General features: G+C 61.1%; 346 protein-coding genes and 3 tRNA genes. 159 read left to right on the forward strand and 190 right to left on the reverse strand.

What is annotated here, in order from left to right; translation table 11 throughout:
• Positions 1-269: 269 nt before the first annotated feature.
• Together FHS89_RS03170 and FHS89_RS03175 are read right to left on the reverse strand one after the other, a co-directional pair.
• On the reverse strand, positions 270-1,634 hold the full coding sequence (locus tag FHS89_RS03170) for a sigma-54-dependent transcriptional regulator (RefSeq protein ID WP_246413560.1): 1,365 nt from the start codon (positions 1,632-1,634) through the stop codon (positions 270-272).
• On the reverse strand, positions 1,631-3,445 hold the full coding sequence (locus FHS89_RS03175) for a sensor histidine kinase (RefSeq protein ID WP_184008475.1): 1,815 nt from the start codon (positions 3,443-3,445) through the stop codon (positions 1,631-1,633). The genes FHS89_RS03170 and FHS89_RS03175 overlap by 4 nt, the downstream gene beginning before the upstream one ends.
• Positions 3,446-3,513: 68 nt before the next feature.
• Between FHS89_RS03175 and msrP the strand changes: the two genes are divergently transcribed.
• Positions 3,514-4,485, forward strand: a complete 972-nt coding sequence (gene msrP, locus FHS89_RS03180) for a protein-methionine-sulfoxide reductase catalytic subunit MsrP (protein WP_184008477.1) — start codon at positions 3,514-3,516, stop codon at positions 4,483-4,485.
• On the opposite strand, the gene FHS89_RS03185 is transcribed toward msrP, so the two are convergent.
• The 5 genes from FHS89_RS03185 to purC are packed head-to-tail and all read right to left on the reverse strand — an operon-like array spanning position 4,482 to position 7,675.
• Positions 4,482-4,937 (reverse strand): GNAT family N-acetyltransferase, encoded by a 456-nt coding sequence (locus FHS89_RS03185; protein WP_184008479.1) that lies wholly within the window; start codon positions 4,935-4,937, stop codon positions 4,482-4,484. The two genes, msrP and FHS89_RS03185, sit on opposite strands and share 4 nt — an antisense overlap.
• Entirely contained in the window at positions 4,934-5,605 is a 672-nt protein-coding gene (purQ, locus tag FHS89_RS03190; protein WP_184008481.1) for a phosphoribosylformylglycinamidine synthase subunit PurQ, read from the reverse strand. Before purQ ends, FHS89_RS03185 begins: the two co-directional genes overlap by 4 nt.
• Positions 5,606-5,617: 12 nt before the next feature.
• Positions 5,618-6,658, reverse strand: a complete 1,041-nt coding sequence (locus FHS89_RS03195) for a zinc-dependent alcohol dehydrogenase family protein (RefSeq protein WP_184008483.1) — start codon at positions 6,656-6,658, stop codon at positions 5,618-5,620.
• A 3-nt stretch (positions 6,659-6,661) separates the two neighbouring features.
• A complete protein-coding gene (purS, locus tag FHS89_RS03200) occupies positions 6,662-6,901 on the reverse strand; it encodes a phosphoribosylformylglycinamidine synthase subunit PurS (RefSeq protein ID WP_184008485.1) in 240 nt (79 codons plus the stop codon).
• Between the two features lie 12 nt (positions 6,902-6,913).
• Entirely contained in the window at positions 6,914-7,675 is a 762-nt protein-coding gene (purC, locus tag FHS89_RS03205; RefSeq protein ID WP_184008488.1) for a phosphoribosylaminoimidazolesuccinocarboxamide synthase, read from the reverse strand.
• A gap of 183 nt (positions 7,676-7,858) precedes the next feature.
• Between purC and FHS89_RS03210 the strand changes: the two genes are divergently transcribed.
• A complete protein-coding gene (locus FHS89_RS03210) occupies positions 7,859-8,173 on the forward strand; it encodes a DUF1476 domain-containing protein (protein ID WP_184008489.1) in 315 nt (104 codons plus the stop codon).
• Between the two features lie 3 nt (positions 8,174-8,176).
• Here the strand turns inward: FHS89_RS03210 and FHS89_RS03215 are convergent, their stop codons facing one another.
• On the reverse strand, positions 8,177-8,725 hold the full coding sequence (locus tag FHS89_RS03215) for a glutathione peroxidase (protein WP_246413562.1): 549 nt from the start codon (positions 8,723-8,725) through the stop codon (positions 8,177-8,179).
• Positions 8,726-8,816: 91 nt separating this feature from the next.
• On the opposite strand from FHS89_RS03215, the gene FHS89_RS03220 reads away from it, so the two are divergent.
• The gene (locus FHS89_RS03220) at positions 8,817-8,999 is read left to right on the forward strand and encodes a CTP synthetase (RefSeq protein WP_184008491.1); all 183 of its coding nucleotides are present in this window, start codon (positions 8,817-8,819) and stop codon (positions 8,997-8,999) included.
• Between the two features lie 44 nt (positions 9,000-9,043).
• Here FHS89_RS03220 and FHS89_RS03225 read toward each other — a convergent pair whose 3' ends face one another.
• Positions 9,044-9,202, reverse strand: coding sequence for an adenylosuccinate lyase (locus FHS89_RS03225; RefSeq protein WP_184008493.1), 159 nt, complete (start codon positions 9,200-9,202; stop codon positions 9,044-9,046).
• Positions 9,203-9,283: 81 nt separating this feature from the next.
• Positions 9,284-10,585, reverse strand: coding sequence for an adenylosuccinate lyase (gene purB, locus FHS89_RS03230; RefSeq protein WP_184008495.1), 1,302 nt, complete (start codon positions 10,583-10,585; stop codon positions 9,284-9,286).
• An 89-nt stretch (positions 10,586-10,674) separates the two neighbouring features.
• On the opposite strand from purB, the gene FHS89_RS03235 reads away from it, so the two are divergent.
• Both FHS89_RS03235 and FHS89_RS03240 read left to right on the forward strand, forming a co-directional pair.
• Positions 10,675-10,977, forward strand: a complete 303-nt coding sequence (locus FHS89_RS03235) for a hypothetical protein (RefSeq protein WP_184008498.1) — start codon at positions 10,675-10,677, stop codon at positions 10,975-10,977.
• Positions 10,978-10,990: 13 nt separating this feature from the next.
• Positions 10,991-11,449 carry a DUF6314 family protein gene (locus tag FHS89_RS03240; RefSeq protein WP_184008500.1) on the forward strand — a complete coding sequence of 153 codons (459 nt, stop codon included), beginning with the start codon at positions 10,991-10,993 and terminating at the stop codon, positions 11,447-11,449.
• A 326-nt stretch (positions 11,450-11,775) separates the two neighbouring features.
• Here the strand turns inward: FHS89_RS03240 and FHS89_RS03245 are convergent, their stop codons facing one another.
• The 8 genes from FHS89_RS03245 to FHS89_RS03280 form a co-directional block, all read right to left on the reverse strand.
• The gene (locus FHS89_RS03245; protein ID WP_184008502.1) at positions 11,776-13,863 is read right to left on the reverse strand and encodes a dipeptide ABC transporter ATP-binding protein; all 2,088 of its coding nucleotides are present in this window, start codon (positions 13,861-13,863) and stop codon (positions 11,776-11,778) included.
• 13 nt (positions 13,864-13,876) lie between these two features.
• Positions 13,877-15,037, reverse strand: a complete 1,161-nt coding sequence (locus FHS89_RS03250; protein ID WP_184008504.1) for an ABC transporter permease — start codon at positions 15,035-15,037, stop codon at positions 13,877-13,879.
• 12 nt (positions 15,038-15,049) lie between these two features.
• The gene (locus tag FHS89_RS03255) at positions 15,050-16,036 is read right to left on the reverse strand and encodes an ABC transporter permease (RefSeq protein ID WP_184008506.1); all 987 of its coding nucleotides are present in this window, start codon (positions 16,034-16,036) and stop codon (positions 15,050-15,052) included.
• A gap of 114 nt (positions 16,037-16,150) precedes the next feature.
• Positions 16,151-17,809 (reverse strand): ABC transporter substrate-binding protein, encoded by a 1,659-nt coding sequence (locus FHS89_RS03260; RefSeq protein WP_184008508.1) that lies wholly within the window; start codon positions 17,807-17,809, stop codon positions 16,151-16,153.
• Positions 17,810-18,111: 302 nt separating this feature from the next.
• The gene (locus tag FHS89_RS03265; protein WP_184008510.1) at positions 18,112-19,284 is read right to left on the reverse strand and encodes a cytochrome P450; all 1,173 of its coding nucleotides are present in this window, start codon (positions 19,282-19,284) and stop codon (positions 18,112-18,114) included.
• The gene (locus FHS89_RS03270) at positions 19,281-20,429 is read right to left on the reverse strand and encodes a trans-sulfuration enzyme family protein (protein WP_184008512.1); all 1,149 of its coding nucleotides are present in this window, start codon (positions 20,427-20,429) and stop codon (positions 19,281-19,283) included. Before FHS89_RS03270 ends, FHS89_RS03265 begins: the two co-directional genes overlap by 4 nt.
• Before the next feature lie 60 nt (positions 20,430-20,489).
• Positions 20,490-21,170 (reverse strand): cyclase family protein, encoded by a 681-nt coding sequence (locus FHS89_RS03275; protein ID WP_184008514.1) that lies wholly within the window; start codon positions 21,168-21,170, stop codon positions 20,490-20,492.
• Positions 21,170-21,889 carry a GntR family transcriptional regulator gene (locus FHS89_RS03280; RefSeq protein ID WP_184008516.1) on the reverse strand — a complete coding sequence of 240 codons (720 nt, stop codon included), beginning with the start codon at positions 21,887-21,889 and terminating at the stop codon, positions 21,170-21,172. Before FHS89_RS03280 ends, FHS89_RS03275 begins: the two co-directional genes overlap by 1 nt.
• A gap of 127 nt (positions 21,890-22,016) precedes the next feature.
• Between FHS89_RS03280 and FHS89_RS03285 the strand changes: the two genes are divergently transcribed.
• The 4 genes from FHS89_RS03285 to FHS89_RS03300 all read left to right on the forward strand — a co-directional run bounded on the left by FHS89_RS03285 (position 22,017) and on the right by FHS89_RS03300 (position 25,594).
• Complete coding sequence (locus FHS89_RS03285) at positions 22,017-22,307, forward strand: UxaA family hydrolase (RefSeq protein WP_184008518.1); 291 nt, start codon at positions 22,017-22,019, stop codon at positions 22,305-22,307.
• A gap of 13 nt (positions 22,308-22,320) precedes the next feature.
• Positions 22,321-23,499 (forward strand): UxaA family hydrolase, encoded by a 1,179-nt coding sequence (locus tag FHS89_RS03290; RefSeq protein WP_184008520.1) that lies wholly within the window; start codon positions 22,321-22,323, stop codon positions 23,497-23,499.
• An 83-nt stretch (positions 23,500-23,582) separates the two neighbouring features.
• Positions 23,583-24,584, forward strand: a complete 1,002-nt coding sequence (locus FHS89_RS03295; RefSeq protein ID WP_184008522.1) for an Ldh family oxidoreductase — start codon at positions 23,583-23,585, stop codon at positions 24,582-24,584.
• The gene (locus FHS89_RS03300; protein WP_184008524.1) at positions 24,581-25,594 is read left to right on the forward strand and encodes an aldose epimerase family protein; all 1,014 of its coding nucleotides are present in this window, start codon (positions 24,581-24,583) and stop codon (positions 25,592-25,594) included. Before FHS89_RS03295 ends, FHS89_RS03300 begins: the two co-directional genes overlap by 4 nt.
• On the opposite strand, the gene FHS89_RS03305 is transcribed toward FHS89_RS03300, so the two are convergent.
• Complete coding sequence (locus tag FHS89_RS03305) at positions 25,591-25,806, reverse strand: hypothetical protein (protein ID WP_184008526.1); 216 nt, start codon at positions 25,804-25,806, stop codon at positions 25,591-25,593. The two genes, FHS89_RS03300 and FHS89_RS03305, sit on opposite strands and share 4 nt — an antisense overlap.
• Positions 25,799-26,953 (reverse strand): aromatic ring-hydroxylating oxygenase subunit alpha, encoded by a 1,155-nt coding sequence (locus FHS89_RS03310; RefSeq protein ID WP_246413564.1) that lies wholly within the window; start codon positions 26,951-26,953, stop codon positions 25,799-25,801. Before FHS89_RS03310 ends, FHS89_RS03305 begins: the two co-directional genes overlap by 8 nt.
• 553 nt (positions 26,954-27,506) lie before the next feature.
• Here FHS89_RS03310 and FHS89_RS03315 point away from each other — a divergent pair.
• Complete coding sequence (locus FHS89_RS03315) at positions 27,507-31,160, forward strand: vitamin B12-dependent ribonucleotide reductase (protein WP_184008528.1); 3,654 nt, start codon at positions 27,507-27,509, stop codon at positions 31,158-31,160.
• A 145-nt stretch (positions 31,161-31,305) separates the two neighbouring features.
• Positions 31,306-31,626 carry a hypothetical protein gene (locus tag FHS89_RS03320; protein ID WP_184008530.1) on the forward strand — a complete coding sequence of 107 codons (321 nt, stop codon included), beginning with the start codon at positions 31,306-31,308 and terminating at the stop codon, positions 31,624-31,626.
• Here the strand turns inward: FHS89_RS03320 and FHS89_RS03325 are convergent.
• Positions 31,588-32,343, reverse strand: a complete 756-nt coding sequence (locus FHS89_RS03325; RefSeq protein WP_184008532.1) for a DUF1194 domain-containing protein — start codon at positions 32,341-32,343, stop codon at positions 31,588-31,590. The two genes, FHS89_RS03320 and FHS89_RS03325, sit on opposite strands and share 39 nt — an antisense overlap.
• Before the next feature lie 114 nt (positions 32,344-32,457).
• Between FHS89_RS03325 and FHS89_RS03330 the strand changes: the two genes are divergently transcribed.
• Entirely contained in the window at positions 32,458-33,585 is a 1,128-nt protein-coding gene (locus tag FHS89_RS03330; protein ID WP_184008534.1) for a carboxylate-amine ligase, read from the forward strand.
• On the opposite strand, the gene FHS89_RS03335 is transcribed toward FHS89_RS03330, so the two are convergent.
• Positions 33,582-34,916: an ATP-binding protein gene (locus tag FHS89_RS03335; protein WP_184008536.1), complete on the reverse strand. Its 1,335-nt coding sequence runs from the start codon at positions 34,914-34,916 to the stop codon at positions 33,582-33,584. The genes FHS89_RS03330 and FHS89_RS03335 overlap by 4 nt on opposite strands.
• Before the next feature lie 60 nt (positions 34,917-34,976).
• On the opposite strand from FHS89_RS03335, the gene FHS89_RS03340 reads away from it, so the two are divergent.
• A complete protein-coding gene (locus tag FHS89_RS03340; RefSeq protein WP_246413566.1) occupies positions 34,977-35,948 on the forward strand; it encodes an MBL fold metallo-hydrolase in 972 nt (323 codons plus the stop codon).
• On the opposite strand, the gene miaA is transcribed toward FHS89_RS03340, so the two are convergent.
• From miaA to FHS89_RS03355, 3 genes are read right to left on the reverse strand one after another with little or no spacing between them, the layout of a single operon-like run.
• The gene (miaA, locus tag FHS89_RS03345; RefSeq protein ID WP_184008538.1) at positions 35,945-36,853 is read right to left on the reverse strand and encodes a tRNA (adenosine(37)-N6)-dimethylallyltransferase MiaA; all 909 of its coding nucleotides are present in this window, start codon (positions 36,851-36,853) and stop codon (positions 35,945-35,947) included. The two genes, FHS89_RS03340 and miaA, sit on opposite strands and share 4 nt — an antisense overlap.
• Complete coding sequence (locus FHS89_RS03350; RefSeq protein ID WP_184008540.1) at positions 36,850-37,749, reverse strand: pseudouridine-5'-phosphate glycosidase; 900 nt, start codon at positions 37,747-37,749, stop codon at positions 36,850-36,852. The genes miaA and FHS89_RS03350 overlap by 4 nt, the downstream gene beginning before the upstream one ends.
• Positions 37,750-37,760: 11 nt before the next feature.
• Positions 37,761-37,979: a hypothetical protein gene (locus FHS89_RS03355; RefSeq protein WP_184008542.1), complete on the reverse strand. Its 219-nt coding sequence runs from the start codon at positions 37,977-37,979 to the stop codon at positions 37,761-37,763.
• Between the two features lie 172 nt (positions 37,980-38,151).
• Here FHS89_RS03355 and dapF point away from each other — a divergent pair, with 172 nt between their 5' ends.
• The 6 genes from dapF (at position 38,152) to FHS89_RS03385 (ending at position 42,434) form a co-directional block, all read left to right on the forward strand.
• Entirely contained in the window at positions 38,152-38,964 is an 813-nt protein-coding gene (gene dapF / locus FHS89_RS03360) for a diaminopimelate epimerase (protein ID WP_246413568.1), read from the forward strand.
• On the forward strand, positions 38,961-40,226 hold the full coding sequence (mtaB, locus tag FHS89_RS03365) for a tRNA (N(6)-L-threonylcarbamoyladenosine(37)-C(2))-methylthiotransferase MtaB (protein WP_184008546.1): 1,266 nt from the start codon (positions 38,961-38,963) through the stop codon (positions 40,224-40,226). Before dapF ends, mtaB begins: the two co-directional genes overlap by 4 nt.
• Positions 40,227-40,277: 51 nt before the next feature.
• A complete protein-coding gene (locus FHS89_RS03370; protein ID WP_184008548.1) occupies positions 40,278-40,892 on the forward strand; it encodes an FMN-binding negative transcriptional regulator in 615 nt (204 codons plus the stop codon).
• A 63-nt stretch (positions 40,893-40,955) separates the two neighbouring features.
• Positions 40,956-41,561: a glutathione S-transferase gene (locus tag FHS89_RS03375; RefSeq protein WP_184008551.1), complete on the forward strand. Its 606-nt coding sequence runs from the start codon at positions 40,956-40,958 to the stop codon at positions 41,559-41,561.
• A complete protein-coding gene (locus FHS89_RS03380) occupies positions 41,558-42,187 on the forward strand; it encodes a LysE family transporter (RefSeq protein WP_184008553.1) in 630 nt (209 codons plus the stop codon). The genes FHS89_RS03375 and FHS89_RS03380 overlap by 4 nt, the downstream gene beginning before the upstream one ends.
• A gap of 19 nt (positions 42,188-42,206) precedes the next feature.
• Positions 42,207-42,434 carry a hypothetical protein gene (locus FHS89_RS03385; protein WP_184008555.1) on the forward strand — a complete coding sequence of 76 codons (228 nt, stop codon included), beginning with the start codon at positions 42,207-42,209 and terminating at the stop codon, positions 42,432-42,434.
• Here FHS89_RS03385 and FHS89_RS03390 read toward each other — a convergent pair whose 3' ends face one another.
• Together FHS89_RS03390 and mnmC2 are read right to left on the reverse strand one after the other, a co-directional pair.
• A complete protein-coding gene (locus FHS89_RS03390) occupies positions 42,435-42,986 on the reverse strand; it encodes a hypothetical protein (RefSeq protein ID WP_184008557.1) in 552 nt (183 codons plus the stop codon).
• 72 nt (positions 42,987-43,058) lie between these two features.
• Complete coding sequence (gene mnmC2, locus FHS89_RS03395) at positions 43,059-43,724, reverse strand: tRNA (5-methylaminomethyl-2-thiouridine)(34)-methyltransferase MnmC2 (protein ID WP_184008559.1); 666 nt, start codon at positions 43,722-43,724, stop codon at positions 43,059-43,061.
• A gap of 52 nt (positions 43,725-43,776) precedes the next feature.
• Here mnmC2 and FHS89_RS03400 point away from each other — a divergent pair, with 52 nt between their 5' ends.
• Positions 43,777-44,883, forward strand: a complete 1,107-nt coding sequence (locus FHS89_RS03400) for an NAD(P)/FAD-dependent oxidoreductase (RefSeq protein ID WP_184008561.1) — start codon at positions 43,777-43,779, stop codon at positions 44,881-44,883.
• Between the two features lie 46 nt (positions 44,884-44,929).
• On the opposite strand, the gene FHS89_RS03405 is transcribed toward FHS89_RS03400, so the two are convergent.
• Positions 44,930-45,700 carry an FCD domain-containing protein gene (locus FHS89_RS03405; protein WP_184008563.1) on the reverse strand — a complete coding sequence of 257 codons (771 nt, stop codon included), beginning with the start codon at positions 45,698-45,700 and terminating at the stop codon, positions 44,930-44,932.
• Between the two features lie 169 nt (positions 45,701-45,869).
• Here FHS89_RS03405 and FHS89_RS03410 point away from each other — a divergent pair, with 169 nt between their 5' ends.
• The 3 genes from FHS89_RS03410 to FHS89_RS03420 are packed head-to-tail and all read left to right on the forward strand — an operon-like array spanning position 45,870 to position 50,491.
• Positions 45,870-48,779 carry a molybdopterin oxidoreductase family protein gene (locus FHS89_RS03410; protein ID WP_184008565.1) on the forward strand — a complete coding sequence of 970 codons (2,910 nt, stop codon included), beginning with the start codon at positions 45,870-45,872 and terminating at the stop codon, positions 48,777-48,779.
• Positions 48,776-49,510 carry a 4Fe-4S dicluster domain-containing protein gene (locus tag FHS89_RS03415; protein WP_184008567.1) on the forward strand — a complete coding sequence of 245 codons (735 nt, stop codon included), beginning with the start codon at positions 48,776-48,778 and terminating at the stop codon, positions 49,508-49,510. The genes FHS89_RS03410 and FHS89_RS03415 overlap by 4 nt, the downstream gene beginning before the upstream one ends.
• Before the next feature lie 33 nt (positions 49,511-49,543).
• A complete protein-coding gene (locus FHS89_RS03420; protein WP_184008569.1) occupies positions 49,544-50,491 on the forward strand; it encodes a dimethyl sulfoxide reductase anchor subunit family protein in 948 nt (315 codons plus the stop codon).
• A gap of 63 nt (positions 50,492-50,554) precedes the next feature.
• On the opposite strand, the gene FHS89_RS03425 is transcribed toward FHS89_RS03420, so the two are convergent.
• The 14 genes from FHS89_RS03425 to FHS89_RS03490 form a co-directional block, all read right to left on the reverse strand.
• Positions 50,555-51,667 (reverse strand): cobalamin-independent methionine synthase II family protein, encoded by a 1,113-nt coding sequence (locus tag FHS89_RS03425; RefSeq protein WP_184008571.1) that lies wholly within the window; start codon positions 51,665-51,667, stop codon positions 50,555-50,557.
• Positions 51,668-51,670: 3 nt separating this feature from the next.
• Positions 51,671-52,717 (reverse strand): zinc-binding dehydrogenase, encoded by a 1,047-nt coding sequence (locus tag FHS89_RS03430; RefSeq protein WP_184008573.1) that lies wholly within the window; start codon positions 52,715-52,717, stop codon positions 51,671-51,673.
• Positions 52,714-53,715: a cupin domain-containing protein gene (locus tag FHS89_RS03435; protein ID WP_246413570.1), complete on the reverse strand. Its 1,002-nt coding sequence runs from the start codon at positions 53,713-53,715 to the stop codon at positions 52,714-52,716. Before FHS89_RS03435 ends, FHS89_RS03430 begins: the two co-directional genes overlap by 4 nt.
• 48 nt (positions 53,716-53,763) lie before the next feature.
• Positions 53,764-54,741, reverse strand: a complete 978-nt coding sequence (locus FHS89_RS03440; protein WP_184008575.1) for a nuclear transport factor 2 family protein — start codon at positions 54,739-54,741, stop codon at positions 53,764-53,766.
• Positions 54,742-54,747: 6 nt separating this feature from the next.
• Entirely contained in the window at positions 54,748-55,518 is a 771-nt protein-coding gene (locus FHS89_RS03445; RefSeq protein ID WP_221229243.1) for an SDR family NAD(P)-dependent oxidoreductase, read from the reverse strand.
• A complete protein-coding gene (locus FHS89_RS03450) occupies positions 55,503-55,925 on the reverse strand; it encodes a VOC family protein (protein WP_184008577.1) in 423 nt (140 codons plus the stop codon). The genes FHS89_RS03445 and FHS89_RS03450 overlap by 16 nt, the downstream gene beginning before the upstream one ends.
• The gene (locus tag FHS89_RS03455) at positions 55,926-56,975 is read right to left on the reverse strand and encodes an ester cyclase (protein ID WP_184008579.1); all 1,050 of its coding nucleotides are present in this window, start codon (positions 56,973-56,975) and stop codon (positions 55,926-55,928) included. It abuts the gene before it with no gap.
• Positions 56,972-58,297: a histidinol dehydrogenase gene (gene hisD / locus FHS89_RS03460; RefSeq protein WP_184008581.1), complete on the reverse strand. Its 1,326-nt coding sequence runs from the start codon at positions 58,295-58,297 to the stop codon at positions 56,972-56,974. Before hisD ends, FHS89_RS03455 begins: the two co-directional genes overlap by 4 nt.
• Before the next feature lie 42 nt (positions 58,298-58,339).
• Positions 58,340-58,867, reverse strand: a complete 528-nt coding sequence (locus FHS89_RS03465) for an ester cyclase (protein WP_184008583.1) — start codon at positions 58,865-58,867, stop codon at positions 58,340-58,342.
• 62 nt (positions 58,868-58,929) lie between these two features.
• Complete coding sequence (locus FHS89_RS03470) at positions 58,930-60,102, reverse strand: carbohydrate ABC transporter permease (protein ID WP_184008585.1); 1,173 nt, start codon at positions 60,100-60,102, stop codon at positions 58,930-58,932.
• A gap of 12 nt (positions 60,103-60,114) precedes the next feature.
• The gene (locus tag FHS89_RS03475; RefSeq protein WP_184008587.1) at positions 60,115-61,146 is read right to left on the reverse strand and encodes a carbohydrate ABC transporter permease; all 1,032 of its coding nucleotides are present in this window, start codon (positions 61,144-61,146) and stop codon (positions 60,115-60,117) included.
• Positions 61,143-62,648, reverse strand: a complete 1,506-nt coding sequence (locus FHS89_RS03480) for a GMC family oxidoreductase (protein ID WP_184008589.1) — start codon at positions 62,646-62,648, stop codon at positions 61,143-61,145. Before FHS89_RS03480 ends, FHS89_RS03475 begins: the two co-directional genes overlap by 4 nt.
• 64 nt (positions 62,649-62,712) lie before the next feature.
• A complete protein-coding gene (locus FHS89_RS03485) occupies positions 62,713-63,924 on the reverse strand; it encodes an ABC transporter substrate-binding protein (protein WP_184008591.1) in 1,212 nt (403 codons plus the stop codon).
• Positions 63,925-63,979: 55 nt separating this feature from the next.
• Positions 63,980-65,032 (reverse strand): ABC transporter ATP-binding protein, encoded by a 1,053-nt coding sequence (locus tag FHS89_RS03490; protein WP_184008593.1) that lies wholly within the window; start codon positions 65,030-65,032, stop codon positions 63,980-63,982.
• Positions 65,033-65,229: 197 nt separating this feature from the next.
• Here FHS89_RS03490 and FHS89_RS03495 point away from each other — a divergent pair, with 197 nt between their 5' ends.
• Together FHS89_RS03495 and FHS89_RS03500 are read left to right on the forward strand one after the other, a co-directional pair.
• Positions 65,230-66,135 carry an ester cyclase gene (locus FHS89_RS03495; protein ID WP_184008595.1) on the forward strand — a complete coding sequence of 302 codons (906 nt, stop codon included), beginning with the start codon at positions 65,230-65,232 and terminating at the stop codon, positions 66,133-66,135.
• On the forward strand, positions 66,132-67,013 hold the full coding sequence (locus tag FHS89_RS03500; protein WP_184008597.1) for an amidohydrolase family protein: 882 nt from the start codon (positions 66,132-66,134) through the stop codon (positions 67,011-67,013). Before FHS89_RS03495 ends, FHS89_RS03500 begins: the two co-directional genes overlap by 4 nt.
• Here FHS89_RS03500 and FHS89_RS03505 read toward each other — a convergent pair.
• From FHS89_RS03505 to FHS89_RS03515, 3 genes are all read right to left on the reverse strand, one after another.
• Positions 66,995-67,606 carry a hypothetical protein gene (locus FHS89_RS03505; RefSeq protein ID WP_184008599.1) on the reverse strand — a complete coding sequence of 204 codons (612 nt, stop codon included), beginning with the start codon at positions 67,604-67,606 and terminating at the stop codon, positions 66,995-66,997. The genes FHS89_RS03500 and FHS89_RS03505 overlap by 19 nt on opposite strands.
• A gap of 455 nt (positions 67,607-68,061) precedes the next feature.
• Positions 68,062-69,060, reverse strand: a complete 999-nt coding sequence (gap, locus tag FHS89_RS03510) for a type I glyceraldehyde-3-phosphate dehydrogenase (RefSeq protein ID WP_184008601.1) — start codon at positions 69,058-69,060, stop codon at positions 68,062-68,064.
• A 227-nt stretch (positions 69,061-69,287) separates the two neighbouring features.
• Entirely contained in the window at positions 69,288-72,596 is a 3,309-nt protein-coding gene (locus tag FHS89_RS03515) for a transglutaminase family protein (RefSeq protein WP_184008603.1), read from the reverse strand.
• Between the two features lie 126 nt (positions 72,597-72,722).
• Here FHS89_RS03515 and FHS89_RS03520 point away from each other — a divergent pair, with 126 nt between their 5' ends.
• From FHS89_RS03520 to FHS89_RS03545, 6 genes are all read left to right on the forward strand, one after another.
• On the forward strand, positions 72,723-74,126 hold the full coding sequence (locus FHS89_RS03520; RefSeq protein WP_184008605.1) for a circularly permuted type 2 ATP-grasp protein: 1,404 nt from the start codon (positions 72,723-72,725) through the stop codon (positions 74,124-74,126).
• A 13-nt stretch (positions 74,127-74,139) separates the two neighbouring features.
• On the forward strand, positions 74,140-75,123 hold the full coding sequence (locus FHS89_RS03525; protein ID WP_184008607.1) for an alpha-E domain-containing protein: 984 nt from the start codon (positions 74,140-74,142) through the stop codon (positions 75,121-75,123).
• A gap of 70 nt (positions 75,124-75,193) precedes the next feature.
• Positions 75,194-75,925: a proteasome-type protease gene (locus FHS89_RS03530; RefSeq protein WP_184008609.1), complete on the forward strand. Its 732-nt coding sequence runs from the start codon at positions 75,194-75,196 to the stop codon at positions 75,923-75,925.
• A gap of 39 nt (positions 75,926-75,964) precedes the next feature.
• A complete protein-coding gene (locus tag FHS89_RS03535) occupies positions 75,965-76,891 on the forward strand; it encodes an AEC family transporter (RefSeq protein WP_184008611.1) in 927 nt (308 codons plus the stop codon).
• A gap of 87 nt (positions 76,892-76,978) precedes the next feature.
• Positions 76,979-77,839 (forward strand): PfkB family carbohydrate kinase, encoded by an 861-nt coding sequence (locus tag FHS89_RS03540; protein ID WP_184008613.1) that lies wholly within the window; start codon positions 76,979-76,981, stop codon positions 77,837-77,839.
• A gap of 30 nt (positions 77,840-77,869) precedes the next feature.
• On the forward strand, positions 77,870-78,532 hold the full coding sequence (locus FHS89_RS03545; protein WP_184008615.1) for a YitT family protein: 663 nt from the start codon (positions 77,870-77,872) through the stop codon (positions 78,530-78,532).
• On the opposite strand, the gene FHS89_RS03550 is transcribed toward FHS89_RS03545, so the two are convergent.
• Entirely contained in the window at positions 78,446-80,272 is a 1,827-nt protein-coding gene (locus tag FHS89_RS03550) for a Hint domain-containing protein (RefSeq protein WP_184008618.1), read from the reverse strand. The genes FHS89_RS03545 and FHS89_RS03550 overlap by 87 nt on opposite strands.
• Before the next feature lie 144 nt (positions 80,273-80,416).
• On the opposite strand from FHS89_RS03550, the gene pyrH reads away from it, so the two are divergent.
• From pyrH to lpxB, 12 genes are all read left to right on the forward strand, one after another.
• Positions 80,417-81,148 carry a UMP kinase gene (gene pyrH, locus FHS89_RS03555; RefSeq protein ID WP_184008619.1) on the forward strand — a complete coding sequence of 244 codons (732 nt, stop codon included), beginning with the start codon at positions 80,417-80,419 and terminating at the stop codon, positions 81,146-81,148.
• Between the two features lie 21 nt (positions 81,149-81,169).
• Complete coding sequence (frr, locus tag FHS89_RS03560) at positions 81,170-81,733, forward strand: ribosome recycling factor (protein WP_184008621.1); 564 nt, start codon at positions 81,170-81,172, stop codon at positions 81,731-81,733.
• 99 nt (positions 81,734-81,832) lie between these two features.
• Positions 81,833-82,558: a polyprenyl diphosphate synthase gene (gene uppS, locus FHS89_RS03565; protein WP_184008622.1), complete on the forward strand. Its 726-nt coding sequence runs from the start codon at positions 81,833-81,835 to the stop codon at positions 82,556-82,558.
• Complete coding sequence (locus tag FHS89_RS03570; RefSeq protein ID WP_184008623.1) at positions 82,555-83,373, forward strand: phosphatidate cytidylyltransferase; 819 nt, start codon at positions 82,555-82,557, stop codon at positions 83,371-83,373. Before uppS ends, FHS89_RS03570 begins: the two co-directional genes overlap by 4 nt.
• Positions 83,370-84,554, forward strand: coding sequence for a 1-deoxy-D-xylulose-5-phosphate reductoisomerase (gene dxr / locus FHS89_RS03575; RefSeq protein WP_343051326.1), 1,185 nt, complete (start codon positions 83,370-83,372; stop codon positions 84,552-84,554). Before FHS89_RS03570 ends, dxr begins: the two co-directional genes overlap by 4 nt.
• A complete protein-coding gene (gene rseP, locus FHS89_RS03580) occupies positions 84,547-85,902 on the forward strand; it encodes an RIP metalloprotease RseP (protein ID WP_184008624.1) in 1,356 nt (451 codons plus the stop codon). Before dxr ends, rseP begins: the two co-directional genes overlap by 8 nt.
• A 68-nt stretch (positions 85,903-85,970) precedes the next feature.
• Positions 85,971-88,310 (forward strand): outer membrane protein assembly factor BamA, encoded by a 2,340-nt coding sequence (bamA, locus tag FHS89_RS03585; protein ID WP_184008625.1) that lies wholly within the window; start codon positions 85,971-85,973, stop codon positions 88,308-88,310.
• Positions 88,310-88,873: an OmpH/Skp family outer membrane protein gene (locus FHS89_RS03590; RefSeq protein WP_184008626.1), complete on the forward strand. Its 564-nt coding sequence runs from the start codon at positions 88,310-88,312 to the stop codon at positions 88,871-88,873. The genes bamA and FHS89_RS03590 overlap by 1 nt, the downstream gene beginning before the upstream one ends.
• A 37-nt stretch (positions 88,874-88,910) precedes the next feature.
• Complete coding sequence (gene fabZ / locus FHS89_RS03595) at positions 88,911-89,363, forward strand: 3-hydroxyacyl-ACP dehydratase FabZ (protein ID WP_184008627.1); 453 nt, start codon at positions 88,911-88,913, stop codon at positions 89,361-89,363.
• A 6-nt stretch (positions 89,364-89,369) separates the two neighbouring features.
• The gene (gene lpxA / locus FHS89_RS03600; RefSeq protein WP_184008628.1) at positions 89,370-90,170 is read left to right on the forward strand and encodes an acyl-ACP--UDP-N-acetylglucosamine O-acyltransferase; all 801 of its coding nucleotides are present in this window, start codon (positions 89,370-89,372) and stop codon (positions 90,168-90,170) included.
• Complete coding sequence (locus tag FHS89_RS03605) at positions 90,167-91,003, forward strand: LpxI family protein (protein ID WP_184008629.1); 837 nt, start codon at positions 90,167-90,169, stop codon at positions 91,001-91,003. The genes lpxA and FHS89_RS03605 overlap by 4 nt, the downstream gene beginning before the upstream one ends.
• Complete coding sequence (gene lpxB / locus FHS89_RS03610; RefSeq protein WP_184008630.1) at positions 91,000-92,145, forward strand: lipid-A-disaccharide synthase; 1,146 nt, start codon at positions 91,000-91,002, stop codon at positions 92,143-92,145. The genes FHS89_RS03605 and lpxB overlap by 4 nt, the downstream gene beginning before the upstream one ends.
• On the opposite strand, the gene FHS89_RS03615 is transcribed toward lpxB, so the two are convergent.
• From FHS89_RS03615 to gltX, 3 genes are all read right to left on the reverse strand, one after another.
• Positions 92,135-92,602, reverse strand: a complete 468-nt coding sequence (locus FHS89_RS03615) for a YbaK/EbsC family protein (protein ID WP_184008631.1) — start codon at positions 92,600-92,602, stop codon at positions 92,135-92,137. The genes lpxB and FHS89_RS03615 overlap by 11 nt on opposite strands.
• Before the next feature lie 35 nt (positions 92,603-92,637).
• Positions 92,638-93,933 carry a citrate synthase gene (locus FHS89_RS03620; protein WP_184008632.1) on the reverse strand — a complete coding sequence of 432 codons (1,296 nt, stop codon included), beginning with the start codon at positions 93,931-93,933 and terminating at the stop codon, positions 92,638-92,640.
• A gap of 123 nt (positions 93,934-94,056) precedes the next feature.
• Positions 94,057-95,478 (reverse strand): glutamate--tRNA ligase, encoded by a 1,422-nt coding sequence (gene gltX / locus FHS89_RS03625; RefSeq protein WP_184008633.1) that lies wholly within the window; start codon positions 95,476-95,478, stop codon positions 94,057-94,059.
• 46 nt (positions 95,479-95,524) lie between these two features.
• Between gltX and FHS89_RS03630 the strand changes: the two genes are divergently transcribed.
• Positions 95,525-97,600 carry a ComEC/Rec2 family competence protein gene (locus FHS89_RS03630; RefSeq protein ID WP_184008634.1) on the forward strand — a complete coding sequence of 692 codons (2,076 nt, stop codon included), beginning with the start codon at positions 95,525-95,527 and terminating at the stop codon, positions 97,598-97,600.
• Here the strand turns inward: FHS89_RS03630 and lexA are convergent.
• The 6 genes from lexA to FHS89_RS03660 all read right to left on the reverse strand — a co-directional run bounded on the left by lexA (position 97,594) and on the right by FHS89_RS03660 (position 102,406).
• A complete protein-coding gene (gene lexA, locus FHS89_RS03635; RefSeq protein WP_184008635.1) occupies positions 97,594-98,277 on the reverse strand; it encodes a transcriptional repressor LexA in 684 nt (227 codons plus the stop codon). The genes FHS89_RS03630 and lexA overlap by 7 nt on opposite strands.
• Positions 98,278-98,361: 84 nt before the next feature.
• On the reverse strand, positions 98,362-99,534 hold the full coding sequence (locus FHS89_RS03640; RefSeq protein WP_184009112.1) for a molybdopterin molybdotransferase MoeA: 1,173 nt from the start codon (positions 99,532-99,534) through the stop codon (positions 98,362-98,364).
• Positions 99,534-100,010 (reverse strand): cyclic pyranopterin monophosphate synthase MoaC, encoded by a 477-nt coding sequence (gene moaC / locus FHS89_RS03645; RefSeq protein ID WP_184008637.1) that lies wholly within the window; start codon positions 100,008-100,010, stop codon positions 99,534-99,536. The genes FHS89_RS03640 and moaC overlap by 1 nt, the downstream gene beginning before the upstream one ends.
• On the reverse strand, positions 100,007-100,810 hold the full coding sequence (gene trpC, locus FHS89_RS03650; RefSeq protein ID WP_184008639.1) for an indole-3-glycerol phosphate synthase TrpC: 804 nt from the start codon (positions 100,808-100,810) through the stop codon (positions 100,007-100,009). The genes moaC and trpC overlap by 4 nt, the downstream gene beginning before the upstream one ends.
• On the reverse strand, positions 100,807-101,829 hold the full coding sequence (gene trpD / locus FHS89_RS03655) for an anthranilate phosphoribosyltransferase (protein WP_184008641.1): 1,023 nt from the start codon (positions 101,827-101,829) through the stop codon (positions 100,807-100,809). The genes trpC and trpD overlap by 4 nt, the downstream gene beginning before the upstream one ends.
• Entirely contained in the window at positions 101,822-102,406 is a 585-nt protein-coding gene (locus FHS89_RS03660) for an anthranilate synthase component II (protein ID WP_184008643.1), read from the reverse strand. The genes trpD and FHS89_RS03660 overlap by 8 nt, the downstream gene beginning before the upstream one ends.
• 200 nt (positions 102,407-102,606) lie before the next feature.
• Between FHS89_RS03660 and FHS89_RS03665 the strand changes: the two genes are divergently transcribed.
• Entirely contained in the window at positions 102,607-104,001 is a 1,395-nt protein-coding gene (locus tag FHS89_RS03665) for a divergent polysaccharide deacetylase family protein (protein WP_184008645.1), read from the forward strand.
• A 9-nt stretch (positions 104,002-104,010) separates the two neighbouring features.
• On the opposite strand, the gene trpE is transcribed toward FHS89_RS03665, so the two are convergent.
• The 3 genes from trpE to FHS89_RS03680 all read right to left on the reverse strand — a co-directional run bounded on the left by trpE (position 104,011) and on the right by FHS89_RS03680 (position 108,669).
• Entirely contained in the window at positions 104,011-105,522 is a 1,512-nt protein-coding gene (gene trpE / locus FHS89_RS03670; RefSeq protein WP_184008647.1) for an anthranilate synthase component I, read from the reverse strand.
• 7 nt (positions 105,523-105,529) lie between these two features.
• Positions 105,530-107,407 (reverse strand): peptidylprolyl isomerase, encoded by a 1,878-nt coding sequence (locus tag FHS89_RS03675; protein ID WP_184008649.1) that lies wholly within the window; start codon positions 107,405-107,407, stop codon positions 105,530-105,532.
• A 71-nt stretch (positions 107,408-107,478) separates the two neighbouring features.
• Positions 107,479-108,669, reverse strand: a complete 1,191-nt coding sequence (locus FHS89_RS03680; RefSeq protein ID WP_184008651.1) for an aminotransferase — start codon at positions 108,667-108,669, stop codon at positions 107,479-107,481.
• 100 nt (positions 108,670-108,769) lie between these two features.
• Between FHS89_RS03680 and FHS89_RS03685 the strand changes: the two genes are divergently transcribed.
• Together FHS89_RS03685 and FHS89_RS03690 are read left to right on the forward strand one after the other, a co-directional pair.
• Positions 108,770-110,566 (forward strand): ABC-F family ATP-binding cassette domain-containing protein, encoded by a 1,797-nt coding sequence (locus tag FHS89_RS03685; protein ID WP_184008653.1) that lies wholly within the window; start codon positions 108,770-108,772, stop codon positions 110,564-110,566.
• On the forward strand, positions 110,566-111,174 hold the full coding sequence (locus FHS89_RS03690) for a hypothetical protein (protein ID WP_184008655.1): 609 nt from the start codon (positions 110,566-110,568) through the stop codon (positions 111,172-111,174). The genes FHS89_RS03685 and FHS89_RS03690 overlap by 1 nt, the downstream gene beginning before the upstream one ends.
• On the opposite strand, the gene parE is transcribed toward FHS89_RS03690, so the two are convergent.
• Positions 111,171-113,147, reverse strand: coding sequence for a DNA topoisomerase IV subunit B (parE, locus tag FHS89_RS03695; RefSeq protein ID WP_184008657.1), 1,977 nt, complete (start codon positions 113,145-113,147; stop codon positions 111,171-111,173). The genes FHS89_RS03690 and parE overlap by 4 nt on opposite strands.
• Before the next feature lie 271 nt (positions 113,148-113,418).
• Here parE and FHS89_RS03700 point away from each other — a divergent pair, with 271 nt between their 5' ends.
• The 3 genes from FHS89_RS03700 (at position 113,419) to FHS89_RS03710 (ending at position 115,723) form a co-directional block, all read left to right on the forward strand.
• The gene (locus FHS89_RS03700) at positions 113,419-113,784 is read left to right on the forward strand and encodes a hypothetical protein (protein WP_184008659.1); all 366 of its coding nucleotides are present in this window, start codon (positions 113,419-113,421) and stop codon (positions 113,782-113,784) included.
• 1 nt (position 113,785) lies between these two features.
• A complete protein-coding gene (locus tag FHS89_RS03705) occupies positions 113,786-114,307 on the forward strand; it encodes a roadblock/LC7 domain-containing protein (RefSeq protein ID WP_184008661.1) in 522 nt (173 codons plus the stop codon).
• A gap of 201 nt (positions 114,308-114,508) precedes the next feature.
• Positions 114,509-115,723, forward strand: a complete 1,215-nt coding sequence (locus FHS89_RS03710; protein ID WP_184008663.1) for a bifunctional alpha/beta hydrolase/OsmC family protein — start codon at positions 114,509-114,511, stop codon at positions 115,721-115,723.
• A gap of 372 nt (positions 115,724-116,095) precedes the next feature.
• Here the strand turns inward: FHS89_RS03710 and dddP are convergent, their stop codons facing one another.
• A complete protein-coding gene (gene dddP / locus FHS89_RS03715) occupies positions 116,096-117,421 on the reverse strand; it encodes a dimethylsulfonioproprionate lyase DddP (RefSeq protein WP_184008665.1) in 1,326 nt (441 codons plus the stop codon).
• Positions 117,422-117,643: 222 nt separating this feature from the next.
• On the opposite strand from dddP, the gene FHS89_RS03720 reads away from it, so the two are divergent.
• Complete coding sequence (locus tag FHS89_RS03720; protein ID WP_184008667.1) at positions 117,644-117,826, forward strand: hypothetical protein; 183 nt, start codon at positions 117,644-117,646, stop codon at positions 117,824-117,826.
• Positions 117,827-117,834: 8 nt separating this feature from the next.
• On the forward strand, positions 117,835-118,692 hold the full coding sequence (locus FHS89_RS03725; RefSeq protein WP_184008669.1) for a heme-dependent oxidative N-demethylase family protein: 858 nt from the start codon (positions 117,835-117,837) through the stop codon (positions 118,690-118,692).
• Between the two features lie 54 nt (positions 118,693-118,746).
• On the opposite strand, the gene glnA is transcribed toward FHS89_RS03725, so the two are convergent.
• Both glnA and FHS89_RS03735 read right to left on the reverse strand, forming a co-directional pair.
• Entirely contained in the window at positions 118,747-120,156 is a 1,410-nt protein-coding gene (gene glnA / locus FHS89_RS03730; RefSeq protein WP_184008671.1) for a type I glutamate--ammonia ligase, read from the reverse strand.
• A 59-nt stretch (positions 120,157-120,215) separates the two neighbouring features.
• Positions 120,216-120,554, reverse strand: coding sequence for a P-II family nitrogen regulator (locus FHS89_RS03735; RefSeq protein ID WP_184008673.1), 339 nt, complete (start codon positions 120,552-120,554; stop codon positions 120,216-120,218).
• 328 nt (positions 120,555-120,882) lie between these two features.
• Here FHS89_RS03735 and FHS89_RS03740 point away from each other — a divergent pair.
• Positions 120,883-120,967 (forward strand) — tRNA-Leu (locus tag FHS89_RS03740).
• 157 nt (positions 120,968-121,124) lie between these two features.
• Complete coding sequence (gene tig, locus FHS89_RS03745; RefSeq protein ID WP_184008675.1) at positions 121,125-122,459, forward strand: trigger factor; 1,335 nt, start codon at positions 121,125-121,127, stop codon at positions 122,457-122,459.
• A 137-nt stretch (positions 122,460-122,596) separates the two neighbouring features.
• Here the strand turns inward: tig and FHS89_RS03750 are convergent, their stop codons facing one another.
• Positions 122,597-123,043 carry a PaaI family thioesterase gene (locus FHS89_RS03750; RefSeq protein ID WP_184008677.1) on the reverse strand — a complete coding sequence of 149 codons (447 nt, stop codon included), beginning with the start codon at positions 123,041-123,043 and terminating at the stop codon, positions 122,597-122,599.
• Between the two features lie 214 nt (positions 123,044-123,257).
• Here FHS89_RS03750 and FHS89_RS03755 point away from each other — a divergent pair, with 214 nt between their 5' ends.
• The 5 genes from FHS89_RS03755 to FHS89_RS03775 all read left to right on the forward strand — a co-directional run bounded on the left by FHS89_RS03755 (position 123,258) and on the right by FHS89_RS03775 (position 126,672).
• Entirely contained in the window at positions 123,258-123,878 is a 621-nt protein-coding gene (locus FHS89_RS03755) for an ATP-dependent Clp protease proteolytic subunit (protein WP_184008679.1), read from the forward strand.
• Positions 123,879-124,013: 135 nt separating this feature from the next.
• Positions 124,014-125,279, forward strand: a complete 1,266-nt coding sequence (gene clpX / locus FHS89_RS03760; RefSeq protein WP_184008681.1) for an ATP-dependent Clp protease ATP-binding subunit ClpX — start codon at positions 124,014-124,016, stop codon at positions 125,277-125,279.
• 89 nt (positions 125,280-125,368) lie between these two features.
• On the forward strand, positions 125,369-125,749 hold the full coding sequence (locus tag FHS89_RS03765) for an NADH:ubiquinone oxidoreductase subunit NDUFA12 (protein ID WP_184008683.1): 381 nt from the start codon (positions 125,369-125,371) through the stop codon (positions 125,747-125,749).
• 6 nt (positions 125,750-125,755) lie between these two features.
• On the forward strand, positions 125,756-126,208 hold the full coding sequence (gene mlaD, locus FHS89_RS03770) for an outer membrane lipid asymmetry maintenance protein MlaD (RefSeq protein WP_184008685.1): 453 nt from the start codon (positions 125,756-125,758) through the stop codon (positions 126,206-126,208).
• Positions 126,208-126,672 (forward strand): DUF2155 domain-containing protein, encoded by a 465-nt coding sequence (locus FHS89_RS03775; protein WP_184008687.1) that lies wholly within the window; start codon positions 126,208-126,210, stop codon positions 126,670-126,672. The genes mlaD and FHS89_RS03775 overlap by 1 nt, the downstream gene beginning before the upstream one ends.
• Here FHS89_RS03775 and aat read toward each other — a convergent pair.
• The 5 genes from aat to FHS89_RS03800 all read right to left on the reverse strand — a co-directional run bounded on the left by aat (position 126,597) and on the right by FHS89_RS03800 (position 131,351).
• Positions 126,597-127,250, reverse strand: coding sequence for a leucyl/phenylalanyl-tRNA--protein transferase (gene aat / locus FHS89_RS03780; RefSeq protein ID WP_184008689.1), 654 nt, complete (start codon positions 127,248-127,250; stop codon positions 126,597-126,599). The genes FHS89_RS03775 and aat overlap by 76 nt on opposite strands.
• Positions 127,251-127,301: 51 nt before the next feature.
• Positions 127,302-128,645 (reverse strand): acetyl-CoA carboxylase biotin carboxylase subunit, encoded by a 1,344-nt coding sequence (gene accC, locus FHS89_RS03785; protein WP_184008691.1) that lies wholly within the window; start codon positions 128,643-128,645, stop codon positions 127,302-127,304.
• A 4-nt stretch (positions 128,646-128,649) separates the two neighbouring features.
• A complete protein-coding gene (gene accB / locus FHS89_RS03790; RefSeq protein ID WP_184008693.1) occupies positions 128,650-129,144 on the reverse strand; it encodes an acetyl-CoA carboxylase biotin carboxyl carrier protein in 495 nt (164 codons plus the stop codon).
• Positions 129,145-129,230: 86 nt separating this feature from the next.
• Entirely contained in the window at positions 129,231-130,061 is an 831-nt protein-coding gene (locus FHS89_RS03795; protein ID WP_184008695.1) for a DsbA family protein, read from the reverse strand.
• Between the two features lie 12 nt (positions 130,062-130,073).
• Entirely contained in the window at positions 130,074-131,351 is a 1,278-nt protein-coding gene (locus FHS89_RS03800) for a M48 family metalloprotease (protein WP_184008697.1), read from the reverse strand.
• A gap of 146 nt (positions 131,352-131,497) precedes the next feature.
• On the opposite strand from FHS89_RS03800, the gene FHS89_RS03805 reads away from it, so the two are divergent.
• Positions 131,498-132,634, forward strand: coding sequence for a pyridoxal phosphate-dependent aminotransferase (locus FHS89_RS03805; protein WP_184008699.1), 1,137 nt, complete (start codon positions 131,498-131,500; stop codon positions 132,632-132,634).
• A 49-nt stretch (positions 132,635-132,683) separates the two neighbouring features.
• Here FHS89_RS03805 and FHS89_RS03810 read toward each other — a convergent pair whose 3' ends face one another.
• Entirely contained in the window at positions 132,684-135,386 is a 2,703-nt protein-coding gene (locus FHS89_RS03810) for a ribonuclease E/G (RefSeq protein WP_184008701.1), read from the reverse strand.
• 472 nt (positions 135,387-135,858) lie between these two features.
• Here FHS89_RS03810 and FHS89_RS03815 point away from each other — a divergent pair, with 472 nt between their 5' ends.
• The 3 genes from FHS89_RS03815 (at position 135,859) to prfB (ending at position 140,911) form a co-directional block, all read left to right on the forward strand.
• Positions 135,859-137,022 carry an N-acetylmuramoyl-L-alanine amidase gene (locus FHS89_RS03815; protein ID WP_184008703.1) on the forward strand — a complete coding sequence of 388 codons (1,164 nt, stop codon included), beginning with the start codon at positions 135,859-135,861 and terminating at the stop codon, positions 137,020-137,022.
• 136 nt (positions 137,023-137,158) lie between these two features.
• Entirely contained in the window at positions 137,159-139,720 is a 2,562-nt protein-coding gene (locus FHS89_RS03820; RefSeq protein WP_184008706.1) for a PBP1A family penicillin-binding protein, read from the forward strand.
• Between the two features lie 63 nt (positions 139,721-139,783).
• Positions 139,784-140,911, forward strand: coding sequence for a peptide chain release factor 2 (prfB, locus tag FHS89_RS03825; RefSeq protein WP_184008708.1), 1,128 nt, complete (start codon positions 139,784-139,786; stop codon positions 140,909-140,911).
• Here the strand turns inward: prfB and FHS89_RS03830 are convergent.
• The 5 genes from FHS89_RS03830 to bcp all read right to left on the reverse strand — a co-directional run bounded on the left by FHS89_RS03830 (position 140,908) and on the right by bcp (position 145,677).
• On the reverse strand, positions 140,908-142,341 hold the full coding sequence (locus tag FHS89_RS03830; RefSeq protein WP_184008710.1) for an MFS transporter: 1,434 nt from the start codon (positions 142,339-142,341) through the stop codon (positions 140,908-140,910). The genes prfB and FHS89_RS03830 overlap by 4 nt on opposite strands.
• 69 nt (positions 142,342-142,410) lie before the next feature.
• On the reverse strand, positions 142,411-142,926 hold the full coding sequence (locus tag FHS89_RS03835) for a bactofilin family protein (RefSeq protein WP_184008712.1): 516 nt from the start codon (positions 142,924-142,926) through the stop codon (positions 142,411-142,413).
• A complete protein-coding gene (locus FHS89_RS03840; RefSeq protein ID WP_184008714.1) occupies positions 142,916-144,280 on the reverse strand; it encodes a DUF5930 domain-containing protein in 1,365 nt (454 codons plus the stop codon). The genes FHS89_RS03835 and FHS89_RS03840 overlap by 11 nt, the downstream gene beginning before the upstream one ends.
• 129 nt (positions 144,281-144,409) lie before the next feature.
• The gene (locus FHS89_RS03845; RefSeq protein ID WP_343051338.1) at positions 144,410-145,213 is read right to left on the reverse strand and encodes a ferritin-like domain-containing protein; all 804 of its coding nucleotides are present in this window, start codon (positions 145,211-145,213) and stop codon (positions 144,410-144,412) included.
• Positions 145,213-145,677 (reverse strand): thioredoxin-dependent thiol peroxidase, encoded by a 465-nt coding sequence (bcp, locus tag FHS89_RS03850; RefSeq protein ID WP_184008716.1) that lies wholly within the window; start codon positions 145,675-145,677, stop codon positions 145,213-145,215. Before bcp ends, FHS89_RS03845 begins: the two co-directional genes overlap by 1 nt.
• A gap of 121 nt (positions 145,678-145,798) precedes the next feature.
• Between bcp and queA the strand changes: the two genes are divergently transcribed.
• The 5 genes from queA to FHS89_RS03875 all read left to right on the forward strand — a co-directional run bounded on the left by queA (position 145,799) and on the right by FHS89_RS03875 (position 151,566).
• Complete coding sequence (gene queA / locus FHS89_RS03855) at positions 145,799-146,851, forward strand: tRNA preQ1(34) S-adenosylmethionine ribosyltransferase-isomerase QueA (RefSeq protein ID WP_184008718.1); 1,053 nt, start codon at positions 145,799-145,801, stop codon at positions 146,849-146,851.
• Between the two features lie 97 nt (positions 146,852-146,948).
• Positions 146,949-148,226 (forward strand): MFS transporter, encoded by a 1,278-nt coding sequence (locus FHS89_RS03860; protein ID WP_184008720.1) that lies wholly within the window; start codon positions 146,949-146,951, stop codon positions 148,224-148,226.
• A gap of 87 nt (positions 148,227-148,313) precedes the next feature.
• On the forward strand, positions 148,314-148,886 hold the full coding sequence (locus tag FHS89_RS03865; RefSeq protein ID WP_184008722.1) for a DUF924 family protein: 573 nt from the start codon (positions 148,314-148,316) through the stop codon (positions 148,884-148,886).
• A gap of 215 nt (positions 148,887-149,101) precedes the next feature.
• The gene (gene lpdA, locus FHS89_RS03870) at positions 149,102-150,496 is read left to right on the forward strand and encodes a dihydrolipoyl dehydrogenase (protein WP_184008724.1); all 1,395 of its coding nucleotides are present in this window, start codon (positions 149,102-149,104) and stop codon (positions 150,494-150,496) included.
• A 95-nt stretch (positions 150,497-150,591) separates the two neighbouring features.
• Positions 150,592-151,566 carry a TIGR00341 family protein gene (locus tag FHS89_RS03875; protein WP_184008726.1) on the forward strand — a complete coding sequence of 325 codons (975 nt, stop codon included), beginning with the start codon at positions 150,592-150,594 and terminating at the stop codon, positions 151,564-151,566.
• On the opposite strand, the gene FHS89_RS03880 is transcribed toward FHS89_RS03875, so the two are convergent.
• Both FHS89_RS03880 and FHS89_RS03885 read right to left on the reverse strand, forming a co-directional pair.
• Entirely contained in the window at positions 151,538-152,500 is a 963-nt protein-coding gene (locus FHS89_RS03880; RefSeq protein WP_184008728.1) for a 2-dehydropantoate 2-reductase, read from the reverse strand. The genes FHS89_RS03875 and FHS89_RS03880 overlap by 29 nt on opposite strands.
• Positions 152,497-153,222 carry a VIT1/CCC1 transporter family protein gene (locus tag FHS89_RS03885; RefSeq protein ID WP_184008729.1) on the reverse strand — a complete coding sequence of 242 codons (726 nt, stop codon included), beginning with the start codon at positions 153,220-153,222 and terminating at the stop codon, positions 152,497-152,499. The genes FHS89_RS03880 and FHS89_RS03885 overlap by 4 nt, the downstream gene beginning before the upstream one ends.
• Positions 153,223-153,376: 154 nt before the next feature.
• Here FHS89_RS03885 and lipA point away from each other — a divergent pair, with 154 nt between their 5' ends.
• Complete coding sequence (lipA, locus tag FHS89_RS03890) at positions 153,377-154,342, forward strand: lipoyl synthase (protein ID WP_184008731.1); 966 nt, start codon at positions 153,377-153,379, stop codon at positions 154,340-154,342.
• A 71-nt stretch (positions 154,343-154,413) separates the two neighbouring features.
• Here lipA and FHS89_RS03895 read toward each other — a convergent pair whose 3' ends face one another.
• Both FHS89_RS03895 and hpt read right to left on the reverse strand, forming a co-directional pair.
• A complete protein-coding gene (locus FHS89_RS03895; protein ID WP_184008733.1) occupies positions 154,414-154,950 on the reverse strand; it encodes a CBS domain-containing protein in 537 nt (178 codons plus the stop codon).
• Between the two features lie 70 nt (positions 154,951-155,020).
• Positions 155,021-155,560, reverse strand: a complete 540-nt coding sequence (gene hpt, locus FHS89_RS03900) for a hypoxanthine phosphoribosyltransferase (RefSeq protein ID WP_184008735.1) — start codon at positions 155,558-155,560, stop codon at positions 155,021-155,023.
• Between the two features lie 110 nt (positions 155,561-155,670).
• Here hpt and FHS89_RS03905 point away from each other — a divergent pair, with 110 nt between their 5' ends.
• Complete coding sequence (locus FHS89_RS03905) at positions 155,671-156,120, forward strand: type II toxin-antitoxin system RatA family toxin (RefSeq protein ID WP_184008737.1); 450 nt, start codon at positions 155,671-155,673, stop codon at positions 156,118-156,120.
• A 41-nt stretch (positions 156,121-156,161) separates the two neighbouring features.
• Here the strand turns inward: FHS89_RS03905 and FHS89_RS03910 are convergent, their stop codons facing one another.
• From FHS89_RS03910 to FHS89_RS03925, 4 genes are all read right to left on the reverse strand, one after another.
• The gene (locus tag FHS89_RS03910) at positions 156,162-157,325 is read right to left on the reverse strand and encodes an ammonium transporter (protein WP_184008739.1); all 1,164 of its coding nucleotides are present in this window, start codon (positions 157,323-157,325) and stop codon (positions 156,162-156,164) included.
• A 148-nt stretch (positions 157,326-157,473) separates the two neighbouring features.
• A complete protein-coding gene (locus FHS89_RS03915; RefSeq protein WP_184008741.1) occupies positions 157,474-157,953 on the reverse strand; it encodes a CinA family protein in 480 nt (159 codons plus the stop codon).
• Entirely contained in the window at positions 157,950-158,447 is a 498-nt protein-coding gene (locus FHS89_RS03920) for a phosphatidylglycerophosphatase A family protein (protein WP_184008743.1), read from the reverse strand. The genes FHS89_RS03915 and FHS89_RS03920 overlap by 4 nt, the downstream gene beginning before the upstream one ends.
• Positions 158,444-159,586, reverse strand: a complete 1,143-nt coding sequence (locus tag FHS89_RS03925) for a bifunctional 2-C-methyl-D-erythritol 4-phosphate cytidylyltransferase/2-C-methyl-D-erythritol 2,4-cyclodiphosphate synthase (RefSeq protein ID WP_184008745.1) — start codon at positions 159,584-159,586, stop codon at positions 158,444-158,446. Before FHS89_RS03925 ends, FHS89_RS03920 begins: the two co-directional genes overlap by 4 nt.
• A 130-nt stretch (positions 159,587-159,716) precedes the next feature.
• Here FHS89_RS03925 and dusB point away from each other — a divergent pair, with 130 nt between their 5' ends.
• From dusB to FHS89_RS03975, 10 genes are all read left to right on the forward strand, one after another.
• Complete coding sequence (gene dusB / locus FHS89_RS03930) at positions 159,717-160,703, forward strand: tRNA dihydrouridine synthase DusB (RefSeq protein ID WP_184008747.1); 987 nt, start codon at positions 159,717-159,719, stop codon at positions 160,701-160,703.
• Positions 160,700-161,782 carry a two-component system sensor histidine kinase NtrB gene (locus tag FHS89_RS03935; protein ID WP_184008749.1) on the forward strand — a complete coding sequence of 361 codons (1,083 nt, stop codon included), beginning with the start codon at positions 160,700-160,702 and terminating at the stop codon, positions 161,780-161,782. Before dusB ends, FHS89_RS03935 begins: the two co-directional genes overlap by 4 nt.
• The gene (gene ntrC, locus FHS89_RS03940) at positions 161,779-163,236 is read left to right on the forward strand and encodes a nitrogen regulation protein NR(I) (protein WP_221229268.1); all 1,458 of its coding nucleotides are present in this window, start codon (positions 161,779-161,781) and stop codon (positions 163,234-163,236) included. Before FHS89_RS03935 ends, ntrC begins: the two co-directional genes overlap by 4 nt.
• Before the next feature lie 78 nt (positions 163,237-163,314).
• Positions 163,315-165,510 carry a sensor histidine kinase NtrY-like gene (locus FHS89_RS03945; protein WP_184008753.1) on the forward strand — a complete coding sequence of 732 codons (2,196 nt, stop codon included), beginning with the start codon at positions 163,315-163,317 and terminating at the stop codon, positions 165,508-165,510.
• Positions 165,503-166,933, forward strand: coding sequence for a nitrogen assimilation response regulator NtrX (gene ntrX / locus FHS89_RS03950; RefSeq protein WP_184008755.1), 1,431 nt, complete (start codon positions 165,503-165,505; stop codon positions 166,931-166,933). Before FHS89_RS03945 ends, ntrX begins: the two co-directional genes overlap by 8 nt.
• Positions 166,934-166,978: 45 nt before the next feature.
• A complete protein-coding gene (gene trkA, locus FHS89_RS03955) occupies positions 166,979-168,355 on the forward strand; it encodes a Trk system potassium transporter TrkA (RefSeq protein ID WP_184008758.1) in 1,377 nt (458 codons plus the stop codon).
• A 6-nt stretch (positions 168,356-168,361) separates the two neighbouring features.
• Positions 168,362-169,873, forward strand: coding sequence for a TrkH family potassium uptake protein (locus FHS89_RS03960; RefSeq protein ID WP_184008760.1), 1,512 nt, complete (start codon positions 168,362-168,364; stop codon positions 169,871-169,873).
• Between the two features lie 148 nt (positions 169,874-170,021).
• Complete coding sequence (hfq, locus tag FHS89_RS03965) at positions 170,022-170,261, forward strand: RNA chaperone Hfq (RefSeq protein ID WP_184008762.1); 240 nt, start codon at positions 170,022-170,024, stop codon at positions 170,259-170,261.
• Between the two features lie 11 nt (positions 170,262-170,272).
• Positions 170,273-171,571 (forward strand): GTPase HflX, encoded by a 1,299-nt coding sequence (gene hflX / locus FHS89_RS03970; protein WP_184008764.1) that lies wholly within the window; start codon positions 170,273-170,275, stop codon positions 171,569-171,571.
• Positions 171,572-171,677: 106 nt separating this feature from the next.
• A complete protein-coding gene (locus FHS89_RS03975) occupies positions 171,678-172,415 on the forward strand; it encodes a DUF502 domain-containing protein (RefSeq protein WP_184008766.1) in 738 nt (245 codons plus the stop codon).
• On the opposite strand, the gene FHS89_RS03980 is transcribed toward FHS89_RS03975, so the two are convergent.
• Positions 172,378-174,165 carry an extracellular solute-binding protein gene (locus FHS89_RS03980; protein ID WP_184008768.1) on the reverse strand — a complete coding sequence of 596 codons (1,788 nt, stop codon included), beginning with the start codon at positions 174,163-174,165 and terminating at the stop codon, positions 172,378-172,380. The two genes, FHS89_RS03975 and FHS89_RS03980, sit on opposite strands and share 38 nt — an antisense overlap.
• Before the next feature lie 268 nt (positions 174,166-174,433).
• Here FHS89_RS03980 and FHS89_RS03985 point away from each other — a divergent pair, with 268 nt between their 5' ends.
• On the forward strand, positions 174,434-175,219 hold the full coding sequence (locus tag FHS89_RS03985) for a 3-hydroxybutyrate dehydrogenase (protein WP_184008770.1): 786 nt from the start codon (positions 174,434-174,436) through the stop codon (positions 175,217-175,219).
• Positions 175,216-176,256 (forward strand): patatin-like phospholipase family protein, encoded by a 1,041-nt coding sequence (locus FHS89_RS03990; RefSeq protein WP_184008772.1) that lies wholly within the window; start codon positions 175,216-175,218, stop codon positions 176,254-176,256. The genes FHS89_RS03985 and FHS89_RS03990 overlap by 4 nt, the downstream gene beginning before the upstream one ends.
• Here the strand turns inward: FHS89_RS03990 and FHS89_RS03995 are convergent.
• Both FHS89_RS03995 and FHS89_RS04000 read right to left on the reverse strand, forming a co-directional pair.
• Positions 176,146-176,976 (reverse strand): hypothetical protein, encoded by an 831-nt coding sequence (locus FHS89_RS03995; RefSeq protein WP_184008774.1) that lies wholly within the window; start codon positions 176,974-176,976, stop codon positions 176,146-176,148. The genes FHS89_RS03990 and FHS89_RS03995 overlap by 111 nt on opposite strands.
• Positions 176,977-176,991: 15 nt before the next feature.
• Complete coding sequence (locus FHS89_RS04000) at positions 176,992-177,615, reverse strand: helix-turn-helix domain-containing protein (protein ID WP_184008776.1); 624 nt, start codon at positions 177,613-177,615, stop codon at positions 176,992-176,994.
• A gap of 81 nt (positions 177,616-177,696) precedes the next feature.
• On the opposite strand from FHS89_RS04000, the gene FHS89_RS04005 reads away from it, so the two are divergent.
• Both FHS89_RS04005 and FHS89_RS04010 read left to right on the forward strand, forming a co-directional pair.
• Complete coding sequence (locus tag FHS89_RS04005) at positions 177,697-178,344, forward strand: DsbA family oxidoreductase (RefSeq protein ID WP_184008778.1); 648 nt, start codon at positions 177,697-177,699, stop codon at positions 178,342-178,344.
• Positions 178,344-178,586: a hypothetical protein gene (locus FHS89_RS04010; RefSeq protein ID WP_184008780.1), complete on the forward strand. Its 243-nt coding sequence runs from the start codon at positions 178,344-178,346 to the stop codon at positions 178,584-178,586. Before FHS89_RS04005 ends, FHS89_RS04010 begins: the two co-directional genes overlap by 1 nt.
• Here FHS89_RS04010 and mfd read toward each other — a convergent pair whose 3' ends face one another.
• A complete protein-coding gene (mfd, locus tag FHS89_RS04015) occupies positions 178,587-182,039 on the reverse strand; it encodes a transcription-repair coupling factor (RefSeq protein ID WP_184008784.1) in 3,453 nt (1,150 codons plus the stop codon).
• Between the two features lie 62 nt (positions 182,040-182,101).
• The gene (locus FHS89_RS04020) at positions 182,102-182,626 is read right to left on the reverse strand and encodes a hypothetical protein (protein WP_184008786.1); all 525 of its coding nucleotides are present in this window, start codon (positions 182,624-182,626) and stop codon (positions 182,102-182,104) included.
• Positions 182,627-182,756: 130 nt separating this feature from the next.
• Between FHS89_RS04020 and hemB the strand changes: the two genes are divergently transcribed.
• The gene (hemB, locus tag FHS89_RS04025) at positions 182,757-183,758 is read left to right on the forward strand and encodes a porphobilinogen synthase (RefSeq protein WP_184008788.1); all 1,002 of its coding nucleotides are present in this window, start codon (positions 182,757-182,759) and stop codon (positions 183,756-183,758) included.
• A 36-nt stretch (positions 183,759-183,794) separates the two neighbouring features.
• Positions 183,795-184,895 carry a PQQ-dependent sugar dehydrogenase gene (locus FHS89_RS04030; RefSeq protein ID WP_184008790.1) on the forward strand — a complete coding sequence of 367 codons (1,101 nt, stop codon included), beginning with the start codon at positions 183,795-183,797 and terminating at the stop codon, positions 184,893-184,895.
• Here the strand turns inward: FHS89_RS04030 and FHS89_RS04035 are convergent.
• Positions 184,888-185,265 carry a DUF2237 family protein gene (locus FHS89_RS04035; protein WP_184008791.1) on the reverse strand — a complete coding sequence of 126 codons (378 nt, stop codon included), beginning with the start codon at positions 185,263-185,265 and terminating at the stop codon, positions 184,888-184,890. The two genes, FHS89_RS04030 and FHS89_RS04035, sit on opposite strands and share 8 nt — an antisense overlap.
• Before the next feature lie 149 nt (positions 185,266-185,414).
• On the opposite strand from FHS89_RS04035, the gene FHS89_RS04040 reads away from it, so the two are divergent.
• Positions 185,415-185,963, forward strand: a complete 549-nt coding sequence (locus tag FHS89_RS04040) for a lipid-binding SYLF domain-containing protein (protein WP_184008793.1) — start codon at positions 185,415-185,417, stop codon at positions 185,961-185,963.
• On the opposite strand, the gene rpe is transcribed toward FHS89_RS04040, so the two are convergent.
• The 4 genes from rpe to FHS89_RS04060 all read right to left on the reverse strand — a co-directional run bounded on the left by rpe (position 185,950) and on the right by FHS89_RS04060 (position 190,097).
• Positions 185,950-186,633 (reverse strand): ribulose-phosphate 3-epimerase, encoded by a 684-nt coding sequence (rpe, locus tag FHS89_RS04045; protein WP_184008795.1) that lies wholly within the window; start codon positions 186,631-186,633, stop codon positions 185,950-185,952. The genes FHS89_RS04040 and rpe overlap by 14 nt on opposite strands.
• 101 nt (positions 186,634-186,734) lie before the next feature.
• A complete protein-coding gene (locus tag FHS89_RS04050) occupies positions 186,735-188,405 on the reverse strand; it encodes a flotillin family protein (protein ID WP_184008797.1) in 1,671 nt (556 codons plus the stop codon).
• A gap of 23 nt (positions 188,406-188,428) precedes the next feature.
• The gene (locus FHS89_RS04055; protein ID WP_184008799.1) at positions 188,429-189,145 is read right to left on the reverse strand and encodes an OB-fold-containig protein; all 717 of its coding nucleotides are present in this window, start codon (positions 189,143-189,145) and stop codon (positions 188,429-188,431) included.
• A gap of 76 nt (positions 189,146-189,221) precedes the next feature.
• A complete protein-coding gene (locus FHS89_RS04060) occupies positions 189,222-190,097 on the reverse strand; it encodes an NAD(P)-dependent oxidoreductase (protein WP_184008801.1) in 876 nt (291 codons plus the stop codon).
• A 94-nt stretch (positions 190,098-190,191) separates the two neighbouring features.
• On the opposite strand from FHS89_RS04060, the gene FHS89_RS04065 reads away from it, so the two are divergent.
• Positions 190,192-192,663: a penicillin acylase family protein gene (locus tag FHS89_RS04065; RefSeq protein WP_184008803.1), complete on the forward strand. Its 2,472-nt coding sequence runs from the start codon at positions 190,192-190,194 to the stop codon at positions 192,661-192,663.
• 76 nt (positions 192,664-192,739) lie between these two features.
• Here the strand turns inward: FHS89_RS04065 and FHS89_RS04070 are convergent, their stop codons facing one another.
• The 12 genes from FHS89_RS04070 to FHS89_RS04125 form a co-directional block, all read right to left on the reverse strand.
• Entirely contained in the window at positions 192,740-193,963 is a 1,224-nt protein-coding gene (locus FHS89_RS04070; RefSeq protein WP_184008805.1) for a cysteine desulfurase, read from the reverse strand.
• A 17-nt stretch (positions 193,964-193,980) separates the two neighbouring features.
• On the reverse strand, positions 193,981-194,583 hold the full coding sequence (locus tag FHS89_RS04075; protein WP_184008807.1) for a YIP1 family protein: 603 nt from the start codon (positions 194,581-194,583) through the stop codon (positions 193,981-193,983).
• Complete coding sequence (locus FHS89_RS04080) at positions 194,583-195,245, reverse strand: Yip1 family protein (protein WP_184008809.1); 663 nt, start codon at positions 195,243-195,245, stop codon at positions 194,583-194,585. Before FHS89_RS04080 ends, FHS89_RS04075 begins: the two co-directional genes overlap by 1 nt.
• A 4-nt stretch (positions 195,246-195,249) precedes the next feature.
• Complete coding sequence (locus FHS89_RS04085; RefSeq protein WP_184008811.1) at positions 195,250-195,849, reverse strand: YIP1 family protein; 600 nt, start codon at positions 195,847-195,849, stop codon at positions 195,250-195,252.
• Positions 195,846-197,138 (reverse strand): SufB/SufD family protein, encoded by a 1,293-nt coding sequence (locus FHS89_RS04090; protein WP_184008813.1) that lies wholly within the window; start codon positions 197,136-197,138, stop codon positions 195,846-195,848. The genes FHS89_RS04085 and FHS89_RS04090 overlap by 4 nt, the downstream gene beginning before the upstream one ends.
• Complete coding sequence (sufC, locus tag FHS89_RS04095; protein WP_184008815.1) at positions 197,139-197,894, reverse strand: Fe-S cluster assembly ATPase SufC; 756 nt, start codon at positions 197,892-197,894, stop codon at positions 197,139-197,141.
• On the reverse strand, positions 197,894-198,139 hold the full coding sequence (locus FHS89_RS04100) for a hypothetical protein (RefSeq protein ID WP_184008817.1): 246 nt from the start codon (positions 198,137-198,139) through the stop codon (positions 197,894-197,896). The genes sufC and FHS89_RS04100 overlap by 1 nt, the downstream gene beginning before the upstream one ends.
• Positions 198,136-198,636 carry a cupin domain-containing protein gene (locus tag FHS89_RS04105; protein ID WP_184008819.1) on the reverse strand — a complete coding sequence of 167 codons (501 nt, stop codon included), beginning with the start codon at positions 198,634-198,636 and terminating at the stop codon, positions 198,136-198,138. The genes FHS89_RS04100 and FHS89_RS04105 overlap by 4 nt, the downstream gene beginning before the upstream one ends.
• A complete protein-coding gene (locus tag FHS89_RS04110; RefSeq protein ID WP_184008821.1) occupies positions 198,633-198,806 on the reverse strand; it encodes a hypothetical protein in 174 nt (57 codons plus the stop codon). The genes FHS89_RS04105 and FHS89_RS04110 overlap by 4 nt, the downstream gene beginning before the upstream one ends.
• A 162-nt stretch (positions 198,807-198,968) precedes the next feature.
• Entirely contained in the window at positions 198,969-200,486 is a 1,518-nt protein-coding gene (gene sufB / locus FHS89_RS04115) for a Fe-S cluster assembly protein SufB (protein WP_184008823.1), read from the reverse strand.
• Between the two features lie 40 nt (positions 200,487-200,526).
• A complete protein-coding gene (locus tag FHS89_RS04120; RefSeq protein ID WP_184008825.1) occupies positions 200,527-201,570 on the reverse strand; it encodes an aminotransferase class V-fold PLP-dependent enzyme in 1,044 nt (347 codons plus the stop codon).
• On the reverse strand, positions 201,567-202,025 hold the full coding sequence (locus FHS89_RS04125; RefSeq protein ID WP_184008827.1) for an Rrf2 family transcriptional regulator: 459 nt from the start codon (positions 202,023-202,025) through the stop codon (positions 201,567-201,569). The genes FHS89_RS04120 and FHS89_RS04125 overlap by 4 nt, the downstream gene beginning before the upstream one ends.
• Positions 202,026-202,186: 161 nt before the next feature.
• On the opposite strand from FHS89_RS04125, the gene FHS89_RS04130 reads away from it, so the two are divergent.
• Positions 202,187-202,840 (forward strand): alpha/beta hydrolase, encoded by a 654-nt coding sequence (locus FHS89_RS04130; RefSeq protein ID WP_184008829.1) that lies wholly within the window; start codon positions 202,187-202,189, stop codon positions 202,838-202,840.
• Here FHS89_RS04130 and FHS89_RS04135 read toward each other — a convergent pair.
• Positions 202,837-203,916 carry an anhydro-N-acetylmuramic acid kinase gene (locus tag FHS89_RS04135; protein WP_184008831.1) on the reverse strand — a complete coding sequence of 360 codons (1,080 nt, stop codon included), beginning with the start codon at positions 203,914-203,916 and terminating at the stop codon, positions 202,837-202,839. The two genes, FHS89_RS04130 and FHS89_RS04135, sit on opposite strands and share 4 nt — an antisense overlap.
• Positions 203,917-203,981: 65 nt before the next feature.
• On the opposite strand from FHS89_RS04135, the gene tyrS reads away from it, so the two are divergent.
• Positions 203,982-205,232 (forward strand): tyrosine--tRNA ligase, encoded by a 1,251-nt coding sequence (gene tyrS / locus FHS89_RS04140; RefSeq protein ID WP_184008833.1) that lies wholly within the window; start codon positions 203,982-203,984, stop codon positions 205,230-205,232.
• Between the two features lie 92 nt (positions 205,233-205,324).
• Here the strand turns inward: tyrS and FHS89_RS04145 are convergent, their stop codons facing one another.
• From FHS89_RS04145 to FHS89_RS04165, 5 genes are all read right to left on the reverse strand, one after another.
• Complete coding sequence (locus tag FHS89_RS04145; RefSeq protein ID WP_184008835.1) at positions 205,325-206,299, reverse strand: DUF3179 domain-containing protein; 975 nt, start codon at positions 206,297-206,299, stop codon at positions 205,325-205,327.
• Between the two features lie 96 nt (positions 206,300-206,395).
• A complete protein-coding gene (locus FHS89_RS04150) occupies positions 206,396-206,965 on the reverse strand; it encodes a peptidylprolyl isomerase (RefSeq protein ID WP_184008837.1) in 570 nt (189 codons plus the stop codon).
• On the reverse strand, positions 206,962-207,468 hold the full coding sequence (locus tag FHS89_RS04155; RefSeq protein WP_221229269.1) for a peptidylprolyl isomerase: 507 nt from the start codon (positions 207,466-207,468) through the stop codon (positions 206,962-206,964). Before FHS89_RS04155 ends, FHS89_RS04150 begins: the two co-directional genes overlap by 4 nt.
• A 126-nt stretch (positions 207,469-207,594) precedes the next feature.
• A complete protein-coding gene (gene coaD / locus FHS89_RS04160; protein ID WP_184009118.1) occupies positions 207,595-208,095 on the reverse strand; it encodes a pantetheine-phosphate adenylyltransferase in 501 nt (166 codons plus the stop codon).
• A 74-nt stretch (positions 208,096-208,169) separates the two neighbouring features.
• Positions 208,170-208,601: a CBS domain-containing protein gene (locus FHS89_RS04165; RefSeq protein ID WP_184008839.1), complete on the reverse strand. Its 432-nt coding sequence runs from the start codon at positions 208,599-208,601 to the stop codon at positions 208,170-208,172.
• A gap of 228 nt (positions 208,602-208,829) precedes the next feature.
• Between FHS89_RS04165 and FHS89_RS04170 the strand changes: the two genes are divergently transcribed.
• Positions 208,830-209,162: an excinuclease ABC subunit A gene (locus FHS89_RS04170; RefSeq protein ID WP_246413573.1), complete on the forward strand. Its 333-nt coding sequence runs from the start codon at positions 208,830-208,832 to the stop codon at positions 209,160-209,162.
• Positions 209,163-209,184: 22 nt separating this feature from the next.
• Here the strand turns inward: FHS89_RS04170 and uvrA are convergent, their stop codons facing one another.
• Positions 209,185-212,061, reverse strand: coding sequence for an excinuclease ABC subunit UvrA (gene uvrA / locus FHS89_RS04175; RefSeq protein WP_184008841.1), 2,877 nt, complete (start codon positions 212,059-212,061; stop codon positions 209,185-209,187).
• Between the two features lie 237 nt (positions 212,062-212,298).
• Between uvrA and FHS89_RS04180 the strand changes: the two genes are divergently transcribed.
• The 10 genes from FHS89_RS04180 to gluQRS all read left to right on the forward strand — a co-directional run bounded on the left by FHS89_RS04180 (position 212,299) and on the right by gluQRS (position 221,876).
• Positions 212,299-212,460: a hypothetical protein gene (locus tag FHS89_RS04180; protein WP_184008843.1), complete on the forward strand. Its 162-nt coding sequence runs from the start codon at positions 212,299-212,301 to the stop codon at positions 212,458-212,460.
• A gap of 78 nt (positions 212,461-212,538) precedes the next feature.
• Entirely contained in the window at positions 212,539-213,033 is a 495-nt protein-coding gene (ssb, locus tag FHS89_RS04185) for a single-stranded DNA-binding protein (RefSeq protein WP_184008845.1), read from the forward strand.
• Positions 213,034-213,036: 3 nt separating this feature from the next.
• Positions 213,037-213,855 (forward strand): glycosyltransferase family 32 protein, encoded by an 819-nt coding sequence (locus FHS89_RS04190; RefSeq protein WP_184008847.1) that lies wholly within the window; start codon positions 213,037-213,039, stop codon positions 213,853-213,855.
• Positions 213,856-213,885: 30 nt separating this feature from the next.
• Entirely contained in the window at positions 213,886-214,710 is an 825-nt protein-coding gene (locus FHS89_RS04195) for a glycosyltransferase family 32 protein (RefSeq protein WP_184008849.1), read from the forward strand.
• A 3-nt stretch (positions 214,711-214,713) separates the two neighbouring features.
• Positions 214,714-215,571, forward strand: coding sequence for a glycosyltransferase family 32 protein (locus FHS89_RS04200; protein ID WP_184008851.1), 858 nt, complete (start codon positions 214,714-214,716; stop codon positions 215,569-215,571).
• Positions 215,572-215,626: 55 nt separating this feature from the next.
• The gene (gene gyrA, locus FHS89_RS04205) at positions 215,627-218,341 is read left to right on the forward strand and encodes a DNA gyrase subunit A (RefSeq protein ID WP_281376646.1); all 2,715 of its coding nucleotides are present in this window, start codon (positions 215,627-215,629) and stop codon (positions 218,339-218,341) included.
• Positions 218,338-218,997: a class I SAM-dependent methyltransferase gene (locus FHS89_RS04210; protein ID WP_184008853.1), complete on the forward strand. Its 660-nt coding sequence runs from the start codon at positions 218,338-218,340 to the stop codon at positions 218,995-218,997. Before gyrA ends, FHS89_RS04210 begins: the two co-directional genes overlap by 4 nt.
• Positions 218,998-219,036: 39 nt before the next feature.
• Positions 219,037-220,419 carry a methylenetetrahydrofolate--tRNA-(uracil(54)-C(5))-methyltransferase (FADH(2)-oxidizing) TrmFO gene (gene trmFO, locus FHS89_RS04215; protein WP_184008855.1) on the forward strand — a complete coding sequence of 461 codons (1,383 nt, stop codon included), beginning with the start codon at positions 219,037-219,039 and terminating at the stop codon, positions 220,417-220,419.
• 22 nt (positions 220,420-220,441) lie between these two features.
• Entirely contained in the window at positions 220,442-221,056 is a 615-nt protein-coding gene (locus tag FHS89_RS04220; RefSeq protein WP_184008857.1) for a class I SAM-dependent DNA methyltransferase, read from the forward strand.
• Entirely contained in the window at positions 221,037-221,876 is an 840-nt protein-coding gene (gene gluQRS / locus FHS89_RS04225; protein WP_184008859.1) for a tRNA glutamyl-Q(34) synthetase GluQRS, read from the forward strand. The genes FHS89_RS04220 and gluQRS overlap by 20 nt, the downstream gene beginning before the upstream one ends.
• Here the strand turns inward: gluQRS and hisI are convergent.
• Entirely contained in the window at positions 221,854-222,222 is a 369-nt protein-coding gene (gene hisI, locus FHS89_RS04230; RefSeq protein WP_184008861.1) for a phosphoribosyl-AMP cyclohydrolase, read from the reverse strand. The genes gluQRS and hisI overlap by 23 nt on opposite strands.
• A 77-nt stretch (positions 222,223-222,299) precedes the next feature.
• Between hisI and FHS89_RS04235 the strand changes: the two genes are divergently transcribed.
• Positions 222,300-222,764, forward strand: coding sequence for an iron-sulfur cluster assembly scaffold protein (locus FHS89_RS04235; protein WP_184008863.1), 465 nt, complete (start codon positions 222,300-222,302; stop codon positions 222,762-222,764).
• Between the two features lie 124 nt (positions 222,765-222,888).
• On the opposite strand, the gene FHS89_RS16340 is transcribed toward FHS89_RS04235, so the two are convergent.
• The 5 genes from FHS89_RS16340 to sciP all read right to left on the reverse strand — a co-directional run bounded on the left by FHS89_RS16340 (position 222,889) and on the right by sciP (position 228,470).
• Positions 222,889-223,011 (reverse strand): hypothetical protein, encoded by a 123-nt coding sequence (locus FHS89_RS16340; RefSeq protein ID WP_281376647.1) that lies wholly within the window; start codon positions 223,009-223,011, stop codon positions 222,889-222,891.
• A 90-nt stretch (positions 223,012-223,101) separates the two neighbouring features.
• Complete coding sequence (gene recG, locus FHS89_RS04240) at positions 223,102-225,228, reverse strand: ATP-dependent DNA helicase RecG (protein WP_246413575.1); 2,127 nt, start codon at positions 225,226-225,228, stop codon at positions 223,102-223,104.
• Positions 225,204-227,321: an NAD-dependent DNA ligase LigA gene (ligA, locus tag FHS89_RS04245; RefSeq protein WP_184008865.1), complete on the reverse strand. Its 2,118-nt coding sequence runs from the start codon at positions 227,319-227,321 to the stop codon at positions 225,204-225,206. Before ligA ends, recG begins: the two co-directional genes overlap by 25 nt.
• Positions 227,322-227,386: 65 nt before the next feature.
• Positions 227,387-228,103: a response regulator transcription factor CtrA gene (gene ctrA, locus FHS89_RS04250; RefSeq protein WP_184008867.1), complete on the reverse strand. Its 717-nt coding sequence runs from the start codon at positions 228,101-228,103 to the stop codon at positions 227,387-227,389.
• Positions 228,104-228,197: 94 nt separating this feature from the next.
• Entirely contained in the window at positions 228,198-228,470 is a 273-nt protein-coding gene (gene sciP, locus FHS89_RS04255; protein ID WP_184008869.1) for a CtrA inhibitor SciP, read from the reverse strand.
• Positions 228,471-228,607: 137 nt separating this feature from the next.
• Between sciP and mnmA the strand changes: the two genes are divergently transcribed.
• The gene (mnmA, locus tag FHS89_RS04260; protein WP_184008871.1) at positions 228,608-229,753 is read left to right on the forward strand and encodes a tRNA 2-thiouridine(34) synthase MnmA; all 1,146 of its coding nucleotides are present in this window, start codon (positions 228,608-228,610) and stop codon (positions 229,751-229,753) included.
• Positions 229,754-229,808: 55 nt separating this feature from the next.
• Here mnmA and FHS89_RS04265 read toward each other — a convergent pair whose 3' ends face one another.
• Together FHS89_RS04265 and FHS89_RS04270 are read right to left on the reverse strand one after the other, a co-directional pair.
• Positions 229,809-230,111: a hypothetical protein gene (locus FHS89_RS04265; RefSeq protein WP_184009148.1), complete on the reverse strand. Its 303-nt coding sequence runs from the start codon at positions 230,109-230,111 to the stop codon at positions 229,809-229,811.
• Positions 230,112-230,113: 2 nt separating this feature from the next.
• Positions 230,114-230,752, reverse strand: a complete 639-nt coding sequence (locus tag FHS89_RS04270; protein WP_184008873.1) for an OmpA family protein — start codon at positions 230,750-230,752, stop codon at positions 230,114-230,116.
• A 155-nt stretch (positions 230,753-230,907) separates the two neighbouring features.
• On the opposite strand from FHS89_RS04270, the gene FHS89_RS04275 reads away from it, so the two are divergent.
• On the forward strand, positions 230,908-232,287 hold the full coding sequence (locus FHS89_RS04275) for a dipeptidase (RefSeq protein WP_184008875.1): 1,380 nt from the start codon (positions 230,908-230,910) through the stop codon (positions 232,285-232,287).
• On the opposite strand, the gene FHS89_RS04280 is transcribed toward FHS89_RS04275, so the two are convergent.
• From FHS89_RS04280 to FHS89_RS04365, 19 genes are all read right to left on the reverse strand, one after another.
• A complete protein-coding gene (locus FHS89_RS04280) occupies positions 232,284-232,556 on the reverse strand; it encodes a hypothetical protein (protein WP_184008877.1) in 273 nt (90 codons plus the stop codon). The two genes, FHS89_RS04275 and FHS89_RS04280, sit on opposite strands and share 4 nt — an antisense overlap.
• Positions 232,543-233,286 (reverse strand): HpcH/HpaI aldolase family protein, encoded by a 744-nt coding sequence (locus tag FHS89_RS04285; protein ID WP_184008879.1) that lies wholly within the window; start codon positions 233,284-233,286, stop codon positions 232,543-232,545. Before FHS89_RS04285 ends, FHS89_RS04280 begins: the two co-directional genes overlap by 14 nt.
• Before the next feature lie 12 nt (positions 233,287-233,298).
• Positions 233,299-234,204 (reverse strand): arginase family protein, encoded by a 906-nt coding sequence (locus tag FHS89_RS04290; RefSeq protein WP_221229249.1) that lies wholly within the window; start codon positions 234,202-234,204, stop codon positions 233,299-233,301.
• Positions 234,201-237,002, reverse strand: a complete 2,802-nt coding sequence (locus tag FHS89_RS04295) for a bifunctional [glutamine synthetase] adenylyltransferase/[glutamine synthetase]-adenylyl-L-tyrosine phosphorylase (protein WP_184008883.1) — start codon at positions 237,000-237,002, stop codon at positions 234,201-234,203. The genes FHS89_RS04290 and FHS89_RS04295 overlap by 4 nt, the downstream gene beginning before the upstream one ends.
• Positions 236,999-237,775 carry an enoyl-CoA hydratase-related protein gene (locus FHS89_RS04300; RefSeq protein WP_184008885.1) on the reverse strand — a complete coding sequence of 259 codons (777 nt, stop codon included), beginning with the start codon at positions 237,773-237,775 and terminating at the stop codon, positions 236,999-237,001. The genes FHS89_RS04295 and FHS89_RS04300 overlap by 4 nt, the downstream gene beginning before the upstream one ends.
• Positions 237,776-237,808: 33 nt before the next feature.
• Positions 237,809-238,267 (reverse strand): cytochrome c-type biogenesis protein, encoded by a 459-nt coding sequence (locus FHS89_RS04305; protein WP_184008887.1) that lies wholly within the window; start codon positions 238,265-238,267, stop codon positions 237,809-237,811.
• Entirely contained in the window at positions 238,264-240,246 is a 1,983-nt protein-coding gene (locus FHS89_RS04310) for a heme lyase CcmF/NrfE family subunit (RefSeq protein ID WP_184008889.1), read from the reverse strand. The genes FHS89_RS04305 and FHS89_RS04310 overlap by 4 nt, the downstream gene beginning before the upstream one ends.
• Positions 240,247-240,358: 112 nt before the next feature.
• A complete protein-coding gene (locus FHS89_RS04315) occupies positions 240,359-240,817 on the reverse strand; it encodes a holin family protein (RefSeq protein WP_184008891.1) in 459 nt (152 codons plus the stop codon).
• A complete protein-coding gene (locus tag FHS89_RS04320) occupies positions 240,808-241,422 on the reverse strand; it encodes a holin-associated N-acetylmuramidase (RefSeq protein WP_184008893.1) in 615 nt (204 codons plus the stop codon). Before FHS89_RS04320 ends, FHS89_RS04315 begins: the two co-directional genes overlap by 10 nt.
• A 75-nt stretch (positions 241,423-241,497) precedes the next feature.
• A complete protein-coding gene (gene ccmE / locus FHS89_RS04325; protein WP_184008895.1) occupies positions 241,498-241,938 on the reverse strand; it encodes a cytochrome c maturation protein CcmE in 441 nt (146 codons plus the stop codon).
• A 51-nt stretch (positions 241,939-241,989) separates the two neighbouring features.
• Entirely contained in the window at positions 241,990-242,886 is an 897-nt protein-coding gene (locus tag FHS89_RS04330) for a lysophospholipid acyltransferase family protein (protein ID WP_184008897.1), read from the reverse strand.
• A 296-nt stretch (positions 242,887-243,182) separates the two neighbouring features.
• Entirely contained in the window at positions 243,183-244,073 is an 891-nt protein-coding gene (locus FHS89_RS04335) for a 2-oxo acid dehydrogenase subunit E2 (protein ID WP_184008899.1), read from the reverse strand.
• Positions 244,074-244,084: 11 nt separating this feature from the next.
• On the reverse strand, positions 244,085-245,509 hold the full coding sequence (locus FHS89_RS04340; RefSeq protein ID WP_184008901.1) for an NAD-dependent succinate-semialdehyde dehydrogenase: 1,425 nt from the start codon (positions 245,507-245,509) through the stop codon (positions 244,085-244,087).
• Between the two features lie 15 nt (positions 245,510-245,524).
• Positions 245,525-246,841, reverse strand: a complete 1,317-nt coding sequence (locus tag FHS89_RS04345; RefSeq protein ID WP_184008903.1) for a biotin/lipoyl-containing protein — start codon at positions 246,839-246,841, stop codon at positions 245,525-245,527.
• Positions 246,831-247,826, reverse strand: a complete 996-nt coding sequence (locus FHS89_RS16175) for an alpha-ketoacid dehydrogenase subunit beta (protein WP_221229250.1) — start codon at positions 247,824-247,826, stop codon at positions 246,831-246,833. Before FHS89_RS16175 ends, FHS89_RS04345 begins: the two co-directional genes overlap by 11 nt.
• Positions 247,827-247,838: 12 nt before the next feature.
• A complete protein-coding gene (locus tag FHS89_RS16180; protein ID WP_221229252.1) occupies positions 247,839-248,828 on the reverse strand; it encodes a thiamine pyrophosphate-dependent dehydrogenase E1 component subunit alpha in 990 nt (329 codons plus the stop codon).
• A gap of 57 nt (positions 248,829-248,885) precedes the next feature.
• On the reverse strand, positions 248,886-250,184 hold the full coding sequence (locus FHS89_RS04355; protein ID WP_184008905.1) for a M24 family metallopeptidase: 1,299 nt from the start codon (positions 250,182-250,184) through the stop codon (positions 248,886-248,888).
• A 64-nt stretch (positions 250,185-250,248) separates the two neighbouring features.
• Positions 250,249-251,058: an SDR family NAD(P)-dependent oxidoreductase gene (locus FHS89_RS04360; RefSeq protein ID WP_184008907.1), complete on the reverse strand. Its 810-nt coding sequence runs from the start codon at positions 251,056-251,058 to the stop codon at positions 250,249-250,251.
• 10 nt (positions 251,059-251,068) lie between these two features.
• Complete coding sequence (locus FHS89_RS04365; protein WP_246413576.1) at positions 251,069-252,895, reverse strand: ABC transporter substrate-binding protein; 1,827 nt, start codon at positions 252,893-252,895, stop codon at positions 251,069-251,071.
• Positions 252,896-253,103: 208 nt separating this feature from the next.
• Between FHS89_RS04365 and FHS89_RS04370 the strand changes: the two genes are divergently transcribed.
• The 5 genes from FHS89_RS04370 to FHS89_RS04390 all read left to right on the forward strand — a co-directional run bounded on the left by FHS89_RS04370 (position 253,104) and on the right by FHS89_RS04390 (position 258,484).
• On the forward strand, positions 253,104-254,066 hold the full coding sequence (locus FHS89_RS04370) for a sugar ABC transporter substrate-binding protein (RefSeq protein WP_184008909.1): 963 nt from the start codon (positions 253,104-253,106) through the stop codon (positions 254,064-254,066).
• 79 nt (positions 254,067-254,145) lie between these two features.
• Entirely contained in the window at positions 254,146-254,958 is an 813-nt protein-coding gene (locus FHS89_RS04375) for an SDR family NAD(P)-dependent oxidoreductase (protein ID WP_184008911.1), read from the forward strand.
• Between the two features lie 48 nt (positions 254,959-255,006).
• The gene (locus FHS89_RS04380; protein ID WP_184008913.1) at positions 255,007-255,981 is read left to right on the forward strand and encodes an ABC transporter permease; all 975 of its coding nucleotides are present in this window, start codon (positions 255,007-255,009) and stop codon (positions 255,979-255,981) included.
• An 11-nt stretch (positions 255,982-255,992) separates the two neighbouring features.
• On the forward strand, positions 255,993-256,994 hold the full coding sequence (locus tag FHS89_RS04385; protein WP_184009128.1) for an ABC transporter permease: 1,002 nt from the start codon (positions 255,993-255,995) through the stop codon (positions 256,992-256,994).
• Positions 256,991-258,484, forward strand: a complete 1,494-nt coding sequence (locus tag FHS89_RS04390; protein ID WP_184008915.1) for a sugar ABC transporter ATP-binding protein — start codon at positions 256,991-256,993, stop codon at positions 258,482-258,484. Before FHS89_RS04385 ends, FHS89_RS04390 begins: the two co-directional genes overlap by 4 nt.
• Positions 258,485-258,676: 192 nt before the next feature.
• Here the strand turns inward: FHS89_RS04390 and rpsI are convergent, their stop codons facing one another.
• Both rpsI and rplM read right to left on the reverse strand, forming a co-directional pair.
• Positions 258,677-259,168 (reverse strand): 30S ribosomal protein S9, encoded by a 492-nt coding sequence (gene rpsI, locus FHS89_RS04395; protein ID WP_184008917.1) that lies wholly within the window; start codon positions 259,166-259,168, stop codon positions 258,677-258,679.
• Positions 259,168-259,632, reverse strand: coding sequence for a 50S ribosomal protein L13 (gene rplM / locus FHS89_RS04400; protein WP_184008919.1), 465 nt, complete (start codon positions 259,630-259,632; stop codon positions 259,168-259,170). The genes rpsI and rplM overlap by 1 nt, the downstream gene beginning before the upstream one ends.
• Before the next feature lie 354 nt (positions 259,633-259,986).
• Here rplM and speD point away from each other — a divergent pair, with 354 nt between their 5' ends.
• Entirely contained in the window at positions 259,987-260,487 is a 501-nt protein-coding gene (gene speD / locus FHS89_RS04405; protein ID WP_184008921.1) for an adenosylmethionine decarboxylase, read from the forward strand.
• A 15-nt stretch (positions 260,488-260,502) separates the two neighbouring features.
• Positions 260,503-261,354 carry a polyamine aminopropyltransferase gene (speE, locus tag FHS89_RS04410; protein ID WP_184008923.1) on the forward strand — a complete coding sequence of 284 codons (852 nt, stop codon included), beginning with the start codon at positions 260,503-260,505 and terminating at the stop codon, positions 261,352-261,354.
• 43 nt (positions 261,355-261,397) lie between these two features.
• Here the strand turns inward: speE and FHS89_RS04415 are convergent, their stop codons facing one another.
• The gene (locus FHS89_RS04415; RefSeq protein ID WP_184008925.1) at positions 261,398-262,567 is read right to left on the reverse strand and encodes a hypothetical protein; all 1,170 of its coding nucleotides are present in this window, start codon (positions 262,565-262,567) and stop codon (positions 261,398-261,400) included.
• 28 nt (positions 262,568-262,595) lie between these two features.
• Complete coding sequence (locus FHS89_RS04420; RefSeq protein ID WP_184009130.1) at positions 262,596-263,015, reverse strand: PaaI family thioesterase; 420 nt, start codon at positions 263,013-263,015, stop codon at positions 262,596-262,598.
• 57 nt (positions 263,016-263,072) lie between these two features.
• On the opposite strand from FHS89_RS04420, the gene FHS89_RS04425 reads away from it, so the two are divergent.
• Positions 263,073-263,858, forward strand: a complete 786-nt coding sequence (locus tag FHS89_RS04425) for an enoyl-CoA hydratase (RefSeq protein WP_184008927.1) — start codon at positions 263,073-263,075, stop codon at positions 263,856-263,858.
• Here the strand turns inward: FHS89_RS04425 and ctaA are convergent.
• Together ctaA and FHS89_RS04435 are read right to left on the reverse strand one after the other, a co-directional pair.
• Complete coding sequence (gene ctaA, locus FHS89_RS04430; protein WP_184008929.1) at positions 263,855-264,994, reverse strand: heme A synthase; 1,140 nt, start codon at positions 264,992-264,994, stop codon at positions 263,855-263,857. The genes FHS89_RS04425 and ctaA overlap by 4 nt on opposite strands.
• 67 nt (positions 264,995-265,061) lie before the next feature.
• Positions 265,062-265,808: an RNA methyltransferase gene (locus FHS89_RS04435; protein WP_184008931.1), complete on the reverse strand. Its 747-nt coding sequence runs from the start codon at positions 265,806-265,808 to the stop codon at positions 265,062-265,064.
• A gap of 64 nt (positions 265,809-265,872) precedes the next feature.
• On the opposite strand from FHS89_RS04435, the gene FHS89_RS04440 reads away from it, so the two are divergent.
• The 3 genes from FHS89_RS04440 to FHS89_RS04450 all read left to right on the forward strand — a co-directional run bounded on the left by FHS89_RS04440 (position 265,873) and on the right by FHS89_RS04450 (position 268,555).
• A complete protein-coding gene (locus FHS89_RS04440) occupies positions 265,873-266,205 on the forward strand; it encodes a TfoX/Sxy family protein (RefSeq protein WP_184008933.1) in 333 nt (110 codons plus the stop codon).
• A gap of 104 nt (positions 266,206-266,309) precedes the next feature.
• Positions 266,310-267,524 (forward strand): NADP-dependent isocitrate dehydrogenase, encoded by a 1,215-nt coding sequence (locus FHS89_RS04445; protein WP_184008935.1) that lies wholly within the window; start codon positions 266,310-266,312, stop codon positions 267,522-267,524.
• A 149-nt stretch (positions 267,525-267,673) separates the two neighbouring features.
• A complete protein-coding gene (locus FHS89_RS04450; RefSeq protein ID WP_184009132.1) occupies positions 267,674-268,555 on the forward strand; it encodes a mechanosensitive ion channel family protein in 882 nt (293 codons plus the stop codon).
• Here FHS89_RS04450 and FHS89_RS04455 read toward each other — a convergent pair.
• Both FHS89_RS04455 and FHS89_RS04460 read right to left on the reverse strand, forming a co-directional pair.
• The gene (locus tag FHS89_RS04455) at positions 268,465-269,298 is read right to left on the reverse strand and encodes a class II glutamine amidotransferase (protein ID WP_184008937.1); all 834 of its coding nucleotides are present in this window, start codon (positions 269,296-269,298) and stop codon (positions 268,465-268,467) included. The two genes, FHS89_RS04450 and FHS89_RS04455, sit on opposite strands and share 91 nt — an antisense overlap.
• Positions 269,299-269,505 (reverse strand): DUF6356 family protein, encoded by a 207-nt coding sequence (locus FHS89_RS04460; protein WP_184008939.1) that lies wholly within the window; start codon positions 269,503-269,505, stop codon positions 269,299-269,301.
• A 116-nt stretch (positions 269,506-269,621) separates the two neighbouring features.
• Between FHS89_RS04460 and FHS89_RS04465 the strand changes: the two genes are divergently transcribed.
• A complete protein-coding gene (locus tag FHS89_RS04465) occupies positions 269,622-270,080 on the forward strand; it encodes an Lrp/AsnC family transcriptional regulator (RefSeq protein ID WP_221229255.1) in 459 nt (152 codons plus the stop codon).
• Here FHS89_RS04465 and FHS89_RS04470 read toward each other — a convergent pair.
• From FHS89_RS04470 to recA, 4 genes are all read right to left on the reverse strand, one after another.
• On the reverse strand, positions 270,077-270,367 hold the full coding sequence (locus FHS89_RS04470) for a DUF1330 domain-containing protein (RefSeq protein ID WP_184008942.1): 291 nt from the start codon (positions 270,365-270,367) through the stop codon (positions 270,077-270,079). The two genes, FHS89_RS04465 and FHS89_RS04470, sit on opposite strands and share 4 nt — an antisense overlap.
• Positions 270,364-270,651: a DUF1330 domain-containing protein gene (locus FHS89_RS04475; protein WP_184008943.1), complete on the reverse strand. Its 288-nt coding sequence runs from the start codon at positions 270,649-270,651 to the stop codon at positions 270,364-270,366. Before FHS89_RS04475 ends, FHS89_RS04470 begins: the two co-directional genes overlap by 4 nt.
• Positions 270,652-270,654: 3 nt before the next feature.
• On the reverse strand, positions 270,655-273,309 hold the full coding sequence (alaS, locus tag FHS89_RS04480) for an alanine--tRNA ligase (RefSeq protein ID WP_184008945.1): 2,655 nt from the start codon (positions 273,307-273,309) through the stop codon (positions 270,655-270,657).
• Between the two features lie 146 nt (positions 273,310-273,455).
• Entirely contained in the window at positions 273,456-274,523 is a 1,068-nt protein-coding gene (gene recA / locus FHS89_RS04485; protein ID WP_184008947.1) for a recombinase RecA, read from the reverse strand.
• A 179-nt stretch (positions 274,524-274,702) separates the two neighbouring features.
• Here recA and FHS89_RS04490 point away from each other — a divergent pair, with 179 nt between their 5' ends.
• Entirely contained in the window at positions 274,703-275,296 is a 594-nt protein-coding gene (locus tag FHS89_RS04490; protein ID WP_184008950.1) for a gamma-glutamyl kinase, read from the forward strand.
• On the opposite strand, the gene FHS89_RS16415 is transcribed toward FHS89_RS04490, so the two are convergent.
• The 3 genes from FHS89_RS16415 to guaB all read right to left on the reverse strand — a co-directional run bounded on the left by FHS89_RS16415 (position 275,293) and on the right by guaB (position 280,225).
• Complete coding sequence (locus tag FHS89_RS16415; RefSeq protein WP_184008952.1) at positions 275,293-277,470, reverse strand: ATP-binding protein; 2,178 nt, start codon at positions 277,468-277,470, stop codon at positions 275,293-275,295. The genes FHS89_RS04490 and FHS89_RS16415 overlap by 4 nt on opposite strands.
• A gap of 118 nt (positions 277,471-277,588) precedes the next feature.
• On the reverse strand, positions 277,589-278,767 hold the full coding sequence (locus FHS89_RS04500; protein ID WP_184008954.1) for an RsmB/NOP family class I SAM-dependent RNA methyltransferase: 1,179 nt from the start codon (positions 278,765-278,767) through the stop codon (positions 277,589-277,591).
• Between the two features lie 3 nt (positions 278,768-278,770).
• The gene (guaB, locus tag FHS89_RS04505) at positions 278,771-280,225 is read right to left on the reverse strand and encodes an IMP dehydrogenase (RefSeq protein ID WP_184008956.1); all 1,455 of its coding nucleotides are present in this window, start codon (positions 280,223-280,225) and stop codon (positions 278,771-278,773) included.
• Between the two features lie 156 nt (positions 280,226-280,381).
• Here guaB and bchE point away from each other — a divergent pair, with 156 nt between their 5' ends.
• Together bchE and bchJ are read left to right on the forward strand one after the other, a co-directional pair.
• The gene (gene bchE, locus FHS89_RS04510; RefSeq protein ID WP_184008958.1) at positions 280,382-282,022 is read left to right on the forward strand and encodes a magnesium-protoporphyrin IX monomethyl ester anaerobic oxidative cyclase; all 1,641 of its coding nucleotides are present in this window, start codon (positions 280,382-280,384) and stop codon (positions 282,020-282,022) included.
• Entirely contained in the window at positions 282,019-282,579 is a 561-nt protein-coding gene (bchJ, locus tag FHS89_RS04515; protein ID WP_184008960.1) for a bacteriochlorophyll 4-vinyl reductase, read from the forward strand. The genes bchE and bchJ overlap by 4 nt, the downstream gene beginning before the upstream one ends.
• Positions 282,580-282,635: 56 nt before the next feature.
• Here the strand turns inward: bchJ and FHS89_RS04520 are convergent, their stop codons facing one another.
• The 3 genes from FHS89_RS04520 to metF form a co-directional block, all read right to left on the reverse strand.
• Positions 282,636-283,361, reverse strand: coding sequence for an RlmE family RNA methyltransferase (locus tag FHS89_RS04520; RefSeq protein ID WP_184008962.1), 726 nt, complete (start codon positions 283,359-283,361; stop codon positions 282,636-282,638).
• On the reverse strand, positions 283,362-284,474 hold the full coding sequence (locus FHS89_RS04525; protein ID WP_184008964.1) for a Ppx/GppA phosphatase family protein: 1,113 nt from the start codon (positions 284,472-284,474) through the stop codon (positions 283,362-283,364).
• Positions 284,475-284,576: 102 nt separating this feature from the next.
• Positions 284,577-285,458, reverse strand: coding sequence for a methylenetetrahydrofolate reductase [NAD(P)H] (gene metF / locus FHS89_RS04530; RefSeq protein ID WP_184008966.1), 882 nt, complete (start codon positions 285,456-285,458; stop codon positions 284,577-284,579).
• 209 nt (positions 285,459-285,667) lie between these two features.
• Between metF and FHS89_RS04535 the strand changes: the two genes are divergently transcribed.
• The 5 genes from FHS89_RS04535 (at position 285,668) to FHS89_RS04555 (ending at position 291,369) form a co-directional block, all read left to right on the forward strand.
• A complete protein-coding gene (locus FHS89_RS04535) occupies positions 285,668-285,985 on the forward strand; it encodes a virulence factor (protein ID WP_184008968.1) in 318 nt (105 codons plus the stop codon).
• 4 nt (positions 285,986-285,989) lie between these two features.
• Positions 285,990-286,907 (forward strand): methylenetetrahydrofolate reductase, encoded by a 918-nt coding sequence (locus FHS89_RS04540; RefSeq protein WP_184008970.1) that lies wholly within the window; start codon positions 285,990-285,992, stop codon positions 286,905-286,907.
• Between the two features lie 27 nt (positions 286,908-286,934).
• Positions 286,935-287,891 (forward strand): methyltetrahydrofolate cobalamin methyltransferase, encoded by a 957-nt coding sequence (locus FHS89_RS04545; RefSeq protein ID WP_184008972.1) that lies wholly within the window; start codon positions 286,935-286,937, stop codon positions 287,889-287,891.
• 205 nt (positions 287,892-288,096) lie between these two features.
• Positions 288,097-289,251, forward strand: a complete 1,155-nt coding sequence (locus FHS89_RS04550) for a CaiB/BaiF CoA transferase family protein (RefSeq protein ID WP_184008974.1) — start codon at positions 288,097-288,099, stop codon at positions 289,249-289,251.
• 81 nt (positions 289,252-289,332) lie between these two features.
• Entirely contained in the window at positions 289,333-291,369 is a 2,037-nt protein-coding gene (locus tag FHS89_RS04555; RefSeq protein WP_184008976.1) for an ASKHA domain-containing protein, read from the forward strand.
• Here the strand turns inward: FHS89_RS04555 and FHS89_RS04560 are convergent.
• Complete coding sequence (locus tag FHS89_RS04560) at positions 291,366-292,190, reverse strand: universal stress protein (RefSeq protein ID WP_184008978.1); 825 nt, start codon at positions 292,188-292,190, stop codon at positions 291,366-291,368. The genes FHS89_RS04555 and FHS89_RS04560 overlap by 4 nt on opposite strands.
• Before the next feature lie 212 nt (positions 292,191-292,402).
• Between FHS89_RS04560 and edd the strand changes: the two genes are divergently transcribed.
• Together edd and eda are read left to right on the forward strand one after the other, a co-directional pair.
• Positions 292,403-294,226, forward strand: coding sequence for a phosphogluconate dehydratase (edd, locus tag FHS89_RS04565; protein ID WP_184008980.1), 1,824 nt, complete (start codon positions 292,403-292,405; stop codon positions 294,224-294,226).
• A 27-nt stretch (positions 294,227-294,253) separates the two neighbouring features.
• Positions 294,254-294,883, forward strand: coding sequence for a bifunctional 4-hydroxy-2-oxoglutarate aldolase/2-dehydro-3-deoxy-phosphogluconate aldolase (eda, locus tag FHS89_RS04570; RefSeq protein WP_184008982.1), 630 nt, complete (start codon positions 294,254-294,256; stop codon positions 294,881-294,883).
• Here the strand turns inward: eda and FHS89_RS04575 are convergent.
• Entirely contained in the window at positions 294,880-295,905 is a 1,026-nt protein-coding gene (locus tag FHS89_RS04575; protein ID WP_184008984.1) for a fatty acid desaturase, read from the reverse strand. The two genes, eda and FHS89_RS04575, sit on opposite strands and share 4 nt — an antisense overlap.
• Positions 295,906-296,008: 103 nt before the next feature.
• Positions 296,009-296,085, reverse strand: a tRNA-Ile gene (locus tag FHS89_RS04580).
• 84 nt (positions 296,086-296,169) lie between these two features.
• On the opposite strand from FHS89_RS04580, the gene purM reads away from it, so the two are divergent.
• From purM to FHS89_RS04600, 4 genes are all read left to right on the forward strand, one after another.
• A complete protein-coding gene (purM, locus tag FHS89_RS04585; RefSeq protein ID WP_184008986.1) occupies positions 296,170-297,216 on the forward strand; it encodes a phosphoribosylformylglycinamidine cyclo-ligase in 1,047 nt (348 codons plus the stop codon).
• A complete protein-coding gene (gene purN, locus FHS89_RS04590) occupies positions 297,213-297,803 on the forward strand; it encodes a phosphoribosylglycinamide formyltransferase (protein ID WP_184008988.1) in 591 nt (196 codons plus the stop codon). Before purM ends, purN begins: the two co-directional genes overlap by 4 nt.
• On the forward strand, positions 297,800-298,111 hold the full coding sequence (locus FHS89_RS04595) for a TfoX/Sxy family DNA transformation protein (RefSeq protein WP_184008990.1): 312 nt from the start codon (positions 297,800-297,802) through the stop codon (positions 298,109-298,111). Before purN ends, FHS89_RS04595 begins: the two co-directional genes overlap by 4 nt.
• Before the next feature lie 63 nt (positions 298,112-298,174).
• Positions 298,175-298,540, forward strand: coding sequence for a SpoIIAA family protein (locus FHS89_RS04600; RefSeq protein ID WP_184008992.1), 366 nt, complete (start codon positions 298,175-298,177; stop codon positions 298,538-298,540).
• A gap of 718 nt (positions 298,541-299,258) precedes the next feature.
• On the opposite strand, the gene ndk is transcribed toward FHS89_RS04600, so the two are convergent.
• A complete protein-coding gene (ndk, locus tag FHS89_RS04605) occupies positions 299,259-299,681 on the reverse strand; it encodes a nucleoside-diphosphate kinase (protein ID WP_184008993.1) in 423 nt (140 codons plus the stop codon).
• A gap of 127 nt (positions 299,682-299,808) precedes the next feature.
• Here ndk and FHS89_RS04610 point away from each other — a divergent pair, with 127 nt between their 5' ends.
• From FHS89_RS04610 to FHS89_RS04620, 3 genes are read left to right on the forward strand one after another with little or no spacing between them, the layout of a single operon-like run.
• Positions 299,809-301,683 (forward strand): ABC-F family ATP-binding cassette domain-containing protein, encoded by a 1,875-nt coding sequence (locus FHS89_RS04610; protein WP_184008994.1) that lies wholly within the window; start codon positions 299,809-299,811, stop codon positions 301,681-301,683.
• The gene (locus tag FHS89_RS04615) at positions 301,683-302,300 is read left to right on the forward strand and encodes a MarC family protein (RefSeq protein ID WP_425502774.1); all 618 of its coding nucleotides are present in this window, start codon (positions 301,683-301,685) and stop codon (positions 302,298-302,300) included. The genes FHS89_RS04610 and FHS89_RS04615 overlap by 1 nt, the downstream gene beginning before the upstream one ends.
• Before the next feature lie 13 nt (positions 302,301-302,313).
• Positions 302,314-302,892 carry a retropepsin-like aspartic protease family protein gene (locus tag FHS89_RS04620; protein WP_184008996.1) on the forward strand — a complete coding sequence of 193 codons (579 nt, stop codon included), beginning with the start codon at positions 302,314-302,316 and terminating at the stop codon, positions 302,890-302,892.
• On the opposite strand, the gene FHS89_RS04625 is transcribed toward FHS89_RS04620, so the two are convergent.
• Both FHS89_RS04625 and FHS89_RS04630 read right to left on the reverse strand, forming a co-directional pair.
• On the reverse strand, positions 302,873-303,343 hold the full coding sequence (locus tag FHS89_RS04625; protein ID WP_184008997.1) for a DNA polymerase III subunit chi: 471 nt from the start codon (positions 303,341-303,343) through the stop codon (positions 302,873-302,875). The two genes, FHS89_RS04620 and FHS89_RS04625, sit on opposite strands and share 20 nt — an antisense overlap.
• A gap of 1 nt (position 303,344) precedes the next feature.
• Positions 303,345-304,826 carry a leucyl aminopeptidase gene (locus FHS89_RS04630; protein ID WP_184008998.1) on the reverse strand — a complete coding sequence of 494 codons (1,482 nt, stop codon included), beginning with the start codon at positions 304,824-304,826 and terminating at the stop codon, positions 303,345-303,347.
• A 122-nt stretch (positions 304,827-304,948) separates the two neighbouring features.
• Here FHS89_RS04630 and lptF point away from each other — a divergent pair, with 122 nt between their 5' ends.
• From lptF to rsmA, 6 genes are read left to right on the forward strand one after another with little or no spacing between them, the layout of a single operon-like run.
• A complete protein-coding gene (gene lptF, locus FHS89_RS04635; protein ID WP_184008999.1) occupies positions 304,949-306,076 on the forward strand; it encodes an LPS export ABC transporter permease LptF in 1,128 nt (375 codons plus the stop codon).
• Positions 306,076-307,185 carry an LPS export ABC transporter permease LptG gene (gene lptG, locus FHS89_RS04640; RefSeq protein WP_184009001.1) on the forward strand — a complete coding sequence of 370 codons (1,110 nt, stop codon included), beginning with the start codon at positions 306,076-306,078 and terminating at the stop codon, positions 307,183-307,185. The genes lptF and lptG overlap by 1 nt, the downstream gene beginning before the upstream one ends.
• Positions 307,185-309,308 carry an LPS-assembly protein LptD gene (locus FHS89_RS04645; RefSeq protein WP_184009003.1) on the forward strand — a complete coding sequence of 708 codons (2,124 nt, stop codon included), beginning with the start codon at positions 307,185-307,187 and terminating at the stop codon, positions 309,306-309,308. Before lptG ends, FHS89_RS04645 begins: the two co-directional genes overlap by 1 nt.
• Before the next feature lie 29 nt (positions 309,309-309,337).
• Complete coding sequence (locus FHS89_RS04650; protein ID WP_184009005.1) at positions 309,338-310,534, forward strand: peptidylprolyl isomerase; 1,197 nt, start codon at positions 309,338-309,340, stop codon at positions 310,532-310,534.
• Positions 310,531-311,508 carry a 4-hydroxythreonine-4-phosphate dehydrogenase PdxA gene (gene pdxA / locus FHS89_RS04655; protein ID WP_184009137.1) on the forward strand — a complete coding sequence of 326 codons (978 nt, stop codon included), beginning with the start codon at positions 310,531-310,533 and terminating at the stop codon, positions 311,506-311,508. Before FHS89_RS04650 ends, pdxA begins: the two co-directional genes overlap by 4 nt.
• On the forward strand, positions 311,505-312,344 hold the full coding sequence (gene rsmA, locus FHS89_RS04660; protein ID WP_184009008.1) for a 16S rRNA (adenine(1518)-N(6)/adenine(1519)-N(6))-dimethyltransferase RsmA: 840 nt from the start codon (positions 311,505-311,507) through the stop codon (positions 312,342-312,344). The genes pdxA and rsmA overlap by 4 nt, the downstream gene beginning before the upstream one ends.
• A 6-nt stretch (positions 312,345-312,350) precedes the next feature.
• Here rsmA and FHS89_RS04665 read toward each other — a convergent pair whose 3' ends face one another.
• From FHS89_RS04665 to FHS89_RS04690, 6 genes are all read right to left on the reverse strand, one after another.
• A complete protein-coding gene (locus tag FHS89_RS04665) occupies positions 312,351-312,869 on the reverse strand; it encodes a DUF4167 domain-containing protein (RefSeq protein ID WP_184009010.1) in 519 nt (172 codons plus the stop codon).
• Between the two features lie 208 nt (positions 312,870-313,077).
• Positions 313,078-313,914 carry a peptide chain release factor N(5)-glutamine methyltransferase gene (prmC, locus tag FHS89_RS04670; RefSeq protein WP_184009011.1) on the reverse strand — a complete coding sequence of 279 codons (837 nt, stop codon included), beginning with the start codon at positions 313,912-313,914 and terminating at the stop codon, positions 313,078-313,080.
• Positions 313,911-314,966: a peptide chain release factor 1 gene (prfA, locus tag FHS89_RS04675; protein ID WP_184009014.1), complete on the reverse strand. Its 1,056-nt coding sequence runs from the start codon at positions 314,964-314,966 to the stop codon at positions 313,911-313,913. Before prfA ends, prmC begins: the two co-directional genes overlap by 4 nt.
• Before the next feature lie 27 nt (positions 314,967-314,993).
• Entirely contained in the window at positions 314,994-315,497 is a 504-nt protein-coding gene (locus FHS89_RS04680) for a DUF1499 domain-containing protein (RefSeq protein ID WP_184009016.1), read from the reverse strand.
• 3 nt (positions 315,498-315,500) lie between these two features.
• Positions 315,501-316,625 carry a flavodoxin-dependent (E)-4-hydroxy-3-methylbut-2-enyl-diphosphate synthase gene (gene ispG / locus FHS89_RS04685; protein ID WP_184009018.1) on the reverse strand — a complete coding sequence of 375 codons (1,125 nt, stop codon included), beginning with the start codon at positions 316,623-316,625 and terminating at the stop codon, positions 315,501-315,503.
• A gap of 90 nt (positions 316,626-316,715) precedes the next feature.
• Positions 316,716-317,831: a helix-turn-helix domain-containing protein gene (locus FHS89_RS04690; protein ID WP_184009020.1), complete on the reverse strand. Its 1,116-nt coding sequence runs from the start codon at positions 317,829-317,831 to the stop codon at positions 316,716-316,718.
• 319 nt (positions 317,832-318,150) lie between these two features.
• On the opposite strand from FHS89_RS04690, the gene FHS89_RS04695 reads away from it, so the two are divergent.
• Positions 318,151-318,957: a DUF1295 domain-containing protein gene (locus FHS89_RS04695; RefSeq protein ID WP_343051339.1), complete on the forward strand. Its 807-nt coding sequence runs from the start codon at positions 318,151-318,153 to the stop codon at positions 318,955-318,957.
• Here FHS89_RS04695 and FHS89_RS04700 read toward each other — a convergent pair.
• From FHS89_RS04700 to FHS89_RS04715, 4 genes are all read right to left on the reverse strand, one after another.
• Complete coding sequence (locus FHS89_RS04700; protein ID WP_184009023.1) at positions 318,951-319,454, reverse strand: MarR family winged helix-turn-helix transcriptional regulator; 504 nt, start codon at positions 319,452-319,454, stop codon at positions 318,951-318,953. The two genes, FHS89_RS04695 and FHS89_RS04700, sit on opposite strands and share 7 nt — an antisense overlap.
• A gap of 58 nt (positions 319,455-319,512) precedes the next feature.
• Positions 319,513-319,788, reverse strand: a complete 276-nt coding sequence (locus FHS89_RS04705; protein WP_184009025.1) for a succinate dehydrogenase assembly factor 2 — start codon at positions 319,786-319,788, stop codon at positions 319,513-319,515.
• Position 319,789: 1 nt separating this feature from the next.
• On the reverse strand, positions 319,790-320,707 hold the full coding sequence (locus tag FHS89_RS04710) for an ROK family protein (protein ID WP_184009027.1): 918 nt from the start codon (positions 320,705-320,707) through the stop codon (positions 319,790-319,792).
• 90 nt (positions 320,708-320,797) lie between these two features.
• Entirely contained in the window at positions 320,798-321,172 is a 375-nt protein-coding gene (locus FHS89_RS04715; protein WP_184009029.1) for a helix-turn-helix domain-containing protein, read from the reverse strand.
• 1,217 nt (positions 321,173-322,389) lie between these two features.
• Between FHS89_RS04715 and FHS89_RS04720 the strand changes: the two genes are divergently transcribed.
• Together FHS89_RS04720 and FHS89_RS04725 are read left to right on the forward strand one after the other, a co-directional pair.
• Complete coding sequence (locus FHS89_RS04720) at positions 322,390-323,592, forward strand: pyridoxal phosphate-dependent aminotransferase (protein ID WP_184009031.1); 1,203 nt, start codon at positions 322,390-322,392, stop codon at positions 323,590-323,592.
• An 8-nt stretch (positions 323,593-323,600) separates the two neighbouring features.
• Positions 323,601-323,993 (forward strand): hypothetical protein, encoded by a 393-nt coding sequence (locus tag FHS89_RS04725; RefSeq protein ID WP_221229259.1) that lies wholly within the window; start codon positions 323,601-323,603, stop codon positions 323,991-323,993.
• A gap of 128 nt (positions 323,994-324,121) precedes the next feature.
• Here FHS89_RS04725 and FHS89_RS04730 read toward each other — a convergent pair whose 3' ends face one another.
• A complete protein-coding gene (locus tag FHS89_RS04730; protein ID WP_184009033.1) occupies positions 324,122-324,748 on the reverse strand; it encodes a hypothetical protein in 627 nt (208 codons plus the stop codon).
• Between the two features lie 251 nt (positions 324,749-324,999).
• Positions 325,000-325,467, reverse strand: coding sequence for an MOSC domain-containing protein (locus FHS89_RS04735; RefSeq protein WP_184009036.1), 468 nt, complete (start codon positions 325,465-325,467; stop codon positions 325,000-325,002).
• Between the two features lie 64 nt (positions 325,468-325,531).
• On the opposite strand from FHS89_RS04735, the gene FHS89_RS04740 reads away from it, so the two are divergent.
• The 7 genes from FHS89_RS04740 to FHS89_RS04770 all read left to right on the forward strand — a co-directional run bounded on the left by FHS89_RS04740 (position 325,532) and on the right by FHS89_RS04770 (position 329,964).
• A complete protein-coding gene (locus FHS89_RS04740) occupies positions 325,532-326,089 on the forward strand; it encodes a hypothetical protein (RefSeq protein ID WP_184009038.1) in 558 nt (185 codons plus the stop codon).
• Complete coding sequence (locus tag FHS89_RS04745) at positions 326,086-326,763, forward strand: ABC transporter ATP-binding protein (RefSeq protein ID WP_246413578.1); 678 nt, start codon at positions 326,086-326,088, stop codon at positions 326,761-326,763. The genes FHS89_RS04740 and FHS89_RS04745 overlap by 4 nt, the downstream gene beginning before the upstream one ends.
• On the forward strand, positions 326,760-327,896 hold the full coding sequence (locus FHS89_RS04750) for an ABC transporter permease (protein WP_184009040.1): 1,137 nt from the start codon (positions 326,760-326,762) through the stop codon (positions 327,894-327,896). Before FHS89_RS04745 ends, FHS89_RS04750 begins: the two co-directional genes overlap by 4 nt.
• A gap of 4 nt (positions 327,897-327,900) precedes the next feature.
• A complete protein-coding gene (locus FHS89_RS04755; RefSeq protein ID WP_184009043.1) occupies positions 327,901-328,656 on the forward strand; it encodes a DUF4198 domain-containing protein in 756 nt (251 codons plus the stop codon).
• The gene (locus tag FHS89_RS04760; protein WP_184009045.1) at positions 328,653-328,967 is read left to right on the forward strand and encodes a carboxypeptidase regulatory-like domain-containing protein; all 315 of its coding nucleotides are present in this window, start codon (positions 328,653-328,655) and stop codon (positions 328,965-328,967) included. Before FHS89_RS04755 ends, FHS89_RS04760 begins: the two co-directional genes overlap by 4 nt.
• Positions 328,964-329,839, forward strand: coding sequence for a metal ABC transporter substrate-binding protein (locus tag FHS89_RS04765; protein ID WP_184009047.1), 876 nt, complete (start codon positions 328,964-328,966; stop codon positions 329,837-329,839). The genes FHS89_RS04760 and FHS89_RS04765 overlap by 4 nt, the downstream gene beginning before the upstream one ends.
• A 50-nt stretch (positions 329,840-329,889) precedes the next feature.
• Positions 329,890-329,964 (forward strand) — tRNA-Gly (locus FHS89_RS04770).
• 69 nt (positions 329,965-330,033) lie between these two features.
• On the opposite strand, the gene FHS89_RS04775 is transcribed toward FHS89_RS04770, so the two are convergent.
• Genes FHS89_RS04775 through FHS89_RS04785 form a run of 3 tightly spaced genes read right to left on the reverse strand, consistent with a single transcriptional unit; the run spans position 330,034 to position 332,532 of the window.
• Positions 330,034-330,864 carry a DUF2927 domain-containing protein gene (locus FHS89_RS04775; RefSeq protein ID WP_184009049.1) on the reverse strand — a complete coding sequence of 277 codons (831 nt, stop codon included), beginning with the start codon at positions 330,862-330,864 and terminating at the stop codon, positions 330,034-330,036.
• Positions 330,865-330,867: 3 nt separating this feature from the next.
• The gene (locus FHS89_RS04780) at positions 330,868-331,698 is read right to left on the reverse strand and encodes a hypothetical protein (protein ID WP_184009052.1); all 831 of its coding nucleotides are present in this window, start codon (positions 331,696-331,698) and stop codon (positions 330,868-330,870) included.
• 3 nt (positions 331,699-331,701) lie between these two features.
• Positions 331,702-332,532 (reverse strand): hypothetical protein, encoded by an 831-nt coding sequence (locus FHS89_RS04785; RefSeq protein ID WP_184009054.1) that lies wholly within the window; start codon positions 332,530-332,532, stop codon positions 331,702-331,704.
• A 285-nt stretch (positions 332,533-332,817) separates the two neighbouring features.
• Between FHS89_RS04785 and FHS89_RS04790 the strand changes: the two genes are divergently transcribed.
• Positions 332,818-333,717 carry a DMT family transporter gene (locus FHS89_RS04790; protein ID WP_184009056.1) on the forward strand — a complete coding sequence of 300 codons (900 nt, stop codon included), beginning with the start codon at positions 332,818-332,820 and terminating at the stop codon, positions 333,715-333,717.
• Entirely contained in the window at positions 333,714-334,445 is a 732-nt protein-coding gene (locus FHS89_RS04795) for an SDR family oxidoreductase (protein WP_184009059.1), read from the forward strand. Before FHS89_RS04790 ends, FHS89_RS04795 begins: the two co-directional genes overlap by 4 nt.
• A gap of 12 nt (positions 334,446-334,457) precedes the next feature.
• Here the strand turns inward: FHS89_RS04795 and FHS89_RS04800 are convergent, their stop codons facing one another.
• Complete coding sequence (locus tag FHS89_RS04800) at positions 334,458-335,624, reverse strand: M20 aminoacylase family protein (RefSeq protein ID WP_184009061.1); 1,167 nt, start codon at positions 335,622-335,624, stop codon at positions 334,458-334,460.
• 108 nt (positions 335,625-335,732) lie between these two features.
• On the opposite strand from FHS89_RS04800, the gene mazG reads away from it, so the two are divergent.
• Entirely contained in the window at positions 335,733-336,572 is an 840-nt protein-coding gene (mazG, locus tag FHS89_RS04805; protein WP_184009063.1) for a nucleoside triphosphate pyrophosphohydrolase, read from the forward strand.
• Here the strand turns inward: mazG and FHS89_RS04810 are convergent.
• Positions 336,569-336,901, reverse strand: coding sequence for a hypothetical protein (locus tag FHS89_RS04810; protein WP_184009065.1), 333 nt, complete (start codon positions 336,899-336,901; stop codon positions 336,569-336,571). The genes mazG and FHS89_RS04810 overlap by 4 nt on opposite strands.
• A gap of 195 nt (positions 336,902-337,096) precedes the next feature.
• Here FHS89_RS04810 and eno point away from each other — a divergent pair, with 195 nt between their 5' ends.
• Positions 337,097-338,374, forward strand: a complete 1,278-nt coding sequence (gene eno, locus FHS89_RS04815; RefSeq protein WP_184009067.1) for a phosphopyruvate hydratase — start codon at positions 337,097-337,099, stop codon at positions 338,372-338,374.
• A gap of 351 nt (positions 338,375-338,725) precedes the next feature.
• On the opposite strand, the gene FHS89_RS04820 is transcribed toward eno, so the two are convergent.
• The 11 genes from FHS89_RS04820 to FHS89_RS04870 form a co-directional block, all read right to left on the reverse strand.
• Positions 338,726-339,904, reverse strand: coding sequence for a CaiB/BaiF CoA transferase family protein (locus tag FHS89_RS04820; protein WP_184009068.1), 1,179 nt, complete (start codon positions 339,902-339,904; stop codon positions 338,726-338,728).
• The gene (locus FHS89_RS04825) at positions 339,904-340,920 is read right to left on the reverse strand and encodes a phosphotransferase family protein (protein ID WP_184009070.1); all 1,017 of its coding nucleotides are present in this window, start codon (positions 340,918-340,920) and stop codon (positions 339,904-339,906) included. The genes FHS89_RS04820 and FHS89_RS04825 overlap by 1 nt, the downstream gene beginning before the upstream one ends.
• A 2-nt stretch (positions 340,921-340,922) precedes the next feature.
• Positions 340,923-342,155, reverse strand: coding sequence for an acyl-CoA dehydrogenase family protein (locus FHS89_RS04830; RefSeq protein WP_184009142.1), 1,233 nt, complete (start codon positions 342,153-342,155; stop codon positions 340,923-340,925).
• Positions 342,156-342,223: 68 nt separating this feature from the next.
• Positions 342,224-342,694, reverse strand: a complete 471-nt coding sequence (locus FHS89_RS04835) for a MaoC family dehydratase (protein WP_184009072.1) — start codon at positions 342,692-342,694, stop codon at positions 342,224-342,226.
• The gene (locus FHS89_RS04840; RefSeq protein WP_343051337.1) at positions 342,691-343,467 is read right to left on the reverse strand and encodes a phytanoyl-CoA dioxygenase family protein; all 777 of its coding nucleotides are present in this window, start codon (positions 343,465-343,467) and stop codon (positions 342,691-342,693) included. Before FHS89_RS04840 ends, FHS89_RS04835 begins: the two co-directional genes overlap by 4 nt.
• Positions 343,464-344,294 (reverse strand): sulfite exporter TauE/SafE family protein, encoded by an 831-nt coding sequence (locus FHS89_RS04845; protein ID WP_184009073.1) that lies wholly within the window; start codon positions 344,292-344,294, stop codon positions 343,464-343,466. The genes FHS89_RS04840 and FHS89_RS04845 overlap by 4 nt, the downstream gene beginning before the upstream one ends.
• 60 nt (positions 344,295-344,354) lie before the next feature.
• The gene (dusA, locus tag FHS89_RS04850; RefSeq protein ID WP_184009146.1) at positions 344,355-345,347 is read right to left on the reverse strand and encodes a tRNA dihydrouridine(20/20a) synthase DusA; all 993 of its coding nucleotides are present in this window, start codon (positions 345,345-345,347) and stop codon (positions 344,355-344,357) included.
• A gap of 84 nt (positions 345,348-345,431) precedes the next feature.
• Positions 345,432-345,902: a GNAT family N-acetyltransferase gene (locus tag FHS89_RS04855; RefSeq protein ID WP_184009075.1), complete on the reverse strand. Its 471-nt coding sequence runs from the start codon at positions 345,900-345,902 to the stop codon at positions 345,432-345,434.
• Positions 345,903-345,984: 82 nt separating this feature from the next.
• Positions 345,985-346,416, reverse strand: coding sequence for a glyoxalase superfamily protein (locus FHS89_RS04860; RefSeq protein ID WP_184009077.1), 432 nt, complete (start codon positions 346,414-346,416; stop codon positions 345,985-345,987).
• Positions 346,413-347,804 (reverse strand): MATE family efflux transporter, encoded by a 1,392-nt coding sequence (locus FHS89_RS04865; protein ID WP_184009079.1) that lies wholly within the window; start codon positions 347,802-347,804, stop codon positions 346,413-346,415. Before FHS89_RS04865 ends, FHS89_RS04860 begins: the two co-directional genes overlap by 4 nt.
• Before the next feature lie 209 nt (positions 347,805-348,013).
• Positions 348,014-348,925, reverse strand: a complete 912-nt coding sequence (locus FHS89_RS04870) for a LysR family transcriptional regulator (RefSeq protein ID WP_184009081.1) — start codon at positions 348,923-348,925, stop codon at positions 348,014-348,016.
• Between the two features lie 90 nt (positions 348,926-349,015).
• Between FHS89_RS04870 and FHS89_RS04875 the strand changes: the two genes are divergently transcribed.
• The 6 genes from FHS89_RS04875 to FHS89_RS04900 all read left to right on the forward strand — a co-directional run.
• Entirely contained in the window at positions 349,016-349,696 is a 681-nt protein-coding gene (locus FHS89_RS04875; RefSeq protein WP_184009084.1) for a class I SAM-dependent methyltransferase, read from the forward strand.
• Positions 349,693-350,400 carry a hypothetical protein gene (locus tag FHS89_RS04880; protein WP_184009086.1) on the forward strand — a complete coding sequence of 236 codons (708 nt, stop codon included), beginning with the start codon at positions 349,693-349,695 and terminating at the stop codon, positions 350,398-350,400. Before FHS89_RS04875 ends, FHS89_RS04880 begins: the two co-directional genes overlap by 4 nt.
• A gap of 80 nt (positions 350,401-350,480) precedes the next feature.
• Positions 350,481-351,689 carry an NAD(P)/FAD-dependent oxidoreductase gene (locus FHS89_RS04885; protein WP_184009088.1) on the forward strand — a complete coding sequence of 403 codons (1,209 nt, stop codon included), beginning with the start codon at positions 350,481-350,483 and terminating at the stop codon, positions 351,687-351,689.
• 289 nt (positions 351,690-351,978) lie between these two features.
• Entirely contained in the window at positions 351,979-352,170 is a 192-nt protein-coding gene (locus FHS89_RS04890) for an MbtH family protein (RefSeq protein WP_184009090.1), read from the forward strand.
• Positions 352,171-352,227: 57 nt separating this feature from the next.
• Entirely contained in the window at positions 352,228-359,394 is a 7,167-nt protein-coding gene (locus tag FHS89_RS04895) for a type I polyketide synthase (RefSeq protein WP_184009092.1), read from the forward strand.
• A partial coding sequence (locus tag FHS89_RS04900; RefSeq protein WP_184009095.1) for a condensation domain-containing protein occupies positions 359,394-360,872 on the forward strand: 1,479 nt, incomplete at its 3' end. The genes FHS89_RS04895 and FHS89_RS04900, both read left to right, overlap by 1 nt.

A 360,872-nucleotide genomic window follows, 5' to 3' on the forward strand; every position in this document is an offset into this window, starting at 1 on the left:
CTGCGCGCCGGTTTAAGATTGCGCTGAGGTGTTTGAGGAACAGGTGTGTTCCTCAAATCACCCGTTCAATTGTGGGTGTCACGATTCGCCCGCGCATCAAGGCCGCTCGTTCCTCGGACCTTGACCCACGGCCGAATCGCGGAGGCTGCTCTGGCAACACCAAGTCCAATTCACTTTCTTCAAATATACCCCGCCGGAGGCACCGCCGCGCCGCAAGGTGCGGCGCCCGGCCCAAAGGGAGCGTCAGCGACGTGCGGGAGAGCGCCCTGTCAGGAGAAATCTGCCCGACTGATTCCGTATTTGGCCATCTTCTCATTCAAGGTACGACGAGGCAGGCCGAGGTCAGTCATGGCTGGCGTGACAGCGCCCGAATGGCGCCGCAGGGCATTCTCGATCATCAGCCGCTCGAAGGTTTCCACCTGGTCCTTGAGGTTACGCGCGGGCGCATCGGGCGCGGTTGCATTGGCCTGCGCCATGTCGAGCACTGCCTGAACCGGCACGGCATCCTGACGGTTGCGCAGGATGTAGCGTTCTGCGGTGTTGATGAGTTGCCGCATATTCCCGGGCCAAGGGTGCGACAGCAGCGTCGCCGCATCCTCCGCTGACAGGCTCGGTGCTGTGATGTCGTACTCATTCGCGAAGGATTGGCAGTAGTGGTTGAAGATCGTCAGGATATCCTCCCCGCAATCGCGCAAGGCAGGGGCGTTCACCACCAATGCGGACAGCACTTCGGCAAATTGCGGCAGCAGGGTGCCCGCCTCGATATCGCGCTCGTGATCTTCCTCGGCGATGCTGATGACGCGGGCTGTGACGGGCGTGCCGTCTTGTAGCCTGCGCCGCTCAATCGCGTCAGTCAGAAGGGCCTGTAGGCGCGGGGGCAGGGCGGAGATGTTCTTGAAACACAGCGCCCCGCGATTGACTGCTAAAAGCGGCGGGTTGCCGGACCGGTCCCGCTTGAACAATTGCTCCTCTAGCCGCGCGCCATCCTCTGCCGCGCAATTGATCGTGATAAAGGGCTGCTCCGGTTTCGGGCCGGAGGCATGGAGCGCGCGCGCGATCAGGCTGCGCCCCGCGCCCCGCTCCCCGCGCACCAGCACGGGTGCCTCGGCCTGCGCATAATCGAGCACCGTCGCGCGCAGCGCCTTCATCGGCGCACTGTCGCCCATGAGGCGGCGCATCAGAACCGTTCCATCGGCCAGTTCGCGGCGCAAGAGGCGGTTGTCGATGGTCAACCGCCGTGCCGTCGCCGCGCGCCGCGCCAGATCCGCCAGCCGTTCTGGATCAAACGGTTTCTCGATGAAGTCATAGGCCCCGGCGCGCATCGCCTCTACCGCCATGGCCACATCGCCATGGCCTGTGATCAGGATCACCGGCAGGCTGTCATCCCGTTTCAAAAGTGCGGCCAAAAGCTCCAGCCCGTCCATCCCCGGCATCCGCACATCGGTGATCACGACGCCCGCGAAATCGGCATCAATGACCTCCAACGCATCGGCGGCACTCGCGAATGTCTGGGGCGCGAAATCGCTTAGTTCCATCCATTGCGCGATGGATGCGCGCATATCTGCCTCATCGTCGATGATCGCGACGGGCATCAGATCGGCATCAGGCGGAGTCAGGCGGGTGTGTTGGGTCATGATGTGGTCTCCTTGCCATGAGTATGGGCAAGCGGCAGGGACAGTTCAAACACCGCCCCGCCGTCCTTTCCATTGCGCGCAGACAGGCTTCCGCCCAAGTCAGACGCGATTTGCGCCGAAATCGCGAGGCCAAGGCCCACGCCATCGCCAGCGGTTTTTGTGGTGTAGAACGGTTCAAATAATTGTGAGGGATCGCCCGATAGGCCGGGTCCCGCGTCTCTGACCTGTGCACGGGCGAGTTTTTCGCCGGCAAACAGTTCCACGGTGATTTTCGGCTCGGGATCGCCCTGCATCGCGTCGAGTGCGTTGCGCATCAGGTTGATGAAAATCTGCTCCAGCCGCAGCGCGTCCCCTTTCACCAATACCGGCTGGTCGGGCAGCACGCGGGTGATCACGGCGTGACGCTGGCCGATTTGGGGGGACATGATGGCGAGCGACTCGGTCACGACCGTGCGCATATCGACCTCCACCATTTCCTTGCTGCCTTTGCGGGCGAAGGATTTGAGCTGTTGTGTCAGCGCGTTCATGCGCGTGATCAGATCTTCGATCCGTTGGAAGGAGGCCACGGCCTCATCCGGGCGATTGCGGCGCAAAAGCAACGCGGCTCCCGCGATATAGGTTTTCATGGCGGCAAGGGGTTGGTTCAACTCATGCGCAATCGCCGCCGACATTTGCCCGAGAGCCGCGAGTTTTGAGGATTGCTCAAGGGAGCGTTCGGCAATCTCTAGCGATTGTTCGACCCGCATCCGTTCTTCGATCTCTTGCGTGAGGCGGGCGTTGAGGGCGCGTAACTCCTCACTCTCACGCCGGATGCGTTCGGATTGGCGCGCGGCACGGCGCGCCGTGATATAGAACGTGAGCGCGGCAAGGATGGAAAAGATCATCACTTCGAGCGCCAACACGCCATTCACCCGCGCTTTCACGTCCTGCAATGGCGCAAGGTAAGTGAGCCGCCAGCCGCGAAAATCGAGCGTGCGCTGCACCCGCAGATATTCGATCCCTTCGATCTCCACCGTGGGCACATCGCCATTCCAGTCTAGGTTCAGCATCGGCAAGAGGTTCATCCGCGACACGTTGCGCGGCACGGCGGCGGCATCAAGGAAGGGGGCCAATGCGCGAAACCGCCAATCGGTGCGGGTGGACAACAGAATGATGTCCTCCGAATTGGTGACAAACACCTGATCGCGCCCCTCGGCCCAGTCCCGTTGCAAGGGCGTCAGGTCAACCTCGGCCACGAGCACGCCCAAAATCCGCCCGCCCACGATGATCCGGCGTGAAAACAAAAACCGTTGGTCGCCCTCATTGATCGTGACCATCGCAAAGATTGACGCATCCTGATCCAAGGCCGCCTGAAAATAGGGGGCGGAGGCGTGATTGAGCGGGCTGCCTTCCGGCACCGAATTGGCGATCAACGTGCCAGTGCCGGAATAGAGGTAGAGCGCCTCCACCCCCGTTTCGGCTTGCAAGGAGGCAAGGTGGAACAGCGTCCTGTCCACCGCACCGCCGCTCAGGCCTGCAACAAGCGTGCGGTCCTGTGCCATAAGGGCGGTTGCCACCTGATAATTCGTCAGTTGCTGGGACACGGCGCTGGAATGCAGGGTCGATCGGACCAGCGCCCGCTCCGCCAGTGTCGCGGTGTAGCGATCCGTCAGCACGATATTGCTGATCCAAAGCAGGCCAGAGATCAGCAATGCCGCCAACAGCACCACGCCCGTCGCGGGACGCGGCAGGCGAATGAGCCTGCGGGGCAGGGATATGTCGGTCTGGCTCACCATGCGGGAAAAGCTATGGGTAACAGCGTGGTCAAGCAACTTTGATTGGTCAAAACACAAGCTGCGCCCTAATTCTGGTCACAGAACCGCAACAAAGGGCCGACGAAATGACATATCTCCGCCGACCAAGCTGGGCCTTGCCCGAAAGTGCCGTGACTGATGAGGCATTGTTCCTGAATCGCCGGCAGGTATTGGCCGGTCTGGGCATCGGCACGGCGGCGGCGCTGACCGGATTGCCAAGTCCCGCGCAGGCAGAGGCCGGGCGCACGCCGATCACGCCTCCGCCGCCCCTGAACCCCGCCTTTGCTGATGCGGGCCGCCCGATCACCGGGGAGGATATCACCTCCACCTACAACAATTTCTACGAATTCGGCTCGTCCAAGCGGATCAGCCGCGAAGCACAACGGCTCAATGTCGATGGCTGGGTGATCGAAATTGACGGGCTGGTCGCGAAACCGATGACCATCGCCTTTGACGATCTGGTCAAGCAGATGCAACTGGAAGAGCGGATCGTGCGCCACCGCTGTGTCGAGGCATGGTCGATGGTCGTGCCATGGACCGGCTTCACCCTGTCGCAAATGCTGGCCTTGGTGGAGCCATTGTCGAGCGCGAAATATGTCCGGTTCGAGACCTTCCTTGACCCAGATGTCGCGCGGGAACAGCGCGCGTCATGGTGGCCATGGCCCTATACGGAGGGGCTCACGATTGAGGAGGCGCAGAATGAACTTTCCTTCATGGTAACAGGCGCTTACGGGAAAGAGTTGCATAAGCAATTCGGCGCGCCGGTGCGCCTGCACACACCATGGAAATACGGGTTCAAGCATATCAAATCCATCGTGAAGGTCACGCTGACGGATGAGCGGCCCGTGTCCTTCTGGGAGGAGTTGAACGACAGCGAATATGGCTTCTGGGCCAATGTGAACCCGCAGGTCGATCACCCGCGCTGGACCCAAGCGACCGAACAGCCGCTCTCCGGCGGGGACCGTATTCCGACCCTGTTGTTCAATGGCTATGGGGAGCAGGTGGCCCATCTCTATAAAGGGATGGAGGCCGAAATTGGCACGCGGCTCTGGCGCTAAAGCGCCAGTTTGAAACTCGCATGGGTGCGGATAAATCCGATCCGCTCATAGAAACGATGGGCGTCCGTCCGGTCGAGATGGGCGCTGAGTTGCAAAATCTTGCATCCGCGTGCGCGGCACAACGGCAGGGCATGTTCGATCATCTGTGATCCATAGCCTTGCCCGCGATAGGGCCGCGCCACCCGCACCGACTCGATCTGCCCGCGCCACGCGCCCTGATAGGCGAGACCGGGCAGAAAGCTAAGCTGGTAGCTGCCCACGATCCCGGCCTCCGTGTCTGCCACGATGATCAATTGATCGGGGGAGCGGTCGATGGCAAGGAACGCGTCGAGGTAAGCGGGATTGAGCGGCGCGGATGTATCCTCTCGCCCGGCACCAAGATCGTCATCCGCGAGCATCGCCACCAATGCCGGCAGATCGCCCTCCGACGCATCGCGAAACGTGACCCTCATGCGCTGGCCAATGCCGCCGTGAGGCCCGTGAACAGCGCCTGCCCATCGGTGCCGCCGAGCGCCGCATCATTCAGCCGCTCAGGGTGCGGCATCATCCCCAGAACCCGACGATTGGGGCTGAGAATGCCCGCGATGTCGCGCGCGGCACCGTTGGGGTTGTCTGCATAGGTGAAGGCGATGCGATCCTCATTGGCCAGTTCCTTCAGCGTGTCGGCGCTTGCGTTATAGTTGCCATCATGATGCGCAATCGGAATGGTAATCTGAGCGCCTGCCGCATACGCGCTGGTATAGGGGCTGTTGCGGGTTGTGACGTTCAGCACGACGTCCTTGCAGATGTATTTCAGGCCCGCATTGCGCATCAGCGCGCCGGGGAGCAGACCCGCCTCGATCAGCACCTGAAACCCGTTGCAGACACCCAGCACATGCCCGCCGCCTTGCGCGAATTTCACCACATCCGCCATGATGGGGGAGCGCGCCGCGATCGCCCCGCAGCGCAGATAATCGCCAAAGCTGAAGCCGCCGGGGATCGCGATCAGGTCCAGTCCCGCGGGCAGGGCGGCTTCCTTGTGCCAGACCATCGCGGGCTTTTGCCCGGTCGCACGTTCCAGCGCGACAGCCATGTCACGATCACAATTCGAGCCGGGAAAGACGATAACGGCGGTTTTCATGGGCAACATCCTCTAGGCGGTAAAATCGGTAATGACGGCCACACCCGGTGGCGTTGGATGATCAAAGGCAGCCAGTTCCGCGCTTGCCCCAGACAGGGCAATCCGCCGCGAAATCAGCGGGCTCAGGTCGAGCCCCCCTTTGATCATATTCAGGAGAGACGGGTATTTCCAAGCGGGCATCCCGCGCGTGCCAAAAAGGGCAAGCTGGCCGGAATACACCAAATCCATCGGAAGCCGCATGTTTACATGGTCACCCGCAGGCATCCCGATCTGCACATGCCGCCCCAGTTTTCTGAGCGATTTCAAGGAGGAAATGGTGGTCGCCTCGATCCCCAGCGCCTCCACCGATAGGTGCGCGCCACCTTGCGTGATCTCTTTCACGGCCTCACCGGCGTCCTCATGGGCCGCATTCACAATGGCGTCAGCGCCCAGATCTTGGGCAAAGCGGAGCTTTTCTTCGACCACATCGACCATCACGACACGCGCGCCGATGGCCTTTCCCAGCATCAATGCGGCCAGGCCGATTCCCCCCGCGCCGTGGACCGCCATCCACTCCCCCGGGGCAAGTGCCGCGCGGTCCGTCAGCGCGTGCCACACGGTCGTCACCCGGCACCCGAGCGACGCGGCAAGCGCCGGGTCCATCCCGTCGGGCAGGCGGGCAAGGTTGTGATCCGCGCGCGGCACGGCGATCAGATCGGCAAAGGCACCGGGAATGGTAAAACCGGGCACCGCTTGCGTGGCGCAGGTGGTCTGGTGCCCCGCCGCACAGGCCGGGCAGTTACCACACGCAAGGATAAAGGGTGCAATCACCCGGTCCCCGATCCGCCAGCTCGTCACATCCGAGCCCACAGCCGCGACAGTGCCGCAAAACTCGTGGCCGGGGATATGCGGCAGGTCAATATCGGGATCGGCACCGGTCCAGCCATGCCAATCGGAGCGGCAGACACCACAGGCCAGCACCTCCAGCACCACACCATCCGCCGGGCAGATGGGATCGGGCAGCGTCTGAACGTCCAGCGGCCTGCGCCAGCCGGTCAGCACCGCCGCCCGCATCGGTCAGAGCACCGTAATGGCGTAATTCTCGATCACGGTATTGGCGAGCAGCTTTTCACACATGGCGGCCACGTCGGCCTCTGCCTTGGCCGGGTCGGTCTCCGCGAGGTCAAGGAGGATCACCTTGCCCTGACGCACCGAATTCACCCCGTCAAACCCCAGCGTGCCAAGCGCGTGATGCACGGCCTCGCCCTGCGGATCCAGCACACCCGTTTTCAATGTGATATCAACGCGAACCTGCATCTGGGGCTTCTCCTAGTGTACCAGTTTCGGGCCGGAGCCCGAGCTTGTGTTGCGCGGCATGACGCCAAGGCGGCGGGCCACTTCCGTATAGGCATCGGTGAGGCTGCCAAGGTCACGGCGGAACACGTCCTTGTCGAGTTTTTGACCTGTCTCGATATCCCACAGGCGGCAGCTGTCCGGGCTGATCTCATCGGCGACGATCAGGCGCTGGAAGTCACCTTCATAGACGCGGCCCGTTTCGATTTTGAAATCCACCAGCTTGATGCCGACGGCCATCATCATGCCGGACATGAAATCATTGACGCGCAGTGCGAGCGAAATCATGTCGTCGATATCCTGCTGCGTGGCCCAGCCAAAGGCGATGATATGCTCTTCGGACACGATCGGGTCGTTCAGATCGTCGTTTTTGTAGTAAAACTCGATGATCGGGCGGGGCAGGGCCGTGCCCTCCTCAATGCCGAGCCGCTTGGACATGCTGCCCGCGGCCACATTGCGCACAACGATCTCCAGCGGCACGATCTCCACCGCGCGGACCAGTTGCTCGCGCATGTTGATGCGGCGGATGAAGTGAGTCGGCACGCCGATATTGTTCAAGCCCGTCATGAACAATTCGCTCAAGCGGTTGTTCAGCACGCCTTTGCCTTCGATCTGGGCATGTTTTTCGCCATTGCCCGCGGTCGTATCGTCCTTGAAAAACTGGATGAGTGTTCCGGGTTCGGGGCCTTCGTAGAGGATCTTTGCCTTGCCCTCATACACCATTCTGCGACGCGCCATGGATATCTCCTTGCCCCCGCGGGCAGGGGGCCTGCGGGTCATGCCGCTCCATAGCGCAAGGGTGTGAATGGGGCAAGTGTGGCGTCTGAATTGATACCATTTGGCTCATCTCTGGCCCTTGTGCCGCCGGGCGGGGAGTGCCATTTTCTAATCAACCGTAATCGACATGCTCGGGAGGCGTGGATGACCACTTTCGATGATCGCGAACAGGCGTTTGAAAAGAAATTCGCACATGACGCAGAAATGCAGTTCAAGGCGGAGGCGCGCCGCAACAAGCTGTTGGCGCTTTGGGCCGCAGGCCTGATGGATATGGAGCCCGAAAAGGTGGCCGGTTATGTGACCGAAGTCATCAAATCCGACTTTGAAGAAGCGGGCGATGAGGACGTGTTCCGCAAAGTCCATGCCGACCTTGGCGACCGTGTGAGCGAGGCGGACCTGCGCGCCAAAATGGCAGGCTTCCTTGTGGAAGCGAAAGCACAGATCATGGCGGAAGCCTGAGATTTAGCTGGTCGGGGCGGCCAAGGCTGCCTCGACCGCCCGGCGCATCCGGGCGCTTGATGGGGACGCCTGGCTCGGGAATGTGCCGATCAGCGCCCCATCCCGACCAATCAGAAATTTCGTGAAATTCCAGCGCGGTCGCGCGCCCTCATCCGCGAGCCACGCGAACAGAGGTGTCGCATCGCGCCCGGTCACCTCCTGAATGGTGCTCATCGGGAAGGTGATCCCGAAATTCACCTCGCAAAAATCCTTCACCGCCGCGTCGGACGACAATTCCTGCCCGCCAAAATCATTCGATGGGATGCCAACCACGGCAAAGCCCTGATCTGCGTAACGCTCATGCAGCGCCTGAAGCCCGTCATATTGCGGCGTGAACCCACAAAGAGAAGCAGTGTTGACGATCAGCGTGACTTGGCCGCGCCGCTCCGACAAATCGAGCGTCCCGCCATCCAGAGACGGCAGCGCGAAGTCATAGGCTGTGTCGGCCATCGCAGGCAGAGGCAGCAACAGGATAAGGGCGGCGAGAAAGCATTTCATGCCCGTGATACGCATCCATCCGCCCCTTGGTTCACTGAATTGATGACGATCAAGGTCGTCTTTTTTAACTGCGATATACCAATCCGGCACTGCAAAGGAGGGCGTGATGATCCGCTTGATGGGAATATTGTTTGGAATGATCTCGACCACGTTGATGGGTGTCGGCGTGATCGTGGTTCTGGTCATGGGCGCGGGGACGCTGATGCCGATCCTTGGGGCAGCAGCGGTCGGTTTCCTCGTGTCGATCCCGATCACCTATGTCATCGCGCGGGCGGTGGCTGAGACCTGACCCCTGAGACGCAAATCGCCCCGGCGGACCGGGGCGATCTATAATCAGCTCGTGGCTTGTGCCTTGCACCCGCCAGTTGCCGCGTCATAGTGGCTGCCCGCCGGGCAGGACATATTCGCGGTGTCCGAACTGCACCCCATGGCAAGCGCCATACCGGGGGCGAGGGACAGGGCCAGTGCGGCCACAATCAACTTCAGTCGCATTCCAAACTCCCTGTGTCACTGTCGTAGTGCCCGAGAGTATAGCGCAAAAGCCGCGAAAACCTACTCCATCCAGCGGAAAGCTCAGCCGAACACGCGCTTGAAAATCGTGTCCACATGCTTGGTATGGTAGCCAAGGTCGAATTTATCCTCGATCTCTGCTTCCGACAGGGTGGCAGTCACTTCGGCGTCGCCCTTCAATTCGGTCATGAAATCAGCGCCTTCTTCCCAGACCTTCATCGCGTTGCGCTGGACAAGGCGATAGCTGTCCTCCCGGCTGATCCCCTTTTGCGTCAGTGCCAGCAGCACACGCTGAGAATGGATCAGGCCGCGGAATTTGTTCATGTTCGCGATCATGTTGTCGGGATAGATCACCAGCTTGTCGATGACATTCGTCAGACGCGCCAGCGCGAAATCGAGCGTGATCGTCGCATCAGGGCCAATATTCCGCTCCACGGAGGAATGGGAGATGTCCCGCTCATGCCAGAGCGCCACATTCTCCATCGCGGGTACGACGGTCATGCGCACAAGCCGGGCAAGCCCGGTGAGGTTTTCGGTCAGCACTGGATTGCGCTTATGCGGCATCGCGGAGGAGCCTTTCTGCCCCTTGGAGAAGAATTCCTCGGCCTCCAGCACCTCCGTGCGCTGCATGTGCCGAATCTCGATCGCAACATTTTCAATGGAGGAGGCGACGACACCGAGCGCCGCGAAAAACGCGGCGTGCCGGTCACGCGGGATGACTTGCGTACTGATCGGCTCGGGCTGAAGGCCCAATTCGGCGCAAACATGCGCCTCAACACTCGGGTCGATATTGGCGAAGGTGCCGACGGCACCGGAAATGGCACCGGTGGCGATCTCATCGCGGGCGGTGACAAGGCGCGTGCGATTGCGCTCCATCTCCGCATAGAACCGCGCGAAGGTCAGGCCCATCGTCGTCGGCTCCGCGTGGATCCCGTGGGAGCGCCCGATGCGGACGGTCATTTTATGCTCCAGCGCACGCCGTTTCAGCGCGGCGAGCAGGTCATCCATATCCGCGATCAGGATATCGGCGGCGCGCACAAGCTGCACGTTGAACGTGGTGTCGAGCACATCGGAGGACGTCATCCCCTGATGCACGAACCGCGCGGTGTCATTGCCGATGATCTCCGCCAGATGGGTAAGAAAGGCGATGACGTCATGCTTGGTCACGGCTTCGATTTCATCAATCCGGGCCACGTCGAAATCCACATCGCGCGCCTTCCAGACGGCCTCGGCATTCTCCTTGGGGATTACGCCAAGGGCGGCCTGCGCGTCACAGGCATGGGCCTCGATCTCGTACCAGATGCGGAATTTCGTCTCTGGGGACCAGATGGCGACCATGTCGGGGCGGGAATAGCGGGGGATCATGCGGGGCCTCGTTGCGCTTGTGGGTGTTGGGCGTGGTGATAGACTTCGCTTTCATGAGAAACAACCTTTGCCAGTATGCTGCGGCGCTGATGACCGTTTTTGCCCTGTCGCTGCCCGCGATGGGGCAGGCCATGCATGAAACACCGGAGATTGAAGCGGCCTTATCGGGCCGGTCGGTCGTCTATGGGGATGGGGTGGTGCAATCCTTTGACGCGTCGGGTGAAACGGTTTACGGCACCAGTCGCGGAAGATGGGCTGCGCGCGGTGGCAGCTATTGTTCGCTCTGGCCACCTTCGGACGATTGGGCGTGTTACCGCGTCACACGGATCGAGGGTGGCATACGCTTCACCGACGGGGCAGGGCGGGTGTTTGATGGCACATACCAGAAATGAAGCGCCTGCCGCCATGACCCGCTTCGCCGGGCGCTGGCGGGTGCACCGGGACATCACAGATTTCGCGAGCCGATGGACGGGCAAATTCGAGGGCGAGGCGGTTTTTGCGCCAGCGCAGGGTGAGGACACGCTGCTTTACCGGGAGGAGGGCAAGTTGACCTTCGCGGGCCTGCGATCGGCGACGGCGACGCGGGATTATGTCTGGCGCTTTCCTGCGGAGGACCGGGTGGAGGTGTTTTTCGCTGATGGCCGCCCGTTCCACAGCTTTGATCCGGGCCAAAAGGATACAGAAGCCGATCACCTCTGCGCGGCGGACCTCTATCAGGTGCGCTATGTTTTCGAGGCGGATGAAGCATGGCGCGCGGAATGGCGGGTGGAGGGGCCGATGAAAGACTACCGCATGGTGACGTTCTATCGTCGGTTTGCAACGGAGGAGGCGCTCTCCCGCCCGTCGGTGCCTTATCAAAGATAAGGCGCCTCCCGTTGGGCCGGGCCGCCGCTAGCGCGGCGGCGTTTTCGCACTGAGGTGCCTGAGGAACAGCATGTTCCTCATGTCACCTCGTCCAGTATCAGAGCCGATTCGTGCGCGCCTCAAGGGTAAAGCGCCTGCCGGCGCCGGCTAGCGCCGCCCTTGACCCGCACCCGAATCGTCTGGGCTGCTCTTGCGACCCAGTCCCAATTCACTTTCTTCAAATATACCCCGCCGGAGGCATCGCCGTGCCGTCAGGCGCGGCGCCCGGCCGAAAGGGAAAAGGCCCGCGTGAGCGGGCCTTTGACGTGCGGGAGCCGCCTTGGGGTTTATTCCGCCGCGTGGATTTGGATGACAGGTTCCATCTTGTCGAGCATCTCCTGCGCGAGGTGGCATTTCACCTGATGGCCCGATTCCAAATCACGCATTGGCGGGACTTCCGTTTCACACAAGTTCCCCGGAACGGAGGATTTGTGCATGCAGCGGGTCTGGAAAGGGCAGCCGGAGGGCGGGTTCATCGCGGACGGGATATCCCCATCCAGAACGATCCGTTTCTTCACCACGCGGGTGTCCGCGATGGGTACTGCCGACAACAAGGCTTCCGTATAAGGGTGATATGGCGGGGAGAAGACCTGTTCCGTTGTCCCCATCTCCACCACATGCCCCAGATACATCACCATCACACGATCTGCGAGATAGCGCACGATCGACAGATCGTGGCTGATGAACAGCATCGTCGTGCGGTTCTCCAGCTGGATTTCGGTCAAGAGCTGCGTCACTGCCGCCTGCACAGACACGTCAAGTGCTGATACCGGCTCATCCGCGACCACCACTTTCGGTGTTCCGGCAAAGGCCCGTGCGATCCCGATCCGTTGTTTTTGCCCGCCAGAGAGCTGGCGCGGTTTCCGCTCAGCAAAGGCGCGCGGCAGCTTCACCAGATCGAGGAGTTGCAGCATCCGCTCCTCCCGATCCTTGGGGTTGTCACCAATGCCGAATTTCTCCAACACGCGGATGATCTGGTTGCCGATCGTGTGCGATGGGTTGAGCGTGTCAAACGGGTTCTGGAACACCATCTGCACATCCGCGACCGTGCGTTTGTCGCGCCGCTCAATCTCCGTATTGCCGATATCGGTGTTGCCAAGGAGCGCCTCGCCGCTTGTTGCGGTCTCCAGTCCCAGCAGCACCTTGGCGAGCGTGGATTTCCCGCAACCAGATTCGCCCACGATGGCGAGCGTCTCGGATTCGCGTGCCACAAAATCGAGTGTCTCGTTTGCCTTCACCACCCGCTTTTCGCCACCGCCGAACATCGCGTTCGCGGCGACCTCATAGTATTTCTTGAGGTTGGTCACTTTCAGAACCACATCGCCCGGTTCCGATTTGCCGTCATTGGTGACGGCTTCGGGCTGGGCGGTCCAGTCAATCTCCGTGAACCTCAAACAGCGGGAGCCGTGGCGATCATCGCCCTCCACTTCGAACATCGGAATCTCCCCGACATTGCAGCGCCCTTCCTCGAAATAGTCGCAGCGCGGCCCGAAATTGCAGCCTTGCGGGCGCTCATGGGGCAGGGGGAAGTTCCCCGGAATGGCGATCAGCGGCCGCGCGTTCTTATCCGCGCCCGGCAGCGGGATCGACCGGAACAGGCCCTGCGTATAGGGGTGCTGCATCTTGTCGAACACATCCTTGATCGAGCCGGTCTCGACCGCCTCACCCGAATACATCACGCACAGCCGGTCACAAACATCGAGCACAAGCCCAAGATTGTGGGAGATAAACAGCATCGAGGTGCCATATTTCTCCCCCAAGTCTTTCACCAGATCGACGACGCCCGCCTCCACCGTCACGTCAAGCGCGGTGGTCGGTTCATCCAGGATCAAAAGCGCGGGTTTCGACATCAGCGCCATCGCGATGACGATGCGCTGTTGCTGACCGCCCGACAATTGGTGCGGATAAGAGCGCAGCATCCGGTCCGGGTCCGGCAGGCGCACATCTTCGATCACTTGACGGGCGAGGGCGAGCGCTTCTTCCTCTTTCATGCCGCCATGGATCATTGGAACCTCGGCAAGCTGTTTGCCGATCTTCATCGCTGGGTTCAGCGACGCCATAGGCTCTTGATAGATCATCGCGATCTCGGACCCGCGGATCTGGCGCAATTCTTCTTGGCTCATCTTGCCCAGATCGCGGCCCTTGAACTTGATGGAGCCACCGACGATTGCGCCGTTCTTTCCCAGATCCTGCATAACGCCGAGCGCCACGGTGGATTTCCCGCAGCCCGACTCCCCGACAAGGCCCATCGCCTCCCCCGGTTGCACGACACAGGAGAAATCCATCACCGCCGGGATTTCGCCCGCACGGGTGAAGAAAGAGATCGAGAGATTCTCAATCTCAAGGATCGGGCCGGTATAGCTGTCATCATTCATGGTGCAGCCTCCCTTAGTCTTTCAGCGACTGTTCGCGCAGCGCGTCAGCCAGCAGGTTTAGGCCAAGCACAAGCGTCATCAGCGCCAGTGCGGGGGGCAGGGCGATATGCACGACCGAGCGCCACAATTGCCGCCCCTCGTTGATCGCAAGTCCCCAATCCGGGCTTTCAGGGCTGACCCCAAGGCCAAAGAAGCCCAAGGTTCCCAAAAGGATCGTGGTATAGCCGATGCGCAGGCACAGATCGACGATCAGCGGGCCGCGCGCGTTTGGCAGGATTTCCCACAGCATGATGTACCATGGGCGCTCCCCCCGTGTTTGGGCGGCGGCGACGTAATCCCTTGTTTTGATGTCCATCGTCAGGCCACGGACGATCCTGAACACGGTGGGGGAGTTCACGAACACCACCGAGACAAAGATATTGAGCGTGTTCGGGTCCATCGACAGGATGCCCAGCGGGTCCGCGTTGAACGCAAGGCCCAGATACATCCACCCGCCGATAAGGATCACCCCCGATAGCTGGAACCACACCAGATCGGGCCGGGTGTAATAGCGGCTGTAGAAAAACATCACAAAGAACACGACCGGGAACAGGAACAGCACCGCCGCCATGGATGTGGGGATCGGCGTGTCCCGAATGCCCGGTGTCACCAAGAGGTAGAACAGCAGGATCACCGGGAAGGCCAGCACGAGGTTCGCAAGAAAAGTCAGGATCGTGTCGGTCTTGCCCGAGAAGTATCCGGCAGGCAGGCCCAGCGTGATACCCACCATAAAGGCAAACAGCGTCGCGATGGGCGCAATGGCCAACACGGTCTGCGAGCCGACGATCATGCGACTGAACACATCCCGCGCCAGATTGTCCCCACCAAAGAGGTACACATCATAGCTCGCCCCACCATCGGGAATAATTGTGCCCGGCACGGCTCGTTTCATCCCGGAGACTTGCTGGAACGGGTCCAGCGGGATGATGAAATCTGCCAAGAGGGCAGTGAACACCCAAAACAGCACAAGGAAGATGCCGATAATGCCCACCCAGCTATCGTAAAGCTGGCCATAAAGGCTCAGGCGGCTCCGAAACATAAAGCTCGTACCCATCACAATCGCGAGGGCCAGCCAAACGGGCCAGAACAACACCGCCGCACGGGCGAAAATCTCAAGATATCCGATCTCATTCATAATGCGCGCTCCTTATTTCACGCGAATTCGCGGATTGAGATAGACGTAACCGATATCGGATATCAGCTGGGTGATCAGCACCACCGCGACAGAGGCCAGCGAACAGGCCATCAACAGGTTGATGTCATTGTTTTCCGCCGCCTCAACGAGCGCGAGGCCGAAGCCTTTGTAGTTGAACATCGCCTCAACGATCACAACGCCGGTCAGCAGCCACGGGAATTGCAGCATGATGACGGTGAACGGGGCGATCAGCGCGTTGCGCAGCGCGTGTTTGATCACGATGGAGCGGAACGCGACGCCCTTAAGCCGCGCCGTGCGGATATATTGCGCCGTCATCACCTCCGCCATGGAGGCGCGGGTCATCCGCGCGACATAGCCCATGCCGTAAATGGCCATGGTCATCACGGGCAGGGTGAAATTGTAGAAGGTAATCCCAGACCGCCCCGTCGCTGATGCTGCAGAGCCGTTGAGGTGCAGCCATTCAGGGAACCACGCATAGGTCTCCCCCCATGCCTTGAACATGGACGCGAACAAAACGGTGAAGATGATGCCCGACACATATTCTGGCGTCGCGGTGGAGCCGATGGACACGATGGACAGCCCCCGGTCAAGCCGCGTGCCTTCGCGCATACCAGCAAGCACGCCGATCAGGAGGGCCGCAGGCACCATCGTGATCATCACGAAGAACATCAGCTTACCCGTCGCAGCCAGCCGCTCCGCCAGCAATTCGGTGACGGGTTGTTTAAAGCGGGTGGATTCGCCCAGATCGCCAGTGAACACACCGCCCAGCCACTCGAAATACCGCTCATGGAAGGGCCGCAGATAGCCGCGGTTCTCCAGCCATTGCATGGTTTGCTCTTCCGTCATCCGCATATTGCCGTCTGAGAGGGCAAGTTTGATGAGGTTCGGCTCAAGATTGGTCAGGAAAAACACGATGAACGTGAGTGCGAGCATTGTCAGCACCATCACGCCAAGGCGTCTGAGAATAAAAATCAACATATCAGCGGTGTCCGTTTGATCGGCTGGGGACCCTGTCCCACTGGCAGGGCCAGTCAGTCACCCAAAGGAAATTCGGGCGCGCCGATGTGCTGGCGCGCCCGAAAATGAGGTCTCTTAGGAAGAGAACCAGGTGTCCTCGAACATCAACTCGTTCGTGGGATGGCGGTTGAAGCCGTTGACCCACTCAACATGGTGCGAATAGAGCGACCGCCAGAACGGCTGGATGATCACGCCCGCATCCTGCAGGTTGGCTTCGATCTTGGCCATTACGACCGACCGGGCCTCATGATCTGCAATCGCGACCGCTTCGGTCAGCAGGTTGTCGAACTCTTCATTCGCATAGCCCGTCTCGTTCCATGCCACGCCGGAACGGTAGGCAAGGGCCAGAACCTGCACGCCAAGCGGGCGCATGTTCCAGTTGGTGGTGGAGAAGGGATATTTGGTCCAGTCGTTCCAGAACGTCGCACCCGGAATAACCGTCCGCTTGACGTTCATACCCGCATCGCGCAACTGCTGCCCGACCGCATCAGCGGAAACGGTCGTCCAGTCGCCGTCGATGGAGATGATCTCGATCTCCGTCTCTGCATGGCCCGCGTCAGTCATCATCTGCATGGCAAGCGCCGGGTCACGCGCCGGGATGCCGATATCGACATATTCGGGGTGCATCGGGCCGACATGGTGGTTCTGCGCCGGGATACCGCGGTTGTTCTGGCCGAGTTCGAGCACGATGGCATTGTCCACCGCCCGCTGGATCGCGTTGCGCACCATTTTGTTGTCATAGGGCGGATTGTTCACGTTCATGCGCGCCACAACGGTCGCACCCGTCGCCACTTCGGACCGGGTGAGGCCAAGATCGTCGAGGATATCCACGAAATCGGACTCGGTCTCATAGTTGACGTCGATCTCTTCGGCCTCAAAGGCGGAGATTTCGGCGGATTTGTCGGTGCCGTAGTCAAGGAAGACCACACCATCCAGATACACATCTGACCCGCGCGCGGCCTTGCCCCACCAGTCGCCATTGGTCCGACGCACGAATTCGGAACGCACGCCAACCTCATGGTTCACCAGCTCAAACGCACCGGTTCCGATCGGATTGTCGGTGATCGCGGTGGAGCCGTCAAAGGACCGGTGCACAACCAATGCAGGATAATCAGAAAGACCCGGGATGATCGTGATGTCGGATGTCGGCAGGTTCAGTTGCACAGTGTAATCATCCACACGGACAATACCACCTTCGCGCGCCATGCCAGTGTCGGGATCGATCAGCGTCGCAACGCGCGCGGCCATCGAGTTGCCCTCAACATTCTGCTCGCACCAACGCTCGAGGTTGTGGATCACGTCCGTCGCATCAAGCGTGTCGCCATTGGTCCACGTGATGCCGCGGCGGATGTTGAGCGTGTATTGCGTCGCGTCCTCGTTGGCTTCCCAGCTTTCCAGAATGGACGGCTCAAAGGTGAAGTCGCTGGTATAGCGCACAAGCGTGTCGAGGAACTGACGCGCGATGTTGCCTTTTTCCGACCAGTCAAACAGGCGCGGGTCATCGACCGACATCACCGGCATGGAAACGCGCAAGGTGCCACCGGACTCGGCATGAGCCGCCGCGCGGGCAGGCGTGGCCAAGCCAAGCGCGCCATAGGCCGCCGCAGTGGTCGCGCCGAGTGCCGTTGCCATCGCAAGGAATTCACGCCGTGGCAGCTTGCCCGCTGCCACTTCGCTGGCAAGCGCGCCAACCTTTGCGTGCATCGGTGCGCCCGTAAGAGTTTCGTTCGTCATGTAGGTCTCCCTGATTTTAACCTTTCACCGGTTGCCCAACCTAAGGCAGCGGTGGGTTGCGATTCAGCACCCAAAGATGCCGCTCGCGTAATTATCTGACGAAACATCGCCCATTTAGGAAGCGACATGTCGGCAGCAATCCGCATGTACCCCTATGAAGCGACGTATCAGGTAGAAGGTCAACAGCTTGCAGGGCAATTGGTCGGCAAATTTGCGACATAAACCTGTCTGATAGCGACAAAACCTCGCTGGGTGATGCTGTAAGTCTCAAACCGGTTGCAATGCTGCGCTGCGCCATTCCTCTAGGTGGAAACGAAAAGCCGTTCCAAGCCGTGGAAGTGATAGCGGTTCGCATAACGTGGCATGGCGCTGAGCCGCAATTCTGGCATGCGGTCAAAGAGGATGGGCAGCGCCGTCGCGACCTCCAGCCGGGCAAGCGGTGCGCCCACGCAAAAATGCAATCCAGCCCCAAGGGCAAGCTGTTTGCCCGCGTTTCGTTCCGGGTCAAACCGATTTGGCTCGGTAAAGATCGCGGGATCGTGATTGGCTGCCGCCAGCAAAAGGCCCACGACCTCCCCCTTGGCGAAGTCATGCCCGGCCACTGACACATCCTCCATCGCAAAGCGGGTGAACATATGAAGCGGCGGGTCGAACCGCATCACCTCATCGGCCAGATTGACCGGGTCGAACTGGCTCAGATGCGGCCCTAGCTCCGCCTCGATCACCGCCTTAACTCCGTTGCCAAGCGCATGGACGGTCGCCTCATGCCCTGCATTGAGCAAAAGGATGCAGGTGGTGATCAACTCATCAGTCGATAGCCGCTCTCCGGCCTCTTCGGCGGCAATCAGATGGGTGATGAGGTCATCGCCCGGCGTGCGCCTGCGATCCGCGACATGGCGGCGGATATAGTCCTGAAAGGCGAGGGTGGCGGCAACCGCGCGATCCTCCGTCTCCCGGTTGCGATTGGCCTGATACATCGCGACCATGTCATGGGACCAGCCAAGCAACTGATCGGCCATATCCTCTGGCACGCCCAGAAGGCGGCAGATGATGACGACTGGGATTTTCTCGCAATAGGCGGGCAGAAGGTCGACCTCATCGCCTGTGAACCCGTCGATCAACTGATGCGACAATGCGGCGATCTCCGGCTCCAGCACCGCGATCCGGCGGGAGGTAAAGGCGCGCATCACCAATCCGCGCAGCCGCGTATGGGTCGGCGGCTCCCGCTCCAGCATGGAATGGGCCTCATTGTCATAAAACGGTATGAGGTGATCGGGGACGGGCTGGGGAAACGGATTTTCCCGCCCGAACCGGCGATCCCGCAAAAGCGTGTTCACGATCCCATGGGACGCCGCGCAGGCATGGCCATAGTCCTCCCAGTGAAAGAACGGCCCCACGCCCCGCGCCCGATCATAGAACGGGTAGGGGTTCTGCACGAAATCCGGGTCGGTCGGGGATTGGCTGAGGGGCGTCATGCCAGCGCCTGCTCCAGATCAGCGATCAGGTCTGCCACATCCTCGATCCCGACGGAGAGGCGCAAAAGGTTCGGTGCCACCACGGAATGCGGCCCCTCCACGGCGATGCGATGTTCGATGAGGCTCTCCACACCGCCAAGGCTGGTTGCGGGCAGAAACACCTTGCAGCGTGTGGCGATCCGGCGGGCGTGATCCTCCCCCCCGGCGGCCAGCAGCGACAGCATCCCGCCGTAACCCGCGCGCATCTGCTTGGATGCGATGGCATGGCCTGGATGGCTGTCCAATCCGGGGTAGAGCACTGCCGCGATCCTCGGATGCCCTTCGAAATGCTGCGCGATCGCCATGGCATTGCTTGAACACCGCTCAAACCTGAGTGCAAGCGTGCGCATCCCCCGGATCAGCAGCCAGCTTTCAAAGGCGGGCAGGGCGGTGCCCTGAAGCACCCGCACGGCACGGATATCGTCCCAAAGCGGCCCGGCCTCGCGCGTGATCAGCGCACCTGCGGTGATGTCGGAATGACCGTTGAGGTATTTGGTGGCGGAGTGGAACACGATATCCGCACCAAAGCTCAGCGCCTTGGTTGTGACGGGCGGCGTGACGGTGCAATCGGCGATCAACAGCGCACCTGCCGCATGCGCGGCGTCGGTGGCGGCGGCAATGTCGATGACGTCCCAGTTCGGATTGGTGGGCGACTCGATCCATAGCATCCGGGTCTGACCGGGGCGCAGCGCGGCCTCTAACGCGCCCTCTTGGGTGGAATCGAAAAACGTGGCCTCGATCCCGCGCATCTCCGCCATCCGGTTCAGCCATGTCGCGGTGCCGTGATACATCACCACGGGGGCCGCGATATGATCGCCTGCTTTCAACGTCTCAAACAGCGCGACGATGGCGGACATGCCGGAGGTGAAGAGCATCGCCCCGGCGCCCCCCTCGACGGAATTGAGGATTTTCTCCGCCTGATCGGTGGTCGGGCTGCCGTCCCGGCCATAGAGCTTGCCATCCATTGGGGCGTACTCCCCGTCGCGGGCGAAGGTGGAGGCAGGCTCGATCCCCGGCACCACCGCGCCATGCACCGGATGCACATAATGCAGCGCCTGTGCGAGCCGCGTTGCGGCGGATGTCTGATCGTTCTTGCCCTCGGCCATGGTGCTCTCCCTCTTGGATGCCCTATGGATGCCCGCGCGCCGGGTGCTCTGCAAGGGGGGTTAGTCGGCTTCGGCGAATGCGCGAATGGGAAAGGCCACGGCCCCGCGCACCTTTGTCGGAATGGCAAAGAAGCGGAAGCGTAGGCCCAGAAGGGCGGCAAGCCCGGTCAGGTTCTCCACCACATGGATGCCGTCGCCAAGGAACCATGTATGCGCCGGACGCTCCGGGTCATTCGGGCTATCGGCATTCTGGGTGTCCACCCCAAAGAGGGCGATGCCCGCCTCGTGCAGATAGGCGAGCGCGTCGCGGTCCACATAGGGCAGCACCTTATAGGCGGGCGTGCCCCAATGCTTGTCCCAGCCAAAACAGATCAGCACCGCCCGCCCCGTGAGTTGATCCGCCGGGGGCAGGGCGTCCACGGTCAGCGGCGCATCGGGCGTGCAGTGCCGCGCGTCAATGACGATGCCGTCAAGGATAAGGGAGGACAGGTCGATATCCGCGATATCCGCCGCCCCCTCGAACCGTGCTGAGGGCGCATCCAGATAGGTGCCGATATTGGTCTGAAAACTGACCTGAGAGACCTCAAACGAGGTGCCGGGCGCGTAATTCGGCGCGGATTGCGCGTGGGTCAGAAACGGCTCCACCGTCGCGGTGAAATCGGTCGGCACGCCATTGGCATCCATGAGGCGAAAGCCGACCATGCCATGCTCGATGGTTTGGGTGAGGTCAATAATCGGCATCAGCGGAGCGTCACGGCATAGGCGGTATCGGTGGTCAGGATGTAGCTTTCGCGGGTCTCTATGATCCGGTCGGTCAGATCAAACGCGACGCGGGTGGCCAACAGCATTGCCTGACCTTCGGCCTGTGGCAGCGCCTTCACGACTTTGGCCGGGGCCTGCACCGCGCTGAGGCGATCCTCCGCGCGGGCGACGGACAGGCCGTGCGCGGATTGGTAATGGGTATAAAGCGCATTCGGCAGCGGCCCGTCGGTGGCCCTGATCGGCAACAGCGCATGCGGGACATAGATATCCTCGAATGTTGCGGGCTTGCCCAGCAGGGTGCGGGTGCGCCGGATCAGCACCACATCTGCGGATTTGTCGATCCCGAGCCGCGTGGCGATTCGGGCGGGCGCGGCGCGCTGGGTGATCTCCTCGGTCAGGGTCTGGGGGATGGCGGGCATCCCACCGATCCCTTCCATCCGAAAGAAGTGGAAGAGGGCGCGCTCTTGCGTGTGCTCGGCCACGAACGTGCCCCGCCCCTGACGGCGCTGCACCAGATTATCCGCCACCAGCGTATCGAGCGCTTTGCGCACCGTGCCTTGGCTCACATTGAGCTCTTCGGCCAGTGCAAATTCGCTTGGCAACACCTGACCGGGGCGCAGGCTGCCACTGGCCATCCGCTCGATCAGGGCCGTGCGGACCTGTGCATACAGGGGTTCGGTGCGGGGGGCTGTCGTCATCGGGGGTCTCATTCTCGCAAAATCGGCTCGTTGTACCATGGTGTGGCGAAGATGTCTCTTGCAAGTCTTATAGATGATGTCTTATATAAGACTCAGTCAAAACTACGTCTTTGGAGGACGCACTGGAATGAGCAATCACCCGCATCTTTTGGTCCATGATCATGAGGACAACGTTGGCGTTGTCGTCGTCGAGGGCCTGACCGCCGGCACAGACATGTTGTGCGTCGTCACACATGACAATTCCGATTTCCGCCTGACCGCGAATGCCGACATTCCGATTGGTCACAAGGTCGCGCTGAAAGACCTCAAAGAGGGCGATACCGTCATCAAATACGGCGAAGATATCGGCAAAATGGTCGGCAATGCCGGCACGGGCGATCACGTCCATACCCACAACTGCAAAACCAAGCGCTGGTAAGGAGCCTCATCCAATGTTCGATGCATCAAATCAGACTGTGATGGCCTGGCGGCGTGAAAACGGCCGCGTCGGCGTCCGTAACCACGTTATCATCCTTCCGGTTGACGACATCTCCAACGCGGCGTGTGAAGCTGTTGCCAACAACGTCAAAGGCACGATGGCGCTGCCGCATGCCTATGGCCGTCTTCAGTTCGGCGCGGATCTTGAGCTGCATTTCCGCACCATGATCGGCACCGGTGCGAACCCGAACGTCGCCGCTGTGGTCGTGATCGGGATCGAGCCGGAGTGGACCAAAGTCATCGCCGACGGTATCCGCAAAACCGGCAAGCCCGTCGCGGAATTCTCCATCGAGCAGAAGGGTGATTTCGAGACCATCCGCGCAGCCTCCTGGAAGGCGAAGGAATTCGTCCATTGGGCGACCGAGCTTCAGAAAGAGGAATGCCCGATCACCGATCTGTGGGTGTCCACGAAATGTGGCGAATCCGACACCACCACCGGCCTGTCCTCCTGCCCGACCGTGGGCAACATGTATGACAAGCTGATCCCGCATGGTCTTTACGGTGTGTTCGGTGAAACCTCCGAAATCACGGGCGCGGAGCATATCTGCGAAAAGCGTGCGGCCACGCCCGAAGCGGCAGAGAAATTCATGGCGATCTTCAAGGAATATTCCGAGAACGTCATCTTTGCCCACCAGACCGATGACCTGTCCGACAGCCAGCCGACCAAAGGCAACATCCTTGGTGGTCTGACCACGATCGAGGAAAAGGCGCTGGGGAACCTCGAAAAAATCGGGCGCGAATGCACCTATATCGACGCGCTTCAGGCGGCAGAAGCCCCGGAGAAAGGCCCCGGCCTTTACTTCATGGATACCTCATCCGCTGCGGCTGAGTGTATTACGCTGATGGCGGCGGCCGGATACGTCATCCACACCTTCCCCACGGGGCAGGGCAATGTGGTCGGCAACCCGATCGTGCCCGTGATCAAGATCTCCGGCAACCCGCGCACCCTGCGCACCATGTCCGAGCATATCGACGTGGACGTGACCGGTGTTCTGACCCGTGAGCAGACCATTGATCAGGCGGGTGACGCGCTGATCGAGTGCATCCGTCGCACGGCAAATGGCCGCTACACCGCAGCAGAAGCGCTGGGCCATCGCGAGTTCGTGATGACGAAGCTCTACCGCTCCGCATAAAAGGATCGGGCCGGGGATACCTCCCCGGCCCGATGCCTCCGGCGGGAGGTATTTTTGGAAAAAAGAAAATGGAAAGGGGCGCTATGAGCAGCGAAACCTTGACTGTTGCCGAGGCTGGGTCGCTCATCGAGGCGGCCCTTTTGGCGTCAGAGACCTCGGAATTGAACGCCAAAAGCGTGGCGCGCGCGCTGCTGGCCGCGGAAGTGGATGGCCAGAAGGGCCATGGGCTGAGCCGTGTGCCAAGCTACACGAAACAGTCGAAAGTGGGCAAAATTCAGGGCCGCGTGACGCCGGTGTTGGAGGATGTGAAACCGGGCGTGTTCCGCGTGGATGCGGGCTACGGCTTTGCCTATCCGGCGTTCGACATGGCGCTGCCGGAATTGGAGCGGCGGGTGAAAGAGATCGGCGTTGCCGCCTGTGCGATCCACAAATCCCACCATTTCGGCGTCGCGGGCCATCATTGCGAGTGGCTGGCGGAGCGGGGCATGGTCGGGTTCGTCTATGGCAATGCGCCAAAGGCACTGGCACCGACGGGATCGAAGGTGGCGCTCCTTGGCACCAATCCCATCGCCTTTGCCGCCCCCGCGCCGGGAGCCCCTTTGGTGATCGACATGGCGGTCACGACAGTCGCACGGGGCAAAATCCTTGCCGCGCGCGAAAGCGGGCAGAGCATTCCGGCTGATTGGGCACTTGGCCCCGATGGGGAGCCGACCACCGATGCCGCCACCGCGCTTAAGGGCACGATGCAGCCCATCGGTGGGCCGAAAGGGGCCGCACTTGCGCTGATGGTCGAAGTGATGTCGGCCTGTCTGGCCGGGGCTGCGTTCGGCTCTGAGGCATCGAGCCTTTTTGAGCCGGAAGGCGGGCCGCCCGACCTTGGTCAAACGATCATCGCGATTGATGCGCAAGCCCTGTCGGGTGGTGCTTTTGCCGAGCGTATGGCAGCCCTTGCCGCGATTTATGAGGCCCTTGACGGGGCGCGTTTGCCCGGTCAACGGCGCTTGGCAAATCGGGCAAAGGCGGCTAGCGATGGGCTGACAGCGCCAACAGCGCTCCTAACCCAAATTCGGGAGATCGCGGGATGAAACAGATCGGCACCCATCAGGGCAAACCTGTCATGGAAACCGTGCTGGAAAGCAGCCATGCTGCGGTGTCGATCATGTCCTACGGGGCCGTGGTGCGCGATTGGCGCGTGGATGTGGCGGGGTCGGCCAAGCCTATGGTGCTGGGCTATCCCGTCTTTGACCTTTATCCAGAGCATTCGCGCGCTTTTGGCACCATCGCGGGCCGTGTCGCGAACCGGATCGCCAATGGCCGGTTCACACTTGAGGGGAAAGACTACGCGCTGCCCATCAACAATGGTCCGAACCACCTGCATGGCGGGCCGGAAGGGCTGGGCAAGCAGGTATGGGAAATGGACCCGGATGGGACGGATGCGGTGCGCTTGACCCACCGATCACCCGACGGGCATATGGGCTATCCCGGCACGGTCGATTTCACCGTGACCTATCGGCTGGACGGTCCGCGCCTCATTATCGAGATGGAGGGGCAGGCGGATCGCCCGACCCCGATCAACCTTGCCCAGCATAATTACTACACATTGGGTGCGGAGACGGGCATCAGCCATTGCCTGTTGCGCATGGACGCGCCCCATTACACGCCCGTGGATGAGCCTGTCGGGGCGGAGGGTGGTGCGGCGGACAGCACGCTGATCCCGACGGGTGAGGTGCGCTCGGTCAAAGGCTCCCGCTTTGATTTTACAGACATGAAGCCGATCCGCGACGGGGACGGGATCGACATCAACATGGTGCTGCGCGCGGGCCGCGCGTTTGATGATATCGCGGCAGAGGCGACGAATCCCGAGACCGGCATCGGCCTGAAACTCTGGACCGATCAGCCGGGGTGTCAGTTCTTTGACGCGCATCATTTCGATCTGCCGATGAAGGGGCTGGATGGTATCACGATGAAGGGATGGCCGGGTTTCTGCCTTGAGCCGCAACACTTCCCGGACAGCGTGAACAAGCCGGACTGGCCGTCCATCATCTATGGCCCGGATCGGCCTTACTCCCAGCGGCTAGAGGTGGAGATCGCCTAAAGCCCGCCAAGCACGCGCAACTGATCCTCCAGACGCGCCACGTGGGGCGCGTCACCTTCGACCAGCGCATAGACCCATGCGTGGGTCAGGTGAAACCGTCGCGCTTCAAGCGGTAGGGGCCGGGTCGCGGCCTCCTCATGCAAGTGGCTCAACTCCCCATGCTGCCCGCTGTCATGGAGAGCACGCATACGCGCATCCAGCGGATCAGCCATGGAGCCGCTGTGCGACCCATGCGTGGAACACATGGGTGGGGCTGTCCATCACGGCTGAAAACCGACCGCCGTCGAAATTGGTGGCATGGCGGCCTTTCTGCATCCCTTCGACGACCGAGATATCTTCGATGAAGATATCTTTCCACATGGCTGCATTCGTGGCGCGCAATTCGGCATAGGCGTCCGATGTGGCGGCCTCTTCGCTTGCATACCAGATATCGACATTCTCTATCGTGCGCTCATGGCTGATCGGGTCGAGCCGGATCGCGAACATATGGTCCCGGTGGATGCCGAGCATCAGGTTCGGGAACAGCGACACATATTCCGCGCCGGTGTCCCATTTCGCGGGGAGGTCCGCAAAGTTGGGGAAACTTTGCGTGTCGGACAGTTTGGGATTGTAGACCACCGTTCCTTGCCCTGAAAACGCGCCCGGTGCCTCGATATGGTAGTGATCCTCCAGCTTGGAATAGCTGTTCAGACCGGGGTGCACCCATGGCAGGTGGTAGCTTTCGCAGTAGTTTTCGATCGCGAGTTTCCAGTTGCAGTGCACATCCAGCGTGAAACTGGACCCAGCACCGGGATAGAGCGGCTTGTCCGTGAAATCGGCCCAGCGGGCAGCCAGCGGCGCGATCCAGTCGTCAAAGGCCGGGGCGGTGCCGCTTACGTCCACAAAAATGCAGTCCATCCAGATCGCGGCGCGCACGGGTGTCAGCCCGGTCTCGTCAGGATTGATGCTGTCATGCCTGTTGATGCCCGGCCCGCCGACATGGGGCGTCGCGCGCAGCTTTCCATCCAATGAATAGCACCATGAATGATAGGGGCAGCGGATCACACCGCCGAAATTGCGCGGCGCGTCCACGAGGATCATGCCCCGATGACGGCAGACATTTTCATATACCCGCACCGCGCCGTCGCGGTCGCGCAGCACCAAAAGCGGCGCGCCCAGAAAACTGACAGGCTTGGCATCGCCGGGATGCGGCACATCCTTGCCATAGGCGATGCAGGTCCAGCCTGCGTGGAACAACTGTTTGCGCTCCAGCTCAAACCCTTCGGCAGAGGTGTAGAGCGGGGAGGGCAGGCCATTGGCCTCTTCAATCGGCCCCATGGCGGATCGCAATCCTTGCGCAATGTCCCTGATATCAAGCATCCGGCCCTCCTGTTTTGATGGTGCGGTGGGCAAAGTCTGGGTGAGGGGCGGCAATCCTGTCGGCACGGTTTGCGACCTGGGGATGACGGATTTTGACCATGTGGCGGGGATAAGAGATTCGCTGCGACGCGTCCTGCGGCTACTAGATATGGTATGCTGCGGCGCACAACATATTAACTAATTGTTAAGCTTTGCAGGGTGATGGGTGAGGCATCGTGCCACTTTCGCGAGGCAAACATCTCAATTTGTTCGAAAATTAACGGCAACTTCAACCTATGCGTGAATTTGGGTCGACTCGCCGCATGCTGCCCCCGCAGGATCATGGGCCAAAGATCAAGCACAATATCTGGTGTTTTGGGCAAAAAAGCCCGTTGACCGGAGAGACACAATTCCGTCATGTTGTGTCCAATCCCAAAGCGGACACAAGATGCGGCGTAGGCATCACCAACCGCCCGGAGGACTGACCATAAATTAAAGGGACATGTGTCCAAACCCGCCGCAAGTGCGGGACCGGATAAATGCGCCCGTGACCTGAGAGTATGAGGACAGGGACATGAAGATTGACCGCCGCTTTACCACCGAAGAAACGGGCGCATTCGGCGCGCTGGACTTCCGCACGACCACCTCTGAGATCCGCAACCCGGATGGCTCCGTGGTGTTCAAGCTCGACAATCTGGAAGTGCCTGTCGGCTGGAGCCAGGTTGCCTCTGACGTGCTTGCGCAGAAATATTTTCGCAAGGCGGGCGTGCCTGCCGCGCTGAAAAAGGTGCGCGAAAAAGGTGTGCCGTCTTTCCTGTGGCGCTCGGTGCCGGATGAGAAGGCGCTGGCGAAACTGCCTGAGAACGAGCGCTATGTCGGGGAGCATTCGGCAAAGCAGGTGTTCAACCGTCTTGCAGGGGCATGGTGCTATTGGGGCTGGAAAGGTGGCTATTTCACCACCGAGGCCGACGCCAAAGCCTATTACGAAGAAATGTGTTTCATGCTGGCCGCACAGATGGCCGCGCCGAACTCCCCGCAATGGTTCAACACGGGCCTGCACTGGGCTTACGGCATCGACGGCCCGTCCCAAGGGCACCATTATGTCGATTTCCAGACGGGCGAGTTGGTCAAATCCACCTCCGCTTATGAGCATCCGCAGCCCCATGCCTGCTTTATCCAGTCCGTGTCCGACGATCTGGTGAATGAAGGCGGGATCATGGACCTGTGGACCCGCGAGGCGCGCCTGTTCAAATATGGCTCCGGCACGGGGACCAACTTCTCCTCCGTTCGCGGCGCGAATGAGCAGCTTGGCGGTGGCGGCAAATCGTCTGGCCTGATGTCCTTCCTCAAGATCGGGGATCGCGCAGCAGGCGCCATCAAATCGGGCGGCACGACGCGCCGCGCGGCAAAGATGGTGATCTGCGACATGGATCACCCCGATATTGAGGAATTCATCAATTGGAAGGTGAAGGAGGAGCAGAAAGTGGCTTCCCTCGTTGCCGGCTCCAAGATGCACGAGGAAAAGCTCAACGACATCTTCGGCGCGATCCGCGTCTGGGACGGGGCAGAGGCAGATGCGTTCGACCCGAAAAAGAACGACGCGCTGAAAGCCGCGATCAAGGGCGCGAAGAAATCCGCGATCCCAGAGACCTACGTCAAGCGTGTGCTGGATTACGCAAAGCAGGGCTATGCCTCCATCGCGTTCCAGACTTATGACACCGATTGGGATAGCGAGGCTTACGGCACCGTATCGGGCCAAAACTCCAACAACTCCGTCCGTGTGACCGATGCCTTCCTTCAGGCGGTCAAGGATGACGCGGATTGGGAATTGATCAAGCGGGTCGACGGGACGGTCGCTAAAACCGTCAAGGCGCGTGATCTGTGGGAGCAGATTGGCCATGCCGCATGGGCCTGCGCCGATCCGGGCATTCAGTTCCACGACACCGTCAACGCATGGCACACCTGCCCGGAAGATGGGGAGATCCGCGGATCGAACCCTTGCTCCGAATACATGTTCCTTGACGACACGGCCTGTAACCTTGCGTCGATGAATTTGTTGAATTTCTACAAGGACATGCAGTTCGACGTTGACGCTTATGTTCACGCGACGAAACTGTGGACGGTGACGCTCGAAATCTCCGTTCTGATGGCGCAATTCCCATCAAAGGAGATCGCGCAGCGGTCTTATGAGTTCCGCACGCTGGGCCTTGGCTATGCCAATATCGGTGGTCTCTTGATGAATATGGGCTATGGCTATGACAGTGACGAGGGCCGCGCGCTGTGTGGTGCGCTGACCGCGATCCTGACCGGCGTGTCCTATGCTACTTCCGCCGAGATGGCGGGTGAGGTCGGCGCCTTCCCCGGTTTTGAGAAGAACCGCGAGCATATGCTGCGCGTCATCCGCAACCACCGCCGCGCGGCTTATGGGGAGACCGAAGGCTATGAGGGCCTCGCCGTGAAGCCGGTGCCGCTGGATCACGCGAACAACCCGATTGCGCTCCTGTCCGATGTGGCGCGGGATGCGTGGGACAAGGCGCTGGGGCTGGGTGAGGAATTTGGCTATCGCAACGCGCAAGTCTCCGTCATCGCGCCCACCGGCACGATTGGCCTCGTGATGGATTGCGACACCACCGGGATCGAGCCTGACTTCGCGCTTGTGAAGTTCAAGAAACTCGCCGGGGGTGGGTATTTCAAGATCATCAACCAGTCGGTTCCGGCTGCGTTGACGGCCCTTGGCTATACCCCGTCCCAGATTGAAGAAATCATCGCCTATGCGGTTGGTCACGGCTCCCTCGGGAATGCGCCGGGCATCAACAACACCGCGCTGATCGGTCATGGCTTTGGCGCGGAGGAATTGGCGAAGGTGGATGCAGCACTCGCAACCGCGTTCGACATCCGCTTCGTGTTCAACCAGTGGACGCTGGGCGTGGACTTCTGCACCGGCACGCTTGGCATCCCTGAGGAGAAGCTGAACGATCCGTCCTTTGACCTTCTGCGGCACCTTGGGTTCACCAAGCAGCAGATTGAAGCGGCAAACAACCACGTTTGCGGAACCATGACGCTGGAGGGCGCGCCGTTCCTGCGCGACGAGCATCTGAGCGTGTTCGATTGTGCCAACCCGTGCGGTAAGATCGGCAAGCGGTTCCTGAGCGTGGAAAGCCACATCACGATGATGGCAGCGGCGCAGTCCTTCATCTCCGGCGCGATCTCCAAGACGATCAACATGCCCAATGATGCGAGCATCGACGATTGTAAGGCGGCCTATGAGCTGTCCTGGTCGCTCGGCACCAAGGCGAATGCGCTTTACCGGGATGGCTCCAAGCTGTCCCAGCCGCTGTCCTCTGCGCTCATCGATGATGATGATGACGTGGAAGAGGCGCTGCTCAACGCGCCCTCGGGTGAGCGGGCACAGGTGCTGGCCGAAAAGATCGTCGAGAAAATCGTGATCAAGGAAATCGCCAAGGGCCGCGCGAAACTGCCCGAGCGGCGCAAGGGCTACACCCAAAAGGCCATCGTTGGCGGTCATAAAGTGTATCTGCGCACGGGTGAGTATGAGGACGGCCAACTGGGCGAAATCTTCATCGACATGCACAAGGAAGGCGCAGGCTTCCGCGCGATGATGAACAACTTCGCCATCGCGGTGTCTGTGGGCCTGCAATATGGCGTGCCGCTCGACGAGTTTGTTGAGGCCTTCACTTTCACCCGGTTTGAGCCGGCGGGGATGGTGCAGGGCAACGACTCGGTCAAGAGTGCGACGTCGATCCTCGATTACATCTTCCGTGAGTTGGCGATCAGCTATCTTGACCGCGAAGATCTGGCGCATGTCGCCCCGATGGGCGAGCGGTTTGACGAGCTTGGCCGTGGGGAGCATGAGGGCAAATCCAACGTGGCCCCGATCAGCGCGGAGGCGGCCCATAGCTCCCTCGACATGATCCGCCAGGTCAGCTCCACCGGCTATCTGCGCAAGCGTCTGCCGCAGGAACTGATGGTGTTCCAAGGCGGGGCGACCGCAGCACTTGATGCCGCGATTGCAACCGACACGGCGGTGGCCACGGCGGTGGAGACGACAACGACCACCACCACCATCACCGGCATGGATGCCCGCGCAAAGGCAAAGATGCAGGGCTATGAGGGCGACGCCTGCGGCGAGTGCGGCAACTACACGCTGGTGCGCAACGGCACCTGCATGAAGTGCAACACCTGCGGCGGCACGTCGGGTTGTAGCTAAGGGATTGGAGGGCGGCGCCAACGGCACCGCCCTTCGCACGTTCAGGCCGCAGGCAGAAACCGGGCAGTCACCGAAAAAAAGAGCCTGAATTGTAGACTTAGGGGAGCGGGCAACTGCTCCCCCTTTTTTGCGAGGAGAAGTTGAAATGACCGAAAAAATTCATGAAGATGAAAATAAAACGGAAAACGCCGATCAGATTGATTTAAAAGAAGAAAAATTTGACTTTTCTGCCATAAACTCCCTCCTTCGTGACAAGGAGGCCATTGCGCAAATAATAGAACTCATAAAAGCGAGAGGCGAGGTAAGAAAATGTGATAGTAAATGGATCCGGGTTTATGGAATTGCAGCTTTGGCAGCCATTGCAGTGCCTGTTTATTTTTTAGCCTATCATGAAAAACTTGATCCGAGTGCGGGTGTGATATTTGGCTCATTGGCTGGTTATATCTTTGGGAGGCAGCAAAGCTAACTGATTGGTCCAGTCGTCGAATTCCTCTGGCGTGATGCCAACAATCTCCAAAATCAGTTTGCGGCGCACGCTGGCGGCGAATGTGTCGCGGCTTTCGGCGGTCACCATGAACGCGCCCGGCCCGCCGATGATGCGGGTCGCGTATTCTTCTTCAAGGTTATAGCCCGCCCGACGGCCATCCTCGGGTCGCAGGATCGGCAGCGCGTTGATCGTGATGCCTGCATCCAACACTTCCCGCCGTGCCTCCTCAATCGGGGGGCCGTAGGAATTGCCGATACTGTCGCCTGAAAAGTCGATCACCGCGCGGGGGGCGAAGATGTCATTCTCCCGGATCAAATCTTTGGCGAACAAGAGCGCGCTGCCGATCGCGTTGCGCCCGTAGACCTGCCGGGGTGGGCCGATCAGGGCGGCGGCGAAGGCTTCGGCATCTTCCACACTGTCGATGATCATCCAATCCACCACGACTGCCGTGTTCGTTGCCCATTCGACATAGGTAACGGCCACATTGCCGTAGATGGAGTTTGTGATCGCGTCGATCACCGCCGGGTCGGTCATGGCAAGGGCATATCCCTGCCGCTGAAACGCCAGTTCTTCCGCATCAATCGAGCCGGACCCATCCGCGAGCAGCACCAGTTCCAACCCCGCCTCGCGCTGATCCTGCGCAGCGGCGGAACTGGCAAGGGTCAGGGCGGCAACAAAGGGGATCAACAGGCGCATAACGGGGAAATAGCGTGGCGGCACGGCTTGGCAATATCTCCATCTCGCGGAAAACGCTTTGCAATCGGGGAGGCGGGCTTTCACACTGAGGCAAAGCAAATCAAGGAGCATTCCATGGATCGCCCGGCCTTTACCCTTGGGATCGAAGAAGAATACCTGATCGTGGACCGCGAAACCCTCGATCTGGTACGTGAGCCGGAACAGGCCTTTGTCGATGATTGCACCAAGCGGCTTGGCGATCAGGTCACGGGCGAGTTTCTGCAATGTCAGGTCGAGGTCGGGACCAAGCCGCACGGGCGCGTCGCGGATGCCGTGGATGAACTGATCGGATTGCGCGCGGGCGTGGCCGAAGTGGCGGAGCGTTATGGCTATGCGCCCATCGCGGCCTCCACCCATCCGTTCGCCCGCTGGCGCGATCAGCAGCGCACGCAGAAAGACCGCTATGCCGATCTGCGCGACGCGATTGGGCAGCCGGTGCAGCGGATGCTGGCGTGCGGGATGCACATTCATGCCGGGATCGAAGATGACGACATGCGGATCGACCTGATGAATCAGGTGGCCTATTTCCTGCCGCATCTGTTGTCGCTGAGTTGCTCCTCCCCGTTTTGGGAGGGGGAGGATACCGGCCTTGCCTCCTACCGGTTGGCGGTGTTTGACGCGATGCCGCGCACCGGCACGCCAGATTTCATGGAAAGCCACGCGGCCTATCGGCGGCTGGTGGACAGCCTTGTCAGCGCGGGCTGTATCGAGGATGCGACGAAAATCTGGTGGGATATTCGGCCTTCCGACAAATTCCCGACGCTGGAACAGCGGATCACCGATATCTGTTCAAACGTGCGGGACACGGCCGCGATTGCAGCGCTTTATCAATGCCTTTTGGCGTATCTGTACCGCTTGCGCAGCCGCAACCAGCGCTGGCGCGTGTATCCCGCGACGCTTATCGGAGAGAACCGTTGGCGCGGACAGCGGTACGGCGCGACGGGGCAATTGCTTGATCTGGGCCGGGGTACGTTGACGCCGTTCTCCGCGCTGGTGGAGGAGTTGATCGAGCTTGTGTCGGATGAGGCAGAAATGCTCGGCTGTGTGCCAGAATTGCTGCATCTGCGGGAGATCGCGCGCCGCGGCACCTCCGCCGACCGGCAGCGCCGCGTGCATAAGGAGCAGATCGACGCAGGCGCGGGTAAGGACGCGGCGATGGCTGCGGTCGTGGCCGATCTCGTCGCGCAATATACCGAGAGTTAACGCGGGATGCGGATCGCCGCGCGCAAACCACCCAAGGCCTGACTGGTCCCAAGCACCAGCTTGCCGCCATGCCCGCGCGCCACATCCGCCGCGATCGACAGGCCAAGGCCGACGCCGCCGCCCTGATCCTGATTGCGCGCGGCATCTAGGCGGGTAAAGGCCTTGAGCGCTTCCTCGCGCTGATGCTCGGGGATGCCCGGCCCGTCATCGGCTACTGCGATTTCCATGCTGCTGGGCTGCAATCGCAAAGTCAGGCGCACTTCATCACCATGGCGGATGGCGTTGCTCACCAGATTGCGGACCGCGCGCCCCAGCGCCATTTCGCGCATCGGGACGGACGTATCGTTGGGCGTGTCATTGAGGATGTTGAGCGTCAGCACAGCCCCTTCGCGCCGGGCATCCTGTGCGATGCGGCGGATGAACTCGGTCGCGTCCACATCGGCGGTTTCCTCTGTTCCTTCGCCCCGGGCAAAGGCGAGGAAACCTTCGAGCATCCGCTCCATCTCCTCCACGTCATGCTGCAATTCCTCCACTTCCGGGCTTGGCTCCGCCACCGCAAGGGCAAGCCGCATCCGGGTGAGGGGCGTGCGCAGATCGTGGCTGACACCGGACAGCATCGCCGTGCGGCTCTCGATCTGCCGCTCCAACCGCTGGCGCATGGCGAGGAAGGCCGCGCCCGCCCGGCGCACTTCCTCCGCCCCTTGGGGCCGGAATTTCATCGACTGGCCCTTGCCGAATGCCTCCGCCGCGAGGGCGAGTTTGCGGATCGGGCGCACTTGGTTGCGCAAAAACAGGATGGAAATGCCCAACAGCACAAGCGACGTGAGAATCGTCCAAGTGAACAAAAGATGCGGATTGGAGGCGATCATCCGCCGCTGGGGCACAATCGCGGTCAACAACCCCGTATCGGTCTGGATATCAATCCGCACGGATTTGCGGATTTCGGTTGTGCTGATCCGCATCGGGCGGGCGATAATGTCGCGCAAGGTGCGCTCCATCTCCCGCCCCGAAACATCCAGAAAGCCAAGCTCCCTGCCGGGGGTGACGGTGCCGCCGGGCACATAATCGAGGGTAAAGCCCAACAGATCGGCGGTTGCTTCCAGTTGTATGGCGTTGCTGAGCGGGTCCACGGTGTCGACCGTCGCGATCAGATAGGTCAGCTCCGACCCGACCGAGCCCGCCATCTGCCGCGTGACCCCTTCAAAATGCCGCTGGATGAACAGAACACCCACGACAAGCTGGATGCCGAAAACCGGAATGATCAGGATAATCAGCGTCCTGCCGAACAGCTTGGTCGGCATGTACCGTTTGAGCCAGGCGAAATTTATCATATAGACAGGGTTAGGCAGGCTTGGCGTGACTGACAAGCCGCAATCAAGGAGCGTGAACTCTTGTCTCAGCCTGAGAGCCGTCTTGTGACACTGGCGCCCGGATTGCGGCGATTGCGGGCGGATAACCCCAGCCCGATGACCTTCACCGGGACCAATACCTATCTTTTGGGAACAAAGCGGCTGGCGGTGATTGATCCCGGCCCGGCTGACCCGGCGCATATCGACGCGATCCTGCGCGCGCTGGAGCCGGGGCAGGAGATCGCGCATATCTTCGTCACCCATGCACATGTGGACCATTCCCCCGGCGCGCGCCTGTTGCAGGAGCAGTGCGGCGCGCCGATCTATGCCTATGGCTCGGCCTATTCAGGGCTGTCGCGGGTGATGACACGGCGGCGCGCGCAGGGGCTCGATCTGGGCATGGATGGTGGGGTGGACCGCATGTTCTATCCGGATCATCCCCTGAAAACCGGCGATGTCATCGAAGAAGAGGACTGGTCGCTGGAGGCGCATCACACGCCCGGCCATTTGCCCAACCATATGTGCTTTCTCTGGCGGGAGCCGATGGCGCTCTTTACCGGGGATCATATCATGGGTTGGGCCACGAGCATGATCGCCCCGCCAGAGGGCGACTGGAAACCCTACCAGGTGGCGCTGAAACGGATCGCAAAGCGCACCGATCTGACCTGCGGTTATGCCGGGCATGGGGAGCCGATTGAGGACGTGTCGGCCCGTGCCCAGACGCTCCACGTTCATCGGCGGATGCGCGCGCGGCAGGTGGATATCGCGCTCTGCGATGGACCGGTCACGCCGATGGCGTTTGCCCGCGCGACCTATAACGACACGCCTGAGGTGCTGATCCCCGCCGCTGCCTGCAACGTGCTGGCCTATCTTTTGTGGCTGGAAGAGGAAAAGCTGATCGTGGCGCAGGGGCCACTTGGTCTTGAGACCGTATTCGAGCGGCTGGTTCCGCCTGAACACTGGCTGCGGGACGATCTTGTCAAACGGTTAGAAAGGCTACAGGCGCAGCTTTAGCGCGGCACGCGGGCAAGGGCTGCGTCGAGCCCGTCCTCCGGCGACAGGGTCTGCCATGCTTGAAACCGGTTTCTGATCCATGTGCGCTGCCGTTTGGCATATTGGCGGGTGGCTATGCTGCCACGCTCGATGACTTCCTCGCGTGTCAGATGCCCGTTGAGCCAATCGGTGATCTCAGCGCGTCCGATGGCCTTGGCAGCGGGCAGGGCGCTGTCGTGACCGGCCTCAATCCAGCGGCGGACCTCCTCAACCGCCCCCTGATCCAGCATCGCGGCGAAGCGTTGCGCGATCCGCGCGTTCAGCCACTCTGGCCTGGGCGTCAGCGCAATCGGCACGCAGTCGGTCAGCGGCAGGATCGGTGGCGGCGTGTTGCTATGCCATGCCGCGATCCCGCGCCCGGTGGCTTGCAACACCTCCCATGCGCGCTGCACCCGCATCGGATTGTTCTGGTCAAGCCGGGACAGGCTTTCGGGATCAGTGATGCGCAGGTGCTCCACAAACCATGCCAAGCCGTGCCGGGCCATCAGCGCATTTCCTTCCGCCCGGATTTCAGGTGGGGTTTCTGGAATATCAGCGAGCCCGTCTGTCAACGCGGTGAAATTGAGGCCGGTTCCGCCGACGATGATCGGGCGTTGCCCCGCGTCCTCGATGGCCGCGATTTCGGCTGCGACCTCCCGCAGCCAGCGCCCCGTCGAATAGGGCACGCGCGCGCCCACATGACCGTAGAGCCGGTGCGGCGCTTGGGCGGTTTCAGCATCCGTGGGCCGTGCGGTCAGCACCTGCCAACACGCATAGACCTGCAAGGCATCGGCATTGACGATCACGCCCCCATCCCGCGCTGCCACTGCCATGGCAAGCGCGGATTTGCCCGAAGCCGTGGGGCCAGCGATCAGAACAGGCGTCACGGCGCGGACAGGGCCGCCGCGATCTGAGCAGCAAGGCGCGCGTTGTTCTTCACCAAGGCGATATTCGCAGTCAGGGAATGGCCGCTGGTCCGCTCAAATATCCGTTGCAGCAGGAAGGGCGTCACGGCTTTGCCCGTCACATGCTCAGCCTCGGCATCCGCAAGCGCGTCCTCGATGATCGGGCCTATGACATGCGCGGGGATTTCATCCGCGACCGGGATTGGATTGGCGATCAACTGCCCACCCGGCAGGCCCATCGCGGCGCGCATCTGATGCGCCTGAGCGATCTGGGCGGGGGTGTCCATGCGGATCGGGGCGGGCAGGCCGCTGTCACGGGACCAGAAAGCGGGGAGGTGATCCACGCCGTAGCCGATCACCGGAACGCCATTCGTTTCAAGCACTTCGAGCGTTTTCTCAATGTCGAGGATCGCTTTCGGTCCAGCCGCCACCACGCTCACGGGTGTCTGCGCAAGCTCCAAAAGATCGGCGGAGATATCGAGCGTTTCGGCCACGCCCCGATGCACGCCCCCAATGCCTCCCGTGGCAAAAACGGCGATCCCAGCCATGCGCGCGGCGATCATCGTGGCGGCAACGGTGGTGGCACCCGTGCGCCCCATCGCCATCGCGGCAGCCATATCGGCGCGCGACAGTTTCAGCACATCGGGCGCTTGGGCCAGTGCTTCGAGCTGCGCGTCGGTCAGCCCGATATGGAGCGCGCCGTCGATCACCGCGATGGTCGCGGGGACAGCGCCTTCGTTGCGGATGACGTCCTCTACAGCCTCGGCGGTCTCCCGGTTTTGCGGATAGGGCATGCCATGGGTGATGATGGTGCTTTCCAGCGCCACGATCGGCGCGCCTGCCGCGCGGGCGGCCTCGACCTCCGGACTAAAGAGCATCCGGGGGCCGCTCACAGCATCAATCCCAGAACCACAAACGCCAACCCCATGAACGCCACCGCGACCGAACCCATGTTGACCGCCACAAGCGTGCGCAACCGCACCCGCGCCACATCCGGGTCGGGCTTGTCCTTTTTCAGGCGCTTGGCCTCCAGAATGCAGTAGATCAGGCCAGCCAGCCCGATGGCCGTGGTCACGCCGCCGATATAGACCATGATGTCCAAGTTCATTTCGCGCCTCGTATCAAATCCTCTGCCCGCCTATCCCATAGAGCAGGGGCAGGGTGCAAGCGTGGCCTTGCGCCGCGTCAGGCGCATCGTGGCCTCGGGCAGACTGGACGCATCGGGCCAAAAGGAGTATGTGCCCGCCATATCACTCAATCGAGGGCAGGGTCCGATGGCGATGCGGTTCCTTAAAATGCACGGACTGGGCAATGACTTTGTCATGCTTGATGCGCGGGGGCAGGATGTGCGCCTGTCCGCGCCGTTGGTGCGTGCCATTGGGGATCGGCATCGCGGCGTCGGGTTTGACCAGTTGATCGTGCTGCGCGATGGCGACGGGGCGGATGTGACGCTTGATTTCTGGAACGCCGATGGCTCGACCGCCGGGGCCTGTGGCAATGGCACGCGCTGCGCGGCGCGGCTGGTGTTCGACGATCTGGGCACGGACAGGCTGACCCTGCGGACGGAGCGGGGCCTCTTGCAGGCCGAGCACTGCGCCGATGGCCGCATCCGCGTGAATATGGGCGCGCCGGAGCTGACATGGGACCGGGTGCCGTTGGCGCGCGACATTCCGCTTGATCCCCTGCCGCTTGACGGGAGCCCTGCGGCGGTGGGCATGGGCAATCCCCATTGTGTGTTCTTTGTCGAGGACGTGGCGCAGGTGGACCTTCCCACACTTGGGGCCCGGTTCGAGCATGATCCCCTTTTCCCGGAGCGGACCAATGTGGAATTCGTGCAGGTTATCGACCGCAGCACCTTGCGGATGCGGGTCTGGGAGCGGGGCGGGATGATCACGCAGGCCTGCGGCTCTGGCGCCTGTGCGGTGGCGGTTGCGGCTGCTTTGCGGGGTCTGACGGAGCGCACGGTCCGTGTCATCCTCGACGGTGGACCGCTCGATATCGACTGGCGCGAGGATGGCGTCTGGATGACGGGGGAGACGGCGCTCACATTCGAAGGCACATTCTCTGACGCGTTTCTGGCGGGGGCGGCATGACCGAGGCGCCTACATTCGCGACGTTCGGCTGTCGGTTGAACGCGTATGAGACCGAAGCGATGAAAGACCTTGCCGCACAGGCGGGCGTGGATGATGCGATTGTCGTCAACACCTGCGCTGTCACGGCAGAGGCCGTGCGGCAGGCCCGCCAATCCATCCGCCGCATGGCCCGCGAAAACCCCGGCAAGCGGATTGTCGTCACGGGCTGCGCCGCACAGACAGAGCCGGAGACGTTTGCCAAGATGGAGGAAGTATCCGTCGTCCTCGGCAATCTGGAAAAGATGCAGCCACAAGCATGGCAGCGCCTCGCCCAGACCCCCGATTTCGTCGGACCGACCGAAAAGGTGCAGGTCAATGACATCATGTCCGCGACAGAAACGGCGGGCCATCTGATTGATGGGTTCGGCACCCGCGCGCGGGCTTATGTGCAAGTCCAGAATGGCTGCGATCACCGCTGCACCTTCTGCATCATTCCCTATGGCCGGGGCAATTCACGCTCCGTTCCGGCGGGCGTGGTTGTTGAGCAAATTCAGCGGCTTGTGGCGCGAGGCTACAATGAGGTGGTGCTTACGGGTGTCGATATCACCTCATGGGGCGCGGACCTGCCGGGCGAGCCGCGCTTTGGCGATCTGGTGCGGCGCATTCTGACGCTGGTCCCGGATTTGCCGCGCCTGCGGATCAGCTCCATCGACTCGGTGGAAGCTGATCCCGCTTTGATCGAGGCCATCGCGACCGAACCGCGCCTGATGCCGCATCTGCACCTGTCCTTACAGGCAGGGGACAACATGATCCTGAAGCGGATGAAGCGGCGGCATTCCCGCGAGGATGCGATTGCCTTTGCGGCGGATATGCGCGCCGCACGCCCCGATGTGGTGTTCGGTGCCGATATCATCGCGGGCTTCCCGACGGAGACGGAGGAGATGTTCCAGAATTCTCTCCGCTTGGTTGAGGACTGCGGGCTGACATGGCTGCATGTGTTCCCGTTCTCCCCGCGCAAAGGCACGCCCGCCGCGCGGATGCCGCAGTTGGAAAAGGCTGTGATCAAGGAGCGCGCCGCGCGCCTGCGCGCCATCGGGGAGCAGCAGGTGACAACCCACCTTGCCGCACAGGCCGGGCAAATCCACCGTATCCTGATCGAAAGCCCCGATATGGGCCGGACGGAAGCCTTTACCGAGACACATTTTGCCGACCCGCAACCTGTTGGCACAATTGTTACCGCAAAAATCATCGGCCATGATGGAAAGAGGCTGACAGCGGCCTGAACCCGGCGTAACGCTTTCCGCTCAGACCTATTGTGACGGAAAGGCCGGGCCATGCATCCCAATCCCATTTTTCGCGGCGTCGAGGCCGCACGCAGCCTTGAATTTGTGCGGGCGCGCGGTTTTGGGGCGTTCCTCGTGAATGGGGAGCGGGTGCCGATGGTGGCACATGTGCCCTTTACCCTGTCCGAGGATGGGAGCCTTGTGACCGCGCATCTGATGCGCTCCAACCCGATTGCGCGCGCTGCGCGGGACGGGTGCGATGCCGTGCTGACCGTCACTGGGCCGGATGCCTATATCTCTCCCGATTGGTATGGCGTGGATGATCAGGTGCCGACATGGAATTACATCGCCGTGCATCTGGAAGGCCGGTTACAGACCGGCAAGCCTGAGGAAATGCGCCCGGTGCTTGATACGCTTTCCGCGGATTTCGAGGGCCGCATGGCGGGCAAAAAGCCTTGGACCATGGATAAGATGACCCCCGACGTGGCGGAGCGGATGATGCGCATGATCCTGCCCATCACGATGAGGGTGACTGATCTGCGCTCAACCTGGAAATTGGGCCAGAACAAGCCCGAGGCCGTGCGTCTTGCCGCGGCGGACCGGGTGGCGGAGGGGACGGGATCGGAGCTTGACGCTCTGGCCGCATGGATGCGCGATCCGCCCTGACCCCTTGCGCCGGAGCGCCCGGTCCCGGTAGCGTCTCGCCAAACCCAACCGCAAGGATCCGCCATGCAGCTCTACGACAATCCCGCGTCCCCCTATTGCCGCAAGGTGCGCATTCTGTTGCACGAAACTGGCCTGATGGATCAGGTGCACCTGACGACCGTGGCAGGCAATGCTGCTGATCCGGGCACGATGCCCGTGACGGTCAACCCGTTGGGCAAAATTCCGTGCCTTGTTCGGGACACGGGACCAGCGCTTTATGACAGTCGGGTGATCTGTGCCTATCTTGATGATCTGGCGGGGGCGGGGCTTTACGGGACGGGTTCTGCGCGTTGGGATATCCTGACGCTGGAGGCGCTGGCGGACGGAATGCTCGATGCAGCCCTCGCGATCGTCTATGAAGCGCGCATCCGCGATGAGGCGATGCGCCATGAAGGATGGGTCGAAGGCCAGTGGGATAAGATCGCCCGCGCGCTTGATGCGCTGGAAGGGCGCTGGATCGCGTTCCTGTCCGGCCCCATGACGATGGGCCATATCGCGGTCGCCTCAGCGCTTGGCTATCTCGACTTCCGACTTGATGCGCGCGGCTGGCGGGGAAGGCATCCCGCGCTTGCGGAGTGGTTCGCGGCGGTGTCCGAACGGCCCGCGCTTCAGGCGACCCGCCCAGCGTGACGCTGCCGCTGGCGGAATTCATCGCGGTATGGGTGTTTTTTGGGATCAACATCCTGTCGCCCGGCCCGAATGTGCTCAACACCATCGGCACCGCAATGGGATCAGGACGGCGGGCCGGGCTGGCCTGTGCGATTGCCGTGGGGCCCGGTGTGGCGATCTGGAGCCTCGCGACCGTGCTTGGCGTGGCCGCGCTCTTTCGCGTGGTGCCATGGGCGGAGACCCTGCTGACCGGGATTGGCGCGGCGCTGCTGATCTGGTTTGCCACCCGATTTTTCAAGCGGGCTCGGGCGCGCGTGTCCGTCGATGCGACCAAGGGGATGAGCGCACGGCGCGCGTTCCTCGGCTCTCTCGCGATACTTGCGACCAACCCCAAGGCGATGACCACATGGCTGGTGATCCTCAGCGTGTTCCCGGTGGATCGGGCGACACCGGGTGATATGGCGCTGCTGGTCGTTGGCTCGTCTATTCTCGCGGTGACGGGGCATGTGTTTTACGCGCTGATGTTTTCCACAAGGCCAGCGGCGCGGATTTATGCGCGTTGGGCGCCGGTCGTGAATGCGGGCGTGGGTGTGTTTTTCCTGTTTGTCGCGGCAAAACTGATCCGCGATCTTGTCATCGGGGCATGATGCGCCATCTCCCCCTCACATGACCGATACACGCTCCACAGCCAGCGCGCGGGCCGCGCGCCACCTTGAGGATGCCATCGCCGCGATTGATGCGGCGATGGGGCAGGGCTATGCGGCGGCGCACCCGGAATTGGTCGCCGCCATGGTACAGGCCAGCGCGATCGAACATGCGGTGGAAACCGGACGCATCGCATCGCGTGAAACCAATGAGACGCTCCTGAAGCTCAAGCCGCGCCTCTTTGGCTAATCAATAGGCCACGCGCGTGCGCTCTGGTGCCGCGACGGTGCCCGGCAGGTTTTCCCCCGGCAGAATGCGCGCGGCATTGGTGGCAAGGTTCGTCTCGATCCGGCAGGTCGATCCGGGCTGTGCGATGCGGTCGCCTTCGAAATATTCCTGAATGACGATGGTTTCGCGGCCATCGGCAAGGATCACGGAATATTCCAGACCCTGACGCTGCGCGTTGTCCTGATCAAAGGCTTCACCCGCCGCAGCACCCAATGCCGCACCCGCAAGGGAGCCAAGGCCACGGGCCAACTCATTGCCAACACCAGCGCCAACTTCACGGCCCGCCGCGTTGCCAATGATCCCACCGGCAACGGTACCGACCACAGTGCCCGCGCCATTCGCATTGTCATCGCGAATGGTGATTTCGCGCACATCGAGCACGCGGCACCGCTCCACCATGCTTTGCTGACCAACGGAGGAGGCAGACACAACGGATTCGCCGCCAGAGCGGAACGGAGAGCACGCCGACAGGCCAACAAGACATATAAGCGAGGCTGTAACGAGGGGTTTCATCGGTAAGGTCCTGTGTTGATAGCAGATATGTCTGGCTAGAACGGCTCAGATGAGAATAACAGCACCGCGCCGTTACTTTTGCGTGAACTGCCCCCGCGTCATGTGGCGTTTGCGGCCAAAGCCGGGACGCCGCTCCACCGCAAATCCGGCCGATTCCAACGCCCGGCGCACATGCCCGGCGGCCGTATAGGTGGCAAAACTGCCATTCTTGGCCGTGTGACGGCCAATCTCGGCCATCAATTCGGCGCTCCACATATCGGGATTGCGCGCCGGGCTGAACCCGTCCAGAAACCACGCATCGGCGAAATCTTGCCAGTTTGGCAGCGTTTCCTGCGCCAAACCCACCCGGATATCCACATCCACTGGCCCAAGGCGGAACGCGCCTGCGCGGTAGGCGGCACGCAATTCGGCCCGCTCCCGCGCAAGATCGGGCCACGCGGCGAGCGCGCGATCCATCGCCTCCGCCGTCAGCGGATAAGCCTCAAAACTGGTGTAGCGCAACCGCCCCTCACAGCCCAATGTGCGCCACAGGTGTAGCGTCGCACACAGGTTCAGCCCGGTCCCAAAGCCAAGCTCGGCAATATGAAACCCATCGCACAGCCGTGAGGGCAGGTCATTGCCGTCCAGAAACGTGTGCCGCGTTTCCGCCAACCCGTCCTGAAGCGAATAATAAGGATCGTCGAATTGGCGCGACACCGGCACGCCATCCGCCCGCCAGTCAAGATCGGGATTTTGCATCTTGCCCTGCCTTCCGCTACATCTGCCGCGTCATATCGGGGGAGCGGCATCAATGGCAAGACAAGGCGCGGACCTTGTGGTGATCGGCGGCGGGGTCATGGGGCTCTGGTCCGCTTGGGCGGCTTTGGAGGCCGGACGCTCGGTTCTGGTGCTCGATAGGGCTGAGCCCGGCGCGGGCGCGTCGGGTGGCATGATCGGTGCCCTTGCCCCCCATCTGCCGGACCGCTGGAACCCTAAGAAGCAATACCAGTTTGAGGCCCTCTGCACCTTGGAAAAGGACATCGCGCAAGTGGATGCAGCATCCGGCCTGACCTCTGGCTATGGCCGCATTGGCAGGCTCCAGCCCCTTACGGGCCGCGCGCTCGATCATACCGAGGAGCGGCTTGCAGGCGCGCGCGCACATTGGGCCGGGATGGCGGAGATGGACTTGCGCCCGGCGGATATGGCCCCCGATTGGGCCGCGCCTGATATGGCAGAAGCTTGGCTGTTCGACACACTCACGGCCCGCGTGGCCCCGCGCCGCCTGATCGCGAGCCTTGCGGCGGCGATTACGGCCCGTGGCGGGCAGATCCGCACCGCATGCACGGTCACGGGCGTGGCCCCCGGTGTCGTTGAGACCACCGATGGCCCGATCAAAGCAGAAACCATCATCCTTGCCGCGGGCGTCCCGGCCTTTGAGTTGATCGCCCCACTGGTGGCGGAGGTGCCGGGCCGGGCTGAGAAGGGGCAGGCGCTGACACTTCCCATCGCGGCCCCTGCGGATATGCCGCTGATCTACGGCAATGGGACGTATGTTTTGCCCCATGCCGATGGCACGATTGCGATTGGGGCGACGAGCGAACGGGTGTTTGACGATTCCTGCGGGACGGACGCACTGCTGGATGCCTCTCTCGATCGCGCGCGCGCCTTGTGCCCATGGATCAGAGGGGTCACCCCATCGCGCCGCTGGGCGGGTCTGCGCCCGCGCGGCAATGGTCGCGATCCGATGCTTGGGTCTGTGCCCGGCGCGCCGGGTGTCTTCGCGATGATGGCAGGGTTCAAGATCAGCTTTGGCATCGCCGCGAAAGCCGCCCGTGACGTGCTGCACGAGGTCGACACAGGCGAGGCCCGCACACCCGAAACCTTCCGCGTCGCGCATCATCTGGGCAAGGGCGACTAGCGCCTCTTTTTTCCGAAAATACCTCCCGCCGGAGGCATCATCGCCGTCAGGCGATATCTTTCACATGCTGATAGCGCAGCTTTGCAATCTCTTCCTGCGCATGAACGCGCACATGCTCCCGCATTGCGTTCTCGATAAAGCCAAGATGCTCTTCGACCGCCGCGCGGGCTTCCGCCGGGTTCCGGTTCATGATCGCGTGATGCATTGTCCGGTGATGGTCGAGCAGCAGATCACGGGTGTCGCGCACGCCAAACAAAAGCCGCCGGTTGTAGAACACGCCTTTCTTCAGCAGATCGAACATGGAGCGCATCATGTGCAGCATCACCACGTTATGCGCGGCCTCCACGATGGCCATGTGGAAATCGGCGTCGAGCCCTGCTTCTTCATCCGGGTTGCGCTTGGAGTGCGCAGCTTCCATCTGTTTGAAAATCTCGTCGATGACCGCGTGATCGGTGGGGGTGGCAAAGCGGGCGGCGCGCTCTGCGGCCATGCCTTCAAGGTCTTTACGGAAGGCAAGATAGTCGAACAGCGCCTCGTCATGGGTGGCAAATAATTCGATCAGCGGTGGGGCGAAGGCGGAGCCCAACACATCCGCCACAAACGCGCCCGCGCCGGGCCGGGTCACCACAAGCCCGCGCTCTTCCAATTCTGCCAAGGCATCGCGCAAGGACGGGCGGGAAGCCCCGAGTTTCGCTGCCAAATCCCGTTCCGCCGGAAGCCGCTCCCCCGGGCGCAGCACGCCGCGCAGGATCAGCGTTTCGATCTGGCGGGTGATCGCATCGGACACCCGTTCGGGCGTGATCTTTTGAAACGGCATGGCGCGGCCCCTCGCTCTAATTGGTAAAAATATATGACCAGCACTGCCAGAGGGCAACAGGTGATATATCCAATCACGGTTTTGACAGGAAAAGGGTTGCGAAAGGGGGGTGCCCCGGCCTAGTGTCGCCACAACTCTTATATAAGACTCAATCGCCTTGGGAGGCCCCATGAACCCGTTTGAAACCGTCCGCGAAGAGGTTGATGTCACACCGGTCGTCGCGGATGAGGTGAAATGTACCACCTGTTACATGTGCGCTTGCCGCTGCGGCATCCGCGTGCACATGAAGAACGGCAAAATCCGTTATATCGACGGCAATCCCGACCATCCGGTGAACAAGGGCGTGCTCTGCGCCAAGGGCTCCGCCGGTCTGATGAACCATTACAGCCAGGCGCGCCTGTCAAAACCGCTCAAGCGCGTGGGGGAGCGGGGCGCTGGCGATTTTGAGGAGATCGAATGGGATGAGGCGCTGGCGCTGGCGTCCGAATGGCTCGGCACGGTGCGCAACACTGACCCGAAGAAGCTCGCGTTCTTCACGGGCCGGGATCAGTCACAAAGCCTGACCGGCTGGTGGGCCGCGCAGTTCGGCACCCCCAATTTCGCGGCCCATGGCGGCTTTTGCTCCGTCAACATGGCGGCAGGGGGGCTCTACACCCTTGGCGGCGCGTTCTGGGAATTCGGAGAGCCGGATTGGGACCGGGCCGAATATTTCCTGATGTTCGGCGTGGCCGAAGATCACGACAGCAACCCGATCAAAGCGGGCCTTGGTCGCCTCAAGACGCGCGGCGCGAAATTCGTGTCCGTGAACCCGGTACGCACCGGGTATTCCGCGATTGCGGACGATTGGGTGCCCGTGCGCCCCGGCACGGACGGTCTATTCATCTTTGCGCTCATTCATGAGTTGCTCAAGGCGGATAAGATCGATTGGGACTATCTGGTGCGCTACACCAACGCGCATTGGCTGGTGATCGACGCGCCGGGCACCGCGAACCACGGCCTGTTCGCGCGCGACGCGGACGGTGAGCCGCTGACTTGGGATCGCAACGATGGGGCTGTTCCGGCGAAGGCCGGGACCTCCCCGATGCTCACCGGGCGGTTCACGCTGGAGGATGGAACCGTGGTGGTGCCCTCCTTTGAGCTGCTGGCGCGGCGGTATCTGTCCACGGATTATGCGCCCGAAGCGGTTGAGAAAACCACCGGTGTCAGTGCGGCGCAAATCAAACGTATCGCCGCCGAACTTGCCGAAGCCGCGTTTGAGAAGGAAATCACCCTCGATGTGGAATGGGAGGATTGGACGGGCAAGAAGCACGACAAAATCACTGGTCGCCCCGTCGCGATGCACGCGATGCGCGGGATTTCGGCCCATTCCAACGGTTTTCACACCTGCCGCGCGATCCATATCCTGCAAGTACTGCTCGGCTCCGTCGATTGTCCGGGGGGCTGGCGTTTCAAGGCACCGTTCCCGAAGCCGATCCCCCCGGGGCCAAAGCCCGCGCAGCCGCCCTTCACCCCCGGTGAGGCGCTCAAGGGGATGCCCATTGGCAACCCGACTGGGCCGGAGGATCTGCTCGTTGATGACAACGGCCAGCCCCTGCGCATCGACAAGGCCTATAGCTGGGAGCATCCCATCGCGGCCCATGGACTGATGCATATGGTGATGCACAACGCGTGGGCCGGTGATCCGTACCCTGTCGATGTGCTCTTTATGTATATGGCGAATATGGGCTGGAACTCCGCGATGAATCCCGGTCAGGCCATGAAATACCTGACGGATAAGAACGCGGATGGCAGCTACAAAATCCCGAAATTCATCTATTCCGACGCGTATTGGTCCGAGACGATCGCCTATGCCGATCTGATCCTGCCCGATACGACCTATCTGGAGCGGTGGGATTGCATCTCCCTCTTGGATCGCCCGATCTCCAGCGCGCATGGCGGGGCGGATGCGATCCGCCAGCCGGTGGTGGAGCCGGATCGGGATGTGCGACCCTTCCAGACTGTTCTGTTGGAGCTTGGCGCGCGGCTTGGCCTGCCGGGCATGACGAATGAGGATGGGTCCAACAAATTCCCCGGCGGTTATGCTGACTACATCGTCAATCATGAGCGCGGCGCAGCACTTGGCCCGCTGGCCGGATGGCGCGGGGAGGATGGTGACCAGCATGGGCGTGGCGCGCCCAACCCCAACCAGCTTCAGAAGTATATCGAGAATGGCGGCTTTTGGCAGGAACATCTGCCGATGGAGGCGCAATTCCTCAAGCATGCCAACGCAAACTATCTGGCGCATGCGCACCGGATGGGGTGGATCCCGTCGGCAGAGCCGATTGTGTTCCAGCTATACTCTGAACATTTGCAAAAATTCCGCCTTGCGGCAGAGGGCCATGGCGACCGCCAACCGCCCGAACAACATCGCAAGCGGGTCCATGACATGTTTGACCCTTTGCCGATCTGGTACACCCCGTTTGAGGAAGAGGGCGCGGACGAGCAGGGCTATCCCTTGCACGCACTGACCCAACGCCCGATGCACATGTATCATTCATGGGGCAGTCAGAACACGTGGCTGCGCCAGATCACAGCGCAAAACCGCCTGTTCATGCACCGGGCAAAGGCGGCGGAACTGGGCATCGAGGACGATCAATGGATCTGGATCGACAGCCCCCATGGCCGCGTCAAAGGTCAGGTCAAAACCATGGACGGTGTGAACCGCGACACGGTTTGGACATGGAACGCCATCGGCAAACGCAAGGGCGCATGGGGCCTGTCGGAGGACGCACCGGAATCGAACAAAGGGTTCTTGCTGAACCATGTCATAACCGAATTGCTGCCCCCGAAATCGGATGGGCACCGCTATTCCAACTCTGACCCGATCACGGGGCAGGCGGCGTGGTTTGATCTTCGCGTGAGGATCACGCCCTGTGCGGCCGATGAAATTGAGGCGACCGAGCCGCAATTCCCGCCGCTCAATCATCCCAACATGGCCCCAAGGCCCGGGCGGCATGGCGATGACGTCAAACCGACCGAAAGCCGGGGGCAGGCGACCCCGCAGAAAGACTGGATCGCGAATAAGGATCTGCGCTCATGACCAGCTTGCCGCAAACCACGCAAAAGAAACTGGGCCTTGTGATCGACCTTGATATCTGTGTCGGCTGTCAGGCCTGCACGGTGAATTGCAAGGAATGGAACGAGGGCGGCCATTCCGGCCCCCTGACCGATCTGATGGCCACCGGGCCGGACCCGTCCGGCGTGTGGTTCAACCGCGTGCATACCTTTGAGACGGAGGAGCGCACGGTCCATTTCCCCAAATCCTGCCTCCATTGTGATGATGCGCCCTGCGTCACCGTCTGCCCGACGGGTGCGAGCTATAAGCGGGAGGAGGACGGGATTGTCCTTGTCAATGCGGATACCTGCATCGGCTGTAAGCTTTGCTCTTGGGCCTGTCCCTATGGCGCGCGGGAATATGATGAAGATCAGGGTGTGATGAAGAAATGCACTCTCTGCGTGGATCGTATCTACAACCCGAATTTGCAGGAAGATCAGCGGGTTCCGGCCTGTGTTTCGACCTGCCCGGCAGGCGCGCGGCACTTTGGCGATCTGGGAGACCCGGACAGCGATCTGAGCCGTCTGGTGGCTGAGCGCGGCGGATATGACCTGATGCCTGAGCAGGGCACGAAGCCCGTAAACAAATATCTGCCCCCCCGGCCCAAAACCGTCTCCGAAGCCGAAAAGGCGCTAAAGGCCGTGGGCATGGCCGATGATGGTGTGGGCGACGCGGGCTTTTTTGCCCGCCTTGTGGATCGGGTTTTGACGAAATGACCCAGACGACATTCAATGCAGGGGGAAGCCAGCATGCATCCGGCTAAATCCGTTATCTATTTCACCGTGATGTCGGGGCTGGGCTATGGCCTTGTTATCTGGCTCGGGATCTATGCGCTGACCGATCACAACCTGCCCGGCGGCTGGAACGCGGGGGCGCTGACGCTGGCGCTGGCGCTGGTTGCGTCGGGCCTCATTTCCTCCACGCTGCATCTGGGCCATCCGGAGCGGGCATGGCGCGCTCTCAGCCAATGGCGGACAAGCTGGCTCAGCCGGGAAGGGGTCGCGGCGATCGTGACCTTCATTCCACTTGGTCTGTGGTGGTTGTCATGGATGCTGACGGAGCCTGCAGCGGAGCTAAAGGGCGCGTTGACCGACATGGAGCGCGTTTTCGCGATCCTTGGCATGATCGGGGCATTGGTGACGGTGTTCACGACCTCCATGATCTATGCCTCTCTTAAGGCGGTGCCGAGTTGGCACACGATCTGGACGCCGTTGGCCTATCTCATCCTCGCACTTTACACGGGGCTTTTGGGCTTTATGGCCATACTTGGGCTTGCGGGCGGCAATCCGGGTGTGATCGCGGAGTATGGGCTCTATCTGCTGGCCGCCGGGCTGGTGGTGAAGCTCCTGTTCTGGAAGCACACGCGGGCGGGCAGTGGCTCCACCACGTCCAGTGCCACGGGGATCGAAGGCGATGTACGGCTTCTTGAAGGGCCACATACGCAGGCCAATTACCTGCTGCGCGAAATGGGGTTCACCATCGCGCGCAAACATGCCGATAAGCTGCGCGTGGGTGTGTTTCTGTTCGCCTTTGGCGTGCCGTTCCTGACGCTGGCCGCGCTCAGCTATGACGCGGCGGGATGGGTCGCGGTGGCGGGCTTTGCCGCGCTGATGGTTGGTGTGTTCATGGAACGCTGGCTGTTCTTCGCAGAGGCGCGCCATGTGGTGACGCTCTATTACGGTGCGCGCGCGGCGTAAGGTAGAGATGGTTGCGCCCTCCCGCAGGCGGAGGGCGCTCATCGCTTGAGGCTGGTCCCCCAGTTACTTGGCACCCGCAGCCAGGGTGGCGAGTTTCGCCCATGCAATCTCAGGGTCCACCGCGCCAAAACCCGCGAATGTGCCGAAACCACAATCGGACCCCGCGATCACGCGATCTTCGCCCACGATATTCACGAATTTCTCAATCCGCTCTTTCACCAGCGCGGGATGCTCCACGAAATTCGTGGTGGAATCGATCACGCCGGGCACCAGCACCTTATCCTCCGGGATTTCAGAGGCGCGGTCGCGGAACACGGTCCATTCATGGGCGTGGCGCGGATTGGACGTTTCAAACAGGACATAGCGCGCGCGGGTGTGCATCAGGGTGGAGAACACCTTGTCCATGTCGATATCGCAGGTATGCGGCCCCTCGTAATTGCCCCAGCAGATATGCACGCGCACCTTGGCCGGATCGACGTCTGACAGGGCATAGTTCAGCGCCTCGACATGCATATTCGCCACCTTGAGGAACTCGTCGTCCGTAAGGTCCGTAAACAGCATGTGCCGCGACAGGGCGAGGTCGGGGCAATCGAGCTGCAAATCAAGGCCAGCGCCCACAATCGTCTCATATTCGGCCTTCATCGCATCCGCGAGCGCGGCGAGATAGGCTTCGCGGTTAGGATAATGGTCGTTTTGCAGAAAGAGGGAGATCACGCCGGGGGAGGCCGCGTTCATGAACCCGCGCTCCGCCCCATGTTTGGCCATTGCGGATTTGAGGTTGTCGACATCCTTGAGCAACTCGTCCTGCCCCTTGGATTTGACCTCTCCCGTGCACATGGGCCGGGCATAGGTCGGCGTGCCGCCATCATCGGCGAGCCGTTGCAGAAAGCTCGGGAATTGTTTGAGGTCAGCGGGCGCGTTGCGCGGGCTGTCGCCGGAAAACCCGGTATAGCGATCCTTCACATAGGTCGCGTAGGAGATTTTGGAGGTTTCGCCGTCGCTCACAATGTCGATGCCGGCCTCGACCTGTTTGCGCACCACATAATCCACCCCTTCGGTCATCGCGGCGTCAAAGGCGGATTGATCGAAGGTTTCGCCCTTTTCACGGGCGAAGATGAAATCGACGATTTTCTGGCTGCGCGGCAGGGAGCCAACATGGGTTGTTTTGACGGTCATGGGTTACTCCACGTTAAGGGCGATTTTGCCCGTGAATGATTTGGCCGCAAAGGCCGCTTGTGCCTCCGCGATTTGGGAAAGGGGAAATGTGGCGGCGAGCAGCGGCTTGATCCGGCCCGCCTCAATCACCTTCACGAGATTTGCAAACACGCCCGGATCAAGGGCGGTGCAGCCAAAGAGGCTGATATCCTTTAGGTAAAGGGGCCGCAGATCGAGCCTGACCACTGGGCCTGCAACCGCGCCCGCGACCGCGATCCGCCCGCCACGCGACAGGCAATCGACAAGCACGGACCAGTCTGGCCCGCCGACAAGGTCGACCGCCACGTTCACGCTGCCGGGGGTGATCTGTGTCGCTAAGGGGACGTTTCGGTCCACCACATGGTCCGCTCCAATGGCGCGCAAATCGGCCGCCCTTTCAGGGGTGGACACGGCTGTCACCTGCGCGCCGCGCGCCTTGGCCAGTTGGATCGCGGCTGAGCCGACCCCGCCGGAGGCTCCGGTCACAAGCACATGATCCGTTGCCGTGACCTGCGCGCGGGTAAGCATGTTCTCCGCCGTGGAATAGGAGCAGGGAAAGGTCGCTAGCTCTGCATCGGTCAGATCGCTCGTGACGCGATGCGCATGGACGGAGGCGATGCGTGTGTATTGCGCGAACGTTCCCCAGCAATCGGACCCGAGAAACCATGGATCGTCGCGCATCGCCCCGTTGACATGGTAGAGGCAAGTCTCCAGCAGCACCCGCTCCCCGATGCGGGCCGGGTCCACACCAGCGCCCACCCCGACGATCCGGCCGCAGCCGTCGATCCCCTGCACATGCGGGAAGGGGATGGGGGTGCCCCCCCAACCCGCATCCTCCTCAGACCCGGTGCGCGAATACCAGCCCACCCGCGTGTTGATATCGGTGTTGTTGACCGCCGCTGCCGCGATCCGCACTACCACATCGCCCGGGCCGGGCTGCGGCACGGGCAGATCGCGGCGCCATTCAAGGCAGTCCGGCCCGCCATGCCCCGTCAGCACAACGCCCGACATATAGGCGGGCAGGATGGTCATGCAGCACTTGGCCCATTGAGCGTACGGCCCGCCGGATCATCGGTGGAGCGAACCCGGTACATCGCGCAATCGCCTGTCATCGCGGGCGTCACGCTATGCGACAGGCCCGGTGGGACGGCGCAAGTATCCCCGGGGGCAAGGGCTGTGGTGCCGCCCTCCCATGTCACGCGCCAATGCCCTTTCTGCACCATCAACACCTCGTGCTGATCAAGGGTGTAGGGCGCCGGATCAATGGAATGGCAGGTGATGAAATCCACATCAAAACCGGGGCGGTCTTTCAAGAGCGCATCCGGCCCGATCACCCGCGCGGGCTGACGATCCGACAGCGCCACGAGGTCATAGAACCGTGCGACATAATTCGGGACGACATCCTGCGTTGTCGGCTCTGGAAATGCCTTGAGCGCCTCATCAGACAGCACCGGCATCGGGCCGATGCCATCGGGGAGGGATTGCCCTTTCTTTGTGTCGTAGAGTTTGCCGTTCTCGCCCAAGACCAGCCCGTGATCGGCCGCATCTTCGATGACTTGCGGTGCCCAGATCACGCCGCCGCCCGCGTCATCGCCACCAAGGATTGCCATGATCATCCCGTAATCAGTGCCGATATTCTCAAACCCCCGGAAAATGCCGGTGGGGATGTTGAAGATGTCGCCTTCCTCCAGCACCACTTCGCCCGCATTGCCCCAGCGGCCCCAGAAGAACCGCCAGCGCCCGGACAGCACGAAAAACACTTCGGCCGTGCGGTGCGAATGGAGCGAGTTGCGGCAGCGTGGCGGCTGCCCAGCGGCCCCGATATTGAAGCCCGGCGTATCGGTGATGTGGACATGCTGATCGGCACTTTCCGACACGCCGCCGCCGATGATCGTGAAGTTTTCCTTCTGATCCGAGCCGGGTGTGTGCGCGTCGATAAAGGCGGTCTTACAAGGGCGCAGATCGCCATAACGGACGATGCGCGCCTCCATCTCGGCTTGTGTTAATGTTGCTGTCTGGTCCAGTCCCATGATCGTGTCTTTCCCCAGTATGTGCCCGTTTCGCGGGCTTGATGTGTTTCAGCCTTGGGCCAGCAGGATCTGCTTCCACACGGCGGTTTCGTCGAAAAGCGTGTATTCCCGGCGCAGGCCCCATGGCCCCCATTCGGCATGGCTGATGCCCATGATATGCGCCTCCATCCCCGTGGGCGTGCCAAAGCCGCCCCAGCCGGAATGGGTGCCCGTGAGGCTCCACCGGATCGCGGAGCGGGGGGCAAAGCCGTCATCCATGCGCCCGATCTGGTGGTGGATCTCGAATGTGGCATTCGGGAAGGCCGCGCGAAGCGGCATCCAGAATTGATCGGCATCCGACCTGCCATGACCCGTCACATGGCCGGGGTATTCCAGATGGGCCGCCCGGTCATATTCGGTGCCGATGGCGGCCATATCCGCATTCATGATCCGGGTCAGCAGATCGGCATGGCGCTGGCCTAGCTCATGGTCATTGCCGCGCCCCTGATAGGGGCCTTTGACGTCGTTGGCGGGGGTGCAGGGGCGCACCGCGTGTTCCGGCCCGCCTTCACGCGCGATCAAGTCGGCGGCATAATCGCGCGGCTCCCAACCCAGTTGGCGCACGATGGCGGATTGATCCCGGATCAGCCATTCGTCGTCGATCGTTTGGCCAACGGCATGACAATCGGCAAGAATGCGGTATTCAAGCCGCTTTCCGGTTGCCTTGCCATAGACACCATCCCGCGCATGGGTCGCGGTGGAGATGATGCGGTGCGAACTGAGCGCGCCCTTCTCCGGGTTCTCCCCATCATCGGCGGACCAGATCACATCTTCCCCCAAAAGCTGGCGGTCGGGGAATTCGGCCAGTGTCGCCATCGTGGCCCCGATCACCGCCTGATTGCCAACCACGACTGACGCGGGTGAGCGCACGATCAGGTCCGGTGCGTAATAGTCATGAAGGGTCGCGATCCCGCGATCCTCCCAAATCTCTTTCGTGATGCCGAGGATATAGTCGGGAAAATCTGTCCACCGATTGCTGTAAGTCATTGTTCTTTATCCAGTTGTCCAGCCGCCATCGACCATCAGGGCCGTGCCGGTCACCATTGCGGATGCGTCGGAGGCAAGGAACGCGACCGCGCCCATGATGTCCTCCACCTCACCGAAACGGTCGAGTTTGATCTTGGAGCGGATCCAGGCGACACGCTCCGGGTTTGAAAAGGTTGTTTCTGTGAGGGGCGTTCGGATGAAGGTCGGGCAGACCGTGTTGATCCGAATGTTATGCGGCCCGAACTCCTGCGCCATGGATTTCACCATGCCCTCCACCGCGTGTTTCGATGCGCAATAGACCGCGCGGTCCACGCCGCCTGTATGGCCCATCTGGCTTGAGATATGGATGATCGAGCCGGTCTTGCCCGCCGCGATCAGTGCTTTTGCCGCCTGCTGGCTAAGGAAGTAGGCTGCACGCACGTTGACGTTCATCACCGCATCAAAATCGGCTTCGGTCGTCTCAGTTGCCGGGGAATGGCGCGCGAGGCCCGCGGAATTGACCACCACGTCGAACGGGGTGGCAAAGGCCGTGGTGAGCGCACCGATATCGGTCATATCAAGGATCAGCCCATCTGCCGTCCAGCCTTCAGCGCGCAATGCGTCCACGGCGGCCTCGACCTCACCTGCGGAGCGGGCGGCGACCGTCACCGCAGCCCCCTGTTCGGCGAGGGCCACGGAGCATCCCAGCCCGATCCCACGCGAGCCACCCGTCACGAGCGCGCGCTTGCCATCAAGGCGGAAGGATGGGGTGCGGGGCAGGGTCAGTGACCGTTCCATTTGAACTCTCCATTCGGTCCAAGGGTGGAGTAGGGATTGTGCGCGACCTCCCAGACATGCCCGTCAGGGTCGCTGAAATAGGCGATATGCCCACCCCAGAACACGTCATGCGGTTCGCGCAGGATCGTCGCCCCGGCGACGCGCGCTTGGTCAGTGATCGCGGCCACATCCTCTTTCGTGGGGACGTTGTGCGATAGGGTCATGCCGCTGAACCCCGGCGTGATCGGCAGGCCCACATCCTTGGCCAAGGCGTCACGGGGATAGAGGCCAATGGCCTGACCGATCAGGTCAAAGGCGACGATCCCGTCCTCCGTGCTGACGACCTGCCAGCCGAGGGATTCGTAGAACGCGCGCCCCCGCGCCAAATCATCTGTGCCAAGGGTTATCAGGCTTACGCGTTGGTCCATTTACAGCGCCTTTCCGGTATCAGGATCAAACCCTGCGCGTGCCTTGTTGAAATCGCGCAGGCGGCGGAACACGTCCACACCGATCTGATCATACATATCCAGAAGGTCCACCATCACCCAGTTTTCGCGGATTTTTCCGTTTTCCAAGCGCCAGAAATCGAGGCTGCGCATGGTGATTTTCTTGTTCACCGGCGGAATACCGAGCCAGCCGTCATGGGTGATGGATTGGATCATGTCGGGCCAGCCTGTGACGGCGGCGTAATTGCGATCCCCGAAGAAGTGGTAGGTGATGTCCTCCACATATTGCCCGCGATCCGGCATCCCGGCGAGGAACGGGATCTGGTGCCATTTGCGAAACCCGTCGATGCCGCGCCCGGTGCCGATGCCGCTGGGGCCATACCAGCTCATCCGCTCGTGCCAGTATTTCGGCATCTCCATCACCTCCGGCCCCCCTTGGGACGGGTGGCGTTTCATCGCGGTCAGCATGTCGATGATGTGCTGGCAGGTGATCTGACTTTGCGCTGCATCATGCGGGCCGGGGACCAGCCCGTCGCAGGTGGCAGGGCCAGGCACATGCCATTCGCGGCCCAAGGAGGGTGCCATCGGCCACGCGCCCGCTTGCATCATCAATTCAGGAATATCCCACAACCCCTGAAATTCGACGATTTTGCCATTCTCGAACCGATAGAATTCGTGAAACCGCATCGCCGCCTGATGCTGCGTGGCGGGGATATCGAGGAAAGGGGCTGCGAAGGTGCCGGTATAATACCCGCCGCATCCAACCCAATCCGCCCCTTCGGGCGTGGTGCCAGCCATCACGATATGATCGCGCCGCTCCAGATCGGGGAAGGCTTGCAACAGAGGGGCATAGGCCGCGTCATAGAACGCCTCTGCCCCCCTCATCGTCCCGAAAGGATGGGCCAGTTGGATCAGCGCGTCGGGTGCGAAAATTGCCCCCATCGCGCCGCGCACGCCCCCGTCCGGGAAATCGTATTGCGCCGCGCGATAGGGCGCGATCAGCGCCTTATGCTGGGTGTGCCGGTCGGTCATTCCGCTGCCTTTTGCGGCTCCGCCCCCGTGCCATAGGGGACATTCCGGCCGCCATAGCGGCGCACGCGAATGTTACACTGCTCCGCATGACCGACGAAGCCTTCAAGCATACACAGGCGCGAGCCATACTCACCGATCATGGCAGCGGCCTCATCCGTGGTCACCTTCTGATAGGAATGGGTTTTGAGGAATTTCCCGACCCAAAGGCCACCGGTATAGCGCCCGGCCTTTTTCGTGGGCAGCGTGTGGTTGGTGCCGATCACCTTGTCCCCATTCGCGACATTGGTGCGGGGGCCAAGGAACAGCGCGCCATAGCATGTCATATGCTCAAGGAACCAATCATCCCGGTCGGTCATCACCTGCACATGCTCGGATGCGATATCATCCGCGATCTTGAGCATTTCGTCGTAATCTTCGGCCACGATGACTTCGCCATATTCCTCCCATGACACACGCGCGGTGTCGGCGGTGGGGAGGATTTTGAGGATGCGCTCAATCTCCGCCATCGTTTCTTCCGCGAGTTTGCGGGAGTTGGTCAGCAGGACGCAGGGGGAGTTATAGCCGTGCTCCGCCTGACCCAGAAGATCGGTCGCGCAGAGTTCTGCATCCACCGTGTCATCCGCGATGACCATGGTTTCGGTTGGACCAGCGAACAGGTCGATCCCGACGCGGCCAAACAACTGGCGTTTGGCCTCCGCCACGAACGCGTTGCCGGGGCCGACGATCATGTGCACAGGCTCAATGGTTTCGGTGCCGATGGCCATTGCGCCCACGGCCTGAATGCCGCCCATGACGTAAATCTCATGCGCGCCCCCCAGATGCATCGCCGCGATCACGCCGGGATTAGGTTTGCCCTGAAAGGGTGGGGTCGCGGCCACAATGCGCGGCACCCCGGCGACAGAGGCCGTGGCGACGGACATATGCGCGCTGGCGACCATCGGAAACTTCCCCCCCGGCACATAACAGCCCACGGATTGCACGGGGATGTTCTTGTGCCCAAGGATCACGCCGGGCATCGGCTCCACTTCGATATCGAGCATCGAGTCGCGTTGGGCTTGCGCGAAATTGCGCACCTGCTCTTGTGCAAATTTGATGTCGTGAAGCTCCTGATCGGAAAGCTGGGCGATCAGGTCGTCAATCTCCGCCTGCGACAGCTTGAAAGACGCGGGGGAGTATTTGTCGAACTTCTCGGACAATTCGCGGACGACCGCATCGCCGCGCTCCTCGATATCTTTCAGGAGCGTTTCCACCGTCGCGCGGGTTTTTGCGTCATCCTCAGCGCGTTCGGTCGCGGATTTTGCTGTCTTGAGCCACTCAGCCATGTCTTTTCCTCTTTCGGTATTCGGGCGCGGTTGCGCGTATTTTTATGCGGGGGAGGGCGGGGTTTTCGTGCCGGTGTCGAAGGCTTCCCACCCTTCGCCGCCAAACACATCGACCCCGAGTTGTGAGAGGACATGGGGAAAATCGACCATCACCCAATTGTCCACAATCTTGCCATCGACGACTTTCCAGAAATCCATGTAGCGGATTTCCACCCGCTTGCCTGTTGCCGGAATGCCCATGAAAACGCCGTGATGGGTGGCTTCCTGCCGGCCAAACGCGGCGGCCCATTCGCCCATGTAAAGGCGTGCTTCATCCACGCAGACCTTATCGCCGAATGCGGCCTGAAACGGCTTTTGCCAATTGTCCTGAAATGCGCGGATGCCCTGTTTGGTGCCGCAGCCTGTGTTGCCCATCCAGCGGAACGTCTCTGAGAAAAACTCCCCGATATCCGCGATCCGGTGATCATTGAGGCCATCCACCATGGCCTCGATCACCGCGCGGGTTTGCGCGGTCTTGCTCATATCCGTGTCACGGGTGAGGACCGCCTGCTCGGGTCGTGCGCCTTTCATGTTCAATCCTTGACTACGTATGCAAAACACTGCGAAGCAAAGCCCCATAAGGGGCGATGCTGTTATCCTTTGACCGCGCCTGCCGTGAGGCCGCTGACGATCTGGCGTTGGAACACCATCACCAACAGGAACAGGGGCGCTGTGATCGACACGGCGGCGGCGACGGCCTCGACCTGATCGGTCGTCGTTGTCTCCCGGTTGAAATACTGAGTGATTGCAGGAACCATCGTCTGGTTCTGAGCATCCAGCAGCAGCGCCGTCACCAGATAATCGTTATAGGCCAGCAGGAAGCTGAACAGCCCGGTAGTGATCACGCCGGGCCACATCACCGGCATGATGACGCGCCAGAACGCCTCGAAGTGGCCGCAGCCATCGACCCGTGCGGCCTCATCCAGTTCCGCTGGGATGTTCTGGAAAAAGCTGCGCAGCATCCAGATCGTGAAGGGCTGGTTGATCGACACCAGCACGACGATCACCGCCAAGGGCTGCCCGTAAAGCGTCGGGGCCGCGTCGCCAAGGAACGGCTCCAAAATCTCCCGGCTGTTGATGAAGGGCGGCAGATAGCCAGTCACCAATACCGAATGTGGCAGAGCGCGGAAAATCAGCGCCATGATCAACAGCCAAAACGCCAGCGATGACGGTGTGCGCGCAAGCCCATAGCCCGCCAACGTCCCCACTGTGAGGGAGATCAGCACAACCCCCGCCGTCACCGTCATGGAATTGAGGAAGTTGCGGTAAAACTCATTCTCGAACCAGACCGCGATATAATGATCAAGCGTGATGCCAATAACGGGCTGTGCCAGCAGGCTCAGGCCCGGGATCAGCCCGAAGGCCCAATTCACCGCCCCTGTCACGATCGGCAGGATGATGACGAACACGAACAGCCCCGCCGCCCCCATGATGAGTGAGCCGAGGATCCAGCCGATGGGGGTGAAGCCAAACCCCACCCGCTCCGCCACGCCGCGCGTCCAATGGGACACCGCCTGATAGACCAGATAGAAGGCAACAGCCCCCAAAAGCATATCGAGAATGCTGATGCCGCCCTTCTCCGCCAATGTCTCTGGCCCTGTGATCACGGCCAGCGGGCTGGCGGAGAACGCATCCACCGGCAGCTTGAAACTCATCACCAGCACCCAGAACAGCGGGAAGGCGGCGACAACCAGCCAGAACAGCAGGAACACTGCGACCGTGACCTTCAGCCCCGTGCTTGCCTGAAACACTTTTGCCTGTGACATGCGTGGGCCTCCTTAATGAGAGCTGTTCTTGTGGTCGCGATAGGTACGACGCAGAAGCGGGATCAGAAGGATCACAATGCCGATCATCGTGAGCATGGAGTTTGCAGCGGCGCGCGAAATCGCACGGTTTCCACTGTCATCGGGCGTCAGATAGTCGAATGTGAGCCACTGGAGGGAGATCACATGCGCCTGTGAGCTAAAGCCGATGATCTCTTCAAACACGCGGTAGCAATCCATCAGGTGAATGAGTGCCACAAAGATGATGAGCGGCATTAGATGCGGGATGACGACGTATTTCAGGCGCTGCCAGCGGCTCGCCCCGTCGATGATCGCACTCTCAAGCGTATCTTGGTTCACTGTCTGCAAGGCGGCGTAGAAAATGACGAAGGCAAAAGGTGCCACGTGCCATACGCGGTAGAACAGCATCAAAAGCTCAATCGTCCAGCCCTGCGCGAACATGGCAATGTCCTGCCCGGTCCAGTTTTCCAACAAAGCGGTCATGATCCCGTCCCCGATGAACAGCCAGCGGATCGACAATGCGCCGATCACGGGCGTGATGATGAACGGCAACAGCGAGACAAAGATCACCGGCCCCTTGAGGCTCTCAACGCAGCGATTGACCGCCAGCGCGATGGCAAGCCCGGTGCCAATGACGAGGGGCAATGTAATCAGGGTAAAGGTCAGCGTGAACCGCAGCGCCTTATAGAAATCAATGGTCATCAATTGCGACCAGCCGGAGCCGCCCTCATCGAACGCGGCCGATACGGCGTCGGGGTCCAACACGGTGCGATAGGTATCCAGCCCGACCCAACTGGTTTGCGACACCGGGTTTCCATCATCGTCGAGCACACGGCGCACGCTCGCTTCCTCGGTACAGATTTGCGCTGGGAAGCCGGGGGTGCATTTCGTCTCAATCACCTCCTCAAAGACGCCCTGCGTGACCTGAAAGGACTGGAGAAACACGCTGACCAATGGGGCCGCGATGAACAGGAACATCAGAAAGACCGACGGTCCGACAAACATGATAAATGTTTTCGTTTTCATGCGGTTCTCCTGATATCTTCAGAAATAAATCCAGCGCCGTGCCAACCAATCATCATGGCGGGCGCGTTGGTGTTCGCCGATGTGATGCTCGGCATCACGGACGCATCGGCGACCCACAGATTGCGGACGCCATGCACGGCAAGCCGATGATCGACCGCGCGCCCCATGCCGACGCTGCCGACCGGGTGGTATGACGTGCCAGCGCGGTTGCGGATATGGTCCCGCAATGATGCCCCCTGCGTGTCGCGGCCCGGGAACGCTTCTGGCGCACGCCACGCGGACAAGCATGGTTTGTCCAGAAGGTCCCGAAGCCGCGTCACCCCCCGCTCCAACGTCAAAAGGTCGCTCTCGTCCTTAAACAGGCCAAGGTCGATTGCCGGTGCCTCGCGCGGGTCAGCCGATGTAAGGCTCAGGCGTCCGCGCGATTTGGGGCGGCATACAGCGACATCGGCAGTGTATCCCTTGCCCGGCACGACCATCTTTCCTTGCCAGCCCAGTTTTGCCGGGATGAAATGGACCTGAAGATCGGGTTCATCACCGCCGTCGCTGGACAGGAACGCGCCTGCCTCAACCATGTTCGACGACAAGCGTCCTTTGCGGCTGATCACATAGCGGGCTGGTGCCAGCGCCCATCCGGGCAGGTCCGACAAGGTGAGACCGTAACCCCCGGCGTCTCCGGCATGGTGCAACGGAACAGCGGGGTGATCGTGAAGGTTTGCCCCAACTTCCTGAACGTCGGCAGTGATAGCAATCCCGAGCCGCGCCAGCTCTGTCGCGGGTCCAATGCCGGACCGAAGGAGTATCGCAGGGCTTTCAATCGCTCCTGCGCTCACCACGATCCCTGCGCGCGCGTTGATCTCACGTCCGTCGATGAGTGTGACGGCATGGGCGCGGCCATTGGCAACCCTCAACGTTGCAACTTGCGCGTTCGTGACCACCTCAACCCGGCCCGTCTTACAAGCAGGTCGCAAAAATCCATCTGCGGCGCTGAACCGCTGCCCGTGCCGCATATTGGTGGTGAACACGCCGCTGCTGACCGTCTCTGGTGTCAGTGCGCCGCCTATGCTTGCTCCGAATGCGGTGGAGAGAGGGTGAGGATCGGGCAGCGGAGCGGGACGGATCGCTTCCTCAACGTCGGAGAACGCCGACCAAACGGTATCCGCATCCCAGCCCGGTTGTTGCCATGCCGTGTAATCGGCTCGCCTGCCACGAAACCACACCATCGAATTGATTGAGCCGGACCCACCAAGCATCCGCCCGCGCGGCACCTTCACACGGCGACCGTTCACGCCTGTCATCGGGAGCGTTTCGCGCCGCCAATCGCGGGTCGGGTGACCCATGAGATGGATCAAGCCAAAGGGGATCTTGACGGCGAGGGTCGCATCCGATGGACCAGCTTCCAGCACACAGACCGTGGCGCTGGTGTCGCGTGCAAGTCGTGCAGTGACTGCACATCCTGCCGATCCGGCGCCGATCACGATGATGTCGAAGGTCTGGTTCATTGGGTCCGATCCAAGGAGGGGAAAGGGGCGGCGCGAAACCCGCGCCACCCCGCGTGTCATGGCCTTAGAGGAGGCCCGCTTCTTTCGCGGCGGTCATGTAATCCGCCTCAATCGCTTCCAACGTGGCGGTGGCGTCTTTTGCCCCGGTCAGGAAATCCGCGACGTTGTTGCCAAGTGCCGTGTGCATCAGGCCCATCTGCGTGGACGCCGGATAGGGCGGGGTGCCTGCGACGGCAGTGGCGATCGCGCCTTGCGCAAGGCGGCCGGGTGTGTAGCCGTCGATGAGCCACACGGCTGCATCGTTGTTAGCCTGCACCATGTCGCTGTCCATGCCCTCAAGAGCGACTTGGAACGCGGCAGCCGCTTCCTCATCGGAGATGTTGGAGGCGATCACGATACCGTCCCACCACAGGGTGGACGCCGGTGCCTGACCCGCGACAGCCACGGGAGCGGCCGCCATTTCCACGAGGCCCACGACGGAGCTTTCCGCCGCATCATCCATCGCACCCGCGCGCGACGCCCAGAGGTTCGCCATGGCGATCTTTCCCTGCTGGAACTGCTGCTGAACATAGGTGGAGTCGGACACGAGGTATTCAGGGTCCATATACGCGGTCATCGCTTTCATCATCTCAAGCGCGCCCATGCCGGCTTCGTTGTTCACGTTCGGCTCCACGCCGTTGACGAAGAACGTGCCGCCATGGCCGAGATACATGTTCACGAAATCCTGCGCGAGGTTCCAGCCCGTCTTCATCGTCGCGCCAAGCGGATATTCCACCGCGTCGACAGAGCGCAGATATTCCGCTGTCTCAAGTACCTCGTCCCATGTGGTCGGCACGTCGAGGTTATGCTCGGCCAGAATGTCGGCGCGATACATCAGATGCTGCGCGTTCACCATCATGGCAATCGCGTAGATCTGCCCATCCACACGGATCAACTGGTTCGGGCTCAAGTCCTGGCCATACTGCGCCACAAGATCATCAAGCGGGCGGATCGTGCCTGCGTTCAGCAGCGGCACCATGGTCGAGTTCGCCACGCCGCCGATGTGATAAAGCGACGGGTTTGCGGCAAAGGCTTCTGGCTGTTTCTGGCGGAATTCCTGATCAAGCTCTGCTTCGACATTGCCGCATTCGGCCATCGCGTCTGTCACCGCTTTCCACGCTTCAAAGCCTGCGGTCAGCGACTTGACGGTCGTGGTGTTCTCAAAAGCACAATCGGCATAAGCCCCGGTGCCAATCACGGCCATCGCAGCCGCAAGTGCAAAAGATCGTAGTTTCATTTGGTCGTCTCCCGGTTGGTTGTCTTGATCCGCCTGTTGGGCGGGGTAGGGGTGATCAGCGCGCCAGTCTTTCGCCGCTGCCCTGATCGAAAAGGTGGCAGATGCTTGCAGGAACGCTGAAGCTGACCGGATCACCGATATTGGCCCGGTAGTCCTTGTCTGCCTTGACGGCGACCAGTGCGCCGCCTGTGCGCACCGTCACCATGACCGCATCGCCCAGCAATTCGAGCGAATAGATCGGTGCCGTAATCTGGCCCGCGCCATCGGGTGCGACGGCTGCGTCCTCCGCCCGAAAACCAAGGATCGCTGGGCCGGAATGGGCGGTATCGAGCCCGCCAATCTCCACATGATCGCAGCGGAAAACGCCGCCCTCGATCTGGCCTTCCATCAGGTTCATGGCGGGGCTGCCGATGAAGCTCGCGACGAACGTATTGGCGGGGTTGTCGTAAATCTCCGTCGGCGTGCCGACCTGCTGCACGATCCCTTTTTCCATCACCACGACGCGGTCCGCGAGGGTCATCGCCTCAATCTGGTCATGGGTGACGTAGATCGTGGTGACCTGCAATTCATGGCTGAGGTTTTTGAGCTGCGCGCGGGTGGAGACGCGCAATTTCGCATCTAGGTTCGACAGGGGTTCATCCATCAAGAACACTTGCGGCTGACGCACAATCGCGCGGGCAAGCGCCACACGCTGCCGCTGCCCCCCCGACAGGGCCGCAGGTTTGCGGTGCAGGAATTCGGTCAACTCGACCATTTCCGCTGCGCGGCGCACCATCGCGTCATGGTCACCCTCAACCTTACGCACTTTCAGCGGAAAGCGGATGTTCTCATAGACATCCATATTCGGATAAAGGCCATAGGACTGGAACACCATCGCGACATCGCGGTCCTTCGGGTCAAGGTCGTTGACCACCCGGTCACCGATATGGATTTCGCCTTCGGTCGGGTCTTCCAGCCCGGCGATCATGCGCATCGTTGTGGTTTTTCCGCAGCCCGATGGGCCCAGCAGAACGAGGAATTCCTTATCCTCAATCGTGAGGTCAAAACTCTGCACTCCGACAAAGGATCCCCAGCGTTTCGTGATATTGGCTAACTTGATCTCGGCCATGGAATCCTCGTTTTGCATACGATTGCAAAATCAAGTTAGTCGTGGTTTCAATGTTCGTGCAAGTTTTAATTTTACGGCGATCTTGCGCCAAATTCGGGAACCAGACGATGACGCCCTCTCAAAGAGATCATATTTATCAAGAGCTTGTTGCGCTATCCAAAACGCGTACCGAAGATCTTGAATCAGCACTGGCCAATATGGTCACGCCGGACACCGTCTGGGATTGCTTCCATCCGGTCAACCAACTGACCGGTGCAGCGGAGGTCGCAGAAGGGCTGTTACGCCCGATTCGGGCAGCACTTGGCATGGCGATGCGGCGCGACGATATCTTCATCGGTGGGGCAACATGGATGGGGCAGGGCAACTGGGTTGCCTCGCTCGGTCACTATGTCGGGAATTTCAACGCGCCGCTCTTTGGCGTGGTGCCAAATGGCAAGCTCGTGTTCCTGCGCTATGGCGAATATTACCGGATCGAAGCGGGCAAAATCGCTGAGGCCAAGATCATCATCGACCTGCCCGATTTGATGCGACAGGTCGGCGCGATGCCGATCCCCGAAATGCTCGGCACGGAGATGCTGTTTCCCGCGCCCGCGACCCATGACGGGGTATTGCCCAACGCGCCGGAGCGGTCGGACGCCTCCGCCCAGCTTGTCTGGAATATGCTGGCGGATTTGCATGTCTATGACCCCGAGAATTTCTCCTCCACCGGGCAGACGGGGACGGGCGGCTATTGGCATGAGCAGATGCTCTGGTATGGCCCGGCGGGGATCGGATCGAACCATACCTATCCGGGGTTTGATAAATTCCACCGGGTCGCCTTCCTTACGGCGTTTCCCGACCGGAAGGGCGGCAATCATTTCTGCCGTATTGGGGATGGGGATTTCGTGGCCTCTGGCGGATGGCCGTCGATGACCATGACCCATGCTGGCCCCTATCTTGGCGTCCCTGCGACCAACAAAAAGATGAGCCTGCGGGTGATGGACCTGTGGCGCTGCGAAAACGGGCAGATCATGGAGAATTGGGTGCTGCTGGATTATGTGCAACTCTTTGAGTTCATGGGGGTGGACCTGATCGCCAAACATCAGGAGATCGCCGGGCGATGATCGACGCGCACCATCACCTATGGGATTTGAACGCGGTCTCCTATCCGTGGCTGGAGGCCGAAGGGGTTGAGCGGTTTTTCGGCAATCCAGCACCGATCCAGCGGAATTACCTCGTCGCGGAGCATCGGCAGAATGCCGAAGCGGTGGGGATCACGGCGTCGGTCCATATTCAGGTCGGCGCCGCGGACCCGTGGGCGGAAGCAATATGGGTCGATCAGGTCGCACAACAGGATGGTGCGTTTCCCGCAGCACAGGTCGCGTTTTGCGATTTGACCGCGGATGATCGGGACGCGGCGCTCGATCGTTTGCAGAGTTTGAAAAGCGTGCGCGGCGTGCGCCAGATCGTTGGCCGCGCCCCGGGGGAGGATCAGGTGACCGGGACGGGCGCGCTTGTCTCCGACCCGAGGTTTCTGGAAGGGCTACGCGCCGTTGCCACGCGTGGTCTGTCTTTCGATTTGCAATTGATACCCGAGCAATACGCCGCCATGGCGCATGTTTTGGGGCAGGTGGCGGATCTCAACGTTGTGCTGTGTCATGCCGGCTCCCCCCATGATCGCAGCCAGCAGGGTCTTGCCCAATGGGCGGAGGCGCTTTGCGCGTTATCGGCGCGGCCCAACACGTTTTGCAAACTGTCTGGGCTTGGCATGTTTGACCATGATTGGACGCAAGACAGCATCCGCCCGATTGTGTCCACCGTATTGGATCAGTTCGGCGCGGCGCGTGTCATGGTCGGATCGAATTTCCCGGTGGACAGCCTTTATTCCAGCTACACGGCAATTTGGGAGGCGTATGACACACTGACGCGTGGCCTGACCCCGACAGAGCGGCAGGCGATCATGGGCGACACGGCGCGCGGCTTTTATGGTTTGGGATCGTGACGCGCTTCGAGCGTGATCTTGCGCAGCCGGTCGCCGGTGCCGTCGCGCAACGCGCGTTCAAAGCCGAATTTCGCGGCTTCAATATCAGATTTGAGGCTGAGGATTTCGCGGTGGAGCCGCATGATCTCCGCCTCATCCGCCACATCCATCACGGCATCAAGCGCAGTGTCGAGATTGACCAAGGGGACATAGAGCCGCTCAATCGCATCATCAACCGCGCGCGCCAGATCATGGATCGCACTTTCCCGTGCACCATTAATCGGCGCGAAAATGGCCAGCGGATTGCCGCCTGCATACCGGAAGGAGACCGTCACGGTCGACCGCTCCGCCTGAATGCTCAGCCCGTCCAGCCAAAATGCACCAAGGTCGAGCCGGAAATCGCGCACCTGATAATTCGTCCTCGCCTTGGCCATATCAAGATGGGGCGCGAGGGCGGACACCACCTCCGCCGCCAATTCCGCCGGATGCCCTTCGCCAAGCGTGATCTCTGCGGAGGTTTCATTCAGCAGGCAAATCACGTCGGTCAAATGCGGCGCATCGCCCGGCGACACGGTGAAATGAAGCGTCACCGCTGGCTTCCCCTCATGAGCCATGTTTTTGGCCTTCCAAGTCTCGTCAAGGTGTCTCAAAGGGGACATTCCAACTCCTGCGAGGTCACTGGATTACTTGGGGTCATTCTGTGGTGCGGGTCTGTATCCTAGCCTTAAAATGCGCATTCCCAGAGTGATTTTTGTCGAAGTAAACGCGTGTTCAATTCGACTGTTTTTGAGTGTCTTTCGAAAGTTAGTTGAACCTTTGATCTTTCGCCTCACAGTCTAGGATCGGTTGGCGCACAGATCATTTCCAATATGTGGAAATCGTTCTGGACGCGCAAAAACGATCAGGGTTGCAAAAAAAATTGGAGAATTATCACCCTTAAGGCGATTTTCCGCACAGTTTTTCGCCGCCAGCGGGCATTTGACACCTTGTGAGATTTTCATTTGAGGTCGCACGAATCAAAAAGGCCCAGCGCGATGCGCCGGGCCTTCCTTGCGTAGGTGGCTTTGATTTAGAGCGATGCCATCGCGATTGCGGTGTCGCTCATCCGGTTGGAGAAGCCCCACTCATTGTCATACCATGTCAGAATGCGGCACATCGTGCCTTCCATCACCTTCGTCTGATCCATGTGGAAGATCGACGAATGCGGGTTGTGGTTGAAATCAATGCTCACGAGCGACTCGTCCGTATACCCAAGCACCCCTTTCAGCGGACCATCGGCCGCCGCACGGATCGCCGCGTTGATTTCGTCCACGGTCGTGTCGCGGGCGGCCTCAAAGGTCAGGTCAACGACCGACACGTTCGGGGTCGGCACGCGGATCGCCACACCGTCAAGCTTGCCCGCGAGTTCCGGCAGGACAAGACCCACGGCCTTGGCCGCGCCGGTGGAGGTCGGGATCATGGACATGGCCGCGGCGCGTGCGCGGTAGAGATCGCTGTGCATCGTATCCAGCGTCGGCTGATCGCCGGTGTAGGAGTGGATTGTGGTCATGAAGCCCTTGTTGATCCCGATCGTGTCGTTGAGCACCTTCACCACGGGAGACAGGCAGTTGGTGGTGCAGGACGCGTTCGACACCACGGTGTCCTCGGCGGTCAGCACGTCATGGTTCACGCCATAAACGACGGTCTTGTCGGCACCCGCGCCGGGGGCGGAGATCAGCACCTTCTTGGAGCCGTTCTTGAGATGCACCGCCGCCTTGTCACGCGCGGTGAAGATGCCGGTGCATTCCATGGCCACATCCACATCGCCCCAGGGCAGATCCTCAGGGTTGCGGATCGCGGTCACGCGGATCGGGCCGGTGCCGCAATCAAAGCTGTCGCCGTCGATGGTCACGGTCGCGGGGAAGCGGCCATGCACGCTGTCATATTTCAGAAGGTGAACATTCGTCTCAATGGGGCCAAGATCGTTGATGGCGACGACCTGAATGTCGGTGCGCCCGCTTTCGATAATGGCGCGCAGCACGTTGCGCCCGATCCGACCAAATCCGTTGATGGCAACCTTCGTGACCATGGAAATTCCCTCGCGATTAGTGCGCCGCGCCGGATGTGACGTGGCGTCCGTTTTCCGTCGCGTGCGTTTGAACATGGATTGAGGGCCGCTGTCCAGTGGGGGCAGGGGGATGCGGCGCTTTGCTCCGTACCGTCATCCAAGGAGGAGAGATGCGCGCTCGCCGCGCGGGCGAGGTATTTGTGGAAAAAAGAAACCGGGGCGGTGGGAGGCCGCCCCGGCTAATGGGCTTAAAGGCGCCTCAGGTCCAGCGTTTTGGGGAAGGCGGGATGGACGCCCGCATAGGTGGGCTGGCGCAAATCCGGGCTTTGCCCGCCGGGGGAGAAGCGTGCGATGCGGCGGCCTTCGGCCTCCAGCGCGTTGACAGGCCGTGTTTCATGGGACCGGCCACCGGGATGGGCGCTGTGATAGGTGCAGCCACCCACGGGGCGCCCAGCGGCAATGTCGAACAGCTCAAGCCGCAGTGGGCCATGGGCCGGGATCGTGGGGTGCAGCGCGCTCCAGGGTTGCCAGGACCGGTAGCGGATGCCCGCGACATGGCTGCCATCCGCGCGCGCCTGAAGGGGCACGGCATAGCCATTGCAGCACAACGTATAGCGGGTCGGGTCGAAATCGGTGAGTTTGACCTGCACCCGCTCGACGGAGCTGTCGACAAACCGCGCGGTGCCACCCGCCGTGCTTTCCTCCCCCAGTACATTCCACGGCTCGATGGCGGAGCGCAGTTCAAGCTCCATACCCTCAACCTTCGTCTTTCCGGCGACGGGGAAACGGAAATCATACTGCGCGCGGAACCATTCGATATCGAAGGGGAAGCCATGCGCGCGGCTCAGATCGTCCATCACCTCCCCGAAATCGGACCAGACATAATCGGGCAGGAGGTATGTGTCATGCAGATGGGTGCCCATCGGTTTTAGCGGAGCCTTGTAGGGCGTGTCCCAGAACCATGCGATCAGCGCGCGGATCACGAGGCTCTGCGCCATGCTCATATGCCAATGGGGGGGCATCTCGAACCCGCGGAATTCGACAAGGCCAAGGCGGCCGGTCGGGCCATCGGGGCTGAACATCTTGTCGATGCAAATCTCCGCCCGGTGCGTGTTGCCCGTGACATCCACCATCATGTGCCGGAACAAGCGGTCCACCAGCCAATGGGGTGGGGTGTCGCCAAGCCGATCCAGCTCTTTAAGCGCGATTTCCATTTCATAGAGGCTGTCGTGACGCGCCTCATCAATGCGCGGGGCCTGTGAAGTTGGGCCGATGAACATGCCGGAGAACAGATAGCTGAGGCTCGGGTGCCGCTGCCAATAGCGGATAATCGAGCCCAACAGATGCGGACGGCGCAGGAACGGGCTGTCGCCCGGCGTTTCCCCCCCCACAACGATATGGTTGCCCCCGCCGGAGCCGGTGGGGCGGCCATCGACCATGAAGGTCGAGCTATCAAGATGGCATTGCCGCGCCTCCTCATAAAGCGCATCGGTGATCGCCTTCAGCCCGTCCCAATCATGGGCGGGATGGATATTCACCTCGATCACACCCGGATCAGGGGTGACGCGGATGATGTTGACGCGTGGATCGCGGGGCGGCTCGTAGCCTTCGATATGCACGGGCTGATCCAGCGCCTCGGCGGTTTCCTCCACGGCGGCGACCAGATCCTCGTATTCCTCAATGCTGCCAGTGGGCGGCAGGAACACGCAGAGCGTTCCATCGCGGCTTTCAACGGAGAGGGCTGTGCGCACCGGCGCGTCCTCCTCCAGAAAGATCGCGTTCGCTTCCAGCCAATCATCGGAGGGTTGGTCGGTGTAGGTCGCCTCACCGGGGCCGAAAACGCCCGTGGCTTCCCGCGTTTGGCGCAACGGGCCGGTGCGGGCCATTGGATCGCGCTGGAAGGGGCGCGGGGCCTCCCGCAGATGTTTGAGGCTACCGAGCGGCAGGCGGAAGCCCGCGGGGCTGTCGCCCGGGATCAGGAACAGCTTTTCGCGGCGGGTTTTCCATTTATCCGACTGCCAGCGGAACCGCCGCCCCTTGGCCCTTGCCTGTGCCAATTGGATCGGCAGGACATAGGCGACCGGATTTTCAAAGCCATGATCGAACACCCGTGCCAGACGGGCGCGCTCCTGCGGGTCAGAGAGTTTGCTGTCCTCTGGCGTCACATTCGCTGGCAGGTCTGCCTCACGTTTGAGAAATTCCGCCGGGTCTTCGTAAAGGGGGTGCGCATGGTCTGGATCAATCTCCAGAGCATCGCAAAGTTTGGCCATGAAGGCGCCCGCATCCTCATGGGTCGCCTTGCCTTCGCCTTCCTTGGTGATCAGATCGGGGTTCGACCACAGCGGCTGGCCATCCCCACGCCATGTGAGGGAAAAGGCCCAGCGCGGCAATTGCTCCCCCGGATACCATTTGCCCTGACCGTAATGGAGCACACCTTCGGGCGCGAACCGGTCGCGCAGGCGGCGGATGAGCTTATCGGCATAGGCGCGTTTGGTGGGGCCGACGGCGGCGGTGGTCCATTCGGGCGCGTCGCGGTCATATTCCGCGATGAACGTTGGCTCCCCGCCCATAGTGAGGCGCACATCGCCCTCTTTCAGCTTTTTATCGACAGCTTGGCCCGCGCGGTCGATCGCTTTCCATTGCGATGCGGTGACGGGGAGGGTGACGCGGGGCGGCTCCTCGATCCGTTCGACCTTCATCTCGAAATCAAACTCGACCTCTGCCGGTTCATGCGCCCCGGTAATCGCGGCGGCGGTGGACGGCTCTGGCGTGCAGGCAAGGGGAATGTGCCCTTCACCCGCAAAGAGGCCAGAGGTCGGGTCCATCCCGACCCAGCCCGCGCCGGGCAGGTAGACTTCTGCCCATGCGTGCAGATCGGTGAAATCCTCAGCCGGGCCGGACGGGCCATCGACAGCCTGCATGTCGGATTTCAACTGCACCAGATAGCCCGACACAAACCGTGCGGCGTAGCCGAATTCGCGCAGCATATTGACCAACAGCCATCCCGAATCGCGGCAGGAGCCGAGGGCGCGGCCGATGGTTTCCTCCGGCGTTTGCACGCCCGGCTCCATCCTTACGGTGTAATTGATTGTCTGCTGGACGTAGGAATTGAGGGCGACGAGCCACGGAATCGTGTCCTGCCCATCGGGTTTTGGTGCGCTTTCAAGGTAGCTGGAAAACGCCTTATATCCCTTGTGCTTGACCAGATAAGGGGCAAGGTCATGTTTGGTGATTGCGTCATAGGTGAAGGGCACCTGTTGCGCTGAATCTTCCAAAAAGAACTCAAACGGATTGATCGCGATCAGATCAGCAATCACATCCACTTCGACCGTCAAGTGGTCTGTTTTCTCGGGGAAAACCAATCGCGCTTGCCAGTTGGCAAATGCGTCCTGCTGCCAATTGATGAAATGGTCCGCAGGCGAAACGCGGAACGAATAGGATGTGATCGGCGTTCTAGCATGAGGTGCGGGGCGCAACCGCACGACGTGAGGCGCCAATGTGATTGGTTTGTCGTATTTGTAGGACGTGCGGTGGGTGATTGCGACTTTGATGCTCATACGCTCAAGAATGCCTTTTGTTTGGCCCGTGATGCGCATGATGCGCATGTGGGTTGCAGTCTGGGTCCGAATTTGCACCCATAGTGTGCATAACGCCAGAGGTAACCAAAAGGTTCAGGGAGCAGAATGTTTAACGAGATGTACGATGGGGACAGTGTTCGCCCCGAATACAAACTGATCCAGGACTGGATTGACGAAAACGGGGTCGAGGCGCTGACGGAAAAGCGCGCAGAGGCAGAGGCGCTGTTCCGCCGCGTCGGCATCACCTTCGCCGTGTATGGCGAGGGCGGCGACCCGGAGCGATTGATCCCGTTTGACATGGTGCCGCGCGTGTTCGGCGCGTCTGAATGGGACAAGATTGAGCGCGGCTCGATCCAGCGCGCAAATGCGCTCAACGCGTTTCTGACCGACATTTATGGCGACCGGGAGATCATCAAGGCAGGCATCCTGCCAGAAAGCATGGTTACCGGGAACGAAGCCTATGAGGCCGTGATGGAAGGCTACACGCCCCCCGGCGGCGTGTTCAGCCACATCATCGGGGTCGATCTGGTGCGTGTAGACGCGGAGACGTCCTATGTGCTTGAGGATAACTGCCGCACACCCTCTGGCGTGTCCTATGTGCTGCAAAACCGCGAAGTGATGGAGCGGATGTTCCCTGATCTGTTCCGGGGCGGCATCGTGCGCCCCGTGGATCACTATGGCGATATGCTGGCAGAGGCGATGCAATCCGTGGCCCCGCCGATGTGCGACCGGGAGCCGACCTTGGCAATCCTGACGCCGGGCCAATACAATTCCGCCTATTATGAGCACAGCTTCCTTGCCGATCTGATGGGCGTTGAACTGGTCGAAGGGCAAGATCTGTTTGTCGAAGATAACCGCGTCTACATGCGCACGACGCGCGGGCCGGAACGGGTGGATGTGCTCTATCGCCGGATTGACGATGCGTTTCTTGATCCGTTGACCTTCAATCCAGATTCCATGCTCGGCGTGCCGGGGATCATTGGCGCGATGAAGGCTGGTGGTGTCACGGTGGTGAACGCGCCGGGGGCAGGGGTCGCGGATGACAAGGCGATCTATATCCACGTTCCCGAAATGATCAAATTCTACCTCGGGGAGGACGCGATCCTGCCCAACGTGCCGACATGGCAATGCGGCAAGCCCGATGAGTGCAAATATGTGATGGAGCATCTTGCCGAACTCGTGGTGAAGGAAGTCCACGGCTCGGGCGGCTACGGGATGCTGATCGGCCCTGCCTCCACCAAGGCAGAGATCGAAGCCTATGCCGAACGGATCAAGGCTGACCCGGCGGGGTTCATCGCGCAGCCCACGCTGGCCTTGTCGACCTCGCCCGTGTTGACCGATGCTGGGCTGGCGCCGCGCCATGTCGATCTGCGCCCCTATGTGATCTCAGGCAAGGAGACCAAGCTTATCCCTGGCGGGTTGACGCGGGTCGCCCTGCGCGAGGGATCATTGGTTGTCAATTCAAGCCAGGGCGGCGGTGTCAAAGACACCTGGGTTCTGAGCCAATAAGGAGGGCAGAAATATGCTGAGCAGAACTGCCAACGGACTATACTGGATGTCCCGCTATGTGGAGCGGGCCGAGAATATCGCACGCCTGATCGACGCAGGCCGCCGGATGGATGCGCTGCCCGATGCGGGCGTGAACGGAAATTCCGAATGGGCCTCGATCGTGATCGCATCAGGGTGTTCCACGACCTTTCCGCATGAGCTGGAGGAGGCCACGCGCGAGAACGTGGTGCATCACCTGATTTTCGATCATGAAAACCCGTCCTCCGTCTATTCCAGCTTTGCGGCCGCGCGGGAGAATGCGCGCGCCATGCGGATCGCGGTCACAACGGAAGTTTGGGACGCGATCAATGAGACCTGGGCCACGATGCGCAGCCTGACGCCCAGTGCGGCGGATCGCGGGCAGCTATCGGGCCTTCTTGATTGGATCAAGCAGCGCGGTTTTTTGATCCGGGGTGCGGCTGGTGCCTCAATGCTGCGGGGGCCGGGCTATAGCTTTGTCGAGATTGGCAAATATGTGGAACGGGCGGACGCAACGGCGCGCCTTGTCGATGTGAAATACAACGTGCTTCTGCCGGAGGACCAATCGGTCGGCGGTGGCCTTGACTACATGCAATGGCAGCAGATTTTGCGCGCCGCCAATTCCCTGCGCGCCTTTCGCTGGGTGTATCGGGAGGCAGTGACGGCCCGCACCTTGGTGGATTTCCTGATCCTGAACAAAGTCAGTCCCCGCTCCGTCGCGCATTGTTATTGCGAGATTGTGGAGGGTTTGGAAGACCTTGATCCGCGCACGACTGATCAGTTGCGCGTGCTCAACCGCGCGCGCAGGATGCGGGACGATATCCTTGAGACATCCGTGGATGACGTGCTTGGGCAGGGTCTCCATGAATGGCTGACGGCCACGATTGTGGACACCAATATGTTCGCGGGCGAGTTGGCCGCGGCCTTTGGGTTCCTCGGTCCATTGGAGTCGCAATCCCAATCGCAATCGGCAAGCTAGGGGTCAATCGGGCCTTGCATTCCGCCCCTAAAGGCGTATTCCAAACCCGAATGAACCTTCGGACAAAATTATGACCTATTGCCTCGCACTCAAACTTGATGAGGGCTTGATCTGCCTGTCCGACACCCGCACGAATGCGGGTGTCGATAACATCTCCAAATACAAGAAAATGTTCACTTGGAACGTTCCGGGTGAGCGGGTGATCTGCATGATGACGGCAGGCAACCTCGCGGTGACACAGGCCGTGATGAGCCTGTTGCAAGAGAATATCGACAACCCCAAAGAGGGGATCGACACGCTCTACACCGCGCCATCCATGTTCCGTGTGGCGGAGATTGTGGCCGATGCGATGCGCGTGGTCATGGGCCAATACGGTGCGGGCCTTGCTGCAGCAGGGGAGAGTGCGGCGAGCACGATCATCGTGGCCGGGCAGCGCGTGGGCGGTCGTCAGCGCCTGTTCCTTGTCTATTCGGCGGGCAATTTCATCGAAGCGGGCGATGACACGCCCTTCTTCCAGATCGGTGAGAACAAATACGGCAAGCCGATTCTGGATCGGGTGATTGAGCCTGCAACCCCGCTGGCCACAGGTATCGTGGCTGCACTCCTGTCGATGGATTCGACGCTGCGCTCCAATCTGAGTGTTGGGATGCCGCTTGATCTCGCGGTGATGGAGGCGGACACGTTCCAGTTCGACCAACAACGCCGGATTGATGAGAACGATGCGGGCTATCGCAACCTGTCCAACGCATGGTCAGAGGCGATCCGCGCGTCCTTTGATGATATGGTCAAATTCAGTGTCTAAATGGGTGCAGTTGCGGCTGCACCCTGTTAGCGTTCCCGAATGATTGAGGTTTTCCTCCAGACCCTGCCGTTTTTCATGCTGGTGGGATGTGGGTATGGCGCGGCGGCCAGCGGGTTTTTCCCGCAGGCCGCCGTTGGCTATCTGACGAAATTCGTCTTTTTCTTTGCGCTCTCTGCGATGCTGTTCCGGTTTGCCGCGACGCTTCCGGTGACGGAGGTGTTCGAGCCGCAATTTGTCATGGCCTATCTGCTGGGCACGGTCGCTGTGTATCTGCTGGTCACAATGGTGGCCCTGATCCGCAAGCGCGGCGCGGCAGAAGCCGCGATTGAGGCGCAATGCGGTGCCATCGGCAATGTTGGCTTTCTCGCGATCCCGATGCTAGTTGCCCTGATGGGGCCAGAGGCAGCACCTGCCGTTCTGATGGTGCTGACCGTGGATCTGATCGTGTTTGGCTCCCTCATCGTGTTGATCATCACCGGCAGCCGCGACGGGCGCGTGTCGCCCGCGATCCTGCGCACGATGGGGGCAGGGCTGGTGCGCAATCCGATGGTGATGTCCATCGCGGCGGGACTGATCTGGTCGATATTCGCTTTGCCGATCCCGGCGCCGGCGGACAGTTTTCTGACCATTCTGGGGGCGGCGGCCACGCCCTGTGCGCTCTTTGCCATCGGGGCATCTCTGGCGGCGCGCAGTGCGGAGCGGGTGACCGTCGCGATCTGGCTGTCCACGGTGAAACTGGCGCTGCATCCGCTTGCCGTTGGTGTGCTTGCCCTGTTTGTGTTTGATGTGGACCCGTTTGCAGCGGGCGTGATGATCGCGGCGGCAGCGATGCCGACCGCTGGTAACGTGTTCATGATCGCGGAGCATTATGGCGTGGCTCCGCAGCGCGCCTCCTCAACCATTTTCGTCTCTACGGTGGTCAGCGTCGTGACGTTATCTGCCGTTCTCGTCTTTATCGGAGTGTGACGATCCGGCGCCTTAGCTTTCGTTGCAATTCGGTACTCTATGGTACACACTTCGACCGTAACTCCGACAAAAGAACCAGCATTCAAGATGACGAGCATTACGTGCATCGGGGCGTCCCATTGGGACACGATTGCCCAAGCAACCCATCCGATCCGGCCATCCGATGATGTGCCGGGCCAAGTGGTGCGTCGCCCTGGTGGTGTGGCCTATAACATCGCACGCGCCCTCGCCGCACGGCGGCTGAAGGTCCAGCTTTTGACGGCGGTTGGAGCGGATGCCGATGGCGATATCCTGATCAATGAAGCGCAGCTTGCCGGGATCGACATGCGCCATGCGGCCCGGCTCAATCACACAACCGACCAATATGTCGCGATCGAAGGCATTTCGGGTGATCTGTTCGGCGCGGTCGCAGATGCGCGCTGTCTGGAGCAGGCGGGAATGCGCCTGTTCGATGGTGTGATGGAGAAGGGCTTGGGTGGGATCGTCCTTCTGGACAGCAACCTCACGCTCAGCACGCTCGATACGCTTGTGTCCTCGCCCTTGTTGCGGCGGGCAGATGTGCGGTTGGTCTCGGCCAGTCCAGCCAAGGTTACCCGGTTTATGGGATTGCTCACCCAAACCTCCCCCATGATCTACGCCAATCTTGCGGAGGCGAACGCGCTTTTGCCCGGCACCTATCGTGAAGCCACCGCCGCTGCATTGGCCCTATGTGATATGGGCGCGCGCGCGGCCCTCGTGACCCATGGCGCGGGGGAGGCGGCTTATGCGGATGGTGGGCGGGTGATCGCCGCAAGCCCGCCCCCCGTGCGGGGTGGCGTGACGGGGGCGGGCGACGCCCTGATTGCGGGCCATGTTGCCGCTCAAATAGACGGGCGCGCGGATTGGGACGCGCTCAATGCCGGTCTGCGCGCTGCTGCAAACCATATAAGCGGCAGCCGGCCCGCTTGACCTTTTCTTCGCGCGCGCAATATTTGCCTTATGAAAATATTGCATCGCAACAACGAGAGCGCCCAGCTTGACCGACGGTCAGAGACATGGGCCTCCACGGCCACCCATCACGCTCCTTGGGAAGATGCCCAAGGGATCGGTTTCTCGATCCTCGCCACGGCGGTTGCACTGTCGATGCTGGAACATCTGGGCCTGATGACCGGGGGGATCGCGGGGCTGGCGCTGATCGGGCATTACCTGACCGGGATCGACACGGGGCTGTTGTTTTTTCTCGGGAATTTGCCGTTCTACATCCTTGGCGTGATCCGTATGGGGTGGGCATTTACGCTCAAGAGTTTTGCGGCTGTGGCGGTCCTGTCGCTGCTGGTTGGAGTGCAGGCGGATTGGATCAGCTATGACCGGATCGCGCCGCTCTATGGGGCTATTATTGCTGGCGTATTGATCGGCTTCGGGCTCTTGGGGATGTTTCGCCACCGCGCGAGCCTTGGTGGTGTCGGCATTTTGGCGTTGTTTTTGCAGGATCGGTTCGGCTTTCGCGCCGGGCTGACGCAGCTTGTGATTGATGCGGGGATTTTCGCCTTGGCGCTCGCCACGCTCGATCCGGTTTTAGTAGCGTATTCGTTTGCGGGCGCGGTCGTGTTGAACCTTTTTCTGACGGTGAACCACCGGACGGACCGTTACATCGCGCGCTGAAGCGAGCATCCGCGCCTCCGTCCGGCGCAATGTGAAGCGGGCGGAGGGAAACGGCTCCTCCCCCTCCAGCAGCATCGGGAACAGGGCAGCGACCTCCTCCAGTGCGGCGTCATCCAGCGTGGACAGCCCGATATGGCCGGGATGGAAACTTTCCGAAAGGCATCCCTCGGCGCGAATGATCTCATGCCGGTCACATAGGAAATGGATATAGGTCACGTCCTCGGGTGCCGGGTCATGCAGCACACGCACCCCATCCACGAGATGACAGGCGGGCACGAGCACTTCACCCGTGCTGAACAAAAGCTGCGCCTCGGGGGCTGCCACATGGATTTTGTGCTGGGGGGAGACGCGCAAATCCCGCTCTGGATTGCCGAGGCCAAAGGCGTCCTTGCGGATCAGGATGGGCCGCAAATGGGGAAAGAGCTTGAGCCGGATCGCGCTCAATTCCCGCCGCCCGATCCACCGGATCGGCTGCAACCCGTTATCGAGCGTGTTGAGCAGATCGCCCACGCGCAACTCCTCCACAAGCCGTGGCCCGGTCGGGGTCGAGACCCGCGTGCCAGCGGCGAAACAGATCACATTCGTGTTGTCATTGGTCAGGTCGGTGCGGGCGACGCCGCTCAGGATCAGCCCACCAGCACTATCGAGAACCCCGTCATCCTGATCTGCGCGCAGGTCGCGCAGGGAGGTATAGAAGGCGCTGAGGTCGATAAAATCGTTATTCGTCGTGTCGCCGTCGCGAATATCACCGGATGAATTGTTGAAATCGGTGATCGTGTCCCCGGTGGGCAACTCCCCCGCGACGGTGCCCGCGATGAACACGTCATTGCCCGTGCCACCGGTCAGGGTGTCGTTGCCAGCCCCGCCGGTGATCGTGTCATTCCCCGATCCACCGTCAATCGTGTCGTTGTTGTTGCCACCGTCGATTGTGTCGTCGTCCGCGCCGCCGTCGATGATGTCGTTTCCGCCACCGCCGACGATGGTATCGTTGCCGGTGCCGCCATCAATGGTGTCAGCACCGCCATTCCCTTGGATATTGTCGTTCCCGGTGCCCCCTTCGATGATATCATTGCCGCCATTGCCGCGAATTTCGTCGTTGCCGTCGCCGCCGAAGATCGTGTCATTACCGGCCTGCCCGCGAATATCGTCATCGCCAGCATCACCATGGAGGGTATCGTTCCCACCCTCGCCCCGCAGGGTGTCATTGCCCTCCCCGCCGAAAATCGTATCGTTTCCGCCCTCACCCTGAATGGTGTCGTCGCCGCCATAGCCATAAATAGTGTCATCAGCCCCTGTCACCCCATCATTGGAGTTGATGAACTCATCATCGCTGATGAAATTGGGGTTGCCCCCGCCATCCTGAAACTCCACCGCGGGCGGGTTTTGCACGCGGCTGATGACGGTATAGCTGCCCGAGGGCGGCGCGCCTGTGGACGAGTCAAAAAGGTAGACTTCCCGCTGGCCCGCGTAATCTGCCGTCAGCCGCAACTCATAGACGATGTATTGATCGCCTGTTGCGTCATTCTCCACCACGATACGGGCGCGCAGGCGGCCCGTGACGGCGGTGTTGTTGATCTCAAAGGTTTCGTTGCCGCCGTCGAAATTCGAGTTTCCGTCGTTTTCGTTTGCAACAATATCGCGCGTGCTGACGGGAACGGAGAAAGCATCTCCGTTCGATAGCCGTGACGACACCCCGAAATCGGTAAGTGCGTAGCCACTGAACCCGTGAAAAACAGCCATGGCGCCCAGATTACCCTGTTTTCGCCCCCAATTGGCTATCTAACAGGGTTAAAGCCGAATGACAGGGGGTTAGGCGCGATTAACGTTGAAAATGGGTCACAATCGGGGCAGGTTCCGCGCAATCACAGCAAAGGAGACTCGCCCATGCCCGATGGTGCCGCCACAACGACAGGCTTTACCCGCATCATGCTCAAAATCTCTGGCGAGGCTCTGATGGGCGATCAGGGGTTTGGGCTGAACCCGCCGACCGTTGAGCGGATCGCCAAACAGGTGAAAACGATCCACGACCTTGGTGTCGAGGTCTGCATGGTGATCGGGGGCGGCAATATCTTTCGTGGGCTTCAAGGCTCTGCGCAGGGGATGGAGCGGACCACGGCGGATTACATGGGGATGTTGGCCACGGTGATGAACGCGCTGGCGATGCAATCAGCGCTTGAGGCGCTCAAGATCAACACCCGCGTTATCTCCGCCATTCCGATGGATCAGGTCTGCGAGCCCTATATCCGCCGCCGCGCCGTGCGACATCTGGAGAAAAAACGCGTCTGCATTTTTGCCGCCGGAACGGGCAACCCGTTTTTCACCACCGACACGGCCGCGACCCTGCGCGCGTCTGAGATGAAGTGTCAGGCGATTTTCAAAGGCACTCAGGTGGACGGGATCTACGATAGCGATCCCAAGACGAACCCGGATGCAAAACGCTATGACCGCGTCACCTATGATGAGGTTTTGGCCAAAAATCTCAAGGTGATGGACGCGTCGGCAATTGCGCTTGCCCGCGACAACGCTTTGCCCATCATCGTGTTCTCCCTCTCTGCACCCGGTGGTTTGGCCGGTATTGTACAAGGAGAGGGAAAATATACGATGGTCACCCAATAAGCCCCGACAGGAGAGCAAAACATGTCTGACGAGATCGAAATTGATATTGATGCCTTGGCCAAGCGGATGGATGGGGCGCTGAATTCCCTTAAGGGGGATTTTGCCTCCCTTCGGACGGGGCGGGCCTCCGGCAATATGCTCGATGCGATTGAGGTTGAGGCCTATGGCGCAAACATGCCGATCAACCAATGCGCCACGATCAACGTGCCAGAGCCGCGCATGATCACCGTGTCCGTCTGGGACAAGGGGCTGGTCGGTGCGGTGGAAAAGGCGATCCGCAATTCCGGGCTTGGCATCAACCCGGTGATGGACGGCACGACGCTGCGCCTGCCGATCCCTGAGCTGAACGAAGAACGCCGCCGCGATCTGACCAAAGTTGCCGGCCAATACGCCGAAAGCGCGCGCGTTGCTGTCCGCAATGTCCGCCGGGACGGTATGGATCAGGTCAAGAAGGCCAAATCCGACGGTATGGGCGAGGACGAACAGAAGCTCTATCAAGACGAGATCGAAGAGATCACAAAGGCGCATATTGCAACGATTGATCAGGCGCTTGAGGCAAAACAGGCCGAAATCATGCAGGTCTGAAAAAGTTTGGCTTTGCGCCGCGAAAATGACAAACTGCCCGGAAACAAAAGGCAGGCACAGCCCTTCACGACTGTGGGCGCAACAGCGAGACGATCACCGATGAGCAGCAGCGCGACCCGACAGAACCGCCCCGAAAACATTGCCATTATCATGGATGGCAATGGCCGCTGGGCAAGCCGTCGGGGCATGCCGCGCATCGCAGGTCACAAACGGGGCGTGGAGCGGGTGCAGGAAATCATCCGTGTCAGCCCCGATATCGGGGTCAGGAGCCTCACGCTCTATGCCTTTTCCACCGAGAACTGGAAGCGCCCGATCACCGAGGTAGCCGGGCTCATGCGCCTGTTCCGGCTCTATTTCCGGCGCGAGGCAAAGGATTTGATCGCGGAAGGGGCGAAAGTCCGCTTCATCGGGCGGCTTGATGGTTTGCCGGAGGATATCAAGCAGTTAGCGCGCGATCTTGAGGAGAGATCAGCCCATAACACGCGCCTCAATTTGCAGATTGCCCTCAATTACGGTGGCCGGGATGAGATCACCCGCGCCACCCGCCAGATCGCGCAGGACGTCGCCGAGGGCCGGTTGAAGCCCGAACAGATCACGGAGGACGTCATGTCTTCCTATCTTGATACTTCGGGCCTGCCGGACCCGGATTTGGTGATCCGCACATCCGGGGAATTCCGCACCTCGAATTTCCTGCCATGGCAGTCAAGCTATAGCGAATATGTGTTCGTGGATGAGTGCTGGCCCGATTTCACGCCCGCGCTTTATGCCTCCATTCTGGATCGCGCGGCCATTCGGGAACGGCGTTTCGGGGCTGTTGCCGGGTGAGTGAGACGACCCCATCGACTTTTGCCGATCTGGGCCTGCGCGCGGCGTCAGGTGTCGGGCTGGGGCTTTTGGCGTTGCTCCTGTTCTGGCTCGGCGGCTGGTGGAGTGCTGCTTTGCTCGCGGTTGGGGCCGGGCTGATGGTCTGGGAATTTCGGGAAATGGTGTTGGGGGAGGGCGCGGGCACATCCGTGCTTGGCCTTTTGTCGATTGCTGCGGCTGCCGGATCGGTGATCGCGACAGAGGCGCTGGAAATGCGCTTTGGCATCATTCTGGTGGCGATTGTCGCGGTTATTTTGACGCTAGGCGAAGGGCGACGGGGCCGGATGGCGGTGTTTGGCTTTCTCTATATCTCCGTTGCGATGATGTGCATCGATGGGCTGCGCGCCGATGAAAAATACGGGTTTGTCGCGGTGATCTGGCTCATCATCATCGTGATCGGCGCGGATGTCGGAGGGTATTTTGCGGGGCGCATGTTTGGCGGGCCGAAACTGTGGCTTAGGGTCAGCCCGAAAAAGACATGGTCGGGTTTTTTCGGCGGAATTCTGCTTGCCGTGCTGCTTGGCCTGATTTTTTCCGCGCTCACGCCGGGGACATTCGCGGTCAAGGTCGCGCTGATGTCCGCGCTGATCGCGGTGGTCAGCGTGGGCGGTGACCTGATCGAAAGTGCCTGCAAACGGTATTACGGGATCAAGGATTCGAGCAATCTGCTCCCCGGTCATGGCGGCGTGTTGGACAGGCTTGACGGATTGATGGCAGCGGCGATTGTCGCGGGGCTGATCACCTTTGCACGGGGTCAATCGGTGTTCGTGTGGTGAAAAGGCGGATCAGTATTTTTGGCTCAACCGGGTCGATTGGGGTCAACACGGTTGATCTGATCACGCGGCAGGGCGGGGCGGATGCCTATGACGTGGTGGCCCTGACCGGGGCGTCCAATATCGCGCTGTTGGCCGAACAGGCCGTTGCACTTCAGGCAGATGTGGCCGTGACCGCCCGAGCGGACAAACGCGACGCATTGGAAGCGGCCCTTGCAGGCACCGGGATCGAAGCCGCCGCAGGGCCGGAGGCGCTGATCGCGGCGGCGGCGCGCCCGGCGGATTGGATCATGTCCGCGATAGTCGGTGCGGCGGGCCTTGCCCCCACTTTGGAAGCCGCGCGGCAGGGCAGTGTGCTGGCGCTCGCGAATAAGGAAAGCCTTGTTTGCGCGGGGGATCTGCTCTTGCGGGAGGTCGCGGCGGCTGGCACCCGTTTGCTGCCCGTGGACAGTGAGCATTCCGCGGTTTTCCAGTGCCTTCGGGGGGAAAGCCGCGCGGCGCTTGATCGGGTGATCCTGACCGCCTCCGGCGGGCCATTCCGTGATTGGACCCGCGATCAGATGGCCCGCGCGACATTGGCGGAGGCCGTTGCCCATCCCAATTGGGACATGGGCCAGCGCATAAGTATCGACAGCGCATCCATGTTTAATAAGGCGCTTGAAGTCATTGAGGCAAAATACCTTTTTGACATTCAGCCAGACCAGATCGAAGTGCTGGTGCACCCGCAAAGCATCGTGCATTCGCTCGTTGGTTTCACCGATGGCAGCGTGATTGCGCAGCTTGGCCCGCCGGATATGCGCGGCGCGATTGGCTATGCGCTGAACTACCCAGAGCGCCGGGCGCTGCCGGTTGAGCGGCTTGATCTGGCGAAACTCGCCTGCCTTGATTTCCGCCATGGCGATGCGGAACGGTTTCCCGCCCTGCGATTGGCGCGCAAGGCGCTTGAAATGGGCGGATTGTCAGGCGCGATCCTGAACGCCGCGAAAGAGGCCGCGATGGATGCGTTTATCGCCGGACGGATCGGATTTCTCGATATGGCCGATCATGTGGAAAGCGCGCTTGATGCCCTTTCTGCCGCCGCCGATCCGACCTATAGTCTGGAGCACGTGATTGCGGTGGATGCGCGGGCGCGGGCGCATGTGACAGCGCGCGTCACACAGGGGGAGGATCTGTCTCATGCTTGATCTGATTGCGCAGATCCCGCTGGTTGGCGGGCTGATCGCGACGGTGCTGCCCTTTATCGTGGTGATTGGCATTGTCGTGTTCGTACATGAATACGGGCATTATATCGTTGGCCGCTGGTGCGGCATCCATGCGCGGGTCTTTTCGCTCGGCTTTGGAAAAGAGTTGGTCCACTGGACGGATCGGCGCGGCACGCGGTGGCGGATCGGCGCGTTGCCCTTGGGGGGATATGTTCAGTTTCTGGGGGACGCAAACGCGGCAAGTCAGGCGGACAATGCCGCGTTTCAGGCGATGGACGCTGAGACCCGCGCAAAGAGTTTTCCCGGTGCGCCCCTATGGGCGCGCAGTGCCACGATCGCGGCAGGCCCGGTTGCGAATTTCCTTTTGTCGATCGTGATTTATGTCGGTTTCATCTTTTATTCCGGCATCGGGGTGGACAAGCCGGTGATTGGCCCCTTGCCGCCCTCGGTTGCTGCTGAAGTCCCCTTAGCGGAGGGCGATGTGATCCTGTCTGTGGGCGGGGAGGAGATCGACAGTTTCGGTGCTTTCCTCACAGCCACGCAAGACATCACACCCGGCACCACCGTTCCGGTCACGCTGGAGCGGGACGGGAGCCTGCGTACGGTTGAACTTGGCTCCACCCGACCGCCCTATATCGTTGGCGTGCGCCCCTTGTCGGCAGCAAGCCGGGCGGGGATTGAATCGGGCGATTTGATTGTCGCCGTGGGTGACGTGCCGACCCCGGATTTTGACAGCCTGAGCAGCCTCATCACCTCAGCCGAGGGGCAGGTGATTGATGTGCAGGTGCGGCGCGGGGCGGAGCTTTTGACCCTGCCGATGCGCCCCACGATGGAGGATGTGCAAAACGCCGATGGCAGCTTCACCAAACGGGTGATTATCGGGGTGACGATCAGCAGCTATCTCGCGCCGCAGGTCCGCACCCCCGGCCCGGTGGAGGCGGTGCAGATCGCCGCGAGCCAAGTCTGGGGCATCATCACCGGCTCCCTTGACGGGCTCAAGCGGATCATCACGGGCGAAGTCAGCGCCAAGAACCTGCAAGGGCCGGTTGGCATTGCGCAGGTGTCGGGTGAAACCGCCGGGCAGGGCATTGCTGAGTTTATCCTGCTGATCGCGCTGATTTCCACGGCCATTGGCATGATGAACCTGTTCCCGATTCCGGTGCTGGATGGTGGGCATCTGGTGTTCAACCTCTATGAGGCGATCCGGGGTGCACCTCCGTCGCCAAGGGCAATAGAAATTGCGATGGCCGCAGGGCTTGCTGCGGTGTTGTCGCTGATGGTTTTTGCAACGTATAACGACATAGCGCGGCTCCTAAGCGTGTTTGCCTGATCGGGCAACGCCGCAGGGCCGGAAAAACTCAAAAGAATGGCGGAGTGCCAATGAGCAGGACGAAACAGATGACAGGGCTTCGTGCATTGGCGGGAAGCGTGGCGATACTTGCCCTCACGGTGCAGGGCGATGGCGTGTTCAACGCCAATGCGCAGACCGCACCCATCCTGACCATCCAGCGGATCGAGATTGAGGGGGAGCGTCGCATCGACCCATCCACCATCGTGACCTATTCCGGCCTCAGCCGGGGGCAGGCGGTCAGCCCGCGCGACCTGAACGACGCGCTTGGCCGGATTTTCGAGACGGGCCTGTTTGAGGATGTCGTCGTCACCCCCACGGCGGATGGCGTTTTGATCACCGTGGTCGAAAACCCCACCGTGAACCGCATCGCCTTTGAAGGAAACGAGCTGGTCCCCGATGAGGCGCTGGAACGGGCCGTTCGGCTGCAACCGCGCCGCGCCTTTAACCGCTCCACCGTGGAGAGTGACGCACAGGCGATTGTCGAGGCATATCGCGGCGCCGGGCGGTTTAACGCCACGGTCAACCCCGTCATCATCCGCCAGCCGGACAACCGCGTCGATGTGGTGTTCGAGATTGTCGAGGGCGAGGTGACGGAGGTTGAGCGCATCCTCTTTATCGGCAACCGGGTGTTCTCTGACGGGGAGTTGCGCGATGTGATCGACACGCGGCAGGCCGGGTTCCTGTCGGGCCTGTTTTCCTCCGACAATTACAGCGCGGATCGCCTGAACGTGGATCAGGAGCAGTTGCGCCAGTTCTACCTCAATCGCGGTTACGCGGATTTTGACGTGACCTCCACATTGGCGGAATTGAATGACGCGCGCGACGGGTTCATCGTGACCTTTACCGTGTCCGAAGGGCCGCTTTACCGATTTGGCGATGTCTCCATCCGCTCGAACACGCCCGGTCTGGGGCCAGATCGGTTTGAGGGCACGTTGCGCTCGATCTCCGGTGAGGCATTCGATCAACGCACCATCGAAGACACGATCGAGGAGATGACCGCACGGGCGGGCGACCTTGGCTATGCCTTCACCGAGGTGGTGCCGCGCGTCACCCGCAACACCGAAGACCGCACCATCGACCTTGTGTTCGAGGTTCAGGATGGGGACCGGATCTTTGTCGAGCGGATTGATATCGTGGGTAACACGGCGACGCTGGATCGGGTGATCCGGCGGGAATTCAACGTGGTCGAAGGCGATGTGTTCGATGCCCGCTCCATCGCCCGGACAGAGGATCGTCTGCGCGCGCTTGGTTTCTTCTCTAATGTGGAGGTCAGCGCCCGGCGTGGCTCGCAACCCGACCGGGCGGTTGTCCGGGCTGAGGTTGAGGATCAATTGACCGGCTCTGTGGATTTCGGGGTGGAATATTCGTCCTCCACCGGGCTTGGCGGCACCATCGGGCTGGTGGAAAATAACTTCCTCGGGCGGGGGCAGCGCGTCGCAATCGACGTATCGGTCGGGGATCAGGAACAGGCAGCGTCCTTCTCCTTCACTGAACCGCGGTTTCTGGATCGCGATCTCGCGCTTGGCCTGGATGTGTTCAGCACCAGAGAGAACCGCGACACCGCATCTTTCCAGGAATCCAGCACCGGCTTTCAGCCCCGCGTTGGTTTTCCGATCAGCGATGTGGGTAGCCTGAGCCTGCGCTATCGTTTGTCTGAAGATGAAATTTTTGGGGCCACGGACACAAACACTGTCTCCAAACTCATCCGCGATGAGCAGGGGACGCGGACGACCTCGTCGTTCGGGGCGACCTATGTGCATGATCAGCGCAACAGCGCCTTTGCCCCGACCGATGGCTATATCCTGACCTTGTCGGGTGATGTCGCCGGGCTTGGCGGGGATACCGAATACCTGCAAGCCATCGCCAAGGCGAAATGGCACACTGCTTTCCGTGATGAGGAAGTGACGGCGCATCTGGAGCTTGAGGTCGGGTCGATCTTTTCGGATGGCGGCACGCGCGTGACGGATCGGTTCTTCCTGGGCGGATCGAGTTTCCGGGGCTTCAGCTTTGGCGGGTTTGGTCCACGGGATCGCGACACCTCCGGGGCGACCAGCGTGGATAGCGCGCTTGGCGGTAAGAACTATCTCGTGGCCCGCGCGCAAACAGCCTTTCCGATTGGCAATTCCGCCGATGCCGGGTTGCATTTCGGGGTGTTCGCCAATGCGGGTGCGCTCTGGGGACTGGATGCAACCTCCGCCCCGGCAGAGGCAGGCGTGCGCGGCGCGTTTTCCGTGGATGACAGCCCGGTGCCCCGGGTCAGCGCAGGTGTGACGGTGTTCTGGGATTCGGCCATTGGGCCGCTGCGCATCGACTTTGCCGAGGCCATCGTGAAAGAGCCGGGTGACGATACCGAATTCTTCCGGCTTGGAGCCGGGCGCCGGTTCTGATGCGTGGCGCCGTCCTTGCCTGTCTTGCGGCCCTGTTCCTAATGACGGGGGCCGCCATAGCGCAGGTGCAGGCGGTGGTTTTGCTGGTGGATCCCGAACGGGTGCTTCAGCAATCCCAAGCGGGCCAGTCGCTTTTGTCGATCATCGAGACGGAGCGCGCCACGCTCGTCGCGGAGACAGAGGCGCTTTCCTCCGCGTTTGAGGTGGAGGAGCGGGCGCTGACCGCGCTGCGTGGTACTTTGGACCGGGAGGAGTTTCAGGCCCGCGCTGATGAGTTCGACACCCGCGTGCGGGCTGCCCGGGCGGAGCGGGACCAAGCCGCCGAAAACCTCGCGCAGCAGGCAGAGGAGCTGCGCCAGCAGTTTTTTCAACGCCTGAACGCGATTTATACCAGCATCCTGCGCGAAACCCGTGCTGTCGCGATCCTTGATCTGCGCAGCGTGATCCTCGCCAATCGCGGCTTTGACATCACGGATGTGGTGATCGCGCGGCTGGATGCGGAGGCGCAGGGGCCACCGCTCCCGCCCGAGCCGCCGCTTGACGACACTGCCGCTGACGAATAGCCAAGAGACAGATCGCCCAATACGAAGGAAACACCCCATGACCGAGCAAACGGATGTCGTCCATCTGAATGAGATCAAGCGGATGATCCCGCACCGCTATCCATTCCTTCTGGTGGATCGGGTGGAGCGGATCGTGCTGGGCGAAAGTGCCGTCGGGATCAAAAACGTTACCGCGAACGAGCCGCATTTCAACGGGCATTTCCCGTCAAAGGCCGTGATGCCCGGCGTGATGATCGTCGAGGCGCTGGCGCAGACGGCGGCGGTGATGGTCGTCAAGACGCTCGATCTGATCGACAAGGATATGCTGGTCTATTTCATGACCGTGGATAAGTGCAAATTCCGCCGCATTGTGGAGCCGGGCGACGTGCTGGAACTGCATGTGCAAAAGATCAAGGCGCGCCAGAAGATGTGGAAATTCGAAGGGCGCGGCATAGTGGATGGCGAATTGGCCTGCGAATGCGAATTCGCGGCCATGCTGGCGGATGGGTAACCTGCCGTGAGCATTGATCCGACCGTCAAAATTCATCCCACCGCCATTGTCGAGGATGGTGCCACCATCGGGGCGGGCACCACGATTGGCCCTTACAGCATCATCGGGCCCGAGGTCGTGATCGGCGCGGATAACGAATTGATGTCCCATGTCATTGTGACCGGTGTCACGACGCTGGGCGATCGCAACCGGATCTGGCCCTTCGCCTCTGTCGGGTCGCAGCCGCAGGATTTGAAATTCGCAGGCGAGCGGACCGAGCTTGTGATCGGCTCGGACAACATGATCCGTGAAAGCACCTCCTTTAATCCCGGAACGGAGGGCGGGGGTGGCCTGACCAAGATCGGCAATCACAACCTCTTTATGCTGGGCACTCATGTGGGCCATGACTGCATGGTCGGGGACCGGATCGTGCTGGCCAACAGCTCCGGCCTTGCCGGGCATTGCATCATCGACGATGGCGTCATCATCGGTGGCCTGTCGGCCACGCATCAGTTCATCCGCATGGGGCGCGGCTCCATGGTGGGGGGCTGTTCGATGGCGCGCAAGGATGTGATCCCCTTTGGCACCGTGATCGGTGAAGATACGCGGCTCATGGGCCTCAATATCGTGGGCCTCAAACGCCGCGGCATCGACAAGGCGGATTTGCGCACCTTGCTTGCCGCCTATCGCGCGATTTTCGAGAGCGAAGAAGGCACGCTTCTGGCGCGGGCAAAGGCCACGAAAGATGCCTATCCCGACAACGCCTATGTACAGGAAATCACCGATTTCATGCTGGCGGAAAGCAACCGCTCCTTCGCCACGCCATGACCCGGATCGAGACAGGGGTTGGCCTTGTCGTCGGTCGGGGATGGGTGCCGCGCGCCATTTGTGAGGCGCGCGCCGCCGATGGCTTGCCTTATATCGCCGTGGCCTTTGCCGGGGCGGTGCCCGACTGGCTTGACGATCATCCGCATCGCGTTGTGCCTTTTGAGAAACCGGGGCAGATTTTCGATGCGTTTCATGACGCGAATTGCAGTCATGTCTGCTTTATCGGCGGACTGGATCGGCCAAGCCTCAACCCGCTGAAATTCGATAAACGGCTGATGAGTTGGGCACCCAAATTGCTGCCCGCATTGAAATCGGGCGATGACGGGTTGCTGCGGCTCCTCGCGGGGTATTTCGAGGCCGAAGGGTTCACGATGGTCGCCGCTGACGCGCTGCTGCCTGATCTCTTGGTGGGGGAAGGCGTGCTCACCCGCGCACAGCCAAGCGAGGCTGACCACGCCGATGCCGCCCGCGCGGCGGAGATTTTGCGCGCGACGGGGCCGCTCGATATCGGGCAGGGCTGCGTCGTGGCGCAGGGCCTGTGCCTTGGCTTTGAAACGGTGCAGGGCACGGATGCGATGCTGGAGTATGTGGCGCGCACCGATGGCCGCCCGGATCCGCTTGGCGCGCGCGGTGTGCTGATGAAAGCGCGCAAACCGGGGCAGGACACACGGCTCGACACGCCCACTGTGGGGCCCGATACCGTTGCAATGGCCAATCGTGCCGGATTGGCCGGGATCGTGATGCAAGCAGGCGGCGTGAACCTCGTGGATCGGGAGGCAACGATCGCGGCGGCGGATGCGGCGGGCCTGTTCCTGTGGGGGCGGGCGGAATGAAGCTGTTTCTGATCGCGGGGGAGGCATCGGGCGACCGGTTGGGAGCCGCGCTGATGCGCGGGCTAAGGGCGCTTGTCCCCGATGTGGAATTTCACGGCATCGGCGGCCCGGACATGCAGGCCGCCGGCATGACCAGCCTTTTCCCGATGGACGAATTAAGCGTCATGGGCCTGACGGAGGTGCTGCCCCGATTGCGCGGTCTGTTGCGCCGCCGGGATGAGGCGGCAGAGGCCGTTCTGGCCCTCGGCCCGGATGCGCTGATCACCATCGACAGCCCGGATTTCTGTCTGCGGGTCGCAAAACGGGTCAAGGCCACCCGGCCTGACCTGCCGGTCATCCATTATGTTGCCCCCTCCGTTTGGGCGTGGCGCGAAGGACGCGCCGCGAAGATGGCACGGCATGTGGATCATGTGTTGGCGCTGCTGCCGATGGAGCCGCCATTGATGCAGGCAGCAGGCGTCAGTTGTGATTTCGTGGGCCATCCGGTTGCAGCAGAACCGCAGCCCGACCGGGCGGATGTGGAGGCGTTCCGCCTTGGCCTGCCGGGGGAGGGGCCGGTGCTGACCGTGCTGCCCGGCTCCCGCCGCAGCGAGGTGGAGAAGCTCGCGCCGGTCTTTGGCGATGTGACGGGCCGGGTCGGGCCAGTGCGGGTCGTGGTCCCTGCCGCGCCCGGCGTAGTAGATATGGTCGAAGCGCAGGTCGCCAAATGGCCCGTGCCGGTGACGGTGCTCGACCCGCGTGGCATGGACCCGGAGGCGGCTGCCGCGCGCAAACGGGTTGCGTTTGCCGCAAGCGACGCTGCTTTGGCGGCAAGTGGCACAGTCGCGCTGGAACTCGCCGCCGCGCGCACGCCGATGGTCATCGCCTATAAGATGTCATGGCTGACCTTCGCGATCATGAGCCGGATGATAAAAACGCCCCATGTGTCGCTGGTCAATATCCTGACGAAAAGCAGCGTCGTGCCGGAATTGCTGCAACAGGAGTGCACGCCCGACCGGATCGCACAGGCTCTGCGTCCGATCCTTGGCGGTGAAAGCGATCAGGCTACGGCCTGTGACAAGGTGATGGAGATGCTGGGCCGGGGAGGGGAGGCGCCGGGCCTGCGCGCCGCGCGCTCCGTCCTGTCAGCCCTCACGCGGTGAAGGATTCGACCCGCGCGCCCGTGATCCGCTGCAAAACATCCGGCGCGATGGAGAACACATGGCGCGGCGTGCCCGCTGCGGCCCAAACGGTATCGTGTTGCATCAGGTCAGGGTCCATCACGCAGGTCACCGGGTTGAGATGCCCAATAGGGGCCACGCCGCCGATGGCAAATCCGGTATAGCTGCGCAGTGCATTCGGCTCTGCCCGCGACAGGGGCGCGCCGATGATCTTTGCCGCTTTTGCGGGATCAACCTGATTGTCCCCGGCGGTCAGGAACAGCACGAAAGCCCCATCCTCCGTCGCAAAGATCATGGACTTCACGATCTGTGCAACGGTGCAGCCACAGGCCGCAGCGGCATCCACAGCGGTGCGGGTGCTGTCGGGCATCTCCTGAATGGTATCAGGCAGGTCGGCGGCACCAAGGGCCGCGCGCACGCGTTTGACGGATTTTGACATGATGCGAAAAAGGGGGGCCGAAGCCCCCCCATCCCTTAGCGATCTTCGACGTTGACGTAATCGCGCAGCGTCGCACCGGTATAAAGCTGGCGCGGGCGACCGATTTTCTGCTTTTCGTCGGCAATCATCTCTTTCCACTGTGCAATCCAGCCGACCGTGCGCGACAGCGCGAAAATCGGCGTGAACATGGAGGTGGGGAAGCCCATCGCCTCCAGAATGATGCCGGAATAGAAATCGACATTCGGGAAGAGCTTTTTCTCCGCGAAATACGGGTCGTTGAGGGCTGCTTTTTCTAGTTCCTTGGCGACCTGAAGCGTCGGATTGTCCTCAACGCCCAGCAGGTCAAGCACTTCATCCGCGCTTTCCTTCATCACCGTCGCACGCGGATCGAAGTTTTTATAGACCCGGTGGCCAAAGCCCATCAGGCGGAACGGATCGTTCTTATCCTTCGCGCGGGCGATGAATTCGGGGATGCGATCAACGGTGCCGATTTCCCGCAGCATTTCAAGGCAGGCTTGGTTCGCACCACCATGGGCCGGACCCCAAAGGCAGGCCACGCCCGCCGCAATACAGGCAAACGGGTTCGCACCCGACGACCCGGCAAGCCGCACGGTGGAGGTCGACGCGTTCTGCTCGTGATCCGCATGAAGGGTAAAGATACGGTCCATCGCGCGGGCGAGGATCGGATCGACCACATAATTCTCGGACGGCACAGCAAAGCACATGCGCAGGAAGTTCGACGCGTAATCGAGCGAATTGTCGGGATACACGAACGGCTGCCCGATGGAGTATTTATAGGCCCATGCGGCAATCGTCGGCATTTTGGCGATCAGGCGGATGGAGGCCACTTCGCGCTGCCATTCGTCATTCACATCGGTGCTGTCGTGATAGAAGGCGGACATCGCGCCAACAACGCCGCACATGATGGCCATTGGATGCGCGTCGCGGCGGAACCCACGGAAGAAGTTGACCATCTGCTCATGCAGCATGGTGTGGCGGGTCACGCGGTTCTCAAAATCTTCAAGCTGTGCTGCGGAGGGCAGCTCACCATAGAGCAGCAGGTAACACACTTCGAGATAGTGGCTTTCCGCCGCCAGTTGCCCGATTGGGTAGCCGCGATGCAACAACTCCCCCTTGGCACCGTCGATATAGGTGATGGAGCTTTCGCACGACGCGGTGGAGGTAAAGCCCGGATCGAACGTGAACACGTCCGCCATGCCGTAAAGTTTGGAGATATCAATGACATCTGGCCCGACGCTCGGTGACATGACGTTCAGGTCATAGGTCGCCCCGTCGAGGGTCAGTGTCGCAGTACGTTTCGTGTCGGCCATTTGGATATCCCTTCGTCCAATGCGCAAGCAGCGCCGTCATCAAGTGGTGCTGCGCGCGGGGGCGCGCGCAACCCAATATTTCTGGCAATGCCGTCATGGCCCGCCTTGCGCGACTGGAAGCGTTCAGTCGTCTTGCGCCGTCAGCGACAAAGCGTCGTTGAGACGCGCAAGGCTTTCCTCCTGCCCAAGGATCACGAGGATCTCGAACACGCTGGGGGAGGTCGTACTCCCCGTGAGTGCCGCGCGGAGGGGCTGCATCACCTTGCCGAGCTTCTGTTCGGTTGCCGCGGCGTGGTCACGCAAGAATGCTTCCAGATCGGTTGCCGTCCAAGTAACATTTTGCATCTGCTGCGTCAACGCATTCAGCATACCATGGGATACATTCTGCAGTTGCTGGGCCGCCTTTTGGTCCATTTTGAGGGGGCGGTCAGCAGTGCAAAAATATGCTGAATCAATGAGTTCCAAGAAAGTCTTAGCCCGCTCTTTCAAAAGGGGGAGTGCGGCATTCAGGCGCTGCCCCTTCACACCATCGGGCAGTGGTTTTTGCTGCGATGCAGCAAATTCGGTCAATTGCGCCGCGACGGTCTCCGGCGACATCATCCGCAAGTGCTGGCCAGAGATATTCTCCAGCTTGGCAAAATCGAACCGCGCGGGGGATTTCCCGATCCCGTCCAGTGTGAACCACTCGACCGCCTGCGCAGTGGTGAACACCTCGTCATCGCCATGCGACCAGCCAAGGCGGGCAAGGTAATTGCGCATCGCCTCCGCCGGGTAGCCCATGTCGCGATAGGCCTCGACCCCGAGCGCGCCATGCCGCTTTGACAGTTTCGCACCGTCCGGTCCGTGGATCAGCGGGATATGGGCGAATACTGGCAATTTCCAGCCATTTGCCTGATAGATCAGAGCCTGCCGTGCGGCGTTCGTCAGGTGGTCATCCCCGCGGATCACATGGGTGACGCCCATATCGTGATCGTCCACCACCACGGCCAGCATATAGGTCGGCGTCCCGTCGGACCGCAGCAGCACCAGATCATCAAGCGTGTCGTTGCCCCATGTCACATCGCCCTGCACCTGATCCGCGATGGTCGTTTTCCCCGATTGCGGCGCCTTGAGCCGCACGACAAAGGGAGCATCCGGGTGATCCGCTGGATCAGCCTCACGCCACGGGGAGCGGAACAGGGTCGAGCGCCCTTCGGCCTTGGCCGCCTCTCGAAAGGCCGCGATTTCGTCCTGCGTGGAGAAGCACTTATAGGCCGTGCCCGCCGCAAGCATCGCATGGGCGACCTCGGCATGGCGCGGCGCGCGCTCAAACTGGCTGATCGCGTCCCCATCCCAGTTAAGGCCAAGCCAGCGCATGCCCTCGAAAATCGCCTCGGTCGCCTCAGGTGTGGAGCGGGCGCGGTCCGTATCCTCAATCCGCAGGAGGAAGCGCCCGCCATTGGCCTTTGCGAACAACCAGTTGAACAACGCGGTGCGCGCGCCGCCAATATGCAGATAGCCCGTGGGCGAGGGGGCAAAACGGGTGACGACCGGGGAGGTGTTCATACTCTGTTAACCTTATCGTAGGGATTGGCGGCGTAGCCTTGGCCCCGTGTTTAAGGCAATCCCATACCTGCCGACAAGGTCACCCGGCCTTGTCTGGCTCTCGGACGCGCTGGAGCCGCAACGGCGCCAGCTTGTTTTGTGGTGGCCAGTGTTTTTCGGCATTGGCTGCGCGCTTTGTCTGGGATGGGGGGGCGTACTGCCGGACTGGCAGTTGCTTATGCTTGGGCTGGTGATTGCCGTGCCCATCCTGGCCCGTCGGGCGGCCGTCCCGATCCTCATGGCAGCATGGGCCGCGTCCGCGATGGCCGGAGGTGTGATGGTCACCGCATGGCGTGTCCATGCGGTTGCCGCACCGATCCTTGCCGCGGATATGGCGACCACGATCGAAGGCCGCGTGATCGGGATCAGCCGGTCCAGTGGGAACAATCCGCGCATCCTTCTGGACCGGGTGACAGTCTATGACAGCGCGGTCCAACCGGACCGCATCCGCATCGCGCTCACCGGGCCGCAGGCCGAAGCCACGGTGCGGCCCGGCGATGTTGTGCGCCTTCATGCGCGCATCGCCCCCCCGTCCGGCCCGGTTGAGCCGCATGGCTTCGATTTTCGGCAGATGGCGTGGTTTCAGCGGTTGGGGGCGGTTGGATACAGTACGGCGCCGGTCCTGATCCTCGCACCGGAGCCAGCGACCGCGTGGATACGCCTATTGCAGGCAAGGCAAGATGTGTCTGACGCAATTGTCGGGGCAATCGACGGGCCGCGCGGTGGGTTTGCCACCGCGCTTCTGACAGGGGACCGCGCCCATATCGATCAGGACACGCTGGAGGATCTGCGCGCCTCCAACCTTGCGCATCTGTTGGCGATTTCAGGAATGCATATGGGCATGCTAACGGGTTTCGTGTTTGCGCTCGTGCGGTTTGGGCTGAGTGCTGTTCCGGGCCTTGCCGCGCAGTGGCCGATCCGCAAACTGGCGGCGGTGGCCGCGATCCTTGCCGGGGTGGTCTACCTTGTGATGTCGGGCGGGGCCGTGGCGACGCAGCGGGCGTTTGTCATGGTCACGGTGGTGCTGTTTGCGGTGCTGATCGACCGGCCCGCCTTTACCTTGCGCGCGGTCGCATTGGCCGCTGCCATTATCCTGATCACCGCGCCTGAGAGCATCGCTGGCCCCGGTTTTCAAATGTCCTTCGCCGCCACGGCAGCCCTGATCGCGACATTCGAGTGGTTGCGTGGGCAGGCATGGTGGCGGGATGAGAAGCGGGGATGGGTCACGCGGCTGCGCCCGGCGCTGGCGCTGTTTGTCGCCTCTAGCGTCGCGGGTGCGGCGACGGCCCCGATCTCCGCCTTCCATTTCGGTCAGATATCCCAGCTTGGCCTCTTGGCGAACCTGATGGCGGTGCCGCTGATGGGATCGGTCATCATGCCCGCAGGGGTGATTGCGGCGGTCTTAGCGCCCATTGGATTGGCGGAGGTGCCGCTTTGGGTGATGTCCCTCGGGATTGGCGGCGTGCTTGCAGTCGCGGATTTCGTCGCTGGGATGGAGGGGGCCGTGCGGCTGGTTCCGATGGGGCCGCTTCTGGCGCTGTGCCTCGTAAGCCTCGGCGGAGTGTGGCTGATCCTGTGGCGCGGGGCAGGGCGATGGCTTGGCGTCGTGGCGATGCTCGCGGCCCTGCCGATCTGGGGTGCAGAGGCGCGGCCAGATATCCTGATTTCTGACGACGGGATGCTTGTTGGTATCCTGACGGAGGACGGGCGGGCGCTGAACCGGATGCGCGGCAATGGATTTGCCGCCGAACGCTGGGCGGAGAATGACGGCCAGCCGCTTGACCGCGCACGGGCGCGCGACATCTGGCCGGGGGAGCAGCGCCGGGGCTATGCCTTTGCCCGCTTGTCGGGCGGGCGGGACCTGATCTGGAGTTCGGAGCGCAGCGCGGAGCCATCATGGTGCCGCACCGGCGTGATCCTCGTGCTGCCCCGTGTGGCGGAGCCATTGCTTGGCCCCTGCCTTCAATTCACACAAGCGACATTTGCCGCGACCGGTGCGATTGCCCTCACGCTTGGCTCAGAGGTGAGCGTGATAACCACGCGCGACGCGCGCGGCCCATCGCCATGGGCGCGGTATCAATAGCTGCGGATCAGGCCGACCAGCTTTCCCTGCACCTTCACCTGATCGGATCGGTAGATGCGGGTTTCATAGGCGGGGTTTGCGGCCTCCAGCGCGATGGCGGCACCCTGCTTGCGCAGCCGCTTGAGCGTGGCTTCCTCACCCTCGACAAGTGCGACGATGATATCGCCATTCTCCGCATCGGATTGTTCGTGGATGACGACCACATCGCCATTGCAGATCCCCGCGTCGATCATCGAGTCGCCCCGCACTTCCAGCGCGTAATGCCGGCCGGACCGGCGGATCATATCGCCCGGCACGCCCACGGAGTGGGAAACCTGCTGGATCGCCTCAATTGGCGTCCCGGCTGCGATCCGACCCATCACCGGCACATCAAACACAGTGCTTTCAACACGTTGCGCGGCGGCAGGCGGATCAACACGGCCACCGTCAATCACGTCAGGGACGATCCCGCGTGGATCACTGCCATCGGGTAGGCGCACAATCTCAATCGCGCGCGCCCGATGCGCCAGCCGCCGGATAAACCCCCGCTCCTCCAGCGCCGTGATCAGCCGGTGGATGCCGGATTTGGAGCGCAGATCCAGCGCCTCCCGCATCTCATCGAAGGAGGGCGGCACACCGTCCCGCTGCATACGATCCTGAATGAAGTTCAACAGGTCGAGTTGTTTCCGGGTCAGCATGGGACAGTCCTTTGTCTAAGGTGGGCTGTATTTGCGATCCGTTCTACAAAAGTTCCTGTTTTGTGTCAATAAGTAAGGTTTTGTTCACAATCCTATGATCTGAACGGGCGCACCCGCGGGCTGCGCGGGATCATGGGGCGGGCGCACGATCAGGGCGTTTGCCTCCGACAGAATGGAAAGGAGGGAGCTGTCCTGATTGCTCATCGGGCTTACTGTCGTGCCCGTGAGGCGCGCGCGCATGTAATGCTCTCGCGGTCCATTGGCTGGCAGTGCCGCGCCGAGTTTCGCTGTCTGCCTGTCGCGTGGGGCGAAAGGTAGGCCGAGGCTGGCATGGATCAGGGGGATCAAAAACAACTCCGCGCAGATCATCGCGGATACAGGGTTTCCCGGCAGGCCCAGCATGGGTGTGTTGTTCAGGCGCCCGGCCATGAGCGGTTTTCCGGGGCGCATCGCGATCTTGTAGAAATCGAGGGTCAGTCCGATCTCCTTGCCCGAGGAGGCGACAAGGTCATGATCCCCGACCGACGCGCCGCCAATGGTCACGACCATATCGCAATCCTGCGCCAGCTTAAGCGCGGCGATGGTGCTGTCGCGCGTATCGCGCGCAATAGGCAGGATACGCGGAACGGCCCCTGCGGCCTCAATGAGGGCGGCAAGGGCGAGGCTGTTTGAACTGACGATTTGGTCCGGCCCGGGCGTCTCTCCCGGCATCACCAACTCGTCGCCGGTTGCGATCAGCCCGATCACCGGACGGCGGGCAACGGTCACGTGCGCCACATTCATCGCCCCCAAAAGCCCGATCAGCCGAGGGGTGATCACGCGCGGCGCGGTCAGGATGCTGCCAATGTCGAAATCGATCCCTTTGCGCCGGATATGCGGCCCCTGATCGAGGCTGTCGCGCAGCGTGATCTGATCCCCGTCGCGGTCCACATCCTCTTGCAACACAATCCGGTCAGTGCCTTCGGGCACGGGTGCACCGGTGAAGATGCGCACGGCCTCCCCAGCGCCGACCCGGCCCGCAAATCGCGATCCGGCTTGCGATTCTCCGATCACTTTGGCGGTCGCCCCCGGGCGTGCGTCGGCACTGCGCATCGCGTAGCCATCCATGGCAGACCCGTCAAAGGGTGGCTGCGCGCGCTGCGCCGTCACATCCGCGGCCAAAACCCGACCATGGGCCGCCCGCAGCGGCACCGTTTCATGCTCCATACACGGGATGAGAGCCTCAAGATGGGTGAAGGCTTCGGCAACAGAAATCATCATTCCGCCTCGTAACGGCCTGATTTTCCGCCTTCTTTGAGCGCCAGACGGATGTCCGTGATGCGCATCGCCTTATCCACCGCCTTGACCATGTCATAGATGGTGAGGGCGGCGATGTTCACGGCTGTGAGCGCCTCCATCTCCACCCCGGTTTGGCCTGTGGTGCGCACTTCAGCCTCGATCAGTACGGAGTTGGTGGCCGTATCTGGCGTCAGATCAACACGCACCTTGCTGATTGGCAAGGGGTGGCACAGTGGGATCAAATCCGCCGTGCGTTTCGCGCCCATGATCCCGGCAAGCCGCGCGACGGCGAGCACGTCGCCCTTTTTCGCGCGTCCTTCGGTGATCAGGGCGAGGGTTTCGGGCGCCATTTCCACCCGCCCACGCGCGATTGCGGTGCGGGCGGTGATCTCTTTTTCGGAGACATCCACCATATGCGCAGCCCCGGTCGCATCGAAATGCGTCAGCCCGCTCATGCAGGCACCGGATTGGCGAGCAGATCGCGCGTGGCCTGTGCCACGTCCTCCTGCCGCATCAGGCTTTCCCCGATCAGGAAAGTGCGCGCGCCGACAGCCGCGACCCGCGCAAGATCGGCAGGTGTGAAGAGGCCGGATTCGGACACAAGCAACCGGTCTGAGGGGACACGCGCCGATAGCTCCTCCGTCGTCTCCAATCGTGTCTCAAAGGTGCGCAGATTGCGGTTGTTGATGCCAAGGAGCGGCGACTTGAGCGCCAAGGCGCGGTCCAGTTCATCGCCATCATGCACCTCGATCAACGCGTCCATGCCCCAATGAAATGCTGCGTCTTCGAGCTCCTGCGCCTGCGCGTCGGACACGCTGGCCATGATGATCAGAATGCAATCGGCCCCAAGCGCGCGGGCCTCTGCCACTTGCCAGGTGTCATAGAGGAAATCCTTGCGCAGAACGGGGAGGGTGGTCGCCGCGCGCGCCGCAACGAGGTAATCCTCATGCCCTTGGAAGCTGGGCGCATCTGTCAAAACGCTCAGGCAGGTCGCGCCACCGTCCTGATAGGCGCGGGCGAAGGCGGGCGGGTCGAAATCGGCGCGGATCAGGCCCTTGGATGGGCTGGCCTTTTTTACCTCCGCGATGAGCGCGTAGCGGCCTGCGGCGACCGTGTCTTGCAAGGCTCGACCAAAGGGGCGCACCGGGCTTGCGGAGCGCGCCGCGTCCTCCACATCGGCGAGAGGGCGGGCGGCCTTTCGCGCGGCGACCTCCTCCAGTTTATAGGCCTTGATCCGGTCAAGAACGTCGCTCATGTCGCGGCCTCCGAAGTGAGTTTGGCAAGGGCTGCGATCTTGGATCTCGCCGCACCTGAATCAATGCTTTCTTTTGCAAAATCAACGCCTTCGGGCAGGGTTTTCACATGATCCGCCACGACCAACGCCGCCGCTGCGTTCAGCAAAACCGCATCGCGGTAGGCCCCGGGCGCACCGTCCAGCAGCGCGCGGAAGGCCACGCCATTCTCCTTTGGCGTGCCACCGAGGATGGCCTCAAACGGGTGCACCGGCAGGCCAGCCGCCTCCGGGTGCAACTCAAATTCCGTCACCTCCCCATCGGCCAGGGCCGCAACATATGACAGGCCCGCGATGGACAATTCATCCGTGCCGTCGCCGCCATGGACAAGCCACGCCTTTTCAGACCCGAGGGCAAGGAGCGTCTCCGCCATCGGTCGGATCATGTCCTTGGAAAATGCGCCGGTCAGTTGCCGTTTGACGCCTGCAGGGTTCGTCAGCGGCCCGAGGATGTTGAAGATCGTGCGGGTCGCGAGTTCCTGCCGCGCGGGCATCACATGCCGGATCGCGGGATGGTGCATCGGGGCCATCATGAAGGCGATGCCAACCTCAGAAAGCGCGCGCTCCACCACAGCCGGGCCGACCATGACGTTGATCCCCATCTCTCCCAACGCGTCCGCCGCGCCGGATTTCGAGGACAGGTTGCGATTGCCATGTTTTGCTACCGGCACACCCGCGCCCGCCACGACGAATGCGGTCGCGGTGGAGATATTGAGCGTGCCTTTCCCGTCGCCACCCGTGCCGACGATGTCCATCGCCCCGGCGGGTGCCGTGACGGCAGCACATTTGGCGCGCATGACGGCAGCCGCAGCAGCATATTCATCGACCGTTTCGCCCCGGGTGCGCAGGGTCATCAGGAAGCCACCGATCTGGTGCGCGGTCGCTTCGCCCTCCATCAGGATGGCAAAGGCGCTTTCGGCCTCTTCCCGCGTCAGGGGGCGGTCCGCTGCGGCGGCAATGAGGGGTTTGAGTGCCTCAGACATCGGCCAGCTCCGTCTCTTTCAGAAAGCGGCGCAGCATGGCGTGGCCATGCTCGGACGCGATGGATTCAGGATGGAATTGCACACCATGGATCGGCAATTCCTTGTGAGACAGGCCCATGATCGTGCCATCCGCGACCGTTGCGGTCACCTCAAGGCAATCTGGCACGCTGTCTGGTGCGATGGTCAGGGAATGATACCGCGTCGCGCGCAGGGGGGAGGGCAGGCCCTCGAACACGCCGCGCCCTTCGTGGTGAATATCGTCCACCTTGCCATGCATAATCGCGGGCGCGCGCACGACCGCGCCGCCGAACACCTGACCGATGGTCTGATGCCCAAGGCAGACACCCATCAGCGGCACCCGCGCCTCTGCCGCCGCCTTGGTGATGTCAAGGCAGATGCCCGCCTGATCGGGATCGCATGGGCCGGGGGAAAGCAGGATCGCCTCGGGCCGCATTGCCATCGCTTCCGCTGCGGTCAGCGCGTCGTTCCGCTTGACCACCACATCCGCGCCCAATTCGCCAAGGTAATGCACAAGATTGTAGGTGAAGCTGTCATAATTATCGATCAGCAGCAGCATGTCCGATCCCTTCGGCGTCAAAAAATGGGCGAAATCGGCACCTTGGAAAGAAAAATGTGTCGCGCGCCTCAGTCCGGGGTATAAATGAGCGGTCCTGCGGTCCATGGTCAAGGGGGCTGCGCGCCAAAACGCGCAAGCTCGCCCGGTTAATCGGGTTATTCGCAGGCAAGAGAACGAAGAAGCGGGGCATCGGGGGGCGTATGGCGTTTATCAAAGGGTTTCTTACCGGAAGTGTGGTGAGCATCGCGGGTCTGTCCGCGCTGGCCATTTTGCAACCTATCCAAATTCAGACAGCAGCGCCGGAGCCTGTGGTCAGTGCCGCCCCGGCGACACCGGCGCCGCAGCGGGATGCGTCGATCGGGAGCCAGACGACAGCCGCGCAGCCCGTGATCAGCACACCCGCCGCCCCCTCCGCCGCACCAGCTGTTGATCCCAATATCGCGCGTGATACCGGCGTGTTGTCCCCCGTCGAGCAGATCACGGAGACGCCGCCCGCACCCGCGCCGACCCGCCGCATGGCAGAAGCCGTGGCCCCCCTGCCGGAACAGCCCACCGGCCCGCGCCCGGCGGAGCAGGTGACGACACAGGCAGGCATTTCCGGAACCGCCAATCCTGAGCGCGTGCGCGTCGGTGGTGGCGCGACCCAAGGATTGGGCGCGCCCGCCGCGCAATTGCCCGATGAGACCCAGCAGGCCACCGCCAGCCTACCGCGCACCGACGGCAGCGGCACGATCCTGCGACCGAGCGCGCCGCAGCGCACCTCCGTGTCATCCTCCCTCGCGCCGCCATCGGCCCCGGCAAGCCCGGCGCCCGCGCGTGCCCCGCAGCCCCGCACATTGGAGACCACAGGCAATTCCTTCCTGCCTGAGCGGACACCCGTTGCCGAAGGACAGGCCCCACGGGAGCTTTATGCCGCGAATTTCGCAGATACCGGCGCGCGACCGCTTTTGTCGATGCTGCTCGTTGATGCGGGCGAAGATGGTCTTGCCACATCTGCCCTCGCCGGGTTCCAGTTTCCGGTGACGTTCGCCGTGCCCGTCGATCTGCCGGACGCGGAGGAGCGCGCGCGCGCCTACCGCGCTGCCGGGTTTGAGGTGATGGCAATGGTCCCCCGCGATGAGCGTGGGGATCTTTCCGGCTTGTCCGCCGTAGAGATTGAGGCGCGGCTCTTGGCTTTCCTTGAGGCGGTTCCTGAAGCGATTGGCATTCTGGACCGCGAGGGCGGTGACATTCCGCGTGACAACGGTGTGACTCGTGCCGCACTCGCGACGGTGGCGGCGACTGGGCATATCCTCGTCACACGGCGCGAAACCGGCTTTAACTCCGTCGATGCGCTGGCAGATGTGGATGGCATTCCGACTGCCACGGTGACGATTGTGCTGCCAAGCGGCGCTGGTGGTGACGTGATCCGGTCTGAGCTGAACCGCGCATCGGTGAATGCCCGCAGTGTGGGCGGGCTGGTTGTGCTGGGGCGTACGGATCGGGAGACGATCACGTCTCTCTTTACCTGGGTTCTTGGGGCTGGCACGCGGACGGTGGACCTTGCGCCGGTGACGGCACTGGTCAAACGCCTGGATGACGCGGGCGAGCTTTAACGCCTCACCTTACCGGTTGGACCGATCGCCGATCCGGTGCGCGTCCTCGGCGGCGCGCATCAGGGCGCGCGCCTTGTTGACGGTTTCCTGATATTCCGCTTCCGGGTCGCTGTCATAGACGACACCGCCCCCGGCCTGCACATAGAGCGTCTCATCCTTCAGCACCGCCGTGCGCAGCGCGATGCAGATATCCATGTCGCCATTGGCGGAGAAATAGCCAACACCGCCCCCATAGACGCCGCGCTTTTCGACTTCCAACTCGTCGATGATCTCCATCGCGCGGACCTTGGGCGCGCCGGACACGGTCCCTGCGGGCAGGCCCGCGAGTAGGGCTGCAAGCGCGTCATAATCCTCATGCAGCACGCCTTCGACATTGGAGACGATATGCATCACATGGCTGTAGCGTTCGATGATGAATTGATCGGTCGGGGTCACCGTGCCGACCTTTGCCACCCGGCCCACATCATTGCGCCCCAGATCAAGCAGCATGAGGTGTTCAGCAAGTTCCTTTTGATCGGACAGGAGGTCTTTCTCCAATGCCTGATCTTCCGCCTCATCTTTGCCGCGCGGGCGGGTGCCGGCGATCGGGCGGATCGTAACCTTTTTCTCCTTCACCTGAACGAGAATCTCCGGGCTGGCGCCGATGATCTGAAACCCACCCAGATTGACGAAAAACATATAGGGAGACGGGTTCGTGCGCCGCAAGGAGCGGTAGAGTGTGAAGGGCGGCAGCTTGAACGGCAGGCGCCAGCGTTGGGAAGGCACGACCTGAAAAATGTCGCCCTTGACGATGTAATCCTTCGCGCGGGCCACGATGTCGAAATACTGCTCTTTCGTGGTGTTGGACACCGGCGTGGGCGTGTCCCCGGCCTCTGCCAAATCGCGCTGTTCGGTCACGGCGACACGGTCAAGGTCCGCGACCGCATCCATCACCCGCTCCCCGGCTTGGGCGTAGGCCGCGCGCGCCGATTGCCCGTCTGCCGCCCACACGGGGCTGACGATGGTAACTTCGCCTTTGACCGCATCAACGATGGCGGTGATCGTCGGGCGCATCAGCACCGCGTCGGGCAGGCCAAGGGGATCGGGGTTCACATTCGGCAGATGCTCGACATGGCGGATCATGTCATAGCCAAGATATCCAAACAGCCCTGCAGCCATGCCCGGTAGGTCCGGTGGCAGGTCAATTTTCGACTCGTCCAAAAGCGCGCGCAGGCTATCGAGCGGCGGGCGGCTATCCGCCTCAAACGCGTCATCATCAAACCGCGCCGCGCGGTTCAATTCCGCCTGCGCGCCCCGGCAGCGCCAAATGAGATCAGGTTTCATCCCGACCCCGGAATAGCGCCCGCGATGCTCCCCCCCGGTGACGGATTCGAGCATGAAGCTGTTTTTGCGCGCCTGTGCGAGCTTGAGCATGATCGACACTGGCGTGTCGAGATCGGCGATCAGGCGCGTATAGACGACCTGATTGCGCCCCTCGGCATAGCCTTTGGCGAAGGTGTCGAAATCGGGGAAAAGCTGCATCCGGGCCTCACGGGATCTGGGACAGAACCTGATCAATGATCTGGGTGTTGATCCGCAGGCCACGCTCGGTCGAGCGGGCATTGGTGAAATAAGCGATCACGTCCTGCTGCGCGCCTGTGGCGGACTGGAAGGTCACGAAATCGACAAGCCCGCGCCCGGTATCGCTCGCCGGATCGAAGGTATCAATCTCCGTCAGTTGGAAGATGACAGCGCCCTGCGCATCCTCCACCAAGGCCACATCGCCCTCATCCATGGTGAAGATCAACGGCACAAGGCCCGCGGGGATGCCGTCAGGCCGCGCATCGCGGCGGATCGGCTCGACGCTTTGAACATCGGTGCCGAATTGCGCGGCGATAGCGGACAGGTCCGGGCCGTCGACCGTCAGGCCGCTGATCAGGCGCGCGGCGGCATTGCGCGCCTCGGCAACGGCTTGCGCTTCGGTCCATGCGGCAGTGACAGCGTCACGAATGTCATTGAGCGGGGGCAGGGCCGGTTCGGCCACACTTTCGACCCGCAGCGCAAACACCGCGCCGGTCTCTGTTTGAATGGGATCGCGATCCATGCCGAGCGGGGCGGTGAAGGCTTCACCAAGGAAAGCGGGCGCACCAATGATCGTGTCCGCTGGCGTGTTGCGGTTCACCTCTGCCGTTTGCAGGGTAAAGGCGGTTTCGGCTGCGACTTCCTCAAGGGTTGCACCGCCGAGGATCAATTCCTCCGCCCGGATTGTCTCATTGATGACGATCCCGTCAGCCTCAAACAGGGCCAATTCCGTGCGCAGGTCATCGCGGGCCTGCTCGAATGTGATTTCCTGTGCTGACAGGATCGCGTTGATGCGGAACAGGGCGGGGCCGATATCCGTGGTCACGGGGCCAACGATGCCGGTGCTGTCCCGGCCGAACAGGGCCTCTCCCGCTGCACCGCCGATGGCGCCGCGCGTGACCGATCCAAGGGAGAAATCAGCCGCCGTCAGGCCACGGGCCGAGGCGATCTCACCAATGGATGTTTGCCCTTCGGCAAGGGCCGTGGCCGCCGCTTCAGCATCCGCCATGGTCGGGAAGGCGATCCGGTCCACGATCCGGCGCTCCTCACGGGTGAAGCGGTCAATGTTGCGATCATATTCTTCGCGCAGCGCCGCTTCGGGAATGTCGATGGTTTCGGCAAGCACGGTCGGGTCCAACAGCGCATAGGTCACGCTGCGCGTCTCCGGTGTGACAAAGGCGTCGCGATTGTCGGCGATGAAAGCTTCAAGCTGCGCATCGCTCGGGCTGCCGACCCGATCGGTAAACGCGCTGCCCGGCACGCGCACCCAGTCAAACGCGCGCCCTTCGCCCTGAAAGCTGAGGATTTCGCGCGCTGCACCGCGCGGCAACGTAACAGAGCTGGTCATCGCAAGCGCGATCAGGTCGCGCGTGGTGCCGCGGCGCAATTGCTCATCATATTCTGCAGCACTGATCCCCGAAGTCTCAATCGCAAGACGGTAAAGGTCCGCGTCAAAATTGCCGGAGATATCCTGAAACGCCGGTTCGCGGATCAACGCATCGCGCACCACCTCATCGGATGTGTCTATGCCGAGCGTGCGAGCCTCCCCCAGAAGGGCGGCGTTGCGGATCAACTCGCCAAGGATCGCGTCATCAAGCCCGATTTCACGCGCTTGCGTGGTGGTGATCGGCGTGCCGATCTGCTGGCTGATGCCGCGCAGGCGGGTTTGAAACGCGTTCGCGAATTCGTCGACGGTGACTTCCTCTTCACCGACTTCCGCGACGGAGGTCACAACCCCGCCTGAAAGCACGCTGGTAAAGCCAAATCCGGCAAGCCCCACAATCAAAAGGCCCATGATGATCCAGCCGAAAACCGAACCGCGGGACGCACGAATGGATGACAGCATGAAAAGCCTCTCAGGATCGTCGGAAAACCTGCGCAGAGTGTTACGGGAAGCCTATTCCAAGCGCAAGGCGATCACGGGCGGAACCGCGCGAGCCGCCGCCCCAATTCCGCGATGCCGTCCATATCGGCATTGGCAAAGGCGATCCGCAATTGCCGCTCTGCCGCGCCATCGCCCCCATCGGCGACCGTTGGGCCAAACATCGTGCCGGGCAGGGTGAGGATGGATTGATCCCGCATCATGGCCTGCGCCACCTGATCGGAGGGCAGATCAAAAGGATGCGTGACATAGGCGAAATACGCGCCGGAGCCTACGACATCCCATCCCTCCAGCCCGTCAAACATTGCGCGCACAGCGGCGTGCCTGCGGTGAATTTTGTCCCGCTCCGCCGCGACCCATGACCCGAGATGGCGCAAGCCGTAAAGCGCCGCGCGCTGCCCGATCTGATTGGCGCAGACGGTGACGGTATCCAGCACCTTCTCCACTTGGGAAATCATCTGGGGCGACGTGACCAGCGCCCCCACCCGATGCCCCGTCAGACGAAACACCTTGGAAAAGGAATAGAGGTGGATCAGCGTCTCATCCCAATCAGGGTCCGCAAAAAGGCTATGCGGTGCGCCGCTTTGCACGTGAAAATCGCGGTAGGTCTCATCGACGATCAGCGCGATGCCATGGGCGCGCGCCTTGTCCCGGAATGCCTGCATCAGCGCATCGGGATATGCGACGCCCGTGGGATTGTTCGGCGTGATCAGGATCAGCGCCTTCACACGATCATCCATCAGCGCGTCAAGCTGGTCTGGGTCCGGCATCATCTGCGCGTCCGGCGTCAAAAGCCGCGTTTCGATCCCTGCCATATCGAGCCACATCTTGTGATTGAAATACCATGGTGTCGCCAGCACCACCGCGTCACCCGCCTGCGCAAGGGTTTGAATGACCGTGCAAAACGCCTGATTGCAGCCTGATGTGATTGCGACGTTTTCCGCCCCGATCACCCCGCCATACTCCGCCGCCCATTTGCGGGCCAACTCGTCCCGCAAATCCGGCAGGCCCAGCACGGGGCCATAGATATGGGCGGCATCCTCGTTCAGCATCACCGCCGCCATCGCGCGGCGCAAATCGGGATGGGGCGGGTCCACCGGGGCCGCTTGGCTGAGGTTCAGAAGCGGGCGATCAGCGGGGATAACCGCCTCCGCCAGCCAGCGCCGTGCCTCCATCACCGGGGGGCTGAACGTGGCGGCAAGATGCGGGTTGAGGGGCAGGGTCATGGGCGGTAGTCCTTTTCGCTCTGCGCGATACCATAACGCCGACCCCCGCCGGGACAAGGGAGCACTTGACGCGCAGGCATTGGCGCGCGACATGAGCGCCATGGCACAACCACCTCTTTTGACCCTTTCCGAGATTGCGCTGACCTTTGGCGGCAATCCCATCTTCTCCGGCACCTCCTTTGCGGTGCATCCGGGCGACCGGCTTTGTCTTGTGGGGCGCAATGGCTCCGGCAAGTCGACGCTGATGAAAATCGCAGCGGGCCTTGTCGACCCGGATGAGGGGGAGCGATTCCTGCGCCCCGGCAACACGGTCGCCTACATGGAGCAAGACCCGGATTTCGCGGGCTTTGCGACATTGGGCGATTTTGCGTCCGCGGGGCTTGATCCGGCGGAGCAGTATAAGGTCGATATGGTGATGGAGGGGCTGAAGCTGGCCGCCGATGCTGACCCCGCGTTGGCCTCTGGCGGGGAGCGGCGGCGCGCGGCGCTGGCGCGGCTCTTGGCGTCGGAGCCGGACCTCATGCTGCTCGACGAGCCGACGAACCACCTTGATATCGAGGCGATTGCGTGGCTGGAGGATCATCTGAAACAAACGAAGGCCGCGTTTGTCCTGATCTCCCACGACCGGGCGTTTTTGCGTGCGCTGGCGCGGTCTGTCCTGTGGCTGGATCGCTCTGTCATGCGGCGGATGGACAAGGGGTTTGAGAATTTCGAGGAATGGCGCGATCAGGTTTGGGAAGAGGAGGACATGCAGCGCCACAAACTCAACCGCCTGATCAAGGATGAGGCGCGTTGGGCGGTCGAGGGCATTTCGGCCCGGCGCAAGCGCAATCAGGGCCGGGTGCGGCGGTTGCAAGGCCTGCGGGAGGAACGCTCCGCGCAGATCCGGCGGCAGGGCACGGCGGCGCTGGACTTTGAGGGCGGGCCGAAATCGGGCAAATTGGTCGTTGAGGCCAAAGGCATTTCAAAGGCTTACGGCGATAAGGTGATCCTGCGGGACTTCTCCCTCCGCGTGGCGCGGGGCGACCGGCTGGCGCTGGTGGGGCCGAACGGGGCGGGCAAGACGACGCTCCTGAAACTGCTGCTCGGGCAGGAGGACAGCGACACCGGCACCATCCGGCTTGGCACGAACCTCATGCCGGTGGTGTTTGACCAGACACGCTCGGCACTCGATCCGGCGAAATCCCTGTGGGAGACGTTGACGGGGGATGCGGAGCTTGGCGTCTCGGGCCGCAACGATCAGATCATGGTGCGTGGTGCGCCCCGGCATGTGGTGGGCTATCTCAAGGATTTCCTGTTCACGGACGCGCAGGCCCGTGGCCCGGTCGGGGCCTTGAGCGGGGGGGAGAAAGCGCGGCTGTTGCTCGCCCGGCTGATGGCGCGGGAAAGCAACCTGTTGATCCTTGACGAGCCGACCAATGATCTGGATGTGGAAACGCTGGATCTGTTGCAGGAGTTGGTGGGCGACTATGACGGGACGGTGATTTTGGTCAGCCACGACCGCGATTTTCTGGACCGGACGGCGGCGACGACGATCCTGATGCCGGGGGATGGGAGTGCGACGGCCTATGCTGGCGGCTGGTCTGATATGCTCGTGCAGCGCGGGGAGGTAGGCTACGCGCGGGGCGGGCAGAGGGCCCGGGGCAAATCTGGGTCCGCGCCGAAAACAGCCGCCCCGGTGGCCGAGGCGCCCAAGGTGAACCCGGTGAAGGTCAAAGCACTGGAGGACGAAATGGAACGCCTGACGGCGGAGATCGCCAAACTGGAGGCGTTTCTGGCCGACCCTGACCTCTTCGCCAAGGCCCCCGCGAAGTTCGAGAAGGCCACGGCGGGATTACTTGAGCGTCAGGAGCGGTTGACGGAGGTTGAGGAGGAGTGGTTGGAGGTGAATGGGTGATGCAAGATACGCGGATACAAGAAAGTTCCGAATTTAGTCGACATATGATGAACTTCTACGGGAGTTACCACAACCATAAGGAGAATGTTTGCCTTAGTATAATTGGTTTGGAAGGTGCTTTTTTTGTAGGTTTCTATATTCTTGGTAGTTGGCCGCCAGACATTCAAGAGTTGAATGATTTTTATATGATTTCTTTATTCACAGTTACTTGGCTCATTTTTCATATTGGTCTAAGATTTAACCTTCGAAATAAGAGATTAGCAGCTGTAATTACGGCTGCGGCCGGTGATACACTAATGAAAGTTCAACAAGAATCTGTAACATACATCAACCATCCGAGCTCAGGCTATATAGGGAACCTCGTTGATACATTTCTGTTTCCTGTTCCGGGTGCTTTCAGGTTGGAAGATATGGATGTAGAGCGAGTTGTTAGAGCCCAAGTAAAGCCATCTGATAGCGAATTAGATCGTTACAGATATCATCTTGCAAAGCATAAATATCTTTCTCGAAGTCGAATTTCCGCATACGCGCTTCCAAGCGAATATCTTTTATCGACAGGAAGCATCGGAATATTTATAATTGCGATATTTCGTGTTTTGTTGACCTAAACATCCACATCCTCCACAAACTTAGCATTCTCCTGAATATACTGGAAGCGTAATTCCGGCTTCTTGCCCATCAGTTGTTCGACGAGGCTGGCGGTTTCTCCCGGCGATTCGTCATCCAACCGAATGCGGATCAGGGTGCGTTTGGACGGGTCCATCGTGGTTTCTTTCAGGTCTTTGGCGTCCATCTCCCCCAGCCCCTTGAACCGGCTGATGTCGATCTGCCCGCGCCCACCGAGGCCGGCGGCCAGCAGGCGGTCTTTTTCCGCGTCGTCCCGCGCATAGACCGATTTCGCCCCCTGTTTCAGCCGATAAAGCGGTGGTGCTGCCATATAAAGGTGCCCCGCATCCACCATGGGCCGCATCTGCGTGTAGAAAAACGTCATCAAAAGGGCCGCGATATGCGCCCCGTCCACATCCGCGTCGGTCATGATGATGACCTTCTCATAGCGCAGATCATCAAGCCGGAATTTCGTGCCAAGCTGCACGCCAAGGGCTTGGCACAGGTCCGAAATCTCCTGGTTCGTGGTGAGTTTAGACGATGCCGCGCCCATCACATTGAGGATTTTGCCGCGCAGGGGCAGGAGGGCCTGCGTCTTGCGGTCCCGCGCCATTTTTGCGGAGCCACCGGCGCTGTCGCCCTCCACGAGGAAAATCTCCGTCCCGTCGCGGGTGTTGGTGGAGCAATCGACCAGCTTGCCCGGCAGGCGCAGTTTCTTGGTCGCGGATTTGCGGGCGGTTTCCTTTTCCGCGCGGCGGCGCAGGCGTTCCTCAGAGCGCAGGATCAGGAAATCGAGGATCGCGCCCGCGGATTTCGGGTCAGCGGCAAGCCAAGTGTCGAACCTGTCGCGCACCGCCGCTTCGACCAGCTTATGCGCCTCCGTGGTGGCAAGTCGGTCCTTGGTTTGGCCGACGAATTCCGGCTCCCGGATAAAGACGGAGATCATGGCGACCCCGCCCGAGACGAGATCCTCCCGGCTGATCGCGGCGGCCTTTTTGTTGTTGGCAAGCTCGCCATAGGCCCGCACGCCCTTGAGGATCGCAGCCCAGAACCCGGCCTCATGCGTGCCGCCCTCGGGTGTCGGGACGGTGTTGCAATAGCTCGAAAGGGTGCCGTCGCGCATCGGGGTCCAATGGATCGCCCATTCGACGGACCCGACGGTATCGGGGCCGAAGCGTTCGGAAAAGTTGACCTTCCCGGCAAAGGGTTGCTCGGCGTAAGTCATCGTGCCCTCAAGTGTTTCCTTGAGGTAATCGGCCAGACCGCCGGGGAATTTGAACGTGGCCTCGGCGGGTGTCTCATCGCTGATCAGCTCGGCCGCGCATTTCCAGCGGATTTCCACGCCGGAGAAGAGATACGCCTTGGATCGCGCCATTTTATAGAGGCGGGCAGGGCGGAACTTGGCCGATTTCCCGAAAATCTCCGCATCCGGGTGGAAGGTGACGGAGGTGCCGCGCCGGTTCGGGGCCTGACCGGCCTCCTCCAGCGGGCCTTGCGGGATGCCACGGCTGAAGGTCTGACGGTAAAGCTGCCGGTTGCGGGCAACCTCCACGACCAGATCGTCCGAGAGGGCGTTTACGACAGAGATACCCACTCCGTGCAGACCGCCCGAGGTTTGATAGGCCTTGCCCTCGAATTTACCCCCGGCATGGAGCGTGCAGAGGATGACTTCGAGCGTGGATTTGCCGGGGAATTTGGGGTGGGGATCAATCGGAATGCCGCGCCCATTGTCGCGAATGGTGATCGACCCATTGCCATGCACCTCCATCTCGATCCGGGTGGCGTGGCCCGCGACGGCCTCATCCATGGAGTTGTCGATGACCTCCGCCACAAGGTGATGCAGCGCGCGCTCATCAGTGCCGCCGATATACATGCCGGGGCGTTTGCGCACTGGCTCCAACCCTTCGAGCACGACGATGGATGAACTGTCATACGCGTCTGAGGCGGCATCCTCTTTGAACAGGTCATTGGCCATGGGGCGGGCGTTCCTTGATGTTGAGAGTGTGAATTCAGTATAGACCAGATGTTGCGGGTGGCGGCAATCACTGGTGTGGCGCGTGACGGGCAAGAGGGCGTTTTGCTCAATAAAAAGGCATCTTCCCGCTTAGCGGGTGCGTTTAGTTGCCTGCTCATCCTGAGCGGGTCTCACGCCGTGGAAAACAGGCTCAAACCCTTGCAAAACAATGAATTTGACTTGTTCACTTGTTGTATTCAACTACGTTGATTTGAAAGGTAGGGACAGGGCGATGACACTCACTTCCATTCACGACACGAACGCGACAGATTTGGGCGATGATGGGCTTTCTATCCTGTCAGATGCAGAACGGGCGGAAGTCAAACGGCTTCAATCCAGCCCCAATATCGCGGCAATCGAAGTGGTCGACAAGAATGGCGAGCCACTGCTGGAATGCGATGCCTGGCCCGGCATCAGCACGATTTTCTCCAACGTGGTCGATAGCGCGTCCAACATCGCAAAGCATCTGGGGGAGGAGGATTCTCTGCCCATCGTCATGATGCGCGGTGCTAAGTATGACGTATCGGGCATTTCGATGGTCAACGCTAATGTGGTCGTTGTTTATGAACGGTCGAAAAAGATAGCGGGGCGGTTCTGAGATGTCGGTGTTGCAATCCCTTCAGAAACTTTGCGATCACAATGACAAGATCGTGGCCGCGGGCGTCGTATCGGGCGACGATGCGGTGGCCCATGCCGATGGCAATTACGAATTCGTGGATTTCGCGGCGATCGCGGATCTCGCGTCCCAGATGTTCGATGCGTCCGAATTGCTCTTCGACGGTGAGGAAGATTTTGCCAGCGTCTATGTCGAAATGGACGTGCATGGCCTGTTTGCAAAACAACTGAAATCCGGGGCGCTGTTGCTTGTCGTGGCGGAACCGGTGCTTGGGGCAGGATTGGAAAAACTGCGCGTGGCGATCGACATTTTTGCAAAGCGGCTGGAGCAGGATCTGGCCAAGGGCGCGCCGATAGCGGCACCTCGTCCCCGAGCAACAGAGCCGCTGCGTGCGGATGCCGATGGACGGATCCCTGAGCCACGGGAAGAGGCCACCCCGGACCCAAAGCCCGAGGGCGACGCAGCCGCCAAGCCCAAGCGCCTCTATCGCGGCGTCGAATACTGAACGTCCGTCCCCGGTCAGCCCTCCTTTGACGGTTGGCTTGCAACGCCTCCGGCGAGCTGTACCCATTGCGTCAGGCGCTCATTCTGTAATCTCACCCCCATATGGGTCACGTCCGCGCGAGGCGTTTCATTGCGCCCTTTGGATCGGGGCTGGTGATGCTTACCCCTCTATCCATCACACGCGATTGCGAAGGAGCGCCCGATGACCAAGACCGAGAAATTCACGTTTGATGGCCATGCGGGGCCGCTTGCCGGGCGGCTGGACTTGCCGGTCGGAAAACCAAAAGCGGTTGCGCTCTTTGCCCATTGCTTCACCTGCGGGAAGGATATCACCGCTGCCCGGCGGATCGCGGGGCGGCTCGCCGCCCTTGGCATTGCCGTGCTGCGCTTTGATTTCACCGGGCTTGGCCATTCCAAGGGCGAGTTTGGTAACACGCATTTCACCTCCAACATTCAGGATTTGGTGCTTGCCGCAAAGGCGCTGGAGGGGCAGGGCATGGCACCGTCCCTGCTGATCGGCCATTCGCTTGGCGGGGCTGCTGTGTTGGCCGCCGCGCGCGATATGCCGAGCGTACGGGCCGTGGTGACCATTGGTGCGCCTGCTGACCCGGCGCATGTTCTCCATAATTTCGGCACCTCGCTTGAGGTGATCGAAGCGGAAGGCGAGGCCGATGTGTCTCTTGGCGGACGCCCGTTCCACATGACCCGTGCCTTCCTTGATGATGTGCGGCAGGCGACGCTGAAGGATCACATCGCGGGCTTGCACCGCGCGCTTCTGGTGCTCCATGCGCCGCGCGACAGCTATGTCGGGGTGGAGAACGCGACGGAGATTTTCGTGGCCGCCAAACATCCCAAGAGCTTCGTGACGCTGGATGATGCAGATCACCTCCTGACAAATCCGGCAGATGCGGAATATGCCGCTGAGGTGATCGAAAGCTGGTCGCGCCGCTATCTGGGCCTGACGGAGGAACCTGCCCCCGCCCGTGCCCCGGAAGGCATCGTGAGGGTGACCCCGGCATCGCCGGATGGCTTTTTGCACGATATCCGGGTGTCCGACAAACATGTGCTGGCCGATGAGCCTGCATCGGTCGGCGGCACGGACCTTGGCCTTACGCCCTATCAACTGGTCAGCGCTGGATTGGGGGCCTGCACCTCGATGACCTTGCGGATGTATGCCGCCCATAAAGGCTGGCCGCTGGAGGATGTTCAGGTCGATGTGAGCCATGGAAAAGTCCATCTGACCGATTTGGGGCAGGATGAGGTGCCCAATGGCAAGATCGACCAATGGGACCGGGTGATCACGCTGACCGGGCCGCTTGATGACGATCAGCGGGCGCGATTGTTGGAGATTGCCGATAAATGCCCGGTCCACCGCACGCTGGAGACGGAGAGCCACGTCAAAACCCGACTGTCCTGATCGGCGGGCACTCCCGCACGCTTGTGCTGCATCAAAGATGCATCAAAAGCCCTTGGGCCGGGCCGGCGCTGCGCGCCGGTTTAAGACTGCGCTGAGGCGTTTGAGGAACAGGTGTGTTCCTCAAATCACCTACTCAATTGTGAGGCTACGATTCGCCCGCGCGTCAAGGCCGCTCGTTCCTCGGACCTTGACCCACGGCCGAATCGCGGGGGCTGCTCTGTTGACGCAAACGCCAATTCACTTTCTTCAAATATACCCCGCCGGAGGCACCGCCGCGCCGTCAGGCGCGGCGCCCGGCCAAACGGGAGGACGGAGCGCAGCGACGGAACGACGGGCGGGAGCGCCTTGCTGGGATGAAGAAACAGAGCGGGCTTAGACTTCCCCCATCAGGCGCGGATCCCAGCGGTAGCGGTTCATCCGTTCATAACCGGTCTCCGTGATCAGCACCTGATCCTCCAGTTTGATCCCCCACGGGCCGCCGACCTCCCCCAGATAAACCTCGACGCACATCATCATGCCCGGCTCCAGCACATAGTCCATCATGCCTTCTGCATAATCCTCCGGGTAGGTCACAAGCGGCCACTCGTCACAGAGCCCCACGCCATGCATTTTCGCGCCATATCGCTGGGCCACGAACCGGTCCGGCAGCATATGCCCGCCAAAAGTCAACTCCCGCAGCGCCACACCTGGGCCGAGCATCGCGGTATTTGTCTCAATATGCTCCACCGCGATACGGTAGGTGTCGATCATCTGGGGCGTTGCTGCTCCGTCCCCGACCAGCCAAGTGCGGGAGATATCGGTGCACATGCCATAGGGCCCGACCAGATCAGTGTCGAAGGCGAGGATATCGCCATCGGCCATCACCCTTGGGCCACATTCCTGAAACCAGGGATTTGTCCGCTGACCAGAGGCCAGCAATCGCGTCTCAATCCATTCGCCACCCCGGCGGATGTTTTCGGCGTGGAGTACGGCCCAGATGTCGTCCTCCGTCATGCCGGGCGCGACCGCGCGCTCCATAACAGCCATTGACGCTTCGCAGGACTGCACCGCGCAATACATCGCCTTGATCTCCTCAGGGGATTTCACGGCGCGCGCTTTTTCGGTCACTTCCTCGCCTTCATGGACCTCGAAACCCACGGCCTCAAAGGCGCGCAGCCCGTGGACCATGATCTTGTCAATCGCGAGCCGGCGGTTGGTGCCGCAATGCGCGCGGACAATTTCGTCAATCTCATGGGCAAAAGCCACCGCGCGCCGTTGCGTGTGATCCCCGTTGGAGAAGTAGAAGAAAGATGCGGTCCCTTTCCGCGTTTCCCGCACGAGCGGATTATGGGCGGTCAACAGATCGCCGCATCCTTTGAAATCCCACATCATCATATGCCCATCCGCCAGCACCAGACAGGCGCGGAACGGGTTATGCGCGTTCCACAATTGCATATTCGTGGTGTCGGACGCGTAGCGGATATTGAGCGGGTCAAACATCAAGATACCGGCAAGGTCGCGCGCGTGCAGCATCGCCACAAGCCGGTCAAGCCGCGCCTGACGCATCACCGCAAGGTTGGGGATGTCCAGCCCAGCTTTGGCCCATTCGGCAAAGGCAAGCGGTGTCGGCCCGATCTCCACCCGGTCATTGTCATCGGGGGTGCCGTCGGGTTTGCGGCCCGGCGTTATTTTGCGCGCGTCGGAATAGTGTTGGTTCATGCCCGATCTCCTCATTATTTGCATCAGTCTGGGAAGGGGCAGGGGCGGCAATCTTGTCCGAAACCGTCCTGCATGGGTCGGAAACGGGGGATTGATAGCATTTTGCAAGCGTTTACAGATGTGTCTTGCTTTGTCTCTCAAATCCGTCAATCTTGATTTACAGATAAATCATTGGGCGACGGTAAGATGACTTTCAGCGAACGACAGTCCCAAGAAGCAGAGATGCTTCAGTCTGATATCCGCGATTTACGCGCCCGCGCGCTCAAGCATGGATTTATTGCTGGGGCAGAGGCCCTAAGCCTCGCGCATGAGATCATTGACCTCGGCGCGGAGCGGCAGGGTCGGGAGGAGGGCAATGTGGTCCAACTTCATTGTGCCACCGCACCCAATGTGGACCTTACCTGACGTCTCCCATGACGCAAACCAACCGGATCGTTCTGCCGTGGCGTGATCCCTATCTGAAGGACGCGCCGGGGATGCGCCCGCTGCCCATTGCCGAATGGCTGGTGCGGGACGCGGATTTCGCGGCGCATATGGCGCAGCGCGATCACCTTGTGACGATGGCTCCGGGCTGTATCGCGGCTATGCCCGACAGCCGCGCGGCCTGCTTGGAACTGCTCGATACGGTGGTGACAGCACTGTCGCGTGATGCGGGATATACCGTGGGAAAGACCAGCATTCGCCGTCCCGATGGGGTGGATGTGGCGATAGACCGTGACAGCCCGCTTGTCTCACTGGGGCGGCTGGTGCCGGAGGATTTGCTGATTTTGGAAGGGGCGCGCGGGCATCATGCGCTCACCGCGGGCGTTCTGTGTTTTCCCTCGCAGTGGACGCTTTCTGAAAAGCTGGGCGGGGATTTGCTGCGTATTCATGCCCCCGTCCCATTCTATGCCGAAGGGTTGGCCCCGCGTGTGCAACGGTTTTTCGATGCACTGCGGGCGGAGCAGCCGCTTTGGCGGATGAACTGGCTGTTCTACCCCTCGCCGGAGATGCACACGCCCGCGCGAGAAGGGGAGAAAGCGGTCAAGGCTTGGGATCCGAAGGCGGAGGTGTATTTGCGGACGGAACGGCAAGTCTTGCGCCGTTTGCCGCAAACCGAGGCGGTGGTTTTCTCCATCAAGACGAACATGACGCCGCTGCGGCATTTGTCCGAGGATGACCTATGCTCCCTTGAAGAAGCATTGGCCGCTCTGCCGCCGGTTGAGGCCGCGTATAAATCCCGTGACGAGGTAGCGCAGGCCATTGCGCGGGTACGGGCCGAACGAGCCTGATCCAACGCAAAAGGGCCCCCGAAACGGGAGCCCTTCGCATAGGTCTGTCTGCGATCAGCAGGAGTAGTAGAGCTTGTACTCCATCGGGTGCGGCGTGTGCTCATAGGTATACACTTCTTCCCACTTGAGGTCGCAATAGGCGTCGATCTGGTCCTTCGTGAACACGTCGCCTGCGAGCAGGAATTCGTGATCGGCCTGCAACGCGTCAAGCGCTTCGCGCAGGGAGGCGCAGACGGTCGGGATTTCCGCCAGCTCTTCGGGCGGCAGATCGTAGAGATCCTTGTCGTTCGCCTCACCGGGGTGGATTTTGTTGGTGATACCGTCAAGGCCCGCCATCAGCAGTGCGGAGAAGCACAGATAGGGGTTGGAGGACGGATCGGGGAAGCGGGCTTCAACACGCTTTGCCTTCGGGCTTTCCGTCCACGGAATACGCACGCAACCGGAGCGGTTGGATGCGGAATACGCGCGCAGAACCGGTGCTTCAAAGCCCGGGATCAGACGCTTGTAGGAGTTGGTGGACGGGTTGGTGAAGGCGTTGAGCGCTTTCGCGTGCTTCAGGATACCACCGATGAAATAGAGCGCCTCATCGGAGAGGTCTGCATACTTGTCACCCGCGAAGAGCGGCTTGCCGTCCTTCCAGATGGACATGTTCACGTGCATCCCGGTGCCGTTGTCACCAGCCATCGGCTTGGGCATGAAGGTCGCGGATTTGCCATAGGCATGTGCCACGTTGTGGATCACATACTTGTACTTTTGCAGGTTGTCGCCCTGCTTGGTCAGCGTGTCGAAAATCAGGCCAAGCTCGTGCTGGTTGGACGCAACTTCGTGGTGATGCTTGTCCACTTTCATGCCCATCCGCTTCATGGTGGAGAGCATTTCAGAGCGCAGATCCTGTGCCGGATCGACGGGGTTGACGGGGAAGTAGCCGCCCTTGACGCCCGGACGATGGCCCATGTTGCCCATCTCGTATTCGGTGTCGGTGTTCCACGCGCCGTCTGCCGCGTCCACCTCAAACGCCACCTTGTTCATGGTGGTGGAGTAGCGCACATCGTCGAACACGAAGAATTCCGCCTCGGGGCCGACATAGAACGCGTCACCGATGCCGGAGGACTTGAGGTAGGCTTCGGCCTTCTCAGCAGTGCCGCGCGGGTCACGGGTGTAGGCTTCGCCGGTGTCCGGCTCCACAACGGAGCAATGCACGCAGACGGTCTTTTCCGCATAGAACGGGTCGATATACGCGCTTTCCGCGTCGACCATCAGTTTCATGTCGGAATTGTTGATCGCTTTCCAGCCTGCGATGGAGGAGCCATCGAACATGAAGCCTTCTTCAAGGAAGTCTTCGTCCACCTGATCGGACATCACGGTCACATGTTGCAGTTTGCCACGCGGATCGGTGAAGCGGATATCGACATACTCGACGTCGTTCTCCTTGATCATGGCAAGCAGGTCACTGTTGGCACTCATTGCAGTCTCCTTTGGTCGGGGGTCTGTTTTGTTGTCTTTAGGGGTGTTTCAACCGGGGGTCAGAGGGCCTCTGGGCCTTCTTCGCCGGTGCGGATGCGGATCGCCTGCTCCACGGGCAGGACAAAGATTTTGCCATCCCCGATTTTGCCGGTTTTTGCCGCACCCACGATGGCTTCGATCGCGGGCTCGACAAGCGCATCGTCAATCACGACTTCGATTTTCACCTTTGGCAGAAAATCCACAACGTATTCCGCGCCGCGATAAAGTTCTGTGTGGCCCTTCTGGCGGCCAAACCCTTTGGCCTCGATCACGGAAAGGCCCTGAATACCGACCTCCTGAAGCGCTTCTTTCACTTCATCGAGTTTGAAGGGTTTGATGATGGCTTCGATTTTTTTCATGTTATCCACCCTGGGCGTTGTGTTGATCCGCTTTTCACGCAGATGAAACACTCGCCGGGGGCCATTTCAATAAGAGGGCCGGATGCGGGGCAGGGCAGATCGGAGATTCTCGGGTTTCTGCTCAAAAAATGTGCAATATGCCCTAAGATTGTGCGGAGTGTGAAGGATAGGGCGGCGCGACATCCCGAAAGAGCGGGCGTGATCGGCTCAATTCCACGCCGCTTGCACGGTGCAGCCTGTGCGCGCGCGGCTCTGTTGCAAAAGCCCGTCTTTTTCGCTCGCAACCCCTGTCGTGATTTGGTAGAGCGCACCTGCTTAGCGATCCTGTGCGGGCGTGGTGAAATTGGTAGACACGCCAGATTTAGGTTCTGGTGCCGCAAGGCGTGGGGGTTCAAGTCCCTCCGCCCGCACCACGGGATCGGTGAAACGGGATTTGCGCGGCATGCGGGCCTCTACGGCTTGCAGTGCCGCGTCGTTGCGCTTATTGCGCCCAATGAATGAACCGCGCGGTAACGCGCAGCTATGAGACCACGCGCGGCACGACGCGCCACCAAAAGGGTAGAGAGACAAATGCAGGTAAACGAGACCCTGAACGAAGGCCTGAAACGCGGCTACGACATCACCATGACCGCAGGCGAGCTTGAGGCTAAGGTGGATGAAAAGCTGGAAGCGGCCCGCAAAGACTACCAGATGAAGGGCTTCCGTAAGGGCAAGACCCCGATGGCCCTGATGAAAAAGATGTTTGGCCAGTCCGTCCTTGGCGAAGCGATGCAAGAGGGCATCGACGACGCCCTGCGCACCCATTTTGAGGAAACCGGCAACCGCCCGGCGATGCAGCCCGACGTCAAGATGACCAATGACGAATGGAAAGAGGGCGACGACGTTCAGGTCACCGTGACCTATGAATGCCTGCCCGACGTGCCGGAAACCGATTTCTCCAAGATCAAGCTCGAAAAGCTGGTGGCCGAGATCGAAGAAGATGCGGTGCAGGAAGCGCTGGAGAACCTCGCCGGTCAGGCCAACAATTTCAAAGCCCGCCGCAAAGGCTCCAAGGCGAAAGACGGTGATCAGGTCACCATGGATTTCGTGGGCAAGGTTGACGGTGAAGCGTTTGAAGGCGGCACAGCAGAAGATTTCCCGCTCGTCCTTGGCTCCGGTCAGTTCATTCCGGGCTTTGAAGAGCAGCTTGTCGGTGTGAAGGTCGCGGATGAGCCCGTTGATATCACGGTGACTTTCCCGGAAGCCTACCAGGCGGAGCATCTGGCGGGCAAAGAAGCCGTGTTCACCTGCACCATCAAGGAAATCGCCGCCCCCGAACCCGCGGAGATCGACGACGAGCTGGCGCAGAAATTCGGTGCTGAAGATCTCGAAGCCCTCAAGGGTCAGTTGAAAGAGCGTCTGGCGGCTGAGTATGACGGCGCGTCCCGCGCGGTTCTGAAGCGTCGCCTGCTTGATGCGCTGGATGAGGAGGTCAAATTCGACCTGCCGCCCTCCATGGTCGATGCGGAAGCCAAGCAGATCGCGCATCAACTGTGGCACGAAGAAAACCCGGATGTGCAGGGCCATGACCACCCCGAGGTCGAGGCGACCGATGAGCACATGAAGCTCGCCGAGCGCCGTGTGCGCCTTGGCCTTTTGCTGGCCGAGATTGGCAACAAGGCCGAAATCGTCGTGACCGATCAGGAAATGAATCAAGCGATTTTCCGTCAGGCGCAGCAGTATCCCGGGCAGGAAAAAGCGTTCTTCGACTTCATCCGCCAGAACCAGCAGATGCTCCAGCAGATGCGCGCGCCGATCTTTGAGGACAAGGTCGTCGATCACATCATCGGGCAGGCGGACGTGACCGAGAAATCCGTCAGCAAGGACGATCTGCAAAAAGCGATCGAAGCGCTCGACGAAGAGTAAGGTTCAGCCAAAGGCAAACATAAACGGGCGGCCCAGCGATGTGGCCGCCCGTTTTCTATCTGCACCAGAGGGTCCGCCGGGCGGAAAGATGCGCCTCCGGCGGGAGGTATTTTGGGAAAAAAGAAACCGGGGCGCGCTTAGGACTTTCGAACGTCCCAAGTGACGGTGAGGGTCGCGACCTCAACGCCAGCCTCATCGGTCATGGACACTGTGATGTCGAATACGGCGCGGCCTTCCTCTTTCAGCTTTTTGCGCAGATCGTCCGGGTCACCGACGCAATGGGCTGTTGCCGTGATCGTGCCTTTCGCGATTTTCAGGTACTGAATGCGCGCCTCTTTCGTGACCGGGCGCAGGGACAGGATTTTGGTTGGAAACAGCCCGGCAAGGGCCGCGCCAGAGGCGGTTTCACCCACGGTAAAGAGTGCACCTGCATGTTGTGTGCCGATATGGTTCACGCTCGTCTTTGACTGAGGCAACACCGCGACACCGGTGCCGTCGCCCAGTTCCGAGAGGGTGATTCCAGCGTGCTGCGCGAAGGGCAGGTTCTTGTTCAGGTGGGATTTGATCATGGCGCGAGGGATCATGCGGCAGCTCCTTGAAGATGTTTGGACCATATGACGTGCACGTCACTTGATGCGCAATCCTGCGTTGCCCAGATGGCGCAACGTCACCTGATTTCGGGGGGTGCCCTTGCAGACCCCCTATGGGCGCATTACACCTTTGGAAACCTTTGATCCTGTATCCCGCTTTGCATGGATCAGTTCCTTAACCCGTTCCCAAATTTGGCAGGCATGTGTGATGAAAGACCCGATTGAAACTTACATGAATCTCGTTCCCATGGTTGTCGAGCAATCGGCGCGCGGGGAGCGGGCCTATGACATTTTCTCCCGCCTGTTGAAGGAGCGGATCATTTTCGTGTCCGGGCCGGTGCATGACGGGATGGCGACGCTGATCGTGGCGCAGCTTTTGTGGCTCGAATCCGAGAACCCGAAGAAAGAAATCTCGATGTATATCAACTCGCCCGGTGGCGTGGTGACATCGGGCCTGTCGATCTATGACACGATGCAGTATATCCGCCCGAAAGTGTCCACGCTGGTGGTCGGGCAGGCGGCGTCCATGGGGTCGCTTCTGCTTGCGGCAGGGGAGCCGGGGATGCGGGCCTCCTTGCCCAATAGCCGCGTGATGGTGCATCAGCCATCCGGTGGGTTCCAGGGGCAGGCGACGGATATCATGATCCATGCGCGCGAAACCGAAAGCCTGAAACGCCGCCTTAACGAAATCTACGTTAAACACACGGGTCAGGACTATGACACGGTGGAAGCAGCCCTTGAGCGCGACAATTTCATGAGCCCCGAGGACGCGAAATCCTGGGGTCTGATCGATGAGATCGTTCAGGTGCGCGCCGCCGCTGCGGATTAACAATTTTGAAACCGGATTAATCTTAACGGAAAAATCCGGTTTCACGCCTTGTCATCCGGGTGATGGCAGTGTTCGATAGGCAAATACCGTGGTGATGTGTGAAACCATGCGTCGCCCCACGACAGGAGAGCCTGAATGACGACGAATAGCGGCGATTCAAAGAACACCCTGTACTGTTCTTTCTGCGGAAAGAGCCAGCATGAGGTGCGTAAGCTGATTGCCGGGCCGACTGTCTTTATCTGTGACGAATGTGTCAGCCTCTGCATGGACATCATTCGGGAAGAGACGAAATCGGGACTGGTGAAATCCACCGATGGTGTGCCGACACCGCAGGAAATCTGCTCGGTGCTGGATGACTATGTCATCGGGCAAATGCAGGCCAAACGGGTTTTGTCTGTTGCGGTGCATAACCACTATAAACGTCTCAACCACGCGTCAAAGAATGGCGATGTGGAATTGGCGAAATCCAATATCATGCTGATTGGCCCGACGGGCTGCGGCAAGACGTTGCTGGCGCAGACATTGGCGCGCATCCTCGATGTGCCGTTCACGATGGCCGATGCCACGACCCTGACCGAAGCGGGCTATGTTGGTGAGGATGTGGAGAACATCATCCTCAAGCTGCTGCAATCTGCGGAGTATAACGTGGAGCGCGCGCAGCGTGGCATCGTCTATATCGACGAGGTCGACAAGATCAGCCGCAAATCCGACAACCCGTCCATCACCCGTGATGTGAGCGGGGAGGGCGTGCAGCAGGCACTCCTCAAGATCATGGAAGGCACGGTCGCCTCCGTCCCGCCGCAGGGGGGGCGCAAGCATCCGCAGCAGGAATTCCTGCAGGTCGATACGACAAACATCCTGTTCATCTGTGGTGGTGCCTTCGCGGGTCTTGATAAGATCATCGCGCAGCGGGGCAAGGGGTCCGCGATGGGCTTTGGCGCCGATGTCCGCTCGGATGAAGATCGCACGATCGGTGAGACATTCATGGATCTTGAGCCGGAAGACCTGTTGAAATTCGGGTTGATCCCCGAGTTTGTCGGTCGTTTGCCGGTGATCGCGACCCTGACCGACCTTGATGAGGACGCGCTGGTCACGATCCTGAGCGAGCCGAAAAACGCGCTCATCAAACAGTATCAGCGCCTGTTTGAGATGGAGGATGCGCAGCTCACCTTCACCGATGAGGCGCTGAAGGAAGTGGCCCGCAAGGCGATCGAGCGGAAAACCGGCGCGCGCGGTCTGCGCTCTATCATGGAAGACGTGCTGCTCGATACGATGTTCGATCTGCCTGGTCTGGATGGGGTTGAGGAGGTCGTGGTGAATGAAGAAGTCATCGCGGCGAAGGCGAAACCTCTCCTGATCTATTCCGAGTCGAAAAAGAACGAGCCGGCTTCGGCATCTTAATGCCCTCCTGCGGCGCTCAGGCAACTGGACGCCGCAGCCACACTCGGGCATAAGCGGGTGAAATATCCGATTTCGGGAGCATATGAACGATGGGTATCATCAGCCAAGTTCTGACGTGGTGGAATGGCCAAACGCTGGGCACCCGCCTGCACACATGGCGCAAGGGCGAACGCGTTGGTGAGGATGAGCAGGGCAATATCTTCTACCAAACTGCGGATAAATCACGCCGCTGGGTGATCTATAACGGGGATAGCGAAGCATCGCGCGTGTCGCCCGCATGGCATGGCTGGCTGCACCACACATTTGACGAATTGCCGACGGAGGCGCCTTTGCCGCGCAAATCCTGGGAAAAGGACCATAAGGAAAACATGACCGGCACACCGCTGGCATGGCGCCCGCCCGGTTCTGTCCTGACGCCGCAGTCGCGCAATAGCGTCAGCGGCGACTACGAAGCCTGGCAACCGGAGTAACCTGACATGGCCGCAGGAAGTGCTGCTGAAACTGTCATTGGCGCGATCGTTCTGGTTGCGGCGGCGGGCTTCATTGCTTTTGCGGCCGAAACGGCGGACCTCTCCGCCGGTGGCGACCGCTATGAATTGGAAGCCAAGTTCCGCAAGGCGGATGGCCTGTCCGTGGGCACGGATGTGCGTGTCTCCGGTGTGAAAGTGGGCACGGTTGAAGCGTTGGAGCTTGATCCCACGACCTACCTTGCCGTGGCGCGCCTGTCGCTCGACAGCGAGATCGAATTGCCCGAAGATTCGGATGCGCGCATCGAATCCGATGGCCTCTTGGGTGGAAACTATGTGGCGATCACCCCCGGCGCGTCGGATTTCATGCTGATTTCGGGGGATGAGATCATCAACACCCAAGGTTCCGTCAGCCTGATCGACCTGATCCTCAAATTCGGCAGCAGTGTCGGCGGGGAGTGATGCGCAAGGCGTTGCTCATTCTGGCGCTTTTGGCCAGCGGGGCGCAGGCGCAGGTCGCGTCCACGCCTCTTGAGCCATTGGTGCTGCCCGACCCTGTGCCAGACATTCCCATCCGTCCCGACATCGCCCTCGAAGATCGCGATATCGCCCTGTTGCGCGGCCTCGATAAAATGACGGCGCTGCCCGCCGATATCGTGGCTCCCGTCGGTGAGACGGTCCAATGGGAGCGGCTCGAAATTCATGTGGCAGGGTGCCGTGCGACCGCCGAAGGGGAAAAGCCCGACGCCTATGCGTGGCTATCCTTGCGCGATATCCGGCATGATGCGCCCGATTTTCAGGGATGGATGATTGCCTCATCTCCCGCGCTGAGCGCGATGGACCATCCGCGCTATGACATCTGGGTCGCGCGCTGTATCACTTCCGCCGAGCTTGCCGCGATGGAAAGCGCGCCCCAATCTGAGTGACGCCGCAACGCGCGGTAAAGGTGGGCGTGGTATTCCGCGCGGCTGATCTCCACGGCACCCATGCTCACCAGATGATCCGTCAGAAATTGCGTGTCGAGAAGCGTGAATCCCCTTGTGCGGAGTTGCGCGACCAGCCACACAAGCGCGATCCGGGAGGCAGAGCGCGCGCGGGAAAACATGCTTTCCCCAAAAAACGCCGCACCAATCCGCACGCCATAAAGGCCCCCGATCAGCGCACCATCCTCATCCCAGATTTCGACGGAATGGGCATAGCCGCGCTGGTGCAAGCCAACATAGGCCGCGATCAGTTCTTCGCTGATCCAAGTTTCGTCGCGATCCGCACAGGCGCGCATGACCTGCTCAAAGCATGTATCCGTCGTCACCCGAAATCCGCCGCGCAGGATTTGCTTCTTCAGACTGCGGGAGATGTGCAATCCGTCCAGCGGGATGATCCCACGCGCCAGCGGGTCAATCCAACGGACAGTGTCGTCATCCGGTTCCGCCATGGGAAACACGCCGCTGGCATAGGCTTGCAGCAGCAATGATGGGGTAATTTCAAAGAAATCGTCGCGGGGCATGGCCGCAGGATGTCATCGACGGGGCCGGGCTGTCCAGCCCCGTCGCATGGGTCAGCCCTGACTGTCGAGCCAGTTTTCCAGCCAATGGATCGTGTAGTTGCCGGTCTGCACGGCTTCTGCCTCAAGGAGAGCGGCAAACAGGGGTAGGGTGGTGTCCACGCCCTCAACCACAACCTCGTCCAAGGCGCGGGACAGGCGCGCAAGCGCCTCTTGCCGGTCGCGGCCATGCACAATCAGTTTTCCGATGAGGCTGTCGTAATAGGGGGGGATCGAATAGCCCGCATAGATCGCGCTATCCATCCGCACGCCAAGCCCGCCGGGCGCGTGGAACATTGTCACCTTTCCAGGGGAGGGGCGGAAGGACGGCAGCGCTTCGGCATTGATCCGACATTCGATCGCATGTCCCTGCGGCACAAGCTCGTCTTGGGTCCATGACAGGGGCAACCCCGCCGCGACACGGATCTGCTCGCGCACCAGATCGACGCCAAAGATGGCTTCCGTCACCGGATGCTCCACCTGAAGGCGGGTGTTCATCTCGATGAAATAGAATTCCCCGTTTTCAAACAGAAATTCGATGGTGCCGGCACCGATATAATTGATCCGAGCCACGGCATCCGCACAGGTTTTGCCGATGCGCGCGCGCGTTTCAGCGTCAATCACCGGGGAGGGGGCTTCCTCAAACACCTTCTGATGCCGCCGTTGCAGCGAACAATCCCGCTCCCCCAGATGCACCGCTTTGCCTTTGCCGTCGCCAAATACCTGCACCTCGATATGGCGCGGTTTTTCAAGATATTTCTCGATATAGACGGCATCATCGCCGAACGCAGCCTTCGCCTCGGACCGGGCGGATTGGAAAGCCACGTCCATTTCGGATGCGTCGCGGGCCACTTTCATGCCACGCCCGCCGCCGCCAGCGGCCGCTTTGACGATCACGGGATAGCCGATCTCCTCACCCACACGGCGGGCCTCCGCCAAATCGGTGACGCCGCCGTCAGAGCCGGGGACGCAGGGCACGCCAAGCGCCTTCATCGTTTCCTTGGCCGCGATTTTGTCGCCCATCACATTGATATGCTCGGCGGAAGGGCCAATGAATGTCAGGCCGTGATCTTCAATGATCTGGCTGAAATTCGCGTTCTCGCTCAAAAAGCCATAGCCGGGATGGATCGCGTCCGCCCCCGAAATCTCACAGGCAGAGATGATGGACGGGATCGACAGATAGCTGTCCGTGCTCGACGGGGGCCCGATGCACACGCTTTCATCGGCCATGCGCACATGCATCGCGTCACTGTCAGCGGTGGAATGGACGGCAACCGTCTTGATCCCCATCTCGCGACAGGCGCGTTGGATGCGAAGGGCAATCTCGCCCCGGTTGGCGATCAGAATTTTCTCGAACATCAGATTACTCGATGATCATCAACGGAGAGCCGAATTCGACCGGCGTGCCATCTTCAACCAAAATCCGCTTGATCGTCCCGGATTTGGGGGAGGGGATTTGGTTCATCGTTTTCATGGCTTCGATGATGAGCAGGGTTTGCCCTTCGCTCACCTTGTCGCCCACTTTGGAGAATTGCGGCGCGCCCGGCTCGGCCTGAAGGTAGACCGTGCCAACCATGGGGGAGGTCACGGCGCCCGGATGCTGCGCGGGATCATCGGAGACAGGGGCGGCGGCAGCAGGAGCAGCGGCGGGTGCCGGAGCCGGGGCAACAGCGGCAGCAGGCGCGGGTGCATATTGGATCGCGGGGGCCGCGTCGGTCTGGCGGCTCACGCGCACTTCCAGCTCATCATCCTCGGAAAACTTCCGGGCGACCTCAATCTCCGTCAATTCGGTTTCCGCCAGAAGCTCTGCCAGGGCGCGGATAAAGGCCACGTCGCTTGCGTATTTTTCTTCGCTCATCTGATCCTCGTGCACAGGAATGTCGGCTGTCGCCGCTCTTTGAATTTCCGCCCTTATACAGGTCGCTTGACGCTGGGGAAAGGCCGCTATTGCTGGATGCGCCGCAAACGGGCAAGGGTTTCCTCCATGGTTTCCAGCGGGATGTAGCCGCGCACCATGGTTTCCCCGAAAATGAAGGTCGGCGTCCCCGAAATATCGAGCCGTTGGCCAAGTGCGCGGGTCGCCGTGATCCGGTCCGTGATCGTCTGACTGTCCATCATATCAAGCATGGCTTGGGCATCGGCACCGGATTGTTCCGCGATGCGGGTCAGCACCTGCTCATTGATCGGGCCGCCAAAGCGCATCACACGATCCGAAAACGTGTCATAAACTTCTGGCCCTGCGGTTTCCAACACGGAAAGCGCCGCGCGGCTCGCCATAACCGATTCCGCGCCGAGGATCGGAAATTCCTTTCGGATGAAGCGAATATCGTCATTATTTGCGACGAGTTGCACCATCTCGGGATGGGCGCGTTTGCAAAAACCACATTTGTAATCGACAAATTCGACGATTGTGATAGCCCCATCGGGGTTGCCGCCGACATAGGAAAAACCGTCATCATAGAGCGCGCGGGCCTCCGCGCGGACCATGTCCGTTTCTGCGGCTTCCGCCGCGATCCTTTGGCGCGCCTCCAGAAGGTCGAACACTTCGACCATGATTTCTGGGTTTTGCAGCAGATACCGGCGGAATTCCGCGTCGAGCCGCTGGCGATCCTCCGTGATCGGCGCCGAAACGGCGGGCTGCGGGAGGGCGGCGGTCTGCGTCACCACCGGCACATCCGGCGTTGCAGGTGCAGGCAGGTTTTGCGCGCTATAGGCCCCAAGGGCCGCAACACCCAATATGCCAATGGCAACCAGTCCGGTGATCGTGTTCGACATTGCGTTTCCCCCTTAGTTGCGTGGCTGAATGCGCTCAATCTCGCGCAAAAGATCCTCTGCCCTTATCCATGCGGGCGTTCCCTGCGGCAAGAGGCTGCGGGCGTTTTCCGCAAATCTGCGCGCATCCGGGACGGAGCCGCGTGCGGCGTGAAATTCCGCCGTGGCAAGGGCCGCTTGCCCCTCATTGCCGGCGCGGGCATGGGCAATGGCCAAGGCGCGCAGCATCAGCGGCATCCCGTCATCCTGTTGGCGCGCGTCAGTGAGGATGCGGAGCGCTTCTGCATTTGCCTCATCCGTGTCCAGCGCGACCAGCGCGCGGCCGAGCATTCCGGCGATCAGTGGCGCGCCATCGGTCAGTTCCATCGCCCGCCGATAGGGCGCGACGGAGGCAGCGATTTGCCCGGACTCAAACAAAAACTGCCCCTTAAGCTCATGAAAATAGGGATTGTTTGGCTCCATCATCAGGAGCATGTCAGTTTCCCGGATCGCGGCGGCATGGTCCGGCACGCGGTGGAGCGCCACAGCACGGGTGATGCGCTGCGGGATGGTGCCGCCCTCCCGCGGGACGCGCGACAGCGCATCGCTCGGCCAGTCAATAAAGCCATCAAGCTTTGCCTTTAGGCGCGCGTATTGGTCAGCAACGGCAGGCGGCACTGTCGCCCCTTTCGAGCGGGCCGTGGCGGCCTGCCGTTGCAGGAAGGTGATCCGGTCGCTGCTGATCGGATGGGTGCGGGCGTAAAGGTCCTGCCGCGCCTCGCTCAGCAATTCCTGCCCGGCAAAAAGGTCAAGCACATCAATCGCGGCCTGCGGATCAATCCCAGCCTGATCGAGGATGCGCGCGCCGGTCTGATCTGCGGCCGATTCTTCGGTCCGGGTGAAGCCGCGCAATTGTCCTTGCGCGCTGCCGATGGTGCCGGTTGCAATGGCGATCCCGGCTTCTGGCCCCGCGACCACCCCCGCGAGCGCGCCCGCCGCGATGCCAAGCGCCGACACATTGCCCGCCGTCTGCATATTGAGCGCGCGGGAGGTCATATGCCCCCCCGTGATATGGCCGATCTCATGCGCGATCACCGCCTGCAACATATCTGCCCGGTCGAGCCGCTGGATCAGTCCCGTATGGATATAAATCGTCCGATTCGAGGACACGAAGGCGTTCATCCGGTCATCCTGCACCAGCCTGATGCGCACCGACGATGGATTGACCGCCGCTGCACGCAGCAGTGGATCGGTCATGTCGCGCAGGGTCTGCTCAACCTCCGTATCACGGATCAAAGACTGCGCGGCGGCCATGTGAACCGTGACAAAAGCCAGAACCAGCGACAAAAGCGCGGTGCGGATCAGGGGGAACAGGATTGTTCATCTCCTTGCATTCAATCGGCTTGACCACATGAGATGGCTCGCGCATGTCTTTGACTTGATTAGGTAAGGGGAAGCTCATGCGAATTTCAAGCCGAAGCGCCGTCGATAGCTTCATCGTGATGGATGTTATGGAATCCGCCCGTGCTGAGGAGGCAAAAGGAGCGGATATCATCCACATGGAAGTGGGCCAGCCCGCCACCCCCGCGCCCGCCCGCGCGCGACAGGCACTCGCCCACGCGATGGAGCAAGGGCCGCTTGGCTATACCGTCGCGCTTGGCCTGCCGGAATTGCGCAAACGCGTCGCCCGGATGTACCGCGAAAAGCATGGCGCCGAGGTTGCAGCGGAGCGTGTGGTGATCACGTCTGGCTCATCCGCCGGGTTTATTCTCTCGTTCCTGGCGCTGTTTGATGCCGGGCAGCGGGTCGGCATCGCCGATCCCGGCTATCCGAGCTATCGCAACATCCTCAAGGCGCTTAACCTCACGCCGCAGCGCATTGAGGGAACGCTCGCCAACAGGTATCAGCCGCAGCCAAGCGATGTGGTCGGACTTGACGGTCTTTTGGTCGCCAGCCCCGCCAATCCCACAGGCTCCATGCTGGATCGCGCGGCCTTGGCCAGCCTTGCGGCTGCTTGTCAGACGGCGGGCGTCAATCTGATTTCGGATGAGATCTATCACGGCGTGACCTATGGCACCCCGGCGGTCAGCGCGCTGGAGGTGACCGATGACGTGATCGTCATCAATTCCTTCTCTAAATATTACTCCATGACCGGCTGGCGGATCGGCTGGATGGTCGTGCCAGAGGATATGGTCCGTGTGATGGAGCGGCTGAGCCAGAACCTGTTCATCTGTCCCAGCCATGCAAGCCAGATCGCCGCCCTCGCCGCGATGGATGCGGAAGAGGAGCTACAGGCGAACCTTGCCGTATACGCCGCCAATCGGGCGCTTTTGATGAATGCGCTCCCGGATATCGGATTTCAGGACATCGCGCCGCCCGATGGCGCGTTCTACATCTATGGCAGCATTGATCGGTGGAGCGCGGATGCGCGCGCCTTTACCTCAGCGATGCTCAAGGAGGCAGGTGTTGCCGCGACCCCGGGTCTCGATTTCGATCCGGTCCGGGGGCACCGGACGATCCGATTTTCCTATGCCGGGTCCACCGCCCGGATGGAGGAGGGGGTGCGCAGGCTCACGACATGGTGCGCAAGCCTTTGACCCTACAATGAAAAACGCCCCTGCTGATCTGAGAAGGGGCGTTTTTATTTTATCCGAAATTCCACCAGCCGCGTTTTTTCGGCTTGGCCGGGTCCACTGGAGTGTCCGGCGGCGGTGCCTTCTGCTCCTCGGCCTCAGGGGCCTGCTCGGCCACCTCGGGCGTGGCCTCCTCTGGCGCTGCTGCGACCGGTTCCGGGGCAGCCTCTTGCGTGGCGGGTTCAGCCGCGGCGGGCTCCTCCGATGGTGCGGGGTCTGCGGCCGGTGTCTCCTCAGCGGGCTTTTCCTCAGCCGCTTTCGGTTTGCGCCGGGCGCGGGTCCGCTTGGGTTTCGGTGCTTCCTCTTCCGGCACGGGGACTGGTGCGGTCTGTTCCGGTTCCGTTTCGATCACCGGGCCTAGGCCGTTATCTTCCGTTGCCTCAGCGGGCTTTTCCGCCTCTGCGTCATCGGTTTTCCGACGGCGGGAGCGGCTGCGGCTCCGTTTCTTCGGGGCGTCATCCTCGGTTGAGGCCTCGGCATCAGGCTCAGCCGCTGCTTCCGCGTCAGAGTTGTCATCGGATTGATCCTCTGACGTGTCATCGTCGGTCTGGTTGCCATCCTCATCGGACTTCCGCCGCCGACGACCACCGCGCCGCCGCCGCCGCTTTTTCTTCGGCTGGTCGTCGTCACTGTCGGCTTTTGGCGCGTCGGGGGTGGGGGTATCTGCTTCCTCCGCCTCTTCCACGTCATCCGGGATGTTGTCATCTTCGGCAAAGAGCGCGTGCATCTGCACGGCGCGGTCATCGGGCACAATCGCGATGGTGCGGCTGGAGGTTTTGAACCGCTCCATCCGGTAATCGGGGCCTTGCACGCTGGCATCCGCCTCAATGCGGATCGCGATGCCAAAGCGGCCTTCGATCTCTGCGATATGCTCGCGTTTGTTGTTGATGATGTAATTCGCGACACCAACGGATGTGGTGACGAGGATTTCCTTGCAGCGCTGGCGCACGCCCTCTTCCTGCAAATCGCGCAGAATGCCCAACGCAACGGAGTCGGCGGACCGGACGATCCCTGTCCCCTGACAATTCGCGCAAGGCTGGGTGACAGCCTCGATCATGCCGGGGCGCAGGCGCTGGCGGCTCATTTCCATCAACCCGAAGGAGGAAATGCGGCCTACCTGAATGCGCGCACGATCCGATTTCAGCGCGTCCTTCATCCGCTTTTCAACAGCGGAATTGTTGCGCCGCTCGTCCATGTCGATGAAGTCGATCACGATCAGACCGGCCAGATCGCGCAGCCGCAACTGGCGCGCCACCTCATCGGCGGCTTCAAGGTTGGTCTTGAGCGCGGTATCCTCGATCGAGCCTTCCTTGGTCGAACGGCCCGAGTTCACGTCGATGGCAACCAGCGCCTCCGTGATGCCGATCACCAGATAGCCGCCGGATTTCAACTGTACGGTCGGGTTGAACATGCCGTTGAGGTAGCCTTCAACCTGATGCCGGCTAAAGAGCGGCACGCCATCGGAATAGAATTTCACGTTCTTGGCATGGGATGGCATCAGCATCCGCATGTAATCCTTCGCCTCGCGATAGCCTGCTTCGCCTTCGACGAGGATTTCGCTGATCTCGCGGCTGTAAAGGTCGCGGATCACCCGTTTGATCAGGCTGCCTTCCTCATAAACGAGGGTCGGGGCCACTGATTTCATCGTCAGGTCACGGACCTGATCCCACTGGCGGATCAAGAATTCATAATCGCGCTTGATTTCCGTCTTGGTGCGCTTGGCACCTGCGGTGCGGATGATGAGACCCGCGCCTTTCTGGACATCAAGATCGTTCGCTATCTCTTTGAGTTTCTTACGATCTGAAGCAAGCGTGATTTTGCGAGAAATACCGCCCCCGCGCGCCGTGTTTGGCATCAAAACGCAATAGCGCCCGGCAAGGGAGAGGTAGGTGGTCAGCGCCGCGCCCTTGTTCCCGCGCTCTTCCTTAACGACCTGAACGAGCAGGATCTGGCGGACTTTGATGACCTCTTGGATTTTGTAGCGGCGGACGCGCTGGCGACGGGGGCGGACCTCCTCGGTCACGTCCTCTGCATCGGTGACGTCTTCGGCCTCTTCCGGGCCGCCCTCATCGTCGTCCTCGTCGGATGCGTCATCGGGTGCCGCTTTCGCCGTCTCCTTGGATGCGGTGGGCGCGTCCTCGGTCGGCTCCGGTGCGGTTTCCTGCGGGGCGTCGGATGGGGCCTGTTCAGCCTCCGCCGTCGTTTCCGCGGCCTCAGGGGCAGGGGTTTCCTGTGCTGCTTCGGGCTGCGCGTTCGCGGCCTCGGTCACTTCTGCCGGATCGGCAGAGGTTACTTCATCACCAGCCTCGTCGCCGTCGCGCTTTGCCGCACTTGATGACGTGCCACCGGATGACCGGCGGCGGCGGCGGGAGCGGCCATTGCCGGACGATTTGCTATCCTCGTCCTCTTCTTCCGCCGCGCGGCGTTCATTCTCCGCATCCTCGGCAAGGATCGCTTCACGGTCCGCGACGGGGATCTGGTAGTAATCGGGATGAATTTCCGAAAACGCGAGGAAGCCATGGCGATTGCCGCCATAATCCACGAAGGCCGCCTGCAAGGACGGCTCAACCCGTGTCACTTTTGCCAGATAGATATTGCCAGCAAGCTGGCGTTTGTTCAGCGATTCAAAGTCGAATTCTTCAACACGCGTTCCGTCCGCCACGACAACCCGGGTCTCCTCCGGGTGGGTGGCATCGATAAGCATTTTCTTGGTCATTGTCTCTCATTTCCGCACGATCCCTGCGCCCATGCAGAACACGGGAGGCCAGAATGTGCGATTTGTTCGGATGAGCGATGTCGCCTGCCGCCATAACAGGTGCGGGCAGGGCATCTACCCCCCGGTCCTGTCTCACTCTGGCGGTCGCGCGGTGCATCGCGATCATGTCTCCAGCGCCAATATGCGGCGCAATCAAGCCGGTTTAGGCCGGCGGCTCTGCTTGGCTGCTGCTTTTTCAAGGCGGCAGCCCGGTCGCGATCTGTTTTCTTGAAAACCGCAAGGGCGCGTTTGGGGCCATTGCGTCGATCGGCGACAAAACTGTCTGGTCAGGCGGCCTGCGCCGCGTCTGATCTTTCATGCATACGCGGGGCGGGCCTTAATGACAATTCGTTTTTATGATTGTCCCGCACATGATAACACTGGGTTAAGAGACAAGTGCTCCAGCAAGGGGCCAAGCATTGAGGATATCGAGTTGACCCGATGGATCATCGGCATTGCGTGCCTTTTGTGCCTGTGCGCAAGCCATGTGTTGGCGGCACCGCTTGCCGGTGCGCTGACCGTTGAGACGCGCGGCCTGTTCACCCGTGAGACAGTGCTTGAGATGCCTGTGGATCAACCGGTTCCGTTTCGGGTGTTCACCGTGGACCGGCCCGACCGGGTGATCGTGGATTTCGACGGATTGGTCCTGCCCGAGGTCACGGGGGGCGGCGGCGTCGTGTCGGGCCTGCGCGCGGGATGGTTCACCGCGGGGCAAAGCCGGTTGGAGATCACGCTGGCGCGCAAGGCCCGGATCGTGAGTGCCGCTATGGAGGACGGACAGTTCCGCCTGATCCTCACGGAAACCGATGCAGCCGAGTTTGCCGAAACGCTCAATCCACCGGAGGGATGGGCGCGGCTGCCTACCCTGACGGCAGAGATTGCGGGCGATGATGGCCTGCCGCTGGTGATGCTTGATCCCGGTCATGGCGGGATTGATCCCGGTGCCGTGCGCGATGGCATTTCGGAGAAGGATATCGCGCTGACCTTCGGGCTTGAGCTGCGTGACGCGCTGCTGGCGACCGGGCGGTATCGGGTCGCGATGACGCGGGAGGAGGACATCTATATCGGCCTGCGCCGCCGGGTGGACATGGCCCGCGCGGCGGGGGCGGATGTGTTCCTGTCGCTCCATGCCAATACGGTGACACGGGGGGAGGCGCGGGGGGCCGCTGTCTATTCCTTGTCCGATGACGCGTCTGACGCGGCAACGGCGGCCCTTGCCGCGCTTGAAAATCAGGCCGACCTTTTCGTCGATGTCGATCTGGGCGCGGGGGATACGGAGGTCGCGCGCGTCCTGTTGGATCTTGCACGGGTGGAGACGAATGCCCGCTCCGGTCTGCTTGCAGGCGCAATGGTGGAGACCCTGCGCCATTCGGCGGGCGTGATCCGCACCCATCCGCACCGCTCCGCCGGGTTTGCGGTGCTCAAAGCGCCCGATATTCCCAGCCTCCTCATTGAGCTTGGGTTCCTGTCTGACGCGCAAGACAGGCTCAACATGCGCTCCCCCATCTGGCGGGCCAAAGCGATTGCGGGGGTGATTGCCGGGCTGGATGAATGGAGCGAGCGCGATCGCCTGATGTCCGGCCTGACGCGGCAATGACGGATGCGCGAAGTCTTGCCGGCTTTGCCATGGACCGGGCCGCATCGCGATTTCCCTCACGAAAGACTGATGCATCGGGCCTGACACCGGCATTTCGTCCTGTTAAGAAGCCTTCAGACACGGATGAGGCGCGGCAGTGAAATACGTCCTGAGATTTTTCGGTTTTATCTTCAGTTGGCTGGTGCTGGGCCTTGCCGCGGCGGTGATTGTTGTGGGTGGGGTGATCTGGTCCTATTCTGGTGATCTGCCGGATCATGAGGAGCTTGCCGCCTATGAGCCCACGACGCTGAGCCGCGTGTATTCCGGTGAGGGGCGGCTGTTGGACGAATTTGTGCGCGAACGCCGCGTGTTCACGCCTGCCGATGAAATCCCCGATATCGTCAAGCAGGCTTTCATCTCTGCCGAGGATAAGAATTTCTATGAGCATTGGGGATTTGATCCGCGCGGCATCGCAAGCGCCGTTTTGGATGCGGCACGGGGCGGGCGGTTGCGCGGTGCGTCCACGATCACCCAACAGGTGGTCAAAAACTTCCTCCTATCCGGGGAGCGGGAGATCGAGCGGAAAATCCGCGAAATCATCCTTGCGGTGCAGCTTGAGTCCGTTCTGGAGAAAGAGCAGATCCTTGAGCTTTATCTCAATGAGATTTTTCTGGGCGAAAACTCCTATGGCATCACGGCCGCCGCGCGCAATTATTTCGCGAAATCCCTGTCCGAATTGACCCCGGCGGAGGCGGCGTTCCTGGCCGCGTTGCCAAAGGCGCCCTCCAATCGGCACCCGGTGGATGATCGGGACGTCGCCCTGTTCTGGCGCAACAACACGCTGCGGGAGATGGGGGAGAATGGCTATCTGCCGAAAGAGGATGTCGCCTTCTGGCAGGAACAGCCGCTTGATACCATCCAAGGGGGAGAGATTGAGGCGCCCGAGGATATCCGCCTGCCTGGGCGCAGCTATTTCACCGATGAAGTGCGCCGCCAGTTGGTGCGCGAGATCGGGGAGGAAAAGCTGTTCACCGGTGGCCTGACGATCCGCGCCACGATTGATCCGGTGTTGCAGCAGGCCGCGCAGGACGCGCTGCGCACGGGCTTGCTGACCTATGCCGAGGGGCGGGAGGGCTATCGCGGCCCCATCGCGCAAATCCCCGAGGATATGACCCTGCGCGAGGAGGATTGGCGCGCCGCGCTGCGGGATCTGCGCATCCCACGCGATATCGAAGACTGGCGGCCCGCCGTTGTCACGCTCGTGGGCAATTTCTCCGTCCGGGTTGGGATCGAAGGCGTGGAAGAGGACGAGGACGGCCATTTCGTGCGCCTTGCCGACACGCGATGGGCGCGCCCGCAGGCCGCCGATGGCACCCTTGGCGCGGCCCCGTCGGAGCCGTCTGATGTCTGGTCCTTGGGCGATGTGATTTATGTCACTGAAGGCGAGGTGGATGGGGAGCCGCGCTGGCTGATGAAACAGGTGCCGGAAATCCAAGGTGCGTTCATGGCGATGGACACGCGCACCGGGCGGGTTCTGGCGCTTCAAGGTGGGTTTGATTACGGCCTGAGCGCGTTTAACCGTGCCACGCAGGCCCGGCGACAGCCCGGCTCATCCTTCAAACCGTTCGTTTATGCAGCCGCTCTCGATCAGGGCTTTACCCCCTCCACAATCGTGCTCGATGCGCCTTTCGTGCTGGATCAGGGGCCGAATGAGGATCCGTGGATTCCGAAAAACTATTCGGGCGAGGGCAATTTCTATGGTCCGCAATTGATGCGCGTGGGGATCGAACGCTCCCTCAACCTGATGACCGTGCGCATCGCCGATGATGTGGGGATGGAGACGGTGGCGGAATACGCCGAAGGCTTCGGCATTTATGACGAGATGCCGTCGCTCTTGTCTTATTCGCTTGGCGCGGGGGACACGACGCTCTTTCGGATGCTCGCGGCCTATGCGCAGTTTGCCAATGGCGGGCAGAAGGTCACGCCGTCCCTCGTGGACCGGGTGCAGGATCGGCGCGGCAACACGATCATCCGCCACGACGCACGGCTCTGTCAGGGCTGTGACGAAGACTACGCCGAGGGAGACGCGCCATGGGTGCTCGACCCGGCGGAGCGCGTGATGAGCGATCTGACCGCGTACCGTCTGATCTCCATGCTGGAGGGCGTGGTGGATCGCGGCACGGCAAGCGGGTCGCTCGGTGATCTCGACTATCCGCTGGCGGGTAAGACCGGCACCACGAATGAGGCGCGCGACGCGTGGTTCATCGGGTTCAGCCCGTCCATCGTCGCGGGCTGTTTCATCGGCTACGATTCTCCGCGCCCGATGGGCCGTGGCGGCACCGGCGGCGGGCTTTGCGCGCCAGTGTTCCGCGATTTCATGGATGTGGTGATCGAAAACGAGGTCGTGCCACCGGGGCAATTCAAGCAGCCCCCCAACACCGTGCTGGTCAAGATTGATCGAAACACTGGCATTCGCCTTCCCGATGAAACGACGCGGGATCAGGCGGATTATGTCCAGGAGGTCTATCCGCTTGATGCGGTGCCCGCGGTTTATGCCGATGTGTCCCGGACAATCGGTGGCGGCGGGAATTTCACGCTGGGGGATTTGGCCGTCACGACCGATCCGCAGGAGGTCGCGGGCGACACGGGCGAGGACGGTGTGCGCCCGCCCCCCCCGCCGCCGCCCGCAGGATCGCTTGACAGCGGTGGTCTCTACTAGCGCGGCTTTACCATCCGTTTGCCCAAGTCTATGTAGAGCGTGCAAGTCACGTCAGGAAATCCCATGCGCGCTGAAATCCAAACCCTCTCTGACCAGATCAAGAAATCCATTGCCCTGCTCAAGCAGCGCTCCGGCTGGGACACGGCGGGGCATCGGCTCGAAGAGTTGAACGCGATGACCGAAGATCCCGAACTATGGAACGACGCGGCGCGCGCCCAAAAGCTAATGCGCGATCGGCAGACGCTCGTTGATTCCATGGACACGATCAAAGGGCTGGAGCAGGGCCTGTCCGACGGTCTGGAACTGATCGAGTTGGGCGAGATGGAGGAGGATGACGAGGTCGTGAAAGAGGCCGAAGCCTCCATCCGCGCGCTGGCCGAGCTTGCCGCCAAGAAGGAGCTTGAGGCGCTCCTGGATGGGGAGGCTGACGGCAACGACACGTTCCTTGAGATCAACTCTGGCGCGGGCGGGACGGAAAGCTGCGATTGGGCCTCGATGCTTGCACGGATGTATGTCCGCTGGGCCGAAAAGCGTGGCTTCAAGGTGGAGTTGCAGTCAGAAAGCGCGGGTGAAGAGGCGGGGATCAAATCCGCGACCTACAAGATCAGCGGTGAGAATGCCTATGGCTGGCTGAAGTCGGAAAGCGGCGTGCACCGTCTGGTGCGGATCAGCCCGTACGATTCGGCGGCGCGGCGGCACACCTCGTTCAGCTCGGTCTGGGTCTATCCCGTGGTGGACGACAATATCGAGATTGAGGTGAACCCCGCCGATATCCGCATCGACACCTACCGCTCCTCCGGGGCCGGCGGGCAGCACGTCAACACCACCGATTCCGCCGTGCGGATCACCCATATTCCGACGAATATCGTCGTGACCAGTTCCGAAAAATCCCAGCACCAGAACCGGGATATCGCGATGAAGGCGCTGAAATCGCGGCTCTACCAGATGGAGTTGGACAAGCGGAACGAGGCGATCAATGAGGCGCATGAGGCCAAGGGCGATGCGGGCTGGGGCAACCAGATCCGCTCTTATGTGTTGCAGCCCTATCAGATGGTGAAAGACCTGCGCACGGGCCATGAAACCTCTGACAGTCAGGGCGTGCTGGACGGTGACCTTGATCCGTTCATGGCCGCGACCCTTGCGTTGCAGGTGTCCGGCAAATCGCGGGCAGAGGCCCAGGCGGAAGACTAACGCCTGAGAAACACCAGCGCGATCAGGGCGGAGAGGAGCGACAATCCCGCCGCCCACCACGCGACAAGCGCAAAGCCTGCGTTCATCGCTGCTGCATTCTGGGTGAATTCGCCAAAGCTGCCCATGCCGCCCGCTTGGCCATAGCCATAGGCGGCAACCCCACCCATGGAGGCCACGGCAAACAGCCCTGAAATCCGGCTCATCGCGTTGTTGATGCCAGATGCGGCCCCGGTGTCGTGATACGCGACAGCCCCCATCACCGCTGCGGAAAGGGGGGCAACCACCAGCGCCATGCCAAGCCCCATCAGCGCGCTGAGCGGCAAGAGTTGGCCCCAGAAATCCTGCGCGGCCACGGTCAGCGCCAATCCGGCAAACGCCAGCCCAGCCAGCAGAGAGCCAAGCGCGATCAGCGGCTTCGGGCCGATCCGATCCGCCAATCGCCCAAAGCGGGACGACAACAAGCCGATAAAGATGGAAAGGGGGGCAAAGGCGAGGATCGTCTGAAATTCGCTTATCCCCCAACCCGTCACCAAGGTCATGGGCAAGAAGAACAACACCGCGCTCAGCGCGAAATAAAGCGCGAAGGTCAGCGCATTGGCGGCGGCAAAACCGGGCAGGGCGAACAGGCGTAAGGGCATCATCGGGCGGCGCGCGCGTGTCTCCACCCACAAGAACGCAGCCGTCAGCATCAGCCCAATGCTGCCAAACCATAACAGATGCTCCAGCGCGGGCCCATCACCGTCCCCCCCACGGCCCGTCATCGCCCATGCCAACGCCCCAAGGCCAAGTGTTGCCAGCAGTCCACCGAGGTAATCGGGAGCCTCCGACGTGTCCGGCGCGTCGCGTGGGATGCGCCACCACAACAGCGCAAAGGCAATCGCGCCAATGGGCAGATTGATCGCGAAAATCGCACGCCAGATGCCCGGGATATCAAGGGACAACACCGCCCCGCCCACCGCCGGGCCAAGCGCTGTCGTCACGGCAGAGGCCGCAGCCCAGATGCCAATCGCGGCCCCGCGTTCGGCTTGCGGATAGGCCTTGGAGATCAGCGCGAGGCTGCCCGGAACCATCGCCGCCGCGCCGATCCCCTGAAGGCCCCGCGCTGCAATCAAGAATTCGGCGTTGGGGGCAAGCGCGCAAGCCACTGACGCGGCAACAAACAAAAGGATACCAAGGCCAAACAGCCGCACGACGCCGTAGCGATCTCCGGCGGCACCCCCCAGAAGGATCAGCGCCGACAGCGTCAGCATATAGGCATTGTTGACCCATTGCATTTGCCCAAGGCTCGCGCTGAGATCGGCCCGGATCGCCGGGATCGCGATGGAGACGACCGTGCCGTCGATAAACCCCATGGCAGAGCCGATCACGGCTGCGACCAGCACATATTTGCGGGACGCGACAGGGCAGAATGTCTGCGCAGCACTGGTCATGATGCGCCATCAAAAAACCCCCGGCGCGTCTGCACCGGAGGTTCTGAATTCAGTCCTGAGGACAGAAGATCAGCTTTCGCTGTCCGAACCGGTGCTGCCCGGCTTCGGAATGGAATTACCGCCGATCGGATCGTCGCTGCGCTGGACGGAGCCTTCGAAATGGGCGCCGCTCTCGATCGCGATGGTTTTGTGCACGATATCGCCCTCAACCCGTGCGGAGGAGGTCAGGCGCACTTTCAGCCCGCGCACGCGCCCGATGACGCGGCCATTGACCACCAGATCGTCCGCGATCACTTCACCCCGGATCGTGGCACTTTCGCCAACGGTCAGCAGATGCGCGCGGATATCGCCCTCGACCACGCCTTCGACCTGAATGTCGCCGCTGGTTTCCATATTGCCCTTGATCGTCAGATCAGACGACAGCACGGATGGTGCCGGTTTCGGCTTTGGTGCGGCGGCAGGTGCCTTGGCCGGGGCGGGGGAGCTGGTGCTCGCGGTGCCCGGTGCGGCGGAGGTGGGGGAGGACGCCGGTTTGTCGCCGGATTTCGGCTCAATGGGGTCGTTGATTTTGCTCTTAGAGAACATCGCTTGCTGCCCTTACATAGTTCAACGGATCGACGGGACGCCCGTCTTTTCGGATTTCATAATGCAAATGTGTGCCAGTGCTTCGGCCCGTATTGCCCATATCGCCAATGCGATCACCCTGACGCACAGTATCTCCGACAGACACCCTGACGCGATGCAGGTGCGCATACAAGGTCTCATAGCCAAATTCGTGCTGGATTTTTACCACCCGACCATAGGCGCCCATGGTGCCAGCCCATGTCACAACCCCGTCGCCCGCCGCCGTGATCGGCGTGCCGGTGCGGGCCGCGAAATCAAGCCCGTTATGCTGGCGGCGCGTGCCATTGAAGGGATCGCGCCGTGGGCCAAACCGGCTGGTGAAGCGGTGCGCGACCTGCACGGGATGGGCAAAGGGCATGTTCTGCATCGCCACGCGCAACTGATTGAGCCGCTCCATCCGCTGGAAAAGCGCCTCGGCGCGGGGGTCTTCGGCCCCGGGGTCAAGGGAGACGGGAGCCAACACGGGCAAATCCCCCTTCAGCACCGCGCCCTCGTCGCCCTCAATCAACACTTCCGGGCCACCCTGACCGGTATAGTCGCTCATGATAGTGTCCATCAGCGCCTCAACATCCGTGCCGGCACGTTTGAACACGTCCTCAAGTGCGGCAAGCCCGCTGTCGACCGCATCCTCCATCCGGCTATAGACGCGCTCTTGTTGTTGGCGCAGCAGGGCAATCTCCGTCAGGGTTGCTTCCTGCTCTTGTGCCAAAAGCGTGTTATCGGCGGCGAGGCTTTCGACCATCACGCTGCGGTCATGCAGGCTGGTCGCGATCTGTGCGAGGGCGGCTTCCATGTCGTCGCGGGTGAATTCTGCCGCGGCGAGTGCTGTGGAAAGGTGTGCAATTTCAGCCTGCGCCTCGGCCAATTGCGCCTCAAGCCGGACGCGGGCAGCGCGCTCTTCGTCCAGTTGGGCTTGCGTCGCGGCATGGGCCAATTCGGCGGCATTCAGCGCCTGCGTCACGCCGACCAATTCGCCATGAAGGCTGGTCACCGTTTCCTGCGCGAGCTTGGCCCGGGCCTGTGCGCTTGCCACATTGCCCGATAGAAGCGCGCGATCCGCGCTCAGCCGGTCGATGCGCTGCTCATAGACGTCGCGCACGACTTCAAGCTGATCGGTCGCTTCCAACTGCCCGACGCTGCTCATGACCAAAGACGTGATGCCAACGGTCCCGCCCACGCCAAAGCACACAAGCCCAAGCACGGCAAGCACCTGACCCACCGGGGAGAATGTCCTGAAATAGGTTTTCTCGTCCGTTCGCAAATAAATCGTCCTGTCCGGCAGGACACGCCATTTACGGCGCGTGGTGCCAGTCATGTTTCTTGTCACCGGTGCATCCCCCATGCGTCGGTCTGGTTGTCACATCCGCCCCTTTGCTCCCCCCGAAGGAAAGGGACGATCACGCGGATTTGTATAGCGAAACCCGCATGGCCCCACAACGCCGATTCACGCCTCCTCGGCAAGGGGCCAATAGAAATCGAGCGGCAGTCCCGCCTCCGCCCGTTTTTCGTCGTTGAATGGCGGTTTGAGCGGGCCGTGGAAATAGGTTTTGACAAGGTGATGAAAGGCCGGTTTCGGGTCTTTCTCATGCCGCCCGCACAGGTAGTGAAACCATTTCGAGCCGTATGCCACATGGCCAACCTCTTCTGCATAAATGGTTTTCAGGGCTGCGACGCTGTCGTCATCGCCGGCTTTCTCAAAGAGGGTGATCATGCCGGGTGTCACATCAAGGCCGCGCGCCTCCAGCACCATTGGCACCACCGCGAGCCGCGCTTCAAGGTCATTTGCGGTGTCCTCAGCGGCGCGCCACATGCCCGCATGGGCGGGAAGGGCGCCGTAATGGCTGCCATAGGCGGAAAGCCGCGCATTAAGCAGCCCGAAATGCTTTGATTCCTCGTCTGCCGCCCGGACCCAGTCGTCATAAAAGCCGCGCGGCATCGGAATATGCGTGAACCGCGCGATCACGTCCCAATGCAGATCGACCGCATTGAGTTCGATATGCGCGATGGCGTGTAACAGCGCGATGCGCCCGGCGGGCGTGCCGGGCCTGCGACGCGGCACATCACGCGGGCTGAGCAATTCCGGCTCAGCGGGCCGTGCCGGTTGCAGCGGCGGTTTCGCGGTGCCGATGGGCATATCGGGTGTATCGCGCCATTTCTGCACACAGGCCCGCGACAGCGTGGTCTTTTCGGTGGCATCGGCCGTGCGCAATACGGCCTCCGCACAGGCGGCAATGGTGTCGGGCAGGATCACAGGGATTTCACGGCTTCAAGCACGGCCTCGACATGGCCGGGTACCTTCACCTTGCGCCATTCCGCCCGGATCACCCCGTTCCCATCAATCACAAAAGTGGAGCGTTCGATGCCCATATAGGTTTTGCCGTACATGTTCTTTTCTTTCCATGTGCCATAGCGCTCACAAACGTCGCCTTCGGCATCGGAAAGAAGGGCAATGCCCAGATCATGCTTGGCGATGAATTTGTCATGCTTGGCCACAGTGTCTTTCGACACGCCAAGGATGGTGGCCCCTGCGGCCTTGAACGCATCGACAGCCTCGGTAAAGCCGATGGACTCCTTGGTGCAGCCCGGCGTGTCATCCTTGGGGTAGAAATAGAGCACTACCGTTTGCCCCGCGAAATCGCTCAGCGACAGGGTCTGACCGCCGCTTGCGGGCAGGGAGAAATCGGGCGCCTTGTCATCAACGGTCACGGTCATCGGGATACTCCTTCTAGATGTGCTGTTTGGGTCAAAGATATGGCCCCTGCGCCGGGGTCAAGGCTTTACGCCGGGAAATCGTGATGGCACATGGGCGAAAACCCAAGACGGAGCCGATCCGATGAAATTGAGCGACTTTGATTTCGACCTGCCTGACGAGTTGATCGCCCTTCGCCCGGTGCGCCCACGGCCTGCGTCGCGGTTGTTGGTGGGGCAGGGCGCTGCGATTACGGATGCGCATGTGCGTGATCTGGGTCAGTTTCTGCGGCCGGGCGATATGCTGGTGTTCAACGACACGAAAGTGCTGCCAACCCGGTTGGCAGGGGAGCGGCGGCGGCAAACGCGGGACGGGTCCGGCACCGCACAGATCGAGGCCACGTTGATCGAGCGTGTGGCGGCGGATCAATGGATCGCACTCGCCAAACCGGGCAAGCGGCTGCGGGCGGGTGACCCTATCCATTTCCCCGGTCTTGTGGCGCAGGTCATAGAGAAGAATGAAGGCGGCGAGGTGCTGTTGTCCTTCGATAAGGCGGGCGACGCGCTCGATGCGGCGATTGTGGCTGGTGGCGACATGCCATTGCCCCCCTATATCGCCCAGCGCCGCGCGCCCGATGCGCAGGATCTTGAGGATTACCAGACCGTGTTCGCCACCCGCCCCGGCGCGGTCGCGGCACCCACGGCGTCCCTCCATTTCGATGAGCCGCTTCTGGCGCAGCTTGATGACATGGGCGTGCTGAACACGCGCGTGACGCTGCATGTGGGGGCGGGCACGTTTTTGCCAGTGAAGGTGGACAATATCGCGGATCACAAAATGCACGCCGAATGGGGGGAGATCAGCCAGACCGCCGCCGATGCGATCAACGCGGCCAAGGCTGCGGGCGGGCGCATCATCCCGGTGGGTACCACTGCCATGCGCCTCTTGGAGAGTGCGGCACGCGACGGCAAAATTAGCCCGTGGGTGGGAGAGACCGATATCTTCATCACGCCGGGCTATAAGATGCAGATCACCGATGGGCTGATGACCAATTTCCACCTGCCTAAATCAACACTGATGATGCTTGTCTCCGCCCTGATGGGTGTTGAGGAAATCCGCGCGATCTACGCCCATGCGATTGCGGCGCGTTATCGGTTCTTTAGCTATGGCGACAGTTCCCTGCTGCTGCCAAAGGGCTGATGCACAAAACCGACCCCGCGTGACGATTCTGGACTGGCGGGGCGGGATATGCGCTGATAGGCGGCGCCAGAACCACGCGTTATGAGAAGGCCGCGAGATGTTTGGTGTAGTGCGACAATCCTGGGCGCTCCTTCTGGGGATGCTTTTCCTGATGACCGGCAATGGGTTGCAGGGCACCGTGCTTGGTATTCGGGGCGGCATCGAAGGTTTTGACGCCAATACGATGGCTTGGGTCATGTCGGCCTATTTCCTCGGGTTTCTGGGGGGATCGCGGCTTGCGCCATGGATGATCCAGCGGGTCGGGCATGTGCGGGTGTTCGCGGCGCTTGGCTCGATGATTTCCGCAGCCTTTATCCTTTATGCCGCCGTGCCGGACCCGTGGGCCTGGGCGGTGATGCGGCTCATTGTGGGGTTCTGCTTTTCCGGCGTTTATGTGGTCGCTGAAAGCTGGCTCAATGACAATTCGAGCAATGAGACGCGGGGGCAGGCGCTCTCTGCCTATATGATAACCCAGCTTGTCGGCATTCTGGTGGCGCAAGCGATGATCAACTTTGCCGATCCGGCGGGCTTTACGCTGTTTGTCATCATGTCCGTGCTTGTTTCGGTATCTTTCGCGCCGATCCTGCTGTCGGTCAGCCCCGCGCCGCCCTTCGCGATGACGAAAGGGATGACACTCAAGGCGCTGTTCGTTACCTCGCCTTTGGGGTTTGTGGGGATGTTTTTCCTTGGGCTGGTGTTTGCCGCGATGTTTGGGATGTCGGCGGTCTACGGGACGGAAAAGGGATTGTCGGTGATCGACATCACGATTTTCGTCTCGGCATTCTATGTGGGCGGGTTGGTGCTGCAATATCCGGTGGGATGGTTTTCGGATCGGTTCGACCGACGGCGCCTTGTGCTGATGCTAACCGTGGCAGGCGGGGTGCTGACTCTGCTTGTGATGCCCTTGTCCCAGTATTTTCTGATCGTGGTTGCGGGGGCTTTCGTCATCGGTGGGATCGCCAATCCGCTCTATTCGCTGCTGATCGCCCACACGGCAGATTACCTGCAGCCCGAGGATATGGCGGCGGCGTCCTCGGGCCTGATCTTTATCAACGGGCTTGGGGCAATTCTGGGGCCATTTGCGGTGGGTGCCGCGATGAACGCCTTTGGTGCGGATGCGTATTTCGCGGTCGTGGGCATCCTATTCGTGATCATCGCAGGCTACGCCCTGTGGCGCACGACGCGACGCCCCGCGATCCCGGTGGAAGATACAGGAACCTACACGGCGGTGTTGCCAACGGCGTCCCCCGTCGCGGTGGAGGTTGCAACCGAAATCGCCATTGAGGCCGCCGAAGAAAGTGATGCTGAAGAGAACAGGGAAAAATCCGACACTTAAAGTGTCGGAAAACTGTCACAAATCGCGTGGGATGTGTTAAGGTTTTTCCAATGGCGAGCATACGCCAAGGAACAGAGGAGACGAGCGGTGGCTGTATCTTTTGAAGAAGTATTGAGCTTCTGGATTGATGATGTGGGGCCTGACGGCTGGTACAAGTCCGATCCAGAACTGGATGAGACGATCCGCTCTCGGTTCATGGACACATGGCTGGACGCTGCAGCGGGCAAGCTTGACCATTGGGCGTTTTGCCCACGCGGGATGCTCGCCTTTCTGATCGTGACGGACCAGTTTCCGCGCAATATGTTCCGCGACGATCCACGCGCCTTTTTCACCGATGCAATCGCTTTGGAAGCCGCGTCGCGGGCCATCGCGCGTGATTTCGATCAGGAAGTCAATGAACCGGAGCGGCAGTTTTTCCTGCTTCCCTTCATGCATTCCGAAAGCCTGACCATGCAGGAACGGGGCGTGCGGCTGTTCATGATGCGGATGTCGCCGGAGAACCAGAATCTGCTTCATGCCCGCGCGCATCGCAAGGTGATCCGCGATTTCGGGCGGTTTCCGTATCGCAACTCGGCGCTGGGGCGTAGCAGCACGTCTTCTGAGCTGGCCTATCTCGATGCGGGTGGATATCGGCATACCCTGACTGCCTTGGCGAGCTGATTCGCAGGACGCCAAGGGCTGGTTTGACGTTTCCAAAGCAAGGAATGGTCTCATCAGTGCTATTGTGCGACCGAATAAAACCCGTATTCTCAATACATATCGGTTTTGGGCCGTTTTTGCGCCCATTCCTTTACACGGCCCCGTGACGTCGCGTAAGCGTGTGGGGAGACATAAAAGGTTTGATATCAAACCAAATTGGGTCGAGGAAACGGGAAATGGCTGAAAAACAGTTTGACGTTATAGTAATTGGTGCTGGTCCGGGCGGCTATGTGGCGGCGATCCGCGCTGCACAATTGGGTCTGAAAGCTGCGGTTGTGGAACGTGAGCATCTGGGTGGCATCTGCCTCAACTGGGGCTGTATCCCAACGAAGGCTATGCTGCGCTCCTCCGAAGTGTTCCACCTGATGCACCGGGCCAAGGAATTTGGGCTCAAGGCGGACGGGATCGGATACGATCTGAACGCTGTCGTCAAACGTTCCCGCGATGTGGCCAAGCAATTGTCCGGCGGCGTCGGTCACCTGCTGAAAAAGAACAAGGTCACCGTCATTATGGGTGAGGCGACCCTGCCTGCGAAGGGCAAGGTGAGCGTGAAAACGGATAAAGGCACCGAAGAGCTTGCCGCAAAACACATCATCCTCGCCACAGGGGCACGGGCGCGCGAATTGCCGGGGCTTGAGGCCGATGGCGATCTTGTCTGGACGTATAAGCACGCGCTGCAACCGCCCCGGATGCCGAAAAAACTGCTCGTGATCGGATCAGGTGCGATCGGGATCGAATTTGCCAGCTTCTACAACACGCTTGGCTGCGACACGACCGTGGTTGAGGTGATGGACCGTGTTCTGCCGGTCGAGGACGCGGAAATCAGCGCTTTTGCCAAGAAATCCTTTGTCAAACAGGGCATGAAGATCATGGAAAAAGCCATGGTCAAACAGCTTGATCGGGGCAAGGGCAAAGTCACCGCCCATATCGAGACGGGCGACAAGGTTGAAAAGCAGGAGTTTGACACCGTGATCTCCGCCGTGGGGATCGTCGGCAATGTCGAAGGGCTGAACCTTGAAGGACTGGGCGTAAAGGTGGACCGCACCCATGTCGTGACGGACGAATATTGCCGCACGGGTGTGGATGGTCTCTACGCCATCGGGGATATCGCAGGCGCGCCATGGCTTGCCCATAAAGCCTCCCATGAGGGCGTGATGGTGGCCGAAATGATCGCGGGCGGACATCCGCACCCCGTGAAGCCCGAAAGCATCGCAGGCTGCACCTATTGCCATCCGCAGGTGGCCTCCGTCGGATATACCGAAGCGAAGGCGAAGGAATTGGGCTATGACATCAAAGTCGGCCATTTCCCCTTCATCGGCAACGGCAAGGCAATCGCGTTAGGCGAACAGGAAGGCATGATCAAGACCGTGTTCGATGCGAAAACCGGCGAATTGCTCGGGGCGCATATGGTCGGCGCGGAAGTCACCGAACTGATCCAAGGCTATGTGGTCGGGCGGCAGCTTGAAACCACCGAAGAAGACTTGATGAACACCGTCTTCCCGCACCCGACGCTGAGCGAAATGATGCATGAAGCGGTGCTGGATGCATATGGGCGCGCGATCCACTTCTGATCCGTCCCACAGGAAATCGAAGCCGCCCCTGCAACCATGCGGGGGCGGCTTTCGTTTACCCACAACCCATGTGAGGACGGCCCATGACGTATCGAATGATCCAACTTGCGGTGCCCGAGAATTGTATCGCGGCCGTCGATAAGGCGCTCAAGGGCATTGAGCCGCGCAATTGGTGGCGTGCGGCTGCACAGGACGAGGACGAGCCAACACAATATTTCATCGTGCTTCACGAGGCGCGGTTGCAAGACGTGCTGGATGATCTGCGCGATCAGTTTGGGGAGAAATCAGGCTGGCGGCTCACTGTTTCTTCCATCGAGACAGTCTTGCCGGAACTTGACGATGAGGAAGAGCAACAGCGCCTTGCCGACCGCGAATTGACCCATTCGCGCGAGGAAATCCTTGATGGTGTGCGCAAGGACGCGGCATTGACCCGCGATTATCTGTTGCTCAACGCTGTCGCAGCACTGCTTGCGGCGGTTGGACTGTATTTGGGGGAAATTGCGGTGGTGATCGGGGCCATGGTGATCGCGCCGATCCTTGGCCCTATCATGGCGTTCAATTTCGCGACCGCCTTGGGCAACCGGCAGCTTTTGGTAACGGCGCTCAAAGCACTCGGCGCGGGGTTGGCGGTGGCCTTTGGCGTATCGGTAGCCCTTGGCCTTGTGCTCAAGGTGCAGCCCGATCCCGGAACGATGTTGAGCTTTTCAGAACCCCTCACGGCCTTTACCGCCGCCTTGCCGCTGGCAGGCGGGGTCGCGGCGGCGATCATCCTTTTGCAGGGCGCGGGCAGTGGCATCGTTGGGGTCACGGTGGCCGCCGCACTTGTCCCTCCCTTGGCTGCCAGTGGGATGCATGCGGGGGCGGGCGATCATGTGCAGGCCCTGCGCGCGGGCGGCACCGTGATCGCCAATATCGTGGCGATCAATCTGGCCAGTCAGGTCGTGTTCATGATCAAGGGCGTGCGCCCGAACCGGTGGATCAGCGATCAATCGGGCGACTCGCGGTTGTGGAACATGGGCAGTTGGGCAGTGGTGCTGATCCTTATCCTTGCCTATCTGCTCTGGCCCTGATCTCTGCTGCGGGGATGGCCCGAGGGGTCTGCTCCACCTCATGAACAAGGGATGTGAGGGCTGCGTTCAGTGGCGCAGGTAGCCCATAGGTTGCGGCGAGCGACACGATCTCCCCATTGAGGAAGTCAACCTCCGTCGGTCGCCCAGCGGCCAGATCATCCGCCATGCTGGAGCGCGCGCTGCGGTCGATGCCCTGCAAGCGTAGGCCCACCGTATTGAAGAACCAATCCGGCGTGCGCAGCATTTGTGGAATGCGGTGGGCGGGCAGGGCACCGACCTTGGCCGGGGTGATCCCCGCTGCATGGAGCACGCCCAATGCCTCCGTTATCGCGTCGGCCAGAATGCCGCGACAGGCCCGGTCCGACAATTGCGCATGAAGCCCAAGGCCCGACAGCGCATTGACCGCATTGTTCAGATTGAGCAGCAGCTTGCCCCATGCAACTGGGGCCATATCAGACACTTGCCGCACAGCGGGCAGGCCGCGCGTGGCCGGGTGGTCCCTCACGATGACCTCACCTGCGCTCGCTTTGTGCCAGTGGTTTGGGCCGCGCCGCACCACATTGAACGGCACCATCCCCGGCAGGACGGTCACGCCGGGCAATGCGGCAGCGATCAGACTGGGTGGCGAGATGCCGTTCATCAGCGTCACAATCGGTGTGCCCGGCGTCAGATGCGCCCGAAGGTCGGCAATCGCGCCGGGCAGGGCGGTCGCCTTGACCGCGACGACCACGAGATCGGCTTTTGACAGCGGCTCCGGCGTCAGGCTGGTGAGCATATCGGTGCGTCCCTCCGGCCCACCGGACAGGCGCAAACCAGCCTCCGCAATCGGATCAAGCACACCGGGCCGCCCGATCAGGGTCACGTCCCGCCCCGCAAGCGCCCATGTGCCGCCCACAAAACACCCAATCGCACCCGCACCCAGAACCGCGATCATCGGAAGGCCAGACCCACGCCAAACGCGACAAAGGCGCAGATGCCACCAACGAGCACCGTCTCCCCCACACAGCGCAACAACCCCTCCGTCGTGACCCGCCACCGCAAGAGGCCAAGGGTGGTTAGCGCCAATCCGGTGGCGATCACCGACACGACAAAGGTATCCGGCCCAGCGGGCAGCAGGAAATAGGGAATGAGCGGCACAAAGCCGAACAGAAGAAAGGACACGAACGTCGCCAAACCATTCAGGGCTGGGTGCTCATTGGTCGGGTCGGCCATGCCGATTTCGTGCTGCATCATGAAATCCGCCATATATTCGGGGTTGCGCACCATGATGTTGGCCATGGTTTCGGCGTCCTCGGACGGAAGGCCCCGGTCCTTGAGCAACTCCACGGTCTCCAATCGCTCAAATTCCGGGTTTGTCTGGATTTCATGCAGCTCTTTGGCCCGCGTCGCGCGGTACACATCCTGCTCTGACCGGGCCGACAGGAATTCGCCCAACCCCATCGCGGTGCCATCGGCCAAGAGGTTCGCGAGACCAAACAAAAGCACCGCGATGGCTCCGACCTCCGCCGCGCCCTCTGCCCCGAACCCGGCAAATCCCGCGACCACGGCAAAGGTCGTCACGATCCCATCATTGCCGCCATAAACGATCTGGCGCAGATATTCCTGCGCAGGGCTGATTTTATGCTCGTCGCGCATATGCTCGTAGAGGTTTGTCATATCCGGCCCGATCCTTGTTTTGGTCAGGATGACACGCCACATCCCGCTTGACGAGAGTGTTGCGCGTGACGCTGTGCCGCTATGCAAGGCCCTTTCCTGCTTGGACAAAACGGGTCGGACACGCTAAACGAGACGAAACCGTTGGAGGAATGTCATGTCCGAGTTGAAGCCCCGCGATCTGAAGATCCCGCAGGAACGCCATCCGGAAAAAGCCCACCGCAAGGACAACGCCCAGCCCAAGAAACCGGATTGGATCCGGGTGAAGGCACCGACCTCGAAAGCCTATTTCGAGACGCATAAAATCATGCGCGAACATAAACTCGTCACCGTGTGTGAGGAAGCAGGCTGCCCCAATGCCGGCGAATGCTGGGCGCAGGGCCACGCGACGATGATGATCATGGGGGAGATTTGCACCCGTGGCTGCACCTTCTGCAATGTCGCAACAGGCAAGCCTCAAACCCTTGATGTGTTCGAGCCTGCGCGCGTTGCCGATGCGGTGGCCAAGCTGGGGCTGAACCACGTTGTGATCACATCCGTGGACCGCGACGATCTGGAAGATGGCGGGGCGGAGCATTTCGCGCAAACGATCCGCGCCATCCGCCGCAAGACACCCGATACGACCATCGAAATTCTGACGCCCGATTTCCTCAAATGCGATGACCGCGCATTGGAGGTCGTGGTGGAGGCACGCCCGGACGTGTTCAACCACAATCTTGAGACGGTGCCGCACCTCTATCACGAGGTCCGCCCCGGCGCGCGCTATTTCCATTCCCTGCGTCTGTTGCAGCGGGTGAAAGAGCTTGATCCCGCGATGTTCACCAAATCCGGCCTGATGGTCGGCCTTGGTGAAGGGCGCACGGATGTGCTGCAAGTCATGGATGACATGCGCTCCGCCAATATTGATTTCCTGACGATCGGTCAGTACCTCCAACCGACGCCGAAACACCACGCGGTGGATCGGTTTGTGACTCCGGATGAGTTCAAGGCCTATGAGAAAGCGGCTTATGGCAAGGGCTTCCTGATGGTGTCAGCGACACCGCTCACCCGGTCAAGCTATCATGCAGGGGATGATTTTGTGCGGCTGCGGGAGGCGCGGTTGGCCAAACTGGCCAAGGCGTAATTTGCCAGTGATGCGATACAGAGACGGCCCCGGTATTGGGGCCGTTTTTCGTTTTCGGGTGTCGGTACAGCTTAGCTCATGCTGCCAAAAATCAGAGCCATAACAATCGTATAGGCCGCGATCCCGCCCCCGATCAGAATGAGCGGGAACCGATCCAGCAGAGAGGCTTTCGCCAACTCGGTCGCCTGATAAATGAGGTCTGGCCATGTGTAGGACACGAAATCACCTTGCGTGAACACCACCTGTACGCGGCCTTCGGCATCCACGACGGGCAGGCGACGAAACCGGTCATTGGACATGATCCGCAGCCAGTCGGTGACATCATCGTCTTCTTTTGCGACGCGCGGATCGCGAGTCATGATGTCCTCGACCAGCGTCGTGTTCGGATCCCGCCCTTCATTGACCACGCGGCGCAGAATGTCGCGCTCTGTCACCACGCCAATCAGCTTGCCGCCCGCGTCATTCACCATGATGGAGCCATAGTTCAGGGCCGCCATCTGTCCGACAGCGGTGCTGACGGTTGTATCCGGGGTGGTGGTCAACGGCTTGGGTTTGTTGGAAAACTCGGGCCGGTCCTTTAGCTTCATCGCGCGTGATTGCTCTGACATGTCTGCTCCTTTTTCATGCTGCGGCCTGTGTGCCGCACTTGAGGAGTTAACGATCTAGAGCGCAAATCGTTCACATAAAGCGCACTTTCCCGATATAGGGCAGGTTGCGATTGCGTTGGGCGTAGTCGATGCCGTAGCCGACGACGAATTTGTCGGGGATGCGAAAACCGGTCCATGTCGCCTCGATATCGACCTCCCGCCGTGAGGGTTTATCGAGGAGCGCGCAGACCTGCAGCCGCGCAGGATTGCGCGCGCGCAACAGGTGCAGCACATGATGCAGCGTGAAGCCAGTATCGACGATATCCTCGACGACCAGCACATCGCGGCCCTCAATCTCTCCGCGCAAGTCCTTGAGAATACGCACTTCCCGGCTCGATTCCATCCCGTCGCCATAGGAGGAGGCTTCGATGAAATCGACCTCCACCGGCAGGTCCAATTCCCGCACCAGATCGGCGATGAACACGAAAGAGCCGCGCAAAAGCCCCACCACGGTCAGCTTGTCGGTATCGGCAAAATGATCGGAGATATCCCTTGCGAGCCCTTCGACACGGGCAGCGATCTCCTTGGCGGAGATCATTTCGTCGATGGCATAGGCGGGTTGATCGGTCATGGGGCTGCTCCGCGGAATGTGACGCGCGCAGCATAGCGTCCGCCCATCATTTGTCACCCGCGACAATCAGGCGTGTTTCCTCCTGCGCGCATGTGCATATATCTGCCACCATGCCAAAGCACAGTGAAACCCGTGTCATGCCCTATACCGCCGATCAGATGTATGCGCTGATCGCGGATATTCAGGCTTATCCCCAATTCCTGCCATGGTGCAGCGCCTGCCGCATTCGCAGCCGCACGCCCCGGCCCGAGGGAGGGGAGGTCGTGGATGCGGATCTCGTGATATCCTTCAAGGTGTTTCGGGAGCGGTTTACGTCCCGTGTCACCATGATGCCGGATGCCGGCCGGATCGACGTGGAATACCTTGATGGTCCGTTTAAATATCTGGTGAACAACTGGACGTTTAAACCGCTCGACGACGGGCGGTGCGAGGTCGATTTTCATGTGGATTTCGAATTCAAATCCCGCACGCTTCAGGCCCTGATCGGGGTCGTGTTTAATGAAGCGATGCGCCGGATCGTGGGTGCATTCGAGGCGCGCGCCAAAAAGCTCTACGGTTAAGGCGGGGGCCACGCCGGGATCGGCGCGGCCCTGTTTTTGGGTTACGAGCGGATATCGTAGGCCCGCTCGCCATGGGCGACGAAATCCAGGCCTTCGGTTTCCGCGTCTGCCGTCACGCGCATCGGCACGATCGCCTTGCAGACATAGACAAGGAGGAGCGTCACCACGAGGGTGAACACCCCAACCGCGATCAGCGCCACGCCCTGCGCCATCCAGGATGCGTATCCGAGCACGGCCAGCATGATTGTCCCGAAAATGCCGCCAATGCCATGCACGGCGAACACATCAAGTGTATCGTCAATCTTGAGCATGTTCTTGACCACACCGCAGGCTTCTTGACAGAGAACACCGGCCACGCCGCCGATCACCAGCGCCTCCACCGGACCGACAAAGCCCGACGCTGGCGTGATGGAGGCAAGGCCCGCGATCGTTCCTGTGACAAGCCCGACCATCGACGCCTTCCCATGCTTGATCCGCTCATAGAACGCCCAAGTGAGCGATGCAGTCGCAGCAGAGATATGCGTGACCGTGATCGCCATCGCAGCCCCACCATCCGCGGCCAGTTGCGAGCCGCCATTAAAGCCGAACCAACCGACCCAAAGCATCGACGCGCCCAGCATCACATAGCCGGGATTGTGCGGCGGGGTGGCCTTATTCGCGCGGGGGCCAAGGACAGCCGCGATCACCAGCGCCGCGATCCCAGCGGTTTCGTGCACGACGATGCCGCCCGCGAAATCCAGCGTGCCCATCTCGGCCAGCCAGCCGCCGCCCCAGATCCAGTTCGCCACAGGCGCGTAGCACAACAGCATCCAAAGGCCGGAGAACAGCATCACAAAGCTGAACCCGATCCGCTCCACATAGGCGCCAACGATCAGCGCGGGCGTGATCACCGCAAATGTCATCTGGAACGCGAAAAACGCGACCTCGGGCAGGGTGCCGGACAGCGTGTCGGCATCCACACCGTTGAGGAACATGCGGTCCAGCCCGCCCCAATACGCACTCTCCCCACCACCAAACGCGATGGAATAGCCGAACGCGAGCCACAAAACGCTCATCAAACACGCGATCGAGATGCAATGCATAAAAACTGAAAGCACATTTCGTGCCCGAACAAGACCACCATAAAAGAGCGCAAGCCCCGGCAAGGTCATAAACAGGACCAAGGCCGTCGCGACCATGATCCATGCGGTATCCGCACCATTCATTCTGATATCCCCAGTCTAGTATCGCCCCTTTTTGGAGCATTGCGGTGGGGATGCCTTGGGCCTGCGGATCGGTTCAACAATTTGGCGGTGTGGAACAGCGGAAAAGGAGCAAGTTACAGCCGGTCTGCTGAAAATTTGTGCAGAATGGCTATTTTGCAGGCAGGGCGTTGACCGCATCGCCCAGCATGTCCAGCGCCGTTTGAACTGCTGCGCGCCGCACTTGGGATCGGCCAAGCGGGCCGAAGCGCATTTCGCGATGCACCACCCCGGCAGCGGATGCGGCGGCGAAATGGACCAACCCCTCGGGCTTGCTCTCGGACCCGCCGGGGCCGGCCACTCCGGTGATCGCGACGGTGACTTGTGCATCTGAATGCGCAAGCGCACCTGCCGCCATTTCCCGCGCGACCTCTTCCGACACAGCGCCCACCGCATCAAGCGTGGCCTGCTCTACACCCAAAAGCGCCACTTTCGACGGGTAGGAATAGGTGACAAATCCACGGTCGAACACGTCTGAGGAGCCGGGCACATCCGTGAGAGCTGCGGCGACAAGCCCGCCAGTGCAGCTTTCCGCCGTGGCGATCATCAGACCCTTTGCGCGGGCCGCGGCCAGCAGCTCCTCGGCGGTCATCCCAGCCATCCATGGGAAAAGGCCGCGCCCAGCAGCGTCGTCAGCGCGACAATCGCACCTGCAACCACATCATCCATCATCACGCCAAAGGGCGTTTTCATCCGGTCGAAATAGGAAACCGGCCAAGGTTTGGAGATGTCCAGAAGCCGAAACAGGACAAAGCCCATCACCACACCGGGCCATGGAAAGACGTGCGGTGCGGCCCCCGTGACCCATAGACCCGCCGACAAGCCCCAAAGGGCGATCCACTGGCCGACAACCTCATCAACGACAATCTCTGACGGGTCGTGATCCGCGCGCCCAGCGGTCTCCACCCGCGTCGCCCAAAGCCCGACGGCAAACACAACCACCGTCGCCACCAGCAACAGGGGAAATCCACCGAGCCAATGCAAACCCCATGCAAGGGGCAGGGCTGCGAGGCTCCCCCATGTCCCGGGTGCCTTGGGCAGAAGGCCCGCCCCAAACCAAACCGTGATCGCGCGTGTCAGGGTCATGGCAGCACCACCGTTGCCGTTGCCATCGCGGCGATCCCTTCACCCCGGCCGGTAAAGCCAAGCCGTTCGGATGTGGTTGCCTTGATGCTCACCCGGTCCAGCTCGATTTTGCAGATCTCCGCGATTTTCGCGCGCATCGCGTCGGCATGAGGGGTGATTTTGGGGAATTCGCAGATGATCGTGCAGTCGATATTGCCGATCCGTCCGCCGCGCGCGGCGATCCGCTCCACCGCCTTGTCCAGAAAGATATGAGAGGCCGCACCCTTCCACTGTGGGTCGGAGGGCGGAAACCAGCGCCCGATATCGCCTTCTGCAATCGCGCCAAACAGCGCGTCGGTGATGGTGTGCATGGCGACATCCGCGTCGGAATGGCCCTTCAGCTTATGGGTGTGGGGAATGTCGATGCCACAGAGGGTGACCACGTCGCCATCCTCGAATGCATGCACGTCAAACCCGGTGCCAGTGCGAAAATCCATACGCTGCCTCACATACTGCTCAGCCCGAGCAAAATCGCCGGGCGTGGTGATCTTGAACAAATCCTCCGATCCGGGCACGGACGCAACCGAAATCCCCTCAGCGCGGGCAATCGCCACATCATCGGGCAAGTCGCGCAGCACGGCGCGGTGCGCGGCATGGATCGCGTCGAACTGAAATGCCTGAGGCGTTTGCGCCCGCAACAGGTGATCGCGGCTGACGCTATAGTCGAGCGTATCGGCCCCTTGCCACAGCGCATCCACCACCGGCAGCACCGGGCAGGCACCATGGGCGTGCTCAAGCGCCGCAATCAGGCCGTCAACCACCGATGGAGGCACAAAAGGGCGCGCCGCGTCATGGATGAGCACGATATCGGGCCGCAGGGGTACCAGCGCATCAAGCCCAGCCCGAACGGAGGCGGACCGTGTCTCCCCCCCGATGACAGGGGGATGCAGGCGCAGATCATCCGGCGTCGCCGCGCGATAGGGGCGGCGATCATCGGCATGGATCACCACTTGCAGATCGGTGATGCGCGGATGGGCAAGCAGGTGATCCAGCGTCCAGCGCAGGATCGGTTGACCCGCGACCGGTACATATTGCTTCGGCCCCGGCTGCCCGGCGCGCGTGCCGCGCCCGGCGGCGACGATAAGTGCGGCGATGCGCATGTCTGGCCAACCTTTTCGTTTCCAGCGCGAGGATGCCGTTTTTTGAAACCAGCGGCAAGCAGCGCGCGCGGATGCTTGATTTAAAGGCAGTGCTACGCTATCCGAGCTTAGCTGCACAAGGAATAAGCATGTGACCATTCAGATCGGATCACTCGCGACACCATCGCCTGTTTTTCTTGCACCTTTGGCGGGAATTACGGATTTGCCCTATCGTAAATTGGTCGCCCGGTTCGGCGCGGGGCTGGTCGTGTCCGAAATGGTCGCCAGTCAGGAGGTCGTGCAGGCCCGTCCCGAAGCCCGCGGAAAGGCGGAGATTTGCGGCGATCTCGAAGCCGCCTCCGTCCAGATTGCAGGGAATGACGCCTATTGGATGGCTGAGGCCGCGAAATACTGCGCCGGGCAGGGCGCGCGGGTGATCGACATCAATATGGGCTGCCCGGCCAAAAAGGTCACCAATGGCTATTCCGGCAGCGCGTTGATGCGCGATCCGAACCATGCGCTGACATTGATTGAGGCGGTGGTGGGCGCGGTTGACGTGCCGGTGACGCTGAAAACCCGGCTTGGCTGGGATGATGAGATGCTCAACGCTCCCGAAATCGCCCGCCGGGCCGAAGGGGCAGGCGTGCAGATGATCACGATCCATGGCCGCACCCGATGCCAATTCTACAAGGGACGGGCCGATTGGGCCGCGATCCGTGACGTGGTGGAGGCCGTCTCCGTCCCCGTGATCGCCAATGGTGATATCGTGGACAGCCGGACGGCAAGACAGGCCCTGGGGCAGAGCGGGGCGCAAGGCGTGATGATCGGGCGCGGCGCGCAGGGGCGGCCATGGCTGCTGGCGCAAGTCACCGCTGATCTGATGGGCAGCACGCAACCTGATGTGCCAACGGGTGATGAGCTAATCGACATGATTTCAGAGCATTACGAGGCGATGTTGTCCTTTTATGGGGTGCCATTGGGCCTGAAATGCGCGCGCAAGCACCTTGGCTGGTACATGGATGACGCGCAGACACCCGCGCTGCTGCGCCGCGCGGTGTTGACGGCGGAAAGCCCGCAAAAGGCGCTTTCCCTGTTCGCGGATGCCTTTGGCCCGCATCCGCTGGAGGAGGCCGCATGACCGCGTTTGAACCTGTCTGGAACGCCATTCCCTATCCCGCCTTCGTCATCGACAAGGCTGGTGTGATCGTATCCGCCAATATCGCGGCGGAGCATTTCGCGGCACAGTCCCAACGGGCGCTTGTGGGCCGGAAATTCTCCCGCTTTTGTGGGGAGGATGGCGCGCTGATGGATTTGGTCGGGCAAGTGCGGCGCGCGGGCGTGTCCTTTGCCCAGCATGACATTGATATCATGTGGCTCGATATGCCGCCGCGCACGGCTCATATCCACGCCGCACCTGTCTATGAACGGGGTGAAGATATCCTCATCCTGATCCAGCCGCGCAGCATCGCGGAGAAGATGGATCGCAGCCTGTCCCACCGGTCTGCCGCGCGCACGGTGACGGGGATGGCCGCGATGCTCGCCCATGAGATCAAGAACCCGCTGGCGGGCATATCGGGCGCGGCACAGCTTTTGGAAATGAACCTGTCAGAAGCGGATCAGGAACTCACAACCCTGATCCGGGAGGAAACGGCGCGCATCTCCAAACTGCTGGACCGGGTGGAGCATTTCGGCGATCTGCGCCCGACCGCGCGCCAGCCCGTCAATGTGCATGACATCCTGAACCGCGCGAAACTGTCCGCCGCAGCAGGATTTGCCAAGCATGTCCGGTTTATCGAGGAATATGATCCGTCTCTCCCGCCCACTGCCGGGGACAAGGATCAGTTGATGCAGGTGATCCTGAACCTGATCAAGAACGCGGCAGAGGCCACACCCGCCGTGGGCGGCATCATCACCCTGCGCACCGCCTATAGGCCCGGTGTGACCATGGCCCTGCCTGGGGGTGGGCGCGAAAGCCTGCCCTTGCAGATCTCCATTTCCGACAACGGAAAGGGCGTGCCGGAGGATCTGAAGAAAGACCTGTTCGAGCCGTTCGTGTCGTCAAAGGCAGCGGGCAGCGGGCTTGGCCTTGCGCTGGTGTCCAAGGTGATGGCCGATCATGGCGGCGTGATCGAGTATGACAGCGATCCGGGATGGACGACATTCCGTATGATGCTGCCCGTTTGGAAAGAGCCGCGTATGCGGAAAGGAGCAAGCTGATGGATGGAACGATACTCCTCGCTGATGACGACCGCGCCATTCGCACCGTGCTGGGGCAGGCGCTGACCCGCGCGGGCTGCCGGGTGCGCTCCACGGGCTCTGCCACCACCCTGTGGCGCTGGATCGAGGAAGGGGAGGGCGATGTCGTCGTCTCTGACGTGATGATGCCCGATGGCGACGCGCTCGACCTGCTGCCCGCGATCCGCAAGAAACGCCCCGATTTGCCCGTGATCGTGATGAGCGCGCAGAACACGGTGATGACCGCCATTCGCGCAGCCGAAGCGGGGGCCTATGAATACCTGCCGAAACCCTTTGACCTGAAAGAATTGCTGGAACAGGTGCGCAAGGGTTTGGCCCAACGGCCCGGCGGCAAACCTGCGGCGGTGGTGGATGACACGCCGGAGCGGGAGGAAAACCTGCCGCTCATTGGCCGCAGCCCCGCGATGCAGGAAGTCTACCGCATCATGGCGCGGCTGATGAACACCGACCTGTCTGTGATGATCAGCGGGGAAAGCGGGACAGGCAAGGAGCTGGTCGCCCGCGCGCTCCATAACTTTGGCCACCGCAAGAACGGGCCATTTGTGGCCGTGAACATGGCCGCCATCCCGCGCGAATTGATCGAGGCTGAGTTGTTTGGCCATGAGAAAGGCGCGTTTACCGGCGCGACGGAGCGGAATGTGGGCCGGTTCGAGCTTGGCAATGGTGGAACCCTGTTTCTGGATGAGATCGGGGATATGCCGCTTGATGCGCAAACCCGGCTCTTGCGCGTGTTGCAGGAGGGCGAATTTACCCGTGTCGGCGGGCGGGAGGCGATCCCGGCCAATGTGCGCATCATCGCCGCGACCCATCAGGATCTGAAATCCCTGATCATCGAGGGCAAGTTCCGCGAGGATCTGTTTTATCGTCTGAATGTCGTGCCCGTGCGCCTGCCACCCCTGCGCGAGCGGCTGGAGGATATCCCCGATCTGGCCCGCGCCTTCCTCAACCGAGCGGAGGAGGAAGGACTGCCCCGCAAGCGGATCACGCAAGATGCGCTTGAGACCCTGAAACGGCAAAGCTGGGCTGGGAATGTGCGCGAGCTTGAAAACCTCATGCGCCGTCTCGCCGTGCTGTGCCCGGATGAGACGATCTCCGCGACAGAAGTGGAGCAGGAGGTGGCCTCCCGCCCATCCATGGCAGCAGAGCCAAAGGCGCAATCGGGGCAGAAGCTCTCTCAGGCGGTGGAAGGGCATTTGCAGCGCTATTTCAGCTTGCATGGCAACGAATTGCCACCGCCGGGCCTTTATGATCGGATCATCCGGGAGGTGGAGATGCCGCTGATCGCGCTTGCCCTGTCAGCGACGCGCGGAAATCAGGTGAAAACCGCTGAATTGCTGGGGATCAACCGCAATACGCTGCGAAAGAAAATTCGCGAGCTTGACATTCCGGTCACACGCGGCAAGAAATTGATGTAATCGCGCAACAGTAAGGCCGAAAGACATCTCGTGATCTCGCGCCGCCGCCGCAGTTTCCTTCGTCTATGGCAACGCTTTATGTTGTTCAGTCGCCGCGAGTCCGTGCGCACCATTGCGCTGTTCGGGTTTGTGGCGCTGGGGCCGGTGCTTGCGGTTCTCACTTTTCTGGAATTCGGCCATATCGACACGCCAGTATCCGCGCCATCGCTGCGGATCATCCTGACGGCGGACCTCATTTATCTGCTGCTGATCGCCGGATTGATCGCGCGCCGCGTGGCCGAAGCCGTCGCTGCCCGGCGCGCGAAATCGGCAGGGTCGCGATTGCATACGCGGCTGACGGGCGTGTTCGCGCTGGTGGCACTGGCGCCGACGATCCTTGTGGCGCTCTTTGCGGTGGCGACGATCAATTTTGGCTTGGAAAGCTGGTTTTCTGAGCGTGTTCAATCGGTTGTTGGAAATTCTTTAGAAGCGGCGGAAGCCTATCAGAGCGAACATCGCGAGGATTTGCGCGTTGATGCCGCCGTGCTTGCCAATTACATCAACCGTAACAAGGATCGGTATCCGTTCATTGATCCGGCGGACCTGCGCGAATTGCTGTCCACCGGGCAACAGCAGATGCAGCGCGAATTGAGCGAGGCCTATATCATCGACGGGGGCGGGGCGCTGCGTGCGCGGGGCGTGCTCAGCTATCTGTTCGACTATGAGCAGCCCTCCGAGTCCGATCTGCGCATCGCGCGTGCGGGGCAGATCGTGATCCTTGAGGATTGGGAGAACAACGAATTTCGCGCGCTCGTTCATCTGACCTCGTTTGTCGATCGCTACCTTTATGTCACGCGGGAAGTGGACGGCCAAATCCTTGAATTGCTGGACGAAACCCGTGCGACCGTCACCCTCTATGAGGAGTTGGAGGGAGAGCGGGGCGGGCTCCTGTTCCGCTTTGCGCTGATTTATATCGGCTTTGCGGTGATCGTGATCTTGGGCGCGATCTGGCTCGCGTTCTGGTTTGCCGACCGGTTGGCGCGGCCCGTCGCACGGCTGGCCGGGGCGGCGCAACGGGTCGGGGCAGGGGATTTGGACGTGCGCGTGCGTGAGGAGGAGGGCGATGACGAGATCGCCATGCTCAGCCGCGTGTTCAACCGCATGACCAGTCAGGTCAAACGCCAGCGCGACGCGCTGATTGTGGCGCGGAATGAAAGCGACCGCCGCCGCCGGGTGTTTGAGGCGGTGTTGTCGGGCGTGTCGGCGGGTGTCATCGGGCTTGATGAAACAGGTCGGATCGACGTGATCAATGACGCCGCGCGCGGTCTGTTGACGCTTGGCGATGAGGATTACACAGGCCGGATGCTGGACGAGGTGCAACCGGAATTCGCGGCCCTTATGGCTGGGCTTGGCGATGGGAAAGTCGCCCAGCAACAGCTTCAAATCACGACACAAAAACGGGCCGAAGACCTGTTGATCCGCATCACGCGGCACAAGGTGGACGAGGACCATTTCGGCTATGTCGTGACCTTTGACAGCATCACCGATCTGATGAGCGCGCAGCGGATGGCCGCGTGGGGGGATGTGGCGCGCCGCATCGCGCATGAGATCAAGAACCCGCTCACCCCGATCCAGCTTTCCGCCGAACGGATGAAGCGAAAATATGCCAAGCAGATTGATGAGGGACGCGACGGGTTTGAGCAAATTGCGGACGTGATCGTGCGCCAAACCAATGACCTGCGCCGCATCGTCGATGAATTCTCGAAATTCGCCCGGATGCCCGAGCCAGAGAAAAAGCCCGAAGATATCTGTGCGCTGATCCGTGACGCCGTGCTGCTGCGGCAGGACGGGGCGCCCGATATCCGATTTGAAACCGATCTGCCGGATGCGCCCGTCATCTTGCGCCTTGATCGCGGGCAGATCGGGCAGGCGATTGGCAATTTACTGAAGAACGCGGCAGAGGCCGTAGAGGCGCAAGAGGCCGATGGCCCAAGCGAGGTACATCTTGCCCTGACCCGTGATCCATATGTGACACGGATCACCATTACGGATACAGGGATCGGATTGCCCGATGGCGGGGCCGCGCGCCTGTTTGAGCCCTATGTGACCAGCCGCGAAAAAGGCACCGGGCTAGGGCTGGCTATCGTCAAGAAGATCATTGAGGACCATGACGGCACGCTTGACCTGCGCAATAGCGACAATGGGACCGGGGCCGTGGCGGAAATCGTTTTTCCGGCAGCCCTGACAGCGGTCCCTGACATAACAGAAGAAACGAATGAGGCGCTCCATGCATGATGGAACGAGCCGGGATAGCGATATCCTGATTGTGGACGATGAACAGGACATCCGGGAGATCGTGTCGGACATCCTCGCGGATGAAGGGCACGGCACCCGCGTTGCGTGGGACGCCGATGGCGCACTGGCAGAGGTGAACCGCGCCGCCCCCGATCTGATCATCCTCGACATCTGGCTGAAAGAAAGCCGTCTGGACGGGATCGAAATTCTGAAAACGGTGCGGCGGGACAATCCGTCCGTTCCCGTGATCATCATCTCGGGCCACGGGAATATCGAGCTTGCCGTGGCTGCCGTGAAACAGGGCGCCTACGACTTCATCGAAAAGCCGTTCAACACCGATAAGCTGTTGATGACGGTGGACCGCGCATTGGAAGCATCGCGACTGCGGCGGGAGAATGCCGCCCTGCGGGTGCGGGAGGAGACGGAAAGCCATCTGATCGGCTCAGGCTCTGCGATGCGGGCCTTGCGGGCGCAATTGGAGCGGGTGGCCCGGTCCAACGGGCGCGTGCTGCTCACCGGGCCTGCCGGCGCGGGCAAGGAGGTTGCGGCCCGGTTCATCCATGACCATTCGGCCCGCCATGGGCGGCCGTTTATCTCCGTTAATTCGGCATCCGTCTCTCCCGACCGGATGGAGGAAGTGCTGTTTGGCCGCGAATATGAGGACCGGCCCCATGATCCGGGCCTCTTTGAGAAGGCCCATGGCGGAACGCTATTTTTTGACGAAGTGGCGGATATGCCAATCGGCAGCCAGTCAAAGATTCTCCGCGTGATGCTTGATCAGGCCTTTACCCGCATTGGCGGCACGGACACGGTGCGCGTCGATGTGCGTCTGATCTCCGCCACCAACAAGGATTTGCCGAAGGAAATTTCCGAAGGCCGCTTCCGGCAGGATCTCTATCACCGGCTGAATGTGGTGCCGGTGGAGGTGCCGGGGCTCGATATGCGCTGCGAAGATATCCCGGAATTGTTTGATTATTTCGCAGCGCGCCTGAACACCGAGCAAGGCTTGCCCAAGCGCGCGCTGAGTGATGAAGCCGCCGCGACCTTGCAAGCGATGCCATGGCCGGGCCATGTCCGGCAGTTGCGCAATCTGGTGGAGCGTTTGTTGATCCTCGGGCCGGAAAGCGGGGCGATCTCCCTAGAGGAATTGCCGCGTGAGCGGGTCAGCGATCAGGCCAGCGGATCAGAGGCGCTCAACGCGGCCCTCGTGGGCCTGCCCCTGCGAGAGGCCCGCGAAGTGTTCGAGCGGGAATATCTGATCGCCCAGATCAACCGCTTTGGTGGCAATATCTCCCGCACGGCGGCCTTTGTCGGGATGGAGCGGTCCGCGCTCCATCGCAAGCTCAAGGCGCTGAGCGTCGTGACCACGGCCAAGGGGGGCGCGCGCATCGCGCGGTTGGACGAAGTCGAAGAAACCGAGTAACACTCGATGCTGAGGCGGCCCATGGCCCGACAGTAAGGATAAGTCATGAAAGTGATCGTCTGTGGTGCGGGTCAGGTCGGCTGGCAAATCGCCCGGCATCTTTCGTCGGAAAACAATGACGTGACGGTGGTGGATAATGACCCCGCGCTGGTCCGTCGGATCACCGACAGCCTTGATGTGGGCGGGGTAACTGGGTTTGCGTCGCTGCCTGATGTGCTGGAACAGGCGGGCGCGCGCGACAGTGACATGATCATCGCGGCGACCTTTTCCGATGAGGTGAACATGATCGCCTGTCAGGTCGCCCACTCGGTGTTCAAGGTGCCCCGCAAAATCGCGCGGGTCCGGGCGCAAAGCTATCTGGACCCGAAATGGGCGGATATCTACCGGCAGGATCACATGCCGATTGACGTCATCATCTCCCCCGAGCGCGAAGTGGCGAATGCAGCGATGCAGCGGCTCGCAGCCCCGTCTGCGTTCGATATCCAGAGCTTTGCCGACGGAAAGGTGCAGTTGATCGGGCTGACACTTGATGAAAACTGCCCGGTGCTGAACACGCCCTTGCGCCAGTTGACGGAGCTGTTTTCAACGCTCAAAGCCTATGTCGTGGGGGTGCGCAGCGGGACGAAACTGCGCGCGGCCTTCTCCGATGATCAGCTATTCGCGGGCGATCAGATTTATGTCGTCACCGATGAGGGCGATATTCCGCGCATGCTGGAGATTTTTGGCAAGTCCACGCAGGTCGGCAAACGCAATCTGATTGTGGGGGCCGGCAATGTCGGCCTGTCTGTCGCGAGTGCGTTGGAGGCACTGCCAAGCCGCCCGCGCACCAAGATTGTCGAGCGGGACCGCGCCCGCGCGGAATTCGCCGCGGACAAGCTCGACCGGACAATCGTTTTGCATGGGGACGGGTTGTCGATTGATATGCTGGAGGAGGCGGGCATCACCTCCACCGATGCGTTCATGGCGGTGACCGATGATGACAAGACGAACCTTCTATCCTGCGCACGCGCCAAAACGATGGGCGCGCCGCTCACCGTTTGTCTGATCAACGATCCGAGCCTTGTGCCGTTGATGAAGCCGCTTGGCGTGGATGCCTATATCAACCCCCGCGCTACCACCGTGTCCTCCATCCTGCGCCATGTGCGCCATGGCCGGGTGCGCGCGGTCTATTCCATCGGTGATGCAGAGGCCGAAGTGATCGAAGCGCAGGTGCTGTCCACATCCCCCATCGCGGGCAAGCGCGTGCGCGACACCAACCTGCCCGAAGGCGCGATGATCGGGGCTGTCGTCAAGGGCAAACAGGTCGTGATCCCGCGCAGCGATACGCTGATCGAAGAGACGGACGTGCTGATCGTGTTCGCCATGGCGCGGCAGGTGCCACAGGTGGAGCAGTTGTTCCGCGTCTCCATCGACTTTTTCTGATCCGTCATGCTGCCCTGGCGCCGCTTTCCCTTTTTCGTCTATGTCATCGCGGTGTCGGGGGCGGCGATGTTCGTGCCGACCTTTTATGGGGCATCGGTGGGCGATTTCGCCTCGGCGCGGCTATTCCTGTATTGTGGCGTGCTGATCCTGTTCTCCGCCGTGCTGATCGGCCTGTCCTTGGCCAATCGGCATGTGCGCGGACATGCGCGGTCGCATCTTTTGGCGATTGTGGCCACTTTCGTGGTGTTGCCCGCAATTCTGTGCATTCCCATCGTCGTACGCCTGCCTGCGCTGAGTTTTCTGGGCGGGTATTTCGAGATGGTATCGAGCCTCACCACGACCGGGGCCACGGTGTTCAGCAATCCGAATGTGATCCCTGAAACGATCCATCTGTGGCGCGGGATGATCGGGTGGATGGGGGGATATCTGATCGTTCTGGCGGCGTTAGCGATCATGGCGCCGCTGGATATCGGCGGGTTTGAAATCCGCTCCGCCATTCACGGCGCGCAGGCAGGGGGCGCCAATAGCGGCCAGCGGCTATTGCAAGGGGGCGACCGGCTCTTGCGCACCGCCCGGCAGCTGACCCCGATCTATGGCGGGCTGACGGCCCTTTTGTTTCTGATGTTGCTTTTTGCGGGGCAAGACGGGTTTTCTGCGGCACTCACCGCGATGGCGGTGATCTCCACAAGCGGCATCACGCATATGTCTGGCCCGATCAGCGGGGACAGCGGGATGCTGGTGGAGATGGTCATCGCCGTGTTTCTTATCTGTGCGGCGAGTGGCTTTGTGTTTGACGCCTCCCGCCGCCGCAACCCGCGAGAAGTCCGGCGGGATGTGGAATTGCGGATGCTGCTGTCCATCCTGATGATCGTTCCGGGCTTTCTGTTCATCCGCCATTTCATCGGAGCGATCGAGGTTGAGGCGCTTGGAGGCTTTTCGCAGGCATTTGAAGCGGCGTGGGGTCTGATGTTCACGGTGCTAAGCTTTCTGACCACGATGGGCGGGCAAAGCGCGTTTTGGGACACAGCACAAGCGTGGTCCGGGCTGGAAACACCGGGGCTATTGTTCATGGCGCTTGCCGCGATGGGGGGAGGGGTGGCGAGCACCGCGGGCGGGATCAAGCTTTTGCGCGTCTATGCGCTCTACAAACACGGGATACGGGAGATGGAGCGTCTGACCTTGCCAAATTCCGTAGCCGGGGCAGGGCAGGCGCAGCGGCGCATCCGGCGGGAAGGGGCCTTTATCGCGTGGGTGTTTCTGATGCTCTTTCTGCTCTCTATCGCGGTGTCGATGCTGGCGCTGGCGCTGACGGGGATTGATATGGTCACCGCGATGCAGCTTGCCGTTGTCAGCCTGTCCAATACCGGGCCGGGCGTCACCCTGATCATGGAAACGCCGGTTCTGTTCGGCTCCCTCAGTTCTGAGGCGCAATTGATCCTCTGTGCCACGATGATCCTTGGTCGGCTTGAGGCGCTGGCGCTGATCGCACTGTTCGATCCGACCTTCTGGCGACGCTAAGGATATTTCTATTGTGAATTGATATTGCGTCGCATTTGACTATGTGAAACTCATGAGCGTGACCGAACAGCCCGCGCAAGACGGACGAACTGGTTAGTAGGAATATGGCCCAGCCGGGGATGGGGCCGCAAAATAATGAGAGCATTCAATGCCCAACGATAAACAGAACCTTCAAGACGCGTTCCTGAATCACATCCGCAAGCAGAAAGTGTCGGTCACGATCTTTCTGGTGAACGGCGTGAAACTGCAGGGTGTGGTCACATGGTTTGACAACTTTTGTGTGTTATTGCGCCGCGATGGCCAGTCCCAACTGGTTTATAAGCACGCGATCTCGACGATCATGCCAGCCACACCGATCAGCCTCTACGACCCGGAGGACGAGGCCTGAGCGACCCCATTTTGACGCGTACCGCCGTCCTGCATCCCGACCTCAAAACCGGGAGAGAACGGCGTGCGCCTGAACACGCCCTTGAAGAAGCGGTCAGCCTTGCGCATGCCCTGAGCGGGCTTGAGGTTTGTGACGCGCGTGTCGTTCCGCTGAAAAATCCGCGGGCAGGAACACTATTCGGAAGCGGTAAGGTCAAGGAAATCAAAGACCTGCTTGAAGGTCTTGACGTGACACTCGTGGTCATTGATGGCCCCGTGACACCTGTCCAGCAGCGCAATCTGGAAAAGGAATGGAACGTCAAAATCCTTGATCGCACGGGTCTGATCCTTGAGATTTTCGCGGATCGGGCAGGGACACGCGAAGGGGTTTTGCAGGTCGATCTGGCCGCGCTCAATTACCAGCGCACGCGACTTGTCCGGTCCTGGACGCACCTTGAGCGGCAGCGCGGTGGACTTGGATTTGTCGGTGGCCCTGGTGAAACCCAGATCGAGGCGGACCGCCGCGCGATTGACGAGCAGATCGTCGTGATCCGCCGCCAGCTTGAAAAAGTGACGCGGACGCGCGGGTTGCACCGGTCGGCGCGCAAAAAGGTGCCATTTCCCATTGTCGCGCTTGTCGGCTATACGAATGCTGGAAAATCAACGCTTTTCAACCGGTTAACCGGCGCGGATGTGATGGCCAAAGACATGCTTTTTGCCACGCTCGATCCGACCATGCGGACGGTGGAATTGCCCGATGGCCCGAACGTGATCCTCAGCGACACGGTTGGCTTCATCTCTGATCTGCCGACGGAGCTGGTCGCGGCGTTTCGCGCGACGCTGGAGGAAGTCCTCGATGCCGATCTGATCCTGCACGTACGCGACATCTCCCATCCTGAGACGGAGGCGCAAGCCGCCGATGTGCGCGACATCCTCGACAGTCTTGGTGTGACAGAAACGAAACGCGATGCGATGATTGAGGTCTGGAACAAGATTGACCTCATTCCGCAAGAGGATCGCGCAGCGGCGCTGAATGTCGGCAATCGCAAGGCGCATGTGCAGCCGCTCTCCGCGATCACGGGTGAAGGGCTGGACGCGCTCATCTCTGCGATTGATGTGGCACTGCGGCCGGTGGAGATTGAGGATGAATTGCAGATGAGCCACGCGGCGGGGGAAGCAATGGCCTGGCTTCATGCACGCAAGCTCATACAATCCGTCGCCACGGATGAGCATGGCAACACGGTTCTTGTGAAGTGGTCGGATAAGCAAAAACGTCAGTTTGCCAAGCAGTTTCCAGCCATTCTTACACTACCGGACGATATATATATTTAACATAATTATGATTATATGATTTAGGCATTACAGGATGTGACATTTGGGGGGCTGGCGGAAAACCACTTGCTCCCCTATCTGCTAAGGCAGCAAGGACGGAACGATCATGGCACAACGCCCCAATCCCAATCGCCGCGTCAAACGGCCCCGGCAAAGTTTGCTCCAGCGGTTTCGCGGTAACTTCCTGACCGGGCTTGTCATCGTCGCTCCCGTTGGATTGACGATCTGGGTCGTGTGGTCCGTCATCACGTTGATTGATGCGCAGGTCGTGCCGCTGGTGCCAGCGTTCTACAACCCGTCGACCTATCTTGGAAATGACGTGCCGGGGTTCGGCGTCATCATCTTTTTCCTGTTCACGGCAGTTGTGGGCTCTTTGACCAAGGGGTTGGTTGGTCGGCGTATCCTGTCCTGGGCAGAGCACGTCGTGGATCGCCTGCCCCTCGTGCGCTCCATCTATAACGGGATCAAGCAGATCGCGGAGACGATCCTGAACCCGTCCAACACCAGTTTTCAAAAAGCGGCGCTGATCGAATATCCCCGACGGGGCATTTGGGCGGTGGCGTTCGTCTCGACGGAGACAAAGGGTGAAGTCGGCCAAAAACTGCCCGAGGATGAGAATGTCTCCGTGTTTCTGCCCACGACACCCAACCCCACGTCGGGTTTTCTGCTGTTCGTGCCGCGCAGAGATCTGGTGATCTTGGATATGGAAGTGGAGGATGCGGCGAAGCTCATCATCTCCGCAGGGCTGGTAACGCCCCCTACCCCGGCAGAGAAAGCCGCCGGGGTAAAGACCGTGTCGAAAGAGACTATTCGGAAGATTCGCTCCACCAAACGTCCGGCATAAAGCCGATCCAATCGCCGTAAATCGGCAGCGCCTCCGGGAAGGTGAGGCTGCTGTCATGGGCAATGCGGCTGACGGGGATGAACCAGAACGGGATGGTGTAGCGCCCCGCCGTGAGTGTGCGGTCAAGCGCACGGGTGGCCGCCACGAATTCCTCATTCGTGCTGGAGGTCAAGATCGCGTCGATCATCGCATCCACCGCCGGGCTGTTGACGCCCATATAATTGCGCGTGCCCGGCGTCTCCACCCCTTCAGCGCCCCAATAGAACCGCTGTTCATTGCCAGGGCTGAGCGACAGGGACCAGCGATTGACGATCATGTCGTAGTCATAGGCATTGCGCCGCTCGGTATATTGCGCGCCATCAATCAGGTTGATCTCCACCTCAATCCCAAGCCGGGTCAGCGCATCGGCATAAATATTGGCGATGGCTTCATTCGCGGTGGAACGGAGCAGGATTTCAAAGCGGAACGGCTCGCCCTCTGCATTCACCAATGTCCCACCGTCGATGGTCCATCCGGCCTGTTCAAGAAGCGCCGTTGCCTTCCGCAGGTTACGCCGATTGCGCACGTCGCCGGTGGATTTCGGGAGCGCATAGCCTTCCAGCGTGCCGGGCAACAGATCATCGGCATAAGGTTCAAGCAGGGCCAGTTCCAGCCCCGTCGGCACGCCTTCATAGGCCAGTTGCGAATTGGCGAAATAGCTGGTGATGCGCGGATAGGCGCTCTCATTCAGGCGGTCATTGATCCATTCGAAATTGAACGCGAGGATCAGCGCCTCCCGCACCCGCCAGTCTGAAAAGATGTCTTTGCGGGTGTTGAACACAAATCCGTTCATCCCCGAGGGCCGCTGGTGTGGCACGACGCTTTGCGCGATTTCGCCCCGCTCTGCCCGGCCAAATGTGTATTCCTCCCGCCATTTGGTGATGTTGCCCTCGCGGAAAATGGAGGTTTCCCCGGCGGTAAACGCCGTCCAGACAGCAGCCGCATCCCCGAAGAAATCATAGCGGATGGTATCAAGGTTATGCCGCCCCTTGTTGAACGGCAGATCGGCGCCCCAGTAATCGGGATCACGATCAAATTCGATATATCGGTTCGGCTCAAAATCCCCGATCACATAGGGGCCAGAGGCGATGAGGGGCCTTGTGGTCGACTCAGCGAAATCCTGCCCTTCCCAATCCGCTTTCTTCAGAATCGGGCGTAGGCCGAGGATCAGCGGCAATTCCAGATCACCGCCCGTCAGATTGAACCGGACGGAGCGCTCGCCCGTCTGCTCCCAGCTTTCCACCTTGTCCCAGGAGGAGCGGAAATTCGGGCGGCCCTGCTCGGCCAGAATCTCCATCGACCAGACCACATCCTCCACGGTGACGGGACTACCGTCCGAAAACCGGGCGGCGGGGTTCAGCGTGAATTCGACCCATTCGCGATTCGGGCCGGTCTCGATGGTTTCCGCGAGCAGACCGTAGAGCGAGAAAGGCTCATCCCAATTCCGCCCCATCAGCGATTCGACCACATGCGCCTGCACGCCCCACGGGCTGCGTCCTTTGATGATATAGGGGTTGAGACTGTCGAACCCGCCGGTCTCCCCAAAAACGATTTCACCCCCTTTGGGCGCGTCTGGATTGGCGTATGGCAGGTGCTCAAACCCCTGCCCGAGTGCCGGATCGCCATACATGGCGATGCCGTGCTGTGGTTCGGCAAAGGCCGCGTTGCCTGCCAAAAGCGCGGCGGAGAGTGTCAGGAAAAGCCGTGTCATTTCTGCACCATTTATCTGCTCTATGTTATCATTGCCTGAAATCCTACAGGAGCCGCGGCCCGCGCGCAAAAAATTATCTTGGGTTTTCTGCGGTGGTTCAGTATGTTGATGTTACTGCTCGATAGGTTTCTAGCCTGTATGAAACCTGCCTCAATAACTTGCGCCCTCCTTCGTGGAGGGCGTTTTTTTATGTTTTGCGGCCCGCGCCCCCTCGTTTTTCGCATGTGCAATATGTAGATATAGGGCCACGACATTGTGGAGGTTGTTCATGTCCCTAAACGGAAAAGTTGCCGTTATCACTGGCTCAAACTCGGGTATCGGGCTGGGCGTTGCCGAAGAATTGGCCAAGGCGGGCGCCACGGTCGTGCTCAATTCCTTTACCGATCGGGATGAGGACCACGCACTTGCAGCAGAGCTGGCTGAGCGGACCGAAGGCCGCGCCATCTATATCAAGGCGGATATGTCAAAAGCCGATGAATGCCGCGCCCTGATCGACCAAACCGTGGAGCGGTTCGGAAGTGTCGACATCATCGTCAACAACGCAGGCATCCAGCATGTCGAAGGGATCGACACTTTCCCGACCGAAAAATGGGATGCGATCATCGCGATCAACATGTCGAGCGCGTTTCACACCACGGCCGCTGCCCTGCCCCATATGCGCAAGGCCGGCTGGGGACGTGTGGTCAATATCGCCTCTGCCCACGGGCTGACCGCCTCTCCCTATAAATCGGCCTATGTGGCGGCAAAACATGGCGTCGTGGGCATGACTAAGGTTGTGGCGCTGGAAACCGCGCAGGAGCCGATCACGGCGAATGCGATCTGCCCCGGCTATGTGCTGACCCCATTGGTCGAATCGCAAATCCCCGACACGATGAAGAAATACGATATGGACCGCGAAACGGTGATCAAACAGGTGATGCTGGAGCGCCAACCGTCCAAGGAATTTGCCACGACAGAGCAGATCGGCGGCACCGTCGTGTTTCTGTGCTCGGATGCGGCAACGCAGATCACCGGCACGACAATCAGCGTTGATGGCGGCTGGACCGCACTTTGAGCCAGAAAACCATCAACCTCGCCCTTCAGGGCGGCGGGGCGCATGGTGCGCTCACCTGGGGCGTGCTGGACCGACTTTTGGAGGAGGAGCGGCTGTCCTTTGAAGGGATCACCGCAACCTCCGCAGGCGCGATGAACGCGGCGGTCCTGAAACACGGGTTGATGTCGGGTGGGCGCGCGCAGGCGAAAGCAGCTCTTGAGGCGTTCTGGCTCGAAGTCGCGCGGCGCGGCACGGTGTCCAACCCGGTGGTTGGGTGGCTGTCGGCGCTCAACCCGATGCTTGCCCCCTTGGCGGAGGCGCAGGCGCAGGCCAGCTATTTCGCGGGGGAGCAGTTGACCCGCGTCTTCTCCCCCTATGACCTGAACCCGCTGAATGTGCACCCATTGCGCGATCTGCTGGACGCGCTTGATTTCGGGCATGTCTGCCACGCGGACGGGCCGCATCTGTTCATCTGTGCCACCAACGTGCGGACCGGTAAGATCAAGGTGTTCGAGGGGGAGGAGATCAGCACCGACGCAATCCTCGCCTCCGCCTGCCTGCCGACCCTGTTTCAGGCGGTGGAGATCGCGGATAAGGAAACCGGTAAGCGAGAGGCCTATTGGGATGGCGGCTATATCGGCAATCCCGCCCTTTATCCGCTCTTTTACGCGACGCAAACCCGCGACATTCTGATCGTGCATATCAATCCGATTGAACGCGATGACGTGCCGAAAGACGCGCAAGGTATTCTTAACCGGGTGAATGAAGTGTCCTTCAACTCGTCCCTTTTGCGGGAATTGCGCGCGATTGAATTCGTAAAGCGCCTGATTGACGATGGCACCCTTCGTGGGCGCAGTTTCAAGGACGTGCTGATCCATTCGATCCGCGATGATGAAACGATGGCGGCACTCTCCGTTGCCACGAAACTCCATCCCGACCGCGCACTGCTAGAGCGGCTCCGGGACAAGGGGCGCGCGGCGGCGGAGGCGTTCCTCACCGCCCATTGGGACGATCTGGGCACGCGCAGCAGTGTCGATCTGCGGCAGATGTTCTCCTGATCCGAATAGGTCATAGAGCGGCCAATCCCGCTGCCTGACCCGTACTTTCAGAGTGTCAGGCAACGCCTGCGTCGTAATATCGGCCCCACCCCGACTGGCATTTGGGCGCCTTTCGCGTTGAGCAAATTCGCTGATCTGCGCGATGCTGTGTTGCAGCGGCAAACGATCGGCATGACAGCTCAGAAAGGCGATGAGATCCGCCTCCAGATGACTGTTGCGGATCAGCCCATCCGGCCTTAACCGCCTGCGAGACAAGCGCGCTGTCAGATCAAACTGGCTGCGCGCCCGCGCCAACACCCCGCGCGCACCCGGAATGGCGAGGCTCAGGGTCATGTGGCTCGCAAAACCGATCTGGCGCGCGATCACGCCCGCGCCATAGCCGAGCCCAATATGGTCCGCATGGCGCGGCTCCATCATCCAAGCGAGCCAATGCGCAAAGCCATCCTGATCGGGTGTGTAGAGCGCGCCCTGCCCCGCCGCGACCAACCGATGATACAACCGCCCGCGGCCGTCACACCCATAGCGAAACAGCGAGAGGTAAAGTGGCAAGGGCGCGCGCACCGACAAAAGGCGCAAATACCCCCGATCCGGCTGACGCGGCAGCGGACGATGCGGCGCGAGGTCCACGGGGGGCCCCAACGCGAAATCCAGAATATCGCGAATCCGCGTCGTGCCCGTTTTAGGCACATCAAGGAAATAGAGGCCGGGATAGGCGATCATGCGCCCTCCATGGGCTCAATCCAGTGTCGTCACCCAGAGTATTTCCGCATCTTCTTCAGAAATCGTTACCACGTTATGCCCCATCGCCGCGTCATAATAGGCGCTGTCGCCTCGGGCCATGTCCACGGGGGCATAATGTTCGGTGAAAAAGCGGATGCGCCCGGTCAGGACATACAGGAATTCTTCGCCGTCATGGCGCACCCAGCCGTCGAAATCCTCCATCCGGCGGGCGCGCACGCGGGCGCGATAGGGCAGCATCTTTTTCCGGGTCAGATCGGCGGCGAGCATTTCATGCTCATAGGTCGCGGTCACATGGGCCTGTCCCTGCCCCGCCTTGGTGATCGCGCGCCGGGCCATCGGCGCGTCCGTTTTGGCAGGGGTAAAGAGTTGCGGCACACTGATGCCAAGCCCTTGCGCGAGTTTCTGCACCGCGTCGAATGTGGGCGACATCTGTTCGTTCTCGATCTTCGACAGGGTAGATCGGGCAAGCCCCGCCTTTTGCGCCGCCTGTTCCAGCGTCCAGTTCCGCTCCTGCCGCAGGGCGCGGACCCGGGCGCCAAGGTTGAGCGGCACGACCTCTTCCTCCCCGCCATTGGCGCGGGCGATTTGCAGAACGGATGGGGCGGGTGTTTCACTCATGCACGCCACATATCGTGAACGATCGGATATTTCCAGTTCCCGCTTTCCCCCTTATCTATGGGGAAACAGGAAAGGCCGCCCATGATAACGCTCGACATTCTTTCAGACCCGATTTGCCCGTGGTGCTATATCGGGAAACACCGGTTGGAAAAGGCGATGGCGGCGGCTGGCGTCAATCCGTTTGAGATCACATGGCGGCCCTTTCAGCTGAACCCGGACATGCCCGCCGAAGGGGTGGACCGCACCGCCTATCTGGAAACGAAATTCGGGAAGAAGCGGGCGGCGGGCTTTTATGCCCAGATCGAAGAAACCGCGAAGGCTGACGGGCTGGACGTGGATTTCGCCGCGATCAAGCGCACGCCCAACACCATCGACGCGCATCGCGTGATCCGCTGGGCCGCGCAAGCCGGACACCAGACGCCACTCGTGCAGGAATTGTTTGAGCGGTATTTCACGCGCGGGCAGGACATTTCCGATCACGCCGTCCTGTCCGATGCGGCAGAGATCGCGGGGCTTGACCGGGATGTCATCGTCCGCGCGCTCAGCACCGACGCGGACCGCGATGCGGTGATTGATGAGGACAAACAGGCCCGCACGATGGGCGTAAATTCTGTCCCCACTTTCATCGTCGCGGGGCGTCATGTGGTGAACGGTGCCCAGCCCCCTGAGTTGTGGGAGCGCGTCATTCAGGACATTCTGTCGCTCGACGGCACAAAAGGAACCGCCTGATGTTCACCATCGAGCATGAGTTCGACGGCACGCTCGTCACCCTCGTTGATGACGACGGCGATGCGGTGCATGGGGATGTGACGATCTATATTCAGGATGATGGCGTCATCCTCGAACAGGCGGATGCGCATACCGATATGGTGAACCGCATCCGCCTCTCGGATGGGCAAGTCAAGGATCTGGTCGCAGCCCTGAACCTGCCCGAAGGCACCTATCAGCGCGCAGGCAAGGATCAAGACTGATCAGCCCTTCGCCAGCACCGCCAAGTCTTTCGCGATTGAGAAACAGCCCCGGATGCGCGCGCCCCCATCGGGCCAGTTGCGCGCGATGATGACCTTATTGTCCTTGATCCGCGCGCGGCCCTGCTGATCCTCCAGAAACTGCACCAATCCTTCGGGCCGGGCGTAGCGATTTTCGTGAAACTGCACGGTCGCACCCTTTGGCCCGGCATCAATGCGCCCGATATGCGCGCGGCGGCACATTGCCTTGATCCGCACGATTTTCATCAGCGTGTCGACTTCTTCGGGCAAGGGGCCGAACCGGTCGATCAATTCGGCGGCGAAGCCTTCCAATTCCACCTTTTTCTCCAGCGCGGAAAGGCGCCGATAAAGGCCAAGCCGGACATCCAGATCGGTCACATAGGTCTCAGGGATCAGGACCGGGACGCCAAGGTTGATCTGCGGCGACCATTGCCCGTCAAAGTCGGTGACACCTTCGCCCTGCCCCGAGCGCAGCTTGGCAATCGCTTCCTCCAGCATATCCTGATAGAGCGCGTAGCCGACCTCCTTGACCTGCCCTGACTGCTCCTCCCCAAGGAGGTTCCCTGCCCCCCGGATATCGAGGTCTTGGCTCGCCAGCGTGAACCCCGCGCCAAGACTGTCGAGACTGCCCAGCACCCGCAACCGCTTGCTGGCTTGCGGGGTCAGTTTCTGGCGCGGTTTGGTGGTGAAATAGGCATAGGCGCGCAGTTTCGCGCGCCCCACACGGCCCCGGATCTGATAAAGCTGCGCCAGCCCGAACTTGTCGGCGCGGTGCACGATCAGGGTGTTGGCAGCCGGAATATCAATGCCGCTTTCCACAATCGTGGTGGCAAGCAACAGATCATATCGCCCGTCATAAAACGCATTCATCCGCTCATCCAACTCACCCGCTGCCATTTGTCCATGGGCGGTGATGAAGCTGATTTCCGGCACCTGCTCGCGCAAAAATTCCTCGATCTCCCGCAAATCGCTGATCCGGGGGCAGACATAGAAAATCTGCCCGCCGCGGTAATGTTCGCGCAGGATCGCCTCCCGCACGGTCACCGGATCGAATTCGCTGACATAGGTACGGATGGCGAGCCGATCCACGGGCGGTGTGCCAATGATGGACATCTCCCGCACGCCAGACAGCGCCAGTTGCAGGGTCCGGGGGATCGGGGTTGCGGTCATGGTCAGCACATGAATGTCGGAGCGCAGCTCCTTCATCCGTTCCTTGTGCTGCACCCCGAAATGCTGCTCCTCATCAATGATCAACAGACCCAGATTGGCGAAACGCACGCCCTTGGCGAGCAGAGCATGGGTGCCCACGACGATATCCACGGCGTTGCGCGAGAGCCCGTCGCGCGTGGCGGCCATTTCCTTTTGTCCAACAAAACGAGACATTTGCCGCACATTGATCGGCAGGCCCCGGAACCGTTCCGCGAAATTCTTGTAATGCTGACGGGCCAGCAGCGTCGTGGGCGCGATCACGGCGACCTGTACGCCCGACATCGCCGCGACAAAGGCCGCGCGCAGGGCAACCTCGGTTTTGCCGAACCCCACATCGCCGCAAACAAGCCGGTCCATCGGCGTGCCTTTGGCCATGTCGTCAAGCACATCCTCAATCGCGGCCATCTGATCGTCGGTCTCGGTATAGGGGAAGCGCGCGCAAAATTCGTCCCACATCCCATCGGGCGGGGTCAGGATCGGTGCCTTGCGGATCGCGCGTTCTGCCGCGACACGGATCAGGCGTTCGGCGGCGAGCTTGACCCGCTCTTTCAGCTTGGCCTTCTTGGCCTGCCACGCACCACCGCCGAGCCTGTCGAGCAATCCCTCCTCATGCCCAAACCGGGTCAGGAGTTCGATATTCTCGACCGGGAGGTAGAGTTTATCCCCGCCCGCATATTCAAGGCTGAGGCATTCATGCGGCGCGCCGAGCGCCTCCACCGTTTCAAGCCCCAAATACCTTCCGACACCGTGATCCACATGCACGATCAGATCACCGGGCGTGAGGCTTTGCGTCTCGGTCAGGAAATTCTCAGCCCGGCGTTTGCGCTTACCCGACCGGATCAGCCGATCGCCAAGGATATCCTGCTCCGACACAACGGTGACGCCACGCGCGGAGAAGCCTTGCTCCAGCGTCCAGACGGCCAGCGCCAGATCGCCCTTACCGCCCATATCCGACCAGCGATCGGTGAGCCGCAAACCCGGCACGCCGCTGTCCGCCAGCAGGGTTTTCATCCGGTCGCGCGAGCCTTCCGAATAGCAGGCCACCAGAACGCCACCGGTTTTAGACCGGTCGTGAAGGTAGTCTGCCACCACCTTGAAAAGGTTGATATCTTCGCTTTGGCGCTCTGGCGCGAAACTGCGCCCGATGCGCCCGCCTGCATCAATCACACCGGGGCCAGAGGGCGTCGGGTTGGGGGAGAATTGCCGCAGCGGGCGCCCGGCCATCGCCACGTCCCATGCGTCAGGATCAAGATAGAGCATCCCCGGCGGCACGGGTTTGTAGGGCGACCCGCCTTTAACCTTGTTTTTCAGCGCCTCGGCGCGGGTGTCGTAATGGTCTGCGACCATATCCCAGCGGGATAGCCGCGCTGCCTCCACCTGATCGTCAAGCGACACGGGCGCGCCGGGCAGATAGTCGAACAGCGTCTCCATCTCCCCATGAAAGAACGGTGCCCAGTGTTCATAGCCGGCATGTTTGCGCCCCGCGCTGACACTCTCATAGAGTGCGTCATCGGGGGATGGTGCGCCAAAATTCTGCCTGTAGGCGGCGCGGAACCGGGTGATCGCCGCGTCATCAAGGATCACCTCGGACACGGGCGCAAGCTCTACCCGCTTGATCGGCTCAATCGTGCGTTGGGTTTCCGGATCAAACCGCCGCGCGCTGTCCAGAACATCCCCAAACAGATCAAGCCGCACCGGCCCGCCCCGGCCCGGCGGGAAGATGTCGATAATGCCGCCCCGGATCGCATAATCGCCCGGCTCCGTCACTGTGGGCGTCTGCGAAAAACCCATACGGACGAGGAAGTTGCGCAGTTTTGCTTCGTCCACCGTACGGCCCACCTCGGCGACAAAGGCGCTCTCTGCCACGGTCGCGCGCGGCGGGACATATTGAGTGGCCGCGTTCACCGTCGTCAGGATCACCGCCCGCCGGTCGAACCCATCCGCGAGTGTGGCAAGCGTCGCCATCCGCGCGGCGGAGACCTCAGCATTCGGCGAAATCCGATCATAAGGCAAACAATCCCATGCCGGGAACACCAACACGGGCAAATCAGGCGCCATGAAGCCGAGCGTTTCGCGAAGGCTCGCAACCCGGGCGTCATCCCGTGCGACATGGATCACCGGGCCGTCAGCCTTAGCGGACAGTTCCGCAATCAGTTGCGCGTCAAATCCTTCGGGTGCGCCACCAACAAGCAGACGACCGGGCGTGAGGGGGGAAGTGCGTGTCATGCCGCGCGAGGTAGCGCCTGCGCGCGCGAAGGGCAAGCCTTCACCTCACGCCATGGCCTCCATCAGGGGACCGTGCGGCTCATCATCGCGAAGGCGTAATAGGAGGTGCCCAGTGCGGCCATGACCAAAGACCACAGTCCAATCAATTGATGATAAAAGCGAAACCGCACGATGCGCCGCCGCAGGGTCGTGCCGTATAGCCCCGCTCCCCGCCGCACGATATAGGCCAGCCGCACCTCATTGGCCCAAACGATGATGACTGGCAGCGCCACCACGAACATGGCTTGCGCCAATTGGATACCGAGCACAAAGGCCGCTGCCGCCAGCGCCCCCACGACAAAGGCCGCCACCCCGATCAGAACCACGCCGAACCGCCCGAACATATAGGTCAACCGATGGGCCTGCGCATGGGCCAGCGCGTCTAGGTCCGCGCCAAACCGCGCCTCGTCTCCATCCGCCCTGATGATCATATCAAACGGCACGCCCATCGTGCGGTGCGTCACGCTGTTCCATGTCAAACACAGGAAAATCCAGTACCAAAGCGTGGTGAAGCTGGTCAGGTCGATATGTTCCAGAATGTCAAACATCGCCTGCCCTTTTGCGTAGCACTCCACACAATAGGCGGCAGGGCGCGGGGGGCAAGGGACGAAATTGCCCCTTGAGCGGACTGGCAGCGCCATGCGACACAAGACGACAGATGTAACGAAGGATTGACATATGCCCGCTCCCTTTGCGCCCTACCCGCTGAGCCGCCCGCGCCGTTTGCGCCGCACGCCATGGATGCGCAATCTGGTGCAGGAAACGACGCTTTCGGTCAGTGACCTGATCTGGCCGCTTTTCGTGCGGGAGGGGCAGAACGAATTGGAGCCGGTGGCCTCCATGCCCGGTGTGGCGCGGCGCAGTGTCGATCTGATCCCCGACGCCGCGGCAGAGGCAGCCGCGCTTGGCATCCCCGTGATCGCGCTCTTTCCCTATACCGAGCCCGCGCGCAAATCGCCGGGCTGCGAGGAAGCATGGAACCCCGAAAACCTCGTTAATCAGGCGACCCGCGCCGTGCGCGCGGCTGGGATCGAGATTGGCATCATGCTTGATGTGGCGCTTGATCCGTATAATTCGCTGGGCCATGACGGGATCGTCCGCGATGGTGTCGTGCTCAATGACGAGAGCCTGATCGGGCTGGAAAAACAGGCGCTCGCCCATGCCGAGGCAGGCGCAGATATCCTTGGCCCCTCGGACATGATGGATGGCCGGATCGCGCATCTGCGCCGCGCGCTGGAGCGCGAAGGGTATCAGGACACCGCGATCATGTCCTATGCCGCGAAATACGCATCGGCCTTTTATGGCCCGTTTCGGGACGCCGTGGGCGCCTCCGGTGCGCTGGTGGGCGACAAGAAAACCTATCAGATGGACCCAGCCAACAGCGATGAGGCCCTGCGGGAGGTCGCACAGGACATCGCGGAAGGTGCGGATATGGTCATGGTCAAGCCGGGCATGCCCTATCTCGATATCTGCACCCGGGTGAAGCGGGAGCTGGGGGCGCCGACCTACGCCTATCAGGTCAGCGGCGAGTACGCGATGATCCAGGCGGCGGCGCAAAACGGCTGGATCGACGGGGACAAGGCGATGATGGAAAGCCTTGCCGGGTTCAAACGGGCTGGATGTGACGGCATTCTCTCCTATTTCTCATTGGATGTGGCCAAACGGTTGAAGGCGGGCTGACCGCCTATCGGGCCACCTGACGATGGGAGACCCGACATGCTACGCACCCTCTGTGCCCTGATCGCCCTGCCCGGCCTTGCGCTGGCGGATACCTATGAGACGTCCCACGGGACCGTCGAAGTCACCCAAATCGCCGCGGATATCGAAAACGGCTGGGCCTTCGCATTTCTGCCCACAGGGGAAATTTTGGTGACGGAGCGGGGCGGCACGCTCTGGATGATCTCCGATCTGGGGCGGGAGCGTGTGCGCGGCGTACCAACGGTCGTGGCGCGGCAGCAAGGCGGGCTTCTGGACATCGCCCTTGCCCATGATTTTGAGCGCAGCAATCGTTTGTACCTGACCTATGCCAAGGATCGCAGCCTTGGCGAAAGCAGCACAGCGGTGGCCGCCGCGACCTTTGATCGTTTCGGACCGGCGCTGCATGATGTGACGGACCTTTTCGTGCAAGACCCGCCGCTGCGGTCAGGCAGGCATTACGGCTCTCGCATCGTGGTGGCTGAGAATGGCGATTTGTGGGTGACCTTTGGCGACCGGGGGGAGCGGCCAGAGGCGCAGGATCCGTCCAACGCGATCGGCTCCATCATCCGCATCACGCCGCAGGGTGCGCCCTCCCCCGAAAATCCGATTGAACAGCCGGACAATGCGATTGCGCAGACATGGTCCTATGGCCATCGCAACGTGCAGGGTGCGACCATGGCCGCTGATGGCAGCCTGTGGACGGTGGAGCATGGCGCGCGCGGCGGCGACGAATTGAACCATCCGCAACCGGGCCGCAACTATGGCTGGCCGCTCATTTCCTATGGCACGCATTACACGGGCGGAAAGATCGGGTTCGGCACGGCGCAAGAAGGCATGGAACAGCCGGTGCATTATTGGGATCCGTCCATTGCACCCTCTGGCCTCACGTCCTACGCGGGCGATCTGTTTCCGCAATGGCAGGGTGACCTGTTTGTCGGCGCGCTCGCCGGGCAGATGATCGTGCGGCTTGATATGGAAGATGGTAAGGTTCTAGGCGAGGAAGAACTGTTCGCGGGCGATTATGGCCGCGTGCGCGACGTGCGCACGGGCCCCGATGGGGCGCTTTGGTTCCTCACGGATGCGAGCGATGGTGCGCTTTACCGTGTGACGCCTAATTGAGGTCGACCGCGCATTGGCGCAACGCCCTTAAGCTGCATGCCTCAAGGGCGCGCTTATGGGTGGCGGCGAGTTTCACCTTGGGCGCTTTGCCCGCGTTGAATGCCTCCATCCAGCGGCTGGCGCATAGGCACCAATAGTCCCCGGCCTTCAGCCCCGGAAACCCGAATTCGGGCCGGGCTGTGCTCAGGTCATTGCCCTGCGCTTTCGAGAACGCGAGGAAAGCATCGGTCATCTGCGCACATACCGTGTGTGATCCGCCATCCTGACTGCATGTGTCGCACGACCCGTTGCGAAACCATCCCGTCAAGGGATCAGCGGAGCAGGCGATAAGCTGCTCACCAAATACGTTTACCGACTCATCTGCGATCACAGTCCCACGCGCCCGTTCCGCCATTGTTCATTCACCCTTGACCCTACCCAACTTCTCTATCGTGGTATACTATTGAAGAACCCTTAAAGTTCCGGCGTGAGATCAGATAACAGGGTTAAGAGCAGGCTAACCAAACGAGGAACAGGCAAATGACCATTCTCAACAGACGCGGCCTGATGGCCGGCGCGCTCGCTTTGGGCGCGGTTCCCAATGCCGTGCGCGCGGCGGACCGGGCCACAATCGACGCCCGCGTGGACAGCGCATTGGCCCTCTTGTTCGCGCAGCGCCCCGGATCGGAGGAGCTGTTCCGCCGGGCAAAAGGCGTGCTTGTGATGCCCGATGTGCGCAAGGCGGGGTTGTTCGTGGGGGGCGCTTACGGCGAGGGCGCGCTGATCGTGGAAGGGGTCAAGGTCGCCTATTATTCGGTGGCGGCGGCGTCCTTCGGGCTTCAGCTTGGCGCTCAGATCACCCGACAGGCGATTTTCTTCCTGACCGAAGAAGCGTTGCGCGAATTCCGCCTCGCCGATGGGTGGGATTTGTCCGCTGGCGCGGAAATCACGGGCGAAGGCGATGGATTTGACCTTTCCGCCAGCACCGCCCTGTCCAACCGCCCCATCGTGTCGGTCACGTTTGGGCAGGATGGCGCGATGCTGTCGGCGGCCCTTGAGGGCGCGAAATACTCGCCTATTTCGCGGTAGAGGCGCGGATCGCCCGGATATTTGCCCCATAAGGCGCGGGATCGGCAACGGACCCGCCCTTGAACACGGCGGAGCCTGCGACCAGCACATCGGCCCCGGCTTCCGCCATCAATGGCGCGGTTTCGGGCGTTATCCCACCATCAATTTCGATATGGATCGGGCGATCCCCGATCATCGCACGCAGGCGGCGCACTTTCTCCACGCCCGAGGTGATGAATTTCTGCCCGCCAAATCCGGGGTTCACCGTCATCACACAAACCAGATCAATTTGGTCCAGCACATATTCAATGCTCTCCGCGGGCGTGCCGGGATTAAGGGCGACCCCGGCCTTGCAGCCTGCCCCGCGAATGGCTTGCAAGGTGCGGTGAATATGGGGGCCTGCCTCCACATGCGCGGTGATCACGTCCGCACCCGCGCGGGCAAACGCGTCAATATAGGGATCGACTGGTGCTATCATCAGATGAACATCCATCACCGTCTTGATATGGGGTCGGATCGCGGCACAGGTTTCCGGGCCAAAGGTGATGTTCGGCACGAAATGGCCGTCCATCACGTCGACATGGATCCAATCGGCCCCCTGCGCCTCAACCGCCTTAATCTCAGCCCCGAAATTCGCGAAATCGGCGGCGAGGATGGAGGGCGCAATCTTGATGGAACGGTCGAAGGACATGGCGGATGCTCCTTTTGCTTGGCGGTCACCTAACGCGCGCGGGCGAATGGCGCAATATCCAAATGAAACGGGGTACCGTTTTCACGATGCCCCGTCTTTTGTCACAGCTCCTTGGCGTCTTCGGCTGTGGGCTTTGCTTTGGGGTCCGATGTCGGACCGGTCAAAGCCTGATCCACAACACCCGCAAGCCCATCCTCCATCGAGATGCCAAGCTCTTCACCCAGCTTTTTCATTGCGGGCATTTGCAAGGCCATGCCAAGGATCGAGTCCATTGCCTGATTGACCGGGGTTCCGCCCCCTGACCCATCACCTTTGGACCCGCCACCGCCATTAAGGCCGGTGACCTGATGGATTTTGATCGAGTCGATCTTCTCCGCAGGTTTGACCATCTGTTCAACGATCGCCGGCATCGCCTCCAAACGGGCGAGGGCCACCTTCATGTCGACAATGGCGCTGCTCAGGGCGTTTTCCGCATCCACGATGGCGCGCTGACCTTCGGCTTGTGCAAGCAGGTCGGTTTTCTTGGCTTCTGCCTTGATCGTGACAGCGTCGGCCTCTGCGCGCGCCTCTTCCCGGCGGGCGGTGGCGCGATCTGTCGCAGCGTCTTTCTCGGCTTCCGCCTCGACCCGCAGGGCAGTTGCCCGGCGCTCCGCTTCGCGTGTGGCTTCGATCAACGTAATCTGCTTTTGACGCTCGGCGGCTGCGACGGACCGTGCGGTCTCAATTGCCTCTTGTGCCTTTGTTGCCTCGGCCCGCGCCGTGTCAGCGGATGCCCGCGCTTGGCTTTCCTCTTCAGATTTCTTGGCGATGATGATCTGGCGTTCCTGATCGGCCACCTCGACCTCACGCTCCTTGGCGATCTCAGCGGCACGGATGGCCTGCTCTCGCTCAATCTCGGAGGCCCGCACCTCACGCTCCCGCTTGATCCGGGCTTGCTCGCGTGCCTGTTCGGCGGCTTCACGCTGGCGGGCAACTTCGGCTTCCTGCGCGGACCGAAGGGTCTCCAGCTCCTGAATTTGCGAAATCTTCGCGGTCTCTTCATCCCGCTCGATCAGGTATTTCTGACGCTCCGCCTCCATCGCGGCACGGCGCACGGCCACGTCGGCCTCCGCATCAATCTGGGCGCGTTCTTTCTTAGAGAGTGCGATGACCTCTGCCAATTTACGCATCCCGACGGCGTTAAAGGCGTTGTTCTCGTCCAGGGCTTCAAAGGGTGTCTGATCCAGCGCGGTGAGCGATACGGATTCAAGCTCCAAGCCGTTCTTGAGCAAATCTTCGGACACGGCATTTTGCACTTCCTGCACGAACTCAGCGCGGTTCTCATGCAATTCATCCATGGTCATGCGCGCAGCTACGGAGCGCAGACCATCAATCAGCTTACCTTCGATCATCTCGCGCAACTGATCCACATGGAAGGTTCTGTCGCCCAGCGTTTGTGCCGCGCGGCTGATGCCGTCATCGGTGGCGTTGACACTGACATAGAATTCAACCCCCACATCGACCCGCATCCGGTCGCGCGTGATCAGCGCCGCATCGGCTGAGCGTTGCACCTCAAGGCGCAGGGTTTTCATGTTCACATATGAAATCTCGTGCAGCATCGGGATGGAAAATATCCCACCGTCCATGATCACTTTTTTGCCGCCAGCACCGGTTTTGACGATAGAAACCTCGCGTGTGGTGCGGCGATAGAGGCGTGACGCCACCAATCCCAGAAAGAGGATGAGGGCCACGAATACAAAAACAAGCACAAGGGTTGGGCTAAGTCTGTCCATAATGTCTCCTTTAATGAAATGGATTACTCGGTTGGGTATGCGCGGAACGTACCATCACGGTCGCGCAGGATGATGACATGTGTTCCTTGCGGAATGTTCGTTCCGCCAGCAGCCGGGACGACGCGAATATAATGCAGGTTCCCGTGGACATCGCGCACGCGGGCCTCTGCCGGGCTGCCTTCACGAGCGGTGCCTTGAGTGATCACACCGGGGCGCGATCCAAGCCTGCGAATGCTGACGGCGCTGCTTTCCGATTTTGGCATGAAGCGGGCGATCAGGCTGCCAACCTCCCGCGCAAATAGCACTGCAAGGGGTAGCGCCAAAAGACTGGCCCAAAGCGGCGCCAACGGGGCACCCAAGACGGCTTGCGCGCCATATTGGATCAGAACGCCCGCCCCGCTGAACCCAGCAAGGAGCGCGCCGAACCACATGATCACCGGGATTTGGCCAAGACCGAGCCAAACCCAGATGCCAGACATCCCGCCTGCAGTCTGTGCGACGTCCATCTCGTCCCCAGCCACTGGGCCGTCAAGGTCAAGCTCGACCCCTGCGGGAAGGTCGACGTCAAGATCGGCATCCAAGTCTAGATCGACGTCAATATCAACATCCGCCTCGGAACCAAGTCCAAGGAGCGAACCGCCAAACAGCAATGCGATGATCTCAAGTGCAATCAGTGCGGCGAGCAATGCAGCCGCCCCGAAGAACGGCTGCATTTCGGAGGACAGGAAATCTATTCCCATCTATGGGTGTCTATATTTTTCTGCATACCATGGTATATAATGCAATGGCAGCTTTGTTACAAGATCGTCGCTGCCATTATTGGTCGAGACGTCGCAACCGCCGGATCAGGCTTGATGTGTCCCAGCGCCCGCCGCCCATATTCTGCACATCGCCATAGAATTGATCGACCTGCGCGGTCACGGGCAGAGTCGCGCCGTTGTTGCGCGCTTCATCCAAAACGATACCGAGGTCTTTGCGCATCCAATCCACCGCAAAGCCGAAATCGAATTTATCCGCGATCATCGTGCTGCCCCGGTTCGACATCTGCCAGCTTCCCGCCGCCCCTTTTGAGATCGCGTCGAGCACTGCATCCCCGTCAAGCCCGGCTTTTTGCGCGAAATGCAGCCCTTCGCTCAGCCCCTGCACAAGCCCTGCGATGCAAATCTGGTTGACCATCTTGGTCAACTGTCCGGCACCCGCCTCGCCCATCAGGCGGCAGGCGGCGGCGAATGCGTCGATGACCGGGGCCGCGCGATCAAACGCGGCCTGTGTGCCGCCACACATCACGGTGAGCGCACCATTCTCCGCCCCTGCCTGCCCACCGGACACAGGCGCGTCGATGAAATGAAAGCCTTTCTCGCGGGCCGCCGCGTCAAGCTCCCGCGCCACGCGCGCCGATGCGGTCGTGTGATCGACGAAAACCGCATCCGCGCCCACCGTTTCAAACGCGCCCTCAGCACCAATGGTGACGGAGCGCAGATCATCGTCATTGCCCACGCAGCAGAACACAAATTCCGCGCCCTTGGCGGCCTCCGCCGGAGTTTTGACCGCCTGCCCGCCATGCTCCGCCGCCCAAGCCTCTGCCTTGGCGAAGGTGCGGTTATAGACGGTCACATCATGCCCCGCAGCCTTGAGATGCCCTGCCATCGGGTAGCCCATGACCCCCAAACCGATGAATGCTACTTTTGCCATGTTGTCCTCTCCCGCACTGAGTATAGTCGCCATTGATGGGGCAGAGTTGGGCTGTTACCCACAAAGGGTCAAGTCAGAACAGGGGATGGGCAGGATGATCACGGCATTTCGATGGCTGATACGCGCGTTGGTGGCTGGGATGGCACTGCTCGCGATCGGGATTGGTGTTGTGTATTACCTCGCCGCAGGCTCCCTGCCCGAGTATGACGCGACCGTGGAGGTTGATGGCCTCAATGGCCCGGTCGAGATTGTGCGCGATCTCCATGCCGTGCCGCATATTTTTGGCGAAACGGATGAGGACGTGTTCTTTGGCCTTGGCTATGCCCATGCGCAGGACCGGCTGTGGCAGATGACCATGCTGCGGCGCACGGCACAGGGGCGGCTGTCGGAATTGTTCGGTGAGGCGACGGTGGAGATTGACCATCTTTTGCGCGCGCTTGACATCTATGGCGTGGCACAGGCGATGGTGCCGAACCAATCCCCCGAAACGCAATCGGCGATGCGCGCCTATGCAGCAGGCGTGAATGCGCGGCTGCGGGAGGTACAGGCGGAGGCGCTGGGGCGGGGCGCGCCGGAGTTTTTCCTCTTTGGGGCCGAAATCGCGCCATGGACCCCCGCAGATTCCATTGCCGTCAACCGGATCATGGCGTTGCAACTGACCGATCACGCCAGCCGGGAGACGTTGCGCGCGGAATTGTCCCTGCTGCTGTCACCCGAGCGGCTGGACGATATCCAGCCCCTGCCGCCGCTGCCGCCAGACTTGGAGCGGCCCGATTTTTCCTCTCTCTTTCCCGAGGTGATGCCAACGCGCGACGCGCAGCCGCCCGTGGCCCCCCTCTTTGCCGCGCTCAATCCGGTGCATGAGGTCGGCTCTGCCGGGGCGTCGAACGCATGGGCGGCCGCACCTTCCCGCTCTGCCAGCGGGGCGACGGTGATGGCATCCGATCCGCATCTGGGGCTGAGCGCACCGTCGATCTGGATGCTCGCGCGATTGGAATTTCCCGGCTCTGGCGGGGTGATCGGCGGCACCATTCCCGGCCTTCCGGGCATTTTGATCGGGCGAAACGCGGATTTCGGCTGGGGGCTGACCACGTCCTATATGGATGATCAGGATGTCTATATCGAACGCATCGACCCCAACGATCCGACCCAATACATCACCCCGACTGGCTCGCAGAAATTCCGCAGCCGCGATATCCTGATCAATGTGAAGGGCGCACCCGCGCGGCAGGTCACGTTGCGCTGGACACGGCATGGCCCGGTCATTCCGGGCGATCATTACCGCGCGGCGGATATCACCCCGCCGGGCCATGTTGCAGCCCTTGCCTGGACAGCCCTTGATCCCAATGACCGGTCGATGGATACGCTGATGGGCCTGATGCGCGCGCGCTCCATCGCGGAAGGCCGATTGGCGCTGCGACCCCTGATCTCCCCGCCGCAGAACGTGATCATGGCGGATCGCGAAGATGTGGCGTTGCAAGTGATGGGAAAGATGCCGCATCGGCGCGACACCCATGTGGGGCAAGGCCGCATCCCTGTGCCGGGCTGGGTGGAGGAGAATGACTGGCTCGGCTATCTGCCCTTTGACGACAATCCGCGTGTCCTGAGCCCGGACAGCGGGATGGTGATCAACACCAACAACCGGACCACCGACGCGCCCTTCCCTCGGCATATGAGCTTTAGCTGGGGGGACAGTCAGCGCATCGGGCGCGCGCAGCGGCTGCTTGGTCAGCGGGAGTTTCATACGCCTGAAAGCTTCATCGACGCGCAAACCGATATCGTCTCCCCCACCGCGCGCACATTGCTGCCGCTGATCGGGCGGGATTTGTGGTGGCAGGACGGCACGGGCCCGGAGGATCGGCTCACGCCCCTGCGCAAGACCGCGCTTGAACGATTGGCCGAATGGAACGGGGAGATGTCCGAGCACCGTCCTGAGCCGCTGGTCTATGCGATGTGGGTTCGGGCGCTGCAAATCCGGCTGATGCGCGACGAGCTTGGCCCCGTGGCTGACCGACTTGATCGGGTGGAGGCCTTGTTTATCGAGCGTGCGTTCCTCGATATCGACGGGGCGGCGGCATGGTGCGATGTGGTCACCTCCCGCGCGGTGGAGACCTGCCAAGATATGGCAGCACTCGCCCTTGATGATGCGCTCGACACGCTAAGCGCGCAATATGGCAACCGGGTGGAAAGCTGGCGCTGGGGCGAGGCACATCGCGCGTTTCATGAGCATCAGGTGCTGGGCGGCATCCCGGTGTTGAGTTTCTTTGCCAATATCGTGCAACCCACCTCCGGTGGCGACAATACGCTGATGCGCGGGCGGACACGCGGGGAAGACCCCGATCCCTTCACCAATGTGCACGGCTCTGCCCTGCGGGTGATCTATGATTTCGGGGATCCCGAAGGCTCCCGCTATATCATTTCAACCGGGCAGAGCGGGCATATGCTGTCGCGCCATTATGACGATCTGGCGACCCTGTGGCGGCGCGGGGATTACATCCCCATGAGCCTTGATCCGGAGCGCGCGCGGGCGGATGCAATCGGTGTGACGCGGCTGGTGCCCAGATAGGCAAACGTCCCGCAGGTTGCAGCCTGCGGGAGCCTCCGGCGGGAGGTATTTTGGGAAAAAAGAAACGGGCTTTGCGTCACGCAAAAAGGCGGTGGCAGGTTTCCAAGGCGTCGATCAGGGCATCGACTTCATCGGTGGTGTTATAAAGCCCGAAGGACGCGCGCGCCGTGGCAGGCACATCGAAATGCACCATCAAGGGCTGACAGCAATGATGGCCCGCGCGCACCGCGACGCCCTTTTGATCCAGCACGGTTGAGATGTCATGGGCGTGCCCCGCCCCTTCCATGGTGAAGGAGAAGATCGCGGCTTTGCCCGGGGCATGGCCCTGCACATTGAGCCAGTTCAGCCCGGTCAGCCGGTCCTGTGCGTAGGCCGCAAGCTGTGCCTCATGGGCGGCGATATTCTCCATCCCCAATGCGGTCATATAATCGAGAGCGACGCCAAGACCGATCATCTGAGCGATGCCCGGGGTGCCCGCCTCGAATTTATGGGGCGGGTCGTTATAGGTGATCTCGTCCTTGGCCACGGTGCGGATCATATCCCCGCCGCCCATGAATGGCCGCATCTCTGCCTGCCGATCCGCGCGGATATAGACCGCGCCGGAGGCCGAGGGGCCATAAAGCTTATGCCCGGTGATGCAGTAGAAATCACAGCCCAACGCCTGCACATCCACGGGCATATGTACCGCCGCCTGAGAGCCATCAATCGCGGTGGCAATGCCGCGCTTGCGCGCCTCCGCAGCGATGGGGGCAATATCGACCACAGTGCCAAGCACATTCGACAGATGCGTGAGGGCGATCAGTTTGGTATCCGGCCCGATTGCGTTGATCACGGTTCGCGGATCAAGCGATCCGTCGAGCGCCACATCCACCCAGCGCAGTTTCACGCCCATCCGCTCCCGCAGGAAATGCCATGGCACGATATTGGCGTGATGTTCCATCACACTCAGGAGGATCTCATCGCCTTCCTTGAGGTTCTCCATCGCCCAGCCATAGGCAATGAGGTTGAACCCCATGGTCGAGCCGGTGGTGAAGATGATCTCCTCCTCCGCCTTTGCGTTGAGAAAGGCGCGGATGGTTTCGCGCACGGCCTCATATTTGTCCGTCGCAATGCCTGACAGCGTGTGCAAACCACGGTGCACATTGGCGTATTCATTCGCATAAAAGTCGCTGATCGCGTCGATCACCACGCGGGGTTTCTGCGCCGAGGCCCCGTTGTCGAGATAGACAAGCGGCTTGCCATTCACTGTCCGGGACAGAATGGGAAAATCTTTTCGGATCGCATCAACGTCATAGGTCATGGGTATTCAGGTGCCTTTCAGGCTGCAAGGCCGAACAGGGCCGCAATAAGGGTCGTCAGAACAAGGGCGGCAAAAGCCGTCGCGATGATGCCGCCCATCACGGCGGCGAGGTTCTCAAAGCCATGCGCCTCAGCGATGGCCACGGCAAAGAGGTAGAACAGCCAGACCGCGGCGGCGAGCGCGAAAAGGGACGCAAAAGGCGTGATTGTCAGCAAAAGGATCGATTCGACCGTATTGACCGCGAGACCAACGACAACCGTCATCGTCACGGCAGCGATTGCCTCATGCGGCGTCGCCTTCCCGCCAAAGAGCGCCCCCACCCGGACCGCGCCAAACAGCGACAGAACATAGATGCCCACATAAAACACAGCGAGCAGCAGCGGATTTTGCAGGGTCAGTGCCACGAAAGCGGGCGTGTCGGATTGCTCCAGCACGACTTCGGACAAGCCAAAGCGCAGTTCAAGCACGGTTTGGGAGATCAGCACCGTCAGGATCACGCAGGTGATGCCGATCCACACCACCTCTGACGTCGCGAACGGTGCGCGCATGGCCTGCCGGGTGGCATCGCGGGCATCCATCAGGCTCGTGCGCGTATAATGGATAAGCTGTGACAGCAGCATCAAATCACCCCGCGTGCGTCAAGGATCAGGGCACCAAACACGCCCGCGATGGTCAGAATACTTAAGCTGAGGAACAGGAACCCAACCCGACGAAAGCCATGCGCCTCCGCCACACCGACGGAGATGAACCACAGGAAGGGCACCATGCTGATCCAATAGGGCGGCAGGGCGATCCAGTCTGCGCCAAGTGCTGGGAAGGTCGGCTCCATAAACGCCAGAAAGATCGTGAACAGTGCCATGGCAAGGCCGAACGGTGCCGCGACAAGTGCGCCCCAGAACACCCCTGCCCGCGTGTCGCGCCACGATCCCTTGCCGCCGAACAGTTTGCACACCGCGCCGATGGCACCCGCGAAGATGTACATCGACGCCGTGCGCGCAAACAGCATCAGGATCAGATAGACGGCAATCGCGACCGGCAGCCGATCCTCCGCCGCCTGTGGGGGGGCAACGACCGTCTTGAGGCTCCAGGACAGAAACGTCACGATGTCCGACAACATGACATAAAACAGCAAGCGTGCTTCTGCCGGGTCCTCCGCGATCAGGCGCGCGGTAGATTTGCGCATGTCGCGCCAGCCATCAATGATCCGCTTACCCAGAGAGGCGCGTTGATCCTCGTAATGGCCATGGGTGACTTCGAAATCGTCCGGAGCGTGGTCAGACATGGGCTTACACCGTCAGCAACACGAGGCCACCGATCAGCCCCGCGAGCACAATAAGGCTCAGAATGACAGTGGCCAGCCCATAAATCGGCCGCTCGAATCCTTCCGTCTCCACCAATCCACGCGACCACAGCCACAACAGCATGAGTTGTGCTGCGATATTGACGATATCCGCGACATAAAGGATCCGGGCTGAGCCGGTCATCAGGGCCGCGAAATCGACCATACCTGCGAGCAAAATGGCCGGGGCAATCGCCACGGACATCCAGAAAAAGCCAAGGCGCGAGGTGAAATAGGAGCCGCGCCCGCCAAACACCTTTGCACTCCAGCGCGCCACAGCGGCCATGAAATACCGCATCAGCGTCACGATCACGACCGAAGTGATGAACCACGAGATGATCACACCGGACCCGTCAAGCGGCTCTGCCGATTGGGCCATATTGCCCTGAATGGCGCGTGGGATACCCGCGACGAAAAACAGCCCGCCTGCGAGCATGACATACATCAGCGCCCGTGGCTCCTCATAGCCTCGGGCTAGCTGCTCATGCATGGCGGCCCGTGGGGACCGCCATGTGTGCAGGATGTCACTGACGAGGGACGTGCTCACTTCGAATGCCGCTCCAGCCAGCCAGCGACGCGCCCGCGCATCTCTTCGGCCAGATCGTCATCCGCGATTTCGTCCATCGCTTCCCCAAGGAAAGCCAGAACCAGCATGTTCTCCGCCTGTGCGCGCGGGATGCCCCGGCTCAGCAGATAGAACAGCGCCGTTTCATCCGCCGCGCCGCAGGTGGAGCCATGGGAGCACGCCACATCATCGGCATAAATCTCAAGCTCAGGCTTAGCGAGGAATTGCGCGTCGTCATCCAGCAAAAGTCCCTGACTGATCTGATAACCATCGGTTTTCTGCGCGCCCTCTTTGACGAGGATTTTGCCCTGAAACACCCCGACAGCGCCGGATTTCAGCACTTTCTTGAACACCTGACGGCTTTCGCAGCGTTCCGCGTCATGGGTCACGAATACCGTGTCATCATGGTGGAAATCCCCCTCCCCGACACAGGCACCCGCCACATGGGCGGAGGCGTCATCACCCTGCATATCAATCACATGCTCATTACGGGTCAGCACGCCATTCACCGTGAGAGTGAAGGATTTATAGAGCGCTTCCTTGCCCACCCGCGCGAACATGTGGCTCACGCATTGGCGGTCATGATCGCGGCCTTGGGCACGGACATGGTGAAATTCGGCGCCATCGCCCACCATGATCTCCATCGCCTTGTTAAAACGCGCAGCAGCGGGACCGTTCTCCAGAATAGTGAGGGTCGCGCTGTCATCCACCTTGATCACATGATGGATCACCGCATCCGCATCCTCGGCCACATGAAGGTAGCGCAGGTTCACCGGGCGGCTGACCGGGCCGGTGGCGCGGATCACGACGCCGGATTGCGCAACAGCGGTGTTGAGGGCGGCGAAAGGACGATCTACGGGGGTTTGGCCCGCAGCCTCCAGCACGCCAAACACGTCCTTGGCCCAGTGAATATCGGTGGCGAGCGCATCCGTGAGATGCTCCACGCTCAGATGCGGCTCCCCGCTTAGATCGGAGGATTGGGCAGCATCGAACACACCATCGACAAACACGATGCGCAGCGCATCAAACCCGTCAAACACCGGTGTTTCATCGGTAACGAGTGCCGTCGCATGGCGCGGCGCATCGGCATTCAGGATCGCGGGATTGGTGAACCGCCAATATTCATCCCGACGCATGGGTGCTCCCATTGCGCGCAACCGGGCCATAGCCCCATCGCGGGCCTCATTGGCCCATTTCGCGGCGGATGCGGGTGCCGGATGACGCGCGACGAGCGCCTCCGCCCCGCTGATTTTCACGTCTGCAACAGCCATTTACGCCACCTCACCGAGGATATCGGCATAGCCATTATTCTCCACCTCAAGGGCAAGCTCGGGGCCGCCCGTCTTGATGATCTTGCCGTCTGCCATGATGTGCACGACGTCCGGCTTGATATGGTCCAAAAGCCGCTGGTAGTGCGTGATCACAAGGAAAGACCGGCCCGCATCGCGCAGCGCGTTTACGCCTTCGGCCACCAGTTTCATTGCGTCCACATCAAGGCCAGAATCGGTTTCATCAAGGATGCACATCTTCGGCTCAAGCATCGCCATTTGCAGGATTTCGTTGCGCTTCTTCTCCCCACCGGAGAAGCCGACATTGACCGGGCGCTTGAGCATATCGGCGTCGATCTTGAGGCTTTTCGCCTTTTCGCGCACGACCTTGAGGAATTCGCCAGCCGAAAGCTCCTCCTCACCGCGCGCCTTGCGCTGTGCGTTCACGGCTGTGCGCAGGAAGGTCATGTTGCCAACACCGGGGATTTCCACCGGATATTGGAAGGCAAGGAAAACACCCGCCGCCGCGCGTTCCTCCGGCTCCATATCGAGGATGTCATCCCCCAGCAACGTGGCCTCGCCATCGGTCACTTCGTAGCCGTCCTTGCCGGACAGCACATAAGACAGCGTGGACTTGCCCGAGCCATTCGGCCCCATGATCGCATGGACTTCGCCCGCGCCAATCTCCAGATTGACACCTTTGAGGATCTGCTTGTCCTCTTCTTCAAGTTTGACGTGCAGGTTCTTGATGCTCAACATTATTTTTCTCCAGTGTTCGCGCCTGCAGGGGCGTCATTGTCATCATCGTCGCTGTACCAACCGAGTTTTCCGGCGACGAAATTATGGGCATAGTGAAAGAGGACTACGAAAACGGCCGTCTTGATCGCCGCTTCCAGAAAGGCCGCGAGGGTCGTCACATTCGGCCCCTCCAGCCAGAGGTTTGAGATAAAACCGAGGGTGAAATAAATCAGCCCGGCAATGATGCTCGCGCCTAAATAGTTCATTCTTCGCCCTCCAGATAATCCCGTGTGTCTTCCATCCGGCCGATAAACCGAATGTGCGCGGTATCGAAACTGTTGCCTTCGCCAATGGCCAAGGCTGCAAATTTCCCGCTGTCAGGATATTCAACGATATCAGGGTCCAATTTGGTCGATAGGCTGAGGTATTTCAGGACCACCTCGCCGGTATTGATAATCTGGTGCGCCGTCTCCTGACCGCCCTTCGGAGCAGAGCAGATATCGCCCTTGCGGATCGGATGGCTCGCCTCCCCAAACCGGTAGGTGCCAGTTCCCTCAAGAATGATGAACATCTCTTCCTTGGCGTGGTGATTGTGGAATGGAAAGGCGCGTTTGCCGGGCTGCACCTCCATATACATCACACCCAGATCCTTTGCGCCGAGGGCATCACCCATGGGAGCAAGCCGCGCGCCAAACGTTTCCGACCCGCCGAAATCATTATCGAAGCCGCGCGCATCCGCGATGTTCAAAACTGGGCTGGTCATTTCGTCCTCCGCAATACGATCTGCGCAAATAGACTGCCGCAAAAACCCGATACCGCGCCAAGGATCATCACCTGCCACATGGCCAGCGCGTCTGTCACGATGTCCACCAACCCGGCGAACATCGCACAAAACAGGCCCGTGAGAGCAGCGGTGAGCACTATAGGGTTCATCAACTTCCGACCGATCATTAATTGCTGTCTTGGGTTCCGCCATAACCTTGTACATCGACAATAGTCTTCGAACCTCCACGCTTACTGCGTCGTTCAGACCAAACGATAATACAAACCAACCCCGCTATAATGCTGCCAAATCCAATGACAACCAGCCAGATGCTACCCAACTGAACCCTCCAGGGAAATCGCCACCAATTGCTGCGCTTCCATTGCGAATTCCATGGGCAGCGCCTGAAGCACTTCCTTACAGAACCCGTTAACGACGAGCGCTACGGCCTCCTCCTCATCCATGCCGCGCTGGCGGCAGTAAAAGAGTTGATCGTCATCGACCTTGGATGTGGTCGCTTCGTGCTCCACCCGCGATGAATTGTTCTTCACCTCGATATAGGGAACCGTATGCGCGCCGCATTTGTCGCCGATCAACAGGCTGTCACACTGGGTGTAATTCCGGCTATTCTTCGCCTTGGGGTGCATCGACACAAGCCCGCGATAGGTGTTTTGCGCGCGGCCTGCCGAAATGCCCTTGGACACGATCCGGGATTTCGTGTTTTTGCCCAGATGCACCATTTTCGTGCCGGTATCAGCCTGCTGCATGTTGTTGGCGATGGCGATTGAGTAGAACTCGCCTTGGCTTTCCTCCCCGCGCAGAATGCAGGACGGGTATTTCCACGTCACGGCGGAACCCGTCTCAACTTGCGTCCACATCACCTTGGACCGGTCCCCCCGGCAATCGGCGCGCTTGGTCACGAAGTTATAGATACCGCCCACGCCGTTTTCATCGCCGGGATACCAGTTTTGCACGGTGGAGTATTTGATCTCCGCATCTTCGAGTGCCACGAGTTCCACGACTGCGGCGTGAAGTTGGTGCGTGTCGCGCATCGGCGCGGTGCAGCCCTCCAGATAAGACACATAGGAGCCCTTATCCGCGATGATGAGCGTGCGCTCGAACTGGCCGGTATTCTCCGCATTGATGCGGAAATAGGTGGACAATTCCATCGGGCAGCGCACGCCGGGCGGCACATAGACGAACGAGCCGTCGGAATAGACCGCCGAGTTGAGCGTGGCAAAGAAGTTATCGGATTGCGGCACCACGGTGCCGAGATATTTCCGCACCAGTTCGGGATGCTCCCGCACCGCTTCGGAGATGGAGCAGAAAATCACGCCCGCGCGGGCCAATTCTTCCTTGAAGGTCGTGCCGACGGATACGCTGTCGAACACCGCATCAACCGCAACCTTGCGGTTCGGATCGACATCCGCGCCCTCGACACCCGCCAGAAGCATCTGCTCTTTCAGCGGGATCCCCAGCTTTTCATAGGTGCGCAACAGTTCGGGATCGACCTCATCCAGCGATTTCGGCTTGTCCTGCATGGATTTGGGCGTCGCGTAGTAATACTGCTCCTGATACTCGATCTTGGGATAATCGACCATCGCCCATTCCGGCTCATCCATTTCCAGCCAGCGGCGATAGGCAGCGAGACGCCATTCCAGCATCCATTCCGGCTCTTCATTCTTGGCAGAGATCAGGCGGACGATATCCTCATTCAGGCCCTTGGGCGCAAAATCCATCTCCACATTGGTGGACCAACCATATTTGTATTTGCCCGACAGCGATTTCACCGCTTCCACGGTTTCCGCTTCAACGCCCTCTTTCACTTTCACTTCGTCAAGTGCGGTCATACTGGTCGCTCCTCACATCGGCGCATCAAGCGCCTGTTCCTCAAGCCGCGCGCGCAATGTGGCGGCGGTACTGCTTCGTCCAGGCTTCAACGAAGCCCATAATTTCGTCTTCCGTCGTGCTCGGGCCAAGGCTGACCCGGATGGCAGAGGCGGCGGTCACATCATCCGCGCCCATCGCCTTCAAAACCCGGCTTGGGCCCACCTTGCCGCTGGAACAGGCCGATCCCGCAGACACGGCATATCCGGCAAGGTCCATCTGCATCACCTGCGTCTCCCCCTTCCACCCTGGCAGCGCAAAGGTGGACGTGTTGGGCAGGCGGCGCGCACCCTTGCCAAAAAAGATAAGATCGGGCGCAGCCTCGGCAAGGGCGTTTTCTAGAATGTTTCTAAGTTTTTCAACCCGGTCCCAAACGCCCGCCTCCATGTCCGCAATCGCGGCGGTCAGGGCGGCGGCCATGCCGGCAATGCCAATGATGTTTTCGGTGCCCGCGCGGCGCGACATTTCCTGCCCGCCCCCCTTCAGGATCGCGTCCACATCCAGCCCCTGCCGCAGCACCAGCGCGCCGACGCCCTTCGGCCCACCGAATTTATGCGCCGACAGGATCGCCATATCGGCCCCGGACCATGAGAACGCAAAAGGCACCTTACCCACGGCCTGCACCGCATCGGTCAGCGCCAGCCCTTCTGGCAGGTCCTGCAAAACCCCGGTCTCGGAATTGGCCGTTTGCACCGTGCTTTGCGCGGGATTGGTCACCGTCACACGGCCATCGGCATCGCAGGTCAGATCCGGTATGATCCATGTGTCGATGCAATCATGTTCCCCGGCAAAACCGCTCAACGTTCGGCCATGCAGGGCAAGTGCCGCGGCCTCCGTCGCGCCGGAGGTGAACACGATATCCGCCCCCGATGCTCCGATTGCCGCTGAGATATCGCGCCGGGCATTCTCGATAATCGCCGTCGCCGCGCGCCCCTCCCCATGAACGGAGGACGGATTGCCCACGACATCCATCGCCGCGATCATCGCAGCGCGCGCCTCTGCCCGCAAAGGGGCCGTGGCGTTCCAATCGAGGTAAGCGCGGCTCACTCGTCCACCAATTCGACGAAGGACGGCACCGCTGGGCAGGGGGCCAACTGGTTGCCGGTGATGTCCGACAGGCGCGTTTGGTGCAGCATGACATAGACATGCGCCGACAGCGCCTCCCAAAGCTTATCGGTCAATTCCTGCGCGCTGGTTCCGGTAGAGGCCCCGGTCGCCCCTGCCCCACGGGCCAGCGCGTCCATCGTCTCGTCAACGGCGGCAAGGATCGTGGACACGCGAATTTCGGACGGGGAGGTCATCAGCCGATAGCCGCCCCCCGGCCCGCGCACCGATTCAACGATCCCTGCCCGGCGCAGTTTGACGAAAAGCTGTTCAAGATAGGCGAGAGAGATATCCTGCCGCGCCGCAATCTCAGATAGGGAGACAAGCGCCCCCTCGGGCTGTTCGGCCAGATCCGCGAGCGCAATCATCGCATAGCGCCCTTTTGTGCTGAGTTTCATGGCACATCTCCGACTTCTATTGACCGAAATGGGTGCAGGGGTTACTTCCCAACAACCATGCGAGGCATCGCCTTGTTTAGAATGTTTCTAAAATTCCCGACTGGAATTGTCAAGCTAGTGATATCCCCAGTCAGCAGTGTAAATAAACGGAGAGGATTGATATGCCTGAGGTGATTTTTCCGGGGCCAGAGGGTCGCCTAGAAGGCCGCTACCACCCTCAGCCGGAACGGGACGCGCCGATTGCGATCATCCTTCATCCCGATCCGAAATTCGGCGGCACGATGAACAATCGTGTCACCTATAACCTGCATTATGCGTTTCACGAGATGGGCTTTACCGTGCTGCGGTTCAATTTCCGGGGCGTTGGCCGGTCGCAGGGCGAATATGATCAGGGGATCGGTGAATTGTCGGATGCAGCATCCGCGCTCGATTACCTTCAATCCATGAACCCGAACGCCAAGCATTGCTGGGTCGCGGGGTTCAGTTTTGGTGCGTGGATCGGGATGCAGTTGTTGATGCGGCGGCCGGAGGTTACCGGCTTTATCTCCGTCGCTCCGCCCGCGAATATGTATGATTTCAGCTTCCTCGCGCCCTGCCCGTCCTCCGGCCTGATCATCAACGGGGAGAATGACCGCGTGGTCCCGCCCGCCGATGTGGTTGGCCTGTCGGACAAGCTCAAGCAGCAAAAGGGCATCACCATCACCCACAGCGTTGTGCCAGAGGCTGGCCATTTCTTTGAAAAAGGGATGGAGGACATGATCGGCCAAGTGCAGGATTATGTCCGTATGCGCCAGAAAAGCCCCGAAATCCGCTAAATCCGGCTGATCTGTCCACCACAGACCGGCGCCGCGCAGCCCGTGGTGCCCGGCGCGGAGGTGGGCTGGTCGGTCAACACCCGCACGGCCAAATGCCCGAACGCCTGCGCCTCCAGCATATCACCATCAAGGCCAACCGCCTCCACCGGATCGACCGGCTGCGACAGGCGGGCTGACAGCGCATCCATCAAGGTTGCGTTCTTGCGCCCGCCCCCACAGACGAGCCACCTGACCGGGGCGCTCGGGAAATGGAGTTGAGCCTTGGCAATCGTGTCCACCGTCAGGTCAAGCAGCGTGGCCATACCGTCCGCGTCTGACAACGGCGCGACCATTTCCAGTGCCGCGTGGAAATCATGCCTGTCCAAGGATTTGGGCGGCGTTCTTTGCAAAAAACCTTGCCCGATCGCGCTGACATCCTGCACGCGGCCACCCCGCGCGAGCGCGCCCTTATCGTCAAACCGCACGCCCCTGCGTGCCATCACGAAATCATCCATCAGCGCATTTCCCGGCCCGGTGTCAAAGGCCAACAGCGCCCCCGGCGCCTCGGGTGCAGCACATCGCGGATTGACCCATGTCACATTCGCAACACCCCCGATATTGAGGAACACCACCGGCGCGGTCAGCCCCACCGCGCGCGCCAGCGCGAAATGATAGAACGGGGCCAGTGGCGCGCCCTGCCCGCCTGCCCGCATATCGGCGGAGCGAAAATCCCACACCACCGGCACGCCCGCCGCCGCCGCCAAGCGCGCCCCGTCGCCCAGTTGATGCGTCCGCGCGCGCTCCGGGTCATGTGCCAGTGTCTGGCCGTGAAACCCGATGACCTCCGCCGGGGGCAGCGCGCGGATCGCCTCCAGATGCGCGTGATGGATGACCTCGGATGCGGCGACAAGCGCATTGCTGCGCCCCGGCCACATGCCTTGCGCGGCCGATAGGATCGCGCGCTCCTCATCCGTGTAGGGGCGAAAATGGCTTGGCCCAAAGCCAAACACATCCGCCCCGTCTGTGCGCACAAGGGCCGCATCCACCCCATCCATTGACGTGCCGGACATCAGCCCCAGCGCCCAAATCGGCGTCATCCTCTTCCCTTTCGTGGCTTCTCCGCGTAACACCACCCGGCAATCAAAGATAACGGACCAGACCGATGACCTACACCCCAAAGAGCGATTTCCTGCGCACGATGATCGCGCGCGGTTTCCTTCAGGATTGCACGGATATGGAGGGGCTGGATCAACGGCTCCTCAATGGGGTGGTGCCGGGCTATATCGGGTTTGATGCGACAGCGGACAGTCTGCATGTCGGCTCGCTCATCCAGATCATGACGCTGCGCTGGCTCCAGAAATGCGGGCACAAGCCGATTGTCCTGATGGGCGGTGGCACGACGAAGGTGGGCGATCCTTCAGGCAAGGACGAGTCGCGCAAATTGCTGGATGAAGCCGGGATTGAGGCCAACATCGCGGGCATCCGCTCCGTGTTCGACAAATATGTGTCCTTCGAGGATGGCCCAACGGGTGCCATCATGCCCAATAACGCGGAATGGCTTGATGAGTTGCACTACATCTCCTTCCTGCGCGACTACGGGCGGCATTTCACGATCAACCGGATGCTGACCTTTGATAGTGTCAAGCTGCGGCTGGATCGCGAACAGCCCCTGACCTTCCTTGAGTTCAACTACATGCTGTTGCAAGCCTATGATTTCCTTGAGCTTCACCGCCGCTATGGCTGTGGTCTGCAAATGGGCGGCTCGGATCAATGGGGCAATATCGTCAACGGGATCGACCTGACGCGCCGCGTGGCACAGGGGGAGGTGTTTGGGATCACCACGCCGCTCCTGACCACGTCTGACGGCAAGAAGATGGGCAAAACCGCCGATGGCGCGATCTGGCTCAACGCCGAGAAACGCAGCCCCTATGAGTTCTGGCAATTCTGGCGCAACACCACGGATGCAGATGTGGGCCGGTTCCTGAAACTCTACACCGAGTTGCCAATCGACGAATGTGAGCGGCTTGGCGCGCTTGAAGGGGCCGAGATCAACGCGGCGAAAATCCGCCTCGCAAATGAGGTCACGACGCTTTGCCATGGCGCGGATGCTGCCGCAGCGGCAGAAGCCACGGCCCGCGAAGTGTTCGAGCAGGGCGGCATCGGCGACGATCTGCCGACCATCACGCTCCAATCGGATGAGCTGGGAGACGCGATCTCCGTCGTGCAGCTTTTCGTCAAATCGGGCCTCGCCAAATCCGGCAAGGACGCGAAACGCCTGATCGCTGAAGGCGGGGCCAAGCTTGATGATCAGCCTGTCACGGACGCCGGTGCGATGATCCCCGCGGATCACTTCGCCAATCCGATGAAACTGAGCGCGGGCAAAAAACGCCACGCCCTCGTCACCCGCGCCTAAACGATAGGGGCAGCGCGTAACGCCCTGCCCCAATTCACTTTCTTAAAATATCCGCCCGCGCGGCGAGCGCATCGCCGCGGCAGGCGGCGATTCTACTCGCCCAGCATCCATACGCCATCGGGATGAAAGGCGTGAAAGGCGAAGGCAAATCCGACATCATGCGCCACATCTTGACCCTCCGCATCCCGCACCCGGATCATCCCGATATCGCGGCTGCCGGAGATGGAGCGCTGATCCAGCGCGCTGGCCATCCCCGCCCGCCATGTGATCGTGACACCAGCCTCTGTCACCGGGCCTTGCGCGATCCGCTCCAGCGGCCAGGCGCGCGCACCCACACTCACCACACGCGACAATGGCTCAATCCCATGGGGCGGCGGCTCCCCGGAATAGAGGAACGGACGCGGCAGGCTGTCATACCCCGCATAAGGGTTCACCCCATAGGAGCGACCAAAGGCGCCGGGCCGGGCCATGACGATGCCATCTGGATACTGCTCCTTGAAACTGGCCCAGCTTTCCATCCATGACGGGATCACGGTGAGCTGCGCGCCGGTCAACTCCCCCACGATCGCCTCCCCCAGAAATTGCTGCCACCAGCTTTCGGTCTGGCGGTCATACATGACCATATCGGAATTGCGCAGCTTGCCCGACACGCCGAAGGTCATCTCCCGCCCGTCAAGCATCCCGTCAAACACGACCGCCGAATTGCAAAGCGGGCAGAACGTGACAGAGACGGGCTTGCCACCGATGCGGTCATTCACGATCTCATGCCATGTCAGATAGCGGATCGGATAGGCTCGCGCGCGCTCCCCCTCGATATCGAGCGTGATGACCGGTTCATCCTCTGGAAGTTCGGTTTCATCCGCGATGTTGAGAAACTGCGGAGCGTCGATTGCAGGGATACCGTCCTTCGGCGGGCCACCGGACAGGATTTCCACAAACGGGACGGAGGCACGCTGGAAATTCGTGTCGGGCCATTCCTGCTCCCAGAAGGGCGGGGTCGGCTGACCATCCTGCGCCAGCACAGGGCCAGCCAATGCAGCGGTCAGTATCAGGGGGATTATTCGCATCGCAAACCTCGCTCTGGGGTGCAGTGATGCCCTACCCTGACGAAAAAAGGGGCCGCATGGCAGCCCCTCTCCCCGGATTGTGATGGAATGCGAGGATCACTCGATCCGCGCGCTTTCAATGAAATCGGGCGTGCGCACCATCCCGTTTAGCTGCGGCGGACCCGTGCGCAGGGCGCGCACCATTTCCAATCCTTCGATCACCTCACCGATCACGGTGTATTGCCCATCAAGGCTTGGGTGCCGCTCGGTCATGATGAAGAATTGGGAATTGGCCGAATCCGGGCTTGTGGCCCGCGCCATGCCAACCACGCCGGGGGCAAATGGCACGTCAGAGAATTCCGCGGGAAGGTTCGGCAGGCTCGATCCACCCTGCCCGGCCAGTTGCGCCGAATAGGCCCCACGCTTCGCGTAAGTGATATCGCCCGTCTGCGCCATGAAGCCGGTGATAACGCGATGGAAGGCGACATTGTCATATTCGCCGTTATTCGCCAGCGTCATGATCCGGGCCACATGCAGTGGCGCAATGTCAGGGCGCAGGCCGATCACCACGGTGCCTTTGCCCACGGCGGCATCAATCTCAAGCACCAGTTTCGGCTGATCCTGTGCTGCAGCCGGCAAAGACAGGCTCAGCGCCAGCCCAAGTGCGAGAAAGGCGCGCCGGATCATTCCGCGCCGCCCATGCGCACGGTGACCATGCGGTCAGGATCGGTCACAGCGCCGGAGCCGGGCGCGCCGCGCTTGATCTGATCGACCAGATCCATGCCTTTCGTGACCTGACCGAACACGGTGTATTGGCCATTCAGGAACGCGCCTTCCTCAAACATGATGAAGAATTGCGAGTTGGCGGAGTTCGGGTTCTGCGAGCGGGCCATGCCCACGGTGCCCCGCTCGAACGGGACTTTGGAAAATTCCTGCGGCAGATCGGGATAGCTGGAGCCGCCAGTGCCCGCCCGGCGCGGATCGCCGCCCGGCCCGCCATGCTCCACATCGCCGGTCTGTGCCATGAAGCCTTCGATCACGCGGTGAAAGGCCACACCATCATAGGCCTGCTCGGCCACGAGGGTTTTCATCCGCTCCACATGCTTGGGCGCGACTTCCGGCAAAAGCTGGATATGCACCTCGCCTGTCTCAAGCGTGATGATCATGGTGTTGTCGGGTGATGTGTTCATAGCTGTCGGAGCCTCCCTCAGCTCGGGTTGCGGTTTGGGCATCATCGCCCAGAAGATCAGACCTCCCAGCGCACAGAGCGCGAGGATCAGAAAAAGCTTATTGTCCATGGGTGACTGTCTAGCGCGTTATTTGGTGGGTGCAAGCCGTGCCTTGAGCGCCTGCTCGACACGGGGGGGCACGAAATTGGAGATATCGCCGCCCAATCGGGCGATTTCCTTGACCAGACGCGACGCGATGGCCTGATGATGCGCATCTGCCATCAAAAACACCGTCTCCACATCGTCGTTCATCGCCCGGTTCATGCCGACCATCTGAAATTCATATTCGAAGTCGGACACGGCGCGCAGGCCGCGAATGATCATCTGCGCGCCCACGTCATGCGCGCATTGGATCAGCAGGTTCTCAAATGGATGAACGAGAATCTCAACACCGCTGTCGCGCGCGATATCGGCGGTTTCCTCCGCGATCATCTCCACCCGCTCTTCCAGGGTGAAAAGCGGCCCCTTGTCCCGGTTGATCGCGACCCCGATCACCAGCCGGTCCACCAGCGCCGTCGCGCGGCGGATCACATCAAGATGTCCCAAGGTCACGGGATCAAACGTCCCCGGATAGAGGCCAGTGCGGATCATGGGGGCGCTCCCGTCTGTTCAGTCTGGCGTGACGCAACAATATTTCGCGTCACGCGTCAACCGCCGATCCCTCAGTAGCCGGAGATCATGTCCGTCAGCGCGGAATTCTCCGCCTCGATCATCTGCATCCGTGCCTTCACCGCATCGCCGATAGAGATGATGCCAACCAAAGTCCCGCCATCCATCACGGGCATGTGCCGAAACCGCCCGTCGGTCATCTGGTTGAGGACCGACACCATCGAGTCGGTCGGCGCGCAGCCAATCACCTTGGCCGTCATGGTGTTGGCGACGGAAGTATCAAGGCACGCGGCCCCCTCTTCCCCCAATTTGCGCACGATATCGCGTTCAGAGAGGATGCCATCCACGCTTTTGCCATCCTTGGAAACGATCAGGGCACCGATTTTCTTGGCCCCCAGCCGCTCAGCTGCGGATCGCAGGCTTGCATCGGGCGTGATGGTCTCCAAGGTTGCGGGCTTCTGCCCCAAAACATGTTGCACCAGCATGGTGTTGATCCTCCCGACAAATTTGTTGATCTCCACGGTGGCAGATCAGGACTGCGCGGGTCAAGCGTGATGAACACCCCTTGGTTGTGAGCGAAGTTTCGCCGCAATCCGGTTGAACACAGGGCTATTTCCGGCAAAAACTAGGAAACTTTGCCCAGCAACGCTGCGTTTCACCAGACAAATGCCCCCGTCCCGCCTAGCTGAGGGACAATAGAAATGGAGGACGTCATGAAACGTGCAATCCCGTTTATCGCCCTGCTCGCACTTGCCACGGCTCCGGCGGCCTATGCCAATGGCCCCGAACATTGCCCGCCCGGGCTGGCCAAGAAAACACCCGCCTGCATCCCGCCGGGGCAAGCGATGAAATATGAGGTGGGTGATCGGATCGCCCCGGAAACCGACCGCCGGATCATCCGCGATTGGGAGGATCTGGGCCTGCCGCGCCCCGGTGAGGACGAAATCTACATCGCCCTTCCGGCGGACAATGAGATTGTGCGCGTCCTGCAGGATGGCCTGATCGTTGTCGAGGCGATTGGCATTCTGGATCAGTGGCTGAACTGACCCGCGCCTGATCGGGTCGCGGTTATTCCGCCGCGACCCGTTTTTGCATCAGGATCGGTTTGAGGTACTGCCCGGTATAGCTTTCCGCGACCATGGCGACCTCCTCAGGCGTCCCTTCGGCCACGATCCGCCCGCCGCCATCGCCGCCCTCGGGACCGATATCAATGATCCAATCGGCCGTCTTGATAACATCAAGGTTGTGTTCGATCACCACAAGGCTGTTGCCCTGATCGACCAACTCATCCAGCACCATCAGCAGTTTGCGCACATCCTCGAAATGCAGACCCGTGGTCGGCTCATCAAGGATATAGAGCGTGCGGCCCGTGGCCCGCTTGGACAGCTCCTTGGCGAGCTTCACGCGCTGCGCCTCCCCCCCCGATAGGGTGGTCGCCTGCTGGCCCACCTTGATATAACCAAGGCCCACACGTTTGAGCGTTTCCATCTTGTCGCGGATCGCGGGAACGGCCTGGAAAAACTCCGCCGCATCCTCGATCGTCATGTCAAGAACGTCCGCGATACTCTTGCCTTTAAACAAAACTTCGAGCGTTTCTCGGTTGTAGCGTTTGCCGTCGCATGTCTCACAGGTGACATAGACATCGGGCAGGAAATGCATCTCGATCTTGATCACGCCATCGCCCTGACAGGCCTCACAACGCCCCCCTTTCACGTTGAACGAGAACCGCCCCGGTTTGTAGCCGCGCGCCTTGGCCTCCGGCAGACCGGCGAACCAATCCCGGATGGGAGTGAAGGCGCCCGTATAGGTCGCGGGGTTGGAACGCGGGGTGCGCCCGATGGGCGATTGGTCGATGTCGATCACCTTATCAAGATGCTCCAGCCCCTTGATCGTGTCGCAAGGCGCGGGCGTCTGGCGCGCACCGTTGAGCCGCATGGACGCCGTCTTGAACAGTGTCTCAATCGTCAGCGTCGATTTCCCGCCCCCCGACACGCCCGTCACACAGGTGAAAATGCCCAGCGGGAACTTCACAGTGACGTTTTGCAAGTTGTTGCCGGTCGCGTTCACGACCTCGACATGTTTGCCATTGCCAGTGCGGCGATCCGCGCGGATCGGGATTTCGCGCTTTCCGGTCAAATATTGCCCGGTGATGGAGTGCTCTGACTGCGCTATTTCCTCCGGTGTCCCTTGGGCGATGATCTCCCCGCCATGCACACCTGCGCCGGGGCCGATATCCAGCACAAAATCCGCCTCCCGGATCGCTTCTTCGTCATGCTCGACCACGATCACGGTATTCCCCTGATCGCGCAGGTTTTTAAGCGTGGTCAAGAGCCGCCCATTGTCGCGCTGATGCAAGCCGATGGACGGCTCATCTAGCACATAAAGCACACCCGTCAGGCCCGACCCGATTTGAGAGGCAAGCCGGATCCGCTGGCTTTCCCCCCCTGACAGCGTGCCGGAATTGCGGCTCAGCGTCAGGTAATCAAGGCCGACATTCACGAGAAACCCGAGCCGTTCGCGGATTTCCTTCAGGATCGCGCGGGCAATCTCGTTTTTCTGGTTCGTCAGATGGTTTGGTGCCTCTTCAATCCAGTCAAGCGCCTCGCGGATGCTTTTCTGCGTGACGTTGGAGATATGATCGCCTTGGATCTTGACCGCCAGCGCCTCCTGTTTCAGGCGATGCCCGTCACAGGTGCCGCAGGGGCGGTTGTTCTGATAGCGCTCAAATTCTTCGCGCACCCAGTTCGAATCCGTCTCCCGGAACCGTCGCTCCATATTCGGCACGACCCCTTCAAAGGAGCGGGAGATTTCATAAACGCGCCCGCCCTCATCATAGCGAAACTTGACCTTTTCCTCGCCCGTGCCGTGCAGCATCACCTGATGCACATGCGTGGGCAGGTCGCGCCATGGGGCGTGGCCGTCGAATTCGTAGTGTTTCGCTAGGGCCTCAATCGTCTGGCGGAAATAAGGGCTTTTCGTTTTGGCCCATGGCGCAATCGCCCCGTCATACAGGCTGAGCGACGTGTCCGGCACCACCAGCCGCTCGTCAAAGAACAACTCCATCCCCAACCCATCGCAGGACGGGCACGCACCAAAGGGCGCGTTGAAGGAAAACAGGCGCGGCTCAATCTCTGGGATCGTAAAGCCCGACACCGGGCAGGCGAAATTCTCCGAGAAGGTGAAGCGTTCCGGCTCCGGCGTGGTGCCGTCCTCCTGCTCTTTCGGGGCGGTTTCAAGGATCGCGATACCATCGGCAAGGTTGAGCGCAGTGCGGAAACTGTCCGCCAGCCGCTGCTCCATCCCCTCGCGCACCACAAGCCGGTCAACCACGACGTCGATATTGTGGCGGAATTTCTTGTCCAACACGGGCGGTTCGTCCAATTCGTAGAACTCACCGTTGACCTTGACGCGCTGGAAACCCTGTTTGCGCAGTTCAGCAAACTCTTTGCGGTATTCGCCCTTGCGGTCGCGGATGATGGGGGCAAGCAGATAGCCGCGCGTCCCCTCCTCCATGGCCATTACCCGATCCACCATTTCGGACACTTGCTGCGCCTCAATCGGCAGGCCCGTGGCGGGGGAGTATGGCGTGCCCGCGCGCGCAAACAAAAGGCGCATGTAGTCGTAAATCTCCGTCACCGTACCAACGGTGGAGCGGGGGTTTTTGCTCGTTGTTTTCTGCTCGATGGAAATAGCCGGGCTGAGGCCAGAGATGTGATCCACATCCGGTTTTTGCATCATATCAAGGAATTGCCGCGCATAGGCCGACAGCGATTCCACATATCGCCGCTGCCCTTCGGCATAGATCGTGTCGAACGCGAGCGAGGATTTGCCGGAGCCGGACAGACCGGTGATGACGATCAGCGTATCGCGCGGCAGGTCCACATCCACCGATTTGAGGTTATGCTCCCGCGCGCCACGGATCTCGATATGTTTCAATTCGGCCATGCTGGCTGTCCCTCATTTGCTCCTGCGCGACATATAGGGGTTCGCGCGGGGATGGCGAGGTGTGCATTTGTAAACAAAGCATGAACATTTACAAGGTCAGACGCGAGATTCACCCTATGCGTGTGTAAATCGGGGCAGAAATCGCAATTGCGCCACATTCGCGCACGATTCGAGACACCTTCGCCTGCCATATACCTTCTCAGCAGCCGGAAACGGCCCGAACTGAGGAGATCGAAAATGTCTTTCATCTGGACCAACGAGCAGACCTTCGCCACCGAAGCAGCCGATGCCGTGATCGCCTCCATTTTCGGCCAAACCGTCGCGGATGAGATGGCAGTGGAGACCGAAGAGGTTTTCGTGCCGCTCGAAGAGACCGCGGACGAGATCACCGCCTGGTGATATCTGCCCATTGTTAACCGACCGGTAATCACGTTACGGATTAAGTAACGTGATTTTTTGATTCAGAAGGGATGCGCAATGGCGGGATCGGTAAACAAGGTCATTCTGGTGGGCAATCTGGGCCGGGATCCCGAGGTGCGCTCCTTCCCCAATGGCGGTAAAGTCTGCAACCTGCGCATCGCCACGTCCGAGACATGGCGCGACAAACAATCGGGAGAGCGGCGCGAGAAAACGGAATGGCATTCCGTCGCGATCTTTTCCGAGCCGCTGATCCGCGTGGCGGAGCAATATCTGCGCAAAGGCTCGAAAATCTATGTCGAAGGCCAGCTTGAGACCCGCAAATGGCAGGATCAGAACGGCAATGACCGCTATTCCACCGAAGTGGCCCTGCGCCCCTACCGGTCTGAACTGACCATGCTTGACGGTCGCAACAGCGAAGGCGGCGGTGGTGGTGGCGGCTATGCTGATCCCTATCAGGGTGGCGGCGGTGGCGGCTCCTCCTCCGGGGGTGGTGCATCCTCGGGTGGCGGATATGGCGGTGCCGCGGGCCTTGATGACGACATTCCCTTCTAAGGTATGAGCCTGCCAACGATCGGGAGCCTGTGGATCGGACCACGCCTGTCCTTTTTGGAGGTGGTGGTGATCCGGTCCTACCTTGATGCCGGGCATCCGATCGTTCTGTTTACGCTGGGCCCGCTGGAGAATGTGCCGGAGGGTGTGGAGCTGCGCGACGCGCGAGAGGTTTTCGCGCCGCCTTACACCGACGCGCAATTTGCTGAAAACCACATCTTTACAGCGATTTATTCGGATACCTTCCGGCTGCATATGATCCAGGATCTGGGCTATATCTGGGCCGATCTTGATGCTTATTGCGTGAAACCTTACGATTTTGAAAGCGGCTATCTGCTGGCCTATCAGAACCCGCGCGGGAGTGTGGCAAACGGCATCCTTGGCCTGCCACCGACGAGCGAGGCGCTGCATCTGAGCCTTGCCATGTTGCTTGATCCCGCCCCGGTCCTGCCGTTCAGCCGCCCCGGCAAACAGCGGCGCGCGGCGCGCATGAAGCGGCTGGGCCGTCCCTTCGGATTTGAGAATTACAATTGGGGCGCGTCTGGCCCGCGCGTGCTGACCCATTTCCTGAATGAAACCGGCGAAATCATACACGCCCAACCGCCAAGCGTTTTCATCCCGTTTGAGACGCATCATCATATGATCGTCTTTGATCCTGATGTGCCGCTGGACCGGATCGAACGGCCGGAAACATACTCCGTCCACCTGTTCGGGCTGACGCGGGTTGCGGCCCGTGATCAATTCAACGGGGTTTTGCCCGATGGCTGCTATCTGGATACGATTTGCAAGCGGCACGGCGTGGACCCAGCCGCCTTTCCGGTATAGAGAATGGCCATTGCCGCAATAAGGAAAGACATGCCGCCGCCCGCCCCCTTGCCCACAATCGGCACGTTCTGGACCGGCTCTGACCTGTCATGGTTTGAGCAACTGACGATCCAGTCTTACCTTGATGCTGGGCATCATGTCGTCCTCTATACCTTTGACGAGATTGGCAATATTCCAGACGGCACCGAAATCCGGGACGCTGCGGATATCGGCACGCCGGTCTTGTGGGACACGTCCACCCGGAAAGGCCGCGTGTGCTTTTCCGATCTGTTCCGGCTCTACATGATCCGCGAAACCGGGTTTTTGTGGAGCGATCTGGATGCCTATTGCGTCAAGCCGTTCGACTGGGACAGCGAATATGTCTTTGGCTATGTGAAACTTGAACAAGTCGTCAATAACGGCATCCTGCGCCTGCCGCAGGCCTCGCTGGAATTGGCCGCCTGTATCAGCTTTATCGAAGAGCCGAACCCGATCCCGCCCTGGTTTGGCTTTAAAAAGCGGCGGCAATTGCTTGAATTGCGTCGCCAGAACACGCCGCACACCGTTGAAAACCTGAAATGGGGCACGAGCGGTCCGGGGATTTTGACCCATGTGCTCAATTATCACGGCACCATCGGACATACGCTGACGGGAAAGGTTCTCTATCCCTATTCCACCCGCAAGTTATGGCAGATGATCCTTCAGACCACGCCCTATGATGAAGCGATCCCGGATATGTGCCATTCCGTCCATCTTTACGGCGATACCAAGCATCTGTTGAAAACCGACTTTGATGGCCTGCCCCCATCCGGCACCTTCCTTGATCAGCTTTGTCAAAAGCATGGGATCGACCCTGCCGCCGCCCCGATTGTGTGAGCCATGACCCTGCCTACCATCGCCTCCCTTTGGATCGGAACCCGCATCACATGGTATGAGGCGGTGTGTATCCAATCCTATCTGGATCACGGCCACCGATTTGTTCTGTTTTGCAAACCGGGGACGCAGAATATCCCCGACGGTGTTGAGGTCCGCTCCATCGACGATGAAGGATTGGCCAATCACTGGCCTTTGCAAACGCGCAAACAGCGGGCCTGCTATTCCGATCATTTCCGCCTGCTGATGATCCGCGACTATGGCTTTGTCTGGAGCGATCTGGATGCGTTTTGCGTCCGCCCGCTCGATCTGCCGGGGGATCGGATTTATGGCGCGCAGAACCGGCGCTGGAGCATTGCGACGGGTATCCTCAAACTCCCCCCCGACAGTGAGGCGCTGGCCCGCTGCATCGCCTTCAATGAAGAGGACAACCCGATCCCGCCATGGTTTGACGCAGAGGAGCGCGCGCCGCTGGAGGCGCTGAAGGCTGTGGGCACGCCCCACCGCATCGACCAACTGGATTGGGCAGTCAGCGGCCCGCTGATCCTGACCCATTTTCTCCAGGAAACCGGGGAGATCAAACACGCCCTGCCGCTGCGCTTCCTCTATCCTTTCGATACCCGTCGCCTGCGCAAATTCGGGTTTGAGACCGACGATTACCGGCCCAAACTGAACAAGCAGACCTATTCCATCCACCTCTTCGGCGAAAACCGCCGTTTGTTGATGGAAAAATTCGATGGGCTGCCCCCGAAAGACAGCTTTTTCGACCAGATTTGCCGCCAGCACAACATTCGGCCCGGAACCATGCCGATCCTGCCCGATGAGACGCCGCTAGCGATTGATGCCGGAGCGGCAAAGGCATAGACTGCGGTCAGCGCCAGAGCAGGCACAAAATAAGCGATTCATGCGGGGATGATCCTTGACCGAAGAGAACGACACGCCACCCGAGCGCCCGATATTTGACGGCCCCTCGATCACCATCGAAGAGGAGATGAAACGCTCCTTCCTCGATTACTCGATGAGCGTCATCATTTCGCGTGCGATCCCGGATATTCGCGACGGGTTGAAGCCGGTCCACCGGCGCATCCTCTATGCGATGCATGAAACGAACAACAGCCACGACAAGGCGTTCCGCAAATCCGCCCGGCCCGTGGGCGACGTGATGGGGAAATACCACCCCCATGGCGACAGCGCGATCTATGACGCGCTGGTGCGGATGGCGCAGGATTTTTCCATGCGCCTGCCTTTGTTGATCGGTCAGGGCAATTTCGGCTCGATGGACGGGGATAACCCGGCGGCAATGCGCTACACCGAAGTGAAAATGGCCGAAAGTGCTGCTTTCCTCCTGGGGGATATCGAAAAAGACACGGTCGATTTCCAACCCAACTATGATGGTAAGGATAATGAGCCGGTCGTGCTCCCTGCCCGTTTCCCGAACCTGCTGGTCAATGGCACGGGCGGGATCGCTGTGGGGATGGCAACGAATATTCCGCCCCATAACCTTGGCGAAGTGCTGGATGCCTGTGAGGCGCTGATCGACAATCCCGACCTTGATAGCGCGCAACTCATCCAATACGTCCCCGCGCCCGATTTCCCCACCGGGGGGATCATTCTGGGCCGGACAGGCGCCTACAAGGCCTATACCGAGGGGCGCGGTTCCGTCATCATCCGCGCCAAGACGAAGGTGGAGGAGATCCGAAAGGATCGCTACGCCATCGTGGTCGAGGAAATCCCCTATCAGGTCAACAAATCCACCCTGATCGAGAAAATCGCGGAACTTGCCCGCGATAAAAAGGTCGAAGGCATCGCCCATGTGCAGGACGAGTCTGACCGGTTCGGCGTGCGCGTGGTGATCGAATTGAAGCGGGACGCAACGGCGGAGGTCGTGCTCAACCAATTGTTCCGCTTCACCCCGTTGCAAACCTCGTTCGGCTGCAACATGCTGGCGCTGAATGGGGGCCGGCCAGAGCAGTTGACCCTGCGCGCCTTTATCGACGCTTTCGTGAAATTCCGCGAAGAGGTCGTCGCACGGCGCACCGCATTCGAATTGAACAAGGCGCGGGAAAGAGCACATGTTCTCAGCGGCTTGGCCGTAGCTGTTGAGAACGTAGACGAGGTCGTGGCGACGATCCGCTCCTCCCCCGATGCGCCAACCGCGCGCGGACGCCTGATGGAGCGGCGCTGGCCCGCCGCCGCGATTGCCGATTATATCCGGCTTGTCGATGACCCGTCCCACACCATGAACGAGGACGGCACCTACAATATGTCAGACACGCAGGCGCGTGCGATCCTTGATCTGCGGCTGCAACGCCTGACAGCGCTTGGCGTCAAGGAAATCACTGATGAGCTGGAAACGCTCGCCGGGAAAATTGTCGATTACCTCGATATCCTGCGCTCCCGTGAGCGGATCATGACGATCATCAAGGATGAAATCGCCGAGGTCCGCGCGAAATTCGCCACCCCCCGCAAGACGGAGATCGTCGAATTCGCGGGCGATATGGAAGATGAGGACCTCATCGAGCGGGAAGATATGGTCGTCACCATCACCAATGGCGGCTATATCAAACGGACCCCGCTGGAAGACTTCCGTGCGCAAAAGCGCGGCGGTAAAGGGCTTGGCGGAATGAACATGAAGGACGAGGATTTCGTCACCACGCTGTTTGTCGCCAACACCCACACGCCGCTCCTGTTCTTCACCACCGATGGTATGGTCTATAAGCTCAAGACGTGGCGATTGCCGCAGGGCGGGCGCAATGCGCGGGGCAAGGCGCTGGTGAATATCCTGCCTATTCAGCAGGGTACGGGCATTGCCGCCACCATGGCCGTGGACCGGGATGAGGAGGAATGGGACGATCTGCAGATCGTGTTCGCCACCTCCGCAGGCACCGTGCGGCGCAACAAGCTGAGCGATTTCACCAATGTCATGCGCAACGGCAAAATCGCGATGCGGTTCGAGGGGGAGCATGAAAACACGACCCTGATCAACGCGCGCATCGCTTCCAATGATGATGATGTGATGCTGGTGACCCAATCGGGCCGTGCGATCCGCTTTCCTGCCACGGATGTGCGGGTGTTCAACTCGCGCGCCTCTGTCGGGGTGCGGGGCGTGTTGCTGAAGGGCGACGATCGCGTCGTCTCGATGTCCGTGATCCGCCATTTCGAGGCGAGCCCGGATGAGCGCGCCGCCTACCTCAAAATGCGCCGCGCCGTGGCGGGTGACACAGAGGTGCCGGAGGATGATGAAGGCCTGACCGGTGACATCAGCCAGGACCGCTATGTGGAGATGTCCGCGTCCGAAGATCTGATCCTCACAATCACCGAAGGCGGCGCGGGCAAGCTGTCTTCCAGCCACGACTACCCTGTGCGCGGGCGCGGGGGCCAGGGTGTTCAGGCGATGGACAAGGCGATGCGCGGCGGCCCGCTTGTGGCCTCCTTCCCGGTCGATATGGACGATCAGATCATGCTGGCCACGGATAAGGGTCAGTCGATCCGGGTGCCCGTGGGTGGCATTTCCTTCCGGTCCCGTGGGGCTGGTGGTGTGCGCGTGTTCAACACCGCGAAGGGCGAAAAGGTCGTCTCTGTCGCGCGCATCGCTGATCAAAGCGACGAAGACGAGGGCACCGCAGAGGAATGACCAGCCCCCAACCGACCCCAGAGGAGGTGTTTACCGATATCTATCGGAACCACCGCTGGGGCCGGTGGGTAAAGGGGGAGCGCCTGTATTTTTCGGGCGCCGGGTCGTACCTGCCTGAAATCGTTGATCCTTTCGTGGAAACCATCCGGCGGTTTACTGCGACGCAAGAAAAGCCCCTCAGCATCACCGATATCGGCTGCGGGGATTTTCAGGTGGGCCAGCGGATACGTCCGCTCTTTGGCCGCTATACGGCCTGCGACGTGGTGCCTGATCTGATCCGCGACAACCGCCCCCGTTATCGCGACCTAGAGGTGATTTTTCGCCATCTGGATATCACCTGTAGCCCCGCGCCGATTGCGGATGTGATCCTGGTCCGGCAGGTGTTTCAGCATTTGTCGAACGCGCATATCGCGCAGGCGCTCGCCAATATCACCGGGCGCTGCACGCATTTGATCGTCGCGGATATCCGGCCCAAGGGCAAAGACTGGCCCGTGAACCGTGACATGCCGACCCAGACCTATACGCGTATGACCGATAACAGCGGCCTTGTCTTGACAGAGCCGCCATTTTGCCTGCGCCCGGTCGGACACACCACCCTGTCGCGCATCCCCTGTGACACGGGATGGCTGGAGACGATCCATTACCGATTGCGCTGATGCTTTTCTTTGGCGCGCGTATGGCCTATCTCACGCGCTATGACACAGATTGAACCCATCCATATCATCGGCGGCGGCATGGCCGGATGCGAGGCTGCATGGCAGGCCGCAAATCTAGGCGTGCCGGTCGTGCTCCATGAAATGCGGCCCAAGGTCGAAACCTTCGCCCATCAGACGGACGGATTGGCAGAGTTGGTTTGTTCTAACTCTTTCCGCTCCGACGATGATGAGAGCAATGCCGTGGGCCTGTTGCATTGGGAAATGCGGCAGGCCGGCGGCCTGATCATGTCCATGGGGGATCGGCATTCGGTGCCTGCGGGTGGTGCGCTGGCGGTGGACCGCGACGCGTTCTCCGCCGATGTGACGGCGGCGATTGAGGCGCATCCGCTGATTACCATCAACCGTGATGAAATCGCGGGCCTGCCGCCAGAGGATTGGTCGAGCGTGATCATCGCGACCGGCCCGCTGACCTCCCCCGCGTTGGCCAATGCGCTGTTGGACTTGACGGGTGAGGAAAGCCTCGCCTTCTTCGATGCGATTGCCCCCATCGTCTATGCCGAGAGTGTGGACCTGTCGAAAGCGTGGTTCCAATCGCGCTATGACAAGGGCGACACGCAGGAGGAACGGGAAGCCTATCTCAACTGCCCGATGGATGAGGCGACCTATAACGCCTTCCTCGATGCGCTGCTCGCCGCTGACAAGACCGAATTCAAAGAGGGCGAAACCGCTGGCTATTTTGAGGCCTGCCTTCCCATTGAGGTGATGGTGGAGCGGGGCCGCGAAACCCTGCGCTGGGGCCCGATGAAGCCCGTGGGCTTGACCAATCCGCATCAGCCGGACGTCAAACCCCATGCGGTCGTGCAATTGCGCAAGGAAAACAAGATCGGCACGCTCTACAACATCGTCGGTTTCCAGACGAAGATGAAATACGGCGCGCAGGCCGAGGTTTTGCGCATGATCCCGGGGTTGGAGAACGCGGAATTCGCGCGATTGGGCGGTATTCATCGCAACACATTCCTCAATTCCCCACGCCTTCTGGATGAGCGGATGCGGCTCAAGGCCCGGCCATCCCTGCGCTTTGCAGGGCAGGTGACGGGGGTTGAGGGCTATGTCGAAAGCGCCTCCATGGGTCTGCTTGCAGGGCGGCTCGCGGCCTATGAGCGGCTGGGAGTGGACGCCCCCCTGCCCGGCCCGACGACCGCAATTGGCGCGCTTCTCAATCACATCACCGGTGGGGCCAATGCTGAGACATTCCAGCCGATGAACGTCAATTTCGGCCTGTTTCCCGAATTGACTGCCGATGTGCGCCGGGGCCGCCGGGGCAAGGCGGAGCGTAAACGCGCCTATACCGACCGTGCAAAGGCTGACTGGCAAAGCTGGCTCACGTCACTCCCCCTTGGACAAAGGCCCGCTGCCGAGTAACCTGCCCATGGGGAGGCAGGACATGGCAGACAGGTTTCTGGACAAGGTTTACACGCTCGGCGCCGATACACCGACTGAGGTGCTCTATAGAGAATGGGCCGCGACCTATGACGCGGAGGTGACGGAAGCCGGCTATGCCACGCCGGGTCGCGCGGCGGAGGCACTTGCCTCCGTCGTCGATGATAAGGCAGCACCTATCCTCGATATGGGCTGCGGGACGGGGCTGTCGGGCATCGCGCTCCGCTCCGCCGGGTTTGAGGTGATCGACGGTGTGGATCTCACGCAAGAGATGCTCGATCAGGCGGGGCGTCTGACCCTTTATCGTGAGTTGCGACAAACGGATGTGAGCGATCCATTGCCCTTCGCATCCGGCACCCATGCCCATGTCGCCGCAATCGGGCTGTTCAGCCCGTCCCATGCGCCCGCGGGCACGGTTGATCTGGTGCTGCGCTATCTTTCGCGCGGGGGATGTTTCGTGTTCTCCCTGAACGATCACGCGCTGGCCGATCCGACCTATGAGGGCGTGATCCGCAACTGGGTGGATTGCGGGGCCGCGCGTGTCCTGTTCAAGGAGTATGGCGATCACCTGCCCAGCGAGGACATAAAATCGGTGGTATATGTCCTCCAAAAGAGTTGAACGGTTCGCCCCCTCCCCGACCGGGCTTTTGCATTTGGGGCATGGGTTTTCCGCGCTCACGGCGGCGGACGGCGCGGATCGCTTCCTGCTCAGGATCGAAGATATAGACCGCGCCCGGTGCCGGCCCGCCTATGTGACGGCCCTTTTTGAGGACCTCGCGTGGTTGGGCCTGACATGGGAAACGCCTGTCCTGCGCCAATCAGAACGGCGCGCGGCCTATGATGCTGCCGTCGCGCGATTGACGGAACTCGGCCTGACCTATCCCTGCACCTGTACGCGGGGCGATATCAAGGCAGCCTTATCCGCCCCGCAAGAGGGCGCGCCACTGCACGGGCCTGATGGGTTGATCTATCCCGGCACCTGCCGACATGCGGGGCGGGATGCCGAAGGAGCCGCGATCCGGCTCGATATGGCCCGCGCGGTGGCGATCACCGGGCCGCTCCAATTTAAGGAATTGGACAATCCGGATGGCCCAAATGGTACGGTCACGGTGACCCCCGATCACATGATCCGCGAGATTGGCGATATCGTTCTGGCGCGGCGGGATATTGGCACGAGCTATCATATCGCCGTCACCGTGGATGATGCGGAACAGGGGATCACGCATGTCACGCGCGGGCAGGATCTGTTCACGGCGACACCGATCCACCGGCTGTTGCAGGTGCTGCTGGGCCTGCCCGAGCCGATCTACCGCCACCACCGCCTGATCCGCGATGATCAGGGCAAACGCTTGGCCAAGCGGGACGATGCCCGCGCACTGCGCGCCTATCGGGAGGCAGGCATGACCCCTGCGGCGGTCATTCGGTTAATGGCGCCATAAGCTCGACCACCTCCCCATCGCGCACCGCACGATAGAAACAGCTTCGCCGGTTGGTGTGACAGGCCGGGCCTGTCTGCGTGACCATCAGAAGCAGGCAATCCGCATCACAATCATAGCGTAACTCGTGCAATCGCTGCACATGACCTGAGCTTTCGCCCTTGCGCCAGAACGCCGCGCGGGAGCGGGACCAATAGGTTACCTGCCCCGTCTCAAGCGTTTCTGCGATGCTTTGCGCGTTCATCCACGCCATCATCAGCACCTCCCCCGTCGCATGATCCTGTGCGATCGCGGGGATTAGCCCGGCCTCGTTGAAACGGAGTGTTGCCGGATCAAATGTCTCACCCACGGGATGCTCCCCTTTTCAGCGCTGGAATTTGCCCTTACCTATAGCGGTAATTGCGGGCCGCCAAGGGGACATCGGCTATGAGCACGGATCAGGACCTGATGAAACTCTATTCGCAGCGCATTCTGGCGCTGGCGGCGGACATTCCGCATCTGGATCGGCTGACGGATGCGGACGCGACGGTGATGAAACGCTCGCCGCTATGTGGGTCCACGGTGACCGTGGATGTGTCGGTGGATGAGGACGGCCGGATCAGCGATTTCGGGCAAGAGGTGAAGGCCTGCGCGCTTGGCCAAGCATCCGCGGCGGTGTTTGCGGCGCAGGCTGTGGGCCGGAGCCTTGAGGAAGTGCGCGCGGCACGCGACGCGCTCCGCGCCATGCTGAAGTCCGACGGCCCGGTGCCAGCAGCGCCGTTCGATGGCTATGAAAGCCTGCTGCCCGCGCGGGACTACCGCAATCGCCATGCCTCCATCCTGCTGGTGCCCGATGCGACCGTCGCCGCACTTGAGGACATCGCGGACAAAAAAATCGCCGCAACCCAGTAAGGGCGCGGCGAGAAGTGGCAATCGGGTGGAGGGGCCAATCCAACAGCGAGGCAAGCTGAGGATCACGAATTTCACCGGGACAAGATGAAGTGCCGTCCCACCAGACCGCAGGCAGTTGGAATTTCTACATCAGACCGGGGGCCATAAGCGCCAAACCGATCATCGCGGTCACGGCACACACACCCAACACATCAGCGATGGTTTCGCGGGCATCATTGGTCAGGCTGGTGCGGATCATGCGGATCATTGTTCGGCTCCCGTTCTCTCTGGTTGCCTTAATGTTCTATTAACGTTCTGCGTGCGTCAACAAAAAAATGGAACATTTGCGAACATGGTGTCACCCCACGGTCAAAAGCCGGATCGCCTGATCCCGATCCATCAACCATAACAGTAACTTAAGCGCCTTGCCCCGATCCGTGGACAGGTCGGGATCACGTTCCAAGGCGAGCCGCGCATCCTTCTGCGCGATGGCCATCAGATCGGCTTGATGTTCCAGATCGGCAATCTGGAACCGGGGCAGGCCCGATTGCGCGGTCCCGATCACATCGCCCGCGCCCCGCATCTCAAGGTCTTTTTCCGAAATGACAAAGCCGTCCTCGGTGTCGCGCATGATGCTGAGCCGTTGTTTCGCCGTCTCTCCCAGCGCGCCATAAAGCAGCAGACAAGTGGACGCAGCAGCCCCCCGCCCCACGCGCCCGCGCAATTGGTGCAACTGGGAAAGCCCGAAAAATTCGGCCCCCTCGATCACCATGATGGAGGCATTGGGCACATTCACCCCAACCTCAATCACCGTCGTTGCCACCAGAACACGGGTTTGCCCCGCGACAAAGGCCGCCATGGCGCTGTCTTTCTCCGCCGGGGGCATCTGGCCATGGACAAGGCCGACGACCCCTTCGCCAAGCTGCGCGCGCAGCGCCTTGAACCGGTCCTCCGCTGCGGTCAGCGTGAGCGTTTCGCTTTCCTCCACCAATGGACAAACCCAATAGGCCTGCCTGCCCTGTGCAATCGCGTCCCGCAATCGGGCAACAACCTGATCGAGCCGCGCGGCAGGCACCGTCACCGTTTCCACCGGTTTGCGGCCGGGTGGTTTTTCATCCAGAACGGACAGGTCCATATCGCCATATTGCGTCAAAGCGAGGGAGCGCGGGATCGGCGTTGCCGTCATCACAAGGATATCGACAGCCTGCCCCTTTGCACCCAAATCCATCCGTTGGCGGACACCAAACCGATGCTGTTCATCAATGATTGCAAGGCGTAACGCGGCAAAGCTCACGTCCCGTTGAAACAGGGCATGGGTGCCGACAAGGATGTCGATCTCACCCTTTTCCAGCGCTGCAAGCTTCGCCTGTCGGTCGCGCCCCTTGTCCCGCCCGGTTAGAATATCAAGCCGGACATCCACACTCCGCGCCAAGGGTTGCAAGCCCTCCAGATGCTGGCGGGCAAGGATTTCGGTCGGTGCCATCAGGGCCGCCTGCCCGCCCGCCTCCACCGCCGCGAGCATCGCCATGAAAGCAACCAGCGTCTTTCCCGATCCAACATCGCCCTGCAAGAGCCGGTTCATCCGAATGGGAGCGGCCATATCGCCCGTGATCTCGGAGATTGCGCGGGTCTGCGCGCCGGTGGGGCTGTAGGGCAGCGCCGACAGCGCCTTGCCACTCAGCCGCCCGGTTGCTTTGCTCGCAATCCCTGCCTTCCGCCGGGCCCGCGCACGCGCGAGCGCGAGGGTCATCTGGTGCGACAGCATCTCGTCATAGGCAAGCCGCCTGCGCGCGGGATGCGCGGGGCTCAGTTCAGCTTGGGTCGCCGGATGATGCGCCTGATGCAGTGCGGCGTTGAAACTGGGCCATTCCTCACGCGCCACGACGCTCGGATCGGCCCATTCAGGGCATTTCGGCACCCGGTCCAATGCGGCGATCACAGCCTTCGTCATCTGCTTTTGCGACACCCCTTGGGTCAGCGGATAGACCGGCTCGAAGGATGGCATCGCTGCGGCGTCGGACAGGGGCAGAATGTGGTCGGGATGCACCATTTGGGCAATACTATCAAACACTTCGACCTTGCCCGACACGATCCGCCTTTGCCCTGATGGCAGGTGGCGTTGCAGCCATTCCGCGCGGGCGTGAAAGAACACGAGCTGAAAATCGGCCTCCGCATCGCGCACCATCACGCGATAGGGCCGCCCCTTGATCCGGGGCGGATGGTGCGCGCCAATCTCCACCTCAACCGTGACGGTGGCGGGAAAGATCGCGCCTTGGATCGTCGGGCGAATGGCACGGTCGATCCCCTGAATGGGCAAGGAAAACACCAGATCACGCGGGCGCGTCACCCCCATTCGCTCATAGAATTTCAGGGATTTCGGGCCGATACCCGGCAGCCCGTCCAGGGCCGCAAACAGCGGAAAGAGCGCCTCTGGCCGCCCGTCAGACATGATCGGCCCGCCTAGCCATCGGCCAATTCGAGCCATTCATCCTCATTGAGGACGGTCAGGCCCAATTCCCGCGCCTTTTTCTCTTTCGAGCCAGCGCCGGGGCCAGCGACAACGATATCGGTTTTCTTGGAGACGGAGCCGGACACCTTTGCGCCAAGGTTTTCGGCCCGCGCTTTTGCCTCCGATCGGGTCATTTTCTCCAAACTGCCGGTAAACACGATGGTCTTGCCCGCGATGCGGCTGCCATCGGTTGCCGGGGCCGCGACCGGCTCCACGGTCAGGTGGGCCTGCAGGCGGTCGAGGAGCTTGCGCGCCTCCGGCTCATGGAAAAAGTCGATGATCGCCTCTGCCATCACGGCGCCGACACCGTCGATCCCTTCAAGCGTTTCGCGCGCCGATATGTCCGCGTCTGCCGCCTCCATCGCATCGCGAAACACCTCCCAAGCGCCATAGTTTCGGGCGAGCAGCATGGCGGTTGTCTCCCCCACATGGCGGATGCCAAGGCCAAAAATCAGCCGGTTAAGCGGGATCGTGCGGCGTGCGTCGATCGCGTCAAAAAGATTATTGGCGGATTTCTCGCCCCACCCTTCACGGTTTTTAAGCTGTTGCAATTGCCCCGGCCCGAACCGTTCGCGCAGGGTAAAGATGTCTGCCACATCGCGAATCCAGCCATCCGCGAAGAATGCTTCGACCTGCTTTGCGCCCAACCCTTCGATGTCGAACGCCATGCGGGACACAAAATGCTTCAGTTTTTCAACCGTTTGCGCGGGGCAGATCAGGGCACCCGTGCAGCGATGCACCGCCTCCCCCTCCTCCCGCACCACGCGGGAGCCGCAAGCCGGGCAGGTGTCGGGAAACACAAACGGCACCGCGTCGCTCGGGCGGCGGGTCAGGTCCACATCGCTGACTTTCGGGATCACGTCGCCCGCGCGATAGATGGTGACCGTGTCGCCTTCGCGGATATCGGCGCCGCCCCGGATCGGCGCACCTTTCGAATCGCGCCCCGCGATATAGTCCGCGTTGTGAAGCGTCGCGTTTGACACGACGACACCACCAACGGTCACGGGTTGCAACCGGGCGACCGGGGACAATGCGCCGGTGCGCCCCAACTGAATCTCGATCCGTTCCAAGATGGTTTGCGCCAATTCGGCAGGGAATTTATGGGCCACAGCCCAGCGGGGCGTGTTGGCGCGAAATCCAAGCCGGGCCTGCAAGGCAAGGTCGTTTACCTTGTAGACCACCCCGTCAATGTCATAGCCCAGATCGGGGCGTTGGCGGCCAATCTCGGTGTAATGTGCCACCAATGCCGCAGGTGTATCGCAAAGTTTCGTTAGCGGATTGGTCGCGAACCCCAGCGCGGCGAGCCGCTCAATCGCGGCCATTTGCGTCTCGGCCAGGGGTGCGCTGACCTCCCCCCAGGCATAAGCGAAGAAGCGTAAGGGCCGCGCTGCCGTGATGGACGGATCAAGCTGGCGAAGAGATCCGGCCGCCGCGTTGCGCGGATTGGCGAAGGGTTTGGCCCCGCGGGCATCCTGCGCGGCATTGAGCGCCTGAAAATCCGCGTGCGACATATACACCTCGCCCCGAACTTCCAACACATCGGGCGCGCCGGTCAGGGTGGTGGGAATATCCCCGATGGTGCGGGCATTTGCGGTGACATTCTCCCCGGTTTGACCATCGCCGCGGGTGGCTGCGGTGATCAACTGGCCCTGCTCATAGCGTAAGGAGAGCGACAGGCCGTCAATTTTCGGTTCTGCCGTGTAGGCAATCGCGTCCTCAAGCCCGAGGAATTTGCGCACACGACCATCGAATTCTGCCACGTCATCTTCGGAAAACGCATTGCCCAAGGACAGCATGGCAATCGCATGGCGCACCTTGGCGAAGCCGTCCGCCGGGGCGGCACCGACGCGCGCGGCAGGGCTGTCCTCCCGGACAAGATCGGGAAAACGGGCTTCAATCGCGGCATTCAACCGCTTGAGCCGGTCATATTCGGCATCAGACAGAACCGGGTCATCGGCCTGATGATAGGCCAGATCCGCCGCATGAAGGCGCGATGCGAGATCGGCCAACGCGGCCTTCGCACTGGCCGCGTCGAGTGTTGCAGGGTCCAGATCACTGTGATCGGTCATGGCAGGCGTCCCCGAAATATCCTGCCTTATGTGTTAGTGCGCAGGGTGCCCGGGGTAAAGCCGGGTCAGCCCGCCACGGCCAATTGCGGGGCTTTTACCTCACGCGGTGCCGGATCGCGCAGCACATATCCCCTGCCCCAGACCGTTTCGATATTCGTCTCCCCGCCTGTCGCGGTGGCCAGTTTCTTGCGCAATTTACAGATAAAGACGTCGATGATCTTCAATTCCGGCTCGTCCATGCCGCCGTAAAGGTGGTTGAGGAACATCTCTTTCGTGAGCGTCGTGCCCTTGCGCAGAGAAAGCAGCTCAAGCATCTGGTATTCCTTGCCGGTCAGATGCACCGGGCGGCCATCAACCTCAACCGTTTTGGTATCGAGGTTCACGCGGATACTGCCCGTGTCGATCACCGATTGCGCATGTCCTTTGGAGCGGCGCACGATCGCGTGGATGCGGGCGATCAACTCGTCCCGGTTCACCGGTTTCGTCAGATAATCATCGGCGCCAGAACCAAATCCACGCAGCTTGGCGTCCATATCCGTTTCCCCTGACAGGATCAGGATCGGTGTGTCCACCTTGGCCAGCCGCAATTGCCGCAACACGTCATGCCCGTGCATGTCCGGCAGACCAAGGTCCAGGATCATCATGTCGTAATCATAGAGTTTGGCGAGGTCGATCCCCTCCTCCCCCAGATCGGTTGCATACACCGTCAGCCCGGCTGATTCGAGCATCCGCTCAATCGCCTTTGACGTCGAGGCGTCGTCTTCTACAAGCAATACACGCATTCTACCCTCCGACCTAAATGAAGTATTACGACATATTAATCATCCTAAAGGTTAACGTAGCCTTACGACTTCCCCTGGAAAGTGAAAAAAACACTTAACGATATCTTTGCAGGGCCGTGACCCTTAATCCATTGGGTCCATGGGCGGACAAACTGTCGATCCAGCTTTGCAATTCCTCATCGGAAAGGCCGTACACCTCGCAAGCTTCCTCCCGGTCGATCAGATTGCCATTCACGGCCGCCACCACCAGCGCCTTGCGCCGCGCAACCCAGCGGCGCGTGTCGCGTGGCGGTAAATCCGCCCGTGAAATCCGATTGCCCTCATAATCCATCGTGAAAACCGGGCGTTCGTCTTTCTTCAGATACATCAGTTTGTCCTTATCCTGTCACCCCATGGCAAAGGGATTAGGACGCAGGGTTTTAAGCAGGGGTAAAAGCGCCGGTTGTAGATAGGGACAATTCGATTATATATCGCGCGAGTTTCCCCAAAGCCGGAGTGGGCCCCATGGCCAAGCTGAACAGCCTAGGATTTGATCGCGCACCCGAAGACACCCGCGTGCTTGTCGCCATGTCGGGCGGGGTGGACAGCTCTGTCGTGGCAGCACAGCTGAAATCCGAAGGGTATGACGTGGTCGGCGTGACGCTCCAACTCTATGATCACGGTGCGGCCTTGGCCAAGAAGGGCGCATGTTGCGCCGGTCGGGACATTCACGATGCGCGCCGTGTGGCGGAGGTGATGAACTTCCCCCATTACGTACTGGATTATGAAAACAAGTTTCGCGAAAGCGTCATTGACGAGTTTGCCGATGCCTATCTGGCGGGTGCGACGCCCATTCCATGTATCCGCTGCAATGAGCGGGTGAAATTCCGCGATCTTTTGGAAACGGCCAAGGATCTGGATGCCGATTGCATGGCGACGGGCCATTATATCCAGCGCAAAATGGGCGCGGGCGGTGCGGAATTGCATCAGGCGGCGGACCCGACGCGCGATCAATCCTATTTCCTGTTCTCCACCACGCAGGATCAACTCGATTATCTGCGCTTTCCGCTCGGCCATCTGAAGTCAAAGGAAGAAACCCGCGCGCTTGCCGCGAAATATGGGCTGTCCGTCGCGGATAAGCCCGACAGTCAGGATATCTGCTTTGTCCCCAATGGCTCCTATGCTGCGGTGATTGAAAAGCTGCGCCCGGATGCGGCGCAACCGGGGGAGATTGTGCATCTCGACGGTCGCGTGATGGGCAGCCATAAGGGCGTTATCCATTACACGATCGGGCAGCGGCGCGGGCTGGGCATCGGCGGGGGGGAGCCGCTTTACGTTGTGAAGCTCGATGCGGAGAAAAAACAGGTGATCGTGGGCCCGAAAACCGCCCTTGCAACCCGCAATGTCCCGATCAAAGAGGTCAATTGGATCGGCCCCGGCCGATTTGAGGATGCGCCGGAAGGCGGCTGGCCCATTCGGGTCAAGGTCCGCTCGACCCGCCCGCCGAAGGACGCGATCCTCCGCCCCACCGGGCCAAACACGGGCAATGTCGAGTTGTTCCTCGCGGAAGAGGGCGTGGCCCCCGGTCAGGCCTGTGTGTTCTATGGGTTGGACGATACCCGCGTTCTGGGCGGCGGCTGGATCACACGGCCAGAGGTGCTGGCCGCCTGACAAAAACGCCGGAGCATCCCTGCCCCGGCGTGTTCATCTACCGATCAGTCAAAGTTTAGTCGCGGCAGCGCGGCGTGCCATCCCTGTTGAGCCGGTTCATCAGATAACCTTCGACGCCATCGTCGATGATCCAATGCTCACAGCCAAAAGGATCAACCCAGATGGACGGGCGCATCGTCGACAAGGGGTGCGCGTCGAAACCACGGTCGATATCCGGGTCGTCCTCTTGCGAGGTGTTGAGCCGATCGGCAATGCGGCCCGCCTCACTCAGCAGATCGCTGCCGCTGGTCCCGCCACAGGCAGTCAGCAGAAAAGCGCAAACAGTTAGCGCGCCTGCTTTGATGGGATCGAATGCCATGATCAGTTCCTCACATTCACATCGACGCGACGGTTGAGCGCGCGGCCCTCAGGCGTGTCATTCGGCGCGATAGGCTCACTTTCGCCAAGCCCGCGGGAAATCGCGGTGATGCCAAAGCGTAATGCATAATCCGCCACCGCATTCGCCCGGCGCAAGGACAGATCGAGGTTATAATCCTCTGGCCCCTGACTATCCGTGTGGCCGCTCACAACGATCTGGCTTGCGTTGATCTGTTGCAGATAGCGGAAAAACGCGTCGAGTTCGCGGAACGCTGCGGGTCGGATGCGCGCGCTGTCCACGTCGAAATAGGCATCCACATCAAGGGCAAAGGCGGTGGGCGAGGATTGGCGCACGGTGTTAAAGGTCAACTCCCCCGGCACTTCGGATTGCGTCCGTGCTGCCGCAGACTCGATACCGCAAACGGGCGTGCCATCGCGGTTGAGCTTCGGCGTTGCGTAGCCTTCGGCCCCCGTATCGAAAATCCAGTGCTCGCACCCATCAGGGTCGATCCAGGTCGTTGCCGGAATTTCAATCAGCTCGCCGCCCCATGTCCGGTCGCGCGCGGAATCGAACGCGTTTCCAATACACCCCGTCAGGACGAAGGCGACCACCGGTATCACAACCGCAGGGTGTAACCTCATGATTTCGCGCCTTTTCTTGTAGCTCGATAGTGTTGCGGCATCATAGGCATAATGGACGGCCCTGCCAACCGGTTTCGCCTTTCCTTACGCAGGATAAGCGGCAATATTTGGGCAAATGACAGGCCCATACCCGGAATTCGCGAAAGGTTGCTCAGATGGCAGGAACGGCAGAGGTTTTAGAGACGGTTGATGAAACGATGGACGCCGCCTTGGGGCGGCTTTTTGACCTTCTACGGATGCCCAGCATCTCCACCGATCCGGCCTATGAGGATCACTGCCGGGCCACGGCGGATTGGCTGGTGGCGGAATTGAATGACATAGGATTTGAGGCCAGCCGCCGGGACACGCCCGGTCATCCCATGGTCGTCGCCCACGCGCGCGCCGCCGGGCCGGATGTCCTCTTTTATGGCCATTATGACGTGCAACCCGTTGATCCCCTGTCCCTTTGGGATCACGATCCGTTTGAGCCCCAGATGGAGGAGCGCGACGGCGGCGCGGTGATCCGTGCGCGCGGCGCATCCGACGACAAGGGGCAACTCATGACCTTTGTTGAGGCATGTCGGGCGTGGAAAGCCGTGCATGGCACCCTGCCGGCCAATATCACGATCCTTTTTGAGGGGGAGGAGGAAAGCGGCTCTCCCTCCCTCGTGCCGTTCTTGCGGGAGAACAAGGAGGAGCTTTCGGCGGATCTCGCACTTGTCTGCGATACGGGCATGTGGAACGCGCAAACACCTTCGATCTGCACCTCCCTGCGGGGGCTTTTGGGGGAGGAAATCATCATCACCGGGCCGAACCGCGACCTGCATTCGGGCGCTTATGGTGGCCCCGCGCAAAACCCGATCCGCGTGCTGACGAAGATCCTCGCTAGCTTGCATGACGAGACGGGCCGCGTCACCGTGCCAGGCTTCTATGACGGCGTGCGGCCCGTGTCGAACGCGATGAAGGCGCAATGGGATACCCTTGGTTTCAGCGCGGAGGATTTCCTTGGCAAGGTTGGCCTGTCTGAGCCTGCCGGGGAGCAAGGCTACACTGTGCTGGAGCAGATTTGGGCGCGGCCCACCTGCGAATTCAACGGGATCAGTGGCGGCTATGCCGGGGATGGGTTCAAGACGGTGCTTCCCTCGGAGGCCCGCGCGAAGGTGTCTTTCCGGCTTGTAGGCGAGCAAGACCCCCTCGCCATCCGCGACGCATTCCGCGCACAGGTTCGCGCCATGGTGCCTGCCGATTGCAGCGTCGACTTTCTGGAGCATGGCGCCTCGGGCGGCGTGGCGATGCCCACCGATGACCCCGCTTTTGAACAGGCGCGCGCCGCCCTCAGCGCGGAATGGGGTGGAACGGCAGTGTTTACCGGCGGCGGTGGCTCCATCCCCGTGGTTGGCTATTTCAAGGAGGAGTTGGGCATGGATTCGATGCTCGTCGGCTTCGCGCTCGACGATGACCGTATCCATTCCCCGAACGAAAAATACGCCCTGCGCAGCTTTCACAAGGGCATCCGCAGTTGGGTGCGTATCCTCGCGGCTTTGCGCGACGCCTAAGAGCCGACGCGCCCTGCCCGCCCGCCACGGCGGCGGGGCGGGCTGCTCGCGCGCAATCCTTCGGTGAGTACAGCGGTCATTGGATGATCGGGCTGCGCGGTGCCATATCGGGCGATCAGCCGGGGGATCAAATCCTCCGGTGCACCATTGAGGCGGCCAATGGCCCAATCCACAAAGATGGAGCGACATTCCTCCGGCCCGATTTCCATCTGATAGGCCTCATGGATCAGTCCGCGCGGATCCTCAGGCGGATAATCAGCCAGCCCCATGAACCTCATCCCTTGCACCGGTCAGCGCAGCATCAAGGCTCGCCATCAGCGCGCCCGCATCCCCCGCAACGGAGATATAGCCCAACCCGCTTTCGGCAAGCCCCGCGACGGTCGCGCCGGGAAAGAGCACGGTGCCGGAGCGCAGACCATAGTCCGCAGCGATGCGCGCGACTTCCGCCGCGGCGTCCCGCACCTCTGGCGCGGTGATCGGCAGGCCGCAGGACGCGGCATAATCGGCAGGGCCAAAGAACAGCATCCCCACCCCGTCGATCGCAGCGATCGCTTCGGCATTGGCCAGTCCTTCGACGCTTTCGATCTGGAGCGCGAGCATGTGCCGCTCCGTCTCCTCCGCGGTATATTGCTCCGCGTGTTTGCCGTAGCCCGCTGCCCGGATCACCGATTGCGCCGCACCTCTGACCCCGCGCGGCGGATAGCGGAAATATTGCACCATCCGCTCAGCCTGCTCTGCTGTCTCGACGCGCGGCACCATCACGCCTGCCGCCCCGGAATCGAGGGCGCGCTTGATCTGGCCTTCGGTCCCTTCGGTCACGCGGATAATGGGCATCGTGGGCGTGGATTTCAGCGCCATCATGCACAGCGTTGCCGTCTCCATGCTCATTGGCCCATGCTCAAGGTCGATCACCGTGAAATCAAAGCCGGAGAGGCCGATAATCTCCGCCACGGCGGGGCTTGGCAGATCGAGCCAGCAGCCAAATTTCGTGTCACCCATCATCTTTCTCCCTTAGCCCGCATGGCGGGCGGCTTCTTCAAACAGGATCGCGTGACGCTCCGCCACTTCTGCGGGATCGTCGGAATACCCACCGCCGAGCACACCAACAACGGGCACATCCCGCGCCCGTGCTTGCCCCAGAACAAACGCATCGCGCGCCCGCAATCCCGACAGCGACAGGTTCAACCGCCCCAGCTTATCCCCAGCATAGGGGTCAACGCCCGCATTGTAGAACACGATTTGCGGCTTCACACTGTCCCAAAGCGGCGTCAGCACCGATTTCAGCGTCTCAAGATAGGCCGCGTCCTCCATCCCGTCCGGCAAGGGCACGTCAAGATCGGACGGGCCCTTGCGCACCGGGTAATTCTTTGCCGCATGAAGGGACAAGGTAAACACGCGCGGGTCATTGGCGAATATCCATGCGGTGCCATCGCCCTGATGCACGTCGCAATCCACGATCAGGATGCGCGACACGATCCCGTCATCCAAAAGCGCGCGGGCGGCCACGGCCACATCGTTGAACACGCAAAACCCCGCCCCCTTGGATGGCCCGGCGTGATGCGAGCCACCCGCCGCGTTACACGCGATCCCGTGTTCCAGCGCCAGCCGCGCGGCCAGCGTCGTGCCGGAGGCCGACAGCATCGCGCGGCGCGCGACACGTTCCGTGCCGGGAAGGCCGATCTCCCGCACTTCCTCGGGCCGCAGGCGTTGCGTGATGACCCGCTCAACATAGCCGTAATCATGCACGGCACTCAGCCGCGCGGCGGTCGCGGGCGCAGGGGCGATATAGCCGCCGGGCGCGAGCAGGCCGCGCCGAACTAAGGCCTCTTTCAAATAGCCATATTTCGACATCGGAAAGCGATGACCGGGTTTCAGCGGCGCCATGTAATCGGGGTGATAGACGATGGGCAGGCTCACGGGGCGCGCAGCCTTTCCGCGATGACTTGCGCCGCGTCGCGGGCATATTCGGCAAGGCGGCGTTCGAGTGTGGGTATGTCGTCGCATCCCGTTTCGCGGGTCAAGACGGCGTTCAGCCCGTCACCCGCGTGATCGGGATGGAACCGCCCTTCCACCGCCACACGCGCCACCGCCTGCACATGCAGCATCAGCTGCTGCGCACGAAAGAGGTGCGTGGCCTGCGATGGTGTGAGCCATCCGCATCCTTCAAGCCGGTCAATCGCATCCGGCCCGATGGGCGCGGCCCCAAGGCCATTGAGCAGCACGCCCATCTGCACCAAAAGGTCAATGTCCAAGAGCCGCCCCTGCCCCTGTTTGACCTCCCACGGATCGGCATCCGCCTTGCCATGCGCATCCTGCAGGCGTTGGCGCATGGCGCGCACGTCCTCCGCCACCTTGCCCGCGTCATGCGGTGCTAGCAGCACGTCCCGGATTGCGGCGCGCACATCCGCCGCCAGCGCGTCCTCCCCAGCCAGAACACGCCCCCGACACAGCGCCAGATGCTCCCATGTCCATGCCTCAGACTGCTGATAGCTGACAAATCCGGGGAGGGAGACGGCAACCGGCCCTTGCCGCCCGGATGGGCGCAGGCGCATATCCACCTCATAAAGCGCGCCTTCCGCCGTTGGCACGGTGATGGCCCCGGTCAGGGCACGCGTCAGGCGGGCATAATAGGCACCGGAGGACAGCGGCTTTGGTCCGTTGCTTTCGGCCTCCCCTTGCGCGTCATAGATCATGATGAGGTCAAGATCGGATGTCGCCGTCATCTCTCGTGTACCGAGTTTGCCCATGCCGACAATCGCAATGCCCCGCCCCGGCGGCGCGCCATGTTTGCGCGCGAAATCCGCGATCACATGGGGCAAGAGCGCGCGCAGGGACACATCCGCGATATCGGCAAAAGCCCCTCCGGCCTCCCCGTGGCTTGCCAGCCCCCGCAAAAGGTGCACGCCGACGCGAAACCGCACCTCCTTGTTCCAGCGCCGCACGGTATCCAGCACCGTTTCATAATCGCTGAGCGGATCAAGCCACGCGGTCAGTTCCCGCTCCATCGCCGCGGCATCGGGCAAGGGCCCAAAGAAATCGCGCGCCAGCACCGCGTCAAACACGCCCGAATTGCGCCCCAGATAGCGAGCGAGCCGGGGGGCCGCCGCGCAAATCTCCACCAGAAGATCAAGCAAGGCCCGATTGGCATCCAAGAGAGAGAACACCTGCACACCTGCGGGCAACCGCGTAAGGAACGCATCGAATTGGCGCAACGCGTCATCAGGGTCCGCCGCATCGGAGAGACGGCCAAGGATGTCTGGCCTGAGCCGCTCAAACAACCGTCTTGCCCGATCCGACCGGGTGGCGGGCAGCGCGTACCACCGCTCCACCGTGTCCTTGACGCTGCCGCTGTTGAGGAAGACTTCGGCCTTGTCCGTGGTGGCCTGAGCGGGGGTGGCGGCGTCCGGCTCCGTGATCTTGTGCACCGCTTCCAGTCTGTTGCGCAATTCGCGTTCATAGGCGGCCCTGTCCTCCCATCCGGCAAGGGCGGCGAGCCGCGCCAGTCCTTCGTCCCCGGTGGGGAGTTTATGGGTCTGTGCGTCATCCATCATCTGAACGAGGTGTTCGGTCTGGCGATGCGCCCGATAAGCTTCCGCCAGCGTATCCGCCACATCGGGCTTGAGCCACCCTGCCCGCACGAGTGCCTCAAGGCTTTGCAACGTCTCCCGCCCACGCAGTGACGTGTCGCGCCCGCCGCAGATCAACTGCCGGGTCTGGACGAAAAATTCGATCTCCCGAATACCGCCCCGCCCCAGTTTCATATCATGGCCGGGAATGGTGATCGGCCCCGCGAGCCCCTTATGGCTACGAATGGCGCGGATCATGTTATGCGCGTCCTCAATCGCCGCGAAATCAAGGTGCTTGCGGTAGACGAACGGCGCCATCGACGCGAGAAACGCCCATCCGGCCTGTTTGGCCCCCGCACAAGGCCGCGCCTTGATATAGGCCGCACGTTCCCATGTGCGCCCGACGCTTTCGTAATACCGCTCCGCCGCCGTGATCGACAGGCAGACGGGAGTGACCGACGGATCAGGCCGCAGCCGCAGATCAGTGCGGAAAACGTAGCCATCGGCGGTCACATCGGACAAAAGCTTCATCAGCTTTTTCGTGACACGAACAAAGGCCGCGCGCGCCTCCTGCACATCGGCATCAGCGTAGCGGTCATCATCAAACAGAACGATGAGGTCGATATCAGAGGAATAGTTCAACTCCCCCGCGCCCATTTTGCCCATCGCCAGCACGACCATGCCGCACGCCTCATCAAGATCGGCTTCACTGGCACCCGGCACCTTGTTGCGACGCACTTCATCGGCAAGGAGCGCGCGCAGGCCCTGCTCCACCGCGAAATCGGCAAACTCCGTCAGCCGGTTGGTGACGGTCATCACGGGCCAGATGCCCGACAGATCGCAATAGGCACATAACAGCGCCACGCGCCGTTTCGCCCGGCGCAAGGCAACGCCCATCTCCGCGATGCTGGTAACAGGGCCAAGGGTGAGCGCATCCGCGAAGGCTTCATCAGGTGTGGCCGACAGATGCGCGGACAGCCAGTCATGCTCCCGCAGGATCAGACGGTGCAGATAGCTCGCACTGCCCGCCATTCCCGCGATAACCTGCTGGACCTGCGCCGAGGCATCCGCGAATAACGCGGCGGCCTCCTCTCCGCGCTCTTGGTCAAACGGGATGGGCGCGTGCTCTATATCAGAGGAAAGGCTCACCGCCCCTCATAGCTTGGCTTGCGTTTTTCGAGGAATGCCATGACGCCTTCGGTGAAATCGCGCGTGCGACCGGCCTCTCCCTGCAATTGCGCTTCAAGGCCAAGCTGCTCTTCAAGCGAGTTTTCATAGCTTGCCCGGATCGCCTGTTTGATGCGCGCGTAGGCCTGTGTCGGCCCCTTGGCGAGTTGGGCGGCGCGGGTCTGAATGACATCCGCAAACTCGGCATCGGGCACAGACGCCCAGATCATGCCCCACTCGTCAGCCTGTTTTGCCGTGATCGCATCGGCAAACAGGGCCGCGCCCATCGCTTTTGCAAATCCCGCCGAACGGGGCAGCCAATAGGTGCCGCCTGCATCCGGGATCAGGCCGATCCGCGCGAAGGCTTGCAAAAACACAGCCGATTCCGTGGCGATCACCACATCGCAGGCAAGGGCGAGGTTCGCCCCAGCCCCTGCCGCCGCGCCGTTCACGGCGGCAATCGTCGGGATCGGGCAGGTATAGATCGCCTTCAAGAGCGGCTCATATTCGTCGCGCAGGGTCACCTCAAGGTTAATCTCCGCCGCGTTGCGCGCATCCCCCAAATCCTGACCGGAGCAAAAGCCGCGCCCCGCCCCCGTCAGCACCATCACCCGCGCCTCATCAGGCGCGCGCCGAACGGCATGGAGCAAATCCTTGCGCATCTGGCCTGACAGGCCGTTCATCACTTCGGGCCGGTTGAGGGTGATGCGCGCGATGTTATCGCTCACGTCATATTGGATGGTTTCGTAGGACAATGGCTTTCTCCCCGCGGTTTGTTGGGGCCGACGTTACACGTCGTCATTCTCCTTGAGCAAGGCATCAAGCCGCGCGCGCTCTGCTTCCGTCAGGGTATCTGAGGCACTTTCTGGTCTGCGCCGCCGGATGAAGGCAATCGCGATCCCGCCCCCCAGCAGCAACAGCGCTGGCCCCGCAAGCCAAAGCGCCGCGTTGCCCGCATGAAAACGTGGTTGAAGAAGTACAAATTCGCCATAACGCGCGACCATGAAATCGAGCACTTCCTCATCCGTATCGCCCGCCACCAACCGCTCCCGCACGACGATGCGCAGATCGCGGGCCAATTCGGCGTTGGATAGGTCGATGTTTTCGTTACGGCAGACAAGGCAGCGCAACCCTTCGCTGATCTCCCGCGCGCGCTGCTCCAGCACCGGATCGTCGAGCACTTCATCCGGTTGCACCGCCATGGACGGCGTCGCCCACAGCATCAATGCGATCAAAAGTGCTCTCATTCGGCGGGCACCGCGGCGACGCGGCTCCCTTTCTGCGCCGGTGCCCCAATGCGGAAGCGCCGATCCGTCAGGCTCAGAATGCCGCCGAACGCCATCATCAGCATCCCGACCCACAGCCAATTGGCATAAGGCTTCACCCATGTGCGCACAGCCCATGACCCATCATCCTGTCGATCCCCGAGCGAGATATAAAGGTCACGCGTGATCGACCGATCAATCGCGGCTTCCGTCGTGGGGAAACTTTGCACCGGATAGAACCGCTTTTCAGGGTTGAGGATCGCCACGACCTCCCCATCCTTGAACGCGGTGATCTGCGCCATGTCGGAGATATAGTTTTCGACCCTCGCCCGCTCCACCCCGTCAAAGCGCAGGGTGTAGCCTGCCTTCTCGAACGTGTCGCCGGGGGTCATGGTGCGGATATCTTCGGTCTGCCAGACGGTGATTGTCGCGGCTGCAAACATCAGAATGCCAAGCCCCGAATGCGCCGTGGCCTTACCCCAATCCGCGCGCGGTAGATTGCGCAGGCGGCGGAACGTCTCCCCGCCGCTGACCTGCCCCGCTTTAGCGCGGAACGCGAGGTCGGTTGCGGCCCCCAGCACCAGCCATGTGGCCAGCAGCCCGCCAATGGGCGCGATCATGCCGCCCCCGGTTTGCGTCGCCCAGATGAAACAGCCCACTGCCAAAGACAGCGCAATCGCCCCGGTAAGCGGGCGGATCGTCTTGCCCAGTTTCGCGCGTTTCCACGGCATCATCGCACCAATGGGCAGGATCATCCCGAGGGCGACAAAGAAGGGCGTGAACGCAATGTTAAAGAATGGCGGCCCGACGGAGATTTTGGCCCCCGTCAAAAACTCCGCGATCAAGGGCCAAAGCGTGCCGATAAACACAACGCCCGCCGACACGGCCAACAGCACATTGTTCATCACCAGCGCACTTTCGCGGCTCAGGACACCGAACACCACGTTGGAGCGCAATTCATGCGCCCGCAACGCAAACAGCGTCAGCGCGCCCCCGATGCTCACCGCCAGAATGCCGAGGATGAACATCCCCCGCGTCGGATCGCTCGCGAACGCATGGACCGATGTGATCACGCCCGAGCGAACGATGAACGTCCCGATGAGCGAGAAACTGAAGGCGAGGATCGCCAAGAGGATCGTCCAGCTTTTCAGCGTGTTCCGCTTTTCCGTCACGATGGCGGAATGGAGCAAGGCTGCCGAAATCAGCCATGGCATGAAGGATGCGTTCTCCACCGGATCCCAGAACCACCAGCCGCCCCAGCCGAGCTCATAGTAGGCCCACCATGATCCAAGCCCAATCCCGATCGTCAGGCATACCCAAGCCGCAAGCGCCCATGGCCGGACCCAACGCGCCCATGCGGGCGTGACCTTGCCCTCAATAAGAGCGGCCACGGCAAAACTGAACGTGGTGGAGAGGCCGACATAGCCGATATAAAGGAATGGCGGGTGAAACGCCAAACCGGGGTCTTGCAACAGCGGGTTCAGGTCGTTGCCGTCCATCGGCGGGAATTCCAGCCGCGTGAACGGGTTGGAGGTGAACAGGATGAACGCGTAGAACGCGACACCAACCATGGCCTGCACGCTCAAAACCCGCGCCTTGAGCGTCGGCGGCAGGTTATCGCCCCACCACGCCACCATCGCGCCAAACAGCGCCAATGTCAGCACCCAAAGGAGCAGCGATCCCTCATGATTACCCCAAACGCCCGTGACCTTATAGAGCATCGGCTTATCGGAATGGCTGTTTGCGGCCACCAACTCGACCGAGAAATCGGAGGTGACAAAGGCCCATGTGAGCATCGCAAAGGAAATGCCGACCAGCAGGAACTGCACCTGCGCTGTTGGCACGGAAAACTCCATCCAATCCGCCCAGCGTTTCTGCGCCCCGATCAGCGGCACGATGCTTTGCGCAATGGCAACGATGGCTGCGAGGATCAGCGCGTAATGGCCTAATTCAGCGGTCATGGATCGTCCCCTTTTCTCTATCGGTAAGGATAGGGGAAATCGGGGGAAACACAATGAAGCGCGGGCGGTTATCCCGCCCTGCGCGGCAACTGGTCACGCAATGGTGACGGGCCTAGCGCCCGGTGAGCGCCTGCACGATGGGATTGGCATCGGTTTGCGGGGCGGATTGGGGCTGGCGCGCGCGCACATGGTGCAATTCGCGAGCGCCGAAATAGAAGGACACCACCGCGCCCATCAGCCACCAAAGCGGCTCAGGGACCGCCGCGAGCCCTTGCATCCGGGCCGCAAACGCCACCGGATCGGCCATCGCATACACAAACAGCGCCAGCGTGCCAAAAGCCATGGTCGGGCGCGGCAGGCGGTTCAACCCATTGACGAAACTATCAAACCAGCCTGCCGGAGGATGGGCAAACTCCCCCGCGAATTGGCTTTGCGCCCCTTTCAGGATGTCGTGCCGGGCCTGCATCGCGGCGGTCCGGTTTTCGGTATAGACCTCCGCCACGCCCTCCACCGCCGCACCGACGCCGCGGGCGACCTCCCCCAAACCGAACAGTCGTGTGATTATCCCCATGATGCGATCCTCCGTGCATGGGCTGCGGGGCTGAGATGCCATGGCGGGGAGAGGAACGCCTCCGCCCGCGTGATCCACCCCCCCTTGCCGCCATCGCGCCGCCGGACATATTTGCGGCTTGCCGGGCGCGCATCGGCCAGACGGTAGTAATAGCGTCGCCGCTCGATCCCGTAGGCATCGCGCAGCACCTCCCCGCCGATCCGGTCATGCACGCGATGTGCCGCCGCGAAGCTGCGCGGACCCAAAATCCCATCTTCGACAAGCACTTCGCCAAGGTCATTGAGAAGGGATTGCAACAAAATAAAGGCCTGCCGCCCCGCATGGACATGCATGTCATAGACGCTGGGCTGTATCGCTTCGGGCAGGCGACCAATGCCGGGGCGGGTGTAATACTCATCCTCGAACAGCGCTCCGGCCTCATCCCGGCTAAGCGCGCGAACGTCCGCTTTCGTCACGATCTCATCGCCGTTGAGGTCAAGTCCAAGGCGGCGCATTGTGTGGATCGTCACGCCATGATTGGTCGCGCCGCCAGGATCGTCAGGATCGTCGACATAGCCGCCCTCCCGATCCAGAATCTCTTCGGTGATCTGCGAAACAGACTGCATCAAGCACCCCCTGCCATGTGTGAACATTGGCGGGCAGGTATTTCAAATTTGTCTTAAATTGCCGTTAGCGCGCGGTCAGTTGGCGTAGTCGTTCTTGTAAAGACCCTGCTCCTTGAGCGCGTCGGCGACCTCTTTGGGCATATAGTCCTCGTCATGGCGCGCAAGCACTTCGGTGGCCACGAACACACCATCGCGGATCTGCCCGGTGAGGATGGTGCCCTGCCCCTCGCGGAACAGATCGGGCACGATGCCTTCATACACGGCGGGGAAATCCATGCTCGTGTCGGTCACGACAAAGGCGTGCATTTGCCCCTTTTGCCATGTCCCCTCTTTCACCAAACCGCCAAGGCGGAACACTTCGCCCTCTCGCGGGGGATCGCTGAACACGTCAGATGGGCTGCGGAAGAACTGCCCCCCCTCGCCAATCGCAAAAATCGTCAGCCCCGTGGCCACGACCATCATCGACAGGCCCAAAATGACCAGCGTTATCCTGCGTTTTTTGCGAAGCGTTGCCATGGATGCTTTTCCTTACCGACTGCCCTTATATCGCGCAGAACAGTGCCGGTTTTAACCCCCTGCGACATTTTGAGAAGCGTGCCGTTCCTCGAACTCATACCCGTAGGACAGATCCTCAATAGGGTCGGGCGACAGCCGGTAGGTTTCTTCCCGCAGAAAATCCATCAGGGCCCGCGCATTCTTGGCACGGGCGGCGATCTCCTCTGCCTTGATCGGATCACCGATCACCACGGGCACCTTCTTGTTCAGGCGGGTGCGGAATTCGTTGATCAACAGGCCAAGCCGCAAATTTGGGTGCAGATGGCTGGCAATCTGGAACCGGCGGGAGTTTGAGCCGTCGAAATAGATCGGCACGACCGTTGCCCCGGATTTGGCGATCATCTTTGCAGTGAATGTGCGCCAGCCCGGGTCCATCGCGCGCCCGCCCAAGGGCTTTTTTGCCGTCGATACGGTGCCGCCGGGAAACACCCCGATACAGCCGCCGCCCGCCAGATAGCTCAATGCGGTCTTGCGTGTGGCAAGGTTGAGAGCCACCGCTTCGCGTGTTTCATCAAAGCTGACGGGTAGAATTACCCGCTCCAGATCGCTTGCCTTGCAAAACACGGAATTGGCCAGAATGCGGAAATCGCCACGGGTCTGTTGCAGGATATGACCCAGCATAAGCCCGTCCAGAATGCCGAACGGGTGGTTCGAGATGACGATGAGCGGCCCCTCTGCCGGCATCGCCGTGAGCGCGCCGCCGCGCACATCCAGGCCAAGCTGATAGCGCTCGATCATCACTTCCCAAAAGGATCGCCCGGCGGCCACCTCATGCTCATAGCCGCGCGCCATACGAATGAGCCGTTGCCGCCCTGTGAGGTTTTCCAGCGTCCGGATCATAAACCGGCCACCCCGCGTCTCCGCGGAACTGGCATAGGAAATATCGCGTGCGGCGCGAGAGTCAGGCATGATGACGAGCAAAAACCCCAATTGCGTCTGCTGTCATTCGCACACTTGCCCGGTCAGGTGAAGAAAAATCAACGTGAATGGGCCGTATCTGTGTCCGCTGGATGAAATTCTGGAGGATGTTGACACGACTTGCCCCCGCCGCAGCTAAGGATCGCGCGAGCCTTGGATCTTTCAAAGAGATCGAAGTGTTAGTCCCGCTGGAACCGCTGGACGGGGCCCCGACACGCAGCCAGACCGATGATATCGGGACCCCCGCAAATCCACCTTGCTCAGTGCTGCGCCACGTACGGACTGGCTTAGATCATCATATTGCGCGGATCGGCGATCAGGCGCGCATAATGGGTCACAAACCGTGCCGCATCCGCGCCGTTAATCACACGATGATCATAGGACAGGCTGAGCGGAACCATCGGAACAGGACGCGGCGTATCGTCCTCCCAAATAGTCACTGTTTCAGATCGTGTGATCCCGAGAATGGCAACCTCGGGTGGATTCACAATGGGTGTGAAGGCCGTGCCGCCGATGCCGCCCAGATTGGTGATGGTCATGGATGCGCCACCCATTTCATCTGGTCCAACCTTGCGGGCATTGGCGCGTGTGGCGAGGTCCGTGATCTCCGCGGCAATATGCCAAAGCCCCTTGGTATCCGCATCACGGATCACCGGCACCATCAACCCGTGCGGCGTATCAACAGCAATGCCGATATGCACATAGTCCTTGAGCACCAACACTTTTCCATCCGCAGACAACGACGCGTTGAACCGAGGGAAAGCGCGTAATGCAAGGGCAAGCGCCGCGACGTGAAAGGCAAGGGCCGTCAACTTTACACCGCGTTGCGCCGCCTCTGCCTTCCACGAGGTCCGTAGCGACTCGATCATGCTGATATCGGCACGATCATGATGGGTCACTGCTGGGATCAGCGACTGCGCTGCCGCCAGATTGTTCGCGGCAACCTGCGCAAAGCGGCTCATCGGCTCCTCGTTCACTGGGCCATATTGGCTGTGATCCACATTCCAATAGGACGTGGCATCCGCGGCCTTTGGCGCCGCACCGCCGGATTTGCTCCCTCGGGTGATATCCTCCGGCCCAATGGTGCTGCGGCCCAATTTTTCGCCCAATGCGTCGATATCGATACCCTGTTCACGGGCGAGCCGACGGGTCGAAGGGCTTGCAATAATCTCTGACATGGAGTGTCCCCTTACCAACTGGCCGAAATATATTGTGTTTCCATGAACTCAAGCATGCCCTCATGGCCACCTTCGCGCCCAAGACCGGACTGTTTTGTGCCGCCAAATGGCGCGGCCGGATCGCTGACGAGACCGCGATTGAGGCCGACCATCCCATAGTCAAGCTTTTCGCAGACTTGCAAAGCACGTTTGAAATCACCCGAAAACACATAGGCAACGAGGCCATATTCCGTGTCATTGGCGCGGCGGATCACGTCGTTTTGGTCGCGGAAGGTCTGAATCGCGGCAACGGGCCCAAAAATCTCATCCCGCACGCATTCAGCATTTTCCGGAACATTCGACAGGACCGTCGGTGGATAGAAGAAGCCTGTTCCTTCCGGCACGACACCGCCACATTCGATTTTAGCCCCTTTTGCAACCGCATCTGCGACGAATTCAGCCACCTTGTCGCGAGTGTCCGCATTCACCAGCGCGCCCACATCGACGCTTGGGTCGGTGCCATCGCCAACTTTAAGCGCCGACATGCGTTGGCTCAGCCGTTTGGTAAATTCTTCGGCAATATCCTCATGCACATAAATCCGGTTGGCTGCGGTGCAGGCTTCGCCCAGATTGCGCATTTTTGCCAGCATCGTTCCTTCGATTGCGACATCCATCTCCGCATCTTCAAAAACGACAACGGGGGCGTTGCCGCCCAATTCCATCGCCGGTTTCAGAACTTGGTCAGCGGCTCCTTTCAGCAGCGTCCGACCAACACCCGTTGACCCAGTAAAGCTGACAACCCGCACGCGCGGATCATGCATCATATGATCGACCAAGGCGCCAGTGCGCTTCGATGGCAAGACGTTGACCAACCCTGCGGGCACACCCGCCTCTTCAAGGAGGGGCATGAGCGCCAACATGGTCAGCGGCGTCTCGGACGCGGGTTTGATGATGACACCACACCCGGCCGCGAGGGCTGGCGCAATCTTGCGTGTCCCCATGGCCGCTGGGTAGTTCCACGGTGTCACCAAGACCGCTAACCCCGCCGGTTTATGCTGCACGACGATCCGCGCGCCAGAGGCAGGGGCGTGGGTAATCATGCCGTCCGCGCGCACGGCCTCCTCTGCAAACCATCGGAAGAATTCCGCAGCATACGTGGCTTCCCCTTTTGCGTCCGCGCCTGCTTTGCCGTTTTCCAGGGTGATGATGTGCGCAAACTCATCAAGACGGGCCGTCATCAATTCCCAAGCTTTGCGCAGCACTTCGGATCGTTCGCGCGGTGTGCGCGCCGCCCAATCGGCCATCGCGCGTTCGGCGGCATCAAGCGCTTTGTCAGCATCCGCGATATCCGCTGAGGCCACCGAAGCGAGCACCTCCTCGGTTGCGGGATTGATCACGTCGAAACGATCCGCGGATTTGCACCATGAGCCGTCGATATAAAGATCGGTATAGTCCATTTTGTCCCCCAAGGGTCAGAGCAGGTGGCGGAGCGGGTGTTCCATCCGGCCTGCAAATTCGGTTAGAAAGGTGATTGCGGTCCGCGCGTCCATCTGGTCGGCTGCGCATTCGAGCGTCAGGGTCTGCCCGCCATCGCCACTATCCATCAGCGTCAGTACGGGCGTCTCCTCCCCGCCGATCGCGACAGTGCGGAGCGCCGTACCACGCAGGTCGCGCACGGTGATGGTTGCTGGCTGATCGGTTTCAGTGATCAGCGAAAGGGCCTTTGTCCCGGCACTGAACTGACGGGTTTCGCCAAACCGCTCAATCGCGACAACGGCGGAGCGGCCGAGGCTCGCGCCCGCAAGGCCCGCGAGCAATTGGTCGGCATCTTTTAAGTCATGCGTCTTTGCCGCCCATGCCGCGAATGCGTCAAAACCGCTTGTTACGATTTGCGCTGTCATCACGCGCGACGCTGCACCGGTCGGTGCTGCTTTGGTCGTTTCTTCTGCTGGCATGTTTCGCAGCGTATCGAGATCCCTCACATGGAAGGGCTGCGGGTGCCCCGCCTCAAGCAGGCGGTTCAAGTCGAGACCTTGCTCCAGAGCCAGACGGCGCGCCTTGGGTGATGCAAGCACGCGGCTATTGGGATCGGCCGTTGGCGCAGCTTTCGCTGGCGCCCTACTCTCCTCAATCGGTGCCGTGGTCGGGACTGTTGCACCCTCCGCCGCGGGCGCGGGGGCTTGAGCGGCATCGTTTACAGACCGGGCCACCGGATTGCCGGGTTTATCAGCGGAGATGATCGCAACGGCCTGTCCGACAGGGATCGCTTCGCCGGCTTCGGCAAGCGTTGCGGCAAGGTAACCCGCGGCGCCCGCCTCCACCTCCATTGTGCTTTTGTCAGTCTCGACTTCGAACAACACGTCGTCCGCAGCCACTTCGTCGCCCGGTGCTTTCAGCCAATTGACGAGGATACCTGAATCTTGCGCCATGCCGAGTTGTGGCATCGTGACGGATTTGCCGTCGGGCAGATCATCTGCGTCAGGCGTAGATGCTTCGGGTGTTGAAGCCTGTGTTTCGGTTGTCGAGGGCGGCGTTTCTTCGTCCTCGTCGGCACTTTCAGAAATACGCGCGATCACGGCCCCGACGGGCACGTCTTCGCCCTCGCCCGCTTTGACACCTGTAAGGTAACCGTTCGCTTGGGCTTCGACCTCCATCGTGGCTTTGTCGGTTTCGACCTCAAACAGGGCGTCGCCCTTGGCGACCGCGTCGCCGGGCGATTTGAACCACGAGACGATCTTGCCCGCGTCCTGCGCCATGCCGAGTTGGGGCATTGTGACGTCATGCGGCATGGATCAACTCTCCGCTACAGAGTTTGCGGGCGGTCTCAACCACACCTTCCGGTGTTGGCACGGTGATGTCCTCCAGCGCGGGGCTGAACGGGATTGGCACATCCATGGCCCCCATCCGCACCACGGGCGCGTCAAGGTGATAGAAGGCCTTTTCATTCAGGCGTGACGCGATTTCCGAGGTGACACCATAGCTTTGATGGCCCTCGTCGATCACAATGGCACGGCTGGTTTTCTTGACGCTCTCGATCAACGTCGCCTCGTCAAGCGGCACGATGGTGCGCGGGTCGATCACCTCTGCCTCGATGCCTTCTTTCGATAGAATATCAGCGGCCTTTTCAGCCACTTGAACCATCGAGGAGGTGGCGATCAGCGTGATGTCTTTCCCCTCACGCTTGATGTTCGCCTCACCAAAGGGGATCAGATACTCTTCCTCCGGCACGGGAGCCTTGTCTTGATACATCAGCTTGTCTTCGAAGATGACGACCGGGTTGTTGTCGCGGATTGCAGTCTTGAGCAGTCCTTTTGCCTCATAGGCAGAGGACGGCATCGCTACCTTTAGCCCCGGAATATGGGCGACCAATGCTTGCAATGACTGGCTGTGTTGCGCAGCAGAGCGACGGGTGGCGCCCATATTCGTGCGCAACACCAAGGGCACATTGAGCTTTCCACCCGACATATAGTGTGTCTTTGCCGCCTGATTGCAAAGCTGGTCCATGATGAGGAAAATGAAGTCTCCAAACATCAGGTCCACAATCGGGCGCGCGCCTGTCATGGCGGCGCCCACCGCTATTCCCATGAACCCCGGCTCCGAAATCGGCGTGTCGATCACGCGGTCCGTACCAAATTCCTCGACGAGCCCCGACAGGACTTTGAACGGCGTCCCGGCCTCAGCCACGTCCTCTCCGATGATGAATGTTGTCGGGTCGCGGCGCAGTTCTTCGGCCAGTGCCTCGTTCACGGCTTGGGATAAGGTAATCTCTCTCATATCGTTCTCTCCTCAATCCGCGAAAACGTGCATATCGACTTCGGATATGTCGGGATATTTTGCGGCCTCGGCATAGGAGACGGCATCTGCGGCGTCATTCTCGATCTCTGCATTCATCGCTTCGATCTCATCCTCGGTGGCGATGCCCTGCTCCACCAGCCAGCCACGGAAGCGGATGATCGGATCGCGGTTTTCCTTCCAATCCTTTTCCTCATCCTTGGAGCGGTAATACTCTCGATTGATGTCTCCGACGTGGTGGCCATGGTAGCGGTAGGTTTCGAGTTCGATGAAAAATGGGCCTTCGCCCTTGCGGCACCGGGCCACGAGCTTCTGGGTCAATTCGTTGACGGCCAGAACATCCTGACCATCGACCTTGAAGGCCTCGATGCCAAAAGCTTCGGCGCGGGCGGTGATGGAGCCGGCGGCGATCTCTTCGGTCTTGGTGTATTCGGAATACCCGTTGTTTTCGCACGCATAAATGACTGGCAAGTTCCAAAGGGCTGCCATGTTCATCACCTCGTACAACAACCCTTGTGCAGTTGCGCCGTCCCCAAAGAAGCAGACCGTCACGTCGTCATGTCCCTGCAACTTGGCCCGAAGTGCCGACCCGGTCGCGATACCCATCGAGCCGCCAACGATGGCATTGGCGCCAAGGTTGCCGTGGCTTTGATCAGCGATGTGCATCGAGCCGCCTTTGCCACGGCAATAGCCTTCTTCCTTACCGAGCAATTCACAAAACATCTGTTTGAATTCAGCGCCCTTTGCGACGCAATGCCCGTGCCCCCGGTGGGTTGATGTGATGCGGTCATTGTCGGTCAATGCTTCGCAGATACCCACGGCGACGGCTTCTTCGCCGGAATACATATGGGTCAACCCTGGCATTTTGGCCGAGAGGTAGAGTTGGTTGGCGTTATCCTCGAACGTGCGGATCCGCACCATCTGACGATACATGCGCAGGTAGTCGTCCGAATTGGATTTGGTTGTTTTCTTGGCGGCGCTCATAGCGGTCATCCTTTGGTGATCGGCCCGGCGACGGATGTCGCCGCCGGGTGTTGCGCGTCAGTAACGATTGGCGATGGGCAGTTCTTCGGCTGGGAAGAGGCTGATCACTTCGCACCCGGTTTCGGTCACGACGACCTCCTCCTCGATCCGCGCGGCGGAATACCCGTCCGCGGCAGGGCAGTATGTCTCCAGCGCGAACACCATGCCGGTCTGGATCTCCATCGGGTGATCGAGGCTGATGGCCCGGCTGATGATTGGCCGCTCGTGTAAGGCAAGCCCAAGCCCATGCCCGAATTGCAGGCCAAATGCCGCGTCCTCATTGGGAAAACCGAGGCTTTCGGCAGTAGGCCAAACCTCTGCCACCTTGTCGGTCGTGACACCCGGTTTGATCATCGCGATAGAGGCATCAATCCATTCGCGTGCCTTTACATAAGCGTCGTTTTGCGCGGGCGTGGCCCGGCCCACATTGAATGTGCGGTAATAACAGGTCCGATATCCCTGATAACTTTGCAGAATATCAAAGAATGCCTGATCACCTGGGCGGATCAATCGATCCGTGAAGTTATGGGGGTGCGGATTGCAGCGCTCGCCGGAAATGGCATTGATTGCCTCCACATCGTCGGAGCCCATTTCATAGAGCATCTTGTTCGACAGCGCGACGATATCGCTTTCCCGCACACCCGGTTTCAGTTCCTCATAGATCATATGATAGACACCATCGACCATCGCGGCCGCTTGGGTCAGAAGCTGGATTTCGTCCCAGTTCTTGATCTCACGCGCGGCCAGCATGATTTGCTGCCCGTCAACCACGTTGATGCCTTCTTCGCGCAGGGCGTGGAACATTGCGGTTTCGGCATAATCAACGCCCACGGGCATGTCCGCCATGCCTGCTTCCTTGATCAGACGGGCAATTTCCTTGGCGTATTTCTGCATCAAGCCGAATTCGGGCGGGATTGTGCCCCGCATCCCGACCACACCGGCAAGACAGTGATCCGGCTCCAACCAGTCGGAATGCCGCTTATGGTGCATCGCAGCCGAGCCGAAATCCCACACATACGGGCTGTCATCCCCTGTCAGCAGGCAGAACCGGCACATCTTGTCCCGCTCCCATTCGCCGATCTTGGTCGCACTGACATATCGGATATTGTTCACATCGAACAAAAGCAGAGTACCTGCATTGGAATTCTGCAAGGCTTGCCGCGTCCGGGCGAGGCGGTAGCGACGCAACCGATCATGGTCAATCCGCCGCTCAAAATCGACGGAGTTGTGCCCCCATGCCGGAATGCGCTCCCGCCATTCCCAATTGGGTTCCAGATCCTGTGGTGTGAGCATATTCGGCATAAGTGCGCGTGACATGAAAAACTCCTCCCGGATGCGCCGCGCGCACCCGTTTTGATTGAAATATTAGGGATTTAGCGGGTTACTTCGTGACCCAACCACCATCGATGGAGATCATCTGACCCGTCATGTAGTCGCTGTCATTTGACGCGAGGAAGGACGCCGTACCGATGATATCCTTCGGGTAGGAGACGCGTTTGATCACAAGGTTATTGTCAACGATGTCGTCATAGGCCTGCCCGGCCCGCTCCTTGAAACCGATCTCCACAAGGTCCTTGTCGAGCTGTTCCCAAAGCGGCGTGACCACAACGCCGGGCGCATATCCGTTTACGGTGATATTATGCTCCGCCAACCCAAGGGCCCCACATTCCGTCAACGCAAGGCAGCCATATTTCGAGGTGCAGTAAACGGTCACATCCACCAACGGCTTGCGCGATGCGATCGAACCCACATTGATGAGTTTATAGGGGTGATCCTCCATCGGACCTTGGGCAATCATTTGGCGGGCGGTTTCCTGCATACCAAGCCACATCGCCTTGGTATTGACGTTCATGATCAGATCCCAGTTGTCCTCATCAATATCCATGAAGAAGCGTGGTTTATTGAGACCGGCGTTAAAGAGACCCACATTGACGGAGCCGAACGCCTCAACCGTGGCTGCCACCGCTGCGGCGTTGTCCTCCCGCTTGGTGACGTCCATCGTGACTGCAATCGCCTTGCCGTTGCCCTCCGCATTGATCTTGTCCGCCACCTTCTGTGCTTCGGAACCATCCAAATCACCAAGGCAGACATTTGCGCCTTGAGCGGCAAAGGCCTCGGCATTGGCCGCACCCATACCGCGCGCGGCACCAGTGATCAGGATATTTTTTCCTTTGAGGCGATTGGGGTCCATGGTTTCCTCCCTAAGTGACCGGTTTATTAAGTATTTGTTCGGTGTTGGCTTGCACGCGCTTGAGCGCCTCGGCCGGTGACACCAACCCGCGCAGCATGTCGTGAAGTTCGGTCCCGCAAATCGCGATGACCTCGGAAATCTCAGGCACTGGGGGCCGCGGCCAGTATTGCAGCTCATCCCGCCAGGACATCTGATCGACCATTTCAAAGATCGGCGACAGGCGCCGCACCGATGGGTCGGAACCGACCGAATATCGTGGCGCCGTCCGGCTCCCGTTTTGGGCATAGAGTTTTTGCGCCGCCGGGGACGTGAATGAAACCAAGGCTTCAACCGTTTCGTCGATGCGATCCTCGGATAGATTGGCCGGAACGCACAAGACATAGCCGCCAACTGGCGCGATCGGCACACCCTCTGGCCCATGGGGATGGGGAAGATAGCCCGTGTTCCCATATGCCTGACAGGTGCTGTCCAACTCGAAATACGGTGCCAAAAGCGTGTAGCCATAAGCCATCGCCACCTTGCCTTCCGCAAACGGGCGAACGCGCTCATACCAAGACATCGACAGGATATCAGGTGGCGAATATTGCAGGAGTTCCATGAGGTAGTCGGCGGCATCCCGCGCCTTGTCCGTGTCGAACATCGGGCGAAGTCCGCCCTTAGACAGACGAGAGGCATCAAAACCGCCGGCAATCTTCGGCAAGTCAAAAATCGGCTGACCGAAATCCGCGCAGGTCATCATGAAAGTGTGGCCAAGAGCTGTGCCCCGCGCCGCATTCCATGCCACGCCATAACGTCCCTTAAGCGGTTCGTGAAAATGTTTAGCCGCCTTCAAAACGGCGTCGGTCGTGGACGGGGGCTCCAGCCCACCTGCCGCAAACCAATCCTTCCGATAAAACATCATCTCTGGCGTGGTCTGGCTGGGCACACCATAAGGCACGCCGTTCCAATGGGCAGCCTGCCACCCTGCTGTGTGAAAATCTCCGGGATCGAGCCGGTCCACGTCCATAATCTCTGGCAGGGCGCGGATAACGCCCTTTTCGACAAACTCACCAACCCATGGCAAATCAACCGCGATAAGGTCATAGCGGCTTTGAGCGCGGGCGGCATTGCGGAGCGCCTCCTCACGCAGGCGGTCAATGGAAAAAGCCCGCTGACTGATATCAGTGCCTATGATCTGTTCAAATTGACGCTTGAGGTTCTCCATCACCATAAATGTGGGGTCACCATGCACCAGAATGCGCAAGCCACCCGAGAGCTTTAAAGGTTCGGGAAGAACCCGGGGAGGCGGGATATTCGCCTGACCCGGCTGATAAGACCCGCCAAAATAATAATCGTCCTGTGAAGGGTGCGGATCGGCGGCGCCAAATGAATTGCGCGCGATCCTCTCAATACGTTCGGCCAGTTGTGTAAAGGATTGCAATAGCTTAGGGCTTGGATGAAGTGAAAAAGTCTTGCCGCTCTTGGTACGGGCGCGTTGCTCCACCAGACCCGCTGCCTGAATTTCGGCAAGGCGCCGCATTCCCGTCGCATATGGTACGCCAGAGGCCGCGACCATGGAGGACGGCGACACGATGCGGCCATCACAATGGCCCTGCACCAGATGAAGCAACATGTTCAGATGGGGATTGGGCGTGTTGGGATCGATCGTGTTGTCGATCTCAACCATGACGTCTTCAAGAAACCGAGTGGTTTGCAAAAGCTCGGGATTGGCCGTCACCAAAATCGAACTTTCCGCAGCGGCCTGCGGAAGTTGTCCATTTTGAAATGTCTGTGACGAATAAGACTGCATTGGCCCCGATGTGATCTTAGGTGTGGGTTTGTGGCGCGAGTCGCTCATACTTGCTCTCCAAAATGTCCAATTTGATATCAAGCCAGTATGGGCCATTTATCCATTTTGGATATACTGTTATTCAAAATGGATGAGATTGAGGGGGCCGGAGAACGCTCGAATCGCGTTCGATAGCTGCAGATTGCACCGGATTTGCCTGCCCCTCGTGGTCGGCAAGCGCAGTCACCTAGCGAACAACCTTCTGGGAGGAACAAGAATGAAAATGACTTACAAAGTCGCCCTTGCCTGCACGACGGCTCTGATTGGCAGCTCCGCCTATGCGGGAGGCCACGGCACGTTTACGATCGGCATTACGCAGAACAATGTCGGTGTCGACAGCTATCAGACAACCTATGAGCAAGCCTTCATCGCAGCGGCAGAAGCAAATGACAGCGTCGAAGTCGTCGTGCTGGATGCAGGCGGCGACGTGGCCCGTCAAATCGCTCAGATGGAAGATTTGATCCAGCAGGAAGTCGACGCGATCATCGTGTGGCCAACCAATGGTGAAGCGGTCATCCCCGCTGTCCGCAAGGCGCACCAGGCCGACATTCCCGTGATCGTCACGAATTCCAACATTGCTGAGCAAGGTTTTGAATTCGTGTCATCCTTCTCTGGCCCCGACAACGTCACACAAGGCTCACGCTCCGCTGAAATCATGTGCGACCGCTTTAAGGCGCTCGGGATCGAAAACGAAGCGAAAGTGGTGCACATCACGGGTCAGCCTGGCTACACCACGGCCATTGAACGCGCGCAGGGTTTCAACGACCGCCTGCCTGAAGTTTGCCCGAACGTGGAGCAGATTGATCAGCAGCCCGGCGATTGGAACCGCGAAAAGTCCCAGCAGGTGATGGAAGCGTTCCTCGTCAAGTATGACGACATTGACGGCGTCTATTCCGGCGATGACAACATGGGTGTTGGCGCATTGAACGCAGCGCTCGCGGCAAACCGTGCTGAAGGGATCACCTTCGTCGGGGCGACGAACTTCGCCGTTGGTTATGAGGCGATGGCAGATGGCACCTATTGGGGCTCTATCTACCAGTCCCCTGTGGACGATGCCGAGGCCGCTCTCAAAACCGCTCTCGACGTGCTAAAGGGCGAAGAAGTCCCCTTCCTGAATTACTTCGATACGCCGAAGATCACTCAGGAAAACATGGACGAGTTCACGAAGCCCGTCTTCTAAGCTCCTCCCGAGTGATGCGGGGCGGCATTAGTGTCGCCCCGTATCCGACTTCACGATATAAAATATAAGGTGAACCACGATGGGGCGCGTCAAAGGACGGTCCTGCATTGTGACCGGCGCGGCACAGGGGATAGGTCGTGCCATAGGTGAAGCACTGCTGGACGAAGGGGCGAACGTATGTTTCGCCGACATCAACGAAGCAAAAGTTGCATCCGTAGCAGCCGAAAATAATGAACGCGCCGTGATCAACGATGCGCGCGTCATCCACGCCGCCGTAGATGTGACAAAGCGCGGACAAGTCCGCGACATGATCTCAAAAACGGCGGACACGTTTGGCCGGGTCGATGTGAAATTCAACAATGCCGGTGTCAATAAGCCGATGAATTTTCTCGATGTGACCGAGGAAAACTGGAAGTTCGTTATGGATATCAACGGGCTTGGCTGCATGATCGGGATGCAGGAAGCCGCCCGACAGATGATCGCACAGGGGCGCGACATGGATGACATGGCGGGTAAGATCATCAACACCGCTTCCGTGGCCAGCCGGCAGGGTTTTAACAACGTGGCCCCCTACTGCGCCAGCAAATGGGCCGTGGTAGCACTCACCCAGTCAGGCGCACGAGATCTGGCAAAGCATGGGATCACCGTGACCGGGTTCGCCCCCGGCGTTGTCGCCACAGAAATGTGGGAGCAAGTCGATGAGGACCTGATGGCCATCGGCGCTGCTGACCGTCCGGGTCAGGCGATGGAAGAATTCTCCGCTGATATCCTGAAAGGCCGCGTGGCCACGACAAAGGATGTCACCGGCACCACAACGTTTCTGGCCTCACGGGCCAGCGACTACATGACCGGTCAGATCGTAATGATCGACGGAGGAATGACCCTCGTTTGACCCAAATCGTGTTTGGGACAGATGACAGGTCACGAGGGGAGGAAAAAAATGGCAGAGCTGACAAAAAAAAGCATCGGCGGATTTCTGGCAAAGCAGGGTATTCTGGTCGCCTTTCTGGTCTTTATGGTGGTGTTTGCCATCGCAAACCCGCGCTTCATCGACATCGACAATATCTCCGGCGTGATCCGCTCATCCGCCATTTTGGGCGTAATGGCCCTTGGCGTGACGTTTGTGGTGATTGGCGGCAACCTCGACCTGTCGGTCGGCTCGATGATGTCCTTCTCTACGATTGTGGTTCTCGATCTGCATGACAAGATCGGCCCCGCATTAGCTATTCCGGGCATGTTCGCTATGACACTTTGCCTCGGTGCATTCATCGGTTTTCTGGTGGGGTATCTGAAACTCAACTCCTTGATCGTCACATTGGGAATGTTGTCGGCCATCCATGGCCTGACGCTCACCTATTCCGGCGGTCAGAACATGGATATCGCGGACAAGCAGAACACTTGGTTCGATTTCTTTGGGCAAGGGTCGATGCTGGGCATTCCGGTTCCGATCCTGATTTTCGCGCTTCTTGCCGCTGGATTGAGCCTCGTGCTGTCCAAAACACCGTTCGGTCGAAAGGTCTATGCCGTGGGCGGCAATGGGACGGCGGCCACCTTTTCGGGCATCCCGCGCGCCCGCGTGGTTTTCATGACCTATATTCTGTCGTCCTTCTGCGTTGCGACCGCGGGCCTTATTCAGGCCAGCCGAAGCCTCGGTAGCCAAAACACGGTTGGACAAGGGTTAGAGCTTGAAGTGCTGGCGGCGGTCATCCTCGGTGGAGCGTCCTTGCTTGGTGGATCTGGCACCGTCTTTAAGACTGTCATTGGTGTGCTCATCCTCGGCTTCATCCAGAACGGTCTGCTGCTCATGGGTCTCGCCTTCTATGCTCAGTATGTCGTGACTTGGGTCATCATCATTCTTGCCGTTTGGCTGGACATTGCAGCAAAGCGTGGCCGCCTCTGGTCGCCAATCGCGTAAGGAGAGCGGGCATGGCAAATTTCAAGCGTAAGGACTTGGTCAAGCAAGGGGCGATCTGGGCCTTCATCGTGGCCGAACTCATCTTTTTCTCGATCGCGGGCGAATTTCTGTCGGTGTCTGAAAAGGCATTCATGGATTTCGACAACATGCTGCTGCTGCTCAAACAGTCTGCACCAATTGGCATCATCGCTGTGGGCATGACCATCATCATGGTCAACGGAAATATTGATCTGAGCGTCGGGGCCACTTTTGCGCTCGCCGCCATTGTTCTGCTCGATAGTATGACTTGGCCCTTCATGCAGGCGATGGGCAACTGGGCCATCCCGCTTGCATGGCTGTTCGCACTGGCAACAGGGGTCATTCTGGGGGCGATAAATGGGTTGATCGTTTGGAAAACAGGGGTTGATGCGTTCATCGTAACGCTGGGATCAATGCTCGGCTATCGTGGTCTTGTTTTCATTTATAACGGGGAGCAACCGACCAGCCACCTGAATTGGACGCTTGTTGATTTCGCTGAGGCGCAGTTTCTGGGGCTTCATACAGCGACATGGTTTCTGCTTGGTGTAGTGTTGCTGTGCTGGCTTTTGATGACCCGCACTGTACATGGCCGAAATGCCTATGCCATTGGCAACAATCGCGAAGCTGCCGTGAATGCGGGCATTCGCGTCGGTCCTCATTTCCTTTGGAATTTCATGTTGATCGGCTTTCTTGCTGCACTTTCTGCGGTGGTTTTCTACTCAGAGAGCGGATCGGTGAACCCCAACGACGGGATGCTTTATGAATTGTGGGCGATCACGGCCGTGGTTTTGGGCGGGACGAAACTGTCAGGCGGATACGGGTCGATCATTTCAACACTCGGGGGCGTCATTGCGATCCAACTTCTTCGCAAGGGCCTTGGCCATATTGGTGCCGATACCGAGACGGTGAATCTTGTCATCGGTCTGATCCTGATTGCGGTGTTGTTTCTTGATCGCCAGTTGAACCGCAAAGGCAAAGAGGAGCTTCGGACATGAGCACGCAAACACCTGCCCTCCGCCTTGAAGGTATCGTCAAGACTTTTCCGGGCGTGCGCGCCTTGGACGGGGTGTCGTTCTCCGTCATGCCGGGCGAAGTGCATGCCCTCATGGGCGAGAACGGCGCCGGAAAATCGACCCTAATGAAAGTGCTTGGCGGCATCTACCAGCCTGATGAGGGCCAGATTTTCATCGCTGAAGACGCGACAGTCATGTCCTCACCCCTTCAGGCTAAGTCCAAGGGCGTTGTGTTCATCCACCAAGAACTGAGTCTCGCGGATGAACTGAGCGTGGCTGAAAACATCTATCTGGGAGAATTGCCACGCAAGAGCCTTGGTCGTGTCGATTGGGAAAAGCTGTACGCCCAAACGGATGACATTCTCAAAACGCTCAATGTCGGCTTCAACGCCCGGACCAAGGTGGGGGATCTGTCGATTGCCAACCAACAAATGGTAGAGATTGCACGGGCGCTTACGGTCGAACCTCGTGCAGTCATTTTTGACGAACCGACGGCCTCTCTCACCGATGCAGAAAAGGTTGTGCTGTTTGAAGTGATCGCGGACCTTCAATCCCGTGATGTCGGGGTCATCTACATCTCCCATCGGATGGAAGAAATCTTCAAGATCACCGACCGCATCAGCGTCCTGCGCGACGGCCAATATCGCGGAACGCTCAACACCAAAGAAACGAACGAAGAAGAAGTCACACAGTTGATGATTGGGCGAAAGCTTGACCTCAGCCGTAATGAGATGACCCATAGCCTTGGTCCTGTGGCTCTGGAAGTGCGAAATCTGAGCTGCGGCAAACTGTTTGAAAATGTCAGTTTTACCGTGCGGGAAGGCGAGGTTGTCGGCTTTTACGGCCTTGTTGGAGCTGGCCGCACGGAGATTGCGGAAACCATCTTTGGGCTGCGTGAACCCTCTGGTGGTGAGATTTTGCTGGATGGGGAAGGCGTCACCGTCCACTCCCCCGCTGATGCGATTGCACGCGGTATCTCACTGGTGCCGGAGGACCGCAAAGGTCAAGGATTGGTGCTGGGCATGAATTGTCGCGACAATATGACCCTACCGCAAGTGGACGATATGACGGCTGGGCCATTTGTCAGTGACGGCGCAGAGATTGCGATTTTCGATCAATATCGCGACAAGCTGGATATTCGCACCCCTGGCTGGCGACAGATGGTCGGCAACCTGTCGGGCGGCAACCAACAAAAGATCGTCATCGGCAAATGGCTGTCGATGCATCCAAAGGTGCTGATAGTCGATGAACCAACTCGCGGGATCGACGTTGGGTCCAAATCGGAGATTCACAATCTGATCCGCGAACTGGCAGCCCAAGGCTATGCTGTCATCGTTATCAGCTCCGAGATGCCCGAAGTGCTGCATGTGTCAGATCGGATCGTCGCCATGTACGCAGGCAAGGTCACACGGGAATTTACCGCAGCCGAAGTCACCGAAGACGGCCTTATCCAAGCGATTTCCGGTTTGTGAAGTAGACTTGGAGGGGCGGTTTTTGTGGAGCGTGACCTGCGTGGCGTGAAAGGCCCTAGTGACAAGGTGGCTTCAGTTTTTGGCGCTGCCACCCGCCCTGCCCCGGTTGTATTCGGCAGCTAGCTCAAAACCACAGCACAACGAAAAAGGGCCCCGCAAACTGCGAGGCCCTTCTCATAACTTGCCAGCAAATTAACGCTTGGAGAACTGGAAGCTCCGGCGGGCTTTTGCTTTGCCGTATTTCTTCCGCTCGACCACGCGGCTGTCGCGGGTCAGGAAGCCGGCTGCCTTGAGCGGGCCGCGCAGGGACGGCTCGAACAGGGTCAGGGCTTTGGAGATGCCGTGCTTAACGGCGCCTGCCTGACCGGACAGACCACCGCCCTTGACGGTTGCCATCACGTCAAATTCTCCTTCAACACCAGCAACTTGGAACGGCTGGTTGAGGATCATCTGGAGCACCGGACGCGCGAAATACGCGTTCAGCTCTTTGCCGTTCACGGTCACTTTGCCGGAACCGCGCTTGACCCAAACACGGGCGATCGCGTCTTTCCGCTTGCCGGTCGCATAGGAACGGCCCAGTTCGTCACGGACGGGCTCACGCGGGGTGGTGCTTTCTTCAACAACCACATCGGAGCCTGCAACGGCGTCCTTCAGATCGTCGAGCGATTTGATTTCGTCAGACATCATGCGCTCCGCGTATTCTTGGGGTTCATGGATTTCACGTCGAGCACTTCGGGCTCTTGTGCGGCATGGGGATGCTCAGCGCCTGCATAGATGCGCAGGTTCTTCATCTGCTGGCGGGACAGCGGCCCACCGGGCAGCATCCGCTGAACGGCCTTCTCGACCACACGGGTCGGGAACTGCCCTTCGAGGATCTGACCGGCGGTGCGGGATTTGATCCCACCCGGGTGGCCAGTGTGCCAGTAGTAGTTTTTGTCGGCGCGCTTGTTACCAGTCAGCTGAACCTTGTCAGCATTGATGATGATAACGTTGTCACCCATGTCCATATGCGGCGTGAAAGTGGCCTTATGCTTGCCACGCAGCCGCATGGCGACGATCGAGGCGAGGCGACCAAGGACGATGCCTTCAGCATCGACGATGATCCACTTCTTCTCGATATCTGCCGGTTTGGCGGAAAAAGTTTTCATATCTCGGGTCCGTTTCTGTCAGATCCGTTGCGGGAAACCCCGATCCGGCCTGAGCCATCGCGGGAATGGCGCTGTTCTAACGATCTTTGATGTGTGGTCAAGCGGAGAGTGTTCTGAAAATACCAGCAAAAACAATGATCTAAAATTAAGGTATTATATTACCCCACATTTTTCGTGGCTTTTGGTGCCTCATCCTCGCCCTTCATACACACAGCACGAAAAAATGTCTTGCGTCACCGCAACATCCCCCCTATGTCCCCCGATCACAGGGTTACCGATCCCAACTCCGCAAATGTGGGGGGGCGCTAAGGGACCGCTGGATTCATTCTACTGGTTTTGACTTGGGAGGTTGTCATGCTTGACACCACACAGGTCCAACTGGGGAACGGTCTGGAGACAGGCGCCACCCACGCGGACACCACCGCGCGCGATGACGTGCGTGCAATCACTCGTGATATCTTTGACGAAAACCGTGACGACCATTTTATCCGTCGTGACGGCAAGGTGTTTGCGGGCACCCATCTGATCATCGAAGTTGTCGATGGTATTGGCCTCGACGATCAGGCCCGTATCGAGCAGGCATTCCGCGATTGCGTGGACACCTGCGGGGCGACGCTGCTACACATCCACACGCACAAGTTCAGCCCGCAGGGCGTGTCCGGTGTGGCCGTGCTGGCCGAAAGCCATATCTCCGTCCACACATGGCCAGAGATCGGCTATGGTGCGTTTGACGTGTTCATGTGCGGTGATGCGCAGCCCTGGAAGGCCGTCGATGTTCTGCGCGCTGCGTTCAATGCGGGCGATGTGCGCGTGAAAGAGCTTTTGCGCGGCGACGGGCTCGTCCCCCACGGCTAAGGGAGGATCAACAAGATGGCTGACCGGGACTGGAGCATCGAAACGCTCCATGATGACTATCGTCAGGCACTGCGCATTGATGCCGTGCATTACGATTCGAACACCGATCTTCAGCGCATCCGTGTGCTGGAGAACGCCCGGTTCGGCCGTTTCATGACCCTCGATGGCGTGGTGCAAACCACCGAAGGGGACGAGTTCATCTATCACGAAATGATGACCCATGTGCCGCTCTTGGCACATGGGCACGCCACCCGCGTGCTGATCATCGGTGGCGGCGATGGTGGCATTGCGCGCGAAGTGCTCCGGCATCCATCCGTCACCCATGTCACGATGGTAGAGATTGACGCGGGCGTGGTGGAATTCTGCAAAGAGCATTTGCCGAGCCTCTCTGCCGGTGCATTCGATGATCCTCGTCTCAATCTGGTGATCGCGGATGGGGCGGCGTTCATGCGCGAAAGCGATGCTGAGTTTGATGTGATCATCGTCGATTCCACCGATCCGATTGGACCCGGCGAGGTGCTGTTCACCGACACATTCTACGGCCATGCGCAGCGCCGCCTGCGCCCCGGTGGTATCCTTGTGACGCAAAACGGCGTTCCGTTCATGCAGGGTGACGAGTTGACCAACACGATGCGCGCGTTCAAGGCGCTGTTTGGCGACGCGACCTGCTATCTGTCCACGATCCCGACCTATGCGGGCGGGCCGATGGCGATGGGCTGGGGTACGGATGGAGACGCGCGCCATGTGTCGCTTGAAACACTGCAAACGCGGTATGCCGCATCGGGCCTTGCCTGCCGGTACTACACGCCGGAGGTGCACAAGGCGGCCTTCGCCCTGCCCGGCTATGTCGCGCGGCTGATGCCGTAAATATGGCTGGCGGGCACCGGTTGCCCGTCATCTGTCCCCGTCATCACTGCCCCAACGAGCTGCAATTTGTTGTGCAGCCGCGTGGGCTTGGGTCCAGTCCCAGAATGATCCGCCGTGCGCGCTCATCCCTTTCATTCAGTTCGTCCCGCACGGCCTGATTTACCGCGTTGATGCGCTCCGCTTCGATCATGCCTTGCTCGAATTCTGCCGCCAGTTGCGCATCGCGCCGCTGACTTTCCTCAAGACCGGCCTGTTGCCGTGCCCCGCGTGCTGCGAGGTCAAGGCAATCTTCCATCGTCGGCGCACCGAAGCGCGTGTCAGGATAGGCAGGATCGGTGCAGGACACGTTGCGCGTGAGAATAACGCTGCTGCCGGACCCCTGCGCCGCCTCGCGCGCCGCAATCGCCTGCCCCGCATCGCGGATGCGTGCCTGTTGTTTGGGGCTGAGCATCGGCAATTGGCCCGATGCGACCAGCCCCCGGTTGACGTCATTCCGCATGGATGCCGACACACCGCCCAAGGTCGCGTTCAGCATCTGGCCAAAACTGGGACGGTTTTGGCGATCATTCACGATCTCAAGCCACATATTCACCCCCCTGTTGTGATGGACCCGCTCCCCCTCCAGATCAGCGACCGTGACCTCCATAAACCGCTCCACCGCCTCATCCACCGCGACCTGAAGATCCTGCGGATGCCTGAGATAATCCGCCAGCGCCTCGCGGTCATACTCATCGGCATCGTCATAGAGCCCCGCATCCTGCTTCTGTTCGATGATGGGATACCATGACGCCCATTCCACCTGCCCCTCTGCCCATTCGGTCGCGACAGCGGTCATGTTTTCTTCGGCACAGTCATAGAACGCATCGAGCTTTTGGTTATAGGCAACGGCGATGTCGCGGCTCCTTTTTGCCTGCTCAACCGTGTCATACCCCACCGATCGGGGTGGCAACGGAAAGCCGCGTCCGGGCGATCCGTCGCCACAGGCGTCGGCCATCACCCTGTTGAAGGAAGGGCCACGCAGGCCTGCCCAATAGCGCCAATCGTTCCACAAATCGGTCGTGTCCGTGATCGGCCCGACGGGCGCGCGCACAATAGGCGCTGGAGCTTCAACGACAGGCGCGGCCTGCGCAACGGCTTGTGTTTGTTGAGTTTCAGCAGTGTTGCAGGCGGCAAGAAGGCATCCGGCGGTCAGCGCGAGGGTTGCTTGCTTCATGGATCAGGTGCTCGCACTGCTTGGCGCGTTACCGCGCGGGTGGGATGGAATAGGTCATGCTGGCGCGCGCCACGGGTTTGTCGCTGCCTTCGGAATACATCAGAACATCGCCCACCGCCAAAACGCGCCCCAGTTTCAGGATCCGGGCCTCCGCGATCATGTCGCACGGCTCCGGCTTGCGCATGAAGTCGATGCTGGCATTCGTGGTCACGGCCAATGCCTGTTTTCCGATCATCGCGAGCAGCACCATGTAGAAGCCGCAATCGGCAAGGCCGAACATGGTCGGGCCAGACACCGTGCCGCCGGGGCGTAGGTTTTGCGGGCCTACGACGGCCCGCACGCGCGCCTCCATCGGGGCTATGTGCTCACACAGGTATTGCCCCTGCACTTCCGGGAACACCTCTTCGATATAGCCATTCACCTCGGCCACGGTCAGGATGGGTTGCATCATGCCCTCATTCATCGTCATTCTGCCCCTATGCTGCACGGGGTCAGGGAGGATGCAATGACAGATATTCTAATGCGCGCGGATCAGGGCGGGGTCGCGACCCTGACGATGAACGCACCGGGCACGCTCAATGCGCTGTCGGAGGACATGCTGACCGCGCTGCAATCCGAGTTTGACGCGCTGATGCACGCGGAGGGGATCAAGGCGGTCGTGATCCGGGGAGAGGGCAAAGCGTTCTGCGCGGGCCATAACCTGCGGGAGATGACCGCCGCGCGGCAGGCCCCCGATGGGGGGCGCGCCTATTTCAACGCGCTCTTTGCCCAATGCGCCCGGATGATGACGAGCATTCGCCGCCTGCCCCAACCCGTGATCGCGGAGGTCCATGGGATCGCGACAGCCGCCGGGTGCCAGATGGTGGCCTCTTGTGACATGGCCGTGGCGGCGGATACCGCGCGGTTTGGCGTCAATGGCGTGAATATCGGGCTTTTTTGCTCTACCCCCATGGTGGCCCTCTCGCGCAACATCCCGCGCAAGAAGGCGTTTGAAATGCTCACGACCGGCACATTCATTGATGCGCCGGAGGCAGAGCGCCTTGGCCTTGTTAATCGCGTGGTGGCCGAGGCTGATCTGTCCGAGGCTGCTCAAACTCTTGCCCAGACGGTGGCCAGCAAACTCGCCGTCGCGGTCAAGATCGGGAAAGAGGCCTTCTATGAGCAGGCAGAAATGACCGTGGATGCGGCCTATGCCTATACCGGGCGGGTCATGGCGGAGAATATGCTCCACCGCGATACGGAGGAAGGCATCGCCGCCTTCCTTGAAAAGCGCCCACCAAACTGGGACTAACCGCGCAGGTTCTCTGGCCGGGGATAGCCCGCCTCAAACCGCGCGCGCAGCGCCAGCACAAACAGGATGACGGCCAGAAACTGGTGCGCAATCGCCAGATGCCACGGCGCGATGCTGACGACCGTGATGATGCCAAGGATGATCTGCGCCAAGAGCGCCATCCCCATCCGCGCGTGCCATTTCCGCACACCCTTAAGCGCGGATTTCGCGGCCTTGAACCCGATATACAGCCCAAATGCCAGTACCAGATATGCCAGCATCCGGTGATTGAACTGCACCAATGCGGGATTTTCAAAGAAGTTGGACCAGAACGGCACCAATTCCGTGCTTTCCGGCGGGAAGAACACGCCCGCCATCAGCGGCCAATCGGTATAAGTCCGGCCTGCGTCGATCCCGGCGACCAATGCGCCCAGCAGGATTTGTAGAAACAAAAGCGGGATGAACACGCCCATCAGGGTAAACACCCCCTGCTCGCGCTGGCGGCGGGCCTGCAACAGCTCCACCTCACTGCGCCGGAGCTGGAACACATACCAGGCGATCAGCCCAAGGATAAGGAACGCTAGGCCCAGATGCGTCGCCAGACGGTAGCTTGCCACATCGAGCATCGTGCCCGTCAGGCCGCTCGACACCATCCACCAGCCAATCGCGCCCTGAAGCCCCCCAAGCAGGCCAAGGCCAAGCAATTTCGGCGTCCAGCCCGTGGGGATTTGCCGCCGCGCAAGAAACCACAAAAATCCGACACCCCAAACCAGCCCGATCACACGGCCAAGCTGCCGATGCCCCCATTCCCACCAATAGATGAACTGGAACTCGGCCATGCTCATGCCACGGTTCTGCAACTGGTATTCGGGGATCGCGCGGTAAAGGTCGAATTCGCGCTGCCAATCCTCCGCCGACAAAGGCGGGATGGCGCCTGACAGCGGCGCCCATTCGGTGATCGACAGGCCGCTATCGGTGAGCCGCGTTAGCCCCCCGACGGCGATCATCACGACCACCAGCGCAAACAGGATCATCAGCCAGACGGAGATCGCACGGCGCGCGGCGGATTTCGCCTTTTCCGCGGCCCCGGCCACCGGGGCGGCTTTCACCTTGGTGTCTGTGCCGACCTCCTCAAAAATGCTGCGCTTTTCGGCCATTCTGCTCTCCCCTTGTCTTGGGACATGATCTATCCGGGCTGGGCGTGCGCGGCAAGGGATGCGGCGGTCAGTCGCGACCGCGTGTGTCGCCCTTCTCCCGCTCGGCAAGGTAACGGACCACGCCGAACAATGTACGCACTTCCGCATCCGTCAACGCGCGGCGGCGCAACAGGTTCTCAAGATTGGTGCGCATCGGCTCCGCCTTATGTTCGGGCCAGAAAAATCCGCGCGCATCCAGTTCCGCCGTCAGATGGGCAACAAGGGCATCAACCTCCCGCCCCTCCGCCAATCGGTTGCGCAGGGTGTCAGTGACCTCTGCCTCTGCCGTCACGGTCTGCCGGCGCCATTCATAGCCCGTCAGCAGCACGCATTGCGCAAGGTTGAGGGACGGGAATTCGGGGTTCACCGGCACCGTGATGATCGTGTTTGCGCGTACGATATCGTCGTTCTCTAGCCCGGCCCGCTCTGGCCCGAACAGCACGCCGACCTTTTCACCCGCTGCGATCAGGCTGCGTGCCTCTTCCATGGCGCGTTCTGGCGTCATGACCGTTTTGACCATGCCGCGCGGGCGCGCCGTGGTCGCGAACAGATAGGTCAGGTCCGCCGTGGCCTGATCGGTGGTGTCCACCACCATCGCATTGTCCAACACCCGCCCGGCCCCGGACGCCATCGCCACGGCCTTTTCATTCGGCCAGCCGTCGCGCGGGCCAACGATCCGCATATGCTCCAGCCCGAAATTTAGCATCGCGCGGGCAGCCGCGCCGATATTTTCGCCCATTTGCGGGTTCACGAGGATGAAAGCTGGCGCGTGCATGATCTCTCCTGATTTGGCTGCTGGCGTGATAGACTGCGCGCGACGGGCATGCAACGAGGGTGATATGGCCTACAACGAACAGGAAGCCGCAATTTTGCGTGCGGCCATCGGCCCGCGCGACTGGCTGCGGGAGACGCGGATGTTTGGCGGGCTGTGTTTCCTGGATCGGGGCAACATGATGGTGGTACTGCGCGACACGGGTGGGGCCTTCTTCCGCGTCGGGCCAGAGGCAGAGGCCCGCGCCCTTGCCCTGCCCGGTGGGGAGGTGATGGTCATGCGGGGCAAGGCGATGCGCGGCTTCGTCACCTTCGGGCCAGAGCTTCTCACCAATGAGGCGCAACTTGCCACGCTGATCGGCATGGCCGCCGCCTTTACCGCCGGTTTGCCTGCCAAGTGACAGAACGCCACGGTATGCGAAGGCATACCAACCCTTCCCAAGCCGCTCTTTTTCCCGTATGACACGCCCAATCCAATTTCGATTCCGAACCAAAGGACATGGCCATGACCAAGATTAAGGTTGAGAACCCAGTCGTCGAGCTTGACGGCGACGAGATGACCCGCATCATCTGGGACTTCATCAAGAAAAAGCTCATTGAGCCCTATCTGGATGTGGATCTCCTCTATTACGACCTCGGCATCGAAGAGCGGGATCGCACCGATGACCAGATCACCATCGACGCGGCCAACAAGATCAAGGAAATCGGCGTTGGCGTGAAATGCGCGACCATTACGCCCGATGAGGCGCGCGTTGAGGAATTCGGCCTCAAGAAAATGTGGCGCTCCCCCAATGGCACGATCCGCAACATCCTTGGTGGTGTTGTGTTCCGCGCGCCGATCATCTGCTCCAACGTGCCGCGGCTTGTGCCGGGTTGGACCCAGCCGATCGTCATTGGCCGTCACGCGTTTGGCGACCAGTACCGCGCGACCGATTTCAAATTCCCCGGTGCCGGCACCCTGTCGATGAAATTCGTCGGTGAAGATGGCGAAGTGATCGAGCGAGAAGTGTTCCAAGCCCCTGCCTCTGGCGTGGCGATGGGCATGTATAACCTTGACGAGTCGATCAAGGATTTCGCCCGCGCATCCATGAACTATGGCCTGTCCCTTGGCTGGCCCGTGTACCTTTCCACCAAGAACACGATCCTCAAGGCCTATGACGGCCGTTTCATGGACCTGTTCCAGGAAGTGTTCGATGCGGAATTCGCGGAAAAATTCAAAAAAGCTGGCATCACCTATGAGCACCGCCTGATCGACGACATGGTCGCCTGTGCAATGAAATGGAATGGCGGCTTCGTCTGGGCCTGTAAAAACTACGATGGCGACGTGCAGTCTGACACCGTGGCGCAGGGCTTCGGCTCCCTCGGTCTGATGACATCCCAGCTGATGACGCCCGATGGCAAGGTTGTGGAGGCAGAGGCCGCGCACGGCACCGTCACCCGTCACTACCGTCAGCATCAGGCGGGCAAAGAGACCTCCACCAACTCCATCGCGTCGATCTACGCATGGACCGGCGGCCTGAAGCACCGCGCCAAGCTCGATGGCAATGACGCACTGATGAACTTTGCCACCACGCTGGAAAAAGTGGTCGTGGACACCGTCGAATCTGGCGACATGACCAAGGATCTCGCGCTGCTCGTCGGCCCGGATCAGAAGTGGCTGACCACCATGGGCTTTCTTGAGAAGGTTGACGAAAACCTCAACAAGGCGCTCGCGGGCTAAGCCGCAAGACATCGCATTAGGGAAAGGGCCGCCATTGTGCGGCCCTTTTGCTTGGGGAACCGTCCGTCCCCGACCCGCGTTGACCTTTTATGGAGCCCACTATCCCAGACACGCTTTTCGGCCTCAGCATCGGCTTTTTGCCGGAGCCGATGCGCGCGCAACTTGCCGGATATGTCACCGGGTTCTGGGCCGCCCTGCCCCAAATCATCGCGGCGGTCACGTTCCTGTTATTCGTCTTGATCATCGTCAAGGTGATGCGCGCGATCCTGCCGCGCGTGCTGCGCCGGGCGCGGATGCGGACGGCCCTTGTCGATGTGCTGGTGATGCTGACAAGCGTCACCTTTTGGCTGCTGGGCGGGCTGATCGCGCTGACGATCGCCTTCCCGACGATCACACCGGGCAAGGCGATCACCGCGCTGGGCATCGGTTCTGTCGCGGTGGGGTTTGCCTTCAAGGATGTATTTGAAAACTTCCTTGCCGGATTGCTCCTCCTGATCCGCGAGCCGTTTTCCAAGGGCGATTATATCCAGTGCCAAGAGATTGAGGGCCAGATCGAGGAGATCACGATCCGCGACACCCATATCCGGCAAACCGACGGGCAACTTGTCGTCGCCCCCAATGGCTATCTGTTCAAGAACCCGGTGACGATCCGCACCGCACGGGATGTGCGCCGCACGACGATCATTTGCGGCGTGGCCTATGGGGAGGACGTGGACCGCGCGCGCGATGTGATCGAACGGGCCGTGCGCGCGGTGGATCAGGTGCGCGACGATGTGCAGGACGTGCAGATTTTCGCGCAGGCTTTCGGCTCAAGCTCGATTGATTTTGAGGTGACGTGGTGGACCGGCTCCCGCCCTGTCGATATCCGCTCCTCCCGCGATAAGGTTGTGGCGGCGATCAAACGGGCGCTTGATGAGGAAGGGATCGAAATCCCTTTCCCCTATCGCACCATGACCTTCAAAGGGGCTGTTCCGGTGCAATCCATCCCGGCGGAGGACGTGACGGGGACGAAAGGCTCAGACCGGGCCTGATCCTCCTCGAATGTCATGAAGGTGCCGGGTGCCACGGGCACCCAATCGGCCTCCCCTGTTTCCAAGGGTTCGGACACGACGGCACGCCCGTTCCGCGATGCGCTCCACCGATGATAAAGGCTCGGCGCGAAATCGTCGCTGGCATAGCGCAGCGCGTAGAGCCGATCCCCATCGGACAGCGCACAGGTCAGTCGCAGATGCGGGGTCGTCCCGTAGCCGACCGACAGATCGTGCAATTGGCCCGCGGCCCGCTCCAACGCGCCCTTGGGATCATCCTCCAAGCCCTCTGCGACCGCCAAGAGGAACAGCGCCTCGCTATCCGTCGCCCCGCGCCGCTGATCATAGAGCGCATCCGGGATCAGCATGTCGGCCCGTTTGCGAAACCGCTCGAATCCGCCGATCTGGCCATTATGCATGAAGGACCACCGCCCATGGGTGAAGGGATGGCAATTGTTGCGGCTTGTCGCGGTCCCGGTGGACGCGCGGACATGCGCCAGAAACAGGCTCGATTTTACCTGCTCGGCCAAGGCGCGCAGATTGTGATCGGACCATGCTGGCAGCACGTCCCGATACAAACCCGGCTCTGGTCGGTGCGCATACCACGCGACGCCAAATCCGTCCGCGTTGATTGCCGTTTTGCACTCCGACGCGTCGCGCGCCTGTACGATCAGGGAATGCGCCGGGCGGCTGATGATGTCTTCAAGGAAAATCGGTGCGCCGATATAGGCCGCCCAACGGCACATTTACTGCCCCCGGTTATGGGTCTTGGCGTAGAGATCGGCAATGATCCGGCTCGCCGTCTTTTCAAAACAACAGGGTAGGATCGCATGAACAATCGCCGCCCCTGCCGCCATCAAAAGCTTGCCCGCAAAGGTCGCGGCAAACAGCATATGCTCAAAATAGCTCTCTTCGACCTTGCGCGGGTGTTCCAGAAAAACCTTCGTCAGCATGATATGTCTCCCCTGTTTCGATGGGTGTCAGACTATGCCGAGTCTCAGTGACAGATTTCCCATTCTCACGCGCACTTCGCCATTTATTGGGAGATTATCCCATGCTATGACGTATTATGGAGACACTTGACCACATAGATCGCCGCATCCTGACAGAACTGCAACGCGACGCCGATATCGCGCTGGAATCATTGGGGGAACGGGTGGGCCTGTCGCGGAATGCCTGCTGGCGCCGGGTTAAGGCGCTGGAGGCGCGCGGCATCATTCGCGGGCGTGTTGCCCTGCTGAACGCCGATGCGCTGGGCCTTGGCCTGACGGTGTTTATGTTGATCCGCACAGACAGGCATGAGCCGGGCTGGCTTGATAATTTCCGCAAGGCGACCATCGGGATGCCTGAAATCCTGAGCGCCTACCGCATGACCGGCGATCTGGATTATCTGATCCGCGCGCGCGTGGCGGATATGGCCGCTTACGATGCGCTTTATCAGAAACTCATCCGCCGGGTCGAAATGGCGGATGTGTCCGCCAGTTTCGTGATGGAGGAGCTAAAGGACACGACCGAATTGCCGATCTAGACCCCTTCCACGATCACCAGATCGCGGGTCGAGTTTTGCAGCGCATGGGGCAGCACCGCCTGATACTCCGCGCTGTCATACATGGCCTGCGCCTGAGCAAAGGACGGAAAGCGGATCACGACGATGCGCGATGGGCCGTCCCCTTCGCGGTAGTTGTGCTGCCCGGCCCGCACGATAAACTTACCGCCAAATTTGGCTGCAATTCCTGGCGTTTGCGCGGTGTATTTCGAGTAACCCTCAGCGTCGGTCACCTCGATCCGCGCAATGATATAGCCCGGCGCGCTCATGCCGTTTCCTCCACGATCACCAGATCGCGGGTCGCGGATTGCGCGGCAAGTGCCACGGCCTCCTGATAGCGCGGACTATTATAGCAGGCCACGGCATCCTCAAAACTGGGGAAGCGCGCCACGACATTGCGCGCCCGGTCATTGCCCTCCATCTGCTGATACCGCCCGCCGCGCGCGAGAAACACGCCGCCATGGGCCGCAATCGCTTTGGTCGCGATGGCCGCGTATTTTCCGTATGTCTCCGCGTCGGTGACATCGACATGGGCAATCCAGAGGGCTGTCATCGTTTATCCTTTCAAAACATCTTCGATTGCGGCAAGTGCCGCATCCCCTTGCGATGCATCCGCACCACCGGCCTGCGCCATATCCGGGCGGCCACCACCGCCCTTTCCGCCCAGCTTTTCGGCTGCGATCTTGACCAGATCAACGGCGCTGAACCGCCCCGTCAGGTCCGCAGTCACGCCCACGGCAACAGCCGCCTTTCCGCCGGTATCCGCGATCAGGACGATTACGCCGCTGCCGATCTGGTTTTTCTGCTCGTCGATCAAACCGCGCAGATCCTTGGCATTCACGCCCGTCAGCACCTGCCCGAGGAACGGCACACCATTCACGTCCTTCGGCCCCGAGGCAGCAGCGCCACCGCCCATGGCAACCTGTTTGCGCAGATCGGCGATCTCGTTTTGCAGCGCGCGACGCTCCTCCATCAGGGCCTTCACACGCTCGGTCAATTCACCACGCGGGGTTTTGAGCGCAAGCGACAGGTCCGCCACGATCCGGTCCTGCTCGCCGAGGTAGTCAAGCGCCGCCTGCCCGGTCAGCGCCTCAACCCGCCGCACACCGGACGCAGACGCACTCTCGCCCAGCATCACAAACAGGCCGATATCCCCGGTTTGGCGCACATGGGTGCCGCCGCACAATTCCAGCGAATAGGTGTCGCCCGCGGTCCCCTTGCCCGAACCGGCCAGAAGGCCCATGGAAACGACGCGCACCTCATCGCCATATTTCTCGCCAAACAGAGCCTGCGCGCCCAAGCCGCGCGCGTCATCCGGCGTCATGATCCGGGTGGAAACGGGGCTGTTTTGCCGGATGAAGGCGTTCACCTCCTGCTCGACCTTTTGCACCTCGTCCAACGTCATCGCCTTGGAATGGCTGAAATCAAAGCGCAACCGGTCGTCAGCATTGAGCGACCCGCGCTGCGCCACATGATCGCCCAGATGCCGCCGCAGCGCCTCATGCAGCAGATGCGTCGCGGAATGGTTCGCGCGGATGGCACTCCGGCGGGCGTGATCCACCGTCAGTTCCGCTGCCGTGCCGCTGCGCAACGTACCCTCTGCCACCGTGCCGATATGCACGAACAGGCCCGCCTTCTTCTTCGTATCCGTGATGGTGACCGTGGCATCATCCGTTTTAAGGACACCGCTATCGCCGACCTGCCCACCGGATTCCGCGTAGAACGGCGTCTGGTTGAGGATAATTTGCACATCCGCACCAGCCGCAGCCCCGTCCGCCACGGCACCATCGGTCAACAGGGCAAGGATTTGCCCCTCCGCCGTTTCGGTGTCATAGCCAAGGAATTCGGTGCTGCCATGCTCTTCGGCAAGGTCGAAATAAACGCTCTCATCCGCCGCATCGCCGGAACCAGACCATGCCGCGCGCGCCTTTGCCTTTTGCTCGGCCATTGCGGCATCAAAACCGTCAGTGTCCACCGCGCGGCCTTTTTCGCGCAGCGCATCCTGCGTGAGATCAAGCGGGAAACCGTATGTGTCATAGAGTTTGAACGCCGTCTCGCCCGGCAGCGTCGCACCATCGGGCAGCTTATCCAATTCCTGATCCAGGAGGTGCAAGCCACGATCCAGCGTGGTGCGGAAGCGGGTTTCCTCCAGCTTTAGCGTCTCCTCAATCAGAGCCTGCGCTTGGCCGAGTTCCGGGAAATGACCACCCATCTGCCGGACCAACGCGGGCACGAGCTTGTGCATCATCGGGTCTTGTGTGCCCAAAAGATGCGCGTGCCGCATCGCGCGCCGCATGATCCGGCGCAGCACATAACCGCGCCCCTCGTTCGACGGCAAAACCCCATCCGCGATCAGGAAGGAGGTCGAGCGCAGATGATCCGCAATCACCCGGTGATGCACGTTTTTCGGGCCATCCGGGTCCACGTTAGAGGCATGGGCCGACGCCTCGATCAGATCGCGCATCAGGTCTGTGTCGTAATTGTCATGCTTTCCCTGAAGCACCGCGCCGATCCGCTCCAGCCCCATGCCCGTGTCGATGGACGGCTTCGGCAGGTTTTCCCGCACATCTTCGCTGATCTGCTCGAATTGCATGAAAACGAGGTTCCAAATCTCGATGAACCGGTCGCCATCCTCGTCGGCACTGCCCGGAGGGCCACCCCAGATGTGATCGCCGTGATCAAAGAAAATCTCGGAGCACGGACCACAGGGGCCCGTCGCACCCATGGACCAAAAATTGTCGGACGTGGCGATGCGGATGATCCGGTCATCGCTGAGGCCCGCATGTTTTTTCCAAATATTCGCCGCCTCATCATCGTCATGGTAAACGGTGACCAGAAGTTTATCCTTCGGCAGGCCATATTCCTTGGTGATCAGATCCCAGGCAAAGGGGATCGCATCCTCTTTGAAATAATCGCCAAAGCTGAAATTCCCCAACATTTCAAAGAAGGTATGATGCCGCGCGGTGTAGCCCACATTGTCGAGGTCATTGTGTTTTCCGCCCGCCCGCACGCATTTCTGGCTCGTGACCGCACGGTTGTAATCGCGCTTTTCCAGCCCCGTAAACACGTTCTTGAACTGCACCATCCCGGCATTCGTGAACAACAGGGTCGGGTCATTGCGCGGGACAAGCGGGGAGCTTGCCACCTCCTCATGCCCTTCCTTAACGAAGTAATCGAGGAAGGTCGAGCGGATGTCATTCAGGCTGGCCATGGGTCGGTCTCACACGGATGATAATTCTGTCGGCGCATCATTATCCGTGTGACACAACAGTGTCCACCATACCCGCCCATGGTCTGCTACGCAAAACGCGGCGGGTCTGGGTCGCCGCGTTTTCGGGTGTTTCATGGCAGGCAGGCTCAGTCTTCGAGCACGTCGCTTTCACCACTGGCCGACATATCGAAATCCAGCCCATGGGCCGCGCGGATTTTATCCTCAATCTCCAGCGCGATATCGGTGTTTTCCTTGAGGAACTTCTTGGCGTTCTCGCGCCCCTGCCCGATCCGCTCATCTCCATAGGAGAACCACGAGCCGGATTTTTCAACCACGCCCGCCTTTACCCCCAGATCGAGCAATTCCCCGGTTTTCGAGATCCCTTCGCCATACATGATGTCGAATTCGACCTGCTTGAAAGGCGGGGCAACTTTGTTCTTCACGATTTTCACGCGGGTCTGGTTGCCGACCACTTCGTCACGATCCTTCAGCGCCCCAATGCGGCGGATATCAAGCCGGACGGAGGAATAGAATTTCAGCGCGTTCCCGCCCGTGGTCGTTTCCGGGCTGCCGAACATCACGCCGATTTTCATGCGGATCTGGTTGATGAAAATCACCATGCATTTGGAGCGAGAGATAGAGCCGGTGAGCTTCCGCATCGCCTGGCTCATCAGACGCGCCTGCACACCGACGGAGCTGTCGCCCATATCGCCCTCAAGCTCGGATTTCGGGGTGAGGGCCGCAACCGAATCCACCACCACGACCGACACCGCGCCAGAGCGCACCAGCGTATCCGTGATCTCAAGCGCCTGTTCGCCCGCATCGGGCTGCGAAATCAGCATCTCGTCGATATTCACGCCCAATTTGCGGGCATAGCTTGGGTCAAGCGCGTGTTCCGCATCCACGAATGCGCACACGCCGCCACGCTTTTGCTCCTCCGCCAGCACATGCAGCGCGAGCGTGGTTTTCCCCGACGATTCGGGGCCATAAATCTCGATGATGCGGCCCTTGGGCAGGCCACCAATGCCAAGCGCGATATCAAGGCCGAGTGATCCGGTCGGGATCGCCTCCACCTCCATCACCGCTTCCCGCTGGCCGAGCTTCATGATCGAGCCCTTGCCGAAATTCCGCTCAATTTGAGCAAGCGCTGAGTCCAGCGCCTTTTGCTTATCCATGCCCCGCCTCTCGTTCAGATCAAGTACTGCGTTTGCCATTCTAACCATCCTTTTCGCATGTCTCGTCGCGTTTGTCCCGCGCGTTTGTCGGGGCGATTGCGCTGCGTTCGTTCACCACTCGTTCTCAATCGTTAACATGAGAACAATTGTGGAACAAGTATTTTGCGCGGCTTTATCTTTCCGGCCATTTGGTTACTGTGGCGTTAACGGGAGGCACCATGATCGCATCGCTCAAACACCGCATCGCGTTTCTTGCGATGACCAAGACCGGATCAACCGCGATCGAGACCGCACTGCGCCCGCAATGCGAGGTGATGATGAGCGGCCATCCGGGCCTGAAACACATGCAATTGCGCAAATTCAACCGCATGGTACGCCCCTTGTTCTCGCAAGTCGGGGTCGAGGTTGAGACGACCTGCCTGTTTCGCGAGCCATTGGATTGGTTGGGAAGCTGGTACCGCTATCGCCAGCGGCCAGAGATCCCGAATGCGCGCAATTCGACTGCCGATCTGAGCTTTCGGGCTTTTGTGGAGGCCTATCTGTCGGAGGACCAGCCCCCATTCGCACGGATCGGGCGCCCGTCTAACTTCATCCGCGATACGGAGGGGCAAATCGGGATTGACCATCTGTTCCGCTATGACCAGTTCGACCTGTTCGAGCGGTTCATCTCGGATCGGTTCGGGCAACGGTTTTCGTTCCGCACCGAAAACGTGTCCCCTCGTATCCGGCTGGAGGTCGAGCCGGCGTTGCGCCAGAAGGTCGAGCAGGCCCTGTCCGAGGATTACGACATCTACGAATCCATTCGCCGTTAATCGACCCGCTCCAATTGCTCCTTGACCGTCAGGACCAGTTGATTGAGCGAAAAGGGTTTGGCCAGATAGGCGCTGCCGGGGTGATCTGTGCCATCGAACGCATCCTCGGCATAGCCAGACATGAAGATGACCCGCGCGCCATCCAGGCGGGTATCGGCCTCCCGCACCCAGCTCGGGCCGTCCATGCCGGGCATGACCACGTCTGACAGGACGATATCAGGGTGAAGCTCGACGCTGGCTTTCAGCAATTCGAGCGCGTCCTCTCCGGTGCCCGCCTCAATCACCTCATATCCGCGCATTTCCAGCGCCCGCTTGGCAAAGGTGCGGACCGGCACTTCATCCTCGACCAAGAGGATCACGCCCCGCCCGGTCACATCACGCGATGGCTCGATCACGGGCGCGCGGGGGACGAGTTCGGGAGCCGTTTTCACCACAGCCGGAAGGTAGAGGCTGAACGTCGTCCCCTCCCCCAAATGGCTGTCGACAAAGACATACCCCCCAGATTGTTTGACGATGCCGTAAACCGTGGACAGGCCCAGCCCGGTGCCGCGCCCCGGTCCTTTGGTGGTGAAAAACGGCTCGAAAATCTTGCGCAGGTCATCAGGTGCGATGCCCTGCCCGGTATCCTTGACCTCAATAAGCGCGTAATCACCGGCAGGTACCGTGACCTTATCGCGCCGCAGCGGATTGACCAGTGTCCGCCCCCGCGCGTTGAGGGTGATCAGGCCACCATCGGGCATCGCATCGCGGGCATTGACCACAAGGTTCATCACGACCTGTTCAAACTGCCGCTCATCGACGCGCACGGTCGGAATATCCTCCCCTTTGCGAATATCGAGCGTCACATTCGCACCGATCAACCGGTTGAGAAGATGTGACAAATCCCCTAGCGTATCCCACAGGTCAAGCTGGGTTGGCTGCAATGTCTGTTTGCGAGAAAACGCCAGCAATTGGCGCACCAGCGCGGCGGCGCGGTTTGTGTTCTCCCGCACCTGCATCAGGTCGCTGTAATCCGAATCCCCCACCCGATGCCGCATCAGCAACAAGTCGCAATGCCCGCTGATCGCCGTGAGCAGGTTGTTAAAGTCATGGGCGACGCCCCCGGCCAGTTGCCCGACGGCTTGCATTTTTTGGCTCTGAACGAATTGCGCTTCCATCGTTTTGAGTTCGGTCGCGTCGGACAGGCTCATCAGGATGGTCATATCCTCCCCCATCCGAAGGCCCAGAAGGTTCAACTGCACAAACCGATCCGCCACCCCATTGCGGATGCGCGCCACTTCCGTCAAGGGGCGGCCATCGCGCGCGGTCAGTTTGGCCAATCGCTGGGACAGGGGCGGCCCCATCCCCTCCAGAACCGAATCGAGCATCATCCCCGGCTCAATCGGCTGCCCGATCAGATCGGACGTGATCGCATTGGCGGAGATGATCTCCCCCGTCGCACTGATCCGCGCCACGGGGATCGGCAGGCGCGACAGCAGATCATCAATCTCGAACACCGACGGCGCGCGCGCCGTGGTCGCCTCGAACATCAGCGTGGCATGGGAACCGCTGTCTTTTCTGGACAAAAGCCGCCAGTCCTGCCCCGGTTGGGGCGCAAAGCTCTCCCCGATGTCGAGCGACGGGGGAACCACCTGACCAAGGCAATCCTGCGCCGCTGGATTGGCCCAGATCACCCGGCCAGCTTTATCAACCTCCGCCGCGGGCAAATCCATGCGCGACAGAAGGCTGCGATGCTGATCGGGTTGATCCACATAGACCCAGTTCCACCGAAACCGCTTGGCTCCCTCCAGCCGCGTGACCGTAAGGCATAGGGCCTCGTCCTGCCGATCAGACACAAAAAGCCTGCTGCGCGCGCCATATTCGCGCGCATCCCGGACCATCTGAAACAGATCAAGCGCTGGCTCCACGCAATAAGGGGCGAGCAGTTCAAGCAACGTGCCCGGCGGCGCGGCCACCACAGCGCCGCCCGCATCTGTCAGCACAACAGTCAGATCGGCCGGGGTTCGCGCGCGCTTCCAGACCGTTTCCGCCAGCAACATCAGCAACGCCGCCACCGCCGCCACTGTCAAAAGCACCGCAACGCCATCCTGTTGGACCAGCCACAGGGTCAGCACCAGCGAAATCCCCAGCACCGCCCCTGCCAAACCGCGTGACAACAGGGGAAGCTCGCTCACTGTCTGCCTTCTGATATTCAACGACGCCACCCCGGAGATTTCGACCTAAGTCAAGATATATAGCACGTTACCTATATATCTCTCCGTTAAAAAAGCGTAAAAGTATCAAACTAAAATTCTAGTCTAGACCACATCGAAATTGGGAAATGAAAAACCCATCCCCACCTTCAATAGGGGAAAATGTTTTGTGGTTCCCTAAGTGAAAGTCATTTGCTTTTTGGCCAAATGATCTTACCTGACAATAATTCTCAACATCAAGTATAGAACAGGTCGCGTAAGCCAACAGCCCACCCGGCGTGACAAACTCCGACGCCTGCCGCAGCACCTCTTGTTGCGTCGCACATAGGATTTCGAGCCGCTCTGGCGTCAATGCCCATTTGCCATCCGGCGCGCGCCGCCAGCTTCCGCTGCCAGAGCAGGGTGCATCCACAAACACGATGTCATATCCGCCCTTGGTCAGGTCTTGACGGCTCTTGCAGTCGATCCGCACACCAGCCCGCGCGGCGCGCGCGGGAATATCCTTCATCCGGGCCGGATCAATGTCATGCGCCGTGACCTGCCTCGTTGGCCCGGCATAGGCCGCAAGGGCCAGCGCCTTTCCACCGCCACCCGCACAAAAATCAAGCACCCGCGCGCCCTCAGGCACCGCGATCGCATCGACCGTGGCCTGCGATGCGGCATCCTGTAATTCCACCAGCCCTTGCAGATAGGCTTTGCTCCGCTGAATCGCGCGCGCACCATCTGTGACGATCAGGGCATGGGGAGCCCGCGCGAATGGCGCTGCCGTGATCCCATCCTCTGACAGCAACGATACCGCCTCCGCCCGCGTCGTCCGCCGGTGGTTCACGCGTAAAAACACCTCTGCCCGCTCCCGCTGAAGCTGCATCACGGCAGCATAATCGTCGCCGAGGGAGCGTTTCAGGTGCGGCGTGAGCCAATCCGCATGATCGTTTTGCACCGCTTCGGGGGCATCCGCGATGGCGGGCGCGTGCTGCTCCTCCGGCTGCATCGGTGACGGAGCGTGCCCCTCCCCGGTGAATACTGTCTCCGGCGCCACGCCCGCCTCCCGCAGAAGGCCCAGCACGATTCCGCGCCCGCTTTCCGCGCCGCCGCGCCATGCGGCGGACCGGCGCTTGCGCACGCCATCAAACACAATATCCCGCACCGCCGCGCGATCCTTGGATCCGGCAAAACGGCTGTTGCGCGCCCAGGCCAGCAGCGCCTTTTCCGTCGCACTTCCGGCCAGCACCTGATCCAGCACGGTGATCGCGGCGGCGTATCGCGCGGCCGGAGTCATGGCTTATCCCCGGCGGTAATTGGGGGCTTCGCGCGTGATCTGCACGTCATGCACATGGCTTTCGCCAAGGCCCGCGCTGGTGATCTGCACGAACTTCGCGCCCTTGTGCATGTCGGGAATGGTGCGTGAGCCGGTGTAGCCCATCGCCGCGCGCAGGCCCCCGACAAGCTGGTGCAGCACAGCACCCGCAGCCCCCTTATAGGGCACCTGCCCTTCGATCCCTTCGGGCACCAGTTTTTCGTTCGATACTTCTTTCTGGAAATACCGGTCGGCAGAGCCGCGCGCCATCGCACCCACACTGCCCATCCCGCGATAGGCTTTGAACGAGCGGCCCTGATAAAGGATCACCTCCCCCGGTGCCTCATCGGTGCCCGCCAGCATCGAGCCGACCATCGCGCAGGACGCGCCCGCGGCAATCGCCTTGGCGAAATCGCCGGAATACTTGATCCCGCCATCTGCGATCACCGGATGCCCGGTCTTGACCGCCTCATTCGCGCAATCGGAAATCGCGGTGAGCTGCGGCACGCCCACGCCCGCGACAATCCGCGTGGTACAGATGGAGCCGGGGCCGATGCCGACCTTCACCGCATCCGCACCCGCATCAAGGAGCGCGCGGGTGGCTTCCGCCGTCACCACATTGCCCGCGACGACCTGCACGCGGTTCGACAGCTTCTTGATCCGTTCGACGGCCTCGCCCACGGCCTTCGAATGCCCATGAGCCGTGTCGATCATGATCAGATCACAGCCTGCATCAATCAGTGCCTCTGACCGCTCAAACCCCGCGTCACCCACCGTGGTCGCGGCGGCGACACGCAGGCGGCCCAGCTCGTCCTTGCAGGCCTGCGGATTGAGCACGGCCTGCTCGATATCCCGAATGGTCAACAGGCCCGTCAGGCGGTTATCCGCATCTGTCACCAGCAGCTTTTCGATCCGACGCCCGCGCATGATCTTTTTCGCCTCGGCAATGTCGATCGGCTCCCGCGTGACGGCGAGGTTGTCTGACGTCATCAGCTCTGTCACTGGCGTCGCGTCATTGTCGCAAAACCACATGTCGCGATTGGTCAGGATACCGATCACACGGCCATCCGCCCCGACCACGGGGAAGCCCGTGATCTTATAGCGTTCCTGCAACGCGCGCGCATCGGCGAGCGTTTGGTCATATTTCAGTGTGATGGGGTTATAGACGATCCCGCTTTCAAAGCGTTTGACCCGCCGCACCTGCCGCGCCTGTTCCTCGACGTCCAGATTGCGGTGCAATGTCCCGATGCCCCCGGCCTGAGCCATGGCAATGGCCATCTTCATCTCCGTCACCGTATCCATGGCAGAGGACAAAAGCGGGATATTGAGGCTGATCTCTTGCGTCACCTTGGTGCGCGTGTCGGCATCCGCAGGGATCACCTCCGACGCGCCGGGGACGAGAAGAACATCATCGAATGTAAGGGCAGTGCGCACATCCATGGCGGGGCAACTCCTGTGAGGCGATTACTGGTGTTGCCACCGCCCTATGACATGACCACAGCGATTTGGAAAGGGGCGTTGGCCGCTTTGATGTGTGTCAATAAAAGATGACACTTCTGCCTGTAGCCTTTGAGCATCACAGGGAAAGGTCTGGCTATGCGCATCGTGTTCGTTCACCCCAACTACCATTCCGGCGGCGCCGAGATTGCCGGAAGCTGGCCGCCCGCTTGGGTCGCGTATCTCACCGGCTCGCTCCGCCGTGCGGGCTATGACGACATTCATTTCATCGACGCGATGACGAATGATATCGACGATGACGCGCTCCGCGCCCGCTTGGCAGAACTTGCACCCGATGTCATCGGCGTGACCGCGATCACCCCGTCGATCTATGTCGCGGAACGGGCGCTCCAGATCGGCAAGGAGGTTGTACCTGGCGCCATCGGTATCCTTGGCGGGGTGCACGCGACCTTTATGTACCGTCAGGTGTTGTCGGAAGCACCCTGGATTGACGTGATTGTGCGCGGCGAGGGGGAGGAAATCCTCGTGAACCTCATCAATGCGATCCACGCGGGCGACTATCCGGCCAACCGCAAACAGATCAAGGGCATCGCCTATCGTGATGGGTCAGAGATCGTGGCAACCCTGCCCGCCTCCACCGTCAAGGATCTTGACGGGATTGACCCTGATTGGACGATCCTTGAATGGGAGAAATATATCTACGTCCCCCTCGGTGTGCGCGTCGCGATCCCCAACATGGCGCGCGGCTGCCCGTTTACCTGCTCTTTCTGCTCGCAATGGAAATTCTGGCGCGATTACCGCGTGCGCGATCCGTTGAAAGTGGTGGATGAGATTGAGCGGCTGGTGAACGAACACGATGTCGGCTTCTTCATCCTTGCCGATGAGGAACCCACCATCAACCGCAAGAAATTCATCCAATTCTGTGAAGAATTGATCGCGCGCGGCCTGCCCGACAAGGTGAAATGGGGCATCAACACCCGCGTCACGGACATCTACCGCGACCGCGAATTGCTGGGCCTTTACCGCCGCGCGGGCCTTGTCCATGTGTCCTTGGGCACGGAGGCTGCGGCACAGCTAAAACTCGACGTCTTCAACAAGGAAACCAAGGTCGAAGAAAACAAGGAGGCCATCCGCCTGCTGCGCGAAGCGGATATCTTCGTGGAGGCGCAATTCATCGTGGGTCTTGATAACGAAACGCCGCAAACCCTTGAAGAAACGTATCAAATGGCGTGGGACTGGCAGCCTGACCTTGCCAATTGGGCAATGTATACCCCATGGCCCTTCACCCCGCTTTATCAGGAAATTTCCGATCAGGTGGAGGTGTTTGACTTCTCGAAATACAATTTCGTCACCCCGATCATGAAACCCAAGGCGATGGACCGTGCGGAGCTTTTGGACGGGGTGATGAAAAACTACCGCCGCTTCTACATGAAAAAGGCGCTGTTCCACTATCCGTGGCGCGGCACGGGCTTCCGGCGTCGGTATCTGCTGGGCTGCCTCAAGGCCTTCGCCAAGGCGGGCTTTGCGCGCACCTTCTATGATCTGGGCAAAGTTGGCTATTGGGGCCCGCAATCGAAAAAGAAGGTTGATTTCCACTTTGACGCGGCCCGCGCCATCGCCCCCGAACAGGCCGCCGATTGGGAGGCCGCCGCCGATCGCGCCGCAAAGGCACAAGAACGCCGCGACGCGATCCGTGCGCAGGGCAAGGCGCGCGCCAAAGACCGCGAAGCGGTCAAGGCGTGCGGCGGCGGCAGCTTCCAAATGCCAGAAGACGCATGACAGCCCTGGTCGGCCCAAACGCCATCCTGCAACTGCGCGCGCCGCTGGATGCGCGCGGAGGGGAGGCGCTGATCGCGGATATGCTGCGCGCGGCAGGCCTTGCCGACTGGCCTGACGCGACGGGCATGATTGAGGAAAGGGTTGCAGCCCGCGCTCATGCCGCGCTGCCCGATCTGGTGCCGGACCCGCGCGCCGTCGCGCGGGAGGCTGGGGCGGCAACCGCGCACTACATCCTTGCCCACCGCATCCCGGCGCGCGCACAATGGCTCTTGCGCCACTTGCCCGCGCCAATGGCGATCCCGCTCCTGACCCGCGCCATCGCAGCGCATGCATGGACGTTTAGCGGCTCGGGTGCGTTTACCATATCGCGCCGCCGCCCGCTCACCTTGGAAATTGCGCAAAACCCACTCGCGGGCCCGCTTGGCTGCGACTGGCATGTGGCGGTGTTTGAAACACTCTACCAGAGCCTTGCCGATCCACGCCTTCGCGTCACGGAACGCGCCTGCTGCGCCATGGGGGCCGAGGCCTGCCGGTTTGAAGTCACGCGCCCCGCCTGACCGTTTCTTTTTTCCAAAAATACCTCCCGCCGGAGGCATCGCGCGCCAGCGCGATTCTACCCCGCATCCCCCCGAAATCCGGTGGCCAAGACGAATTTTTCGGAACTGTCCGACCGGCTCGCCGGGGGTTTGACATGCACCACCTTCTTAAAGCGTTGCTTGAGGAGCGTCAGCACCTCCCCCTCCGCCCCACCAGCAAGGACCTTGGCCACAAACGTGCCGCCCTCATCCAGCACGTCAAAGGCGAAATAGGCCGCAGCCTCCACCAGTGCCATGATGCGCAGGTGATCCGTCTGCTTATGCCCCGTCGCAAAGGCGGCCATATCGGACATCACAACATCGGCGCGCCCGCCGAGCCATTCCTTCACCTTGTCATCCGCGCCCTCTTCCAGAAAGTCGAGCTGATGGATTTCTGCGCCGGGGATCGGATCGACCTCCTGCAAGTCGATACCGAGGATACTGCCCTGCCGCTTGCCTTGCTTCTCGCCAAGCGTGTTGCACCGATTGACCGCCACCTGACACCAGCCACCCGGCGCGCATCCCAGATCGACAATCCGCGCACCGGGAACAAGGAACCTGAACTTATCGTCCAATTCCAATATCTTATAGGCGGCCCGGCCCCGATATCCGTCGCGCTTGGCAGCCTGCACATAGGGATCGTTCAATTGCCGCTGCAACCACAGCGTGGAACTGAGCTTTCGCCCCTTCGCGGATTTCACCCTGACGGTCAGATCCCGCTGCCCCCGCCCGGAAGTGTTCTTTTTCGGTGGTTTGCCAGCCATTTATCGTGGTCCCTTCAGGGCACCATCGGCCCCCATCATCGAATAGAGCATCCCTTCGCGCAGGCCGCGATCCGCCACACGCAGCCGGTCCGTTGGCCAGATGCGCAGCAGCGTTTGCAGGATCGCCGCCCCCGCCAACACCAGATCGGCGCGATCCAGCCCGATGCCGAGCTGCCCGATCCGCCCCTTGAAATCGGTGCCCAGAAATCCCTCGATCACATCGTTGATCTGACCCGCGCTCAGCGTCATGCCATCCACAACCGACCGGTCATAGCGGGACAGCCCCAGATGTGCGGCACCCACCGTGGTCACGGTGCCCGATGTGCCGATCATCTGGAACTGATCGAGGTAATCGGGCTTCATCTCATCCATATAGGGCGCGAATTCCGCCATCTCATCTTCAAAATAGCAAGACATCAGCGCAAAGCGCGACCGCACCTCCCGCACGTCTGAGAACCGCTCATGCAACGTCGCCACGCCAAGCGGCACCGAAATCCAGTCCACGACCCGAATGCCATGGGCCGCCTGCCCGGTGCGGTTCTTGTCGATGGAGAGGGTCATCATGCCCCGGCTGCGGGCCTCTGGTGCCAAGGCGGAGAGGTCAAGCCAGATCAACTCGGTCGAGCCGCCGCCAATGTCGATCACCAGCACCTGCTCCGCCATCGGATCGACAAGCGGCGCGCAGGAGATCACGGCAAGCCGCGCTTCCTCCGCCGGAGAGATCATTTCGAGCTTCAGCCCGGTCTGGCGGGTGACTTGTCGCAGGAAATGCTCACCATTGCTGGCGCGTCGGCAGGCTTCTGTCGCAACCATGCGCATCCGGGTGACCCGATTGCGCTTCACCTTACTGGCACAGACCTGCAATGCCGCAATCGTGCGGCGTATGGCAGCCTCGCTCAGCGCACCGGAGCGTTCCAGCTCCCGGCCCAGCTTTACTGACTTTGAAAAGGCGTCAACGATTTTGAAATGTGCGCCATCCGGCCGGGCCACGAGCATCCGGCAGGAATTTGTCCCCAGATCGAGCGCCGCATAAAGGGGCGGCCCAGCCCGGTGAGGTGTTTGTCGCGCGTGAGTGTTTCGTTTTGCCTGATCCCTGTTCCGTTCAACCCGCATGTTCTCAAACCATTGGGTTTCAAGCCGGACGCGGCGAAACCCCTTGGTTTAGATGTAGCTGACGGATCGGAACTGTTCAAGTTGTCGCAGGCGCGCGGCGGATTATCCCGCCGCACCCTGCGCCATGGAAAAGGGCTGCGCCTCAAAGCCAAGCGCCTGACAGATGTTGAACGTCAGATCGGGCTTGTTGAGCGTGTAGAAATGCAAATGAGAGACCCCATTCGCCATCAGATCGGTGCACTGCTCCGTCGCGATGGCTGTGGCAAGGAGCGCATGCTCCTCCTCATCCTTGCAATTGCCAAAAGCCGAATGCATCCATTCGGGCACATCCGCCTGACAGCGCGCCGCAAATTTGCACATCCGCCCGAAATGCTCCACCGGCAGGATGCCGGGCAGGATCGGCGCGGTGATCCCTGCCGCCGCGCATTTGTCGCGGAAGCGGTAGAACACGTCATTCTCGAAAAAGAATTGGGTGATGGCAGAATCAGCGCCCGCGTCGATCTTGCGCTTGAGATGCTCGATATCTGCTTCCATCGAGGTCGCCTCCGGGTGCGCCTCCGGGTAGGCCGCGACGGAGATTTGCCAATCGCCCATCTCCCGCAAGGCGGAAACAAGCTCTGCCGCACCGGAAAAACCATCGGGATGCGGTTCGAACTTGTCCGCCCCTTTGGGTGCGTCGCCGCGCAGCGCCACGATCCGCGTGACACCAGCTTTCCGATACTGCTCCGCCACCGCGAGCGTTTCCGCCCGGCTTGCGCCAACGCAGGTCAGATGCCCCGCGACGTTCAACCGTGCCCGCTCCCGAATGGTGGCAATCGCCAGCCGGGTCCGGTCGCGCGTCGTGCCGCCTGCCCCATAGGTGACAGAGACGAATTGCGGCCCAAGGGGCGCCAACCGCTCCACCGACGCCCATAACCGCATGGTCGCTTCCGGCGAATGTGGCGGGAAGAACTCAAAAGACAGTGTGGTGTCGCGCGCGGACATGATTTTTTCCGTATCAGATGGGTGTTGTTTATCGAGATAGAGCGTTATATGCGACGCTACAAGAACAAAAAACGACGCATTCGTTTGCAATAACCATAGGATTTTCGGGAAATGTCGTGAAATGACGACGCCGCGTCGTCAAATCGCTCTACCGCTCCCGGTTTTCGGGTCAAAAGCGACCCACAACACGAAGTTAAGGACAGCCTCTCATGCCTGACGTCACCCTCGTTTTCTGGCGCGATATCCCCGCTCAGGTGATCGTGGGCAAGGGGCGGCGTGGGGCAAAGGCGGCCCTGCCTGAGCGGTTTGAGCAGGCGATCGACCGCTGCGCGATGAAAATCGGCGCACGCGACAGCGACGCCTATCTCGCAGAATGGCGCAAGGCGGCCCCTTATTCGGTTGACGGGGATCAGGACGACATCGCGAAAGCAGAGGCCGCGCGCCTTGATGCGGAATACGATGCCGACCGGATCAAGGTTTTGATCGCGAATGACGGCTGGGCCAAAACACCAGTCGCGGAGGACTAATCCGATGGCCAAAATTCTTCAATTCGGACGGCGCAGCGCCTCTGTTCAGCCGACAACGACATTGGGCAGCTTCCTTGAGGGCTTCTCGATCGAGGTGATGCCGCGCACCGCCTCCAAGATCGAGAGCTTCAAGGCGATCCTGCCCGCAGGCACCCGCGTCTATATCGCCCATATCGACGGCACCCCGTTCGAGGAGATGCACGCCACCGCAAAGCGCATCACCGAAGAGGGCTTTCCGGTCATGCCGCACCTGCCCGCGCGCTCCATCACCGACAAGGCGGAGTTCACCAACTGGGTATCCGCCTATGCGGATCTGGGGATTGATCAGGCCCTGCTCTTGGGGGGTGGCAACGCACAGCCGTGTGGTGAATATGACAATTCCATGCAACTGCTCTCCTCTGGCGTCTTGGACGCGCACGGGTTCAAGCGGCTTCATGTGGCGGGCCATCCTGAGGGCAATCGGGACATCGACCCTGATGGCTCTGACCGGATGGTGATGGACGCGCTGCGCTGGAAACAGGCGTTCCGCGACCGCTCCGACGCGGAGATGGCGATTGCCACGCAATTCTGTTTTGAAGCCGCGCCCGTGATTGCATGGGTGGACAAGCTTGCGGCGGAAGGCATCACCCTGCCCGTCCATATCGGCGTCGCAGGCCCGGCCAAGCTGCAAACGCTGATCAAATTCGCCATGGCCTGCGGCGTGGGCCCCTCGCTCAACGTGCTTAAAAAGCGCGCGGCGGACCTGACGAAACTGATGCTGCCCTTCACCCCGGAGGAGGTTCTGCGCGATCTGGCGGCCCATAAGGCGGCCAACCCCGATTTCGGCATCGAGGCTGTGCATTTCTTCCCGCTTGGCGGCATCACCAAAACCGCTGAATTCACCAGCGCGCATGGCTCTGTGCCTGCGGCGCGCACCGCATAACGTTTCAAGACAAGGGTATCTGCCGCCATGACGCGCACGATTGTCGAATCCAAAACCAAAACCGTCATCATCGGCTTTGACGAGCCGTTCTGCGTGATCGGGGAGCGGATCAACCCCACCGGGCGCAAGAAACTCGCCGCCGAGTTGGAACTGGGCGATTTCACCACTGTCGAGAAAGACGCACTGGAGCAGGTCGCCTGCGGTGCGACGATGCTGGACGTCAATTCTGGTGCCGTGTTCACCAACAAAATGGCGGAGGATCCCCGCTACGCCGACAATAACTTCGTCGAGCCGATGCTGATGCCCGAACTGATCAAACGGGTGCAGGCTCTCGTCGATGTGCCATTGTGCATCGACAGCTCCGTTCCCGGCGCGCTGGAAAACGGGCTTGAGGCGTGCGAGGGCCGCCCGCTCCTGAACTCCGTTACTGGCGAGGAAGAGCGGCTTGAGACCATCTTGCCACTGGTCAAGAAATACAACGTCCCCGTGGTTGCGATCTCCAATGACGATACTGGCATCTCAGAAGACCCCGAGGTACGCTTCGCGGTTGCCAAAAAGATCGTCGAGCGGGCCGCCGATTACGGCATTCCGGCCCATGACATCGTGGTCGATCCGCTGGTCATGCCAATCGGGGCGATGGCCACGGCAGGGTTGCAGGTGTTCGCACTCGTCCGCCGCCTGCGGGACGAATTGGGCGTGAACACGACCTGCGGGGCCTCCAACGTGTCCTTTGGGATGCCCAACCGGCATGGCATCAACGCGGCCTTCCTGCCGATGGCGATTGCGTCCGGCATGACCTCGGCCATCATGAACCCCGTTCGCCCACAGGAGATGGAGGCGATCCGCGCCGCCAACTTCCTGATGAACAATGACCCCCATGGCGCTGAATGGATCAGGGCGAACAAGCCGGTTTTGGCTGAGGGCGAAGTGGAGGCTGGCGCGCGCGGTCGCCGCGCAGGCCGCGGGCGTCGCCGTCCGGCATAAATTAAAACATTCTCATACACTTAAGGGCGCATCTTCACAAAAGCTGCGCCCTTTCTCTTGCGCATCTCCCGACTTCTTTTTTCCCCAAATACCTCCCGCCGGAGGCAAAGCGCGCCCGCGCGCTTTTCAGGGCCATACACGACCTAAATCAAAGTAACCCGCGATGGGCCGCGCGATACTGCGGCCACCTGACCGGAGGCTTCTCATGACCGCTCCCCTTGCTGATATCACCGTCCTTGACCTGACCCATGTTCTTGCCGGCCCCTATGCCACGATGATTCTGGCCGATCTGGGGGCACGCGTGATCAAAGTGGAGCGCCCCGGCCTTGGCGATGACACCCGCGCCTTTCCTCCCATCGTGGATGGGCAAAGTGCGTATTTCGCGACGATCAACCGGGGCAAATCCTCCATCGCGCTGGATCTCAAATCGCCTGAGGATCGCGTCACCTTCGATGCGCTTCTGGCGCGTGCGGATATCCTTGTCGAGAACTACCGCCCCGGTGTGATGGATCGGCTCGGGCTGGGCTGGGATACGCTCCATGCCCGCTTTCCGGCGCTGATTTATGGGGCCAGTTCCGGCTTTGGCCATACCGGGCCGGACAGCCAGCATCCCTGCTATGACATGGTCGTACAGGCCCGCGCGGGTGTGATGTCGATCACGGGTGAGGATGGGCGGGAGCCGGTGCGCGCCGGCGCCTCCATCGGGGATATCGTGGCGGGCCTGTTTCTGGCCAACGGGCTGATGGCCGCCTTGCATGATCGGGCGCGCACGGGGCTTGGCCGATTTGTCGATGTGGCGATGCTGGATGGGCAATATGCCATTCTGGAACATGCCATTGCCCTGACCGGGGAGACCGGCATCGCCCCCGGCCCCAATGGCGCGCGGCATCCGTCGATCACACCGTTTGAGACGTTTCACGCGCGGGACGGTCTGTTTGTGATCGCGGCGGGCAATGACGCGCTTTTTGGTAAACTGTGCGATCTGTTGGACCTGCCGCTCAAGACCGATCCGCGCTTTGCCAGCAACGCCGCACGTTGCACCCATCACGCGCTTCTCAAGCGCCTCATTGAGGCTGTGACCCTTGGCCAGCCCAAGGCGCACTGGATCGCGGCCCTGCGCAGCGCGGGCATCCCCACTGGTCCGATCCAGACCATCGCAGAGGCGATGACAGACCCGCAATTGATCGCCCGCAACATGATCGCGACGGTGCCGCAGGGTGATCGCGTCCATCACGCGGCGGGTAACCCGATCAAGATGTCCGGGCTTGAGGACAGCCCGGAAAAACGCCCTGCCCCGCTGCTCGATGCGGACCGTGCGGCGATTTTGCAATGGCTTGAGGAGCCGAGCGACGGGAAATGACCAATTCCTGCCGCGCCTAGGCCGTTGCCCTCCCCGATGGATGCGCTAAAACCCAGCCAACACCGGACAGGAGCCTCCAGCATGACCGACCAACCGCTTGTGATTTTCACCCCTTCGGGCAAACGCGGGCGGTTCCCTGTGGGCACGCCGGTGCTTGAGGCCGCGCGCAAGCTGGGCGTGGACCTTGATAGTGTGTGTGGCGGGCGCGGCATCTGCTCCAAATGTCAGGTGCAGCCCTCCTTTGGCGAATTCTCCAAACATGGCGTCGTCAGCCGCGAGGACGCGCTGTCCGACTGGAACGCAGTTGAGGAGCGCTACAAATCCAAGCGCGGCATGAAACCCGGGCGGCGTCTGGGCTGTCAGGCCAAGGTGGAAGGCGATATCATCATCGACGTGCCCGCCGAAAGCCAAGTGCACAAACAGGTCGTGCGCAAATCCGCCGACACGCGCGAAATCGTGATGGAGCCTTGCACGCGGCTTTTCTACATCGAGGTGGAAGAGCCGGATATGCACGAGCCCTCCGGCGATCTGGAACGGCTCTGTGCCGCGCTGGAGACGCAATGGCAGATCACGGGGGCGGAGGCCGATTACAGTATTCTTGCCACGCTCCAGACCCGCCTGCGCAAAGGCGACTGGAAAGTGACCGTCGCGGTCTATCAGGCTGCGGAGGGCGCCACGCCGCGCATCCTGCATGTATGGCCCGGATTTCACGAAGGCGGGCTTTTCGGGCTGGCCGTCGATCTTGGCTCGACCACCATCGCCGCCCATCTGTGCGATTTGCAGACGGGCCGCGTCATCGCGTCCTCGGGCATCATGAACCCGCAAATCCGCTTTGGCGAAGATTTGATGAGCCGGGTCAGCTATTCGATGATGAACGCGGGCGGGTCTGAGGAAATGACGCTGGCGGTGCGCACAGGCATGGCGACCCTCGTTGAGACCCTTGCCAAAGAGGCGGAGATTGATCCGGCGCTGATCTTTGAGGCGGTGTTCGTCGCCAATCCGGTTATGCACCATCTGCTGTTGGGCATTGATCCGGTGGAATTGGGTCAGGCGCCCTTTGCCCTTGCGACCGCGAACGCGCTGACGCTGGCCGCGCGCAATCTTGACCTGCCATTCCACCCGGCCGCTCAGGTCTATATCCTGCCCTGCATCGCGGGGCATGTGGGGGCCGATGCGGCCGCCGTGGCACTGTCCGAAGCGCCGCATAAATCCGAAGACCTCGTTTTGATGGTCGATGTGGGCACCAATGCCGAAATTCTGCTGGGCAACACCACGAAAGTGCTGGCCTGCTCCTCGCCCACCGGCCCGGCCTTTGAGGGCGCGCAGATCAGTTCGGGCCAGCGTGCTGCCCCCGGTGCGATTGAGCGGGTGCGGATTGATCCGGTGACGAAAGAGCCGCGCTTTCGCGTGATCGGCTCTGAGAAGTGGTCCGATGAGGACGGCTTTATCGAGGATGCGCCGCCCATCTCCGGCATTTGCGGCTCCGGTATTATCGAGGCGATTGCCGAGATGCGCATGGCCGGTATCGTCGATCCCGGTGGTCTGATCGGCTCGGCCGAGCAGGTCGGCACTTCCCGGCTGATCCCGGCGGGCCGGACCCATGAATATGTGCTCTGGGAAGGGGACGCGGACACGCCGCGCATCACTGTGACCAATGGCGATGTGCGCGCGATCCAACTGGCCAAAGCGGCCCTTTATGCAGGCGCGCGGCTGTTGATGGATCAGATGGGCGTGGATGATGTGGACCGCGTGGTCCTTGCCGGGGCGTTTGGCGCGCATATCTCCCCCAAACACGCGATGGTGTTGGGAATGATCCCCGATTGCGACGTCGATAAGGTCACGAGTGCGGGCAATGCTGCGGGCAGTGGCGCGCGCATAGCCCTTTTGAACCGCTCCGCCCGGCGGGAGGTCGAAGGCATCGTACGCCGCATCCAAAAGGTCGAAACCGCGGTCGAGCCGCGGTTTCAGGAGCACTTCGTCGCTGCATCGAACATCCCCCATGCGAGCGATCCCTATGCGCGGCTTCAGGCCGAGGTCACGTTGCCCAAAGTGTCCTTCAACGCGGGCGGATCGGGTGAGGATGGCGGCGGGCGTCGTCGCCGACGCACCCGCGCTTAATGGGCCATGATCACCGGCGCAGGAAGGCTTGCCAGCATGTCCCGCGTCGCCCCGCCAAGGAAGAATTCCCGCAGGCGGCTATGCCCGTAGGCTCCCATCACCAAGAGATCCCCACCCGACACCGCGACATGATCGGCGAGCGTGTCGGACACACTGCGCCCGTTTGAGGCAAGCGGCACGATCTCTGCCGCGATACCGTGCCGGTCGAGGAATTGCGCCACCCGCGCGCCTTCAATCGCCTCCGCGTCAGGATCGACCACAAGGATGTCGATCCGCCCCGCCTTGCGGATCAGGGGCATGGCGGCCCGCAAGGCGCGCATCGCCTCCCCGCCCCCGTTCCAGGCAAGCTGGATTTTCGTGGCTACGCTGCCCTCATAGCCCGTGGGCAGCACCATGGTTGGCGCCTCCGCCCCGAACAGCGACGCTTCAAGCACCCGCGTCAGCGTCTCTTCCAAGGGCAGCCCCTTGGGGTCCGACAAAACCGTCAGATCGGCAAAGCGCGCCAATGCGCACACATCCTCCGCCACCCGGTCATAAAAGCAGAACCGTTGATGGACGTCATAGGCCAGCCCGCTGCGGTCAAGCTGCGCGGTTGCAGCCTCCGCGCTTTTAACCAGCCGCTTTTGCGCGTCCTCGATCAGCCCCGCATACACGGTGGCGACCCCACCGCCGTAAATCTGCGGCGGATAGCTTGGATCAAGCTCAAAGCAATATACCGTCAGATGCGCATCATGGTCGCGCGCCAGCGTGATCGCCCGGTCGAGCCGCGCCGCGGCCCCTTCGGATCCGTCATAGATGGCAAGGATTGTCTGAATACTCATTGCAGCCTCCCATTTGCCCGATGGCGGCGGCACACAATGCGCCGCTCCATCAGCTAAGATAAGGGTAGCGCGAGTCGCCTCCCGATACTTTGACGCGGGTCAAAAATGGCGTGCGCGCCTTCTTGTGCGGCAGGCCGGTTGCCCCTAAAACACCGGTATCAAAACGGTTTGAGCCACTTTGCCCGCTGCACGCAGTGAGAAAAGGAAAAAATATGTCCGTCCGCACCGAAATCGCCCAAGTCACCGACCGCATCCGCGAGCGCTCCAAGCCTCTGCGCGAGGTCTATCTCGACCGGATGAATCGCGCGATCGACAATGGGCCGCACCGCTCTGTCCTGTCGTGCGGGAACCTTGCTCATGTGACGGCGGCCTGCTCGACCCATGACAAGGACAGCATCGCCAAAACGGATGCCGGGAATATCGGGATCATCACCGCCTATAACGACATGCTGTCGGCCCATCAGCCCTTTGAAACATATCCCGAAGTGATCCGTCAGGCTGCGCGCGCGGCGGGCGGCACGGCACAGGTCGCAGGCGGCGTGCCGGCGATGTGTGATGGCGTCACGCAGGGCCAGCCGGGCATGGAATTGTCCCTATTCTCCCGCGATGTGATCGCGCTCGCCGCCGGGGTTGGCCTGTCCCATAACGCGTTCGACAGCGCGATCTATCTGGGTGTGTGCGACAAGATCGTGCCGGGTCTGGTGATTGCGGCGGCCACCTTCGGCCATATCCCCGCGATTTTCGTGCCCGCCGGGCCAATGGTCAGCGGCCTGCCCAATGACGAAAAGGCGCGCGTGCGTCAGCAATACGCGAAGGGCGAAGTGGGCCGGGACAAGCTTCTGGAAGCGGAAATGAAATCCTATCATGGCCCCGGCACCTGCACCTTCTACGGCACCGCGAACACCAACCAGATGCTGATGGAATTCATGGGGCTGCACATGCCCGGCTCCAGCTTCGTCAATCCCGGCACGCCCCTTCGGGAAGCCTTCACCAAACTCGCGACCAAGCGCGCGCTTGAGATCACCGCACAGGGCAATGAATTCACCCCCTGCTCTGCCGTGCTCGACGAGAAAGCGTTCGTGAACGGCATGGTCGGCCTGCACGCCACGGGCGGCTCCACCAACCTTGTGCTGCATCTTGTGGCGATGGCGCGCGCGGCGGGCATCGTGATCACATGGGAGGATATGTCGGACCTCAGCGCCGTGACCCCGTCATTGGCGAAGGTCTATCCAAACGGGCTTGCGGATGTGAACCAGTTCCATGCCGCCGGTGGCCTCTCTTTCATGATGCGCGAATTGCTGAGTGCCGGGCTGATGCATGAGGATGTGCGCACCATCGCGGGCGACGGGCTGAACCGCTACACCAAAGAGCCGCGCCTCAACGAACATGACGAGATCGAATATGTCGACGCCGATCCGACCTCCGGCAATGAGATGATCGTGCGCCCGATCTCCAACCCGTTCCAGGCAACCGGTGGTCTGACGCTTTTGCGCGGGAACCTTGGCGATGCAGTGATCAAGACCTCCGCCGTGAAGCCCGAGCGCCGCGTGATCGAAGCACCCTGCCGCATTTTCCACGATCAGGGCGATGTCAAAACAGCGTTTCAGGCGGGCGAATTGGAGCGGGACGTGATCTGCGTCGTCCGCTTCCAAGGGCCAAAGGCCAACGGAATGCCCGAACTCCATTCGCTGACGCCGATGCTGGGTGTGTTGCAGGACAAGGGCTTCAAGGTTGCTCTCGTCACCGATGGCCGCATGTCGGGCGCGTCGGGCAAGGTGCCTGCGGCGATCCACCTCTCCCCAGAGGCCGCGGATGCTGGCCCTATCGCACGCCTGCGCGACGGCGATGTGATCCGTCTGGATGGAGAAACCGGAACGCTGGAAGTGCTGGTCGATGCGGCGGAATTTGCCTCGCGGGAGCCTGTGACGGCAGACCTTTCGGCCAATAAATTCGGCATCGGGCGCGAGTTGTTCGAAGTGTTCCGGCAGAATGTCAGCGCACCGGCACTTGGCGCCTCACCGCTGTTTGTAGATTAATTGACGTATTCGCCTCAGGAGGCATCCATGACCCTTTCCACCCTCGCACTCGCCAAATCCGCCCCGATGATCCCCGTCATCGTGATTGAGGAGTTGGCCCATGCCGTACCGCTGGCAAAGGCGCTTGTCGCGGGCGGGATCACCACGCTTGAGGTGACCTTGCGCACGCCCGTGGCACTCGACGCGATCCGCGCCATTGCAGCAGAGGTTGAGGGCGCGGTCGTGGGAGCGGGCACGCTGCGCAAAGTCGCGGATGTAGCGGCCTGTATCGACGCAGGCTGCCAATTCGGCGTCTCCCCCGGCTCCCCTGCTGCGTTGATGGATGCGGTGCAGGAGGCGGGCTTTCCGTTCCTGCCCGGCTGCGCCAGCCCGACTGAGGCGATGGTGCTGGCGGAGCGTGGGTTTGAAGTGCTCAAATTCTTTCCCGCAGGGGCCGCAGGCGGGGTCAAGATGCTGTCAAGCCTCGCCTCCCCGCTGGCGGATGTGGCGTTCTGCCCGACGGGCGGCGTGAGCCTTAAGAATGCGAAGGATTACCTCGCGCTGCCGAATGTCGTGACCGTGGGCGGAAGCTGGGTCTGCCCGCCCGACATGGCACGGGCCGAGGATTGGGCGGGGATCGAACGCCTCGCCCGGGCGACCACAGACGCGCTTGGTTAAGCCGCGAGCGCCCGCGCCGCCTTGAACGACACCAGCTTGCGCCGCTTTTGATCCCACAGATCAAGGCTGGCGCAGCGCAGGCTTTCGCGGAATGTGAGGCGGCTGCACTCCACCAATTCCTCATGATCGCGCAGCACCTCCCGCAACCGGTAAAACGGAATGCGGCTATAGAGGTGATGCACATGATGGATGCCGATATTGGCAGAGAACCACATCAGAATAGGCGGCAGATCGTAATGGGAGCTGCCATGCAGCGCGGCCTCATGCAGCTGCCAGTCATCCTCTTCGTCCCAATGGGTCATCTCGAACTGGTGCTGCACATAAAACAGCCAGACCCCGATAGATGCAGCCACCAACGAGGACGGCAAAAACACCAGAAACAACGCGCCCCAGCCGCCGAAATAGACGATCACGCTGAGGATCGCCACGATGGCGATATTCGTGCCCATCGCACTAATCCAATATTTGCGCCCCTGCGACATCATCCCGATGGGCAGCCGGTTTTGCAGGATGAACAGATAGGTCGGCCCCAGCCCGAACATCACGATTGGATGGCGATAGGCGCGATACAAAAACCGCCCAAACCGGGTGCGCTGGTGATATTCCTCAATGGTGAGCGTCATCACATCGCCAATCCCGCGATGCCCCAGATCACCCGCATGGCTGTGATGGATCGAATGGGTCCGCCGCCACACGTCATAAGGGGTGAGCGTCATGACGCCCAGCACCCGCCCGATCCAATCGCTCGCCAAACGGTTGCCCAGAAACGAGCCATGCCCGCAATCATGCTGAATACAAAACAGCCGAAGCAGAAACGCGCCATTGAGCACGGAAATCAGAAACGCGCCGAGATAGCTGTATTGCACCACGATGCAGGCCAGCACCCAAAGCAGGACAAAGGGGATAAAACTCACCGCCAGTTCAAAACTGCTGCGCGCGGTGTTCGGATCACGATATTTGGCAAGGACTTTCACCCATTGCTGCGGCGTGCGGGTCGCGCAAGGCGCGGCGGTGTCGGTCATTTTGCCCCTTCCCGGATAATTACCCATGGGGATAAAGCAACAGTTGCACAAGGCAAGCAAAATGACCTGCACGTCGCGGCTTTTCTCATTTGAGGGGAACCGGTGGTAGGCCCGGCAGGACTTGAACCCGCAACCAAAGCGTTATGAGCGCTCTGCTCTAACCAGTTGAGCTACAGGCCCACCGTAGGATTGCGATACCTAGGGGGATGGACAGGGTCAAGGGGGGCTTGTATCCCTCGGCGCAAAGTAAAACGGAGCCTCCCCATGTCTGACCAGAAACCCGGCCTCACCTATGCCCAGGCGGGCGTTGATATTGATGCGGGCAATGCGCTTGTGGACCGGATCAAGCCTGCGGCGAAATCCACCAGCCGCCCCGGTGTCGCCTCTGGCCTTGGCGGATTTGGCGCGCTGTTTGATCTCAAGGCCGCGGGCTATGACGATCCGGTGCTTGTGGCCGCAACCGATGGCGTCGGCACGAAACTGCGTATCGCGATTGATACCGGATTGCTCGACACGGTTGGGATTGATCTGGTGGCGATGTGCGTCAACGATCTGGTCTGCCAGGGGGCTGAGCCGCTGTTTTTCCTCGATTATTTCGCCACCGGCAAATTGTCGGTGGATGAGGGTGCGCGCGTGATCGAAGGCATCGCGGAAGGCTGCCGCCAATCCGGCGCCGCTCTCATCGGCGGCGAAACCGCCGAGATGCCCGGCATGTACGCCAAGGGCGATTTCGACCTTGCCGGATTTGCCGTGGGCGCGATGGAGCGTGGCACCGCCCTGCCCGATGGCGTGGCAGAAGATGACGTGTTGCTGGGCCTTGCATCTAAAGGGGTGCATTCCAACGGCTATTCGCTGGTGCGCCGGATCGTGGAGCGCGAAGGACTGGCATGGGACGCACCCGCCCCCTTTGGCGACGGCCCGCTTGGGGAGGCGCTCCTTGCCCCGACGAAAGTCTATGTCCGCTCTTGCCTTGGCGCGATCCGCACAGGCGGGGTGCATGCGCTCGCCCATATTACCGGTGGCGGGTTGACGGAGAACCTGCCGCGCGTGCTGCCTGACGGATTGGGAGCAGAGATTGACCTCGACACATGGTCCCTGCCGCCGGTGCTCGACTGGCTGATCGGGGCGGCAAATATGGATGAGGCAGAGGCGCTCAAAACCTTCAACTGCGGCATCGGCATGATCCTCGTCGTCGAGCCGTCCCGCGCCATGGCCCTCACGGAGGCACTGACCGGCGCGGGAGAGAGCGTCGCCCAGATCGGGCGCATCACGGCGGGCGACGGCGTGCGCTACTCGGGCCGCCTGCGGTGACACGGGTCGCGATCCTGATTTCTGGCGGGGGGTCGAACATGCTCTCCCTGCTGGACGCAATGGACCGGGGCGATGTGGCGGCCCAACCTGCGATGGTGCTGGCCAATCGTCCCGATGCGGGCGGGCTTGCCAAAGCCGCCGCGCGCGGCATCCCGACCGCCTGCGTGGATCACAAGGACTTCGCCGACCGCGCCTCCTTTGAGGCCGCAGTGCAGGCGGCACTTACCCCCGCAAAGGCGGATATCCTTTGCCTTGCAGGCTTCATGCGCATTCTGACCGCTGACTTCATCCGTCCGTGGGAGGGTCGGATGCTCAACATCCATCCGTCCCTGCTGCCGCTGTTCAAGGGGCTGCACACCCACCAGCGCGCGCTTGATGCTGGTGTCGCGGTGCATGGCTGCACCGTGCATGAGGTGATCCCCGATCTTGATGCCGGACCAATCCTTGGACAGGCCGTCGTACCGGTGGAGTCTGGCGACACGGCGGACACGCTCGCGGCCAAGGTGCTGGTGCAGGAACACCGCCTCTACCCAGCGGTTTTGGCGCGCTTCGTCGCGGGGGACCGCAGCCCGCTCGCCCTGACATGAGCGCCATCAGCACCATCCGCAATATGGGCCCAAAAATGGAGGCGCAATTCGCCCGCGCGGGCCTCACCACGGCGGAGGAGCTGCACGCCCTTGGCGCGGACGAAGCCTATCGCCGCTTGGTCGTAGGCGGGCACAAACCCCATTTCATCGCCTATTGCGCTTTGGTTCTGGGCCTTCAGGATCGGGGCTGGAAAAGCCTCAGCGACGCGGAGAAACCGGATTTGCGCAAACGGTTCGACGCGATCAAATCCCGCCCTGCCAAATCCGAGCTTGACCAATTCCTCGACGATTTCGGTCTGGGATCCTGAGGCAGATCAAGGCACCGCCCCCTGTGACGCGCTAAGATAAGCGCGCAACCAAAGGAGGACACGATGCTGACAACCACGCGCGTATCTGACAACCGGGTCGATCTGGTCTTGGACGGCCCGTTGGATGGCCCCGCCATGGCGGCTGTTCTGGATGATCTGTTGGACAAGACGGACGGGATGGCCCATGGGCAGGCGCTCTATACCATCACCGATTTCCAGTGGCCCACGGGCGGCGCGCTGCTGGTGGAACTGGCCTATATGCCGCGCCTTTTCGCGCTGATCCACCGGATCGACCGTTGTGCGGTGCTCTGTGACACGGATTGGATCAAACGCGCGGCAGAGATCGAAGGCGCCATGATCCCGGGCATCACCATCAAGACATTCGCCCTGAACGAGGCCGAAGCGGCGGAGATGTGGCTGACCGCGTGAGGGAATGCGGCCCGCAATTCGGTCGGGATGATAGAGCCTGACCCCACCCGCCGAGTGCGGCTTTTGAGAAGGAAACGAGCAGCCAACGGGACGATCCTGCCGTTGCATTAATCAGTTGGGACACGTTTGAATGATCCAAACAGCCAAACCGAGTGACCCCAAGAGGGTCGCTGCAAGGACAGTATTAATCAGCAAGGTACGCTGAAATTTCTTTACTCCGACAAGTGCCAGAACAGCCTCTTTCAGCCCGAATTGGTTGTGCTTTGCAACAAGGTAGATCAGCAGAAACGTTCCGGGCCAAAATACAAGATGTACTGAACCCAAATTTTCGCTGCATGGCATAGCTCAAATTCCTAATTCCTAGCTTGCTTTTCTTAATCATAGCTATGCCGGTTGGTCAACGGGCCACATTCGGGCTCCAAGTAGACCTTCGTTTTTGGTAGAGCGTCTCATACACGGCCCAAATCCCGGTTTACGGACGAAGCAAGCCTGCGATGTCGGACCCTGCCTAGAATCGAGACGACGGAGCCAGGCACCGCCAGACCGGCCCCCCGGTCCGGCGATGCCCTCATCACACGCCAAAACAGTTTTGGACCAAAACGGTCATCGGCTCACCAGACAATCAGTCGTCGCACCAACCGGATCTTCATACACCACTCACAAAAAAAGCCCCGCATCACCTGCGGGGCTTTCCAATGTCTTATCCCGTCAAACCGGTTCAGCCGACCAGTTCAAGACCGGAGAAGAAATATGCGATCTCAACCGCTGCGGTTTCTGCCGCGTCGGAGCCGTGGACGGAGTTCTCACCGATGGAGAGCGCGAATTCCTTGCGGATCGTACCGTCTGCGGCTTCTGCGGGGTTGGTCGCACCCATCACTTCGCGGTTCTTTGCAATGGCGTCTTCGCCTTCCAGCACCTGCGCCACGATCGGGGCGGAGGACATGAATTCGCACAGTTCGTCATAGAACGGGCGCTCTTTGTGGACGGCATAGAATTCGCCCGCCTGCGCTTTGGTCAGGTGGATCCGCTTTTGCGCGACGATGCGCAGGCCAGCGGCCTCGAATTTCGCGTTGATCGCACCGGTCAGGTTGCGGTTGGTCGCGTCGGGCTTGATGATGGAAAAAGTGCGTTGCACGGCCATGGGTCATACTCCTGTCTGGGGGCGGCCCGTGGGGGCAACCCGATAAATCCTGCGGGCGCTTAGCACGGGCGCGCGCCGGGATAAAGACACCTTTCGTCTCAGGCAAAACGGCGTTATGGCAGGCGCCATGTTAACGCTGAATGATATCACCTTCACGCTGGAGGGGCGCAGGCTCTTTGACGGCGCATCCGCGACCATTCCCGCTGGTCATAAAGTCGGCTTTGTCGGGCGCAATGGCGCGGGCAAAACCACGCTGTTTCGCCTGATCCGGGGGCAATGGGCGCTGGATGGCGGGGAGATCGGCATCCCGGCCCGCGCCCGCGTGGGCGGCGTGGATCAGGAGGTGCCCGGCTCTCAGGACAGCCTGATCGACATCGTGCTAGCCGCCGATCTGGAGCGCGCGCGCCTGATGGCGGAGGCGGAGACCGCGACCGATCCCAACCGCATCGCCGAAATTCAGGTGCGGCTGACGGATATCGACGCCCATTCGGCAGAAGCGCGCGCGGCCTCCATCCTTCATGGTCTTGGGTTTGACGCGGTGGCACAGCGCCGGGCAGCGGCGGATTTCTCCGGCGGGTGGCGGATGCGTGTAGCGCTGGCTGCCGTGCTCTTTTCCGCGCCCGACCTATTGCTGCTGGATGAGCCGACGAACTACCTCGATCTTGAAGGCGCGGTTTGGCTGGAAAGCTATATCGCCCGCTATCCGCACACTGCTGTCATCATTTCCCACGACCGGGGATTGTTGGATCGGTCCGTGAACGCGATCCTGCATCTCGATCAGCAGAAACTGACCCTCTACACCGGGGGCTATGAAACCTTCGCTCGCCAGCGCGCCGCGCGCATGGCCGAGCAGGACGCGCAGCGCCGCAAGCAGGAGGACGCCCGCGCCCATATGCAAGCCTTCGTGGATCGGTTCCGCGCCAAGGCGTCAAAGGCGAAACAGGCGCAATCCCGCCTCAAGATGCTGGAACGGATGGAGCCAGTCGCCGCCACCATCGAGGCGCGCGTCGCCCGCTTCACCTTCCCCAACCCGGAGCCGCTGTCGCCCCCGATCATCCGGCTTGACGGCACCTCCGTCGGTTACGGGGACACAACGATCCTCAAATCCCTTGATCTGCGGATTGATGAGGATGACCGCATCGCGCTTTTGGGCGCCAATGGGCAAGGGAAATCCACCCTTTCCAAGCTGTTGGCCGAACGACTTGAGCCGCAATCGGGGGATGTAACACGCGCGCGGAAACTGCGCGTTGGCTTCTTTGCCCAGCACCAGCTTGATGAATTGCACGCCGATCAAACGCCATTCCTGCACATTCGCGCGCTGCGCCCCTTGGAGCCTGTGTCGAAAATCCGCGCGCGTCTGGCTGCGGGTGGCATCCATAACGACATCGCGGATACCGAGGTTGCGCGCCTGTCGGGCGGGCAAAAGGCGCGGCTTGCGATGATGATCGCGGCGATTGACGCGCCGCACCTTCTGATCCTCGATGAGCCGACGAACCACCTTGATATTGAGAGCCGTGCGGCTCTTGTCGAGGCGCTTGGCGCGTTTGAGGGGGCGGTGATCCTCGTGTCCCACGATCCCGATCTGGTGAATGCGGTGGCGGATCAGCTTTGGCTGGTCAAGGACGGCACCGTGCGCCGGTTTGACGGCGATATGGAGGAATATAAACGCCTCCTCCTGTCAGAGCGCGGCTCTGGCGGCTCCAAGGCCGCGAAAGAGCCGGAGGTGAAGAAAGAGGCGCGCAAGGCCAATGCCGACCGCCGCAAAATCCTCGCCCCCCTGCGTGCGGAATTGGCCAAGGCAGAGGACCGCGTGGCCAAACTTGAGCAGATGCGCGACCGGATCGACCTGCGCCTTGCCGATCCGGTGCTCTACAAATCCGCTGATGGGGCGGAATTGGAAGAGTTGCAAAAGAAACGCGGGGAAATCCTCACCGCCCTCACCCGGGCGGAGAAGATCTGGGAGCAGGTGCAAACCAAGCTGGAAAAGGCGGAACGCGGATGATGAGTGATCTGGTCCCCGCCTTCGTCACCCTCTTTGTGATCATTGATCCGATTGGGCTGGCGCCCCTGTTTATTGCACTGACGGCGGGCATGGCAGCCCAGAAACGGCGCGCGATTGCCCTGCGCGCGGTGCTGATCGCCTTTGGCCTGATCGCGCTCTTTGGCTTTGCGGGGGAGACGATTCTGGATGCAATCGGCATCGGGATGCCCGCGTTCCGCATCTCGGGCGGGGTGCTGTTGTTCCTGACTTCCCTCGACATGCTGTTTGAGCGGCGCAAGGAGCGGCGGGAGAAAACCGCCGATGCCGAGATCGCGAATGATCACGATCCGTCGATCTTTCCCATCGCCCTGCCCCTTTTGGCGGGTCCCGGATCGCTCACCACCATCATTCTGTTGATGAACGAGCATCAGGGCGACGTGCCGGGCCAATTCATGATGCTGGGCGTGGCTTTATTTGTGCTGACAATTGCCTATGTCCTGTTTCTGGCTGCGGGCATGATCGAGCGTGTTCTGGGCCAGACGGGGATCAATGTGGTGACAAGGGTTCTCGGCGTGTTGTTGGCCGCCCTGTCGATCCAGTTCATTCTGGACGGGCTTCGGGATGTCGGCCTGATCTGACAGGAGCGATATCATGGGTGAGCCGGATTACGCACGGCTGGTGTTTCTCTCCATCCTTGGGGTGGCGCTGCTGAGCGGGATTTTCGCCTATTATCGTGGCCGGTTGAGCCAAGGGCTGCAACATGCCGCGATCTGGGGGTTGATCATTCTTGGCGCGACACTCCTGTTCAGCTTTCGCGCGCCGCTCGAACACGCACTGTTTCCCAATTCCGCCGTCAGCACTGGGGAGCAGATTATCCTGCGCCGGGACGGCTCTGGTCATTTCGTGACGGTGGCGGAGGTGAACGACACGCCCGTCCGCTTCATCGTCGATACCGGCGCCAGCAGCATCGTGCTCGCCCGACAGGACGCCATGCGCGCCGGGATCGACCCTGCAACGCTCAATTTCAGCGGGCGCGCGATGACCGCCAATGGCACGGTGCGCCTCGCCAATGTCGTACTGGACACGATCACGCTCGCCGATCAGACGGATCGCAACGTGTTTGCCACGGTGAATGGGGGCGAATTGGCCATTTCGCTCCTTGGGATGAGCTATCTCGATCGGTTCAGCCAGATCAACGTGGCGGGTGATGTCATGACCCTGACGCGCTAGAGCGCGCCTTTTCCACCCATTTGCCACCCTCGCGGGCCCAGAAAACGGCCTCTTTCTGCGCCTGTGTCACTGCCCGCCAATCCTCCCGCGCCTGCGCCACGGCCTCCCCGTCGCGGTCCTCGAACAGGCGCACGATCATCGCTAAATCATCGGCCTCCGCCGGATCAACGCGCGCGCCATCGGTCAGGAACAGCACATCCGCGCCGTTGCGCCCCGTGTCGGTGGTCAGCAGCACAGGCTGGTCCGCGTCATGGGGGCCACCTGCAATGCCATGGGGCAGGAAACTGTCCGGCGCATAGGTCCAGAGCCGCGCATCCAGCCGGGGCAAAGCCTCCGCCATGCCTGCACGCACCAAGGCCCGCTGCCCGCGCGCCAAAACCCGCTCCAACAGCAGGGGGAGCGTGCCATCGACACCCTCCTCCCCCAGCCGGTAGAAGCGGATCTCACCCATATCAGCCCTCCGACGGCTCGTAGGCATCCGCGATCAACCGATCCAGCGCACGCACGCCCCAGCCTGTCGCCCCCTTGGGGGAGAAATCCGTCTCCCCCTTCACATAGGCCACACCGGCAATGTCGATATGCGCCCATGGCGTGCCGTCCTTGATGAACCGCTGAAGGAATTGCGCCGCAGTGATCGAGCCACCGTCACGCCCGCCGACATTCGCGATATCAGCGATCCGCGATTTCAGCTTGCGGTCATAGGCCGGGCCCATCGGCATCCGCCACGCGCCTTCGCCCTCTGCCTCCGCCGCTTTCAGGAGGGTTTTGGCAAAATCGTCATCATTGGAGAAAACGCCCGCGTTTTCATGCCCCAGGGCGATGATGATCGCCCCGGTCAGGGTCGCCAGATCAATGACGCCGGAGGGGTTGAACCGCTCCTGCGCGTACCACAGCACATCTGCAAGCACGAGGCGACCTTCGGCATCGGTGTTGATCACCTCCACCGTGTCGCCCTTCATGGATTTCACGACATCGCCAGGGCGTTGCGCGCGCCCATCAGGCATGTTCTCCACCAGCCCGACAAGGCCCACGACATTCGCCTTTGCCTTGCGCAAGGCAATCGTGCGCATCACGCCGGACACAACAGCCGCCCCGCCCATATCCATGGTCATCTCTTCCATGCCGCCCGCAGGCTTGATGGAGATGCCGCCGGTGTCGAACACAACGCCCTTACCGACCAAGGCGAGCGGCGCCTCATCACCGCCCCCGTTCCAGCGCATCACGACGACCTTGGACGGGCTTTCCGAGCCTTCGCCCACCGCCAGAAGCGTGCGCATCCCGAGCTTTTCCAACTCCTCCTCCTCAAGGATTTCAACCTCAAGCCCGAGTTCCTGCATCGCTGCCAAACGGGCCGCAAAATCGCTGGTGGTGAGTACATTCGCGGGTTCCGACACCAGATCGCGGGCGAAGAAAACGCCCTCCACAGCGGCGGCCTGATCGGTGGTTTTTGCGGACACGACCTCGGGCCTGCTGACCATGACGGAGACCTTGCGCGTAGGGGACACGTCATCCTCCGCGGTGCGGTAGGCATCAAAGGAATAGCTGCGCAGGGCCAGACCATAGGCCAGTTCATGCGCGCGCGGATGCGCCCCGGCACAGATCAGCAGCGCTGTGCCATCCATCGCCTTGGCCAATGCGGCCCCTGCTTTGCGCGCGACAAGCGCATCGCTGCGCTTTTCCAGCTTGAGCACGATCACGCTTTCCGCCGCGACCCCTTGCGGGAAGGCGAGCGTTTTGGTGGACCCGATCGCCATCTTTTCCCATCCCTCACTCTCCGACAGGCGGACAAGTGCGCCGCGTGTGAGGCGATTCACCCGGCGCGCCAAACGGTCCATGCTGCCATCGGGGCCTAGGATCACCGCGATCTGGCCGGGGGTGGTGGCAATGGCATCAAGGTCCGGCTCATGGAACGAGATTTGGACGGGATCGGTCATCGGGGAAAACTCCTATCGGTCACGGGATATTCATCTGTTGGCCGGACGGTAGTACGCCCGGCCCGCCTTGACCAGTGTCCGCCCAGCCAATAGCACAGTAACTCTCACGTGAAGGACACGCGTTGAACCGACTGAACCGCTATATCTTCTGGCAACTGCTCGGCCCGATGGGATTTTTCACCATCGTGTTCGTCGGCCTTATATGGCTCACGCAGTCGCTGCGGATCGTGGATATCGTGGTCAACAACAACCAGAGCGGCGCGGTGTTTTTGGAACTGTCTGCCCTTCTGTTTCCCGGCGTGATCGCTGTGGTGCTGCCGATTGCGGTGTTCGCGGCCACTCTGTTCACCGTGAACCGGCTTTATGCGGAAAGTGAGATGGTCGTGATGATGGCCACGGGGCGGGCCAACCGGTCTTTCGCGACACCGATCCTGACGCTGGGCGTGCTGGTGGCGATGGCGACGCTGATGCTGACCGCCTACCTCTCGCCGCTTGCCACCACCCAATTGCGGGAGCGCACGGCGGAATTGCGTGCGGAATTGACCAATTCGATCCTTCAGGGCGGGCGGTTCATCACCGCGCGCTCCGGCGTGACGATCTTCATCCGGGAGGCCACCCGGTCGGGGGAGATGTCGGGCATTTTCATCCATGACACGCGGGTTGCTGGGACAAAGATCACCTACACTGCACAGGCCGCGCAACTGATCCGTGACGGGGATGATGCGCAGCTTGTGATGTTTGATGGCACGACCCAGCGGCGGGATGATGGCTCCAGCGCGTTTTCCGTGCTGGATTTCGACCGGCTGGCCTATGACCTTGGCTCCATTGTGGACAGCACCGAAGGCCGCGCGCGCCGCTCGTCGGAGTTCTTCCTCACCACCCTGTTGAACCCACCCGAGGCATTGTGGAACGGCGATGACCGCTATTACCGCAGCTTGATCGTCGAGGGGCATGACCAGCTGTCCGCCCCCCTTTATGCGCTGGCGATGCCGCTTTTGGGCCTTGCCATCATGATGATCGGTGGGTTCAAGCGGCGCGGGTTTGGGATGCGTATGGGGGCCGCGATCATCATCGTGATTGCCGTGCGCCTCACCGGCGTGTCGATGAAATCGCAGGCTGCGACCGATCTGTCGCTTGTGCCGCTGATGTATGCGCCACCGCTCTTTGCCATTCTGGGCGCTTTTGTCATCCTCGCCATGACCGATGGGCGCAAGCGGACGCGTGGCGCGCCCTTGGCGGGGGCTGTGTGATGGCATTTACACTTTGGGCATATCTGGGGCGCCGGTTCCTGATGTCGGTCATGGTGACCTTTTTCGCGACCTTCTGCGTCGTTGTGATGGGTGATCTGCTGGAACTCACGCGGGAGGCTGCCGCGCGCGGGCGCGACGACGTGCCGGTGATCTCCATGGCGCTCTTGCATGCGCCGAGCGTGTTGAACAAGGGGCTGACATTCGTGCTGCTGATCGGCTCTCTCGTGGCGTTTTTACGGTTTGCGCGCACGTCTGAGTTGGTGGTGCTGCGCGCGGCGGGCGTGTCGGTCTGGCGCATCCTGCTTGCGCCTTTGGTGCTGGCGGTCCTGCTCGGGTTTGGCACATTCACGATCTACAACCCGCTCTCTGCCGCGGCACTCAAGCAATATGACCGGCTGGATGTAAAATACCTCAGCGGCAGCGACACGCTTTTGACGCTGGCGGGCGATGGGCTGTGGTTGCGCCAAACCAATGACGCGGGCCAGACGGTGATCAATGCCGCGCGCACCAACGGCGATGGGTCGCAATTGATCGGCGTTACCTTCTTTGAGTTTCGCAATGACGGCACACTGGCGCGCCGCATTGAAGGCCCGAATGCGGAATTGTCCGAAGGGGCATGGGTGCTACCCACCGCAGTGGTTTGGAACATCACGACCGATCCCGACGATCAGACCTCCATCGAACAACAACGGATCGAAGCCCTCGCGATCCCGACCGACCTCACGTCGGAGAGGATCGTAGAGAGCTTCGCCGACCCGCGCGCGCTGTCTTTCTGGGATTTGCAGGATTTCATTGAGACGATGGAATCGGCGGGCCTGTCGGCGGTGCGCCACCGGCTTTACCTCCAGACCGAATTTGCCAAACCGCTCCTGTTTGTGGCGGTGGTGCTGATCGGGGCGGCCTTCTCCATGCGCCATGTCCGGTTTGGCAATACCGGGCAGATGGTATTGGCCTGTATCACCACTGGGTTTGCGCTGTTCTTTTTGTCGGATGTCACGCAGGCGCTTGGCTCCTCCGGGGCGATCCCGATTCTGATTGCCGCCTGGGTGCCGCCCGTCGCGGCGCTGTCTTTTGGCGCGGGCCTCTTGCTGATATTGGAGGATGGGTGATGCGCCGGGTACTTCTCGCGCTGGGGCTTTCCTTGGCCATCGCCCTGCCCGCTTGGGCGCAGGAGCGTGTCGGGCTGCTGGCGGATCGGATTTCCTATGACAGGGATGCCGCGACCCTGACGGCAGAAGGCCGGGTGCAAATCTTCAGCGAAGGCCGCGTCATCCAGACCGAAAAGCTGATCTATGACGACACAACCGCCACCCTGACCATTCCCGGCCCGATGACATTGCAGGATACGGATGGCTCCCTCTTTCAGGGCACATCGGCGCTCATTGACGACCAGTTGCGACAGGGCGTGATTGAGGGCGCGCGCATGATCGTCGATGGGCAGATGACCCTTGCGACCGCAAGCATCCAGCGGCGCGAAGGCGGCATCACGGTCCTGTCGCGCACGGTGGCCAGCTCCTGTGAGGTGTGTCTGGAGCGTCCCGTGCCGATCTGGCAATTCCGCGCCGCCCGCGTGGTGCATGATGAGGCCGCGAACCGCATCCATTATGACGACGCGATTTTCGATCTTGCCGGCGTGCCGGTGTTCTACTTCCCCTATTTCAGCCATTTCGACCCGTCGGTCGAGCGGGCAAGTGGCTTTCTCACACCGGAATTCCCGCTGTCAGAGGATTGGGGCACGGCAGTCAAGCTGCCTTATTTCTGGGCGATTGATCCCACGCGCGATGCCACGATCACACCCTATCTCACATCTAATCGCGGCCTTGTCGTCGAAGGCGAGTATCGCCAGCTTTTCGACGCGGCCTCGCTCACCCTTGATGGCGCGGCGGCGATTGACGAGGATATCCTGACCGAACGGATGGGATGGTTTCTCAACGCGTCCTCCACCATTCAGGTTACCGATGAGATCGAGGCGATTGGCGACATCCGTTTGGTATCTGATCGGCGGTTCCTTGAGGAATATGGCTATTCGGTGAATGACCGCCTGCAATCGCGGATCACCTTCCAGAGCTTTCAGGATGACAGCTATTGGCAGGCGCGCGGCACCTATACCACCACCCAACGCGTGGGAGAGCGGCAATCGACCGTGCCGGTCGTCCTGCCGGATATTGAACACTACCGCATCGTGGACAGATCAGGCCCCTTTGGCGGTCAGATCGCATGGACCAACAGCGCCACGGTCACGACCCGCGATCAGGGCCGCGACAGCACTCGCATCACCACGGGCCTTGAATGGGAAAAGTCTGAATTCCTCGGCAATGGGCTGGTGTTGACCGGGTTTGCCGAGGCCAATGTCGATATCTATGACATCCGGGATGATGCGGCCTATCCCGACTCGCCCGTTGTCCGCTGGCGCCCGCTTGTCGGAGTGGAGGCCCGGTTGCCCCTGTCCCGCGTGACCGACAACGCGACCGAGATCATTGAGCCGATTGCCCAAGTGGTGGTCGCGGGCAAAAACGTACGTTCCAATGCGATCCCGAATGAGGACAGCTCCATCGTCGAATTTGACGAAACCAACCTTTTTGCCCGCTCCCGTTTTCCCGGATTTGACCGGTTCGAGACGGGAAGCCGCCTTGACTATGGCCTGAAATATGAACGCATCGGCTTTGACGGGTGGACGACAACGGCAACGATCGGGCAGGTGCTGCGCTCTGAACCGATCAACCTGTTGTCCCCCGGTACCGGGCTTGCAACGACGCAGTCCAATTTCGCCACCTCGCTTTCCCTGACCAACAACAGGAATTTTCGAATTGATACGCGGCTTTTGGTGGACGATTCGTTGGTTGCCTCCCGGTTTGAGACCAATACGAGCTATGCCATCGGCGACATTACGCTGAGTGGCGGCTTTGTTTTTCTGGAGGCATCAGGCTCACCCGATGATCCGGTGGATCGGGGTGAATTGACATTGAGCGCGGGGCTGCCGCTCTCTGACAATTGGCGCGGCACGTTTGCCACCCGACGCAATACCGAAAGCGGCAGCTATATCGAAAACCAGATTAACCTGACCTATGAACTGGATTGTCTGGAATTGCTGTTGCGGGGCGAGCGTGATTTTACGACCAGCGCCACCTCTGGCGCGCAGACAACGATTGGTTTTTCCTTCCGCCTGCTGGGCCTGACTGATATGGCAGGAGCCGGGCGGCGCGGGGCCTGTACGCCTCGTGCGGGCAACTGACGACACAACAAAAAGATGCGGGATAGAAAATGTTGAGCATACGGCTGTTTCTGACGGTGATGATCCTTGGGCTATTCCCCCTGCCTGCCCTCGCGCAAGACAGCTTTACGCCTGCGGTGATCGTGAATGACCGGGTCATCAGCAACTATGACGTGGCGCAGCGCGCGGGCATTCTTGAATTGCTGGGAGAGCGGCAAAACAGCCTTGAGACGGCGCAGGACCAGTTGATCGAAGAGGCGCTCATGCTCTGGGAGGCGGACCGTCAGGGCATCGCCGCGAATGAGCAACTGATCGAAGAGGGCCTCGCGTCCTTCGCCGCGCAGCGCGGGGCAAGCCCCGAGGAATTGATCGGCGCGATCCGCAACGCCAATCTCGACCCGCGCAGCCTGTTGCGCCTCGTTGAAGCGCAGCTTTTGTGGCAGGAATCCATGCGCCGCCGGTTCAGTGGGCGCGCGCGCCCCTCGGATGGGGAGGTGGATGACGCCATTATCCTTGCCGCGACCGAACCCGCACGCGAAGTCCGCCTTGCCGAACTGGCGTTCCCGATCTTTGAACGGGGGGAGGAAGAAAGCGTGGCCCTGATCCGCCGCCTTTACACCGAACTCAGCCAAGGGGGCGATTTCGCCGCAGCCGCGCGCGAATATTCCCGCACGCCAACCGCCGCTCAGGGCGGTGATCTTGGCTGGCAGCGGCCCGAAAACCTGCCCCCCCGGATGCAGCAGCAAATCTCCATTCTGGATGTCGGCGAAGTGTCCCAGCCGATCCCGATCACCCGGGGCGTGAGCCTTCTCAAGCTGATTGGCGACCGCGAAGTCCCCAGCCGTGACGCCGCCCGCGTGTCGCTGCGCTACGCGATTGCGTCTTTCACCGGGGACGGTGCCACCGACCGCGCCCGCGCCGCACGTGCTGCAGCCACCAGCTGTGATGCCGTGGCCGCTGGCCTGCCCGGCGCGCAGGATCAGACAATCGTTGGCCCAACCACGCTCGATCAGGTGCAAGGCGATCTTTTTAACGTGCTGTCGCAACTGACGCCCGGCATCGCCTCCCAGCCGATCCCGGTGCAGCAGGGCGGCAGCCGTCTGGTGTTGCTCTGCGAGCGGGATGTTGACGTCACCGCAGAGGAGCGCAACGCCATCGGCGACCGCCTCTTTTCGGAGCGTGTCACGGGCTATGCCGAAGGCTACATGCAGCAATTGCGGCGGGACGCGCTGATCGAGCGGCGCTGATGCTCCCGCTTGCCCTCACCCTTGGTGATCCAAGCGGCATCGGCCCGGAACTGACGCTCGCCGCGTGGCGCGCGCAGGGGCATCCTTTTGCGGTGTTTGGCTGCGCAGCCCTGCTGCGCTCCTTCGCGCCCGAAGATGTGCCGATCGCAGCCGTGGCCAATGTGGCGGAGGCCGCCGCGACCTTCCCACATGCCCTTCCGGTGATCGACATTCCCCTACCGGCCCCCGCCCTGCCCGGCACCCCCGATCTGGCGAATGCCGCTGCCACCATCGCCTGGATCGAAGCCGCCGTGACCGCCTGTCAGAACGGCGACGCCGCAGCACTTGTCACCAATCCGATCAACAAGAAGGTGTTGAAGGACGGCGCGGCCTTCGCCTTTCCCGGTCATACCGAGTTTCTGGCGCATCTGACCGGGGCCGCACGCCCGGTGATGATGCTTGCCGGGCCAGACTTACGGGTTGTCCCCGTCACGATCCATATCCCGCTCAGCGACGTGCCGCGCGCATTGACGGCAGACCTGCTGGAGGAGACCATCCGCGTCACCGCTACCGGGCTGGCGCGGGATCTGGGCCTTTCCTCCCCGCGTATCGCAGTGGCGGGGCTGAACCCCCATGCGGGGGAAGGCGGCGCGATGGGGCATGAGGATGCCATGCTGATCGCCCCCGTGCTCGACAGGCTAAGGGCGGAGGGCATGACCCTTTCCGGCCCCCTGCCCGCCGATACGATGTTTCATGCACGGGCGCGCGCGGGCTATGACGTGGCTGTCTGCATGTATCACGATCAGGCGCTGATCCCGATCAAGACGCTGAATTTCGAGGATGGGGTGAACGTGACCCTTGGCCTGCCGATCATCCGCACCTCCCCCGATCATGGCACCGCTTATGACATTGCGGGCAAGGGGATTGCCGATCCGCGCAGCCTGATGGCCGCAATCGCGATGGCGGGCGACATGGCACAGGCGCGCTGGCCATGAGCCTTGATGGTCTGCCCCCGCTGCGTGATGTGATCGCACGCCATGATTTGTCCGCGAAAAAGGCGCTGGGGCAGAATTTCCTGCTTGATCTGAACCTCACATCCAAGATCGCGCGCGCGGCGGGCGATTTGAGCACCCATGACGTGCTGGAGGTCGGCCCCGGCCCCGGTGGCCTGACCCGCGCCCTGTTGATGGAGGGCGCGCGCAAGGTCGTCGCGGTGGAGCGCGATCCGCGCTGCCTGCCTGCCTTGACCGAGGTTGCCGCCCATTACCCCGGCAGGCTTGAGGTGATCGAGGGCGACGCGCTCAAAACCGACCTTGGCCCGCATCTGATCAGCCCGGTCCGCATCGTGGCGAACCTGCCCTATAATGTCGGGACGGAACTGCTTGTCCGCTGGATCGAAGGACCACCCTTCTGGGACACGCTGACACTGATGTTCCAAAAGGAGGTCGCTGACCGCATTATCGCGCAGCCCGGCACCAGCGCCTATGGGCGGCTCGCGATCCTTGCGCAATGGACATGTGAGGCGCGCCGGGTGTTTGACCTGCCGCCTTCGGCCTTCACTCCACCGCCGAAAGTGACGTCGAGCGTGGTGCATCTGGCCCGCCTGCCTGAGCCGCGCTTTCCGGCCAATCCCCGCACGCTGAGCCAGATCACGGCGGCAGGCTTCAACCAGCGCCGCAAAATGCTGCGCTCAAGCCTCAAAAGCCTGCATCCCGATATGGAAGAGTTGCTGCAAAGCGTCGGCATCGCCCCCACAGAGCGGGCGGAGCGTGTGTCGCTGGAAGCGTTCTGCGCCCTCGCGCGCGCATTGGACGCGGCGCGCAAGGGCTGATCAGAGTTATTCGGCGGCGGGTTGCGCGGCGGGCTGCTCATCCGCACCCTCTGCTTCAACCTTTTTCGGGCCATTGCGGCGGGAGCGTTGACGGGGCCGTTTGGGCTGCTGCTGCTCTTCTGGTGTGTCCACCAGATCGGACGCGGCCTCTGTCCGGGCTTCCTCCGCGGGTGCTGCGGTTTCGTCCTCGCCCCGCTTGGCGGCCTCAGCGGCGCGCGCCTCTGCCTCCCGCTCCTGCTGTTCGCGGCGCGCGGCATTCTGCGCCTCTAGCTGGGCGTTCGCCTCCGCCAGCATCCGCACATAATGCTCTGCGTGCTGGAGAAAGTTTTCGGCGGCCACACGGTCGCTCGAAAGCTGCGCATCGCGGGCAAGCGATTGGTATTTCTCGATAACCTGCTGCGGCGTCCCCCGCACCTTCCCTTCCGGGCCGGCGCTGTCAAACACACGGTTAACAACATTCCCCACGGTCTTGTTGCGGTTGTTGTTGTTCTTATTGCGGTTACGGTTTTTGTTGGGTGATCTCATGTCGTGTCAGTGTCTTCGCGCACGAGGTTGCCACGGGGCAAACGCTGCGAACCTGTTATGTTGCATGAATGGCAGAAGCTCTGCCGGAGTATCGCCTATTTTTTGCTGCGATTTACCTGAGGGACCGATCAGTAGGTCGCCAAAGATAGGTTAACTTACCGCGCCAATCGTTAAGGGTACAATAGCAAAAACCGAAACATCCTAGGATTTAGGCGGGATTCCGATGCTCTACGGCAACAATTCGGGGCTGTCCTCCCAAATCGTAGTGAAGTGAAACCTCCCCGAAGCCCGCCTCCCGCAGAATCGCCATAACATCAGCCCCTTGCGTATAGCCAATCTCAAACAGAGCCCGGCCCCCCGGCGCCAGAAATCGCGCCAGATCAGCAGCGATCGCGCGATAGGCGGCAAGCCCGTCGCCCCCCGGTGTCAGCGCCAGATGCGGCTCCCAATCGCGCACATCGCGGGTCAAATCGGCCATCTCATGCGCGGCAATGTAAGGTGGGTTCGTCAGGATGAGGTCATATTGCCCGGTCACTGGCGCAAACCATGATCCTTCCGCGATCTCAAGCCGCCCAGCGACGTCATGCGCTGCCGCGTTCTCCCGCGCCACGGCACATGCGGGGGCAGAGATATCCGTGGCCACCCCAGTGGCCTGCGGCCATTCCGCAAGCAACGTGACCGCAATGGCCCCGCTGCCGGTGCCAAGGTCCAAAATCCGCGTCGCCGGACGGGTGAGCGCCAGTGCGATGAGGTCCTCTGTCTCTGGGCGCGGGTCCAGCACATCCGGGGTCACGCGAAACCGCCGTCCATAGAATTCACGCCAGCCGAGGATATGCGACACCGGGCGATGCTCTGCCCGCGCGGCGATCATCGCGTCATACCGGGCCTGCTCAGGCGTGGTCATCGGGGCCTCTGGCCGGGCGCGCAATTCCATCGGCCCGCCGAACACCTCCCCCAGCAACACCGCGGCATCACGCTGCGGATCGGCTATCCCTGCTGCCCGCAAAAGCCCTGCGGCTTGCGCCAGCGCCTCTGCCCGCGTCATGCGCCCATCTGCGCGAGCTTATCGGCCTGATCAGCGGCGGCGAGCGCTTCGACAATCTCCGTCAGGTCGCCATTCATCACCTGATCGAGCTTATAGAGCGTCAGGTTGATCCGATGATCGGTCAGCCGCCCTTGCGGAAAATTATAGGTGCGGATGCGTTCGGACCTGTCGCCTGAGCCGACCTGCCCCTTGCGTGCCTCGGACCGGGCCGCGTCGCTTTCCTGTCGCTTCATGTCATACAGCCGGGTGCGCAGCACGTTCATCGCTTTTTCGCGGTTCACATGCTGGGATTTCTCGGCACTGGTGACGACGATCCCGGTCGGCAAATGGGTGATCCGCACGGCGGAATCGGTGGTGTTGACATGCTGCCCCCCGGCCCCCGAGGCACGCATCGTGTCGATCCGAATATCCTCGTTGCGAATCTCCACATCGACGGCATCCGCCTCTGGCAACACGGCGACGGTGGCCGCAGATGTGTGGATGCGCCCGCCGGATTCGGTCACGGGCACACGCTGGACCCGGTGCACACCGCTTTCAAACTTGAGCGCGCGAAACACGCCCTCTCCCTTGATCGACAGCACCAATTCGCGCACGCCGCCCAGCTCTGTCAGCGCCTCCGACACGATTTCGGTTTTCCAGCCGCGCGTTTCAGCGAAGCGCAGATACATCCGGTGCAGATCGCCCGCGAACAGTGCGGCCTCATCGCCGCCGGTGCCTGCCCTGATCTCAAGGATCGCGGGGCGGTCATCGGCCTCGTCCCGCGGAAGCAGCGCCAATTGCATGGCCCGTTCCGCGTCTGGCCGTTGCGCGCGCAACGTGCGCAATTCTTCTTCGGCCAGATCACGCATTTCCGGGTCAGACAGCATGGCCTCCGCCCCCTCGATATCGCTGGTGAGCTGTTTCCACGCCTCTGCCTGCTCGGCCACGGGGCGCAAATTGGCGTATTCACGGCTGAGAGCCACCATCTCTTCGGCGCTGATCCCATCGGCCATCTTCGCCTCAAGATATGCGAACCGGGCGAGGATTTCTTCGATTTTATCGTTTGGGATCATTGGGCTATCGGGATCCGTTGATCCATGTCACTGCACCTCAAACGAGGAGAGCGTGCCGAGCCAGCGCCGCATCCGATCCCCGTTCACCCCCATATCGCCATGACCGAAACGGGAGCGGGAAAACAGTGCAATCGTCGAATTCCCGTCCTCCAACTCAAAAATCATGACGCTGACATAATCGGGATACCGCATCAGATCGGAGCGCTGCACATAGGTCATCCAGCCGCTTTCGGGCGTGCCTGCGATCCGCTCTGTCCGGGGCTGGCGCAGCGCAAATTCGTCCAGCGCCAGCGCGATGATCGCGGGATTGGCGGCGTAGATCGGTGCCTCCATATCCACCCGTTCAGCACTTTGCGGCTGACCGCCCAGCACGGGGACCACGCGAAAACTGTTGGGCGTCGCGGGGGTCGGTGCTTCCAACGGGTTGACGTGCCACACGGTCGCGTCATCCGTCGCCGTGCGCACCATCACCACACCGCCAATCACGGCGGCTACGATCAGAAACGCGATGAGCATAAACAACACGCGCATGGCCTATTCAGCAGCCTGCGCGGCAAGGTCCGCGTCAATCTGGGCAGCACGCTTTTCCACAAGCTCGACGATATGGTCGATCATGCCCTCATTCCCCTGTTTATGGTCCTGCTTGCCCGCAAGATACACCATCCCCGCCCCGTTGCCGCCGCCGGTAAAGCCCACATCGGTCATCAGCGCCTCACCGGGGCCATTGACCACGCAGCCGATGATGGAAAGGCTCATCGGCGTCTTGATATGCTCAAGCCGCTTTTCCAGTTCCGCCACGGTCGCGATCACGTCAAACCCTTGCCGCGCGCAGGAGGGGCAGGAAATGATGTTCACACCCCGATGCCGCAGGCCAAGGGATTTGAGCATCTCAAAGCCCGCCTTGATCTCCTCCGTTGGATCAGCAGACAGGCTCACCCGGATCGTATCCCCGATCCCGGCCCAAAGCAGATTGCCAAGCCCAATCGCACTCTTGACCGTGCCGGAGAAATGGCCCCCCGCCTCCGTGATGCCAAGGTGCAAGGGCGCGTCCGTCGCGTCGGCCAGCGCATGATAGGCTGCCGCCGACAGGAACACGTCGGACGCTTTCACCGACACTTTGAATTCGTGGAAATCATGGTCCTCAAGGATGCGAATGTGATCAAGCGCGCTTTCGACCATCGCTTCGGGGCATGGCTCCCCGTATTTTTCCAAGAGATGCTTTTCCAGACTGCCGGCATTCACGCCGATCCGCATGGAGCAGTCATTGTCCCGCGCGGCCTGAATGACCTCCCGCACGCGCTCGGGGCTGCCGATATTGCCCGGATTGATCCGCAGGCAGGCAGCCCCCGCCTCTGCCGCCTCAATCCCGCGTTTGTAGTGGAAATGGATGTCGGCCACGATGGGCACAGGGCTTTCCTTGACGATCTCTTTCAGCGCCTTGGCGGAGGCTTCATCTGGGACGGAGACGCGTACGATATCCGCGCCGACATCGGCACAGGCCTGCACCTGCGCAATCGTGCCCTTCACATCCGTGGTGAGCGTGTTGGTCATGGTCTGCACGCTAATCGGCGCGTCCCCACCCACCAGCACATTGCCCACCCGGATCTGGCGGGACACGCGGCGGTCGATATTTTTCCAGGGGCGGATGTGGTTATGCATGGGGGGCCCGTTCTGCTCAGCGTCACTTGGCGATGAAGATAGGGGAGCACGGGCGGATTGTCACCCAAACCGGACAGATTTTCCGAAAGGTTATTCCTGCGCGACCTGCGCCGTCACGGGCTGATCAAGTGCGGGGATCAGCGCGGCCTCGGTCTCGTCCCAATTGAGGCGGATATCGTCAGCGACGAGCGACACATCCTTCGCGACCCGCGTCCCGGTGCCCAACGGCCCGAACAGGTTGTCGCCCACCCGCAGATAGACCGACCCGGAGTTCCCGGCGCGCAATTGCGGGCCATCCATCCCATCCGGCAGGGTATAGACCTCTCCCGGCTCCAGAATTTTCTCGAAAACGGAGGTGCCATCGGCCAGCGTGACCCGGATCCATGCGCGGTCGGTTGCGACAACGGACACGGCAGGCGGGCCTTCGGGCACGGGGGCGATGACCGGTTCCGCCTCTGCGGCGGCAACGGTTTCATCGACGCGATTGGTTTCCTCAGGCGCCGGGGCCATCCGGGTTGCGCGCACAAAGGTGCCAACAGAATCCGGGTCAATCGTGCCAATCGGCCCATCGCGCGGCGCGATCAGGGGCATCGGTTCTGCCGGGCGCGGCGCATAAAGAGCCTCAAGCGCGCTCGCCCGCTCGGTAAAGGGCATTTCCTCTTCGGCTGCGGTCAATGCACCGGAGGAGGCAAACCCCTCCGCGCTCAAATCATCCACATTTGGGGTTTGTGCGACGGGTGCTATCTCCACCCGCTGCAATTCCTGCAACACCGCATAGCCGCCATAGCCAATGCCGCCGATCACCGCCAATAGGAGCGCGAGCGAGCCAAGCCCCGACAGCGACGCACCAAGGTTCAAGCTCGGACCAGAGGCAACCACCGGGCGCGCGCGCCCTAGCGGATCATTCGCCAGATCCTGCGCCGGACGCAAAACGCTGGTGCCCCGCGCGGGCTTGCTCTTCATATCGGCATTAATGCCTTTAAAGCCGCTTTCCGCGCAGAACCGCGCGAACACTTCTTCGGCATCCAGCCCAAGATAGCGCGCATAGGAGCGGACATAGCCCGCCACAAACCCATGATTGGGAAACACAGTCAGATCGGCATTCTCAATGGCGGCGATATAGGCGGCCTTGATCCGCAATTCGCGCTGCACATCCAGCAGGGATTTGCCCATCGTCGCCCGTTCACCCCGCAGGTGATCACCCAACGAGATGCTAAAGGAATCAAACCCTGAAAGGGATGTGGGCCTCACATGTTCCACTAAATTTGCCCCGATATGTACCTGCCTGCGTGGCACTTTCGCGTGCCTTGCCAACAGTCAAACCCCAAACCGCTGTCAAATCAACATTAACACAGCAAATGTGGCAAAGAAATGAGCGGTTTATGGTTCTTACGTTAAGTTTCGTGGCAAAGTCGCGGCGAAAAACTGCCGAAACCGACCGATCCAAGGCGGCAGCCTTCGCGTAACACTCTCAGACGGGGCCACGTAGGGCGCCACGAGAATCAGTTTGGAGCGTCTTTTGAGCGTGTTTGACATCTTTACCACCGCATTTCTCATTGGGATGATTGGCTTTTGGCTGCTTTGGCCTGTCAGCATCCTGCGCCGTGACACGTCCATCGTGGATTTCTGGTGGGGGCCGGGCTTTGTCGCCGTGATCGGCGCATCCTGGTGGATGGCAGGGGCGAGCCTGACGGGCGCGGGGCCATTGATTGTGGGGCTTGTGGCGATCTGGGGGCTGCGGTTGGGCGTCGTGTTGGGGGCACGACGCCTGCGCGAGGGGGAAGAAGACCCGCGCTATCAGGACATTCGCGCGGCGCGCGAACCGGGCTTTTGGTGGAAGAGCCTCTTTATCATTTTCACGCTGCAGGGCGTCATTCAGTTCATCCTTGCCTCTGGCGCGGTGGCAGCCGTTGTCATGGGGCGTGATGCGCTTGGTCCCTTGGCGGCATTCGGTGCCATTGCGGCTGTGCTTGGCGCGGTGATCGAGGCGCGCTCGGACTACCAGCTTGATCTGTTCAAGCGCAGCCATCCGCATGGAAAGCTGTTGACCACTGGTCTGCGCAGCCATGTCCGCTACCCTAGCTACGCTGCAGAGATCCTGTTCTGGGCGGGGATTGCCGCCATTGCGGTCGATGCTGGCATCTGGTGGGCGCCGGTTTGCACGCTCCTTCTGATCGCGTTGTTGATGTGGATTTCGGGCGTGTCCGTGCTTGATCAGCGGTTGACGGATACGCGCCCGGACTATGCGGCCTACAAGGCGCGCGTGCCAGCGCTCCTCCCCCGCCTGTCGAGCCTCACAGGCAGGGTCGGCACGGCCAAACCGCGTCAGTAGATATAGCGGATCTGCTCTGCCCAAAATCGCTCCAGCCGCTTCATATCGGCATTGATCCCGGCAAGCCCGTTGCCACCAATCATCCCACGCTCGGCAATGGCGATGGCGTGCCGCTCGAAAAGGGCGTTGACGAGCGCCTGAATATCTTGTCCCCGCTCCGTCAGTTTCACGCGCACGGCCCGGCGATCCACGTCACAGCGCTGGTGGTGCATATACCCTGCCTCTACCAGCTTTTTCAGGTTATAGGAGACGTTCGAGCCCTGATAATATCCACGGGTTTTCAATTCCCCCGCGGTCAGCACGCTGTCGCCCACATTGAACAAAAGCAGCGCCTGCACGGCGTTGATGTCCAGAATGCCAAGGCGCTCGAATTCGTCCTTGATGACATCCAGAAGCAGCCGGTGCAGCCGCTCCAGCATGGACATGGTTTCCACATAATCGGTGAAGGGGTCGCCACCCGTCTGGGGCGGTGGCACAATCGCGGTGTTCTGGTTCATTTGCGGCCTCGGCTCTCATGATTTTGAGCCACAATCGCCGCAAATTCCGAATAAACCGTTAAGCTTGGGAAAGTCCCGGATCAGCCCGCACCGATTGGACATGCCGGATGATCATCGCGTGATCGTCGGGCAATGCCTGTTGCCCGCTGAACCAGACATAAAGGTCCTGATCATTCTCGCTCAGCATCGCTTCAAACGCGTCGAGCATCACGTCATCCAGATCGGCCATGCCCTGATCGGCAAATCCGCCAAGGATCAGGTCCATCTCTTTCATGCCGCGTCGCCAGCAGCGAATGCGCAGGCGTTTGAGGCGAATCTCGCGTGTCTCAGCCATGTCACTCCTCGGATTGGCTGACCCGTGCGGCACCACGCACACCCGAACTGTCGCCAAACTTCGCTGGAAGGATGCGTACACTGGATTGGGTGGAATAGACATGGGGGCGCATTGTCTCAGCCAGTTCCGCCGCCAATCCGGGCAGGTTTGACACCCCACCCCCCAGCACGATCACATCAGGGTCCACCACATTCACCACCGTGGCCAGTGAGCGCGCGAGCCGTTCGCGGTGGCGGCGCAGGGCGTTTTCGGCCTGTGGCTCATTGCGCATCGCGCGCTCCACGATGTCGGGCACACGCGGTCCTTGCCCTTCGGTCAGGCCGCAATCACGGGCATAATCGGCCTCCAAAGCCGGGCCTGCGACCCATTGTTCGATACAGCCATACCGCCCGCAAAAACAGCGCGGGCCGGGGAATTCCGTTGCCGGGTCCGCGATGGGAAGAGGCGAATGCCCCCATTCGCCCGCCATTCCGCTATTGCCGTTGACGATCCGCCCATTCACGACCAGCGCGCCCCCCACGCCGGTGCCAAGGATCGCCCCAAACACAACCGGCGCGCCGGCCCCTGCCCCGTCAATCGCTTCGGACAGCACAAAGCAGTTGGCGTCATTCACGACCGTGACCTTGCGGTCCAGCACCGCCGACAAATCCGCGCCAAGCGGTTTGCCGATCAGCCATGTGGAGTTGCCGTTAAACACGCGCCCATCCGGGCCGACCGCGCCGGGGATGCCAACGCCGATCGGGCCGGGGGCAACGCCTGCCTCCTCTTCGACCGCGCGCACCAGCCCCGCAATCGCGGCGACAGAGCCGTCATAATCATGGCGCGGCGTCGGCACGCGTTTGCGCGCCAGCTCCTCACCGGCCTCACTCAGGACGATGGCCTCAATCTTTGTGCCGCCATAGTCAACACCAACTGGCATCTTGTATCCCTCTCCCGCGCTTGATGGTTCAAAGCGCTTTGGTTTGGGTCACGCATACCGCGCGCCCCGCCACCATGGCAAGGGTGTGGATCAGCCCAGTTGCAGGCGCAACCGTTTTTCGAGCCGGGCGAGCCGCTCGGTCAGGCGCTGCTGGTCGGTGCGGATGGTGCGCAATTCGCTCAACACCTCGCTGATATCGGCCATCTCGTCGGATTCGATCACCGTGACGCCCTCACCCTGCCCGCTCATCAGCCAGATGATGGAGACGTTGAGCAGGCCCGACAGCATTTGCAGCTTGTTCGCGCGCGGCTCCGCCCGGTCCTCCTCCCACGATTCGATGGTCGACGTCTTGATCCCCATCCGCCGGGCAAGCTGGGCTTGGCTCAGCCCCGCCGCTTCCCGCGCGGCGGCAACCCGATCCCCGAATGTGGCAATATCTTCTCCGAAATAGGCATCTGCGTGCATGGCGCATTCCTCTCTTTTTCGTGACTTTAGGCTAGCTAACACGCCAATCACGAGAGTCACACCGTGGAAAACGACACATGATAGTTTGGGAGCGCATGATGGAATGTGAAATCCCGTATTGCCGGTGCGAAGTCGTTGGCTTTGATCGCAGCGAAAGGGTGCGATTGGGTCGGCGTTCAGCCCAGAATGTACCTCTGTGTGATGAGGGCATCGCTGGACCAGGGGATGGCAATCTGACCGATACTCTAATGCAATTTATGGCGGCCAAGACATCTTCCGCTGGTGCGGCGCGCCCGGCTCGACCAAATCGCCAGCCCGTGGGGCCGGTCTGGCGATGCCCGGCGCCTGCGGCTTGGGTCCGGGCGGGGTCCGACATCGAAGGCTTGCTTCTTCCGCATACCCGGGTTTAGGCCCTGCATGAGACGCTCTGCCAGCAGCGAAGGTCCGCTTTGAGCCCATAGCCACCTATGACGCAGTCTACATGAATGTTTGCTCGCGTCCCTAATTGCGTGGATCGCTGAGTTGCCGGAACTGATGCTTCCGCGCACATTCTGCGATGAGACTTGCCCTTTGACCGTTTCGGAATGCGAAATCTCCGCTACTAGATCGTCCATCTTCTGTCGGCGCTTTCGACCCCTCTGGTCAATCCTACTTAAGCGCTGATATCTGATCACTTGTCTCGGCCGGTTGAGTGGTTTGACGACGACCTGCACCGGTCGATGGAAATGGATCTCTGGTATGGCTGTGCTGTGTCCTGTGAACACATGAGGAGAACAGATTTGTCAAATTCGCAAATAATAACGATTATACTTGTTTGTTACTTCCTAATATTTTTTGCGGGATTTTTTTCCAAACGTTTCCGTAATTCTTATTTTGACTGGATGACGTTTCGAGATTTATTAGGGATAAAATTCTGGGCGACTAACTGGTGGTTTCTTTTGATCTCCATTGGGGTTTTTGTTGTTGTAGGGCTGTTAAGTCTAAATGGGGATAACTGATGTCACACGACGATCTGCAGGGAACGCCTACGTCTTTGATATGGTTCGTTTAGGTCAGACAGTTGCCGTCTGCGCAGCCGCGGCGAACGGCATAAATGTCCCGCTTAGCTGCCACAACACCCCACAAGCAACTATCGCATCGCCTCCCCTCCACACCGCTTGATCGTGCGCGCGCCCCGGCCTAAACACACGCGACCCTATATCAAACGGAGACGATCCATGGCCTTTCTCGCCGACAGCCTTTCCCGCGTGAAACCCTCCCCCACCATCGCGGCGACCACGAAGGCCGCTGAGTTGAAGGCCGAGGGCCGCGATATCATCGGCCTTGGCGCGGGGGAGCCGGATTTCGACACGCCTGATCACATCAAGGAAGCGGCAAAGGCGGCGATGGACGCGGGCAAAACCAAATACACGCCCGCCGACGGCATCCCCGAGTTGAAAAAGGCGATCTGCGCCAAGATGAAGCGCGACAATGATCTGGACTACAAACCCAATCAGGTCAGCGTCGGCACGGGCGGCAAGCAGATCCTCTATAATGCCCTTGTGGCCACCCTGAACCCCGGCGACGAGGTGCTGATCCCCGCGCCCTATTGGGTGTCCTATCCCGATATGGTCCTGCTCGCGGGCGGTGAGCCACGGTTTATCGAGGCCCCGCTTGAGACGGGCTTCAAGATCACGGCAGAGCAGCTTGACGCCGCGATCACGCCCAAAACCAAGTGGTTCATCTTCAACAGCCCCTCCAATCCGACCGGCGCGGGCTACACACGCGATGAGTTGAAGGCTCTGACGGATGTGCTGATGAAGCATCCGCATGTCTGGGTCATGACCGATGATATGTATGAGCATATCGTCTATGCGCCGTTTGAGTTTGTGACCCCCGCGCAGGTCGAGCCGGGCCTTTATGACCGGACGCTCACCTGCAATGGCGTGTCCAAAGCCTATGCGATGACCGGCTGGCGGATCGGCTATGCCGCGGGGCCGGTGGAGTTGATCAACGCGATGCGCAAGGTGCAGAGCCAATCCACCTCCAACCCCTCCTCAATCAGCCAATGGGCCGCCCTTGCCGCACTCGAAGGCCCGCAGGACTATATCGACACCAGCCGCGTCGCGTTCCAACGCCGCCGCGATCTGGTGGTGTCGATGCTCAATGACGCGCAGGGCATCACCTGCCCCACGCCTGAGGGCGCGTTCTATGTCTATCCCAACATCGCGGGCTGCATCGGCAAGACCGCCCCGTCGGGGAAGCTGATCAAGACGGACGAGGATTTCACGCTGGAGCTTTTGGAGGCCGAGGGCGTGTCGGCGGTGTTCGGCGCGGCCTTTGGCCTGTCCCCGAATTTCCGCGTGTCCTACGCCACATCGGATGAAAACCTGAAAGAGGCGTGTACCCGCATCCAGCGCTTCTGCGCCAAACTGGTGTGACACTCGGGATGGATGATCTCTACTTTCGCACGCGCGAAAATGGCGCGATGGTGTTCCGCATCGACACGGAAAACCGTCAGCGTCGGCTAGAGATGATCCAGATCGCCGTGATCAACATCCGCTCGGGCGAGGTGAAGCCGCATAATGACGCGATCATCACCGCAGCCGAACGGACGGAGATCGAGAAATGGCTCATCGCGCGCCGCAAACAGTTGAACGCGCGCGATGTCGAGGATGTGGAGCGGCTCATCGACCAGATGAACTGGGCCACCCAATGGGCCCAGACCCGCGCCACCGCCGACCAGATCGAAAGCTACGGAAACCCCCTCCTCATGGCGATGCACGACCTGCGCAGCACGATCGTGCGCAAAAAGGTGCGGCAGACTGAGGAGAAGGGGTGAGGGTCCAGTTTATGACTTTAGTGCCCTAGCAATTAAGCTGGCATTTGCCGCCGTCGGTCATCGCAACCTGAACGATAATAGCCAGCCCTAAACGGATGTAAAGGTTGGTTTGACTTATTCGAGTTCATCTATTCTTTGCTCGCGGCTGCATGAAAGAGTACTGGTCCTTTAGCCTCGCCATAATTTAAGTGACCACCAATCCACATACCTTTCCCTGACACATCCACTTCAAAAGCTTCGAAAAGACTCTTAGTTAGATTGAGAAAAATCATTGCCTGATCAAACCATTCGCGAACACTTGTCTCCGACATTATTTCCGGTTTAGCATGCAAATTGTCCCCTGCTTTACTCCAAAATCTGACCGCCTGGTCAGCCGTCAGATGGTCGCCTTCACGGAGTTCAAAACGACCATCTATGCCAACTTCATCTGTCTCGACGACAGAGATGGCAATTGGAAAATAATTTGAATTTATACTAGAAAGCTTTTTTGCCATGTTTCCAGCCCGGTATTCTTTTCGAATAGCTTTGGTGATTTGCTCACCGGCCTGCTTGTTAGCAGCAACGCTAAGCAACATGATCTCCTCAACAATAAATCGAATATCAAGCTGCAGCTGCCTGCAGGAATGTAAAAGCCACGGTCCTTCTCTCATTCTCTGTGCTGACAAACTGCGATTTATTGATTCAAGATGAATTCTAATCATTATTAAGTGGAATAGCGCATCACTCTCAATTTTTTTAACTCCATTATCTGTCAATTTATTATTCCTATTTTTTATTATAATCGTAGCACTCTGTTCGTTTGTAATTTTGGGTAGAAACCATCGATTCTGCAAAGTTCGTTTTGCGAATTCAGCCCGGCATCAAGCCGCAGACGCCGGGCATCGCCAGGCCGGCCCCACGGGCTGGCGGTGCCCTCATCACACACAAAGGCAATTCGGGCTGGAAAAGCAGACAAACTGCTTTGCGAAATACGGAGCGCATATTTTGCGTCAACACCCCCCCACCGCTAATCCACCCCCACCGCATCGCCAATCCCAATAACACCCTCCCGCAGCACCTCCGCCGTCATGCCGCCATGGCCGCGCATTGCGTTGTATCCGCCCGGTCCCATCAGCCGCTCCATCCGGGTGCAGGGCGCGCAGATGCCCGTGATGCGCAACAGCGCCGTGCCGATCTCCACCTCCCGGTCGCGCAGGGCCAACAGATTGATCCCACGCACCGCGAAATTCCGTCTCAGATCCGCGAAATCCGCGTCAAAGCCCGACAGCGCCCGGATCACCGGCAGGTGCTCTGCTTGGATCAGCGTCACCGCCCGCTTTCCGGGTCGTGCGCGGTGATCGCCCTCCAACCCTGTGAGCCGCACGGCCACCTCGTTCACCGTCACAACAGGCGCCAGCCGCGCCGGGCGCAGGCCGATCCATGCCACCTGCCCCAGCTGGTGGTGCCTTTCCATGACCTCTTTCAACGAATCCATGAACTCTCCCATTGCCCTCGCTGCCCCACGGCATACCATGCCTTGTAAGACGACGGGGAATGACGTGAACGCCATCATCAAAATTCTGGGGGGAAGTGCCGTTTTGGCAGGGGTGGCCTTTGCCGCATGGAGTGCGCTGGCCCCGGCCTCCCCACCCCCATTGACCGACGCGGAACAGGCGCAGGTGGCGGAGGCCCGGTTGCGCCCTGACCTATTGCTTCAGGATCGGCTCGTGCAAATCTACACCGCCTTTCAGGCCGAGGATGAGGCGGCTATCTATGACGCGCTTGCCGCTGCCGCGCGGGGAGACGTGCTGGAGGAGTTGTATCTGCAACGGCGCGAGGCGCTCACCACCCGCGACGCCGCCGTGCAAGAGGTCCATGACGTGATGCTGCAATCCATGTCCGCCGAATGGCCCGACCCGCGCGCCGTGACCTTTGCCGCCGATTGGCAAGTGTTGGGGCGTGTGGGCCATGACACCCACACCCATGTGCGCGGCAATGCCTATACCGCTGACATCACCATGACCCTGTTCGAGGACGGGTTTCACGTCACTGCCTTTGATCTGCAAGACGTGCGCCGCGACCCGAGCGCGGGCGAATTGATCGTGTTGCCCGAATGACCGACCGCGCGATGATAGAGGTGACGGGGCTTGCCCTGAGGCGCGGCGAAAGTTTCGCGCTGGCCATCGAGCATCTGAGTATCCCGGCCGGGGAGCGGGTTGCCGTCGTGGGGCCGTCGGGTGCCGGAAAAACGACCCTTCTCAATATCTTGTCCGGTATTCTTAATCCCGATGCCGGGCACGTTCGGATCGGGGAGACTGCTGTCACGACCCTCTCTGACCGCCAAAGGCGAATGTTTCGCGCGCGAAACATCGGGTTTGTTTTTCAGGATTTCGAGTTGGTCGAGTATTTGTCCGCGCGGGAGAATATCCTTTATCCCTACCGTCTGACCGACGCGCTCAGCATCACGCGCGACGTGCGCGACCGGGCGGAGGCGCTCGCGGCTTCTGTCGGGTTGGAGGGGAAGCTGCGGCGCAAACCGGCCAACCTGTCGCAGGGCGAAAAACAGCGGGTCGCGATATGCCGCGCGCTGCTGCCCCGGCCCAAATTGATCCTTGCCGATGAAGCGACCGGGAACCTTGATCCGGCGAACAAGGATCTGATCCTTGATATCCTGTTCGAGCAGGCGCAGGCCGCTGGCGCAACCCTGCTGGCCGTGACCCATGATCACGCGCTTTTGCCGCGCTTTGACCGGGTGATCAATTTCGACGATTTCGCGGCGGTCCCGGCATGAGTGGCGCGCTGTTTCTTGCTTGGGCGCATATCTGGCACCACCGCTGGCGCAGCCTGATCCTCGTGCTGGCGATCGCATTGATCGTGGTGGTGCCGGTCACGGTCAGCCGCGTGGTGGACGCAGCGGAGGCCGATCTGAGCGCGCGGGCCGAGGCGACGCCGCTTTTGATCGGGGCGCGCGGCTCGCGGCTCGATCTGGTGATGTCCGCGCTTTATTTCGGGGAGGACCAGCCCGATCCGCTGCCCTACCAGGCGTCCGAAGATGTCTGGGACAGCGGATTGGCCATCGCGATCCCGCTTTACCAGCGGTTCTATGCCGAGGGCGCACCGATCATTGGGACCAGCCTTGATTATTTCGACCTGCGCGGGCTGCGCATCGCTGACGGGCGCGGGCTGACCGTTTTGGGCGATGCGGTGCTGGGAGCTGCGGTCGCAGCGGAGCGGGGGTTGAGCGTGGGCGATCATATCCTGTCCACGCCCGAAAACCTGTTTGATATTGCGGGCTCCTACCCGCTGCGGATGCCTGTCGTCGGCGTGCTGGCCCCAACCGGCACGCCTGATGACGCCGCGATTTTCGTCGATGTGAAAACCACATGGGTGATGGCCGGGATCGGTCATGGGCATGAGGATGTCGAAGGCGGTGCCAGCGCGGGCATCCTGCAATACGCTGAAATCACACCACAAAATATCGACAGCTTCCATTTTCACGGTGATGTGGGCAGCTATCCGATCACCGCGATCATTGCAGAACCATGGGATCAACGCTCCTCCACCATCCTCAAGGGGCGGTATCTGGACACCTCCGGCCCGGCGCAAATCGTGGACCCGGAGGAGGTGATGTCCGGCCTGATCGAGACGGTGTTCGCGATCAAGGACGTGCTTGATTGGGTGGTGCGGATCGTGGGGGGCGCTGCGGCCCTCGCGGTCGTGCTGGCGCTGCATCTGACGTTCCGCCTGCGCGCGCGGGAGATGCAAACCGCGTTCCGCCTTGGCGCGGGGCGGTTTGCGACGCTGCAACTTTTGCTGGCGGAGGCGCTGCTTTTGGGGGGGGCTGCGGTGATGCTCGCGGGGGCTGTCATCTGGATCAGCCAGCCCTATCTTTCCGGTGATGCCGTTCAACTCCTAACGAGGTAAGACCATGTTTCGCAACGCTCTTTTCGCAAGCCTTCTGTGTACCGCAACCGCGGCCCATGCCCATTACGGGATGATCATCCCGTCAGAGAACATGGTCACGGGCAACGAGGGGCGCGAGATCGCACTGACGCTCAGCTTTTCCCATCCGTTCGAGGAAGCCGGGATGGAGATGGCCCCGCCCGCCCGCTTTACCGTGACGCATGACGGCGCGACGACCGACCTGACCGGGACACTGACGCCCGCGACGGTGATGGGGGCAGATGGCTTTACCACCCGCTACACCCTGCCCCGCCCCGGCAGCCATGTGTTTGCACTAGAGCCGGTGCCCTATTGGGAGCCGGCGGAGGACGCGTTCATCCTCCATTACACCAAAACCTATGTCAGCGCCTTTGGCGATGATGAGGGCTGGGACGCGGAACTGGGCCTCAAGACAGAGATCGTGCCGCTCTCCAAGCCTTTCGCGCTTTGGGCCGGAAACGTGTTTCAAGGGATCGTAAAGCGCGACGGGGCCGCCCTGCCCTATGCCGAGGTTGAGGTGGAGCACTACAACACCGAAGGCCGCGCCGCGCCGGATGAATTGATGATCACCCAGACGATCAAGGCCGACGCGAACGGCGTGTTCACCTATGCCGCACCCTTCGCCGGATGGTGGGGTTTTGCCGCACTGACGGAGGCCGATTATACCCTGCCGATGGATGGGCAGGATAAGGGCGTCGAGCTTGGCGCTGTTATCTGGGTCCATTTCGAGGATGTGAAATGAAAGTCATTGCCATGATCGCGGCCCTGCTTGCCGCCACGCCTGCGCTGGCCCATGGGCTGAACGTGTTTGCCAGTGTGGAGGGTGAACAGATCGTCATCGAGGCGCGCTTTGCCAACGGGCGCGCAGCCCTTGGGGCAAAGGTGCAGGTGTTTGACGGCAATGACATCCTGCTGGTCACCGCAACAACATCGGGGGAGGAAACCCGCGTGCCGCTGGTGGGTCAGGATACGGGCGTGCGGATCGTGGTGGATGCGGGCGACGGGCATTCCGATTACTGGATCATGACCCCTGCCGATCTGGTAGCACAATGATCCGCGCACTTATGATCGCCCTCTTGCTGGCGGCCCCCGCCATGGCGCAGGAGCGGCTGAAAGTCTCCGCCGTGGCCTATCCGCTGGCCTGGATGGCCGAAGGGATCGGCGGCGATCTGGTTGAGGTAACCTTCCCCGTCCCCGCCGATGCGGACCCCGCGTTCTGGCGCCCCAATATCGCAGCGATTGCGGCCTTTCAGCAATCGGATGTGATCCTTCTGAATGGTGCGGGCTTTGCCGACTGGACGGCCAAGGCGAGCCTGCCCCGCCGCGCGCTCACCGATACCTCCGCCGGGATCACCGACCGGTTGATCGAGACCGAAGCGATCACCCACAGCCATGGCGATGACGACCCGCACAGCCACGCGGCGACGGCGACTTTCCTTTGGCTTGACCCGGCGATGGCGCAGGCGCAGGCCGATGCGGTGCATCACGCGCTGTCCCGCCGGATGTCAGCGGGGCAAGAGACGCTCGATGCTGGACATGCGGAGGTGACCGCGAGCCTGACCGCGCTCACCGCGCAGGCGGAGGCGATCGCGGCGTCCCATGGCGGCACACGGCTGCTTGCGTCCCATCCGCGCTACCAATACCTCGCCCGCGCCGCACGGCTGGAGGTCACGGCCGTGAGTTGGGCATCGGATGCGGTGCCGGACGCGGATCAGATCGCGGAGCTTTCAGCCCTCCAACAGCAGACCGGCGCGGCCATCATGCTCTGGGAAGAGACACCCCCCGATGCCGCAATAGAGGCCGTCGCGGCCCTTGGCCTGACGAGCGTGTTGGTCCCGACCCTCGCCAATCGGCCCGAAACGGGGGATTACGCGACGGTTCTGGCAGAGGCGCTCGCCCGCCTGTCGGCGGCACTGGCGGAGTGAGCAAACCTGCTTGACGATCCGAAGCGCAGGCCATATCCAAACAGGCAGCGGCGGGCGTAGTTCAGTGGTAGAACGTCAGCTTCCCAAGCTGAATGTCGTCGGTTCGATCCCGATCGCCCGCTCCAACTTTCCCTCATGCGATGGTGTTTGACCTGCTTACTTGATGTAGGGGCGTGGTGCGGTGATGGGTCTGGTTAACCCGCGCATTCTGTTGCGATGATTTCACCAACTTCTGCCTGCGTTTCCGCATAACTTTGCCCGTTCTCGAATTCCGGGCGGTAGAGCATTTTGAGCATGAGCTCGTCGCGATACCCGTAGCCGAAATCCCCTTCTATCTCAGACGGTTCGCCGCGCCAGAGCGGGTCGGAAAACAAGGATTGATCGCCTTGGGGATCTGCAAAAAGTCCCAATGAATTATAGGCTTCTTCGCGCATACATGACGCAATTTGCATCGGATTGTTATGATATTCGGCATTTATATATACATCGACGGCTTCCGAGACAGTGGTCCACGGCCACTTCGCCGCCATACAAGTCGAGGACGGTTGGACGATCCTCTCCAGGTTATGAACGGATTTTTCCCAACCAAATGACCGAAAGAAATCTGAAAACAACTCAATATTCTCATAATCAACCAAGAGAATTGGAAGGGTTCCTCCGGTTTGAATATTCACTTCTCCAAACCTTCGAGCAGTTACTTTTAATGGCGAAAAATCACGCGTAATAATGTAGAAGTCTCTGATACCAAGATTTAGTGCATCAATTTGCTCAAAGTTTCCCTCGACAAACAGACTTATGTCGATATCAAGCAGTCTCTTTTCAAGCGCTCTCTCTTGATAAACTGAACGCTCAATTTCCTCTGTATGATGCGCCATAAACGCAAAATCGCTGGCGAAGGTGTAGTCGTTCAAAGCGTCATATTGCGCAATGAACACGCAATCGTCCGGGGTCAACGTCGGGGTGTTCGGGGCGCCCGGCGTCGACGTCAGGCACGCAACAGCACTAAGTCCTATTAGTTTTCTCATGCCCTATCCCGCACATTCCGTCGCGATAATGGCCGCGACTTCTACCTGCGTCTCAGCGTAGCTTTGCCCGTTCTCGAATTCCGAGCGGTAGAGCATTTTGAGCATCAGCTCGTCACGATAGCCATAGCCGAAATCCCCTTCGATCTCAGACGGTTCGCCGCGCCAAAGTGGGTTGGAAAACAACGAGACGTTGCCCTGTGGATCGGCGGTTAAGCCCAGGGAGTTGTAGGCTTCCTCGCGCATGCATGACGCAATCGCTCTTGGAGTGTTGTGGTGTTCGGCGTTGACAAACATAGCACTCATCTCAAATTCTTCGTCAAAAAGTACCGTCAAAATACCGCATGTTGAGCCTGGATTCATAAGTCGCTTTATATATTGACTAAATTCGCTCAAATTATTTGAATTAAAATCATCGGCAAATATTTTTATATTGCCTTTATCCACTAAAAATATTACGAGAATGCCTTTCGATTCCGTTTCTAGATTGCCGAACTCCCGAACGGTAACTCGAATTGGTGTGTGGTCTCGGGTAATTAGGAAAAAATCCTCAATGCCGACATTTAGCGCATCTACTTGATCGATGTTACTTGCGGCCGCTAGGCTAATTTCGACATCGAGAAGTTTCTTTTTTAGGGGCTGTTGTAGATATATATTTCTCTCAAGATGATCAGTGTGATGCGCCATAAACGCAAAATCGCTGGCGAAGGTGTAGTCGTTCAAAGCATCATATTGCGCAATGAACACGCAATCATCCGGGGTCAACGTCGGGGTGTTCGGGGCGCCCGGCGTCGACGTCAGGCACGCTACAGCGCTAAGTCCTATCAGTTTTCTCATGCCCTATCCCGCGCATTCCGCCCTGATGATGCCTGCGACGTCCTCTTGCGTCTCAGCGTAGCTTTGCCCGTTCTCGAATTCCGGGCGGTAGAGCATTTTGAGCATTAGCTCGTCGCGATACCCGTAGCCGAAATCCCCTTCGATCTCCGACGGCTCGCCGCGCCAGAGCGGGTCGGAAAATATGGACGCATCTCCCTGTGGATCAGCTCTTAGGCCCATAGAATTAAAGGCCTCTTCGCGCATGCATGACGCAATCGCCTTTGGAGTATTAAAGTCCTCGGCATTGACGAACATGTCGGTAACTTCTGATGACTTGTCGAATGGCCAGATCGTCAAACCGCACGTTGAACCAGGACGCACAATTCTTTTCATATATCGCTCTGTTGAATCCCAACCCTGAGAAAGGAAGTAATTCGAAAACGAAGCAATATTTCGACCGTCAATCAAAAAGACAGCAAGGACCCCACCGTACTCCAAATTTGCATCACCAAAATCGCGAACGGTTATATTAATGGGCGTAAAACTACGTGTAATTAAATAAAAATCTCTTATGCCGATATTTAATGCGTCAACCTGTTCAAGATTGCTCCCTGGCACCAGACTTATCTCAATATCGAGAAGTCTCTTCTGCAGCGGTTGTTCTAAATATATATTGTGCTCCACATGCTCAGCATGATGCACCATAAACGCAAAATCGCTGGCGAAGGTATAGTCGTTCAACCGATCGTATCGTTCGATAAAGGAACAATCCTCAGCGGTGAGTCTTTGATCACCAGCTGTCAAAGATGTAGCCAAAAAACAGGCCGAAAGGCTCAAACCAAGTCGTTTTTTCAAATCGAAAGCCTCCTCCGACATTGTGAAACCAGAGCGCCCGGTTGTCCACCACTGGGGTGCACCCCGCATGACGGCTACCCCGAGCCGGAAAGGTGCTATGCGCCCGAGGGGTCAGACGATATGACTGTGAGGGTGGCGTCACGCCTCTCCACATTTGGCCCGAAGTCCGCTGGCGAGAAGAAGGTATTTTGCCAAAATTTTATCTGTTGAAGGGCCATTTGCCATGCAGCGCAGGCTGAGTATCCCCACCCGACCGCGAGCAACCCCTCCTAGACGGTGGGATCCATGACAGAGAAACGGCAGGCCATTTTGGCATGGGGTGCGGTGGCGCTGACCTTGACGATCTGGGCCAGTTACCTTGTCGTGACCCGGGCGGCGGTGCTGACGGAATTGAACGCGGTAGATATTGGGCTATTGCGCTTTATCCCGGCTGCGATCCTGTTTGCGCCGATCTGGCTGCGCACGGGGCTGTTGCCGAAGGGCACGCATCCGCGTGAGATCGTGTCTGTCGCGCTCTTGGGCGGGTTCGGGTTCGTGCTGTTGCTGTCCATCGGGATGGTCTATGCGCCCGTCGCGGATTCGGTGATTTTCGCCCCCTCCATGCTGCCGCTTTATGTCGGTATCCTCAGCTTTTTCCTGTTGGGGGAGCGGTTTGGCCGGGGGCGGGTCATTGGATTTGCGCTGATCCTGATCGGGGCCGTGGGTGTGGGGGGCTATGAGGCGATCCTGAATTCGGGCAGTGGCACATGGCGGGGACATCTGTTTTTCACCGTTGCGGCCTTTGTCTGGGCGGTGTTCACGCTCAATTTTCGCTGTTCCGCGCTTGGGCCCTTTGAGGGGGCGGCGATGCTGTGTCTGTGGTCAGCGCTGGCCTTTGGCGTATTGGCCTTGTTCGTGCCGGTGACGCTGTTTGACGCCGCGCCGCGTGTGCTTGTGGTGCAAATTCTGATGCAGGGGGTGCTGTCTGGCTATGTCTCCACCCTGTCATATGCCTATGCTTTGCGCCACCTTGCCCCGAGCCGGGTTGCGGCCTGTGCGGCCCTTGTGCCGGTCATGGGGGCGATTGGCGGCATCGTCTTTCTGGGCGAGACTGTACCGGCCATCAAATGGGTCGGGATCGGCATTGTCGCCATGGGCGTCGCGTTGGCATCTGGCGTGTTTGAAAAGAAGGGACGCAAGACATGAGCATTATCATCACTGGGGCAAGTCGCGGGATCGGGCGCGCCTGTGCGGAGGCGCTGGCCATGGCGGGCGCGCCGCTTGTCATCAATTACCTGAACAACAGGCAAGCCGCGGCAGAGGTCGTGGCGGGCGTGGAGGCGATGGGCGGGCAAGCCATCGCGGTGCAGGGCGATATGGGGCAGGAGGCGGATGTGATCCGTCTGTTTGACGCGGCCCCTGCCCCGATCACGGGTGTGATCATCAACGCAGGCATCGTCGGGCCGAAAGCGGTGCTGGCGGATATGAGCGTGGAGCGGTTGCAGGGCATGCTCACCACCAACACGCTGAGCGCGCTTTTGACCGCGCGGGAGGCGGCACGGCGCATGGGTACGGACCGGGGCGGTCAGGGCGGCAGCATCGTCGTGATGTCCTCGGCGGCGGCGCGGATTGGCTCCCCGAATGAGTATGTGGATTATGCAGCCTCGAAAGGGGCGCTCGACACGATGACGCTGGGTCTGGCGAAGGAATTGGGACCAGTGGGCATCCGTGTGAACGCGATCCGCCCCGGCGTCACGCTCACGGATATTCATGCCAGCGGCGGGCAGCCAGACCGCGCGGAGCGGATCGGCGCGCTGGTGCCGCTTGGTCGTGCGGGAGATGCAGCGGAGGTGGCTGCCGCGGCCGCATGGCTGCTGTCTGATGCGGCAAGCTATACGACCGGGGCGCTGTTGGATGTGGCCGGGGGGCGCTGACCCCCCGCGCCATTACGCGGCGGGCTGTGCCGTCTCCACCAGTTTGACGAAGAAGGACGCGCCGATTGGGCTGATCTCATCGTTGAAATCATATTCGGGATGATGCAGGCCCGCGCTTTCCCCCTGCCCGAGGAAGAAATACGCGCCTTTGCGCTCCTCCAGCATGTAGCTGAAATCCTCTGCCCCCATCATCGGGGCGACATCGGTGTTGACCATCTGCTCCCCTGCCACCATGGCCGCGACGCCCGCGGCGAAATCGGTGGCTTCGGGATCGTTGACGGTGACGGGATAGCCGCGCACATAATCCACCACGGCAGACGCGCCATGGGCAGCGGCCACGTTTTCCGCGACCTCGGACATGCGCGCGATGACCATTTCCTGCACATCCTTATTCAAGGTGCGCACGGTACCCGAAAGGCTCGCCTCGCCGGGGATCACGTTATGCGCAGTACCCGCATGGATCTGAGTGATTGAGACAACCGCCGATTCCAGCGGATCAGTGTTGCGCGACACGATAAGTTGCAGGGCGGAGGCAATCTGCACCGCCACCTGCACGCTATCCACACCAAAATGCGGCATCGCAGCGTGGGCACCCTTGCCCGTCACCTTGATCTCGAACGTGTCGGCAGCGGCCATGATCGCACCGGGGCGCGCCTGAAAGAAGCCGGGGGCATGACCGGGATGGTTATGGATGCCGTAGACTTGGGAGATGTTGAACTTCTCCATCAGCCCCTCGTCACACATCACCTTGGCCCCGCCGCCGCCTTCTTCTGCCGGTTGGAAGATCAGCGCCACCCGGCCCGAGAAATTGCGCGTCTCCGCCAGATAGCGTGCAGCGCCCAGAAGCATCGTGGTGTGACCGTCATGGCCACAGGCGTGCATTTTGCCCTCATTCTTGGATTTATAGGGCAGATCGCGGACCTCCTGAATGGGCAGCGCATCCATATCCGCGCGCAGGCCAATCGTCGGCCCGTCGCCGCCCGCGCCGTTGATGATGGCGACCACACCGGTTTTGCCCATGCCCGTCACGATCTCATCGACACCGAATTCGCGCAGCTTGCCCTCCACAAAGGCGGCTGTCTCATGACATTCAAACAGCAGCTCGGGGTTGGCATGGATGTGCTGGCGCCATTCTTTCATGTCGTTGTGGAATTCTGCGATGCGGTTGATCACCGGCATGGGTCTCTCCCTTTGGGGTTATGTCTCTGGCCGGGAGTAGATGCCTGTGACGCGGGATCGTCAAGCATCCCCCTTTTCCATTCCGCGCCATGGTGGCATCAAGGGGGCATGACACACCCATTGCCCCTGCCCGCCTCCGATACGCTTGTCCATGATCCGCACGGCGGCATGGCGCGGCTGGTTGAGATCATGCGCCGCCTGCGCGACCCCGACACTGGCTGCCCGTGGGATATCGAGCAGGATTTCAGCACAATTGCCCCTTACACGATCGAAGAAGCCTATGAAGTGGCCGATGCCATCGCGCGCGCGGACATGGCCGATCTGGCCGATGAGCTGGGCGATCTTCTCCTTCAGGTTGTGTACCACGCGCAGATGGGGGCCGAATCAGCGGCCTTTGATCTGGACACCGTGATCACAGGCATTTGCGACAAGATGATCCGCCGACATCCGCATGTGTTTGGCGAGGACAGTCGCGAAAAGACCGCAGAACAGCAAACCGCCGATTGGGAAGCGATCAAGGCGGCCGAGCGCGCGCGCAAGGGGGATGCTGGCCCCAAGCGCACCCTTGACGGGGTTGCGGCAGGCCTGCCCGCCCTGACCCGCGCGATCAAACTGCAAAACCGCGCGGCCCGGGTCGGATTTGACTGGCCCGAAACCGATCAGGTGCTCGACAAGATCGTGGAGGAGGCTCAGGAACTCCGCACGGCGGAAAACGCTGACCATCGGTTCGAGGAGTTTGGCGACCTGATGTTCGTGATGGCCAATCTTGCCCGGCACATGGACATTGATCCGGAAGCGGCTCTGCGCGCAGCGAACCAGAAATTCACCCGCCGTTTCAATCAAATAGAGGATGATCTTAACAAGATCGGAAAGTCCCCCAGCCAATCCACCCTGGCCGAGATGGACGCCCTGTGGGACGCGGCGAAAGCACGGGAGAAGCGGGATTAACGCCCGCTCAGCCGCTGTTCGCGTTGCCGCCGGATGGAGCGGAACACCTCCGGCTCGGGCGCTTTACTGCCGCGCTGAAACTGGGCCTCCCGCGGATCCTTGACCTTGCGCACCACGCCGCCGCTCTCCTCCGCGACGCCGTCGCTTGAGAAAACGAACATCGCCAACGCCACACCGCCCAAAATCAACAGCGATACCGTCACGACGAGCGCGTAAAGCTCAATCGTGCCGATCCCCATAGCCGCGGCAATCGTCTCCACCAGAGACAATTCCCCATCGGGGGATGCTCCCTCGGGGGCGAGAGTGATATGTCGTGCGCCGTTGCTCATGCGCCCCTATGCTCAAAAAGTGGTGTTTGAGGCAAAACTTACCACATTTCAGGGGGTTCTGTCAGCATCACCGCGTGTTCCACTTGCGGTTGCGGCACGCGGAGGCCAATTGCCCCCTTTAATTTCTGGCCCCTTCTGGTGTAGGGCATGCGTGGCCCATTTTGACACTTCAAGCCAACGGAGCACCCCGATCCCATGAGCACGATCATTGATATTCTGGCCCGCGAAATCCTCGACAGCCGCGGTAACCCCACTGTTGAGGTGGATGTCCTTCTGGAAGACGGCGCGATGGGCCGTGCGGCAGTGCCCTCCGGTGCATCCACGGGCGCGCATGAGGCGGTCGAACTGCGCGATGGCGATACGAGCCGCTATGGCGGAAAGGGCGTGCTGAAGGCGGTCGATGCGGTCAATACCGAGATCGCGGCGGCCCTTGTCGGGTATGACGCGACCGAACAAACGCTGATCGACCGGGTGATGATCGACCTTGACGGGACCAAGAATAAGGGCCGGATCGGTGCCAATGCGATCCTTGGCGTGAGCATGGCCGTGGCCAAGGCCGCCGCTGAAAGCGTGAACCTGCCGCTCTACCGCTATATCGGCGGCACCTCCGCGCGCACCCTGCCCGTGCCGATGATGAACATCATCAATGGCGGTGAGCACGCGGACAACCCGATCGACATTCAGGAGTTCATGATCATGCCCGTGGCCGCGACCAGCATCGCGGAAGCCGTGCGCATGGGGTCAGAGATTTTCCACACCCTGAAAAAAGAACTGTCGGCGGCGGGCCACAATACGGGCATCGGCGATGAGGGCGGCTTCGCGCCGGGTCTGTCATCGACCACCGATGCGCTCGATTTCATCATGCAGTCGATTGAAAAGGCGGGCTACAAACCCGGCGAAGAGGTCTATCTCGCGCTCGATTGCGCGGCGACGGAATATTATGTCGATGGCGTCTATGACATGAAGGGCGAAGGCAAAAAGCTGACCTCGGCTGAGAACGCGGATTACCTCGCCAACCTTGTGGACAATTACCCGATCATCTCCATCGAGGATGGCATGTCCGAGGATGATTGGGAGGGCTGGAAACTGCTGACGGACAAGATCGGCGATCGCTGCCAACTTGTCGGCGATGACCTGTTCGTCACCAATTCCGAACGGCTGGCAACGGGGATCGAAAAAGGCTGCGGCAACTCCATCCTCGTCAAGGTGAACCAGATCGGCTCCCTGACCGAAACGCTGGAGGCTGTGGAGATGGCCCACCGCGCGCGGATGACGGCCGTGATGTCCCACCGCTCAGGCGAGACGGAGGATGCGACCATCGCAGATCTGGCCGTCGCCACCAATTGCGGTCAGATCAAAACCGGCTCCCTCGCCCGCTCCGACCGGCTCGCGAAATACAACCAGTTGATCCGCATTGAGCAGCAACTGGGCGATATGGCGATCTACGCTGGCCGCTCGATCCTGAAGCGTTAAGAGGTTTTATGCCTCTGGCGGGAGGTATTGACCACGGTTTGACCAATTTAGAGTGTTTTCCGCTTTTGGCGTTCGACCAAGGGGAGAGGCAGCCAAAAGCGGGGCTCATGCGGTCAAACTGAGGCCTTAAGAAAAAAGAAACCATTGCGGTTTTAAGCTGATCCTACGGTACAGGCGGGAGCGCCGATGACCGTGAAAGAAGAAGCAATGGCACCCTGTCTCTGAAAACGAGGCAGGGTGTTTTCTTTTTTCCCTAAATACCTCCCGCCGGAGGCATCGAGCGCCGAACAGGCGCTCAAACAAACAGACTTGGCGCAGCCTCATTAAGCTTTTCCGGCGAAGGACCTAAGCCTATGGCACCACCCCATCCGCAATCAGTGACGCGATCTCTTCGGCGGTGAAGCCCGCTTCTTCCAGCACCTCGCGGCCATGCTCGCCAAAGCGGGGCGGGCGGCGGCGGGTTGCGTCTGCGGGGGTCCGGCTCATCGCGATGGGATTGCCCACAACCTTTGTGCCGTCAGCCTCCGTCACCATCCCGCGATGGATCGTGTGGGGATGGGTCAGCACCTCAGGCGGGTCCAGCACCGGGCCTGCGGGCACGCCCTTGGCCATCAAGGTGGCGGCCAGCACCTCCCCATCATGGGTTGCAAGATACGGGATCAATGCGGTGCGGAGCGCATCGCGGTTCTGGTTGCGCGCCGGGTGATCGTGAAAGCGGGGATCGCGGGTCAGCGCCTCCGCGCCAATCACGCTGCAAAGCTTGACGAACTGACCGTCATTCGCCGCCGCGATATAGACCGGCACCGTCGCGGTCGGGAACGCGTCATAGGGTGTGATGTTGGGATGCGCGTTGCCCATCCGCTGCGGCCGCTTGCCCGACAAAAACCAATTGGCGGCTTGGGGATGCAACAGGCTGACCGCCACATCATAGAGTGTCATGTCAATGAATTGGCCTAGGCCCGAGCGTTCCCGCTCATAGAGTGCCATCAGGATGCCCGACATCGCCGCCATGCCCGTGCCAATGTCAACAAGCGGGATGCCCATGCGCACCGGATCACGGCCTGCCTCGCCATTCACCGCCATAAGCCCCGATTGGGCCTGCACCACCGCATCATAGCCCGGCAGCCCGCCATGGGGGCCAGTGGCGCCAAAGCCAGAGATGCGGCAATGGATCAGCCGGGGGAACCGGGCGCTGAGGCTCTCATAGCCCAAGCCCCATTTCTCCATTCCGCCGGGTTTGAAATTCTCCACGATGACATCAGCGGTTTCCAAAAGTCGCCACAGCACGTCCCTACCCGCCTGTTGCCGCAGGTCAAGCGCCATGCCGCGTTTGTTGCGGTTGGCCCCGTTGAAATAGCTCGCAGCCCCCGTGCCCTCATCAAAGGGTGGACCCCAATGGCGGGTCTCGTCGCCCATGGGTGGCTCGATCTTGATCACATCCGCGCCATGATCGCCCAGCCATTGGGTCGCGAAAGGACCACCGAGCACACGGGTCAGGTCGATCACCCTCACATCATCCAGCGCGCCCATTAGCCCCTCACCACACGGTCGAGTGCAGCCGCCGCGAACATCGGCACATATGCGCCAAGGGCAAGGCCCCCTTGGGGATCAGACGCGTTGCCATCAAGCGCGCGTTTCTTCACGCCCTGAAGGATCGCGGCCATCCGGAAAAAGCTGAACGCGATTGCATAGGTCAGGTCTGGCACATCGGATAGGCCCGCGCGGCGGGCATAGCTTTCGATATAGGCCGCATCGCTGGGGATACCGAGGGACGCGCGATCCACACCCGCAAGGCCCCGGCCCGTTTTGCCCGGTGGCATTTGCCATTGCATGATCTGATAGCCCAGATCGGCAAAGGGATGGCCCAGCGTGGACAATTCCCAATCAAGCACAGCGTTCACCCGGCCCTGCCCGTCAAACAGCAGATTGTCGATGCGCCAATCGCCATGGACAAGGCTCACCCGGCCATCATCGGCAGGCATGTTCGCCTCCAGCCACGCGATCAGCGCGTCCATGTCGGGGATCGTTTCCGTCTCGGAAGCACGGTATTGACTGGTCCAGCGGCCCACCTGCCGGGCGAAATAATTGCCGGGCTTGCCGTAGTCAGAGAGGCCCACCGCCGCCACATCCACGGCGTGCAGGCGAACGAGGGTTTCGTTCATGCTGTCGAACACTTGCCCGCGCGCATCCGCATCAAGGTCTTGCGTGCGTGGATCGACCCAGTTGCGGCCCGCGACATGGCTCATGACGTAGAACATGGAGCCGATCACGCCATCATCCTCACACAGATGCAGCGCCTTGGGGACCGGAACGTCGGTCGCGGCAAGGGCGGAGATCACGCGAAATTCGCGGTCCACGGCGTGTGCGGATTTCAACAAATTCCCCTCCGGCTTGCGGCGCAGAACATAGGTGCCACTGGCCGCATGAAGGATGAAAGTCGGGTTCGACTGGCCCGTCGCCGTCTTTTCGGCTCGCAGCGGCCCCTTGAAGCCGGGGATATGGGCGGTGAGGTAATTCTCCACCTTTTCAAGGTCTAGTGCGGCCATGCTCACGCGCTCTGATTGGTATAGCGGCGCAATTCGGCGCGGGCGACCTGACGGCGGTGCACCGCGTCTGGCCCATCGGCCAAGCGCAAGGTGCGCACATGGGTCCATGCCGCCGCAAGGGGCGTGTCCTGACTGATGCCTTGCGCGCCATGCATCTGCACGGCCTCGTCGATCACTTCAAGCGCGATGCGCGGGGCCTCCACCTTGATCGCGGAAATCCACGGAGCGGCGGCGCGCATATCGCCCTGATCCATCATCCACGCGGCCTTGAGGCAGAGCATGCGGGCCTGTTCAATCTTCATCCGGCTTTCCGCGATGATGTCGAAATTCGCGCCAAGTTGGGCGAGTGGTTTGCCGAAAGCCTCCCGCGCCAAGGACCGGCGGCACATCAACTCAAGCGCCATTTCCGCCTGCCCGATGGCGCGCATGCAATGGTGGATGCGCCCGGGGCCAAGCCGCCCTTGGGAGATTTCAAAGCCGCGCCCCTCCCCCAAAAGCAAATTTTCAGCAGGTACCCGCACATCCGTGAAGCGGATATGCATATGGCCATGGGGGGCGTCGTCATGGCCGTATACCTCCATCGGGCGCAGCACGTCGATGCCGGGGGTTTTCGCGTCCACCACGATCATGGAGTGCTGCTGGTGTTTGCCCCGCTCTGCCGAAGGAGAGGACACCATCACGATATAGACCGCGCAACGCGGATCGCCCGCACCTGAGGCCCACCATTTCTCCCCATTCAGAACGTAGTCATCACCGTCCCGCACGCAGGACAGGGACATATTCGTTGCATCGGAGGAGGCCACCTGCGGCTCCGTCATCAGATAGGCGGAGCGGATGTCACCGTTCAAAAGCGGCTTCAGCCACTGCTCTTTCATCGTGTCGGTGCCGTAGCGGTGGAACACTTCCATATTGCCAGTATCGGGGGCGGAGCAGTTGAAAACCTCCGCCGCGAGATGCACCTTGCCCATTTCTTCGGCCAGATAGGCGTAATCCACGGTGCTGAGGCCACCGCCCTTTTCGGGGTCAGACAGCCAGAGGTTCCAAAGTCCCGCGGCCTTCGCCTTGTCCTTCAATCCCTCAAGGATTTCGGTCTGACGGGCGGAATATTCAAACCGGTTGCCCGTCTCGCCCACGCGGGAGAGGAATTCGTCCGACAGCGGCTTGATCTCGTCCTGCACCATGCTGCGCACTTGTGTGATCAAATCCGCGACGCGTGTGCTTGGCCCCAAATCCATTGTCGATCTCCCCATGTTTGCTTTTCGCGCCATGGTGGCGCGCGGTCACGGCACCTGCAAGCGGGAAGTCACGGTGACGGGACGTAAACCCGAATGATCCAGCGCGCGGCAAGCGCGGGGCGCGGGCTGGCATCGCAGTCCATCGTGACGTCATGGTGCAGTGTCAAAGCGCCCTCGGCAAAGCTGCTTTGGGCCAAGGTAAAGCGCCCCCGCAACTGCGCGCCAGATGGGACGGGGCTGAGAAACCGCAGCTTATCAAACCCATAATTGACGCCATGGGTCATCCCGATCGGCACCGGCACGCAGTCATAGGCCATGGCGGACAAAAGAGAGAGCGTCAAAAATCCGTGGGCCACGGTGCCGCCAAACGGTGTCTTGGCCGCTTTATCAGGGTCGGTATGGATGAACTGGCGGTCCTCCGTGAGGTCCGCGAAATGGTCGATCATCGGCTGATCCAGCGTGAACCAGCGGCTGACGCCAACCTCCTGCCCGACAAGATCGGCAAATGCCTCCAGCGGGATATGATGGCGATAGGTCATGGGGCCTCCAACCAGCTTTGGGGGTCAAGCTGCCCCTCGGGGCGGAAATAGGCAATGGCCCGGCGCGGGGCCGGGCTGTCGCGCCATGGGGCTACGCCATGCAGGCTGAGGCGGTGCATGAGGATCGCCTGCCCCGGTGTCACAGTGATCTCCACCCGTGAGCAATCGCTGAACACCCGGCGGCGGGTGGTAGTATAGACATCCGTGAGGTCGATATCGCCCCATCTGTCCGGGGGCGTGGCGTGAAAAGCCGTGCGCAAGGCACGACGCATCACCTCATGACTGCCCTCATAAACGGTCAGCGGGCTGTTGCCATGCGTCACCTCATCCAAGGGAAGGCCAAGGATGAAAGCGTGGTACTCCCGCAAGTGACGGCGGCGGTTAGGCCCCTCGGGCAGCAAACCATCAAGATGGGTGGCATCGCGGCTACGGCGGAACCGGTGGGCGGCGTCACTCTCCCCTGCGTCCTGCTTGGGATAGCCGGGATAGGTGACGGAAAGCTGCCCGCGATCCCATGACACCGGGCCATAAAGGTCGGTTGCGGTGGTGACCGCTTTGCCAGTCAAAGGCACACCATTCAACCGGCCGTGCGCGTCATTTTGCAGGATATTGACGCCCGCAAACCACGTTTCCCCGTGGCGCAGCCAGCGGGATTGCTGGGTCGGGTCCGACAGGATTTGCACGGCGACAGGCCGGACGGAGGCAACCCATGCCTCAATGCCGGGGTCTGTCGGGATCAGTTCCCACCCACGCGACAGGAGCGCCCTGCTCACCCCATCAGCGCCTTGCGCAGCATGTTCGCGGCCATGGCAAAGATGAAGAGCGCAAAGATCAGGCGCAACGGGCGCGCGGGCAGCGCATGGGCGAGTTTCACGCCAAGCGGGGCCGTCAGCAGCGTCATGGAGATAATGATGAGAAAGGCGGGGATATTCACAAGGCCAAAGGTGAAGGGCGGCAGGCCCTCAACCGAATGTCCCTGCGCCAAAAAGCCCAGCACCGACGGCACCGCGATGGCAAGGCCAAAGCCCGCCGCCGTCCCCACCGCGCGGTGAATAGGCACCCCGAAAAGCGTCATCAGCGGCACACCGAAACTGCCGCCGCCAATCCCCATCAGCACCGATAGAAAGCCCAAGGTCGGCGCGGTGGCGGCCCGCGCAGCCCCGGTCGGCATCGCCTCTCCCAGCCGCCATTCGGCCTTGCCAAAGGCAAGCCACAGGCCGACCAGACAGCCCAGAACGCCGAAAATCGCCTGCAACACTTGGCTGTTGAGCCGCCCCGCGATGATCACGCCCGCCACAGCACCAATGCCGATCCCGATGCCCCAGGTCCGCAGAATATCCGTATCGACCGAGCCTTTCTTGCGATGGCTCGACACCGACCGGGCGGAGGTGAAGACGATCGTCGCAAGCGATGTGGCAAGACAGACCTGCATGAGAAAATCGCTCTCATAGCCCAACCGCTCGAACACCAGATAGAAGGCAGGGACCAGAACGATACCGCCACCGACGCCCAACAGCCCCGCGATCACCCCGGCAAAGGCGCCGATGGCCAGCATAAAACCGATAAGCAGCGCCAGATCGGCAAGGGCGATGTCGGGCATGTGTCTCTCCTGTCCTGATCCGCTCGTGCTAGCCTGCCCGCGCGCGGCTGTCCATGCGCGTCAGGCAGCGATGCGGGAGGTGACTTCGGCCAACGCGGCCTCAACGAGTGCGGTCCCTGCCCCCGGCGCGGTTGCCCCTTCGGAGAGGGTCCGCCGCCACGCGCGCGCGCCCGGACGCCCGGCAAAGGCCCCCAGCATGTGTCGCGTGATCGTGTGCAGCCGCCCCCCCGCAGTGAGGTAATCGTCGATGTAGGGCAGCATCGCGCCGACCGCGTCCTCCGCCAGCACATCGGGCGTGTCGGCGCCAAAGATGCGGCGATCCGCACTGGCAAGGATATTGGCTGGCTCATGATAAGCCGCCCGCCCGATCATCACGCCCTGCACCCCCCGATCGAGATGCGCCTCCGCCTCATCAAGGGACGTAATGCCCCCGTTGAGGGAGATCGAAAGGCCAATGAACAGCCCCGTCATCGACAAGACCAGATCATAATCGAGCGGCGGGATATCGCGGTTTTCCTTGGGGCTGAGACCCTGAAGCCACGCCTTGCGCGCATGGATGATGAAATGCTCGACCCCGGCGGCACCCACGCGGGCGAGGAATTCGGGCAGCACCTCATGCGGATCCTGCTCATCCACACCGATGCGGCATTTCACGGTGACAGGCACCTCACAGGCCTCCCGCATGGCGGCGACGCATTCAGCGACAAGTGCAGGCTCGCGCATCAGGCAAGCGCCGAACGCCCCCGATTGCACCCGATCCGACGGACAGCCGACATTAAGATTGACCTCCACATAGGGAAAATCGCGGGCGATCTGGCAGGCCCTGAACAACACCTCCGGCTCCGATCCGCCGATTTGGAGCGCAACGGGCCCTTCGGCGGGCGAGAAGCCAAGCAGCCGCTCCGGCTCCCCATGCACAATCGCCTGCGCTGTGACCATCTCGGTATAAAGCAGCGCATGGCGGGAGAATTGCCGGTGAAACATCCGGCAATGCCGGTCGGTCCAGTCCATCATCGGGGCGACGGACAATCTGGCGTGGTGGCTCAGGTGCATATCGGGTCGGTCTTTGATCGGGTGAACGGGATGGATGGGCTGTCCATAATCCATCCGCCCGGTGGTGGCAAATCCCCGGCGCCGTCAGGTCAGCGCCTTGCGCATCGCATAATTGTGGATCGGCACAGTGCGGATCAGGAAATCGCGGCGGCTCACCACCTCGAACCCCACCTTGACGAAGAAGCGGCGCGCGGCCTCGCTGGCTTCGACGGTGAGGCAAGAGATGCCCTGATCCGTGGCGGCGCGCGCGGCCTCCGTATAAAGCGCAAGCCCGATGCCCTGCCCCGCAGCATCCGGGTGGCAATAGAAACAATCAATATGCCCATCCGCCTCAAGTTCGAGAAAGGCCATCGGCCTGTCCTCCTCCGTCACGGCGACAAAGACCCGACGCCCGTCGCTGACGCGGGCATGGTAGGTCTCCGCACTCATTGGTGCGGGACTCCATGCAGCGATCTGGTCGATGGAATAGTCCCGCGCGCTGATCGCGTGGACGGATTGGTGGAAGATGTCCGGCAGAAAATGGGCATCCGAAGGGGTGTAAGCTCTTATTTTCACGATGTCGTCTCAGGATAGTTCGAAAAGCGGTGCGATCCGCCCGGCCCATCACGGGCGTTGGGCGGATCGCGATACGGTCCCGTCAGCGCAGGGTCAACTCAAGATGCGGTGAGCCATCTGAGGTCCGCTCTTTCGTGTGGCCATCCGGCCCGATGACGCCCCGCACCCGGCTGCGCCAATTCGACATGCTGTCGAACTGGATCACATCGACCGGCGCATCAAGCTGCACCTCCACGCGGAACCAACCCGGACGCACCAGCGCCAGATGGGTTACGCGCCCGGTGAAGGGCTGGGAGAGGTAGCGCCCGGTGACCTCAGCGCCAAGCTGCACTCCTTCGGGCGGCATCTCGGCAATGGCCGCGTGAAGCCCGTTCCAATCCCGAAACCCGAGCGCATGGGCCACGGCCTCCAGCGCGTCAGCGTGAGACAGGGCGATGCCCTTGGCCGCCTGCGCCGTGCGGTAGGTTCGGGCCTGTTGTTTGGCTTGTGCCAATGTGGGCAGTGACTGGGTCATGCGGGCACCCCTCCTTCCGATTTGAAAAGACCCCAACGCAGGGCATTGCGCCGCGCGCTGCGCATCAGGACGATGATGGTCAGGACAAGCACCATTACCTCCGCCACTGGACCGGCAAGCCAGATCCCGACCTCCCCCACCACAAATGGCAGCGTGAAGGTCAGCGGGATTGCAAATCCATAGGTCCGGGTGAGAGACAAAACTGCTGCGCGCCCCGCATCCCCGATGGCCTGAAAATGCGTGGCAATCATCATCAGCGGCCCCGAGAGCACGAACACCATCACCATGATCGGCAGGATGCGCGCAACCTCGGCAATCACCGCAGGATCATCGACAAACGCCGCCCCGATGGGTGCCGCAAAGAGGGTCGCGCCGACCTGAACGATCAGGCAATAGACCAGTCCAACCCCGGCCGCGATGCGCAGGCTTTGATCCGAGCGCGCCCAGTGACCCGCGCCGTAATTGTTGCCCGTGATCGTTTGCATCGCGAAGGACAGGCCCAAGAGCGGCAGATAGACAAAGGTCATGATCCGCGTCGTCACACCATAGGCCGACACCGTGGCCTCATAGTGCGGGACATCAACGATCTGGAGCATGGCCAGAATCGCCGCCGACCCAAGTGCCAACCCCACAAAGCCAAGGCTTTGCGGTGCCCCCAGTGCAAGGATCGGGCGCCAGCCGCGCAGCAGGCTGTTGCGGATCACCATTCCCGGCGTCAGCACCGTGCGCCCGCCAAAGCGGATGCCGAGGATGATGACAAAGGCCAAAGCCTGCGCCAAGGCCGTGCCATAGGCCGACCCCGCCACCCCCATATCCAGCATCGCGATCAGCACATAATTGAACCCGATATTGGAGAAGGACACCAAAAGGCTCATGGCCGCCATCAACCCCACGCGCCCCTCGTTGCGCAACGCATCGGAATTGACCGACAGCACAAACAGAAGCGGGGAGAACAGAATGGTGATTTGCAGATAAATGACGCCCATCCGCGCCAAATCCGCATCGCCGCCCGCCGCCTGAAAGGCCAGCGCCTCACCAAACAGCAGAAACAACCCGATCAGGATCAGACCGAGTGTCAGCGCCAGCCCATGCGCGGCGGCGAAGGTGCGCGCCGCCGCACCAACCTGCCCCGCGCCCAGATCCCGCGCCAGAATGCTCGACATGCCACTCGAAACCAGCGTCGCGAGCGACACCACGAGCATATAAAGGGGAAACATCAGGGTGACAGCGGCCAAAGCGTCCGGCCCGACAAACCAGCCCAGAAACAGCGCATCGACCACCGCCAACACCCCGTTCATGCCCATCACGAATATGATGGGAAGCGCCGTTTTCGCGTAGATCGGCCCAAGCGGGCCATGAATGAATGTATTATCGTCTTGCAGGGACATAATTCCGCAAACCTCTCGCAACAATCGCGCAGCAAGTGGACAGGGCCCGCATTACCATCCGCGCGACAAGATGCCGAGGATGTGGAAAAGAGATCAGCAGAACTTCACCGGGACGAATGTCAGCGGGCGGCGGGCGTCTGCGGCCTGACGCTGCCTTAGGATATGCCGCGCGCGCGCGTCAAGAGCCAAAATTCGCCGGGCGCCCCCGGTCAGGTGCCCGGACGCGGGGTCAGCTTTTCGGTCAGATGCTGCGCAAGATGGTCAAAAACCAGCCGGATGCGCCGGTTCGTTTTCAACTCACGATGGGTGACGAGCCACATGGGAAACATCACAGGAGGCAGGCTTGGCAGCACACGCTCAAGGCCCGGTTCGTCCTCTCCCAACGCCTCGGGCTGCATGGAGGCACCAAGCCCCGCTTTCGTCATGGCCCACGCCACGGCACCACTGTCGGTGGAGACGACGAAATTGTCCTCCCGCACGGGGATGCCCATATGCTGCAACGGAGCCACGAGCCGCACCGGATCGGCATTGCCCACAAAATCGAGCCGTGCCGTATCATGCGGTGAGGACGGCCGCCCGACACGGTCAAGATAGCTTCGCGCCGCATAAAGGCTTGCGCCGAAATCGCCCAGATGGCGCGCAATCAGGTCTGGCTGATCCGGGCGCACATGGCGGATCGCGATATCGGCCTCGCGCTGCATCAGGTTTTGCACCTCGTTGGAGCATTGCACCCGCACCCGAATGCCCGGCGCGGTTTCGCGCAAAGGGGCAAGGATCTGCGGAAGTGCCGCTGCGGATAGCAAATCCGTTGCGGTCACGACCACATCGCCCGAAATCTCCTGCGACTGGCCATCGGCGGACATGGAGATCAGCGTCGCGGCCTCTCCCATGGCGCGCACATGATCCAGCAATTCGCGCCCGGCCTGTGTCAGCGACAGCCCGCGCACGCTGCGCTCCACAAGCGTGACGCCAAGTGATGCTTCCAGCGCGGAAATTTGCCGCCCGATCGTGGGTTGGGTGCTGCGCAAAACACGCGCGGCCCCGCTGAAAGAGCCTTCTTCCGCCGTCGCCCAAAAGGCGCGGACCTGATTCCAATCGAATGTGACAGCAGACCAGTTCATGCAAATCCGTATAGCAGAAGGACGAAAATCGGCAATCCACACATTACGGATGTATGGCTAGTTTGCCCTCATCACAAAAGAGGCCACCCCATGACCGTTACCGACAGCCCCATCACACCACCCGATTTCTGGGACCGACAGGCGCCGAAATACGCGCGCAAACCGATTGACGATCCCGCCGCTTACGAGCGGAAACTCACGCGGATGCGCACCCTTCTCAAGCCGACCGACCGGGTGCTGGAAATCGGTTGCGGCACGGGCAGCACGGCGCTGCTGCTGGCCCCCTCCGTGGCCAACTACATCGCGACGGACACGTCTCACAGCATGATCGACATCGCGACGGCAAAGCTTGGCCCTTCCGCACCCAAAAACCTGACCTTCCGGCAAGCCGCCGCCGATGCGGAGGTCGAGGGCGGGCCGTTTGATGTGATCTGTGCGTTCAGCCTCTTGCATCTTGTGCCGGACATTCCTGCCGTGTTGGACCGCGCGAGAGCGATGCTGAAGCCTGATGGGCTTTTGATCACCAAAACACCCTGCCTGCGCAGTGTCGCCTTGCCGATCCGTTGGATGGTGCGGGGGCTTGAGGCGGTCAATGTGGCTCCGAAAGTGCATTTCTTCACCCGCGCGGACCTAATCCAGTATCACCATGATGCGGGATTTGACGTGGACGAAATCACCTATTTCGCAAAGAAACAGACAAGTCCGTTCATGGTGGCCTGTCCGCCGAGCCATGCGAGCGCGGGCTTGCGCGCCGTGCCCGATACCCGATGACCGCGCTTGGCCATATCCTGCCGATCCCGGTGCGCGCGCCTGCCCTGCCATGGCGGCACGCTGTGTTGTTGGCCGCACTCTTGGGCGCGCTGGCGCTTGGCCTTGCCCATCCGGGGCTGTTAGGCGAAATGAGCGCCCTCATTGCGCAGACTAAGAGCGATCCGGTCCTGCTGGGACTCGTTGTGCTGATCTACATGGTGCTGATCGCGCTGCCTTTTGTGCCGGGGGCGGAGTTGGGGCTGATGCTGCTTGCCCTTTTTGGCGCGACGCTGGCGCTGCCGCTCTATCTGGCGACGGTGGTGGCCCTGACCGGTGCCTTTGTGATGGGACGCATGGCGGCGCCGCGCCTGCGGACCGGGCGGCGCGCGGGGCCGGAGGGGGCGACCCGCGCGCCCGCCACTTTCCCGCCCGCGATGGACGCGCATCACGCGCCATGGCTCAAGCGGCTGGTGCGATATCGCGCGGTGGCGCTGATTCTGCTGATCAACATGCCGGGAAATACGGTGCTGGGCGGCGGTGGCGGCATTTCGTTCATGGCTGGGCTGACCCGCCATGTCAGCTTGCCCGGTTTCATGGCCTGCGTCGCGGTGGCGGTGGCTCCGGTGCCACTGATGGTCATGGCCCTGCCGCTATTGGGGGATACGGCAGTCGCGCTCTGGATCATGGAGCAGCTCGGGGAGGGATTGGCGGGCGCGGGTTCCTAACCTGCGCGACCCGCCACTGGACAGCCTCCCCAATTTCGCCAAACCTGCGCACAAGGCGCGGCATCAGGCGGGGCATGGCCATGGCACACCAGCAAAGACCCGAACGGGCGAGCTATGACATCGTGATTGTGGGCGGTGCCATCATGGGGGCCTCCGTCGCGTGGTTCCTGACCGAAATGTCCGGGTTTGACGGGCGCATCCTCGTGATTGAGCGGGACGCGAGCTACAAAACCTCATCAACCATTCACACAACGTCCTGTATGCGGCAGCAATTCTCCGGTGCGCTCAACATCCGCATCTCTCAATTCGCGGCGGATTTCGTGAAGAACCTTCGCGCGCATATGGGGGGTGATCCGCGTGTGCCGGAGCTGAGCATCCACAATTTCGGCTATATGTATCTTGCACAGGATGATGCCGCAGCACAGGCATTGCGGGACGCGCATCAGGTCCAGATCGCGGAAGGGGCCGCGACGCGGCTCATGACCCCAGCGCAGATCGCGGCGGAGTATCCGTTTTATCAGACCGAGGATATCGTGCTGGGTTCCATCAATACGGTGGATGAAGGCTATTGGGATGCGACCGCCGTGTTCGACTGGTGGCGCAGATCCGGGCAGGAGCGCGGTGTCGCATATATCGAGAATGAGGTGGTGGCGATAACGCGGGACGGGGCGCGCGTCACTTCCGTGACCCTCAAATCCGGGGAGGAGGTGGGATGCGGGCAAGTCATAAACGCCTCTGGCCCACGCGCGCTTCGCACAGCGCAAATGGCAGGTCTGCATATCCCGGTAGAGCCGCGTAAACGCTATTCATGGGTGTTCCGCGCCGAGCGTCCCTTGGCGCAGGATTTGCCGCTGACGATTGATCCAAGTGGCGTGCATGTGCGCGAGAATGGCGGCGGCACCTATCAGGCCGGAGGCCACGGAGCGGATGACCCTGCCGTCGCCTATAATGATTTCGCGATGGATCACAGCCTGTGGCAGGAGCATATCTGGCCCGTGCTGGCCCACCGCATCCCGCAATTTGAGGCAATCAAGGTGATTGCCGAATGGGCGGGTCATTACGCCTATAACACCTTCGATCACAACGCGATCCTTGGGCCGCATCCGGAGGTGACCAATTTCCTTTTCCTCAACGGATTCTCGGGCCACGGCTTGCAACAAAGCCCCGCGATGGGCCGTGGGTTGGCGGAATGGATCGTGCATGGCGAATACCGCACGCTGGACCTAAGCCCGTTTCATTTTGACCGGATCGCGCAGGGTCGCCCATTGGTTGAGCGGGCGATCATCTAGGAGACACCGCGCGTGTGTAAGGGGCGGGTATTTCTGACCGGTTTTTGGCCCTGCGACGCATAATTCCATGCCAAATTCAGCATAAGTGGGGCGGTGCAGATCGTTAATTTTGGCAACCTATGGTTGCGCCTTGTCAACTTACCCTTCGCTCCCACCCGGTCACGAACGCAAGACCCAACGCCCTGCCCCGCTGAGAAATTCCTCGACTGCCGCGCGCCAGCCGCTTGAATTAGCGCGACAATTGCGACAAGCTGACCCCCGATCAGGCGTAGTATGGGCGGAGAGCATCATGGACGACAAAACAGCCACGGGTAGATTCAATGTCGTTGTGAACCATGAGGAGCAATATTCGATCTGGCCAGTGGATATGGACATCCCCCTTGGCTGGACCGCCACGGGCTTTAGCGGTGAGAAACAGGACTGCCTTGATCACATCAACGAGGTCTGGACGGATATGCGCCCGCTGAGCCTGCGCGACTGATCCCCTTCCGCGCGCCCGCGCGGCGCGTCTGCTTGCGAGTAAGGAACTGAGTCCATTATGCCGCATGATTTGCGCCCACCGCGAACGGACAGCCTGACCGAACGGCTTCTGCATGGTTTTGCGGCGCGTGGCTCTCATCCCGCGATCACGCTCCTTGACGCATCAGGAGAGGTGGCAGAGCGGGTGAGTTTTGACGACCTGTCCCAAGCGGTAAAACAACGGGCTGCGGCCCTGTCGCGGCTGACATCCGCCGGGGATCGGGTGATCCTGCTTTTTCCCACCGGGCGCGGGTTCATCGAATGCTTCCTTGCCTGCCTTTATGCAGGTGTGATCGCCGTGCCTTTGTTTCCGCCGCGCAATCAGCGGAACTGGGGGCGCTTGCGGACCGTGTTGCGGGACGCTGATCCGGCGCTGATCCTTTGCCCAAGGGAGGACGTGACCCGGTTCGAGGATTGGTCGGCGCGGGAAGGCACGCTGACCGAGGCCACCCTTGTGGCCGATGACAGCCTGCTGGATCAGGCGCAGGCCTGCCCGTTGCACGCAGCATCCGGCGATACGGTCGCGCTGTTGCAATATACCTCCGGCTCCACGTCCGAGCCAAAGGGCGTGATGGTCACCCATGCCAATCTGATCGACAATCTGACGATCCTGAGCCAAAGCTGCGATCTGTCCCATCGGGACCGGATGCTGACATGGCTGCCGCATTACCATGATATGGGGCTGGTGCAGGGTCTGCTCCTGCCCCTGTCGTTGGGTGCGGAGGTGGTGGTGCTCTCCCCCGCGGCTTTCTTGCAAAAACCGGGGCGCTGGATGACGGCGATGGCCGCGTTTGGGGCGACCCATTCCTGTGCGCCGAATTTCGCCTTTGACCTTGCCGCGGATGCGGTGACAGGACAGGCGCGGCTTGATCTGTCGGCTGTGCGCACGATCCTTAATGGCGCAGAGCCGATCCGGGCGCAGACGCTCGACCGGTTTACCGATGCCTTTGCTCCGTTTGGCCTGCGCCGCGATGTGATCCGGCCCGGCTACGGCATGGCGGAGACGACACTGATGGTCACCGACAGCCGACAGGGACGGTACGATATGCTTGCCGATCCTGAGGCGCTGAAGGCCGGGCGGCTGGCGCCGGCCAAGACGGGCACGCGGCTTGTCAGTTCCGGTCGGGCGGCACCGGGGATCAGGCTTCGGATCAGCGACCCGGAGACCGGCGCGCCCTGCCCGCCCGGCCAAATCGGGGAAATCCGCGTTGCGGGGCGCAGCGTCGCGCCCGGCTATTGGCAGCAACCGGGCCTGTCGGCAGAGGTGTTTGACGCGCCACTTGACGGCACGCCCTTTCTGCGCACCGGCGATTTGGGCGCGCTGACCGCCGAGGGCGAGCTTTTCGTTTGTGGCCGGGTCAAAGACCTCATCATCATCGACGGCGCAAATCATTACCCGCAAGACATTGAGACGACCGCGCAGGAGGCCCATCCGGCGCTCGCGCAAGATGCCGCCGCTGCCGTCACGATTGACGAGGACGGGCGGCAGAAACTGGTTCTCATTCAAGAGGTCAAACGGACAGAACGGCACGGGATCATAGCGCAGGACGTGTTCCGCGCGGTCGCCACCGCGATATCGGAGGCGCATCACCTGTCCCTTGACCAGCTTGTGCTGTTGCGCCCCGGTGCGATCCCCAAAACCTCCAGCGGGAAAATCCAGCGCAACCGGGCGCGGGCCGCGTTGGAGGACGGGACGCTCGCGGTTCTGGGCCAATGGCCTGACCCCGGCAAGGTGGAGGACGCTCGCGACGGGGAGTGGCTGGCGACGCTCATCGCAGGTGCGCTTGGCCTCCAGCCCGCGGACCTGTCCCCTGACCGGCCCTTTGCCGAATATGGCCTGTCGTCGCGCGTGGCGGTTGGGCTGAGCGGGCAGATCGCGGAGCGGACGGGGCGGGACATGCCGCCGACGCTCCTGTTCGATCACCCGACACTGGACAAACTGCGCGCGCATCTGTCTGGCAGTACGCCGAAACGGGCAACGCGGGCCAATACTGTGGCAGAGCCGATCGCGATCGTTGGCATGGCCTGCCGGTTTCCGGGTGCCGACACACTCGATCAGTTCTGGACCCTTTTGTCCCATGGTCAGGACGCGGTCGGCACCGTGCCGGAGGGGCGCTGGCCTGCTGGAATGGCGGAAAAGGGCGTGCCGCTCGACGGTGGATTTCTGTCCGATATCAAAGGGTTCGACGCGGGTTTTTTCGGGATCACCCCCCTTGAGGCCGAACGGATGGACCCGCAACAGCGGCTGTTGCTGGAGATCACTTGGGAATGCCTGAGCCACGCGCATCATCCGCCTGAGCGCCTGCGCCAGGGGCGGACGGGTGTGTTTGTCGGCCTGTCACATTCCGACTATGGCGCACTTGCGCATGGGAATTTCGCAGCACTTGATGCCTATTCCGCGACCGGTGCAGCCCATAGCATCGCGGCAAACCGGATTTCCTATGCGCTTGACCTGCGCGGGCCGAGTGTTGCGGTCGATACGGCCTGCTCATCATCGCTTGTGGCAGTCCATCAGGCCTGTCGCGCGCTGCAATCGGGTGAGGCGGAGATGGCCATTGCGGCAGGGGTCAATCTGATGATCCGCCCGGACCTGAGCCATGTGTTCGCGCAAGCCCGGATGCTGTCGCCCAGTGGGCGCTGTCGGGCATTTGACGCGGCGGCGGATGGCTATGTGCGGGGTGAGGGCGCGGGTGCGATCCTGCTCAAGCCGCTTTCGGTGGCCGAGGCCGATGGCGATGTGATCCACGCGGTCATTCGCGGCAGTGCTGTGGGTCATGGCGGGCGTGGGAACGGGCTGACAGCGCCGATTGTCAGCGCGCAGGCGCAAACCATCGAAGATGCGCTTGGCACGGCTGGTCTGTCGCCCCGTGATATCAGCTTTATCGAGGCGCATGGCACCGGCACGCCGCTGGGCGATCCGATTGAGGTGGCGGCCCTTGATAGCGTGTTTGGCGCGCGGGACGCCGCCCCGCTGGTGATCGGCACGGTGAAAAGCAATATCGGGCATCTGGAGGCCGCAGCCGGCATTGCGGGCCTGATAAAGGCGACCTTAGCGCTCAAACACCGGACGGTGCCGCAAACCCTGCATTTGTCGGCGCGAAACCCGGCGATTGCGCCCTCCACGGCCCGCGTTTTCGCGACGGAGCCGCAGATATTGCCCGCGCAGGACGCGCCGCTGCGGGCCGGGGTGAGCTCGTTCGGCTTTGGTGGGACGAATGCGCATGTGGTGCTGGAGGCCGCAGCGGTGCCCCCGCAACCCGAGGCGCCGGTTCAAGCCCCTGCCTTGCTCGCGCTCTCCGCCCAAACGGAGCGCGCGCTGGCGGATGTCATCGCGCAGGCGCAGACCGCATTGAAGCACCAGCCCCTGCCCGCCGTGGCCGAAACACTCACCCGTGGCCGGGCGGCATTGCGCTGCCGGGCGATGGTTGTGGCAGACAGTGCGGACGCGGCGCAAGAGGCGCTTTCGGCCCTGCCCGCGCCTTCCGCCGCTGAAACGCGCCCGCAAAAAGGGGCCGTGTTCGTGTTTTCCGGCCAGGGCGGGCAATGGTCCGGTATGGGGCGCGCACTGGCCAAAGAGAGTCCGGCTTTTGCCACGGCGCTGGCGCGGTTTGATCCGCTGTTGCGGGAAGTCACCGGGCGGGACAGCGCGCAATTGTTTGACGATCCAGCGCTTGGCGCGGATCAGGCGGCGTTGCAGCCTGCGCTTTGCGCGCTGCAAATGGCGTTGAGTGATGTGTTGGAAGGCTATGGCGTGACCCCGGCAGCCGTGGTGGGCCACTCGCTGGGGGAGATCGCGGCGGCGTCCTGCGCGGGGGCGTTCCCGGCTGAGGAGGCCATTCGGCTTGCCGCGACGCGCGGCGCGCTGATGGCAGAGGCTGCGGGCACGGGCGGGCTGACGGTGCTCAATACGTCGGTGGAAACGGCCGAGGCCCATATCAAGAAGCACGACCTACCCCTTGATATCGCAGCGATAAACGGCCCTGCTATGGTGGCCGTCAGTGGCCCAATAGCAGCGCTTGAAAAGCTGGAGGATGCGCTTCGGGCGCACGGGATCACGGTCAAGCGGATGCCCGGGACCACGGCCTTTCACGCCCGCGCCTTGGAGCCATTCGCCCAGCGGATGCCGCAGCGTGGCGGGCGGCTGACCCGGCCCATGTTCTCGACCGTCACGGGGCGGATGGAGCAGAAGATCGGGCCGGATTATTGGGCACGCAACATGCGCGACACGGTGCGGTTTGCCGAGGCGTTGACGGCCCTGAACGTGGCTGGACACACCCATTTCATCGAGATCGGACCACACCCGGCGCTGACCGGATTGGTGCGCGCGGCAGGGGGTGTTGGCCTCCCAAGCCTGACGCAAGACACGCCCGGTCTGTCGCCGCTTTTGAATGCGATAGGACGGCTTTTCGTGGATCATGTGCCTGGCGTCGATCTGGTGAACGCGGCCCGGCCACGGGGTCCGATGGCCGATCTGCCCGCCTATCCGTGGGAGCGGGTGCCCTATTGGCAGGACCAGCACGGCGCGACGGCGCAGAACACATGGCACGCGATGGCGAAAGCGGCGGAACAGCAGGCAGGCTTCATCCCCGCCACGCTGAACCTTGACGCGGAGGACAAGACCCGCCGGACGCTCGACGCATTGGCGACGACGGAAATGGCGGAATGCCTTGCGCGGATTGATGCGGGGGCGCTGCCGGTGGATGAGCGATTTGCACCGCTGGTCGCCCGCTGGCGCAAGACGCTTCAAAACGGGGCGGTTGCCCCTGCCCCGGATGAGGACACAGCGCCGCAATGGCTCGCCACCTATGTTGCGCGCTGTCACGCCATGCTGCCCGATATTCTGACCGGGCGGGAAAGCCCGCTTGAAACCCTGTTTCCCAAGGGCGATTGGGGCACGGTGGAGCAGATGTATCACGGCTACCCGGTGGCGCGGTATTTCAACACGATCATCGCGCAGGCGGTCGCGGCGCGCGCGGCCCTCGCCACACCATCGCAGCCCTTGCGCATTCTGGAGGTCGGTGGGGGCACGGGCGGGCTGACGCGCACGGTGCTGCCATTATTGCCCGCTGACCGGGTGCGGTACTGCTTTACCGACGCGACTGCCTATTTCGCGGAGCCGATGCGGCATCGGCTTGCCGAGTATCCGTTCGTGACCTTTGGCACGCTCGATCTGGATGATCCGTTTGACGCGCAAGGCTACACGGCGGGCAGTTTCGACATCATCCTGGGGGCCAACTCGGTCCATGCCGCCGATCATCTGGATCAGAGCCTGTCGCGCCTGCAATCCTTGCTCGCCCGGGACGGGGTGTTGATGCTCTATGAAGCGACGACGCCTTTCGCGTGGCTTGATACCACCGTCGGGCTGATCGAGGGGTGGGGCGCGCAGAAAACCGATGGCCGTTCCGGCACACCGATGGTGTCACCGCAGGATTGGCAGGTGCGGCTGCAACAGGCGGGTTTTGCGGAAACGCTCATGCTGCCGCGGGCAGATGATCCGCTGGCCCAGCTTGGACAAACGGTCATCATCGCGCGCAGCACGGGGGAGGCACGGGCCGAACCCGTCGTCACGAAAGCGCCTCTGTCGCAATATGCGCTCACTTGGTGCGAGGCCACGCCCCCGCCGGCCGGCCCCCTGCCCGCGCCGCTATTGGTGATGGGGCGACAGGATGTGGCGGACGCGCTGAACATAACGGCGCAAGACGATTGGCCTAGTACTGTCGCTGGCTGGCAGGCTCTGATCGCAGCCTATCAGCCAAAAGGCATCCTGTTGGCCCCTGCGCTTGACGCCACGGGCGTGGCAGCGCTCGAGGCCTGTTTGATCTCCTGTCAGGCGCTGATCCACGCGCAGATGGCCGTCGCCCCTGATCAGCGCGCGGCACTTTGGATCCTCACCTCCGCTGAGGCGGAGAACGCGGTCCATACCGGGCTGAGCGCATGGGCGCGGGTTGCCGCGAATGAGATGCGCGGCATGGTCCGGGGCATGATCGCCCTCTCCGACCGGCCGGAACCTGAGATGCTGCGCGCGGCACTGGGGCAGAAATCCCCCGATATGCTGTCCATCGCGGACGGGCGCTGGCAGGTCGCACGCTTTACAGAGGCCATGATAGAGGGCGCACCGGTGCCGATCCGGTCGGACGGGCTGTATCTGATGACCGGCGGCCTTGGCGTGTTGGGATTGCGACTGGCCGAGGAGATTGCCGCGCGCGGCCCCGGGGGCGTGATCCTCGCCTCCCGCAGCGCGCGGGCGGACAGCCTCAGCGCGGAGGCGCGGCGGACATTGGACAGACTGAAAGGGGCGGGCGTGCCTGCACATCTGTTGGCCGTCGATTGCGCGGATGAGGGCGCGCTCGCGGCCGGGATCGCGCGCATCACGGACGAGACCGGGTTCATGGTGCGCGGGGCGGTTCATTGCGCGGGGCTGTTGGACGCAGCATCCTTACAGGAAACAGATGCGGCCCTCCTTGCGCGCAGCCTTCATGCCAAGGCCAAGGGTGCGGATGTCTTGACCCGTGTGCTGGATCGCGAGGCGTTGGATTTCCTCACATTCATGGGCTCCGCTGCCGCCACGCTTTGCCCGCCCGGCACCAGCGCCTATGCGGCTGCGAATGGGTATATGGACGGGGTCGCGGCGCGACTGCGCGCGCAGGGTGTGCCAGCGCAAACTTATCATTGGGGCGTCTGGGAGGACACCGGTGCCAGCGCGCATTCAACGCGCGATGCGTTCCGCGATATGGGGTTGCCGCTGATCGCGCCGGATCAGGGCGCAGCGCTCTGCCTGACCATGGCCCCTGAGGGGCAGATGGTGCGCACCGTGCTGTCGGGCAGCGCGGCGGACTGGCTGCCGTCTGTGCGTCGATGGATGGGATTGCCCCTGCTCGATCGGTTGCAAAGCCCCGCTGCCGTCAGCACCGAGGCTATAGATGAGACTGACACCACCGCGATCCTTCGGCAGGAAGTGGCGCGGATCATGAACCTGCGGCCCGAGCAGATTGTCACCGGCCAACCGCTTGTCGAACAGGGGCTGGATAGCCTGATGGCGATTGGGCTGAAGGGCCGGATCGAAGCGGTGTTTGGCACGTCCCTCACCGTGGGGGATCTGATGACATTGCCGAGCCTGTCGGCCATTGCGGACCGTGTTGCCCCCACCGGGACGGACGACACGGCGCGCGAAGTCATGAGCTTTTGATGAGCATAACCGCGCTTGACGTCCTCACCGAAATGGAGCGCCGGGGCATCCGTGTCGCGGCTGAGGGCGAAAACCTGTCTGTCGATGCGCCCAAAGGGGCGGTTGACGCGGCCCTGCGCGATCAGATCGTGGCGCATAAGGCGGGTCTCCTTGCCCTGTTGCGCGAACCAGACGCGCCCTTCCCCCTGACTGCGGGACAACAGGCGCTGTGGTATCAACATACGCTGGATGCGGGCGGCTATGCCTACACGATTGGGTTTGCCGCGCATCTGAGCGACCCGATTGATCTGGGCATTCTTGATCGGGCGCTCTGCGCGCTGGTGGAGCGGCACAGCCAGTTGCGCACCCGCGTTTTTGCCGATGGTGACACGCCCTTGCAAGAGATCATGCCACCGCCCGCGCGGGTATTGACCGTACATGACGGGCCTTTGTCCCGGCAGGATCGGGAGGACGCGGCCCTTGCCGCCTATAAGACCCCGTTGGCGCTTGATGTGCCGGTGCAGTTGCGCGCGCAGGTCTGGCCCGGGGATGGGGAGGTGACGCTCCTTCTGACGCTGCCTCATATCGCGATCGACGGCCAATCCCTTTGGGCGCTTTTGGACGCTATCCCAACGGTTTATCAGCGGATCGCGGCAGGTGAGCCACCATTTGACAGCCCTGCCCCTGCTCCCTATGCCCGCCATGTTCAGGAGCAAAACGCGGCACCCCACGATACCGCTTGGGCCTATTGGCAAAAGGCCCTCGCCGATCTGCCGGACCCGATGGATTTTCCCTTCGACCTGCCCCGTCCGAAACGGCAACGCTTTGACGGTGGCGCGGTGCAGGACACTCTGCCGGAGGCATTGGTGGAAGATATCCGCGCCTGTGCCCGCCGCCATGGCGTGACGCCTTATGTTGTGCTGCTGAGCGTGTTTCATATCGTTTTGCACAAGCAGGCGCAGGCGCAGGATATCCTGATCGGCTCTCCATTTTCGGGCCGCACACGCGCCGCATTTGACGCCACGCTGGGCTATTTCGTGAACCCGTTGCCGGTGCGGGCGCGCATCACGCCAGAGACATCCTGCGCTGATCTGTTTGCCGAAGTGGCACAGGCCGCGCGCGATGCGCTTGACCATCAGGACATGCCGCTGCCCGATATGATTACGCGGTTGGGCCTGCCCCGCGATCCGTCCCGACCGCCGCTGTTTCAGACCAGTTTCGCCTTCCAATCCGCCGGGGCCGCGACCCCGCTTGCCCGCGGCATGATGCGCGGCACACAGGGACAAGCGATTGATTGGAAGGGTTTTTCTGCGGCGATCATTCCCCTGCCGCAACAGGAGGGCCTGTTTGATCTGACCTTGGAGGTTTTGCAGGATGATGCGCGCTATGACATTGCCCTGAAATACAACGCGTCGCTTTTGTCTTCCTCCACTGCCAGCTCTCTTTTGTCGCAATTTATTGAGGGATTGCGGGGGGTTGTTGGGGGTGTTGGGTGTGTT

Source organism: Rubricella aquisinus (assembly GCF_014199445.1).
Lineage (GTDB): Bacteria > Pseudomonadota > Alphaproteobacteria > Rhodobacterales > Rhodobacteraceae > Rubricella > Rubricella aquisinus.

Coding starts and splice junctions, on each gene's coding strand:
- FHS89_RS03170 (WP_246413560.1), bottom strand. CDS start 1,634: ATGACCCAACACACCCGCCTGACTCCGCCTGATGCCGATCTGATGCCC.
- msrP (WP_184008477.1), top strand. CDS start 3,514: ATGACATATCTCCGCCGACCAAGCTGGGCCTTGCCCGAAAGTGCCGTG.
- FHS89_RS03185 (WP_184008479.1), bottom strand. CDS start 4,937: ATGAGGGTCACGTTTCGCGATGCGTCGGAGGGCGATCTGCCGGCATTG.
- purQ (WP_184008481.1), bottom strand. CDS start 5,605: ATGAAAACCGCCGTTATCGTCTTTCCCGGCTCGAATTGTGATCGTGAC.
- FHS89_RS03195 (WP_184008483.1), bottom strand. CDS start 6,658: ATGCGGGCGGCGGTGCTGACCGGCTGGCGCAGGCCGCTGGACGTTCAG.
- purS (WP_184008485.1), bottom strand. CDS start 6,901: ATGCAGGTTCGCGTTGATATCACATTGAAAACGGGTGTGCTGGATCCG.
- purC (WP_184008488.1), bottom strand. CDS start 7,675: ATGGCGCGTCGCAGAATGGTGTATGAGGGCAAGGCAAAGATCCTCTAC.
- FHS89_RS03210 (WP_184008489.1), top strand. CDS start 7,859: ATGACCACTTTCGATGATCGCGAACAGGCGTTTGAAAAGAAATTCGCA.
- FHS89_RS03215 (WP_246413562.1), bottom strand. CDS start 8,725: ATGCGTATCACGGGCATGAAATGCTTTCTCGCCGCCCTTATCCTGTTG.
- FHS89_RS03220 (WP_184008491.1), top strand. CDS start 8,817: ATGATCCGCTTGATGGGAATATTGTTTGGAATGATCTCGACCACGTTG.
- FHS89_RS03225 (WP_184008493.1), bottom strand. CDS start 9,202: ATGCGACTGAAGTTGATTGTGGCCGCACTGGCCCTGTCCCTCGCCCCC.
- purB (WP_184008495.1), bottom strand. CDS start 10,585: ATGATCCCCCGCTATTCCCGCCCCGACATGGTCGCCATCTGGTCCCCA.
- FHS89_RS03235 (WP_184008498.1), top strand. CDS start 10,675: ATGACCGTTTTTGCCCTGTCGCTGCCCGCGATGGGGCAGGCCATGCAT.
- FHS89_RS03240 (WP_184008500.1), top strand. CDS start 10,991: ATGACCCGCTTCGCCGGGCGCTGGCGGGTGCACCGGGACATCACAGAT.
- FHS89_RS03245 (WP_184008502.1), bottom strand. CDS start 13,863: ATGAATGATGACAGCTATACCGGCCCGATCCTTGAGATTGAGAATCTC.
- FHS89_RS03250 (WP_184008504.1), bottom strand. CDS start 15,037: ATGAATGAGATCGGATATCTTGAGATTTTCGCCCGTGCGGCGGTGTTG.
- FHS89_RS03255 (WP_184008506.1), bottom strand. CDS start 16,036: ATGTTGATTTTTATTCTCAGACGCCTTGGCGTGATGGTGCTGACAATG.
- FHS89_RS03260 (WP_184008508.1), bottom strand. CDS start 17,809: ATGACGAACGAAACTCTTACGGGCGCACCGATGCACGCAAAGGTTGGC.
- FHS89_RS03265 (WP_184008510.1), bottom strand. CDS start 19,284: ATGACGCCCCTCAGCCAATCCCCGACCGACCCGGATTTCGTGCAGAAC.
- FHS89_RS03270 (WP_184008512.1), bottom strand. CDS start 20,429: ATGGCCGAGGGCAAGAACGATCAGACATCCGCCGCAACGCGGCTCGCA.
- FHS89_RS03275 (WP_184008514.1), bottom strand. CDS start 21,170: ATGCCGATTATTGACCTCACCCAAACCATCGAGCATGGCATGGTCGGC.
- FHS89_RS03280 (WP_184008516.1), bottom strand. CDS start 21,889: ATGACGACAGCCCCCCGCACCGAACCCCTGTATGCACAGGTCCGCACG.
- FHS89_RS03285 (WP_184008518.1), top strand. CDS start 22,017: ATGAGCAATCACCCGCATCTTTTGGTCCATGATCATGAGGACAACGTT.
- FHS89_RS03290 (WP_184008520.1), top strand. CDS start 22,321: ATGTTCGATGCATCAAATCAGACTGTGATGGCCTGGCGGCGTGAAAAC.
- FHS89_RS03295 (WP_184008522.1), top strand. CDS start 23,583: ATGAGCAGCGAAACCTTGACTGTTGCCGAGGCTGGGTCGCTCATCGAG.
- FHS89_RS03300 (WP_184008524.1), top strand. CDS start 24,581: ATGAAACAGATCGGCACCCATCAGGGCAAACCTGTCATGGAAACCGTG.
- FHS89_RS03305 (WP_184008526.1), bottom strand. CDS start 25,806: ATGGCTGATCCGCTGGATGCGCGTATGCGTGCTCTCCATGACAGCGGG.
- FHS89_RS03310 (WP_246413564.1), bottom strand. CDS start 26,953: ATGCTTGATATCAGGGACATTGCGCAAGGATTGCGATCCGCCATGGGG.
- FHS89_RS03315 (WP_184008528.1), top strand. CDS start 27,507: ATGAAGATTGACCGCCGCTTTACCACCGAAGAAACGGGCGCATTCGGC.
- FHS89_RS03320 (WP_184008530.1), top strand. CDS start 31,306: ATGACCGAAAAAATTCATGAAGATGAAAATAAAACGGAAAACGCCGAT.
- FHS89_RS03325 (WP_184008532.1), bottom strand. CDS start 32,343: ATGCGCCTGTTGATCCCCTTTGTTGCCGCCCTGACCCTTGCCAGTTCC.
- FHS89_RS03330 (WP_184008534.1), top strand. CDS start 32,458: ATGGATCGCCCGGCCTTTACCCTTGGGATCGAAGAAGAATACCTGATC.
- FHS89_RS03335 (WP_184008536.1), bottom strand. CDS start 34,916: ATGATAAATTTCGCCTGGCTCAAACGGTACATGCCGACCAAGCTGTTC.
- FHS89_RS03350 (WP_184008540.1), bottom strand. CDS start 37,749: ATGCTCTTTAGTCCGGAGGTCGAGGCCGCCCGCGCGGCAGGCGCGCCG.
- FHS89_RS03355 (WP_184008542.1), bottom strand. CDS start 37,979: ATGAACTTGGACATCATGGTCTATATCGGCGGCGTGACCACGGCCATC.
- dapF (WP_246413568.1), top strand. CDS start 38,152: ATGCGGTTCCTTAAAATGCACGGACTGGGCAATGACTTTGTCATGCTT.
- mtaB (WP_184008546.1), top strand. CDS start 38,961: ATGACCGAGGCGCCTACATTCGCGACGTTCGGCTGTCGGTTGAACGCG.
- FHS89_RS03370 (WP_184008548.1), top strand. CDS start 40,278: ATGCATCCCAATCCCATTTTTCGCGGCGTCGAGGCCGCACGCAGCCTT.
- FHS89_RS03375 (WP_184008551.1), top strand. CDS start 40,956: ATGCAGCTCTACGACAATCCCGCGTCCCCCTATTGCCGCAAGGTGCGC.
- FHS89_RS03385 (WP_184008555.1), top strand. CDS start 42,207: ATGACCGATACACGCTCCACAGCCAGCGCGCGGGCCGCGCGCCACCTT.
- FHS89_RS03390 (WP_184008557.1), bottom strand. CDS start 42,986: ATGAAACCCCTCGTTACAGCCTCGCTTATATGTCTTGTTGGCCTGTCG.
- mnmC2 (WP_184008559.1), bottom strand. CDS start 43,724: ATGCAAAATCCCGATCTTGACTGGCGGGCGGATGGCGTGCCGGTGTCG.
- FHS89_RS03400 (WP_184008561.1), top strand. CDS start 43,777: ATGGCAAGACAAGGCGCGGACCTTGTGGTGATCGGCGGCGGGGTCATG.
- FHS89_RS03405 (WP_184008563.1), bottom strand. CDS start 45,700: ATGCCGTTTCAAAAGATCACGCCCGAACGGGTGTCCGATGCGATCACC.
- FHS89_RS03410 (WP_184008565.1), top strand. CDS start 45,870: ATGAACCCGTTTGAAACCGTCCGCGAAGAGGTTGATGTCACACCGGTC.
- FHS89_RS03415 (WP_184008567.1), top strand. CDS start 48,776: ATGACCAGCTTGCCGCAAACCACGCAAAAGAAACTGGGCCTTGTGATC.
- FHS89_RS03420 (WP_184008569.1), top strand. CDS start 49,544: ATGCATCCGGCTAAATCCGTTATCTATTTCACCGTGATGTCGGGGCTG.
- FHS89_RS03425 (WP_184008571.1), bottom strand. CDS start 51,667: ATGACCGTCAAAACAACCCATGTTGGCTCCCTGCCGCGCAGCCAGAAA.
- FHS89_RS03430 (WP_184008573.1), bottom strand. CDS start 52,717: ATGACCATCCTGCCCGCCTATATGTCGGGCGTTGTGCTGACGGGGCAT.
- FHS89_RS03435 (WP_246413570.1), bottom strand. CDS start 53,715: ATGGGACTGGACCAGACAGCAACATTAACACAAGCCGAGATGGAGGCG.
- FHS89_RS03440 (WP_184008575.1), bottom strand. CDS start 54,741: ATGACTTACAGCAATCGGTGGACAGATTTTCCCGACTATATCCTCGGC.
- FHS89_RS03445 (WP_221229243.1), bottom strand. CDS start 55,518: ATGGAACGGTCACTGACCCTGCCCCGCACCCCATCCTTCCGCCTTGAT.
- FHS89_RS03450 (WP_184008577.1), bottom strand. CDS start 55,925: ATGGACCAACGCGTAAGCCTGATAACCCTTGGCACAGATGATTTGGCG.
- FHS89_RS03455 (WP_184008579.1), bottom strand. CDS start 56,975: ATGACCGACCGGCACACCCAGCATAAGGCGCTGATCGCGCCCTATCGC.
- hisD (WP_184008581.1), bottom strand. CDS start 58,297: ATGGCTGAGTGGCTCAAGACAGCAAAATCCGCGACCGAACGCGCTGAG.
- FHS89_RS03465 (WP_184008583.1), bottom strand. CDS start 58,867: ATGAAAGGCGCACGACCCGAGCAGGCGGTCCTCACCCGTGACACGGAT.
- FHS89_RS03470 (WP_184008585.1), bottom strand. CDS start 60,102: ATGTCACAGGCAAAAGTGTTTCAGGCAAGCACGGGGCTGAAGGTCACG.
- FHS89_RS03475 (WP_184008587.1), bottom strand. CDS start 61,146: ATGAAAACGAAAACATTTATCATGTTTGTCGGACCGTCGGTCTTTCTG.
- FHS89_RS03480 (WP_184008589.1), bottom strand. CDS start 62,648: ATGAACCAGACCTTCGACATCATCGTGATCGGCGCCGGATCGGCAGGA.
- FHS89_RS03485 (WP_184008591.1), bottom strand. CDS start 63,924: ATGAAACTACGATCTTTTGCACTTGCGGCTGCGATGGCCGTGATTGGC.
- FHS89_RS03490 (WP_184008593.1), bottom strand. CDS start 65,032: ATGGCCGAGATCAAGTTAGCCAATATCACGAAACGCTGGGGATCCTTT.
- FHS89_RS03495 (WP_184008595.1), top strand. CDS start 65,230: ATGGTCACGCCGGACACCGTCTGGGATTGCTTCCATCCGGTCAACCAA.
- FHS89_RS03500 (WP_184008597.1), top strand. CDS start 66,132: ATGATCGACGCGCACCATCACCTATGGGATTTGAACGCGGTCTCCTAT.
- FHS89_RS03505 (WP_184008599.1), bottom strand. CDS start 67,606: ATGGCTCATGAGGGGAAGCCAGCGGTGACGCTTCATTTCACCGTGTCG.
- gap (WP_184008601.1), bottom strand. CDS start 69,060: ATGGTCACGAAGGTTGCCATCAACGGATTTGGTCGGATCGGGCGCAAC.
- FHS89_RS03515 (WP_184008603.1), bottom strand. CDS start 72,596: ATGAGCATCAAAGTCGCAATCACCCACCGCACGTCCTACAAATACGAC.
- FHS89_RS03520 (WP_184008605.1), top strand. CDS start 72,723: ATGTTTAACGAGATGTACGATGGGGACAGTGTTCGCCCCGAATACAAA.
- FHS89_RS03525 (WP_184008607.1), top strand. CDS start 74,140: ATGCTGAGCAGAACTGCCAACGGACTATACTGGATGTCCCGCTATGTG.
- FHS89_RS03530 (WP_184008609.1), top strand. CDS start 75,194: ATGACCTATTGCCTCGCACTCAAACTTGATGAGGGCTTGATCTGCCTG.
- FHS89_RS03535 (WP_184008611.1), top strand. CDS start 75,965: ATGATTGAGGTTTTCCTCCAGACCCTGCCGTTTTTCATGCTGGTGGGA.
- FHS89_RS03540 (WP_184008613.1), top strand. CDS start 76,979: ATGACGAGCATTACGTGCATCGGGGCGTCCCATTGGGACACGATTGCC.
- FHS89_RS03545 (WP_184008615.1), top strand. CDS start 77,870: ATGAAAATATTGCATCGCAACAACGAGAGCGCCCAGCTTGACCGACGG.
- FHS89_RS03550 (WP_184008618.1), bottom strand. CDS start 80,272: ATGGCTGTTTTTCACGGGTTCAGTGGCTACGCACTTACCGATTTCGGG.
- pyrH (WP_184008619.1), top strand. CDS start 80,417: ATGCCCGATGGTGCCGCCACAACGACAGGCTTTACCCGCATCATGCTC.
- frr (WP_184008621.1), top strand. CDS start 81,170: ATGTCTGACGAGATCGAAATTGATATTGATGCCTTGGCCAAGCGGATG.
- uppS (WP_184008622.1), top strand. CDS start 81,833: ATGAGCAGCAGCGCGACCCGACAGAACCGCCCCGAAAACATTGCCATT.
- rseP (WP_184008624.1), top strand. CDS start 84,547: ATGCTTGATCTGATTGCGCAGATCCCGCTGGTTGGCGGGCTGATCGCG.
- bamA (WP_184008625.1), top strand. CDS start 85,971: ATGACAGGGCTTCGTGCATTGGCGGGAAGCGTGGCGATACTTGCCCTC.
- FHS89_RS03590 (WP_184008626.1), top strand. CDS start 88,310: ATGCGTGGCGCCGTCCTTGCCTGTCTTGCGGCCCTGTTCCTAATGACG.
- fabZ (WP_184008627.1), top strand. CDS start 88,911: ATGACCGAGCAAACGGATGTCGTCCATCTGAATGAGATCAAGCGGATG.
- FHS89_RS03605 (WP_184008629.1), top strand. CDS start 90,167: ATGACCCGGATCGAGACAGGGGTTGGCCTTGTCGTCGGTCGGGGATGG.
- lpxB (WP_184008630.1), top strand. CDS start 91,000: ATGAAGCTGTTTCTGATCGCGGGGGAGGCATCGGGCGACCGGTTGGGA.
- FHS89_RS03615 (WP_184008631.1), bottom strand. CDS start 92,602: ATGTCAAAATCCGTCAAACGCGTGCGCGCGGCCCTTGGTGCCGCCGAC.
- FHS89_RS03620 (WP_184008632.1), bottom strand. CDS start 93,933: ATGGCCGACACGAAACGTACTGCGACACTGACCCTCGACGGGGCGACC.
- gltX (WP_184008633.1), bottom strand. CDS start 95,478: ATGAACACCTCCCCGGTCGTCACCCGTTTTGCCCCCTCGCCCACGGGC.
- lexA (WP_184008635.1), bottom strand. CDS start 98,277: ATGCTGACCCGGAAACAACTCGACCTGTTGAACTTCATTCAGGATCGT.
- FHS89_RS03640 (WP_184009112.1), bottom strand. CDS start 99,534: ATGATTTCTGTTGCCGAAGCCTTCACCCATCTTGAGGCTCTCATCCCG.
- moaC (WP_184008637.1), bottom strand. CDS start 100,010: ATGAGCGGGCTGACGCATTTCGATGCGACCGGGGCTGCGCATATGGTG.
- trpC (WP_184008639.1), bottom strand. CDS start 100,810: ATGAGCGACGTTCTTGACCGGATCAAGGCCTATAAACTGGAGGAGGTC.
- trpD (WP_184008641.1), bottom strand. CDS start 101,829: ATGTCTGAGGCACTCAAACCCCTCATTGCCGCCGCAGCGGACCGCCCC.
- FHS89_RS03660 (WP_184008643.1), bottom strand. CDS start 102,406: ATGCTGCTGCTGATCGATAATTATGACAGCTTCACCTACAATCTTGTG.
- FHS89_RS03665 (WP_184008645.1), top strand. CDS start 102,607: ATGGCGTTTATCAAAGGGTTTCTTACCGGAAGTGTGGTGAGCATCGCG.
- trpE (WP_184008647.1), bottom strand. CDS start 105,522: ATGCAGCTTTTCCCCGATTTCGACACCTTCGCCAAAGGCTATGCCGAG.
- FHS89_RS03675 (WP_184008649.1), bottom strand. CDS start 107,407: ATGCTGTCATCCATTCGTGCGTCCCGCGGTTCGGTTTTCGGCTGGATC.
- FHS89_RS03680 (WP_184008651.1), bottom strand. CDS start 108,669: ATGACCCTGCCCCTCAACCCGCATCTTGCCGCCACGTTCAGCCCCCCG.
- FHS89_RS03685 (WP_184008653.1), top strand. CDS start 108,770: ATGGCACAACCACCTCTTTTGACCCTTTCCGAGATTGCGCTGACCTTT.
- FHS89_RS03690 (WP_184008655.1), top strand. CDS start 110,566: ATGCAAGATACGCGGATACAAGAAAGTTCCGAATTTAGTCGACATATG.
- parE (WP_184008657.1), bottom strand. CDS start 113,147: ATGGCCAATGACCTGTTCAAAGAGGATGCCGCCTCAGACGCGTATGAC.
- FHS89_RS03700 (WP_184008659.1), top strand. CDS start 113,419: ATGACACTCACTTCCATTCACGACACGAACGCGACAGATTTGGGCGAT.
- FHS89_RS03705 (WP_184008661.1), top strand. CDS start 113,786: ATGTCGGTGTTGCAATCCCTTCAGAAACTTTGCGATCACAATGACAAG.
- FHS89_RS03710 (WP_184008663.1), top strand. CDS start 114,509: ATGACCAAGACCGAGAAATTCACGTTTGATGGCCATGCGGGGCCGCTT.
- dddP (WP_184008665.1), bottom strand. CDS start 117,421: ATGAACCAACACTATTCCGACGCGCGCAAAATAACGCCGGGCCGCAAA.
- FHS89_RS03720 (WP_184008667.1), top strand. CDS start 117,644: ATGCTTCAGTCTGATATCCGCGATTTACGCGCCCGCGCGCTCAAGCAT.
- FHS89_RS03725 (WP_184008669.1), top strand. CDS start 117,835: ATGACGCAAACCAACCGGATCGTTCTGCCGTGGCGTGATCCCTATCTG.
- glnA (WP_184008671.1), bottom strand. CDS start 120,156: ATGAGTGCCAACAGTGACCTGCTTGCCATGATCAAGGAGAACGACGTC.
- FHS89_RS03735 (WP_184008673.1), bottom strand. CDS start 120,554: ATGAAAAAAATCGAAGCCATCATCAAACCCTTCAAACTCGATGAAGTG.
- tig (WP_184008675.1), top strand. CDS start 121,125: ATGCAGGTAAACGAGACCCTGAACGAAGGCCTGAAACGCGGCTACGAC.
- FHS89_RS03750 (WP_184008677.1), bottom strand. CDS start 123,043: ATGATCCCTCGCGCCATGATCAAATCCCACCTGAACAAGAACCTGCCC.
- FHS89_RS03755 (WP_184008679.1), top strand. CDS start 123,258: ATGAAAGACCCGATTGAAACTTACATGAATCTCGTTCCCATGGTTGTC.
- clpX (WP_184008681.1), top strand. CDS start 124,014: ATGACGACGAATAGCGGCGATTCAAAGAACACCCTGTACTGTTCTTTC.
- FHS89_RS03765 (WP_184008683.1), top strand. CDS start 125,369: ATGGGTATCATCAGCCAAGTTCTGACGTGGTGGAATGGCCAAACGCTG.
- mlaD (WP_184008685.1), top strand. CDS start 125,756: ATGGCCGCAGGAAGTGCTGCTGAAACTGTCATTGGCGCGATCGTTCTG.
- FHS89_RS03775 (WP_184008687.1), top strand. CDS start 126,208: ATGCGCAAGGCGTTGCTCATTCTGGCGCTTTTGGCCAGCGGGGCGCAG.
- aat (WP_184008689.1), bottom strand. CDS start 127,250: ATGCCCCGCGACGATTTCTTTGAAATTACCCCATCATTGCTGCTGCAA.
- accC (WP_184008691.1), bottom strand. CDS start 128,645: ATGTTCGAGAAAATTCTGATCGCCAACCGGGGCGAGATTGCCCTTCGC.
- accB (WP_184008693.1), bottom strand. CDS start 129,144: ATGAGCGAAGAAAAATACGCAAGCGACGTGGCCTTTATCCGCGCCCTG.
- FHS89_RS03795 (WP_184008695.1), bottom strand. CDS start 130,061: ATGTCGAACACGATCACCGGACTGGTTGCCATTGGCATATTGGGTGTT.
- FHS89_RS03800 (WP_184008697.1), bottom strand. CDS start 131,351: ATGGCCGCCGCGCAGTCTTTGATCCGTGATACGGAGGTTGAGCAGACC.
- FHS89_RS03805 (WP_184008699.1), top strand. CDS start 131,498: ATGCGAATTTCAAGCCGAAGCGCCGTCGATAGCTTCATCGTGATGGAT.
- FHS89_RS03810 (WP_184008701.1), bottom strand. CDS start 135,386: ATGACCAAGAAAATGCTTATCGATGCCACCCACCCGGAGGAGACCCGG.
- prfB (WP_184008708.1), top strand. CDS start 139,784: ATGCGCGCTGAAATCCAAACCCTCTCTGACCAGATCAAGAAATCCATT.
- FHS89_RS03830 (WP_184008710.1), bottom strand. CDS start 142,341: ATGACCAGTGCTGCGCAGACATTCTGCCCTGTCGCGTCCCGCAAATAT.
- FHS89_RS03835 (WP_184008712.1), bottom strand. CDS start 142,926: ATGTTCTCTAAGAGCAAAATCAACGACCCCATTGAGCCGAAATCCGGC.
- FHS89_RS03840 (WP_184008714.1), bottom strand. CDS start 144,280: ATGACTGGCACCACGCGCCGTAAATGGCGTGTCCTGCCGGACAGGACG.
- bcp (WP_184008716.1), bottom strand. CDS start 145,677: ATGACCGTGACCGTTGATGACAAGGCGCCCGATTTCTCCCTGCCCGCA.
- queA (WP_184008718.1), top strand. CDS start 145,799: ATGAAATTGAGCGACTTTGATTTCGACCTGCCTGACGAGTTGATCGCC.
- FHS89_RS03860 (WP_184008720.1), top strand. CDS start 146,949: ATGTTTGGTGTAGTGCGACAATCCTGGGCGCTCCTTCTGGGGATGCTT.
- lpdA (WP_184008724.1), top strand. CDS start 149,102: ATGGCTGAAAAACAGTTTGACGTTATAGTAATTGGTGCTGGTCCGGGC.
- FHS89_RS03875 (WP_184008726.1), top strand. CDS start 150,592: ATGATCCAACTTGCGGTGCCCGAGAATTGTATCGCGGCCGTCGATAAG.
- FHS89_RS03880 (WP_184008728.1), bottom strand. CDS start 152,500: ATGATCGCGGTTCTGGGTGCGGGTGCGATTGGGTGTTTTGTGGGCGGC.
- FHS89_RS03885 (WP_184008729.1), bottom strand. CDS start 153,222: ATGACAAACCTCTACGAGCATATGCGCGACGAGCATAAAATCAGCCCT.
- lipA (WP_184008731.1), top strand. CDS start 153,377: ATGTCCGAGTTGAAGCCCCGCGATCTGAAGATCCCGCAGGAACGCCAT.
- FHS89_RS03895 (WP_184008733.1), bottom strand. CDS start 154,950: ATGTCAGAGCAATCACGCGCGATGAAGCTAAAGGACCGGCCCGAGTTT.
- hpt (WP_184008735.1), bottom strand. CDS start 155,560: ATGACCGATCAACCCGCCTATGCCATCGACGAAATGATCTCCGCCAAG.
- FHS89_RS03905 (WP_184008737.1), top strand. CDS start 155,671: ATGCCAAAGCACAGTGAAACCCGTGTCATGCCCTATACCGCCGATCAG.
- FHS89_RS03910 (WP_184008739.1), bottom strand. CDS start 157,325: ATGAATGGTGCGGATACCGCATGGATCATGGTCGCGACGGCCTTGGTC.
- FHS89_RS03915 (WP_184008741.1), bottom strand. CDS start 157,953: ATGACCGCCGAGGAGCTGCTGGCCGCGGCCCGCGCAAAGGGTCTGATG.
- FHS89_RS03920 (WP_184008743.1), bottom strand. CDS start 158,447: ATGACCCTGACACGCGCGATCACGGTTTGGTTTGGGGCGGGCCTTCTG.
- FHS89_RS03925 (WP_184008745.1), bottom strand. CDS start 159,586: ATGCGCATCGCCGCACTTATCGTCGCCGCCGGGCGCGGCACGCGCGCC.
- FHS89_RS03935 (WP_184008749.1), top strand. CDS start 160,700: ATGACCGCGTTTGAACCTGTCTGGAACGCCATTCCCTATCCCGCCTTC.
- FHS89_RS03945 (WP_184008753.1), top strand. CDS start 163,315: ATGTTGTTCAGTCGCCGCGAGTCCGTGCGCACCATTGCGCTGTTCGGG.
- ntrX (WP_184008755.1), top strand. CDS start 165,503: ATGCATGATGGAACGAGCCGGGATAGCGATATCCTGATTGTGGACGAT.
- trkA (WP_184008758.1), top strand. CDS start 166,979: ATGAAAGTGATCGTCTGTGGTGCGGGTCAGGTCGGCTGGCAAATCGCC.
- FHS89_RS03960 (WP_184008760.1), top strand. CDS start 168,362: ATGCTGCCCTGGCGCCGCTTTCCCTTTTTCGTCTATGTCATCGCGGTG.
- hfq (WP_184008762.1), top strand. CDS start 170,022: ATGCCCAACGATAAACAGAACCTTCAAGACGCGTTCCTGAATCACATC.
- FHS89_RS03975 (WP_184008766.1), top strand. CDS start 171,678: ATGGCACAACGCCCCAATCCCAATCGCCGCGTCAAACGGCCCCGGCAA.
- FHS89_RS03980 (WP_184008768.1), bottom strand. CDS start 174,165: ATGACACGGCTTTTCCTGACACTCTCCGCCGCGCTTTTGGCAGGCAAC.
- FHS89_RS03985 (WP_184008770.1), top strand. CDS start 174,434: ATGTCCCTAAACGGAAAAGTTGCCGTTATCACTGGCTCAAACTCGGGT.
- FHS89_RS03995 (WP_184008774.1), bottom strand. CDS start 176,976: ATGATCGCCTATCCCGGCCTCTATTTCCTTGATGTGCCTAAAACGGGC.
- FHS89_RS04000 (WP_184008776.1), bottom strand. CDS start 177,615: ATGAGTGAAACACCCGCCCCATCCGTTCTGCAAATCGCCCGCGCCAAT.
- FHS89_RS04005 (WP_184008778.1), top strand. CDS start 177,697: ATGATAACGCTCGACATTCTTTCAGACCCGATTTGCCCGTGGTGCTAT.
- FHS89_RS04010 (WP_184008780.1), top strand. CDS start 178,344: ATGTTCACCATCGAGCATGAGTTCGACGGCACGCTCGTCACCCTCGTT.
- mfd (WP_184008784.1), bottom strand. CDS start 182,039: ATGACACGCACTTCCCCCCTCACGCCCGGTCGTCTGCTTGTTGGTGGC.
- FHS89_RS04020 (WP_184008786.1), bottom strand. CDS start 182,626: ATGTTTGACATTCTGGAACATATCGACCTGACCAGCTTCACCACGCTT.
- hemB (WP_184008788.1), top strand. CDS start 182,757: ATGCCCGCTCCCTTTGCGCCCTACCCGCTGAGCCGCCCGCGCCGTTTG.
- FHS89_RS04030 (WP_184008790.1), top strand. CDS start 183,795: ATGCTACGCACCCTCTGTGCCCTGATCGCCCTGCCCGGCCTTGCGCTG.
- FHS89_RS04040 (WP_184008793.1), top strand. CDS start 185,415: ATGACCATTCTCAACAGACGCGGCCTGATGGCCGGCGCGCTCGCTTTG.
- rpe (WP_184008795.1), bottom strand. CDS start 186,633: ATGTCCTTCGACCGTTCCATCAAGATTGCGCCCTCCATCCTCGCCGCC.
- FHS89_RS04050 (WP_184008797.1), bottom strand. CDS start 188,405: ATGGACAGACTTAGCCCAACCCTTGTGCTTGTTTTTGTATTCGTGGCC.
- FHS89_RS04055 (WP_184008799.1), bottom strand. CDS start 189,145: ATGGGAATAGATTTCCTGTCCTCCGAAATGCAGCCGTTCTTCGGGGCG.
- FHS89_RS04060 (WP_184008801.1), bottom strand. CDS start 190,097: ATGGCAAAAGTAGCATTCATCGGTTTGGGGGTCATGGGCTACCCGATG.
- FHS89_RS04065 (WP_184008803.1), top strand. CDS start 190,192: ATGATCACGGCATTTCGATGGCTGATACGCGCGTTGGTGGCTGGGATG.
- FHS89_RS04070 (WP_184008805.1), bottom strand. CDS start 193,963: ATGACCTATGACGTTGATGCGATCCGAAAAGATTTTCCCATTCTGTCC.
- FHS89_RS04075 (WP_184008807.1), bottom strand. CDS start 194,583: ATGCTGCTGTCACAGCTTATCCATTATACGCGCACGAGCCTGATGGAT.
- FHS89_RS04080 (WP_184008809.1), bottom strand. CDS start 195,245: ATGTCTGACCACGCTCCGGACGATTTCGAAGTCACCCATGGCCATTAC.
- FHS89_RS04090 (WP_184008813.1), bottom strand. CDS start 197,138: ATGGCTGTTGCAGACGTGAAAATCAGCGGGGCGGAGGCGCTCGTCGCG.
- sufC (WP_184008815.1), bottom strand. CDS start 197,894: ATGTTGAGCATCAAGAACCTGCACGTCAAACTTGAAGAAGAGGACAAG.
- FHS89_RS04100 (WP_184008817.1), bottom strand. CDS start 198,139: ATGAACTATTTAGGCGCGAGCATCATTGCCGGGCTGATTTATTTCACC.
- FHS89_RS04105 (WP_184008819.1), bottom strand. CDS start 198,636: ATGACCAGCCCAGTTTTGAACATCGCGGATGCGCGCGGCTTCGATAAT.
- FHS89_RS04110 (WP_184008821.1), bottom strand. CDS start 198,806: ATGAACCCTATAGTGCTCACCGCTGCTCTCACGGGCCTGTTTTGTGCG.
- sufB (WP_184008823.1), bottom strand. CDS start 200,486: ATGACCGCACTTGACGAAGTGAAAGTGAAAGAGGGCGTTGAAGCGGAA.
- FHS89_RS04125 (WP_184008827.1), bottom strand. CDS start 202,025: ATGAAACTCAGCACAAAAGGGCGCTATGCGATGATTGCGCTCGCGGAT.
- FHS89_RS04130 (WP_184008829.1), top strand. CDS start 202,187: ATGCCTGAGGTGATTTTTCCGGGGCCAGAGGGTCGCCTAGAAGGCCGC.
- FHS89_RS04135 (WP_184008831.1), bottom strand. CDS start 203,916: ATGACGCCGATTTGGGCGCTGGGGCTGATGTCCGGCACGTCAATGGAT.
- tyrS (WP_184008833.1), top strand. CDS start 203,982: ATGACCTACACCCCAAAGAGCGATTTCCTGCGCACGATGATCGCGCGC.
- FHS89_RS04145 (WP_184008835.1), bottom strand. CDS start 206,299: ATGCGAATAATCCCCCTGATACTGACCGCTGCATTGGCTGGCCCTGTG.
- FHS89_RS04150 (WP_184008837.1), bottom strand. CDS start 206,965: ATGATCCGGCGCGCCTTTCTCGCACTTGGGCTGGCGCTGAGCCTGTCT.
- FHS89_RS04155 (WP_221229269.1), bottom strand. CDS start 207,468: ATGAACACATCACCCGACAACACCATGATCATCACGCTTGAGACAGGC.
- FHS89_RS04165 (WP_184008839.1), bottom strand. CDS start 208,601: ATGCTGGTGCAACATGTTTTGGGGCAGAAGCCCGCAACCTTGGAGACC.
- FHS89_RS04170 (WP_246413573.1), top strand. CDS start 208,830: ATGAAACGTGCAATCCCGTTTATCGCCCTGCTCGCACTTGCCACGGCT.
- uvrA (WP_184008841.1), bottom strand. CDS start 212,061: ATGGCCGAATTGAAACATATCGAGATCCGTGGCGCGCGGGAGCATAAC.
- FHS89_RS04180 (WP_184008843.1), top strand. CDS start 212,299: ATGTCTTTCATCTGGACCAACGAGCAGACCTTCGCCACCGAAGCAGCC.
- ssb (WP_184008845.1), top strand. CDS start 212,539: ATGGCGGGATCGGTAAACAAGGTCATTCTGGTGGGCAATCTGGGCCGG.
- FHS89_RS04190 (WP_184008847.1), top strand. CDS start 213,037: ATGAGCCTGCCAACGATCGGGAGCCTGTGGATCGGACCACGCCTGTCC.
- FHS89_RS04195 (WP_184008849.1), top strand. CDS start 213,886: ATGCCGCCGCCCGCCCCCTTGCCCACAATCGGCACGTTCTGGACCGGC.
- FHS89_RS04200 (WP_184008851.1), top strand. CDS start 214,714: ATGACCCTGCCTACCATCGCCTCCCTTTGGATCGGAACCCGCATCACA.
- FHS89_RS04210 (WP_184008853.1), top strand. CDS start 218,338: ATGACCAGCCCCCAACCGACCCCAGAGGAGGTGTTTACCGATATCTAT.
- trmFO (WP_184008855.1), top strand. CDS start 219,037: ATGACACAGATTGAACCCATCCATATCATCGGCGGCGGCATGGCCGGA.
- FHS89_RS04220 (WP_184008857.1), top strand. CDS start 220,442: ATGGCAGACAGGTTTCTGGACAAGGTTTACACGCTCGGCGCCGATACA.
- gluQRS (WP_184008859.1), top strand. CDS start 221,037: ATGTCCTCCAAAAGAGTTGAACGGTTCGCCCCCTCCCCGACCGGGCTT.
- FHS89_RS04235 (WP_184008863.1), top strand. CDS start 222,300: ATGAGCACGGATCAGGACCTGATGAAACTCTATTCGCAGCGCATTCTG.
- FHS89_RS16340 (WP_281376647.1), bottom strand. CDS start 223,011: ATGATCCGCATGATCCGCACCAGCCTGACCAATGATGCCCGCGAAACC.
- recG (WP_246413575.1), bottom strand. CDS start 225,228: ATGGCTCGAATTGGCCGATGGCTAGGCGGGCCGATCATGTCTGACGGG.
- ligA (WP_184008865.1), bottom strand. CDS start 227,321: ATGACCGATCACAGTGATCTGGACCCTGCAACACTCGACGCGGCCAGT.
- ctrA (WP_184008867.1), bottom strand. CDS start 228,103: ATGCGTGTATTGCTTGTAGAAGACGACGCCTCGACGTCAAAGGCGATT.
- sciP (WP_184008869.1), bottom strand. CDS start 228,470: ATGTATCTGAAGAAAGACGAACGCCCGGTTTTCACGATGGATTATGAG.
- mnmA (WP_184008871.1), top strand. CDS start 228,608: ATGGCCAAGCTGAACAGCCTAGGATTTGATCGCGCACCCGAAGACACC.
- FHS89_RS04265 (WP_184009148.1), bottom strand. CDS start 230,111: ATGGCATTCGATCCCATCAAAGCAGGCGCGCTAACTGTTTGCGCTTTT.
- FHS89_RS04270 (WP_184008873.1), bottom strand. CDS start 230,752: ATGAGGTTACACCCTGCGGTTGTGATACCGGTGGTCGCCTTCGTCCTG.
- FHS89_RS04275 (WP_184008875.1), top strand. CDS start 230,908: ATGGCAGGAACGGCAGAGGTTTTAGAGACGGTTGATGAAACGATGGAC.
- FHS89_RS04280 (WP_184008877.1), bottom strand. CDS start 232,556: ATGGGGCTGGCTGATTATCCGCCTGAGGATCCGCGCGGACTGATCCAT.
- FHS89_RS04285 (WP_184008879.1), bottom strand. CDS start 233,286: ATGGGTGACACGAAATTTGGCTGCTGGCTCGATCTGCCAAGCCCCGCC.
- FHS89_RS04305 (WP_184008887.1), bottom strand. CDS start 238,267: ATGAGAGCACTTTTGATCGCATTGATGCTGTGGGCGACGCCGTCCATG.
- FHS89_RS04310 (WP_184008889.1), bottom strand. CDS start 240,246: ATGACCGCTGAATTAGGCCATTACGCGCTGATCCTCGCAGCCATCGTT.
- FHS89_RS04315 (WP_184008891.1), bottom strand. CDS start 240,817: ATGGGGATAATCACACGACTGTTCGGTTTGGGGGAGGTCGCCCGCGGC.
- FHS89_RS04320 (WP_184008893.1), bottom strand. CDS start 241,422: ATGCAGTCTGTTTCGCAGATCACCGAAGAGATTCTGGATCGGGAGGGC.
- ccmE (WP_184008895.1), bottom strand. CDS start 241,938: ATGGCAACGCTTCGCAAAAAACGCAGGATAACGCTGGTCATTTTGGGC.
- FHS89_RS04330 (WP_184008897.1), bottom strand. CDS start 242,886: ATGCCTGACTCTCGCGCCGCACGCGATATTTCCTATGCCAGTTCCGCG.
- FHS89_RS04335 (WP_184008899.1), bottom strand. CDS start 244,073: ATGTCAGAGATTATTGCAAGCCCTTCGACCCGTCGGCTCGCCCGTGAA.
- FHS89_RS04340 (WP_184008901.1), bottom strand. CDS start 245,509: ATGGACTATACCGATCTTTATATCGACGGCTCATGGTGCAAATCCGCG.
- FHS89_RS04345 (WP_184008903.1), bottom strand. CDS start 246,841: ATGCCGCATGACGTCACAATGCCCCAACTCGGCATGGCGCAGGACGCG.
- FHS89_RS16175 (WP_221229250.1), bottom strand. CDS start 247,826: ATGAGAGAGATTACCTTATCCCAAGCCGTGAACGAGGCACTGGCCGAA.
- FHS89_RS16180 (WP_221229252.1), bottom strand. CDS start 248,828: ATGAGCGCCGCCAAGAAAACAACCAAATCCAATTCGGACGACTACCTG.
- FHS89_RS04355 (WP_184008905.1), bottom strand. CDS start 250,184: ATGTCACGCGCACTTATGCCGAATATGCTCACACCACAGGATCTGGAA.
- FHS89_RS04360 (WP_184008907.1), bottom strand. CDS start 251,058: ATGGACCCCAATCGCCTCAAAGGAAAAAATATCCTGATCACTGGTGCC.
- FHS89_RS04365 (WP_246413576.1), bottom strand. CDS start 252,895: ATGAGCGACTCGCGCCACAAACCCACACCTAAGATCACATCGGGGCCA.
- FHS89_RS04370 (WP_184008909.1), top strand. CDS start 253,104: ATGAAAATGACTTACAAAGTCGCCCTTGCCTGCACGACGGCTCTGATT.
- FHS89_RS04375 (WP_184008911.1), top strand. CDS start 254,146: ATGGGGCGCGTCAAAGGACGGTCCTGCATTGTGACCGGCGCGGCACAG.
- FHS89_RS04380 (WP_184008913.1), top strand. CDS start 255,007: ATGGCAGAGCTGACAAAAAAAAGCATCGGCGGATTTCTGGCAAAGCAG.
- FHS89_RS04385 (WP_184009128.1), top strand. CDS start 255,993: ATGGCAAATTTCAAGCGTAAGGACTTGGTCAAGCAAGGGGCGATCTGG.
- FHS89_RS04390 (WP_184008915.1), top strand. CDS start 256,991: ATGAGCACGCAAACACCTGCCCTCCGCCTTGAAGGTATCGTCAAGACT.
- rpsI (WP_184008917.1), bottom strand. CDS start 259,168: ATGTCTGACGAAATCAAATCGCTCGACGATCTGAAGGACGCCGTTGCA.
- rplM (WP_184008919.1), bottom strand. CDS start 259,632: ATGAAAACTTTTTCCGCCAAACCGGCAGATATCGAGAAGAAGTGGATC.
- speD (WP_184008921.1), top strand. CDS start 259,987: ATGCTTGACACCACACAGGTCCAACTGGGGAACGGTCTGGAGACAGGC.
- speE (WP_184008923.1), top strand. CDS start 260,503: ATGGCTGACCGGGACTGGAGCATCGAAACGCTCCATGATGACTATCGT.
- FHS89_RS04415 (WP_184008925.1), bottom strand. CDS start 262,567: ATGAAGCAAGCAACCCTCGCGCTGACCGCCGGATGCCTTCTTGCCGCC.
- FHS89_RS04420 (WP_184009130.1), bottom strand. CDS start 263,015: ATGCAACCCATCCTGACCGTGGCCGAGGTGAATGGCTATATCGAAGAG.
- FHS89_RS04425 (WP_184008927.1), top strand. CDS start 263,073: ATGACAGATATTCTAATGCGCGCGGATCAGGGCGGGGTCGCGACCCTG.
- ctaA (WP_184008929.1), bottom strand. CDS start 264,994: ATGGCCGAAAAGCGCAGCATTTTTGAGGAGGTCGGCACAGACACCAAG.
- FHS89_RS04435 (WP_184008931.1), bottom strand. CDS start 265,808: ATGCACGCGCCAGCTTTCATCCTCGTGAACCCGCAAATGGGCGAAAAT.
- FHS89_RS04440 (WP_184008933.1), top strand. CDS start 265,873: ATGGCCTACAACGAACAGGAAGCCGCAATTTTGCGTGCGGCCATCGGC.
- FHS89_RS04445 (WP_184008935.1), top strand. CDS start 266,310: ATGACCAAGATTAAGGTTGAGAACCCAGTCGTCGAGCTTGACGGCGAC.
- FHS89_RS04450 (WP_184009132.1), top strand. CDS start 267,674: ATGCGCGCGCAACTTGCCGGATATGTCACCGGGTTCTGGGCCGCCCTG.
- FHS89_RS04455 (WP_184008937.1), bottom strand. CDS start 269,298: ATGTGCCGTTGGGCGGCCTATATCGGCGCACCGATTTTCCTTGAAGAC.
- FHS89_RS04460 (WP_184008939.1), bottom strand. CDS start 269,505: ATGCTGACGAAGGTTTTTCTGGAACACCCGCGCAAGGTCGAAGAGAGC.
- FHS89_RS04465 (WP_221229255.1), top strand. CDS start 269,622: ATGGAGACACTTGACCACATAGATCGCCGCATCCTGACAGAACTGCAA.
- FHS89_RS04470 (WP_184008942.1), bottom strand. CDS start 270,367: ATGAGCGCGCCGGGCTATATCATTGCGCGGATCGAGGTGACCGACGCT.
- FHS89_RS04475 (WP_184008943.1), bottom strand. CDS start 270,651: ATGACAGCCCTCTGGATTGCCCATGTCGATGTCACCGACGCGGAGACA.
- alaS (WP_184008945.1), bottom strand. CDS start 273,309: ATGGCCAGCCTGAATGACATCCGCTCGACCTTCCTCGATTACTTCGTT.
- recA (WP_184008947.1), bottom strand. CDS start 274,523: ATGGCAAACGCAGTACTTGATCTGAACGAGAGGCGGGGCATGGATAAG.
- FHS89_RS04490 (WP_184008950.1), top strand. CDS start 274,703: ATGATCGCATCGCTCAAACACCGCATCGCGTTTCTTGCGATGACCAAG.
- FHS89_RS04500 (WP_184008954.1), bottom strand. CDS start 278,767: ATGACTCCGGCCGCGCGATACGCCGCCGCGATCACCGTGCTGGATCAG.
- guaB (WP_184008956.1), bottom strand. CDS start 280,225: ATGGATGTGCGCACTGCCCTTACATTCGATGATGTTCTTCTCGTCCCC.
- bchE (WP_184008958.1), top strand. CDS start 280,382: ATGCGCATCGTGTTCGTTCACCCCAACTACCATTCCGGCGGCGCCGAG.
- bchJ (WP_184008960.1), top strand. CDS start 282,019: ATGACAGCCCTGGTCGGCCCAAACGCCATCCTGCAACTGCGCGCGCCG.
- FHS89_RS04520 (WP_184008962.1), bottom strand. CDS start 283,361: ATGGCTGGCAAACCACCGAAAAAGAACACTTCCGGGCGGGGGCAGCGG.
- FHS89_RS04525 (WP_184008964.1), bottom strand. CDS start 284,474: ATGCGGGTTGAACGGAACAGGGATCAGGCAAAACGAAACACTCACGCG.
- metF (WP_184008966.1), bottom strand. CDS start 285,458: ATGTCCGCGCGCGACACCACACTGTCTTTTGAGTTCTTCCCGCCACAT.
- FHS89_RS04535 (WP_184008968.1), top strand. CDS start 285,668: ATGCCTGACGTCACCCTCGTTTTCTGGCGCGATATCCCCGCTCAGGTG.
- FHS89_RS04540 (WP_184008970.1), top strand. CDS start 285,990: ATGGCCAAAATTCTTCAATTCGGACGGCGCAGCGCCTCTGTTCAGCCG.
- FHS89_RS04545 (WP_184008972.1), top strand. CDS start 286,935: ATGACGCGCACGATTGTCGAATCCAAAACCAAAACCGTCATCATCGGC.
- FHS89_RS04550 (WP_184008974.1), top strand. CDS start 288,097: ATGACCGCTCCCCTTGCTGATATCACCGTCCTTGACCTGACCCATGTT.
- FHS89_RS04555 (WP_184008976.1), top strand. CDS start 289,333: ATGACCGACCAACCGCTTGTGATTTTCACCCCTTCGGGCAAACGCGGG.
- FHS89_RS04560 (WP_184008978.1), bottom strand. CDS start 292,190: ATGAGTATTCAGACAATCCTTGCCATCTATGACGGATCCGAAGGGGCC.
- edd (WP_184008980.1), top strand. CDS start 292,403: ATGTCCGTCCGCACCGAAATCGCCCAAGTCACCGACCGCATCCGCGAG.
- eda (WP_184008982.1), top strand. CDS start 294,254: ATGACCCTTTCCACCCTCGCACTCGCCAAATCCGCCCCGATGATCCCC.
- FHS89_RS04575 (WP_184008984.1), bottom strand. CDS start 295,905: ATGACCGACACCGCCGCGCCTTGCGCGACCCGCACGCCGCAGCAATGG.
- purM (WP_184008986.1), top strand. CDS start 296,170: ATGTCTGACCAGAAACCCGGCCTCACCTATGCCCAGGCGGGCGTTGAT.
- FHS89_RS04595 (WP_184008990.1), top strand. CDS start 297,800: ATGAGCGCCATCAGCACCATCCGCAATATGGGCCCAAAAATGGAGGCG.
- FHS89_RS04600 (WP_184008992.1), top strand. CDS start 298,175: ATGCTGACAACCACGCGCGTATCTGACAACCGGGTCGATCTGGTCTTG.
- ndk (WP_184008993.1), bottom strand. CDS start 299,681: ATGGCCGTGCAACGCACTTTTTCCATCATCAAGCCCGACGCGACCAAC.
- FHS89_RS04610 (WP_184008994.1), top strand. CDS start 299,809: ATGTTAACGCTGAATGATATCACCTTCACGCTGGAGGGGCGCAGGCTC.
- FHS89_RS04615 (WP_425502774.1), top strand. CDS start 301,683: ATGAGTGATCTGGTCCCCGCCTTCGTCACCCTCTTTGTGATCATTGAT.
- FHS89_RS04620 (WP_184008996.1), top strand. CDS start 302,314: ATGGGTGAGCCGGATTACGCACGGCTGGTGTTTCTCTCCATCCTTGGG.
- FHS89_RS04625 (WP_184008997.1), bottom strand. CDS start 303,343: ATGGGTGAGATCCGCTTCTACCGGCTGGGGGAGGAGGGTGTCGATGGC.
- FHS89_RS04630 (WP_184008998.1), bottom strand. CDS start 304,826: ATGACCGATCCCGTCCAAATCTCGTTCCATGAGCCGGACCTTGATGCC.
- lptG (WP_184009001.1), top strand. CDS start 306,076: ATGGCATTTACACTTTGGGCATATCTGGGGCGCCGGTTCCTGATGTCG.
- FHS89_RS04645 (WP_184009003.1), top strand. CDS start 307,185: ATGCGCCGGGTACTTCTCGCGCTGGGGCTTTCCTTGGCCATCGCCCTG.
- FHS89_RS04650 (WP_184009005.1), top strand. CDS start 309,338: ATGTTGAGCATACGGCTGTTTCTGACGGTGATGATCCTTGGGCTATTC.
- rsmA (WP_184009008.1), top strand. CDS start 311,505: ATGAGCCTTGATGGTCTGCCCCCGCTGCGTGATGTGATCGCACGCCAT.
- FHS89_RS04665 (WP_184009010.1), bottom strand. CDS start 312,869: ATGAGATCACCCAACAAAAACCGTAACCGCAATAAGAACAACAACAAC.
- prmC (WP_184009011.1), bottom strand. CDS start 313,914: ATGACGCGGGCAGAGGCGCTGGCGCAAGCCGCAGGGCTTTTGCGGGCA.
- prfA (WP_184009014.1), bottom strand. CDS start 314,966: ATGATCCCAAACGATAAAATCGAAGAAATCCTCGCCCGGTTCGCATAT.
- FHS89_RS04680 (WP_184009016.1), bottom strand. CDS start 315,497: ATGCGCGTGTTGTTTATGCTCATCGCGTTTCTGATCGTAGCCGCCGTG.
- ispG (WP_184009018.1), bottom strand. CDS start 316,625: ATGCATAACCACATCCGCCCCTGGAAAAATATCGACCGCCGCGTGTCC.
- FHS89_RS04700 (WP_184009023.1), bottom strand. CDS start 319,454: ATGAACCAGAACACCGCGATTGTGCCACCGCCCCAGACGGGTGGCGAC.
- FHS89_RS04705 (WP_184009025.1), bottom strand. CDS start 319,788: ATGGCTGAGACACGCGAGATTCGCCTCAAACGCCTGCGCATTCGCTGC.
- FHS89_RS04710 (WP_184009027.1), bottom strand. CDS start 320,707: ATGCCAGTTGGTGTTGACTATGGCGGCACAAAGATTGAGGCCATCGTC.
- FHS89_RS04715 (WP_184009029.1), bottom strand. CDS start 321,172: ATGCACGCAGATGCCTATTTCGGAGAAGATATTGCCACATTCGGGGAT.
- FHS89_RS04720 (WP_184009031.1), top strand. CDS start 322,390: ATGGCCTTTCTCGCCGACAGCCTTTCCCGCGTGAAACCCTCCCCCACC.
- FHS89_RS04725 (WP_221229259.1), top strand. CDS start 323,601: ATGGATGATCTCTACTTTCGCACGCGCGAAAATGGCGCGATGGTGTTC.
- FHS89_RS04735 (WP_184009036.1), bottom strand. CDS start 325,467: ATGGATTCGTTGAAAGAGGTCATGGAAAGGCACCACCAGCTGGGGCAG.
- FHS89_RS04745 (WP_246413578.1), top strand. CDS start 326,086: ATGACCGACCGCGCGATGATAGAGGTGACGGGGCTTGCCCTGAGGCGC.
- FHS89_RS04750 (WP_184009040.1), top strand. CDS start 326,760: ATGAGTGGCGCGCTGTTTCTTGCTTGGGCGCATATCTGGCACCACCGC.
- FHS89_RS04755 (WP_184009043.1), top strand. CDS start 327,901: ATGTTTCGCAACGCTCTTTTCGCAAGCCTTCTGTGTACCGCAACCGCG.
- FHS89_RS04760 (WP_184009045.1), top strand. CDS start 328,653: ATGAAAGTCATTGCCATGATCGCGGCCCTGCTTGCCGCCACGCCTGCG.
- FHS89_RS04765 (WP_184009047.1), top strand. CDS start 328,964: ATGATCCGCGCACTTATGATCGCCCTCTTGCTGGCGGCCCCCGCCATG.
- FHS89_RS04775 (WP_184009049.1), bottom strand. CDS start 330,864: ATGAGAAAACTAATAGGACTTAGTGCTGTTGCGTGCCTGACGTCGACG.
- FHS89_RS04780 (WP_184009052.1), bottom strand. CDS start 331,698: ATGAGAAAACTGATAGGACTTAGCGCTGTAGCGTGCCTGACGTCGACG.
- FHS89_RS04790 (WP_184009056.1), top strand. CDS start 332,818: ATGACAGAGAAACGGCAGGCCATTTTGGCATGGGGTGCGGTGGCGCTG.
- FHS89_RS04795 (WP_184009059.1), top strand. CDS start 333,714: ATGAGCATTATCATCACTGGGGCAAGTCGCGGGATCGGGCGCGCCTGT.
- FHS89_RS04800 (WP_184009061.1), bottom strand. CDS start 335,624: ATGCCGGTGATCAACCGCATCGCAGAATTCCACAACGACATGAAAGAA.
- mazG (WP_184009063.1), top strand. CDS start 335,733: ATGACACACCCATTGCCCCTGCCCGCCTCCGATACGCTTGTCCATGAT.
- FHS89_RS04810 (WP_184009065.1), bottom strand. CDS start 336,901: ATGAGCAACGGCGCACGACATATCACTCTCGCCCCCGAGGGAGCATCC.
- eno (WP_184009067.1), top strand. CDS start 337,097: ATGAGCACGATCATTGATATTCTGGCCCGCGAAATCCTCGACAGCCGC.
- FHS89_RS04820 (WP_184009068.1), bottom strand. CDS start 339,904: ATGGGCGCGCTGGATGATGTGAGGGTGATCGACCTGACCCGTGTGCTC.
- FHS89_RS04825 (WP_184009070.1), bottom strand. CDS start 340,920: ATGGCCGCACTAGACCTTGAAAAGGTGGAGAATTACCTCACCGCCCAT.
- FHS89_RS04830 (WP_184009142.1), bottom strand. CDS start 342,155: ATGGATTTGGGGCCAAGCACACGCGTCGCGGATTTGATCACACAAGTG.
- FHS89_RS04835 (WP_184009072.1), bottom strand. CDS start 342,694: ATGACCTATCGCCATCATATCCCGCTGGAGGCATTTGCCGATCTTGTC.
- FHS89_RS04845 (WP_184009073.1), bottom strand. CDS start 344,294: ATGCCCGACATCGCCCTTGCCGATCTGGCGCTGCTTATCGGTTTTATG.
- dusA (WP_184009146.1), bottom strand. CDS start 345,347: ATGCACCTGAGCCACCACGCCAGATTGTCCGTCGCCCCGATGATGGAC.
- FHS89_RS04860 (WP_184009077.1), bottom strand. CDS start 346,416: ATGACCCAGTCACTGCCCACATTGGCACAAGCCAAACAACAGGCCCGA.
- FHS89_RS04865 (WP_184009079.1), bottom strand. CDS start 347,804: ATGTCCCTGCAAGACGATAATACATTCATTCATGGCCCGCTTGGGCCG.
- FHS89_RS04870 (WP_184009081.1), bottom strand. CDS start 348,925: ATGAACTGGTCTGCTGTCACATTCGATTGGAATCAGGTCCGCGCCTTT.
- FHS89_RS04875 (WP_184009084.1), top strand. CDS start 349,016: ATGACCGTTACCGACAGCCCCATCACACCACCCGATTTCTGGGACCGA.
- FHS89_RS04880 (WP_184009086.1), top strand. CDS start 349,693: ATGACCGCGCTTGGCCATATCCTGCCGATCCCGGTGCGCGCGCCTGCC.
- FHS89_RS04885 (WP_184009088.1), top strand. CDS start 350,481: ATGGCACACCAGCAAAGACCCGAACGGGCGAGCTATGACATCGTGATT.
- FHS89_RS04890 (WP_184009090.1), top strand. CDS start 351,979: ATGGACGACAAAACAGCCACGGGTAGATTCAATGTCGTTGTGAACCAT.
- FHS89_RS04895 (WP_184009092.1), top strand. CDS start 352,228: ATGCCGCATGATTTGCGCCCACCGCGAACGGACAGCCTGACCGAACGG.